The organism is Paenibacillus sp. GbtcB18 (assembly GCF_019091125.1).
Lineage (GTDB): Bacteria > Bacillota > Bacilli > Paenibacillales > NBRC-103111 > Paenibacillus_F > Paenibacillus_F chitinolyticus.
Genome location: NZ_JAGXJX010000003.1, coordinates 173,014 through 617,576, shown reverse-complemented (window position 1 = coordinate 617,576; position 444,563 = coordinate 173,014). Strand labels below are relative to the sequence as shown.

360 protein-coding genes, 9 pseudogenes and 2 riboswitches (1 of these 371 running past the window's edge) are annotated in these 444,563 nt (G+C 52.0%); of the genes and pseudogenes, 282 read left to right on the top strand and 87 right to left on the bottom strand.

From position 1 onward, the window contains the following. Positions 1-93 (bottom strand): annotated as a pseudogene (locus tag KVT34_RS32730) (pentapeptide repeat-containing protein); the annotation flags it as partial. A 27-nt stretch (positions 94-120) separates the two neighbouring features. After that, entirely contained in the window at positions 121-1,062 is a 942-nt protein-coding gene (locus tag KVT34_RS13060; protein ID WP_217559114.1) for a helix-turn-helix transcriptional regulator, read from the bottom strand. Positions 1,063-1,190: 128 nt separating this feature from the next. On the opposite strand from KVT34_RS13060, the gene KVT34_RS13055 reads away from it, so the two are divergent. Beyond that, the gene (locus tag KVT34_RS13055; RefSeq protein ID WP_217559112.1) at positions 1,191-2,045 is read left to right on the top strand and encodes an alpha/beta fold hydrolase; all 855 of its coding nucleotides are present in this window, start codon (positions 1,191-1,193) and stop codon (positions 2,043-2,045) included. 115 nt (positions 2,046-2,160) lie between these two features. On the opposite strand, the gene KVT34_RS13050 is transcribed toward KVT34_RS13055, so the two are convergent. Both KVT34_RS13050 and KVT34_RS13045 read right to left on the bottom strand, forming a co-directional pair. Then, the gene (locus tag KVT34_RS13050; protein ID WP_217559110.1) at positions 2,161-3,576 is read right to left on the bottom strand and encodes a sugar phosphate nucleotidyltransferase; all 1,416 of its coding nucleotides are present in this window, start codon (positions 3,574-3,576) and stop codon (positions 2,161-2,163) included. A gap of 58 nt (positions 3,577-3,634) precedes the next feature. Then, positions 3,635-4,447 carry a DUF6492 family protein gene (locus KVT34_RS13045; protein WP_217559108.1) on the bottom strand — a complete coding sequence of 271 codons (813 nt, stop codon included), beginning with the start codon at positions 4,445-4,447 and terminating at the stop codon, positions 3,635-3,637. Between the two features lie 311 nt (positions 4,448-4,758). Here KVT34_RS13045 and KVT34_RS13040 point away from each other — a divergent pair, with 311 nt between their 5' ends. The 11 genes from KVT34_RS13040 to glsA all read left to right on the top strand — a co-directional run bounded on the left by KVT34_RS13040 (position 4,759) and on the right by glsA (position 16,793). Next, a complete protein-coding gene (locus KVT34_RS13040; RefSeq protein ID WP_217559106.1) occupies positions 4,759-5,757 on the top strand; it encodes a beta-ketoacyl-ACP synthase III in 999 nt (332 codons plus the stop codon). Continuing rightward, positions 5,747-6,997, top strand: a complete 1,251-nt coding sequence (locus tag KVT34_RS13035) for an ATP-grasp domain-containing protein (RefSeq protein ID WP_217559104.1) — start codon at positions 5,747-5,749, stop codon at positions 6,995-6,997. The genes KVT34_RS13040 and KVT34_RS13035 overlap by 11 nt, the downstream gene beginning before the upstream one ends. Next, the gene (locus tag KVT34_RS13030; protein ID WP_483311435.1) at positions 6,921-7,916 is read left to right on the top strand and encodes an NAD-dependent epimerase/dehydratase family protein; all 996 of its coding nucleotides are present in this window, start codon (positions 6,921-6,923) and stop codon (positions 7,914-7,916) included. Before KVT34_RS13035 ends, KVT34_RS13030 begins: the two co-directional genes overlap by 77 nt. Continuing rightward, on the top strand, positions 7,913-8,758 hold the full coding sequence (locus KVT34_RS13025; RefSeq protein ID WP_217559102.1) for an MBL fold metallo-hydrolase: 846 nt from the start codon (positions 7,913-7,915) through the stop codon (positions 8,756-8,758). Before KVT34_RS13030 ends, KVT34_RS13025 begins: the two co-directional genes overlap by 4 nt. After that, complete coding sequence (locus KVT34_RS13020) at positions 8,755-10,110, top strand: F390 synthetase-related protein (RefSeq protein WP_217559101.1); 1,356 nt, start codon at positions 8,755-8,757, stop codon at positions 10,108-10,110. Before KVT34_RS13025 ends, KVT34_RS13020 begins: the two co-directional genes overlap by 4 nt. Next, complete coding sequence (locus KVT34_RS13015; protein ID WP_217559100.1) at positions 10,107-11,348, top strand: ATP-grasp domain-containing protein; 1,242 nt, start codon at positions 10,107-10,109, stop codon at positions 11,346-11,348. Before KVT34_RS13020 ends, KVT34_RS13015 begins: the two co-directional genes overlap by 4 nt. A gap of 68 nt (positions 11,349-11,416) precedes the next feature. Then, positions 11,417-11,977 carry an SMI1/KNR4 family protein gene (locus KVT34_RS13010; RefSeq protein ID WP_217559099.1) on the top strand — a complete coding sequence of 187 codons (561 nt, stop codon included), beginning with the start codon at positions 11,417-11,419 and terminating at the stop codon, positions 11,975-11,977. Positions 11,978-11,996: 19 nt separating this feature from the next. Further along, positions 11,997-13,190 carry a GNAT family N-acetyltransferase gene (locus tag KVT34_RS13005; RefSeq protein WP_217559098.1) on the top strand — a complete coding sequence of 398 codons (1,194 nt, stop codon included), beginning with the start codon at positions 11,997-11,999 and terminating at the stop codon, positions 13,188-13,190. Then, positions 13,187-14,263 (top strand): aromatic ring-hydroxylating oxygenase subunit alpha, encoded by a 1,077-nt coding sequence (locus KVT34_RS13000; protein ID WP_217559097.1) that lies wholly within the window; start codon positions 13,187-13,189, stop codon positions 14,261-14,263. The genes KVT34_RS13005 and KVT34_RS13000 overlap by 4 nt, the downstream gene beginning before the upstream one ends. 187 nt (positions 14,264-14,450) lie before the next feature. Continuing rightward, the gene (locus KVT34_RS12995; RefSeq protein ID WP_217559095.1) at positions 14,451-15,719 is read left to right on the top strand and encodes a GAF domain-containing sensor histidine kinase; all 1,269 of its coding nucleotides are present in this window, start codon (positions 14,451-14,453) and stop codon (positions 15,717-15,719) included. A 129-nt stretch (positions 15,720-15,848) separates the two neighbouring features. Beyond that, positions 15,849-16,793: a glutaminase A gene (glsA, locus tag KVT34_RS12990; RefSeq protein WP_217559094.1), complete on the top strand. Its 945-nt coding sequence runs from the start codon at positions 15,849-15,851 to the stop codon at positions 16,791-16,793. Between the two features lie 6 nt (positions 16,794-16,799). Here the strand turns inward: glsA and KVT34_RS12985 are convergent, their stop codons facing one another. Beyond that, positions 16,800-17,363, bottom strand: a complete 564-nt coding sequence (locus KVT34_RS12985; RefSeq protein ID WP_217559093.1) for a DUF1003 domain-containing protein — start codon at positions 17,361-17,363, stop codon at positions 16,800-16,802. Between the two features lie 203 nt (positions 17,364-17,566). Here KVT34_RS12985 and KVT34_RS12980 point away from each other — a divergent pair, with 203 nt between their 5' ends. The 15 genes from KVT34_RS12980 to KVT34_RS12910 all read left to right on the top strand — a co-directional run bounded on the left by KVT34_RS12980 (position 17,567) and on the right by KVT34_RS12910 (position 34,034). Next, positions 17,567-18,781, top strand: a complete 1,215-nt coding sequence (locus KVT34_RS12980; protein WP_217559092.1) for an MFS transporter — start codon at positions 17,567-17,569, stop codon at positions 18,779-18,781. A gap of 358 nt (positions 18,782-19,139) precedes the next feature. After that, positions 19,140-19,832 (top strand): FadR/GntR family transcriptional regulator, encoded by a 693-nt coding sequence (locus KVT34_RS12975; protein ID WP_217559091.1) that lies wholly within the window; start codon positions 19,140-19,142, stop codon positions 19,830-19,832. After that, positions 19,829-21,100 (top strand): CynX/NimT family MFS transporter, encoded by a 1,272-nt coding sequence (locus KVT34_RS12970; protein WP_254634800.1) that lies wholly within the window; start codon positions 19,829-19,831, stop codon positions 21,098-21,100. Before KVT34_RS12975 ends, KVT34_RS12970 begins: the two co-directional genes overlap by 4 nt. Positions 21,101-21,197: 97 nt before the next feature. Further along, positions 21,198-21,782: a YdcF family protein gene (locus KVT34_RS12965; protein ID WP_217559090.1), complete on the top strand. Its 585-nt coding sequence runs from the start codon at positions 21,198-21,200 to the stop codon at positions 21,780-21,782. Between the two features lie 366 nt (positions 21,783-22,148). After that, positions 22,149-23,297, top strand: coding sequence for a type III polyketide synthase (locus tag KVT34_RS12960; RefSeq protein ID WP_217559089.1), 1,149 nt, complete (start codon positions 22,149-22,151; stop codon positions 23,295-23,297). Continuing rightward, positions 23,284-24,036: a methyltransferase domain-containing protein gene (locus tag KVT34_RS12955; protein ID WP_217559087.1), complete on the top strand. Its 753-nt coding sequence runs from the start codon at positions 23,284-23,286 to the stop codon at positions 24,034-24,036. The genes KVT34_RS12960 and KVT34_RS12955 overlap by 14 nt, the downstream gene beginning before the upstream one ends. Continuing rightward, the gene (locus KVT34_RS12950; RefSeq protein WP_217559086.1) at positions 24,027-25,379 is read left to right on the top strand and encodes an NAD(P)/FAD-dependent oxidoreductase; all 1,353 of its coding nucleotides are present in this window, start codon (positions 24,027-24,029) and stop codon (positions 25,377-25,379) included. The genes KVT34_RS12955 and KVT34_RS12950 overlap by 10 nt, the downstream gene beginning before the upstream one ends. 32 nt (positions 25,380-25,411) lie before the next feature. Beyond that, positions 25,412-27,541, top strand: coding sequence for an MMPL family transporter (locus KVT34_RS12945; protein WP_254634799.1), 2,130 nt, complete (start codon positions 25,412-25,414; stop codon positions 27,539-27,541). 201 nt (positions 27,542-27,742) lie between these two features. Further along, the gene (locus tag KVT34_RS12940; RefSeq protein ID WP_217559084.1) at positions 27,743-29,176 is read left to right on the top strand and encodes a multi antimicrobial extrusion protein MatE; all 1,434 of its coding nucleotides are present in this window, start codon (positions 27,743-27,745) and stop codon (positions 29,174-29,176) included. A gap of 126 nt (positions 29,177-29,302) precedes the next feature. After that, entirely contained in the window at positions 29,303-30,739 is a 1,437-nt protein-coding gene (locus tag KVT34_RS12935) for an erythromycin esterase family protein (RefSeq protein WP_217559083.1), read from the top strand. A 142-nt stretch (positions 30,740-30,881) separates the two neighbouring features. Next, on the top strand, positions 30,882-31,505 hold the full coding sequence (locus tag KVT34_RS12930) for a pyridoxamine 5'-phosphate oxidase family protein (protein WP_217559082.1): 624 nt from the start codon (positions 30,882-30,884) through the stop codon (positions 31,503-31,505). A 213-nt stretch (positions 31,506-31,718) separates the two neighbouring features. Then, entirely contained in the window at positions 31,719-32,498 is a 780-nt protein-coding gene (locus KVT34_RS12925; protein ID WP_217559081.1) for a class I SAM-dependent methyltransferase, read from the top strand. A gap of 32 nt (positions 32,499-32,530) precedes the next feature. Further along, on the top strand, positions 32,531-33,127 hold the full coding sequence (locus KVT34_RS12920; protein ID WP_309244090.1) for an AAA family ATPase: 597 nt from the start codon (positions 32,531-32,533) through the stop codon (positions 33,125-33,127). A 13-nt stretch (positions 33,128-33,140) separates the two neighbouring features. Further along, positions 33,141-33,689 (top strand): hypothetical protein, encoded by a 549-nt coding sequence (locus tag KVT34_RS12915; RefSeq protein ID WP_217559079.1) that lies wholly within the window; start codon positions 33,141-33,143, stop codon positions 33,687-33,689. Positions 33,690-33,842: 153 nt separating this feature from the next. Beyond that, positions 33,843-34,034 (top strand): antitermination protein NusB, encoded by a 192-nt coding sequence (locus tag KVT34_RS12910; RefSeq protein WP_217559078.1) that lies wholly within the window; start codon positions 33,843-33,845, stop codon positions 34,032-34,034. A gap of 40 nt (positions 34,035-34,074) precedes the next feature. Here KVT34_RS12910 and KVT34_RS12905 read toward each other — a convergent pair whose 3' ends face one another. From KVT34_RS12905 to KVT34_RS12885, 5 genes are all read right to left on the bottom strand, one after another. Next, positions 34,075-34,740, bottom strand: coding sequence for a sensor domain-containing protein (locus KVT34_RS12905; RefSeq protein ID WP_217559077.1), 666 nt, complete (start codon positions 34,738-34,740; stop codon positions 34,075-34,077). A gap of 66 nt (positions 34,741-34,806) precedes the next feature. Next, positions 34,807-35,454 carry a metal-dependent hydrolase gene (locus tag KVT34_RS12900; protein ID WP_217559076.1) on the bottom strand — a complete coding sequence of 216 codons (648 nt, stop codon included), beginning with the start codon at positions 35,452-35,454 and terminating at the stop codon, positions 34,807-34,809. 200 nt (positions 35,455-35,654) lie between these two features. Next, a complete protein-coding gene (locus KVT34_RS12895; protein WP_217559075.1) occupies positions 35,655-36,752 on the bottom strand; it encodes a Ger(x)C family spore germination protein in 1,098 nt (365 codons plus the stop codon). After that, entirely contained in the window at positions 36,745-37,836 is a 1,092-nt protein-coding gene (locus KVT34_RS12890; RefSeq protein ID WP_309244086.1) for a GerAB/ArcD/ProY family transporter, read from the bottom strand. Before KVT34_RS12890 ends, KVT34_RS12895 begins: the two co-directional genes overlap by 8 nt. Continuing rightward, positions 37,837-39,315 (bottom strand): spore germination protein, encoded by a 1,479-nt coding sequence (locus KVT34_RS12885; RefSeq protein ID WP_217559073.1) that lies wholly within the window; start codon positions 39,313-39,315, stop codon positions 37,837-37,839. Positions 39,316-39,525: 210 nt separating this feature from the next. On the opposite strand from KVT34_RS12885, the gene KVT34_RS12880 reads away from it, so the two are divergent. From KVT34_RS12880 to KVT34_RS12860, 5 genes are all read left to right on the top strand, one after another. Continuing rightward, the gene (locus KVT34_RS12880; RefSeq protein WP_217559072.1) at positions 39,526-40,347 is read left to right on the top strand and encodes an MBL fold metallo-hydrolase; all 822 of its coding nucleotides are present in this window, start codon (positions 39,526-39,528) and stop codon (positions 40,345-40,347) included. Between the two features lie 307 nt (positions 40,348-40,654). Next, the gene (locus KVT34_RS12875; protein WP_217559071.1) at positions 40,655-43,504 is read left to right on the top strand and encodes a 2-oxoglutarate dehydrogenase E1 component; all 2,850 of its coding nucleotides are present in this window, start codon (positions 40,655-40,657) and stop codon (positions 43,502-43,504) included. 25 nt (positions 43,505-43,529) lie between these two features. Continuing rightward, the gene (gene odhB / locus KVT34_RS12870; protein ID WP_217559070.1) at positions 43,530-44,804 is read left to right on the top strand and encodes a 2-oxoglutarate dehydrogenase complex dihydrolipoyllysine-residue succinyltransferase; all 1,275 of its coding nucleotides are present in this window, start codon (positions 43,530-43,532) and stop codon (positions 44,802-44,804) included. A 383-nt stretch (positions 44,805-45,187) separates the two neighbouring features. Further along, on the top strand, positions 45,188-45,343 hold the full coding sequence (locus tag KVT34_RS12865) for a hypothetical protein (RefSeq protein ID WP_217559069.1): 156 nt from the start codon (positions 45,188-45,190) through the stop codon (positions 45,341-45,343). Between the two features lie 87 nt (positions 45,344-45,430). Further along, complete coding sequence (locus tag KVT34_RS12860; protein ID WP_217559068.1) at positions 45,431-45,724, top strand: DUF6509 family protein; 294 nt, start codon at positions 45,431-45,433, stop codon at positions 45,722-45,724. Positions 45,725-45,969: 245 nt separating this feature from the next. Here KVT34_RS12860 and KVT34_RS12855 read toward each other — a convergent pair whose 3' ends face one another. Further along, entirely contained in the window at positions 45,970-46,188 is a 219-nt protein-coding gene (locus KVT34_RS12855) for a hypothetical protein (protein WP_217559067.1), read from the bottom strand. A 105-nt stretch (positions 46,189-46,293) separates the two neighbouring features. Then, positions 46,294-46,749 carry a GNAT family N-acetyltransferase gene (locus tag KVT34_RS12850; RefSeq protein WP_217559065.1) on the bottom strand — a complete coding sequence of 152 codons (456 nt, stop codon included), beginning with the start codon at positions 46,747-46,749 and terminating at the stop codon, positions 46,294-46,296. Positions 46,750-46,901: 152 nt separating this feature from the next. Between KVT34_RS12850 and KVT34_RS12845 the strand changes: the two genes are divergently transcribed. The 7 genes from KVT34_RS12845 (at position 46,902) to bshB2 (ending at position 55,351) form a co-directional block, all read left to right on the top strand. Further along, on the top strand, positions 46,902-47,714 hold the full coding sequence (locus KVT34_RS12845) for a class I SAM-dependent methyltransferase (protein WP_217559063.1): 813 nt from the start codon (positions 46,902-46,904) through the stop codon (positions 47,712-47,714). A 126-nt stretch (positions 47,715-47,840) separates the two neighbouring features. Then, positions 47,841-48,770 (top strand): manganese-dependent inorganic pyrophosphatase, encoded by a 930-nt coding sequence (locus KVT34_RS12840; protein WP_217559061.1) that lies wholly within the window; start codon positions 47,841-47,843, stop codon positions 48,768-48,770. A gap of 130 nt (positions 48,771-48,900) precedes the next feature. After that, positions 48,901-49,419: a TetR/AcrR family transcriptional regulator gene (locus tag KVT34_RS12835; protein WP_217559059.1), complete on the top strand. Its 519-nt coding sequence runs from the start codon at positions 48,901-48,903 to the stop codon at positions 49,417-49,419. Positions 49,420-49,514: 95 nt separating this feature from the next. Then, positions 49,515-50,402, top strand: a complete 888-nt coding sequence (locus KVT34_RS12830; protein WP_217559057.1) for a hypothetical protein — start codon at positions 49,515-49,517, stop codon at positions 50,400-50,402. Positions 50,403-50,669: 267 nt separating this feature from the next. Then, positions 50,670-54,134: a PAS domain S-box protein gene (locus KVT34_RS12825; RefSeq protein ID WP_217559056.1), complete on the top strand. Its 3,465-nt coding sequence runs from the start codon at positions 50,670-50,672 to the stop codon at positions 54,132-54,134. 189 nt (positions 54,135-54,323) lie between these two features. Then, on the top strand, positions 54,324-54,668 hold the full coding sequence (locus tag KVT34_RS12820; RefSeq protein WP_217559055.1) for a YojF family protein: 345 nt from the start codon (positions 54,324-54,326) through the stop codon (positions 54,666-54,668). Positions 54,669-54,694: 26 nt separating this feature from the next. Next, on the top strand, positions 54,695-55,351 hold the full coding sequence (gene bshB2 / locus KVT34_RS12815) for a bacillithiol biosynthesis deacetylase BshB2 (RefSeq protein WP_217559054.1): 657 nt from the start codon (positions 54,695-54,697) through the stop codon (positions 55,349-55,351). An 85-nt stretch (positions 55,352-55,436) separates the two neighbouring features. Here bshB2 and KVT34_RS12810 read toward each other — a convergent pair whose 3' ends face one another. Further along, complete coding sequence (locus KVT34_RS12810; protein WP_217559053.1) at positions 55,437-55,925, bottom strand: spore coat protein; 489 nt, start codon at positions 55,923-55,925, stop codon at positions 55,437-55,439. Positions 55,926-56,123: 198 nt separating this feature from the next. Here KVT34_RS12810 and KVT34_RS12805 point away from each other — a divergent pair, with 198 nt between their 5' ends. From KVT34_RS12805 to KVT34_RS12790, 4 genes are all read left to right on the top strand, one after another. After that, positions 56,124-57,029 carry an aminoglycoside phosphotransferase family protein gene (locus KVT34_RS12805; protein ID WP_217559052.1) on the top strand — a complete coding sequence of 302 codons (906 nt, stop codon included), beginning with the start codon at positions 56,124-56,126 and terminating at the stop codon, positions 57,027-57,029. Between the two features lie 172 nt (positions 57,030-57,201). After that, positions 57,202-57,409: riboswitch (cobalamin riboswitch) on the top strand. Positions 57,410-57,636: 227 nt separating this feature from the next. After that, positions 57,637-58,527, top strand: a complete 891-nt coding sequence (locus tag KVT34_RS12800; RefSeq protein ID WP_217559051.1) for a class I SAM-dependent methyltransferase — start codon at positions 57,637-57,639, stop codon at positions 58,525-58,527. A 219-nt stretch (positions 58,528-58,746) separates the two neighbouring features. Beyond that, the gene (locus KVT34_RS12795) at positions 58,747-59,769 is read left to right on the top strand and encodes a permease (RefSeq protein ID WP_217559050.1); all 1,023 of its coding nucleotides are present in this window, start codon (positions 58,747-58,749) and stop codon (positions 59,767-59,769) included. Positions 59,770-59,796: 27 nt separating this feature from the next. Next, entirely contained in the window at positions 59,797-60,735 is a 939-nt protein-coding gene (locus KVT34_RS12790) for a TIGR03943 family putative permease subunit (protein WP_217559049.1), read from the top strand. Between the two features lie 179 nt (positions 60,736-60,914). Here the strand turns inward: KVT34_RS12790 and KVT34_RS32600 are convergent, their stop codons facing one another. From KVT34_RS32600 to KVT34_RS12775, 3 genes are all read right to left on the bottom strand, one after another. After that, the gene (locus tag KVT34_RS32600) at positions 60,915-61,994 is read right to left on the bottom strand and encodes a CobW family GTP-binding protein (RefSeq protein WP_217559048.1); all 1,080 of its coding nucleotides are present in this window, start codon (positions 61,992-61,994) and stop codon (positions 60,915-60,917) included. A 279-nt stretch (positions 61,995-62,273) separates the two neighbouring features. Further along, entirely contained in the window at positions 62,274-62,411 is a 138-nt protein-coding gene (locus KVT34_RS12780; RefSeq protein ID WP_164977143.1) for a hypothetical protein, read from the bottom strand. Between the two features lie 184 nt (positions 62,412-62,595). After that, a complete protein-coding gene (locus KVT34_RS12775; protein WP_217559047.1) occupies positions 62,596-63,654 on the bottom strand; it encodes a lytic polysaccharide monooxygenase in 1,059 nt (352 codons plus the stop codon). 473 nt (positions 63,655-64,127) lie between these two features. On the opposite strand from KVT34_RS12775, the gene KVT34_RS12770 reads away from it, so the two are divergent. The 3 genes from KVT34_RS12770 to KVT34_RS12760 all read left to right on the top strand — a co-directional run bounded on the left by KVT34_RS12770 (position 64,128) and on the right by KVT34_RS12760 (position 67,050). Then, a complete protein-coding gene (locus tag KVT34_RS12770; RefSeq protein WP_217559046.1) occupies positions 64,128-65,324 on the top strand; it encodes an MFS transporter in 1,197 nt (398 codons plus the stop codon). Between the two features lie 86 nt (positions 65,325-65,410). Next, positions 65,411-65,490: riboswitch (ZMP/ZTP riboswitch) on the top strand. Positions 65,491-65,575: 85 nt separating this feature from the next. Beyond that, complete coding sequence (locus KVT34_RS12765) at positions 65,576-66,433, top strand: bifunctional 5,10-methylenetetrahydrofolate dehydrogenase/5,10-methenyltetrahydrofolate cyclohydrolase (protein ID WP_217559044.1); 858 nt, start codon at positions 65,576-65,578, stop codon at positions 66,431-66,433. Further along, positions 66,430-67,050, top strand: coding sequence for a cyclodeaminase/cyclohydrolase family protein (locus KVT34_RS12760; RefSeq protein WP_217559043.1), 621 nt, complete (start codon positions 66,430-66,432; stop codon positions 67,048-67,050). Before KVT34_RS12765 ends, KVT34_RS12760 begins: the two co-directional genes overlap by 4 nt. Positions 67,051-67,190: 140 nt before the next feature. Here the strand turns inward: KVT34_RS12760 and KVT34_RS12755 are convergent, their stop codons facing one another. After that, on the bottom strand, positions 67,191-67,685 hold the full coding sequence (locus tag KVT34_RS12755) for a DinB family protein (protein ID WP_217559042.1): 495 nt from the start codon (positions 67,683-67,685) through the stop codon (positions 67,191-67,193). A gap of 198 nt (positions 67,686-67,883) precedes the next feature. On the opposite strand from KVT34_RS12755, the gene KVT34_RS12750 reads away from it, so the two are divergent. The 5 genes from KVT34_RS12750 to KVT34_RS12730 all read left to right on the top strand — a co-directional run bounded on the left by KVT34_RS12750 (position 67,884) and on the right by KVT34_RS12730 (position 72,507). Continuing rightward, positions 67,884-68,435: a CGNR zinc finger domain-containing protein gene (locus KVT34_RS12750; RefSeq protein ID WP_217559041.1), complete on the top strand. Its 552-nt coding sequence runs from the start codon at positions 67,884-67,886 to the stop codon at positions 68,433-68,435. 123 nt (positions 68,436-68,558) lie between these two features. Continuing rightward, positions 68,559-69,791: an aminopeptidase gene (locus tag KVT34_RS12745; protein ID WP_217559040.1), complete on the top strand. Its 1,233-nt coding sequence runs from the start codon at positions 68,559-68,561 to the stop codon at positions 69,789-69,791. A 321-nt stretch (positions 69,792-70,112) separates the two neighbouring features. Further along, the gene (locus KVT34_RS12740) at positions 70,113-70,748 is read left to right on the top strand and encodes an HD domain-containing protein (RefSeq protein ID WP_217559039.1); all 636 of its coding nucleotides are present in this window, start codon (positions 70,113-70,115) and stop codon (positions 70,746-70,748) included. Then, positions 70,736-71,092 carry a DUF3139 domain-containing protein gene (locus KVT34_RS12735; RefSeq protein WP_217559038.1) on the top strand — a complete coding sequence of 119 codons (357 nt, stop codon included), beginning with the start codon at positions 70,736-70,738 and terminating at the stop codon, positions 71,090-71,092. Before KVT34_RS12740 ends, KVT34_RS12735 begins: the two co-directional genes overlap by 13 nt. A 185-nt stretch (positions 71,093-71,277) precedes the next feature. Then, entirely contained in the window at positions 71,278-72,507 is a 1,230-nt protein-coding gene (locus KVT34_RS12730) for an MFS transporter (protein WP_217559036.1), read from the top strand. Positions 72,508-72,612: 105 nt separating this feature from the next. On the opposite strand, the gene dhaS is transcribed toward KVT34_RS12730, so the two are convergent. Then, positions 72,613-73,203 carry a dihydroxyacetone kinase transcriptional activator DhaS gene (gene dhaS, locus KVT34_RS12725; RefSeq protein WP_217559035.1) on the bottom strand — a complete coding sequence of 197 codons (591 nt, stop codon included), beginning with the start codon at positions 73,201-73,203 and terminating at the stop codon, positions 72,613-72,615. 330 nt (positions 73,204-73,533) lie between these two features. On the opposite strand from dhaS, the gene KVT34_RS12720 reads away from it, so the two are divergent. Next, complete coding sequence (locus tag KVT34_RS12720) at positions 73,534-76,740, top strand: bifunctional cytochrome P450/NADPH--P450 reductase (RefSeq protein WP_217559034.1); 3,207 nt, start codon at positions 73,534-73,536, stop codon at positions 76,738-76,740. A 177-nt stretch (positions 76,741-76,917) separates the two neighbouring features. Here KVT34_RS12720 and KVT34_RS12715 read toward each other — a convergent pair whose 3' ends face one another. Further along, positions 76,918-77,109: a hypothetical protein gene (locus tag KVT34_RS12715; RefSeq protein ID WP_217559316.1), complete on the bottom strand. Its 192-nt coding sequence runs from the start codon at positions 77,107-77,109 to the stop codon at positions 76,918-76,920. 33 nt (positions 77,110-77,142) lie between these two features. Next, entirely contained in the window at positions 77,143-77,304 is a 162-nt protein-coding gene (locus tag KVT34_RS12710) for a hypothetical protein (RefSeq protein ID WP_217559033.1), read from the bottom strand. A 240-nt stretch (positions 77,305-77,544) separates the two neighbouring features. On the opposite strand from KVT34_RS12710, the gene KVT34_RS12705 reads away from it, so the two are divergent. The 16 genes from KVT34_RS12705 (at position 77,545) to KVT34_RS12630 (ending at position 92,525) form a co-directional block, all read left to right on the top strand. Further along, positions 77,545-78,159 carry a TVP38/TMEM64 family protein gene (locus KVT34_RS12705; protein ID WP_217559032.1) on the top strand — a complete coding sequence of 205 codons (615 nt, stop codon included), beginning with the start codon at positions 77,545-77,547 and terminating at the stop codon, positions 78,157-78,159. A 163-nt stretch (positions 78,160-78,322) separates the two neighbouring features. Continuing rightward, the gene (locus KVT34_RS12700; protein ID WP_217559031.1) at positions 78,323-78,940 is read left to right on the top strand and encodes a cupin domain-containing protein; all 618 of its coding nucleotides are present in this window, start codon (positions 78,323-78,325) and stop codon (positions 78,938-78,940) included. Between the two features lie 204 nt (positions 78,941-79,144). Beyond that, positions 79,145-79,765 (top strand): SRPBCC family protein, encoded by a 621-nt coding sequence (locus KVT34_RS12695; protein WP_217559030.1) that lies wholly within the window; start codon positions 79,145-79,147, stop codon positions 79,763-79,765. Between the two features lie 52 nt (positions 79,766-79,817). After that, positions 79,818-80,156, top strand: a complete 339-nt coding sequence (locus tag KVT34_RS12690) for a VOC family protein (protein WP_217559029.1) — start codon at positions 79,818-79,820, stop codon at positions 80,154-80,156. 24 nt (positions 80,157-80,180) lie between these two features. Next, positions 80,181-80,582 carry a GNAT family N-acetyltransferase gene (locus KVT34_RS12685; RefSeq protein ID WP_217559028.1) on the top strand — a complete coding sequence of 134 codons (402 nt, stop codon included), beginning with the start codon at positions 80,181-80,183 and terminating at the stop codon, positions 80,580-80,582. Positions 80,583-80,841: 259 nt separating this feature from the next. Next, entirely contained in the window at positions 80,842-81,507 is a 666-nt protein-coding gene (locus KVT34_RS12680) for an amino acid ABC transporter permease (protein WP_217559027.1), read from the top strand. Beyond that, entirely contained in the window at positions 81,488-82,156 is a 669-nt protein-coding gene (locus KVT34_RS12675; protein WP_217559026.1) for an amino acid ABC transporter permease, read from the top strand. Before KVT34_RS12680 ends, KVT34_RS12675 begins: the two co-directional genes overlap by 20 nt. 29 nt (positions 82,157-82,185) lie before the next feature. Further along, positions 82,186-82,953 carry an amino acid ABC transporter ATP-binding protein gene (locus KVT34_RS12670; protein WP_217559025.1) on the top strand — a complete coding sequence of 256 codons (768 nt, stop codon included), beginning with the start codon at positions 82,186-82,188 and terminating at the stop codon, positions 82,951-82,953. After that, positions 82,950-83,837 carry a transporter substrate-binding domain-containing protein gene (locus KVT34_RS12665; protein ID WP_217559024.1) on the top strand — a complete coding sequence of 296 codons (888 nt, stop codon included), beginning with the start codon at positions 82,950-82,952 and terminating at the stop codon, positions 83,835-83,837. The genes KVT34_RS12670 and KVT34_RS12665 overlap by 4 nt, the downstream gene beginning before the upstream one ends. 169 nt (positions 83,838-84,006) lie before the next feature. Beyond that, positions 84,007-84,603 (top strand): TetR/AcrR family transcriptional regulator, encoded by a 597-nt coding sequence (locus tag KVT34_RS12660; protein WP_217559023.1) that lies wholly within the window; start codon positions 84,007-84,009, stop codon positions 84,601-84,603. 298 nt (positions 84,604-84,901) lie between these two features. Further along, the gene (locus KVT34_RS12655; RefSeq protein ID WP_217559022.1) at positions 84,902-85,921 is read left to right on the top strand and encodes an aliphatic sulfonate ABC transporter substrate-binding protein; all 1,020 of its coding nucleotides are present in this window, start codon (positions 84,902-84,904) and stop codon (positions 85,919-85,921) included. Between the two features lie 23 nt (positions 85,922-85,944). Continuing rightward, positions 85,945-86,802, top strand: a complete 858-nt coding sequence (locus KVT34_RS12650) for an ABC transporter permease (protein ID WP_217559019.1) — start codon at positions 85,945-85,947, stop codon at positions 86,800-86,802. 2 nt (positions 86,803-86,804) lie between these two features. Continuing rightward, positions 86,805-87,677: an ABC transporter permease gene (locus KVT34_RS12645; protein ID WP_217559017.1), complete on the top strand. Its 873-nt coding sequence runs from the start codon at positions 86,805-86,807 to the stop codon at positions 87,675-87,677. Between the two features lie 34 nt (positions 87,678-87,711). Then, entirely contained in the window at positions 87,712-89,070 is a 1,359-nt protein-coding gene (locus KVT34_RS12640; protein WP_217559015.1) for an LLM class flavin-dependent oxidoreductase, read from the top strand. Positions 89,071-89,295: 225 nt separating this feature from the next. Beyond that, positions 89,296-90,909 (top strand): basic secretory protein-like protein, encoded by a 1,614-nt coding sequence (locus KVT34_RS12635; RefSeq protein ID WP_217559012.1) that lies wholly within the window; start codon positions 89,296-89,298, stop codon positions 90,907-90,909. 566 nt (positions 90,910-91,475) lie between these two features. Then, positions 91,476-92,525: a lytic polysaccharide monooxygenase gene (locus KVT34_RS12630; RefSeq protein WP_217559010.1), complete on the top strand. Its 1,050-nt coding sequence runs from the start codon at positions 91,476-91,478 to the stop codon at positions 92,523-92,525. Positions 92,526-92,699: 174 nt separating this feature from the next. On the opposite strand, the gene KVT34_RS12625 is transcribed toward KVT34_RS12630, so the two are convergent. Beyond that, positions 92,700-93,770, bottom strand: a complete 1,071-nt coding sequence (locus tag KVT34_RS12625; protein ID WP_217559008.1) for a YncE family protein — start codon at positions 93,768-93,770, stop codon at positions 92,700-92,702. A 459-nt stretch (positions 93,771-94,229) separates the two neighbouring features. Between KVT34_RS12625 and KVT34_RS12620 the strand changes: the two genes are divergently transcribed. Continuing rightward, positions 94,230-96,758: a DUF4855 domain-containing protein gene (locus KVT34_RS12620; protein ID WP_217559006.1), complete on the top strand. Its 2,529-nt coding sequence runs from the start codon at positions 94,230-94,232 to the stop codon at positions 96,756-96,758. 72 nt (positions 96,759-96,830) lie between these two features. Here the strand turns inward: KVT34_RS12620 and KVT34_RS12615 are convergent, their stop codons facing one another. Together KVT34_RS12615 and KVT34_RS12610 are read right to left on the bottom strand one after the other, a co-directional pair. Continuing rightward, complete coding sequence (locus KVT34_RS12615; protein WP_217559004.1) at positions 96,831-97,544, bottom strand: TioE family transcriptional regulator; 714 nt, start codon at positions 97,542-97,544, stop codon at positions 96,831-96,833. Between the two features lie 58 nt (positions 97,545-97,602). Then, positions 97,603-97,872: a helix-hairpin-helix domain-containing protein gene (locus KVT34_RS12610; RefSeq protein ID WP_217559001.1), complete on the bottom strand. Its 270-nt coding sequence runs from the start codon at positions 97,870-97,872 to the stop codon at positions 97,603-97,605. A 479-nt stretch (positions 97,873-98,351) separates the two neighbouring features. Between KVT34_RS12610 and KVT34_RS12605 the strand changes: the two genes are divergently transcribed. Continuing rightward, positions 98,352-99,251 (top strand): arylamine N-acetyltransferase family protein, encoded by a 900-nt coding sequence (locus KVT34_RS12605; RefSeq protein ID WP_217559000.1) that lies wholly within the window; start codon positions 98,352-98,354, stop codon positions 99,249-99,251. A gap of 115 nt (positions 99,252-99,366) precedes the next feature. Further along, complete coding sequence (locus tag KVT34_RS12600) at positions 99,367-99,852, top strand: anthrone oxygenase family protein (protein ID WP_217558998.1); 486 nt, start codon at positions 99,367-99,369, stop codon at positions 99,850-99,852. Between the two features lie 117 nt (positions 99,853-99,969). On the opposite strand, the gene KVT34_RS12595 is transcribed toward KVT34_RS12600, so the two are convergent. Next, positions 99,970-100,329, bottom strand: a complete 360-nt coding sequence (locus KVT34_RS12595; RefSeq protein ID WP_217558996.1) for a VOC family protein — start codon at positions 100,327-100,329, stop codon at positions 99,970-99,972. 210 nt (positions 100,330-100,539) lie between these two features. Here KVT34_RS12595 and KVT34_RS12590 point away from each other — a divergent pair, with 210 nt between their 5' ends. The 4 genes and pseudogenes from KVT34_RS12590 (at position 100,540) to KVT34_RS12575 (ending at position 105,337) form a co-directional block, all read left to right on the top strand. Further along, positions 100,540-100,713 (top strand): hypothetical protein, encoded by a 174-nt coding sequence (locus tag KVT34_RS12590; protein WP_254634797.1) that lies wholly within the window; start codon positions 100,540-100,542, stop codon positions 100,711-100,713. 47 nt (positions 100,714-100,760) lie between these two features. Further along, the gene (locus KVT34_RS12585) at positions 100,761-101,144 is read left to right on the top strand and encodes a VOC family protein (protein ID WP_217558994.1); all 384 of its coding nucleotides are present in this window, start codon (positions 100,761-100,763) and stop codon (positions 101,142-101,144) included. A gap of 464 nt (positions 101,145-101,608) precedes the next feature. Next, a pseudogene (gene uvrA / locus KVT34_RS12580) lies at positions 101,609-104,121 on the top strand (excinuclease ABC subunit UvrA). Between the two features lie 328 nt (positions 104,122-104,449). Continuing rightward, entirely contained in the window at positions 104,450-105,337 is an 888-nt protein-coding gene (locus KVT34_RS12575; protein ID WP_217558992.1) for a GNAT family N-acetyltransferase, read from the top strand. 254 nt (positions 105,338-105,591) lie between these two features. On the opposite strand, the gene KVT34_RS12570 is transcribed toward KVT34_RS12575, so the two are convergent. Next, positions 105,592-106,521, bottom strand: coding sequence for an ABC transporter substrate-binding protein (locus tag KVT34_RS12570; protein WP_217558990.1), 930 nt, complete (start codon positions 106,519-106,521; stop codon positions 105,592-105,594). Positions 106,522-106,790: 269 nt separating this feature from the next. Between KVT34_RS12570 and acsA the strand changes: the two genes are divergently transcribed. From acsA to KVT34_RS12550, 4 genes are all read left to right on the top strand, one after another. Next, the gene (acsA, locus tag KVT34_RS12565; protein ID WP_217558988.1) at positions 106,791-108,521 is read left to right on the top strand and encodes an acetate--CoA ligase; all 1,731 of its coding nucleotides are present in this window, start codon (positions 106,791-106,793) and stop codon (positions 108,519-108,521) included. A gap of 288 nt (positions 108,522-108,809) precedes the next feature. Further along, complete coding sequence (locus KVT34_RS12560; protein WP_217558986.1) at positions 108,810-109,235, top strand: DMT family transporter; 426 nt, start codon at positions 108,810-108,812, stop codon at positions 109,233-109,235. Between the two features lie 52 nt (positions 109,236-109,287). Further along, complete coding sequence (locus KVT34_RS12555; protein ID WP_217558984.1) at positions 109,288-109,986, top strand: Crp/Fnr family transcriptional regulator; 699 nt, start codon at positions 109,288-109,290, stop codon at positions 109,984-109,986. A gap of 69 nt (positions 109,987-110,055) precedes the next feature. Further along, complete coding sequence (locus KVT34_RS12550; protein WP_217558982.1) at positions 110,056-110,541, top strand: DMT family transporter; 486 nt, start codon at positions 110,056-110,058, stop codon at positions 110,539-110,541. A gap of 96 nt (positions 110,542-110,637) precedes the next feature. On the opposite strand, the gene KVT34_RS12545 is transcribed toward KVT34_RS12550, so the two are convergent. Next, the gene (locus KVT34_RS12545) at positions 110,638-113,769 is read right to left on the bottom strand and encodes an ATP-binding protein (RefSeq protein ID WP_254634795.1); all 3,132 of its coding nucleotides are present in this window, start codon (positions 113,767-113,769) and stop codon (positions 110,638-110,640) included. 251 nt (positions 113,770-114,020) lie between these two features. Here KVT34_RS12545 and KVT34_RS12540 point away from each other — a divergent pair, with 251 nt between their 5' ends. The 3 genes from KVT34_RS12540 to KVT34_RS12530 all read left to right on the top strand — a co-directional run bounded on the left by KVT34_RS12540 (position 114,021) and on the right by KVT34_RS12530 (position 120,111). After that, entirely contained in the window at positions 114,021-115,169 is a 1,149-nt protein-coding gene (locus tag KVT34_RS12540) for a response regulator (protein WP_217558980.1), read from the top strand. A 393-nt stretch (positions 115,170-115,562) separates the two neighbouring features. Continuing rightward, the gene (locus tag KVT34_RS12535) at positions 115,563-119,345 is read left to right on the top strand and encodes a collagen binding domain-containing protein (protein WP_217558978.1); all 3,783 of its coding nucleotides are present in this window, start codon (positions 115,563-115,565) and stop codon (positions 119,343-119,345) included. A 127-nt stretch (positions 119,346-119,472) separates the two neighbouring features. Beyond that, on the top strand, positions 119,473-120,111 hold the full coding sequence (locus KVT34_RS12530; protein ID WP_217558976.1) for a class D sortase: 639 nt from the start codon (positions 119,473-119,475) through the stop codon (positions 120,109-120,111). Between the two features lie 256 nt (positions 120,112-120,367). Here the strand turns inward: KVT34_RS12530 and KVT34_RS12525 are convergent, their stop codons facing one another. The 4 genes from KVT34_RS12525 to KVT34_RS12510 all read right to left on the bottom strand — a co-directional run bounded on the left by KVT34_RS12525 (position 120,368) and on the right by KVT34_RS12510 (position 124,172). Then, on the bottom strand, positions 120,368-121,375 hold the full coding sequence (locus KVT34_RS12525; protein ID WP_217558975.1) for a FecCD family ABC transporter permease: 1,008 nt from the start codon (positions 121,373-121,375) through the stop codon (positions 120,368-120,370). Continuing rightward, complete coding sequence (locus KVT34_RS12520; RefSeq protein ID WP_217558974.1) at positions 121,372-122,382, bottom strand: FecCD family ABC transporter permease; 1,011 nt, start codon at positions 122,380-122,382, stop codon at positions 121,372-121,374. The genes KVT34_RS12525 and KVT34_RS12520 overlap by 4 nt, the downstream gene beginning before the upstream one ends. A gap of 73 nt (positions 122,383-122,455) precedes the next feature. After that, positions 122,456-123,376: an iron-hydroxamate ABC transporter substrate-binding protein gene (locus tag KVT34_RS12515; protein WP_217558973.1), complete on the bottom strand. Its 921-nt coding sequence runs from the start codon at positions 123,374-123,376 to the stop codon at positions 122,456-122,458. A 4-nt stretch (positions 123,377-123,380) separates the two neighbouring features. Beyond that, a complete protein-coding gene (locus KVT34_RS12510) occupies positions 123,381-124,172 on the bottom strand; it encodes an ABC transporter ATP-binding protein (RefSeq protein WP_217558972.1) in 792 nt (263 codons plus the stop codon). 195 nt (positions 124,173-124,367) lie between these two features. Here KVT34_RS12510 and KVT34_RS12505 point away from each other — a divergent pair, with 195 nt between their 5' ends. Beyond that, on the top strand, positions 124,368-125,417 hold the full coding sequence (locus tag KVT34_RS12505) for an NAD(P)/FAD-dependent oxidoreductase (RefSeq protein WP_217558971.1): 1,050 nt from the start codon (positions 124,368-124,370) through the stop codon (positions 125,415-125,417). A 244-nt stretch (positions 125,418-125,661) separates the two neighbouring features. Here KVT34_RS12505 and KVT34_RS12500 read toward each other — a convergent pair whose 3' ends face one another. Both KVT34_RS12500 and KVT34_RS12495 read right to left on the bottom strand, forming a co-directional pair. Next, positions 125,662-126,081: a GNAT family N-acetyltransferase gene (locus KVT34_RS12500; RefSeq protein WP_217558970.1), complete on the bottom strand. Its 420-nt coding sequence runs from the start codon at positions 126,079-126,081 to the stop codon at positions 125,662-125,664. 261 nt (positions 126,082-126,342) lie between these two features. Next, the gene (locus KVT34_RS12495) at positions 126,343-127,005 is read right to left on the bottom strand and encodes a hypothetical protein (RefSeq protein WP_254634794.1); all 663 of its coding nucleotides are present in this window, start codon (positions 127,003-127,005) and stop codon (positions 126,343-126,345) included. Positions 127,006-127,330: 325 nt separating this feature from the next. Between KVT34_RS12495 and KVT34_RS12490 the strand changes: the two genes are divergently transcribed. Then, positions 127,331-127,831, top strand: coding sequence for an SRPBCC family protein (locus tag KVT34_RS12490; RefSeq protein ID WP_217558968.1), 501 nt, complete (start codon positions 127,331-127,333; stop codon positions 127,829-127,831). Positions 127,832-128,004: 173 nt separating this feature from the next. Here the strand turns inward: KVT34_RS12490 and KVT34_RS12485 are convergent, their stop codons facing one another. From KVT34_RS12485 to KVT34_RS12475, 3 genes are all read right to left on the bottom strand, one after another. Continuing rightward, complete coding sequence (locus KVT34_RS12485) at positions 128,005-129,666, bottom strand: type 2 periplasmic-binding domain-containing protein (protein ID WP_217558965.1); 1,662 nt, start codon at positions 129,664-129,666, stop codon at positions 128,005-128,007. 99 nt (positions 129,667-129,765) lie between these two features. Further along, positions 129,766-131,385, bottom strand: a complete 1,620-nt coding sequence (locus tag KVT34_RS12480) for a response regulator transcription factor (RefSeq protein ID WP_217558963.1) — start codon at positions 131,383-131,385, stop codon at positions 129,766-129,768. Beyond that, positions 131,366-133,204 carry a cache domain-containing sensor histidine kinase gene (locus KVT34_RS12475; RefSeq protein WP_217558961.1) on the bottom strand — a complete coding sequence of 613 codons (1,839 nt, stop codon included), beginning with the start codon at positions 133,202-133,204 and terminating at the stop codon, positions 131,366-131,368. Before KVT34_RS12475 ends, KVT34_RS12480 begins: the two co-directional genes overlap by 20 nt. 144 nt (positions 133,205-133,348) lie before the next feature. On the opposite strand from KVT34_RS12475, the gene KVT34_RS12470 reads away from it, so the two are divergent. The 15 genes and pseudogenes from KVT34_RS12470 (at position 133,349) to KVT34_RS12400 (ending at position 152,371) form a co-directional block, all read left to right on the top strand. Continuing rightward, entirely contained in the window at positions 133,349-134,299 is a 951-nt protein-coding gene (locus tag KVT34_RS12470) for an ABC transporter permease (protein WP_217558960.1), read from the top strand. A gap of 15 nt (positions 134,300-134,314) precedes the next feature. Further along, a pseudogene (locus tag KVT34_RS12465) lies at positions 134,315-135,187 on the top strand (carbohydrate ABC transporter permease). A 176-nt stretch (positions 135,188-135,363) separates the two neighbouring features. Then, complete coding sequence (locus KVT34_RS12460) at positions 135,364-135,891, top strand: sigma-70 family RNA polymerase sigma factor (protein WP_217558959.1); 528 nt, start codon at positions 135,364-135,366, stop codon at positions 135,889-135,891. Next, positions 135,869-136,960, top strand: coding sequence for an anti-sigma factor (locus KVT34_RS12455; protein ID WP_217558958.1), 1,092 nt, complete (start codon positions 135,869-135,871; stop codon positions 136,958-136,960). Before KVT34_RS12460 ends, KVT34_RS12455 begins: the two co-directional genes overlap by 23 nt. Next, entirely contained in the window at positions 136,951-137,298 is a 348-nt protein-coding gene (locus KVT34_RS12450; RefSeq protein ID WP_217558957.1) for a hypothetical protein, read from the top strand. The genes KVT34_RS12455 and KVT34_RS12450 overlap by 10 nt, the downstream gene beginning before the upstream one ends. A gap of 450 nt (positions 137,299-137,748) precedes the next feature. Beyond that, complete coding sequence (locus tag KVT34_RS12445) at positions 137,749-142,308, top strand: S-layer homology domain-containing protein (RefSeq protein ID WP_217558956.1); 4,560 nt, start codon at positions 137,749-137,751, stop codon at positions 142,306-142,308. 123 nt (positions 142,309-142,431) lie between these two features. Then, complete coding sequence (locus tag KVT34_RS12440) at positions 142,432-142,836, top strand: NUDIX hydrolase (protein WP_217558955.1); 405 nt, start codon at positions 142,432-142,434, stop codon at positions 142,834-142,836. A 518-nt stretch (positions 142,837-143,354) separates the two neighbouring features. Continuing rightward, positions 143,355-144,173 carry a nicotianamine synthase family protein gene (locus KVT34_RS12435; protein ID WP_217558954.1) on the top strand — a complete coding sequence of 273 codons (819 nt, stop codon included), beginning with the start codon at positions 143,355-143,357 and terminating at the stop codon, positions 144,171-144,173. Then, positions 144,166-145,539 (top strand): opine metallophore biosynthesis dehydrogenase, encoded by a 1,374-nt coding sequence (locus KVT34_RS12430; RefSeq protein ID WP_254634793.1) that lies wholly within the window; start codon positions 144,166-144,168, stop codon positions 145,537-145,539. The genes KVT34_RS12435 and KVT34_RS12430 overlap by 8 nt, the downstream gene beginning before the upstream one ends. Before the next feature lie 45 nt (positions 145,540-145,584). Continuing rightward, entirely contained in the window at positions 145,585-147,195 is a 1,611-nt protein-coding gene (gene nikA, locus KVT34_RS12425) for a nickel ABC transporter substrate-binding protein (protein ID WP_217558951.1), read from the top strand. Next, positions 147,196-148,140, top strand: coding sequence for a nickel ABC transporter permease (nikB, locus tag KVT34_RS12420; protein WP_217558950.1), 945 nt, complete (start codon positions 147,196-147,198; stop codon positions 148,138-148,140). After that, positions 148,137-149,030 carry a nickel transporter permease gene (gene nikC, locus KVT34_RS12415; RefSeq protein ID WP_217558949.1) on the top strand — a complete coding sequence of 298 codons (894 nt, stop codon included), beginning with the start codon at positions 148,137-148,139 and terminating at the stop codon, positions 149,028-149,030. Before nikB ends, nikC begins: the two co-directional genes overlap by 4 nt. Next, entirely contained in the window at positions 149,030-150,754 is a 1,725-nt protein-coding gene (locus KVT34_RS12410) for a dipeptide ABC transporter ATP-binding protein (RefSeq protein WP_217558948.1), read from the top strand. Before nikC ends, KVT34_RS12410 begins: the two co-directional genes overlap by 1 nt. Positions 150,755-150,773: 19 nt before the next feature. Then, positions 150,774-151,637, top strand: coding sequence for a DMT family transporter (locus tag KVT34_RS12405; protein WP_302695266.1), 864 nt, complete (start codon positions 150,774-150,776; stop codon positions 151,635-151,637). 32 nt (positions 151,638-151,669) lie between these two features. Next, a complete protein-coding gene (locus tag KVT34_RS12400) occupies positions 151,670-152,371 on the top strand; it encodes a class I SAM-dependent methyltransferase (RefSeq protein ID WP_217558947.1) in 702 nt (233 codons plus the stop codon). 201 nt (positions 152,372-152,572) lie between these two features. Here the strand turns inward: KVT34_RS12400 and KVT34_RS12395 are convergent, their stop codons facing one another. The 3 genes from KVT34_RS12395 to KVT34_RS12385 all read right to left on the bottom strand — a co-directional run bounded on the left by KVT34_RS12395 (position 152,573) and on the right by KVT34_RS12385 (position 155,443). Beyond that, entirely contained in the window at positions 152,573-153,628 is a 1,056-nt protein-coding gene (locus KVT34_RS12395; protein ID WP_217558946.1) for a hypothetical protein, read from the bottom strand. Next, complete coding sequence (locus KVT34_RS12390; RefSeq protein ID WP_217558945.1) at positions 153,618-154,193, bottom strand: sigma-70 family RNA polymerase sigma factor; 576 nt, start codon at positions 154,191-154,193, stop codon at positions 153,618-153,620. Before KVT34_RS12390 ends, KVT34_RS12395 begins: the two co-directional genes overlap by 11 nt. Before the next feature lie 365 nt (positions 154,194-154,558). After that, a complete protein-coding gene (locus tag KVT34_RS12385) occupies positions 154,559-155,443 on the bottom strand; it encodes a pentapeptide repeat-containing protein (protein ID WP_217558943.1) in 885 nt (294 codons plus the stop codon). A 273-nt stretch (positions 155,444-155,716) separates the two neighbouring features. Between KVT34_RS12385 and KVT34_RS12380 the strand changes: the two genes are divergently transcribed. Further along, a complete protein-coding gene (locus KVT34_RS12380) occupies positions 155,717-156,478 on the top strand; it encodes a class I SAM-dependent methyltransferase (RefSeq protein ID WP_217558941.1) in 762 nt (253 codons plus the stop codon). A 68-nt stretch (positions 156,479-156,546) separates the two neighbouring features. After that, positions 156,547-157,290: a DUF4184 family protein gene (locus tag KVT34_RS12375; RefSeq protein ID WP_217558940.1), complete on the top strand. Its 744-nt coding sequence runs from the start codon at positions 156,547-156,549 to the stop codon at positions 157,288-157,290. 93 nt (positions 157,291-157,383) lie between these two features. On the opposite strand, the gene KVT34_RS12370 is transcribed toward KVT34_RS12375, so the two are convergent. Continuing rightward, positions 157,384-159,624, bottom strand: coding sequence for a PQQ-dependent sugar dehydrogenase (locus KVT34_RS12370; RefSeq protein WP_217558939.1), 2,241 nt, complete (start codon positions 159,622-159,624; stop codon positions 157,384-157,386). 227 nt (positions 159,625-159,851) lie between these two features. Between KVT34_RS12370 and KVT34_RS12365 the strand changes: the two genes are divergently transcribed. The 10 genes from KVT34_RS12365 to cntE all read left to right on the top strand — a co-directional run bounded on the left by KVT34_RS12365 (position 159,852) and on the right by cntE (position 170,052). Continuing rightward, entirely contained in the window at positions 159,852-160,454 is a 603-nt protein-coding gene (locus KVT34_RS12365; RefSeq protein WP_217558938.1) for a sugar O-acetyltransferase, read from the top strand. Positions 160,455-160,753: 299 nt separating this feature from the next. After that, entirely contained in the window at positions 160,754-161,587 is an 834-nt protein-coding gene (locus KVT34_RS12360; protein ID WP_217558937.1) for a histidine racemase CntK family protein, read from the top strand. A gap of 27 nt (positions 161,588-161,614) precedes the next feature. Continuing rightward, positions 161,615-162,409, top strand: coding sequence for an SAM-dependent methyltransferase (locus KVT34_RS12355; protein WP_217558936.1), 795 nt, complete (start codon positions 161,615-161,617; stop codon positions 162,407-162,409). Positions 162,410-162,436: 27 nt separating this feature from the next. After that, positions 162,437-163,753, top strand: coding sequence for an opine metallophore biosynthesis dehydrogenase (locus KVT34_RS12350; RefSeq protein WP_217558935.1), 1,317 nt, complete (start codon positions 162,437-162,439; stop codon positions 163,751-163,753). 25 nt (positions 163,754-163,778) lie between these two features. Next, a complete protein-coding gene (gene cntA / locus KVT34_RS12345; protein ID WP_217558934.1) occupies positions 163,779-165,383 on the top strand; it encodes a staphylopine-dependent metal ABC transporter substrate-binding lipoprotein in 1,605 nt (534 codons plus the stop codon). Positions 165,384-165,436: 53 nt separating this feature from the next. Continuing rightward, complete coding sequence (opp1B, locus tag KVT34_RS12340) at positions 165,437-166,372, top strand: nickel/cobalt ABC transporter permease (protein ID WP_217558932.1); 936 nt, start codon at positions 165,437-165,439, stop codon at positions 166,370-166,372. Further along, positions 166,369-167,262 (top strand): staphylopine uptake ABC transporter permease subunit CntC, encoded by an 894-nt coding sequence (gene cntC / locus KVT34_RS12335; protein ID WP_217558931.1) that lies wholly within the window; start codon positions 166,369-166,371, stop codon positions 167,260-167,262. Before opp1B ends, cntC begins: the two co-directional genes overlap by 4 nt. A 7-nt stretch (positions 167,263-167,269) precedes the next feature. After that, a complete protein-coding gene (gene cntD, locus KVT34_RS12330) occupies positions 167,270-168,091 on the top strand; it encodes a staphylopine uptake ABC transporter ATP-binding protein CntD (RefSeq protein ID WP_217558930.1) in 822 nt (273 codons plus the stop codon). Further along, the gene (locus tag KVT34_RS12325) at positions 168,078-168,821 is read left to right on the top strand and encodes an ABC transporter ATP-binding protein (protein ID WP_217558929.1); all 744 of its coding nucleotides are present in this window, start codon (positions 168,078-168,080) and stop codon (positions 168,819-168,821) included. The genes cntD and KVT34_RS12325 overlap by 14 nt, the downstream gene beginning before the upstream one ends. A 43-nt stretch (positions 168,822-168,864) precedes the next feature. After that, positions 168,865-170,052, top strand: a complete 1,188-nt coding sequence (gene cntE / locus KVT34_RS12320) for a staphylopine family metallophore export MFS transporter CntE (protein ID WP_217558928.1) — start codon at positions 168,865-168,867, stop codon at positions 170,050-170,052. A gap of 449 nt (positions 170,053-170,501) precedes the next feature. On the opposite strand, the gene KVT34_RS12315 is transcribed toward cntE, so the two are convergent. Next, positions 170,502-171,173: a GntR family transcriptional regulator gene (locus KVT34_RS12315; protein ID WP_217559296.1), complete on the bottom strand. Its 672-nt coding sequence runs from the start codon at positions 171,171-171,173 to the stop codon at positions 170,502-170,504. Positions 171,174-171,864: 691 nt separating this feature from the next. On the opposite strand from KVT34_RS12315, the gene KVT34_RS12310 reads away from it, so the two are divergent. Then, complete coding sequence (locus KVT34_RS12310; protein ID WP_217558927.1) at positions 171,865-173,112, top strand: MFS transporter; 1,248 nt, start codon at positions 171,865-171,867, stop codon at positions 173,110-173,112. Here the strand turns inward: KVT34_RS12310 and KVT34_RS31800 are convergent. Continuing rightward, on the bottom strand, positions 173,109-173,333 hold the full coding sequence (locus KVT34_RS31800) for a hypothetical protein (RefSeq protein WP_254634792.1): 225 nt from the start codon (positions 173,331-173,333) through the stop codon (positions 173,109-173,111). The genes KVT34_RS12310 and KVT34_RS31800 overlap by 4 nt on opposite strands. Between KVT34_RS31800 and KVT34_RS12305 the strand changes: the two genes are divergently transcribed. From KVT34_RS12305 to KVT34_RS12270, 8 genes are all read left to right on the top strand, one after another. Continuing rightward, positions 173,332-173,706: a hypothetical protein gene (locus tag KVT34_RS12305; protein WP_254634791.1), complete on the top strand. Its 375-nt coding sequence runs from the start codon at positions 173,332-173,334 to the stop codon at positions 173,704-173,706. The genes KVT34_RS31800 and KVT34_RS12305 overlap by 2 nt on opposite strands. Positions 173,707-174,477: 771 nt before the next feature. Further along, complete coding sequence (locus tag KVT34_RS12300) at positions 174,478-175,485, top strand: phosphotransferase enzyme family protein (protein ID WP_217558926.1); 1,008 nt, start codon at positions 174,478-174,480, stop codon at positions 175,483-175,485. A 598-nt stretch (positions 175,486-176,083) separates the two neighbouring features. Then, complete coding sequence (locus tag KVT34_RS12295) at positions 176,084-176,812, top strand: ATP-grasp domain-containing protein (protein ID WP_217558924.1); 729 nt, start codon at positions 176,084-176,086, stop codon at positions 176,810-176,812. 39 nt (positions 176,813-176,851) lie between these two features. Next, a complete protein-coding gene (locus KVT34_RS12290) occupies positions 176,852-177,160 on the top strand; it encodes a hypothetical protein (RefSeq protein ID WP_217558923.1) in 309 nt (102 codons plus the stop codon). A gap of 90 nt (positions 177,161-177,250) precedes the next feature. After that, positions 177,251-177,835, top strand: coding sequence for a hypothetical protein (locus tag KVT34_RS12285; RefSeq protein WP_217558922.1), 585 nt, complete (start codon positions 177,251-177,253; stop codon positions 177,833-177,835). A 24-nt stretch (positions 177,836-177,859) separates the two neighbouring features. Beyond that, positions 177,860-178,756 (top strand): nucleotidyl transferase AbiEii/AbiGii toxin family protein, encoded by an 897-nt coding sequence (locus tag KVT34_RS12280; protein ID WP_217558921.1) that lies wholly within the window; start codon positions 177,860-177,862, stop codon positions 178,754-178,756. Positions 178,757-179,052: 296 nt separating this feature from the next. Beyond that, the gene (locus tag KVT34_RS12275) at positions 179,053-179,622 is read left to right on the top strand and encodes an SF0329 family protein (protein WP_217558920.1); all 570 of its coding nucleotides are present in this window, start codon (positions 179,053-179,055) and stop codon (positions 179,620-179,622) included. A 24-nt stretch (positions 179,623-179,646) separates the two neighbouring features. Then, positions 179,647-180,390: a demethylmenaquinone methyltransferase gene (locus KVT34_RS12270; protein WP_309244089.1), complete on the top strand. Its 744-nt coding sequence runs from the start codon at positions 179,647-179,649 to the stop codon at positions 180,388-180,390. 180 nt (positions 180,391-180,570) lie between these two features. Here KVT34_RS12270 and KVT34_RS12265 read toward each other — a convergent pair whose 3' ends face one another. From KVT34_RS12265 to KVT34_RS12250, 4 genes are all read right to left on the bottom strand, one after another. Beyond that, the gene (locus tag KVT34_RS12265; RefSeq protein WP_217558918.1) at positions 180,571-181,746 is read right to left on the bottom strand and encodes an MFS transporter; all 1,176 of its coding nucleotides are present in this window, start codon (positions 181,744-181,746) and stop codon (positions 180,571-180,573) included. 21 nt (positions 181,747-181,767) lie between these two features. Then, entirely contained in the window at positions 181,768-182,586 is an 819-nt protein-coding gene (locus KVT34_RS12260; RefSeq protein WP_217558917.1) for a MerR family transcriptional regulator, read from the bottom strand. A 261-nt stretch (positions 182,587-182,847) separates the two neighbouring features. Next, positions 182,848-184,650 carry a flagellin N-terminal helical domain-containing protein gene (locus tag KVT34_RS32370; protein ID WP_217558915.1) on the bottom strand — a complete coding sequence of 601 codons (1,803 nt, stop codon included), beginning with the start codon at positions 184,648-184,650 and terminating at the stop codon, positions 182,848-182,850. 129 nt (positions 184,651-184,779) lie between these two features. Next, complete coding sequence (locus KVT34_RS12250; RefSeq protein WP_217558913.1) at positions 184,780-185,691, bottom strand: helix-turn-helix transcriptional regulator; 912 nt, start codon at positions 185,689-185,691, stop codon at positions 184,780-184,782. A gap of 99 nt (positions 185,692-185,790) precedes the next feature. On the opposite strand from KVT34_RS12250, the gene KVT34_RS12245 reads away from it, so the two are divergent. From KVT34_RS12245 to KVT34_RS12235, 3 genes are all read left to right on the top strand, one after another. Further along, the gene (locus tag KVT34_RS12245; RefSeq protein WP_217558911.1) at positions 185,791-186,255 is read left to right on the top strand and encodes a VOC family protein; all 465 of its coding nucleotides are present in this window, start codon (positions 185,791-185,793) and stop codon (positions 186,253-186,255) included. 13 nt (positions 186,256-186,268) lie between these two features. Beyond that, a complete protein-coding gene (locus tag KVT34_RS12240) occupies positions 186,269-186,838 on the top strand; it encodes a YdeI/OmpD-associated family protein (protein WP_217558909.1) in 570 nt (189 codons plus the stop codon). A gap of 540 nt (positions 186,839-187,378) precedes the next feature. Continuing rightward, positions 187,379-188,410, top strand: a complete 1,032-nt coding sequence (locus KVT34_RS12235; protein ID WP_217558907.1) for a Cfr family 23S rRNA (adenine(2503)-C(8))-methyltransferase — start codon at positions 187,379-187,381, stop codon at positions 188,408-188,410. 103 nt (positions 188,411-188,513) lie between these two features. On the opposite strand, the gene KVT34_RS12230 is transcribed toward KVT34_RS12235, so the two are convergent. Further along, positions 188,514-189,095, bottom strand: coding sequence for a histidine phosphatase family protein (locus KVT34_RS12230; protein WP_217558906.1), 582 nt, complete (start codon positions 189,093-189,095; stop codon positions 188,514-188,516). Between the two features lie 200 nt (positions 189,096-189,295). Between KVT34_RS12230 and KVT34_RS12225 the strand changes: the two genes are divergently transcribed. Next, on the top strand, positions 189,296-189,844 hold the full coding sequence (locus tag KVT34_RS12225) for a hypothetical protein (protein ID WP_217558905.1): 549 nt from the start codon (positions 189,296-189,298) through the stop codon (positions 189,842-189,844). Positions 189,845-190,083: 239 nt separating this feature from the next. Here the strand turns inward: KVT34_RS12225 and KVT34_RS12220 are convergent, their stop codons facing one another. Beyond that, complete coding sequence (locus KVT34_RS12220) at positions 190,084-191,013, bottom strand: DMT family transporter (protein WP_217558904.1); 930 nt, start codon at positions 191,011-191,013, stop codon at positions 190,084-190,086. A gap of 99 nt (positions 191,014-191,112) precedes the next feature. Between KVT34_RS12220 and KVT34_RS12215 the strand changes: the two genes are divergently transcribed. Further along, on the top strand, positions 191,113-192,003 hold the full coding sequence (locus KVT34_RS12215; protein WP_217558903.1) for a LysR family transcriptional regulator: 891 nt from the start codon (positions 191,113-191,115) through the stop codon (positions 192,001-192,003). Between the two features lie 275 nt (positions 192,004-192,278). Here the strand turns inward: KVT34_RS12215 and KVT34_RS12210 are convergent, their stop codons facing one another. Beyond that, on the bottom strand, positions 192,279-193,262 hold the full coding sequence (locus KVT34_RS12210; protein WP_217559295.1) for a LacI family DNA-binding transcriptional regulator: 984 nt from the start codon (positions 193,260-193,262) through the stop codon (positions 192,279-192,281). A gap of 246 nt (positions 193,263-193,508) precedes the next feature. On the opposite strand from KVT34_RS12210, the gene rihC reads away from it, so the two are divergent. From rihC to KVT34_RS12190, 4 genes are all read left to right on the top strand, one after another. Further along, positions 193,509-194,432, top strand: a complete 924-nt coding sequence (gene rihC, locus KVT34_RS12205) for a ribonucleoside hydrolase RihC (RefSeq protein WP_217558902.1) — start codon at positions 193,509-193,511, stop codon at positions 194,430-194,432. Between the two features lie 29 nt (positions 194,433-194,461). Continuing rightward, the gene (dcuC, locus tag KVT34_RS12200; protein ID WP_217558901.1) at positions 194,462-195,820 is read left to right on the top strand and encodes a C4-dicarboxylate transporter DcuC; all 1,359 of its coding nucleotides are present in this window, start codon (positions 194,462-194,464) and stop codon (positions 195,818-195,820) included. 69 nt (positions 195,821-195,889) lie between these two features. After that, positions 195,890-196,813 carry a ribokinase gene (gene rbsK / locus KVT34_RS12195; RefSeq protein ID WP_217558899.1) on the top strand — a complete coding sequence of 308 codons (924 nt, stop codon included), beginning with the start codon at positions 195,890-195,892 and terminating at the stop codon, positions 196,811-196,813. A 4-nt stretch (positions 196,814-196,817) separates the two neighbouring features. Continuing rightward, on the top strand, positions 196,818-198,041 hold the full coding sequence (locus KVT34_RS12190; RefSeq protein WP_217558898.1) for a NupC/NupG family nucleoside CNT transporter: 1,224 nt from the start codon (positions 196,818-196,820) through the stop codon (positions 198,039-198,041). 190 nt (positions 198,042-198,231) lie between these two features. On the opposite strand, the gene KVT34_RS12185 is transcribed toward KVT34_RS12190, so the two are convergent. Continuing rightward, a complete protein-coding gene (locus tag KVT34_RS12185) occupies positions 198,232-199,476 on the bottom strand; it encodes an MDR family MFS transporter (RefSeq protein ID WP_217558897.1) in 1,245 nt (414 codons plus the stop codon). A gap of 123 nt (positions 199,477-199,599) precedes the next feature. On the opposite strand from KVT34_RS12185, the gene KVT34_RS12180 reads away from it, so the two are divergent. Together KVT34_RS12180 and KVT34_RS12175 are read left to right on the top strand one after the other, a co-directional pair. Continuing rightward, positions 199,600-201,441 carry an SgrR family transcriptional regulator gene (locus KVT34_RS12180; RefSeq protein WP_217558896.1) on the top strand — a complete coding sequence of 614 codons (1,842 nt, stop codon included), beginning with the start codon at positions 199,600-199,602 and terminating at the stop codon, positions 201,439-201,441. 71 nt (positions 201,442-201,512) lie between these two features. Beyond that, positions 201,513-201,977 (top strand): hypothetical protein, encoded by a 465-nt coding sequence (locus KVT34_RS12175; RefSeq protein WP_217558895.1) that lies wholly within the window; start codon positions 201,513-201,515, stop codon positions 201,975-201,977. A 130-nt stretch (positions 201,978-202,107) separates the two neighbouring features. On the opposite strand, the gene KVT34_RS12170 is transcribed toward KVT34_RS12175, so the two are convergent. Continuing rightward, the gene (locus KVT34_RS12170) at positions 202,108-203,028 is read right to left on the bottom strand and encodes a phosphotransferase family protein (RefSeq protein WP_217558894.1); all 921 of its coding nucleotides are present in this window, start codon (positions 203,026-203,028) and stop codon (positions 202,108-202,110) included. A gap of 242 nt (positions 203,029-203,270) precedes the next feature. Here KVT34_RS12170 and KVT34_RS12165 point away from each other — a divergent pair, with 242 nt between their 5' ends. Both KVT34_RS12165 and dhaK read left to right on the top strand, forming a co-directional pair. Beyond that, positions 203,271-203,699, top strand: a complete 429-nt coding sequence (locus KVT34_RS12165; RefSeq protein WP_217558893.1) for an SRPBCC family protein — start codon at positions 203,271-203,273, stop codon at positions 203,697-203,699. A 97-nt stretch (positions 203,700-203,796) separates the two neighbouring features. Further along, the gene (dhaK, locus tag KVT34_RS12160) at positions 203,797-205,560 is read left to right on the top strand and encodes a dihydroxyacetone kinase subunit DhaK (RefSeq protein ID WP_217558892.1); all 1,764 of its coding nucleotides are present in this window, start codon (positions 203,797-203,799) and stop codon (positions 205,558-205,560) included. A gap of 116 nt (positions 205,561-205,676) precedes the next feature. Here dhaK and KVT34_RS12155 read toward each other — a convergent pair whose 3' ends face one another. Then, entirely contained in the window at positions 205,677-206,660 is a 984-nt protein-coding gene (locus tag KVT34_RS12155) for a glycerophosphodiester phosphodiesterase family protein (protein ID WP_217558891.1), read from the bottom strand. Positions 206,661-206,884: 224 nt separating this feature from the next. Between KVT34_RS12155 and KVT34_RS12150 the strand changes: the two genes are divergently transcribed. The 17 genes from KVT34_RS12150 (at position 206,885) to KVT34_RS12070 (ending at position 236,368) form a co-directional block, all read left to right on the top strand. After that, entirely contained in the window at positions 206,885-209,389 is a 2,505-nt protein-coding gene (locus KVT34_RS12150; protein ID WP_217558890.1) for a WG repeat-containing protein, read from the top strand. Positions 209,390-209,508: 119 nt separating this feature from the next. After that, entirely contained in the window at positions 209,509-210,735 is a 1,227-nt protein-coding gene (locus tag KVT34_RS12145) for an AraC family transcriptional regulator (protein WP_217558889.1), read from the top strand. Positions 210,736-210,785: 50 nt separating this feature from the next. Next, the gene (locus KVT34_RS12140; protein WP_217558888.1) at positions 210,786-211,787 is read left to right on the top strand and encodes an ABC transporter substrate-binding protein; all 1,002 of its coding nucleotides are present in this window, start codon (positions 210,786-210,788) and stop codon (positions 211,785-211,787) included. A 198-nt stretch (positions 211,788-211,985) separates the two neighbouring features. Beyond that, positions 211,986-212,852 carry an alpha/beta hydrolase gene (locus tag KVT34_RS12135; RefSeq protein ID WP_217558887.1) on the top strand — a complete coding sequence of 289 codons (867 nt, stop codon included), beginning with the start codon at positions 211,986-211,988 and terminating at the stop codon, positions 212,850-212,852. 56 nt (positions 212,853-212,908) lie between these two features. Further along, a complete protein-coding gene (locus KVT34_RS12130; RefSeq protein WP_217558886.1) occupies positions 212,909-213,718 on the top strand; it encodes a 2,3-dihydro-2,3-dihydroxybenzoate dehydrogenase in 810 nt (269 codons plus the stop codon). A gap of 23 nt (positions 213,719-213,741) precedes the next feature. Then, entirely contained in the window at positions 213,742-215,052 is a 1,311-nt protein-coding gene (dhbC, locus tag KVT34_RS12125; protein WP_217558884.1) for an isochorismate synthase DhbC, read from the top strand. Continuing rightward, entirely contained in the window at positions 215,049-216,761 is a 1,713-nt protein-coding gene (locus KVT34_RS12120) for a (2,3-dihydroxybenzoyl)adenylate synthase (protein WP_217558883.1), read from the top strand. The genes dhbC and KVT34_RS12120 overlap by 4 nt, the downstream gene beginning before the upstream one ends. A 71-nt stretch (positions 216,762-216,832) precedes the next feature. Continuing rightward, positions 216,833-217,885 (top strand): isochorismatase family protein, encoded by a 1,053-nt coding sequence (locus KVT34_RS12115; RefSeq protein WP_217558882.1) that lies wholly within the window; start codon positions 216,833-216,835, stop codon positions 217,883-217,885. Further along, positions 217,885-225,135, top strand: a complete 7,251-nt coding sequence (locus KVT34_RS12110) for an amino acid adenylation domain-containing protein (RefSeq protein WP_217558881.1) — start codon at positions 217,885-217,887, stop codon at positions 225,133-225,135. Before KVT34_RS12115 ends, KVT34_RS12110 begins: the two co-directional genes overlap by 1 nt. Continuing rightward, positions 225,128-225,325, top strand: a complete 198-nt coding sequence (locus KVT34_RS12105; RefSeq protein WP_217558880.1) for an MbtH family protein — start codon at positions 225,128-225,130, stop codon at positions 225,323-225,325. Before KVT34_RS12110 ends, KVT34_RS12105 begins: the two co-directional genes overlap by 8 nt. A gap of 687 nt (positions 225,326-226,012) precedes the next feature. Beyond that, a complete protein-coding gene (locus KVT34_RS12100) occupies positions 226,013-227,368 on the top strand; it encodes a family 8 glycosyl hydrolase (protein ID WP_217558879.1) in 1,356 nt (451 codons plus the stop codon). A gap of 96 nt (positions 227,369-227,464) precedes the next feature. Continuing rightward, entirely contained in the window at positions 227,465-230,809 is a 3,345-nt protein-coding gene (locus KVT34_RS12095) for an S-layer homology domain-containing protein (RefSeq protein ID WP_254634788.1), read from the top strand. Positions 230,810-230,993: 184 nt separating this feature from the next. Then, entirely contained in the window at positions 230,994-231,554 is a 561-nt protein-coding gene (locus KVT34_RS12090) for a MarR family winged helix-turn-helix transcriptional regulator (protein WP_217558876.1), read from the top strand. A 70-nt stretch (positions 231,555-231,624) separates the two neighbouring features. Beyond that, complete coding sequence (locus KVT34_RS12085) at positions 231,625-232,818, top strand: MFS transporter (protein WP_217558875.1); 1,194 nt, start codon at positions 231,625-231,627, stop codon at positions 232,816-232,818. Positions 232,819-233,041: 223 nt separating this feature from the next. Next, a complete protein-coding gene (locus KVT34_RS12080; RefSeq protein WP_217558874.1) occupies positions 233,042-233,749 on the top strand; it encodes a response regulator transcription factor in 708 nt (235 codons plus the stop codon). A gap of 4 nt (positions 233,750-233,753) precedes the next feature. After that, complete coding sequence (locus KVT34_RS12075; RefSeq protein ID WP_217558873.1) at positions 233,754-235,217, top strand: sensor histidine kinase; 1,464 nt, start codon at positions 233,754-233,756, stop codon at positions 235,215-235,217. Beyond that, a complete protein-coding gene (locus tag KVT34_RS12070; RefSeq protein WP_254634787.1) occupies positions 235,214-236,368 on the top strand; it encodes a TolB family protein in 1,155 nt (384 codons plus the stop codon). Before KVT34_RS12075 ends, KVT34_RS12070 begins: the two co-directional genes overlap by 4 nt. A gap of 292 nt (positions 236,369-236,660) precedes the next feature. Here the strand turns inward: KVT34_RS12070 and KVT34_RS12065 are convergent. After that, positions 236,661-237,507, bottom strand: a pseudogene (locus KVT34_RS12065) (Rpn family recombination-promoting nuclease/putative transposase). Between the two features lie 552 nt (positions 237,508-238,059). Between KVT34_RS12065 and KVT34_RS12060 the strand changes: the two are divergent. Both KVT34_RS12060 and KVT34_RS12055 read left to right on the top strand, forming a co-directional pair. After that, positions 238,060-238,503, top strand: coding sequence for a hypothetical protein (locus tag KVT34_RS12060; protein WP_217559315.1), 444 nt, complete (start codon positions 238,060-238,062; stop codon positions 238,501-238,503). A 5-nt stretch (positions 238,504-238,508) separates the two neighbouring features. Further along, the gene (locus tag KVT34_RS12055; protein WP_217558872.1) at positions 238,509-239,249 is read left to right on the top strand and encodes a protein NO VEIN domain-containing protein; all 741 of its coding nucleotides are present in this window, start codon (positions 238,509-238,511) and stop codon (positions 239,247-239,249) included. A gap of 253 nt (positions 239,250-239,502) precedes the next feature. On the opposite strand, the gene KVT34_RS12050 is transcribed toward KVT34_RS12055, so the two are convergent. After that, complete coding sequence (locus KVT34_RS12050; RefSeq protein WP_217558871.1) at positions 239,503-240,372, bottom strand: Swt1 family HEPN domain-containing protein; 870 nt, start codon at positions 240,370-240,372, stop codon at positions 239,503-239,505. 131 nt (positions 240,373-240,503) lie between these two features. Here KVT34_RS12050 and KVT34_RS12045 point away from each other — a divergent pair, with 131 nt between their 5' ends. After that, positions 240,504-241,235: a hypothetical protein gene (locus tag KVT34_RS12045; RefSeq protein WP_217558870.1), complete on the top strand. Its 732-nt coding sequence runs from the start codon at positions 240,504-240,506 to the stop codon at positions 241,233-241,235. A gap of 31 nt (positions 241,236-241,266) precedes the next feature. Continuing rightward, a complete protein-coding gene (locus KVT34_RS12040; RefSeq protein WP_217558868.1) occupies positions 241,267-242,424 on the top strand; it encodes a nucleotide-binding protein in 1,158 nt (385 codons plus the stop codon). A gap of 636 nt (positions 242,425-243,060) precedes the next feature. Here the strand turns inward: KVT34_RS12040 and KVT34_RS12035 are convergent. After that, a complete protein-coding gene (locus tag KVT34_RS12035) occupies positions 243,061-244,476 on the bottom strand; it encodes a hypothetical protein (RefSeq protein ID WP_217558867.1) in 1,416 nt (471 codons plus the stop codon). A 349-nt stretch (positions 244,477-244,825) separates the two neighbouring features. On the opposite strand from KVT34_RS12035, the gene KVT34_RS12030 reads away from it, so the two are divergent. From KVT34_RS12030 to KVT34_RS12015, 4 genes are all read left to right on the top strand, one after another. Beyond that, positions 244,826-245,071: a hypothetical protein gene (locus tag KVT34_RS12030; protein WP_217558866.1), complete on the top strand. Its 246-nt coding sequence runs from the start codon at positions 244,826-244,828 to the stop codon at positions 245,069-245,071. A gap of 1,271 nt (positions 245,072-246,342) precedes the next feature. Next, positions 246,343-247,668, top strand: coding sequence for an ABC transporter substrate-binding protein (locus tag KVT34_RS12025; RefSeq protein ID WP_217558865.1), 1,326 nt, complete (start codon positions 246,343-246,345; stop codon positions 247,666-247,668). A gap of 184 nt (positions 247,669-247,852) precedes the next feature. Next, positions 247,853-248,881, top strand: coding sequence for a response regulator transcription factor (locus tag KVT34_RS12020; protein ID WP_217558864.1), 1,029 nt, complete (start codon positions 247,853-247,855; stop codon positions 248,879-248,881). Positions 248,882-249,303: 422 nt separating this feature from the next. Continuing rightward, the gene (locus KVT34_RS12015) at positions 249,304-251,004 is read left to right on the top strand and encodes an ABC transporter ATP-binding protein (RefSeq protein ID WP_254634786.1); all 1,701 of its coding nucleotides are present in this window, start codon (positions 249,304-249,306) and stop codon (positions 251,002-251,004) included. Positions 251,005-251,137: 133 nt separating this feature from the next. Here KVT34_RS12015 and KVT34_RS12010 read toward each other — a convergent pair whose 3' ends face one another. Continuing rightward, positions 251,138-251,536: a RidA family protein gene (locus KVT34_RS12010; RefSeq protein ID WP_217558862.1), complete on the bottom strand. Its 399-nt coding sequence runs from the start codon at positions 251,534-251,536 to the stop codon at positions 251,138-251,140. A gap of 407 nt (positions 251,537-251,943) precedes the next feature. Here KVT34_RS12010 and KVT34_RS12005 point away from each other — a divergent pair, with 407 nt between their 5' ends. The 13 genes and pseudogenes from KVT34_RS12005 (at position 251,944) to KVT34_RS11945 (ending at position 268,250) form a co-directional block, all read left to right on the top strand. Then, a complete protein-coding gene (locus KVT34_RS12005) occupies positions 251,944-253,230 on the top strand; it encodes a sugar ABC transporter substrate-binding protein (protein WP_217558860.1) in 1,287 nt (428 codons plus the stop codon). Between the two features lie 37 nt (positions 253,231-253,267). After that, on the top strand, positions 253,268-254,566 hold the full coding sequence (locus KVT34_RS12000; RefSeq protein WP_217558858.1) for a carbohydrate ABC transporter permease: 1,299 nt from the start codon (positions 253,268-253,270) through the stop codon (positions 254,564-254,566). An 18-nt stretch (positions 254,567-254,584) separates the two neighbouring features. Next, positions 254,585-255,418: a sugar ABC transporter permease gene (locus KVT34_RS11995; RefSeq protein WP_217558857.1), complete on the top strand. Its 834-nt coding sequence runs from the start codon at positions 254,585-254,587 to the stop codon at positions 255,416-255,418. A 38-nt stretch (positions 255,419-255,456) separates the two neighbouring features. Continuing rightward, the gene (locus tag KVT34_RS11990) at positions 255,457-257,295 is read left to right on the top strand and encodes a glycoside hydrolase family 13 protein (protein ID WP_217558856.1); all 1,839 of its coding nucleotides are present in this window, start codon (positions 255,457-255,459) and stop codon (positions 257,293-257,295) included. 32 nt (positions 257,296-257,327) lie between these two features. Next, a complete protein-coding gene (locus KVT34_RS11985) occupies positions 257,328-258,242 on the top strand; it encodes a LacI family DNA-binding transcriptional regulator (RefSeq protein ID WP_217558855.1) in 915 nt (304 codons plus the stop codon). 26 nt (positions 258,243-258,268) lie between these two features. Next, a complete protein-coding gene (locus KVT34_RS11980; RefSeq protein WP_217558854.1) occupies positions 258,269-259,627 on the top strand; it encodes an alpha/beta hydrolase in 1,359 nt (452 codons plus the stop codon). Next, on the top strand, positions 259,624-260,967 hold the full coding sequence (locus KVT34_RS11975; protein WP_217558853.1) for an alpha/beta hydrolase: 1,344 nt from the start codon (positions 259,624-259,626) through the stop codon (positions 260,965-260,967). Before KVT34_RS11980 ends, KVT34_RS11975 begins: the two co-directional genes overlap by 4 nt. A 27-nt stretch (positions 260,968-260,994) precedes the next feature. Next, the gene (locus KVT34_RS11970; protein WP_217558852.1) at positions 260,995-261,597 is read left to right on the top strand and encodes a hypothetical protein; all 603 of its coding nucleotides are present in this window, start codon (positions 260,995-260,997) and stop codon (positions 261,595-261,597) included. A 384-nt stretch (positions 261,598-261,981) separates the two neighbouring features. Next, entirely contained in the window at positions 261,982-263,418 is a 1,437-nt protein-coding gene (locus KVT34_RS11965; RefSeq protein WP_217558851.1) for an FAD-dependent oxidoreductase, read from the top strand. Between the two features lie 463 nt (positions 263,419-263,881). Beyond that, positions 263,882-264,751, top strand: coding sequence for an aminoglycoside 6-adenylyltransferase (locus KVT34_RS11960; protein ID WP_217558849.1), 870 nt, complete (start codon positions 263,882-263,884; stop codon positions 264,749-264,751). 106 nt (positions 264,752-264,857) lie between these two features. Continuing rightward, positions 264,858-267,107, top strand: coding sequence for an ATP-binding cassette domain-containing protein (locus KVT34_RS11955; RefSeq protein ID WP_217558847.1), 2,250 nt, complete (start codon positions 264,858-264,860; stop codon positions 267,105-267,107). Between the two features lie 115 nt (positions 267,108-267,222). Further along, positions 267,223-267,672: pseudogene (locus KVT34_RS11950) on the top strand (GNAT family N-acetyltransferase). A 194-nt stretch (positions 267,673-267,866) separates the two neighbouring features. Beyond that, the gene (locus tag KVT34_RS11945; RefSeq protein ID WP_217558846.1) at positions 267,867-268,250 is read left to right on the top strand and encodes a nuclear transport factor 2 family protein; all 384 of its coding nucleotides are present in this window, start codon (positions 267,867-267,869) and stop codon (positions 268,248-268,250) included. Between the two features lie 244 nt (positions 268,251-268,494). On the opposite strand, the gene KVT34_RS11940 is transcribed toward KVT34_RS11945, so the two are convergent. Continuing rightward, positions 268,495-269,358 (bottom strand): hypothetical protein, encoded by an 864-nt coding sequence (locus KVT34_RS11940; protein ID WP_217558845.1) that lies wholly within the window; start codon positions 269,356-269,358, stop codon positions 268,495-268,497. Between the two features lie 823 nt (positions 269,359-270,181). Between KVT34_RS11940 and KVT34_RS11935 the strand changes: the two genes are divergently transcribed. From KVT34_RS11935 to KVT34_RS11900, 8 genes are all read left to right on the top strand, one after another. Beyond that, entirely contained in the window at positions 270,182-282,637 is a 12,456-nt protein-coding gene (locus tag KVT34_RS11935) for a non-ribosomal peptide synthetase (RefSeq protein WP_309244085.1), read from the top strand. A gap of 83 nt (positions 282,638-282,720) precedes the next feature. Further along, complete coding sequence (locus tag KVT34_RS11930; RefSeq protein WP_217558844.1) at positions 282,721-297,636, top strand: non-ribosomal peptide synthetase; 14,916 nt, start codon at positions 282,721-282,723, stop codon at positions 297,634-297,636. 106 nt (positions 297,637-297,742) lie between these two features. Next, on the top strand, positions 297,743-300,991 hold the full coding sequence (locus KVT34_RS11925; RefSeq protein ID WP_217558843.1) for a non-ribosomal peptide synthetase: 3,249 nt from the start codon (positions 297,743-297,745) through the stop codon (positions 300,989-300,991). Next, positions 300,981-302,807, top strand: coding sequence for an ABC transporter ATP-binding protein (locus KVT34_RS11920; RefSeq protein WP_217558842.1), 1,827 nt, complete (start codon positions 300,981-300,983; stop codon positions 302,805-302,807). Before KVT34_RS11925 ends, KVT34_RS11920 begins: the two co-directional genes overlap by 11 nt. Next, on the top strand, positions 302,804-304,537 hold the full coding sequence (locus KVT34_RS11915; RefSeq protein WP_217558841.1) for an ABC transporter ATP-binding protein: 1,734 nt from the start codon (positions 302,804-302,806) through the stop codon (positions 304,535-304,537). The genes KVT34_RS11920 and KVT34_RS11915 overlap by 4 nt, the downstream gene beginning before the upstream one ends. A 231-nt stretch (positions 304,538-304,768) precedes the next feature. Continuing rightward, the gene (locus KVT34_RS11910; protein WP_217558840.1) at positions 304,769-306,208 is read left to right on the top strand and encodes an AcpB/EbpR/MafR family transcriptional regulator; all 1,440 of its coding nucleotides are present in this window, start codon (positions 304,769-304,771) and stop codon (positions 306,206-306,208) included. Positions 306,209-306,337: 129 nt separating this feature from the next. Beyond that, positions 306,338-307,051, top strand: a complete 714-nt coding sequence (deoD, locus tag KVT34_RS11905; protein WP_217558839.1) for a purine-nucleoside phosphorylase — start codon at positions 306,338-306,340, stop codon at positions 307,049-307,051. Further along, entirely contained in the window at positions 307,048-308,229 is a 1,182-nt protein-coding gene (locus tag KVT34_RS11900; protein ID WP_217558837.1) for a NupC/NupG family nucleoside CNT transporter, read from the top strand. The genes deoD and KVT34_RS11900 overlap by 4 nt, the downstream gene beginning before the upstream one ends. Positions 308,230-308,283: 54 nt before the next feature. Here KVT34_RS11900 and KVT34_RS11895 read toward each other — a convergent pair whose 3' ends face one another. Then, on the bottom strand, positions 308,284-308,658 hold the full coding sequence (locus KVT34_RS11895; protein ID WP_217558836.1) for a VOC family protein: 375 nt from the start codon (positions 308,656-308,658) through the stop codon (positions 308,284-308,286). Positions 308,659-308,851: 193 nt separating this feature from the next. On the opposite strand from KVT34_RS11895, the gene KVT34_RS11890 reads away from it, so the two are divergent. The 3 genes from KVT34_RS11890 (at position 308,852) to KVT34_RS11880 (ending at position 312,292) form a co-directional block, all read left to right on the top strand. Continuing rightward, the gene (locus KVT34_RS11890; RefSeq protein ID WP_217558835.1) at positions 308,852-309,568 is read left to right on the top strand and encodes a TetR/AcrR family transcriptional regulator C-terminal domain-containing protein; all 717 of its coding nucleotides are present in this window, start codon (positions 308,852-308,854) and stop codon (positions 309,566-309,568) included. A gap of 660 nt (positions 309,569-310,228) precedes the next feature. Beyond that, positions 310,229-311,314, top strand: a complete 1,086-nt coding sequence (locus KVT34_RS11885; protein ID WP_217558834.1) for an AI-2E family transporter — start codon at positions 310,229-310,231, stop codon at positions 311,312-311,314. A gap of 99 nt (positions 311,315-311,413) precedes the next feature. Next, positions 311,414-312,292 carry an NAD-dependent epimerase/dehydratase family protein gene (locus KVT34_RS11880; RefSeq protein WP_217558833.1) on the top strand — a complete coding sequence of 293 codons (879 nt, stop codon included), beginning with the start codon at positions 311,414-311,416 and terminating at the stop codon, positions 312,290-312,292. Between the two features lie 165 nt (positions 312,293-312,457). Here KVT34_RS11880 and KVT34_RS11875 read toward each other — a convergent pair whose 3' ends face one another. Then, the gene (locus tag KVT34_RS11875) at positions 312,458-312,922 is read right to left on the bottom strand and encodes a hypothetical protein (RefSeq protein WP_217558832.1); all 465 of its coding nucleotides are present in this window, start codon (positions 312,920-312,922) and stop codon (positions 312,458-312,460) included. Between the two features lie 32 nt (positions 312,923-312,954). Next, positions 312,955-313,407, bottom strand: coding sequence for a hypothetical protein (locus KVT34_RS11870; RefSeq protein ID WP_217558831.1), 453 nt, complete (start codon positions 313,405-313,407; stop codon positions 312,955-312,957). 233 nt (positions 313,408-313,640) lie between these two features. Between KVT34_RS11870 and KVT34_RS11865 the strand changes: the two genes are divergently transcribed. The 4 genes from KVT34_RS11865 (at position 313,641) to KVT34_RS11850 (ending at position 317,347) form a co-directional block, all read left to right on the top strand. After that, positions 313,641-314,132 carry an RrF2 family transcriptional regulator gene (locus KVT34_RS11865; protein WP_217558830.1) on the top strand — a complete coding sequence of 164 codons (492 nt, stop codon included), beginning with the start codon at positions 313,641-313,643 and terminating at the stop codon, positions 314,130-314,132. A 49-nt stretch (positions 314,133-314,181) separates the two neighbouring features. Continuing rightward, positions 314,182-315,096 carry an NAD(P)/FAD-dependent oxidoreductase gene (locus tag KVT34_RS11860; protein ID WP_217558828.1) on the top strand — a complete coding sequence of 305 codons (915 nt, stop codon included), beginning with the start codon at positions 314,182-314,184 and terminating at the stop codon, positions 315,094-315,096. 318 nt (positions 315,097-315,414) lie between these two features. Next, positions 315,415-316,035 carry a TetR/AcrR family transcriptional regulator gene (locus tag KVT34_RS11855; protein ID WP_217558827.1) on the top strand — a complete coding sequence of 207 codons (621 nt, stop codon included), beginning with the start codon at positions 315,415-315,417 and terminating at the stop codon, positions 316,033-316,035. Between the two features lie 79 nt (positions 316,036-316,114). Next, complete coding sequence (locus KVT34_RS11850) at positions 316,115-317,347, top strand: cytochrome P450 family protein (protein ID WP_217558826.1); 1,233 nt, start codon at positions 316,115-316,117, stop codon at positions 317,345-317,347. A gap of 220 nt (positions 317,348-317,567) precedes the next feature. On the opposite strand, the gene KVT34_RS11845 is transcribed toward KVT34_RS11850, so the two are convergent. Both KVT34_RS11845 and KVT34_RS11840 read right to left on the bottom strand, forming a co-directional pair. Next, on the bottom strand, positions 317,568-317,726 hold the full coding sequence (locus KVT34_RS11845; RefSeq protein ID WP_217558825.1) for a hypothetical protein: 159 nt from the start codon (positions 317,724-317,726) through the stop codon (positions 317,568-317,570). Positions 317,727-318,031: 305 nt separating this feature from the next. Further along, complete coding sequence (locus KVT34_RS11840) at positions 318,032-319,456, bottom strand: aminotransferase-like domain-containing protein (RefSeq protein ID WP_217558824.1); 1,425 nt, start codon at positions 319,454-319,456, stop codon at positions 318,032-318,034. 124 nt (positions 319,457-319,580) lie between these two features. Here KVT34_RS11840 and KVT34_RS11835 point away from each other — a divergent pair, with 124 nt between their 5' ends. The 4 genes from KVT34_RS11835 to KVT34_RS11820 all read left to right on the top strand — a co-directional run bounded on the left by KVT34_RS11835 (position 319,581) and on the right by KVT34_RS11820 (position 322,946). After that, positions 319,581-320,498: a DMT family transporter gene (locus tag KVT34_RS11835; RefSeq protein ID WP_217558823.1), complete on the top strand. Its 918-nt coding sequence runs from the start codon at positions 319,581-319,583 to the stop codon at positions 320,496-320,498. A 516-nt stretch (positions 320,499-321,014) separates the two neighbouring features. Then, positions 321,015-321,416, top strand: a complete 402-nt coding sequence (gene flgB, locus KVT34_RS11830) for a flagellar basal body rod protein FlgB (protein WP_217558822.1) — start codon at positions 321,015-321,017, stop codon at positions 321,414-321,416. 51 nt (positions 321,417-321,467) lie between these two features. After that, a complete protein-coding gene (locus KVT34_RS11825; protein WP_217558821.1) occupies positions 321,468-322,238 on the top strand; it encodes a TerC family protein in 771 nt (256 codons plus the stop codon). A gap of 57 nt (positions 322,239-322,295) precedes the next feature. Further along, entirely contained in the window at positions 322,296-322,946 is a 651-nt protein-coding gene (locus tag KVT34_RS11820; protein WP_217558819.1) for a DedA family protein, read from the top strand. A gap of 128 nt (positions 322,947-323,074) precedes the next feature. Here KVT34_RS11820 and KVT34_RS11815 read toward each other — a convergent pair whose 3' ends face one another. Then, positions 323,075-323,716 carry a beta-class carbonic anhydrase gene (locus KVT34_RS11815; RefSeq protein WP_217558818.1) on the bottom strand — a complete coding sequence of 214 codons (642 nt, stop codon included), beginning with the start codon at positions 323,714-323,716 and terminating at the stop codon, positions 323,075-323,077. A gap of 308 nt (positions 323,717-324,024) precedes the next feature. On the opposite strand from KVT34_RS11815, the pseudogene KVT34_RS11810 reads away from it, so the two are divergent. The 5 genes and pseudogenes from KVT34_RS11810 to KVT34_RS11790 form a co-directional block, all read left to right on the top strand. Then, positions 324,025-324,497, top strand: a pseudogene (locus tag KVT34_RS11810) (TroA family protein); the annotation flags it as partial. 63 nt (positions 324,498-324,560) lie between these two features. Beyond that, entirely contained in the window at positions 324,561-325,349 is a 789-nt protein-coding gene (locus tag KVT34_RS11805; RefSeq protein ID WP_217558817.1) for a GNAT family N-acetyltransferase, read from the top strand. A 177-nt stretch (positions 325,350-325,526) separates the two neighbouring features. Then, a complete protein-coding gene (locus KVT34_RS11800) occupies positions 325,527-326,081 on the top strand; it encodes a GNAT family N-acetyltransferase (protein ID WP_217558816.1) in 555 nt (184 codons plus the stop codon). A gap of 558 nt (positions 326,082-326,639) precedes the next feature. After that, positions 326,640-328,361 carry a proline--tRNA ligase gene (locus KVT34_RS11795; RefSeq protein WP_217558815.1) on the top strand — a complete coding sequence of 574 codons (1,722 nt, stop codon included), beginning with the start codon at positions 326,640-326,642 and terminating at the stop codon, positions 328,359-328,361. Positions 328,362-328,763: 402 nt separating this feature from the next. Then, on the top strand, positions 328,764-330,302 hold the full coding sequence (locus KVT34_RS11790; protein ID WP_217558814.1) for an ABC-F family ATP-binding cassette domain-containing protein: 1,539 nt from the start codon (positions 328,764-328,766) through the stop codon (positions 330,300-330,302). A 147-nt stretch (positions 330,303-330,449) separates the two neighbouring features. On the opposite strand, the gene KVT34_RS11785 is transcribed toward KVT34_RS11790, so the two are convergent. From KVT34_RS11785 to KVT34_RS11775, 3 genes are all read right to left on the bottom strand, one after another. Continuing rightward, positions 330,450-331,886, bottom strand: a complete 1,437-nt coding sequence (locus tag KVT34_RS11785; protein WP_217558813.1) for an MFS transporter — start codon at positions 331,884-331,886, stop codon at positions 330,450-330,452. 182 nt (positions 331,887-332,068) lie between these two features. Further along, on the bottom strand, positions 332,069-332,242 hold the full coding sequence (locus KVT34_RS11780; protein ID WP_217558811.1) for a hypothetical protein: 174 nt from the start codon (positions 332,240-332,242) through the stop codon (positions 332,069-332,071). A gap of 81 nt (positions 332,243-332,323) precedes the next feature. After that, a complete protein-coding gene (locus KVT34_RS11775) occupies positions 332,324-332,587 on the bottom strand; it encodes an NUDIX hydrolase (protein WP_217558809.1) in 264 nt (87 codons plus the stop codon). 145 nt (positions 332,588-332,732) lie between these two features. Here KVT34_RS11775 and KVT34_RS11770 point away from each other — a divergent pair, with 145 nt between their 5' ends. The 6 genes from KVT34_RS11770 (at position 332,733) to KVT34_RS11745 (ending at position 338,132) form a co-directional block, all read left to right on the top strand. Further along, on the top strand, positions 332,733-333,833 hold the full coding sequence (locus tag KVT34_RS11770) for a threonine aldolase family protein (protein ID WP_217558808.1): 1,101 nt from the start codon (positions 332,733-332,735) through the stop codon (positions 333,831-333,833). 207 nt (positions 333,834-334,040) lie between these two features. Further along, positions 334,041-334,721 carry a metallophosphoesterase family protein gene (locus tag KVT34_RS11765; RefSeq protein WP_217558807.1) on the top strand — a complete coding sequence of 227 codons (681 nt, stop codon included), beginning with the start codon at positions 334,041-334,043 and terminating at the stop codon, positions 334,719-334,721. Between the two features lie 278 nt (positions 334,722-334,999). Further along, positions 335,000-335,605: a VanZ family protein gene (locus KVT34_RS11760; protein WP_217558806.1), complete on the top strand. Its 606-nt coding sequence runs from the start codon at positions 335,000-335,002 to the stop codon at positions 335,603-335,605. A 245-nt stretch (positions 335,606-335,850) separates the two neighbouring features. Further along, on the top strand, positions 335,851-336,435 hold the full coding sequence (locus tag KVT34_RS11755) for a YdeI/OmpD-associated family protein (RefSeq protein WP_217558805.1): 585 nt from the start codon (positions 335,851-335,853) through the stop codon (positions 336,433-336,435). A gap of 243 nt (positions 336,436-336,678) precedes the next feature. Further along, complete coding sequence (locus tag KVT34_RS11750) at positions 336,679-337,569, top strand: NUDIX hydrolase (protein ID WP_217558804.1); 891 nt, start codon at positions 336,679-336,681, stop codon at positions 337,567-337,569. Continuing rightward, the gene (locus KVT34_RS11745) at positions 337,566-338,132 is read left to right on the top strand and encodes a riboflavin biosynthesis intermediates N-glycosidase (protein WP_217558803.1); all 567 of its coding nucleotides are present in this window, start codon (positions 337,566-337,568) and stop codon (positions 338,130-338,132) included. The genes KVT34_RS11750 and KVT34_RS11745 overlap by 4 nt, the downstream gene beginning before the upstream one ends. 149 nt (positions 338,133-338,281) lie before the next feature. On the opposite strand, the gene KVT34_RS11740 is transcribed toward KVT34_RS11745, so the two are convergent. Next, entirely contained in the window at positions 338,282-338,827 is a 546-nt protein-coding gene (locus KVT34_RS11740) for a DUF6022 family protein (protein WP_217558802.1), read from the bottom strand. Between the two features lie 276 nt (positions 338,828-339,103). Between KVT34_RS11740 and KVT34_RS11735 the strand changes: the two genes are divergently transcribed. The 31 genes from KVT34_RS11735 to KVT34_RS11585 all read left to right on the top strand — a co-directional run bounded on the left by KVT34_RS11735 (position 339,104) and on the right by KVT34_RS11585 (position 374,681). After that, positions 339,104-340,108, top strand: coding sequence for an iron-hydroxamate ABC transporter substrate-binding protein (locus KVT34_RS11735; RefSeq protein WP_254634785.1), 1,005 nt, complete (start codon positions 339,104-339,106; stop codon positions 340,106-340,108). A gap of 155 nt (positions 340,109-340,263) precedes the next feature. Next, positions 340,264-340,917: a TetR/AcrR family transcriptional regulator gene (locus tag KVT34_RS11730; protein WP_254634784.1), complete on the top strand. Its 654-nt coding sequence runs from the start codon at positions 340,264-340,266 to the stop codon at positions 340,915-340,917. Between the two features lie 71 nt (positions 340,918-340,988). Beyond that, a complete protein-coding gene (locus KVT34_RS11725; protein WP_217559290.1) occupies positions 340,989-341,582 on the top strand; it encodes an NAD(P)H-dependent oxidoreductase in 594 nt (197 codons plus the stop codon). 124 nt (positions 341,583-341,706) lie between these two features. Next, on the top strand, positions 341,707-342,771 hold the full coding sequence (locus KVT34_RS11720; protein ID WP_217558801.1) for a suppressor of fused domain protein: 1,065 nt from the start codon (positions 341,707-341,709) through the stop codon (positions 342,769-342,771). A gap of 938 nt (positions 342,772-343,709) precedes the next feature. Beyond that, entirely contained in the window at positions 343,710-344,966 is a 1,257-nt protein-coding gene (locus KVT34_RS11715) for a DegT/DnrJ/EryC1/StrS aminotransferase family protein (RefSeq protein ID WP_217558799.1), read from the top strand. 29 nt (positions 344,967-344,995) lie between these two features. Then, positions 344,996-345,748, top strand: a complete 753-nt coding sequence (locus KVT34_RS11710; protein WP_217558798.1) for a radical SAM/SPASM domain-containing protein — start codon at positions 344,996-344,998, stop codon at positions 345,746-345,748. An 18-nt stretch (positions 345,749-345,766) separates the two neighbouring features. Further along, positions 345,767-347,005, top strand: coding sequence for a glycosyltransferase (locus KVT34_RS11705; protein WP_217558797.1), 1,239 nt, complete (start codon positions 345,767-345,769; stop codon positions 347,003-347,005). Further along, on the top strand, positions 346,995-348,809 hold the full coding sequence (locus tag KVT34_RS11700; RefSeq protein ID WP_217558796.1) for a Neamine phosphoribosyltransferase: 1,815 nt from the start codon (positions 346,995-346,997) through the stop codon (positions 348,807-348,809). The genes KVT34_RS11705 and KVT34_RS11700 overlap by 11 nt, the downstream gene beginning before the upstream one ends. Before the next feature lie 46 nt (positions 348,810-348,855). Next, complete coding sequence (locus KVT34_RS11695; RefSeq protein ID WP_217558795.1) at positions 348,856-352,530, top strand: hypothetical protein; 3,675 nt, start codon at positions 348,856-348,858, stop codon at positions 352,528-352,530. A 41-nt stretch (positions 352,531-352,571) separates the two neighbouring features. Beyond that, on the top strand, positions 352,572-353,870 hold the full coding sequence (locus KVT34_RS11690) for an aminotransferase class III-fold pyridoxal phosphate-dependent enzyme (protein ID WP_217558794.1): 1,299 nt from the start codon (positions 352,572-352,574) through the stop codon (positions 353,868-353,870). Between the two features lie 2 nt (positions 353,871-353,872). After that, entirely contained in the window at positions 353,873-354,979 is a 1,107-nt protein-coding gene (locus tag KVT34_RS11685; RefSeq protein ID WP_217558793.1) for a 2-deoxy-scyllo-inosose synthase, read from the top strand. A gap of 2 nt (positions 354,980-354,981) precedes the next feature. Beyond that, positions 354,982-355,809 carry a PIG-L deacetylase family protein gene (locus tag KVT34_RS11680; protein ID WP_217558791.1) on the top strand — a complete coding sequence of 276 codons (828 nt, stop codon included), beginning with the start codon at positions 354,982-354,984 and terminating at the stop codon, positions 355,807-355,809. A 22-nt stretch (positions 355,810-355,831) separates the two neighbouring features. Then, on the top strand, positions 355,832-356,881 hold the full coding sequence (locus KVT34_RS11675) for a zinc-dependent alcohol dehydrogenase (protein ID WP_217558790.1): 1,050 nt from the start codon (positions 355,832-355,834) through the stop codon (positions 356,879-356,881). A gap of 11 nt (positions 356,882-356,892) precedes the next feature. After that, entirely contained in the window at positions 356,893-357,591 is a 699-nt protein-coding gene (locus KVT34_RS11670; protein WP_217558789.1) for an SDR family oxidoreductase, read from the top strand. 73 nt (positions 357,592-357,664) lie between these two features. Further along, positions 357,665-358,084: a gamma-glutamylcyclotransferase family protein gene (locus tag KVT34_RS11665; RefSeq protein ID WP_217558788.1), complete on the top strand. Its 420-nt coding sequence runs from the start codon at positions 357,665-357,667 to the stop codon at positions 358,082-358,084. Further along, a complete protein-coding gene (locus KVT34_RS11660) occupies positions 358,065-358,973 on the top strand; it encodes a BtrH N-terminal domain-containing protein (RefSeq protein ID WP_217558787.1) in 909 nt (302 codons plus the stop codon). Before KVT34_RS11665 ends, KVT34_RS11660 begins: the two co-directional genes overlap by 20 nt. A gap of 74 nt (positions 358,974-359,047) precedes the next feature. Next, positions 359,048-359,311 (top strand): acyl carrier protein, encoded by a 264-nt coding sequence (locus tag KVT34_RS11655; RefSeq protein ID WP_217558786.1) that lies wholly within the window; start codon positions 359,048-359,050, stop codon positions 359,309-359,311. Beyond that, entirely contained in the window at positions 359,308-360,567 is a 1,260-nt protein-coding gene (locus tag KVT34_RS11650) for an ATP-grasp domain-containing protein (protein WP_217558785.1), read from the top strand. The genes KVT34_RS11655 and KVT34_RS11650 overlap by 4 nt, the downstream gene beginning before the upstream one ends. Before the next feature lie 28 nt (positions 360,568-360,595). Continuing rightward, positions 360,596-361,882 (top strand): type III PLP-dependent enzyme, encoded by a 1,287-nt coding sequence (locus KVT34_RS11645; RefSeq protein WP_217558784.1) that lies wholly within the window; start codon positions 360,596-360,598, stop codon positions 361,880-361,882. A 27-nt stretch (positions 361,883-361,909) separates the two neighbouring features. Beyond that, positions 361,910-362,935, top strand: coding sequence for an LLM class flavin-dependent oxidoreductase (locus KVT34_RS11640; protein ID WP_217558782.1), 1,026 nt, complete (start codon positions 361,910-361,912; stop codon positions 362,933-362,935). Positions 362,936-362,973: 38 nt separating this feature from the next. Then, a complete protein-coding gene (locus tag KVT34_RS11635) occupies positions 362,974-363,615 on the top strand; it encodes a histidine phosphatase family protein (RefSeq protein WP_217558781.1) in 642 nt (213 codons plus the stop codon). 16 nt (positions 363,616-363,631) lie between these two features. Continuing rightward, positions 363,632-363,880 carry a DUF6137 domain-containing protein gene (locus tag KVT34_RS11630; protein WP_217558780.1) on the top strand — a complete coding sequence of 83 codons (249 nt, stop codon included), beginning with the start codon at positions 363,632-363,634 and terminating at the stop codon, positions 363,878-363,880. Positions 363,881-363,918: 38 nt separating this feature from the next. Further along, on the top strand, positions 363,919-365,433 hold the full coding sequence (locus KVT34_RS11625; RefSeq protein WP_217558779.1) for a GMC oxidoreductase: 1,515 nt from the start codon (positions 363,919-363,921) through the stop codon (positions 365,431-365,433). 54 nt (positions 365,434-365,487) lie between these two features. Then, positions 365,488-367,236, top strand: a complete 1,749-nt coding sequence (locus KVT34_RS11620; protein WP_217559289.1) for an ABC transporter ATP-binding protein — start codon at positions 365,488-365,490, stop codon at positions 367,234-367,236. A 14-nt stretch (positions 367,237-367,250) separates the two neighbouring features. Beyond that, the gene (locus KVT34_RS11615) at positions 367,251-369,272 is read left to right on the top strand and encodes an ABC transporter ATP-binding protein (protein ID WP_217558778.1); all 2,022 of its coding nucleotides are present in this window, start codon (positions 367,251-367,253) and stop codon (positions 369,270-369,272) included. A gap of 161 nt (positions 369,273-369,433) precedes the next feature. Next, positions 369,434-370,702, top strand: a complete 1,269-nt coding sequence (locus tag KVT34_RS11610) for an MFS transporter (protein WP_217558777.1) — start codon at positions 369,434-369,436, stop codon at positions 370,700-370,702. A 347-nt stretch (positions 370,703-371,049) separates the two neighbouring features. Further along, a complete protein-coding gene (locus tag KVT34_RS11605; RefSeq protein WP_217559288.1) occupies positions 371,050-371,862 on the top strand; it encodes an alpha/beta fold hydrolase in 813 nt (270 codons plus the stop codon). A gap of 214 nt (positions 371,863-372,076) precedes the next feature. Further along, positions 372,077-372,511 (top strand): YciI family protein, encoded by a 435-nt coding sequence (locus tag KVT34_RS11600; protein ID WP_217558776.1) that lies wholly within the window; start codon positions 372,077-372,079, stop codon positions 372,509-372,511. Next, entirely contained in the window at positions 372,508-373,773 is a 1,266-nt protein-coding gene (locus KVT34_RS11595; RefSeq protein ID WP_217558775.1) for an RNA polymerase sigma factor, read from the top strand. Before KVT34_RS11600 ends, KVT34_RS11595 begins: the two co-directional genes overlap by 4 nt. Positions 373,774-373,881: 108 nt before the next feature. Then, positions 373,882-374,334, top strand: a complete 453-nt coding sequence (locus KVT34_RS11590; protein ID WP_217558773.1) for a YciI family protein — start codon at positions 373,882-373,884, stop codon at positions 374,332-374,334. Beyond that, on the top strand, positions 374,331-374,681 hold the full coding sequence (locus KVT34_RS11585) for a DUF1801 domain-containing protein (RefSeq protein ID WP_217558772.1): 351 nt from the start codon (positions 374,331-374,333) through the stop codon (positions 374,679-374,681). Before KVT34_RS11590 ends, KVT34_RS11585 begins: the two co-directional genes overlap by 4 nt. A 181-nt stretch (positions 374,682-374,862) precedes the next feature. On the opposite strand, the gene KVT34_RS11580 is transcribed toward KVT34_RS11585, so the two are convergent. Beyond that, positions 374,863-375,591 (bottom strand): MBL fold metallo-hydrolase, encoded by a 729-nt coding sequence (locus tag KVT34_RS11580; RefSeq protein ID WP_217558771.1) that lies wholly within the window; start codon positions 375,589-375,591, stop codon positions 374,863-374,865. Between the two features lie 218 nt (positions 375,592-375,809). Here KVT34_RS11580 and KVT34_RS11575 point away from each other — a divergent pair, with 218 nt between their 5' ends. The 4 genes from KVT34_RS11575 to KVT34_RS11560 all read left to right on the top strand — a co-directional run bounded on the left by KVT34_RS11575 (position 375,810) and on the right by KVT34_RS11560 (position 381,042). Next, positions 375,810-376,214, top strand: coding sequence for a hypothetical protein (locus KVT34_RS11575; RefSeq protein ID WP_217558770.1), 405 nt, complete (start codon positions 375,810-375,812; stop codon positions 376,212-376,214). Between the two features lie 75 nt (positions 376,215-376,289). Next, positions 376,290-376,460, top strand: a complete 171-nt coding sequence (locus tag KVT34_RS11570) for a DinB family protein (RefSeq protein WP_217558769.1) — start codon at positions 376,290-376,292, stop codon at positions 376,458-376,460. Positions 376,461-376,691: 231 nt separating this feature from the next. Next, positions 376,692-378,413 carry an ABC transporter ATP-binding protein gene (locus tag KVT34_RS11565; RefSeq protein WP_254634823.1) on the top strand — a complete coding sequence of 574 codons (1,722 nt, stop codon included), beginning with the start codon at positions 376,692-376,694 and terminating at the stop codon, positions 378,411-378,413. A 244-nt stretch (positions 378,414-378,657) separates the two neighbouring features. Further along, the gene (locus KVT34_RS11560) at positions 378,658-381,042 is read left to right on the top strand and encodes a polyprenyl synthetase family protein (protein WP_217558767.1); all 2,385 of its coding nucleotides are present in this window, start codon (positions 378,658-378,660) and stop codon (positions 381,040-381,042) included. Between the two features lie 105 nt (positions 381,043-381,147). Here KVT34_RS11560 and KVT34_RS11555 read toward each other — a convergent pair whose 3' ends face one another. Beyond that, entirely contained in the window at positions 381,148-382,335 is a 1,188-nt protein-coding gene (locus tag KVT34_RS11555) for a multidrug effflux MFS transporter (protein ID WP_217558765.1), read from the bottom strand. A gap of 186 nt (positions 382,336-382,521) precedes the next feature. Between KVT34_RS11555 and KVT34_RS11550 the strand changes: the two genes are divergently transcribed. The 3 genes from KVT34_RS11550 to KVT34_RS11540 all read left to right on the top strand — a co-directional run bounded on the left by KVT34_RS11550 (position 382,522) and on the right by KVT34_RS11540 (position 384,619). Continuing rightward, entirely contained in the window at positions 382,522-383,505 is a 984-nt protein-coding gene (locus KVT34_RS11550; protein ID WP_254634782.1) for a phosphotransferase enzyme family protein, read from the top strand. Between the two features lie 43 nt (positions 383,506-383,548). Further along, positions 383,549-384,064, top strand: a complete 516-nt coding sequence (locus tag KVT34_RS11545) for a TetR/AcrR family transcriptional regulator (protein ID WP_217558763.1) — start codon at positions 383,549-383,551, stop codon at positions 384,062-384,064. A gap of 132 nt (positions 384,065-384,196) precedes the next feature. Beyond that, complete coding sequence (locus KVT34_RS11540; protein WP_217558762.1) at positions 384,197-384,619, top strand: DUF3995 domain-containing protein; 423 nt, start codon at positions 384,197-384,199, stop codon at positions 384,617-384,619. Between the two features lie 435 nt (positions 384,620-385,054). Here the strand turns inward: KVT34_RS11540 and ytaF are convergent, their stop codons facing one another. Further along, complete coding sequence (ytaF, locus tag KVT34_RS11535) at positions 385,055-385,684, bottom strand: sporulation membrane protein YtaF (protein WP_217558761.1); 630 nt, start codon at positions 385,682-385,684, stop codon at positions 385,055-385,057. A gap of 185 nt (positions 385,685-385,869) precedes the next feature. Between ytaF and KVT34_RS11530 the strand changes: the two genes are divergently transcribed. Both KVT34_RS11530 and KVT34_RS11525 read left to right on the top strand, forming a co-directional pair. Then, positions 385,870-386,538 (top strand): helix-turn-helix domain-containing protein, encoded by a 669-nt coding sequence (locus tag KVT34_RS11530; protein WP_217558760.1) that lies wholly within the window; start codon positions 385,870-385,872, stop codon positions 386,536-386,538. Positions 386,539-386,785: 247 nt separating this feature from the next. Then, positions 386,786-387,541 carry a putative protein N(5)-glutamine methyltransferase gene (locus tag KVT34_RS11525; RefSeq protein ID WP_217559287.1) on the top strand — a complete coding sequence of 252 codons (756 nt, stop codon included), beginning with the start codon at positions 386,786-386,788 and terminating at the stop codon, positions 387,539-387,541. 266 nt (positions 387,542-387,807) lie between these two features. On the opposite strand, the pseudogene KVT34_RS31785 reads toward KVT34_RS11525, so the two are convergent. Then, positions 387,808-387,993: pseudogene (locus tag KVT34_RS31785) on the bottom strand (helix-turn-helix domain-containing protein); the annotation flags it as partial. A gap of 171 nt (positions 387,994-388,164) precedes the next feature. Between KVT34_RS31785 and KVT34_RS11520 the strand changes: the two are divergent. The 4 genes from KVT34_RS11520 to KVT34_RS11505 all read left to right on the top strand — a co-directional run bounded on the left by KVT34_RS11520 (position 388,165) and on the right by KVT34_RS11505 (position 391,922). Then, entirely contained in the window at positions 388,165-389,160 is a 996-nt protein-coding gene (locus KVT34_RS11520) for an ROK family transcriptional regulator (protein ID WP_217559286.1), read from the top strand. 3 nt (positions 389,161-389,163) lie between these two features. Beyond that, positions 389,164-390,393, top strand: a complete 1,230-nt coding sequence (locus tag KVT34_RS11515) for an MFS transporter (RefSeq protein ID WP_217558759.1) — start codon at positions 389,164-389,166, stop codon at positions 390,391-390,393. Between the two features lie 64 nt (positions 390,394-390,457). Beyond that, positions 390,458-390,769 carry a hypothetical protein gene (locus KVT34_RS11510; protein WP_217558757.1) on the top strand — a complete coding sequence of 104 codons (312 nt, stop codon included), beginning with the start codon at positions 390,458-390,460 and terminating at the stop codon, positions 390,767-390,769. A 232-nt stretch (positions 390,770-391,001) separates the two neighbouring features. Further along, positions 391,002-391,922 (top strand): VanZ family protein, encoded by a 921-nt coding sequence (locus KVT34_RS11505; protein WP_217558756.1) that lies wholly within the window; start codon positions 391,002-391,004, stop codon positions 391,920-391,922. Between the two features lie 58 nt (positions 391,923-391,980). On the opposite strand, the gene KVT34_RS11500 is transcribed toward KVT34_RS11505, so the two are convergent. Further along, the gene (locus KVT34_RS11500) at positions 391,981-392,688 is read right to left on the bottom strand and encodes an HAD family hydrolase (protein ID WP_217558755.1); all 708 of its coding nucleotides are present in this window, start codon (positions 392,686-392,688) and stop codon (positions 391,981-391,983) included. A gap of 233 nt (positions 392,689-392,921) precedes the next feature. Here KVT34_RS11500 and KVT34_RS11495 point away from each other — a divergent pair, with 233 nt between their 5' ends. The 10 genes from KVT34_RS11495 to KVT34_RS11450 all read left to right on the top strand — a co-directional run bounded on the left by KVT34_RS11495 (position 392,922) and on the right by KVT34_RS11450 (position 402,135). Further along, positions 392,922-393,512 carry a TetR/AcrR family transcriptional regulator gene (locus KVT34_RS11495; RefSeq protein ID WP_217558754.1) on the top strand — a complete coding sequence of 197 codons (591 nt, stop codon included), beginning with the start codon at positions 392,922-392,924 and terminating at the stop codon, positions 393,510-393,512. Between the two features lie 36 nt (positions 393,513-393,548). Further along, the gene (locus tag KVT34_RS11490; RefSeq protein WP_217559285.1) at positions 393,549-394,595 is read left to right on the top strand and encodes a flavin-containing monooxygenase; all 1,047 of its coding nucleotides are present in this window, start codon (positions 393,549-393,551) and stop codon (positions 394,593-394,595) included. Positions 394,596-394,936: 341 nt separating this feature from the next. Then, a complete protein-coding gene (locus KVT34_RS11485; protein ID WP_217558753.1) occupies positions 394,937-395,665 on the top strand; it encodes a YheC/YheD family protein in 729 nt (242 codons plus the stop codon). A gap of 42 nt (positions 395,666-395,707) precedes the next feature. Then, a complete protein-coding gene (gene aepX / locus KVT34_RS11480) occupies positions 395,708-396,607 on the top strand; it encodes a phosphoenolpyruvate mutase (RefSeq protein ID WP_217558752.1) in 900 nt (299 codons plus the stop codon). After that, on the top strand, positions 396,607-397,740 hold the full coding sequence (aepY, locus tag KVT34_RS11475; RefSeq protein WP_217558751.1) for a phosphonopyruvate decarboxylase: 1,134 nt from the start codon (positions 396,607-396,609) through the stop codon (positions 397,738-397,740). Before aepX ends, aepY begins: the two co-directional genes overlap by 1 nt. Before the next feature lie 23 nt (positions 397,741-397,763). Next, the gene (locus KVT34_RS11470) at positions 397,764-398,876 is read left to right on the top strand and encodes a 2-aminoethylphosphonate aminotransferase (RefSeq protein ID WP_217558750.1); all 1,113 of its coding nucleotides are present in this window, start codon (positions 397,764-397,766) and stop codon (positions 398,874-398,876) included. Between the two features lie 15 nt (positions 398,877-398,891). After that, positions 398,892-399,632 (top strand): YheC/YheD family protein, encoded by a 741-nt coding sequence (locus KVT34_RS11465; protein ID WP_217558748.1) that lies wholly within the window; start codon positions 398,892-398,894, stop codon positions 399,630-399,632. Positions 399,633-399,989: 357 nt separating this feature from the next. Beyond that, entirely contained in the window at positions 399,990-400,745 is a 756-nt protein-coding gene (locus tag KVT34_RS11460; RefSeq protein WP_217558747.1) for a sulfite exporter TauE/SafE family protein, read from the top strand. Between the two features lie 124 nt (positions 400,746-400,869). Then, positions 400,870-401,052: a hypothetical protein gene (locus KVT34_RS11455; RefSeq protein ID WP_217558746.1), complete on the top strand. Its 183-nt coding sequence runs from the start codon at positions 400,870-400,872 to the stop codon at positions 401,050-401,052. 63 nt (positions 401,053-401,115) lie between these two features. Then, positions 401,116-402,135: a DUF1835 domain-containing protein gene (locus KVT34_RS11450; protein WP_254634781.1), complete on the top strand. Its 1,020-nt coding sequence runs from the start codon at positions 401,116-401,118 to the stop codon at positions 402,133-402,135. 86 nt (positions 402,136-402,221) lie between these two features. Here the strand turns inward: KVT34_RS11450 and KVT34_RS11445 are convergent, their stop codons facing one another. The 4 genes from KVT34_RS11445 to KVT34_RS11430 form a co-directional block, all read right to left on the bottom strand. Further along, positions 402,222-402,599, bottom strand: a complete 378-nt coding sequence (locus tag KVT34_RS11445) for a hypothetical protein (protein ID WP_217558745.1) — start codon at positions 402,597-402,599, stop codon at positions 402,222-402,224. A gap of 248 nt (positions 402,600-402,847) precedes the next feature. Then, a complete protein-coding gene (locus tag KVT34_RS11440) occupies positions 402,848-403,597 on the bottom strand; it encodes a hypothetical protein (RefSeq protein ID WP_217558744.1) in 750 nt (249 codons plus the stop codon). A 199-nt stretch (positions 403,598-403,796) separates the two neighbouring features. After that, on the bottom strand, positions 403,797-404,777 hold the full coding sequence (gene yedA / locus KVT34_RS11435; protein ID WP_217558743.1) for a drug/metabolite exporter YedA: 981 nt from the start codon (positions 404,775-404,777) through the stop codon (positions 403,797-403,799). 48 nt (positions 404,778-404,825) lie between these two features. Continuing rightward, a complete protein-coding gene (locus KVT34_RS11430; protein WP_217558742.1) occupies positions 404,826-405,278 on the bottom strand; it encodes an Lrp/AsnC family transcriptional regulator in 453 nt (150 codons plus the stop codon). Between the two features lie 333 nt (positions 405,279-405,611). Here KVT34_RS11430 and KVT34_RS11425 point away from each other — a divergent pair, with 333 nt between their 5' ends. The 6 genes from KVT34_RS11425 (at position 405,612) to KVT34_RS11400 (ending at position 410,750) form a co-directional block, all read left to right on the top strand. Next, on the top strand, positions 405,612-405,950 hold the full coding sequence (locus KVT34_RS11425; RefSeq protein WP_217558740.1) for an ArsR/SmtB family transcription factor: 339 nt from the start codon (positions 405,612-405,614) through the stop codon (positions 405,948-405,950). Between the two features lie 35 nt (positions 405,951-405,985). After that, positions 405,986-406,495, top strand: a complete 510-nt coding sequence (locus KVT34_RS11420; RefSeq protein ID WP_217558738.1) for an SRPBCC family protein — start codon at positions 405,986-405,988, stop codon at positions 406,493-406,495. Positions 406,496-406,778: 283 nt separating this feature from the next. Next, positions 406,779-408,227 (top strand): catalase, encoded by a 1,449-nt coding sequence (locus KVT34_RS11415; protein ID WP_217558737.1) that lies wholly within the window; start codon positions 406,779-406,781, stop codon positions 408,225-408,227. 181 nt (positions 408,228-408,408) lie between these two features. Next, on the top strand, positions 408,409-408,888 hold the full coding sequence (locus KVT34_RS11410) for a cysteine hydrolase family protein (RefSeq protein ID WP_217558736.1): 480 nt from the start codon (positions 408,409-408,411) through the stop codon (positions 408,886-408,888). 185 nt (positions 408,889-409,073) lie between these two features. Then, positions 409,074-409,976 carry an SDR family oxidoreductase gene (locus KVT34_RS11405; protein ID WP_217558735.1) on the top strand — a complete coding sequence of 301 codons (903 nt, stop codon included), beginning with the start codon at positions 409,074-409,076 and terminating at the stop codon, positions 409,974-409,976. Positions 409,977-410,189: 213 nt separating this feature from the next. Continuing rightward, positions 410,190-410,750, top strand: a complete 561-nt coding sequence (locus KVT34_RS11400; protein WP_217559282.1) for an NAD(P)H-dependent oxidoreductase — start codon at positions 410,190-410,192, stop codon at positions 410,748-410,750. An 82-nt stretch (positions 410,751-410,832) separates the two neighbouring features. On the opposite strand, the gene KVT34_RS11395 is transcribed toward KVT34_RS11400, so the two are convergent. Beyond that, on the bottom strand, positions 410,833-411,189 hold the full coding sequence (locus KVT34_RS11395) for a winged helix-turn-helix transcriptional regulator (RefSeq protein ID WP_217558734.1): 357 nt from the start codon (positions 411,187-411,189) through the stop codon (positions 410,833-410,835). 311 nt (positions 411,190-411,500) lie between these two features. Here KVT34_RS11395 and KVT34_RS11390 point away from each other — a divergent pair, with 311 nt between their 5' ends. Then, a complete protein-coding gene (locus KVT34_RS11390; protein ID WP_217558733.1) occupies positions 411,501-412,325 on the top strand; it encodes a MerR family transcriptional regulator in 825 nt (274 codons plus the stop codon). Positions 412,326-412,363: 38 nt separating this feature from the next. Next, positions 412,364-413,386: a serine hydrolase domain-containing protein gene (locus KVT34_RS11385; protein WP_217559281.1), complete on the top strand. Its 1,023-nt coding sequence runs from the start codon at positions 412,364-412,366 to the stop codon at positions 413,384-413,386. An 83-nt stretch (positions 413,387-413,469) separates the two neighbouring features. Here the strand turns inward: KVT34_RS11385 and KVT34_RS11380 are convergent, their stop codons facing one another. Continuing rightward, on the bottom strand, positions 413,470-414,099 hold the full coding sequence (locus KVT34_RS11380) for a cysteine hydrolase family protein (protein WP_217558732.1): 630 nt from the start codon (positions 414,097-414,099) through the stop codon (positions 413,470-413,472). A 330-nt stretch (positions 414,100-414,429) separates the two neighbouring features. Between KVT34_RS11380 and KVT34_RS11375 the strand changes: the two genes are divergently transcribed. Further along, positions 414,430-414,873 carry an SMI1/KNR4 family protein gene (locus KVT34_RS11375; protein WP_217558731.1) on the top strand — a complete coding sequence of 148 codons (444 nt, stop codon included), beginning with the start codon at positions 414,430-414,432 and terminating at the stop codon, positions 414,871-414,873. A gap of 169 nt (positions 414,874-415,042) precedes the next feature. On the opposite strand, the gene KVT34_RS11370 is transcribed toward KVT34_RS11375, so the two are convergent. Beyond that, positions 415,043-416,266, bottom strand: a complete 1,224-nt coding sequence (locus KVT34_RS11370; protein WP_217558730.1) for a leucine-rich repeat domain-containing protein — start codon at positions 416,264-416,266, stop codon at positions 415,043-415,045. Between the two features lie 455 nt (positions 416,267-416,721). Here KVT34_RS11370 and KVT34_RS11365 point away from each other — a divergent pair, with 455 nt between their 5' ends. The 4 genes and pseudogenes from KVT34_RS11365 to KVT34_RS11350 all read left to right on the top strand — a co-directional run bounded on the left by KVT34_RS11365 (position 416,722) and on the right by KVT34_RS11350 (position 421,011). Beyond that, positions 416,722-417,498: a class I SAM-dependent methyltransferase gene (locus KVT34_RS11365; protein ID WP_217558729.1), complete on the top strand. Its 777-nt coding sequence runs from the start codon at positions 416,722-416,724 to the stop codon at positions 417,496-417,498. Between the two features lie 108 nt (positions 417,499-417,606). Then, positions 417,607-419,271: a DUF6138 family protein gene (locus KVT34_RS11360; protein ID WP_217558728.1), complete on the top strand. Its 1,665-nt coding sequence runs from the start codon at positions 417,607-417,609 to the stop codon at positions 419,269-419,271. 169 nt (positions 419,272-419,440) lie between these two features. Next, a pseudogene (locus tag KVT34_RS11355) lies at positions 419,441-419,755 on the top strand (ATP-binding cassette domain-containing protein); the annotation flags it as partial. A gap of 230 nt (positions 419,756-419,985) precedes the next feature. Continuing rightward, complete coding sequence (locus KVT34_RS11350; RefSeq protein ID WP_217558727.1) at positions 419,986-421,011, top strand: lytic polysaccharide monooxygenase; 1,026 nt, start codon at positions 419,986-419,988, stop codon at positions 421,009-421,011. A gap of 156 nt (positions 421,012-421,167) precedes the next feature. Here the strand turns inward: KVT34_RS11350 and KVT34_RS11345 are convergent, their stop codons facing one another. Both KVT34_RS11345 and KVT34_RS11340 read right to left on the bottom strand, forming a co-directional pair. After that, entirely contained in the window at positions 421,168-422,073 is a 906-nt protein-coding gene (locus KVT34_RS11345; protein WP_254634780.1) for a hypothetical protein, read from the bottom strand. Further along, entirely contained in the window at positions 422,070-422,627 is a 558-nt protein-coding gene (locus KVT34_RS11340; protein WP_217558726.1) for an RNA polymerase sigma factor, read from the bottom strand. The genes KVT34_RS11345 and KVT34_RS11340 overlap by 4 nt, the downstream gene beginning before the upstream one ends. A gap of 305 nt (positions 422,628-422,932) precedes the next feature. Between KVT34_RS11340 and KVT34_RS11335 the strand changes: the two are divergent. Then, positions 422,933-423,193, top strand: a pseudogene (locus KVT34_RS11335) (sensor histidine kinase); the annotation flags it as partial. A 181-nt stretch (positions 423,194-423,374) separates the two neighbouring features. On the opposite strand, the gene nagA reads toward KVT34_RS11335, so the two are convergent. The 3 genes from nagA to KVT34_RS11320 all read right to left on the bottom strand — a co-directional run bounded on the left by nagA (position 423,375) and on the right by KVT34_RS11320 (position 426,686). After that, entirely contained in the window at positions 423,375-424,520 is a 1,146-nt protein-coding gene (nagA, locus tag KVT34_RS11330; protein ID WP_217558725.1) for an N-acetylglucosamine-6-phosphate deacetylase, read from the bottom strand. Then, entirely contained in the window at positions 424,510-425,304 is a 795-nt protein-coding gene (locus KVT34_RS11325) for a DeoR/GlpR family DNA-binding transcription regulator (RefSeq protein ID WP_217558724.1), read from the bottom strand. The genes nagA and KVT34_RS11325 overlap by 11 nt, the downstream gene beginning before the upstream one ends. 338 nt (positions 425,305-425,642) lie before the next feature. Further along, entirely contained in the window at positions 425,643-426,686 is a 1,044-nt protein-coding gene (locus KVT34_RS11320) for a LacI family DNA-binding transcriptional regulator (RefSeq protein WP_217558723.1), read from the bottom strand. A 391-nt stretch (positions 426,687-427,077) separates the two neighbouring features. Here KVT34_RS11320 and KVT34_RS11315 point away from each other — a divergent pair, with 391 nt between their 5' ends. The 9 genes from KVT34_RS11315 (at position 427,078) to KVT34_RS11275 (ending at position 437,274) form a co-directional block, all read left to right on the top strand. Then, on the top strand, positions 427,078-428,214 hold the full coding sequence (locus tag KVT34_RS11315) for an ABC transporter substrate-binding protein (RefSeq protein ID WP_254634779.1): 1,137 nt from the start codon (positions 427,078-427,080) through the stop codon (positions 428,212-428,214). Between the two features lie 16 nt (positions 428,215-428,230). Next, positions 428,231-429,166, top strand: coding sequence for a carbohydrate ABC transporter permease (locus tag KVT34_RS11310; protein WP_217558721.1), 936 nt, complete (start codon positions 428,231-428,233; stop codon positions 429,164-429,166). Between the two features lie 15 nt (positions 429,167-429,181). Continuing rightward, entirely contained in the window at positions 429,182-430,006 is an 825-nt protein-coding gene (locus tag KVT34_RS11305) for a carbohydrate ABC transporter permease (RefSeq protein WP_042226596.1), read from the top strand. Positions 430,007-430,029: 23 nt separating this feature from the next. Next, complete coding sequence (melA, locus tag KVT34_RS11300; protein WP_217558720.1) at positions 430,030-431,331, top strand: alpha-galactosidase; 1,302 nt, start codon at positions 430,030-430,032, stop codon at positions 431,329-431,331. Then, a complete protein-coding gene (locus KVT34_RS11295; RefSeq protein WP_217558719.1) occupies positions 431,328-432,287 on the top strand; it encodes a carbohydrate kinase family protein in 960 nt (319 codons plus the stop codon). The genes melA and KVT34_RS11295 overlap by 4 nt, the downstream gene beginning before the upstream one ends. 106 nt (positions 432,288-432,393) lie before the next feature. Next, positions 432,394-433,938 carry a choice-of-anchor Q domain-containing protein gene (locus KVT34_RS11290; RefSeq protein ID WP_217558718.1) on the top strand — a complete coding sequence of 515 codons (1,545 nt, stop codon included), beginning with the start codon at positions 432,394-432,396 and terminating at the stop codon, positions 433,936-433,938. A 207-nt stretch (positions 433,939-434,145) separates the two neighbouring features. Beyond that, on the top strand, positions 434,146-435,600 hold the full coding sequence (locus tag KVT34_RS11285; protein ID WP_217558717.1) for an aldehyde dehydrogenase family protein: 1,455 nt from the start codon (positions 434,146-434,148) through the stop codon (positions 435,598-435,600). A gap of 21 nt (positions 435,601-435,621) precedes the next feature. Continuing rightward, complete coding sequence (locus KVT34_RS11280; protein WP_217558715.1) at positions 435,622-436,491, top strand: methyl-accepting chemotaxis protein; 870 nt, start codon at positions 435,622-435,624, stop codon at positions 436,489-436,491. Between the two features lie 183 nt (positions 436,492-436,674). Continuing rightward, positions 436,675-437,274, top strand: coding sequence for a hypothetical protein (locus KVT34_RS11275; RefSeq protein WP_217558714.1), 600 nt, complete (start codon positions 436,675-436,677; stop codon positions 437,272-437,274). A gap of 160 nt (positions 437,275-437,434) precedes the next feature. Here the strand turns inward: KVT34_RS11275 and KVT34_RS11270 are convergent, their stop codons facing one another. Continuing rightward, positions 437,435-438,616 (bottom strand): winged helix DNA-binding domain-containing protein, encoded by a 1,182-nt coding sequence (locus KVT34_RS11270; protein WP_254634778.1) that lies wholly within the window; start codon positions 438,614-438,616, stop codon positions 437,435-437,437. A 298-nt stretch (positions 438,617-438,914) separates the two neighbouring features. On the opposite strand from KVT34_RS11270, the gene KVT34_RS11265 reads away from it, so the two are divergent. Further along, positions 438,915-439,310, top strand: coding sequence for a VOC family protein (locus KVT34_RS11265; protein WP_217558713.1), 396 nt, complete (start codon positions 438,915-438,917; stop codon positions 439,308-439,310). Between the two features lie 195 nt (positions 439,311-439,505). On the opposite strand, the gene KVT34_RS11260 is transcribed toward KVT34_RS11265, so the two are convergent. Beyond that, positions 439,506-439,958, bottom strand: a complete 453-nt coding sequence (locus tag KVT34_RS11260) for a VOC family protein (RefSeq protein WP_217558712.1) — start codon at positions 439,956-439,958, stop codon at positions 439,506-439,508. Positions 439,959-440,153: 195 nt separating this feature from the next. Here KVT34_RS11260 and KVT34_RS11255 point away from each other — a divergent pair, with 195 nt between their 5' ends. Both KVT34_RS11255 and KVT34_RS11250 read left to right on the top strand, forming a co-directional pair. Further along, on the top strand, positions 440,154-441,176 hold the full coding sequence (locus tag KVT34_RS11255) for a glycoside hydrolase family 113 protein (protein WP_217558711.1): 1,023 nt from the start codon (positions 440,154-440,156) through the stop codon (positions 441,174-441,176). 54 nt (positions 441,177-441,230) lie between these two features. Then, positions 441,231-441,728: a MarR family winged helix-turn-helix transcriptional regulator gene (locus KVT34_RS11250; RefSeq protein WP_217558710.1), complete on the top strand. Its 498-nt coding sequence runs from the start codon at positions 441,231-441,233 to the stop codon at positions 441,726-441,728. A gap of 73 nt (positions 441,729-441,801) precedes the next feature. On the opposite strand, the gene KVT34_RS11245 is transcribed toward KVT34_RS11250, so the two are convergent. After that, entirely contained in the window at positions 441,802-443,184 is a 1,383-nt protein-coding gene (locus KVT34_RS11245) for an MFS transporter (RefSeq protein ID WP_217558709.1), read from the bottom strand. 116 nt (positions 443,185-443,300) lie between these two features. Here KVT34_RS11245 and KVT34_RS11240 point away from each other — a divergent pair, with 116 nt between their 5' ends. Then, a complete protein-coding gene (locus tag KVT34_RS11240) occupies positions 443,301-444,179 on the top strand; it encodes a LysR family transcriptional regulator (protein WP_217558708.1) in 879 nt (292 codons plus the stop codon). A gap of 154 nt (positions 444,180-444,333) precedes the next feature. On the opposite strand, the gene KVT34_RS11235 is transcribed toward KVT34_RS11240, so the two are convergent. Next, on the bottom strand, positions 444,334-444,563 hold the 3' portion of the coding sequence (locus KVT34_RS11235) for a carbohydrate binding domain-containing protein (protein WP_217558706.1). 1,261 nt of this gene lie beyond the right edge of the window; only the last 230 of its 1,491 coding nucleotides appear in the window; the start codon falls outside the window, past its right edge; the stop codon is at positions 444,334-444,336.

Genomic DNA, 444,563 nt, shown 5'->3' with positions numbered 1-444,563 from the left:
GTGCGCGAGCCGTGCGTGCGCGAGCCGTGCGTGCGCGAGCCGTGCGTGCGCGAGCCGTGCGTGCGCGAGCCGTGCGTGCGCGAGCCGTGCGTCCGCGAGCCGTGCGTCCGCGTCCGCTGCTCAGCTGTATTTGCCGAGCAGCTCGGCAAGCATGGCTTTCATTTCCGCCAGAAGCTCAGGCGAATCTTTCACGGTTACTTCACGGCCCAAGCCGATAAAAAACTTCGCGAAATAGGGAAGGTCTTTTCTAGAAATGGTTCCTTGAAGCCAGCCGGTGCCATCTTCACGCAGGGTAAGCATGGATTCCGACCAAGGCTCCGCCTCGCACGCCTCAACCCCTTCGAGGGTCAATTCCGCAAATACACCTATCTCGCCCAGCTCCTTGCGTCCCGCAGAAGACTTGTTTTCAAGATGAATATGGCGGAGATCCAGCGGTTCCACTGCCGAAGGGACAGCCGAATGAATGCGGTCACAGCGGAACACACGCATCCCTTCCGACCGGTAACAGTAGGCGGAGCAATACCAGAGGCCGTTACCCGTGAAAATGCCGATGGGCTGGATTTCGCGGTCGGAACTTTTTTCCCGGGATTGATACCGGATGAGCAGCACCTTCTGCTGAACGGCCGCATCGAGCAGAAGGGATAAATAAGGAGAGACAGCTTTGCGCGCCGGTGTGATAAAATCCACCCGGTTCTTCATCTGATCGATCCGTTCCCGGACATCCTCGGGCATGTATGCGTAAAATTTTTTCAAGGCGGAAGAAGACTCCGTTTCAAACGGGAGGGAAGAATAATGCCGGAGGGCGTGAACGGCGAAAAAGATAGACACGGCTTCTTCTTCGGTAAAAGCGATAGGAGGCAGCAGTCGTTCCCTCAACACTTGATACCCGCCGTGCGGACCGACTTCCGAATAAAGCGGAACCCCTAATTCGCCCAGCTCTTGCAAATCCCTCAAAATCGTTCTCTGCGAAACGCCGAATTCACGTGCGAGCTCTCCCACCGTAAACTTGCGCTTCCGGTTTACCGTCAGCATCAGTTCCATCAGGCGTTTTGATTTGGACATCGAATAAACTCCACTTTTTAATTATGACATTAGTTGTCACTATTATGCGTTATACTGAATGCAAAGTCCAGGAGTGATTCCCGAGAACGGAGTCCAGAAAGAAAATTTGACGAGGAAGAGGAGACGAGATGATGGAACATGACAAGGAACATCCATCCGCAAAACGCAGCTTTTTCAGATCGGGAGCCAACGAACTTTCTTACGTGGATTACGGCGGTGACGATAAACCGCTACTTCTGCTGCTGCACGGACATATGAACGATGCGGGCACGTTTACTTTTCTGGCTTCACGGTTGAGGAAAGACTGGAGGGTCATCGGGCTCGACCAGCGTGGACACGGCTGGAGCGGGCATCCGGCCGACGGGGATTATTCCAGAGAGAGTTACGTCACCGATATTCTGAATCTGGTCCGTCAGGAGCTGGGCGGTCAGCCCGTTGTCATCCTGGGCCATTCGCTCGGCGGCATTAATGCCTACCAGTTCGCGGCGCGTCATCCCGAATATGTCCGGGCCGTGATCGTAGAAGACATCGGGGCGGAAATTCACGGAGACCTTTCGTTTGCCGAGAAGCTTCCCGAGCGTTCCCCGACCTTGCAGGATTTGAGAGATTCGCTGGCACGACTGGGGCTAAAAGCGATCGATTATTTCTCCGAAAGCGTGTTTGAGGATAAGAAAGGCTGGGGATTCCGGACCGATTTAAAGGGGATGAGGTCTTCCCAGGAAAACGCTAACGGGAAGTGGTGGGATGACTGGCTGTCGTCGACATGTCCTATTCTGCTGATCCACGGCAAAAAAAGCTTTGTCATGAACGCCGAACAAGCGAGATTGATGCAGTCCCGGCGGCCGAATACTTCCCTCGAAATTTTTGAGGATTGCGGCCACGGAGTTCATTCCGACGATCCCGACGGGTTTTATGCCGTTGTAAAAAAATTTCTCGACGGACTGGGTGAAAGTAAGAACGAGAATGTGAGAGGGAATGACTAAAAGGGTGAAAAGGAAGAAGGGCGAACGCATGCCTTTCTTCCTTTTTTTCCAGTTAAAGGCCGGCCAAAGCCAGTATTCCGACCCGCCGCTAAACAAAGGCCATCCTAAGATGGCCTCATCCCTTCCCGGGATCGGGTTCCCGGTCGTTCCTGCACAGCAGTACCGCTTCTTCCCACGATAGAGAAGGCGCTGCGGGCACGGGCTTTTCGCCTTCAGGACCAAACTCGATCTCGATCAGCTCGACCGGCCCCGACGCATCCGCGAGAAGTGCATACCCTGCGGCCGGCTCCAGATGGAGGACGTCACCGGTTTTCACGCGGGTTACTCGCCTGTCCAGAATCATTTGGCCGGAACCGGACAGCAGTGTCCAGCTTTTTTTCGCGCTGCCGTGGGCCCGGTAAGGAAAAGCTTTGCCGGGCAGGAGGGTAAGCCGGCGGATGACGACCTCCGTTTCCGTATTCGTGTCTCCAGTGGACGGGCCACGGTCAATTACGGTGACGGTGCCCCACCTGTACTCCTCGTACATGGGAGCTCTGCTTTTACCCGGATTGATCTGCTTGATCCGGCTGCTGCCTGCCTTGTCGGCTACGAGAATTCCGTCGGGACTTGCCGCCACGATAATCCCGGACACGCCGATGACATGGACGGGGGAGGAAAGCTCGTTGACGATATGCGTATCCGCCGAATCGTCGGATACGTCTCCGGGACCGACGGCCCGGCTTTCCAAATGCGGAGCCAGCGCCTGCCAGTTCCCTAAGTCGTCCCATCTGCCATCGTACGGGAGGACGACGATCGGCTTCGTCTTCTCGACAACTTCCTCGTCAAAACTCAGTTCCGGCAAGGTGTCGTACAAGCCGAGCAGCTGCCCGTAATCGTCCGGCAAACCGCGCGATGTCAGAACCTCCAGCATGAATGAATTCGCAAAAGCAAACACGCCGCTGTTCCAGAGAGCACCCCGAGACAAGAGCGCCGAAGCGCCCTGTTCGTCCGGTTTCTCCGCGAATTCCGCAACGGAAAGATACGGCGCTGCCTCCCGGTCCTGCCCAGGCGCAGGTACGATATAGCCGTACTGGGTGGACGGGAAGGACGGCTTCGTGCCGATCAGAGCCATGCGGGCGCCGGACTGTGCGAGGACTGAGGGGAGGGAGGCGACTTTCTCGAAGAAGGCGGCGTCAACGAACGGATCGGCAGGCATAAAGCAGACGATCTCGTCCGGGCTTACGCTTTGAGTGTGCAGGTACCGGCTGGCTAGACCGATCGCCGTGAACGTCCCTCTTTTGTGCGGCTCCGCCAAAACCGGAATTTTTTCGCCGACCTGGCTTCGGACGATTTCAAACTGGCTGAAGTGGGTAACGATAGATGTCGAGCTGAGCAGCCCGGCGGCATCGAGCTGTCTGCACACGCGCTGAAGCATGGATTCTCTGCCGCCGTCTGGCGCCGGTAACAGCTTCAGAAACGTTTTGGAGCGGATTTCGTTGGACAACGGCCAAAGCCTCTTGCCGGATCCCCCCGACAGCAAAATGATTTTCACGACCCTTCCTCCTTGTCTGAAAAGTGCCGGTCAGAAAAATTCTCCGGGCGACTAGCTGCTATTTGGCTTTTTTGGCTTTGAAATAGTAGCCTCCTCGTTTGTGGAACGACAGCGACCGGTATTTACCGGCCCATTTCTCTCTTTCGCTGTGAGGGACGAACCTGATGCTTTTTTTGAATTCCTTGTTGAGGGAAGGTTTTAACAGGGAAGTGCCGGGATACTGGGCACGAACGAAGTTGCCGTACGTTTCGAACTCGGAAAATCCGAACTGTTTGGTCGTGTCCAGGTTTTTGAGAATGGCTCTGTACCACGGCATTTTGTGACGGGCCGTGATCGCTTTTTTCAGGCTGGACAGCTTGACTTTGTCGTAGAGCATATAGTGGTTGACATAGGAAGGGCGGGAAACGGCTTTCTGTCCCAGAAGCTTGGCATGAATGCGGAAATATTCCTGATGGCTCCAGTTTCTCGTAAAAAATACCTGCTTGCCGTTTTCCAAAAACCGGTGAGGGCGTATAAGCACGGTATCCGCGTCGGTGACGAGAAAGTAGCGGTTGCCGCAAATTTTATCGCCGTTCAGCTTGAGAAGCTGCTGGTACAGCCAGCCCGAGCGGTCCCACCGTTTGGAACGGTAACGGATATCTTTTTTCGTCAGCGGAAGAACGGAATTTTCATGCACAAACTTGCATTTTTTATCCTTACAAAGTTTCTTGATCCGGGGACTGTCGGGCGAAACGATATAAATGCTGCCGATCGGATGTTTGACGTGCCGGCGAATGCCGTCAATGACGAAAGGAAGAGTTTCCAAATCTTTGTCGATAGCCGGGATCAGCACATCAATGGGGGTTCTGCCGCTTCCGGAAGCTTCGCTCATTCTCGCTTCATCTCCATTTATCAAAATCTATCGAAAGTCATGCAGTATGATATGCGAAGGCGGTCCAACCCGTTTGTGTCCCTGTCTACTTCCTTCTCTCATAGAAAAAAGAGGGCGGAGGCCAGATAAGAGAATCCTTAACGGCCTTAACCAAAGCAGGAAAACCAGGGCGAAATGTCGAATGGGATTCTTAAGACCTAGGTCAATTCGACTCGCTGCCTGCACCGGGTCCTTTTCATGTTTCCGCCGAAGGCGGAGCTGCCGGAGGCTGCGGGAAGCTTGTAAAATAAACGGAAAGCGACGGAAACAGCATGAAAACTAGACAAGTGAAGGTCTTGGGAACTGGGGCCTATCTGCCGGAAAAGCGGGTAACCGCGGAAGATATGGATAGAAGGCTCGGCAAACCCGAGGGCTGGGTGTACAAAAAGTCGGGGGTGAAGGTCAGGCATTACGCGGAAAACGAAAGTGTTTCGCAGATGGGGGCGAAGGCCGCCTTCGCGGCACTGGCGGACGCCGGTCTGGAAGCGGAGCAGCTCGACTGCATCATTTGTACGAATGCGGTACCGGAGCAGCCCATTCCGTGTACGGCGGCGCTGATCCAATGTGAAATGAGGCTAGGCGACTCGGGCATTCCGTGTCTGGACGTCAACTCCACCTGCCTGTCGTTTCTTGCGGGACTGGATCTTATTTCCTATCTGATCGACGCGGGCCGGTATGATCGTGTCCTGCTGGTGGCTCCGGAAATCGCCTCGGTCGGCCTGAATTACAGCCAGTCGGAAAGCGCGATTCTGTTCGGGGACGGAGCGGCCGCCGTAGTAGTCGGGAGAACCCCTGCGGGCGAAAGCTCGGGGATCGTGGCTTCCCGTATAGAAACCTACGGCTCCGGCGCGGAGCTATCCGAGGTGAGAGGGGGCGGCTCTAAGCTGCCCTCGATCGCTTACGAACCGGAGCGTAAAGCGGATTTCCTGTTCGATATGCAGGGGGAAGCCCTGTTTAAGAAAACGTCCAAGCTGCTGCCGGATTTTCTGAAAAAACTGTTCGGAGAAGGCGGTGTCACGCTGGAAGACGTCGCCCTCGTCATTCCCCATCAAGGAAGCGCCATGGCAATGAGGCTGCTTCAGCGGAAGCTGCGGATCCCGGACGACAAATTGATGAATATCATCGAACATCACGGCAATATGATTGCCGCCTCGCTGCCGATGGGGCTGCACGAAGCGATCCGGCTGGGCCGGCTGAAACGCGGAGACTTGACGGCCGTTATCGGCATCTCGGCCGGGCTGTCCCTGGGCGGTCTTCTTCTTGAGTACTAGGAAGAAGCCCGGCAGCCGCCGCATTCTTATTACAGGCGGCCGGGCGCCCGCGGCACTGGATTTGGCCCGCCAGTTATCGGCCCTCGGCCATACGATTTATGCGGCCGACAGTCTGGCGAGCCCTCTGCTGCGCTTCTCGCGCTGCATAGAGAAGTTTACCCGCATCCCGGGACCGCGGGATAATCCGTCTGCTTTTGCGGAAGCGCTGCAGGCAATCGTCCGGGAGCAGAGTATCGACCTGCTGATCCCGACGTGCGAAGAGACTTTTTATGTCGCTCAAATAAAGAGCAAGCTTCAGGGCTGCACGGTGCTGACCGATGATTTCGGCAAGCTGATCGCCCTTCATGATAAAGCCTCCTTTATCCGGCTGGTAGAGGAGGCGGCACTGCCTGCACCCCATACGGTCCTTCTGGAAACGGAGGGGGACATGCACGCGTTTTTGGAACGGGAAGGCACACGAAAATGGGTGCTGAAGCCGGTTTTCTCCAGATTCGCGAACCATACGCGCCTGTACGGTCCGGGTGAGGTACTGCCCCGGATCAACGTTTCGCCGGACAATCCGTGGGTTGTCCAGCATTTTGTCGAAGGGCAGGAATACTGCGTCTATGCCGTTGCCCACGAGGGTCGGCTGACCGCGTATGCGGATTACGCTGCGGATTTTACGGCGGGACGGGGCGCCACGATTTACTTCAAATCTTGCGGACGGCGGGATCTCTTCGGATGGGTGGAGCATTTTGTCCGCGAAATCCGGTTTACGGGACAGATTGCGTTTGACTTTATCGTCCATGAATCGGGCGTTATTTATCCGCTGGAATGCAATCCGCGGGCAACGAGCGGGCTTCATCTGTTTACGCCCGAAGAGGGAATAGACCGGGCCCTGCTGGACTGCACGGACACGGTGATAATCCCGGCGCCCGGCGGCCGTCCCGCGATGATTACCGCCGCGATGCTGATGTACGGGGCGGCCGCGTGCGGAACGTCTGCCGGGCTGCGCCGCTGGATCGCCGGCCTTGCGCGGGGCAGGGATGTGATTTTCAGCCGGAAGGACTGGGGACCTGCACTGGCCCAAGGCAAGATTTTGCTGGACTTATGGAGAGAAGCGCGGGCAAAACGCGTGCCGCTTAAAGAGATTACCACTTACGACATCGAATGGAATGGTTACTATGAAAGCGTTAGTGACGGGGGCGACGGGTTTTCTCGGAGGAAATCTGATCCGCCGCCTGCTGGAGGAAGGTTATGAGGTGACGGCGGTCGGCCGCAACCCGGAAGCCGGGAAAAGGCTGACGCAAGAAGGGGCCGGTTTTGTGCGGGTGGACCTGTCGTCGGATGATATGCCGGAGGTTGTCCGCGGCCACGAACTTGTTTTTCACTGCGGTGCGATGTCCTCTCCGTGGGGGGCTTACCGGGATTTCTACACGTCCAATGTGGTCGGCACGCGGCAGATCATCAGGGGCTGCATGAAGCACGGCGTACGGCGGCTCGTAAATGTGTCCACGCCGTCGATCTATTTCGACTACCGGGACCGCCTCGGGATTTCCGAAGAAGAACCGCTGCCGGGAAGAGGCGTCAATGCCTATGCGCAGACGAAACGCCAGGCCGAAAGCGAACTGGACGCCGCGAGCAAGGCCGGTCTTCCGGTGATCACGATCCGGCCGAGAGGGCTATTCGGACCCGGAGACACGGCGATTTTCCCGCGTCTGCTGCGGGCCAACGAGGAGAAGTTCGTGCCCGTTTTCGGCGGAGGACGCGCGTTCATGGATGTCACCTACGTGGACAACGTGACGGAAGCGCTTCTGTGCTGCGCCCATGCCGATAAGGCCTGTGAGGGGCAGAAGTATAACATCACCAACGGCGAGCCCGTTTACGTTTATGAGCTGCTGGCGGAGCTATTCCGGCTGCTGGAGCTGCCCTTCCGCGCCCGGAAAGTTCCGTATCCGGCCGCCTACGGCGCTGCAGCGGCGATGGAAGCGTTCGCCGCACTTCCTTTTGCGCGCAAAGAACCGATGCTCACGAGATACACGGTGGCGCTGCTGGCTTTCAGCCAAACGCTGGATATTTCCAAAGCGGAGCGGGAGCTCGGCTATACGCCCCGGATTTCCGTCGCGGAGGGCATCCGGCGGTTCAGCCTATGGTGGCGGGAACAGGAGGGACGCGCATGAAGCTGACGATGCATTGCACGGGTACCTGCAAGCAGCTGGAGATCTTGTCGCTCCGCGGGGGGAAATGGCGGTCCATCGCGTTTCCGGGTCTTTTTGCCATGCTTGAACATCCGTCCAAAGGGTTAATTTTGTTTGATACGGGATATTCTCCGCGTTTTGCGGAGGCGACGCGCCGGCTGCCCTATGCCTTGTACCGCTGGACGACTCCGGTGGAGACGGGGGTGCATTTAACCGCGGCGGAGCATGCAAGGGCGGCCGGATACGCTCCGGAGGACGTGACTACGGTCGTGATTTCGCATTTTCATGCGGATCACATCTGCGGGCTGGCGGACTTTCCGAATGCGAAGTTCATCTGCTCGAAAGCGGGCTATGATTCGGTCGCTTCTTTAAAAGGACTGGCCGCGGTAAAAAGAGCGGTGCTCCCGGACTTGATACCTCCGGATTTCAAGGACCGGGCAGTCTGGGTGGAGCAGTGCCCGGAAACGGCGCTGCCCGCCGTGTGCCGCCCGTTCGAGCGGGGCTGGGACCTCTTTGGCGACGGGAGTGTGACCGCCGTGGATCTTTCCGGCCATGCGGCGCACCAGATCGGCGTCTTCCTGAGGGGAGCGGACGGAAATCCCGTGCTGCTCGGCGCGGACGCAAGCTGGTCGGCGCAGGCCGTGCGGGAAAACCGGCTGCCCAGTCCGCTCGCATTTATTTTGTTCGACGGCAGGCAGGACTACAAACGGACTTTCGGCAATCTCGTGGAGCTGCACCGAAGGCAGCCGGAGATGCGCCTTCTTTTTACACACTGTGCGGAAGCTTGGGAACTTTGCGGAAAGGAGGGCATTGAACTCCTGTGAAACTCATCCTACTGCTCAAACAATACGCCCTGACCAAATGGAACGGGCAAAGATGGAAAAGCCGGGAAGACCTTGAGGCTTGGCAAGACGCGCGGGTCCGGGCTTTTCTGGAAGAAACCCGGCGCAGGTCGCCTTTCTACGCCCGCCTGTTTGAGGACCTCCCGCTGGATAGCTGGCGCGAATGGCCGACCATAGACAAGACGGCGATGATGGACGCCTTCGACGAGCTGAACACCGCGGGCATCACGAAGGACGAAGCGCTCCAAGCGGCCCTTCAAGCCGAGTGGGAGCGCGACTTCACCCCCGAGCTGAACGGGGTTACCGTCGGGCTTTCCTCCGGTACGTCGGGCAACCGCGGGCTGTTCATCGTCAGCCCCGAGGAAAGAGCGGCGTGGGCGGGCGCCGCCCTGGCGAAAGCTCTGCCGGGTTCCCTGCTGCGGAAGCACCGGATCGCCTTCTTTCTCCGGGCGGACAGCAACCTGTACCAGACGGTGCGGTCCCGGAGAATCCGGTTCAGTTTCTTCGATATGATCCGCCCGGTCCCCGAGCATGTCGAACAGCTAGGCCGGCTGCAGCCGACCCTCCTGATCGCCCCGCCGTCCATGCTCCGGCTGCTGGCGGAAGCGAAGCAGAGGGGAGAACTGGCGATTGCGCCGGACAAAATCATTTCCGTCGCGGAAGTGCTGGAACCGGTCGACCGGCAGGTGATCGAGCTTGCTTTCGGGACCCGGGTGCACCAGATTTATCAATGCACCGAAGGGTTTCTTGGCGCAACCTGCGAACATGGAACGCTGCATCTCAATGAGGATATCGCCGTGATCCAGCGGGAGTACGTTGATGCGGAGCGGCGGACGTTTATGCCGGTGATTACGGATTTTTCCCGTACATCCCAGCCCATTATCCGCTACCGGTTGAACGACCTGCTCACGCTCCGGGAAGAACCTTGTCCCTGCGGTTCGGTGTTCACGGCGGTCGAATCCGTCAGCGGACGCACGGACGATTTGTTCTTCGGCCGGAGTATGGACGGAGGACGGGACGTTCCGGTCTTTCCGGATTTTATCCGGCGGGCGGTGATGATGGCTTCGGACGGAATCGCCGAATACAAAGTCATCCAGCGTGACCGGGAACGTCTGGAAGTATCGGTCCGCACGAAAGAAGGAGTGCCGGACGTCACCGGACCGCTCCGGCGGGAGCTGGCCGGGATTTTCGCGCAGCATGGCTGCCGGCCTCCGGAAATCACGTTTACGCCATACTCGTTCCGGCCGGGCTTGACGAAATTGCGCAGAATTGAGCGCGCCTATACCGTAGAGCCGGACATGGCGGCAAGAGACGGGTGGACCGGCCGCTTATGAATGTGCTCCTCACAGGCTGCCGCTCTTACACGGCGCTGGATCTGGCGAGGCGGTTCCGGGATTCCGGATGGAACGTATTTGCCGCGGACAGTGTCAAATTTCCGGTGTGCCGCGGTTCACGGGCGGTAACAGAATTCTTCCATATTCCTTCTCCGAGAGAAGGGTACCGGGAATTCATTGCCGCGTTGGCGGCCATTATCCGGTCTACCCGAATCGATCTGCTCCTGCCGACGAGCGAGGAAATCTTTTATATCGCGCATGGGCGGGAAGAGCTGTCCCGATACTGCCGCGTGTTCTGCGACGATTTCGAAGTCCTGAAATCGCTGCACAACAAATGGACATTCTCCGGACTGACGGAAGGAATGTCCGCCCGGACTCCGGAGACGAAGCTGCTCACATCCGCCGCTCAATTGAAAGAACTCGGCGATCCGTCCGCCTTCGCGTTCAAACCGGTGTACAGCCGCTTCGCGTCGGAGGCGCTGCTGGCTCCCTCCCGGCTGCCGAAGGGCTTTGCGCCGTCCGCGGACCGGCCCTGGATCGCGCAGCGGTACATCCGCGGCCTGGAGCTGTGCAGCTATCATTTAGCCGTGGACGGTGAAATCGCGGCGTACGGTTCCTACGAGCCCTCTTATCGGCTCGGCCAGGCTTCCGGCTATTACTTCAAGCCGGTGCATCGCGAGAACATCGACCGCTTTGCGGCCGAACTGGTCCGTAAGCTCGATTTTACAGGGCATGTGGCCTTCGATTACATAGAAGAAAAGGACGGCACCCTGCATGTGCTGGAATGCAACCCGAGGGCGACGAGCGGGCTGCATCTCGCAGGCACAGCCGGGCTGATGAAGCCGTTTGGGCCTGGTGGAGAACCGCTTCCCGAAGTGACCGGGGGAAAGCATTATGCCGGCGGCCGTACCCCCTCGAAAAATCCGGCGGGAATCCGGATTGGGTCCGGAACCCCCGGAAGCCCCGGAACCCCCGTGCCTGCGGAAACTCCCCCGATGATCGGGTACGCGATGCTGGCGAATCCTTTTTACCACGGCTTCAATCCCTCGGGAATGAGGCGGTGGTTCAACGATTTCCGGCACGGGCGCGATGTGCTTTTCAGCAGGCAAGACCCGTGGGTGCCTCTGCTGCATACGAGCAGTCTGGCCGAAACGGCTTTCGACTCGCTGAGCAGGCGGATCCCGTTTAAAGATGCGGCTACCGCCGACATCGAATGGGACGGAGAAGCTTTGAACTGAGGGCGTGCCGCGCTGCGGCGGCCTTTCTTTCAGGCTAAGACCAAAGACAGAACAGGAGGTGCCTGCCGTTGCAGGACTATTTTTTCGACGAAGTGTTCGTTAAAGACGCTGGGGTGGCGGAGGGAATTCTGGAGAGCTTCCTTCAAACATGGAAGCAGCCTTTGACGGAAGAAGAGCTTCAGGAAATTACCGCGAGACAGAAAAATCCTTTTCCGAAAAACTCGCCCTATTACAATCAATATGTCCCGATCGATCCGACAAGATGGCGTATGCCGCGGGAGGAACTGCCGGGCGCGTATGCGGAATTTCTGCGTTACTCGAACGGAGGGGAATTTCGGACGGGGGAACGATATTTCCAGTTTTTCTCCACTTCCGATTTCCGTGAGATGAACCTGGCGTACGAGCTGCCCGAATACATGCCGTTATCCGTTTCTTTTGCGATGGACGGCTGCGGCAATCATTATCTTTTCGATATGAGAAAAGAGCCGGTGGAAGGCGAATATCCTATCCTTGCCGCTCATTCGGGAAATCTCGGGTACGACGAATGCGTCCGGGTGGCCGATTCCTTCGAGGAGCTTTGCCGGGGAAGAAGCTCGCTGGACGAAGAATTAGACAGCCGTTACACGTAAACGGCCGGGGAGGTAGCGAATGACACAGCCGGCTGAATCTATAGAACGGCAGGCAGGACCAACGCCGGGAAGCGGAGCTGGAGCGGGGGATTCCCCCTCGAATGAAACCGGCCCGGGTAAAAATCATCCGGCTAACAAAATGACGGCGGCCTACACCGAGCCGCTGATCGGCAAAGGCGCCGGTGCGTATATCCGGAATGTCCGGACAAAGGTGGAGCTGGTCCGGGCCGGGGAGCAGCTGCTTCCCGTGACGGTGAACGACACGGAGTATGAGAACTCCTATGTTTGTTCGCCTTACTCGACCTATGTGTCCTATGCGCTGGAAGAGCTGGTTCTCTTCAAAAGCGAGCTGCTGAAAGGTGCGCTAAGGGGAGTGATCGGCATTCTTTCGCCGCTGCTGAAAAGCGCCCGGATCAACCGGAACGTACACGTCAATAACTGGCTGCTCTCGACGAATTTGTATGAAGAGCTGCCGAAAGAGGATGTCCGTGTGCTGACCGCCGGTCTGCTGGAACGTTTTCCGTCGCACGCGGTCATATTCAGGTCGTTGAATGAGGTGACGAATCCCCAGTTGATAAAAGACCTGACAGGGCTAGGGTGGATTCTTGTTCCGAGCCGGCAGGTGTATTTTTTCGATGGGCGCGAGCCGGACTACATGTATAAACCGAACAATGTATGGGACCAAAAGCTGCTCCGGCGCTCGCCGCTTCGCATTGTGGAGCACGAAGAGATTGAGCCGTCCGATTATCCGCGCATCGTGGAGCTTTACGAGGATTTGTACATCCGTAAATATTCCCGGCTGAATCCGCGGTTCACGGAGGCTTACATCGCCAACTGCCATCTGCACGGACTGCTGCGGATCCGCGGTTTGAGGGACAGCTCGGGGGTGCTGCAGGGCGTCATCGGCTGTTTCGATAAAGCGGGTGTCATTACGGCGCCGCTGGTCGGTTACAACACCGCTCTTCCGCAAAAGGAAGGGCTGTACCGGATGCTGATGAGCCTGGTGCTGACCCGGGCTGCGGATGAAGGGAAGCTCCTGCATCTAAGCTCCGGCGCCGCGCACTTCAAACGGATCCGGGGAGGCCGTCCGGCTATCGAATACAGCGCCGTCTACATCCGTCATCTGCCTCTGAGGCGGCGGGCCGTATGGCTCGGATTGAGTCATCTTTTGAATGGAGTTGGGGTACCCGTGATGAGGAAGTACCGGTTATGAATCTGACGAAGAACGATGTTTGCCAAGCGGGCGACGGGAAGGAAATTCTTTATGCCGAGCTGGAAAAGCACTGGCTCCCGCTCTGTCCGTCGCGGGAGCTTAAGCGGAAGCCGATCGGGCTCACGGTGCTTGACGTGCCGCTCGTCCTGTTCCGGACGGAAGAGGGCGCGCACGCGCTGCTGGACCGCTGTCCGCACCGGAACGTGCCGCTTTCGGGAGGCAGGCTGACAGCGGGGAAGCTGGTCTGCCCTTACCACGGCTGGGAGTTCGACGGGTCAGGAGCCTGCACCCGGGTGCCGGGGCTGTGCGCGTTCAAGCCGGGTCCCCACCACGACGCGTCGCCGGTGGCCTTGCGGGAGCGGGACGGCTTTCTGTGGGTTCGGCTCGGCGGAGAGGCGCGGTCAGCGGAAGCGCAGGAAGCATCCGTTCCGGAGCCTCTGGCCCTGCCGTTTATGAACAACCCGGAGTATTACTCCTTCGTCTGGAAAACGGCCGTCCGGGGTTCGCTGCTTAACGCGGCGGAAAATTTGCTGGACGCCACGCACACGCACTATGTCCACGCGGGCCTCATCCGTACGGACAGCGGCCGCCAGACGGTGAACGCCCGCATCCGGGCGGAGGGCGCCGCCGTCGAAATCGAATATACCGGCGAATCCGGGCAGGCCGGTCTGATCTCGCGTTTATTCGAGCGGGACAGGCAGCGGAGCTTCGGCCGGTTTTACATGCCCGGCATCGCCCAGATCGAATACTCTTCCGCCAAAGGCTTGACGCTGCTTATTACAGCCGTGATGAGACCGACTTCGTTCGCTTACCAGGACATTTATGCGGTTATTACGATGAAGCGCGGCCGGTTCACGAACGGGCTGAAGAAGCGGGTGCTGACCCCTTTTCTGAAAAAAGCTTTGAACCAGGACATCGCTATCGTAGAAACCCAGCAGCGAACCATCGAGAGGTGGGGCGGCGAAAGCTTTCATTCCACGCAGGCGGACCTGATCCGCCCGTATCTGGAACAGCTTATGAAGGGAAAGGTATACGATACCCCTTATGAAAAGAAGGTCCAGTTGTTTGTATAAGGCTATTTATCCAATGATTTCTTTCAAAATCTTACGATTTTCCGGTAGATGTTGTTATTTCCGTGAATTTAGATAGGAATTCTAATGGTATTTTGTTTTTTCGAACCCTTTATGGCGTGAAAGAGCCGGAAATATAGTACACTTAGAAAGTTCGTTATCTGAAAGTACAGAAAGCTGTGTGATAGCTATGACAAACAGGCACCAGGACCCATCCGGTTTTTATAACAATATAGAAGAAGCCGCCGCTCATATCATTGAAGTCGTCAGCGGGCTGCTTCAAGTGAATACGATTTTTGTCGCGACGAACGACGGACGGACCAATACGATTCTTAAGGCGTTCAACAGGCGGGAACAGCTCGTGAAGGAAGGGGATGAGCTACCTTTCGACATCAGCTACTGCAGTCTCGTGGGACGCCGCGCGGGCGAGCCTCTCGTTATTTCCGACACGGCCTCCAGTCCGCTTACAGCGGATATGGGAGTAACGCGGGCACTCGGAAGCCGCTCTTTTATCGGACTGCCGATTATTTTGAAGAACGGCCATTTTTACGGCACGATCTGTATTCTCGATCATCCGTCTTATCCCGTTTCGGAGACCGATCTCAAAACGCTGAGCGCGATGGCCGTTTTTCTTGCCCACGTGGTGGAGCTTGAACACGCGCTTGCGGAGCTTAAGGAGGCCCAGCATATTCTGCGGGAATCCCATGCCACGTCCGAGCAGTCGTCCAAGATCAAGAGCCGGCTTCTTGCCATGATCGGGCAGGAGATCAAGACTCCGATGACGGGCATTATGGGAATGACGGATCTGATGCAGGATACGGAGCTGAGCGAAGAGCAGAAGAGCTACATGAACATCATTGAAACGAGCAACGCCTCGCTGCTTAACCTGGTTACGGACATTCTTGACTACAGCAAAATGGAATCCGGCGGAGTGACGGTGGAGGCGGAGCCTTTCGAACTGCTTCCCGCTCTGGAAGAAGTCGTGAATCTGTATGAAAATCGAAATACGGGGGCACGGAAAGTCCGGCTCGACGCGGAACCCGGGCTTCCTTCCGTCGTAGTCGGCGATCCGGTGAAGATCCGGGATGCGCTGGTCAAATTACTTGATCACGTCTCCAAAAACGCCCGATCCGGCGAACTTACCCTCACGGCGGTCAATCTGCCGGATGCGGACCATCCCGATGCTCATCCTATTCGTTTTGCCGTCAAAGCGCCGCTCATTACACCCGATAAGCTGGAGTTCCTGCTGGAAACGGGTGACGGCAAAGAGGGCGGATCGTCGGTTCACGTCTACGAAACGAGCCTGGATCTGGCGATCAGCAAAAAGCTGGTAGAACTCATGGAAGGCCGGATCTGGACGGAGAGCGACAGGCAGAAAGAAACGGATTTGATCTTTACTCTTATGCTGAACAAGTATGCCGAAACGGCCGAAGCCGCGGAATGGAATGATTTTAAATAAAAGATGACAGAAGCGCTCCGCGTCTCTGTCATCTTTTTTTCATTTGGCGGTCATACTTGTTTTATCGGGAAGGAATTCGGAAAGAACACGACAAATACTAAACAACATGAAGATAGTGGAGGGAAGTCCATGAATGCCGATCATGAATTCAGTGCCGTCGGGGCGGCACTTCCACAGTGGGTCGAAGAAAGCCGCAAGCTGACTTCCCGGGGAAACGTGGCGTCGTACATTCCGGAGCTTGCCAAATCACCGGCGTCCGCACTGGGCATTCACCTGCTGAACGGGCAGGGGGAGCATTTGACCGCGGGAGAGTGCGGACTGCCTTTTACGATGCAGAGTATTTCCAAAGTGTTTACGCTGATACTGGCGCTAATGGATCACGGCGAAGAAGCTGTCTTCTCCAAGGTCGGCAAAGAGCCGACCGGCGACGATTTCAACTCCATGCTGAAGCTGGAGCTGGTCGAACCGGGCATCCCGTTTAATCCCTTGATCAATGCGGGAGCGATCGCCGTGTCTTCCTTAATCAAAGGCGACGGACCCGAGGAGAAGTCGGCGAGAGTGCTGTCGTTTTTCCGGGAGCTCGCCGCAAACGACAAGTTGGATTATGACGAAGCGGTATACCGGTCGGAAAATGAAACCGGGCATATGAACCGTTCGCTGGCGTATTTTCTGAAGGAGAACGAGGTTCTGGACGGCAGTGTCGAAGAAGTACTCCAGGTGTATTTTCGCCACTGCTCGATCCGGGTCACGTGCGGCGACCTTTCGCGGATGGCCTTGGTTCTCGCTTTTGACGGACAAGATCCGCTCACGGGGAAAACGCTCATTCCGCGGCGCTTCGTACAGATCGCCAAAACGTTCATGACCACTTGCGGAATGTATAACGCCTCCGGGGAGTTCGCCATCAGCGTCGGACTGCCGGCCAAAAGCGGCGTTTCCGGCGGTATTCTGACTCTCGTGCCCGGCCGGTACGGAATCGGTGTTATCGGGCCGGCGCTTAACCGCAAAGGCAATAGCGTCGCGGGCGTCGATCTGCTTGAGAAGTTGTCGGGGCGCTTTGACTGGAGCCTGTTTTAAACCGGCTTATTTCCGCCTTGCGCGCGGGGTTTTAGTCCGTCCGGGGCGGCTTTTGGCGCGTGAACGTGCGGACAGCCGGAGCTCGATCCATTGGAGCTTTACTTCGAGCTCCTTTAAATTTTGCTGAATTTCCAAGTTCTCCTGCTCGGCTTTATAATTGATGGCGATGTCGAGCATCTGCTCTTGTTTGTCTTTGGCGGCCTGGCGGTTCTGGCTTTTCTGAATCAGGGTCGATTGAAACAGGGAAAGGACGGACAGGGAGAAGCTGAGAATAAACAACGAGTTTCTTTCGCTGTTGACGAGCATCCATACCGTGATAATGACGGCGGAGGACGTAACAAACCACCAGCTTCCCGCCAGAACGGCAACATGATCGGCCATCCGGTCCCAGCGGCTCGTCTTTTTCTCCTGCTGCTCGTGCAGATGCGCCTTGATCTTCCCCTGATAATCCCGGACCATTTCGGTGACGCGCTCGACATCCTCTTTGTGCAGTTTCTGTCTCGGGTATTTCTCCAGCTCCTTCAAAAGACGTTCTTCGGAAGTTCTCTCCGTTTCGCTTTTAGAACTCATGGTGTCTGTTTCCTCCAGGTTTATTAACTTCCCTTAATTTTTTTCGGAAAAGTTAGCCAATTGAACTGAATGGGGGTAAAATAGTGAATTACCCGGTCCGCTTATCCTTTTAACTGGAAAAGAATGGGGAATCTCGGAATGTTCACCCTTGGACAGGGCAGAATAAGCGGACCATATCCACTACACGACAAGGGAGAAGCCCAATGCGCGCTATCGCGATGCTTCAAAATCCTAAACAGAGAAAACTGCTGTTCAGCGCCGGTTTAAGCTGGCTGTTCGATGCCATGGACGTAGGCATTATTTCATTTATCGTGGCCGCTCTGACGGTCCACTGGAAGCTCAGTGCGGGGCAGGTCGGCGTATTGACCAGCCTTAATTCGGTCGGGATGGCCTTCGGGGCGGCGATCGCCGGCTATTTGGCCGACCGTTACGGGCGCAAGTCCGTCCTGGTCTGGACGCTGCTTATTTTTTCGGCCGCCAGCGGCTTGTCCGCTCTGGCCGCGAGTTTTACCGTCCTCTGCATCCTGCGGTTTATCGCGGGTGTCGGACTGGGCGGAGAACTTCCCGTCGCATCCACGCTTGTATCGGAGAGCATGCCCGTGCAGGACAGGGGAAGAGCCGTCGTGCTGCTCGAAAGCTTCTGGGCGGGAGGCTGGATTCTGGCGGCGCTCATCGCGTACTTCGTCATCCCGAAGTACGGCTGGCAGTCCGCCTTCGTCATCGGAGCCGTGCCTGCGCTCTACGCGCTGTATTTGAGGCGGGCGATTGAAGATCCTCCGCGGTTCCGGATAGAACGGTCGGGCGAATCTTCGTTTGCGGCGAAAGTGAAATCCGTCTGGTCCCGCGATTACCGCCGGTCGACCGTGATGCTGTGGGTGTTGTGGTTTACGGTTGTGTTTTCGTATTACGGGATGTTCCTGTGGCTTCCGACGGTAATGGTGCTCAAAGGCTTTACGCTGGTCAAAAGCTTTCAATACGTGCTTATCATGACTCTCGCGCAGCTTCCAGGTTACTTTACGGCCGCTTATTTCATCGAGAAATTCGGCCGGAAGTTCGTTTTGGTCACTTATCTTGTGCTGACCGCTTTCAGCGCCGTTTGGTTTGGCGGTGCATCCACCGAAGGCATGCTGATTGCCGCGGGCATGTGCTTGTCTTTCTTCAACCTCGGAGCCTGGGGCGGACTGTATGCCTATACGCCGGAGCTGTATCCGACGGCGATCCGCTCGACGGGTGCGGGACTTGCCGCTTCGTTCGGTCGGATCGGAGGCATCGTCGCCCCGCTGCTGGTCGGTGTACTCGTCGGCTGGGGAGTCGGCATTCAGGCGATTTTCATCCTCTTTTTCGTCATGATTCTTATCGGGGCACTGGCCGTGCTGTTCTGGGGAGACGAGACCAAGGGCAGGGAGCTTTCTTCCTGACCGGAGGCGGACACGGATTTGTGGCATCCAATACCGAAACGTGCGGCGGATGTAAAAAAATGCGTATCTCGCCGAACGGCCGGAAGATACCGGGCATTTGCGCCGGGGCGGGAATTAATCAAAAGATTGTCTCATCAGGGACAATCTTTTTTTTATTGGCGGAAGATGTTCCGGGGCAGCAGATGAGGCTGCCTTGTCTTAGACCAAGAGCGTCCCGAAGAAAGGCAACGGGGCGAGTACCGTGAAGGAATAATGCAACACGCATCGGAAACTTTAGAAGGGAGACGGTTTACAGTTCGTTCTCGTTGTGCTATTTTAGTTAAAGACCAATCATCCTATGTTTGGAGGTTTACAAAATATGCTGGAAAAACCGAAAAAATTAACGCTGGTCGAGCAGGTTGCGGATCAGCTCCAAACTTTAATCGAATCCGGCCAGTGGCCCGTCGGAACGCGTATTCCTCCGGAACCCGAACTGTCGGAGACGCTCGGCGTCAGCCGCAATACGATCCGCGAAGCCGTACGGGCCATGGTTCATGCGGGGCTTCTCCAGACGAAGCAGGGGGACGGCACGTATGTGTGCTCGTCCAGTGTCCTTGGCGTCGTTCTGCAGAAGCGGGTCAGGCAATCCACCCTGGCAGAGACGCTGGAAGTGCGGCAGGCGCTGGAACGCGAAGCGGCAAGACTTGCGGCGAAGCGCAGAACGGATGAAGACATCGACTCCTTAAGGCTTCATCTGGATGCGTGCGCGGCGGCGGAGGAATCCGGGGACATGGAGGCCTACTCGGGCGCGGATATCCTTCTTCACCAGGCAGTCGTCACAGCCGCGCACAACGAGCTGTTCAGCGAGCTTTACGCGCATATGACCGAAGCGCTGGATCATTCCGTGCGGAGTCTGTCGGGGCTTATCCCGGAAATCGGACTTTATCGCCGCAGTCACGCCAAAATGATCGACGCCATCATCCGTCAGGATGTGGAAGAAGCCGCAGAGGCGGTCCACGAATATATCTCGTACTCGAGAAACGATCTGAAACGCTTGGAGGAACAATCATGAACACCAGAGAAATGACACCACCCGAAGAACTGCCGCTGGCTCGGCAGGATCAAGATACGGCGCGTACCGCCGGCTGGCTGCTGATCGTCGGCATTCTATTTATCGGAGCCGTACTGAGAGCTCCGCTCACATCCGTCGGTCCTTTGATCGGCACCATTAAGGGTGACCTCGGCATCTCCAATACGCTGGCAGGCACTTTGACGACGCTGCCTCTGCTGATGTTTGCCGTTATTTCCCCGTTTGCGCCCAAATGGGCGCGCAAGTATGGGATCGAGGCGGTCCTGCTCGCCGCGGCTGCAATCCTGACGGTCGGAATCTTACTCCGTTCGGCGTCGGGAGCAGGTACGCTCTTTCTGGGAACGGCCCTGCTGGGAGTCGCCATCGCCCTGTGCAACGTGCTGCTTCCCAGTCTGATCAAGCGGGATTTTCCCGCCCGGATCGGCCTGATGACCGGCGTGTACTCCGTGTCGATGAACTTGAGCGGCGCGGCGGCATCCGGCATCAGCGTACCGGCGGCAAGCGGCTTGGGCCTCGGCTGGAAAGGCGCTCTGGGGGCTTGGGCCGCGCTGAGCCTTTTCGCCCTGCTCTTCTGGCTGCCGCTCGTTACCGGCAGCCGTAAAGCCCGCCAACGGGCACGGGTATCCGCCGTTTCGGCGAATATCTCCGGCGAAAAAATTGTTTCTGTCTGGAAATCACCGCTGGCTTGGAAAGTCACCCTGTTCATGGGACTACAGTCGACGTTCTTCTATGCGTTTGTCGCCTGGCTGCCGGCTATCCTGAACACCAGAGGACTTTCCGCGGAATACGCCGGATGGATGCTTTCCCTGATGCAGCTTGCGCTTCTGCCCATCACGTTCGTCGTTCCCATTCTGGCGGCCAGAATGGCCAATCAGCGCTTCCTCGTTACGCTCACGTGCGTGCTGTTCCTTGCGGGGATTCTCGGACTGCTGCTGGGAAGCACCGCTCTCGTGCCGCTGTGGATCATCCTGGCCGGCATAGGCGGGGGCTGCGCATTCAGTCTGGCGATGATGTTCTTCAGCCTGCGTACGCGAAGCGCCCAGCAGTCCGCCGAACTGTCCGGCATGGCACAGTCGTTCGGTTATCTGCTGGCAGCCGCAGGCCCGATCCTGTTCGGGTTCCTGCATGACACGACTGGCGGGTGGACGACTCCGCTGCTCCTGCTCGCCGTAATTGCCGTCCTGCTCTTCATAGTCGGCCAAGGGGCTGCCGCCAACCGGTTCGTCGGAGAAGAACGCGGAGCCGAATGAGGATTTGACGCTTTACGCGTTTACGGGATCCGAAAGAAACACGGCGTTCGTCTATGGTAAGATAGGGGAATGAACCCGGTAAATGGAGTGAGGCTTTTTGACGAAAAAACAAATCAAACTCATACTTGCCTTCGGCCTGTTTATTGTCCTGATGATCGCGGTGAAAAACGCGGGCTCTTTCCTCGTCTATACGGAAGAACCGTTTAAATCCGATGTGATCCTCGTTCTCTCGGGAGACAGGGGGGAAAGGACGGAGAAAGGAGCCGAGCTGTACAAAAACGGAGTTGCCCCTACTCTCATGTTTTCGGGGGGAGAAGTGTACCGGAATAACAGAATGGCCGATCTCATGAAAGAACACGCCATGGAGCTTGGCGTTCCCGAGCAAGCTATCGTCCTGGAGGATCGGGCGGACAGCACCTATGAAAATGCCGTGTTTTCCAAAACAATCATCGAAAAGCACGCGTTCAAATCCGTGACCGTCGTTTCTTCGGATTATCATATGAGAAGGGTTAAGCTTCTTTTCGACCGGGCGTTCAAAGATTCCGGCATTCAGCTCCATTACGTGGCCGCTCCCGACAAAAACTTTACTCCCCGGAAATGGTGGGGCAACAATAAAAGCCTGATGGTTACTTTTACGGAATATTTGAAGTTAACCGGCTATTTTTTCGGCAAAAATTCATAAGTTCGCAAGCCGCAGTTCGCAAGCCGCGCTTTTTGCGGCTTTTTTTATTTGGCGGAAACGGCAGGTGCCGGGTGTCCCGGATATATGTCCTTCCAGAATACGCTGCTGTGCTGAAAAGAATCTGGATTTGCGCAGCGCAAGGCACCCGGTGCTCGATGCTCGCGCACATGAAGGCGGGCAACCGCATGTTAATCGCCTATGGAGCGGCACGGCACTAATTCCGCGCGAAATGGAGAGCCTGTACTAAGTTTTGCCCGCTATGAATACAGATGAGTAGAAGGGCGGATTGAACATGAGAACCGGCCTGCCGTTTTCGCTGTTTGAGGCCGATCCGGCCTATTTATAGACGAGGAGATGAACCGGTATATGGACCAGACGACTCCTGCAACCGCAATTCTGGGCATAGGCACGGCAGTTCCCGCTTACCCGCTGAAACAATCGGAAGTAGTCCTCCGGTTGACACAAGCTTTGGAACGTTATCCCGATTCCGCACGCTGGGCCAAACGGCTGTTCAAACAGTGCGGCGTTGAAACCCGGTACACCTGCGAACCCGGTCTTTTGGGACCGGTCTCTTCATGCCGCTATCTGCCCGATACGGAGCCGGGCCTTATCCCGACGACTGCCGAACGGATGGCGCTTTATAAAAAAGAATCGGTGCCGCTGGCGCGTCAAGCGGCCGGACAGGCACTGGCGGACAGCGGTCTTTCCGTCTCGGACATCACCCACCTGATCACCGTCAGCTGCACGGGGCAGTTCCTGCCGGGACTGGACGCCTCGCTTGTAAAAGAACTGGGCTTGTCCAGGGAAATCTCCCGGATTCCGCTTCAATTTATCGGATGCGCGGCGGGACTGCGTGCTGTATGCCTGGCCCGTGAAATAGCGGATTCCGCGCCGCAGGCGAACGTGCTGATCGTAAGCGTCGAATTGTGTACGCTGCATATACAGCCGTCCGGCGATAAAGAAGCTCTTTTCGGAGCGTCATTTTTCGGGGACGGTGCGTCCGCCTGCGTAATCGGGCGCACGGGAAAATCGCGGCAGGGAATATTCGGGCTGGGGAATCACCGGTCCGTTCTCATTCCGGAAGCGGCGGAAGAGATGACCTGGGAGGTCGGCAATTTCGGTTTCGATTTATATTTGTCTCCGGCTATCCCTAAGCTTATTACGAACCGGATTCCGCAGGAGATCGGTAAACTGCTGGACGGGGAACGCCTTCCCGGGTTGTGGGCGATTCATCCCGGGGGCAAAGGGATCGTGGATGCGGTCGAGCAGGTATACGGCCTGACGGAAGAGCAGACTGCACCCAGCAGACAAGTACTGCGGGACTTCGGGAACCTCTCTTCCGCCACGATTCTTTTCGTCCTGCAGCAGATGCGGACGCAGCTCCGAACGGCGGGAGCGGACGCCGCCGACGGGATCGCTCTAGCCTTTGGTCCCGGACTTACGGCGGAGCTTATCCGGTTCACCTACATACCGGTGGGCGCTGCACAGGAGAAAACAGCGGATGCCGCCGTTTGACCGCTTGAGAAGCCGTTCGCCGGAATCGGAGTATATGGATGATCTCACCTGCGGAGGAGCCGAGCTCACGGAGGCTTTACGGCATCTCCGCAGGCTCAACCGCCTGTTTGCGGCGTCCGGTCCGATCTTGTACGGGATCGAAAAATTGTGGACGGCAGCCGGAAAGCCCGCAGAACTGACCGTGCTTGATGTCGGTTCCGGCTCCGGCGACGTGAACCGTCACGTGCTCCGGTGGGCGGACGACCGCAAGATACGCATGACCGTCACCTTATGCGATATTACGGAGGAAGCCTGCGAAGAGGCACGGCGTTTGTTCCATGACGAACCGAGAGTGAAGGTCCGGCGGACCGGTTTGTTCGAACTTACCGATGGCTGCGCCGATATTGTGACCGGCACCCAGTTTCTCCATCACTTCTCCTCGGACGAACTCCCCGGTGTCGTTCGCACGATGCTCCGGGCATCCCGCCTCGGCATCGCCGTTAACGATATTCACCGTCACTGGCTGGCCTGGTCCGCCGTCTGGCTGGCTTCCCGCGTCTTGTCGGGAAACCGCTACATCCGCCATGACGGACCGTTATCCGTCGCCAAAGGCTTTTCGCCGAAGGATTGGTCCGTTCTCGGGAAAGCACTGGAGATGCCCGGGTACCACGTCTCGTGGAGACCGCTGTTCCGCTATGCGGTCGTGATTCCACGGGAGCCGCAGCCGGCTGATGGATCGGAGCGTAAACCATGTACGTAATCGAGACGGACGTCGCCGTTCTGGGGGCGGGCTTAGCCGGCGCCCTCATGGCCAAAAGCTTGGCGGAGAAAGGATGGCGGACGCTGCTGGTGGATAGGCACCGCTTTCCCCGCCATAAGGTGTGCGGGGAGTTTCTGTCCCCGGAGGTCCGGCAGACGCTGGATGCCGCCGGTCTTCTGGACCGCGTGACGGCCCTTCGCCCCGCCCGGGTGGAGCGGGCGCGGCTCATTTCCGCGGACGGCGGCTATGTCGACATCCCGCTGCCGGGAACCGCAATGGGACTGAGCCGCTTCCGGCTCGACGAAGCCCTGCATGAAGCGGCCGCAGCGGCGGGAGCCCGGGTCGTGACCTCGGCGGCGGTTCTTTCGGTTACGAGGCTCGCCGATGAGAGCTGTGAGGTAAGAGTGAAGAGTGAGACCGGTATGGAACTCATCCGGGCCCGTACGGTTATTGCCGCCTGGGGAGCGAACGGGCAGGCTCTCGTAACCGATGCTTGTTACCCGGGGGACTACGGCGGAGGGAGATTTCCCGGAGGGGCGGGAAATCTCCAAGGGCCGCTAGGCGCGTCGATCCTGACAAGCGCGGAAACGGAGAGGCAGCAAGATTCTTTTAGAAAAATACCAACAATCCCGGAAAGTCCGATGGGAAAACAGGCCCGCACTGCCAAAGCGGGGCGGACCCGCCGGACCCTAAACCCGTGGAAACGCAGCGCCCCCGATTATATGGGCGTCAAATCTCATTACACGGGAATCGAAATGGAGCCGTTCGTCGAGTTGTATCTCTTTCCCGGCGGCTACCTGGGGCTGTGCCCCATAGAAGACGGCCTCGTCAACGTCTCCGCGCTGCTGTTGCGGGATGCGTTCCGCGGGGCGGGCAAGAGCGTGCTTGCGCTGCTCGAAGCCGCCGCGCAGCGGTGCCCCCCGCTTCAGCTTCGAATGAAGCGGGGGCTGCCTGTGCCCGGTGCACAGGCAGCGGTCGCGCCGGTGAAGCTGGACCGGCGCTTAAACCCCTGGGACATACTGCCGCGTCTGGGGGATTCATCGGCGATGATTCCCCCGCTGTGCGGAGACGGCATGTCCATGGCCCTCCGCTCGGCGCGGCTGTGCGCACCCCTGGCAGACGATTATCTGCGGGGGAAGCTCAGCCTTGCCGGGTGGGAAGAGCAGTACGTCCGCGCCGTTAAGCGGACGTTCGGGAGGCCGCTGAGATGGGGACGATTGCTGCAGTCCTCCCTGGGTAGTCCGGCCGCAGTGCGCTTGCTGCTGCGTCTTGCGCAGTTTTCACCTGGCATGGCCTCCGGATTATTGGAGGCCACCCGGCTGAAGCCCGAAGGAGAATCCTAATCTTCGGTACCTATTCGGAAAGAGAGGAGGGCATGGGCTTGCACAGACTGGCTGTCCTCTCTTTCCGCTATCCGAAAATCATTCTCGTCTGTTGGGCGGCCTGCCTCGTTTTCTTCGGTGGCTATGCCCACAGTCTTTCTTCCATGCTCCAGGGGCACGGCCTCGACACCGAAGGCTCGTTCGGCACGGTCCGACAGCGGCTGGACGCAGGTTTTAGCCGGCCTACCGAGCCGGTCGTTCTTTGGTTTGAACAGAACGCACCCGGTTCGAAGGAGGAGTTTAAAGCTTACATTCGCTCCGTCCTGCGCAGTGCAGAGGGCTTGCCCGGACTGGAGAGGATCGTTTCACCCCTGGATCAGGGGGAAATGCTGCGCTCCGGCACAGCCTATGCGCTGCTGGATATCCGCTTTACCGGACGGGACGAACAGGCGGTGCTGAGTGAGCTGCGCGGACGCCTGCCCGTTCACCCCGGCTTCGCGTGGAAGCTCACCGGGAAGCCGGTCGTTCAGGCGGATGTGAATACGGCGAGCGAAAAAGATATGAGAAAAGCGGAGCTGATCGGACTTCCGGCTGCGTTTCTGATCCTGTGGATAGCATTCGGCGGAGTCGCGACCGCGTTGATCCCTGTCATACTCGGATTGGTTTCCGCCGTCGTCTCGATGGGGACCGTTTACTGGATCGGGATGGTGACGGATTTATCCAATTTCGTTCTCAACGTCATTCCGATGGTGGGGCTGGCGCTGAGCATCGATTTTTCCCTGATGCTCGTGAGCCGGTTCCGGGAAGAATTGAACCGCGGCAGGGCCGAACCGGCGCTTCGGTTGACTATGCGGACTTCGGGAAGAGCGGTCTTGTATTCGGCCGGTTGTGTAGCGTTTGGCCTGCTCGGCATCCTGTTTATCCCTCTTCCGATGTTCGCCTCGGTCGCCTGGGCTGCCTTTACCGTTCTGATTGTCTCGGTTTTCCTGTCATTTACGCTGCTGCCTGCGGTGTTGTCTTTGCTGCGGAGGAGGATCGAAGCGGAGAATGCTGCCCGGTTTCACGGAAACGGCGGACGGTTCTGGTATCGCTTGTCTGCGGCCGTTATGAAAAGACCATTGCGGCTGGCACTGCTTGCCATATTGATCGTTTTCATCTTCGTCCTGCCGGTCGGCAGGATGAAGATTGCGGTTCCGGATGCGGCTTCGCTACCCGCAGGCACGGAATCGCGTGAGGCTGCCGAACGGCTGGCCGCCCGTTTTCCTTCACCGGAAGTCACCCTTCTTCTGGGTGCGAAAGATGCGGGTCCGCACAGCGGACAACGTTTTGACTGGCCGCATGCTTACCGGCTGTTTCAGCAGCTTCAACGGGACCCGCAAGTGGTCCGGGTGGATTCGATTTTCTCCAGACTGGGCATGAATGGCGAGCAGCTCCGTCTTCTTTATGAAAAGCCGGATACCGGGACTAACTCCGGCGCGGCACCATTTTATTTTCATCAAAATCAACTGGTCATGGACATTTACCTTCGCACCGATCCCGATTCGCAAGAAACGAGACAGTGGCTGCGCGAATGGGAGGCGGCGGGGAATCAAGAGCGGATTCCTTTTCGGCTGGGCGGGGAGAGCAAGTATCGTCAGGAAGTGTACGACGCCATTTTTACGAACCTGTATAAGGTGCTGCTGTTTGTCCTCGTTACGAATTTTTTCCTGCTGTACAAGGCGTTCGGATCGGTATTTATTCCTCTTAAAACGCTGGTGATGAACGTTCTCAGCATTACCGCTTCATTCGGTTTATTGACCTGGATTTTTCAGGAGGGGGCGGCCGACGGCGGCTCTATCGCGATCATGATTCCGGTATTCATCTTCGGTCTTGTTTTCGGCATCAGCATGGACTACGGGGTGTTCCTGGTCGCCCGAATTGCCGAGGTTTACCGGCAGACGCAGGACAACGATTACGCGGTTGCGGCCGGACTGGCCTCCACGGGCCGGATCATTACGTCGGCGGGGGCTATTATGATCGCCGTCACGCTTCCGTTTGCGGGAGCGGACGTAGCGGGGGTCAAGCAGCTGGGAACCGGTATTGCGGCGGCCATTTTTCTGGATGCGACCCTGATCCGCATGATTCTGGTGCCTGCCTTGATGAAACTTCTGGGCCGATGGAACTGGTGGTCGCCCTACAACTAACAATTACGGAAACCGCAGCTATTGCGGTTTTTTTGTGTGTTTATAAGGGATTGAGGTTGTTTTTCAATAAGAATTACTTGTCGCTTTTTACGAAGTTATAACGATATCGGAGGGATGGGCGTATATTTGTGCTACAATCGAAATAACTTTGTGCCTTACGCTTGATCTCTAGTCCAAACTTCGTGAGTGAGGAGCAACGCTATGTCAGATGATGAACCCGATGATTTACAGGAAACCGGAAGTCTTAAGAAGGCCGAACCGGACGGAATTTCCGCCGGCTCAGACCCTGGAGAGGAGCAAGCGCCTCGGGCTGAAGCGGTTACCTTCTGGAAGCTGCTTGTCTTCTTCGTACCCCTCGGCATAGCGGCCAGTCTGGTCACGATGTCCCATTCGATCATTAACAGTACGCTTGCACGGGCGCCCGACCCCGAACATGTTATCGCGGGATATGCCATTGCGATGAGTCTTCTGGGGATAACGGAGAAACCGGCCGTGCTGCTCAGGCAGACGTGTTCCGCGCTTGTCCGCGACCGGGTCTCGTTTCGCGCCATGCGGCGGGTCGCGTTTTACGTATTCGCGTCCATTATGGCGGCCGGACTGATCTTGTCTTATTTGCCGCCCGGAAAATGGCTGCTGGGCGCCGTTTTCGGAATTGGGGGCGCACAGCTCGAGAATGTTCTGAACGTATACCGGATTCTCATGTTCGTCAGCCTGTTTTCCGGTCTGAGATGCCTGTATCACGGCTTGATTATTTATAATAAAAGAACGTTCTGGCTTACGATCGGGATGGTCGTCCGTCTTGTCGGCATGTATCTTGTCGCGCAGTATTACATACGGGTGCACGGAGTTACCGGAAGCAGCGTGGGCGCGATCATTTTTCTCGTCGGCATGGTGATCGAGAGCGCCGTTGCGGTGTGGGAGGGCAGTGCGCTGCTTAAGCATAAAATACCGGAAAAAAATCCGGAGCATACCGTTGAAAAAACGGGCGATGTTTTCCGCTTTTACAAGCCGCTCCTCTTCTCGTCGTTTATTGCGGTCGTGATCGGTCCTTCGCTAAACGCTTTACTCGGCAAGGCGGGGGATGCGGTTATCGCTATCGCGGCGTTTGCTGTCGCTTCCAATTTGACGCAGCTCGTTCAAAGCTTTTTTTCGTATATTCATCAGATTGTCCTGAATTTTTACCGGATTCATCCGGGACGCGTCAAGCGTTTCGTGCTGGTCATCAGTTTTATTCCGTCCGTTCTGATCGGATTGCTCGCTTATACGGATGCCGGACCCTGGTTTCTGAACGAAGTCATCGGTGTCGGCGACCGGCTGATGGAGGAAGTGATCCGAACGCTGCGCGTGTTTATGATTCTCACACTTGTGTTTCCCTGGCTCGATTACGGCAACGGAATTCTTATGCTGCGCCGGGAAACAAGGACGATGGTCTATTCGCAATCGGCCAACGTTACCGTGATGCTCGTTTCGCTTGTTCTGCTGATCGTGATATCGCCGGGCTGGAACGGGGTTATCGGCGCGTTCGCCCAGTCAGTCGGCACGCTGGCTGAGTGTATCGTCGTATTCGCTGCGGTAAAGCGCGGCAGGGAAGAAGCGCTCGTAGGCGGCAGCGCCCCGCGAGAAAAATCCGTCTGATCCTTTCCGAAATTTAAACCAAATTTAAACAAAATCATTCCTCCTTTTAACTGGCAAGGTTTAGCATAAAGGTGGTCATCCTCGTGATGACGCTTTTACTTACCGGCTTACTAGGAGGAATTTCTTTTGTATTCACATCATCTCAAGCTAAAAACCATCAAAACGACCATCGCCTTAACGATCGCCGCCGTCTGCGCTTTTCCCGCTGCGGGTATGGCAGCCGCCGATACCGCTGCGGACAGCAAGCCGCCTGCAATCAGCACAACGGAGCAAAACGGCCGCAGCTGGGCGAATTGGATTCAAAGCCATGCTTACGCTCTGGACCGCATACAGCCTGAAACAAGCGAGAAAGGCGTCATAGAGAAAGACTGGTTTAAAGATCTGGAATTTCTGAAACCGCTGCTGATCGACAAAAAATTGGTCTACCTCGGTGAAAACACGCATGGGGCGGCGGAATACAGTTCTTCGAAAGTCCGTCTCATTCAATATCTGCACCAGGAGCTCGGTTACGATGTCATCGCTTTCGAATCGGGACTAGGAAATGCGTCGGCCGCCCTTGCCAAAAGCGCCGATTCGACCCCGGAACAAATGATGAAAGAAGCCATTTTCGGAGTGTGGTGGTCCAAGGAGACGCTGCCTCTATTCGACTACATCAAGCAGACTCTCGCAACGGATAAGCCCTTGATCCTGAGCGGATTCGATATGCAGATTCAGTCTCCGTATTCGGAGTTCGTCCGTGACTGGATCGGGTCCAGAGACGCCAAACTGGCCGGAACGTTCGCGGATGCGGAGCAGGAGCTGGGCGATTGGAGCTTCAGTGAAGATGAAGCGGGATACGCCAAGGCGAAACCGCGCCTGCTGGAAACGTATGAGAGCATGAAAACGTTTGTGAAAGAGAACGCCGACAAGCTGAAAGCGGACTATCCCCGCAACCCGCACTTGATCGAGATGACGCAGCGCGTTCTGGATGACCGCATCGAGGTCATTCGTACGTATACCGAAGCGAATATCCGCAGCAACCTTGCGCTCAAGAAGAACGATATCGTCCCCTTCCAGGAAACCGTCAGGATGCGTGACGAGATGATGGCGAACAATCTTACCTGGCTTGCCGAACAAGTTTATCCGGACAAGAAAATCATTGTCTGGGGACACAACGTACATATCCGGAAGAAAAACTCGGCGGTTTTAAATTCGGCCTACTCGGGTCTGAGCCTTATGGGCGAGAGCATGCCGGCCCGTCTAAAGAAACAGAGCTACGTGATCGGCCTGTATACGTATCAAGGCGAAGCCGCCAACAATATGGGGCAGAGCTATCCTATCGTTAAGCCGGAACGGGGCTCTCTCGAAGACATTTTGAAGCAGCACGGACACCCTTATACGTTTGTAGATATCAAATACCGCAAAGACAAACCCGGAACTTCCTGGATGTTCGAACCCCGTCTTTCACTCGATTGGGGATTGATGCAGGAAAGCTTCATTCCACGCGATCAGTTTGACGGTTTGCTGCTTATTGATACGGTCCATGCGCCGTCTTACATGCGCGGTAAACCGGGTTCGCAGTAGCGCTGCCCTTTCAAAATGCACGGCCGGAATCTGCTTAGGCGGATTACCGGCTTTTTTTCGTTAATCCGAAAAGATGCAAGCTGCCGAGAAATTCCGCTATAATAATAAACATAGTAAAAATGTTCCAGTAAGGGGTGAGCTTGTGGACTATTTTGAGGACCGGATCGAAGCCGAAGCGGAGCTGCGGGAGATGCTGGGGTACCCCAACAAAATCGTGGAAGCGATGAAAATCTCGTATATGGAGCGGCACTGCCGGGAATTTATCGGTCTGTCGCCTATCCTGTTTGCGTCAACGGCCGATCTCCAGGGAAATTGCGACGTTTCGCCGAGAGGCGACGCGCCCGGTTTCGTGAAGGTGCTGGACGATCAACATCTGATTATCCCCGAAAGGCCAGGCAACCGGCGCATGAATACATACCGGAATATTCTGGAGAATCCGCACATCGGACTTATTTTCATTATTCCGGGCTTAGAAGAAACCTTACGGATCAACGGAAAAGCCTGCCTGACGAAAAATCCCGGACTGCTCGCTCCGCTTGAGGCGCACGGCAAGATTCCGAAGCTGGCGATCGGAGTCGAGGTGGAAGAAGTTTTTCTCCACTGTGCGAAAGCGTTTAAACGGTCCGACTTGTGGGATCCGAAGACATGGCCCGGGGCGCTGCCCTCCGTGCCGGAAATGATCGCCGCCCACGCGGGCCGTCCGGATATTACGGCGGATGTGGTTTCCAAAGGGTTGAAGGAAAGCTATGAGAAGAGGATGTATTGAGACTGTCCGCATAATTTGCGTATGCTTCTTTACCGTTTCGGCTGCTCCTTAAAGAACCGGGGGACTAGCGCAGCGCCCGAGCGAACCGTCTTGTATTCGCAGGAATGGCCGAGTACGAGCGGGGAGAAAACTTTTTCTTATCCCTCTGATTAAAAGGATGATTTTTACAGCGTGTGCTGTTGCCTGTAAGGTAGATAGCAGAGGTGAAAGATCATGACAACTGATTTCGGAAAAGTATCCGGCGACTACGCGAAATACAGGGACGCCCTTCCCGATCTGCTGTTTCGTCAGTTGAAAGCGCGCGGGACCGATTTTGAGGGCAGGAAGGGACTGGATCTCGGCGCCGGCACCGGCATTTTCAGCCGAGCTCTAGCGGAGCGCGGGGCTGAAGTTACGGGGATCGAGCCTTCGGCCGAGCTGATCGAAGCGGCTGTCGCGCAAAGCCGTCAGGCCGGGCTGGAACGAATTTCGAACGTACAGGCCGCCGCCGAGGAATTCCGGCTTCCCGGGACGTACTCGTTCGTTACGGCCGTCCGGGCCTGGCACTGGTTCGATCGCGATCGGACGCTGGAAAATATCCGGCGGCATCTGATGCCCGGAGGCAGCCTCATCGTGATCAATTCCGTATTTGAAACCACATCGGCGGCTGTTCAGCTCACGCTCCGTATTCTGAAAGAAAACGGAATCGTCTTGAAGCCGGCAGGCTCGAACGCGGAAGTCAGGGAAAGAAGAAACGGCTTTCCCGTAAATTGGTTTGAGGAGTGGGAGCGGCATGGATTCCGTCTCAGGCACGAGTGGGAACAGGCTTATACGCTTGCCTATACCCGCGAAGACTGGTGCGGCAAAATCAGGTCGGTTTCCTGGCTGGCAAACGAATCCAAGGAACTCCGCATGAAGGTGAGCGGCGAACTGCTGCGGAATCTGTCCGACTTTGACGCGGTTATGATTATTCCGCATAAATACTCGGTGGCCGTGTTAACGCTGGAGAGCTAGAGCGGCCACCGCACATTATAGGAAAGCGGGTGATTTCCGTGATTATATGGGTGAACGGCGCCTTTGGCTCCGGCAAGTCCCAAACAACGCACGAGCTGCACCGGAGGATACCCGGCTCGTTTTTATACGATCCCGAAAACGCGGGATATTTTATACGCAAAAATGTGCCCCCATCCACGGCTCTGGATGATTTTCAGGATTATCCGATGTGGCGGGAAAGCAATTACGGCATGCTGAACTACATAAGCGGCAAATTTGACGGCGTTATCCTCGTTCCGATGACGATCGTCAACCCGGTTTACTTCGACGAGATCGTAGGGAGGCTGCGCCGGGATAGCAGGACGGTTCACCATTTCGCCCTCTGCGCGTCCAAGGAAACGCTGCTCAAACGATTAAGATCGAGAGGGGAAGGCCCGAATTCGTGGGCGGCCCGTCAAATTGACCGCTGCAGGGAGGGACTGTCGCAGGAGGTTTTCCAACATCACGTGGATACGGATTTACTGACCATCGGTGAAGTAAGCGAGGAGATCGCCGCCATTGCCGGCATTCAGCTTCTCCCCGACAACAGGAGCACAATTCGCAAGAAGGCCCACCGCCTGCTGACCCAACTCAAACAAATCCGATTCTAGAAAGGAAGTCGCCGTGACGACCATTCAAAGCATTGTGGGCTTGTTTCTGATCGTGTTCGGAACGTTTATCTCTTTTTCGGCAGGCAATCTGCCGGCAGCATTTATAAGTCTTGTAGGCGGTTTTATCCTTATGTCCTTGTCTAAGCTTGTGGATCTTCAACAGGGGGCGTATCTGAAAGCGCTTGGAGTGCCGGTAACGGGCGACCAGCTCCACCTGATGATGAAATATTCGCCGGAATATGCGATAGAGTCTGCGGATTTTAACGTTTATCCGGAAAGTCATAAGGAATATGCGCTCATTCATCTGGAGGGCGAATTATATTTGTCCGTACAGGTTTTTAAAAACGTAATAACCCAGGTAGAGAACGAGTATACGTTCCGCCTTCCGGGACGGGAGCCCGTCAGCCTTCATCGTACGCTTTCGTTATACAAAGGGGCCGGGTTGTTTGAATACGGAGGACTGGCGTTTGTCCGCATTTCGGCATTGAATCTGGTAGCTAGCATCTTCGAAGGGCGGCTCCTGCTGAATTACGCGGTACAGGGGAAAGAGGCGGACAATTAAGCGATTATTTCTTTGCGGCAGAAACAGGTGGCGGTGAAGGATGTCATCTGAACGCTTATCTTAGCGTTTTATGCGGTTGCCCGGGAAATGAAACGCTTATTTCTCCGATTATTTCCTGAGGGCCAAGCGTGCGGAGAAGGGAGGGACGCGACTTTGGAGGTAAACGGGGAAAGCGGGATCGGTTGGCTGACACTGGCGCTCATCAATGCGGGTCTGGCCCAAGGGAAAAACAGGAGCGGATTAAACTGGTTTTTCATTTCGCTGCTGATCGGGCCGCTGGCTACTCTGCTCATTGTCGTTTGGGATAGAATCCCGAAGGAGCCGGAGCGCAAAAAGATGTACTAAACAAAGAGCTGTCTTCCCCTAAGGGAGACAGCTCTTTAACCTATCGGTACTGGGGAGCGGGCTGATACGCCGGCGCCCCGATGCGGGTCATCTCTATGGCGATAGCGCCCATAAACTGGGCCAGTTTGCGGATAGCGATCATGCCGACAGGTGCGGCCAGGATGCCGAGTCCCGTATAGATCAGGGAAAGCTGCATGGAATCGATCCGTTCGTTCATCAGGAAGAAGTTCAGCTGATCATAAAAAATATCGATGTGGAGGGTCTGAAGAAGAATCCAGTACACAACGGGAGAAACCAGCAAAGCCAGGATGACAGAAGCAATCGAGACCGTGAACGCAAATGCCAGAATGCCAAGCGGCAGGCGGATGAACTGCCAAAGCAGCGCGCTGAACGATCTTGCGTCGACCAGCTCCGCGCCGAGCAGAGCCCAGAAGGACTTCCGTTCTCCGCGAAGAGTGCCGCCGGCCGCTGCCGCTTCGGTCTGCGGCTCCAGGCCAAGCAGCCGGGAGGCGAGCCGGGCGTCCAGATCGGTCAAGTTTCGATTCGTCCGCAATACAAACAGAAGAAGCGGGAATCCGATAAAAATAGGCATAAGCCCGATTGACAAGGCTATTCCTACGACTGCATACACAAAGCCGAACAGTCCCATGGGAAGCAGAGCAAGCAAATAAAAAAACGACGCTGTCAAATTTGGTGATTTATTCAATGTCTTCCACCGTCCTTATGTGATCTGACTAATAAGACGACGGTGGTGGATGGTTCCCTTCAAAACCTACAGAAACGGGATTTTGAAAGACTTTTTGTACAGCGGATACAGCCATTTCACGCCGCTTGGCGTCAAGGTATCGGCGAACAGATGGGAGAAGTAGCCCGCGACGGCGACCATCATAATGCCTTCCAACTGAAGCTGTTTCTCCAGCTCCATGCCGATAGCACCCCAAGCCGCAAGCGCCCATACCGTGTGCGTCATCCCGCGGTGCTTCAACCAGGGAGCCCAGACGACAAAAGCGCCGAGTCCGATCAGCCATCTCATTTGAGTATGCCAGCCCCAGTAAATGAGGCCGGCTCCGACCAGACTGACCAGCGCGTTGCGTATGATCCCTTCCTTGGTCACGAAGCCGATCAGAAAAATCATCACCGCGATCGTCATCCGTTCCGGGTAAAACTGATGCTCCGTAACAAAGAGATAGGCCACGGCCGCGACAAGCAAAGCGCCTCCCCATAGAAACACTTCGCGCAGCCATTTGGAAATTTTGCCGAGCTTGCTGCTCAGCATGCTGGGACCGTCCAGATCCGCGCTTAATGCGGAGAAAGCGGCCACCGATATGTACACCGCAAAATTCGTTGGGGTAAAAGGATGGAAAACGGACGCGGCAAGTCCGATGGCAGTGCCGATTGCGAGATGAGTTGAACCTTTCATAATGCCTCCGTTGACTGACGATGATAGGAATGCAAACATATGTTTGCTAAGACAGTATACAAGGAAAGCTCATTTCGCACAACCCGTGGAGGAAAAAGTTGCGCTTTGCCGGATAATCGGGCTGCAGGAATCAATAAAAAAGGACGCGCAACCCGTCAAAACGGGGCTGCTGCGTCCTTTTTTGCTGCATATGTCTGTGTTCAATCAAAGAAATTCCCGAAATTTTTGATATGGAAATCGGCATTGACATGGACTTGTACGGCCGGATAGGCCTCTGCCCAGTCCAGCTTTTTCCACTGCGCATACCCCAGTTCGTTTCGGACATACCGGCCAAGCCCGATACTGTCGACGCCGTGTTTTTGCATAAACGAGAGGACCCTCTCGGAATGCTTCGAGATATAAGCCGACATCATCTTCTCGACCTTGGCGCTGTCATCCGTGCTTAAATTTAGCTTTCCGATATATTCGAGGACGCTTCCGTGGACGACCATTCGGATATCCGCATGAAGAACGCCTTCCTCATCCCGGCGAATTTTGATTTTCCGCTTGCTGGAGATGGCGTTGAACATGATGGATTTGGTTTCCTCGTCGTTCAGGGCAAATGAAAATTCACCCTGCTTCTGATTCTGGTACAACAGATTGAAAAAGATCATGTCTTTCGTAGGCAGCTTCGTGATATACACATCTTCTTTGAATAAACCGATCCCGCTGACTTCCAAATCATTACCGGAAATGCGGATGACGGTCGCGATAGGATCGATGCCTTCATCAAAATAATCCCGTACAAATTGATGGAGGAGAATGCGCGGCGTATTCTGAAGCTGAAATTCTTTTTGCAGCAGTTTATCTACATATTGTTCCGTTTTGGGATGCCCCGGATAGTTCCGGTCGATGATATCGTGCGCATCTCCTTCCGTCAGGATAATATTGGACCTTTTGGAGATGGAAGGATCACGCAAGATGGAGTCCATGTTCCGACGAAGCCCGGTTTTGGCCAGCTCGATGCCGTAAAGCAGGTTTCTGAGCTGTCCGCTGACCAGCGTCCGGCTCGTTTTCCGGGACAGTAGGTTTTTCGCCGCTTTGGTGCTCGAAGCTGTAATCGTCAGTATTTCGTCGTTCCCGTCCCGGGACTCCCTCTCGATAACCGGGATACTGAGGGTGACCTTCATTTTGTTGTCGGGCGCCCAGTCATAAGCGGCGGATTGGACGTAGCCGATCTTTTCCAGTATGTTCTGGTCCCTTGCGCATCCGGTAAGAAAAAGCAGCAAAGGAAGAAAAAGATGCCGCATCTTAAACATTCGGCAGACTCCTTTTACGGAAAAGTAGGATAACGAGAGCAAATACCGGGAGAAAGTACCCCAGCCCGATAAGCATGATACTGAGATAACCGAACCACTTCTCCACGACGGTCAGGGTCTGGGCCATCAAGGAAATAAACAACGTGACAAACATGATGGCCGGGGATAAATAGGTCCCTTTTATTTTGGGAACCAGCCTGCTAAGGGTCTCTTTGCTGGTCCAGTAATACATAGAGGCCGTAACGAGAACCGAAATCAGAAAAACACTGTAAAGGAAATTTTGAATGCGTTCCATAAACGGAAATTTCAAATAAGCAAGCAGATCCAGCAGCGGGAAAGATTGAACTTTAAGCTGGACATAGCTGAAAACGCCGTAACAGATGAAGGTCACCAAAAGATAGACGGACGTAACCACGAAATTTCCGATATAAACTCCCCGCATCCACTTGACGCTCCTGCTTGCGTAGGGCATGAAGAAGAGACTGATCTCGTAACCCATAAACGCGCTGTAAATGGTGATGAATCCCTTGACACTGTTCTCTCCATCTTTAAAAAAAGAGGTGGTCAGCCGGACCGAATCAAACTCCGACGTAAAAGCAGCGAATATCGGGGCAAGCATCAGCAAAAGCAGACAGAATATGATGTTCGCTTTCGAAATGGTGTAAATTCCTTTGAGAAGAAGAAGCAGAACAAGGACATCGACCACCAGCTTCAACACGATATCGGGCGTAGACGGAAAAATCAGAAGCTGGTAAATGAGCACATACTGCTTGACTACGAGGCACCCGATCATACTGAACACGGACGCCATGAACAGGTAAAGCGGCGCCAGCACCCACTTGGGAATCGTTTTTTCCACGATATCGAAGAAAGACTCTCCTTTGCCTAATTTGTTGACAAGTGAAATCAGGTAGATATTGAAGGTGGCGATTACACTGACGATCAGTATAGCCGCCCATCCGTTCGTTCCGAAATACGTGGCCGCGATCCGGGGAAGAGAGAATAACACGACGCCCATCTGCGTATTGAAAACGAGAAATCCGACATGGTGGGTATACAATCTTTCCCTGGACAAAACAACCACCTACTTTTTGAGCTTGTTGTATTTTTTGTTCATCGACAAGGATTGGGAAGGCCGGCTTTTCAGGCTCCAGAAAGGGGCCCGGATAAAGATGTCCTTCCAGTCCTTTAATTTGAGGGGGGCGACGGGCATCGTATATGGAGCGCCCAGGCTCGTTAGTTTGGCCAAATGGATGATGACCAGGGCGATGCCGGCCATCAGGCCGAAATTGCCCAGCACGCCGGCGGCGATGACCAGACCGAAGCGGATCAGCCGGATGGAAGCGCTCATGGTATAGCTCGGAATCACGTAAGAGGCTATCGCCGAAGAGGCCACCGCAATAATCAGGATATTGCTCGTAAAGCCCGCCTGGACGGCCGCTTGTCCGATGACGATACCGCCAACGATACCGATCGTCTGGCCGATTTTGGTCGGGAGCCGGGCCCCGGCTTCCCGGAGCAGTTCAATCGTCGTCTCCATCAGAAGCGCCTCGAAGACGGGCGGAAAAGGGACGCGGCTGCGTGATTCCGTCAGCGTCGCGATCAGATTGTCGGGAATCATCTCGTAGTGGTAAGTCGTAATGGATACATAGAGAGCCGTAAACGAAATCGTGATGACAAAAGCCGCGTAACGCAGTAAGCGGGTCGCGGTGCCGACCGCCCAACGGCTGTAATAGTCGTCCGGCGAAATAAAAAATTCGAAAAAGGAAGTCGGTCCGCAGATGACCGACGGACTCTGCTCAACGATCGCGACGACTTTGCCTTCCACAAGTTTGGAGGCCGCAACGTCGGGGCGTTCGGTGTTCAGCATAACCGGGAACACCGAGTTGGGGAAATCATCGATGAGCTGAACGAGCATGGTCGCATCGAAGATCGCGTTCGTCTCGATGGCCTCTATACGCTGCGTCATCGTGTTGACGTAATCCATGTTGGCGATTCCCTCAATATAGAGGACGAATATTTTGCTGTTCGTAACCTCTCCTACGGTAAACGTTTGGACTTTCAGCTGATTGCTTTTCACCCGCCTGCGGATGAGAGACAAGTTATCCTCCGGAGATTCCGTAAAAGCGTCATGCGGGCCGACGATAACGCCTTCCGTCTCCGACTGTTCGATGCCGCGTCCGTCGGGGCCGTAAATATCGACGGCATAGGCGGCTTCCTTGACGAACAAGGCGGCCCAGCCGTTGAGGATTTTTTTAACAAGGACGCTTTCTTCAGTCACACGGATAAAAATCGAATTTTTCAGCAGCTCGTCCGTTTCGTCCGCCTGAATATTTTCGAGCGGGGCCAGAAGTTCGCGCTCGAACAAATTGGGGCTGACCAAGTGTTCGAAATAAAAAAGCGTAATCCCGAGCTCCGGGAATTCCCGCTGGGTAAGATCGCTGCAGTCATTAAACTGTTCCTTGATCCTGGAAAGCACAGGAGGTTCGGCATGAATTTGCCGGATGACGGGCGAAGGGGGATTCGTACTGGAAAGCAGGCGCATCCATTTTTTGAAACGCATAGCCGATCACCTCTCCGGCGGTTTTTCCTATTTTGTGAAAAGAGGGAAGATTTATACCTCCCGTCCCATATTCCGCTTTAACGCACGACAGAAATCCCGACAACCGCAGGAAGGCCGGGAAAGAGCCGATTTTTTTGCGGGTAATGGGGTAAGTATAAGCATGCGCAGCCTTATCTGGAAAACTACGGAGTACGGAAAGGAGCCGGATGGATGGAAAATACGTTTGAAGACAAAAGGTTGCCGGTTACGTCTATCAAGAGCGGGGAAGGGATCGAGGCCGCCCCGGACATCTACTGCCTCACCCTGCAGATCGTAAATGTCGTGTTTGTGGGGGAGGTCAGCAATCCGCAGGGATGGGTGCTTGTAGATGCGGGAATGCCGCGATCCGCGGACGAGATTATCCAAGCCGCGGAAAAGCGTTTCGGGACGGTGCCTCCGCGCGCGATTGTATTGACCCACGGTCATTTCGACCATGTCGGTGCCGTCATCCCGCTGCTGAAGCACTGGAACGTGCCTGTATACGCGCACGAGCTCGAAATTCCTTATCTGAACGGCATGCAGGACTATCCGCCGGCCGACCCGGACGCGGATACCGGACTCGTCGCCAAAATGTCGCCCGTTTTCCCGAACGAGGGGATTGATCTGGGCAGCTATTTGCGCAAACTTCCGCCCGACGGATCCATACCCGAAATGCAGAACTGGCGATGGATTCATACGCCGGGACACACCCCCGGGCATGTTTCCCTTTTCCGGGACGAGGACAAAGCATTGATTGCGGGTGACGCTTTCGTGAACGTCAAGCAGGAGTCGCTTTATAAAGTAATTATGCAAACGCCGGAGGTAAACGGCCCGCCGAAATATTTTACGACCGACTGGGAAGCGGCCAAAATCTCCGTCCGGTTTCTGGAAGGACTGCAGCCGTCTCTGGCCGTCACCGGACATGGAAGACCGGTTTCCGGACAAGAATTGGCGGAAGGATTGCGAACACTTTCTGAACATTTCGAAGAACGGGCGATGCCGGAGAAGAAATAACGGTTGAAATTCCTCTTTTTTTAAGGTGAATTGTCTGATAATTTGTCGAAAAAACCGGCAATCTATGAGGTTTTTACCAAAAAAGCCATAATTGCCGGTTAAATTGTGAACTCTTGTGACAAAATGCGCAATTTTTTTGGACTTTTCTATAGACTGCATTATAATAAGTATTGTAATTTCCACATTTGATGACGATACCTGAAATTGAGGAGAAATTCTCGACGAGGAGGGCTATCGTTATTGTTATGCTAGGATGTTCTATACGAGCAGAACTAATATCTTAAAAGTGAGGCGGAAAATTACAGCTATGAGGAATGAAGTGGAAGGCAGTCGATGGCCCTGGGAATCTTATTACGGGCCGAACCTAGGTTACATTCAAGAGAAGTATGAGCAGTATCTGAACGATCCCGATTCTCTGGAAGCAGCTTATCGGGACCTGTTTGCGCGTTTTGGAGCGCCTCCGGCATCGGTACAAACCGTCCAATCCGAAGGTCAGGCAAACGCAGGAACCACTACCACTAGCGACCCGAACGTGCTGAAGAAAGTCGTCGCCGTCGGTAAACTGGTGTGGAATATTCGCACATACGGGCACTTAGCTGCCAACCTGGACCCGCTGGGTCTGAGCACCACCCCGGATACAAGACTGCTTGAGCCGGGCACGTACGGTCTGACCAAAGAAGATCTGGTGGCAATGCCGGCTTCAATCGTTTGGGAAGAGGCACCGTCCGACGTGGCGAACGGCTGGGAAGCGATCCAGCGCCTGCGTCAAAGATATTCCCAATCGATCGGTTTTGAGTTCAGCCATGTTCATGAGGAAGACGAGCGTAATTGGCTGAACCGTCAAGCGGAATCGGGCGCATCTATCGAGCCGCTGACCAAAGAAGAGCGGACCAAGCTTCTGGACCGCTTGGTACAGACAGAGCAGTTCGAAAGCTTCTTGCACCGCACGTTTGTCGGTCAGAAGCGTTTCTCTCTGCAGGGTACGGACGTACTTATTCCACTTTTAGACGAAATCGTTCATGAAGTCGTTCACGACGGAGCGGAACACATTCTGATGGGGATGGCTCACCGCGGACGCCTAAACGTGCTCGCTCACATTCTGGGTAAGCCGTACAAGAAAATTTTTGCGGAATTCCATCATGCGCCGAACAAAGACATCATTCCGTCCGAAGGTTCCACGGGAATCAACTACGGCTGGACAGGGGACGTAAAGTACCACCTGGGTGCACGACGCTCAATCAAGGAAGGCGAAACTAGAGAAGCCAAGCTGACACTCGCGAACAACCCGAGTCACTTGGAGTTTGTAGGCGCAGTCGTTGAGGGCTTTGCGCGTGCGGCACAAGATAATCGTGAAAATCCCGGCTATCCAGAACAGGATCTGAACAAGGCGGCTTGTATTGTCATGCACGGCGACGCCGCGTTCCCGGGTGAAGGTATCGTTGCCGAGACACTCAACTTTACGAAGCTGACCGGTTACGAGAACGGCGGAACGATCCATATCATCGTCAACAACCGGGTAGGTTTCACGACCGACAGCACGGATTCCCGCTCCACTCACTATGCGAGCGACCTGGCCAAAGGGTACGAGATTCCGATCGTTCACGTTAACGCGGACGACCCGGAAGCATGCCTTGCGGCGGCGCGTCTAGCTTGCGAATATCGCAACCGGTTCAAGAAAGACTTCCTGATCGACCTGATCGGCTACCGTCGTTACGGACACAACGAGAACGACGATCCGGAAACGACTCAGCCGCTGATGTACGGCAAAGTGAAGAACCATTCGACGATCTCCGTCCTCTATGCGGAAAAGCTGAAGCAGGAAGGGCTCGTAGACGACAACGGCTACCAGCAGATGATCCAGAACATTCAGAACACGCTTCAGGAAGCGTACGAACTCGTCAAAAATCACCAAGGCAAGGGAAAGCGTGTCGCCGAGCCGGCTATTTTCGACGATCTCAAGAAAATCAAGACGGCCGTTCCGCTTCAGGAACTGCAGGAAATCAACCGCGAGCTGATTACATGGCCGGAAGATTTCAACGTCTACCCGAAATTGCAGCGTATCCTGGAACGCCGCGGAGACGCGCTTAACGAAGGCGGCAAGGTAGACTGGGCGCTCGCGGAGACGCTGGCATTCGCTTCGATCCTGGCCGACGGCAAGCCGATCCGGATCAGCGGACAAGACGTAGGGCGCGGAACGTTCGCGCATCGCCACCTCGTGCTTCACGATGTGAAGAACGGCTCGACCTACTCGCCGCTGCACAAGCTGCCTCAGGCGCGCGCATCGTTCGCGATCTACAACAGTCCGCTGTCCGAAGGCTCCGTCCTTGCTTTCGAATACGGCTACAATGTGTATTCGCCGGAAACACTCGTGATCTGGGAAGCCCAGTACGGCGATTTCGCCAATGCGGCGCAGGTGATCATCGACCAGTTCATTTCCGCGGGCCGCTCCAAATGGGAGCAGAAATCCAGTCTCGTGATGCTTCTGCCACACGGCTACGAAGGTCAAGGACCGGAGCATTCCAGTGCCCGTCTGGAACGTTTCCTGCAGCTTTCCGCAGAGAACAACTGGACGGTCGCGAACTTGAGCAGCGCGGCGCAATATTTCCATATTCTCCGCCGCCAGGCTGCGATTACGGAACGCGAAGAGGCTCGTCCGCTCGTGATTATGGCTCCGAAAAGCCTGATCCGCAACGCGCGCGTCTCATCCGACGGCAAGGAATTCAGCGAAGGCTCCTTCCTGCCGGTCATGGAACAGAAAGGCCTTGGCGATCAGCCGAAGAAAGTGAAACGTCTTGTGCTGACCACCGGTAAAATGGCGATCGATCTGGAAGAAGCGTTTGAAACTTCCGAAGACCGCGATTTCTCGTGGCTTCATATTGCCCGCGTAGAGCAGCTTTACCCGCTGCCGGAACAGGATATCGCGGAAATCATCGCGAAGTTCCCTGGACTGAAAGAAATCGTTTGGGTACAGGAAGAACCCCGGAACATGGGCTCCTGGAACTTCATGGAATCCAGAATCCGTTCCCTTGCGCCGGATAAAGTCAACGTGCGTTACGTAGGTCTGCCTGACCGCTCCAGCCCGGCCAGCGGTTTCCAGGAGATCCATACGTTCGAACATAACCAGATTATCTCGCTCGCTCTTAAACAACCGGAATAATAAACATGCATAGGAGGTCACCATCGTGGCTGATATTAAAGTGCCTGAATTAGGCGAATCTATTACTGAGGCAACTATCTCTAAATGGCTTGTGACTGAAGGAAGTACGGTAAGTCAAGGCGACTTGCTTCTTGAACTTGAAACGGACAAAGTAAACCTGGAAATCAGCGCGGAACAAGACGGCGTCCTGTCTGAAATCCGCAAGCAGGAAGGCGACAACGTATCGGTCGGCGAAATCGTCGGCGTGATCGGCGCTTCTTCCGGTGCACCGGCCTCTGCAGCTCCTGCAGCGGCTCCTGAGGCTCCGAAAGCGGCGGAAGCTCCTGCAGCTTCCCCGGCGGCAGGAACGCCTGCCAAGGCTCCTGCGGCTTCCGTAGCGGCGAGCGACAGCGCGTCGCTGGCTGCTTCCCCGGCAGCGAGAAAGCTTGCCAGAGAGCGCGGTATCGACCTGAGCCAGGTCAAATCGCAGGATCCGATCGGCCGCGTGTACCAGGACGACGTGAAGTCCCACGGCACGCAAGCGGCACAACCGGCAAGCGCGCCGGCTGCAGCGAAGTCCGCTGGCGCCGGTCAAGCCGCACAGCAAGCGGTACCGGGCAAACCGGTTGAGCGCAAGCGCATGTCCCGCCGCCGTCAGACTATCGCGAACCGCCTGGTGGAAGCTCAGCACACGGCTGCTATGCTGACCACGTTCAACGAAGTTGACATGACGGCGATTCTCGACGTGCGCAAACGCCGCAAGCAGGCGTTCCTGGACAAGCACGATGTGGGTCTGGGCTTTATGTCCTTCTTCACGAAAGCGGTCGTTGGCGCGTTGAAGAAATTCCCTCATCTGAATGCCGAGATCGACGGAGACGATATCGTCGTGAAGCAGTTCTACGACATCGGTATCGCCGTATCCGCGAAGGAAGGTCTGGTCGTTCCGGTCGTTCGCGAAGCGGATCGTCTGAGCTTTGCGGATATCGAGAAGCAGATCGGAGACCTGGCCGGCAAAGCGCGCGCCAACACACTGGCACTGTCCGACCTTCAAGGCGGTACGTTCACGATCACGAACGGCGGCGTATTCGGCTCCCTGCTGTCCACGCCGATTCTTAACGCTCCGCAAGTGGGCATTCTGGGCATGCACAAAATCCAGATCCGTCCGGTTGCGATCGATGCGGAAAGAATGGAAAACCGTCCGATGATGTACATCGCGCTTTCCTACGACCACCGTATCGTAGACGGCAGCGAGGCGGTTCGCTTCCTCGTCACCGTAAAAGAACTGCTCGAAGATCCGGAATCCCTGCTGCTTGAAGGTTAATCGCTCCATCAGAGCGGTTTAACCGAACGGCACTGCACATTAGAAAGTTGTTAGGAAAAGCCTGCCGGGCCACAAGCTCGGCAGACTTTTTTTATTATGGGAAGGTAAAGGCAATATGTGTTTCAAGCATGACATCTTATTAGGGATGCCAATGATTAAGGGGGTAAATTATATCGATCAGAACATAGCCCTGCTGCGGAAATGTCACGAATGTCCTGCAGTCAACTCTTTTTCCAGAAATTCGGCGCACTTCCGGCGTACCGGATCCCGCGGGCCGTTTATTAACCATTCAGGAAGCTTTGGCTGTCATAGAACTTGCATTTCTGGGTAATGAATGAAGAGAAGCCGGACACATCTGCAACCATTCAAAGGGGGAAGAAAAGATGAAAATTATGATTACGCAAAGCGAGGCGCTGGAAAAGGGAATCTGGCCCGAAGTGATGAAAATGTTCGGCTTGAACCAAGAGGACGACGTGTGGTCGAGCGAAGAATTTGTCTTGTCTGAAGAGCAGGCAAAAACGCTCGGATTGATCTCCTAAAGAATCACCGGGAAGAGAGGGGATGGGAAATTCTTCGATTCGGTGTATAATAGGCTTCGAAGGTTTTGATGAGAAAGGAATGCTGACATGCTAACGATCACAGCTTATAGTGCAGAACTTGTAAAAGACCCGTTCGGGATTATTCCGGGGAAGCGTTACGAATTTAATCTGGAGGTAGACGTTCCGGAAGACGACGAGCTGTACACGGCTAACGGAATCTATCTGCGGGTCATATACGGCGTGGACGAAGACCAGAGCCGGATAATCAAGTACGATATCCATGAAAATTCGACGGATACATACCTCGAGTTCGATCTTGAGGACGAAGAGCTTGCGGTCGTCGATACGTTCTGCAAGGATCATCTTCCGCAGGACGAATAACATGCGAGGATGAAGGGGCGGCAAATTGCCCTAACCAATCCGTCATACTGGAAAAGGCTCCCTGGTCCGTCTTCTGATGGTCGCGGAGAGCCTTTTTTTGCGTACTTTTTGCTGCATAAGAGTCTGCCGTCGAACGGATAAAGAGCTGGTGGAACCTGAACGGGGGATGCCGCCGCATAAAAAGCCTGTTCCTACAGGAACAGGCTCGGCAGATTTAAGTAAGAAGTGCGAATGGAGTGCAGGGGTTAATCCGTAACGTCTTCAGACGCCGTATCTTCGACGGCTTCATCCGTCTCGTCGCTTTCAACGGCTTCCGTGACTTCTTCGTCGGCCTCTTCCGCCGTTTCGGCTTCCGCAGCATCGGCGGCGCTTTCCGCATCCGCTTGGACTTCCTCGACAGCTTCTACCTCGCCGGCAGCGACTTCTTCTTCGGACAATTGAATTTCATTTTCGGACTCTGCCATTGTTTATCCCTCCATTTGTAACACTTAGTTCTCTAAGCGTATCTTGAGCATACCAAACGGAACGTGAAGAAAATGTCGGAGGTTGGGGGCGGGCTTATTAAAATTTTATAAATCTTGGGACATCCGTACCATATCGATAACCTGCATTCCGTTCTCGTAGATTTCTTCGGCATAGTGACGAACAAAAAAATCCTTGTCGATTCCCGTAATCCGGAATCCGCACTTTTGATAAAGCGCAAGCTGGGCGACCCCGGTGCTGCCTGTTCCGATTTCGATCGTTTTGAAGCCGAATTCCCGGGCCTGTCCGATTGCATGAAGAACCAGCTCCTTGCCGTAGCCTCTGCCGTGACAATCTTCGCGTACCGCCACGTTGACGAGTTCGACCGTCCCCGGGCGGGTCGGCAGCAGCACATAGACGCCTATCACGGCGCCGTCCGCAGCCGCTCCGGTAAAGCAGCGTCCTCGCCCTATGTATTCCCGAACCAGTTCTTCCGAAGGATCGGCAAGCAGGAGCAGGTCCATCGGATAAGGTTCGCCATGTCGCAATTCCGTAATGTTCATCGTTTTTTTCTCCTTTTATACGGTTTCTGTCTTCTAACTACTCCACACCTTTACTCCTATTAAACATCCGTCTCCCAATTCCTGTTTCATGAAAAGGAAAAACGGCTTTCGGCTCGAATTGTTTTGGGAAACAGCAATCGGGAGGCGAAAAAATGGAACCTATCGTAAACTATTACAGCCAATTTGACGAGTGGGGGAGGCTGGACCGGGAACCGTGGGAGTACACCATAAACTTGGCTTTTATTAAAAAGTATCTGCCCGCCGGTTCCGCTGTTCTGGATAACGGAGCGGGCCCGGGCAAATACGCCATGGAGCTGGCTCGTGAGGGTCACGACGTGACCCTTGCCGATTTGACGCCGAAGCTCGTGGAAACGGCGCGAAGCAAAGCCGCCGAGCTGGGGCTGCTGGACCGCTTCCGCGGGTTCCATGCAGCCGACGCGAGAGACCTCAGCCTGTTCGGAGACGGGCAGTTCGACGCCTCCTTAATGCTGGGGCCTCTCTACCACCTGCAAGGTGCCGAAGACCGGGAGAAGGCGGTGCGCGAGCTTCACCGGGTAACCGCCAAGGACGGCTGGGTCTTTGTCGCTTTTATGCCGCGGATCCGGCACCTCGCCAATTCCTTGCGCGATCCGCTGAATTGGAAGCCTAACGATACGGTCCGCGGGCTCGAGGCTTTCGCCGAAACGGGCCGCTTCGATCACAGCGATGCCGGGCGTTTTACCGGCGCGTACTATTTTCCGGTGGGCGATATCGTCCCGTTCATGGAGACAAACGGCTTCGGGACCGTCAAGCTGATCGGTTCCGGAAGTATCGCCGCCGGAATGACGGGGGAGCAGTGGGATTACTGGCGCTCGCAAGGGGAGGAAGTGTCCCGGAGAGTGCTGGATCTGATCATGCAAGCGGCCGAAGATCCGTACAATCTCGGCTCTTCCTCGCACCTTTTGTACGTGGGCAGGAGACTTTAAAGCAGCCGTCCGATTATTCTCTGTATAGGGATTGGAATAAGCTGATTTTAACGCTATAATCGAGTTAGGATTTTAGCACTTTTTGCGATCCATTTCAAATTCAAACGAAGTAAGGAGCCTTTATTGATGGAAAAAACATTGATTTTCGGACACAAAAACCCGGACACCGACACCATTTGTTCCGCACTCGCATATGCAGACCTGAAAACCCAGCTTGGCGAAAACGTAGAAGCGGTCCGCCTGGGAGCCGTAAGCGGCGAAACCCAATTCGCGCTGGATACTTTTAAGGCAGAAGCTCCCCGTCTTGTCGAGACGGTTGCCGGCGAAGTCAAGACCGTTATTCTCGTCGATCATAACGAACGTCAGCAGAGCGTAAGCGACATCGATCAAGTGCGCGTGACCGAAGTCATCGACCACCACCGCATCGCGAATTTCGAGACGAGCGGCCCGCTTTACTACCGCGCCGAACCTGTCGGCTGCACGGCGACGATTTTGAACAAGCTTTACAAAGAAAACGGCAAGTCCGTTCCCGGGAACATTGCCGGACTGATGGTATCCGCCATCATTTCGGACACGCTGCTGCTGAAATCGCCGACCTGCACGGAGCAGGACGTGGCGGCCGCACGCGAACTGGCGGAAATCGCCGGCGTTAACCTCGAAAGCTACGGACTGGACATGCTCAAAGCGGGCGCGGACCTTAGCGACAAAACGATCGAACAGCTCATTTCGCTGGACGCGAAAGAGTTCCAGATGGGCTCCCACAAGGTGGAAATCGCACAGGTAAACGCGGTGGACACGAATGATGTTCTTGCCCGCCAGGACGAGCTGGAAGCGGCTCTGAACGCGATTATCGAGAAAAAAGGGCTGGATCTGTTCCTGTTTGTCGTTACGGATATTCTTAACAACGATTCTATCGGCCTGGCGCTCGGCTCCTCCGCCAAAGCGGTAGAAGAAGCGTACAACGTAACGCTTGCCGACAACAAAGCGGTGCTGAAAGGCGTCGTTTCCCGCAAATCGCAGATCGTTCCCGTTCTGACAGACATTTTAAGCAAATAAAATTTTAAAAATAACGGCCGCCGGGCATCCAAGCCAGGCGGCTTTTTAACCTTTTTTTGCGGGGCCTCTTGACGAAACGGTCATTCGGCTTTTATTATTTATTTATCAATAAATAAAAGGAGGTGCGGAGTTGGTTGTCCGCGAAGATCGCAAAGAACAGATTATTAACGCAGCCGTGGGAATATTCGCGGAACTTGGCTATTATAAAACAACGACAGCCATGGTGGCTAAAGCGGCCGGCGTGACGCAGCCGTACGTGTTTCATTTTTTCAAAAGCAAGGAAGAGCTGTTCAAGGCGGTAGTTGACCGGGCCGTACAGCGGCTCTATGATGCCTTCATGCAGGTGGAAGCAACAGGGGATCTCATTATGGAATCAATGGGCCAGGCGTTCAAAGATCTCATGCGGGCTAACCGGGCGGAAATGCTGATGGTGCTGCAGGCGCCTGCCATATCAGAACCCGAAATCCGCAGGCATATGAGCGAGAAGTTTGCGTTGATACACACGACAATCGTGCGAAAATTCGAAGAATCCGGAATGGACGATGTCGAGACGGCAGCCGGCAATTTCATAGCAATCGGACTTCTGATCGTAACTTCGGATGTGCTGCAGCTTCCCGAGCTGCTCCCTTTCAAAGATTTGAACTGCTAGGAAACCTGGCAAGGCGGCACGTTAAGGCTGCCTATTTTTTTGCAGAAGTATTTATTGACTAATAAATAAATTTCCGAGAAAAGGATGTGCGTAAAATGAAACGGGCACTTTATAACGGACACGACGGCTCTAATTCCCTGTTTTCAGGCGAACGCGTACTAATCTGGACAGGTTTGGCTGGCTTTGTATTTGCGGCTTTTATGGCGGTTTATATGGCATTGTACGGAAGCCGGGTCCTCCCTGAGGGCAATGTGGAAAGCGCCTTTTCCTTTAACGCGGCGATAGGTATGTTCATCTTGTCGCTAGCTGCCATTCTCCCATTGGCCGGAATGGGCAGCCGATCGCGCAAAGTATACCGCTGGATGCTCGCGTTTACGGGAGGGGCCGCTTATCTGCTGGAGTCCGTCCAGCATCTGCGGGGAATCAATCCCCGGTTTACACAGGCGGGCACAGATATCGACCGCATCGGGGGAATCGTTTTTGGTCTGGACTCCATGCTGTTGATTGTTCTGATCATCTGGCTTGCCGCGGCTTTTTACAGAAAATCGGTCCTGGCGGAGCGGCCGCTTGTTGTTCTCGGCATCCGTTACGGGTTTCTCTCCACCATGGCGGCCATTGTTGCGGGAATCGGCATGATCGCGCTTCAGAGCCGCTACACCGGCGCTTCAGGCAATCTGATCGTCCTGCATGGGCTGGGTTTTCATGCGGTTCAGACGCTTCCGCTGCTTGGCTGGCTGCTGGAAAAATCGGATGACGCGCAGTCCCGCAAAGTCAGGCTCGTCCACGCGGGCTCAATCGGTTGGATGCTGGCGATTGTGGGTATCGGCTTCCAGACGGCTTCGGGCATGTCTGTCACCGAGGTGTCGCCATGGACGCTCACGGCGGCAGCCGGGCTGCTTCTTTGGCTGCTTGCTCTGGGCACGGCCCTCCGGAAGTCGGTAACCGTAACCTGGAGAGTCCCGCCAGAGGCCTCGAAGCTTTAACGCCCTCCCGCTCCGGCAAAGCTGCGCAGCTTACTGCCGCACGGGTTTCCGCTCCCGGCCGGGTTTCCTTGCAGACAAGGAAATCCGGCTTTTTTCAGCGGCTTGAAGAGAGATTGAAAGTTTTAGAGAACGGAAGCCGATTTCAGCGTTTCTAAATGGTTCGTTGTTGTTATAATAACTACATCGACCCTATCTGTTTCCCGGGCGAATCGCCGGTTATAGTGGAACAGAGCCCCTGATTCGGGGGCGGAATCAAGGAGGCTTCCCGTGAACATCCCTTCGCAGGCTAAAGAAACGCTTTTTACCCATTTGTACAGTCAGACGGCGAACGGCCTGGTATTCGCATCTCCTGAAAACGGGGAGTGGCTCGGCATGAATCCGGCTTTATGCAAGATCCTCGGTTACTCGGAAGCGGAACTGCTTGAGAGAACCGAAAAATTACTACTGCATCCGGACGACGAAAGTTTCATCCGTGAACACAAACGCGTGATGAAGAAGCTTGCCGCTTTTCCCGGCGAGGTTTTCGAAAGGGAGAAACGGTATTTTCATAGAGACGGGCGCGTCATTTCGCTGAACGTCCGCACGACATTGGCACGCGATCCGGAGGCCGGACAGCCGCTGTATCTTATTCATGAATTTACGGATGTGACGGATAAAAAAGCAGCCGCAAAAGAGCTTGAGGACAACCGCGACCTCGCCCTGCTTTTTTCCAAAAACATTCAGGATGTCATTTCGTTCAGCTCGCCGAGCGGGACCATTCTATATATTTCACCCTCTGTCGAAGGGCTGCTGGGCTATAAACCGGAAGAAATGATCGGCCGCAAACGCGTCGATTTCTATCATCCCGACGATGCTTTGCAAATGAGGAACCGGGATAAGCTTTACTCGGAGAAGGAAGTTTTCGTAAGACGGGTCCGGCACAAGCAGGGACATTATATTTGGCTTGAAACCGCCTTTCAGCTCGTGCGCAGCGGCGAAGGCCGCGTTATCAAAATTTTAGCGATCGGCCGCAACGTGACGGAACGTAAAAAGTACGAAGAAACGCTGGCCGAGGCTCAGCGGGTTGCGCATATCGGTTCCTGGGAGTGGGATCTGCTTAACTCGCGGGTTTCTTTCTCGGACGAAATGCGCCGCATTTTCGGTTATGCGATCCATTCCGTGGATTCCGATGCGGAGTTGTTTCTGAGCTGCATTTACCCCGAAGATCTCCCGCGTGTCCGCGAAAGCATCGAGAAGGCGCTCGAAAACGGGGAATCCGGTGAAATGATCTACAAAATTTGTCTGCCGGACCAGTCGATCCGGACTATTGCGGCTCAATGGGAAATCGTGGCCGACGAATTCAATAAACCTATCCAGATTATCGGGATGGTGCAGGATATAACCGAACGGCGGCGGATGGAAGAGCGGATTCTGGAAAGCGAGCAGAATTACCGGCTTATTTCGGAATATTCGCTTGATTTTATATCCAGACATGCCGTGGACGGGCAGGCAACGTTTCTGTTCGTGTCCCCGATCTGCCGCACGATGCTCGGTTACGAGCCTGAAGAAATGGTGGGTACGGCGGGACTCGGCTACATTCACCCCGATGATGTCGGCTTTGTCAAAAAGTACCTGCAGGAAAATCTTCACGGGGAAGGATCGGAGAAGGTTACGTTCCGGTTCTTCCGCAAAGACGGCACGTACGTCTGGTTCGAAACGACCAGCCGTTACACGCTGGACGATCAGGGCAGGGAGCGGGAAATCGTCGCCATTTCACGCGATATTACGGAACGCAGAAACACGGAACTCCGGCTTCAGGAGTACAAGTCGCTGTTTGACTACAACCCGGTCGGCGTAGCTTCGCTCGATCTTTACGGAAAGGTGCTGACGGCTAACCGGGGGCAGCAGGTTCTGACGGGTTATTCCGATAAAGAGCTGACCGACCGGCATTTCGCATCACTGGTTCATCCGGCCGATTACGACAAGACCTTGCGGCATTTCGAACTGGCGGCCCAGGGCGAACCGGAGACTTACGAGACGGGGCTCATTCATAAAGACGGACACCGCATCGAAGCGAGCGTCATAAATGTCCCGATCGTGCTAAGCGGGCACATCGTCGGGGTGTATGTCCTGACAAGCGACATCACGGACCGCAAAAAGTATACGGAAGAGATCGAGAAGCTGAGCTATGAGCACGCGCTGATTCTCAATTCCGTTTCCGAAGGAATTTTCGGGCTGGATTTGCAGGGGCAGGGGATGTTTATCAATCCCGCCGGCGCATCCATGCTAGGGTTCAACCCGAAAGAACTGATCGGGAACCGGCACCTTCTAACCGTCGAGCAGGCCTGTCCGGACGGCAATCAGTACCTTCCCGGCGACTCGCCGGTCGAACGGGCGGTAAGAGACGGCGTTTCCGTATCGCCGAGCGAAGGGATTTTCTGGCGGAAGGACGGAACGAGCTTTCTGGCGTCCTATCAAGTTACGCCCTTGTTCGATAAGGGGGAGAGAAAAGGCGTCGTGGTCGTTTTCCGGGATGTGACGAACGAGAAAGAAATTATCCGGGCCAAGGAATTTGCCGAACAGGCCGACCGGGCCAAATCGGAGTTTCTGGCCATTATGTCCCACGAACTTCGCACGCCGATGAACGGGATTATCGGAATGATCGGGCTGCTCCAGGAAACGATGCTGGATGAAGAGCAGCGCAGTTATGCGGATATTATCCGGGAAAGCAGCGACGCCCTGCTGCATATTTTGAATGAAATTCTGGATTTCTCCCGGATCGAAGCGGGCAAAATGGAATTAAATCTGGACGCGATCGATGTAAGGGAAACGCTGGCGCGCGTTCTGGAGCTTTTCCGGGTAAAAGCGGAGGAAAAGAACCTGAAGCTCTCGTGCGATATTCCGGCCGGGCTGCCCCGGTACGTGCTGGGAGACGAGACGCGGGTGAGACAAGTGCTGATCAATCTGATCAGCAACGCGATCAAATTCACCGAGCGGGGAAGCGTCTCGGTAGCGGTGGAAATTACGCCTTCTTCCGAGCCCCAATCGGTCATGCTGGAATTTACAATTCGGGACACGGGGATAGGTATTCCCGCCGGACAAATCCACCGGCTGTTTCAATCGTTCTCTCAACTGCATCCCGCCATTAACCGCAAATACGGCGGTACGGGGCTCGGCTTGTCGATCAGCAAGAAACTGGTCGAGCTGATGGGAGGCGAGATCGGTGTCGAAAGCGAAGAGAACGCCGGCTCCGCCTTCTTCTTTACCCTGCACGCCGGTTTAGGCGACTCAGAAGTGCTGGATACGGCTCCCGTGATCTCACCGGCGGAAACCCCGCCCGTTCCTTCCCTTCCGGAGGCGAAGCCTGCGCCGCTGCGGGTGCTCATTGCGGACGACCATCCCATGAACCGTAAACTGCTTCATACGTTAACCGGCAAGCTGGGTTATTCGGCGGATGTCGTAAACAGCGGAGCGGAAGCCGTGCAGGCTGCGGGGGAGCAGACGTATGATTTGATTTTCATGGACGTGCAGATGCCGGTCATGGACGGGTTCGAGGCGACCCGTCTAATCCGTGAAAAATACGGGAAGAAGCCAATGCCTCCCGTCATTATTGCCGTAACCGCTTTTGCCAGAGAAGAAGACAAGGAACAGTGCCTGGCGTCCGGGATGAACGATTATATCAGCAAGCCGGTCCTTGCCGGTGAGCTCAAACGTCTGATGGCCAAGTGGACTGCCCGGATAAAAGAACGATAGAAGCCGTGAAAACCCGCCGCGGAGCGGGTTTTTTGTTTGTACAGGCCCGAATACGGGGCCTATCCGCACCCGATGCGATTTGTGAAGTCGATCGGAATGTTTTATAATAAGCTACATTTAAACCTACAATAGATTAGCCGCATACAATAGTTTAGGTGAATACGTCAGTATATTACTGGAGGAATTTTCATGCAGTTTATTAATCAGGCGGCCGTCCAGCAAGTTCTTGATCTGCTAAAGGGCCATGACCTGTATATTCATCTGGAAATGACGAACGGGGCTTACGCTTCCCACCTTGACCAGTCCAAACATACGGCCTCGACGTTTATCCGCAATTCGAAGATCCGCTATCTGCAGGGTTCTATTGCCGGAAACGGCCCCTACCGGGTAGGGCTCAAAATGGAAGAAGGCTGGGTTTATTCCGAGGGACTTACCCATTGGGATGAAACGGAGACGCAGAGACTGATTTTGTCGGGACATGATAAGGACGGCAAGCTCGTCGTTTCGCTGCAGCTGAGCCGAGACCCTTTTTAACTTACAAAGAGAGAAGGTAGATGGAGATGGAACGACACATACTGGTCGTCCTGCCGCATCCCGATGACGAAGCGTTCGGCATATCCGGTACGCTTGCCGGCCATATACGCCAGGGAACCCCGGTGACTTACGCATGCTTGACACTGGGAGAGATGGGACGCAACATGGGCAATCCCCTTGTCGCCAACCGCGTGACACTGCCCGGAATCCGCAAAGCCGAGCTTGAGGAATCGTGCCGGTCGATCGGAATTCAGGATTTGCGGATGCTGGGCTTTCACGATAAAACGATTGAATTCGAAGACCGCGAACTGCTCGTCGGCAAAATCCGCGGGCTCATCGACGAGCTGAATCCTTCGCTTGTCATTACGTTCTACCCGGGCTACAGCGTGCATCCGGATCATGACGCAACGGGCGCGGCCGTGATTGATACGGTCCAGCGAATCCCCTTGGAAGAGAGACCGGTCGTTCACTGCATCGCTTTTTCCAAAGGATGCGAGGATGTGCTCGGCAAAGCGGATGTCGTGAACGATGTCAGGCCGTATCTGGAGCAGAAGCTGGGCTCGATCCTTGCACACAGCTCCCAGTTCCAGCTCAACGGACAGCTCGGCGGCAAATCCGCGAACGACAAAGAGGTGCAGGAACGCTTCGGCTACGAGCGGTTGTGGACATACCGGTTTCAATAAAAGAGTGAGCGGGGCGGAAGCCGTTCCCGCATGCCGATAAACCGCCAAGGGGCAGGCAGTCGTGCCGTTCCTTGGCGGTTTGCCGTTATTCGAGGGAGAGGGCGGCTCGGGCGTTGGCCGCGTCGTTTTCCAGCAGTTCCTTCAGGTCATAAGCGGGGTACGCACCGTCCGCATACAGCCGGTTGAACACTTTGGCGTGAAATTCGACCGCTCTCAACAGATGTTTCACAAAGGTTGCCCGTAGACGGGGAGTCGCGGTTTCCGTGAGGGCGCAGGCGTAGCCGCGTACGGCGGTTTTGGCAAAAGCGAGAAGCTGTCCCGCTTCCAGGACGGGGAGCTCCGCAGGTTTATTCCTGGAGGCGGCAGGCGCTTCGGGATAATACGCCAGCAGCTCGTTCAGATTCTGCTCCAAGGTTTGTATCGCCGCTCTGAAAAGCGTTTGAAGCCCTTCGTCCGCAAGCGTCGGTAATTTTTGTTTACAAGCGATCAGTTGTCCGGTCTGAAGGCTCACAAGCTCGTGAAGCTCCAAAGTTTCGTGCCAGGCGAGATGCTGGGGGACTTTCGGCAGGCTCATCTTCTCAGACTCCGTTCGTGGGGTTTATAACAGCCTATGTGAAGGGGCGGAGATTAGTAAGTTGTCAGTACCTCCAAACGGAAGTTCGCGTTAACGAAAGTGTGAATGGGGAATAGTTGATTGTTAACTATTTAATACCTATGGGGGACACGACAACGATGCTAATATATTTTTAACCTTAACTAAGGAGCCCGCGGAGTGCCGAATAATAGCAGCCTTATTTCAAAAGCGGTTTTAATGGCAGAAAAAGCCGGATTAAAAGACATTACTCCTATCGAGCTTGGTAATGGCGGGAACCTGATCGTTCATTTGGCCCCGTTTCCGATTGTGGCCCGAATAGCCGCTGCGATTTCAAAAAATAATGGAGATTACGCTTACAAGGTACTGGTTCGTGAATTAAGAGCCGCACGTCATCTCCATTCAAAGGGAGTGCCGGTCCGTTTGCCAACCGACCTTACGGATGCAGGACCATATGATATTGGCGGCACATGGATGACGCTTTGGAAGTATGTTCCCCCGACAGACCTGGAGCGCCCTTCGCCAAGCGAAGCAGTTGAATTGGTCAATACACTTTCACTGGCATTGAAAGATTTTACCGGCGAGATTCCTATGCTTGGTGTTTGGGAGCGGACATGTCAATCGGCTTTTAGATTAATGAATCATCCGGATCCGCGTATACAAGATTTGTTAAGTCTGTTTTTCACAATTGATAGACAGATGCGTCTTGAAACAAGCTTGCTCATACCGTCTCATGGAGATGCCCATTCAAGAAACTTATTACCGAGTCCCGAAGGCTGGATCTGGTCGGACTTTGAAGATGTATCTTTGATGCCCGCATACTGGGATCTGGCTTCCTATGTAGGCAATCTTGCCTTGTTCAACGGAGTTCAGGAGCCAACCTTTCAATATATCTGGAGTGAGATGAATAATCAGGCCGATAAGGAAGCTTTTGGATTTGCCGTTACCGCACGCATACTGATGTCCACTTTAGGTAACTTGGATTTCGGACTCTCGGGTAACGGAGATTTGGAATTTGCCTATAAACAGCTTGAACTGGCAAAAGATTTTATTCATCAAATCAACCTGATTATTGAAGGGGAATAGCGGAGTCATAACCGTCGCGACTCTACTTCATAGTCCGAAGTTTGCCGGGCCCGCCTTACCGGTACGCCTGCTTGCCCGCATGCTTCGGTATTTGCCAAAACGCCGGATTTGGACTACTATTAATCGTGAAGTTGTTTGACATGTATGCTTTTCTTTAGACAACAAAATATCAAACATTCTTTATTGAACGGGTTCCGGTTCTTTCTCTGGGGAGAGGGAACGGATTAAAAGGGAAGTTCGGTGCAATTCCGATACGGTCCCGCCACTGTAAGGGGAAAAGGGGCGAAGCCCCGGCCGAAGCGCATCACGTCACTGGTGAATCCGGGAAGACGCGCATAGGGTTCCCGAGTCAGGAGACCTGCCTGTTTACCGGTAACTTCATTCCTACGCGGATATAGGATGGCGTTGATGCGAATGTTCTCCCTAATCGTCGGGTCCTGACCCCGGCGTATTCATGCGATGAACCCAAACATCCTGCCTTCGGCGGGATGTTTTTATTTGTTTCGGATCGGTTGAATCCTCCGGCTTTACGGGTAAAATGAAGTCCGCCGCATTTTGATCGAAAGAATGATGTACAAGTATCTTCAAACCGTATGGGAGGAACACGATGTATTACGGAGTCAAACTAAATACGAACTACAAAACCCTTTGGCAGGAGGGAATGAAGGACTGGGACGGAAATCTTCCCGTGCGGATGACCGATGACGTCAAGGAAGAAGGGTTCTGGAACGCTTTTATGAAAAAGAAAGAACAGGCCGGGGTGGATTCTTGGGTTGCCAACTTGCGCAAGGAGCTGATCACTTTGATCGATCCCGGCGAGGATGTGCTGGAAATCGGCCCCGGCTGGGGAAATTATACGTTCGAAGCGGCCGAGAAAGCGGGTTCCCTCACCTGCGTCGACAGCTCCGAAAGCGTGCTTGCTTTCCTGAAAGCCGCAGCGGAGCGGAAGGGCTGGAATCATGTAAACTTCGTGCATGCCAAATGGGAAGAGCTTCCCGAGGTGGAGCGGGCCGACGTGGTATTCGGCGTCAATTGTTACTACCGGATGCAGGAGATCGACCGGGCGCTGCTGCATATCAACAACACGGCGAAGCGTCTCGGAATCGCGGGAATGGTAAGCGGTCCCGAAAGACCGCACTACAAGGACATCCGGGAGCAGCTCGGCTGCCGGATCAAATTTCAACGCAGAGATTACATCCATTTGCAGAATCTGCTTTATGAACTCGGAATCGACGCGAATTGTAAAATTGTCAATCTGCACAAAACGTATGCCTACGATACGGAGGAAGAGCTGATGAAGGATAACCTGAGCGCGGTTTTGGACAAGGAGTATGACCGCAAGAAGGCTGTGGAGCTCTTGTACGCTTATGTGCGAGAAGAAGGCGGAAAGCTGATTTACCCGCACAATTTCAAAGCGGCTCTCCTTTACTGGAAGCCGGAAAAACGGCTGGAACCTGCGGACCTGCCCACGGAAGTGAAACGGGTCGTGGAAGTTTAAATCAGAGCCGTTGAAGTGTTTTCCCGGTAACGCGGTTTCGCGTGCCGGGATTTTTTTATGGCTTCACGAATCGGACAAGGGAAGGAGCTTGTCATAAATTCAGGCAAACTCGCATAGGGATGAAAAAGTGGAAAGGGTTTAAGGGAGAAGTCTTTTTTATTGAAAAACGTAATAATTACGATTAAAATAAGGATATTGTCGTACACAGGAGGGGAGAACGTGCATTTCAGCGGCGCAAGCAGAGGGATGAGAAAAAGACACCTGATTTATATTGCAGCGGGAAGTTTCCTGGCTATACTGGCCTGGCAAGCCGTGCGGACAGGGAATGCGGGGCTGCCGGACCCTTCGGTTCTCCGCCTGTTCAAGACGATGTTTATCGGCATCGTGCTCGAAGCGGTTCCTTTTATTATGCTAGGTGTGCTGCTTTCCTCGTTCATGCAGGTTTACATCCCGGAAACCTGGATCCGCAAAGCGATCCCCCGGAATCCTTTGCTCGGATTCGTTTATGCCTGCCTGCTGGGCATCCTGTTTCCGATTTGCGAATGCGGCATGATCCCGGTCGTCCGGCGGCTGATCAACAAAGGAATGCCGCTGTACATAGGCGTAATCGTCATTCTGGCGGGTCCTATCGTGAACCCGGTCGTCTATGCGGCCACATACACGGCGTTCCGGATGAATCCCGAAATGGTGTATGCCCGGATGGGACTGGCCCTTGGAGTCAGCGCGTTTATCGGCTTATTCGTATACGCGTTCATTAACCAAAATCCGTTGAAACACAGACTGGACTCGCTGTATGCCGAGAACGGACAAGACTGTGCGCACGTGCAGGGCGGCGGCAAATTCGTTACGATGATGGGCCACGCGGGCGGGGAATTTTTCGATATGGGGAAATATCTCATTTTCGGCTCTCTCGTTACGGCCGTTATTCAGGCTTTTGTGCCTAGAGGGGATTTGTCGGCGCTGGGGGAGGGGGAAGTGCTTCCGCATCTGTTTATGATGGGATTTGCCTACATATTGTCGCTCTGTTCCACCTCGGACGCGTTTGTCGCTTCTTCCTTTCTCCAGACATTTTCCAAAGGTTCCCTACTCACCTTCCTCGTTTTCGGGCCCATGCTCGATTTTAAAAGTACGCTCATGCTCTTGTCCGTCTTCAAAACGAAGTTTGTCCTGCTGCTGGCCGTTCTTATCACGATGACCGTGTTTGCAGGTTCCGTCATTGTCGAACACCTGTTTTTCAACTAACGCTTTGAATTCGGGGAGGTGAATCGGGTGGAAGACAGGCGCGCTTACGCCTTCCATTCTTTTATGAGGGCGGCGATTCTATGCGGGTTTTCGCTCTATATCGTCTATCTGGTCAAAACGGGCGGCATGACGCATTACTTGGCGCCCCGCCTGGTACCGTACGTCAAAGCTTCGGCGATCGCCCTGTTCGTGCTGGCCGTGATCCAGATTTATCTGGCCCTGCAGCCCGCTTCAGGCAATGAATCCGACTGCGGATGCGAGCCCGGTGTCAGGAAATCTAAGCTTTCGCACGGTGCGGCTTATTCCTTGTTCCTTTTACCGCTGCTGCTGGGCTTTCTGCTGCCCGACCGGGTAACGGGGAGCGATATCGTTCAAGTGAAAGGGATTCAACTGAATACCTCCAACCTCCAGACGCAGAGGAATGCAGATACCCGGGACGATTCGCCTGAGAAGCAGCAATCTTCAGAGAAAGCGAGCCGGGGCAAGGAAGATACGCAGGAAGCCAGGCTCAAGGAGATGTTCAAAGGCAGCCGGTTTACGGAAGATTACGCGAAGCTGGCCATGCGGCTTTACCAAAAGCAAACCATTCTTATCGGGGAGAAAGGTTTTATGGAGAGGCTGACGGCCGTGGATCTGTTCGCCGGCAATTTTGCGGGGAAACAGATGGAAATCAGCGGCTTCGTTTACCGGGAGGACGACATGCCCAAAAACCAGTTCGTCGTCGCAAGACTGACGATGCAGTGCTGCTCTGCCGATGCGTCTCCGTACGGCGTTATCGTTGAAGCTCCGGATGCGGATTCGTATCTCAAGGATACATGGGTAACGGTGAAAGGGACGATCCGCAAGTCGGTGTACGAAGGTAAAGATGCGATGAAGCTGGAGGGAGCCGTGATCCGGAAAATTAAAGAGCCTTCGTCCCCTTACGTATATCCGTATGCCGGTGATTTCGCCGATCTCGGAAAATAAAGGCTGTAGCCATAACAAAACCGCTTTCCGACGGAAAGCGGTTTTGTTTGCGATGCAAGAGCCGGATGTAGTAGGCACCTTAATCGTAGATACCATCAACAGAACGGGGAGGGGGGCGCAAAAAAACTCGTATGGATCATGCCGTATGGAAGGCTTCTCCGATCCATTTCGTGCCTGAGCTACTTCCGGCGGCGGCCGGATTCCGGTTCAAGGGACTGCGGCTGCGGTGTATCCTGAAGACGCTGCCATTCCTCGCTCAGCCGGTCTGTATCCAGGTCGATTCCGATAAACACGAGATACGGCTCTCCCTGGTAAAAGGAAGGCTCCCAGTAACTCCGCTTTCCTGCGTACTGAAACAAATGCATGTGACTGGATTCCGCGAACGTCACATAACCTTTGGCGCGGATCAGACCGTCCCTCCACCGCTGGAGGAAGGCGTCCACATCCGCTTTGGTCAGCCCGGCAAGCTGATTCCACGGGAGAGTGACGGTGCGGACGCGGGAGTGGGAAGGCGCGGTTTCCGCCGGTGCCGGCGAATCTGCGGGGGGCATGCCGCGTCCGGTACCGTTTATGCTGGGCTCCTTCGGATGAGTCGTGATCTTCGTCATCCGGATCGGCCGGACCGTCAGGGGGCCCTTCTGTACGGGCTGGACTCCCTCCAGGATCGGCTTAAGCTCGACGCGGCAGTGGGTCGTATACACGAGCATGGCGTGCCCGTTCAGCTTGCGTATGGCCTTCTCGATCTGGTGCAGCCGGATGCGGTGTACATAATCCGTTTTATTGACCAGAAGCAGATCGGCGACTTCCACCTGCCTTCTAAGTGTCCGTACGAGCAGTTTGTCCGATGCAAACAGACTGTTGTAATCCATGAAGTTTTCGGCATCGAGCACGGTGATGACCTGTTTAAGGGCAACACGGCCCAGCAGACCGGGTTCCGTGAGCACATCGGCAATTTCTTCCGGGTTGGCCACACCGGTCAGCTCAATGAACAAAATATCCGGTTTGCGGACAAGCAGAGCCTGCAAGCTGCCGGTCAGCTCGCTTTTCTTGCTGCAGCAGACACAGCCGTCCAGCAGTTTTTCAATCGAAGCGGAGCTGTGCCCTTTCAAAATTAAGCCGTCGACATCCGCTTTGCCCAGTTCGTTCATCAGTATCCCGGGGCGCAGACCAAGCTTCTTCGATTCTTCGAGCATACGGAGCAGAAGGGTCGTTTTACCGCTGCCCAAAAAACCGCTAAGGACGAATACAGGTATTGTCACGGTTTAAGTTCCTTTCTTGAGTAAAGATATGTTCTCACTATATGCTTGTCAGGAAACGGCCATGCTAATAAAACCGTAATCGTTACGTTTAAATTTATTTTACAGGAACTCGGACTCTCCGGCAAACCGAACAGCTCAATCAAGGCGGAAGTTGAGGATTGTAAACGGGCCTCCTTATGTTGTTTAATCCAGGAATGAATTCCCTGGTTATTTAAAGCAGCAAAAAAACTCCTCCAACCCCATTACAAGGGTTCGGAGGAGTTTTTAATTTCCTATGGATTATTGCAGGGTCTGTTGCGTTTTGGCAGAACCCGTAAAGCTCTGGAATTGATCCTTCAATTTCTGACGGGCGTCTTTATTGCGGAGTAAGTAAGCAGCTCCTAGACCAATTGCAGTAAACATCATTTTTTTACCCATTTTCGTTTACCTCCTCAAATGTAAGGTTGCTTGCTCTACAGAAAATTACCCGTTCAGCCCGATGCTAAACATGTTTTCGCGTAATACACTAAAAAGAGAGTGGTGCTGCCAGGCGGATTCCTCTTGTCCAAATAAAAAAGACCATCCGAAGACGAGCTTCGGATGGTCCTGCTTGTTAAGTGAATTAAACGGTTTTCCAAACGTCGGCTTTCCCAGGAGTTTCGCCTTGAGTCCACCATTTGGCTTCGTATACGACACCGTTGTAAGTAACGCGGTTGCCTGCTGTGTAAACGGAGGTTGCGCTCCAAGCAGGTGCAGTTGTGCCGCCACCGCCGGCAGTTGTTTTAGCCGTTACAGCGGAGCTTGCAGCGGAAGTGTTGCCTGCTGCGTCTTTCGCTTTAACCGTGAACGTGTAGCTAGTGTCAGCCGTCAGGCCCGTTACCGTGAAGCTGGTTGTCGTGGAAGTTCCTACAAGAGTGGAACCTTGGTATACATCGTAACCCGTAACGCCGACATTGTCGGAAGAAGCGCTCCAGTTCAGAGTTACGGAGTTAGCTGTTACGCCGGAAGCAGTCACGCCTGCAGGAACAGTAGGAGCTTGAGTGTCTGGTGTACCCGTTCCGCCACCGTTTACGTTAACGTCGATTACGTTGTAGAAAGCGTTAGGCGTATCGGCGATTTCCCAAACAGCCAGGATTACGTTGTAACCGCTGCGGGCAGGAACGTTACAAGTGTGGGAAGTGGAAGGGTCCGGTTTTTTACCGCCGTCGTTGAAGGAGCAGAACAGTTCGAAATCCGAACGTTTCAGAGGTGCGTTAGGATTCCAGCCTGTTTTCGTGATGTAGTATTTCCATTCTCTCGTTGCGTGAGCGGCAGTCAGCTTCCAAGTGAACGTGTTGCTTCCGCTGTTGATGTTCACTTTGGACCAGCGGTCTGCAGTTTGAGCGTTCAGTTCAGGGAAAGCGGCGCCGGCGCCGGCGATTTGACCGTCAGCAGGGCCTCCTGTAGGATAGCTGCCAGGTGCTTCAAGGCTTTGCGGCTCGTACACGATAGCTCCGCAGTTTTTGTTAATGCCTTGATTACAGAGGGCTGCGCGGCTTGCCGGACCTGTGATGTAACCGTGAGCGGAAGCGCTTTCAGCGAAAACGAGCGAGCAGATGGCACCGATTACGAGCGCAGCAAATGCTACGAGAAAAGGAGAAACTTTAAAAAGAGAGCGGTTCCATGAAATGGATTGGGACATTAGTTTAATACCTCCGATTTAATTGAATTTGGAATACAGGGAATTTAGAACTATACTGCTGCGAATCGTAAAAAATCATAATGACACAAACCAGAGTGATTCTGGTGGATAGGTCAGGATTCGGCATCGTAAGCAGTGAATGGCTATCTACCGAGAGCAGCAAATGGCTTTAATTCCTGCCTGTCAAAAATTTAAGCATCTACCTCCTGTCAATTTATGTCTAAATGAATCAATTCACCTCCTCATATCCATATTATAGTATAAGGTAGAAGCAATGGAAGTAGGTCTTTAGAACTATTTATAGACATAAAATGGTGTAAATAGTAAAACATCTCCTCCATAATATCCTGGAAATTTGGATATTTTTTTGCGAAAATCATAAATTGGAAAATAAATTAGAATTAAAAGGGAAATTGTCGAAAGAAACGAATTAGAAGTATACGAATGCGGAAGAGGAAGGGAGTGAGCCGGTTATGAGTGTTGCGGCAGACATCAAATTGTTTATTTCCGTCAAAAAAGCATGGGTTTTGGTCCTGGCGATGATTTTGTACGGAATCGGCGTCGGGATTTTGGCGCCCATGAACGCCATTTACTTAAAAGAAGGGATCGGCCTGGGGAAAGGCGAGATCGCGTCGATTTTTGCCATTTCGCTTGTGCTCAATATGATTTTCACGATCAGCGTGGGCATTCTGAGCGATAAGATTCCGCGGAAGAAAATCATCCCCATGGCGGCTGCTGTGGTGTGTGCGGCCGGGCTGCTGATCTATATGAGAGCGGGCGGGTACGTGTCCGCGCTGGTGGGCATGTCAATCGCATCGTCCCCGTCCGGAATGATTATGGGACAGATGTTCGCCATGGCGCGGAACCATTTCTCGAAGCTGGCGCCGGACATCGTGGAGATTTCGCAGCTCTGGCTGCGCGCGTCTTTCAGCGTCGGTTTTTTTACCGGATTGCTGCTGGGAGCGAACATTTACTTATGGTTCACCTTTTACGGAGTACTCTGGGGCAATCTTGGGGGATACACGGCGCTCTTCGTCCTTCTCCTGTTTTACCGGGAAACGGTGGAAGCACCTTCCAAAGCGGTCGTTAAGAAGAGCGGCGAGCCCTTCTCGCTGGCTATGCTGGCCGCGCTCCTTATGCTGTCGTGCGCCGATGCGATCCGGGGACTGTATCTTCCCCTTGTCGTGAACGAGAAGTTCGGCAATCCGGAGCTGATGTCTTACATATGGAGCGCACAGGCGGTGTTCGAACTGTTGTTTATGACAGTGGCGGGCTATTGGGCGCTGAAATACGGATTCAAGCCGGTCATTTTATTCGCAGGCCTGTTCGCCCTTATCGTCTATCTGGTGTACGCCAATGTCGATTATTTGCCGTTCTTTTTTGCTATGCAGCCGCTGTATTCGTTTTACGTGGCCGTGCTGCTTGGGGTGGCAATGGGCTACGTTCAGCGGATGTTTTTGCACAAAACCGGGTTCGGAGCCAGCCTGTATGTCGTGATTTCCCAAATGGCTTCCCTGGTCGGCTATTTCCTGCCGCTGCTTATTGATGGCATCACGCCGTCTATCTTTTACATCCCCGCGGCGCTCATTGTCGTCTCCATGCTGCTTATCACGAGAACGATGGTGAAAGAACGCGGCAGCAGAAAGCCGGGAAACGTACAAACTTTGTAAATGAGGCGGTGCAGCAAACGGCCTTGAAAAAAATGCTTCTCCCGCACTTTACCGCAGAACGCCCGGTGTGCTAAACTGAGGCCACTGGAAGAGTGTGTAACTGGCGGAACGTGGGGAACCACGGGGGAGCACACGGGAAATATAGCCGTACGCCTGGGCGAAAGTATTTGCAGATAACGGGAAACCGCGGTCTGCGGATACTTTTTTTGTTTTCTTTTTGCGGGAAATCAATAAATCGGGAGGCGGAACACATGGGAATGATAATGAAAACGGGAGATATTGCCGGTCGGTTAAGAGACTCGATCCGAATAGAAACGGACGCGTGGAAAAAGCGGGGGATAGAGCCTTCCCTGGCGGTTGTACTCATAAAAGGGGACCCGGCTTCCGGATACTACGCCAGAGCCAAGGAAAAGACGGCTCATAAGCTTGGCATCCGATATCGTCTGACGGAATTCGAAACGGGCATTACGCAGTCGGAATTGCTCGGACATCTTGAGGAGCTGAACGAAGACAAAAGAGTGCACGGAATCATGCTGGAGCTTCCGCTGCCCAGGCATTTGGATCTGTCCGAAGCTTCGGGGCTTATCCGTCCCGACAAAGATGTGGACGGGATTACGCCCGGCAGCAAACTTGCCTGTTTCCTCGGCACAAGAGGGCTGTACCCGGCAACGCCCCAGTCTTGTATCCGCATCTTAAAGGAGTTCGGATTCGAGCTGAAAGGACGGCATGCGGTGCTCGTCGGACGGGGCGAAACCGTCGGCAGGCCGTTGATGCCTATGCTGCTGCGGGAGCATGCGACCCTTACGGTATGCCATTCGCACACGGAGAATCTCGCGCGTCATATTGCCGGCGCGGACATCCTCATTACAGCGGCCGGAAGGGCGGGGATGATTACCGCGGACATGGTGCATCCGGATCTGGTTATTGTCGATGCGGGCATCAACGAGACGGACACGGGAATAACGGGGGATGTGAGTCCGGATGCTCTGCAGCGGGTAAAGGCGATGACGCCGGTGCCGGGAGGCGTAGGGACGTTAACGACGCTGATCTTATTTGAAAATCTGTTAAAAGCGGTCGGAATGCAGATCGGGGAGGGAGGGCTTAAATGAGGGTGTACGATCAGTCCATTCGCGAATTTCTGTTCGAGGCTTCTTCGGAGTCGCCGGTTCCCGGAGGAGGAAGTATTGCGGCTCTGGCGGCAGCCCTCGGAGCATCCATGGGCTCGATGACGGCCAGATTGACAACGGGGGCCAAGTTCCATGATAAAGAGGCCGCGATGCTCCAGAATGAGGATCTTTTTCGGCAGGCCATCGTGGAGTTCGAATCCTTGCAGGAAAAAGATATGGCTTCATTCGACGGGTTCATGAAGGCGCTGAAGCTGCCGGCTTCCACTCCCGCGGAGAAAGAAGCCCGGAGTCTCGCCATCCGGGAAGCCTCCGCTTATGCGGCGGCTGTGCCGCTTGAACTGATGGAAGCGTGCCTCGCGGTCATGCGGCGGTTGGCGGACCTGGCCCCGGCAGTCAACAAGAATGTGGTCTCCGATTTGGGAATTGCCGTTCTGATGCTGGAAGCCGCCCTACAATCCGCCTGGATCACGGTGGAAATTAACTTGAATACCATGTCCGATGACACCCGGAACGTGTATAGGGACAAAGGAACGCTTCTGCTGAGAGAATCGGAAGAAATAAAGCGGGATGCTTTGGCACAAGTAAGAGAGCGGATTTGAGAAACCTCGCGGGACGGCAGTGCTTAACGATTAAGGACAGCAAGATGTACTGTTCCGGCCATGATACAAAAAACCGTCTGAGTTTCTTCTGTAAAGAAGAGGTTCAGACGGTTTTTTTGCCGGTTAAACGGTCCGATCTTTTATTCGTAGTGGCGAGTCGCCGGCCAGGAACCTTGGAGCTTACGGATCAGCACGATCTCGCCGGTATGAAAAGCATCGTGCTGGATGATGCTGCTGATGCGGAAACCGATCGGAGAATCGCGGTATACCGCGTCCATGTCCGAATCGGATTTGGTGCTCAGAAGGCTTCCGATGCGGGTATGAACGGCGTCGAGCTCCCCGAGCGTCCGCTGCCAAGCTTCTTCGGAACCGTGCGTATCGGGCGTTTTGAACGTGACGTCGTTGTTTTGAGCCCAGTTGTCGGGTTCTTCGCCCTGCAGATGCTCCAGCAGCCGCTGCTTGTAGTAGACCAGATGGTTGACTGTCTCCCAGATGGTATTGCCCGCTTCACCCGGCGGACGCCAGGAAGCTTGCTCCGCGCTTATCCCGCTGACGGCGTCCTTCAGAGGGGCGTACCAGTCTTCCGTTCCGTAAGCGTGTTCCCAGCCGCGTTTAAGAAGATCCAATCCGTTCATTCGATTTCCTCCTAAATTAAGAATGGTGTAAGATTAAAAAGACGATGTCATGATGTGTGGATAGGTTGTTCGATAAGCCTGCCCGATGTGCGGACAATTCGCACAGATTCGTTGTAACTATCTAAATCATATATGGTGGTTACAACTTGGATTTTAGCATGAATTGGAAAAAGACTCAATCTTTATCCGGAGGTTGCTTTGGAAAATTTGGCTTTAGAGTTTATGAACAGCCAGTGGTACGACTGGAGGGGAACGGGGCGGAGCGAGGACAGGCTGGACCGGCCGGGCTGGCTGGAAGCTTTTCTCGAGAAGTGGGAGCTGCATGCCCAGGTTCCGCCAGAGCCCCGCGAACGCGCCGCCCTCGGGGAGCTCCGGCAGGCCATGCGCGCGATCACGGAATGCGCAATCTCCGGCAGGGAGCCTGTTCATGGAGATATCGCCCGGCTGAACGAAGCGATGGCCGAAGTACCTTCCCGTCCGGTTCTGGTGAGGGAAGAAGGCGGCTGGCGGCTGGAGCGCAGGACGGACGATAGGGGCTGGGCCGCGGTCATGGGCCGGGTGGCCGTCGCATTCGCGCGGCTGCTGGCGGAAGAAGACGTGCGGCGGCTCAAAATTTGCGCCAACGAAGACTGCCGCTGGATTTTCTTCGACGAGAGCAGAAGCCGGACGGCCCGGTGGTGCGACGATAAGATGTGCGGCAACCTGATGAAAGTCAGGCGCTTCCGGAAACGCCGGAAAGAAAACGATTGATCCTGCGCCTGGGCATTTTGCGGCCGTGCCACAAGGAATACGGCTTCGAAAGTCGAACAAGTTAAGAGGAACCTACATAACGAGCAGTCCGAGCATTGAATTTACCAACAAAGGAGAATGAATATGGCGAATCAATTCGAAAAAAACCTGGAGAAATACGCCGAGTTAGCGGTGAAAGTCGGTTTGAACATACAGCCCGGTCAGTCCTTATGGGTGAATGCGTCCATTCAGCAGGCCCCTTTGGCCCGTTTTATCGCGCAAAAGGCGTACGAGGCGGGAGCGAAATCAGTGCACGTCGAATGGATGGACGATGTGATTACGAAGCTGAGATACACGCTTGCTCCCGACGATTCGTTCGATACCTATCCGGCATGGAGAGCGCAGGCGGTGGAAGAGCTGGCCGAAAACGGCGGCGCCTATCTGCTCATCGAATCGGGCAACCCGGAACTGCTTCAAGGAGTGAAGCCTGAACGTATCTCGGCTTATTCCAAGGCTGCGGGCAAAGCGCTTGCCAAATGGAGAGAATACATGACCTCCCACAAGATGACGTGGTCGATTCTCGCCGCTCCGTCCACAGGGTGGGCCAGTAAAGTGTTTCCGGATCTGCCGGAAGATAAAGCTGTCGCCGCCTTATGGGAGGAGATTTTCAAAGCTACCCGCGTGGATCAGGACAATCCCGTTCAGGTCTGGGAGCGGCACAATGCGACACTCCGTACTAAAGTGGAGGAGCTGAATGCCAAACAGTACCGGAAGCTTCACTACCGGGCGCCGGGCACGGAGCTGAGCGTAACGCTGCCGGAGCGGCACATCTGGTCCGGCGGCTCGACGGTGAACGAGAAGGGGGACGCGTACAATCCGAACGTTCCGACGGAGGAAGTGTTCGTTTCGCCGCTTAAAGACGGCACGAACGGAGTTGTACGCAGCACGAAGCCGCTGAGCTATCAGGGGAATCTGATCGAGAATTTCACGCTTACGTTTGAAAACGGCCGTGTCGTGGACTTTCAGGCGGAGAAAGGCTATGAAGCGTTAAAAGGACTTCTCGAACTGGACGAAGGAGCCCGCCATCTGGGCGAAGTTGCGCTTGTGCCTCATGAATCGCCTATTTCCGCGAGCAACATCATTTTCTTTAACACGCTGTTCGATGAGAACGCGTCGAATCACCTTGCTCTGGGGAAAGCCTTCGGCTTCAGCATCCCGGAGGGAACGAAAATGTCGGTGGAGGAGCTGACGAAAGCGGGCCTCAACGACAGTATGACCCACGTGGACTTTATGATCGGCTCGGCGGAAATGGACATTGACGGCGAACTGGCCGACGGGACGATCGAACCGATTTTCCGCAAAGGGAATTGGGCTTAATTCCCCGTAAAATGATGCATCTTCTGCCTGTATAGGCAGAGTAACGTGCGCGATAAGGATACAGAAGGTCAGCCGGGATTGCCGGCTGGCTTTTTCTTTGCGTGCTTCCGAGTTCTTTTCCTTATGCGCAATGCGGCGCTCTACTAAAAAAAACTGCGACCGCCTCTCCAATTCCGGCTGCGGAATACATCCCGTTGTGCGTTTCTTACGGAAGCGTGCGGCGGACTTTTTTATTTTTAGGAAAGGTTTATTTGGAATTCCTTGGAATATCCTTTTATACTTACAGAGTGGCCCTTATAAAACACAAGGGAAGTGATGAAAATGAACGTTTACGAACATCTGGTACGACCGGAACTGTCAGGCGATTTAAAAAAAGATGTGTATGCTTTTCTCACCGCAAACGGACACCGCAAAACCGCGGAGCACTGCATGAAGGTGGGCGAGCAGACCCGTGAACTGGCCGTCCGCTTCGGGGCGGACCCGGAAACAGCGGCGCGGTCGGGCTATTTACATGACATCAGCGCCGTATTTCCCAACGATGCGCGTATTTCCGTGTCGGTTCAGCTTGGGATCGAGGTGCTTCCGGAGGAAGAAAGCTTTCCAATGATCATTCACCAGAAGTTGTCGAAAGCGATGGCACGGGATCTATTCGGAGTGGCGGACCCCGGGATCTTAAGTGCGGTTGAATGCCACACCACCCTCAAAAAGCAGGCATCGCAGATGGATAAGCTGCTTTTTACGGCCGACAAAGCAGCCTGGGATCAAACGGGCACGCCCCCGTACCTTGAAGAACTGAATAGAGGCCTTGCGATTTCGATAGACCATGCGGCTCTTGCCTATATCCGTTACTTATGGAGCCGGAAAGACACGCTCAGAGTCGTTCATCCATGGCTCAAAGAAGCGTACGCGGATTTGTCGCGGCACATTGAAAGTGAGTCGCAAACGTGCGGAACATAAGCCGGGGTAAGATTATCGCGCTGTCAGTCGTTCTGATCGTTGTACTGGCTCCGTTTGCCTATGTTCAGGGAAATAAAATCGTGTATGCGGAACGGGTAAAAAGCTATCTGATTCAAGAAAGAAGCTATAAAGAAGAGGAACTGGCATCGGTCAAAGGGGTTTGGGGGATGAAACTTCCTTCCTTCTATACAGTCGTTGTTTTTAAGGATGAGCCGGAAGTGAATTATGTTTATTTTTCGCATAACGATGTCCTGCAATTCGATCAGCGGATTACTCCGAAAGGAGTAGAAAGGGGGATAACGCCTGAAAAGCTGAAACACAGGGAAAAGCGAAAGGAAGGGTAGGGGTTGAAACCCGGAATAACGGATCTGATTTTTTGTAGACGAAACAAATAAATGTTGCCAATAACCAAACGTTATTATATTATGTTTGAGTGATTAATAAACAAATCGAGATATTGTTTGTTAAAAGATTTCCTTTGAGTGTGAACAAAATCTCGGTGGAAAATCACAGGAAGGGGCACGTAGTCGTGTTTAAAAATGCTTTTGTCAGAACGATTATTTTATCCAACGTTCTGCTGCAGCTTGGCGTCTGGGTAAGAAACTTTGCCATTCTGCTGTATGTGACGGATATAACGAACAACAATCCCAAGTTTGTGTCGTTAATCTCAGTCGCTGAATTTACTCCGATTTTTCTTTTCGCGATTATCGGCGGAACGTTCGCGGACCGGTGGAAACCGAAGCGGACGATGATCGTTTGCGATCTTCTCTCGGCGTTGTCCGTATTCGCCGTCCTGCTCGTCGTGATGTACGGTTCGTGGCAGGCGCTGTTTTTCGCGACGCTGGTGTCGGCGATCTTGTCGCAATTCTCCCAGCCGTCCGCGTTAAAGCTGTTCAAACAGCATGTGCCGGAAGAACAGCTTCAAGGTGTGATGGCGATGTTCCAGACGTTGATGGCCATCTTTATGGTATTCGGCCCGATTCTCGGAACATACGTTTACCAACATTACGGTCTGGAAATCTCGATAGCGGTCATGGGGGTTTGTTTCATCGCTTCCGCAGCCGTTCTTACCTCGCTTCCTGCCGATCTGGAGAATCCGTCCAAAGCCGAACGCAACTTTACGCAGGAATTGAAGGACGGACTCCGTTACGTCTGGAACAGCCGCGCGCTGAAGACGCTTGGGGGAACATTCGCCGTTTCGGGCTTGGCGGTAGGGATTATCCAGCCTTTGGCGCTGTTTATCGCCATTGAAAACCTCGGGCAGGATAAACTGTTTCTGCAGTGGCTTCTGGCAGCGAACGGAATAGCTATGCTGGTAGGCGGCGGTTTCGTTATGGCTCTTTCGAAAAAAATGCAGCCGCAATCGCTGCTTGCGGCCGGGCTTATCGCCAGTACCGTCGGAACGATAGGAATCGGCTTATCCACGAGCGTGCCGCTTACGATCGGCTTCCAAGTGCTGACGGGACTGTTTTATCCTTGCATTATGATCGGAATCAACACGATGATGATGAAAAATACGGAAGCCGCTTTTATCGGCCGTGTCGGAGGCGTGCTTACGCCCATGTTCATGGGCTTCATGGTAATCGGCATGTCGGCAGCGGGGGTTATGAAGGCTGCATTCTCGCTTCAAGCGGTCTATGCCGGAAGCGGAATCCTCTTCTTCCTCGGCGCGCTGCTGCTGCTTCCGTTGATGCTGCGGCATCCGGAGTCTCCCCGTGAGAGTCAAGGTGCCGCAGCGGCGGCGGACACGGTCGACTAGCTTAGGGCATTCAAGGTCTTCCCGCAGCAGCGTCGTATGATGCCGGTTAACCATCCCAAAAAACGCCACCCCTCAGCGAGAAGGGGTGGCGTTCTTTTTGGGGCGTTAAGGCGCGGCTTCAACCGACTGCGGCTGCAATCCGGCGTGACGGCTGAGCGCGCGGGTCAGCGTACCGTCTACCAGATCGCTGATCCGTTTCATCATCGTTTCGGGCAGCTCCTTCATGCCCGTCTTGACCCATTTGACGACGATGCCTACGAACGCGAAGGTGTAAAATTCCGCGATAAAACTTTTGTCCGCATCCGATACGTCAAGGCCTCCGGAAGCATCGTCCACTACACGTTTAATCATATCCTTGGTAGCCTCGAACAAATAGCCGTCAAATGCGTTTTGCCCCGGAGTCTTGAGCGCGTTGACATAAAACAAGCGATTTTTCATCAAATAGTGCAGGATTTGTACGGCCATGTCGCTCCAATGCCCGTAATCGCGGTAATCGGCGATGCTTTCCACGGCTTCCGAATAATAAATCCAGTGAACCAGGTCGTATTTGTCTTTAAAATGATAATAAAAGGTCTGTCTGTTCAGTCCGCTGCCGGAGGAAATATCCTGGACACTGATTTTCGCCAAAGGTTTCGTTTCCATCTGCTTTTTAAGCGATGCGGCCAGCGCTTTTTTGGTCGTTTGCGAATCGGTCATGATGTCACCTCGATATGGTTCTCACACTCCACTTTCCAGTATAAAGGAATTGTGATCTTTTTAAAAATAGAGGAACGGTGAAGTACGGTTCGTTAACGGAAAAATCGGTTGCAAATAAATAGACAATCCCGGCAAAGTGTTTAGTTTTGGACAATTCACTGGAATTGTCTATTTTGCGGGAGCCGTTTTTCACGTTACACTGGAAATGATTACATAAGGCATCCATGTAAGTGGTAATTTTAGCTGGCAACCGCCAGAGAGCGAGCAAAAAATGGATAGCCGTTCCTTTCTTTTCAAATAGTAAAGAAGATGTGTAAGTACCAGTATGGCATGAACAAGGAGGGCGAGAGTGTCTTGGCTAAATCAGAACCTTTAATTCCGCAGCCCAAAACATACGGGCCGCTCGGCAATCTTCCGTTAATTGATAAAGAAAGCCCGCTGCAATCCATGATGAAACTAGCGGATGAGCTGGGTCCCATCTTCAAGCTGGAGATGCCGGGCAGAACGCAGCTGCTGATCTCCAGCCACGAGCTGGTCGCGGACGCGTGCGACGAATCCCGTTTCGATAAGAAAATCGGAGCCGCTCTTTCGAATGTGCGCGCGTTTGGGGGAGACGGGCTGTTTACCGCCCATACGGACGAACCGAACTGGCAGAAGGCTCATCATATTTTGCTGCCGACGTTCAGTCAGCGCGCCATGAAGGGGTACCACGACATGATGGTGGACATTGCGGTCCAGCTCATCCAGAAGTGGTCCCGGCTAAACGCGGACGAAATCATTGATGTGCCGGAGGATATGACGCGTTTGACACTGGATACGATCGGATTGTGCGGGTTCAACTACCGGTTTAACAGCTTTTACCGGGAGCAGCCGCATCCTTTTATTACAAGCATGGTAAGAGCGCTTCACGAAGCGATGAATCAGACCCAGCGTCTCGGACTCCAGGATAAGCTGATGGTCATTACGAAGAGACAATTCAATCATGACATCCAGGCCATGTTCGCCTTGGTGGACAAGCTGATTGCGGAACGCAGGGCCCGGGGCACGGAAGGAATCGACGACCTGCTGTCCCACATGCTGAACGGCAAAGACCCGGAAACGGGCGAGTCTCTGGACGACGAGAATATTCGCTATCAGATCATTACGTTCCTGATCGCGGGCCATGAGACCACGAGCGGACTTCTCTCGTTTGCCCTATATTTTCTACTTAAAAATCCCGACAAGCTCCGGAAGGCGTACGAAGAAGTGGACCGCGTACTGACCGATCCCGTGCCGACTTACGCACAAGTCCGCGAGCTTAACTATATCCGGATGATCCTAAACGAAGCGCTGCGGCTGTGGCCGACGGCTCCCGCTTTTGTGCTGTACGCAAAACAAGACACCCTGCTGGCCGATAAATATCCGCTGCAAAAAGGGGACAGTCTGACGGTGCTCATTCCGAAGCTTCACCGGGACAAATCCGTATGGGGGGATGACGTGGAATCGTTCATTCCCGAGCGGTTCGAAGATCCCGGTAAAATTCCTTACGATGCGTACAAGCCGTTCGGCAACGGCCAGCGCGCCTGCATCGGACAGCAGTTTGCCATGCAGGAGGCTACGCTTGTGCTCGGGATGGTTTTGAAGCATTTTAACATTAGGCAGCATACGGATTACGTCTTGAAGGTGAAAGAAACGCTGACGATGAAGCCCGAAGGCTTCACGATGAAAGTGGAACCGCGCCATCAGGGAGCTGTTGTCACCATTCCGGGTGCCGCGGTACCCGCGGCGGCGGACAAGCAGGTCAAAGAACAAGCCGCGCCGCTCAGCGTCAATGCCCATAACACCCCGCTGCTTGTGCTGTACGGCTCGAACCTAGGCACGGCCGAGGGAATTGCCCGCGAGCTTGCCGATGCGGCGAAATACCAGGGCTTCCGCCCGGAGATCGCATCCATGAACGATTACGCGGGCAAGCTGCCGAAAGAGGGCGCCGTGTTCATCGTGTCCGCCTCCTACAACGGCAAGCCGCCGAGCAACGCCAAAGACTTCATGGATTGGCTGGAAAGCGCGGAGCCGGGCGAAATCGCCGGCGTACGGTTCGCCGTGTTCGGATGCGGCGATCATAACTGGGCGAGCACGTACCAGGACGTTCCGCGCCGGGCTGACGAGCTGCTCGCTTCCAAGGGAGGCCAGCGCCTTGCCGGACGAGGAGAAGGCGACGCGAGCGGCGATTTCGAGAAGCAGCTGGAAGACTGGCGCGAAGCGCTGTGGCCGGACGTCATGAAGGCGCTGGGGCTGGAGCTCGCCGAGATTTCGGAGAAGGAGAAAAGCTCGCTCAGCCTGCAGTTCGTGAGCGGCTTCGCCGGCACGCCGCTGGCGGAATCCTACGACGCCGTACACGCGCTCATCGCCGGGAACACGGAGCTTCAGCGCGAAGGAAGCGGGCGCAGCACCCGCCGGATCGAAGTGAAGCTGCCCGAAGGCGTGACTTACCGGGTCGGCGATCACCTGGGCGTCCTGCCGCGCAATTCGCGCGAAAGCGTGGCGCGCGTACTTCGCCGGTTCGGGCTGCAGGGCAGCGATCACCTCATCCTGAGCGGAAGCGGACGGAGCGCCGCCCATCTGCCGCTGGACCGCCCGGTGAGCCTGGACGATCTGCTGGGCCACAGCGTGGACCTGCAGGAGGCGGCGACCCGGGCTCAGCTGCGGGAGCTGGCGGGCTGCACGGCGTGTCCGCCTCACAAGCGAGAGCTGGAAGCCTTGCTGGAGGAGGACGCGTACCGCGAGCAGGTATGGAAGAAGCGCGTGTCCATGCTCGACCTGCTGGAGAAGTACGAGGCGTGCGAGCTGGGGTTCGAGCGCTTCCTGGAGCTGCTGCCGCCGCTGAAGCCGCGGTACTATTCGATCTCCAGCGCCCCGCAGCTGCAGCCGGAAGCGGCGAGCATCACGGTCGGAGTCGTGAAGGGACCGGCGTGGAGCGGTCGCGGCGAGTACCGGGGCGTGGCGTCGAACTACCTGGCGGAGCGCCGGGAGGGCGATGCGATCGTCATGTTCGTCCGGACGCCGGAATCGGGCTTCGGGCTGCCGGACGATCCGAAAACGTCGGTCATCATGGTCGGCCCGGGCACGGGCGTGGCGCCGTTCCGCGGTTTCCTGCAAGCGCGAAGCGCGATGCGGCGGGAAGGAACGGAGCTGGGGGAAGCGCACCTGTACTTCGGCTGCCGGTGCGAGAGCGACTACATTTACCGCGAGGAGCTGGAAGGCTATGAGCGGGAAGGTATCGTCAAGCTGCACACCGCGTATTCGCGGGAGGAAGGAACGCCGAAGACATACGTGCAGCACCTGATGAAAGAGAATGCGGCGGAGCTGATCGCCCTGCTTGAACAAGGCGGGCGGCTGTATGTATGCGGAGACGGAAGCCGGATGGCGCCGGACGTCGAAGAGCAGCTTCGGCAGGCTTACGCGAATATCCGTCAAGTAAGCCCGGACGAAGCCCGGAAGTGGCTGGACGGCTTGCAGACGGACGGGCGCTACGCCAAAGACGTCTGGGCGGGAATTTAGCGGTTATCGTTGGAACTGAATTGAACGGGATCACCCGAGATAAACAATTACAGAAAGAAAGCCTTCGTAAGCGGGTAAATCGCTTGCGGAGGCTTTTTTGACTGCCGTTTTTTTGCATGAAGGCATGAGCAAAAGAGAGGACGCAGCAGTGCCGTCCTCTCTTTGACCTGATTTTCCTTATCGACGTCCAACTTTGGTTCTTACTACTCCCACGTCCGAAGCATTGATGGCGATTGCGTTGCCGCCTTGCCCCGTACGAGCTTGCGCTGCTTGCTTAACGATGACAGTAGTACGAGATTTTTTTACTTTCGTGACTTTCACTTTCACGTGTTTCTTCTCGTGTTTGTGTTTCTTCCAGTGTCTAGACATGTTTTTCACCTCCTTTCCAAGCGGGTTGCCCCGTTAACGTTTTTTGTCTTTCTTAAACACTTTCACATTTGCCGCGTTGCTTGCCAGTGCATTTCCGTTGCGTGTTTTGGCGACTGCGGTCTGGAAGATTTTGATGACAATAAATTTGTTTTTTCCCACTTTATGGGTATAGGATTTGGTCTTCGTATGAACCACTGGATGAGACCTCCTTATCCGTTAAGTTATCCGTAGTATATTAAGAGAGGGAGCTAGCCGAAGCGGCAGATGACAGAGGAGAAGAGTTCATTTTGGAAAAAGGTAGGAAAAGAGCCGACAGGCATGCAAAAGCTGCCATGTTTTCCCGCAAGTAAGGGTGGGAAAGAGGAGGGTTTTAAGGTAAGCTTAGGCTAGCGGAAATGACCTCCCAAATGACCCCGAAAGGAAAAAGCGGAATTCATGGCTATTTCAGACATCGTGTCCTATGTAACAAATGAAGACAATTTAAAACATCTGCTGGAACAATACCGGTCGCTCGGTCCGTTTCCGGGTATTTTGCTTACTTTTATGAAATCGTTTGTCCCGCCCCTGCCGACTTTGCTCATCGTTGGGGTGAACGCGGCGGTTTACGGGCTCTGGGCCGGTTTTCTTTACTCATGGATCGGAATCGTGAGCGGCTGTCTCGTCACCTTCCTGATCGTCCGTAAGATCGCCGGTCATCCTTATCTCGAAAGGCTGGCCCGCAAGCCGAAAATCGCAAGAACGACGAAGTGGATCCGGCGGAACGCATACAGCTACGTTTTTCTGCTGAGCCTGTTTCCCGTGGGTCCGTTCGTGGTCATTAATATAGCGGCGGGACTGGCCGGCATGCGCCTTCGTTCTTTTCTGATGGCCGTTCTGATCGGCAAAGGGATCATGGTGTTCACCGTTTCGTATATCGGCTACGATGTGGCCAAATATATCGAGAATCCGTACCAGCTGCTCTACGTTCTCCTTTTTGTCGTCGTATCGCTGATCGTCAGCAAAAAGATAGAGAGGCGGTTTTCGTCCGGACAAACGATGGAGCTCGAATAGCGCTCGGCTCTGATGTACGCCCGTTGTGAGCGGGCACCTTGTCCTACGCCACTTGGCTGCTTTGCGCTTGTACTTCTTCCGCTTTCGGATAATGTTCCGGCTGAAGGCATATATATGAAGGAATGCAGGATATGAATGCGGATTGCGGAGAGGAGCTAGGCTAGTGAGCGGATACGGTTATAGGGCCGGCCCGGCGGATTATCACAAAAGTTCCGGCATGCCCAATCTCGCCTTTAACGTACGCGATAACGTGCTGTTTAAGCGCAATGAGGACAACGTGGCGTACGAAGTCACCTCAACCCAGCTTCCGCCTATGACGGGTGGAGCTTTTACGGATCTGTGGCTCGGCAGGGGACATATCCGGGAACCCCACTGGCATACGAACGCATGGGAGCTCCATGTCATTGTAGCGGGGGAAGCGGAAATTTCAGTGATGTGCCCCGACAGCCCCCAGCTGGTGAATTACCGCGCTAAGGAAGGGCAGGTCGTTTTTGTTCCCGCAGGCTGGTGGCACTGGATTACGGCGGTTTCCGAGAAGGTGCATCTTCATGCGTTCTTCAATCACGGTCAGCCCGAGACGGTCCACGGCTCCGATATCCTGCGGCTGACTCCGCCGGAAGTGCTGCAGAACGCTTACAATGTCAACGCGGCTCTTGTCGGCAAAGCTTTCGCGCCGATTACGGAATCGGTCCGTATCGGACCGCCGTTTTCCGTGCAGAGCGAACCGGGAAAACCGGCCAACCCGGGCCAGCCCTACCTTAACGAAAAAAAGAAAACCTAGGCTTCCGCGGGCGCAAAACCCGGGAGGAACTCAGGCAAGCCGGGGAGCTGCGCCAAGCCTACCGGGAAAAGTTCGCGGCGAAGATGGAGCGGCAGCAGGTCGACGTCCTGCTTTTTCGGGATCTTCCGGATTATCCTCCGGGTAAACTTGCGGCGGCTTCTTTGCCGATCACCGATAACTAACTAACTGTCAGGAGGAACGGGTATGCCCGGAGTACTTTTTAAAGAAAACGTTCGGATAGAAACGGGGACTACCTGGGAAGAATGGGTCGTCAAGCTCCGGCAATCCGTGAACGAGCTTTGGTCGCACGAGGAAATCAGGGATCACATTTGCGGCTGTTACGGCGTTTCAGGCGAGTGGGGAGAATGGCTGGCAGCTATGTACGCTCCCTATTTGGGCAGGACTCCCGTCGGTGTGACAAAGGACGCCGGCGTTCAGATCGGGGTAAGAAAAACGGTTGCGATATCCGCTCCGCAAGCCTGGAACTATCTGACTTCGAGAGAAGGATTGGCGTTGTGGATCGGAAGCGTATCCTTGTTTCCTTTGGAGAAAGGAGCGGAATTTGCTTCTGCCGAAGGCATTACGGGGAAACTTACCGTGGTCGATCCGTTTCGAAAGCTCCGAATGACCTGGAAGCGTAAAGAATGGCCGAACCCCTCGCGTCTTCAAATTACTTTGACGGCGGCAAAGTCGGGAGGAACCACGATTTCCATTCATCAGGAAATGCTGGACGATGTGTACATGCGGGAACTGATGAGACGGGAGTGGGAGTCCGTGCTGAATCGTATCCAGGAAATGGATGCGGAGGAATACAAAAGGGTGTAAACTATAGAGAACGGATCACGCATTTCAAATCTGTTCAAAGGCGGTGCGGAAGATGAAGCTGAACCATCTTAATTTGACGGTTACGGAAGTCCCGGCGACTCAGGCTTTTCTGGAAACGTATTTCGGTTTGACAACGCGGAGTACGCGTGGAAGCGCGTTCGCGGTATTGTCCGATGACAACGGAGCGGTGCTGACCCTGATGAAAGGCGCGGAAGTCAACTATCCGAAAACGTTTCACATCGGGTTTATCCAGGAAAGCGAAGAGAAGGTAAACGAGATCAACCGGCGTCTGAAAGAGGACGGATTCGATGTGGAACCGCCTCAAAGAATGCACGGCTGGACATTTTATGTAAAAGCCCCGGGCGGCTTTGTCGTCGAGGTGCTGAGCTGAAACCGTCAAGGAGGATTCATCGAATTGGACATCCGCTATAGTCATTCCAACGAAGTCAATATAGACGAGCTCCGGGAGTTGTTCCTGTCCGTAGATTGGGAATCGGGCAAACACCCTGAAGAGCTGCATCAGGCGATTCTGAATTCCCATTCGGTCGTGACGGCCTGGCACGGCGATAAGCTGGTCGGGCTGGTCAACGCCCTTTCCGACGGGGTCATGACGGCGTATTTTCATTACCTGCTGGTGAGGCCGGATTACCAGAATCAGGGGATCGGCAAAGAGCTGATGACCGAGATTCTCGGCAAGTATAGGGAATACAAAACCAAAGTGCTGATTTCTTACGCGAAAGCGGAGTCCTTCTACCGTTCGCTTGGGTTTCGGACGGAGAAGGGAGCCGTTCCGCTCTATATTTCCGAATTGGTTTAAAGAGAAGAGCATTAAAACCAAGTTGACAACTTGGAAAAATATGTTATAAGATATGGAAATAAGGCATCGTCTTGCTCCGTGCGGGGTTGAACAGCATGACTTTTTCCTATCCAGACAGCCTCAGGCGGACCCATCAGGTGATAGCCGCGGGCTGTTTTTTTGTTCACGGGAGGTGGGAATAAATTCAGATCCGGTATAAGGCTGCCTTTAAACCTTGTAATCGGGTAAGAATAGAAGGTTTAGAGCTAGGAGGGGAATTGTGCATCTCGATACGGACTTTATGTGGAAACATCTGCCCGATTTTGTGCGAGCCGGAGGGGAGACACTCAGAATCGGGGGCATCGCCATCTTTTTTTCCCTTTTCGTGGCTGTTATTCATTCGTTTATTTTGTTTTTCCGCATCCGTCCCTTGACCTGGGCCGTCCGGCTGCATATTGAATTAGCGAGAAACACCCCGCTGCTTATCCAATTGTTTTTTCTGTATTTCGCCTTGCCGCAGCTGGGGATTAAACTGTCCGCGATGACGACGGTTTTTATTGCAATGACCTTCCTGGGCGGCGGCTATTTTATGGAGGTATTCCGTTCGGGCATGGAGGCCGTAGAGAAGTCGCAGTCGGAATCGGGGCTTGCCATCGGGCTTTCGAAATGGCAGCTGTTCCGGTATGTCATCCTGCCGCAGGCGCTGCGGATTTCCATCCCGTCGTTATTCGCGAACTTTATTTTCCTGCTGAAAGAAACGACGGTCGTGTCGGCGATTGCGGTACCGGAGCTGCTTTATACGACGACCAGTTACATTTCGCTCTATTACAAAACCTACGAGATGCTTCTGATGATGACGCTCTGTTATCTCGTTATTTTTTTGCCGCTGTCCTTTGTGCTCGGTTACCTGGAAAGGAGGTACCGGCATGGCGCTTTCGGCTTATGAGCTTCTCGTCAGGAGCCTGCCTCAGCTTGGCGAAGGGCTGTGGGCGACGCTGCGGATTTCGTTTCTGACCATTGTGTTCAGCGTGGCCGGAGGAATCGGTTTCGGGCTGCTGAGAACTTCGCGCCTGTTTCTCCCGCGTCTGCTGTCCAGAGCGGTTTTGGAGCTGTTCCGCAGCGTTCCGATCCTGGTCTGGCTGTTTTTCTTTTTCTTCGGGCTGCCGATTCTGTTCGACATCCATCTTCCCGCATTCGCTTCGGCTCTGCTTGTCCTGTCGCTGTGGGGGATGACCGAAATCGGGGAAATCGTCCGGGGAGCCCTGCAATCTCTCCCCAAAGGGCAGACGGAGGCCGCAAAATCATTGGGACTGAGCGGGCGGCAGCTGCTGGTTTACGTGCTTGTCCCCCAGGCGGTCAGGCGTATGGTGCCGCCGGCGATCAACATTTTTACGCGGATTGTCATGACAAGTTCTCTGACGGTGCTGGTGGGTGTACCGGAACTGATCAAATCGGGCCAGCAGATCATTGAACGCCATTACACGCTTTCTTACGCCTCCGTCGTTATTTACGGCTTGATGGCACTAATGTATTTTGCCTTATGCTACCCGCTGTCCGTGTTCTCGCGAAGACTGGAAAAAAGATGGGCCGACTAGCCTGCTGTACGGCCGGAAAGGAGGTTCTTATGGGGGAAGCGCTTCTGCAGCTTAGACAAGTGGAGAAATCGTTCGACGGGCACCGTGTGCTCAAGCGGATTGATCTGGACGTGGCACCCGGAGAGGTTGTCGTCATTCTGGGCCCCAGCGGATGCGGCAAAAGCACGCTGCTCCGGTGTTTGAACGGGCTCGAACCGATAGAGGGAGGCACCCTTTTGTTCAAAGGGGAAGACCTGAACGCCGGGAAAGTGCCTTGGCGGGTAACCCGGCAGAAAATCGGCATGGTTTTTCAGAGCTATCATCTGTTCCCGCATATGACGGTGCTCGATAACATTTTGCTGGGACCGCTAAAAGTACAAAAACGGAGCCGGCGCGAAGCGGTCGCGGATGCGGAGAAGCTGCTGTCGCGCGTTGGCCTGCTGGATAAAAAGAACGCTTATCCCCGACAGCTATCGGGCGGCCAGCAGCAGCGGATCGCCATCGTCCGGGCGCTTTGCATGCGGCCCGAGGTGATGTTGTTCGACGAAGTCACGGCGGCGCTCGATCCCGAGATGGTGAAAGAAGTGCTGGAGGTGATGCTGGACTTGGCCCGGGAGGGCATGACCATGCTGATCGTGACCCACGAGATGAGATTCGCCCGGGCGGTTGCCGACCGGATCGTTTTTATGGACGGGGGCGAAATTTGCGAAATCGCATCGCCGGATACGTTTTTCGCCAGCCCCCAAAGCGGCCGCGCGAAACAATTTTTGAATCAGTTTTTCGAAATGGAGACGGGAAAAGGGAGAGAAGAAACATGAGAAAAACGATCGCCATATGGGCGGCGGTTCTTCTGCTTGCGGGCGTATTGGCCGCTTGCGGAGCCGTCAAAGATCCGAAAGACGCCGCGGGAAGCGGAGCCAAACCCGCATCGGCCGGAGAGAGCGGCGGAGGAAGCATCCAGAAAATCAAAGACCGGGGCAAGCTGATCGTAGGCGTATTCACGGACAAGCCCCCGTTCGGCTTTACCGACGACAAAGGGAATAAGATCGGCTTCGACAGCGATCTGGCCAAACGTTTCGCGAAGGACTTGCTTGGAGACGAATCGAAGATCGAGTTCGTGACGGTCGAGCCCGCCAGCCGCATCCCGTTTCTGCAAAGCGATAAGGTGGATCTCATTGTGGCGAATATGACGGTGACCGACGAGCGCAAGGAAGCGGTCGATTTTACGAATCCGACGATGAAAGTCGCGACGCAGGTACTCGTGTCCGAGAAAAGCGGACTCAAGACGCTGGCCGATCTGAAGGGCAAAAAAATCATCGTCACGAAGGGGACGACCGCCGATCTTTTCTTGACGAAAAACCGCCCGGACATAGAGCTGGTGAAGTACGAAAGAAATACCGAATCGCTGCAAGCGCTGAAAGACGGGCGCGGAGACGGCTATGCGCAGGATAATTTCGTTCTGTTCGCCTGGTCCCGCCAGAACCCCGGCTTCACGCTTATCCCGGAGAAGCTGGAGAAAGAAGCGCCGATCGCTCCGGCGGTCAAGAAAGGGAATACCGAGCTCCGGGATTGGGTGAACAAGGAGCTGGAAACGCTCGGGCAGGAGAAGTTTCTTCTGAAGCTTTACGACAAGTACGTAAAAGAGGAGCTCGGCGCAAGTACCGATCCGAACGACGTCATTACAGAAGGCGGCAAGCTGTAAGCGGCGCAAGTGCAAAGCATCCCCCTCTTCCGGACCCGGGAGAAGGGATGCTTTTTTTAACGTCCGATGAGCCCGTGCGTTCCGCTGCACTTGGCTTTTGAGGTCGGGTTGATTATCATAGACGCAGGGAAGCCAATAAACACGAAGCAGTCCGTAAGGGGGGAACCGGGTGTCGCCGAGAAATGCGGAACGGGATTTACGCGTCAGAGAAGAACGGATTCAGCTCATTCTGGACGCCGCCATAACAGTCATTTCGTCAAAAGGATTCGGTGCCGCGAGCATCAGCGATATCGCAAAGGCGGCCGGCATCAGCATCGGCACGATGTACAATTATTTCAGCTCCAAAGACGAGATTTTCGCCGACGTGTTAAAGCGCGGACAGCTCGATTACGGTAAGAGAGCGGCGGAGCTTGCCGCCGAGCAAACGATGCCGCCGCTGGTTAAGCTGCACGAATTCGCCGCGGGCTGGCTTGCCAATCCGATCAATTGGGCCTACACCATCATGCTGCAGAGCGCACGGACGACCGAAACCGTCCCGGCGGAGATCAGACAGGCCGTTACGGACCGGTTTACGGCCAATCTTCAGCCGATCGCGCGCATTATGAAGGATGGACAAGGCCGAGGGGATATTAGGGCCGGCGATCCGCTGCAGCTCGCTTTTTATTATGTGAGCCTGATTCAAGGTCTTACCCTGCAGAGGGCGCCGGGTTATGAAATTCCCGTATCCATTGAGACGGACGCGCTGATCCGGTTTTTTGAAGCTTGATGCAATTCCGATTTGTCCGATAGGAAAAAGTTGTTGACAATCTTCTTTTCAGCTTGATAGAATGCTGGTAACAAACCGAATCAAAATTCAGGTTGTGAAACGAAAACCGAATTCAAACCCAGATCTTTTAACGCATTCGACCAGACGACTGGAGATTGGCGGTAGGCAAACAAGCGGGGAACGAACCTGCTTTAGCCCTGCGGCCATTTTTTATTTCTTAAAATCAATTAAGGTGATCTGTTTAGTTGGTTTATTATCGGGCTTAAATTTGAAATACATACGGAGGAGAGATACGACTATGAAAATACGGACAACGGCGCTGCTTCTGCTTGCAACGGCTCTGATCGCGGCCGGCTGCGCCAAAAATGGCGAAACGGCGCCTTCCCCGAACGGAGGCAAGCCCGATTATAAGGGGCTTACCCTTAAGCTGGGCGTCCAGGGAAGCGGGGGCATGTACGCCAAAGCGAGGGAAGAGAAATGGTTCGAGCAAGCCTACGAACCGCTCGGCGTAAAAGTCGAATGGGCGGAATTTCAAAGCGGTCCGCCCATGACGGAAGCGATGGCCTCGGACAAACTGGATTTCGCTTCCCTCGGCAATATGCCGGTCATCGCCGCCCAATCGGCCGGGATCAAGTTCGAAATCATTTCCCAGATACTCGACGGCAAGCGGAATACGGCCATAATCGTTCCGGCGGACAGCTCGCTCAAGGATATCCGGGATTTGAAGGGCAAGAAGGTTGCCGTTACGAAAGGCAGCAACGCTTACAATCTGCTGACCCGGGGATTGCACGATGCCGGAGTTAATCCCGCGGACGTTCAGGTCATCCAGCTGCAGCCGAACGAAGCGCAGCCCGCCTTCGACTCCGGCAAGGTTGACGCCTGGGCGACGTGGGACCCGTATATAACCGTCAACACGTTGACGGGAAAAGGAAAAGTGCTGGCCGAAGGGGAGACTTTGGGTGTTCTGGCCCCGTCCTTCGTCATTGTGCGCAAAGAGATTGCGGATAAATACCCGGAACTCGCCACCGTCTATTTGTCCGTTCTAGAGAAGACGAGGCTGTGGGAAGAACAGAACTCCGCGGAAGTTCTGAAACGGTATGCGGCGGATTACAAAATACCGGAAGCGGTCGTCGGGGGCATGCTGACACGTTCGAAATCGATCAATATTCCGGTCAGTGAGGCAACGGCTGCGGAGCTGCAGAAAACAGCCGATTTTCAGGAGTCGGCGGGAACGATCCGCAAGAAGATCAAAGTGGCCGACGCCATCAACAACACGTTTATCGAAGAGGCTCTTAAAGCGGCCTCCGCGGTCAAATAAGATCCGAAAGAGAGGCGCTGCACATGCTTTCGGCGAGTACCCGAAACAAACTTACGGACGGCAAACGGTTCGGCAGTACGACTGGGGCCGGAAAATCACGAAAGAAATCTCTTCTTGCGGTTAACCGGCTTACCGGAATTTTGCTTCCCCTCAGTCTGCTTGCAGGATGGCAGATCGCCGGTTCCGCCGGGTGGCTGAATCCCATCCTGCTGCCGACCCCGGCCGATATACTCGGCGAATTCGGGGCGATGCTGCTCAGCGGGGAGCTGTTCCGAAATCTCGGAGTCTCGGCCTTGAGAGTGCTGGCGAGCTTTTTGCTGGGAGGGAGCCTCGGACTTACGGCCGGGTTGTGGGTCGGATTTTCGTATAAAGCGGAAAGACTGCTGAATCCCATGCTCCAGATGCTGCGCACGCTGCCGCATTTGGCAATCGCGCCGCTGTTCATTCTCTGGTTCGGCTTCGGGGAGGAATCCAAGCTTCTTCTGATTGCGAAAGGGTCTTTTTTCCCGCTGTATATTCAAACCTTCCTGGGCATACGCTCGGTGGACAACAAATGGTTCGACGTGGCCAGGGTGCTTGAGTTCAGCCGTTTTCAGATGATCGCCAAGCTGATTATGCCCGCATCTCTGCCCAGCATCCTGCTCGGCACCCGGCTGTCGCTCGGCGTCGCATGGCTTGGGCTGGTCGTCGCCGAGATGATGGGCTCCAGCACCGGCATCGGTTTTATGATCAACGATGCCCGGTCCATGTCGCTCACGACGGTTATGTTCGTCGGTATTGTCGTGTTCGCGGTGATGGGCAAGCTGTCCGATTCGCTCGTACTGCTGGCCGAGCGCAGGCTGCTTCGCTGGAGAGACAGCTTCCGTGGGGAGGGAGGATAAGCATGGGGAAATCCGTATCCGTATCCGTATCCGTAAAAGGCTCCGGCCAAACGGTTTCGGGCAAAACGGCTCCGAACCTCTACGGCAGGACGGCCAAAGACTTAGGCTGGCTCGGAGTGTTCCCGTCCTGGACGCACGGCCTGCTTGTCCCGTTCGTCCTGCTGGCGGTATGGCAGGCGGCCGGTATGAGCGGGCTGGTCGGCAAGGAGCAGCTGCCGACGCCTTCAGACATTGTCCGGCGCTTCGCCGAGCTGGGTCTGAGCGGCGAGCTGCTGCGGCATATCGGCGTCAGCTTCGTCCGGGCCGCAAGCGGTTTTGCGCTTGGGGCGCTTGCCGGACTTCTGACCGGGCTGTCCACCGGAATCGGCAAAATGATCGAACGGACGCTGGACCCATCGCTTCAGATGCTGAGGACGGTTCCGCTGCTGGCGCTGATACCGCTGTTTATTCTGTGGTTCGGAATCGGGGAATTCAGCAAAATTCTGATGATTTCGCTGGCCGCTTTTTTCCCGGTCTACCTCAATACGTTCACGGGAATCCGGGGTGTGGATTCCAAGCTTTACGAGGTGACCCGCATTTTGCGGTATTCGCGCAGTCAGCAGCTGAGGAAACTCATTATCCCGTCCGCGCTGCCTCACATTTTGCTCGGTCTGCGTCTGGCCATGGGCGTTTCGTGGCTCGTACTCGTTTTTGCCGAACTGATGGGAACGAGCGCGGGCATCGGATACATGATCGAGGATGCCCGGACGTATTCGAATACGGATATCGTATTCGTCGGGATTATCCTGTTCGCGTGCGTCGGTTCTTTATCGGACCTCGCGGTACGCGCTTTGGAGAAACGCTGGCTGGGCTGGAGGGACACGTTCAAGGGTTGAGCGTAACATTTGAATTAGAGGAGGTTGAATGCGGATGTCTAAACGCACGGACCAGCTCCATCTGGGAGCTTTCATTTATTATGCCGGCCATCATCATGCGGGCTGGCGCCACCCGGAATCCGGGGTGGAGGGGATGTACGACTTCGACCTGTACCGCTCCATTGCCGAAACGGCCGAACGCGGCAAGTTCGACATGATTTTTTTCGCGGACTTGTTGTATGTGCAGCATGTGGATATGGCGGCCTCGGGCATGCTGGACCCGATAACGCTGCTGTCGGCCCTGGCCGCCGTGACGAAACGGATCGGCCTTACCGCCACCGTATCCACGACCTACAATCATCCTTATAATGTGGCCCGCAAGTTCGCGTCGCTCGATTATATCAGCAAGGGGAGGGCGGGCTGGAACATCGTGACCTCCCAGCTTGATATCGAAGCCCACAACTACGGTCTGCCGAAGCACCCCGATCATGCGCTCCGCTACGAGATGGCCGAGGAATTCGTCGAAGCGGTCACCCGGCTGTGGGACAGCTGGGAGGATGACGCGCTAGTGCTGGACCGGGAAGCGGGTATTTATGCCGACCCCGGCAAGGTGAAGACGGTCGATTACCGGGGAAAATGGTTCTCCAGCAAAGGGCCGCTGAACGTTCCCCGCCCTCCCCAGGGGAATCCGGTCCTGATCCAGGCGGGCTCGTCCCCGCAGGGACAGGAGTTCGCTTCCCGTTACGGCGAGGTGATATTCACCGCGCAGCAGTCGCTGGAGGCGGCCAAAGCGTTCTATGCCGCCGTCAACGGCAGGCTGTCCGGAGCGGGAAGAAAGCCGGGCAGCCTCAAAATTATGCCGGGGATATCGCCGATTCTAGGATCGACGGTGGAGGAAGCCCGGCGCAAAGAGCGGGAGCTGACGGATCTTATCCCGACCGAGCTGGCCGTTACGGCCCTTTCCGGCATGGTCAGCCACGATCTGTCGGCTTACCCGCCGGACGGACCGCTGCCCGATATTCCCGATCCGGTGGAGAAGTCCAACGGGATGAAAAGCCGCGTCCAGCTTATTATGGATACCGCCCGGTCCGAGGGGCTGTCGATCCGGGAGCTGGGGCAGAGAATTTTGGGCGCCCGGGGACACTTGCAATTCGTCGGCACACCGGAGCACCTTGCGGATCTCATGGAACAGTGGTTCCAGGAGAAAGCATGCGACGGGTTCAATGTCATGGGGCCGGTCCTGCCGGGAGACCTTGAGACGTTTACCGACGAGGTGGTTCCGATTTTGCAGCGCAGAGGCCTTTTCCGTACGGAATACAGCGGAACCACGCTGCGGGATCACTTGGGCCTGGAACGGGCGGAAGCCGGGCATTTCAGCAGACGCGGTGCGGCGGAGGTCGGCGCGAACGGGTAGGGGGTGAGCCGGTTTCCGGCGGATTGGGCGGCGATCCTCCCTGCAAGCCGTTTCCTATTGCGGGAAACGGCTTTTTAATTGGCATAAAATCAGGTTCATCCAGAAAAAGCATAAAAAACCTCAATAGATAAAAATTGCATGTTTCTGCTAAAATGAAGAAGAATCCAAGCGGAAAACTTTGGATTTCGCTTGGGCCAAAACGAGAGAGAAGGATGGGAGAAAATCATGAAAAAATTGACTTACCTGACGGCAGCGGCTTTTCTGGGACTGAGTTTGATCGGCGGTTTTGGCGTTCCTACGGCAGAGGCGGCTCAAACGACGTCTACCACTACCCCCAAAAATGTGGCGGCGGGAGGCTCCGTAACGGCAAGCGGCGAATATGCGCCGACCCAGACCAAGGAAAGCGCATTCGACCAGTCTCTTTATTCAAAATGGCTTACGTTCAGTTCCACAGGCTGGATTCAAGTCAAACTTGACACCGCGAAGACGGTTACCTCTTATACGATTACGGCCGCTGAAGATTTTCCCGAAAGAGACCCGAAAAGCTGGGTGCTCAAAGGCTCCAATGACGGATCGACGTGGACCGTACTCGATACCCGGCAAAATGAAGATTTTACATACCGCCATCAGACAAAATCCTACCCGTTAACGAACGCGTCCTCTTTTAAATATTTTAAACTCGACAGTATTACAAACCATTCGGGGGGAATCCTCCAGATCTCGGAAATCAAGTTATTCGACGGCTCCGTCGATACCTGGACCACGATTAAGCCGACCGTGACGGCCAGCGGTGAAAATACGCCTAACGAAGGCAAAGATAATCTGGTGGACGGAACCAGTGTGACCAAATGGCTGACATTCAGTTCCACGGGCTGGCTGAAGTTCGATTTCGGCAAACCGGTCACAATCGACGGCTACGCGCTTTCGGCCGCCAACAACTTTTCCGAACGCGATCCCAAAAGCTGGGTGCTCCAGGGGTCCAACGATAATGCCACATGGACGAACCTGGATTCCAAGAGCGATGAATCGTTCAGACTCCGGCATCAGCGGAATCATTACGTCCTGAACGGCAACAACACCGCTTACCAATACTACCGGCTGAACAATATTACCAATCACAGCGGGGGCATCCTACAGCTCGGTGAAGTCGAATTCTCACGTAAGGATGATATGTGGCATGCGGTGGACCCGGTCATCGAGGTCCAAAATCTTGACGCCGCAGGCAACGGCCAACTGTTCGACCAGGCGCTGCCTAACGCGACCGACGATATCCGGGTTATCGTGCGCAAAGTAAATGAACTGCTGTACAACAATCCGAGCGAGTCTCAGGGTGTGCAGAAAATCAAGGTCACGATCGAAGACGTTCCCGGAGTGGCATGGGCGTCGGGCGACCACATCCAGAAAACGGTCGGCTTCAGCTCCCGGTTTTTGCGGGACATCGCAGACATGCCGAACAAGTCGGTGCGTGACGAAATTCTCGGCGTCCTATACCATGAACTGACTCACTGCTACCAGTTCGACGACAACCGGTATGCCGACAAAAACGTCGGCGGTCTCAGCTACATGGTCGAGGGTCTGGCGGATACGATCCGCTTCACAGTCGGCTATCATGACCGTTACAACATGACCAAGGGCGGAACGTGGCAGGACGGTTACGGCACGACGGGTAATTTCTTCCGCTGGGTCGAAGACACGAAAAAGCCCGGATTTGTCCGCCAGCTGAATGCAAGTCTGACCCCGTTCGACGGACAGGACTGGACAGAAGGCAAAATCCAGGAGCTTACGGGCACGAACGTTAATACGCTTTGGACCGAGTATCAGGCGTCACTCCCTAACTAATCGCCGAAGATATTCACAGGTAAAGGCTGCCGGGAACTTCAAACCGGCAGCCTTTCTTTTTTCGAGGAACCAGGAGAGGCTCAGCTCACAACAGCCATGAAGAGCGTGGGGCGTGGGGAGAGAGACTCCCGGTTTTTAAGCTTTCTGGATGGCTAGGCTGGACGTACCGCTGCTCACATGAGGAGAAAATAACCGCTATTATGTCTCCTTAAAAAGAAAAGAAACATTTGCATCATGTTCTTGTATAATTTGTAATATGAGGTATAATATGAGTTGTATTTTCGGCATGTGTGCCGGATTCCATATTCTATCCGGGTGGCTGTGGCCATGCAGCTCACTATACGGCGGTTTTTGAAATCGCTTACGCACGCTGCCGCGAAGAGGAAAGAGGCCGTCGGCTTAGTTTGGGGCCAGGCCGCGATCCCGTGAAAGGAGGAGGATGCAGGGGTATCCGCAGGAATCATCTTTGCCGCTGCCCGCTTATCCCTAATGCTATACCCGGCCTTAGCGCCGGAAGTTGTTAAAACGCTTTCATTTTCATTGCCTATTAAAAGGAGGAATTTATAGTGACCATTCGTTTGCCCTATCAAGGGATGATCAAGATGCTTGCGGCCGGAGCCATTATGCTCATGCTGTCCATCGCGATGCTTCTTCTGATGGAAAATAAAGCTTCCGCCCACGGGTATGTCAGTAACCCGTCCAGCCGCGCCGCTCTTTGCGCCAGCGGAGTGAACAAAAATTGCGGCTTAATTATTTACGAGCCTTACAGCCTCGAAGCGCTTAAAGGCTTCCCTGCCGCAGGACCCGCCGACGGTAAAATCGCAAGCGCGAACGGCCTGTTCGCACCGCTGGACGAGCAGTCGTCTACCCGCTGGACCAAAGTTAACCTCAGCCCGGGCCCGACGACTTTCAACTGGACGCTGAAAGTTCCGCATGCGACGTCCGCTTGGAAATACTACATTACGAAGCAGGACTGGAACCCCAATGCGCCTTTGAGCCGCGCTTCCTTCGACCTGACGCCATTTTGCAACGTACCGTACAAGGGACAACCTTCCGGTTCGTACTCCGACACGTGTAACGTTCCAAGCAGAACGGGCTATCAAGTCATCCTTGCCGTTTGGGAAATCGCCGATACGGCCAACGCTTTCTACAACGTAATCGACGTGAACTTCGGCGGATCTCCGGGAACTCCGGACACGACAGCTCCGACGGCGCCGGCCGGCCTGACGGCTTCGAATGTTGCCGCTACAAGCGCAACCGTATCCTGGACGGCATCCTCCGACAATGTCGGTGTCGCCGGCTACCGGATCTTCAATGGTTCCACTCAAATCGGCACCACCAGCGGAGCGCTCAGCTACAACCTGACGGGTCTGACGGCCAATACGGCCTACGCCATCACGGTCAAAGCCGTTGACGCTGCGGGCAATGTATCGGCCGCCAGCAACACCGTCAACTTCACGACAATCGCCGGTACGACTTATCCGGCTTGGAACGCTTCCACCGCTTATACGGGCGGAAGCAAGGTGACGTACAACGGCGTCAACTATGAAGCCAAATGGTGGACGCAGGGCGAAACACCCGGCAGCAACTCCAGCGTATGGAAAGTGATTCCATAACAGCCGCCGCTGACCTTTAGTCTCGGGATGACCTCCGAATATTCGGGGGTCATCTTTTTATTCTTCCCGCACTGTTAGAGGATAGAGAAGCCCGGCCGTTCATTTGAATGAATGAGGCTGGGCTTCCTTAATCCTGCCGGCTGCGGGTCCGGCGGTATTAACTTTGCGGGCGGATTACGACCGGATAACTGAAACGCTGTCACCGGCGCTGTTGGTTACATACACCCGGCCCGTTTTGGAATTGACGCTGAGATCCGACGGCTGGGCGCCGACCTTAAGGGTGGCAATGACCTTGTTACTGCAACCGTTGATGACCGAAACGGTTCCTCTCGATAATTTCAGAGAAGCGTTAACGACGAAAATGCGGTTCTTCTTTGTATCGATACCGATAACGGAAGGCTGGCTTCCGACCTTGATCGTGTCGATAACCGCCAGTTTTCTTTCGCTGATGACGGAAACCGTATTGCCGGACGAATTTGCGGTGAAGATCCGGCCGGTTCTTACGTTGACTTTGATGTCGGCAGGAAATGCGCCCACACGGATTGTTTTAATGACTTTATTTGTTTTTCCGTTAATGACCGAAACGGTGCTGCTGTTCGTATTCGCGACAAAGATCCGGTTGGTCAGGGGATTAATCGCGATGGTATCCGGTCCTGTGCCCACTTTAACGGTAGCGATTACTTTATTGGTGGCTCCGTTGATGACGGAAACCGTGCCGGCGCTGTTGTTGGACACAAAGATCCGGTTGGTGAACGGATTGACAGCCGCATTGAACGGCGTGTCGCCTACTTTAACGGTTGTGACGACCCGGTTGGTGCGCCCGTTGATCACGGTGACGGAGTTGCTGCCCGCGTTGACGGCATATACCCGGCCGGTTACGGCGTTCAAGGCGATAGCAGCTCCATCCTTGCCGACGTCAACGGTCGATACCAGCCGGTTCGTCGCGCCGTTCACGAGACTCACGCTTGCGGTAATTCCCGTGGGATTCGCTGTTACCCCCGTGTTTAACGTGTGAACACGGTTTTTTCGGGCATTGACCACCAGGCGATTCGGTGCGTTTTCGATAGGTATGGTTTTAATGACACGATTGGTAAGTCCGTTGATTACCGCCAGTGCATCCAAGCTCCGGGTGACGAACACCCGGTTCGTGTTGGGATTGATGGCGACATGGAGGGGAGAATTTAAAGGAATCGTAGCAATGACTTTCGGTGGTGTTTTTCTTTGGATAAGGGTTGCTTTCGACATGGATCGCAGTCCTGCCTTTCTATTGGGAACTACGACACTTTATTCAAAATCGAGACAGTTGCTTATGCGCCTGCCCATGTGAGGTTTAATTTAACGTGTTTTTTGCCCATGGCTTGACTGCATTTCAATGGCTAACAAAGTGGAGAAAACCAGACCGTCACGGAAAGAAAAAGCAAGAGGAGAGCAGCGACCGATTCAAACGGCCAAGCCGGATAGTCGGCTGCGACAGGCTGCGGTAAGCGGTTTTTTTGCCGTTTCCGCGTTTGAATTTCTGCTGAAGGGAAGAGCTCGGAAAGTCACATGAGCCCTTTCGTGCAAAACCCAGAGCATACACGAATTGAAAGTGCGAAGTAAAGAAGTGTATATAAAAGTCGGAAGTTATCTCTTTTATTCAAGAGGCGTGTCTCTTAAGGTTACATTGTAGGCGCTTTCATATCACCCAATTTTAGGAGGGAAATTATGAGTTCGAAGAAGAAATGGTTATCGCTGGCACTGGGAGCGGCCATGATGGCTACGATGCTTCCCCAGGCATACGGCGCCGAGGCTCAGCCGGAAGTGCGCAATCTTGCCAAAGGCTTGAAGTACGAATGGTCCGAGGCTCCTCATTCAAACTATCCGGATCCTTCCGGTAAGCTTACCGACGGAGTGATCGGCAGCGCCAATGTGACGGACCCGTCCTGGGTCGGAAGCTTAAATAAGCAGACCCGTGAAATCGTCTTCGATCTGGGCGAGGCCAAGTCGATTTCCAAGATCCGGGCGCATTTTCTGCAGGATTGGCCGGGATCGGCGGTTCTTTTCCCTCTGACGGTTTCCATGTATGTGTCCGACGATAAGCAGAATTGGGGAACGGTAGCCCATAAAGCGACGGAGCATTTGTGGTCGGACGGCCCGCCGGTCGATCAGTTCTATACGTGGGACGGAAGCAAGGACGGCATTCCGAATGCGGGCTCCGATGCGAAGATGGCCTACGCCCGTTATGTTAAAGTGGCGTTCTCCATGCATCCGAAGGCGTGGGAGTTTATCGACGAGATCGAAATTTGGGGTGCCGACGGCAAAATCGAAGGGGCGAAGCAGGTGCCTGCGGAAGCTTTCGACTATATGCAGCCCGGTGAAAACACGGCCGGAATCCGCAACCTGTCGCTTCTGTACAACGGGTACTACTCGGACGGCGTCAAAATGACAAAGGAAAAACTGGTTCCCGAGATCGGGTATGTGAACAAGGAAGGAAAGCCCGTCGACTGGTTTTTTGACGGAGCCCTTGTCCTCGGCTTGCAGTCTCCACAAGGACGTGATTTCGGAGAAGGGGGGGCGCTGCTGACGGACTGGAAATGGTACCTGGACAAAACATTCGCGGCTCAGGGAGACCTGGATCAGCTCAACGAAGCGACGAAGGAAGTCGGCCAGAAGCTGGGACAGCCCGGCCACAAAACGAAAACGGTCATGATGATCCCTAATCCGGGCGAATATACAACCGATTTCGGCGATATCGACGGAGACGGCGTCACCGAGAATTTCAACGAGAGCGCGGTCGGCAAGGATAAAGCCATCGCCAACCGGCAGAAGGTGATCCGCTGGTGGATCGACGAAGTCAGCCGCAAGTTTGAGGAAAAGCACTATTCCAATCTGGAGCTTTCCGGTTACTATTGGCTGCAGGAGCAAGTGGGAACGAGCAGCACGGGTCCGGATCTTCTGCGCTTTACGAACGGTCTCGTTCACGAGAAAGGGCTAAAGTCGTTCTGGATCCCCCATTTCCTCGCGTACAAAAGCTACATGTGGAAGGATGTCGGGTTTGACGCGGTCACTTTCCAGCCGAACTATTATTTCGAGCCTCTGAACATAGACCGCCTGCAGGATGCGGCCGAAACGGCCAAACGGTTCGGAATGGGCGTCGAGCTTGAATTCGACGACCGGATGCTGACCGATGCCGTATTCCGCAAGAGATTCTTGGAATACCTGGATGCGGGCGAGCAGTTCGGTTTTAAGGGGAACTCCTTCAAGGCTTATTATAAAGGCAGCGGGCCGGTCATGGCCCAAGCGGCGGCAAGCTCCGATCCCGAGATTCGCGGCCTGTACGACAAGCTTTACGAGTTCACTAAAAACGGCCCGGCAGCCGGCGGAGCTCCGGTCGCTTCGGACAGCGCGCTCAGCACAGCGCCGGATACGCCCGTCTCGGGGACACTTCAGGCGACGGATGACGACGGCGATGCGCTGACTTACAGCATTGTGCGCAACGGCGCAAAGGGAAATGCCGCAGTGACGGACGCGTCCAAGGGAACGTTCACGTATACGCCGGGCAAGGGCCAGACGGGGACCGATACGTTCACGTTCAAAGCCAGCGACGGCAAGACGGATTCCAACGTTGCCACGGTAACGGTGACGATTGCGGCGGGCCAGACGGGCTGGCAGACCGTATTGACAGGCGGCGGAACGGTTCCGGCGGGGGAGAAGTTCTCCGTCACCTACGGCTTGACCGGAGGAACGCAGGCGGTATACGCACAGGATCTTAAAGTCGAATATGACGCCGCCTTTATGGATTTTGTGTCCGCGAAGCCCGTCCTGGACGGAATCTCCCTGCTTGAAACCGACAAAAAAACGCCGGGACAGCTCCGGCTGCTGATGGCCAGTCAAGGTGACAGTCACGCCGTGACGGGCCCCGCCAAGCTGCTCGAATTGACCTTCCGCAGCAAAAAGGACAATCAGACGATCAAAGGAGTCGTCTCCGTCACGAGCGCGGTGATGGGTGACCGCGAAGGAAAAGAAGCGGAGGCCGCGCCTTCGTCTTTGACGGTACAAACCCCGGGATCGGTTCCGGGCGATTATAACGGTGACGGCAAAGTGAGCGTCGGTGACCTGGCCATGGTGGCGGCTCCGTACGGCAAAACGAAACAAAGTCCGGACTGGGAGCAGATCAAGCACCTGGACATCAATAAGGACGGTAAAATCAACAATCAGGATCTCTCTGCCGTGGCGAGTAAAATCTTGAAGTAGCCGCGAACCGCCCGCTTCCTTCATGGAAAGCGGGCGGTTTTTTTGTATGAAAATTGAAAGGGAGCCGGTCAGTCAATCACGCTCCATTAACCCGACTTCTTTGCAAAGCTCGACGAGCTCAGAGACAGCCCGGAACTGCTGCCGGTTCCTTTCATGAATGCTATGAAGCGCTTGCTCCGTCACTTTTTTCGCCTTCCCGATGCTCTGGTGTTCCACGGCTTGTACGATATCCTTCATTCTGTCCAGAAAATAAACCGTTCTGCGCAGCGTGCGGATCAGCAGAATCTGCCGGATGTGCATAGGCGTAAAAATCCGGTATCCGTTGTCCGGATCTCTACCGGGCTTGAGCAGCCCTTCCTTTTCCCAATGGCGGATGGCAGAATCCTGGACACCTGTGAGAGAGGCGGCTTCGCCGATGGTCATCGCGCTTTTCAGCTTTTTGTTGGCCAGGATCGGCAGCTCGGGGTCTTGGAGGAGAGCGAGTGTCTTGTCGGCCACCGCTTTTTCATGCTGGAGGACGGACTGCTCATGGCTGACGAGCCAGAACGCGCCGTCCATATCGCCGCGCTGGATATGGCGAAGCACATCGCAGCTAAGTCCGACGCCGAAGGCGGGGAACATGGCGCGCAGACAGCGGAAATACGCCAGATGCATCCTCGTATACAGGCGGTACCCGTTCGCGGCCCGGTCCGGCGCCGGAACGACGCCCCACGATTCGTAATGCCGCAAGGCGCTCGTGCTGATGTGCAATTTTCGGGCAATGTCGATGGGCTTGTAGTACTCCATGTCTCGGGCCTTTCTCCGCGCGGAAAGCGGCGGTTGCAATGCTTGTTTAGGACGACGTTTAGGATGATTTTCCGGATGCTCCGGACTCTGAGGCGAAAGACAGACCCTTGGCCTCCAGAGCGGGGCGCAGCGTTTTGATCCCTTTGGGGCCCATACCGTGGAGCTGCAGAAGCTCTTTCTCGGTGACCCGGGCAAGCTGCTCAAGCCGCAGAAAGCCGGCTCCGGCAAGCGCGCGGAGAGCGGGCTTGGACAAGCCTGCGGGAAAATCGGATTCCGGTCCGGACGCCGCCGCTTTTTTATTCGACTGATCAGGAAGGTTAGTGGACATGAAAGTATCTCCTCTCCGTAAATAGTGGATGTCTTAACACGGGTGCGGTAGAAGCTATGCTTACTATACCACGGGGCCGATGATGTTTTTTCTTAGGAATTGCGGACCTTAAAAAAGATAGCTCATGTTAAGTCACGGCATCCCGATGGAGAAGTCCGTAAGGTACACTTCAATCATACCAAACAAAGCAAGGGTATTGGAATGTGAGCTACAGCGGGGCCGGTCTCGGGAGACATGAATACTATCCAGAAGGTGTCCCCGGAGGGGCCGGTCAGTACCGACCCGTAGAGCCTCCGAGACCTTTAACCCCCAGGTGGAGCACTGCATGTAGGGCTGATGCGCGCTCCAAGGAGCATCTGTACCGGTACAGATGCTTCTTTTTGGCGTTGTAGGCGCCTCCGCTCCCTTCTAAAATGGAATTACGCAGCAGGAAATCCATTTCCGGGCAAGCGTAATACGGGTACCCGAGGTGACTCTTTATGTATACATTGACGAGAGAAGAAGTACGCGCTTATTTAAAAAGAATCGGGATTCCGGAAATCGGGGCCCCCACGCTTCTTTATTTGGCTGAGCTGCATAAAGCTCATGTTAAACATCTTTCCTGGCAGACGCTGGACATTTTCGGCGGAAAACCTGCCCCTATCGGGTTTAAAGAATCGGTGGCGCTCATTCTGAACCAGCGAAGCGGCTACTGCTTCCACTTGAACGGCGCGTTCGGCGTTCTCCTGCATTCTCTCGGCTACCGGGTGAATTTGCATCGTGCAGGCGTTCAGCCGATGGGTGCCGAGCCGCGGATCAATTCTTTTCATCTTGGATTGACCGTTGATTTTTCCGATGAAGAAACGGGGAACGGGACCTGGATCGCCGAAGTAGGGCTGGGGGATATGCCTTTCGAGCCGCTGCCTCTCAGACACGGCACTTACATTCAGGCGCCTTACACGTACAAGGTGACGGAGTCGGGGGTTGCGGCTGACGGCTGGCGGCTGGAGCATGATCATCTCGCTTCTTTTCCGGGTGTCGATTATGCGCCTGACGTGTTGACTGATCTTGAAGAGTTCAAGCCGAACCATGAATTTTATATCCGTTCGGAGGATTCTCCCTGGTATAACAAGTTTCTGATCAGGCAACGGAATGAGGCCGAGGGCAATGAACTCAGAGGCTGTATCTGGAGGAAACGGAATGTAAGCGGGCTGGAAATAACCGAGCTTCGCACGAAATCGCAATGGTTCGAGGTTCTGGCCGATGTGTTCGATGAACAGCTTGTCAACTACAACAAACCGGAGCGGGAGGGTTTGTGGAAAAGAGTCGAGGCGGCCCATTCCGACTGGCAAAAAATAAAGGAGCGGCAAGAAAAGGCGGGAAGCCTGCCAACGGGATGATTCCCGGTACAAATCGTTTATAACGAATTGCGGCTTTCCAAGAGTGACATTTCCGCTATAAAATGGAGAAAGAAAACAGCCGGATGTCGGCTTTAGCGGAAGGGGCAGCTTCGTAATGAGCGGCAGTTTGCTTACGGTTTTAACGTTTTGTTCCGCACTCGGTTCGGGATTGAACGCGGGCTTGTTTTTCGCATTCTCTGCGTTCGTTATGACCGCCCTCGCCCGGATACCGGCGGAGCAGGGCATTGCGGCGATGCAGTCGATCAACGCGACCATTCTGAATCCCTTGTTCGGCATCGTGTTTATGGGAACGGCTTTGTTAAGCGGCGTGCTGGCAGTCGTCTCGTTGCTCAACTGGGGAGAGCCGGGCAGCGGCTGGTTATTGGCAGGCAGCCTGCTTTATGCCGCCGGCTTTGCGGTAACGATGGTGTTCAACGTTCCGCTGAATAACGCGCTCGAAGCCGTGAACCCGGGAAGCGCCGCAGGGGCTGACGTGTGGTCGAGTTATGTCGTCAAATGGACCGCTTGGAATCATGTGCGTACGGCTGCGTGCCTGGCGGCTCTGGCGATGTTCATACAAGCCCTCCGATTGAAAGGATAAGCATGCCGCAGCAAGCGGAAGCCGCATTCGAACCGTTGCGATAACGGCCGGATGCGGCTTTTGGCGTTCTAAGCCCGGATCGTAAAACAATATTTCGCAAGCGGGACTCACAAGGGCTTAGTCTTCTTGCCCATGGCTCAGGATGTTGACGAGCTTGCCCAGCGGATCGCGTACAAAAAAACGCCGGACCCCCCATGGCTCGTCAACGGGTCCGTATTCCGCAGGAAAACCGGCCTCCTCCATGCGTGCAAGCGCTTCTTCCAGATCGTCCACTTCGATGGATAAAGCCGGTGTAGGGGTGCCGGAGCCTCCCTCTGAAGCAATGCTGATCTGGACGTTCATCGTCTCGCGGTTCCCGTACGTTGCGATCCACCCGTGATCCATCAGCAAATCGAGACCGAGCGCCTCCTGATAAAAGCGTTTGGCCGCCGTAAGTTCCGGCGTGTCCAGGTTTGCGATAATTCGTTTAACCTTCATAGTCAACCTCCTTTTATAAGCTGTTATATCCCCGAAAACTATTTCGACAAGCATGGGACGATTCTCCTTTCTTGATAAATTCGGGATCGCTTCCGTAGAGCGGAACGCCGAAGACGCATGTGCAGCACATGATGAAAAAAGAACGCGGCGGAGCTGATCGCCCTGCCCGAACAAGGCGGGCGGCTGTATGTATGGGGAGACGGAAGCCGGGTGGCGCCGGGCGTGGAAGAGGAAATCCGGCAGGCTTACGCGAATATCCGTCAGGTAAGTCCGGTCGAAGCCCGGAAGTGGCTGTACGGCTTGCAGACGGAAGGACGCTACGCAAAAGACGTTTGGGCGGGGATTTACGGCGTCGAAGCGCAGCCTGAATTCGCCGTCATGTAAGCCGCCGGACGATCACCGGCTATTTTAAGGAAGGGAAGGAGATTTGTATGAAAATCGAGCATATGGCCCTATGGACGGCTGATCTGAAGCAGATGAAATCTTTTTATGAAACTTATTTCGGCGCAGCGGCGGGCGATAAGTACACGAACGCCAAGAAGCAGTTTCACTCGTACTTTTTGCAGTTCGAAAGCGGTGCAAGACTGGAGCTGATGACCAAACCGGCTTGCGCCGGAAGAGAAGAAGGGCGGATTTACCTCGGCTATGCCCATATCGCCTTCTCGACCGGAAGCGAAGACAACGTAGTGGAGCTGACGGAACGGTTAAGGCGTGACGGATATACCGTCGAAAGCGAGCCGCGGGTAACCGGCGACGGCTATTTTGAAAGTGTTGTTTTGGACCCGGAAGGAAACATCCTAGAAATCACGGTGTAAAACCGGGGGACTTCTGCGGGTTACTAGGTACCCGAATGTGTGCGAGTGCGGAGTGAAAAATTTCACGCCCGCCCGAATAAAAGAAAAGAAAAAGTACAGCCGCACGCGATCCGAGATCCTTTGCGCTTCAAAGACACGACACTTTATGTGCGGTGTCTTTTTATTTTCCGTCCAATATTCATCTAAGAAAAAAAGTCTTCGGCACCAGGCACGCCGTTTTCTTATGGAGAAAGCGTCTGTTCTGTGGAACGGGGACTTTTTTGCCGGGCGGGTATCGTCCCAATTCGTTTAGAACCTTGAAGTGCTTGGCTATACATTTTGCAAACAAATGCCTGATAAATCAAGCAAAAAAGACTTCAACCTTCTCATTTGCATGAATGTTATAGAATAAGGTTGTGCGGCTGGGACCAGGAAAGAATGCGTTAATAAGGAAGGAAAATCAAAAACGAACGGAGGATTTACTTGTGAGCAGCGAGATCGTAATCCGGAGAGCCCGGGAAAACAATCTGAGGAACGTGACGCTTCGCATTCCGAAATACAAACTGGTTGTGCTGACGGGACCTTCCGGCTCCGGTAAATCGACGCTGGCCATGGATACGCTCCAGCGCGAGTGCCAGAGGCAGTATATGGAGTCGATGGGCATGACCTCGGACGCTATTGCCAAGCCGAAGGTAGACGCGATTGTCGGGTTGTCCCCGTCCATCAGCGTCGGGCAGCATGTCACGAACCGAAATCCGAGATCGACGGTCGGTACGATTACGGATATTCACACGTATCTGCGGGTCATTTACGAGAAGCTGGGCGAGCGGCCCTGTCCGAACTGCGGAAAGCGCTTCGTCCCGTGGCCTGACGGGGAAGCGGCCGGACCGGGAGAAGGAGATGACGGAGAGGACGTGCAGCCGGCCGTCAAGTGTCCGCATTGCGGCGCGGGTATGGAGCGCCTGACACGCCGATATTTCTCCTACAATACACCGGAAGGCGCCTGTGAGGAATGCGGAGGGCTCGGTCATACGGTTACCCTGAACATGGAGGCCGTTTTCGATGAGGAGAAAAGCTTGCGGAGCGGCTGTGTAACGATCTGGTACGACGTGATCGCGAAACACAACCTGTCGATCCTCAAAGCGGCGGGAGAGCATTACGGCTTCCCCTTCGATGCCGATCTGCCCCTTAAAGAATACGGGGCCGTCCAGCGCGACCTGCTTTACTACGGGGTCGACAGCGAGGCGTTCTCCGCGCATTTTCCGGACGTAAAGCCGCCTAAATCGGTCGGCGGCGGTAAGTTCGAAGGCGTTGTGACCGGCATCTGGAGGCGCTACAAGGAGAAAGGCGGCGAATCGGGCGAATCGGCGCTGTTCCTTGAAGAGACGTGCCCTGCCTGTCACGGCGCCCGATTGAAGGAGAGCGTCCGCAGGTGACGGTCGGCGGCGCTTCCATCTCCGATATTTCCGGTTGGGCGCTCCAGGATGCGCTCGGCTGGCTGCAGGAGCTGATGGAAGAGCTGCAGCCCGAGGCCAGGGAGATGGTCGGCTCGCTTCTGCACGATCTGACCGTCCGGACGGAGCGGATCGTGGCCGTCGGTCTGGGCTATCTGTCCCTCAGCCGTCAGACGGTATCGCTCTCCGGCGGAGAGGCGCAGCGTCTCCGGCTCGCCTCCATCCTTGGCTCGGGACTGACCGGCGTGCTGTATATCCTCGACGAGCCGACGGCCGGATTGCATCCGCGGGATACCGCAGGGCTGATCGGCGTGTTGAAGCAGCTGAGGGACCTCGGCAACACGGTACTCGTCATCGAGCACGACGTCGAAATGATGCAGGCCGCGGACCATGTGATCGACATGGGTCCCGGTGCGGGAAGTTTCGGCGGCCGGGTCGTCGGAGAAGGGACGCTCGCGGAGCTAATGGACACCCGGGGCTCTGTCACGGGAGCGTTCTTGCGGGAGTCTTCGGGCATGACCGCGGACCTGTCCCGGCAGAGAAGACCAGGAAACGGCCGGTTTCTGAACGTACACGATGCCTATGAACGGAATCTGAAGCATATCGACGTCTCCTTTCCGCTTGGCTGCCTGACCGCCGTCACCGGCGTCTCGGGTTCAGGAAAGTCGACCCTGCTTTTCGATCTGGTGGCCGCGGGCGGACGCGACGAGCAGCAGCGCCGCGGCTGCCGGAGCATCACCGGTTTCGGCGGCATCGGCGGGATCGTGACGGTCGACCAGTCGCCGATCGGCCGGATGAGCCGGTCCAACGTCGCGACCTACACCGACGTATTCACGGCGATGCGCAGTCTGTATGCCGGCTTGCCCGAAGCGAAGCGGGCGGGGCTTACCGCCAAGCATTTCTCGTTCAATACGCCGGGCGGCCGCTGCGAGCACTGCCAAGGGCTCGGTGTTGTGCCGATGGACATGTTCTTCCTGCCCGGTCTTGAAGTCCGCTGTCCGGTCTGTCGGGGGAAGCGGTTCAAGGAAGAAGTGCTGCGGGTCACCTGCAACGGGTACTCCATTTCGGATTTGCTGAACATGACGGTCCAGGAAAGCCTGCCTCTGCTGCAGGGCAGAATCAAGATGGACGGGCAGATCGCTCTTTTGACCGAAGTGGGATTAGGTTACCTGCACTGGGGGCAGTCGGTCCGGACCCTGTCGGGAGGAGAAGGGCAGCGGATCCGGCTTGCCAAAGAGCTGGGCGGCAAAACGAAGCGGCATACGCTGTACCTGCTGGATGAGCCGTCGACGGGTCTGCATCCGCGGGATACCCGGCAGCTTCTCGTCCTGCTGAACAAACTGGTCGACGCGGGAAACACGGTCATCGTCGTGGAGCATAATCTCGACATGATCCGCGAGTGCGACTGGGTCGTCGATATCGGGCCCGAAGCGGGAGACAAAGGGGGGGAAGTTGTGGCCGCGGGCACACCGGAGACGGTTGCGGCTGCCGCAGCTTCTCATACCGGACGTTTCTTGAAAAAAGCGCTGGCCGCGGCCTATTAAAAGAAGCCCCTGATCGCGGCCGGAATCCCGGTCCTGCCAGGGGCCGGCTTTTCCCATCCCGGAACTTTGCATACCTTGCAGGAGCCAAGTTGAGAGGCTGGCCGCCGGCAGGTCCTTGTCATCATGCGGCTCCTCACTGCGGGGGGAAACCACGCACCGTGTCTGCCCGCTTGAATCACGCGCGATGAGCCTCTAAGGTACAACTAGCGGCCCGGGCCGAAAAAACGACTATAATCAAATCCGCCTTAACCACCGGTCTATTTTTCCGTTATAATGAATAGGACTATGAGCCTTCACGGCTCTTACTACATGAATAAGGGGAATCTGAATGCCGGATACCGGAATGGTTTTGCCTGTAAATCGTTTAACCCGCGATCAATTGGCACAAGTGAAACAACTGGAAAAGCGCTGTAACGAATACGATTCTATTACATTAAAACTGAACTGGGATATGCTCGAAAACCGCAAAGCGGAAGAATGCAGCGACTGGCTTTATGTCGAGAACGGAAAAGCAGTCGGTTTTCTGGCGCTGTTTGCTTTTAAAAGCAGCGAAGCGGAAATCAGCGGCATGGTCGACCCGGAGTACCGCCGCCGGGGAATTTTTCGGAAGCTGCTCGAAGCGGCCGACGAGGAATGCCGAAAACGCGGAATACCCGAGCAGCTGTTTATTGTGCAGCGGGGGTCGGAGTCGGGACGCTCTTTCGCCGGATATGCCGGAGGCGCTTATGAATTTTCCGAGTATTGGATGGAGCTGCCCTCCGATTATGACCGGGACGTGCTGAGTTCCGTCATTTCCGCCGGTCAAATCGAGCTGCGTCCTGCGGTGCAAGCGGATATGGAAGTAGCGATCCGGCTGGACGTTGCCGGGTTCGGCGTCACGGAATCGGATGCCAGGGGATTCAACGAACGGAAATTGGCCGCGGCCGGAGAGAGCTTCTGGATTGCCGAGCTTGAAGGGACTCCCATTGGGAAAATCAACATTCAACTGTACGACGGCGGGTTTATTTCCGGATTTTGCGTGCTCCCGGAATACCGCGGACAAGGTCACGGCAGAGTGATCCTGGGCAAAGCGATTTCCATTGCGGAGTCGAAGCAGCTTCAGGGCAAGCTGGCTCTGGAGGTAGCGGCGGACAATGACCACGCCTTGGGCTTGTACAAATCGGTGGGCTTCGTCGAGCGAAACGTAAACGATTATTACCGCGTCACCGTGAAATAATCGTCATGTAAAAAGGACAACAGGGCGGCTGCCCTGCTGTCCTTTTTTCTTGGAGACGCTTGATAATGTAAGGCACGGGAAACGGAGGACGCAGCACGTATAGGTCGCCTAGGAAGGGGACGCACCTTGCAGGACGTTTCCCTCCATCCGGTAACAGTAAGGCCCCAGTCAGGAACCGAACCGGAGCCGTAGCGGGCGGCGAAGGCGGAACGAACGTCAGCAGGCGGTATACGCGTGAATGAAAATTTCGATCGTTAAGGACGCAGCGCGTTCATGACGTCGTCGACGATTTTCTCGGCGGCGATGACGCCGTTATACAACCAACTGCTTGTTGAAGGAATCTCATAGACGTGACCGGTTTTAACGGCCGGGATGTTTTTCCAGAGGTCTTCTTCCAGGTTTCCGGCCTGGCCTTTATCGTAATTGACGAGAAAAAGATAATCTGCGTCCAGCTCGGCCAGTTTCTCCAGCGAAACGGGAACCCAATTGGCCTTGGACTCCGTCAAAGAATTCAGCAGGTTCGGTTTGTTCAAACCCAAATCCCCGTACAAAACCGCTCCGCTTGAAACATTTCCGTTTACGACGTAGAAGGTTTTCTTGGTGAGCCACAGAACCGCGACTTTTTTGTCTCCGAGCGCTTTCCGCAAGCTGTCTTTCGACTCTTTTGCCTTCCGGTCGTAGGCTTCCAGCGCTTTTTTCGCTTCCTCCTTTTTATTTAACAATTCGGCCATTTTCGTAATTGTTTTTTTATAATCGTCGGCGTCCTCTTTAGAGAGGACAAAGGTCGGCGCTATTTTCGCATACTGCTCGTATTGACTCTCTTGAGCGGCGGCTTCCGGGCGGAGGATGATCAGGTCGGGGCTGAAGCTGAGAACGGTCTCCGGCGGCAGATTCGAAGGAATAGGGGGGATTCCCTCCAACTGTGAGCGCAAATATTCCTGTACGTTTCCGCCTTTTACGGACCATTGGGCGACGGGTTTAATGCCGAGGGCGAGCAGAGGGTCCTCCAGGTAGGAGGCAATAATTTTTTGGGGCTCGACAGGCAGGTTCACTTGATGACCCATCCCGTCCGTGACGGTTTGCTGCCGGGGCTGAGCGCTCTCTTTATTGCCGCAGCCTACGGTCAAAGCAAATAGAAGCAGGATAAAGATAGCGGGCACGCCCGACTTTTTGAGATTAAACACGGTCAAATTCCTCCATAGACGTAGGTTATAAGGATAGCTTTTCCAAACAATATTATATTGATAATGATTATCATTGTCAAATAAAAAAGGAGAAAGGCGTGCTTCGACAGGATACAAAAGCGGCTGAATTTCTCCGGGCAAAAAGCCGTTTCTTCATCCGTTTTTTATTGTCGTGTCCGTGAATGTAAGATATAATCAATTCCGATGGAATTTATTAGGATAAATTACAAAATGAAATCGGAAAAGAGAATGGGAGGATGAGTGCAAGGATGACGATGCAAACGGAAGAGCAGGAAATCATACCGGTTCTTACAACGGGTAATAATCTGACCGATTATGAAGAGGCGTACGCCAATTTCGACTGGGCGGATGTGGAGAAGGAATTTACGTGGTCCCGCACGGGAAAAGTAAATATCGCTTACGAGGCGCTCGACCGCCATGTGGAGGAAGGCCGTGGGGACAAAACGGCGCTTATTTACACGGACGCGGCACGGAATGAATCGTATACGTTTGCACAAATGAAAACCCTTTCCGACAAATTCGGACATGCTCTGCGGTCTCTCGGCATCGGCAAAGGAGATCGTATTTTCGTGTTTATGCCGCGTTCTCCGGAGCTGTATACGGCTTATATCGGGGCTGTAAAAATCGGGGCGATCGTCGGCCCGCTGTTCGAAGCTTTTATGGAAGCGGCCGTGAAGGACCGGCTTCTGGATTCCGAAGCCGTGGCCATTGTCACAACCCCAGCGCTTAAAGATCGCATTCCCGTTTCCGAGCTGCCCGCGCTCAAGCATGTCATCGTGGTCGGTGAGAACAGCGAGCCCGGCGACAGGGAGATTTCTTACGAGGATCTGATGGCAAAAGCGTCCGATCAGCTGGAAATCGAATGGGTCGGACTGGACGACGGCATGCAGCTGCACTACACATCGGGCTCCACCGGCAAACCGAAAGGGGTTCTGCACGTCCATAACGCGATGATCCAGCATCTTCATACCGCCAAAACGGTCCTGGATCTCCAGCCGGACGATATTTACTGGTGCTGCGCCGATCCCGGCTGGGTAACGGGAACCGTATACGGAATGTGGGCGCCTTGGCTGAACGGGACGACTTCGCTCGTACGCGGCGGCCGCTTCTCGGCGAATGACAGCTACCAGACGCTCGAAACCTACAAAGTCACGGTGTGGTACTGGGCTCCGACCGCTTTCCGGCTGCTGATGGCGGCGGGCGACGATCTCCTCAAGCAGTTCGATCTGTCCTCTGTGCGCCACATCCTGTCCGTGGGCGAGCCTCTTAATCCCGAGGTGGTACGCTGGGGAATGAAAGTATTCGGCAAACGCATTCACGATACGTGGTGGATGACGGAAACCGGCGCGCAGGTCATCTGCAACTATCCGGCGATGCCGATTAAGCCGGGCTCTATGGGCAAGCCGATTCCGGGCGTTTACGCGGCCATCGTCGACGATCAGGGCAACGAGCTGCCGCCGAACCGGATGGGCAACCTTGCGGTACGCGCTCCGTGGCCTTCCATGATGCGCCTCATCTGGAACAATCCCGCGAAATACGACGAGTACTACCGGCTGAAGCCGTGGTATATTTCCGGCGACTCCGCTTACAAGGACGAGGAAGGATACTTCTGGTTCCAGGGCCGCGTCGACGATGTGATCAACACGTCCGGCGAACGTGTCGGGCCTTTCGAAGTCGAGAGCAAGCTGGTGGAACATCCGGCCGTTGCGGAAGCGGGTGTAATCGGCAAGCCGGACCCGGTGCGCGGCGAAATTATTAAAGCGTTTATCGCGCTGCGGGATGGCTACGAGCCTTCCGAGGAATTGATCAAAGAAATTCAGCAGTTTGTCAAAAAAGGCCTTGCGGCCCACTCGGCTCCACGCGAAATCGAGTTCCGCGACAAGCTTCCGAAGACGCGCTCCGGCAAAATTATGCGCCGCGTTCTGAAGGCGTGGGAACTGGGGCTGCCTACCGGCGACCTGTCCACACTGGAAGATTAATCATCCTCTCCGATCGCTTGCTTTCTCCGGAACTTGCGTAGGAATGACCAAGTCCGTTGCGGTCAATCAAGCAGACGGTCCAATAAGCAGATCTCTGCACACTGCTGCTTTAAAGCAGCACCCGAATAACCGGCCTCCCGAGAGGCCGGTTATTTTTTTCGGGATTCCGGTGAACTTGGAAGCATTGGATGGAAGCATTTTTTACACCTTCAGGACATATGTCCTTTTCTGCACGCCTGGAGCTGGGATTTAATAAGAAAGAAGTTCTAAGCGAAGGAGACGGCCGCAATGAAAGGGATTTTATTTGCATTTTTAGGCGGGGCGTGCATTACGCTGCAGGGCGTCGCCAACGCGCGCATCAGCCATGATATCGGCACGTGGCAGGCCGCTACGATCACCCAACTGACGGGTTTTCTGATTGCGCTGGTTATCCTGCTTTTTGTGCGGGACGGCAGCCTGCGAAGCTTCAAAGGGATTAAGCCGCTTTATCTGATCGGAGGCGCACTGGGGGCGGTCATCATTTTCAGTGAGGTCTCGGCCATTCAGAAAATCGGGGTTACGTTTACGATTGCTGCCCTGTTGATCGCTCAGCTCAGCCTTACTTTTCTCGTGGATATCAACGGATGGTTCGGCGTCGCCAAACAGAAAATGAAGCTGCCGCAGTTTATCGGCATCGGGTTAATGATCGCGGGTGTCGTGATCCTGAAACTGTGATAGGATATGATTTCGGGGATAGGATAAGGAAAAGGCTGGAGGTGAACCCGGAGTGAAAGAAATTCAGGACCGGGAGCTGTTGTCCCGTTATTTGCGGGAACATCGGCTGGAGACGGTTTTTAACGAAGCCTTGAACCCTCATTTGTCTCTGTTCAGCTTCGAGCAGGGAGAGATGATCTGTTCCAGGGGCGAGCCGGCCAGCTATTTGTATGTGCTGGTTAAAGGGAAAATCAAAATTTACACGTCCTCCGCGGAAGGCAAAACGCTCATTCTTTGTTTCAAGACGCCGATTGAAGTAATCGGGGATATTGAATATATACGGGGAAGCGATATCGTGAACACGGTTGAAGCCGTATCGCCGGTTCACATGATCGGATTTCACCACCGCTGGCTCAAAAAATACGGGAACGACCACGCTCCGCTGCTGAGGTTTTTGCTGGAGATCATTACGCAGAAGTTTTACATCGACTCGAATTTCTCCAGTTTTAATTTGATGTATCCGGTAGAAGTTCGGCTCGCCAGCTACTTGCTGTCGGTTTTTTGCGATGAATCGGATAATCTGGTCCGGGGGCAGCTGAGTACGACGCATCTTATGGATGCGGCTAATTTGATCGGAACCAGCTACAGGCATCTGAACAGGGTGATCCAAAAGTTTTGCAGCGAAGGGCTGCTTCAGCGTACGAGAGGGTTTATCACGATTAAGGACCGGGAAGGGCTGAGCGCGATGGCCGGTCACAATATTTACGAGTGATAGAGTTTAGCGGTTCTCCTCGTGTACGGAAATAGCGTTATTTATTTATAGAGAGAAGGGGAGCAAGCCATGATACTGGGATTAATGCTGGCGGTTCTGGCCGGTTCGCTGGTCAGCCTGCAAACGGTTTTCAACAGCAAAGTAAATGAGCGGACGGGATCTTGGGCAACGACGACCCTGGTGCTGGGAATGGGTTTCCTGGCTTCGTTGACTATCAGTCTGCTGGTGGAAGGAAAGCAGACATTCGCCTTGCAAAACATGCAGGCGTGGTATTGGGTGAGCGGTATGATCGGTGTCGGCGTCGTCATCTGCCTCGTACAGGGAATGAAGCTTCTCGGCCCGACCTATGCCATTTCAATCGTGCTGACGGCGCAGCTCAGTTTTGCCCTGCTTTGGGACTCGCTGGGGTGGCTGGGGTTGGATAAGGTGCCGTTTACGCTGAATAAGCTGATCGGTGTGCTGGTCATCGTCGCCGGCATCGTCCTGTTCAAGTTCGGCGGCAGGCAAGGAGCCGAGTCGTCCGCGGCCAAGGCGCCGCAGGGATTGCCGGACTGACGGATGTGCGGGAAGATAAAAAGGAAAAACTCAGTCTCTCCCCGGAGAGACTGAGTTTTTTTGTTGTTTGCGCGGCTGCAGGCTGACGTCTGACATTCAATTGTCGGGGATGAAGAAAGAAACGGCGGTCCCGAGACCGGGAGAGCTTTCGATCGTCAATCCCGCGCCGTACATATGCCGCAGCCGGCGGTCGGTGTTCGCCAGTCCGATTCCCCGGCGTTCTTCTCCGGCGTGGAGGCTCCGAAGCTTCTCGAGGATTGCCGGGTCCATCCCCATGCCGTTGTCCGTGACACGGACTTCCGTCCCGTTTTCGCGGCTCTTCACTTCGATCCGGATAACGCCTCCCGATTTTTTCTCCAGCACGCCGTGGATAAGCGCATTTTCAACCAGCGGCTGAATGGATAGAGGCGGAAGTCTGAGTCCGGGAATGTCGGCGATCTCCCAGTGAATGTCCAGTCTGTGTCCATGACGGACGGTTTCTACGGCGAGATAGGAGCGGACAAGCTCGAGCTCTCTCTGAAGAGGAATAAGCTGCTCCGAATTTTGAAAGTCGAAGCTGTTCTGCAAGTAGGCGGAAAATTCCTCCAGAAGCTCTCTCATTTTTGCCGGATCGATCTCGCTGAGGATGGAGATGGAGTTTATTGTGTTGAAGAAAAAATGCGGCTTGATCTGAGCCTGCAGCCATGCGGCTTCCATGCGCAGCCGTTCTTCTACCGACAGTTTGAGCCCGATCAGGGAGCGGACCCGCGCCTTCAGGTCGTAAGCTTCCACCGGCTTCGTGACATAATCGTTCGCACCCGCCTGAAAGCCCGCCGTACTATCTTGCGGGCCGCTGCGCGCCGTAAGCAGGAGGACGGGCAGCTCGGCCGGCGTATGCCTGCCGCGGATGATCCGGGTCAGTTCGTAACCGGACATAAGAGGCATCATGACGTCGCTGATGACAAGGTCCCAGCCGGTTCCGTCCAACAAGGACAGGGCTTCCCTGCCGCTTGCTGCCGTTTCGACCCGGTAGCCTTCGGATGCCAGCAGGTTGCGAAGCACCGTCAGATTGACCGGATCGTCGTCGACGACAAGAATATTCGGCAGCTTCTCCGGCCGTCCGGTTTCTTCTTGCCGGGCGGTTTGCGCGGCCTGTCCGGCCGTGCCTGCTGCGGAGAGTTCTTCTTCGGCGGCGGCCAAGGGAGCGGAGGACAGGGCGGCGGTTCCAGAGGAAGCGCCCATGTCCGGTTCGCCCGGATTAGCCGGATAGGCGACGTCCCGGAAAGGCTCCGCGAGAGGCAGTGTAAAAGAAAATACGCTGCCCTGCCCGGGCACGGAAGAAGCTTCGAGTACACCGCCGTGCAGTTCCACCAGGTTTTTACAGATGCCCAGACCAAGACCCAGTCCCCCACCGGTTGCGGTAATCCCGGAATCGGCCTGCTCGTAGGGCTGAAATAATCGGATCAACTGCTGCCCGTCCATGCCGATTCCCGTATCTGCAATCCGGATTTCGGCGTGTCCGTCCGAGACCCGTGCTTCGATGGCAATCGTCCCCTCGTTCGTAAATTTAATCGCGTTGTGAACGAGATTAAACAGGATCTGGGTGAGCCTGTTCTCATCCGCAATGACGGGGGGAAATGTTTCGGGAATATCCAGCTTCAGTTCCAGGGGTTTGCCGCCGATCATATAACGCAGCATATCCGCCACGCCGCCCGCGACGGACTGGATTTTCAGCTTCTTCCGCTGCAGGCGGATGCGGTTTTCTTTTAATAACGTGATGTCCAGCAGATCATTGAGCAGCAGAGACATCCGCTGTCCGACCGTCAGGAGCAGTTCCATGTTTTTTCTGCTGTCTTCCGTAAGTTTGTCCTGTTCCGTGTGGAGCACCGTCTGAGCCATATTCAAAATTCCGTGCAGCGGATTTCTCAGTTCGTGGGACGTGTTGGCGAGGAAGTCATCCTTCCGTTTGTCCTCCTTTTGCAATCGTTCGGCAAGCTCTGCCGTCCTGGCGGACGTACGGAAATAACGTTTGAACCAGTAGGCGGCAAGCGCAAACAAAGCGGCAAGCAGATCAAGCGGATAAAAACCCGGTTCCAGACCGGTTACCGGCTTCACGGCGCCCCAGAACACGTTGGAAACGACCGCCGCAATTCCGAGCAGCAGAAAAATACCGTCTTCCTTTTCTCTTTTTATCGTTCTCAGCATAAGGACAAGAAAGACAAGATCCGTCGCCAAGCCGGATATCGTTAAAAAGAAAGCGGAGCGGGAGACCATGTAAGCGGGAGCGAACAAAATGAACAGCGTGTACAAGACATAAATCAACTGAAGCATTCTGAAAATCCGTTTGCCGGTTTGTTTGAGAAACCATAATCTCGCGAGCTGAATCAGGCAAAGGGCGATTCCCGTGTAGGCGACCAATATCGTTCTTGTGGCGGTTTCATAATCCATATCCAGCCAAACGACCAGAGGCTTGCTGTCGTCCGAAAGCACGGCAACCGCCGCAAAGAGTCCCAGCGCGGCAAATGTGAGGACGGATCTGCGCTGCGCGCCGATCAAATATAGCAGCACCGCATAGGCCGAGTGAATCAGCAGGACGAGGGCGATGGCTAGCTGCGATCCGATACCGATCCAGACGGCGCGCGTCAGGGCGGTCTCTTCGCCGAAACGGACCGAACCCGTAATGCCTCCGGCTTTCATATACGACGGACTGGCCGCATGAATGATCAGATCCGCTTGGCCGCCATCCGCCGTAAACGTGACGGATACGGGACGGTAGCCGGGGATGAAACCCTCGCCGGTCTCCGCCGGCCTGCCGGTTTGATGGAGCGGCTGACCGTTTACGAATACCGCGGAAGCCGAACGGATATCGGGCAAGCGGATGCCGAATGTCAGCTTCGTATCGCGGGGAAGAGACACGCGCAGCCGGTAACTGCCGAAGCGGTAGCTGTCTTTCGCTTCCCCGGCAAAAGCCTGTTCCCAGGAGCCGGGAACCTGCAAAACCCGCATCCCCGCCGGCGCCGCCGATCCGCTTTCGACAGGAATCAGTTGATGGGGATAAAATTCCCATTCGCCGTTGAGCGTTACCAGCGGATTTTCGGCAAAATTCCAATTTTGCAAATTGAGCGTTCCTTTAACGGCCGGCGGGTTAGCGGGGATGGAGGTCATGTGGTACCAGATCAGACGCAATCCGCCGAGCGAAAGGAAAAAAAGAAACACCCAGATAAACACTCTGAATTTGTAGGTTTTCATTCTGATGCATTTCTACAAATTTTTTTAAAATCCTTCTCGTTTCAAAACCAGTTTTTGACCGAACTAATTCTTTTGACCCGATAAAAATAGGTAGGAAGGCTCTTCTATTTCTGATATGGTAGAGAAGAGGCTGTGAAGCCCTTTTTCCTTTGTTATTTGGAGTAAAGGCCGATTTATCATAACACGATAAAAGTCCGATAAAATACATAAGTTCGTTTGAAAGAATAGTGTCTGATTCGGAGGGACTGAGGATGTTAAAAGCGATAATTCTGGAAGACGAGCCTCTTGCCGCTTTGCAGATGAACCGCATGCTGGAAGCAATCCCGGGAATTGAGGTGGCGGGTTCCTATTCGGACCCGGACGAGGCTATAGCCAAGGTGGAAGGGCTGCAGCCGGATGTAGCGTTCCTCGATATACATCTGCCCGGTAAATCCGGGATACAAACGGCCGAGCTTCTGCAGGAGGTTTGCCCGGAATTGCACATCGTATTTGTAACGGCCTACGATAAATACGCCGTTGACGCGTTTGATTTGAACGCTGTCGATTATGTGTTGAAGCCGGTGCGCAAGGAACGGCTCATAAAAACCGTCCAGCGTCTTACGGATAAAGCGCAGTTTTCCCGCAGCGCCCAGGCGAACGATTCCTCCCGCGCCATACGGATTCGTCTGCTGCAGACGATCCAATTCGAACGACGGAACGGTACCGTGGTGAGTCTGAAATGGCGCACGGCCAAAGCGCAGGAGCTTTTCGCCTACTTGATTCATCACCGTGGACAGGCTGTCCGTAAAAGCGATCTGCAGGAGATGTTCTGGCCGGACTTGGAAGCCAAGAAAGCGTCCGCACATCTGTATACGACGATCTATCATATCCGGCAGGCGTTAAAAGATACGGGAACGGATATCGGAATCCGGAGTATGAACATCAAAGAGGGTTATATCCTGGACGCCGGAGACATCCGGATCGACTCGGAGGAATGGGAGCGGAATCTGACCCGGCTGGAAGCCGTTCATACCGGCAATGTGGCGGAGCATCGGAAGGTGCTGGATCTGTATCCCGGAGACTTTCTGGCGGATTGCGATTATCTCTGGGCGGAGAATGAGCGGCAGCGGCTGCGCATTTTGTGGATCGAGCATGCACGGAAGCTGGGAGAATTTTATGCCGGACTTGGCCAAATTAATCAAGCGATCCTGATTTACAACCGGATGCAGGAGAAATACCCGCACTTCGAAGGCAGCTATTTCCCGCTGATGAAGCTGTATGCTTCTCTCCGGGACCGCAAGGCCGTAGAAGATCAATTCAACCGGCTGGGCGCGCTGCTTAAGGAAATGGACGTGCTCCCCGAAGTTTCCGTTCAAATGTGGATGGAAAAGTGGAGGGAAGGCTCCGCAATTGTGCTTTGAAAAGGAAGCTGTTCTTTTTCGACAAGCCGCTTATCCGGAAACCGGACTGTGTATACAGGCCGGTTTTTTTTATGCCGCCTCGTTGTTCAGATTTTGTCGAGATGGACGCGTTACAATACAAAGTGTGCCTTTTTGCGGCATAGACTGATCGGGAGAAAGGAGAGAAACAGGAGAGATCAGACCCTGATGATGCCGGACGGCAAAAAAATCACCGTTGAAGTCTCTGTCCGTTTTGTATTCACTTGTCCGAAGAGATGAGGAGCCGGACGTCTTCAGCGTCTCGGAGCTTCTTCCTGCACGGTGCAGGTGAACGATCCTCTTGCAAGTTAATTACAAACATAAGGTGATATTGACTTCAGCAAATAAATGAGGGAATGGAGGCGTGAAACGTTCATGCTGAAGCAAAAAATTAGCGCTGCCCTTGTTGCGCTGCTGGTCTTCGTCCAAGTTTTTAACGGATTCGGACAGTGGAGCGCGGCGAATGCGGCCAGCATTACCGGATCTATTTTGGACAGCGTAACCTTGGACGTGTACGACAAGTCGGGTAACGTCGTGACAGGCGATGTTTACGAACAAGGCGCCAAAGTGCAGGTGGACTACCATTGGTCTCTGCCTGACGGACACGATTACAAGGACGGAGATACGTTCAAGTTCACCCTGCCTGCGGAGTTTCTCCTCTTCAACAACATAAGCGGACCTCTTCTCATTGAATCCGATGATGTCGGTTCGTTTACAGTCAACAAAGATACCCGCCAAGTCGTGATGACCTTCAACTCCTACATAGAGACACATGATGACGTACGAGGGATTTTAACGATCAAAACCCAGTTTGACAAACAGAAGATAACTGGCTCGACTCTTCAGAAAATTAAATTTCCGATTAAAGGCGGAGAGCAGATCATTTCTCTCCAGTTTAAACCTAACGTTGCTTCGACAATCGGAAAAAGCGGTGTTCCCGAGGGATACAACGCTAAAAACATCGATTGGACCGTGGACGTTAACAAAGAATTAAAGTCCGTCGAAAATGCGGTGATGACGGATCCGCTTCCGGCGGGACTTTCCGTACCGGCAGCGGCAGTTGTTTATGCGCTGGATGTAAATCTGGACGGTACGGTCGTTCAGGGAGCGCTTGTCGATCCCGGCAAGTACACCTTGGACACATCGGGCGGAACGGTAAAAGTGAGTTTTGCCGATAGCCCTATTACGACCGCGTACCGTATTCAGTTTACAACGCCCCTGATGGATAATGCCCCGGTATCCTTCAATAACACGGCCACGTTTAAGGGCAGCAATCAGAGTGCGGTCAGCGCGGGCGCAACCGTAACCGTGCAGCGCGGAAGCGCGCTCAGCAAGAGCTCCGTAAGCTACGACGCAGCCACGCAAACGATCGACTGGGCCATCAAGTACAATTACAACGAACGAGCGATATCCCAGACGAACGCCGTTCTGACCGATTTGTTCGACGATATCCATGAACTGGTAGCGAACTCGGTCAAAGTGTACCCGGTTACGTTGGATAACGCCGGCAACGAAACGGTCGGAGGCGAAATTCCGGCCGGAGATTATACGGTGACATCCGCATCCGCTGCCGGAAAGAACGGATTTAAGCTGCAATTTAACCAGCAGGTAACAGGCGCCTACAAAATTACGTACCAGACCAAGACCGCCGACCGCGTAATCGCAGACGGAACCGTTAACAACAAAGTGACTTCCGGAAGCGGCGACAGTGCGACAGGAAATCGTCCCGTCAAGCAGGTCGTACTGGTCAAAACCATGGATGCCGCTAACTATCAGGACAAAACGGCTTCTTGGACATTAAAGGTAAACGGCGACAAGCAGCCGATGAGCGAAGTCGTCATTACGGATATGTTCCCGAATAAGGGAATGAAGATCCTACCGGGTACGTTCAAAGTCCAGCAGGGAAGCACGGTTTTGAACAGCCCTGCCGACTATACGCTGGACGGTACGGTAACGGAAGATTCCGGATTTAAGCTGACGTTCGCGGGTGCTCTGTCGGAAACCGTCACGATCAGCTATAAGACGGAATACAATTTCGATTGGATTACGCCTCCGGGCAGCACGAAGAACTTTGTGAACAATGCGGACATCACGTGGAAAGACAGCACATCCGCAGCGCAAACAAAATCCGTATCGGCTGTTTTCACCCCTCGCAACGAGGCTAAAAACAACGGCTTCAAAAACGGTTCGTACAATGCCTCGACGAAACAGCTAAGCTGGACAATCGGCGTCAATTACAATGGCAAGCCTCTCAACGGCCCGAGCGTCGAAGACCTTCTCGAATCGAAACAAACCCTGGTCCCGGGCTCGCTTGCTCTCTATAAAATGAATATTGCAGCGAACGGCAATCCTTCCATGGGTACGATCATCGACAGCTCCGAGTACAACTATTCGGTTGACAGTGCAAACAAGCTGGTGGTGACCCTCCTAAATCCTTCCTCGACGCCATTCTATATCACATTTAAGACGAGTCTGGATGGGGAGCTTATCGATAGCACGGTCGACAACACGGCGGAATTGTTCGACGCCGCGTCTCCCGTATCGGAAAAGCTGACCGCCAAGGTGACAATTCCGAAAGGCGGCGAATACGTCAACAAAAGCGGTTCCCAGAACGGAGACAAAATCAACTGGACCATCAACATCAACAGGGGACAATCGACGGTAGCGGACGCGAAAATCGTAGACACCCCTACGGAGAACCAACTGCTCCTGCCTGAATCTTTCCGGCTGTACACGACGAACGTAGTCGCTAACGGAGACGTCGTCAAAAGCACCGAGGCCGTCAAAGGTACCGATTATAACCTGGTGATCCTGACGGACGATGACGGCAAGCAGACGTTCGAGCTTGATTTCCTTCATGAAATTACAGCGCCTTATGTTCTTGACTATCAGTCTTTAATCGTTGCGAACGATCAGGATACGGTTTCCAACAAAGTCAGCTTTAGCGGAAATAACGTAAAAGTGGTATCGAAGGAAACCACCAATAGTATCGTCGTTGGGGTATCCAGCGGTTCCGGTACGGGAAGCGGGATCAGAGGTTCGCTCACTGTCAAGAAAGCGGATACGGCCGACTCTTCGCGCTTGCTTCAGGGCGCCGTGTTCGAACTGTACCGCAAATCCGGAAACTCGCGTTCCCTGATTGACAGCGGAACAACGGATTCGACAGGCACATTGGTCTTTAAAAAGCTGCTGGCCGGCGATTATATCATCAAAGAAAAAGCGGCACCGTCCGGTTATGTGCTGGACAATACCGACCGTCCCGTTACGATTAACTCGACAGCCGGCTTTACGCTGAACGTGACAAACGCCAAGGTGTCCGTACCGACACCGACACCAACACCGACACCGCCGGTAACGCCGACACCGACACCACCGGTGACACCGACGCCGACACCACCGGTGACACCGACGCCGACACCATCGGTGACGCCAACGCCGACACCACCGGTGACGCCAACGCCGACACCACCGGTGACGCCAACGCCGACACCATCGGTGACACCGACGCCGACACCGTCAACGTCACCGTCCGATAATTCGTCGTCGGAGACGCCAACGCCGACGCCAACACCGACACCGTCGGTGACACCAACACCGACACCGTCGGTGACGCCAACACCGACACCGTCGGTGACGCCAACACCGACACCGTCGGTGACGCCAACACCGACACCGTCGGAGACACCGACGCCGACACCGTCGGAGACACCAACACCGTCGGAGACGCCGACGCCGTCGGAGACGTCAACACCGGCACCAACGTCTTCTCCGGCAACAGGTAAAGTCACGACGGACAAAGATACGCCTATCGGAGGCAAAGTCGATGTGCTGGAAGGACAGAAGCCGTCGATCGACAAGCAGCCTGAACACGGCAAAGTGTCGATTGACGAAAACGGCCGCTGGACGTATACCCCGGATCCGGGCTATACAGGTAAGGACCGCTTTACCGTAGCCGTCAAGGACAGCCAAGGCAACGAAACGATCCTTGCGCTTCTGGATGTCACGGTGCAGACAAAACCGGTTCCAGGTCAAGGAAATCCGCCGGCCGCCGTACTTCCACAAACGGGTGAAACCGGGCGCTGGGGTGTACAAGCCGCAGGTATCGCATTAATTGTGCTCGGAATTCTTTGGAGAAGAAAACTAGCCGTAAAAAAATAAAAGGCGACTATTAAAGGATGGACACCCTTTAAGTAAACTTTGTTTAGAGACTAAACGGGTTTGCTTAAAGGGTTTTTCTACGGAGAAAGAAGCGGGAATAAAATTGAAATCAAAGCGGGGCGTTCAGATGACAAAACGGATATTTCCCCTGCTGTGCGTAATTCTGGGCATCGTTGTTTTTCTGTATCCGACTCTGCAGGACCGATACGAAAATATGCAGCAGAGCAGGCTGCTGGACCAGTGGCAGGCCAATTTGAAAATAATCGACCAATCGGAGCCGGAGAACGAAACGGACGCTTCTTCTGCCGGGCAAGCTCCAAACACAGCGGAAGACCCGATTTCGCTTGCGACGGGCGGTAAACACGTGGAGGGAGTCCTGGTGATCGACAAAATCCAGTTGAAGCTCCCGGTTCTGACAGACGCCACTGTAGAAAACTTGAAGATTTCGCTCGCAAGCATCTCCAATACGGGGAAACCGGGGCAAATCGGAAACTATGCCATTGCCGGTCACCGAAACTTCGCTTACGGAAAAAACTTTAACCGGCTGGATGAAATGGCCGTCGGCGATAAGATCGAAGTGGACACGTCCACCGGTAAGTTCATTTACGAAGTGAAAGAGAAGCGGTACGTATTGCCGCAACAGGTGGAGGTACTTCAAGGCAACGGCAAGGATAGTGAAATTACACTTATCACTTGCCACCCGATGAAAAATCCGACCCACCGGATTATCGTCAAGGGGACGCTGATCGAGTCCCGGGCCGTGTAGAACCTTTATGCACTTGGGGCGGGGTACTGCGGTATTCATCCCATCCGGTGTTGTTTCGCGAGCTCTGCCGGCTGGATCGGAATTCGTAATTTTATAAGCAAAAAAGCTGCCGAACCGGGCAGATTTTTCAGCTTCGCCCGCCGGTCTTGCCCAAACAGACCGGTCCCGGTCGCCTGAAATGAGTAAAGCGCTCCGCGTTTTTACTGGAGCCGGGAACAAAAAAGAACCCGTCAGCCTTTGCGCTGACGGGTTTCTTTTATTTTTTCAGCAATAAATAGATGAAGTACGGGGCACCGATCAAGGCGACCATAATTCCCGCCGCGATGCCGTCAGGCTCGATAATATTGCGGCCGATCGTGTCGGCGACGAGAAGCATCCAGCCGCCGAGCGGAATGGCGAGGGGGATGAACATCTGGTTTCTCGGGCCGACGAGCGATTTCGCGATATGGGGCGCCATAAGACCGATAAAGGAGATGCCGCCCGTTACGGACACGACGGATGCCGCCAGCGCGATGGCAGCGAGCAGCAGGGCGGCCCGCTCCTTTTCGACCGCGACGCCGACGCCGACCGCGACGCTTTCGCTCATGCCGAGCAGGTTGAGGCGGTTGGCTTTATACAGCACGAACGGAATGAGGAGGATCAGCCAAGGGAGAATGGCGCCGATAAATGGCCAATCCGCTCCCCAGATGCTTCCGGCCAGCCATTTCGCGATGAAATCGACCTTGACCCGTTCCGCGGACGAGATAATTACAATCATGACGCCGGACAGCGCCAGGGAGAATCCTACGCCGATCAGCACGAGCCTTACGGGCTGCAGGCCGGTTTTGCGGCTGTACGACAGCAGGTAGATCAGGCAGGCGGTAATCAAGGCGCCTGTAAAAGCGACGACAGGCAGCAGATAAACGAAAGATCCGGGATCGATCGGGACGAACAGAAAGAAAACGGCAATGGCGACGCCGGCGCCGGAATTGATCCCGATAATACCCGGATCGGCGAGGTCGTTGCGGGTAATGCCTTGGAGAACCGCGCCGGACAGGGCCAGTCCCATCCCCGCCAGGAGGGTGATGATAATTCGCGGCAGCCGGATGGAGAACAAGACAAAATTCTCCTTGAAAGAGCCTTGCCCAAGCAGTGTGGGAAGCAGCCGATCGTACGACAGGGAAGAATACCCAAGGCCCATTCCGGCCAGAACGGTTAACGCAATAAGGATGATAACTCCCGCGACCAGAAGCCGCTGTTTTCGGATTAAGGAAGGATGGATCATGACAGGGCTCTCCCTCCTTTGCGTTCAATGAGCAGGAAAAAAGGCAGTCCGAGCATGGCTACGATCGCCGCCGCTGGCGTCTCGTAAGGGGCGTGTATGGTCCGCGCGAGCGTGTCGGCGAAGAGCATGAAAGACGCGCCGCATACGGCCGACATGGGTAAGATGAACCGGTAATCGGTTCCGATGACGGCACGGACGATATGGGGGACCAGCAGGCCGATAAACGCCATATTTCCGACGAGAGCGACGGAGGCGCCGGCGAGCAGAACGACGACCACAAAAAGAACCGCTTTCACCCGGAGCGTCTTCTGGCCTAGCCCTACGGCAACCTCTTCGCTCAAGCTGAGAATGGTGAGCTGCTTCGAAAGAACGAGTGCGATAAGTATCCCTGCCGCGATAAAAGGGGCGATGGCCTGAAGCTGGCCCCAGGTCGTACCGACCAGGCCGCCTGCGGTCCACATCGACACATCTTTCGAGATTTTGAAAACAAGCCCGATTCCTTCGGCAACGGCGTACAGGAAAGCGGATACGGAGGCGCCCGCCAGTACGATTCGGAGCGGAGAGAATCCGCCTTTTTTGAGCGTCCCGATACCGAAAACGAGCCCGGCTCCGATAACGGCTCCGACAAAGCAGGCCGTCATGATGCCGAAGTAGCCGACCCCCGGGATGAACGCGATGGTGAAGGCGAGCGCGGCGTTAGCGCCGGCGGTTAAGCCGAGCAGGCCGGGATCGGCCAGCGGGTTGCGGGTCATGCCCTGCATGACTGCGCCCGATACGGCCAGCGCCGCTCCTACGAAAATGGCGGCAACCTCGCGAGGGAGCCGAATTTCTCGGAGCAAGGTGATCTGCTCGTTCGCTAAGGAAGAGGTGAGAGCAAGCCAGACATCCTTTACGGTGACATCGGCCGCCCCGAAAAGCATAGCCGCCATAAACAGGCCGGCAAATACGAGGATACCTGCTGCAAGCTTGAATGAAAAAGGTAGGGTACGCGGGTTTTGTTTGTTCATCCGTCTCATCTTTTCTGTACTGGAATGGAAGAAGGAATTCTTTCTAGAAAGAATCCCTTCAGGATGGCGCCGCTTATTTGCCCAGATTCTTGATAAAGAAATCGAGCTGATAATCGAGGGTAAGCGGATCGTTGAAGTAAAACTCTTTGGCGTTTGCTTCGAACACATGGCCGTTTTTAACCGCCGGGATGTTTTTGTACGTTTCCGTCTGCTGGAACGCATGATCGGCATCCGGATTTTTACTGAAGATGACGTAATCGCCGGCATACTGCGGTAGTACTTCGGCGGACAGGGCGTAGTAGCCGTCTTTGAGCGCCATTTCCTTCACTTTATCAGGCATTTTCAGCTTCATTTCCTGATAGAGGATTTCCGTGCCGCGTCCCCAGTTATCGCCGAAGACGTACAGCTGTTTCTCGAAGCTTTCAATGACGGAAATCGTTTTGTCCGCTCCGATTTTGGCTTTGATATCGTCACCGGCTTTAGCCGCCCGTTTTTTGAAATCGTCGACCCAAGCTTTGGCCTCTTTTTCTTTATTGAGCAGTTTGCCGATTTCCAGATGCTGCGTGAGGTAATCGACTTTTCCGTATGTAAACGTGACGGTAGGAGCGATCTGCTTCAGCTTATCGATGTTTTTGATAGTGGAGAGACCGATGATGAGATCCGGTTTCAGTTCGATAATTTTCTCCAGACTTTCGTCGGAAACTTCTTGTACGTCCTTTAATTTATCGAAGCGGGGATTCTTTTTGGACCAGGAATCCACGCCCACCAGGTTTACGTTGAGAGCCATCACGTTGCCGGTGAAGGACGAAAGCACGATCACACGCTGAGGGTTTGCGGGAACTTCAATCGGACCGCTTTCGGACTGGTAGGTGATTGTCGCAGGTTGTTTGCTTTCCAAAGCGCCCCCTTTATCGGCAAGTTCTTGCCGCTTGGTGCCGCAGGCGGATAGAGCGAGAACCAGAACGAGCAGGATGGGTAGAAGCAGTTTTTTCATGATGTCAATCTCCCTTGATTAAGTTATAGGTGCAGCACATGGGCTTGCCCGTACGCGGATCGCGGCCGATCTCCGCATCGATTTGAAACACTTGCTTCAGCACTTTATGGTTGATCACGTCTTCGCAATTCCCGGCTTTTACGACTTCGCCGTCTTTAAGGGCGATGATATAGTCGGCGAATCGGGCGGCCTGGTTGAGGTCGTGAAGGACCATGACAATCGTGCGTCCCTGCTCCAGGTTGAGCTTCTGCAGAAGCTCAAGAACTTCCAGCTGATGCGCCATATCGAGGTACGTGGTGGGCTCGTCGAGGAAAATAATGTCCGTCTCCTGAGCCAGCGCCATGGCGATCCAGACTCGCTGCCGCTGACCTCCCGACAAGGCGTCGACGGGCCGGTACTTGAACTCACTTGTTCCCGTGACTTCCAGCGCCCAATCGATGACCTCGTAGTCCTTCTTCGATAACCGGCCGAAGCCCGTCTGATACGGAAACCGGCCGTAGGATACGAGTTCGCCGACCGTAAGCCCGTTGGCGCTTTCCGGCGACTGGGGGAGGATGGCCATTTTTCGGGCCAAAACCTTTGTATTTTCCTTGGAAATCAGTTCGCCGTCCAGAAGGATAGAGCCCGACTGATGGGAAATAATCCGGGTGGCGGCTTTCAGCAGCGTCGATTTGCCGCAGCCGTTGGCGCCGATAATCGTCGTGATTTTCTGGTCGGGAAACGATACGCTCAAATTTTTAACGATTAAACGTTCCCCATACCCGATATTCAGTTCATCTGTATATAGGCGAACCATGATGCAACCCCCAGTAGATGTGAAAAATAAAGGCCGATTTAATTGATAATGATTATCATCGTCATCTCATAACATACTTTAAAGGGGGACAAAACATTTGTCAACCCGCAGTTTGACTTGTAAAATTCCAGAAAAGGTCGTATATTTTATTGAGAATGATAATCAATCACAACTCTAGGCAAGGAGTGAGGGAGCATGAACGAGAAAGACCTATTCGATGTAACCGTCATTGGAGGGGGGCCGGCGGGTCTCTACTCTGCTTTCTATAGTGGGTTAAGGGAACTCAAAACGAAGATCATTGAATTTCAGCCGCATTTGGGCGGGAAAATTCATGTGTACCCGGAGAAAATGATTTGGGACGTCGGGGGACATACGCCTCTTACCGGGGCTCAGCTCATCGAAAAGCTGGTGGAACAGGGATTGACGTTCCGTCCCGAAGTGGTGCTGAACGAGAAGGTGGAGTCGATTGACCGCGACGATGAAGGACATTTTGTTTTACATACTGCTTCCGGGCAAACGCATTATTCCAAAACGGTGATCGTGGCGGTCGGCGGAGGAATCTTGAAGCCGCAAAGGCTGCAAATCGAGGGAGCGGAGCGGTACGAGGTTTCGAACTTGAACTACACGGTGAAATCGCTGCAGCGTTTCAAGGACAAGACGGTGATCATTTCCGGGGGCGGAAATTCGGCGGTCGACTGGGCGAACGAGCTGGAATCCGTAGCGAAGCAGGTGTATCTGACTCACCGCAAAGAAGCGCTAACCGGGCATGAAGCGCAGGTTAAGCAGCTGATGGAAAGCTCCGTCATCTGTTTCCTGAATTCGTCGATCACGAGGCTGATCGCCGCTTCCAGCCACGACATTATCGAGTATGTCGAACTGACGAATCACCTGACGGGTGAGCTTACACATGTGCCGGTCGATGAAGTGATCATCAATCACGGCTATGAACGGGACAGCACTCTGCTCAAGAGCAGCGGGCTGGAGATTGAGCTTGCGGACGATTTCTACATTGCGGGCAATGCTTCGAGCGTCTCGACAGTGGAAGGGCTTTATGCGGCCGGGGATATTTTGAAACATGACGGCAAGCTTCATTTAATCGCGGGCGCATTCCAGGATGCGGCGAACGCGGTCAACCAGGCGAAGCAGTATATCCAGCCCGGCTCCGATAAAACCGGCATGGTTTCTTCCCATAACGAAATCTTCAAAAAGCGGAACCGCGAGCTTGTGAAGCAGATGATGGGGTAGGAGCGATACGCTTCGGCACGGAGATGCAAGACCCAAAAAAGGTTCATGTACCGCCTTGTTCTCAAGGCAGGTTCAGGAACCTTTTTATTCGTGCGGGGGCCGTTCTTGGCGGCACGCGTTTCTCCATGGGAGGGAAAGCTTCAGACACGCCGGCAAGCATTTGCTCACCGGAGCAGACCGAGGCTTTCCCGTGGCTCACCCGTGGCTTACGCGAAACTCGCCTGTGATTAATCTCCCGAGCCTTTTAAACGGGCAGCCGGGAGTTTCTAGACATTCCGTAAAAGTCCGGATACATCAGCTTAAACCCGAACGATTGGTACAACCGGATTCCCGGCGTATCCGAGATGACAATCACCTGGGCACCTTCGGACGTATTTTCTTCCAGGTAACGGACAATTTCCTTCATAAGCGTATCTTCGGTTCCCGTCCCTTGATCCCGGCAGGAAGGATGCACCAGTACATCCACCACTTGAAAATAGCAGGCTCCATCTCCGACGATTCTTCCCATTCCCATGAGCCGGGATTTCTCGTCGCGCACAACAACCGTGAAAATGGAGCCGTTCAAACCGGCCGCGGCTGCGGCTTCTTCCAAGGGAGCTGACCCTGCGAGTCTCCTTAGTTCGGCATACTCCACGAGGCCGGGCCGTTCATGCTTAACGTACATATCTACCACTCCTTTCATCCTATATCCTCACTATACAACATGAATGCAAGTGATAAGGAAGCGGTGATATTATGTGGATTTTAGGGTATCGGAGCACATAAAGATTATCCTAGCACTTCAAACTTTTAGTTTAGAAATTCCGGTTTCCTCCCGTGAAAATAAAAAAAGAACCGCGCAAAGCGGTTCTTTTTAGGTAGGCAAGCGGTGTACGAGCCGTATCGCACACGAAGGACGCTGCCGTCCGGTTATGAAGCCGTCGTTTTATTTGCCGGCTTTTAACGTGGTACCCAGCGGATTGCTCGAATTGATCACATAATCCCCTTTGCCGCCGAGCGGGAAGTCCGGAGAAATATTGGTCGGGAAAGTTGTGTAGCTGCCGCCGGATTGCGATTGCACGAGCACGTTGCTGAAAGAAGCGTTGGTATAGCTGTTTTTGTCCTGGTTGTCCAGCGTGGAATGAACCATTTTTACGGTTGTTGCCGCTTTAAGCGCACCCGCATTTGCGACCGGAAGGTTTGTATAAGCCGCGACGCCGTTTACATAGAGAGTGGCGGTGTCGTTCAAGTTATTGACCAGCTTCAGGGAGATGGTATCCCCCGCTTTGGGCTGGACAGTCAGCGGTGCCGTTTTGTTCGAGGCACTACCTTCGCCGCCGCCGCAGTTCAGGAATTTGTTCCAGCCGGTGGAAGGTTTAAATGAAATGCCGCCTTCGCATACGACACCCAGACCGAGGTAGAACGCGATGTAGCTGCCGTCATTCGATACATTCCAAGCACTTGGGATCGTCAGCGTTCCCTGGATGGCCGTATGTTTGGTGGTCGTGATCAGACGCGCGGCGCCTTCTCCGGTGACGGCAAAAGCGGAGGAAGCAAAGAACAGGAATGTAAAGAGGGAGAGCAGTGAAATACCGATTTTTTTCATCATAAGACCTTCTTTCGTTAATTTTTTTGGAGCGTCTCTTGTAATCGGCCAAGAACTCGCTCTATTCCAACTAAATACTAGTACACCCATATACTAGTGTCTTTTTGACAATGCCAATAGATGATTATAGTTACTATATTTGGTAGATTGATGACTAGTTGGTATATTTCTTTATTAATTTGATTTGATAAGAAAATATTTTCCGCGCAAATTGCTTAGCAATTTTGTTTTTACATCTCCGGCTGATAAACTAACAGAAGAACAACCGGTCAGACGGCCGCCGTCGAAATGATCTGAAATTGTGGAGGTTAACCAGGAGGAGATTAGGATGCTGGCGATTCTTGAAAAGGCCCCGGACGGATACGTCGGACGTTTCCGCCGTGCTTACAGGCATTCCGCTGAGGCATTGTGGGCCATGCTTACGGAGAATGACAAGCTGTCCCGCTGGTTTTCCGAGCTGGAGGTAGGGGAACTGCGTGAAGGCGGATTTATCCGATTCCATATGCCGGACGGCAGCTTTGAAAAACTGGACATCCTGGAGCTGAACCCTCCCTCCATACTCGAATATACGTGGGGAGATGACCGGGTACGTTTTGAACTGTATCCCGAACCGGAAGGATGCCGTTTGGTTTTGATCGAAAAGCTGCAAGCCATAACCGCGCATACCCCGAAAGACCTTGCAGGCTGGCACGTATGCCTGGAAGTTGTCCGGCTCCTGCTGGACGGGGAGGAAATGCCTTCCCGGAAGGAGGAATGGGAATCGTGGTACGAGAAATACATCCGTCACGTAGACGCATTTCTTGCCGAAGAGAGCAGTCAAGGGAACTGAGACGATCTAGGAGGGAATGCGGGACGGATCGGTTAGGACGGTATTGCAAGCACTATAAGCACACGAAAAAAATGGAAGTCCGGTGACAAGTTCCGGTCTTCCGCTTTCCAAACCAAAAAGCCCGGCAGCAGATCGCTAAACGATCCGTTTGCCGGGCTTTTTTCGGTGAACCGCTATTTGGACGAAACCGACTTATACCAGTCGTTGACTTCTTTCGTAATCTGCTCGCCGCCGTTTGCTTTCCAGTTGGCGACAAATTCGTCAAAAGCCGTGATGGGCAGTTTGCCGTAAATAATTTTGTTGAACGTTTCCAGTTCCGATTGACGGAGAAGGTTCCACTTGGACACCATCGTCGGCGTAGCCGCCCCTGTGAAATAGTTCTGCTTGCGGATGTCCTGCTGGGACATGACGATTTTGGCTGCCGCCCAGTTTTCCGGTTTGCGGAATTCGGCCATCTGCTTCTCGTAAGGGGTTTCCGGTGCTTTACCGTCGGCGAGCTTCACGAGCGTTTTCATATACAGATCCGGAATTCGGGCCGGTCCGGTCAAGAAGGGGAACTCGTTGGAGAAATTTTTGATTTTCTCTTTGTCGCTGGTCGGTTTTCCGTCGATGACATCCCAATCATAGCCTTTTGCGAAGCCGTATTCATATTTGCTTCCGGCTGCCGGGTTGGCCAGATTGTCGAGCAGGTAGTTGTAATACAGGAAAATCGCTTCCGGATGTTTGGCGTCTTTGTTGATCATGATACTGGCGTTTACGCCGGAGTTTTGCCATTTCGTGCCGATTAGGCCGTTAGGTCCGGCAGGTATCGGATAGGCTTTATATTTCGCGCCCTTTACGTTTTTGAGCAGATCCGGTGCGGGCCAGTCGGGTACCCAGTTGGCTCCGGGCAGAATGCCTGCGGCTCCCTTGGTCCAGCTTTCCGCCGATTTGGCTTCGTCCCAAAGGGCGGAATCCGTATGGATGTAGCCTTTATCCATCCACTCTTTCAGCTTGGCGAGGGCTTCTTTGGCACCCGGGTTGGTGGAGCCGTATTCAAGTCTGCCGGCAGCGTCTTTGTTCCACTGCTCCTGGATCGTCCCGTAAGCGCCGAACAGCCAGTCGAGCGAACCCATCCAGGTGTTCGTATTGTTTTTCAGCGAAATCGCAAGAGGAAAAACATCTTTCGGAGCCAGGCCGTCCGGGTTTTGGTTTTTGAATTTGTCCATGATATTTTCCAGATCGGCAATCGTCTTAGGCGCCTGAAGGTTCAGCTTTTCCATCCAATCTTCGCGCAGCCACAAAAGGGTGTCGTCATTGTCGGTATACTCGAGAATCGGCATGTTGTATTTCTTGCCGTCTCTCGTGAACGGATACCATAATTCCGGATGCGCGGCGGAATGCTCTTTTAAAATTTTGTTGGCGTACTTGTCGAAAAGCTCGTCAATCGGCATGAACTGGCCGGAATCGATGAGCTGATTGGTCAGAACCGGATTGGTCGGCACGGATACGAAGTCGGGCAGTTTTTCGCCCGAAGCGATCGCAAGCTGCAGCTTTTGCTTATATTGATCATCATTGGCCGGATACCAGGTATCCTTATGTTTGATGCCTAACGTTTCCAGCATCCAGCGGTCGTGGACGTTGTTCTCTTTGGTATCGCCCTGAACGTACTTCTTGGGCATCAGCACCGAACTGATTTCAATCGGCGGATCATATTTTCCCTTTGAGAAGGCGGCTTCGGCCCCGGAGGAAGCCGTACTGCCTTTCGATGTATCGCCCGATGCCCCGCCGCAGGCCGTCAGCGTAAAGAGTCCCGCCGCAATGAGAACCGATCCCCATTTTCTGAACTTGACCATTCTTCAATTCCCCCTACTCGTGTGATCTTTACATGTGTTACTGTATCAACTTTCCGGGGAAAGCATCTATATGAGTTTGTTAGTTTCGATAGGAATCTGTCATGGTAATAAAGCCCCGTCCCGGTATTCCTGGGGCGTAACCCCGAAATGGCGCTTGAACACTTTTATAAAATAAGCCGGGTCCATGTAGCCGATTTCCATGCTGATTTCATACACTTTCTTGCCGGTGGCCTTGAGCAGATGGCAGGCGCGTTCCATGCGAAGCCGGGAGATATAGTCGCTGATGCCTTCACCCGTCTCGATCTTGTAGATTTTGGACAAATGGGTCGGGTGCAAATTGATATGGTCCGCCAAAGCCCGCAGGGAGACGTCTTCGTGCAAATGTTTATCCGCATAATCCTGGATCTTCTTCACGTATTGGGAGCGGCTGTCCTTGACGCTGCTGGAGCTGGCTTCTTTGAGCTTGTGAAGCACGCTCAGCGACCATTTCCCGAGTTTTTTGATGGTGGCAAAAGCCTCTCCGCTTTGCAGCGCTTCCATATCGCCGGTTTCGAGCAGCTTCGTAAGCGTATAGCCGCTGCGGTGGGCGAGATTGCTGAAGGAAGCGGCGATGAGGAATCCGGCTTCCATGCAGTGCTCCCAGGATTCCGGCCATTTCTCCTCCAGCTCCGTGCAAACGGCCGCCAGCTTGGCTTCCGCCGCATCCCAGTGACCGGCCTCCAGCAGGTTAATGAGGGAGGGGGGAACGTATAGCGCGTTCAGCGGCCCCTGCGCCGGCTTGTGGTCGACTTCGTTGACGCGTACAACGAAATCCCGTTCGTCGCCGACGATTTCCCGGAAATAGGCGGAAGCCTGCCGGAAACGGTCGGGCAGCTGCTCCGGAAAGGCGAACCATTCCGTGATGACGATGGAGAGGGAGCCTTTCAGGAACTGCTTCACTTTGTGCTGGAGCTGCTGGGAAAGCTTCTCCAGGAGGTTTTCTTGTCCGGCGCCGCCGGGGGATTCTTTGAGCTGCAGGAGAAACACAAGGTAACCGTGCTCCTCCTTGGCGCTCCACACTTCCATGAATTCGCCCAGAATCTCCTCGGCCATATTCATGATGGCATATTCGATCAAGGGCTGTCCGTTGTTCTTGTACCGGCCGAATTCTTCTTCGAGCCTGACGAGCATTAACGCGCTGTTCTCAAAATGGAACGGCAGCCCGTAGTCGCTGAGCTTGCGATGCCATTCGTCTATGGACAGACGGCGGCCTTGCAGGGCATCGAGCAGAAGCTGTCCGCGCAGAATAGGCAAATTCTCGCGCAGCGTATGCCGGGTGCGCTCCAGCGAGCTGACCAGTTCCCATTCCGCGTTTAGCTGATCCATCGCGGTTTTGACGGCCCCGAACAGCTCCTGGTCGGTCGGCGGCTTAAGCAGATAATCGACGGCGTTGTGCAGGAGCGCTTTTTTGGCATATTCGAACTCCGAATGACCGGACAAGATAATGCATTTCATCTTCTTGTCGCGAATTCTTATTCGTTCGATGAGCTCGATGCCGGTCATCTCGGGCATCTGAACGTCCGAGATCACGATGTCGATCGGATGAGTATCAATGATTTGCAGCGCCTCGAAGGCGGAGTAAGCCCGGTGCACCTGTTCGATTCCGAGTTCGTGCCACGGCTTATGCAGCGCCAGGTTGTCCACCCAGTGGGCTTCGTCGTCAACGATAATCATTTGCATGTCTAAGGTCTCCTTGAGGTCTCGAATAGTCGGATGTTGCTGCGGCAGGAGGGATCTCCCAGACGATTTCGGTCCGGAGTCCGCCAAGCGGCGATTTGACGAAAGCCAGAAAAGACCGGCTGCCGAATTGGTGCATGATGCGCTGATTCGTGTTCCACAAGCCGCAGCCCATTTCTTCCTGCAGCGGCTCCCGCATTTTCCGGTTCAGCGCCGATTCCTGCTCGGCATTCAATCCCGGTCCGTCGTCATCCACATAGATCCGGCAGAAGCCGTCCGACATCTCGCCGGTGATCCGGATTTCGCCGGACGTGTAGGATTTGCCGACTCCGTGAATGACGGAGTTTTCCACGATCGGCTGGAGGATCAGGCGCGGAACGGACTGGCTGCGCATGTTTTCGGGAATGTCGATCCGGTAGTCGATCCGGCCGTTGCGGAGCTTCTGGATATCGAGATAGTTGACAAGCAGCTTGATCTCTTCTTCGAGAGAGGCCGTCTCCCGTTCCATTCGCGTCGTATAGCGGTAATAGGCGCTCAAATTATACGCCATCGCGACGACGGCTTCCTCCTCTTTCATCTGGGCCATATTAATAATGTAGCCCAGACAGTTATACAGGAAATGGGGATTGATTTGAGCCTGGAGCTGTTTGAGCGTCGCTTCCCGGGCCCGTATTTTCTCGTTGAACACGTTCTCGATAAGGTCCTGAATCTGGCGCGACATATCGTTAAACCGGTAGAACAGGAACGAAAATTCGTTGTGGTCCCGGGTATGCAGACGGACGGAATAGTCTCCGCGCTGAACACGTCGCAGTCCGTTGATCAGCTTGAGAATCGGCTTCTGGACGTTCCGGTACAGCAGAATCGAGGCCGAAATGCCAACCACGAACAGCAGGAACATCGAGAGATAGAACAGATTCCGGCTGAACGAAATGGGGCCCAGGATCTGATCGAGCGGAACCACATCAACCAGATGCCAATCCAGGTAGGACGATTTGACGGAGCTGACCAGATAATTTTTGCCGTCCAGCTTGACGACATGCTGCGTCGTATTGTCCGGGGAATGCTCGTCCAGGTAGCTGATCAATTGTTCCGACAGGCGCTTATCCGCACTGCGGTTCAAGATCGGCGTATCCCCTTTGTGGTAAAAAAACGGATCGCCTTGTCCGCCCGCTTTGTAGGTATCCAGCATATTCTGGATATTCTCGTAGCTGAAGCTCGCTTCGATGACGAGGCTGCTGCCCGTCAGCATGCCGGGCTGGGCCAGAGAGTCCGTATAAAACCAGTAAAAAGCGTCCAGTCCTCCCGGAGCTTTGCGGCTTCCGTCCCCGTAGGTCCATTTTCCGCTCCTGTTGTTCTGTAAATACTGCTCGTCAAAGGCGGGCGATTTGTAATTCGAGATCACGTCTTTGTTCTGCTGGGAGTAGACCGCGTACCGGGCCGGCCAAATGTCGGTTACCCGGGACTGGAGCGCCATTTTCTCCTGAATGACGTACCGAGTCTGCATCCGGTCGTAGCGGTCTTCCCACATATTCAATCCGTTGAATTTGCTGACATTCGGATCTTTCGAGAAGACCAGGCTGAAATCCATCATTTGACTGATGCGCGAATCGATCTGACCGGATAAAAACGTAAGCTGTTTGGTGTTGGACTTCTGCAGCTCGGTGCTTACGACATTGAAAGTCACGTCGTTTGAATACGTGTACACAAGAATAATCGGGATAAAAAGCACGATGATCAAAGTGTTCATTTTGGCAAACAGACTGAATCTGTATCTTGCTTTTCCCCGGACTTTCGCAACGATTCCCGCTAATCCCAAACCCATTCCGATCTCCTCCAGACCCTGCCCCTAATAAATCCCTATGGCAGCCTAACATTGTACTATAGTCAGCTTTCCGAAATGCTTGCTACTATTTATAGCAGAGATTCATCGTACACACAAAATAATTTTTTGGGGCGGGAGAGAGCGATGGGAGTGAACACGGTGCAGCAGGTCGATGCCGGCAAAGCCCGGCGCACAGACGCAAAAAAAGGCTACAAGCAGCCCTGGATCCTTCACTTTATGGTTCTGCCGGCGGCTGTTCTCGTATTGATATTTTCGTATATCCCCATGTCGGGGATTGTTATGGCTTTCCAGGACTATAAACCCGCGCTGGGAATTTCCGGCTCTCCCTGGGTCGGTTTGAAGCATTTCCGGTATATGTGGGAAAACGATTATTTTTTAAAAATCACGTGGAACACGTTGTTCTTCGCCTGTTCGAAAATGGTCATGAATCTGATCATTCCGTTTTTCTTTGCTTTGCTGCTGAACGAAGTGCGGAAAATGGCGCTGAAAAGAACGATTCAAACGCTCGTTTATTTGCCGCACTTTCTGTCCTGGGTGACGCTTTCGGGCATTTTGATCGATATGCTTGCCCAAACGGGACTTATCAACCAGCTTCTTGTTTCCGTGTTCGGCATCAAGCCGATATTCTTCCTGGGAGACGGAAACTGGTTCCGGTTCACGATCATTTTCAGTGACGTCTGGAAGGAATTCGGCTTTAATACGATCATCTTCCTGGCGGCGCTCTCCGGTATTAACCCCTCGCTGTATGAAGCGGCAGAGGTAGACGGAGCCGGACGCTGGAAGCAGACGTGCTACATTACGATTCCCGCGCTCATCCCGATTACGATCGTGATTGCCACTCTGGCGCTCGGCAACGTGCTCAACGCGAACTTTGACCAGGTGTTCAACCTGTACAGCCCGCTCATTTACCAGCAGGGCGATATTATCGACACGTTCGTGTACAGGGAAGGTCTTCTCAGCGGGCAGTTCAGCTTTGCCACGGCCGTCAGCCTGTTCAAATCGTTCATCAGTCTGATCCTGATCGCAATCTCGTACAGACTGGCTTACCGGTTTGCGGGGTACCGAATTTTCTAGAAGGGAAGAGAGCGCATGTATCATAAAACACTGCCTTACCGGATATTCAGCCTGTTCAACAATGTGTTTTTAACGGTTCTGGCCATTCTTTGCCTGCTTCCTCTGTATCATCTGCTGACGGTGTCCCTCAGTGCTTCGGCGCCGGCAAATGCGGGACTGGTTACCTTCTGGCCGATCGGTTTTACATTCGAAGCCTACGCCAAAACGTTCGATAACGCGAATTTCCTGTCGTCGTTGTGGGTGTCCGTGCAGAGAACCGTGCTCGGAACGGCGCTCGCTCTGGTCGTGAACACCATTGCCGCCTACGCCCTGTCCAAAGAAAGTCACGTTTTCCGTGCCCGCAACCTGTATCTTTGGTAATTTTTCGTGACGATGCTGTTCAGCGGGGGACTGATTCCAAGCTATATTCTGATCCTGAAGCTCGGACTCATGAACACGTTGATGGCCCTTATTCTTCCCGGGCTGGTGGGTGTCTTTAACATTATTCTGCTTATGAACTTCTTCCGCACGGTGCCCAAAGACCTGGAGGAAGCGGCCTTTATCGACGGGGCGGGGCAGTTTCGCACATTCCTGAGCGTCTACTTGCCGGTCTCCCTGCCTGTGGTGGCTACCGTCTCCTTGTTTATGATGGTCGGGCATTGGAATTCGTATTTCGACGGGATTATCTATATCCGGGATTCGGAGAAGCTCCCGCTTGCCACGTTTATGCAGACGATCATCGTGCAGGCGGACATGTCGAAGCTGGACCCGGCAGCCGTTGCCAGCCTGTCTCAGCGTACGATCCGGGCGTCGCAAATTTTTATCAGCGCCCTGCCGATCCTGCTCGTGTATCCTTTCTTGCAGCGCTATTTCGTAACCGGCATCGTGGTGGGTGCGGTGAAAGAATAGGCCGGTTAACCGGCAGAAACAGACTCATCTATAGAAAAAAAAGAAAAAACCATGTGGAGTTTTATCGTGATAAAAACCGTGCGCCGCACGGTTTTTTTGTTTGGGGCGTAAGTTTGATCGAACGGTTATGCAACTTTTAACAGGAGATAACCGTGTTTTTACCGAAGGAGGAGAACATGAATGAATCGTCGAGTCTAGAAGACATTTACCGCAAATATTTCAAAGATCTATACGCCTATCTGTTTTCCTTATGTAAAGATCATCATTTGACGGAAGATATTCTTCAGGAAACCTTTTATAGAGCGTATGTGAACTTAGAGGATTACAGCGGAACAAGGATCAAACCGTGGCTTTTTACGGTAGCCAAAAACACGTATATCGACTATTTGCGCAAGCACAAACGGATCGATTTAAAACAGGATGAATTTTTTGCCCAAGTACCTGTTAAGGGGTCTACCGAACAAACTTTGTTAGAGAAAGAAGGGAAAGCGGAAATCGTGCGTGCGATTTCCTCGCTTCCGGATAAGTACCGGGATGCTGTGCGGCTGTGTGATCTGGAGGAAATGTCCTGCCAGGCGGCGGCCGATGTGTTGAACCTGAAGCTTTCAACGTTAAAAAGTCTGCTTTTCCGGGGGAGACAGAAACTGCGGCAAATGAAAGGAAAGGAGCGTGAGCCCGGTCATGAACCACGAGAATCCGTTTAGAGAACGTCTGAAAGCGTTCAGAGAAGGAACGTTGTCCGAAGCGGACGAGCGTGAAATGGAAGAAGAACTCGATAAATTGGATGCTTACAACGCGCTGCTGGATGAGGAGACGGGAAGAAGCGTTCCCGGAAAACAAAGCGAGGAGATGATTATCGGCAGGAGCAAGTGGAGGGCCAGATGGACGTCCACCCTGATTACACTTGTCGTCCTGCTGCTGATTTTGCCCTTATCCTATATGGGAACACTCGTTTATTATGCGCTGCACCCGTCCTTGAATGCGAACAAATTGATTGAGGTTCTGGACAAAACGGTCTATGTCACCAAACCGAATATGACCTTGGAAGAGCGGAAAATCGAAACGCAAGTGCATCCGTTGTCGCTCACGGTCGATATGGAGCTGTGGAAAAAAGTCGGGAACCGGGACATCCGTGCGGGAGAGCAGTCGGCTTCCTTTATACTCGGAAGACCGAACGGTTTTCCGAAGGTGGAGTATTTCACGGATGCTCCGCTGCCGGAGATTCCGACGGAAGAGAACCGGCTGCTCGTTCATCCCGGGATACCGAGCTTGCCCTATTTGACGGGCACGGAATGGCGGCGGCTTGAAAAGCTGCCGGAAGGAACGGTTGCCGAAGCCTACGTGTCGCTGAACCGCGTAATCGGCACGGAAGAAGCACTCAAAGCGCTTCAAAGCGGCTCCGTCGAAGTCGTCTGGTACGCGGTAGACACCGGCTTCGAGCAGCGGGGCGTGGACAGCGGGGGGCGCGTGATCGGACCGATCGGCTATCCGGCGCAGGAGGACCGGGACGCGTGGTCACCTTTTAACGATACGAAAGAAAATGCGGAGCAGTTTATGGACACTCTCGTTTTTCTGAAAAACTATGAAAAGATGGCGGCGTTATTCTCCGGGAGCCAATCGCTGGAATTGGATAAGAGAATCCCGTATTTGAAAGAGAACGGAATCAAAACGTACGGAGCTGTCGTGACAGGACCTGTCAAGGATTTGGCTGCCCTGCGTAATAACGCCCTGGTCCGGGGAATTAAAGTCGGGGAGGTCCGGTTATGGAACTGACTTCATGGTTTGCCACCATCACTAAGAAAAGGCCCGGGAACGGAAAAAGCGGCAGACCGGGCAGCCCTTTTCTCAAAGAATCGTGGACGGGGTATATGTCCTGCAGCCTGGCAGTGGTTCAACTGGCCGTTATTAATCTCACGCTGCTGTTTAATGTGTGGACGCTGGACGTTCTTGAAGTTCTTTTTGCCGCCAGCACGTTAAGCGCGCTAACCGGTCTTTTCCTGCGAAACCGGAGTAAAAAGCTGTGTCTTTGGGCTCTCGCGATCCAACTGGTTTATGTCCTTTTCCTGGCGGTGGTATTCGTGACGGGCTGGATGATTAATCCGAAGCCTTGATCGGCAAGGGAACGGGGACGAGCAGGGAAACCTGAAACAGGAAACTCGAGCCGCAAAACCCGAAACCCGAAACCCGAAACCCGAAACCCGAAACCCGGGATAAGGCGCCCCATTGAACGATCAGCGAAAGCCGCAGCGGAAAAGCCTCCATATCGGGGGCTTTTTTTGCTTGAAGTGCGGAGGCGTTCATTATCCGGTTTGGAAGGCGGTTCGCCGCCCTAAGTAAACGATTGTATATCAATGTAAGAAGTTATCTCTTTTTAACAGGGAAGGCGGACTTTTAGTATTAACAGTGGAAGGGTCTATTGGTTCAATCATACATCGGAAGGAGGGAAATGAAGAACCGGAAAGTAACCGAAAGCAACAACAGGAGCCGGGCCCGGCCTATGTCTCTTACGCAGAACCGGAAAATCGATCACAAGTCCTTCACAAAGAAATGAGGATGAGTAAATGAAGACCTATCAAGGAACGAAAGCGAAGCTTTCCTTCATGCTGACATTTGTACTTGTGTTCTCAATCGTTTTAAGTGCGGGCCAGCCGGCCGTATATGCCGGTCCAAATCCAACCGGATTAGGAGGGGACGTGCAAACGGTAAATGCACCGCTAGAACCGCTAGACCCTCCTGTTCCGGAAGAAACGTACGGCGGACCGGCTGAACGGCCGGCTCCGGGTGTGAGTCCCGGCCCCCTGTTTCTGACAACGCCGGCCGGCGACAACGAAAATTTTGCCCTGAAGAAACCCGTTAAAGTTTCGGGCAATGAAGTGGATTACGGCTTGTATCCCGAGATGGCCGTGGACGGGGATATGGGAACCCGGTGGTCGTCCGCCAAAACGGATGATCAGTGGTTCGAGGTGGATCTCGGCGGGAAAAAAGAGATCGGCCAAGTGGTGATCCATTGGCAGACGCCCGCCAAATCGTACCGGGTGCTCACTTCCGTATACGGCGACGTATGGGAGAACATTCGTGAGAATGACGAACTGATCCAATGCGAAGGCGGCAAAGAAGTGCTGAATTTCCCTTCGCGTGAAGCGAGATACGTTAAGTTCCAAGGCGTGGAGCGTGCGCCGGCGAGCGACGGCATCTTGTACGGGTATTCTTTTTACGAATTCGAGGTGTATAAAGAGGACCCGATCGCCAAAATCATCGGCGGCATTCAAAAGCTCGACCCGGTCGTGAAGGGACAGACCTCGCTAAATCTCCCTGCCATGCCGCCCGGTTATAAAATATCCGTGTACGGAAGCGACGCTCTGCCGGTCATCGACAAAGAAGGAACCGTTCATCCGCCGTTGTCGGACCGAACCGTTCAGCTCCTTCTGCAGGTGGAAAGCGAATCCGATCCTTCGCGGAAAGGAATAACCGGCAACATCGGCGTGCACGTACCCGGGTTGTATACACAAACACCGGATCGCAATCCCGAGCCGAAGGTCATTCCATCGCTGCGCGAATGGGCCGGGGGAACGGGCCGCTTTGCCCTGTCGGCCTCCTCCAGAATCGTAATCAGCGATCCGGCCTTGCGGCAAACGGCAGAAACCGTCCGGGCCGACTTGAAAGAGATGACCGGCCTGAATCCGAAGATCGTTCAAGGCAAAGCGTCTGCCGGAGACCTATTCATGGTGCTAGACCCGGCTATGAAGCATCTGGGTGCCGGAGGTTATCTGCTGGACGTGAAGGAGTCCGTTACGATTACAGCTCCCGAAACGAAAGGCGTCTTCTGGGCAACCCGATCGGTTCTGCAGATTCTGAAAGGAGACCCGGAGCGCCGCCATCTTCCGGTCGGAACGGCGCGCGACTACCCCAAGTACGAGACGAGAGGGCTGATGATCGATGTCGCCCGGAAGTTTTATACGATTGATTTTTTACGGGATTACGTGAAATTGCTTGCTTGGTACAAGATGACGGACCTGCAGATTCATCTGAACGATGACGTCGGAGTTCCGTTTAAGAACGGGCAGCGGGCCGCCTTCCGACTGGAAAGCGAGCGTTATCCCGGCCTGGCGAGCTCGGACGGTCATTACACGAAGGAAGAGTTCCGCGAGCTGCAGCGTCTTGGAAGCGATTACAGGATTAATGTCATCCCTGAAATCGATACGCCGGGCCATTCGCGTATTTTCACGACGTACGATCCTTCACTCGGGACGGACCACACTCTTGACATTTCGAAGCCCGCAACCGTGGATTTTGTCAAAAGTCTTTTCGACGAATATATCGACGGCTACAACAACGGGGAACCGACGTTTCTCGGACCGGATGTTCATATCGGGACGGACGAATACGGAGGGCCTTCTAAAGAGGTTTTCCGCGGCTACATGGATACGCTGATCAAGCACATCAACAGCAAAGGCAAGCATCCGTATTTGTGGGGCGGCCTCAATGAATATGCGGGGGCGACTCCCATCAGCAGCGAGGCCACCATGGACATTTGGTATGAGCCGTACGGAGGGCCGAAGCAAGCGATGGATTTGGGTTATGACATCGTTAATTCCGATACCAACTATATGTATCTTGTTCCGCGGCTGTACCGGGATTATTTGAATACTCCGTTTCTTTACCGGCAGTGGGAACCTGTAAAATGGCCGGGCATTACGCTGCCATACGGGCTTCCGCGGCTTAAAGGCGGCATGTTCGCCATCTGGAACGATATTTCGTACGAAACCGGAGTTTCAATGGACGATTCTCACGTCCGGATGCTGCCCGCGATGCAGGTTCTTTCGGAGAAAATGTGGCAGGGAGCGCGGGAAGGCAGCGATTACGACGCGTTTATGGCGACGGCGGCCGGAATCGGCGAAGCGCCGGGCGTGAACCGCCTGCACCGGGTCAACACAGATCGGTCTGACGGCTTGGTGATCCGGTATCCGTTCGACGGGAATGCGGAAGACACTTCCGGAAACAAGCTTCACGGAAAAGGCGAGAATATCGCTTTTACTGAAGGAAAATACGGCAAGGCGGCCCAATTCCGAGGCGGAAAAAGCTACGTCGAGACTCCGATTGATACGATGGGCTTCGGCTGGACGGTTTCCATGTGGATCAAGCCCGAACGGGATAATCCGGACGATGCCGTACTGATGGAGTCGCCTATAGGGAAAATCAAGCTGAAACAAGGAAAAACGGGCAAATTGGGCTTTTCCAAAGAGGATTATGACAGCGTATTCAACTATAAGGTTCCGGCTGACAAATGGACGCATCTATACTTGACGGGGGATGCGATGGGTGTGTCTCTTTATGTGAACGGCAATGAATACGCGGAAAAACTCGGTCTGCCGGTCAGACGCATTCAGACGCTGATGCTGCCGGTTCAGAAAATCGGAAGCGAAACGAACTCCTTCAGAGGCGCGATCGACAATGTGCACATTTATAACGAGTTTCTTCCTTTACTGGACGTCAACAATCTGGCTCTTCACCAAAAAGCGGAGTCTTCTCCTCTCGAAGCTCCCGAGCATACGCCGGGCAATTCGATCGACGGCAATTTGTTCACCCGGTGGTCCAGCGCGTACGATGACGCTTCCTGGATGATCGTCGATCTCGGCAAGTCTCAAACGATCAACAAAATCCAAATCGGATGGGAGACGGCGGCGGAGAAGTTCAAGCTTCTCGTATCCGAAGACAAGCAGACATGGACCAATGTCAAAGGGGGCGACGCGATCCTGTCTTCCGCCGGTAAACTGGACACGATCGACTTTCAGCCCGTAAAGGCCAGGTACGTTAAATTTCAGGGAGTCGAAAGAAAACCGGTAGACGGCACCAAATACGGGTACTCAATCTACGAGTTCGAAGTATACGGCGACGACAAAATGGTACCGTACCAGGAATTGATCGCCGAATCCGCGAAACTGCTGTCCACCGGAAAAGGCAGTCCGGATATTCGCCGGCAGGTGGAGAATTTACTGCTGGAGTATCCGGTCCGCTTCGAAACGGTCATAGACACGCTCCGCGATTTAAACGTCCGCCTGAAAGAGTCCATCGATCATCCGGGATCGGACCCTGGATCGGGGAGTCCGGATGACGGAGACAGCGGGACGGGGACAGGCGGCGGCTCAAGCGGCGCAGGCGGTGCGCAGCCTGACGGCGAGAACGGCCTGCTGACGCTGAAGCCGGGCGAAGGGGGAACGGCCCGTCTTGGAAGCGAGATCGGAATCGATATCCCTGCCGGCGTTTCGAAGGAAACCGTCACGTTCGGCATCCGGAAAATCATGGAACCTTCCGGTCTTATTGGAGGTGGATGGGAGAGAGTCAGCCCTGTCTTTGAAGTGACGCGCAGCTCCGGCACGAGCCTGGTAAAGCCGATTAAATTAACACTGGCTTACGAAGCGGGGAAGGCAGGCACGGGCCGTCAAGCCGCCGTCTTTACCTATGATCCCGTCCGGAAAGAGTGGACCCGGCTCGGAGGCGCAGCCGCGGACGGCAAAATCAGCGTGGAGGCGTCCGACACGGGAATATTCGCTGTTTTTGCCGTGAAGGAGGACGGCGCGAATCCGCCTCCGCTTTTCCGGGACACCGCCGGACACTGGGCGGAGGAAGCCCTCTCCCGGGCCGCCGCGGAGGGGATTGCCGACGGGTACCCCGACGGCACGTTCCGGCCGGACGCCCGGGTGACGCGGGCCGAGTTCACGGTGCTGCTGGCAAGAGCGCTGCACCTTGAAGGCACCGCGGCCCTGCCCGGCTTTGCGGACGCGGCCGACATCGGCGCCTGGGCCGGACCGGCGGCGGCTCAAGCCGTCGAAGCCGGGATCATCGACGGCTACGAGGACGGCACATTCCGGCCCGGGGCGGACATCACCCGCGCGGAGATGGCGGTCATGGCCGCCCGTGCGCTGAAGCTGCCGGCGGCGCAGACGGCGCAGACCGGTTTTGCCGACGACGGCGATATTCCGGCCTGGGCCCGCGGGTATGTCGGCGCGGCGGCCGGGCTGGGACTTGTCGCGGGTCCAGGCGGCGGCATGTTCGCGCCGGGTGATCCGGCTACGCGCGCGGAAGCCGTAACTCTGCTGCTCCGGGCCGCCGGCCGGAAATGAACGGCAGGCACAGCAGGCACAGCAAGAAGGCCGGTTACCCCGCCCGCTTGCACTTGCCGGTTCCTTTGAAAATAGGACGGGAGGTGGTATACTTTTTAGAAAAATCAAGCGGGGGTACATCGTATGTCAGCAGCAGCTATTGATAAAATCGCGTGGATCTATGTGGAGAACGGCCGCATTCTTAGCGCGCGCTCCAAAGGGAAAGATACGTATTACATTCCCGGAGGCAAACGGGACCCCGGTGAAACCGACACGGATACGCTTGTGCGTGAAGTGGAGGAAGAGGTTTCCGTCCGTATCAAACCCGAAACCGTGTCGCATTTCGGGACGTTCGAAGCCCAAGCTCACGGAAAAGAAGAAGGAGTTCTCGTACGGATGGCTTGTTACCAAGCGGATTTCGAAGGCGATCTGAGTCCGGCATCCGAAATCGAGGAACTGGTCTGGCTAGCTTACGGCGACCGGGAACATGTCTCACCTGTCAGCCGGCTCATTTTCGACCGGCTGCATGAATTAAAGCTTTTGCTGTAGCCTGTAGATTAGGTAAAGTCGGTAGGAAGCATCGAAACAAAAGAAATGTTAAGCCGGGAGTACCGGCTGTATTTGAGACTGATTTGGTTGACCACCGTGATGTGACGCCGAGCACCGCGCGTTGAGAGCTTCGCGGCGTTGCGGAAAGATCCATAAATGGGACCCATTAGTGTTTACGTTTGAGACTGAATTTAAAACCAGCAGCCGCAAATTTTTGCCGCTGCTGGTTTTTTCATTTCCGGATAACGTTCAACGATTTCTTAGATGGTCATTTGAATCGGGAGACATGGCGCAGGCAAATACGTTTCACTGGCAATTATCTTCACGTGAATAATAGGTTTATTGACCAAATGTCAAAATTAAAGTAAATGGAAAAATAGCCATAGTTAGCTATATTTCTACGAATCCAATTGCTGTAATATTTAAACTGTCTTTCCTAATTATACTTGAAGTCCGGAAGGAGTGAGCCTCTTACACTTGTTTTTTAAAGCGCGATTAAGCCCGGAAGGAGTGAATTTGTGAAAAGTAAGTACGCTTTCTTGCTCTCGTTGCAATCGCTTGAGTATGAAATCAATCAATTGAATGCGTTCTCAAGAGAAGATCCGGAATGCTTCGAGCTTCTAAAGTCCAAGCTGGACGATCTGTGCCGGTTTATGGTGAATGACGAAAATGAAAAGCGTTGGCATGAATGGGGAACCCATGATGAAGTAAGACAATACAGCGAGAAGCTGCGGGAGACATCGGTCAAGGCACTGTGCGACATGGAGAAATATCAATCGCGGCTGTTGATCAACAAAGAATTGGAAGCTACTTCTTACATCGAGCAGCTGTCTCATGCCGTTCAGGAGGAGCTTGATTTATTCGGGATCGGATCGGCATCCAGAGTGCTTTTTATCGGTTCGGGCGCTTATCCGTTGTCGGCTTTAACGATAGCGAAGGAATCGAGAGCCAAGGTGCTGTGCCTGGATATTGATGAGGAAGCCGTCAAACTCGGTTTCCAGGTTGCATCGGCTTCCGGACTGCAGGCTCTAGTGGATTTTGCGGGAGGCCGATTATCGGACCATCCGTTTATCCGGGAGGCTACCCATGTCTTTGTCGCTTCTCTTGTTGCGAATAAGCTGGAGATCGTTGAAGAGGTGAAGCGTACGGCGAGGCCGGACACCAAAATTATTGTTCGTTACGGCAACGGGTTGAAGTCGCTTTTTAATTATCCTCTGCATGAGGATTTGTCTTATGAGTGGAATCTGACGCCCGTTGTTAGAACCAATAGCCTGTACGACACGGTTTTGATGGAATCCAAACTCTTAACCCAAGAAAGGACGATTGCCTTTGACTAGTCCTGAGCAGGTTGTTCCGCCGCTCGGAAACACATTGATCGTGGGAGCGGGGCCGGCGGGCGTTCATATCGCTGTCGATGTGGGTCGTGGATGGTGCGCCCGGTTGGGCCTGGCGAATCGCAAGGGAGCGCATTCTACCCGTATCCTGAATGAGCTCAGCGTGCAAGGCTATACCCTCTCTTCTGTCGTAGAGATTCAATCCAAGCGTCATCTCACAGGTGAGGTCCGGCTGGACGATTACTACGACGGCTTCGATGAAATTGACGATAGGTGGCAAACTGTGATTCTATGTACGCCGTCCGACAGCTATTCGGATGTCATCGGCGCGTTAAGGCTGGAGAACCTTTCTCAGGTGAAGCGCATTGTGCTTCTCTCGCCGGGAATCGGTTCGAATCTGCTTGTGCAAAGTCTGGTGAGATCCGTTGGCTCCGATATCGAGATCATTTCCCTATCCACCTATTACGGCGCTTCCAGGTTCGCGTTTGAAGCAGGCCAGTCCACGGTGCTGAGATCGATCGTACGCGGGCTCAAGCGCAAAGTTACAGCCGGCAGCAGTAAGCCGGACAGTCGGACGATAGGCGATATAAAGCGGTTTATTGAGTCGCTCGGCATTCAATTCGAAAGCGTTTCCCATCCTGCCGCTGCCGAAAGTCGCAGTATTACGACTTATGTTCATCCGGCCTTTTTCATCAATGAATTTTCGATGAGTGAGATATTTAGCCGTACCCCCTCCAGAAAATACATGTACAAACTGTACCCGGAAGGGCCCATTACCCCGCAGGCGATCAAGTCCATGTTACTTCTGTGGAAGGAAATAGGGGAGCTTGTTACCCGCCTGCACGCTGAACCGATCAATCTGCTTAAGTTCCTCAACGATGACAACTATCCTGTTCATGAGACCACCCTTTCCCGGGAAGATATCGAAGGTTTTACCCAAGCGGATCCCGTAAAGCAAGAGTATCTCTTATATATCCGATATGCTTCCATTCTGATCGACCCGTTTGCTGAACCCGATGAACAGGGCAAATATCCGGATTTCTCCGCTTTTCCGTATAAACAAATTTCGAAAGACTCCGAAGGTAAATGGATCCTTCCCAGAGTGCCGTACGAGGATTATAAGAAAATAAAGCTGGTGGAACGTTTAGGGAAAAAGTTAAATCTCTCTATGCCGCAAACGTCCGCCTTCATCGCCCAGTTTGAGAGCAAGCTGTCTTCTTTTGTGGAAGAAGAGGGGATGGAGCACTTCCGGCCCGATCTTTTCACGGATACGACAGAGAGTGAGGCAGACCTTATTCTAAGCGGGCTAGAGCTTTCCTGGGCTGCACATGCGACAAGGCGTGCCGATCTTGAAATTAAAGTGGAATAGAATGCTTTACAAAACAGATTCATGGTAAGGAGGAGTAAGGAAAGGATGTATGATTCAGTCAAGCGAAAAGGGGGAAGCCGGCCAAGGTTACGTGCGATTTCGGCCATTATCGTGCTGTGTGCGGTACTCATGTTAACCGGATGTAATCCAGCCGCTCCGCTGCGGGAAGGACAATCGTCTGAGACAGGCGATACTGCGCAGCGGGAAACGGGCAAGAAATTAACCATTGTCCACAGTCTTCCGAGCGATACGCTGGACCCGCACAACACTTGGGTTCCCCTGAGAGCGGGTGTCTCGGAAACGCTGGTACGTCTGGACGAGAAGATGAAGGTGGTGCCTTGGCTCGCCACAAAGTGGGAAACAAAGGACTTCCGGATATGGTCGTTTACCCTGCGTGACGGGATCTTCTTTCATGACGGGACTAAGCTGGATGCCGCCGCCGCAAAAGCGTCATTCGAGCGAGGAATCGCCGACAGCTCGGCTTTGTCCGCTTCCTTGAAGCTAGAGTCCATCGAAGCAAACGGGCAAGAGCTGATTTTTAAAACCAAGGAACCGTTCCCCGCATTTCCCGCTGAACTGGTTCATCCGACAGCGAGCGTCATAAGTACAGCGGCCGAGAAAGCTATGGGAAAGGAAGCATTCAATAAATCGCCCGTGGGTACGGGGCCATTCAAAGTAGCCGCTTTTATTCCAGGGAAAGAAGTTGCCTTGGTACGTAACGCCGATTACTGGGACGGTAAGGCCAAGCTCAGCGAAGTCAAGTATCAATTCAATTCCGATGCGAACGTACGGACGCTGGCTTTACAGTCCAAGCAGGCGGGGATTGTGTACCATTTGGCGCCCGAAGCGCTGGCGGCGATCCGGCAAGACGGACAGCTTTCGATCCAATCGGTTACCAGTCTCCGTACGCATTATTTTACGTACAACCCCAAAAGCGCCACGGTTCAAGACATCCGGGTAAGACAAGCGATAGATAAACTCATCGACCGGGACGCTATCGTCAAAGACGTGATGCTCGGTCATGCGCTTCCTGCCAACGGACCGTTTAACAGTACACTGCCATTCGGCAGGAAAGGGAGCTATCAGAAGCTCGACCCGCAAGGGGCGCTGGAGCTGCTGGAAAGTGCAGGGTACAAGAAGAACGCGAAGGGCAAGCTGGAAAAGGACGGCAAACCCCTTACTCTTAAGCTGATTGCCTTTAGCGGAATTAACCCCGAGCTCCCGCTGATCCCGCAGCTGCTCCAATCCGAGGCGGCTAAGGCGGGAATTGAGCTGAAGATCGATTCCGTGGAATATCCGGATGTCTATGTTAAGGATCATAACGATTGGGATCTTTCGACATCAAGTTATCTTACCTCGCCACGAGGCGACGGGGGCTCATTTCTGAATTCGGCCTATGTGCCGGGTGAATCCTACAATCCCGCAGGGGTTGAAGTCGAGAAGCTTGCTCCGCTGCTGACGACACTGAACGAGACGGGGGAAGCGGAAAAGCGCAACATGCTCACACAGCAGGCCGTTGAAGTGATTATGGAAGCGATGCCGCATTCCTATATTATTTATCCGAACATACTGGTAGGTATAAACAATGGGATCAGCGGCTGGAAACCCGGAGCGGAAGAGTTCTACATTGTCACGAATAAGCTGGATGTGAACTAGATGATCAAGCTTGCGGCAGGGCGGATTGCGTATCTCGCCTGTGTACTCTTCTTCTTGGGTCTCGTTACCTTTGTCCTGATGAAGCTGGCACCCGGCGATCCGGTACGGGCTGTGCTGAAAGCGGACGAAGGGGCGGTATCCGCTGTCGATGTGGCGGCTGTAAAAGAGAAACTTGGCCTGAATATGCCGATCTACGAGCAGTACGCAAGGTGGTTTGCCGGGGTTCTAAGACTGGATCTCGGACAGTCTTATACGACAGGCCGGGATGTGGTTGATATTCTCATGGAACGTCTGCCGGCTACGTTTTTCCTGATGGCGGGAGCCATGCTGGTCGTTGTGCTGACCGCAGTTCCACTCGGCATACTGGGGGCTAAGTATCAAGGCCGCTGGCCGGACCATATCAGCCGCTTGATCGCATTACTCGGCATCTCCATGCCGACCTTCTGGCTGGGACTGCTGCTTATCTACCTGTTCTCCTATCAATTGAACTGGCTGCCCGTCATGGGCGGGGGAGATTTTCTGCATTTGATCCTGCCGTCGCTTACGCTGGGTTTTGTAATGGCGCCGGAGTATATCCGGTTGCTGCGATCCGGACTCCTGGACACTCTATCGCAGCCGTATATCCGGGCGGCACGAGGCAGGGGAATCCCGGAATGGCGGATTACGGTAAACCATGCGCTAAGAGCCGCTTTACTTCCGGTGATCTCGCTCTTCGGGCTGAGCGTCGGCAGCTTGCTTGCCGGTTCGGTTGTCACGGAATCTCTCTTTGGATGGCCGGGTCTCGGCAGCCTGGCGATGGAAGCCTTTACGCAGCGTAATTATCCGATCATTCAAGGGTATGTTCTGTTTTCGGGCCTGTGCATTGGTCTTGCCAATCTGCTGTCGGATATCAGCTTGGGGTATATGGACCCCAGAATTCGTTATGCGAAGGGGAGAGAAGCATGAACGGTCGCATTGCGGACAATACCGCATTCGCTCCTAACACGGCATGGAGCAGGCTGCGGCATAACCGAATGGCCTGCGTCGGGATGCTTATGCTCGCGTTGTTTCTCCTGGCGGCCTTGTTCGGGAAATGGCTTGCTCCCCATGATCCGCTGCTGGTCAGCATGTCGGAGCGGCTGAAGCCCTCCAGCCTGCAGTACCCGCTAGGCACAGATCATCTGGGCCGGTGCATTTGGTCCAGACTTCTGGCGGGCACTTCGGTCACGCTGGGCCTTTCATTCCTCGTCGTGACGGTTGTGATGCTGATCGGCATTCCGATCGGTATTCTTTCCGGCTACAGAGGCGGCCGCACCGACGCTTATTTCATGAGGCTGGCCGACGCGGCGGCCGCTCTCCCCGAATTTCTGCTTGCCGTAACGGTTACGGGTTTCTTGGGACCGGGTTTGATGAAGGTTATGCTTGCCGTCTCCTGCATCAAGTGGATCGGCTACGCCCGGGTGGTACGCGGAACCATCATGTCCGAGAAGAAGCAGGATTATATCTTGGCTTCGATCGTCGCCGGCAGTACCCCTTGGGCGGTCAATCGGCGTCATCTCCTCCGGCATATCGCTTCTCCGCTGGCTGTAATGGCTGCCCTGGATGTGGGGAGGACGATCCTTCTTATTTCGGCATTATCTTATCTCGGTTTGGGCGTCCAACCTCCTGCTCCCGAGTGGGGGGCCATGCTGAGCGAAGGACGACCCTATTTCCAGGCGGCACCGCAGTTCATGATCTACCCGGGCGTCGCGATTCTTGCTGTCGTAATCGCACTGAATCTGCTGAGCGACGGTTTGAGGGATGCGCTTGATGTCCAGAGCGACCGTCACAGCCGCCGGAAGAGGAGGTATTCGTAATGCGCACGGAGCAGGGGGAAAGGCCCCTGACAGCTATCGCTGCTTCGTTGTCTGAAGGTGAACTGGAGCAGGTAACTACATCATCCGATGACCCGGTACCGGTACTGGCTATAAAGGAGTTATGCATCTGCACGAGAGGAAGCGGCCGGTCTCTGCCCGTTATCCAAGATATATCCTTTTCAATCCGAAAAGGGGAGACACTGGCCATCGTCGGGGAGAGCGGCAGCGGCAAAAGTGTGACCGCGGCGGCCATTACGGGCCTGCTGCCTTCGTCGCTCCAGATAGCTCTGGGAACGATCGCCTTTCAAGGAGACGACCTTCTAACACTGCGTGGCAGAAAAAGAGAAGGGCTGCTTGGCCGCAAAATCGGCTGGGTAAGCCAGGACTATCACAGCAGCTTTACGCCATTGATTAAAATCGGCACCCAGCTGACCGAAATGATCCGTGTCCATCAGAAGATGCCATCGCAAGAGGCAAAAACTTTGGCGCTGAGCTGGTTGGAGCGAGTCATGCTGCCCGCGAATCGCGTGTTCGACAGCTATCCGTTCCAGCTCAGCGGTGGCCAACTGCAGCGGGCTGCGCTCGCCGCGGCATTCATGCTGCATCCCGCCTTGTTAATCGCGGATGAGCCGACCACAGCGCTGGACGCGGTCTCGGCTGACCGAGTCCTCGGTCTGCTGGATGAGCTTCGCGCCCAAACGGGATGCGCGGTGCTGTTTATCTCCCATGATCTCCGCCATGTGCATCGCACCGCCGACCGGGTGGCTGTTATGCGCGAAGGGCGACTGCTGGAAACGGGGGAAGCAGCCGAAATCTGCAGGCTGCCTCGGCATCCCTATTCGCAGCAGCTGCTGGACGCTTGTCCACGGATCATTCCCCAGGGCGGGTTAACGGTCATAGGGAGCAATCATAGCTTAAGTGAGAGTCCGGCGGCTCCCAGTCCGCCTTTAATGTCAGCCGTCGGACTTGTAAAAAGTTATCCAGCCAAAACCGGGCAGGAGGCGGCAGTCCGGCAGCTGTCTTTTGAAATTTATGGAGGGGAATGTCTAGGGCTGGTCGGGGAGAGCGGTTGCGGCAAAAGCACGGTCGCCAAGCTGCTCTTGGCGCTGGAGCGGCCGGATGCGGGTGAAGTGCTTTTTGACGGAATATCCTTGAATGCCCTTACAGGGCATGCGCTGCGGCTGGTGCGTAAAAATATACAGGCCGTCTTTCAAAATCCCGCTTCATCTTTAAATAGCCGGCTGCCGATTTGGCGCTCTATTGTGGAGTCGTTTGATAATTTTCAAAAGGATGATCTTTCGGCATTTGCAGGAGGGGGGCAGTCAAGAAGAGATCTGGCCGCCAAGCTGCTGGAGACAGTCGGTCTGGAACGCACGCTTGGAGACCGGTACCCCCATGAACTGAGCGGGGGGCAGCGCCAGCGTGTGGCCATCGCCCGGGCTATCTTGCTTAAACCCCGGCTTCTGATCTGTGACGAGCCCACTTCCAGTCTGGATGTTACCGTACAATCGCAAATTTTGAATTTGCTGAAGCAGTTAAGGCAGGAACTCGGCATGTCCTGCTTGTTCATTTCTCACGATATTGCCGTTGTTCAGCGAATGTGCAGCCGTATCCTGGTTATGAAGGAAGGCCGGATTATTGACCGTTTCCCGGTCGACCGGCTCTGCAGTGAAGAACGTCATCCATACACGCGCCAACTGGTTTCTGCGTTTATGCGCGAATAGGATGCAGTCTGAGGTGAATATGAAAAACGGAATCCTGCTTTCTCTTCTGTCTTCCTTCGTGTTCAGTGTGATGAACGCGCTGGTGAAAGGCATCAGCAGCACCATCCCCGCCGCCGAAATTGCGTTCTTTCGCGGACTTATAGGAACCCTGCTTATCTTGATCTTGATGCGATTCAGCGGAGTAGCTTTTTCAAGGAAGGGCATCCCGATGCTCGCGGTAAGAGGGCTGAGCGGCGGCCTGTATATGCTTGCCTTTTTTTATACGTTATCAAATATCCCGCTCACGGACGCGAGTCTCTTGGCACAGTTGGCCCCTATTTTTGTGGCAATGTTATCCGCGCTCATTCTGAAAGAGAAGCTGGGTCGCCGGGGAGCGGCGGTATTTCCCGTTATTTTCGCGGGGGCTCTCCTGCTGTTGAAACCGCATGAATTTTCCAGTTACTCGGTTTTTGCGCTTGTCGGCCTGCTCAGCGCTTTTTTCTCCGCAGCCGCAAGCATATCGATAAGATATCTGAGCAGGACGCATCCGTCTTATGAGATTGTGTTTTATTTCGTGGCGACCTCTACATTGGTTGCTATTCCCTTCATGTGGGACTCGTTTGTGATACCGGATGCCCGGGAGTCTGTAATGCTGCTGATCATCGGACTGGTATCGCTGCTTGGACAGTTGTTCCTGACGAAGGCCTTTACGCATGAGAATGCGGTAATTGTACAGGTAGTCAGCTATTTCGGCTTATTTCTGAACGTTCTATTCGGATATCTGTTCTGGAACGAGATTCCCGACATGCTGACTACCGCAGGTGGCGTATTGATCGTAGCCGGCTGCATGATATTGTTCGGAGTGAATCGCCAAAGCAGTCCCAAGACAAAGCTTCGAATGTAAAAAGTGCCAGTTGAAACAAGGAGGAGAAGCGATTGAATCAGGATGTTTTGTACGATGTTTGGTGGAAGCATCAAGAAGAGGGTGATCAGGGGATGGAGAACGATCATATCCCTCACTGGAAAAGGGTGCTCAGCTTTATCCCGGAAGAGGACCTCTCGCAGTGCAGCGTACTGGATTTCGGCTGCAATCAGGGAGGATTCCTCCGGCTGCTCTACGAGCAGAGACCCTTTAAGGAAGGCATCGGCACCGACCTGGCACGCCGGTCGGTGGAGGTGGCCAACAGCCGGAAAGGGGATCTGCCGATTCAATACGTGGCCACTGCGGAACCCGAGCAATTCGCGGGACGATTTGATCTGGCTTTCAGTTTAGCGGTGCTGTATCTGATTCCCGATCTCGGAGAACATGCGAGGAAGATGAAAAAAGCGCTGAAGCCGGGTGGGGTCTATTACGCGACCTTCGCCGATTACAGCGGCAATCCGAGTCTGCCCTATATCCAAGAGCGGATCAACAGCAACGCCTCTATCCCCATGCAGGAGCATACCCTGGACCATATAGCGGACATGTTCTTTCAAGAGGGTTTCCGCGTCGGCATTCGGCGTATGATTCCGACATGGTATCTCGATTTGTCACCAGGAAAAAGGTGGTACCAATGTGTGGCCGACCATCTTCAATATGCTTACGAGCAGGCGTATGTACTGCGATTCGAGGCGCCCGGCGGTCCCACAAGCACATGATCGGAGCCATGCAGAAACAAACAACACGGAGGAGGATCGCGATACCCGGTTCACTCCATTCGTGAAGGTAAGCAGGCCGTAAAAGCGGGGGTGACTCCAAACACAAGTAACCCGCAGGAGGGGCACTTTTTTTAAAGTGTCCTTCCTGCGGGTTACCGTTCGGGGTCGAGGTTAGAACCGTAACCTCAACTTCTTGACTGGTTATTTCTTCGAGGATGTTTCATTTTTGTGCTCAATCACTTGCAGCACTTTTGGTTCAATAGCTTTTAACATTTGTTCAATGGAGGAATTGCCTTTAGGAACGTCGCCGTTCTTTTCGCCTTGGATTTGGGCATCAACCTGTGTTTTTGCAATAACGTCAATCACTTGTTGTTTAGAGACCTGTTTAGATGCGGCCACTTCCACAACCGATTTGCCTTTTGCCAATTCTTCTTTCAGTTCGGCCGGGCTGATTTTTAGTAAGGAGAACAGTTTGGCATCGTTTAAAAAAGCGTCGGCAAAGTAATCGGGCTTACCGTCTCTCGAGAAATATCCTTCTACTTTATCGGTTGAAGGTGTAGTCTCACCTCCGATAAGAGAAACGTTAATCGCATTGCCCTGAACAAATACTTGGTAGAACGGTGTTTTGGATCCCTTTATGCTGTAATTCAACATAAACGTTTTTTGATCCGGGTTCTCCATTTGCTCCATAGCAAACTCGTACTCTTTGACGCTGCCGTACAGTTTATCAATCAGGTAATCCGTCTTCGACTTGATTTCCTGATCGGTTAAAGCAGAGAGCGGCTTCTCCTTAGGCTCCCAATTCTCTTGAATCACGTGTTCAATCGCACCCGTAACGGCGTTGGTATGAAGGGTAATCTTTTTGCCGATTCCTCCTTTTTCCTGCAGGGTGATGCTTGTTTGGACATCTTGAACGCTGCTTGCCTCGACAATCTCAAACGATTTTGTTTCGGGAAATGCGTGATAAAGCTTCTCAAGCGCTGCCTTGCCAACCTTATCCACTTTGACTTGTTCAGCCGTCATGGGTGTTCTCGTCAGCATTTCAATCAAGGTAGGGGCCGCGTATGCCGCGGTTGGAATCAAAATCGCAGCAGCAACAATTCCACCGATTAAACGTTTTTTCATAGGTAATTCGCTCCTTTTTCGTTGCAAATAGTGAGAATAGGATTGTTCGATTCGTCTGGTAACGGCCGGAGGGCACTCCATCGTTTCTGCCTCTTCGTGCAGATGTTCACGGATTTTGCGTTCAATAGTCATTGATTTTTTCCATCCTTTCCGGGGGGAGATTCCATATGTTTTTTCGAAGCGCTTGGAGACCGGCGTGATATCTGGACTTCACTGTACCCAGCGGAATATCGAGCAATGCCGCGATTTCCTCCAACGTATAGTCATGATAAAAGCGGAGGACAATCACCGTTCGCTGTTTGTCGGTCAGTTTTTGGATGGCCTGCGATATCATTTGGTTCGTCCCGTCCATCAATACGGCAGGTTGATCCCAATGAGACTCTTCCCTGGAGAAGGCGCGAATGCGTTCAAAAATTCGGAATCTCCGCCAGCTCTTGACCCGAAATCTCTGCACTTGACGGATGACCAAGCCGTGCAGCCAAAAGTGGAAAGGGCGGTTCGGATCATAGTTGGCAAGTGAGGTCCACATTTGCATATAGATCTCATTCATCACATCTTCCCGATCCTGCGGGTGGTCCACCAGAAAGGAGACTGTCCGGTAGACGTCCTGATAGGTGGCGTCATACAACGCGTGAAACGCCTGTTGATCACCATCTTTCATTTTTGCGAGTAGTTGGTACATGTATTCACTTTGCATTCAGAGGGCCCTCCTGAGTAAGCAGCTTACACCCTATATTGTCTCTCTAACGAAAAAAGGTTCGGTTCTTGATTTCTTTTTTTTGCAAAAGGCCGAAGTGGCGGCGGACTAAGCTCAAGAAGTAGAGAATACAAAAGCCGGATTCCTTAAATAGGAAAACCCGGCTTTTTAACGATCGAACAGTCCTTGGTGTATATTTTTGCCATAGGATCGGCTGGACCCTTATAATGTAAAAGAGAGGCGGATGGGAGCGTGTGCCAAATTCGGCTCGCGGCAATTCCTTTCCGTAAAACGAGCCAAAATCTGCCTGCAACGGTGTTTACGCGTAAAGTTCATGCGCCCGTCAAATCGCACTTGTCGTCCGGTCATTTCGTTCCGTGTCCGGCGGCGGACCAGTGCGAGGGATGAACGAGCGCCGCCGGAATCTTCGTGCGCGCATCGCCTTTCGCCGCGTTGAGCTGGGCCTGCGTGAGGAATAAGCTCCCGCGCAGATCCGCTCCGCTTAGATTGGCGTCCCGGAAATCCGCGCCGATCAGGTCCGCCGCTCTCAGATCGGCGTTCCGGAGATCGGCGGCGATGAGATACGCCCCCCGGAGGTTGGCGCCGCTCAGATCGGCTCCCTTCAGGTTCGCCCCCATGAGGTCGGCGCCCCGGCCGACTTTGCGGCGCTGTGTGCCGCCTTTCCGGCGGCTTGCGGCGTCGGCGCGGACGAGTTCGCTCGTCCGCAAAAGAAGCTCGTTGACTTTCCCCCTGTGTGCGGCGACATCAAGCTCCAGAAGCGCTTCCGGGGCGAGGAAAGTCAAGCGTTCCGTCTCCTCCAGCGCGGTGCGCAGCTCACCGTGTACGGAACGGGCGGGCTGGAGAGTCAGCGCTTCGGACAAGTACCACAGAAGCTCATGGAGCTGCCGCATGACCGGGAACACCTCGAACATCTGCTTCGCGGACCCGGGGACCCGGCGCCAGTCTTCTCCGGCGTAAGTCACCTGCGAAACCTTCTGTCCGGCGCCGAAGCAGTCAAAGACCGTGCAGCCTTTGAAGCCCTGCCGGCGCAGGCTGGTGTGAATGCCGCACCGGAAGTCCTGCTGCAGATTGGGACAAGGCTGACCGGCGTCCTTGTCTTTCGCAAAGTCGGCGGATGCCGCATAAGGCAGCGCCACGCAGCAGAGGCCGAAGCATTTCTCGCAGTCGGTCAGGAGCCCCTGAGGGCTTTTATAGGAATGCGTTTCCGGATTTTCATGAGGTTGAGACATGGCAAATACTCCCTTCGTATAACCGTGCGTGTATAGCAACACCCTCCATTTTAAAGGCAGGTACGCCCGGAGTGAAAGGATTTTTTTCTTATAAAGCAAAATAGCGGCTGTTTCGGACAGGCGCAGCATACCTTTGAAGGAGGAAAAGCAGGCGTGAAGCAAAATTTGCTGGAGCATGAAACCTAACTCCTAAACCTGAGAATAAGAGATCCTCCGCATAGGGCTCATTTTGACGATGACTATAAAAATGAGTTCGGGAGGTATTCGAAGACAATGGATAAACTTTTTCTGGATTTGGTAAACGGCGTTAAACATGATTTCACCGGGTGGGATTTCACATCTATGACCGGAACGGGGCGTATAGACAGCGGGCTGCTTTCCTGGTCTTACGGGAGCTTGGCTATTCCGCTTGTACGGAGCGCAGGTACCCTGCTAGATATGGGAACAGGCGGGGGAGAGATCCTGTCTATGCTGGGGCCGCTGCCCGATCAGGTATACGCGACGGAAAGCTACGCGCCCAATGTGCCCGTAGCCAGACAAAGACTGGAGCCGCTCGGGGTAGAAGTCATTCAGCTCGAGCCCTGGCAGGATTCCGATTTGCCCTTTGCAGACAAGCAGTTCGATCTGATTCTGAACAAACACGAAATCTACTGCCCGGTAGAGATGAGCAGAATCATCACGGATGACGGTATTTTTCTGACTCAGCAGTCGGGCGGGCAGGATTGCCGTGAGCTGAATGAATATTTCGGCGTTCCGCTGAACGAAGAATTCAGCGGCTGGAATTTGGATAGGGCAGTGGAAGGTTTAAGGGCAAACGGCTTTGACATAATAATGGGCAAAGAAGAATTCATTCCGCAAAGATTTTACGATATCGGCAGCTTAATTTATTATTTGAAAGCCACACCTTGGCAGGTTCCCGGATTTGAGCAGAACCTCTATCTGGAGAAGTTGTATGAGATTCACCGGATTATCGGAGAAAAGGGTTATTTTGAAACGACACAGCACCGCTTCATTATAAAAGCCCGGCTTGCGTAAACAACAGAGGCCTTCCTGGTGGAAGGCCCTCTCGATTTCTTAAACCTTTGCATGACAGGAGTAGTGGCATGCCTTTTACATTCGCGCATCCCGTGGCGGTTATGCCGTGGTGGAACAAAACGACACTTCCGGTATCCGCTCTGATAATCGGGTGCATGTCTCCGGATTTCGAATATTTTGTCCGGTTCCGGGCCGCCGGTGTTTGGAGCCACCATGGAGCGGGGATCGTGTTTTTTAATCTTCCGATGATCCTTCTGCTGTTTCTGCTCTTCGAAACCGCTGTCCGGCCGGCGCTTTACGATTATTTGCCCGGCCGGTTTCCTTACCGCTGGAGAAGGGAAGGCGGAATTCCCGCTACTTATAAAGGCTGGCTTACCGTCGCGGTTCTGGGCCTGGCAGGCACCGGCACGCACCTGATCTGGGACCAATTCACGCACAAAGGCGCCTGGCTGGTCAACCATATCTCCTTCCTCGGCGGAACGATAACGGCGGGAGGCTTGGAAGTTCCCGTATACAAAGCGGCGCAGCACGGAAGCACGCTGATCGGGCTGATAGGGACGGCCTGGTGGATACATCGGCATTTACGCGTCCCGGCTGAGGAGAGATCGCGGGTTTCCGGCAAGCCTTTCTGGTTTACCGTGCTGGCCTTGTTTGTCTTGATTTTTGCGATAGCGGCTGTTTTCGTAGGGGACGGCAAAGGGCTGGAGCTTCTTTTGCAGCTTGTCGTTCCGGCCATTAGCTCTCTTATGCTTGCCGTTCTTCTGGCTTGTCTGTTTTTTAGCAAGAGTGTAAGCAGAAACGGCCGAGGTTGAACCGGTTTAAATGAAAAGTCCGCCGTCAGGCGGCTTTAAGAAAGAACAAAAAGAGCGGGAAATCCCGCTCTTTTTCTCATTCACACGCAAGGTTTAAAAATTAGGTACCAATCGGACCAGTTTATCGGGCGTTCCGTCCCCGTTCTTATCCCCGTTGTTGCTGGTTACGAAATAAAGCGAGCCGTCAGGGGCCTCGACAATATCGCGGATGCGGCCGTATTTATTGACGTACAAATAGTTAAGGCTGTCGCTGTCGATGGCGGGCTTGCCGTTCTGTTCCTTGACGGTCATGCGGATAATCTGTTTGCCCTTCAAGTTGGTGACAAGCAGATCCCCGGCCCACGGCCCTTTGGTCACAAACGCGATGCCGGAAGGCGCCCAAGTAGTCCCGCTGGCGTAAATGAGAGGCGGCGTAATGCCCGGTTGATTCTGATTTCCGCCCTCGTACTGCGGCCAGCCGTAATGGGCTCCCGGTTGAATGAAGTTAATCTCGTCTTTGGACGATTCTCCATGCTCGGACTCGAATAGCCGGTTCGTTCCGGGCTGCCAGGCCAAGCCTTGCGGATTCCGGTGCCCCCGGCTGTATATCGGCGAAGAAGCGCCGAACGGATTATCGGACGGGATCGTGCCGTCCAGATTCAGCCGGAATATTTTTCCTCCGAGATAGGTTAGCGTGTCGTCCTTGTTGCCGTAGTTGCCGTCACTGAAATAGAGTTTCTTGTCCGGGCCGATTTTGAGACGGCCGCCGTTGTGATACACCGCCCCGGGAAGATTTGTTATCAGGACTTTGTCGATTTTGGCGGTATTGTTGCTTTCGATCAGGCGGACCACCCGATTGGCGACTTTGTTGTCCGAGGTCTTGTAGGAATGGTAAATGTACATATAATGATTGTTGGCGAAATCCGGGTCGAGCGCCAGTCCCAGCAGTCCTCCCTCGCTCTTGGGCATGTAGTAGAAGGGAGACCCCAGCGTAATGACCGGTGCGGATTTCAACTGACCGTTCACGATGACGCGTATTCTGCCGCTGTTGCGTTCGGTGAAAAAAATCCGGCCGTCCGGCGCGAAGTCGACCGCCCACGGCGTTTCCAGATTGGAAGCGACAACCTCGGGCGTGTAAGGTTCCGAAGAGGCCGGATTCGTCTTAACCGACAGCGCTTTGCTGGCGGGGGACACATTGCCGGCAAGATCCCTGGCTTTTACCGTAAAGCTGTAGGAGGTATTGGCGGCAAGCCCCGTCACGTTGAATGTGGTCTTGTCGGTGCTGCCGGACAATTTCCCGTTCGTGAAAATATCATAGGCGTACACGCCTACGTTATCGGTCGCCGCGGTCCAGGTTAACTGGACGGACGTGGAGGTTTTGCTTGAACTCGCAAGTCCGGCCGGAGCGGCGGGGCTCTCCGTATCGGACCCGCTGGTTGTCGTCACCGACAGAGGAGCGCTGGCTGCCGAGCTGTTTCCGGCCGCGTCCCTGGCCTTTACCGTGAACCGGTAAGTGGTGGCGGGTTTCAAGCCCGTAAAGGTATAGGAAGTACCGGCAACGTTCGCCTGGGTCAAAACATCGTCCTTGTACAAATCGTAGCCGGTGACACCGACATCGTCCAGCGATGCGGTCCAGGCGATTTCCGCGGACGTATCGGTTACGGATCTGGCCTGAACGTTCGTCGGCTCGGTCGGCGGAAACACGTCGCCGGCCGCGTTTACCGTCACATTAGTAAACGTGGCGGTGCTCAGCTTGGACGTGTTGTGGCTGGAGACGGCAAGGCCGACAAACACGGAGGCGTTCATCTTTAAAGTAAGCGTCCCCAGATCGCCCCAGTTCAATCCGTTGTTGGACACGTACCCCCGGATGACGTTTCCTTTGCGCTCCAGTTTTACCCACGCAGGGGAGGTCGAAGCGATTTTCTCGCTCTCGGAGGCGCCTCCGGTTTCCGTTCGATACTGGAATGTGAATCCGTTGGAAGGCGTCAGAAGCAGATCGGCATGTTTGGAATCCGGCTTAAGCGTTTCCCGGATCGTAATGCCCGCTTTGGCAAAATCATGGGTGTTCGTCTGCGAGGAAACGAGAGCTACGATTGAGCCGTCTCCCGTCCAGGACTGATAAACGAAATTGAATTGGTCCGATTTGCCCCAAATATCCGTGCCTGAGCCGCTGACTTCAAAACGGCCCGCACCCGGGTCATAGGAAGCGCTGCCCGCCAGAGCGGGAGAACCGATGTTTTGCTGTTTCCAAGGAGCGGGCACACTTTCCACCATGGCCTTTCCCGGTACGGGTAGTAAAACAAGCAGAAGACAAAAGCAGAGACTTAAAGCAACCTGTTTGTAATGCATAATCATTCCCACACGTCCTTTCGGTTTGGAATGGCACTAAGGGTTTGCTTTGCTTAAAGACAAGGCGGTCCTCCTTTCAAAAGTTAAAGCGCTTATACTTTCGTAATTTATTTTACCATAAACCCCAGTAAAAGGTATATATTTGAAATGTAAACGCTTAGCGTTTTGGCTCGTACGGTAAACATGTTAGAATGAACAGGATGCAAAACGAGACCTAAAGGAGTTCAGACACGATGACGGACCCGAAGCCTTTGACCGAGAAACAAAAGATGTTAGCCGGCAAGCCCTATAAAGCTTTCGGAGAGGAGCTTTTGCTCGAACGGCAGCACGCCAAGGAAGTCTTGTTCGACTATAACGCGCTGCGTCCCGGCGAAGTCGAGAAACGGAACGAACTGCTCCGTTCGCTTCTCGGACGTGCGGGCAAAGTCTTTTTTATAGAACCCCCGTTCCGCTGCGATTACGGATACAATATTTTGCTGGGGGAAAATTTTTATGCGAATTATAATTTAACGGTGCTCGACTGCAATCGGGTAACAATCGGGAACAACGTTCTGATCGGTCCCAATGTGAGCGTGTTTACGGCCGGCCACGCCATTCATCCGGAGCTTAGAGTGAATGAAGTGGAATACGCGCTCCCGATCTCGATCGGCAACAACGTCTGGATCGGCGGCGGGGCGATACTCAATCCCGGCGTGTCGATCGGCGACAATACGATTATCGGATCGGGGAGCGTCGTTACGAAGGATATCCCCGCGGACGTCATTGCCGCGGGCAATCCGTGCCGAGTCCTTCGTCCGATCACTGAAGACGACAGGAACCAGTTCCGGGAGGCCTAAAGCCGGAACCGCTGCCAAAGACTGCTTCCGCGGAAGCAGTCTTTTTCTTGTTTTTCTGTTTGCCGGATCGTAGGAGCCGCACTTCTTCTTCAGAAGCGCCGTAGCAGAGGCGGCGATCCTATATCGCTTGACTCTATAAAAAAGGAACCAGGGATGCCCGATTCGGGCATCTTTTTTTATTATTGACGCTTATTGGGATTACAAGTATGATAATCATAATCGTTACGATTACGATTAAGTCCAGTCGCGCGACGTAATCCTGCATTTTTTAAAAAATCGGCCCCAGAGGTAGTTGTCTGATGAAACGTGAAATCGACTTTGTGAAATGCAATCCCACACAGAATATGACCATTCTTGTGAGAACGAATCACCTGGCTGAGGACTATATGCCCATCGCCGCTAAAATGATGTCCTACGACAGTGTGTACGCCGAACAAGTAGGCTTCATCGAAAAACCCGGCAGCTATGAAGCCGATGCAAATTTACGAATGGCGGGAGGTGAGTTTTGCGGGAATGCGTGCATGTCCTTAGCCGCTTTTCTTGCCTCTGAGAAAGGAATGAATCCCGACGATTTCATGGAAATTGTCCTTGAAGCTTCCGGAACGGAACAGTTAATCACCTGTCAGGTGAAAAAAGTCAAGGAAGAGTACGTGTGCCGGCTTGCAATGCCTGTGCCCAAAAAAATCGATCGGAAGACAATCCAGTTTGAAGGCAATGACTTGGATATTGTCACGGTGAGATATCCCGATTTTCTACATATTGTGATCGAAGTCGATCAGTTCAATGAGACCGTGAGAAATCGGGCCCAGGCCTTGGCGAAGCTGCTTGGAGCGGCTTCGGAAGCCAGCGTGATCGGCATTTTGTTATTTAACAGTGACTCGGACGAATTGGCTCCGCTTATTTATGTCCCTCTTTTGGACAGCATGATTTGGGAAAGAGGGTGCGGCTCCGGCACGGCTTCGCTTGGCGCCTTCCTGTCATGGAAAAAAAAGGGGGCCGTTTCCGCGCAAATCAAGCAGCCCGGAGGCACCATGACGGTCACGGCCGAATGGGAGGAAGACGGCGTAACAAGTCTCACCATTGAAGGGGCCGTCGGAATTGTAGCCCAAGGCAGAGCGTTCATTGATGTTTAACTTACTGAACCGGATTGGAGTGAAAGTATGCATACGCCCGAACAATTTCTGCAAACTTTAAACGGGTTCCAAGCAAAATTTGCGCAGTTGGCAGAACGCTACGAAGGTACCGTTCAGGGAAGCTCCGAGTTAGAGGCGACCCTGGATGACTATTCCGCTTTTATTACGAACGAGGCTAACGAAGAATCATGGGAACATTGGAACCGGCAAGACCCCGGCCCTATGTCCCGGTTAGTGGAAGATCTGAGGAAGACGTCGGCGTTTTGTGTCGGAATGATGGAAAAATACCGGGCATGGAAGTTGTTGAACGGAATGGCGGAAAGAACGGAGTATTTCCGGAATATAGAGTCCTGCATCGAGAAAGAATTCGGAAGCTTTCAAGTGACGGAGGATTCGAAAGTGCTGCTGGTGGGTTCGGGTTCATTCCCCATGACGCCACTGTACATAGCCAAGCAAACCGGTGCGGAAGTGGTTGGCATTGATATTGATAGGGAGGCAGTCGACCTTGGAAGAAGGGTTGTAAAGGAATTGGGAAGCGGGTTGAAAATCAGGCTGGAGAATGTGTTCGTAGAGCATCTGGATGATATACGGGAGGTGACTCACATCATATTCAGTTCAACGGTCGCCATTAAATACGAACTGCTGGACCGGTTGGATGCGCTGACCGATCGGAATGTGATTGTGGCCATGAGATACGGCGGCGGCTTGAAATCTTTATTCAATTACCCCATGCAAGAGGTGAACGGGAGCAAGTGGAGCTTGGTTGAAACCGTTTTGCGTCCCGGTCATGTGTTCGATATCGCTTTATATCAGAAAGCATAGGCTTTATTTGGGGAAAGGAAGGATCAGATGGATGATTTTCAACGCGTCTTAGTACTGGGAACGGGTCCCGCTTCGATTCAATTGGCCGTCCTGCTAAAAAAAGTTGCGAACTGCCGCGTAGGAATCGCCGGTCGAGAGTCCGCTCGTTCCGAACACTTCTTTGCGGCGCTAAAGGAGAGCAGCGGGCTTATCCGCGCAGACATTCAAAATGACAAGCACCGGCGGCTGCAAGGCGAGTGCGTCGTCGATGATGTTTTTCACGGATACGAGAGCATTACCGGAAAATGGGATACCGTCATCTTGTCCGTTACAGCGGATGCATACATAGGGGTGCTCAAACAAATCGAGGAAAAGCTTTTACAGCAAGTACGGTGTGTGGTCTTAATTTCTCCGACCTTCGGTTCAAACAGCTTAATCCGCCGCTTTATGACGGATATTCGTGCAGACGCGGAAATTATCAGCTTTTCCACCTATCTTGGCGATACGCGCTGGAGGCACGACAATCCTTCCGATCAGGTCATCACGACAGGCATCAAGAAAAAAGTGTTCATTGGCTCGACCAAGGCTCCATCCGATAATGTGGCGAAGCTTCGCGTGTTGTATGAACAACTCGGGATAACTTTGGAAATCATGCGTTCTCCATTCGAAGCGGAAACGAGAAATAGTTCCTTATACGTCCACCCGCCTCTGTTTATGAACGACTTTTCGTTAAATGTCCTGTTTGGAGATGCGGCCCCCAAGAAATTTGTGTACAAAATGTTTCCCGAAGGTCCCATTACACCCGCTTTAATCCGCGATATGGTGGCTTGTTGGAAAGAGATGACGGCCATTCTCCACAAGCTGCATATAGACGGCCTTAATTTGCTTAAGTTCATGACAGACGATAATTATCCGGTGCGGCCGGAAAGCTTATCGCGTCATGAGATCGAAAACTTCCAACATTTCGAAACGATCCATCAAGAGTATTTGGTATACATCCGGTATACATCGCTGTTAATCGATCCATTTTCCGAGCCGGATCCCGATGGGAAATATTTCGATTTCTCAGCAGTTCCCATTCGGCAAATTTTTATCAACCAAGAAGGGTACTGGGACATCCCGCGTATGCCAAAGGAAGATTACTACCGAATAAAAATCATACAAGGCATTGCGAGGTACGTAGACTCAAGCTGTCCGACAATCGATACATTCATTGCAACCTACGAGCGGAAAATAGAGGAAGCGGCTCAACATAAGCTGCAAGGCGAGTTGTTGTCGGATGCATTTACCGTGCAAAGTTTTGAAGAAGATTTGAAAAGAATACGCAGTGAAATAGAGACTAGGCTCGGATCAAAAAACATATAGTACGCTGCATACTGGAGGAGAAGACGTGACGAGAAAAATAGCGGGTTTATTAGCTGCTTTATTGATTACCATTGCCCTGCTGGCAGGCTGCGCCGGCGAAAAGAGCGCGAAAACGGGGTCGACGGAACAAAGCAAAGAACTGGTGTACGCCACGGCAAAAGATATTAACGATATGAATCCCCATCTGTACACGGGTTCAATGCCGGCGCAAGGAATGGTGTACGAATCCTTAGTCGAAAATACGGAAAACGGGATGGAGCCGCTGCTGGCCGAGTCTTGGGAAACTTCGAAGGACGGAAAAACATACACTTTTCATCTAAGAAAAGATGTCACCTTTCATGACGGAGAACCGTTTAACGCGGAGGCTGTGAAGAAAAACATCGAAGCCGTGCAAAAAAACGCAAGCAAGCATTCCTGGATCAAACTATCCACTAAGATCGTCAGCTGCAAGGTGCTGGATGAGTTTACGGTGGAATTGAATCTATCCGAGCCCTACTATCCGGCTTTACAGGAATTGTCGATGACCCGGCCTTACGTATTCATTTCCCCCAAAAATTTCGTTAACGGGGAGACAAAGGATGGCGTGAGCGGATACAACGGCACCGGTCCCTATAAGCTCACGGAGCATAAAACCGAACAGTATGCCACTTTTGAAGCCAACGAAAGCTACTGGGGCGGCGCGCCTAAAGTGAAGAAAATTACGGCGAAAGTTCTTCCGGCAGGGGAAATGACTCTTTTGGCGCTGCAAAAGGGTGAAGTCAATTTTATCTTCACGGATGATCGAGGCGCGGACAGCATTGATGTGGAAGCGATGAACCGGTTCGTTCAATCGGGTGATTTCCAGTTGGTCAGAAGTAAAGCGATGAACACGAAAATGATCGTGGCCAACAGCAGCAAATCAGGCCCCGTACACGAAACGGCCGTGCGTGAGGCCATCTGGTATTCCATTGACCGGGAAACCGTCGGCAAGCAAATTTTTAACGGGATGGAAACGGCGGCTAACGCTCTATTCTCCTCCAACGTCCCTTATGCGGATGTCGATTTGAAGAAGCGGGGCTACGATCCGGAAACGGCGAAAAAGATTTTGGAAGAAGCGGGCTGGCATCTGGAGAGCGGCAAAGAAATCAGAACCAAAGCCGGAAACCCGTTAACCCTGAAGCTTTACTACGACGTCAATTCTTCCTCCCAAAAAACGCAGGCGGAATTTCTTCAGCACACGTTGACAACAATTGGGGCCAAGCTGGACCTTATCGGCGAAGAATCTTCTTCTATCGCGAAACGAAGAGCCACGGGAGACTACGATCTGCTGTTCAATCAAACATGGGGGCTCGCCTACGATCCGCAAAGTACTATTGCCGCCTTTACATCGGAAAGCTCTTATCTGCACACAACCAAAGGCATACCGAAAGCAGCCGAGCTTTATAAAAAAATCGATGAGGTGATGGTGTCCGTCGACGAGAAGACACGGAAATCGTTATACGCGGATATTTTAACGCTTGTCCATGATGAAAGCGTCTTTATCCCCGTTACCAATGGCAGCGTCACCGTTCTGGCTCCCAAAAATTTGAAAGGGATCTCGTTTAAGCAGACGCAATACGAGCTGCCGTTTGAGCAAATGTACTTTGAGTAGCTGCTTGCATGCGCAGGGAACCCCTGAAGCCATGTACAAAAAAGGAGATGACTATGGGCAGTTATATCCTCAAAAGATGTTTATTATCGCTCCCTTTGCTTGTGATCATATCCTTTCTGACGTTTGTTTTAAACCATCTGTCTCCTTTGGACCCGGCCGAAGTGGTCCTTCACGCGCAAGGCGTGCCGAATATAACCGAAGAATTGATCGCGGAAACGAATCGGGCGATCGGACTGGACCAGCCGTTTCTGATCCGTTATTTCAATTGGCTCGTTTCGTGCCTGCAGCTCGATTTCGGCGATTCGTATGTTACGGGGAAACCGGTCTGGTCCTTGCTGGGTCCCGCTTTTCTGAACACCGTAAAGCTGACGCTGGTTTCGATGGCGGCCATTATTGTCCTGTCCATTACCCTAGGCGTGCTCTGCGCATGGAAAGAAGGGGAGAGGGTGGACAAATCGGTTAGAGGCTTCTCGTTTTTGCTGACTTCTATGCCGCCGTACTGGCTTGCATCGCTCATGGTGTGGTTTTTTTCCGTCCACTTGGATCTTCTCCCGACAAGCGGCATGGACTCCTTCAAAAGTTACCTTTTACCGGTTGCCGTGATTACGATCAGTTATACCGGTATTTACTTCCGGATCGTCAGAAGCTCCATGATCGGCCAGATGAATGAGGACTATGTGCTGTACGGCAGGGCAAGCGCCTTACCGGAAAGGAAAATAATGATGCATATCCTAAGAAATTCGCTTCAGGTGGCTGTTTCCGTGTTTTGCATGGCCATCCCCATTATTTTGGGAAGCACAGTCGTCGTAGAAAACCTGTTCGCGTGGCCCGGACTGGGGACGTTAAGTGTCAAATCCATTCTTAGCAGGGATTTCCCGATCATCCAAGCTTATGTCCTTGTTTTGGCGGCGGCCTTCGTACTGTTCAATGCCTTGTCGGATGTGATTCTCGCGGCAATGAACCCCAAGTTAAGGAAGGGGATGTCATGAAACGATTTGAATCGATATGGAAAGACAAGCCGGCTGTTCTATCTTTATTCATTATCGCCGCAATTCTCGCTGCCGGGATCTTTGCCCCTCTGATTGCACCGCATGCTCCCGGGGAAGTGCGTATGGATCTACGGTTTGCGGGTCCGTCGCCGGGCTATCTGTTAGGCAACGATCACTTGGGACGATGTGTTTTATCCAGATTAATTTACGGTATCCGTCCAAGCGTGCTTTGGGTGATGGCTGCCTTGATCCTAACGGTAGGGATCGGTGCCTTTTTCGGCTTTATTGCAGGGTATTTCAGGGGAAGAACCGATGCCGTCGTGATGAGAATTTGCGATGTGATGCTTTCTTTTCCCGGTTATGTCATGATTTTGGCCGTGATCGGCATTGTGGGCGCAGGCTTTGAAAATATCTTGATTGCGTTTGTATGTCTGAAATGGGCCTGGTTTGCCCGTGTCATCCGAACGTCTGTCATGCAAGTTGCCGAAGCGGACTATGTGAAGTTCTCTAAAGCGCTTGGCGCCGGCAGCTTTCAAATTATGGCCAAGCATATTGTGCCCGTCTCGCTTCCCGACATTGCCGTTCTGGCAAGCAGTTCTTTCGGTTCCATGATTTTGCAGTTATCCGGCTTCTCCTTCCTCGGTTTAGGCGTTCAAGCTCCGAACGCAGAGTGGGGCATGATGCTGAATGAGGCAAGGGAAGTCATGTTCTCGAAGCCGGAACTTATGTTAGCGCCGGGTTTAGCAATCGTTCTTGTCGTGTCGGCCGTCAACTTTTTGTCCGATTCACTCCAAGCTGCGTTAGATCCTAAATTACGAACCTCCAAGCAAAAGCCGCAAGGTCAGACCATCGCTTCCGGTACGGCGATTCAAGGAAATGGGGTGGCTTAATCCCGTCATGAACAGTTTAGAAGTGAAAAATTTAAAAGTCTGGGATAACCTCACCGGTGAAGTGATGATCCCGAATAGCTCTTTTCATGTAAAGAAGGGAAGCTGTCTGGCCATCGTCGGAGAAAGCGGAAGCGGGAAGTCCCTGACCTGCAGAGCCGTTATGAGATTGACTAAACCCAATATCCGTCAATCCGGAGACATTCTGTTCGGCGGAGTAAACTTAAGCGAGCTATCCGAGAAAGAAATGAGAAAAAGAAGAGGAAAACAGCTCTGCATGATTTTGCAAAACGGCATGCGGGCCTTCGATCCCTCTTGTGTGGTCGGGGTCCATTTAAAAGAAACGCTTGCCGGACATTTCGGCTGGAGCCGTGACGAAATAACGGCGAAGATGGCCAAAGCAATGGAAAGCGTGATGCTCAAAGATCCGATAGCGGTGATGAACAAGTATCCGCACCAGCTTTCGGGGGGCATGCTTCAACGCGTTATGATTGCGCTGGCTATTGTGCTGGAACCAGATCTCGTGATCGCAGACGAACCGACTACGGCGCTGGATACGATCTCCCAATTCGAGGTAGTCGAACAGTTGGCGCAGCTTAGGAAGAGAATGGGCTGCTCCATGATTTTTATTTCGCACGACCTGGGCATTGTCCGAAAACTTTCGGATGAGGTGCTGGTTATGAAAGAAGGAGAAGTGGTGGAAAGAGGGCCGACTGCGGCCATTTTCACCGAAGCACGCCACGAATATACCCGCTATTTGGTAGCCTCAAAGCTTTCGCTGGATCATCATTTTAGAAACCTAATGGGAGGCGTCCGCCGTGCTGAGGATTGAAGGTGTGGGGAAATCGTACAAAACGGGCGGCTTATTTTCCAAGAAAAAACAAAACGTGTTAGCAGACATCAGCTTCGAATGCGGGCAAGGGGAATGTCTGGGCATCATGGGAGAAAGCGGAAGTGGCAAATCCACACTGGGCCGACTGATCATAGGGATTGAGGAGCCGGATCAAGGAACCGTTTTATTTGAGGGAAAAAGGATAGGGGAGCGGAATGCGAGATGGGGGAACATCAGCGCTGTTTTTCAAGACTATACCTCCTCCATCAATCCGTTTTATACGGTGGAGCAGGCTATGATGGAACCTTTGAAGCTGCAAAACACAGCCCGAAAAGAGGCTTCAGGCAAGATTGATCTGCTGCTGCGTCAAGTCGGACTGGACTCATCCTATCGGACAAAATACCCCCATGAATTGTCGGGCGGAGAAGCTCAAAGAGTGTGCATAGCCAGAGCCGTTTCAACCGAGCCCAAATGTATTTTGCTGGACGAAGCCATCAGCTCGCTGGATGGTTCGGTTCAAATCCAGGTGCTCCAGCTGCTCAAAAGATTGAGGAAAATTTACAACATGGGCTACATCTTCATCACCCATGACATACAGGCTGCCGCCTATATTTGCGACAGGGTCGTCTTCATGCGGCAGGGCCGGATCAAAGAAACGGTGAACATCGCACACTTAAAAGACGTTCAATCCGCGTATGCAAGGAAATTATTGCAGATGATCATTACCTAGCGTTATAAGGCGGACGTAGAGAATTCGGGAAGGAGCAAGAACGGTGAGAGGAGCTTTGTCCTGGCCTTTTCTGAGGCTGTATATGTTGACTCTGTTATACTTCAGCGCCAACTCCATTTTAAACGTGATCATTCCTTTGAAGGGCGAATCGCTGGGGGCCACGAATACGACGATCGGGATCATTATGGGGGCGTACTTATTTACAACGATGTTTTTTCGGCCCTGGGCGGGTCAGGTGATTCACAAGCACGGTCCGATTAAAGTGCTGCGGACGATTCTTGTTATTAACGGGTTCGCTCTACTACTTTACACATTTACCGGGCTCGGGGGATACTTCGCGGCCCGTATGCTGCAAGGGGTCTGTACCGCTTTTTTCTCCATGGCTCTGCAGTTGGGTATTATAGACGCACTGCCGGATAAGGACCGGTCACAAGGTATTTCGATGTATTCCTTATGCGCTTCCATGCCGAATATTATGGGACCTCTGCTGGCTTTGGGCATGTGGCAAACAGCGGATAGCCGTTATTTTATAGTGGTTATGATCACGATTGCCGTTCTTACCGGAGTGGTAGGTTATAGTGCTAGGATGGAAAAAAAAGAGGCCGAACCCGCTGCGGGCCAGCCCGAGCATGGCGCCAAGATGCTCCATTCCTTCGGGCATCTGGTTAAAAACCCGCATATATTCAAATGCAGCGTTCTGATGCTGACAGCTTCCCTTGTATTCGGAGCGGTGACAACCTTTATTCCCCTGTATGCGATGCAGATCGAGAGCGGAAATGCGGCCATATATCTGATGATTCAGGCGACGGCCGTAGTGGCCGCCCGTTTTGTGCTTAGGAAGAAAATCCCTTCGGACGGAAAGTGGCATTCGTCTTTTATGATGGCGATTATGCTGATATTAGCCGCAGGGGTGCAATGTGTAAGCTTTTCCGCAGCCGGCGGAACGATGTTTTTTTATGTCGGCGCAAGTTTAACGGGCATCGCCCAGGCCCTGCTTTATCCGACCTTAACGACGTATTTGACTTTTGTATTGCCGCAGCATAATCGCAATGTGCTGCTCGGCTTATTTATCGCTACGGCCGATTTAGGCGTTTCGCTGGGCGGCGTTGTGATGGGCCCCGTCGCGGATCTTTCTTCGTACTCGTTTATGTACTTGATTTGCGCGATTTTAGGTGCGTCGATGATCTTTTTTGCTTATGAGCGGCGTAAGATTTTTGTCGGGTCAAGATAAACTTGAATGCTGATCAGTCACAAACTTGCAAGCTTACAAGCTTTCAGGCTATCGGCGTATTCAAATCAGCTTCTGATAACTGGCGATATCCAGTCATCTGTCGAACTTGCGCCCGATTTCTTTGAAATGGGCGCATTTTTGGTACCCGAGGGTGGTGTTCCGATCTTCGATGACATAGGTTCTGTAACGCTTGTCACCTGACAGGACTTGACTCCGCATTTCATCCGGCGTTAACGTCACCTTGTGAAACCAATGCTTGAAAATCTATTTATGATATTACTTGAAATATTCGTTACTACAAGCGCAGTCATTCTTTTGCTTAAATTCAATAATTCAACTTATACAGCATTGAAAGCAAGTGTTTATAAATAAAAAAACCTCTCTAATCGCAAAGTCGTTTCATGACGACAGCTTGTTTGCGACTAAGGGAGGTTTTAATCTCAACCGTATTATTCATGTAACTGCTTATGAAACTCGTCAAGCGGCCGGGACAGATTTTGCTTGATGATGCGTGCGGCTGTTGCCGAATCACGATCCTGCAGCGCTTGAATGATTTGTTCATGCTCTTGAACGGCCGTTTGTGTCTGTTCGATTGGATGGCTTAAAAACACATATTTAAAGCGGCGGATATGCAATTGGAGCGAAGAGCAAAAGGACGTGATATACGAATTGTCTGCGATTTCTACAATCAGGTTGTGAAACTCCTCATCATATTCAAGCGCCTGATACAGATCCTTTTCAAGAATGCACTTCGCAAATGCTTGATTCAATTCCCGCAATTGTTCGATTTGTTCCGGCTGAATCAGTTGGGCCGCCATCTCGGCTGCCAATGCGTGCAGTACACCGAGGGGGGCGTACGGTTTATGAATATCGTCTTTGTCGATCCGGGTCACTCGCGTATCCTTGCCGGGAAACATCTGGACGAGTCCCTGTGCTTCGAGCAATTGCAGCGCTTCTCTAACCGGCGTTCGGCTCACGCCCAGCGCAGCGGCAAGTTCGGCATCATTGAGCTTTTCGTCAGGCTGCAGCGTGCCGTCAATAATCCATTTCTGCAATTGTGACAATGTCCGATCTTTGGCTGTCGAGCGGACTGGTGTCGAATAATTGTCAGGTATTGGCATTCCATTCATCCTCTTCATCCTTGATAGACAAAAACAACAGTCATTGTTCCATAATATTTTGATTTTTAATATATCGCATCTTGCAGCTGAAAGCAATTGAAAGAGCATTAGAAACAGCGCTTAAGGGGCGGCAATGAAAGAGAAAAGAGAAAAAGCTTTATTTTATCGCAAAAAAAGATTGCGTCTAGAAGATATGCAGAATATAATATGCAATATATTACGATTGAGATTTGTTCTTGTATCGTTCAAACAACATGAAGCAATGATGAGGAGCAGGCAGAGGCTCTTATGTACAGAGATCGGTGCAGAAGCTGAAAGCATCGTCATAACCCTACTGCCAACTCGCCTCGGAGCTATTTCCTTGAACCAGTCAACGATTAGAGGGAATCGGAGTGGCGCACGTTACTGTGCCGTTGATCGGCTGTTAGCCGATTGGAAGTGGCTGTACTGAGTACGCGGAACTATCTGTGTATGCATGCAGCAATTATGGGTGGTACCGCGGAAGAATACTCGCTCCTTTCGTCCCTTATACGCGTGTTGCGTGTCTGGACGGCAGGAGTTTTTTTATGGGAGGGGGATGAAGGAGAGAATAAGATGATTTTTACAAAAAGGGCTATATGCCAGCCATCTTAAGAGAATGAGTTTCATTCTCTGGAGTGAGAAGCCACTACTATACGAGGAGAGGTTTGCAATGGCAACAAAAACCATACAACCGGCATCAATTGCCGTGAAGACGATTTATCCCATTTTGCTGACGATCAGCATGATGCATTTATTGAATGATACGATTCAGTTTATTGTCCCGTCGTTGTTCCCGATTTTAAAATCGTCCTTGTCCCTAAATTTTGCTCAAATCGGTCTCATTTCACTAATGATCAATTTGACTGCAGCCATTATGCAGCCCCTGATCGGGATTTACACGGACAACAAGGCTAAGCCGATGATGCTGCCGTTCGGCATGCTGTTTACAATGCTTGGCGTCATCACACTTGCTTATGCGCATCAATTTTGGGTTGTCATGTTCGCCGTTATGCTGATTGGACTTGGCTCAGCTATTTTCCATCCGGAGTCGGCACGCGTGTCGTTTCTGGCAGCAGGCGATAAAAAAGGAGCAGCCTCCTCGATTTTTCAATTTGGCGGATTTATGGGGCAAGCGATTGCTCCAGTGCTGACTGCTGTCTGGTTTGTCGTTACCGGCCAGCAAGGGCTCGTTTGGCTTTCGATCGTGATTGCGGCAGGCTTTTTTGCTCAGTTTTATGTGGCCCGCTGGTATCAAAATCAATTGGTTCCAGCTGATGCTGCCGGCGCCAAAACAAAACAAAGTCCAGTGAGTCCAACCGGGTTATCAACCGGCCGTATTGTGCTTGCGATTACAATTCTTATGATTTTGGTATTCTCGAAAAACTTGTATGTTGCGGCGATCAGCAGCTATTATTCGTTCTTTGTCATTGACCGTTTCGGTGTCACGATGGGGCAGGCGCAAATCATTCTGTTCGTATTCCTGGCGGCTAACGTTGTAGGCTTGCTGCTTGGCGGCTTGCTGGCAGACCGCTTTAGCCGGCTGAAACTGATCTGGTTCTCGATCCTGGGCACCGCACCATTTGCATTGATGCTGCCCTATTCCAATCTGACTTTCTCAATCATCTGGATTTTCTTGGCTGGCACAATTTTGTCATCTTCTTTCTCGGTTATTATGGTTTATGCCAACGAGCTGCTGCCGGGCAAAGTAGGACTTGTCTCCGGGATCTTCTTTGGGCTTGCTTTCGGTTTAGGCGGTGTCGGCTCCGCCATTCTCGGCAACATGGCCGACACAACAAGTATTGATTTCATTATTCAATGCTGCGCTTACTTGCCGCTGTTGGGGCTGTTAACGATTTTCCTGCCGTCGGACAAAAAAGTAAAGAAAGAAGCGCAGCAGGTCTCTGTTGCTCAATCTTAACTTAATTGATGCTGTCCATGATGTCCCGCTCGCCGGGATAGCCGGAAGAAGAAGTTGGCCGGCAGGGCGGCGGAGGTGCCGTCCAGCATCCTGTCGTTAACCAGATGATTGAGCAGGTAAAAGCCAGTATGACGGAATTGCAGATGCCCGCTTATAATGAACGTACTCGAGAAGGTGGGGTGCGGACAGTCGTCGCCCGTGTCGGCGAAGTGACGGGGCATGTACAGCTTACAGCTTACACTCATAACCGCTACGGACTGGCTGCCGGATTCCAAGCAGTTTGTGCAGCGTATTCCTTGGAGGGATGCGCCGAGAAGCTGCTGCCAGAATGGGTCGGGCGCTGCATCAAGCCCGATTTCATTGTCGTTGACCCTCCGTGGAGGTTGTGAACAGTCGCTGCTGCAAGCCATTCTCCAAGCCAGGCCCGCGCGGCTCGTGTACGTCTCCTGCAACCCGGCCACTCTGGCCAAGGATTGCGAAACGCTGCTCCGCGGCGGCTACCAGATCGAATGGGTGCAGCCGGTGAATATGTTTCCACAGATGACGCATGTGGAGTGTACAGTGAGTCTTGAAAGAAAAGATACAGTTCAATAAACTGTACCTTAATTCGAGGGGAGAGGATTGGAAAGGTTATAGTTAATCTTAATCTTTCCATCCTCGAATACTTCGATTGTTTGGATAAGCCTTTGGAGGAACTGCTTCAATACCTGTTCATCGCTAATGTCGAGGTCAACGAAGCGTTCAACTTCCTTCCTAAAAGCTTCTTTGCGTTCTGTGAGGTTCTTTCCTTCATCTAAGGCTACAATAAATTCAGCCTTCTTATTCAGTAATTCTTGTTGTTGGTGGGCGACACGCTCGTTCTGATGCTTGAATTGGTCGGAATCGATTGACCCGTCAACATGTAAAGTCAGCAACTTATCTAATCAAATATCGAGTTCCCCTAGTTGCTTCTCTACACGTTTGTTCCTTAGAAATAGTTTCTGCTAAGGCGATTTGATTCTGCAAGCTATTCTTCTGTTCTTCCCTTTTTGTGCTAACTCTTGCATAAACAACGCACTTCATTGTTTCGCCACTCCTTCCATGTGTGAAGGAATGACATTTGCTCTATCATCATCGTACTTTTTGGCTTCAATAGTGCCAATCTGATGGCTTAGTAGGGAGAATAAAATCTCCTCTAAGGATGCTGTTCCTACGAATGTGCGTTCAACTATCGTTGTTGATTCCCCCTCTCAGGCTAACCATCGCGATATGGTGGGGGATCCTTGCGATAAAGGTGTTATTACTCTTGACTACTTCCAATTTTTAGGGGTATAGTGTTGGTGTTTCTGATTCGTATCATTGTATAAAATTGAGGGGGGGGCTTTTATGGATGAGGTTCAATTACTCAAAATGGCTGTAAAGCAATACGGATTAAATCCTAGTAGTCTTATTATTGAAAAAGAGCTTCAATCTAACAATTGGCATGGAGATTTACATTTCAAAATTCATATCGATAACAAATCTTTCTCGGCAAGATTTATTGGGAATAAGCGTTACGAAACAGATGTCTTTATACAATTGTCTGATAAAGTTCTGAACGAACAAATAAGATTTTGTAATTACCTGCTAAATTCGGGTATTCCATTTATGAAACATGTGCCAACTGTTAATGGGGAATCGTTCACATCAATATGTTTCGAAGATAAAGTATGGAAATTCGTACTATTTGAGTGGATGGAAGGCGAACACCTTACCCAATGTACAGATACCATTGCTCGAACATTTGGTGCTTTCGCACGAAAGATACATAACATATCATCTAAGTTCGAAACTAATGTCTTTCCTCAAGAGTCACACAGTAAAGGTCATCAAGAATTTTACAATTTACTAGTTGCTCATGCTACCTCATCTAAGCTTTCGCCCCCCACAACAGATTTGCTGAAAAGTTACCTAAACGAAAGTGAGCATCATAAAGACCGTGCAAAGACTGATTCACATGACTTCATTGTTCAATCTGACCTAAACCCGTTAAATATTCTTTGGAATCAAAGAGAGGAAATAATTGGTGTTGTTGATCTCGAATCAATAACATACACGGATAGGGTGGAGGGGCTAGCATGGTTGGTAAAATGGTACTCTAGAACTCATGGAATTGCTTCTCATGAAATGTCGCCACTCCTTGCTAAATCGGTATTACAGGGATATGGTGCAGATGAATTACTCACACCAAGGGATTTAAAGAGACTCCCCTCCTTGTTATGGTTAACAGGTTGTCTAAATTGGAATTTTACCTCCAAGACAATTGAGTTAATAAAGAACAATGAAGATGCTCTTCTGAAAGAACATCTAATGAAGTATTTTAAGCGAGGAGAAATATTACTCTCACTTCTATAATGTTAGTTATTTTGCGTTCCCCCCTTCGGGAGGTTACATATTCTAGTGGTCGCTCCGCTTGGGGCTGTCGCCCTGATTTTTCATTTTACTATTTCAATGAGAAACACAGGTGGGTAAGGAAACATTATAGGTAACTGGCTATTTTAGGGTAAAGATGAGCAGGTAGTCTCGGGAATTAGGTTATAAAATTGCACCTATTATACGTGGGACAACCAAATGGGCGAAATTTCTCACGGAGCAGATAGAGGTAAACTCTGTAAAAGAGAGTAAGTACGAATCAATCGTGACCGGATGGGGTCTACATATAATATAAAAAGGAGCGGCTTTATCTGAGCCGCCCAAATGTCATTCTTTAATTAAGTTTTGTACTCCCTGTCACCTCGTCACATGTGGAGTGCGTGGTAAGGATATAGGGGGTGGATTAATTAATTTTATAATGAGGGGCTTCCTTAAGAGGAGGTTCTTTTTTGTGCATACTTCGATTAATATGTATTAATTTGGTGAATATTGGTATGATTAATGTATTAAAATTCAGATTTTATTTAGGAATTTATATCATTCTCATTGGTCGGTATTATTCATGAGGCGGGTGATTTTTATGAAGGTATATATAAGAAAAAGTTTTGATAACGAAATTGCCAATCACAATTTTTATGCAGCGTATGACGGATTTAAACAAATGGGATTTGAAATTTATTATTTTAAAAATATTGATGAGCTATCTGATAATAAAAAAGAAGATATAATAGTTAGTTATGTTGATGATGTTAGAACAGTACTTTTTAAACATGATATAATCCCACCTGAAATTGATTACCCTGAAGAATTAAAAAACTACTTGGGTAGGAAGGTTTGGAATTCAAAATTAAGTGTAATAGCAAACAACCCTGAGAACTGGAATGTATTTATTAAGCCTGTCGAGGATAAAAAGTTTACTGGTGTTGTTGTTAGAAGTACTAAGGATTTAATAGGTTGTGGTACAAATGGTGAAGATCCAAATATATTATGTTCGGAAGTTGTAAACTTTGTAGCGGAGTGGAGATGTTTTGTTAGATACGGGAAAATACTAGACATTAGAAGATATAAAGGGAATTGGAGAGTGCACTTTGATTATAAAATAATTGAAAATGTCGTCTCTCAGTTCGAATCTGCTCCTAATGGTTATGCCGTAGATTTTGGATTAACCGATAAAGGTGAAACATTGTTAATTGAAGTTAACGATGGCTATTCTTTAGGGCATTATGGGTTATTTTCCTTGGATTATGCTAAGTTATTATCGGCAAGATGGTCTGAGTTAACCTCGACGATAGATGAGTGTGATTTTTAATATAGCTTCTGTTTACAATTATCGCTAGAGGTGACGTGGTTGAAGCCATTTAGAAAACGTTTCAAGAAAGTAACCGTGAATGGTCATCAATTTCATTGTGTGATTGATGAGTATTTTAGAAATGATTCGGTTTCTTTTCGAGTGTACCCTCATAACACCAAAACATCTTTTTTTGAAATTTACTTCTCATGGGAAGAATCTTGTCATTTCAATCTTAACCTGCCTGATACATGTTCAACTTTAATTAATTACGCTATTGAAAACGGATGGGCATACACTCAGGAAAAACAACAGATGTGTATCAGACAAGGCGATTATCTTAGAAAATTAATTGAAATACCAGATTAATTTCTAATGGTTAAACATGCAAGTTTGATAATGATATTGAGTGTGCAGTAAATCTAGCAAATTCAACTAATGATGCATAGGAGCAAAATAATGGAATTTGAATTTCATATTACAGTCAATAATTTAAGGCTTGCCGAAAAGGAATATTTTGTTAATATTTGTATTTTGGAACAAGTGAAGCCTCTTATGATTGTCTTAGACAAAGGGGATTATATTAATCAGCCTATGTGTACAGGGATTATGGAAAGTACTGATTATTATGAAGCGAAAAAAGAAATTGAGAAAATTGCAACCAAATTTCAAAAAAACGGATTTACTATCATGAGGACAAAAATAGAGATATCTCCAGATGAGGAAAAGTATTTCCATATGCCAGTAACTAGGAATTCTAAGCCTTATTTCGAATGGCATGGCAAAGTAGCTGTGAAAGAAGTTGCCAGGCTAAAAAATTTATGTGAGGGTCTTGGCGGGCATATTTCAAGAAACTCTTTAGCAACAAATGGAGAAGTAAGATTTATTACAGTCAGAGAATATGAAAGTAAGGAAAAATTCTATGCAAGGGTAGATAAGTTGCATTCTATTTTGCAAGAAAATATGATAGATGTTCTGAAAGAACAATATGAATTATGTATCTATGACAGTAGAGAAGAACTGGATAGCGGATGGGTTTCATAAATTTCACAATAGAGGGATGCAATAATGATTAAGCTTGAGAATTTAAAAGATATGAATGATGAGGATAGAGAACTCATTGTCTTAGAAGCACTTTTGAGAAGAATATCACTTGTGAATATGCCATTTGTTTTAAAAGGCAGCCTATTAACAAGACAATATTTGAATAACCCAGATACTAGGCATGTTGAAGATCTCGACTTTTTGTATATGGATAAGATCAAAGATGTAGAGCATGCACATGAAACATTTACAAATTGGATGATCCAAGTGACTGAAACGGATCTTGGTGATGGTATAACGTTTAGAAGTTTTCGAGAGAATGCATTTTGGCGGTGTATAGATTATGCAATGTCAGATGATTTTCCTACAATAAATACAGATCTTGCCTATTTTTTCACCGATGAGCCTAGGGAAGTAAATCATTATAATGAAATATATCTAGATGTTTCATTCAATTTAGAAATGGCAGTAGATCCCGTTTCAATTGAGTATCGACCAGTTCTTGGTGATACTTTCGGTGTTCCTTATTCCGTACCACTTTCGATACAAATTGCTTGGAAACTACATCAAACCATTGTGAGACCAAGGTTTAAGGATCTTTATGATTTAAAATATTTATTATCACATCCGTCCTATGATGAACGTGCACTTAATGAAACATTACAGGCACTCGTTAATGAATGCAGTATAGATCAATCGATTACACCTATTGCTATAAAAAAGATACTTGTAGATGATTTGGGTGGATTGTATCATTCGTTATCCAATGATTATTCACTAAAAAAATATGCTGGCAGTATCATTCAAGAAGTCTATTTTATGAAGTTAGTGGCTGATTTACGTAAAATAATGAACCAAGTTGGTATTAATGAAAAGGCATACGTTAATTTACCTAGACCAACACATAGGATACATAAGTGATAAAGAATGAAATTCGGATGCAATAAAATATAGAATTCAATAACTGATGAAAAAACTATCGTAGTTACAGGGCATTTGTGTATCGCGATATCAAAAATGAACCGAGAGCACATTTGCCTTCGGTTTTTCTCTATGCCTACACACCCTATCAGTCTATTAAAACAAAAGGAGGTTGGTTGATGGTGGAGGTATTTTCATTCAAACATAGAGGATGGTGTGCCGCTTATTGTATGATAGAGAATAGAGCGACTGCCTCAATAGGTCGGTCGTTATTACTATAGAACAAGGTGGAGTACATGTCCTGGAGCAAATTGAAACAAAATCTGGAGAGTTTTCTTTGTCCTGCGTTAGATGGAAGAGTCGAATACCGTGCAACCGGCTACCGTTATTTACCCGATAAAGCAGGGATTTGTTATATTACGGTAGATAAAAAGAACGTCCTCAATATGAACGATGCAACTAATTTAATCAGATGGTATCAGACGGAGTTGGAAATTAAGAATGATCCGGATATCCAAATTCCTATCAGCGATGAAGAAATGGAAGCAGTGAGAAAAGAAACGAAAGGGAAAGTTCCGGAGGATCGTCTAAAAGTAATTGCAAGGAGCAGAAAAAGTTCAGATCATGCAAAGGAGCTTTTGTCGGCACAGACATCATTAAGTAAATCAAATTTTGTCGTTGTGGCTAATAAGTTTTTATCCACTTCTATTGAGGAAAGCATAGAGAGCCATGATATTTTATTGAATATTCTAGCTTTGGTGGACAGACGAGTCGGAAAAAAGCGAATTTTGAACATGTCCGAGAAGATGAAGGTAAAGCATCCGATTGTGCAGTATTTTTATGAACTACGGCGTAGTACGTTATAAAAATAAATACTAAAAAATGAAGATATTTTTATGATATTACATTCGGGGAAGAGGGGGAATTTCATGTCTGAACAAACAAAGATGGAAAGGGTTCATCATGTATTTGAGAAGATATCGAATCAATACGACTCGATGAACTCTGTCATCACTTTTAAGAGACATATCGCATGGCGTCAAGATGTCATGAAACAGATGAAAGTGAGAGAAGGAAGTAAAGCTCTTGATGTGTGCACGGGAACCGGGGATTGGGCGATTGCTTTGGCAAATGTTATTGGAACGCACGGAGAAGTAATCGGATTGGATTTTAGCAAAAACATGCTCAAAATTGCACAAAATAAGCAAGAGCAGCAAGCTCTAAAGCAGCTTACATTTATCCAAGGAAATGCCATGGAACTCCCTTTTGAAGATGATTCATTTGATTATGTAACCATTGGTTTTGGTTTAAGAAATGTACCGGACTATTTAACCGTTTTACGGGAAATGTATCGGGTAACAAAACCGGGCGGAAAAGTAGTTTGTTTAGAAACATCCCAACCGACGTTAATCGGGTATAGGCAGCTTTCCCTTTTTTATGTTCGCTATATCATGCCCTTGCTTGGAAAGTTTATTGCCAAAAGTTATGACGAATATTCATGGTTACAAGAATCAGCTCGTCATTTCCCCGATAAAAATGTGCTTAAACAAATGTTTTTAGAAGCGGGATTTTCCAAAGTAGAAGCAAAAAGCTATAGTGGCGGCGTCGCGGCCATGCATATGGCTATAAAATAGAGAATACCGGCAGGGATAGCATAACTAGCAGCATGAAGCTAGGAGATAATAAAAAAACATCCTGCCTCTATGGTTGAATATGCCGATTTTCAGTCGGACAATTCAGTATAAAGGAAGGATATAGGCGAATTTGGGGGAGGGATATAACTTAAACCCACCCCTGTTTAGTCCATTTCATTTTTATTTAGTAACAATAGGGGTTCCAATCCCACTGCGCGTTTTTTTGAACAGTAAGATCGCAAGAAGTAAAGCTATGCTTACAGCGGCAAGACCCAGCCAGTTCAAATACAGGACAGATGTACGGCTGACGACAAGCCCGCCTAATCCGGATCCCAGCGCAAAGCCAAATTGGATGAACGAAGTATTTACGCTTAGGGCAATGTCCGGATTTCGGGGTGCCAGAGTAACCAGATATAGCTGCTGGGCAGGGGAAATACTCCAAGTGGCTAACATAAAAATCATGATAACCAAGATCAATACAAAGAGATTGACACCGGCTAGAGTGAATAAAAGGAGAGCTGCTCCTTGAAGCAGGAGCCCGAGACAAATGGTGAATTTCGCTCCCTTTGCATCTGCCAATTGTCCGCCTACTTTTGACCCGACGAAGCTGCAAATTCCCGCCAGGAATAGAACACCGCTAATTTCGGTAATGGAAAGAGAGGATGCGGCCTGCAAGAAAGGCGTCATATAAGTGAACAGGGTAGAATAACCGCCGATATAAAATAAAGTAATCATCAAGGCAGTCAAAATGTTTGAATTTCTTAAAATGGAGAGCTGCATCCTAAGGGTAACCTTTTCTTCTTTTTTGATTGAAGGAACCTTTTTATAGATGATGAGCAAGGGAAGAACGCTTAATAAACCGATCCCAATAAATAAAACCCTCCATCCGAACATCTCACTAAAAAATGTGCCAATCGGAACACCCAGCACTAGCGAACTGCTAAGCCCCATCAAAATGATACCGATGGCATTGCCCCTTCTTTCTTTTTCAACGAGTCGTGTCGCTACAGCCATGGCTACTACGGTCGTGATTCCTCCGCTAGCCCCTTGAATAATTCGCACCCCTAGTACGGTTTCGTAAGAAAGGTTTACAAACATAAGTCCGTTGCTGGCAATAAACACACTAAGGGCAGCCATCAGCAGCTTCTTGCGATCCACATTTATCGTTAATGCAATCAGAATCGGAGCAACGATGGCCGCTGCGAGAGCAAATACAGTCACCAATAACCCGGCTTCGGAAGTAGATACTCTCAAGTCCGCGGCGATCATTTCAATGACTCCTGTAATAATGTATTCAATGGTTCCGATCAGAAAAACAGCAAGTGCCAGGACATAGATGATCCGATTATTTTTCAATTCAATCCGCTCCTCCCCCGGTTATCTATGTACAATTGGGATTTGGATTTCCATTAATTGGGCATCTTGTTTTGTAGACAACGGTAAATAGATTTCCCGACCAGGTTCGTTTTCTTTGATCTGATAGTTATTTTTCTCAATCCATTTAGCTAAATTCACACAGGCTGTACAAGCAAAGCTAGAATCCGAACGAAAGGCCATTGTGGCCATCATCGGCTCAGGAGGAAGAGTCCGCAACTGAAACGGATCTGGAGATAATGGCGGCTCGCAGGTTAAAAAATAACCGACCTCAAACTCAAACTCATCCTCTTTTCCGTCTATTTCTTTCCACAAAACAACCTGCGGACCTTGAACCAATTGGCGAGTTTCCTTTGTTAATAACTGATCAAAAGTACGAAACAGGTACGGAATGTCTTCTTCTCTCCCGTGCGCTTTCAGAAAAAGAAACTGCCTAGCCTCTTCTGCTTTGATCCTGATTTCTTGACCCGTTTCGACTTGCCCTTCTTTTTCTATAAGCTGCATACGCTCCTCAATCCGGGCGAGCTTAGCTTGTTCCGTATCGATGATTTGCTGGATTTCGCTTCTTTTCAGCTTAAACATGCCTTGAATATTCTCCAATGTAATATCTTCCTGGAGCAGTTGTGTAATTTGCGGCAAGGTGAAACCCAGTTCCTTATAAATTAAGATTCGATTGAGCTCAAGAAGCTGATCTGCGGAATAGTAACGGTAGCCGGTATCGTGATCCACCTTTCTCGGCTTTAGTATGCCGATTTGGTCATAATAGCGCAGTGTTTTTAAGGAGACCTTACTTAGCTTGGAAAACTCACTGATTTTAAACAAAATATCACCTCCGATTTATAACATAAGGAGAGTATACAGTTTCCCGTGCAGGGGAAAGTCAAGTGTGCGGGAGGAAGTCGATATTTGGCCTATGCCGTGTTTCATGTTTATCACTGTACGATGAGGTTATTGTTAAGTCAAAGAAACGTTTCTGAATAGAACGTTCATTTTTTTGAATGAATGGGTGGGGACTATCAAGAAAACCTCCTCTTTTTTTTGTATGAAAAAAGAACCCACCTGTCAGGTAGGTTCTCTGTACGATCATGGTTTAAGTAACTGCAACACGGCTTGAGGATCCTGATTTGCATGGGCCAACATCGTTTGGGCGGCTTGCGTTAACATATTGGATTTTGTCAATTTTGAAATATCCTTGGCCATGTCCGCATCACGAATACGTGATGCGGCTGTCATTTGATTTTCTGCAGAATTATTCACGTTGTTTAAGGTGTGTTCCATACGGTTTTGCAATGCGCCATACATCGCCCGATAGTGCAGAACTTTTTCAATGGCTCCATCCGCTTTGGCTAATGCTTGCTCAGGTATGGAGGGTGGGAGCAGCCCTAAATCCTTAATGCCCAATCTCTGCGTGCCCACATTGAACAGGGGGATAATAAGGGTCTCGTCTTTGTTAGCTCCTGCTTGAATGGTAAGTTTTGGCGGGAGATAGTCGATATCCGTGATGTCTGTATTCACTGTGGTTTCAATGTGTTTAGTTTCGACGGTTTCTTGCGTCTGTTCAAACGGTTCATAATTTAATGAAAACGGGCCATATTTAAAGCTAAAAGTTACACTCGAACCACTGGGCACGTTTAGCTGCCAATTAAAATTGACTTGGGGCTGTCCAGCCGCGGGATTATCTATGGAAAGCTCTGTTGGCGATAAAGATCCAAGCGGAAACTGAATGCCTGCGTTAGCCTCTGTCCCCGTCATGGTAAAGGAACTGCCTCCGGGTGGACTTATTACGGTATGGCCATTAGCCAACGGGCTTCCACCGGCACCCGTGATAACTGAATTTGTTGGAGGGTTAACTATATTACTCAGATTAATATTCGTGTTGAATGAATCTTTATTAGTGATTTCATATCTGATTTCCATCGAATTATCGGCTAAAAGAGTCCTATATCTCATAATGGACAGGTTTGTACCGGGAAACCACATATGCTCCCAAGCGGGATCACTGCCTGAGTTGCTGCGAGATGAATATTCAATTGGCCATGATCTTCCGTTAACCTCGATATCTTCGAACAACGAACCATATGCATCGACAGAATGTCTCGGTCCGAAACTGGTTTTATTCATGCCGTGAGTGTACCAGTAGGCAGGTTTAGAAAATTCAGGATCGTTCACAGCTGTCAACGATTCATAAATAGTCTTATTGGTGTCCGTTTTTGTTGTGGTTAGGGTGTCAACATTATATTCGTTAAATGCTTCTGTTCCATCCGGTAAAACAATAGGTGTAATATTGTTCGCATTTGAAAATGTATGGGTCGTTTCGGATGTATCGGAACTACCAATCACATGTCTGGCTTCATCGGGTGTTCCCCGTGGTTTGTACACGATCGTTTTGTTTATGGAAGATACCGGTGGAGGATCACTTGCCGAAAAAGTGCTGCTGCTGCTTGAACGATCAGCCAATATCTTATAATCAGTTCTTGCTAACAAATTCATCGTATTAAAAGCGGTTTTCTTTGAAAGACTCTCGATTTCATTCGAAAGCTGACGGATTTCCGTGTCAATCTTTCGCCGATCTTCATCGGTAAGGGGATCATTTAAGCCTTGAATGGTCAGTTCCCTTTGTCTTTGTAAAATATCCGTGATCTCTTGTAAACCGCCCTCTGCGGTTTGAATAAGTGAAATGCCATCCATAACATTTTTGGAAGCCTGATGTAAGCCTCTAATTTGTGTTCTCATTTTTTCGGATATGGCCAACCCGGCAGCATCGTCAGAAGCTTTATTGATTCGTAATCCTGAAGAAAGTTTTTCCAGACTACTCGAACTCGCTTTAGAATTTTTTTGCAGCGTATTATTTATCCTAAGGGCCGGTATATTGTGGGATATTTTCATGTCTCATACCTCTGTAACAATGATGTGATAGGTTTATTTTACCATGCCAATAGAACTAGCGTACATAAAGTTAACATAAAAACTTACATAACTGGGCCCGTAAATTCAATTAGCCGAAACGAGACCTTTTCAAGAATATAGTTGCATCATGTTATTTAAATAAGTTCGAAAGTCTTCAACGTATGTTTTGGGCTCTACGATTTTTAGATTTGTGCCAAAACTTGCTAAAAATTGAAATCCCGTACTATTTTGAGGGATATTAATTGTGGCTAATAAAAAATCAGAATTATAGGTTTCAATACTCTTTCGACCGTACCTTTCAATGAATTGATCTTTGATGCTAGGCGAAATCAATGCCTGAATAGCGACTAGTTGGGGTCGATAACTTGCTTCGTGTTCTTGTTCCAACAAATCATCTCTAGGGCTGAACGTTTGTTCATTCATAATAAGATGATCGATCCGAGATAATTTAAACGTTCTATTGCTCATACGATGTAAGCAGAATCCTTTGAGATACCAGCTCGTTTCGCTAAAATGAAGCTGATAGGGCTCGACAATTCTGTTCGTCACGGTACCGTTTTTATCTATATACTCAAATGAAACTAACCTTCTCTTTAATATAGATTCTTGACACATCTTCAAGGTTTGAATAATCTCAGACCGGCCCTCCCAATCATAAAAGGACAGTTGAATCGAACTTTTCGGAGCCAATGGGCTAACCATCGCTTCTATTTTTTTGATCGTTAGTTCAACTTCTTCGCTAATTAGAATTTGTTCCAATCCGCCGAGCGCAGCCAATATATTCTCTAAGTCGGAGCTATTTAAAAGACGTTTATCGACCTTATATTCATCCATAATGCCGTAGCCGCCGTTAACTCCATGGATAGAATAGATCGGGATGTTGGATAAGCTCAAGGTTTCCATATCGCGAAGAATCGTTCTTTTGGAAACGTTAAATAATTGCGCGAATTCGTTTGTTGAAACGATATTTTTTTTCAGCAAGATCATAATGATAGAGATGAGTCTCTCAACCTTGTCCATCGGTTCGCCTCTTTTTCTACTTCCGTATGAAATGGTGACATATAGCTGTCATCTATTGTTGATTATACTACATGTATAACAAGAAGGAGGTATTGCTTTATGGCAGCTGTTGTATATGTAAACTTGGATGGAAATGCGGAACAAGCGATTGAATTTTATTCGGAGGCTTTAAGCGCCATTGAAGTGAAAAAAGTGAAATTCGGGGATATCCCGCAAGATCCAAACTACCCGATGCCGGAAAATGAGTTAACTATGATCATGGAGTCTTCCATAGAATTCGCAGGCGGGAAAATCATGATGTCGGACATTTTGCCTTCCATGAAGGCGGTAACAGGTGAGTTGGTGAAAGGGAATAATATTCTGATTAGTCTGGTCATGGATGATAAGCAAAAACTGGAAGAATACTTTACTCATTTGTCTGTCGGCGGCCATGTTATCATGCCGTTATCCGATACTCCTTGGTCGTCGTGCTTTGGAATGCTGGTTGATAAATTCGGAGTTAACTGGAAATTTAACAGCGACGCAGATAAGTTTCTGGATAACGTAATAGCCAACAAACAGTAACTCATACTCAACTATGGATATGAATCATTTAATTCCCGTAAAATCGAGAGAAGAGTTGAGGTTTTGGCTGCTGGAAAATAGGAAGACCCAAAAGTTCTGCTGGATCTTGGTTAGTATGACGCCCAAATCGGATACGCTCTTCTATTTGGACGCGGTCGAGGAAGCTTTATGCTTTGGATGGATCGATGGGGTCAAGAAGAACATAGCTGAAACGGGGCTGGCTCAGAGACTGTCCCCTCGAAGCAAAAAAAGCTCATGGACTGAATTAAATAAAGAACGTGTCCGCCGCCTCGAAAAGTTGGGGTTGATGACAGACGAAGGAAGAAAAGTTCTTCCTGATATGGATGTCGATTCTTTTCGAATTCATCCGGTTATAGAGCAAAGGCTGAAAGAGGAAAAGCTAGTCTATGAGAATTTCAAGGCATTTCCGGATCTGTATAAAAGAGTTCGGATCGACACGATACAAAGCATAAAAAATCAACCGGAATTATTTGAGAGCAGATTAGACAAATTCATAACAAACACGAGAGAAAATAAAATCTACGGCCAATGGAACGATAATGGACGTCTGCTGGATTATTAAGATCTAGGATGTTGCAATGTAGATGCGGGCATGTTAAGATCGTGCTGACACTTAACGATCGGAGTTGAAGAGGATAATGTAGGTTTTCTTGCCGCTTTTTAAAGAATAAAACAATACATTTGGTTTATTCTTTATTGGCAAGAAAGTTACCTTATTCTTTTCACTCAAAAAATAGATCCTTTTCCTACCCGGCATCGGGTTGGATTTGCCGTATTTTTTTGAGCTACAAGAAAGGTAACTTTCTTGTGGCTCTTTTTTATTTTGACAAAAATGTGCAACTGAAAGAAATCAATCAATTCTAGGAGGATGAAAGCGATGAAGAACGAGGTTGTAGATGATTGTGTGAATCGGTTCTTGCTGGGTGAAGCGGTTCACAAAAAAACAATTCGGTTGCCGGAGGCTTACCCATCTATCGACAGGTGCACATAGCGATCCGACTGGAAACGTTATGCGCTTGTTCTGTATAGTTGGTTAACGACGTGTCAAAGCGCCGACTGACGGTTGCTTTTTTTACGTTTTCTCCGGCAGTAAGGAGAAGACATGAGACTACCCTCGAAATATGAAACGATTCGACAAATATTGTCCGACTTCAAGCAGCCCGAGTATCGGTATGCTCAGATTATGGACGCGATTTTCAAGCACAACGTCGTCGAATACGGGCGGATGACCATGCTGCCCCAATTTTTGCGCGACGAGTTGACCCGGATGCTTGGTCCGAACGTCTGCAGGATCGTTCCGGTAAAAGAACTCACGTCGAAACAGGTTAACAAGGTGCTGTTCGCCATTGCGGGCGACGAGCGCGTGGAGGCCGTACGACTTACTTATGAGCGGGGCTGGAAATCGTATTGTATTTCCACGCAGTGCGGCTGCGGTTTCGGGTGCAAGTTTTGCGCCACCGGTACCATCGGCCTGAAACGAAATCTGACCGCCGAAGAAATTACCGACCAATTGCTGCACTTTCGCTTGAACGGCCACGCTTTGGACAGTGTCTCCTTCATGGGCATGGGGGAGGCGCTCGCCAACCCGTATATTTTTGATGCCATAACGATTTTGACCGACCCGCAGCTCTTTGGTTTAGGACATCGACGAATTACCGTTTCCACCATCGGCCTGCTGCCGGGTATCGAAAGGCTGACACGTGAGTTTCCGCAAGTCAATCTAACCTTCTCGCTGCATTCGCCGTTCGACGATCAGCGAAGCGAGCTGATGCCGATCAACGACCGATTCCCAATCCACGATGTGCTGGAGGCATTGGATCATCACATCCGACATACGGGGAGAAAGGTGTATATTGCGTATATTCTTCTTCGTGGAGTCAACGACTCGACGGCGCACGCGGAAGCGGTTGCCGAGCTGTTAAGAGGAAGAGGACCTGTGGAACATCTCTATCACGTTAACTTAATTCCGTTCAATTCGACCGAAGTTACGCCGGACAACTATCAGCAATCTGAATCTAATCGGATTAAAGCGTTTGTTCGGATCTTGAAGTCAAAGGGAATCAGTGTCACGGTCCGAACTCAGTTCGGATCGGACATTAACGCGGCATGCGGCCAGCTATACCGCTCCGAATAATCGATTAACCGGGAGGTGTACTGGGGGAAATACTAAAGAGGGGCAATTAGCCCCTCTGTTTCTTTTATCCGATGAAATATCAATTTGTGTTCGTTTAATAAAATCATTCAGGAGTTACCCGCCATAGCCTCGCTGTAGCAGTTAATATTCCTTCATCAAATTCCATCTTGTAGATATCAGGCTTTGAAGTGTTTAATAAAAAGTCCAAATCAAACTGGGGGTCGAAATATCCCATCATCATCGTCATGACCGCTCCATGAGTTCCAATAGCAACTTTCTGCCCCTTATATTCGCTTAGGATGTTTTTAAAAATAGCTACAACACGGTTTTGACTATTTGTAAAAGACTCTCCTCCAGGCAACGAAAAGTCCGGGTCTGAAAACATCTTCTTTACTAATGGATACACTTCCGTATCAGGCAGTATTTTATCATCGCCAATAAATACGGTTTCTTTTAGTTCCTCTATAACAATCATTTCTTTGCCTAAAGACCGAGCTAATCCCTCAAGTGTTAATATTGCCCTTTTGTACGGACTTGAGATGAACGCGTCTATACCCTCGTCTTTCAACAATTGAGCTACAATTTGGGCATCCGAGCTGCCCTTTAAAGTCAGCCCGCGTGTTCTTTCGTTCCCTTCCGTTTTAGGTGATTCTCCGTGCCTGACCATGTATACAAAGGTTTTCATAAGTTGTTACTTCTCCTTTTCTAAGCCTCTACTACAAAGTATGTTCCCTGATAATACCATTCTCAACTAAACAAGTACATTCATGTTAGTACGGAATACTGCCCGATAGCTTAATGAATAGGTGACATTGACCCTTGAACGAATAATCGGGATAATTAAAACTAAATGGCCGCAACCGATCCGAAAGGAAGGGAATAAGCATGAAAGAACCATCTGAACAGCTGATTGAAATGCTTGGGCATCCGTACAGTCCCAAGAATGTACAAGCTTTGCTGCAACCATTCGGCATCAAGCGAATGCCGCCCGCGAACAGCTATTTTAACGACGATATCATCTGGTCTGTGAAATCATCGATACGCCTCGATCTTTATCGCGCACCCAAAATAAATGATCTGACTGGGCTCAACTATACAAATGAAGATGGATGGATCGTTGGCGCGATACATTTTCTTGCGCCCGAGTCGGATGACAGAATTAAAACTCCGTTTCCCGGAGATCTTCCCAAGGGAATCACAATGCGCTCAACACCGGAGGAGTCGATACAAGCATATGGTCAGCCCCACCTGGATGAAGAATGCGAATGGCCCGGATTTTCCGGCCGAATTTTGGCATGGCGTAAGCCGGGCATAAATATCGCCATTACCTATGCGGACAGTGAGACCGGGAGCAGGATGATAAGCTGCACGGCCTGTTTAATCGGCTGCATAGGCGCCTGGCGAAACGATAACCCGGAAGTCTTTGCTCCCTAATTAACAGGTGAGGTGTACGGGCATCTGTACGCACCAAAAAGCCCCGGCCATATCGGCTGGGGCGAGTTGTCTTACTAGGAAACTGCCGTAACTCTTTACGTTCTTTGGTTCGGTCGATGAAAGTAATTTCCTATTGTAGTTGTCATTCAATTGAAAGCACCTTAGAATCTATGAATCGTCTGTATGCTTCTTGAATAAACTTTACATGCACTCCGGCATCGTGGAAATGGACGAAGTCGTCATACGTGTTCTCTCCTCGCCTTCATATTCCCCATGTGCTTTTTGTCCCGCTTTTGCAGAGATTTCAGTTTGAGGTTTACCAGTGCAACACCAATGATAATTAGAATCAGTCCTACTACCATCTTGGGAGTGACCGTTTCGCCCAAAAAGAGTACGCTGATCACGATCGCAATGAGCGGGACCAGAAAATTAAACGAACCGATTTTGCCGGCTTCACCCGATCTGACAAGCAGAAAGAAAACGAGCCAGGTCAAGGCCGTACAGAAGATTGCAATAACCGTCAATGTCGAGATAAACGGCTGGTTCCAGACGATATCCGTCCAGTTTTCAACGGTAGTACCCGCAACCAACAAAACAATTCCGCCAAAGATCATCTGAAGAGTAGTCAACCAGATCGCATCGACTCTAGTTGAGGTTTTTTTCATATAGATCGTACCGAACGTCCAAGTAATCGTGCTGGCTAAACCGAGCAAGATGCCGGCAGACGAAATATTCCCGGAGCCATCGTTTATGCTGATAACAGCGACTCCGATGAAGCCTAGAATCAAGCCGATGATTTTAAAACCGGTCATGGATTCACCCAGCCACAACCAAGCTCCGATACCGAGTAGAACGGGTTGCATGAACACAATCGTCGAAAACAAACCGGCCGGCATCATATTCAGTCCGAAAGTTTGGAAGCCGAAAAAGAGAATGATGTTCAGCAATGCGGAGATGAGGTAGATGTTCCAAGTATGCCTAAAATTAAGTTTTCTATAGCGCGGCAAAGCGAAAAGTAGCAAAATGAGACCTCCGATAAAGATCCTCAACCCGGCGAAAAGGAGCGGTGGCGCGAATTCGAGTGCATATTTGGAAAGCGGCCAGTTCACCCCCCACAGCATAACTAAAAATGTTAAAAGGATGAAAGTAAGTGTTCGCGAAAGTTGCATGGTTCTACAGCTCCTTTGTGTGATGGTGCTTCCTATGGTACAATAGCTCACTAGATAAATAAAATGCATGTTTGTTATAGAGGAGATATCAAAATTGTTATGACACATTCGCAGCTGATGTTGTTTGTGAAAATAGTCGAGACCGGCAGCTTTACCAAAGCCGGTGAGCAATTGAATATGACGCAGCCTGCCGTAAGCCGCGCCATCTCTGCGCTTGAATCGGAATTAGGAGTCACCCTCATGATACGGGACCGGAAAAGCGGAGTCATTCTCACCGATATTGGCTTGCGTTTGCTTGCCATATTCAGAGACATTTTGCACGGCTACAATAAGGTAGAGCAGGAGGTAACGGCTGAAAAAGGGTTTGAAGTCGGCACCGTTCGCGTCGGGGTGTTCCCGATTGTGTCCGCGCACTTCTTGCCGAAAATATTGCGGGTGATCGGGGAGAAGTACCCGGGGCTGAAATTCGAATTGCACGAAGGAACGATAGACGAGATTAAAAAATGGCTGGATTCCAGAATGATCGATGTCGGATGGATTATTCCGCCGATCAACGAATTGGAAACGATTCCGTTCTTCCGAGATGAATTATGTCTGCTCCTTCGGGACGATCATCCCTTGCAAAGCTGCCCGACAATCCATATCACGGATCTGGACAATGAACCTATGATTGTGTGCAAAGGCGGGTTTGTAACGCCGATTTACGAGCTGTTCCAGCAATTCGGAGCTACTTTGCACGCCAAATATGACGGCCACAACATAAGCACGGCGTTGAGCCTGATTCAAGAAGGGCTGGGCGTCTCGATCGTATCGAAAACTTCGCTGTCGCTGTCGGCACTGCCGCCTAATGTCCGCGTCCGGACAATAGATCCACAGCCGTATAGAGAAATTCACCTGGCAGTTCCTTCTTTGAAGGAGGCACCACACGGGGTGAAACTGTTCCTGCAGATCGCAAAAGAGCTTTATTTGTCCGGCGACCGGAACCACTAATGTGCATTTTTTGCGCAGCCGTGCTGACGGGCATAAGTTCCTGCAGACCACCGGCAGACATGGGCTTTTCTCATGATGAACAGCATGGAGTGACCCGCGATAACAAGGGAGATACACTAATAATCTGTACAATTAGAAAAAGCTTGTGCCGCATTTGGCACAAGCTTTTATTTTGTTTTAACCTTCAACCAGTCTATTTTATTGGTCAAATCTGTTCGGAAAAAGTAAGTGGGGAACAGGCTTCCCATCGAACCTGAGTCGAGCTGTCCCGAGGATTATCCATGCCGGGTAGTTCCGCGCTGGACAAGCTTTACTTCCAGTTGGTGGTTTTCTTCATCCAAGTGTATCTGTTCAATTTTCTTGATCAGAATTCGCGCGGCGAGCATGCCCATTTCATAAATAGACTGCGATACCGTTGATAATTCAGGGTAGACCATTTCAGCTAACGAAATGCCGTCATAGCCGATAATTTGGACTTGATCCGGCACACGAATACCATGTTCCTGCAATGCGCGGAGCGTACCGATTGCCATCAGGTCATTACCGGCGAATATCCCGTCAATGTCGGGATGCTCCTTGAACAGCTTTTTCGCGGCTTCAGCCGCTTCTTTTAACTGGAAATTCCCATTAGCAATAAGCTTAGGTGTAAACCATGGCCTATTTTCAACCAAGTCAAGGTAGCCTTGGCACCGCTCTTCGGCAATCCACAAGCCCTTAGGCCCTCTGATGTGCGCAATTTTGTTGCATCCTTGCTGCAATAAGGCTTGCACGGCCAAGTGAGCCCCATCCCGATTCTTTGAAGTGACGGTGGGGACGACGGGTGAGCTGCTGCGGTCCACAGCGACCATCGGGATATCGAGCTGGTCAATTTCCTCTTCCGTTAAGGTATTGGTTGCCATGATGAACCCATCGATATATTTCTGCTTTAAGTTCTGGATGTATTGCCTTTCGATTTTGGCCGACTCATTGGTGTTGCATAGGATCGTTGTATACCCGTACAACTGTGTTACTTTCTCCACGGCAAGCGCAAGCTCGTTAAAGAAAGGGTTGGTAATATCCGGAACGAACAGTGCAATAGTCTTGGTCGACTTCTTGGAGAGGCTGCGTGCGACGTCATTGGGTACATAATTAAGCAATTTAATGGCTTTATGAACTCGCTGCAGCGTATCCTCGTGAACATAACCTTTTTGATTAATAACGCGAGAAACGGTAGCAACGGAAACTCCAGCTAATTTAGAAACATCTCGAATCGTTGCGATGCCCTCATCTCCTGTTCGTTAAGGTGTAATCGATTACACAAAGAAATACGATTATCTTACAGTATCATCACATGATTGTCAATCCAGGTTTTACAATGATCTTCTTGTTGACATTAGTATCGCGTTGAATTAACATAAACTCAAAATAGGTAACCGGTTACACATACCTCGGTTATTTTTTTGTTGGCTGTTAGGGAATGATAATCTAAAGGTTACATTTTACAATTTGAGAGGATGTTGAGCAGAATGAGCGTAAGAAAAACTCCACTTATTATTGACACAGATCCCGGAATTGACGATGCGGTTGCGATTGGGGTAGCCCTGCACCATGATTCGCTGGACGTCAAGCTGCTGACCACCGTCGCCGGGAACGTATCCGTTGACAAAACGACCCAAAACGCGCTTAAGCTGATCGAGTTTTTCGGTACAGGAACGCCTGTTGCCAGAGGGGCAAGACAACCGCTCTGCATGCCGTATGAGGACAGCAGTCACATTCATGGGGAATCCGGCATGGGCGGATACGAGTTTCCGGAGCCGGCAACGAGCATGCATCCCGAACACGCCGTCAACGCAATCCGCGAGACGATTATGCGCAGCGAGGAGAAGATAACGCTCGTTCCGATCGGACCGCTGACTAACATCGCTTTGTTCCTGGCGATGTACCCGGAGCTCAAATCACGCATTGAACGGATTGTTTTAATGGGGGGTTCGGCGTCAGCAGGGAATCATACTCAGACGGCAGAGTACAACATTTATGCGGACCCGGAAGCGGCCAAGATGGTTTTTGCCTCAGGCTTGGATCTTACAATGGTCGGATTGGATGTAACTAGTAAGGCAACCTTGACACCCGATAATGTGGTCAAAATCCGCGACTTGAATGAAACCGGCAACATGCTGTATTCCATGTTCCAGCACTATCGCGGCGGCAGCTTAAAGACGGGGCTGAAAATGCATGATTTATGCGCGATCGCGTATATCGTTAAACCTGAATTATTCAAAACCGAGAAATACTTCGTAGACGTTGAGAGTGCGGGTGTGTACACGGCCGGCACGACGATTGTGGATCGAAAAAACCGGTACAATAAAGAACCGAATGTAAACGTTTGCCTGGATATTGACGTGGACGCATTCCGTACATGGGCGATCGAATGTATTGCGAAAGCAAAATAAATCAAACAACTTAGAGGGGAGAGCTCGACTTGGCAGAACTTATATTTGGCTTGATCGTAGTCGTGCTTGCGGGCTGGATGATCAGTAAGAAAGTCAATGCTACCGTTGTTTTGTTCGTTGCAGGAATTGTACTCTTATACGGCGCTGTATTTATGGGACATAACGTTTTGCCCGCGGATGCGGCGACGGGTTCCAGATGGTTTGACCCGATGAAGTCGATTACAAACAATTTTATAAGCAATTTAGGCAATATCGGTATGACGATCATGGTATTATTCGGTTTCTCCTCCTATATGACGAAAATCGGCGCGAACGAAGTGACCGTTCAAACCTTAATGAAGCCGTTAGCCGGAATTAAATCGGTCTATGTGCTTGTCCCTGTCATTTTCGTAGTCGGTAACCTGCTATCGCTCGTGGTTCCGAGCGCTTCGAGCCTTGCCATTCTGCTCATGGCTACGCTGTACCCGGTTTTGAAGCGAATCGGCATGTCCGGATTGACGGCAGGTGCCGTTATCGCGACAACAGCGACGATCATCCCGACACCGCTGGGCGCGGATAATGTCATTGCCGCTCAGACGCTGGGCATTGATTTAATGGAATATGTCATGAAATATCATGCCGTCATTTCGATTCCGACGCTTATATTGATGACTATCGCGCATTATTTCTGGCAGAAATATATGGATAAGAAAAATCCGGAAACCGATACAATCGACGAATCGAAGCTTGGAACGCTGCGCACGGATTTGCCGCCAACTTATTATGGCTTCCTTCCGATTCTTCCACTCGTTCTGATTACGGTATTCGGTATCTTCGTTAAATCGATCAAAATCGGTCTTGTTGAAATCACCTTTATTTCGCTGATCGTTGCAGTCCTTGTCGAAACGATCCGTAAACGTAAAATTCAGCAAGTGTTCGAAGAATTGATGGTGTTCTTCCGGGGTATGGGGGACGGGCTTGCGATGGTTGTTTCGCTGCTTGTTGCCGCAAGCTTGCTTGTTGACGGTCTGAAGGCGCTTGGCATTGTAGACATGCTGACCGATTCGGTAAAAGATTTGAACGGCGCCGGCATGATCCTGATGTTTGCCTTCTCGGGAATCACGGCCCTCATCGGCCTGATCAGCGGCGGCGGACTCGCGGTGTTCTACGCCTCGGTCGGATTGCTGCCGGCCATTGCGCAAAACGTAGGCATTGACGGGGCGATGCTGTCGATTCCGATGCAGTTGATCGCGAACCTTGTGCGTTCGGTTTCGCCGGTGGCCGCATGTATCATTGTCGTTTGCAGCATCATTCAGAAAAGCCCGATGGCAGTTATCAAGCGGACCTCTGTTCCGATTATAGTCGGCATCATCAGTACGCTGGTGTTGTCCTACGTGATGTTCTCCTAAGCGGTAACGATGTATCGCTGAGCAAGAACATTTAAACAGAGGGTTTTATAGGATTGGAGTGAGAGAAAAATGAAAAAGATATGCATACTTGGAAGTATCAATATGGATTCCAGCTTATTGCTGGAATCCCTCCCGCACGAAGGAGAGACCCTATTTGCATCAGGAAAACTTGTCGGTCCCGGCGGAAAAGGATTTAACCAGGCCGTGTCGGCGGCCCGGCTTGGAGCTTCCGTACACTTTATCGGTAAAGTCGGGGCGGATGAATACGGCAAGCAATTGGTTGCTACCCTGCGGCAGGAAGGTATTCATACGGAGCATGTCGGCGTAAATCCGGATCTGCCTACGGGAGAAGCTTTGATCCTATTCAGCAGCAGCGGCAGCAACATGATCGTCGTCAGCGCCGGCTCGAATATGGCCATTACAGAGCAGGATATAGAGGAATCCAGAGAAATTATCCGATTATCCGACGTCATTCTGTCTCAATTCGAAGTTCCGATCGAAGTCATTCAGCATGTTTTTACAATCGCGAAGGAAGAAGGGAAGGTCACGGTGCTGAACCCGGCGCCGGCCAAGGCGATTCCGCCCGCGCTGCTTCGAGTCACGGACTTCCTCATCCCGAATGAAAGCGAGATGCACATGATCACCGGCTGCGATACGAGCTGTGAACAGGATATGGTGCAGGGAGCGGCGGCTTTGCTTGAACAAGGCGTAGGGTGCGTAATCGTCACACTCGGTGATAGGGGCAGCCTCATTTGTCACCCTGACGGCAATTTATCCATTCCTGCCGAAAAAGTTGCCGCGATCGATACGACTGCCGCCGGCGACAGCTTTATAGGGTCCTTCTGCACAAAGCTGCGCAGGCAGGAACGGAAGCAGCTCGGGCATGTGGCGGACGCGGTCAAGTTTGCCAGCCGCTTCTCGTCGATTGTTGTCCAGCGCAAGGGCGCATTCCAATCCATCCCCTATGCTTACGAACTAGCAGAAATGAGCTGATAACATGAGCATTTTATGGGGACTTGTAGGCTTAGCCGTTATTTTGGGGATTGCCTATCTGATGTCTGACCATAAGAAAAAGATTAATTATCGTACGGTTATCGTCGGGCTTGGAATTCAACTGGTATTCGGTTATATCGTACTCAAATGGGATACCGGCAAGCAGATACTGGAAGTCGTATCCACAGGGTTTACGAACTTATTCCATTACGGGTACGAAGGTCTTTCCTTCGTGTTCGGAAGCTTGGCGGATAAGACGCAGGCCACGGGCAATATATTCGCCATTCGCGTAGCGATGCTGGCCGTGTTTATTACGCCGCTGATCGGCATTCTGTACCGATTCGGCATCATGCAGTTCTTCATGCGGGTCGTTGGCGGAGGGCTCGGCAAATTGCTGAAGACAAGCCGCGCGGAATCGTTGGCGGCGGCAGGCAATATTTTTCTGGGGCTGCAAGAAATTCCGATCATGATTAAACCCTATATGAAGTTCTTGACTCGGTCGGAGATGTTCGCGATCATGGTCGGCGGCCTCGCCTCCGTCGCGGGAGGAATCATGGTGGCCTACGCCGCATTAGGCATTCCGATCGCCTATTTATTGTCCGCGAGTTTGATGTCGGCTCCGGCGGGTCTCATCATTGCGAAAATTATGATTCCGGAAACCGATACGCCGGTAGAAGCGGGCTCTCGCGAACTTGAAGAGGAAGATTCGGAAACGAAGGATAACCTCATCAATATTATTTCGAAAGGCGCTTCGGCAGGGATGAGGATGGCGGTACAGATAATCGCCATGCTGATCGCGTTTGTTTCTATGGTAGCGCTGCTAAACGGACTGCTCGGTTGGATCGGAAGCTGGTTCGGGTACGGAGACTTGTCCCTTCAGATGATACTGGGCTGGTTGTTTGCTCCGCTCGCATTTGTGATCGGCGTTCCTTGGTCCGAGGCCACGATAACGGGCAGTTTTTTGGGGCAGAAATTCGTCATGAATGAAATGATCGCCTTCGGTTCATTCGCGAAAGAAATGGAGCATTTGTCGCCAAAAACGATTGCGATCGTAAGCTTTGCGCTTTGCGGGTTTGCGAATATCGGTTCCATGGGGATCCTGTTAGGCTCCATGCGATCGTTAGCTCCTGAACGAAGTCAAGAAGTGGGACGTCTTGCCTTTAAGGCAGTGATCGCAGCTTCGCTGGCTAATTTATTAAGCGGTACGATCGCCGGCATGTTTATGTAGAAGGAAAGAAGTCAACGGAAGGTCATCGAAGCCTTGCAATCTCGACATGAGAATCTGCAATGCAGACTAAAGCCGTTTCCGGGCCTAACGGCTGAGAACGGCTTTGCTGTATTTTGTCTGCGGACCGCTTAGAAGCAAAAGAGAACCGGGAAGTCGCCCCTGTTAAAGGGACGTCCTTCCCGCCGGGGCGTCAGCAAGATTCGGACAGCCCGGAGGGTTTGGCACCCGCGGGATGTTCACGAAGCTGCTGTCCTCTGTGAAAGAACGGGAATGCGGCGAGCGCGAGCAGCGCCAAAATGCCGAAGATGACCGGTCCTTGACCGAAGCCCAGACCCTGAAGCAGGAGCCCGCCGATCCAGGCGCACAGGCTCTGACCCAGAAATGCGAAGCCGCTGGCTCCGTAATAGGCTCCCCGGAGACGCTCGGGAGCGATTTCGCCGATGAGCACATCCCCGACGACGAAACACAGAATTTCGCCCATGGTGAACACAATCATCGAGAGAAAGAGCAGCGCCGTATTCTCAAAGAGACCGAATCCGAAAAGTCCCGCCCCGAACAGGAGGCAGCCCGTTTTCAGCGCCGTCAGGGACGTGTAGCGCTTCATAAACCGGGTCAGCGGATACTGCAGGACTAGCACGCATATCGTGTTGACGACAAACAGGCTGGAGTAGACCGCAACCCGGTCATGACCGATGTACTGCGACAAAGTTGTGTCGAGGTGTGAGTAAGCCCCAGCGACGAAAAAATTGCCGAGCAGCAGATAGAGAAACACCTTATCGGTAAAAACGATCTTCATCATTTGTTTTACGGTTGCCCCGGGTTCATCATTGCTCTGCAGCATATGTCTGAAGGAGAACATAAATACAAGGAGCAGCACGGCATAGATGGCGTAGATAGAGGCGCTGACCAGAAAAGGCAGCAGGGACGACGTGCCTCCGATACCCAGCTTCAGGCCGATTAAAGGCCCGACGGCACCGCCGATATTGATGGCGAAATAGCGTGCGTTAAACACTTCCGTGCGGCTTTCGGCCGGAGTCACATCGGCCAGCAGAGCACGCGCCGCAGGTTCGAACACGCTCCGGAACAGCCCGTTTAGGGCACTGAGGACAAAAAAGAGCCAGGTCGCGTCGGCGAAGGCGAAGCCGATAAACACCAGGCTCCAGGCCGCCATCGAAGCAATCATCACGGGATAACGGCCCAGGCGATCGGACAGCGCGCCTCCGGCAAAACTGCCCAGCGTGCCCACGAACAAGCTTACGGCCAGAATGGCTCCGATCGTCGCGGGATCAATGCCTTTGACCTTGCCCAGATAAATGCCGAGAAACGGAATCGTCATAAAAAAACCGGTCCGGGACAGGAAGGTCCCGATAATGACTCCCCAGGCGACGGGGTGAAAAGAGGGCATACGGAATATTTTTGTTTTCTTCGCTTTCATGGGGATCATCCTTTTTTTTGGCGTTATGTTCAGTATAGCTGCACAAAAGGGGATGAAAAGTGTATGATTTGATGGAAACAGTTCACCTTTTATTACGAATTTATCGAACGGAGGATCGCAAACATGCAGACCGTGCTGCCTTTTTTGGAACTCCGGCTGTTTTTTAGAGACCGGGAGCCGCAGCAGCCTTTTCCCGTTACGGTCGACGAGCTGGCCGGTATTTGGCACTGCACGCCCCGCTACGTGAAGCTGATCGTTCGCGCGCTTTGCGAACAGGGGTGGATCGATTGGCAGCCCGGCAGGGGCCGCGGCAACAAATCGAAGCTGACCCTCGTGCTCGATTCCGACGAGCTCCTGCTGGAGGAAGTCCGCCGCCGCACGGAGCAGGGGGAGGTTCACGAAGCGATGGAGCTGATGAACCGGTTCGGCGGTCCCGCCGTCAAGGACCGGTTTATGGACTGGATTTCCGATGGCATCGGTTTCTCTACGGCAGGAGTGCCGGATTCCCCGCAGGAGACGCTTTGTATGCCTATTTTCCGCTCGATTACGACGCTGGATCCGGGCCTTGTCTATTATGCTTTCGACTGTCATATGGCCCGGCAGCTTTTCAATACCCTCGTCGAATACGACGAAGAGCAGCGGCTCGTGATTCCCTGCATAGCGCATTCCTGGGAAAGCAATGCGGATGCCAGAGAGTGGACTTTTTATTTGAGAAAAAACGTTCTGTTCCATCACGGCCGGGAACTTACGGCGGCAGATGTGATGTTTACGCTCAACCGGCTCAGGCATGATCCCGGCCGTTATGACAGCGGATGGATGTTCCGGGATATAGAGCAGATGGACGCTCCCGACCGGAAAACGGTCGTCATCCGGCTAAGGGAACCGAATTACTTGTTCCTGAGATTTTTGTGTACGATCGCGACCGCCATCGTACCGGAGGATGTTGTGCGCCGGGACGAGGCCGCATTTGCGGAGATGCCCGTAGGCACTGGGCCTTTTCGGATCGTAAGCCGCAATCAGGGGAGATGCGTGCTGGAAGCTTTTCCGGCTCACTTCCGGGGCCGGGCCCATCTGGACCGCGTGGAAGTGCTCATTTTTCCGCCGGAGGAATCCGGCCGCTTGAAAGAACCCGACTGGACGTCCATCATGACGTCCCACGGAGAGACATCCGGCGCGAGGCGGGAGGCTCTGGTAAGCGGGGGAGGGGGATGGCGCAACATGGAGACGATATTCAACTGCAGCAGCATGCTTGTCTTCAACCAAAGCAAAAAAGGCCCCCACAATCATCCCTTGTTCCGGGAAGCGCTTCATCATATTATCGACCGGGAAGCGCTGATCGCCGATCTGAAAGGCGAACGGTTATGTCCGGCCCAAGGCTTTCATCCGCACGAAGATATGGGGGAGAGGACGGGAACCTATTATCCGGTGAAGGGACGGTCTGAAATTGAGACGCTTCTGGAGCAAAGCGGGTATGCCGGAGAGGCATTGGAACTCGTTACGTATTCCTATCACGAAGAGGATGCCCGCTGGATTCAGGATCGCGCCCGTACGTTTGGCGTCTACATTGAAATCCGAGTACGAAACGCGGAGGAATGGTCGGACCGCGCTTCGCTGCAGCGCTACGACTGCCAGCTTTACGGGATTGTTCTGGGAGGCGACGAGGTGCGCGAGCTGGAGGTATATCTTCAGAACAATTTTTTTGCTGCCCTTTGGGACAACGCGACGGAAGAGATCGTCCGCCTGGAGACGGCCGCGATTCTGCGGGAGCCGGTCGAGGCAGCTCGGAAGGAGAAATTTGCGGGTCTCGAACGCTGGGTCCGGCAGACCCATGCCGTTATGTTTCTCGTTCATAAAAAGTCGAACACCGCCTTCCATCAATCCGTCCGGGGAGTGAAAATCAACTCGTACGGGTTGGTAGATTTTCACCATATCTGGTTCAATGCAGGCGCGGCATTCTCAACTTGACAGACTGTCGATAGCTGCTACTGTTACTGTGAGTAGAACGGTTGATACCCGTATGGAAATGGAGATTAACTATGAAAAAATTTCGGGGGAAGAAAAGATACTTCCGCCATTTACGGAAGAAGATAAACGACTTTTATTTACAGCCGGATAACGAATCTTGGTTTGATTTTTGGCATGTCCATCTTGATTTTTGCGGGATTGGAGAACATAGCTTAAAGCTTAGAAGAGAACATATTAAAGCCCATCTTGTACTGTACAACATTTTATTAAAGAGGCTGGAACGAATTGAAAAGCCTTCTCAAAGCTGGATCTGCATCCATGAACAAGACGCGGGCTTGGATGCCGTTTATATTCATACACCCAATCCGAACGGTGACAATTTTCCCTACAAGCATGTATCAATAGATTGGCATTATAAGTTACCGAATAGGTTTAAAGATTTAATTGATCTTGAACAATTCGATGTCGGCTATTATAAGTCCGATGACGGGAATATTTATTTTATTCAATCCAAGGAGCAAGACATAAAGTTATAATGAGATTCAGCTTGACTTTAAAAGCAGAAAATTAGCGAAAGCTTCATTAAAAAAGAAGAACCTTTCTCAGGTTCTTCTTTTTTTGTGGCGGAAACGGCTGATTTCAAGCACAGAAAATGCCTTATTGGCTTCACTCCAGCGCTTCCAGCGTTTCCAGTCCGCTCTTTAGCGCCTCGGGGTCCTCATTTTCCACGCCGAAGAGCGCTTCCTGCAGCGCAAATGTTCCCTTGTAAAAGATTATCCGGCTCATCATCTCGCGGGCTTTCGGGTTTTTAACCAGAACAAGCCGGAAGAAAGATTCCCCGTAAGAGGCAAGTAAAGCCGCATAATCGACTGCCGGATCTCCCATGCCGGCCGAGCCGAAATCGAGAATTCCGCTTACCCGTTTGGATACGGGCTCGTACAAAATATTCGAAGTCCCGAAATCTCCGTGAGTGAGCGAAGGGGTGATTTCGAAGTTCGCTTTGCAGCCAAGAAACGCGGAGAAATGCCGGTCTGTCCAAGTACGCGCGCCCTGTTTCATGTAGGGATAAAGCCGGCTTTGGATGCGTTCATACATATCCGACCATTCGCGGCAGCCGTCATACCCGGGTTCATGCTGCGCACTCATCAGACCCTTCGGGTCCAGTCCGTGCAATTGTTGCAAGAAATCATCGAGTTGTCCGGCTATATGACGCAGAAATGCTTCATCCGGAACGTGTTTCTCATGAGAATCATTCGACGCCTCGGCCTGCAAAAGATCGGCTTCAAGCGGTTCTCCCGCGATTTTGTTGTACCCGATGAAGGGGTGTTCTTTAAGTGAGGGGCATGCATGGATAAAAACCGGTCGCGGAATTTCCAGCGATACATGATCCGCCGCGTAAAGCAGGAAAGCGACTTCTCTCTCCATGTCACGGATGGCCGATTCGTATTTGGGAAACCGGAAAATCAGCCGGCCGTTTATGAGCCAAACGTCGTTGTTTTGCCCGGCCCCGATTTTTTCGGCCGTGCCCAGCGGCAGCTCGGGATAACGCTGCCGGATGGCTTCCAGATAAGGCTGTGCTTCAATCATTGCGGACAGCTCCTTTTTTACTAGATTTTACTAGTACGAGCGTTTGGAAGTCTTCGTTTCATGTGTCGTACGTCGCCATGCGGCCCCGCTTTGCTGGACAGAATACAGGGCGGAATTGGTATAATAGCAGCATATACAAGCTTGCCGACAACCGATGACCCAACCGGCAGCGTTCAGAAGGTTTTGGAACCCGGTGAGGGTGTTCCCCGTTTACGGGTAAGGCTGCTATTTTAGGAGGAAAAATGATGGCCAAGGAAATTTCCCGCATTAAAATCGGCGCACCCGTAGGTAACGTATGGGATGCGCTTACCCGGCCCGAACTCGTAAAGCGTTGGCAGTATGGAAGCGAGCTTGCGACGAACTGGAAGCCGGGCGGCGAGATTCGTTTCCGTAACGAGTGGGAGGGGCAAGTTTTCGAGCAGTGGGGAACCGTACAGGAAATCGTGCCTGACCGGCTGATCCGGTATACGCTTTTCGCTCCACGCCCCGGATTGGAAGATAAGCCGGAAAATTACTTCGTCATGAGCTATCTTTTGGAGGATGAAGGAGACTGGACTACGCTGACGATCGAGAAAACGGATAACCGTCCGGGCGCTGGCAGCGAGGTAACGGAAGACGATGAGGTTTCGCCTGTGCTCTATGCCCTCAAAAATCTCGTCGAAGGGAACTGATTCTACCGCCAGGCGTTTAGGACTCGCAATCGAATCGTGACAACCTGCGTAATTGGCAGGCCTATTCTTTTAATAAGCCCACGAGAGGAGCGGAACGATGAAGAAGATTATGAACAAGCCGGAAAACCTGGTTAAAGAGATGTGCAGCGGTTTTGTGCTCGCTCATCCGAATCTGGAGTTTGACCGTAAATATACGATTATCCGCAAAAAAACGATCCGGCCCGACAAAGTGACGCTGATCAGCGGCGGGGGAAGCGGGCACGAACCCGCGCATGCGGGATTCGTGGGCAAAGGGATGCTGGATGCTGCGGTCTGCGGCGATGTTTTCGCGTCTCCTTCCCAGATACAGGTGTACCAGGCGATCCGTTCAACCGCCAGCCGGAAGGGAACGCTTCTCATTATCAAAAATTACAGCGGCGACATCATGAACTTTAAAAACGCGGCGCATCTTGCGGACGAAGACGGCATACAAGTCGATTTTGTGAAAGTGGACGACGATATTGCCGTAGAGGACAGCTTATACACCGTCGGGAGAAGAGGGGTTGCCGGAACGGTTCTCGTACATAAAATAGCGGGCGCGGCCGCGGAAGCGGGGATGTCCCTGGAGCAGGTAAAGCAGGCGGCGCAGAAGGCCGTGGACCGTACGAAAAGCATCGGATTCGCTTTGTCGTCGTGCACGGTACCGGCCAAAGGCAGCCCGACTTTCTCCATGGAAGAGGGTGAAATGGAGTACGGGGTAGGCATCCACGGCGAACCCGGTATCCGGCGTGAAAGTGTGCTTACGGCCGATGACCTGGCCCGCAGAATGGTAGCCGAGCTGCTGCAGAGTTTCCCCGAAGACGAAGATAATGCGCCGGAAGTGGCGGTGTTGGTCAACGGGTTCGGGGGCACTCCGCTGCAGGAGCTGTATCTGCTGAACCATTCCGTTCAAAGGGAGCTCGCCTCACGGAATATTGCCGTATATAAAACACTTGTCGGCAATTACATGACCAGCATCGATATGGAAGGCGCCTCGCTCACCCTCATGAAGCTGGACGACGAGCTGAAAAATCTGCTCCGCGCGGAATGCGATACACCGGCTCTCACTGTCCGTGAATATACGGAGCCTCTAAGCTGGACGGAAGTCGTTCCTGATGAGGAGTCGCACGGGGACAAGCCGGTTTCTTTCCGCGTTGTGACTCCGGAAGAGAGCGCCGTTATTCATAACGACAGGTTGTCTCTGGACAATATGATCTATCTGATCGATACGATGAGTGAAATCATTATCGAAAATGAGGTGCCGTTCTGCGAGCTGGACGCTCATGCGGGAGACGGCGATTTCGGTATGAGCGTTGCTAAAGGCTTCAAGCAGTTGAAAATGGAATGGAACGAACTAACTGCCGGGGCTTCGGACATCGGATCGTTCCTGGATGCCTGCTCCCTGATTATAATGGAGCACTGCGGCGGCGCTTCCGGCCCGATCTGGGGATCGGCTTTCCGGGCGGCGGGCAGAAGTGTCCGAGGCAAAGCCGGTCTGGATGCGGCGGATATCGCTGGAATGCTGCAAGCTGCGGTCAAAGGAATACAGGACACGGGAGAAAGGTCGTTCGGCAGGGGAGCGGTAGTCGGTGACAAGACGCTGATCGATGCGCTTGTTCCTTACGCCGACTCCTGGAAGGCGAGTGCCGCCGCAGGCACGGACCTGAGAGCTGCCGGAGCCGCGGCTGCAGAGGCAGCGGTAGAGGGAGCGAAGAAGACGGAAGCGATTGTCGCCCGGATGGGCAGAGCGGGAACCGTCGGCGAGCGGAGTATCGGCTATCCCGATGCGGGAGCGCATGCGTTGGGGGTTATTTTCACCGGCCTCGCCAAAGCGCTTCAATAATCGAAGGAAGGATACCGTCCGTACGACATAGTAAAAAACGAACCGTCCCCTTTCAAGAGGACCGGTTCGTTTTTTTACTTCTGCGGCCCGGCAATTCGCCTTGCGCCGCCATGACCTTATTTTCCGTAAAGCGGAGCGATTCTGTCTATGCGGTTCGTCCAGATTCCGCCGCTATAGCCGGAGGGCAGCCGTTGGATGTCTTCAGGGGAATCGAAGCCGCTGGAAAAATCGCTGCCGTCTCCACCGACAACGATAACGCGGGTATTCGCCCCGTCCATCCGGTTCAGAAATTTGTCCGGCCAGCCCCATAACCACGGCGCGATTTTCTCCGGAATGTGCAGCTGTGTCCGCTCGCATGCCGAAGGTATGTAACCTGTCCAGCCTGCTGTTATGTAAGGAATCAGACAGCTTTTCATTGTGGACATCGACATCACACGTATGCCGGGGAGCTCCGCCTTTAACGCGTCAATAGGTTCGTCACCTCCATAGACGGTAAGCCGGTCCACTTGTTGTTTGGGCCGTGCGGACAGAAACTCGGCCAGTTGTTTTCCTTCTGCGGCATCATTACTTTTGATATGAATGAGAAAAGAACGGTCCGGAAATAACTCGAGCACTTCCCCCAGAGAAGGCATGAGCCCGGTTCCTTTGCCGCGAAAAGGATATGTCTTCCCGTGATCGGGGGTATAGCCGTAGCCGATATCCAGTTCTTTCAGCTGCGCCATCGTGTAGTCACTGGTTTTACCGGCGGCCGGAGTTCGGCAATCCAGAGTCCAGTCGTGAAAAACGGCAAACTGACCGTCTTTGGTCGGTTTGATATCCAGCTCCACACTGTCCGCACCCGCTTGAAAAGCCGCTTCCATAGAGGGAATCGTATTTTCCAGATAAGGATGCTCGGGCGGATAAATCCGTTCGGCTGTGCACGTGTCGTTTGCGATATTCTCCATGGTGAAGGTTTGCGCAAGTCCCCGATGGGCAAGGAGGTAGGGAGCGCCGGCATTCCTTTTGACGAACAGGGAACTGTTATTGACATAAAAGAAAACCAGAAGCAGGACGGCGAAAAGAAAAAATTTACTTTTTAGAATACGCTTGATTTTTTTCATGGAAATTCCTCTTATTTTTCGATGATTGGCTATATCCTTAAAAACTTGAAGCGATTGTATACCGAATTCCGCCGTGTCCGCAAGCTCAATACATTTCTTCTAAGATTGTAAGCAGGCGGCCGCCCCCGCCAAACTTATCCCAAACGAATTTCACCGTTTGCAAGCATATCTACCGGAGGAGCGCATACGATTAGGCGAAGCAAGGGGAAAAAGGAGGATCGCCTATGCCGGTTGACGAGATGCAGGTGACTTCGCTAGTATCGGGGTTTTTACCGCAAGGAGCCGAACTGATGACGATAGAGAAACCCGCCGCACATACCGCGATTTACTCGGCCGACTTAACAGGGGACGGCATACCGGAAATTGCGGCGGTTTACCGGTTAAACGGTGAAATGTACCTGCTCGTGTTGACTTACCGGAACGGCGTTTGGCAAAAAGCGGCGACCGTAAAAGGAACCGGCTACGGCTTAACGCTGCTGTCGTCCGCCCCCGTTCTCCGGGCCGGTCTCAACAATCTGCTCGTAGGCTGGCAGATCGGCTCCATTTGGTCGAAGCTGTCGGTTTACGAATGGACGCCGGAAGGGCTTAAAGATGCCGCTCCCGCGGACACGAGCTACAGTTATATCGAAGCGGAGGATATGCCGGGTCTTGCCGGGCGTGACGGAAAAGCCGAAGTGGCGTTTTGGATTCATGATACGGGGGAAGCTTACCGCGTCCGGGTTCTGAGGTGGAGCCACGGGGCGTTTGTGCCGGCGCCGGATGTTTATCCCTATTATTTTCCGCGCGTGGTCCGGTACTACGAGGCGATGACCCGGCAGCATCCGGATTATACGTTTTACTGGTACTACCTGGCCGACGCTCAGTACCGGGCCGGGCTACCGGAGGCGGCGCTGATATCGGTCCGGAAGGCGCTGTCTTTCCCGAATCCCTATCCTTCGCGTGAAAAACTGCTGGAGCTCCGGTTGAACATTTTGAACGGGCTCGGCAGATCGCCCCAAGCACAGATGCCGGCCCTGTTTCCCGCTTCATTGAAAACAACGTCCGGACTGAAATGGGGTTACATCGATCCGGAAGGAAGGCTGGTAATCCGACCGGCTTACGAGGACGCCGCGGATTTCCAGCAGAACGGACTCGCCGTCGTCGGACGGGACGGGAAATACGGCCTGATCGACCGGTGGGCGCACTTTGTCGTGCCGCCTGTATACAATTCGATCCATCCGTTCTCGGAGCGCCGGGCGGTCGTCATCGACAACGAAGGCTTCAAGCTGATCGACGAGAAAGGCAAAATTCTGACTCGTCGTGCCTACCCGTTCATCGCCAATATGGCCAACGGGAGGGCCGTTTTCTACGTCACCGAAGGGGGAAGCGGCGATACCGGAACGAGCAGATACGGCTATCTGGATGCGCAGGGCAGAGAGGTGATTCCGGCGCACTACGAGGAAGCGAACGATTTTAGCGGCGGCCGGGCCGTCGTTAAAATCCGGGACGGCGACTATGCGCTTATCGCCCCGGACGGCCGCAAGCTGGCGTCCTACCCTTACGCATACGTCGGACCGCACGGAGACGGCCTTCTGGCGTTTCAGCAAACCTCCGGCGGCAAGTACGGCTACATCAATGAGCGGGGGAAAGTCGTTATTGCGCCGTCCTTTACGGTGGGACTGCCGTTCCATGACGGCCGTGCCGCTGTCAGCACGTCGGAAGACTACAAGTGGACATACGGCGTCATCGATAAAGCGGGCCGGTATGTGATCAAGCCGGCTTACAACGACATCCGGGATTTGGGCGAGAAGCGGTTTGCACTCGGCAGGGCGATAAATCCCGAACAACCTTTCCTCGGTTCGGTTTACGCGATCGCGGACTGGAACGGAGCGCAGTTGTCGGATTTTCTGTACGACGAGGTTTCCGACTTCAAGAACGGGTTAGCCTCGGTGGCGGAAGCCGAACAAACTTATTTCATCGACCGCAGCGGCAAACCGGCGCCGGGTTATCCGAGAGTGGAAGGAAGCGGCACACTCACGCTTGAGCGGGGAGGGCTGATCAAAGCATACACCGACCGCAGGCTGGCTTATCTGAACCGGGACGGCAAAGTTATCTGGCGTCAGAACACGGTGATTCCCCTGACACCGCCTTACCTCGTAAGAGAAGGTAAATATAAGCCGAACCGCGACTATCTCGTCTATTACCCGCAGGTCGAAGGCCTGAAGGACGAGACGGTACAGCGTACGGTCAACGACAGACTGAAGGAATGGAGCCAGGTGAAGCCCGTCCCCGGAGACGTGAAGCTTGATTATTCGTATTCCGGCGATTTCCAGGTCGCTTTTTTCAAAGATAAGCTGCTCGAGCTGGAACTGACCGGGTACAAATACCCGTTTGGCGCCGCCCACGGCATGCCTTCCAAAACGTATGCGATCCTTAACCTGGAGAACGGCCGCATGTATGCGCTTAAAGATCTGTTTAAAGCGGGAAGCGACTATGTCCGCATACTCAGCGATATCGTGGGCAGGCAGATTAAAGAAGACCCGCAATATGCGTATGTGTTCCCGGACAGCTATAAGGGCATTAAGCCGGATCAGCCGTTTTATGTGACTGAGAATGCGCTTCATCTTTATTTTTTTCCATACGAAATCGGCCCGTATGCCGCAGGTTTTCCGACTTTTACCATCCCGTTTGCCCGGATTGGCGCCATCATCGACCGGGAGGGAGAATTTTGGAAAGCGTTCCATGCTTGAGACGGGACGTTTTTCTTTTTTTGTTATCATTGATAATGATTATCATTTAAATTAAAATAGAGAAAAGCAGGCGAATCACGACGTTGATTATTCTAAATCCCAGATGAGGGGGAATGCAGATGAAGCCGGGCAAATCATCGGCACGCATCGAAGGTCGCGGAGAACGCGCAGCGGCCACGAGACCATACCTGACTGACATCCGGGTGTATATGGATTCGCATTATCACGAGCAGTTGACCGTCCGGCAGCTTGCCGAACGCGTTCATGTCAGTCCGAAATATTTTGTCGATCTGTTCAAAAAAACGTTCGGCCAGAGTGCCATGGACTATTTGACCGATTTGAGGATCAACCGGGCCAAGCGTTATTTGTCCGAGCCCGAACCGCTTCTATTGAGGGAAATCGCCCAGCGTGTGGGATATAAGGACGAATACTACTTCAGCCGTAAATTTAAAAAGGAAGTGGGCATGTCTCCTACGGAGTTCGCGCGGAGTTCGAAACACCGGATCGCGGCTTGGTCCCCCGACATGACCGGGTATCTGATCGCCCTCGGCCTGACGCCGCTTGCGTCCCCGCTCGATCCCAAGTGGACGGCTCACTATTACTACTCGTACCGGAAAAAAATCAGATACGCGCTGAAGCTGACGGACCCTTATGGTACGGGAACCTTCGAGGAAAATGCGGATCTGATGGCACGTCTGAGGCCGGATGCCATCGTGGCCGGGGACGGACTAAGCGACGAGCAGCAGGATACGATCCGTAAAATCGCGCCCGCTCTTTTTGTCCCGACTTCACGGGAGCTGGGCTGGCGGGAGTATTTGCGCCTTATCGCGGTTTTCCTGAATCGTACCGACGAGGCGGAGCAGTGGATACGGGGCTACGACAAGCTTGCGGATGAGGCCCGTATTCAGTCGGAGGCGGCGCTTGGAGATGACGGAATCCTGATCGTGCGGCTTTACGGCAAGGGGTTGTATTCCTACAGTAACCGGGGAATGGAAGATGTGCTTTTCAAAGATTTGAACCTGCGGCAGGTTTCATCCGGCAAGCAGTCCGGCCCGATCCGGCCGGAAGATATCCAAACGCTTGATCCGAGCCGGATTCTCGTCCTGGTCTGCCCGGAATCGGAGTCGAGGGCCTACTGGCTTGCCCTTCAGCATTCACCCGAGTGGAAAACGATCGGAGCGGTCCGTTCGGGAAGCATTTATCCCATCTCGGCCGATCCCTGGCTGGAATACTCCCCGGTCGCCGTCGCACGTATGCTGGATGAAGCGATGCTGCTGTTTACGGGAAAATGTCCAAACGCCTTTCTGGATCATGTGCATGGCGGAAGCCCTCCCGCTGACTTATAATTCCTGTGAATGAGAATCATTATCATCATCATAGGGGGCAGAATTTAGTTATGCGCAATCCATTTGGGAACCTGAATAAAATCGTTACGGTGAAGGTGCTCGCCGTTATATGCACCGCTCTGATGCTGACCGCTTGCGGAGGGAATCCGAATGCGGGAACCGCTGACGGCAAAGCGGGAGATACAAGCGCTTCGGCGGCGCCGACCGGAGCGGCCGGCGGAGAGGAACGGACGTTTACGGACGAGTTTGGCCATACCGTCAAAGTGCCCGCTTCTCCAAAACGGGTCTTCGCGCCCTACTTGGAAGATTCGCTCACAAAGCTTGGAGTGACCCCGGTCGCTCAATGGTCTGCGGGAGGACAAGGCAACAGTTACTTGAAGGAAAAGCTGAGTCAGGTGCCCAAGCTTGACTTTTCGAGCGGTGCCCCTTCTCCGGAAGTCGTGACCGAACTTCAGCCCGATCTGATTATTCTGCAGACCGAATCATACGCATCGAACGGAGTTTACGAGAAATACTCCAAGATCGCTCCGACGTATGTATTCAAAAACGCCTCAAGCGATCCGGCTGCTTCCCTAAGCAAGCTCGGCGAGCTGCTGGGCAAGACCGAAGAAGCGAAGCAAGCTTTGCAGGCCCACGACAAAAAAGTGCAGGAAGCGAAAGCGAAGCTGCAGCAGGCTGCGCCGGGTAAAAAAGCCGCCGTCATCCGTTTCGCGAGCAGGGGCGTAAGCCTGATGGGCGGTAAATATTTGGCCGGTGCCGTCATTCACGATAAACTCGGATTCGGGATGTCCAAGCTGGTGGACGGCAAAAACTCTGCGGCCATCTCGCTTGAAGTGCTGCCCGATCTGGACGTGGATTACATATTTATGATGAATCAGTACGGGCAGGGAACGGAGCGGATGAAAGAAATCACTGATAGTCCGTTTTGGAAAAAGATTCCTGCTGTCCAAGCCGGACACGCCTATGAGGTGAACAGCGAATACTGGCTGGGAAGCGGAATGATTGCGGACGAAATGATGATCGACGATGTGGTCAAGCTGATTGCGAAATGATAGAAAGAACCGTGTACGGGCTAATCCCGGTCACGGTTTTTTTCTATAAATTTATTTGCTAAAAATGGATTTTGACCAAATAAATTCCGGATTTCTTCCATGTGCCGGGGAGATAGGAGCCTATATAATTTTAAATGAAAATGATTATCAATATCACTAAATGGATGCTTACATTTCTTTACTAGGAGGCCGCAAATAATGGTATCACGTGTGGGAATACCCCGCAGAACTTTTCAGGGAGAGACGGCAAATGGCGGTGTGGGGATCCCGAACGCCGAACAGCGGGTGATGCGTTCGTCCCGAACGAATTTGTCCTACCGGATTATGACGGCAATTCCGCCAGGACCGCCTCCTTCGACGGGTTATCCCGTCTTTTATGTCCTGGACGGAAATTCGGTATTTGCCACGGTTACGGAGGCTATGCGGGTTCAATGCCGGCGTCCCGAAGTGACGGGCGTCAAAGCGGCGCTTATCGTAGGCATCGGGTATCCGACGGACGAACCGTTTCATCCGCAGCGATACTTCGATTACACGCCTGAAAAGACTACCAAATATACGCGCAAACCGGACGGAACGGTGCTTCCGGAGCAGGGAGGCGCGGCTGCTTTCCTGGATTTCATTCAAGAAGAGCTGAAACCGGTCATCGCAAGGGAATACCCCGTCGACCTCACGAATCAGACGATCATGGGCCACTCCCTTGGGGGATTGTTCGTCCTGCATACGCTTTTTACAAGACCGGAATATTTCCGTACCTATATCGCCGGGAGCCCGTCTATCCATTGGAACCGCGAATGGCTCGACGAGCGGGAGAAGCTGTTTACGGCTGCGCTTGACGCGGGTTCGCTCCAGAAGAGCTCGGGTATCCGGGCGCTGATTGCGATGGGAGAACTGGAAAATAAGCATCCCTCGGGCAATTACGGGATGGCCAGAGAGATGGCCGCCAGGCTCTCGAAGATGGAGAGCCGCGGCTTAAGCGTACAGTGGCATTCGTTCGAAGAGGAAGGGCATGTTTCCGTCCTTCCCGGATTGATCAGCCGGGGGCTGAGGTTCGCTTTCCGCCCGTAACGAAAGCGGCAAGAGGAAACTGAACATACAGCCAATGGAAGGGAGCGAATGGAAGAATGACAGAAAGTCCGTTTGCACGCGCGCCGTTTACGGGAATCTCCGGCAAAGTTGCCGTCGTGACGGGAGCCGCCCAAGGTATCGGCGAAGCGGCGGCTGCCGTCCTTGGCAGCCTGGGCGCTGTAATAGCCGCCGTAGACCGGCAGGGCGACAAGGCGGCGCGGACAGCCGAAGCTCTGGCAAGCTCGGGCGTTTCCGCCACTGCCTATACGGCCGACGTGGCGGACAGCAGCGCCGTGGAAGAAGTCATCGGCCGCATCGAGCGTGAGCAGGGCCCGGTCGATATACTCGTGCATGCGGCGGGAGTGCTGCAGTACGGAACCGGCGTAACGCTCGGCGACGAGGAGTGGGAGCGGACATTCGCCGTGAACACGACCGGCGCCTTCTATGTGTGCCGCTCCGTCATCAGCCGCATGTCCAAGCGCCGCAGAGGGTCGATCGTGCTGATCGGCTCTAATGCGGGGACCGTGCCGCGTTACGGCATGAGCGCTTACGCCGCTTCCAAAGCCGCCGCGGCCATGATGCTGAAATGCCTGGGTCTTGAGCATGCCGCGGAGGGAATCCGCTGTAATATCGTGTCCCCGGGATCGACGGACACGCCGATGCAGCGGGGCATGTGGGAAGACGAAAGCGGGGAATTCAAGACGATTTCAGGATCGCCGGAACTGTACAAGCTGGGCATTCCGCTCGGGAAGCTGGCGACGCCGGAGGATATCGCCTGGGCGGCGGCTTTTCTCTCGTCGGATCAGGCGGGTCATATAACGCTTCACGATATTCGAATCGACGGCGGAGCCACGCTCGGCCGCTGACAGATAAAAAGGAGTGGATAAACATGATGCTGGGTCAAAAGGAAAAATTGTTATCCCCGGCCGACTTGCTCGATAAATACAGCGAAGGCTCGGCTTTTTATTTCGGCTCGCCCCGCCGGACGCTGCTTGCGGAAGGGGAGCTTGTCCGTCTTTCCGTTGAAGGGAAAGGGGAAGAACTGGAGCGGCTGCCCCGCCGGGTCGCGGACCTGCTGGCGGGTGTCCGCGCGGGGAATGCCGCCGAACCCGTTATCGTCGGTGCGATTCCGTTCACCGTGAACAGCGGAGTCAGACCGGAACTGTTCGTGCCACGGCAAACCGAGTGGGCCGGCCCGTTGGCGGAAGCGGAGGCGGCTCAAGCCGATATTGCGGGCGATACGGCCCGTTCTGTTTTTGACGGGGAAGCGGACGGCGCAACTTTCAAAATCGTATCGTTCCCGACGGAATCCGATTACGAGGCGGCAGTGCGAAAAGGACTGGAGCAGCTTCGGTCCGGCAAACTGCGCAAGGTCGTGCTGTCGCGTTCGCTGCGGCTGGAAAATTGCCCGCCCGTTCAAACGGGACGCCTCCTGCGCCGCCTCGCGGCAAGCAATACGCGCGGCTATACGTTTGCCGTTCCTTTGCGAGCGTCCGGCAGCGGCCACAACGCCGGACAGGGCCAAGGCACGGCACCGGCTTCCGCCGCCCGCACGCTGATCGGCGCCAGTCCGGAGCTGCTTGTCGCGCGCTCGGGCCAGCTGGTCACGGCCAACCCTTTGGCCGGCTCGGCGGCCCGCAGCAGCGATCCCGCCGAGGACAAGCGGCGTGCGGACGCGCTCCTGCTGTCGGCTAAAGACCGCCACGAGCATGCGGTTGTGGTCGAAGCGGTATCCTCCGCGCTCCGCCCTTACTGCCGGAAGCTGGATGTGCCGGCGGAGCCTTCGGTCATCGGGACCAAAACGATGTGGCATCTGTCCACGAAGGTGACCGGAGAGCTGCTGGAACCTGCGGCAAGCTCCCTTGAGCTGGCCGTCGCCATGCACCCGACGCCGGCGGTATGCGGCACCCCGACGGGTCCCGCGAGAACCGCTATCCGCGAGCTCGAATCGTTCGACCGGCGGTATTTTACCGGTATGGTCGGCTGGTGCGATGCGGCCGGTGACGGCGAGTGGGCGGTGACGATCCGCTGCGCGGAGATCGCGGAAGATGCCGTGACTTTATACGCGGGGGCAGGGATTGTCGAAGGTTCGGACCCCGCTGCCGAACTGGCCGAGACCTCCTCGAAGCTCAAAACGCTGCTTCTCGCGATGGGAATGGACCCGGATACGGGAAGCGGCGGAGGAGGGAAGAGCGTATGAGCGAAGATTATCCGTACTGGCCGGACGTGTTCGTCCGCAAATACCGCGAAGCGGGCTGTTGGCGGGGTGAAACGTTCGGCGGGATGCTCCGTGAACGCGCCGCGGCCCACGGCGACCGGATCGCGATTGTAGGCGGTGAAGAGCGTGTCAGCTACGCCGAGCTGGATCTGAAAGCCGACCGGCTGGCCGCCGGATTGAAAGGACTCGGAATCCGGAAAGGCGACCGGGTCGTCGTGCAGCTACCGAACGTGCCGGTTTTCTTTGATGTGATTTTTGCACTGTTCCGGCTTGGCGCTCTTCCCGTCTTTGCGCTGCCGCTCCATCGCCGGAGCGAGATTGTTCATATCGCTTCCTATTCGGAAGCGGAGGCCTATATCACCATCGACAAGTACGCCGGCTTCGACTACCGCACGCTGGCTTCGGAAGTGAAAGCCGAAGTCCCGGGCCTCCGTCACGTACTCGTAGCCGGAAATCCGGGCGATCATCTGAGTTTGGAAGAAACGTATGCACACGAAATTCCGGTTATTCCGGGTAAATTACATCCTTTACAGGTGGATAGATCCCAGGGACAAGCATTCGATGGCCGTGAAGAGCAGCTGGGTACACCGGATGCTGGCCCTGCTCCCGGAGATACCGCTTTTCTCCAATTGTCCGGCGGGAGCACGGGGCTTCCCAAGCTCATTCCGCGTACGCACGACGATTACATATACAGTCTTCGGCGCAGCGCGGAAGTATGCGGGCTGGGCGGCGACAGCGTATATCTGGCCGCTTTGCCGGTCGCGCATAATTTTCCGCTGAGCTCGCCCGGGGCGCTCGGAACCCTGTATGCCGGAGGCACGGTCGTGCTTGCGAAGTCGGGCAGTCCGGACGAGGTGTTTCCGCTGATTAGGAAGGAAAAATGCACCATTGCGGCTGTCGTTCCGCCGCTGGCGCTTGTCTGGCTGGAAGCCGCCAAGACGAGAGGCGAAAACCTTCATCCGCTCCAGGTTCTTCAAGTGGGCGGAGCCAAATTCAGCGAGGAGGCGGCCAAGCGCGTCAAGCCCGAGCTGGGCTGCACGCTCCAGCAGGTTTTCGGCATGGCGGAAGGTCTTGTGAATTACACCCGGCTGGATGATGCGGAAAGCGTCATTACGGGCACACAAGGGCGGCCCATGTCACCGCTGGACGAGGTGCTTATTCTCGATGACGAGGATCGTCCGGCGGCTCCGGGAACGATCGGTCATCTGCTGACCCGGGGACCTTATACCATCCGCGGTTATTACAAAGCCCCCGAACATAATTCGCGCAGCTTTACGCCGGACGGCTTTTACAGGACGGGAGATCTGGCACGTATGACCCCCGAAGGCAATCTTGTGGTGGAAGGCCGAGCCAAGGACCAGATTAACCGGGGGGGCGACAAGGTAGGCACGGAAGAAGTGGAAAACCATCTGCTTGCCCATCCCGCCGTCCGGGACGCCGCCATCGTGGCGATGCCCGACGAATTTCTGGGTGAGCGTTCCTGCGCTTTTATTTTGTTGAGGGATCCTCATACGGGGAGCGACGAACTGCGTTCCTTCCTCCGCCGCCGCGGCCTGGCCGCTTATAAAATCCCGGACCGGTTCGAGTTCATCGACTCGTTTCCCGAGACGGGAGTCGGCAAGGTGAGCAAGAAAGAGCTTCGACAGCGTATTGCGGTTCTGCTGCTGGAAGAAGCCGGAGTCAAAAGCTAGATTCGCACAGCGGGTCATCGGACAAGGATAGCCCAGCTTATTTTATACAGCCTGACAAGGAGAGGATTAAAATGGCAATACCATCCGTACAATCATACCCGATGCCTACGGCGGAGGATTTACCCGCAAACCGGGTTTCCTGGACACCGGACCCGTCCCGGGCGGCGTTCCTTATTCACGACATGCAGCAGTATTTCATGGCTTGCTTCGAACCGGGCCAATCGCCCGCCGCTGAGCTGGCGGAACACATCAGGCTGCTCGCAGATCGCTGCAGAGAACTAGGCGTGCCGGTTATTTATTCGGCCCAGCCCGGTGCCCAGACACCCGAACAGCGCAGGCTACTTCAAGATTTTTGGGGGTCCGGTATCGGTCCCGATCTTCGGGAACAGCAAATCATTGCGGAACTGGAACCCGGAGACAACGATATCCGGCTGACCAAATGGCGCTACAGCGCTTTTCAGAAAACGGATTTGGCCGAGCAGTTGAAAGCGATGGGAAGGGACCAGCTGATTATCGTCGGAATTTATGCCCATATCGGCTGCCTGATGACAGCCTGCGAGGCTTTTATGAGAGATATTGAGGCATTTATGGTCAGTGACGCTCTGGCCGATTTTTCGCGGGAAAAACACGACCTGGCGCTGAAATACGCGGCTGAGCGCTGCGCGGTCACACTGACGACGGGGCAGCTGCTGGCGCATTGGGCAAAAGAGACTTCAGAGGCGGTGAACCTCGGGCAGGCGGAAGCGGGGGCTGTTTCAAACGCGGCCGCCGATATCGCCGAAACCGCTGCGGCTGACGGCCGGGCGGACGGGCCGGAAGCGGCGGGCGCACCCGATCCGTACGCCTTTGCTTTGTCGGCTCTGCGGCAGCAGGTTGCCGGGCTTTTGCGGGAACGGCCGGATGCGATAGGTGACGAGGATAATCTGCCGGAATATTGGGGACTCGACTCCATCCGGATTATGACATTAGCCGAACGCTGGAGAAGCCTGGGGGCGTCCGTTACGTTCGCGGAGCTTGCCGAAGAACCGACGCTGCTTGCCTGGAGCAAACTGCTGGCTTCCAGAACCGTAACCTTCGTCCCGAACGGGGATTATTACGATACGGCCGCAAGGGGGGAGCGCTGATGATAGGGAGCGCCCTCCGGCTGCCGCTTTCCGGCGCTCAGCAAGGAATCTGGTACGCCCATCAAATGGACGGACAGCGTTCCGTTTACAATACGGCGGAATGGCTGGAGATTCACGGAGACATAAACGAGGAACTGCTGGAACAGGCACTGCGGCTGACGGTGCGGGAAGCGGAATGGCTGCACGCCCGTTTCGGCGAGGACGGCGACGGGCCGTGGCAGGAGCTGGGACCCGAAACGGATTGGGTGCTGCTGAAAATAGACGTCAGCCGGATGAAGCATCCTCTTGCCGAAGCGGAAGCGTGGATGCGCCAGGATTTACAGAAGCCCGTGGAACTCGCGGAAGGACCTTTGTTTACCCAGGCGCTGATTCGGCTGGCTTCAGACCGCTGGTGCTGGTATCAGCGCATTCATCATATACTGATCGACGCGTACGGCTATGCGCTGCTTCACCGGAGAGCGTCCCAGATTTATACCGCTCTCGCGGCCAGCGGTCCCGTTCCCCCGCATAATTTCGGCTCTCCCGAGCAAGTTCTCCGTGAGGAGGAAACATACCGGGCATCGGGACAGCACGAGCGGGACCGGGCGTACTGGCTGGACAAGCTCGGTGACGCTCCCGATTCCTCCGTCATGGGCAGAGGCGGAAACAGCCCGGACGGCAGTCCTCTCCGGCAATCGGGACGGCTTGCTGCCGCGGCAAGCCGCGTGCTGATTGAATCCGCCGCCGAGGCCGGATGCAGCTGGGCGGAAGCGGTGCTTGCCGCCTCCGCCGCTTACGTGCACCGGATGACGGGCTCCGCCGATATCCGGCTCGGCCTTCCTTTGATGAACCGGCTGGGCAGCTCGGCCCTGAATGTACCCGGTATGGTCATGAACGTCCTGCCGTTGTGCCTGACCGTAAGGCCCGAAACGAGCTGGGGAGACTTAAGACAGCAAGTTGCGGCGGAACTGCGTAAACTCCGCAGGCATCAGCGCTACCGGCAGCATGATCTTGTAAGGGATCTGGGTTTGCTGGGCGAAAGGCGGAGGCTTTACGGGCCGATGATCAACATTATTCCGTTTGTGGAAACCCCATCTTTCGCCTCCGCCGGAACGGTTCGGCACTCCATTTATGCAGGGCCCGCCGACGATTTGTCTCTACAAATTTATGAAGCCTCCGACGGTGACGGCCTACAGATCGATTTCGATGCGAATCCCGGCATTTACAGCGAGCAGGAACTTTCAGGCCACCGGCGCCGTTTTCTCAGCTTCCTCGAATCGGCCGCCTTCGCTGATCCGGATACACCCGCCGGACTGCTGGACACCCTGCTGCCTTCGGAGAAGGACTTGCTCCTGAACCGTTGGATCGATACCGCTTGCGACGTGCCCGCAGATTCACCCGCGGAGCTGATCCGCCGGCGCGCGGAGCTTTCGCCCCATGCGTCCGCCGTTCTATGCGGCGGCCGGACGCTGACGTACGCGGAGCTGGACCGGCGGGCAGCGATTCTTGGCGCGGAGCTTAGACGACTCGGGATCGGACCGGAGCGGCTCGTCGCGATTGCGCTCCCGCGAAGCGAGGCGGCCGTCGTGTCCATCCTGGCGGTTCTCCGGCTGGGAGCGGCCTATATGCCAGTCGACCCGGACTATCCGGCGGAACGCATCACTTACATGCTCGACGATGCGCAGCCGGCCTGCCTCCTGACGGACACGGAGTCGATGCGTGCGCTGCCGGAAACGGGAAAGATATCCCTGGTGCTGCTCGATCAACTGGACAAGCGCGACCGTGCGGATAGTGCAGCCTCCATAACGGAAACCGGTGACCATGCAGATGCCAATTGTTATCCGGTGCACCCGTCTCCGCTCAATCCCGCTTATGTGATCTATACCTCCGGCTCCACCGGCAGGCCTAAAGGCGTGCCCGTAACCTACGGGGGACTGGCCAATCTGCTCGACGCCATGCAGAGGAAGTTCCAGCTTCAAGAAGGAGACAGCTTCTTATCGGTGACGACCATTGCGTTCGATATTTCCGTGATGGAAATTTTGCTGCCGTTGATCGGAGGCGCTTGCCTCGATATCGCATCCCGGGAGCTGATTCTCGAACCGGGGGCGCTGGCCCGCAGAATAAGGTCTACCGGAGCTTCCATCATGCAGGCGACACCGACTTTGTGGCAGTCGCTCGTATCGGCAAGACCGGGAAGGCTCGACGGCCTGCGTGTCATTGCGGGAGGGGAAGCTTTGCCCCTAAGCCTCCAGCTTGCCCTGCAGGAGCTCGGCTGCGAGGTGCACAACCAATACGGCCCGACGGAAACGGCCATCTATTCTACCGCGGCCGCACTTCCGGGGGGTTCGATGATCAAGCCTCCGATCGGTCCGCCGATCGCCAACACACGGACGTATATACTGGATGCCGGTCTCCAGCCCGTTCCTCCGGGAGCCGAAGGGGAACTGTACATTGCAGGCGCTGGAGTGGCCCGCGGCTATCTGAACAAACCCGTTCAAACGGCGGAGCGTTTCGTAGCCGATCCGTGGGGGGAACCGGGGGCGCGCATGTACCGCACGGGCGATCTGGCCCGCTGGCTTCCGGACGGAAGCATTGATTATCTGGGACGGGCGGATCATCAGGTGAAATTACGCGGCTTCCGGATTGAACTCGGCGAAATCGAATCCCGTATCGCGGGACAGCCCGGCATAGCTCAAGCGGTTGTCGTGGTGCGGGAAGACCGGCCCGGGGAGCGCAGGCTCACCGCGTATGTCGTGCCCGAGGAGCTCCATGAACCCGATCATGCCCAATTGAAAAAACAGCTTCAGCAGGAGCTGCCTGAATATATGGTCCCGCTTGTATGGGTTACCTTGGCGAGCCTTCCGCTGACGCCTAACAAAAAAGTCGACCGCAAGGCGCTGCCCGCTCCGCAAATGTCCGGCTCCGCAAAAGAAGCTTCCGCACGGACGCCTCACGAAGAACTTCTTTGCCAGGTGTTCGCAGAGGTGCTCGGCTTGTCCTCGGTTGGCATCGACGACGACTTTTTCCGTCTGGGCGGACATTCGCTTCTGGCCGGACGAGCGGTTATGCGCATACGCGAAACGACGGGAGTAGATGTGCGATTATCCGGCATATTCGAAGCGCCGACGGTTCGTGAACTTGCACAGCTGCTGGGACGGAAGGGGATAGCTATCCCGCCGGTCGTTCCGGCCGCTCCGGGGGCCATAGTCCCTCTATCGAGGGCGCAGAGACGATTGTGGTTCCTGTACCGCCTGGAGGGAGCAAGTTCCACCTACAACATCCCGCTGGTGTGCACACTCTCCGGGAAGCTTGACCGTCAAGCGCTGAAGCAGGCCCTGCTTGACGTTACCGGACGTCATGAGCCGCTGCGCACTGTATTTCCGGAAACGCCTGACGGCATGCCGCAGATCCGCATATTGGATCGCGAAGCTGCCGCCGATAGGTTTGTGTTTCAGGTGATTCCGGCAGCGGGCTTGGAAGAAGACAACTGGCAGGAAGCGCTCGACCGGGAAGTTCGTCACGGATTCGAGCTGTCTTCCGAGATTCCGCTGAAAGCGGTCCTTTTTGAACGGGAAGAAGGGGAATACGTCCTGCTGCTCGTCGTGCATCATATCGCGGCCGACGGCTGGTCGCTCTCGGTTATCACGTCGGATCTGTCCGCCGCCTATGCGGCCCGGATCGCGGGCCGTGACCCGTCATTCGGCGAGCGCCCGGTCCGGTACGGCGATTTTACGCTGTGGCAGGAAAAGCTGCTGGAAGAAGAAAGCGAGCCGCAAAGTCTGATGGGAAGCCAGCTTGCGTACTGGAAAGAGGCGCTGCGGGGTCTGCCCGAGGAGCTGCCGCTGCCGGCCGACCACCCGCGTCCGGCCGTGTCCGGACAAGCCGGGGGTGTGATTCCGTTCCGGATCAGCGAAGAATTGCATGCGCAGCTGCTCGATCTGGCGGCCGAAGGCAAAGCCAGCTTGTTCATGGTGCTGCATGCGGCGCTCGCCGCGCTGCTGGCCCGGTTGGGCGGAGGGGAGGATATCCCGGTCGGAAGTCCCGCCGCAGGCCGGCCGGACGAAGCGACCGGATCGCTCGTGGGCATGTTCATCAACACGCTCGTGCTCCGGGCGGATCTTTCCGGACAGCCCACGTTCCGCGAACTGCTCGCGCGTGTCCGACAGACGGATCTCAGCGCTTACGAGAATCAGGAGCTGCCGTTCGAGCGGCTGGTCGAGGCGCTGAGCCCGGCACGGTCCCGTTCGCGGCATCCGCTGTTTCAGATTATGCTCGTGCTGCAAAATACACCGGCCACGAGGCTGGATCTGCCGGGAATCGCCTCGAAGCTGGAGCTGCGGGGGACAGGGTCATCCAAGTTCGATCTTACCTTCGAACTCACAGAGCGCCGGCGCCCGGACGGAGAACCGTGCGGCATAGAAGGTTTGCTCGAATACAGCGCGGATTTGTACCTGCCGCACACGGCTGAAGCATTTACCAGGCGGTTCCTGAAGCTGCTGGAACAAGCCGCGGCGCAGCCCGATCAGCCGGTCGGCCGCATAAGCGTGCTGCTGGAGGAAGAGCGGCTTGCGCTCACGGCCAAGCCGGAACCGAAGGCTGCCAAGCAAACGATCGCAGGAGGCAAACTGTCCGCCTCCGGACGCACCCTTACGGAGCTGTTCGAAGGTCAGGCCGCACTCCGGCCGGATGCTCCCGCTGTCGTGTACGGCACGCAGACGCTGAGCTATCGGCAGCTCAACGAACGGGCCAATCGGATTGCCCGCCTCCTGATGGAGAAGGGAGCCGGACCCGAGCAGTTCGTAGCTCTGGCTCTGCCGAGATCGGCGGATCTACCCGCCGCCGTACTGGGCGTCCTGAAAACGGGAGCGGCGTATTTGCCTCTCGATCCCGATTATCCGGCCGACAGGTTGACCTACATGCTGGAAGATGCGGGACCTTCGATTCTTGTTACTTCGGCGGACGCCGCTGCAAGTATACCGGAAAGAAGCGGCCTGAAAGTCGTGGTACTGGGCGATTTTACCTGCGAGGAGCGCCTGCGGAAGCTGCCGGATTCCGTTCCCGAACCGGATCTGCGCGCAGGCAGACATCACGCCCTCCATCCCGCGTATCTCATCTACACATCGGGTTCGACGGGCCGCCCCAAAGGGGTCGTTATTCCTCACGAAAATGTAATCCGGTTGATGGAATCGACAGAGGAATGGTTCGGCTTCGATGAGACAGACACCTGGACACTGTTCCACTCGTACGCTTTCGACTTCTCGGTATGGGAGCTGTGGGGCGCCCTGTTGTACGGAGGAAAGCTCGTTGTCGTGCCGTTCTCCGTAAGCCGTTCTCCGTCCGAATTCCTGGGTCTGCTGGAAGAGCAGCGCGTTACGGTGCTCAATCAGACGCCTTCGGCTTTCTATCAGTTGATTCAGGCGGACCGGGAGAAGTCCGGGCAAGCTTCCGATCTTTCGCTCAAACATGTCATATTCGGAGGAGAAGCGCTTGATCCCGGAAAACTGGAGGAGTGGTACAGCCGCCATCCGGACAACTTCCCCAGACTCGTTAATATGTACGGCATTACGGAAACGACGGTACATGTAAGCTACTATCCGTTAGACCGCCGTGGCGCGGCGGCAGGGTCCGGCAGCGTGATCGGCGTCCCGATTCCGGATCTGGACGTATACGTGCTTGACGATAACCTGGAGCCTGTGCCGTTCGGCGTCGGCGGGGAAATGTACGTGTCCGGAGCGGGACTCGCAAGAGGCTACTGGCGCAGGCCGGAGCTGTCCGCCCAGCGCTTTGTGGCCGATCCGTTCGGTACTCCGGGAAGCCGGATGTACCGGACGGGGGATCTTGCCAAGAGATTCGCCGACGGCTCTCTGGAGTACTTAGGACGGGCCGACCAGCAGGTGAAGCTGCGCGGCTTCCGGATCGAGCCGGGTGAAATCGAAGCCGTGCTGGAGAAGCACCCGGCGGTTGCGCAGGCGGCCGTCGTCCTGCGGGAGGATCAGCCGGGCGACAAAAGGCTGGCGGCGTATATCGTTCCCGCTCAGTCCGGCGAAGTACCGGACGCGGGCATGATCCGCCTGCACGCCTCCGCGGCGCTGCCGGATCATATGGTCCCCTCCGGCATCGTCGTACTGGATAGTCTGCCGCTGACCGTTAACGGCAAACTCGATCGCAAAGCGCTGCCGGCTCCCGTCTACGCTTCCGCAAACGGAAGCCGAAGTCCCCGGACTCCGCAGGAGGAAGTGCTGTGCGGACTGTTCGCGGAAACGCTCGGCCTGGAGGATGTCGGCATCGACGACGGATTTTTTGAACTGGGCGGGCATTCGATGCTGGCCGTCCGTCTCATGAGCCGGATACGAGAGGTATGGGGCAAAGATCCCGGTATCGGCCTTCTGTTCGAAACGCCGACGGTGGCCGGACTGGCCGCGAGGCTCGAAGAGGATACGGGTGACGGTGCGCTGGAGATGCTGCTGCCGCTGCGCTCCAACGGTTCCGGCGCTCCGCTGTTCTGCGTGCATCCCGCCGGAGGACTCAGCTGGTGCTACGCCGGCTTGATGAAACATCTGAACCCCGACGTTCCGATCTACGGGCTTCAGGCGCGGGGGATAGCGGGTCCCGACCGGCTCCCGCAGACGCTGGGCGAGATGACGGAGGATTATATCCGCTGCATCCGCACCGTCCAGCCGGGGGGGCCGTACCGCCTGCTCGGATGGTCGCTGGGAGGCAACGTGGCGCATGCCATGGCCGTCCAGCTTCAGAAGGAGGGCCAGGCGGTCGAGTTTCTGGCCATGCTGGACGCCTATCCGAGCCACTACCTGCCGCTGCGGGGAGAGCCGGACGAGGAAGAGGCGCTGACCGCTCTGCTTGCTCTCGGCGGATACGACCCCGACAGTATCGGAGACGAGCCGCTGACGATGGAAACCGCGATCGAGATTCTGCGCGGAGACAATAGCGCGCTAGCTTCGCTAAGCGTCGAGACGATCCGCCAGTTGCGTGTCACCTACGAGAACTCGGTCAAGATTTTGGCGGCCTACGTGCCGGAGAAATACGAGGGCGATCTGATGTTTTTCCATTCGACGATCATTCCGGACTGGTTCGATCCTATCGATCCCGACATGTGGATTCCTTATGTGGGTGGAACAATCGAGCGGAATGATATCGCATGCCGGCATAAGGATTTGTGCCAGCCGGGACCGCTGTCGATCATCGGCCGCATACTGGCCGGAAAGCTGTCGTCCGCGAAAGCGAAAGAGGAGGAGGGGAGTTTCAATGGCTAATCCGTTTGACGATCAGAGCGGTACCTTCCGGGTTCTGGTCAACGGCGAAGGGCAGTACTCGCTTTGGCCCGCTTTCGTCCGGACGCCGGACGGCTGGACGGCCGTTCTGGAGGAAGGCACGCACCAGGAATGCCTGGATTATATCGAGAGCAATTGGACCGATATGAGACCGGCCAGTCTGCGGGAGTAGAGACAGAGAGTCCGGGAGGGGGATCTTTCCAACCTTACGGTAATCCTCTTGGCTTCCTTTTCAAAATAAAGCAGGAAAATAAAAATCGCAGGACGGTTCCGGGTACTGTTGCCCGGACACCGTCTTTTTTTATTCTCCGTGTCAGCGTCCGGACGCGGCAGTACAGCCTGGGCCGGCTCATCTATAATGCTTCTTCGAAGAACTGCGTTCTGTTCCTTTTACGCAGAAATAGGCTTTTTTTAAGCAAGGGGGCCGACGGGAAAATAAATTCTTAATACGGAACGCTCTCCATCCGGGTGCGTTTGTTCCGCATCCGATCCTTATCTCTTTCCGGTACAATTGCCGGGGAGATTCAGACGCATATACGTCGGCAAGGGTGATTCGGAGCCTCTTCATAAAACCTTTAAAATCCGGCGGTACGCTTGCCGTTGACATTAAAAATTAAAGCGCTTATTGTTCTAGTTGGATTGGGGCGGTTTATTGTCGTTCTAATTCGCAGCGAATCTTTATTCCGGTTAATCACAAGGATATCATTCGGATTTCCTTCATAGATTAAAGTTATAGCGCTTTAATTTATTCGGGGCGATACGGGTGAAATGCGTAAGGGAGGTGGCCGGAAGCGGGATAAGATAGGCTGGCAGCGATGTTTACCGAATAACGAACGCAATTTTGAGAGGAGAAGGGTCTATGAAGAAAAGATTGCTGGAATTAAGCACTTGCGCTTGTCTGTTAGGCACTTTGATAGTAGGACCGGTGACGGCTTCCGCTCAGGAAAACGTACCGGCTTCATCCATCCAGACCGAACCCGTTTATGAGGGGAGTTCCAACGTTTCGATTGCCGCAACCGCGTTGAAGCCGTTTCCTCAGCACGTTTCCTACACCTCCGGCACGATTAAGCCCAACCATTTTACACAGGATCAGATGGACCAGCAGGTAAAGAAAAAATATGACGAATGGAAATCCAGATACCTCATCAAGCATCCGAAAATTTCGAACCAGTATTATGTTTTTTATAACCGGGAAAATATCGTGGACGATCCGAAAAATGTGGTGTCCTGCTCGGAAGGCCACGGCTACGGGATGCTCATTAACGCATATATGGCGGGGCACGAGGCCAGTGCGCAAACTTATTTCGACGGCCTGTACCGGTTTTATAAAGCTCATCCGAGTTCGGCCGATCCCGCTTTGATGGCTTGGCAGCAGGCCAAAGACTCATCGGGCAACATTGTGGACAGCTCGGGTTCCTACTCTGCGACGGACGGGGATCTGGACATCGCTTATTCGCTGCTTCTCGCCGATAAACAGTGGGGCAGTTCGGGGGAGGTCAACTACAAGAGTGAAGCCGTCAAGATGATCAATGCGATCCTGAAGCGCGACGTGCACGCCAAACAATTTCATCTGAAGCTGGGCGACTGGGCCTCCGACAGCGATTCGAAGTACGGACCGGGCGCGCGTCCGTCGGATTTTATGCTCCATCAACTCAAAGCGTTCAAGGACGCGACCGGCAATGCTAATTGGGACAAAGTAAGTGATACGACCTACAAGATCATCAACTCCGTATATAAAAAGCACTCGCCGAAAACAGGGCTGCTTCCGGATTTCGTCGTCCGCAAATCGGACGGAACATACGCACCGGCTCCGGATAAATACCTGGAAGAGCCGACGGATGACGAATACAGCTGGAACTCCAGTCGTACACCATGGAGAATAGCCACGGATTATCTCATCAGCGGCGATACCCGCGCTTTGGAGCAGCTCCGCCAGATGAACGGCTGGATTCAGTCCGCAACGGGCGGCAAACCCGCCAAAATCGGTTCGGGCTATGATCTGAAGGGCAATGTGAAAAAATCCGATCACGCGATCGCGTTTACGGCACCGTTTGCGGTAAGCGCGATGATAGACTCGTCCAATCAGCAGTGGCTGAACAAACTGTGGAGCGACATCGTCGATTCGCCAACCTCGGACAGCTATTATTTCGATAACAGCATCCGGCTTCTGAGTATGATAGTCGTTTCCGGCAACTGGTGGACACCCGGCCAATAACAAGCAACGAGCGAAAAGCGCCTGCTTTATGCAGGCCCTTTTCTTCTAGACAATAGAGAGGGATGTGGGAGCGGAATGTGTGGAAATGCCATGCGATTGAGCAAGAAGTTTTATCACGTTTTAACGGTACTGACGGTGTTTGCCGTCCTGTTTTCAAGTACGGCGGGCAGCCTGTTTGCCGCTGCTGCGCCGCAGCAGGCGGTAGCGCCTGCCGAACCAATTGCGGAGCAGCGGGGATCGGGGGATGTGCAGCCCGACCAGGGAGTTTTCACCGCTACATACGGAGTAGACCGTCCGTCCCTGGGTCAATGGAATTTCCGGAACGCCGGTGCGGGCGACAACGGAATTTATCGTTCGACGGGCGGAGTGTACGGCACCGCATCCACATTCCGCAACTCCGGAGGCGTATTTGAGTACGTGGAAGACGACACGTTGAGCTATCAGGGCTGGGATGAAGGGAACGGGGTCAAGTACTGGCTGGCTGCCGTCCCGACCAAAGGATTCCGCAGCATCACCCTGTCGTCCCAGCAAAACTCTTCCGGATCGGGACCGCGGAATTTTAAAGTCGAGATCAGCCAAGACAAGCGGACATGGACCACCGTGGCCGATCTTGTGATGGCCAAATCGTCGTACAACTGCAGCGGAGATTCCTGCAAATTGAACGATTTGCCGCTTCCTTCCGAAGCGGATAACCGGCCTATGCTGTATATCCGCTGGATCGTCAGCTCCGACGAAAAAACGTCCGGCGGGCCGGGCATCGGCGGATCGGGTTCGAGCCGGATCCGCGCCGTTGAAGTGAAAGGAGAGCGCATCAGCGGCTCGGATATTTCGGAGCCCACGGTGGCAGTAGCGGAATTTCCGGGAGACAAGTCGGAAGAAATTGCGGCAGACCGGGAAGTGTCCGTGAAATTCAATAAAAAAATCGCTCTGGAAAACGGAAAGCAGGCAATCGTAGCGGACGAGAACGGAAACATGTCCGAAACCTCTCTCCAAGTATCCGGCGATACACTGGTTATCAAGCATACCCCTTTTGCGTATGAAAAGACTTACACGGTCTTGCTTCCGAAAGAGCTTGTAAAAGGAGCCGAGGACGGGCATCCGCTTGCCGAGGATATCACCTGGAGCTTCAAGACCCGAACCTCGCCCAAAACGCCGAAGCTGCTGAACATGACGTTTAACGGGGACCCGAAAACATCGATGGGCTTTGCCTGGTATACACCCCAAGACATTTCGGGAACCGTGGTTCAGGTCATCGAAGCTTCCGAAATGAAAGGCGGCGTGTTCCCGGAAGCAAAAGCTTCCTCATACTCCGGCAGCACGGAAGTCATAGAAACTTATTTCGTCAAAAGCGACCGGGATACCGGCAATAAGACGAAATTCGCCAGCCATAAAGTAACGGCCGACAAGCTTATGCCCGGCACGGCATACAAGTACCGGGCGGGCAACGGCGACCCGGACGGCTGGGGACCGGTCGGATCGTTTACGACGGACGAAGCCGCCGACGAAGATTTCCGCTTTATTGTGGGATCGGATTCTCAAGGGTCCAGCAAGTCTTCCTTCGAATTATGGCAGGATACGTTCCGTAAAGCGGTGGACAAAGCCGGCCAGCCGAAGTTTTTTATGGTTACGGGGGACCTGGTGGACAACGGGGATTTGGAGCAGCAGTGGCAGTGGCTGCTGGATACGGCCAAGAATGAGCTGGCTCACACGCCTTACGTACCGATCCTAGGCGGGCATGAGGTTCACGACTACGAGGGTGACGAGAATACCGAAAACAACAACTTTTATTATCATTTTAATCTGCCCAAGCAGATCGTCCCGGGTACCCATGAAGGCTCGGTCTATTCGTTCGAATACGGTGACGCCCTGTTTATCCAGTTCAACACCCAGTTCGAAGGGGGACTGGATTCCAACGGACAGGTGGAGTGGGTGGACCCGGAATTCACCGCCCAATTGGAGTGGATGAAGAACATTGTAGCCCGGACCGACAAGAAGTGGAAATTCGTTTCGTTACACAAAGGGCCCTATTCGGCCGGTGACAATGCCGGGGAATGGGAAGGCGAACGGATCGCCTTCTACAAGAAACACTTAATTCCGGCATTGGATCAAATGGGCATTGATGTCGTATTCGAAGCCCACGATCACATGTATATGAGATCTTATCAGATGCTGAACGATGTTCCTATAAAAGACATCAAGGACGATGGAGCAGGCAATGCCCTCAATCCACCGGGAACGGTTTATCTGATGACGAATACGGTGGGAAGCAAATTTTACGAGAAATACAAGGGATACGACGATTATTTCGCCAAGATCAACGAGCAGCCTTTCAAAAAGATGTTCACCGATGTTTCGGTGTCCAAAGACGTGATGAAATTCACGTCGTACACGGCAGCCAAGGGGGAAGACGTCAAGCCGTATGACGAGTACGGCATTAAACGGACCGACGAGAAACCGGCGAAGGTCGAAAATGCCGCCGTACAAAACGGAAGCGGCGGGGCGGTTCTGTCATGGAACGCTCCGAAGAACTCCAAAGAGCCGGTGAAAGGATACCGGATTTACGAGAAGGACGATAAAATCCGTCCCTTCTGGAGCGAATATGTGCCGGCCGATGCCAATTCCGGCACCTACAAGCTAGAGCTGGGCAAGCTTGATCCGCAGCAAAGCTACACCTTTGTCATTAAAGCTGCCGGAGTACGTACTAATTCCGATGCGGTGCAGATCGACATCCGGAAAGATAATGGATCGTCCGGCGGCGGCTCTTCCGGAGGAGACGGCGGCTCATCCCTGCCGCCGGTGACTACGGTTCCGCCTGTCACGGGCACCAAGCCGCCTGTGAATCCGGACGGCAAGCCAAAGCCGGAACCGGAGCCGAAGCCTGAACCTGCGAGAAAGACGTTCGCGGACGTGGACAGCCGCTATGCATGGGCCAAAGACGCGATAGAACTTCTCGCCGGCAAAGGCGTCATACAAGGCGTCACCGGCGACACGTTCGAACCGGCACGTCCGGTTACGAGAGGCGAATTCGTGACGCTGCTCGTGCGGGCGCTCGGTTTGAAGGCCGACACGGCGAGCCGCTTCGGGGATGTAAAACCCGACGCCTATTATTACGATGCGGTCGGAACTGCGAAAGCGCTCGGCATCACGGAAGGCACCGGTCCGGATACGTTCGATCCCAGCGCGCTCCTCACGAGACAAGACATGATGGCACTTATCGTCCGTGCGCTTAACGCGGCCGGTTACGGCATTCAGCCAGGCAGTGCCCAGGATCTGGCTAGTTTCGAGGATGCCTCCGAACTTGCTCCTTACGCGGTGGAGAGCGCAGGCGCCCTCGTTCGGGAAAAACTCGTCGAAGGCAGCGGAACGGGCATTATGCCTTACGGCTTGACAACCAGAGCGGAAGCGGCCGTGATCCTCTACCGGGTTACGAGCTTAAAATAAAAAGTCTGGCCATCTGTCCGTCTGGAGCGGACAGGTGGTTTTTTTATCCTCACGTTCACGCTTGCAAAAACGGAAACGATACGTTATAGTGATTTTGATTAGATTATCTAACTAACAGGAACGATGAAAACTGCACCTGGAATGATCGAACAACGATAAGGCGGATAACGAAGAAGGGAGGTATATGAACGTGAACAGAAAACCCGCCAAGGAGTATACGACCGAACAGCAGCTGCCGAAACTGGGAACGAAGCCTTACCGGAATCTGCTGGAACGCACCGCGAATTCCGATACGGACCCCGATTCCGCTCTTACAGGTCTCCTCATGCTTTGGCTAGGGGACAGTGTTCTCGATGTGATGGATATTCATTTATCCGATTACGACATTACGGAGAGCAAGATGGATATTCTGCTGCTGATCTCCCTTCATCAAGATAAAGAGCTCGTTACCCCTTCTTCCATTGCGGACCGGCTCGGAATACGCCGCTCCTCGGTGACGTCCTTATTGAACTGGCTCGACAAGAGAGATTTGATCATCCGCGAGCCGTACAGCAAAGACGGGCGAATGACACATATCCGGCTTAGTCCCGAAGGAAGCGGGTTGGTTAAGCGGGTGCTGCCCGTATTCTGGTCCACCTGCGCGTCCCTCGTCGATGAATTGGATAAAGAGGAACGGGAGCTGTTTAATAAGATGCTCGTTAAGCTTAACAGAGGCATAGAAAAACGGCTCGGAACCGGCAGATAATTTTTTTAGTCATGTAGTTAGATAATCTAATTATATAACCGTATTATATTCATTCAACTTGAGGTGAAGTATGAATAATCAAGCTCCACTTACGAATGCTTCTGTCGTGCGCAGAAACTATTCCCTTATGACCGTGATTTTGTGCTGGTCCGGCCTGGCGGTCATGTCCAGTCTGTATGTGACGATTCCCCTGATTTCGGTTTTTGCCCGGCTTTATGACATAACGCCGACGGAGGCGGCCGCTGCGGGAAGCACGTTTTCGATCGGCTTTGCCCTAGGCTGCCTCATTTATGGCGCTCTGTCCGATAAATACGGACGAAAGAAGGTTATTTTCACCGGACTTCTCGTTTTGACGCTTATTTCGTTCCTTTTGGCCTTGGTCCATTCGTTTGCTTGGATTGTGATTCTCAGGGGGCTCCAAGGAGCGGCGGCAGCCACTTTTTCTCCGGTAGCGCTTGCGTATGCCGTGGAAATGTATCCGGCGGAAAAACGCGTAACGACGATCGGCTTTATCAGCACGGGCTTTTTGACGGCCGGAATCGTGGGACAGGTGGTCAGCAGTCTTATCATCGAACAATACGGGTGGAACGCGGTATTTTATGTGCTTGCCGGCGTTTACGCACTGACTGCGGTTCTGGTTTACGTTTTTCTTCCAAAAGGAGGCATTCAACAGGCCCACGCGAGTATTTGGGAGCCGGTCCGGCAGGTCGGGCAAGTTTTTGTCCGCAAGCAGCTCGTGCTCAGTTATGTGGTCGCTTTCGTTCTGCTCATGTCCTTTGTCAGTATGTATACGGTACTGGGCAGCTACTTAAGCGGCGCTCCCTTCGGTCTGGATAAACAGGGTATTTTGGTTGTGCGGTCCATCGGAATCGCGGCCATGCTTTTGTCGCCGTTTGCCGGACGTGTCTCGAAACGCCTCGGAATACGCGTGACGCTGCGCGGGTCGCTGGTCCTGGCGGGAGCCGGCTTGGCCTCGATGGGGCTGATCGCGAGCTTGCCGCTTCTCGTCGCCGTAAGCCTCGTTTTCGTGGCGGGCATCGCGCTGGCGGTTCCTTCACTCGTTTCTCTCGTCGGCCAGTTAGGCGGTAAACAGCGCGGAATAGCGGTGTCCGTCTATACGTTCGTTTTGTTTGCGGGAACGAGCTTTGGTCCGGTATTGTCGCTTTCTTTTATGAAAAGCTTCAGCTACCCCGTTACGTTCCTTCTGCTCGCTTCGATTTTGTGCATCGGTTTGGCGGCAGCCTGTCTGATTGATCGGGAATAGCCTTTGGAAGTTAAAAAATCGCGCTAAGGGAACGCACCGGCTTGTGACGGAAGGGGTTAAACAACTGCCTTCCGCAAATACGAGTAAACTAAAATGGAGCCATCTGTCTGCAGGGAAGCGGACGGACGGCTTTTTTGTATTGCCGATGCAAATAAATGTAAATAAGCTTCTGGTAACGGCGGCACCGGTTGTGCTACGATTTCATCTAGAACGGAGTGAAGGTATGGAGAAAACCAGAGAGAAGACCAGACTGTTAATCATCGAAGATGAAGAAGCTATTGCGGATTTGCTTGCCTATGGGCTGAACAGGGAAGGGTTTGAGGCTTTTACCGCTCATTCGGCGGCGGAAGGCTTGCTTAAGATCGGCCGGGTGCGGCCTGATCTGCTTCTGCTCGACTGGATGCTGCCGGATTTGAGCGGGCTCGAAGTATGCAGACAGGTTACGGCCACCTATAAAATCCCGATCATTATGATTACGGCCAAATCGGATATTACCGACAAGATTCAAGGGCTTGAATACGGGGCGGACGATTACATTACGAAACCGTTCGATTTGCGCGAGGTGGCCGTCCGCATCCGGACAGTGCTGAGGAGAGTCAGCCAAGCGAACGTACTGCCGGAAGCACCGGCGGCTGCCGTGATCCGGTTCAGGGACGTCGAAATCGTCGAGCAGGAAAGAACGGTCAGAATCGGCGGCGAGGATGTCGATCTGACCCCGAAAGAATTCGATCTTCTTCTCACGCTGTGCAAGTACAGGGGCAAAATTTTTACCCGGACGGAACTGCTCGATTTCGTATGGGGCTACGATTATACGGGAGATACGAGAACGGTGGACATCCATATTCAGCGGCTGCGCAAAAAACTGGGAGCGGGCGATCTGATCGTGACGGTATTCGGGGTGGGATACAAATTTGAAAAACAGGTGGATTAGCGGCATGTTTTGGACCATCCGAGCCAAATTTCTGATCGGGCTGTTCGTCATCTTCTCCGTTTCTTTTTTGCTGCTCCATCATTTCGTTGTCCGGATCATTGAAACCAGCAATGAAAAAATCATTACCCAGGATTTGATCCAGCTCAAAAACAACAGCAGCATTTACGTCAAACAGGCGTTTCTGATTAACCATTTCAACACGGATGACGTGTACTTCCAGCAGATGGCGGAAGAGATGGTCCGGGATCTGAACCATGTCACCTCCAGCCATACGAGCGCTTATTCGGTTGCGGGAGATCTGATCTTTGCTTCGGACGAAGCGAAGTTTTTGTCGGCGAACCCGGACGATCTGCAATATGCGCTGGTCGGAAAAACAGCCTACCGGATCCGATATACGGACCAGAAGGCGGAAGTGTTTTATGCCTATCCGGTTATTGTAGAAGGCAAGAAAGTCGGCATTCTGCGGTTCGGCAAAGATTTTTCTTTGCTGTACGAACAAAGAAAACACATTCTGGACGTTTTCTCTTCCGTGACGATCGCCATTTTTATTGCGGGGTTTGTTTTTTCCTATCTGCTGTCCAGAAACATAACGATACCCCTCATCAAGCTCACTAGAGCGTCTTCGGAAGTGACGAACGGCAACTTGAATATCAAGATCGGTTTCCGCAGAAAAGATGAAATCGGCCAGCTTGCGCACAACTTCGGCAATATGATCGTGCAGATCAAGAAACAAATTCAGCGGATCAAGAAGGATCGAGACCGACTGGAAGAACTGAACCGGCATCGGAAGCAATTTTTCGATCATGTCACGCACGAACTGAAAACGCCTCTTACTTCGATAATAGGGTACGCTGAGCTTATCCGTGAAGTAGGCAGCCGGGACGAAGCTTTTTTTGCCAAAGGAATGAATCATATCGTCAGTGAAAGCAAACGGCTGCACGAAATGGTGCTTCAACTGCTCACCTTATCCAGGGAAACCGGCGGACAGGATGCGGCGGAAACGGTCGAACCGGGCCTTATTCTGCGTGACGTATGCGACGGAATGCTGCTGAAAGCCCAGAAGTACAACAAATTCATTCAGTGTGAGGCGGACGAAAACCTGTCCCTGGTCGCGGACCCGGCTAAAATCAGGCAGCTTTACATCAATATTATCGACAATGCGATCAAATACGGCCGGTCTCCGTCCACGGTTCATGTCAAAGCCGAGAAATTGCCGGGGCTCGTCCGGATTTCCGTGAAGAACGAAGGGGAAACGATCCCGTCGGGAGAATTGGCTAAAATTTTCGAGCCGTTCTACCGGGTAAGCGGACCGGCCGACGGGGAAGCCGGCAGCAGCGGTCTGGGTCTGAGCATCAGCAAAGCGATTGTGGACGGGCTCGGCGGTACAATCGGGATAAGGAGCGCCGAACAGGTGACGGCAGTCATCATCGAATTGCCTTGCGAGGCGGCGGGGGAGGGGGAGGCATGATGAAAAGACGGTCTATGCTGAGCTTGCCGCTTCTTCTGGCGGCATTAGCACTGCTGGCCGGCTGCGCGGGTTCGCCGACGGCGAAAACCATCGTGATGGGAGACACGGCGGAAGAGGCGCATACGGAAGAGGAAAGCACCGATTTTGAAACGAACAAAATTTACAAACTCGCCTTACCCGGAAATAAAGCGCTGGATGTATGGGGATGGATGTCTTCCCGCCTTCTGCTCGGTTCTTATAAGAATCAGGAGACGAAACAGGATATTCAACTGGTGGATTACCGGAATTTGTCCGCTGTGAGTTTGACCCCGCTTGCGGGGGATGCGCAGACCGGGAAACCTTCTCCCGACGGGAAATATATGGCCTATACGGGCGAGTCCCCTACCGGGGAGACTTTGTACATACTCGATCTAAACACGTCGCAAAGCTTCGCCCCCGGGATACCGGATAAAGGGAAAGGGATTACCAGCGCCATGACTTGGTCCAACAACGGCCGGTACTTGTCTTTTACGGTGAAAAGCAGAGAGTACGGGACCGAATCCATTGTCGTGTACGACATGAATAGCCGGACATCGCAGGAAATTCCTCTGCCGAGATGGCAGGAAAACAGCGAGGCGCCCGCTCCACGGGCGTTGAAACGCGATAGCAAATATACGGTGATTTCGGTTAAATTTGCGGACGACGGCAGCACGGCTTTGATGGGGCGAATAGGCGAAGATGGTTCGTATGTTACTCTCGGAGCGGTTACGGAGGATAAATGGACCCGCAAGTTCGAACATTCGGCCAGCGAGCGGCAGTTTGATTATGTGAACGACAGCCAAATTATTTTCCTCGACGCCAAAAACACCCTGACGCTCTACGACGAGCGGGATGAGAATACGGTCGCACTGTCTGCGGGGGTCAGTACTTTCCGCCTGTCCGGCGATAATAAAACGATCGCATATGCAAAGGACGAAGAATCTCTCTACGTCGCAAAGCTGCAGGGCCATAACATGATCAAGGAGAAATTGGTCTACAAAGGACTCGTATTGTCCCAAATGGACTGGAGTCCCGATAATAAGAAAATTTTGATAACGGGCTGGAAGTCTTACGACAGAGCGCCTGCTACCGGCAATCCGGAACAGACTCCGCTTGTGATCGAATTCAAATAGACTCAGCTTCTCCCAATATGGAGCGCCAATGAAACGTACCTCCTTCGAGGACAAATTCGTGGTGTTGGGTAAATTGTATCAAGCACAGGAATACAGGGGTTTGATTTTATAAAAATATGGAGAAGGTGCTATCGTCTATACTTATTTTCTGTATGCCAGCAAATTTTATCTGAGGGTGCTATGCCACAAGAAAAGCACCTTTCCAAAATGCTTCGCTAGCATGAGGGAGAGGTGCTTATTTCAGTAAGTCCGTCGTTAGCTTTCATATCGCCGGGTCCTTTTATCGATTTTATCACTGTTTTCTTAAGGCGATGATTTCTTCCTCAGACAGCCCGGAGGACTTAGCTATGACAGCTGTATCCACCCCATGCTTGAGAAGCTCCAGAGCCATCTGGATCGCTTTCTTTTTCTCACCGCGAGCTTCACCTTCAGCCAGAGCTCCTTCAATCATAGAAGCTTCATCATGCATATACTTTTGCCTGTCTTCATACAATCGGCGTGCTTCGGCATCCTGACTAAGAAATTCCAATGTGTCCATTGCTTTTTTCAATACGGGCTCGTTCATCGTCAGCACCTCCAAATTGGATTTATCGACACCTTTTAAGAAAAGTAACCAATTGACTAATCCACCACTCTCAACAGGAGCAGCATGGTCACCAAGCTTGGGGAATTCAAGAAAATGCAGTTCTAAGTCATCTATAAGCGGCAGGCCGCTTCGATCTTCACGTAGATGGAACACGTTATGATACTGGTTATTGGGCAAAAATGAATAGTTCAGGATGTTTATGGTCACACATTTTTTGAGCATTTTATAAGACTGGCCTTCTTGAAGCTGCTGTATAGTTTGCTCCAATAAAACATTGTACGCTTCTCGGTATCGTATTTGTTAAATAATTGCATTTCAACGTTAATAAGTTCCCCCGTCGGCTATTTTGCCTCGAATGTCCAAAATGGACTGTTTATCGCGAGGCGCATCCTTTTCGGTATAGGGATTCAGCAAGATGATCTCCGTCAAAGGGGGTCTTTCCGCTTCTATAAAGGTCTTGTTCAAGAAGGCTAGCAGCACATCCCGGGTTTTCCTCACTACCGAATATGTGTTTGAATAAAAAGTCATTTCGAGGATCTAGAAGTTCATTCATATGCAATCAACTCCATTCCTTAATAGTATATCATGGTTACAGGATCTTAGACACACGAGGCAGACACACAGAAGTGATTTGCATGCCTGCTTTGGGCGAAACGGATTCATTCGAACTTGGCAAAAAACAATCGGTGCACGTACACATTTAGTGGTACAAAGGGAAGGAGTTTTAAAGGAACAGCACTGTTATAATTGCGAACAGGCGCTTGATTATTTTACACATTCAACGCATGTGGAGTGCTGTGTGTCGCTGGTACGGAAGTAGTGATTTAAAGCCACATTTACCTGCAGAACCCAAGCTTTATCGGCTTGGGTTCTTAATCTCTATTCTTGGATTTAAAGTTTGACATAACAGACATGAGAAGTAAGATGAAGGAATTTCCAGAAGAGTGTCGAACAACTGTAGGTTATGAGCGCTTAATATGTGACGGGGCTTGTTACGGTTTAATTTCAGGGCGAATGAAAAGCGATAAAAGAAGTTACGAAATTAGTATGAATAAATTATTACTGCACTGCTAGGGCAATGAATTACATGGAAAGGATGTTTTCAATGGATAATGTTCTTTATAAGAACTTATTTACATTTTTTACTGTTATTGTTTTGTTCTTGTACATGTCGTCAAAACAGAAGCGTTACCTGATTCCAGCACATTTGGATATATTTCTCTTCTCGTACAAACCCACTATTACTGCAGTAAGTAAAATTCAAGAATTTTTTCAACTTAATTCCTTTGGGAAGGTGTTGGAGGATGTAGCTACAAAAACGAGTATCCAATACCAAGGCCAATCTGTATACAGGGTGACTAAGAAGATTCACCATGATTATATTAATAAAAAAGATGGATTTTATCTTGACGGTTTGCATAAAAATCACCTTGAAGTTGTAGATAAGTTTGGTTATGTTAAGGTGGTTCTAAATTTAGATGGCAGTATAAATTTTGACAAAACCGAAAAGGCTCTTAAAGAAAATCGATTTATTGGCAAGGGTTGGTGAATAAATTGGAATTACAGCTGATGAGAACTTATGCATTATTAAATAGAATGAACGAAATGACTAATAACAAGCTCATAGATGAGGAAACGCTTCAAGAACAGTTTGAGAATGTCAATGAATTCGAAAACGACTTTTTAGATTTTAACGTTCAGCTTAATCGCATCAAAGATTTAAATTTATCAAACATTGACCAAGTTGTCGAATATATGGTCCTACTTCATCTAAAGTTCGATAAGCTAAAATGGTATTTGGATGAAATGCACGAGATTGTAAGGCATTCGGCAGGTAATTACCGAGAGTTGCTACAAGGTAAGAACCAACTTGAAATTCAGACTCAAGAAGTAGTGAGGCATTATTCCACTAAAAGCGAAGAACGCCAAAAGATTGGGTATGATTTTGAACTTTTTGTCCTTGAGTACGAAAAGCAAGCTTTGATTTCTGCTGGAAAAGATGACCTTGCGTTGATGGTTAAACACGTTGACGAAGGTTATGATATCCTCTCATTTGAGGAAAATGGCAAGCCGAAATTTATTGAGTGTAAAATTATTAGTAATAACAATTTAAAGGGAATCAAAGTAAGTAAAAATCAAATGAATATGGCAAAAAGATATGGGGATCAATACTATTTCTATATTCAAGATAAAGATAAGAATCTTACTATAATTAGAAATCCATATCAGGCTATTATCAACTCAGGAGACATAGCAGTTCCGATAATGTATGACATTTCATTCCCCAATCTTTAGGAGACTGCAGATGTTTCTATAAACGGCTCTCTCTAAGTCGGAACGGATGGCTCAGCCAACCTTCTATACAAATTCGCTGCAATTGTATTAAATTGTATTATCTAGGTAGGGGTTTTAGGGACCGATAGTCAAGTCATAAGGAGCATTGTATGTTACTCACTAGAAAATAGCCAATTTGATCCGCATTTACCTGCCCTAATAACGAAGATCTCAAGCGCGACTAGGCTACCTGAGATCTTCGTTTTTTAAGCAATTAATTAAACACGCTTGAGATCTGCTTTAAGATAACATTATAGTAGGTCTTAATCACGTTTCTTTCTGTTTCATCAATCAAGCTATTGTGTGCTATCAGGTTCCTGCAATCAGCCATTTCTTTAATCTTTGGTATGATAAAATCCTGACTAGGGAAGTAGTCTTTAAAAATGTCCCAGTTATTATTTATTATCGTAGCGAGATCTTTGAAGTCTAGGTAGAAAAGCTTTGAATCTCCTCGTACACTCAGCCACTTCTTAGAATTTGCATCGGCTATTCTTTGATCTAATGTTTTTTGAGTTGCTGAAGGTATGGATATTTTATCAAAATAATTAGCCCCATACTTCTTTTTACAGACTTCTTCAATGAATAATCTGATGGAGTTCTCGACAGCGTAAAGGTAAGTATATACTTCGGACATTTGGTATCCCTTGTCTTTTACATCCTGAGGTAAAATTTTTGAAAGTATCTTCCCAGATACTTGATCAGACTGTCGTTCTAGATCAGCGATTAAATCATCTTCAAGTTCGAAGTCTTTTGATAGATCAATGTTAAAAGATACGTTTTTGACATCGTATCCTACATCATCTGGGATGAGCTTACCACAAATATCTCTTAAGAGTCGTTTGGTCTTATCATTATCTAGAGAGTCGATATTGTGTGGCGCAATATAAAAGGTAACATACGTAGCATAAGCATCATGCCTTCCCCACCCCCCAGCATAATACGAGTAGCCATCAGCACTTATTGTAACGCTTGCTCCTCTTAATAGATGAGCAGTTTCATATTCAGTACTTCGTTTTAGTTCAAAGATGATCCCCTCTAGGAATTTCTCATTGGTGAATGGTAAACTATAAGTAAATGACGACATCTATTCTCTCTCCCCCTCAGACTGGTGCTTTACTCTTATATTTCGATGAGTGATGCTAGTTTTCCTTTAGATGCCGTTTTAAGAGATTGAGTTTATAGGTTTAACTTGAAGTTAAGTGAGGGAAAAGTAGCATGTTGATAAATCAAAGCGTGGATAATTATGATAGAGAGACATCTCAGCATATCGTTGCATACTTGGATATATTGGGGATTGCGGCAAGAATGAAGCAAGGGTATGAACAACAAAAACTTGCGATGAATAAGCTTCATAACCTTTATACTTTTTCTATGGATATTTCGAAGAAAATAGATATGGTGGGCTACAATGATATTCAATTTAAGATATTTTCTGACAACATTATTATTGTCAAAAAGCTTTCAGAGCAGTCAGATAAGCGTTTACTTGATATAAAAGTCTTGTTGAATTGCGTTTCCAATTTCCAATGTTTGGCGGCTAAGGACAGTGTTGGTTGGCTTGTTCGTGGAGGAATTTCGATAGGTGAGCTATTTATAGATGAAACTATGGTATGGGGTGAAGCTCTTCTTAGGGCTTACGATCTTGAGAGCAACTCAGCCATATATCCTAGAATATTACTAGATCCCAGTGTGATTTCAAATATTGCTTTTGATAAGGAATTGACCGATTACACGCAAAAAGATTTTGATAATTTGTATTTCTTAAACTATTTACACATCCAACATTTTGGTGGTCAGTTTTTGAAAAATGGTTTTCAAATGATGCTAGATGAACTGAATGGGAGCTACTCTGCACGCATATACCAAAAACTTTGTTGGCATATGAACTACGTTAATAGAGCACTTGAGAAGAAGGACAGGAAATACCGATTACATTTGGAGCAGTAATCTAAATCAGCTAGAAAGGGAGGAGGTTTTATTGAGGGCTAGTATCTTTTATTCTTGGCAATCAGATCTACCAAATAACAGTAACCGTAGTTTTATTGAAAATGCAATTAAAAAGGCTATTAAAAAGCTGTCATTTGAAACTCAAGTATATGCTGAATATGATCGAGACACATTAGGTATAACAGGATCACCAGATATATCTGATGTAATTTTTGAGAAAATCGATAAGAGTAGTATTTTTGTGTGTGATATATCTATAGTAAACAGTGATTATTCTGGAAGAAAAACCCCAAATCCCAATGTTCTTGTTGAACTTGGTTATGCAGCGAAAACTTTAGGATGGGAAAAAGTTATATGCTTATTCAATGTAAAGTATGGCGACTTAAGAGATGTTCCGTTCGATTTAAACCATAAAAGAATACTATGCTATAATTCTGATAATACAAATGAAAAGGATAAGGTATCGGAGATAATTTATAAGAATGTTTCGGAGATGTTTTCTAAAGGTATTCTTTTTAATCCTTTAAAGGATCACATTAAAGGGAAGGTCGATTACTGTTTACTTGAAATATTAAAACATATATGTGTGATCGTATATGATATAAGCAGCATGTCGGAGTCTTTAGGAAAAGTTAATGAATTATTAATCTCTGATAAAATGATCATATTAGACAGACTTAAAGAAAAGAGAACTATTCTTGGATTTTTTGCATACAAGAATTTAAAGGATGTACAAGACAAACTGACTAAGTTGTTTAACATAATTAGTTCATCATCAAACTATCCGACTAACTGGGCTGTGACTATATTAAACCTGCAGGATTGGATAAGAAGCTTTCAATGGCACACTTCATTTAGAAGAGAACATCCGTTATATATTAAGAAATTAGACCCTGACAGAGCATATAATGTTGTCCATGCAGGAAAAATGAATAAATATAATAGAGAAGATTCTTATATCCTATTAAGAAAGATTGATGAAAAACAGGGTCACGTAATAAATGTTGGAACAATGATAAAGACTGAAAAGGATTTTCTGATATCACATTTTAACTTAAACCAAACTAGCTTTGAAACTTTTAGCGAGTGCGTGTGTAAAATTATTCAAATTGGTAATGAATGGCTAGATAATACGGGTAGCGAGTTTATACTTGATCCCGAGTATTATCATATTAGTGGACCAATATAAATTGAGGTTGCTAAACCTGTAACTTCAACTTGTAAGAACCTTGCATCCAAGGTAACATGCAACAAAACTGTTCCTTGGGAGGTTTTTGCATGACCAATGTTGCTTATATATGCAATGATACAGACGAATCGAACCGCAGTTCACTAGTCGGGATAGAACTAGACGATACTCAGACGCAAATGCTTCTTTCCATCGCTCGAAAGCATTGTAAGCTCGCTCTTGAGCATAGCCAAGCAAGCACGACTTGGGAGAGGCGACGGGAAATCGTCGAAGAAATTCAGAGTTTACGTATGATCCGGACGATCTGATTGCAGAATGGAAAAAGCACTGAATTTTAACGTACCTAACCCCTGAGCAAGCAGAGGAGCTGAAAATGATTATTGAATCCCTTCTAAAAAAGCGGAAGATGGTTGGCGATTCGATTTCTCAAATGGATGTACCTCCATAAAAAAAATCAAAAGCTAAAAATAATTGTAGGAGCAGTACTGAACTTATTAGTCGAGATCAGTACTGCTTTTCTTTATTCATTTAACAAACCATCATAATTATTTTAATTCACGATATGGAATAACAACACGATTTTGAAATTTTCTAAAAAGGTATTATTATATCTGGGAGACATTTAGATTGTTGGATTTATTTCTTTTGCGGAAGCTTCACCAGTCCCGGCTTTGTTATAAGCGCCAAAAAGTTTGAACTACTTAACTCACCGGTGAGGTGCATTGCCATTAAATCCATGAGGACTGGAGTAGGTAGAACTACTATCTCCCGCTGCTCAGCATCCTGAATCATATGAGGAGCAAATGGTTCGCGATTTTCCGGAGCCTTTGCTAGTTGGTCGTTTAAGACAAGTATGGTTCCAAACAATTTGGCATTGGTTTCCTTGAGATAAGTACCTACATTTGCCTGGACTTTGTCAAGCATGTCTTTACTTAAGGAGCGTTTTCCTCCTTTTATTTCTATGGCGATTTGCCTGCCTTCTATGCTGGCCAGCAAATCAAACAATCTGGGCTTTCCTTTTCCATCACGATTGGAATCTAAATCAGTTACTTTGGCGCCGAAGATTTCGTTGAAAGAGCGTTTTACTACAGTAACTAATCGATCATCTGCCTGGGTAACCAAATCGATATAAGACTTAAGCGTGTTTATCTGTCCCTGTACTTTGGCTTCCTTTTGCTCTAACTCTTCTAAAAATTTTTTCTTTTCCATCTCAAGGATTCCACTTTTCTCCTTCAGCACTTCCGGTATATAGGTGCCGGACCATCTATCCGGATACCAACCCGGACGGAACTGAGGCAAAAACTCATTTAAGATGTAAGCTATGTATTGACTTCTTGTCTGGCAGTCCCTGATATTCGGGAGCAGGATCAGTTCGCTTTTAAAAGCCTGAAAAACGAACCCAACCGGCTGCTTTTTTTTATTTTCAAACAGCGGTTCCAATGGAGATTGTTCACTTTTTTTACGAAACAATTTGAATGGTTTATCCCCCTTCTCATCAAAAGCAACCTCCCAGGTTAGATCCCCTTCAAACTGATTAGCCAGCTCTTTAACTGCTCGATCTGAACTGACACAATCAATTGATGCAGGACCTTCCCAAGGTGAAAGATCTGTTACTTTTAAAGAGGGAAGGGTATTTAAAAGCCAGGTGTAACTATGGATTAGAGGCTGGTCGCCAAAGTTCAGCTCCTTATCAAATTTTCCCCCAATAACAACCACCGGGATGCCCGCTTTAAGAGCTTCTACAGTTCTCGGGGATAAATACTGGGCTGCATGTGAAAATTGAAACGTCAAATCATCATTAACCCCTCCAAATGTTTTACGCTGGGGCTCTCCTGTAAGCTGCTCTAGTTCACGGCGACGATCCTGTATTTCAGCCGATTGGTTATTTCCCGCGTTCATATAATCAATCAATACCAAATCAAATTCATGGGGAAGCGGGATCGGTTCAAAACCATATCCATCAAAACGACGAATTATGCTGGAGGAGTAGATTTTTTGATCCACTATCAACTCCTCCGTTTTTTTATAAACATCGAGCAGCCAAATTTTCATAGTTCACCTCAAAGTTAAATTTAAACGGTTCGTACCAATAACTGGAGCTTACCAATAAAACTTAGGAGGGACAATCATTTGTCGAAAAATATTATATAACAGTGGTTGGCGTATGACTCCGCGCTAATTTCTACTGCCCCTCTTCCAGTTTTAGGATATAATCAGTATATTACGATTACTTATTGATTTTCTCCGCTGCTTTATTCAGCTGGAGAAGGAGCAGTTGTTTTAACAGACAACGTATAAAAAGTGCCTTGAAGGTAGATTTGTGTATGACCGTTTATAAGGTCATGCCTTATTTAACTTTCAAGGCTTTTTTGTGTCCAACAAAACACGTGGAAGTCATAGAATGGATCACATGGAGAAGTACTGGACAGAAGATTTAGAATGCATACGAAAAGGAGTCAATAAGATTGGCGGTTATGTCACGACTATCTCTTCACATTACTTGCGTGATCGATTGGGTAACGAAGCGTATCCGGATCGTGTTTTTGACGAACCAGATATCTTATGGGCAATTACTCATAGAAAAATTGTGGAAGGATATGATAGTGATGAAAAAAAGGGAGAAATCCTGAACCGGAGAGAACCATAGTCGGCCCTGCAATGGTCTGGGGTTTGGACGGTAATTATTGTGTTAATGAAAACAGACAAGCTATTTATTGTGAAGACGGTTTATCTGGTTAACGGAAACCCGCGCTATACCAGATACCTCTCAGAATGAGGGGGAATAAAATATGGCAAAAAAAGAAAAAAAGACACATTTCCTTACTGCATGTGACTTACATACTAGGTATATATTTTATTCTTCTAAAAGTTATTTTTGGTTAAAATATCAGCCAATTCATTTGGTCATAATTGCAACTTGTCATAAAATTAGGTCGTAGGAGGGATGTTTAATGTCTCAATGTGACCGGTGTAAAAAGGAGATAACAGAAATGAATATTACTTCTGAACAGCCTTATGACGGGGGGACTTTGCTTGTGACGGGAGTACCTGTTCAGAAATATGACTGTGAGGAACAAATGTTACTAGGTGATGGCGCGATCATGGCCGGCTATGCTAGACTGCTTGCTGATCGCAATGTTGTGGGTAAGTCACGGTTTCGCTTAAGGAGCTGCAACAAAAATTTACGATGCAGGATTTTTTACCGAAAAGCAAGAACTGAACCAACCCGAACGGACTGCCGCTAACCTAGATTAACATAGGTCGAATTAAGAGGATGCTGCTAACTGCAGCGTCCTCTTTTTTATTTCGAAGGGAGGTAACTCTAAATTGATTTGTTCAATCAAAGCCTAGTATATCAGGGATTAACCTTTACAGTGGGGATACTTGCATTGATTTTAATGTGCTAAAAGGACTCGGAATTCACATTCTTATTGGAGAACCCGGAACAGTGTCTCAGAACCTGATGCAACTCGATTTGAAAAAAAAATGCATTACCAGATTCTAGGACTGTGAGAAAGCATCATCCCGTAAAACTTGAAGGCTTCGTGGCTTAACTCCACTTAATGAATATTAAGAATCGATCTAAAGCCATCGATGTTATAGAGGTAGGTAAGATTTGTAATAAAATTTTTCTCTTTTCCACTAACATGATCTGCAAAGCACCAAATATCAAAAGAAGTTAAATGGGTTAAAGAACTTCAATTTTCTTTTCTAGCTGTTGCATGTTTAGGAACTAAAGACAATCCCTGTTTCCGCCCCGGCGGCTTACAGGGATTTTTTTCGTTTAGGCAAAAATCTCGAAATTGGAAACATTTTGTTTACAAGTTAGAGAGCTTTTTTTTACAAGCGGGGCTTATAACTATAGGTAACACCCGTGAGCGCCGGCGGAAGAAATGGGGATGGGGGGAGGAGGCCGGAATGAAAAGAATGCTGCTGCTGGTCACGACCCTGCTGCTTCTTACGACGACCGCGGTTTTCGGAGGCGGGGGGCGGACGCAGGCCCCGGATTCCGGCGGCTCTTCGCGCGGAGAAAACAAGAACGGTAAAAAGACCGTGGTCGTTTCGATGCTTTTTCTCGATGAGGTATTCAGGGAAGCGAAAAAGAAATTCGAGCAAAAGCATCCGGATGTCGAGATTCGGCTTACGTACGTTCAAACGAAAGACAACTGGAAAGAGGGCGATCGGGAGAGATTCGTCAAATCGACGAACGCAGAGATGCTGTCCGGCAAAGGTCCTGACGTACTCGTTTTGGACCCGCTGCCTATGGGGAAATATGCGGGCAGCAACGCGCTTGCCAATCTGAGCAGGCTCATGGATCAAGATCCTTCTTTCCATAAAGACCTGTACTTCGGCAATATTCTGGACAATCTCTCCATAAACGGAGCCCTTTACGGGATGCCGATGAGTTTTATGCTGGAAACCATGGTCGGGGATGAAGGGGCGGTCAGGAAGGCCGGAGTGGGCATAGACGATACCGTCTGGACCTGGAATGAATTTGCCGAGACAGCCAAGGCTATGAAAAAAAGCGGTTCTCCGGCAGCCTATGCCGCAAGCCCGCCAAGCATGCTGAACGCGTTGGTCAAAGCCGATTATCGGTCCTTTGTGGATGAACCGAACCGGAGGGCGAAATTCGATCAAGCTTCTTTTATCAGGCTGCTTAACGAGGTTAAGGCGTTATTCGACGGGAAAGTGATCGCGGACAAGCCGGCGGTCGTTTCGTTCAAAAGCGCCTATATACAAAATCCCGAGGAATTTTTCAGTTTTCCCCGTGCCTTGTACAAGCAGCCCAAGCTTTATCGGAGTCCTCTGGCCGCCGGACAGAAGCCGGGGGGATTCTTTATGCCTGAGCAGATCCTCGGCATCAATGAGAACTCCGCGGTGAAAACGGAAGCCTGGGCGTTTATCAAGTTTATGCTGTCCGATGACATGCAAGGTGTCAATGGGTTAGGCGGGTTTCCGCTGAACAAGGACGTTTACGGCAGGCAGCTGGATCAAGTGTTGAAGAACGGCAAAGTCAAGATCGAGGACGGCCCCGAAGAAGGCGGAAAAGTGGACGTTAACCCGGCGGATATCGAATACCAGAAGGAGCTGATTTCCGGGCTCAGCCACCCGATCCCTACGAATACCTCCAGGATTGAAGATGTGCTGCTTAAAGAGTCCAAAGCGTTTTTCACGGGACAGAAATCGGCCGAAGAAGTGGCCAAGAAGATTCAGGATCGTGCGAATACGTATCTGAACGAATAACCGGTGAAACTGCCGGCCGGATCTTCCGCTTCATGACCTGAGCGGCCCGATTCCGTATTTTAATGATTCAGTCGAGCTTCTGATGATAGCCTCTGCGGGATGAACGAGCCTATAATGGCGCTGAGATACGGGTTGTACACGGGTCCGACAGGATACTTCGACATTAGAAAAGGGGATTCGTAAGGTGTATACAATCTTACTGGTTGACGATGATTCAACGACAATTAAACTGATGCGTTATATGCTGGAAAGTTCCAGGTTTCCGGTTCTGCGCATTTTCGAGGCTACTGACGGGAAAGAGGCGCTCCGCATCATGCGCGAGTACGGGGCGGATCTTGTCATAACCGAAATTAGCATGCCTTATATGACCGGCCTGGAACTATGCCGCCAGCTTTCCGGGGAGTTCCGGTACACGCCCGCCATCATCGTGTCCGAGCACGATAAATTCGAATACGTGAGAGAGGCGCTGGTCTGCGGAGTGAAAGATTATCTCTTGAAGCCGCTGAGCAAAGACCGCTTTCTTTCTTCCGTACGCAGGACGCTGGAGGAGCTTCCGGAAACGGTTCATACCATCGGCGAGACTTCGGACAGATGGAGAGGGCTTGCGGAAGCCTGGGTCGAAGCGGTGCTTCAGGACAACCGCTCCGCTCAGGAGAGAGCGGGCCGCAAATGGCTGGCTTCGCTGCACGGGGTGCCTCCTTATCTGTGTCTGAAGTGGCACAGCGCCTTTCACCGCATCCTTCTGCAGAGTGCAGGTGCCAAGCTCGAAAGAGAAGTCGAGTGCTCTTTGCCGCCTTATCACGGCCAAAACGGCACCGATCTGACGAATTGGATCACGGCCGATTTCAAAGCCATGCAGCATGCGGTCAAACTGGCGGCGTACACGGATAACCAGCGCACGATCTACAACGCGCAGAAATATATCCAGCAGCACTACAACAAGGAAATCACGCTGGAAGAACTGGCTTCGTCGGTGGGGTATTCCGCTCCTTATTTCAGCTATCTGTTCAAACTGAAGACCGGGATCTCCTATATGGCCTACCGCACCCAACTGCGGTTGAAGCGGGCTCAAGAACTGCTGCTTAAAAGCGACAAGTCGATGCCGCAGATTGCCAGCGAGGTCGGTTACAACGATGTCACGAGCCTGATCCGCGCCTTTAAAAAGGAGCTGGGCTATACGCCTTCGGATTACCGGAAAAGCGGCTTAGTTTAAGCAGCGGAAGCGGGAGAAGACGGGGATACATTTATGAAGTGAGTACATAATTGTTTTTAAATTAAAACGCTTAAACATACTTGGAAACGCGTCTTGGAAAGGAATCATCCAGAGGAGATGACTAAACCGGGAGACCTCGTCCGATGCGGGGCTGCCGGGTCTCTTCACCGGGAGAGCGGGCGGTGAACGGCAGAACAGGAATTGCAATATTTGGAGTAATGAGCTATAGTGGACATGTGATTAGATTATCTAACTAAAAAAGAGTAGGATGAAGAGAGGTGAAGGAAATTGCGCTTTTATAGTTAGATAATCTAATTAAATATTGTTGAAAGTACGTGATCTCCATGAAAGAAAGGAAGCAAACAACAGAGCGGCCGGACCGGTCACACTCTTTAATAAGCACACGCGGCATGCTCAAAGAGATGTTTGTGCACACAAAGGCCCACTGGGGCCTGCTTTTGACCGGGGCGCTGGCCGTTCTGTTCATCTCGTTCTGTGAATTTATCATTCCGCAACTGACAAAAACCGTTATCGACGACATTATCCCGGGCAAAAAGGCAGATGCCCTGCTGGAAACGGGCGGGCTGATCGTTCTGACGGCTCTCGTGCTCGGACTTCTTCATTTTACTTCAAGTTACGTTATGACCGTTGTCAGCCAGAAGGCCGTTTTCGGGCTGCGCAATAAACTATACACCCATACGTTAAGGCTGGATGTGAAGTTTTTTGACCGCAGCAGGACAGGGGATCTTATGGCGAGATTGACCGGAGACGTTAACCAGCTTCAGGAGCTGGTTTCAGCCGAGAGCCTATCCATTCTTGCCGATTTTGTCACTTTCGTCGCGATATGCGGCTATCTGTTTTATGTGGATTGGCAGCTGGCGCTTTTAACGGTTGCGACCCTGCCCTTTTTATTTCTATCGTCCCGTTTTTTCAGCTTGCGGATCAAAAGCGCGTACAGACGGGTGCGTCAAATCTCCGCCGAGTTGAACAACTTCCTGCAGGATACCCTATCCGGTATCCGCATGATCAAATCTTTCGCAAGCGAAGAAAACGAGGAAAAGCAGTTCGTGAAGCTCAGCGACCGGAACCGGATCGCAGCGGTTTCGGCATCGCGGCTTTCGGCGCTCTTTTCACCGCTGACGGATTGGCTCAATTATATAGGGATGACGCTTGTTCTTCTGTTCGGCGCCTGGCAGACGATGCAGGGGAACTTGACTGTGGGGGAGGTCGTCGCGTATCTCGCTTACCTGCGGCTGCTGCAGGCGCCTATCCGTTCCTTCAGCAGGCTGGTTACGAAAATCCAGCAATCGGCAGCGGCCTTCGAACGTATCCGGGATATTCTGGATACCGTTCCGGAGGTCCGCGATCAGGAAGGCGCGATTGAGCTGCCGTCCGTTAAAGGCGAAATCGTGTTCTACGACGTTGATTTCGCTTATGACGAAGGGCAGCCTGTGCTCGAAAGCTTCTTTTTAAAGCTTCGCGGGAACGAGACGACGGCACTGGTAGGTTCATCGGGCTCCGGTAAATCCACCATTGCGGACCTGATCGCCCGTATGTACGATGTGCAGCGGGGCGATATATACATCGACGGCTATCCGCTGAAGGCGGTCACACAGCAGTCTCTGCGAAGCCAACTGGGAATCGTATCGCAGGAAGTCATTCTGCTGAACGGCACGATCCGCGAAAATATCGCGTATGGGCAGCCTGACGCATCGGGCGAACAAATCGAAGCGGCCGCGAGAGCCGCGAACGCGCACGAGTTTATAACCGCTTTGCCGCAAGGCTACGACACTCCGATAGGGGAAAGAGGCGTCAAACTGTCCGGCGGACAGAAACAGCGGCTGTCTATCGCCAGAGCCTTCCTGAAAGATCCCCGTCTGATTATCCTCGATGAAGCGACGGCCGCCCTGGATACGGAATCCGAGAAAAAACTCCAGCAGGCGCTGTCACGCCTTCTTCCCGGCCGCACTTGTCTGGTCATTGCCCACCGGCTATCCACGATTCAGAATGCCGATCAGATTGTCGTTCTGGAGCATGGAGAAATTGTGGAATATGGAAAGCATGATGTTCTTCTTCGCCGAAACGGAAGGTATAAAGAACTGTACGGGATGCAGTTCCCTTGAAAGCACCGGCGAAGCCGCAGGATTCACACTTTCAGGACCGCGATAACCGCGGTCTTTTTATTTTAAGGGTGTGGAGCAACAAAAAAACCCCCACGCCAAGCTCATTTGCGTGAGGGAGATAAAGGGAACGGGATTAGACTTTAGCCGCCCATAGTTCGATTTCAATTTTTATTTCAGGCAATCCTAATTCCGAGATATAGCCGACCGTCATGGCGGGATAATCGAGGCCGAATAATTCGGCCCATTTTTCGTACAAAAAATCCCAATCTATTTTTTCGGTAGCCCATATATTGACTTTGATAATATGTTCGGATGAAAGCTCCTCAGCGTGCAGGACGGTTTGGATATTGCGGAAAGTGTTCCGGATTTGTTCGTTCATGCTTTCGGGAATGTTACCGTGGTGATCCGCTCCGATTTGACCGGAAGTCACATACAGCTCAGAATTTCTTGGAATTTTGGTCAGGTGAGTGTAGTTGCCTACGGGACTGTGTACACCTGCCGGATTTTTTCGAATGATTTTAGAGTTTTCCATGTTAGATTCCCTCGCATTCTAGTATTGTTCTGCCATTTTCACGACTCACTTTCGGACAGACTTCCCCCATTAAAGTGAATACTAGAAAAAAACGGCAGTAGAGTATCCGTAACCGACGGACAGAAAACCCAGAGACTTTTTCTTCATGGACCGGATACCCCTTTCTTTATACATGCGAAGAAACGATTTGAATTGATTGTAGACCAAATGCTGGAAGGTGTCAAAATTTATGAAAGGTCAAAATGTTTGAACGGCTGCAAGTAAGACCACCCTATGAATAAGGGCAGGCGCATTTACCATTTTTTATCATTGACTCCTTGGAAAGCTTCCCTTTATGATGTGGTTAAGCATTACTTAAACGTTTCAGTACTTAAACGATTCAGCACTCAAATGAAGGGGGAAACATCATGTCCAAACGCTTATTTTCCGCCGGAATTGCCGTTCTCTTGAGCGTGACCGGCTTAACCGGTTGCGGAAACGATCAGCCTTCGCCTTCCGCGCAGCCGCAGGAGCAGGGCGGAGGGAATGCGCAGCAGAAGGAGCTTAAACCCGAAAGCGGTGCCAAACTCGTCGTATGGGAATCGAAGGGGCCCGAACTGGATTATTTAAAAACCGTCGCCGCAAGCTTCGAGAAAGAATACGGAGTTCCCGTAAAGGTGGAACCCGTCCCGGCCATCGATACCGTGAAAAAACTGACCACCGACGGTCCGGCCGGAATCGGGGCCGACGTCTTCTCCGCGCCGCACGATCAGCTCGGCAATGCCGTCATGACCGGCCTCGTGCTGGAAAATGACGCTTTCGGCGAAGAGGACAAAAAACAGCTGCTCCCTTCCGCTTTGGAAGGCGTGAGCTATTCCGGCGCCCTCTACGGATATCCGACGGCCATTGACACGTACGCGCTTTTTTACAATAAAAAAGCGATGCCTCAAGCTCCGAAAACCTACGAGGAGATCGTAAAGTTCGCCGAGACTTACAACGATCCCGCGAACAAAAAGTTCGCGCTGATGTGGGACGTTGGGCAGCTGTACCAATCGTACTCGTTCCTTGCGGGCTACGGAGGGTATGTTTTCGGCGGGAAAGGCACCGATCCGAACGATATCGGGCTGAACAGTCCGCAAGCGGTCGAAGGAGCCAAGTATTTGCAATCGCTTAAAAAGATCCTGCCGCTGAATATTCACGATATCAACGACAATATCATCACCGGCTTTTTCCAGGAGGGAAAAACAGCCTCCGTCATTAACGGATCTTGGCTTATTTCCAGCTTGTCCAAAGCCGATTTCGACTTTGGCGTCGCTCCGCTGCCGCTGCTGCCTAACGGGGAGCATCCCGTAAGCTTCTCCGGCATCCGGGCCCTGTACGTCAATTCGTATACGAAGTACCCCGATGCGGCGAAGCTGTTCGCAAGGTATGCGACAAGCAAAGACCATCTGATCGAGCGGTTTAAAATGACGGCTCAGCTCCCACCGAGGCAGGACGTTATGGCGGACCCGGTCCTTACCTCCGATCCATACGCTCCCGCTTTCCTGGAGCAGGCGAAGCATTCGGTGCCGATGCCTTCGATTCCCGAGATGGGCAACGTCTGGGTGCCGGCCGGAACCGCTATTTCCTCGCTGTGGAACGAGAACCAGGACCCGGCCGCCGTTTTGACGAAGGCCGTGGAACAAATCAAAACCGCGATGAAAACAACGAAATAAGCTGGAACATCAAAACCTAAGTTAGGCGGTCTGACGTATGCAAGTAAATCCAAACAATCGCCGGCACCGGATACGGGCCGCTGCGGGCTCGGCGGTACTCATCGGCTTGGGGCAGCTTTACAACAGGCAGATTGTCAAAGGGCTTCTGTTTCTCCTTTCGGCCCAGCTGTTTATCTGGAGCTACTGCCCGCTGGCCCTCCGGGGAATCGCCGGACTGATCAGCCTGGGTGACGTGCCGACCAAAGTGATCCGGGGCAAAGTCGTACCCGGCGATCACTCCATCTTTCTGATGATCAACGGAGTGATGACCTGCGTAATCGTGCTTCTGTTCATCGGATTCTACGTTCTGAACATTGCGGACGCATGGAAGAACGGAGAGCTTAGAGACAGAGGCAAACCCGTACCCGGATTTCGGGCGTCGGTGAAGCAGGCGAAGTTCAAACACTTCCCGTACCTGCTTCTGCTGCCGGCGTTCGTGTTTGTCCTTTTCGTAACGGTGATCCCTCTCGTGTTTAACGTCATGATTGCGTTTACGAACTATTCGGCGCCGGGCCATATTCCGGATCGTTCGCTGGTCGATTGGACCGGACTCCGTACCTTCTACGATTTGTTCGCCCAGAAAGCGTGGCGGTCGACGTTCCTCGGCATTTCGCTGTGGAATATCGTCTGGGCGGCGGCCTCAACTATTACGGTCTTTTTTAGCGGCCTTCTACTGGCGATGATGATCAATCACCCGCGTATCCGTTTTAAAAAGTTCTGGAGAACCGCTTTTATGCTTCCCTGGGCCGTCCCGCAGTTCATTTCGATTCTGGTGTTTCGCGTGCTGTTAAACGGTTCGTTCGGTCCCGTCAACGGATTTCTGGCCAGCCTCGGCTTGCCGCCGGTTTCCTGGCTGTCCGATCCGACGATGGCCAAAGCGTCGATTCTGCTCGTCAATCTGTGGTTCTCGACTCCTTTTCTGATGGCCTTGATGGCAGGGATCTTGACGACGATGCCGCGCGATTTGTACGAAGCGGCGGACGTGGACGGAGCTACGGCGGCGCAGAAATTTTTCGGAATTACGCTGCCGCTTGTGAAGCTCGCCACGGCGCCGATTTTTATTATGCAGTTTGCGTTTAACTTCAATAACTTCAATCTGATTTATTTGCTGACGGACGGTAAGCCGAACAATCCCGATTATTACTACGCCGGAAGTACGGATATCCTGATTTCGTGGATTTTCAAAATGACGCTGAATCAGAGCCAGTTCAATATGGCCTCGGCCGTCTCCATCATTATGTTTGTGTTCATTGCCCTGTTCTCCTTATGGAATTACAGACGGATGAAGGCACTTTGAGAAGAGGAATGGGTCTGCATGAGGAAATTTAAAGACAATCTGACCGTTACCGGGATTTATCTCGTTTTTATCGCGCTGCTTGTCGCAACGGTTTACCCGATCCTGTGGGTGATCGGCACTTCGCTGAATCCGGGGCAAAGTCTCCTGGTCAGCCGGATGATCCCGGATCATCCAACGTTCGCCCATTATGCCGAATTGATCAGGCAGACGGACTTTGTGCTGTGGTACCGCAATACGATCAAGATCGCCCTGGTGAACGCCGTCGTTTCGACTACGCTTGTGGCCGCGACGGCCTATGCCTTCTCCCGGTTCCGGTTCAAGGGCAGACAGCAGGGATTAATGACTCTGCTCATCCTGCAAATGTTTCCGGGCTTCTTATCCGTCATGGCCTTGTTCGTTCTCCTGCTTCAGACGAAGCTGCTGGACACGCACACGGGCTTGATTCTCATTTACGCGGGAGGTTCCGTATCCATGGGCACCTGGGTGATGAAAGGCCATTTCGATACGATCCCGAAGAGCCTGGAGGAGGCGGTTTTCATCGACGGGGGGAGCCATGCCGACGCGTTTTTTAAAATCATTTTCCCCTTGTCGCTGCCCGCGGTTACGTTCGTGGCCCTGAACAGCTTCATCACGCCGTTTATGGATTTTATTTTGCCGCAAATCGTGTTGAGATCTTCGGAAAAAATGACGTTGGCCCAAGGTTTGTACAGCATGGTAGCCACTGAAACGAATTCGAGCTTTACGCTGTTCGCCGCCGGGGCCGTGCTTGTGGCTCTTCCGATTACCTGCCTGTACATGTATTTCCAGAAGTATTTGATTCACGGAATCACGGCAGGGGCGGACAAAGGATAACTGAATGTATCGGATTACAAGGAGAAAAGGAGCAAGCCATGTTACTGGAAGCGATTGACCACCGGTCGGGGCAGGCTTACTGCTACGCCTACGACGAGCGTACCGTGCATATCCGGCTGCGCACGAAGAAAGACGATGTCGACGCCGTGCACGCGCTGCACGGAGACAAATACGATTGGGAGCGGACGGCTCTTGAAACCCGCCTAACCAAAACGGGCAGCGACCAATTGTTCGACTACTGGCAGGGAGAACTTGTCCCGCCGCATTACAGACTGAGATACGCTTTTAAACTGACTTCGGGAGAAGAGGTCGTATGGTTGATGGAGAAAGGGTTCGGCACGGAAAAACCTCAGGATCCGCTCACTTTTTTCGATTATCCGTTTTTGTGGCCTCAAGAAGTGCTGAAGCCGCCGGCCTGGGTGAAGGAAGCCGTTTTTTACCAGATCTTCCCCGACCGTTTCGCGAACGGCGATCCGGCCAACGATCCCCCCGGCGTCCGCCCGTGGAGCGACTCCGATCCGGGGCCGTACGATTTCTACGGCGGAGACCTGCAGGGAGTATACGACCGCATCGACTATTTGACTTCGCTCGGCGTAAACGCGATTTATTTTACACCGCTGTTTGAAGCGGCGACGAACCATAAGTACGATACGGCCGACTACAAGAAAGTCGATCCGGCTTTCGGGGATACGGCGCTGCTCAAAAAGCTGGTTGCCGCGTTCCACGAAAGAGGCATCCGTGTGATCCTCGATGCGGTGTTCAATCACAGCGGAGAAGGGTTCGCCCCGTTCCGGGATGTGCGGGAGAAGGGTCAGGAGTCTCCTTACCGGGACTGGTTCCACATCAAGGAATATCCGCTGCGGACGGAGCCAAGGCCGTCTTATCACTGCTTCGCGTTCGAGTCCCACATGCCGAAGCTCAATACGGCTAATCCCGAAGTCCGAAACTATCTGCTCGACGTGGCCGAGTATTGGGTGCGGGAGTGCGATATCGACGGCTGGAGGCTGGACGTGGCCAACGAAGTGGATCACGAGTTCTGGCGGGAATTCCGCAAGAAGCTGAAAGCGCTGAAGCCCGATTTCTACATCCTGGGCGAAATTTGGCACGATGCGATGCCGTGGCTTCAGGGGGACCAGTTCGACGCGGTCATGAACTATCCCGCCACCGACGCCATTCTGGACTATTTCGCCAAGGGCGAAATCGATGCCGGGGAGCTTGGCAGCCGGATAAACCGCCTGCTCGCTTCCTATCCGCAGCAAGTGAACGAGGCGGCCTTTAACATCCTTGGCAGCCACGACACCCCGCGGCTTCTGACCCGGATACCGGACGAGGCGAAAGCGAAGCTGGCGGTGCTGCTCCAGTTCACGCTCCCCGGGACTCCGTGCATTTATTACGGGGACGAAATCGGAATGCAGGGCGGGCCCGACCCCGATTGCCGGAAGCCGATGCAGTGGGATGCGGAACGGCAAAATCACGGCCTTCTCGCGTTTTACCGCATGCTGATCGAGCTGCGGCGGACTCGCCGGGCCTTAAGTGAAGGCTCGTTCCGGTTTGTATACGCGGAGAAGGATCAGCTTATCGTGCGGAGAAAGAACGCGGAGGAGGAGCTTTACATCTGCGTGAACAACAGCAGCCGGGAGGCCTCCTGCCACGTTTTCGAGGCGGAGTCCGCGTATTCCGATGGAGATGCGCAAATCGGAACCCCTCCGGACTTGGATAGAGGAAGCCGCATCCGTCCGGAAGCGGAAGTGATTCTCGGCCAGGGGTCGTTTGTCCGGACCGAGAACGGTCTTTCGGCAGCTCTGCCGCAATTCGGCTGGCTCGTCGCATCGGTGCCCCTGCGGCGGTTTGACACCGGACAAGGGGATATGCTTTAATCAACCTAAACGTTTAAGTAGGAGCGATTAGGATGAAGAAAGCAACCATCAAAGATATAGCCAAAGCGGCGGGCGTCTCCATCGCCACCGTTTCGTATATTTTGAACGATGTGAAGACCCAGTCCATCTCGGACGAAACGCGCGTCAAGGTAATGAAAGCCGCCCAGCAGCTTAAATACGTGGCCAACCGGACCGCTCAATCGTTAAAAATCAAAAAAACAGGTCTGATCGGCATTTTGCTGTTTCAGGAGCAAGAAGACCATTACTGGTCCGATTTTAAATATGCCAAAACAGTCGGCAAAATCGAACAAATTTGCGGACAACTTGGATACCATGTCATTTTCATGCAGGTCCGGAGCCAGCTTTCGGATTACAAAATGATCATGGAGCGGAATTTGGACGGCGTTTTTCTCATCAATGCGGATCAGGAACGGTTCGGCACGATCTCCAATTATTTCGGTTTCGGTATTCCCGTTTTTGTCATCGACAGTTATATCGACGATTCGCTGTTTCACAAGATCATTCCGGATTTCGCGCAATGCTTCCGGGCTTGCGAGGCTGCCCTTGGCGGCCGGCCGGAGTTTCTGGTCACGGATGCTTACAACAACGCGAAGCTTGCCGGTTTCATTCGGGAACAGTCTGGCCTAGAGAATGAACGGATTTGCGTGTACGACAATCCGGAACAGCTGAACGATTTTCTGTCGCGTTTTGAAGGGAAGCCGGGGATCGTGATCAACGAATTTCTGGCGCTTGAAGTGCTGAAGACAACAGCCCGCATTGCCGCCGTATGCACGTGCCATTGTCCGCAGGTCCTTCCGGGCACGGTAGGGAGGATTACGTTCGATTTGAATGACTATCAGGAAATAGTTCATAAAATGGATCGTTACATTCAAGATGCGGACTATGTAGATCCTGAAAAATTTTACTACTTGTCCGGCACTTCGTAACGATCCGTTTCAAAGGAGAGTTCACGGTGAGTTCATCGCGGTTAATCGAAATCAATCCTTTTTATTCTCATACCTTGAAAAACGAGCGGACGATTTATGTGTATTTGCCGCCAAGCTATCATTTAGACGAGCGGAAAAGGTATCCCGTCCTGTATATGCAGGACGGCCAGCATGTTTTTTTCAAAGACCGTAAGGGCGAGTCCTGGGATGTTCATCTTACCGTCGACGAGCTGACTGCGCAGGGCAGGATGAGAGAAATTATCGTCGTCGCCGTTTCGCATGTGGAGGACGCGCGCATCGCCGAGTATATGCACGCCAATCCGGACGGCCACAACATTTTTCAGACCACGAATCAAGGCGAATTATACGAAACGTTTCTCGTCCGCGAAGTGAAGCCTTTCATAGATGCAAACTACCGGACCTTGACGGAAAAAGAGCATACCGCTCTGATGGGATCGTCCGCCGGCGGACTTGTATCCTACAACATCGGCTTCCGGCAGCCGGAAACGTTCGGTATGATCGGGGCGTTGTGCCCTTTCTTCGTAAGCGTCGATCCGGCCACGATGGAAGACCGGTGGCTGAGCGCCGTCTATACCGATAAAAAACCGCTGAAAATATGGATGGATGTCGGGGATGCGGAAGGCTTCACGGTAATGGAGAAGCATGTGAGGCAAGTCGCGGATACGCTGATGGAGGCGGGTTACAAGCCGGGCGGCGATTTCATGTACTATTTCGCCGTCGGCTCAGGCCATTCCCAGAAAGATTGGGCGGCCAGAGTTCATGCGCCTCTTCTATATTTTTTCGGCGAGATCGGAAATCCCGTACGCGTAGATCTGCACGGCCCGGAAAAAATCGGTCTGCAGGGTCCGTCCTGCGCGCTTAATCCTGTCGTTCATTATGACAGCGGCTTTATGATGACCGATCTGGACGCGGACTATGAGGTGACGGATCCGGGCATCGTCGAGGTGACGGCCGAAGGCAGGCTCATTCCCAAGCGGGAAGGAAACGTCACCGTCCGCTACAAAGGGCAGGGATTGACGGCAAGTCTGGACTTGACCGTCGTTCCGCATCTTTCCGATACGGTCAGTGTTACGATGTTCGTCGAAGTGCCGGTGTGCACGCCGAAGACGGATACGCTCTATGCGGGCATCGAATTGCCGATGATCGGAGAAAGGCTATACGGAGGGACGTTCCAAGTGCCGCGGGGTATCTCCTTCGAGTTCCGCATTTCCAGGGGCCTTGGCAAGCACGAAACGGAGGCAAGCGGAAGGGAAATACCTTACCGCAAATTTACGGCACGCGAGGGACTGGAGCTGTCTTACAAAGTGGAACACTGGGTTGATGTTCCGCCAAAGACGGAAGCAAAGGAGGCGGCAAACGGATGAAAAGTCTGTCGAGTTTGTTGAAAATCGAACAGTTTTATTCGGCCTCTCTAAACAACCGCCGCGATCTGTTCGTTTATCTTCCGCCCGGTTACAGCGAAGAGAGCGATAGGCGTTATCCGGTATTGTACGTGCATGACGGACAAAATATTTTTCATCCCGCCTTCAACGGCTATTCGTGGAACCTTCATAAAACGGCGGACGAGCTCGTTCAGAACGGCCTGATGGAAGAAATCATCATAGTCGGCATCGCGAATATGGGCATGCAGCGGTCGGATGAATTCACTCACGAGCTGGAAGGCGTCGATTATTTGCGCGATAAAGTGGAAATTCGGCCGAAAGGGCAGCTTTACGAACAGTTCATCACCGAGGAAGTGATGCCGTACATCGACTCGCTGTTCCGCACGAAAAAAGGGCCGGAGCACACGGCCATGATGGGCTCGTCCCGGGGAGGCCAAGTGACCTACCATATCGGCATGCGCCGCCCGGACCTATTCGGGAAACTGGCCATCCTGTCGCCCTATTTTTACTGCGTCGATCCCGTAACTTTGGAGGAAGCGCGCCAGTATCATACCTGGACGGACAAAGTCCCGTTATCCCAGATCTGGATCGATTTGGGACGCCGCGAGGGCACGCTCATTCTGGAAAAACACGTACGGGAAGTGACGGAAAGCCTCCTGCGGCTAGGCTATAAACCGGATGAAGAGCTTGTATATTACCTGGACCCGGCCGGCACGCATTCGGAAAAGGTCTGGGCCGCCAGAGTGGCGTCTCCGCTTCTGCATATGTTCGGGAAAAAAGGAACTCCTGTCAAGCTTAGCCTGGAGGGAGAAGAAATCGCAGGCATCCGGGGGCCGGGAATGCGTCTGAATCTGATGGCGGAATTTGACAGCGGGTTTAAAATGTCCTTGCTAAGGGCGGATTACGCGGCCGAAAACGGGACGATTCTGGAGGTGCGCGAAGACGGCACCTTAGTGCCCCGGCGTGCAGGGGAGACCGCCGTTAAGGCGAGCTTCGGCGGCTTGTCCGCGGCCCGGACGATCACTGTCGCCGGAGAACTCAAGGAGCATGTCACGCTTGAGCTGCTTGTGCACGTGCCTGAGGATACGCCGGAAAACGCGGCCTTGTACAGTTGGGTCCCCCTTCGCAAAGATGCGGGTAAACCGCACGTATATTCCGCGCGTCTCGACGTTCCCCTGTATACGGCTTTTGAGTACCGGATCAGCCGGGGGGACGGCGCCGTGGAAGCGGATGAGGCCGGGCAGGCGGTTACGCGCTTTTACAAGGCGGAAGCGGACGGACGGCTGGAACTGACGGTGCGGAGCTGGAAGAGTCCGCAGTAAGTACGCAGTAGGTATGGAGGGAATTCTATGATGAACAAAATGATCGTCAGCGTAGTGCTCGGCTCCTTGATTGTTTCCGGAAGCCTGCTGCTGAACGGAACTGCCATGCGGCCCGCACTGCCGGATTCCGGCATGACGGACGGCAAGCCGGTCCTTCCGGGAGACGGCGGGGTATCAGGCGTTAAGGTGCCGGTGCCTTCGGGCAGCGAGGATTCTCGCGGCGAGAAGGTTTATGTCCGCCTGCCCGTGACAAACAGCGCGAATAACGTCGAAGTCACCGTACATGCCGTCAGGCTAAAGGCGGGCACAGCGGATTTCGAGGTGACGATCCGAAATCTTTCGGAGCGGGAGACGATCACGCCGGATCTGACAAGCGTTAGCGTCGTAACGAACGAAGGTCTGCCGGGCCGAAGCTCGGAGAAGGTACGCGCTGCGAAGGTTAACCCGGATTTTGAGCAGGCGGTTATTTCGCCCGGCAAGGAAAGATACGGGTGGCTGAGCAGCGATGCCTGGAGCGAGGAAGCTCCCGAGCGTCTCACTTTGAATGTGACGATCCGCGGGAACAACGGTGAGGAGCAGGCGTTTGCCATCCCTGTAGACTGCCGGGGACTTACGTTCCGCACGCTTTGATGACAGGTGCCTGACGGACGGGAATGCAGGGACAGAAGAAGAGAGCCGGATCGACCGGATTGGGGAGAGAAAGCGATAGAGAGTTTGGCAGATTGAGTTAGGGGCAAGAGCAAGAGCAAGAGCAAAAAGAGATGGCCGGATGCCGCACCACAGGTGCGGCTTTTTACTGGTTGCCTTCTCGGGCATTTTAAAAAGACATAAATACCTCTTGCATCTTTTTAAGCAAAGGTGTAAGATAGGGCCATAAGATATTGTGATTTATTTCACATACGTAACCTGCTTCGTTGTTATTCATTAATACGCTTTGGTTAATCGCCAACAGCTCTTTTTTTATAGAAAGTATGTGAAATAATTCACTAATTAAAATTTCGGGAGGCTATCATCATGACATTTAAAGTTGCCGTAATCGGATGCACACACGCAGGAACCGCCGCTGTTAAAAACATTGCAGCACAATATCCCGACGCGGAAATCACGGTTTACGAGCGTAACGATAACATTTCGTTCCTTTCGTGCGGAATCGCGCTTCATGTCGGCGGGGTGATCGAAGATGCGCAGGGGTTATTCTACAGCAGCCCCGAGGAGCTTGCCCGGCTCGGTGTCGTTACCCGGATGCGTCATGAAGTGCTTGAAGTCGATGTGGAAGCCAAAACGCTCCGGGCTCGAAACTTGGAGAACGGGGAAGAGTTCGGCGATACCTACGACAAGCTGGTCGTGACGACAGGCTCGTGGCCGGTCATTCCGCGGATGGAAGGCATCGGGCTGGAGAACATCCAGTTGTGCAAAAACTACGGCCATGCCCGTGAAATCATCGCCCGCGCGGCGGACGCGAAGCGCATCACGGTAATCGGAGCCGGTTATATCGGCATCGAACTCGTCGAAGCATTCCGCGATCTGGGCAAAGACGTGACGCTGATCGACAACATGGACCGGGTCATGGCTAAGTACCTGGACCCCGAGTTCACAGCGCTCGCGGACAATGAGCTTACGGAACGGGGAGTGCAGCTTGCACTCGGACGAACCGTCGAAGGATTCCGGGGTACGGACGGCAAGGTACGCGAAGTCGTAACGACCGACGGCACTTTCGAGACCGATATGGTCGTGCTGTGCATCGGTTTCCGTCCCGGAACGGATTTGCTCAAAGGCCAGGTGGATATGCTGCCGGGCGGAGCTATCCTCGTGGACGATTATATGCGCACGAGCCATCCCGACGTGATGGCCGCCGGAGACAGCTGCGCCGTCCGCTATAACCCGACGGGCGAAGCCGCCTATATCCCGCTGGCGACGAATGCCGTCCGCATGGGAACACTGGCCGGTCTGAACCTGCTGAAACCGGTCGTCCGTTATCAGGGCACCCAAGGGACGTCGGCCATCAAGCTGTTCGACTGGAACATCGCCTCGACGGGTTTGACCGAAGCGGCCGCGGCTGCGGCGGGCCTGAATGTGGAGGCCGTCCTCATCCATGAGAACAACCGGCCGGAATTTATGCCGACCTATGACGACGTGATGCTGAAGCTGATTTTCGAAGCGGAAGGAGGCCGCCTGGTGGGAGCGCAAGTGATGTCGAAAGCGGATATGACCCAGGCCGTCAATACGCTGTCGGTTTGCATCCAGAACCGGATGACCGTGCAGGAGCTTGCTTTTGTGGATTTCTTCTTCCAGCCGCACTATAACAAACCGTGGAATCTGCTTAATACGGCCGGCCTGGCCGCTATGCAGCGGCTGAATGAAACGGAGAATGCCGTAACAGAACCGGAACGTATGGAACCCGGCACCGAACGTAGCGATGCTCGAATTCACGGCAATTACGGAGTCGCATAAACGGAAAAAGCTTACGGGCAGAACTGCCCGATCCCTAGGCCTGATTAAAAAAGAACCCGCTGCCGTTTTACAAGGATAGTGGGTTTTTTTATTCGAACATATTTCTCTTTACGACTCTCAAAATCAGAAAATTTCCGTCGGTCTCACGAATATGGTAAAATTTATTGGAAGGTGAAAACGACCGGTTTCAATAAAAAAAGCCGGAAATTCGACGAAGCGCAGTACCGGGTGACGGCTGTGCGAAACCTCATCGGACCTTATCTGACCACAGCAAGAAATCCGTCACCTGAAATGCAGCTGAACCGGGCTTTTTGGCAGCCCTTTCTTATAATTTTTATCCGGGAGAATAGCTGATGACATTTGCGGAACATTTTATATAACTTCGTTTACCGGATATCCGGGGACCTCCTTGGAACGTTTTGTTGCCAAAATGTGAACATGAAAACTCAGGAGGTGCCGATCCATGCGTTCGGAACAAGAAATGTTTGATCTGATAGGTAAAGTGGCGGAGAATGACCCCCGTGTAAGAGCGGTCGGTTTGAACGGTTCGAGGACGAATCCGAATGTTTCCAAGGACTTTTTCAGAGACTATGATATCGTCTATCTCGTTACGGATGTGGAATCTTTTAGAAACGACCCGGATTGGGTAAATATGTTCGGGGAACGTTTGATTATGCAGACGCCGGATGATATGGCTCTGTTTCCTAACGAGCCGGGACACCGTTTTGCCTATCTCATGTTATTTACAGACGGGAATCGCATAGACCTGACGCTTATTCCTCTAGAGGAGAAAGAGATGTACTGCCGGGAAGATAAGCTGACGGTGATCCTGCTTGACAAGGACAACGATCTGCCGGCTCTACCGCCTCCGACCGATGAAGACTATTGGGTGCAGCGGCCCGACGCCCAACGTTTCGCCGATTGCTGCAACGAATTCTGGTGGGTGTCTACCTATGTCGCCAAGGGACTGTGGAGACAGGAAATTTTATATGCGATCGATCATGTGAATCTCGTTAGGGCGATGCTGCTCAAAATGCTGGAATGGAAGGTCGGGATGGATACCGGCTTCTCGCTCAGTATCGGGAAGAACGGCAAATTTTTAAAGCGGTACCTGGATAAGGAATCTTGGAAAAAGCTTTTGTCGACCTATGAAAACGGCGATTATGAGCAGGTTTGGAACGCTTTGTATGTGACGGGAGAGCTTTTTGAGCCTGTTGCCCTTCAAGTGGCGGCCGAATTCGGGTACACGTATCCCGCGGAAGAAGCGGAGAAAATCAAATCGTATTTGCGCCGAGTTCAACTCCTTGCTCCCGATGCGAAGGACATCCAGTAAAGTTTCTTGAAAACAAAAAGAACCCTGACACATAGCTGTCAGGGTCTTTTTGTTACGATGGAAGCAGAAACGGAAAGCACAAGCCGAAAAGAGAGGAGCAGCAAAAATGAAACCGGAATATATCGTGCTGAGAGGGGCACGGGAAAATAATCTGAAGGATATTCATCTTCGTATACCGAAAAGAAAAATAACGGTGTTTACCGGCGTGTCGGGATCGGGCAAATCATCCGTTGTCTTCGATACGATCAGCGCCGAGGCTCAGCGCCAGCTGAACGAAACGTTCTCGACCTTCATCCGAAACCGCCTGCCGAAAACCGGTCAACCGGAGGTGGACAGCATCGAGAATCTGTCTACCGCTATCGTGATTGATCAGAAAAGACTGGGCGGCAACTCGCGCTCGACTGTCGGAACCGCAACGGATATCAACGCGCTGCTCCGGCTTTTGTTCTCACGTGTAGGAACGCCCTTCATCGGTTATTCGAACGCGTTCTCGTTCAACGATCCCGCGGGGATGTGCCCCGGATGCCAGGGGATGGGCACCAGAGCCGTTCCGGATATCCCCAAGCTTTTCGACCGCTCGAAGTCGCTGAATGAAGGAGCGGTGCGGTTTTCGACCTTCACGGCCGGAACTTGGTATGCCAAGCACCATCTGCTTTCCGGTCTGTTTGATCCGGACAAGAAGCTTCGGGATTACACCGATGTGGAGTGGCAGAGGCTTTTATACGGCAAATCGGAGAACTTGCAGCTGCCTTCCGACGGCGGGATGCCCTCCAAACGATTCGAAGGTGTCGTGGACCGGTTTATCCGGCTCTATTTTAAAAAGGACGGAGCCAGCTTGCCGGACAACGTGAAACGGTACATCACGTTCTCTCCGTGCGAACTGTGCGGGGGAACGCGTTTGAACAAAGAGGCACTGGACTGCAAAATCAACGGGCAAAATATCGCCGAGGTGGCAGCTAAAGAGATCGAGGATTTACTCCCGTTTCTGAAAAGCCTGCTCGGGGACAAAACGGCCGCACCGATTTTGTCCGGGATGATCCCGCCGCTTCAGCATTTGCTCGACGTGGGACTCGGGTATCTCCGCTTGGACCGGGAGACGAAAACCCTTTCCGGCGGCGAATCCCAGCGGATCAAAATGGTCCGCCACCTGAACAGCAGCTTGACGGATATGCTTTATATATTCGACGAACCGAGCACCGGTCTGCATCCGTGCGATGTCGAGCGGTTGAATGGGCTCCTGCGCAAACTAAGGGACAAGGGCAATACGATCCTTGTCGTGGAGCATGACCGGGACGTGATCCGGATCGGGGATCATATTGTCGATATGGGGCCCGGAGCCGGTGCGGAAGGAGGGCGCGTCGTTTATGAAGGCAACCTGGAGGGCCTTTATAAAGCGGACACCCTGACGGGCAAAAACATGAAGAGGGAGATCCCGTTTAATCCGCATCCGCGCAAGCCTTCCGGCTGGCTGACGATTGAGAACGCTTCTCTTCATAATTTGAAAAATATCACCGTTCGTATTCCGTCCGGCGTTCTCACGGTCGTTACCGGTATGGCCGGTTCCGGCAAAAGCACGCTCATTCACGATGTATTTGCGGCAGAGAATCCGAAAGCGGTTGTGATCGATCAGTCTCCGGTCACCGGGAATATCCGTTCTACGCCGGCCACTTACACGGGAATCATGGATGAGATCCGGCATTTGTTCGCCAGAACGAACGGGGTCAGCGATTCGCTGTTCAGTTTTAACTCAAAGGGGGCGTGCCCGGACTGCGGAGGACTCGGCTTTCTGGAAACGGACATGGCATTTCTGGAACCGGTCAAAACGGTTTGCGAAAGGTGCGGCGGCAAACGGTTTAAAGAAGACGTGCTCGGTTATACGTATAAAGGTAAATCGATCTATGAAGTGTTAAAAATGACGGCGCATGAGGCATTGCATTTCTTCGGGGAGGAAGAAATTGTACGTCCCCTGCAGGCGATCCGCGATGTGGGATTGGGTTATCTGGCGTTGGGGCAGCCGCTCAGCACGCTATCCGGCGGGGAGTGTCAGCGGATTAAGCTCGCGAGCAAGCTGCACAGGCAGGGCAGGATTTACATTCTGGACGAACCGACGACCGGGCTTCATATGGCGGACGTGAGCAAACTTCTGGCGATGATGAATCGTCTGGTAGATAAAGGAAATACAGTCATTGTGATCGAGCATAACGGCGACGTCATTAAACAGGCCGACTGGATCATCGAGCTCGGGCCTGAAGCGGGAAAGAACGGCGGAGAAGTTATATTCGAGGGAACCCCGCTGGAATTGGCGGAAGCGGACGGTTCCGTGACGGGACCTTTTTTGCGGGGGACCCGGGTTTGAGCCATGAAGGGACTCGGACAAAATTGTTGAAGATTTTGGCAAGGTGCGAGGCGTGGCGTACTTCTCAAGGGTCTTAAAATGGTTCAGCTAAACGGAATGCAGAGGAGGAATACCGATGGAAATTAGAACTGCGCAGCGCGGCGATTTGGAAGAGATCGTGCGCCTGCTCGCCGATGACGAGCTTGGATCCCGCCGTGAGCGGTATGAGAAACCGCTGCCTCCGGCATACGAGGAGGCATTTTCCGCTATCACCGGGCAGACGGGCAATTCCATCCTTGTGGCGGAAATAAACGGGGACGTGGTCGGCTGTCTGCAGTTGACACTGATTCCCGGCCTTGTCCGCATGGGGATGACAAGAGCGCAGGTGGAAGGCGTCCGCGTGGACAGCCGGTACAGAGGGTGAATCGGAAAAGCTCTGCTCGAGCATGCCATTGAAACCGCAAAGGTGCACGAATGTGGACTCGTCCAGCTCACGACGGACAAAACGCGCGGAGACGCCCACCGCTTTTACGAGAAGCTGGGTTTTACGGCCAGCCATGAAGGGATGAAGCTTTCGCTGGACTAATTCGTTTTAAAAGCCGGTCGAGCCTATCCATAAGGACGGCTGGCTTTTTTATTTCCATTTTACTGGTCATGTTAAATTTTATATTGACTATACGTTCATTCATTAATAAAATAAACCTGAAAGGAATATTTTTCATGCTGAAAGAAGTTCGTGATTTTTGTGTGACCGACTAATCATGCGAGAGGAGCGTCGTGATGGAGGATCGTGCGGCGATAAGCTTGGTTGAAAAGTACGTGGAGGCTTACAACGCTTTCGATATCGAAGGCATGCTTCTGCTTATGCAAGAGGAGATTGTATTCCGCAACATCTCTAACGGCGTCGTGAATGCGGAGACGGAAGGAAAAGACGCTTTCCGCGAATTAGCCGGGCAATCCAAAAAGCTGTTCTCCCAGCGCTGTCAGACTATTACGGATTATACGGTCAAAGACGACAGAGTTGAAGTTGAGATTGATTACGAGGGAACTCTGGCGGCCGATCTGCCAAACGGTCCTAGAGCAGGGGAAAAGATCTCTCTTAAAGGAAAGTCGGTATTTACATTTGAAGGCGGCAAGTTGCTCGTAATCGAAGATTACAGTTAAAAAACGGTATCCGGGGCCGTGGTTTCGGCGAAAAGCTGCGGGCTGTCTCCGTAGAGAGCGGTTTTGATCCACGGTGACGAGGAGACGGCGGTCATACGGCGGCGTAATGCGAAGCGTGAAACCGCATGATGCAAAGCAGCTCAAGTTTCAGTCGAAAAACGTACACGGCGGTATATATGCGGTGTATAAACACAACAGGTGCAGGCTATAAAAGCTTGCACCTGTTATTTTTTTTGCCCCGGCGTCAGTAGCGGTCCATAATCAACTGAGTCTTGAGCGAATCCTGCGCGAGGAACCAGCCCTTGCTCTGCAGGAGTGCGATCAGTTCATCGTGCTTCGCGGATGCGGTTGATTCGCTCGTCGTTTTGAACGAAGCTTCGACTATGTATTCGGTGCCGGTTCCGTCAGAGTTCCGGATCGGCCATACTTCGATGTACAGCTTCAAGCCGCTCCAAGTGCCGATCGAGCGTTTGGCAAGCACCGGCCCGTAGTAACGGGAGCTTCCGAGCAGATTCGTGCCCCAGCCGTTGCTGAGCCAGTTGTCGAACTTGCCCGGCGCATTGCTGATCATCAGGCTGCGGGCATCGCTGACAGACGGAAGATCCATGCCGCTGTAGCCGGATTTGCTGGCATTTTTGCTTCGCGTGATGCTCAAGGTTTTGTTCTGATATCCCCACTCGACTTGCGCTTCGTAGTTCGTGTCGCTGGAGTCGAACCCGTCCTGGTTCGCTTTCGTAAGCGCGGCGTTGATATCGTTGTTTACGATCGGGTACCGCTTTTTGTAGCTCAGCTCGAATTTGCTCTCGCCTTCGGTTTTGCGAATGCGGGGGCTCCAGCCGCCGTTGTAAATATTTTTGGCGTTCGTGTCCAGGAAAGCCACATTCATTTTGGTAACGCTGGACGGCATGGCGAACGTATCCAGCACGTCGCTTTTGAGCTTGTTATCCGAGCCCAGAACGGCCGTCGGACTCATCAAAATCTTGACCTCGTAATCAGGCACCATGTTGCTTGCGGCCTGAGCGGGAGCGGACTGGATCACCGTTCCGGTCAACAGAGTCGAACCGACGGTCAAGACAAGCGCGGTGGTGCGGAGCAAACGTTTAAACATTCAATTTTCTCTCCTTTATTCTCATCTTGAATAGTTTCCCATTATTTAGAATAAAGAACGTTTATTAGCTCATCGTAAAGGGAAAGGACGATTTTTGTAAATACCGTTTTATTTAAAAAGAAATAATTGCGGGTGCCGGAGCATTTGCTAGCTTAAGATTTGTGTGCGCCTATTAGTTATATTCGCAGAGAAGGTAAATTGAACCATATGAATAAGGGATAGAAGGGATGCTCGATGAGCCGCATTCGTTATTGTTTTTGGAAAGAATAGGAGCGTGGAATGGAGAAAGGGGGCGGAAAAGCGGGGTTAATCGACAAATGTACATCTATCGACAATGACATATGTCACAATAAGTATTTATATTTTGTAAAAATGGATAAAAATAGACCTTATTATTAAATTAATACAAAATAGTTCAAAAATACCATGATTACTGAGAGGACATCAGCTATAATTGGTAATTGATGGTGAATTATGCAATTTTATAAGAAGAGGAAGCAAATGGAATCCTACAAAAGCATGAAAGCAAAAATAGTTTAGTTTCTAACGCAAGAATCTTTTGTTGCAAATCCCGGTAGACGGGATAGAAACGCCCATTTGCAAAACTGCCCGCGAAGGGAGGACACCCTTACTAATTATCTCTATCCGACATCATATGTCAAGTTTTGGAATATTTTCACCCGACCGAACAATGAATTAGACGAGCCTGCCGAAAGAACCCCTTCACTTTTTGTTCAAAATTTTTTTGAAAGTTTGGAGTGTGGAATTTAGATAACAGGTTTGCATACCTGAAAAGGAATCTCTATACCAGGAGAGTGTCGATGTGAGAGAAAATACGAACAAACGGTTTGCTTTAACCCAAGCTCAGCGAAGAATATGGAGTATGGAAATGATGTATCCGAATACATCGGTCGGAATCATCGTGGGTACTTTGTTTATTCGCGGACCCGTGAATACCGACGCTTTGATGCAAGCGATCTATAAGCTGGTTCGGGACCATGATGCGTTCAGAATCCGGCTTGCGTCTACCGATGCCGGAGAACCCTTCCAGTGGTTTGTGAATGAATCGGACATTGAACCGCGCTGCGATTATTTGGAAATGGGCAGTGAAGCCGAAGCAAAAGAGTGGCTGGAACGGTTTAATCATACGCCGTTATCCATATTTGACGAACAACTGTATCAATTCTGCCTGTTTAATCTGAATAACGAAGAACATTGGTTTAACATAAAAATTCATCACAGCATTGCGGACGGTATCGCATCCCATCTGCTTTGCACGACGATTATGGAAAACTATACAAAATTAATCGACGGCCAAGAACCGGACGCTAAAGCCAAAGGGACTTATCTCGATTACATCTACGCCGAACAAGAATACGAGCGATCGGATCGCTACCAGAAGGACAAAGCCTACTGGCTGGACAAGTTGGAATCCTTCTCGGAAATAACACGAATGAAACCGAGTTCGCCTTACTCCGTGAGCACGGAGTCCGACAGGGTAAGTGTGCCTTTCGCGGGCAAGCGCTACGAGCAGCTGCAGCGTTTCAGCGAAGAGCATAACATCAGTACCTTTACGGTGTTTTTGGCGGCTCTATACATATTGCTCCATAAAGTAACGGGGAATGAAGATATTACAGTCGGTACCATCTATGCGAACCGGACGTCGAAGCAGGAAAAAGAGACGTTAGGGATGTTCGTGAGTACGGTTGCGACCCGAATGCTGCTCGAGCCGGATCAGCATGTATTGGCGTTTTTGCAGCATGTTTCCAAAGAACAGAAAGCGAATCTCCGCCACCAGAAATACCCGTACAATCAGCTTATTCAAGACTTAAGAGAGCGGAACAAGCAGTGGGACGTTCCCGAATTGTTCCGTGTGGATATCGAATACTTGCCCGTGAACTGGACTTATTACGACGGCCTCAGCGTTATTCGGAAAAGCAGTCATTCCGGGCACGAAGTGGGCGATTTTGCCATACACGTTGTAGATATGCTCGACGACAAGGAAATTGATTTGAATATCGATTACCGGGTTCAGTTGTTCGATGAGGGCGAAATTCTACGAATTTCTGAGCAGTTGTTTACTATTATTGACCAGATCGTCCTTAACCCTCTGCAGACCGTACGCGAGCTGTCCATGCTGAGCGACGGGGAGAAGAATAAGATTTTGACGGAATTCAATCCGCCGGTGTCCGAACTTCCGACTGTACAAACGTTCCACCAATTGTTCGAGGAACAGGCGGCGTTAAACCCGAGTGCGACGGCAGTGGTGTACGAGAACAATGAGCTGACCTACGGGGAACTCAACGAGCGGGCCAACCGCCTGGCGGGTTCGCTGCGCGGAGCCGGGATCGGCCGGGAATCGGTCGTGGGCATTCTGGCCGACCGTTCGGTCGATCTGCTCGTCGGCGTCATGGCGGTATGGAAAGCCGGAGGCGCGTACGTTCCGCTGGACCCGGATTACCCGTCCGATCGCATCCGCTACATGCTCGAAGACAGCGGTGCGGCTGTACTGCTGACGCAAAGCGGATTGAGGGACAAAGCCGGAACGTGGCAGGGAGAAGGCGGAGCGCTTCGCACGATTCTATGCCTGGACGACGAGAAGTCGTACAGCGAAGAAAGGGAGAACGCGCCGACGGAGAGCCGGCCGGATGACCTTGCCTACGTGATCTACACATCCGGCACGACGGGGCGGCCGAAAGGCGTTATGATCGAGCACCGGAGTCTGGTGAATACAGCTGCCGCCTACCGCAAGGAATACCGGCTCGATCAGTTCCCCGTACGCCTGCTGCAGCTGGCGAGCTTTTCCTTCGACGTGTTTGTCGGGGATATCGCCCGGACACTGTACAACGGCGGCACCATGGTCATCTGCCCGAAAGACGACCGGATTGATCCGACGCGCCTGCACGGCTGGATACAGAGCCGTCAGATTACCGTGTTCGAATCGACGCCGGCGCTGATCATCCCGTTTATGGAGCATGTGGCGCAGCAGAAGCTCGATATGAGCTCGATGAAACTGCTCATCACCAGTTCCGACAGCTGCAGTGTGGAAGATTACCGGCTGCTGCAGGAACGGTTCGGTTCTCAGTTCCGGATTATCAACAGCTACGGCGTGACGGAGGCGGCGATTGATTCGAGCTTCTACGACGAACCGCTCTACAAGCTGCCGGAAGCCGGAAACGTGCCGATCGGCAAAGCTTGGCTGAATGCGAAATTTTACATCGTGGACGCTCAGTTGAACCCCGTTCCCGTAGGAATTCTGGGCGAGCTGTGCATCGGCGGGCCGGGCGTCGCCCGGGGATATATGAACCGTCCGGAGCTGACGGAAGAGAAGTTTGCGGACAGCCCGTTCGCTGCCGGAGAGCGCCTGTACCGCACGGGCGATCTGGCTCGCTGGATGGAAGACGGCAACGTGGATTTCATGGGGCGTATCGACTACCAGGTGAAGATCCGGGGATACCGGATCGAGCTCGGCGAAATCGAGACGGCGATGCTGCGTTTTGACGGCATCCGCCAAGCGGTCGTGACCGACCGTACCGACGAGCGGGGCCAGAAGTATTTGTGCGGCTACGTTGTGTCGGAGTCTGAAATCGATACCAGAGAATTGCACGCGTATCTGGAGCAAACGCTCCCTTCGCATATGGTGCCGGCTCGCGTGATGCTTCTGGACCGGCTGCCTCTAACGCCGAACGGCAAGGTGGACCGCAAGGCGCTGCCCGAGCCGGAAGGAAGCGTACAGGCCGAGGTGAAATACATCGCTCCCCGTACTCCGGCGGAGCAGGCGCTTGCCGCCGTCTGGCAGTCCGTGCTGGGCGTAGACAGAGTCGGTCTGTCGGACAATTTCTTCGGACTTGGCGGCGATTCGATTAAGGCGCTGCAAGTTTCTTCAAGGCTCCTTCAGGCCGGTTACAAGCTGGTTATGCGTGATCTTTTCCACTATCCGACGATAGCGTCCCTCAGTCCGCAGCTTCAAACGGCCGGCAAAACCGCCAGCCAAGAAGAAGTAACGGGAGCCGTGACGTTGACGCCGATTCAGCGCTGGTTTTTCGGGCAGAATCCGGCCGACCCGCACCACAGCAATCAGGCTTTCATGCAATACCGCAGGGAGGGTTTCGAGGAGACGGCTCTGAGGAAAACGATCGCTAAGCTGGTCGAGCACCATGACGCGCTGCGTACGGTTTACCGCAAAACCGAAGCCGGATATGAAGCATGGAACCGGGGGACGGAGGAAGAATTGTTCAGCCTGGAAGTGGCTGATTTCACGGGCCTCGGAAACTGCAAGGCAGCCGTTGAGGCAAAGGCGAGCGAAATCCAGGGAAGCATCGACCTGGAAAACGGGCCTTTGGTAAAGCTGGGCTTGTTCCGCTGCCCGGATGGCGACCATTTGCTCATGGCCATCCACCATCTTGTTGTGGACGGTGTATCCTGGCGCATCTTGTTCGAAGATTTTGCGGCCGGCTATGAACAGGCTCTCGGCGGACAAGCGATTTCGCTTCCGCATAAAACGGATTCGTTCCAAACATGGGCCGGGCAGTTGTCCCGCTATGCGGACAGTGGGGCGCTAGAATCCGAGCGGGCTTACTGGAGGCAGATTGGGCAGCTTGAACAGACACCGCTTCCCAAAGATTTGGGGCAGGCGAAGTCAACGCTCAAAGACAGCGATGTCGTCACCGTAAGATGGACGGAAGGCGAGACGGAGCAGCTTCTGAAACAGGCGCACCGTGCTTACAATACCGAGATGAACGATCTTCTCCTTACCGCGCTCGGTATGGCCGTTCAAGCCTGGACCGGGCGGAGCCGGGTGCTGGTGAATCTGGAAGGACACGGCCGGGAAGATATCCTGCCGGAAGTGGATATCACGCGCACCGTCGGGTGGTTCACCAGCCAGTTTCCGGTCTTGCTGGAGAGCGGCCGAGATCAGACGGTTTCTCAGCAGATCAAGCAGACCAAAGAAGGACTCCGGCGCATCCCTAACAAGGGAATCGGCTATGGCATTCTGAGGTATTTGTCGGAAGGCCGGGAAGGCGACCTTTTCGGTTCCGATCCGGAAATCAGTTTCAACTATCTGGGACAGTTCGATCAGGATTATGAGAGCAGCGGCCTGGAACCTTCTCCGTTCTCAACCGGGAACGATATCAGCGAAAACGCGGTGATGGATTTCGCGCTCGACATGAACGGTATGGTCACGGAGGGCTCGCTTGAGCTTACGATCCGCTACGGAACGACACAGTACCGCCGGGAAACGATTGAACGGCTGGGGAGCCTGCTGGAAAAAAGCTTGCGGGCAGTCATTGCACACTGCTTGTCCAAAGATCTGCCGGAACTCACGCCGAGCGATGTCCTGCTGCCTGAGCTGTCCGTGGAAGAGCTGGAGCAGCTGACGGCACGCACCGCCCCAATCGGTGAGCTGGAAAATGTGTACACGCTGACTCCGATGCAAAAAGGGATGCTGTTCCACAGTATGCTGGACGCCGATTCGGAAGCCTATTTCGAGCAGGTGACGTTTGATCTGCAGGGCAGCCTCGACGCCGAGGCTTTTGCGAAAGGGCTGGATGTGCTCATTCAACGGCATGAAGCGCTGCGGACCAATTTTATAAGCGGATGGAAAGATGAGCCGGTTCAAATCGTGTTTCGTCAGCGGAAAGGCGAAGTTTACTACGAAGATGTAAGCGGACTGGACGAGGCGGAGAGGGTGCAAGCACTCGTTGAACTGGCAGAGGCAGACAAAGCCCGGAAATTTGATTTGGCGCATGATTCGCTAATGCGGGTGACCCTTGTGCGGACCGATGAACAAACCTGGCATGTGATCTGGAGCCACCATCATATCCTGATGGACGGCTGGTGCATGTCCTTCATGATCAAGGAAGTGTTTGAAAGCTATTTCGCGTTCCTGGAAAAAAGAAAACCGGAACTTCCTCCCGTTACCCCGTTCGCCCGTTATATCGAATGGCTGGAAAAACAGGATCGGAACGAGGCGGCCGATTATTGGAGGAGTTACTTGAACGGGTACGACCAGCACACGAAGCTTCCTCAGGAAAAAGTGCAGCGTAAAGGGGGAAGTTTCAACGCGGTCGAACTGGAATTCGAATTCAGCCGGGAGCTGAGCGAGCGGATCGAGCGCGTGTCCAGGCAAAATCAAGTGACGTTAAGTACGTTCATCCAAACGCTCTGGGGTCTCGTTCTGCAGGTGTATAACAACAGCAGGGATGTCGTGTTCGGCTGCGTCGTTTCGGGCCGTCCGGCGGATATTGCCGGTGTGGAAAGCATGATCGGCTTGTTTATCAATACGATTCCGGTCCGGGTCCGGAGCGAAGCGGGAGAATCCGTGGCGGATGTGTTGCGAAAAACCCAGGAACAGGCGCTTGGTTCCGGTGCGTACGATACGTTCCCGCTTTACGAAATCCAGGCGCTTAGCGAACAGAAACGCGATCTTATCAGCCATATCATGGTGTTCGAAAACTATCCGATGGAAGAACGGATCGAACAGCTTATCGGAGGAAACGGAGCTTTGGCCATTTCCAACATTCAGGCTCCGGAGCAAACGAATTACGATTTCGATATCACGGTTATTCCGGGCGAGCGGACTATGATCCGGTTCACCTATAACGCGGATACGTTCAGCGAGGAAGACATCCGTGGGATTCACGGGCATTTCACCCGGGCGGTCGAGCAGGCTGCGGCCGATCCGAATATCCCCGTGGAACAGTTGGAACTGCTTACGCTTTCGGAAAAAGAGCAGCTGTTCGAAGCGTTCAATCCGGCGATGTCCGAGCTTCCGCAGGTGCAGACGTTCCACCGGCTCTTCGAGGAACAGGCGGTACGGACTCCCGATGCGACGGCGGTTGTCTACGAAGACAAGCAGTTGACCTACCGGGAGCTGAATGAAAAGGCGAACCGGCTGGCGGCAACCCTGCGGGAAGGCGGTGTCGTCAGAGAGTCGATCGTCGGCATTTTGGCCGAGCGTTCGGTGGAGCTGCTCGTCGGCGTGATCGCCGTATGGAAAGCGGGAGGCGCGTATGTGCCGCTTGACCCGGATTATCCGGCCGACCGCATCCGGTTCATGCTCGAAGACAGCGGAGCGACGGTACTGCTGACGCAGACGTCTCTCAGAGAGCGCGCCGAGGCTTGGCTGGAAGCGGAAGCGACGGCGCTGCACACGATCCTTTGCCTGGACGACGAGAAGTCGTACAGCGGGGACGGAGAGAATGCGGCTGTCGGAAGCATCTTGGAAGGCAGCGCAAATGGGGATTCGGCTGACAACGCAGCGTCCGGCAGTTTGCCTGCATCAGGCACACCGAACGGTGTCCCGGCCGAAACCCAGCCGCACGATCTCGCCTACGTGATCTACACGTCGGGCACGACGGGACGGCCCAAGGGCGTCATGATCGAGCACCGCAGCCTGGTGAACACGGCGGCCGCCTACCGCCGGGAATACCGGCTGGACCGGTTCCCGGTCCGCTTGCTCCAGCTTGCGAGCTTCTCCTTCGACGTGTTCGTCGGAGATATTGCGCGGACGCTGTACAACGGGGGCACCATGGTCATCGTGCCGAAGGACGACCGGATCGACCCGGCCCGTCTGCACGGCTGGATCCACGAACAGCAGATTACCGTGTTCGAATCGACCCCGGCGCTCATCGTGCCGTTTATGGAACATGTGGCGCAGCACGAGCTGGATATGAGCTCGATGGAGCTGCTCATCACCAGCTCCGACAGCTGCAGCGTTGGCGACTATCGCGTGCTGCAGGAGCGCTTCGGCTCGCAGTTCCGGATCATCAACAGCTACGGCGTCACGGAAGCGGCGATTGATTCGAGCTTCTACGACGAACCGCTGGCGAAGCTGCCGGAGACGGGCAGCGTGCCGATCGGCAAAGCGTGGTTGAACGCGAGGTTCTACATCGTGGACGCGCACCTGAACCCGGTGCCGGTGGGCGTTCTGGGCGAGCTGTGCATCGGCGGCCCGGGCGTGGCACGGGGTTACTTGAACCGACCGGATCTGACGGAAGAGAAGTTCGTGGACAGCCCGTTCGTCCCGGGCGAGCGTCTGTACCGCACGGGTGACCTGGCCCGGTGGACGGCGGACGGCAACGTGGACTTTATCGGGCGGATCGACCACCAGGCGAAAATCCGGGGCTACCGGATCGAAACCGGCGAGGTCGAGTCGCAGCTGCTTCAAGCGGACGGCGTCCGCGAAGCGGTCGTCCTCGTACGCGAAGACGGCGGCGGCCAGAAAGCGCTGTGCGCGTACTTCACGGCGGATGGCGAGCTTGCCGTGAGCAGTCTGCGAAGCGCGCTGGCGCAGGAACTGCCGGGCTACATGATCCCGTCGTATTTCATCCGGCTGGAGCGGATTCCGCTGACGCCGAACGGGAAAGTGGACCGCAAGGCACTGCCGGCGCCGGAAGCGGGCGTAGACGGCGGTGCGGAATATATCGCGCCACGCACGCCGCTGGAAGCGAAGCTGGCCGCCATCTGGCAGGATGTACTCGGCCTTCAGAAGCAAATCGGCATCCGCGATAACTTCTTCGACCTGGGCGGACATTCCCTGCGGGCGACGACGCTTGTCGGCAAAGTGCACAAGGAACTGAACGTCGATCTGCCGTTAAGAGACGTTTTCCGTCATTCGACGGTTGAAGATATGGCAGAGGCGATTGCCAACATGGAACGGCAGGAGCATGTTTCCATTCCTGCTGTGGAAAAAAGGGAATTCTACCCGCTTTCGTCCGCTCAGAAACGTTTGTATATTCTCAATCAGCTTGAGGGAGCGGAGCTGAGCTACAACATGCCGGGTACGCTGATACTCGAAGGTGCGCTGGACCGGAACCGGTTCGAGGAAGCATTCCGGGGTCTGATCCGGCGCCATGAAACACTGCGCACGGGTTTCGAAATGGCGAATGGGGAAGCGGTGCAGCGGGTATACCCGGATGTGGACTTTTCCGTGGAACATGTTGTGGTAAGCGAGGAAGAAGCGGCAGAAACGGTGCGGAATTTTGTACGACCGTTCGATTTGGCCAAACCTCCTTTGCTGCGCGTAGGCTTAGTCGAACTGGCGGAGGACCGGCATATTCTGATGTTCGATATGCATCATATCGTGTCCGACGGCGTTTCGATGGACGTGCTGGTGGAAGAGTTCGTCCGCTTATACAGCGGAGAGGCGCTGGAGCCTCTGCGCATTCAATACAAGGACTACGCCGTCTGGCAGCAGTCCGAAGGGCAGAAAGAACAGCTGACGCGTCAGGAAGCTTACTGGCTTAATGTCTTCTGGGGAGAACTGCCGGTGCTGGAACTGCCGACGGATTATGCCCGGCCTGCCCTGCAGAGCTACGAAGGACGGACGCTCCAATTTTTCATGGATGCGCAGAAGAGTGAAGGGTTAAAGCGGCTGGCGGCGGAAACGGGTACAACACTATACATGGTTCTGTTTGCGGCCTATACAGTCATGCTGCATAAATATACGGCGCAGGAAGACTTGATCGTAGGTACGCCGATTGCCGGAAGGACACACGGAGATGTGCAGCCGCTGATCGGAATGTTTGTCAATACGCTGGCTATCCGCAATTACCCGGCCGCGGACAAAACGTTCCTCTCCTACCTGCAGGAGGTCAAGGAAACGACTTTGGGCGCATACGAGCATCAAAACTACCCGTTCGAGGAACTGGTGGACAAGGTGCAGGTTGCCCGGGATCTAAGCCGCAATCCGATTTTCGACACGATGTTCACGCTGCAAAACACGGAAAACAAGGAGCTTCAGCTGCCCGGCCTCCGACTGGCTCCTTATGCGAGCGAAGAAATCGTGTCCAAGTTTGACCTTAGTTTGGATGTGACGGAAACCTCCGGCGGCCTGGATTACTTGTTCGAGTATGCAACCTCTTTGTATAAAAAAGAAACGATAGAACGAATGGCCAAGCATTACGAGCAGCTTTTGAATGCCATTGTGAAGAGCCCGGAGGTCAAAATCGCCGATCTTGAACTGGTGACTCCTTCCGAAAAAGAGCAGCTGCTTGAAACGTTCAATCCGGCCATGTCCGAGCTTCCGCAGGTGCAGACCTTCCACCGATTGTTCGAGGAACAGGCGGTCTCGACTCCCGATGCGGCGGCCGTTGTCTACGAAGACAAGCAGTTGACCTACCGGGAGCTGAATGAAAAGGCGAACCGGCTGGCGGCAACCCTGCGGGAAGGCGGTGTCGGCAGAGAGTCGATCGTCGGCATTTTGGCCGAGCGTTCGGTGGAGCTGCTCGTCGGCGTGATCGCCGTATGGAAAGCGGGAGGCGCGTATGTGCCGCTTGACCCGGATTACCCGGCCGACCGCATCCGGTTTATGCTCGAAGACAGCGGAGCGACGGTATTGATGACGCAGACTTCCCTCAGAGAGAGCGCCGAGGCTTGGCTGGAAGCGGAAGAGACGGCGCTGCGCACGATCCTTTGCCTGGACGACGAGAAGTCGTACAGCGGGGACGGAGAGAATGCGGCTGTCGGAGTCATCTTGGAAGGCAGCGCAAATGGGGATTTGGCTGACAGCGCAGCGTCCGGCAGTTCGCCTGCATCAGGCACACCGAACGGTGTCCCGGCCGAAACCCAGCCGCACGATCTCGCCTACGTGATCTACACGTCGGGCACGACGGGACGGCCCAAAGGCGTCATGATCGAGCACCGCAGCCTTGTGAACACAGCCGCCGCCTACCGCCGGGAGTACCGGCTGGACCGGTTCCCGGTTCGCTTGCTTCAGCTTGCGAGCTTCTCCTTCGACGTGTTCGTCGGAGATATTGCGCGGACGCTGTACAACGGGGGCACCATGGTCATCGTGCCGAAGGACGACCGGATCGACCCGGCCCGTCTGCACGGCTGGATCCACGAACAGCAGATTACCGTGTTCGAATCGACCCCGGCGCTCATCGTGCCGTTTATGGAACATGTGGCGCAGCACGAGCTGGATATGAGCTCGATGGAGCTGCTCATCACCAGCTCCGACAGCTGCAGCGTTGGCGACTATCGCGTGCTGCAGGAGCGCTTCGGCTCGCAGTTCCGGATCATCAACAGCTACGGCGTCACGGAAGCGGCGATTGATTCGAGCTTCTACGACGAGCCGCTGGCGAAGCTGCCGGAGACAGGCAGCGTGCCGATCGGCAAAGCGTGGCTGAACGCGAGGTTCTACATCGTGGACGCGCACCTGAACCCGGTGCCGGTCGGCGTCCTGGGCGAGCTGTGCATCGGCGGCCCGGGCGTGGCACGGGGCTACTTGAACCGACCGGATCTGACGGAAGAGAAGTTCGTGGACAGCCCGTTCGTCCCGGGCGAGCGTCTGTACCGCACGGGTGACCTGGCCCGGTGGACGGCGGAGGGCAACGTGGACTTTATCGGGCGGATCGACCACCAGGCGAAAATCCGGGGCTACCGGATCGAAACCGGCGAGGTCGAGTCGCAGCTGCTCCAGGCGGACGGCGTCCGCGAAGCGGTCGTCCTCGTCCGCGAAGACGGCGGCGGCCAGAAAGCGCTGTGCGCGTACTTCACGGTGGATGGCGAGCTTGCCGTGAGCAGTCTGCGAAGCGCGCTGGCGCAGGAACTGCCGGGCTACATGATCCCGTCGTATTTCATCCGGCTGGAGCGGATTCCGCTGACGCCGAACGGGAAAGTGGACCGCAAGGCACTGCCGGCGCCGGAAGCGGGCGTAGACGGCGGCGCGGAATATATCGCGCCACGAACGGCGCTGGAAGCGAAGTTGGCCGCCATCTGGCAGGATGTACTCGGTCTAAAGAAGGAAATCGGCATCCGCGATAACTTCTTCGACCTGGGCGGACATTCCCTGCGGGCGACGACGCTTGTCGGCAAAGTGCACAAGGAACTGAACGTCGATCTGCCGTTAAGAGACGTTTTCCGTCATTCTACGATTGAAGAAATGGCTCAAACCATAGCGGGATTGGAACACCGGGAGCATACCGCCATCCCTGTACTCGAGAAACGCGCTCATTACCCGCTGTCTTCCGTACAGAAAAGGCTGTACATCCAGCATCAGATGGAAGGCGCGGAGTTGAGCTACAACATGTCGGGTCTTATGGTCCTAAAAGGTGAACTGGACCGCGGCCGCTTCGAAGCTGCACTTCGCGGGCTGATCGGCCGTCATGAGATTTTGCGAACGGCATTCGAGATGGTGGACGGCGAACCGGCACAGGTTATTTACCCGGAAGTGAATTTCGCCCTGGAGTACCGGCAGTCGGACGAAGAAGGAGCCCGGGAAATTGCCGCACAGTTTGTCCGCGTCTTTGATCTGGAACAACCGCCGCTGCTGCGGGTCGGTCTGATCGCGCTGGAACGGAACCGGCATATTCTGATGTTCGACATCCATCATCTTGTATCCGACGGCGTATCCACCGGCATTTTAATCGACGATCTTCTCCGGTTGTATATGGGCGAAGGCCTCCAGCCGCTGCGGATTCAATACAAGGACTTCGCTTCCTGGCAGCAGTCCGAAGCGCAGAGCGAACGTCTGAAAAAACAGGAAGCGTACTGGCTGGACGTTCTGGACGGGGAACTGCCGCGGCTTGAACTGGCGACCGATTTCGCGAGACCGGCGGTGCGCAGCTACGAGGGAGATGTGCTGGATTTTGCCATAGATAAGCAGCAAAGCGAAGCCTTACGGCAAATTGCGGACGAGAACGGCGCAACTTTGTATATGGTTTTCCTCGCCGCCTACACGATTCTGCTGCATAAGTATTCCGGGCAAGAAGACATTATTGTGGGCACGCCGGTCTCAGGCAGAACTCATGCGGATACGGAACCATTGATCGGGATGTTCGTGAACACGCTCGCGATCCGGAATTATCCGTCTGGCGAGAAAATGTTCCTTTCTTACCTGGAGGAAATCAAAGAAACGATGCTGGGAGCCTACGAAAATCAGGATTACCCGTTCGAGGAGCTTGTGGAAAAAGTGCAGGCGGCAAGGGACTTGAGCCGGCATCCGATATTTGACACGGTGTTTGTGATGGAAACCAGAGAAGACCGGATAAGCCGTTTCGGAGAGTTAACCGTCGAGCCTTATATCGAGGCACAGACGGTCGCCAAATTTGATCTGACCCTTGAAGTTACGCATGAGGAAGAAGGCATGAGCGGTCATTTTGAATATGCGACTAAACTGTTTACCCGGAATATGATCGACAATTTTGCCGAAGACTTTCTGACCATCCTCTCCAAAATTTGCGAGCAGCCTCATGTCCTGCTGAAAGATCTTTCCTTAAACGGTTCTTCGGAGCAGGAAGAGGACTTGCTGGAAGCTATTGATATTGTTTTCTAAAGCTTTACCCGGCGGATGTGCGTGCGGCGCATTCCGTATTCAATCCGCCGGATCGCTTTTTTTAACGAAAAGAGAGGGGAACGATGAAGGTGGCTTTTGAAAAAGAAATCCTTTTTTGGAACGAAAAATTTTCAGGTGAAGATGATTCGCTTACCCTGCTGCCGTACAGTAAGGCTCCGAGCCATGCGGCTCCAAACGTTCAGTCCGTTTCCGGAACTTTGTCCGGCGCGGCGGCGCAGCGGGTCATTCAGATGAGCAAAGGCGCGCCTCTGGCCGCCTATATGATTTTGCTGGCGGGAGTTCAAGTCCTGCTGTACAAATATACGGGTGATTCCGTTGTTCTTGTCGGCATGCCGGTTGTGAAGAAATCGCAGGAGACGCGGCGGCCCATCAATCATACGGTCATTCTGAAAAATAGGATCGACGGCGAGTCCACCTTCAAATCGGTGTTGAACGAATTGAAGGTTTCTCTTCCCGAGGCTATCCGGCATCAGCAGATTCCGTTTCTCAAAATGACGGAAAAGCTGGAGCTTCAATACACGGACGGAGTGCCGGTCGTCAACACGCTCGTTTCTCTGAATGAGCTGCACGGCACGGATGTCGGCGGGAATGTCGTCTGTGATTGCCTGTTCCAATTCCGTCTGGAGGACGGTTCGATCCATCTACAAATCGGGTACAACGAAAATTTATATCACGCGGGCTTTATGACCAGGGTGGTCGATCATCTGGACCGTTTGTTGGCGGGCGGTTTAAATAACCTTGATCAGGAAGCGGCGGGAACGGCTATGCTGTCTTCGGAGGAAGAGCATCGGCTTATTCAAGCTTTTAACGAGACGGAAACGGACTATGAGTCGGAAAAAACGATTCACGGCCTAATCGAGGACCAGGCTGTACGGGTTCCGGATGCGACAGCGGTGGTTTTCGAACAGGAACGTCTCACTTACCGGGAGCTGAACGAGCGGGCGAACCGGCTGGCGCATACGCTGCGTGCGAAGGGTGTGCAGCCGGATCAGCTTGTCGGCCTGATGACCGGACGATCGCTGGAAACGGTCGTCGGTATTTTAGCGGTGCTGAAAGCCGGCGGCGCGTACGTGCCGATCGATCCCGAATATCCCGAGGAGCGCATCCGCTACCTGCTGGAAGATTCGGGCGCAAAGCTGCTGCTGACTCAGCGGCGACTGCTGGACCGCGTTCCCTATGCGGGAACTGTATTGGCGCTTGACGACGAGAGCTCTTACAGCGCAGACGGCACCAATCCGCAGCCGGTTAACGGGCCGGACCATCTGGCCTACGTCATCTACACGTCCGGAACGACGGGCAAGCCTAAGGGCGTGATGGTGGAGCACCACGGGCTGGTCAGTTTGAAGAACATGTTCCGGGACACGCTCGGCATCACCGGATCGGACAGAGTCGTCCAGTTCGCCAGTTTGTCGTTCGACGCGTCGTGCTGGGAAGTGTTCAAGGCGCTGTTTTTCGGAGCCGCCCTCTACATTCCGACGTCCGACACCATTCTTGATTATCAGCTTTTCGAACGCTACATGGACGAGAACGGCATTACGGCCGCGATCCTGCCGCCTACGTACGCCGCTTATTTAAACCCGGATCATATGACGGGGCTCCAAAAGCTCATTACCGGGGGCTCGGCCGTATCGGCCGAATTCGTACAGCAATGGAAAGACAAAGTGCGGTATTTCAACGCCTACGGACCCACGGAAGCTTCGATCGTCACTACGGTCTGGGCCGCCGGACCGAACGATACCGGCTTGAAGTCGGTTCCCATCGGCCGTCCCATTCATAATCACAAGATTTATATCGTGGACAAGCACGGACAGCCTGTGCCTGAAGGAGTAGCGGGTGAACTGTGCATTGCAGGCGTCGGTCTGGCGAGGGGATATTTGAATCGCCCCGAGCTGACGGAGGAGAAGTTCGTCGACAACCCTTTTGCCCCCGGCGAGCGGATGTACCGGACCGGGGATTCCGCCCGCTGGCTTCCTGACGGGAACATCGAATACATGGGCCGGATCGATCACCAGGTGAAGATCCGCGGCTACCGGATCGAGACGGGCGAGATTGAAGAACAGCTCCTGAAAATTCCGTCCGTACAGGAAACGATCGTCATCGCCCGCGAAGAAGAGAGCGGACTGCAATTGTGCGCTTACGTTGTGGGAGACCAATCGCTGACTGTCAGTGATCTTAGAGCAGCGCTGTCGCAAAACTTGCCGGGTTATATGATTCCGGCGCATTTCGTTCAGCTGCCGAGAATGCCGCTGACGCCGAACGGGAAAATCGACCGGAAGGCGCTGCCTGCCCCGCAAGGAAACGCGCTCGGTGGAGGCGAATATGTCGCGCCACGAAACGAAGCGGAGCAAGCCCTTGCCGACGTTTGGAAGGCCGTGCTGAATACCGAACGGGTCGGAGTCACGGATCATTTCTTCGAGCTCGGCGGTGATTCCATCAAGTCGATTCAAGTTTCCTCCCGGCTGCACCAGGCCGGCTACAAGCTGGAAATTCGCGACTTGTTCAAATATCCGACGATCGCGCAGCTCAGCCCGCACGTGAAGCCGGTCGCCCGGAAGGTCGATCAGGGGGAAGTGACAGGAGTCGCCGTTTTGACTCCTATTCAGCAGTGGTTTTTCGAGCGTGAATTCGCGGATGCGCATCACTTTAACCAATCCGTACTGCTGCACCGCAAAGACGGCTTCGATGAGACGGCTATCCGCAAAGTGCTGCAGAAGTTAACGGAGCATCACGATGCGCTGCGGATGGCGTTCCGCAAAACGGAGCAGGGCTATACGGCCTGGAACCGCGGAATCGGGGAAGGCGAAATGTACAGCCTGGAAATCACCGATTTCAGGGAGGCTGCAAATCCGGGAGACGCGGTCGAAGCGAAGGCGAACGAAATTCAGAGCGGAATCGGATTGGAAGACGGGCCGCTCCTAAAAGCGGGCCTGTTCCGCTGCGCGGACGGCGATCATCTGCTTATCGCGGTTCATCATGCCGTCGTGGACGGTGTATCGTGGCGGATCTTGATGGAAGATATCGCGCTCGGGTACGAGCAGGCAGGCCGTGGAGAAGACATCCGTTTTCCCGCGAAAACCGATTCCTACCTTGCCTGGTCGGGGCAGCTTGCGGCCTACGCGCAAAGCCCGGACATGGAGAAGGAGAAGGCCTATTGGCAGAACGTGGAACGTACACCCGTGTCTTCTTTGCCGAAAGATATGGATGCGCGGGATTCCCTGCAGCGGGACAGTGAATCGCTCTTTGCCGTCTTGACTCCCGACGAAACGGAGCTGCTGCTGAAACGGGTACACCGGGCCTATAACACGGAAATGAACGATATCCTGATTGCCGCTCTGGGAACAGCCGTACAGAAATGGAGCGGACATGACCGGATCCTTGTAAATTTGGAAGGCCACGGGCGTGAGTTCATCGGAACGGATATTGACATTACGCGTACGATAGGCTGGTTTACGAGCAAGTTCCCCGTTGTGCTGGAGCCGGAGAGCGGCAAAAACTTGTCGCATCAAATCAAAGCGGTAAAAGAAAGTCTTCGCCGGATTCCGAACAAAGGGATCGGATACGGGGTATGCCGGTACCTTTCGGAGAAGACGGACGGCATGGTATGGGGGGCCGAACCGGAAATTAACTTTAACTATTTGGGCCAGTTCGACGACGATCTGCAAAATAACGAGATGGGCCTATCGCCGTATCCCGGCGGCAGCCCGGCAAGCGACCGGCAGGCGCGCAGCTTCGTGCTGGACATCAACGGCATGGTGCTGAACGGTTCGCTGTCGCTTGACCTGAGCTACAGCCGGAAACAGTTCCACAAGGCGACAATAGAGAGACTGGTTTCGCTGCTGGAACAGAGCCTCCGTGAAATCATCGCCCACTGCGCGGCTAAAGAGAAGACGGAGCTGACGCCTAGCGACGTACAGTTTAAAGGTCTGACCGTTACGGACATGGAGCGGATTGCCGAAGACACGGCGCCTATCGGCGAAATCGAGAATATCTATACCCTCACGCCTATGCAGAAGGGGATGTGGTTCCACAGCGCAATGGACCCGCAGACAGGCGCCTACTTCGAGCAAGCGCGTTTTACTCTGCTGGGTGAGTTGAATGTCGATGTTTTCTCCAAAAGCTGGGCCGAATTGGCTGCGAGGCATGTCGTGCTGCGGACTAATTTTTACAGCGGCGCTGGAGCGGATCCTTTGCAAATCGTGTACCGGGATAAGCCCGTCGGGTTTGAATATGAAGATCTGCTGCAGCTGGATTCCGTGGAACGCACAGCCTATACCGATAAGAAAGCGGAAGAAGACAGGCTACGGGGCTTTGATCTGGAGCGGGATGCGCTTGTGCGTGTCACGGTTCTCCGGACGGATGAACACCGCTATCACGTGCTGCTCAGCTTCCAGCACATTTTGATGGATGGCTGGTGCTTGCCGCAGCTTACGCAGGAGTTGTTCGAAACTTACTCGGCCTTTGTCCGGAATGAGAAGCCGGAACGTATCGCTTCAACGGACTATAGCCAATACATCGAGTGGCTGGAGAAACAGGATGAAGAAAGTGCTTCCCGCTACTGGTCCGGCTATCTGGAAGGGTATGACGGACAGACGGAGCTTCCCAAAAAGACCGATGCGAAAAGCGGACCGTTTCTTCCGGAACACGTCGTTTGCGAGCTGGGCAAAAGCTTGAGCGAACGGATGGAGCGGGTGGCCAAGCAGCAGCAGGTTACGTTAAACACCTTGCTGCAATCGGCATGGGGCGTCGTTTTGCAAAAGATTAACGGGACGGGGGATGCGGTGTTCGGCAGCGTCGTCTCTGGGAGACCGGCTGAGATACCGGGAATCGAAGAGATGATCGGTCTTTTCATCAATACGGTACCGGTGCGGGTAACGAGCGAGCCGGATACGTCTTTTGCCGAGGTCATGGCCAAGGTGCAGGAGCAGGCTCTGGAATCCGGCCGCTACGATTATTATCCATTGTATGAGATCCAGGCACGAAGCTCCCAGAAGCAGGATCTTATCCACCATATTATCGCATTCGAGAACTACCCGATGGACGAGCAGATGCAGCAGGCGAGCGGCAGCCAAACGGGCGGTCTGACTATCACCGATGTCGAGATGGCGGAACAGACGAATTACGATTTTAACATGACGGTCGTGCCAGGAGAAGCCATTGAAATACGCTTCGATTACAATGCGGGCGTATTTGCCAAAGCGGACATCGAGCGTTTGCGGGGACAACTTCTGCATGTGCTCGAACAAGTCGTGAACGATCCCGGGGTCAAAGTGGGCGATTTGGAGCTTGCGACGGCGGCTGAAAAGTCGCAAATTATTGAAGCGTTCAACGACACAACGACGGAATTCCCGCGGGATAAAACCCTTCATCAGCTTTTTGAGGAACATGCGGAGAGGATACCGGATGCAGTGGCGGTCGTATTTGAGCAAAAGGAACTTACGTACCGCGAGCTGGATGAGCGGTCGAACCGCTTGGCACGGACGCTTCGGGGCGAAGGAGTCGGACGGGACTGTCTCGTAGGCATTGTTGTCGAACGTTCGATCGAGATGATCGTCGGCATTATGGCCGTGCTGAAAGCGGGCGGCGCTTATGTACCGATCGATCCGGAATACCCGGAAGAACGTATCCGGTACCTCATCGAAGACTCGGGCGCCCGGGTGATGCTGACGCAGCGTCATCTGCAGGAACGGATTCCGGTCCAAAGAGTCGTGATCGTACTGGATGAGGAAGGGTCTTACCACCCCGACGGGTCGGAATTGGAACGAATCAACGAAACGGCCGATTTGGCCTGTGTGATCTATACCTCGGGGACGACCGGAAATCCGAAAGGAAACCTGGTATCGCACCGGAACATTATCCGGATCGCACGAAATACGAACTATGTCGAGATTACGGAGCAGGACCGGGTTCTTCAGTTGTCCAGTTATTCTTTTGACGGGTCGATTTCCGACATTTTCGGCGCTTTGGTCAACGGGGCGGGCCTCGTTCTCATTCCGAGAGAGATCATGCTGGAAATCGGGCAGCTGGCCGAGTTGATCGAAAGGCAGCGGATCACGGTTTCGCTCATAACGACCGCTTTTTTCAACGTGCTCGTGGATGTAAATGTGGATTGCTTGCGGCATATGCGGGCCATTCTGTTCGGCGGAGAGCGTGTTTCGGTCGGTCATGTCCGTAAAGCGGTCGCTCATCTGGGTCCAGGCAAAATCATTCATTTGTACGGCCCTTCGGAGAGCACGGTGTACGCGACGTACTATGTGGTGAACGAAGTGGCCGAGGATGCCGTGAATGTTCCGATCGGTCGTCCGATCAGCAATACGACGGCTTATATCGTGGATGCCCGCAACAATCTGCAGCCGATCGGTGTAGCCGGGGAGCTGTGCGTGGCCGGCGAGGGCCTGGTCCGGGGCTACCTGAACCGGCCTGAATTGACGGCGGAGAAATTCGTGGACAATCCTTTCGTTCCCGGAGAACGCATGTACCGGACCGGGGATGTGGCGAGATGGCTGCCGGACGGAACGATCGAATATGTGGGCCGGATGGACGATCAAGTGAAAATCCGCGGCTTCCGGATCGAGCTTGGCGAGATAGAGGCACAACTGCTGAAGGTGGAATCCATCCGGAAAGCGACTGTAATCGCCCGTGACACCACCAGCGGAGACAAACAGCTTTGCGCCTATTTCACGGCGGACGGCGAGCTGCAGGCAAGCCGGTTAAGAAGCGCCTTATCCCGGGAGCTTCCGGGGTATATGATTCCTTCTTACTTTGTCCAGCTGGAGGAAATGCCGTTAACGACTAACGGCAAGGTGGACCGTAGAGCGCTCCCGGCGCCGGAACTCAGTTTGCAGGAGGGGACGGAGCATACGGCACCACGGACCCCGCTGGAAAAGGATCTGGCCGCAATCTGGCAGAGCGTACTCGGACTCGAGAAAGTTGGCGTGAAGGATAATTTCTTCGAACTCGGAGGACATTCTCTGCGGGCGACAACGCTTGTCAGTCGGATACGTAAAGAGCTTCACGTAGATTTTCCACTGAAGGATGTCTTTGTTTATTCGACGATAGAAGAGATGGCTCAAGCGATTGCAAACCTGACGCAGCTTTCGTTCTCTTCAATCCCTAAGGCAGAGAAAAGCGATTATTACCCGCTATCTTCCGCGCAAAAAAGGTTGTTCATCCTTCAACAGCTTGAAGGGGCGGACCAAAGTTACAACATGCCGGGAGCTTTGCTGCTGGAAGGAGCGCTGGACCGGCATCGATTCGAAGAAGCGTTCCGTGGACTGATCGCCCGTCATGAGACGCTTCGCACCGGTTTCGGGATCCTAAACGGGGAAGCGGTGCAGCGGGTATACAGCGACGCGGACTTTTTCGTGGAGCATATCCGGGCAAGCGAAGAAGAGGCGGGCGAAGCCGTGCAGAAGTTTATCCGGCCGTTCGACTTGGCGACGCCGCCTTTGCTCCGGGTTGGCTTGATTGAGCTGGCGGAGGACCGGCATATTCTGATGTTCGATATGCATCATATCGTGTCCGACGGCGTTTCGATGGATGTGCTGGTGGAGGAGTTTGTCCGGCTGTACAGCGGCGAAGAGCTGGAACCTCTGCACATTCAATACAAGGACTACGCGCTATGGCAGCAATCGGAGGCGCAGAAAGAACAGTTGAAGCGGCAGGAAGCTTACTGGCTCGATGTTTTCCGGGGAGAGCTGCCCGTACTGGAGCTGCCTACGGATTTTGCCCGTCCGGCCGTACAGAGCTTCGAAGGACAGACACTTGAATTTTTTGTCGACGCGCAGAAAAGCGAAGCTTTAAAACGTCTTGCGGCAGAAAGCGGCTCGACGCTTTATATGGTGCTGCTTGCCGCTTATACGGTACTTTTGCATAAGTATACCGCTCAGGAAGATCTGGTCGTAGGGACTTCGATTGCCGGAAGAACCCACGGGGACGTGCAACCGCTGATCGGAATGTTCGTCAATACGCTGGCAATCCGCAATTACCCGGCCGCCGGCAAAACGTTCTTGTCCTACTTGCAAGAGGTCAAAGAAACGACTCTGAGTGCATACGAGCATCAGACCTATCCGTTCGAGGTGCTGGTCGAAAAAATACAGACGGCCCGTGACTTGAGCCGTAATCCGATTTTCGATACGATGTTCTCTTTGCAAAACCTGGAGAACAAGGAATTTGAGCTGGAAGGCCTCAAGCTTACTTCTTATCCGAGCGAGTACGGCATGGCGAAGTTCGACCTCAGCTTAGATGTCGTGGAAGAAAGCGGCGGTCTAGAATGCAGCTTGGAGTATGCGACTTCCTTGTATAAAAAAGAAACGATAGAACGGATGGCGCGGCATTTCGAGCAACTGCTCGGTGCCATCGCCGAGAATCCGGAGGCAAAAATTGCCAACCTGGAGCTGCTTACGCTTTCGGAAAAAGAGCAGCTGTTCGAAGGATTCAATCCGGCCATGTCTGAGCTTCCGCAGGTGCAGACGTTCCACCGGCTCTTCGAGGCACAGGCGGTACGGACTCCCGATGCGACGGCCGTTGTCTATGAAGACAAGCAACTGACCTACCGGGAGCTGAATGAAAAGGCGAACCGACTGGCGGCAACGCTGCGCGCGGACGGCGTCGGCAGAGAGTCGATCGTCGGCATTTTGGCCGAGCGTTCGGTGGAGCTGCTCGTCGGCGTGATCGCCGTATGGAAAGCGGGAGGCGCGTATGTGCCGCTTGATCCGGATTATCCGGCCGACCGCATCCGGTTTATGCTCGAAGACAGCGGGGCGGCGGTGCTGCTGACGCAGACGTCTCTTAGAGAGGGCGCCGAGGCTTGGCTGGAAGCTGAAGAGACGGCGCTGCGCACGATCCTTTGTCTGGACGACGAGAAGTCGTACAGCGGGGATGGAGAGAATGCGGCTGTCGGAAGCAAGGGTGTGGGGAATGCGAATGACAGTGTAGAGGGTTCTCGGGTGTCTGCGGGTCAAGGAGGCGGCGCTACGTTGAGCAGCATGGCTGACAGTGCAGCATCCGGCAGCTTGTCCGCATCAGGCACACCGAACGGTGTCCCGGCCGAAACCCAGCCGCACGATCTCGCCTACGTGATCTACACGTCGGGCACGACGGGACGGCCCAAAGGCGTCATGATCGAGCACCGCAGCCTTGTGAATACAGCCGCCGCCTACCGCCAGGAATACCGGCTGGACCGCTTCCCGGTCCGCTTGCTCCAGCTCGCGAGCTTCTCTTTCGACGTGTTCGTCGGAGATATTGCGCGGACGCTGTACAATGGCGGCACTATGGTCATCGTGCCGAAAGACGACCGGATCGACCCGGCCCGTCTGCACGGCTGGATTCACGAACAACAGATTACCGTGTTCGAATCGACGCCGGCGCTGATCGTGCCGTTTATGGAACATGTGGCGCAGCACGCGCTGGATATGAGCTCGATGGAGCTGCTCATCACCAGCTCCGACAGCTGCAGCGTTGGCGACTATCGCGTGCTGCAGGAGCGCTTCGGCTCGCAGTTCCGGATCATCAACAGCTACGGCGTCACGGAAGCGGCGATTGATTCGAGCTTCTACGACGAGCCGCTGGCGAAGCTGCCGGAGACAGGCAGCGTGCCGATCGGCAAAGCGTGGTTGAACGCGAGGTTCTACATCGTGGACGCGCACCTGAACCCGGTGCCGGTCGGCGTTCTGGGCGAGCTGTGCATCGGCGGCCCGGGCGTGGCACGGGGCTACTTGAACCGACCGGATCTGACGGAAGAGAAGTTCGTGGACAGCCCGTTCGTCACGGGCGAGCGTCTGTACCGCACGGGCGACCTGGCCCGGTGGACGGCGGACGGCAATGTGGACTTTATCGGGCGGATCGACCACCAGGCGAAAATCCGGGGCTACCGGATCGAAACCGGCGAGGTCGAGTCGCATCTGCTTCAAGCGGACGGCGTCCGCGAAGCGGTCGTCCTCGTCCGTGAAGACGGCGGTGGCCAGAAAGCGCTGTGCGCGTACTTCACGGCTGACGGCGAGCTTGCCGTGAGCAGTCTGCGAAGCGCGCTGGCGCAGGAACTGCCGGGCTACATGATTCCGTCGTATTTCATCCGGCTGGAGCGGATTCCGCTGACGCCGAACGGGAAAGTGGACCGCAAGGCATTGCCGGCGCCGGAAGCGGGCGCAGACGGCGGCGCGGAATATATCGCGCCACGCACGCCGCTGGAAGCGAAGCTGGCCGCCATCTGGCAGGACGTGCTCGGTCTACAGAAGGAAATCGGCATCCGCGATAACTTCTTCGACCTCGGCGGACATTCCCTGCGGGCGACTACGCTTGTCGGCAAAGTGCACAAGGAACTGAACGTCGATCTGCCGTTAAGAGACGTTTTCCGTCATTCGACGGTTGAAGAAATGGCGGCGGCAATTGCCAACATGGAGCGGCAGGAGCATGTCTCCATTCCACTTGCCGAAGAGCGGGAATATTATCCGCAATCATCGGCGCAGAAGCGGTTGTACATTCTCAACCAGCTTGAGGGAGCGGAGCTGAGCTATAACATGCCGGGAGCGCTGCTGCTCGAAGGGGCATTGGATCAGAACCGGTTCGAGGAAGCATTTCGCAGACTCATCCAGCGCCACGAGACGCTGCGCACGGGCTTTGAAATGGTGAACGGGGAAGCGGTGCAGCGAGTGTATGCGGACGTGGATTTTTCCGTGGAACGTTTTTCAGCGGCCGAGGAAGAAGCGGCAGAAACGGTGCGGGATTTTGTCCGTCCGTTCGATTTGGCCAAACCCCCTTTGCTGCGCGTAGGATTAGTCGAAATGGCGGAGGAGCGGCATATTCTGATGTTCGACATGCATCATATCGTGTCCGACGGAGTTTCGATGGATGTGCTGGTGGAAGAGTTCGTCCGCTTATACAGCGGAGAAACGCTGGAGCCGCTGCGCATTCAGTATAAGGACTACGCTGTCTGGCAGCAGTCCGAAACGCAGAAAGAGCAGCTGAAACGCCAGGAAGCTTACTGGCTTAACGTTTTCAGGGGAGAACTGCCGGTGCTGGAACTGCCGACGGATTATGCCCGTCCCGCCGTCCAGAGCTATGAAGGACAGACGCTCGAATATTTCCTCGAAGCTCAGAAAAGCGATGCTCTGAAGCGGCTTGCGGCGGAAACCGGAACCACGCTTTACATGGTTCTGTTTGCGGCGTATACGGTCATGCTGCATAAATATACCGGACAAGAAGACCTTATTGTCGGCACACCGATAGCGGGCCGAAACCACGGTGATGTGGAGCCGCTGATCGGAATGTTCATTAATACGCTGGCGATCCGCAGCTATCCGGCCGCAGAGAAAACGTTCCTCTCTTACTTGCAGGAGGTCAAGGAAACGACTCTCGGCGCGTATGAGCACCAGAATTATCCGTTCGAGGAGCTCGTGGAAAAGGTACAGGTTGCCCGGGATTTAAGCCGCAATCCGCTTTTCGATACCATGTTTACGCTGCAAAATACGGATAACAAAGACTTTGAACTTGAAGGTCTCCGGCTGACCTCGTATCCGAGCGACAGTACCATGGCCAAATTCGATTTGAGCCTGGATGTAATGGAAGACAGCGGTGGTTTGGATTACAGCTTTGAATATTCGACCGCTTTATACAGAAAAGAAACGGTGGAAATGATGGCCCGGCATTTCGAGCAGCTGCTTGGTGCCATAGCGGAGAAACCGGAGGCAAAGATTGCCGAGCTGGAACTGCTCACTCTTTCCGAAAAAGAGCAGCTGTTCGAAGCGTTCAATCCGGCGATGTCCGAGCTTCCGCAGGTGCAGACATTCCACCGATTGTTCGAGGAACAGGCGGTCTCGACTCCCGATGCGACGGCGGTTGTCTACGAAGACAAGCAGTTGTCCTACCGGGAGCTGAATGAAAAGGCGAACCGGCTGGCGGCAACACTGCGCGCCGGCGGAGTCGGCAGAGAGTCGATCGTCGGCATTTTGGCCGAGCGTTCGGTGGAGCTGCTCGTCGGTGTCATCGCCGTATGGAAAGCGGGAGGCGCGTATGTGCCGCTTGACCCGGATTATCCGGCCGACCGCATCCGGTTTATGCTCGAAGACAGCGGGGCGACGGTGCTTCTGACGCAGACGCCTCTCAGAGAGAGCGCCGAGGCTTGGCTGGAAGCGGAAGAGACGGCGCTGCGCACGATCCTTTGCCTGGACGACGAGAAGTCGTACAGCGGGGACGGAGAGAATGCGGCTGACAGTGCAGCGTTCGGCAGCTTGTCCGTATCAGGCACACCGAACGGTGTCCCGGCCGAAACCCAGCCGCACGATCTCGCCTATGTGATCTACACGTCGGGTACGACGGGACGGCCCAAAGGCGTCATGATCGAGCACCGCAGCCTGGTGAACACAGCCGCCGCCTACCGCCAGGAATACCGGCTGGACCGCTTCCCGGTCCGCTTGCTTCAGCTCGCGAGCTTCTCCTTCGACGTGTTCGTCGGAGATATCGCCCGGACGCTGTACAACGGCGGCACCATGGTCATCGTGCCGAAGGACGATCGGATCGACCCGGCCCGTCTGCACGGATGGATCCAGGAACAACAGATCACCGTGTTCGAATCGACCCCGGCGCTCATCGTGCCGTTTATGGAACATGTGGCGCAGCACGAGCTGGATATGAGTTCGATGGAGCTGCTCATCACCAGCTCCGACAGCTGCAGCGTTGGCGATTACCGCGTGTTGCAGGAACGCTTCGGCTCGCAGTTCCGGATCATCAACAGCTATGGCGTCACGGAAGCGGCGATTGATTCGAGCTTCTACGACGAGCCGCTGGCGAAGCTGCCGGAGACAGGCAGCGTGCCGATCGGCAAAGCGTGGTTGAACGCGAGGTTCTACATCGTGGATGCGCACCTGAACCCGGTGCCGGTGGGCGTTCTGGGCGAGCTATGCATCGGCGGCCCGGGCGTGGCACGGGGCTATCTGAACCGTCCGGATCTGACGGAAGAGAAGTTCGTGGACAGCCCGTTCGTCCCGGGCGAGCGTCTGTACCGCACGGGTGACCTGGCCCGGTGGACGGCGGAGGGGAACGTGGACTTTATCGGGCGGATCGACCACCAGGCGAAAATCCGGGGCTACCGGATCGAAACCGGCGAGGTCGAGTCGCAGCTTCTCCAGGCGGACGGCGTCCGCGAAGCGGTCGTCCTCGTACGCGAAGACGGCGCCGGGCAGAAAGCGCTGTGCGCGTACTTCACAGCTGACGGCGAGCTTGCCGTGAGCAGTCTGCGAAGCGCGCTGGCGCAGGAATTACCGGGCTACATGATCCCGTCGTATTTCATCCGGCTGGAGCGGATTCCGCTGACGCCGAACGGGAAAGTGGACCGCAAGGCACTGCCGGCGCCGGAAGCGGGCGTAGACGGCGGCGCGGAATATATCGCGCCACGCACGGAGCTGGAAGCGAAGCTGGCCGCCATTTGGCAGGACGTGCTCGGTCTACAGAAGGAAATCGGCATCCGCGATAACTTCTTCGACCTCGGCGGACATTCCCTGCGGGCGACCACGCTTGTGGGCAAAGTGCACAAGGAACTGAACGTCGATCTGCCGTTAAGAGATGTTTTCCGTCATTCGACGGTTGAAGAAATGGCGGCGGCAATTGCCAAGATGGAACGGCAGGAGCATGCCTCTATTCCTCTTGCCGAAGAGCGGGAATATTATCCGCTCTCGTCGGCGCAAAAACGGCTGTTTATCCAGCATACGCTCGAAGGGGCGGACCAGCTTTACAACATGCCGGAAATGCTGCAGCTGGAAGGCCCGGTGGATTTTGACCGGATACAGGAAGTTTTCCGGACATTGATCGCGAGGCATGAGACGCTGCGGACCGGATTTGAAATGGTTCACGGAGAACCGGTTCAATGGGTGCACGCTCAAGTGGAATTTGCAGTCGAAACGAGCAAATCCGCAAAAGAAGACGCGGAGCAAACCGTCCGCAGCTTCGTCCGTGCGTTTGACTTGCGGATACCGCCGCTGCTGCGCGCAGGCTTGATTGAGCTGGAGCCGGAACTGCACATTCTCATGTTCGATATGCACCATATTGTGTCCGACGGTGTCTCTATGTCGATATTGGTGGACGAATTTTCACGGCTATATGCGGGAGAAGAGCTTCCTCCGCTGCGCATTCAATACAAGGATTACGCGGCATGGCAGCAGAGCGAAACGTACAAGGAACGCATACGGCAGCAGGAGTCGTACTGGCTGGAAGCGTTGGCCGGCGATCTGCCCGACGTGGAGCTGCCGGCCGACTATGAGCGGCCGCCGGTACGTAGTTATGAGGGCGCTCATCTGGAATTTGAAGTCGGTGCGGAACTCACGGCCAAGCTGGGTGATCTGGCAGCCCGGTCCGGAAGCACCATGTTCATGATTCTTTTATCCGCCTACAACGTGCTGCTGTCCAAATACAGCGGACAAGAAGATGTGATTGTCGGAACGCCCGTTGCAGGCAGAACAAATGCCGATCTGGAGCCGGTTATCGGCATGTTCGTCAACACGCTGGCAATCCGCAATCGGCCTGCCGGCGACAAAACCTTCCTTTCCCTCCTGGAGGAAGTGAAGGAATCGGCGTTGGGAGCTTTCGAGCATCAGGATTATCCGTTCGAAGAGCTTGTCGAGCGTTTGAATGTGAAGCGGGATGCCGGCCGCAATCCGATGTTCGATACGGTGTTCGATATGCAAAATATCGAGGAACATGAAGCTTCGCTCGGGACTCTTCGTCTCAAACCTTATGAGCTGGACGATCTGGAAGAAGCGAAATTCGACCTCACCTTGTTCATGACGGAAGATAGCGGCACGCTCAGCGGAGGGTTCTTTTACGGGACGAAGTTGTTCAAAGAAGCGAGAATCCGGACAATGGTCCAGGATTACTTGTACATCTTATCCCAGATTTGCGAAAATCCCGAAAACCGGTTAAGCGAGATCCAATGCCTGAAGCCTTCGAGCGGGACGAAAAGTTCGGTCGAAGCGATTGAATTCGCTTTTTAAACTAAGCCCTGCCAGGTACTAGTTGTTCATATCTGAAGAGTGTGTGCCCAAAGAAAGAGGGCATGCACTCCGGGTATGAGCCGATATCATTTTAGGGGAGGTACGCATGAAATCGTTGTTTGAAAAGGAAGAAATGTATTGGAAAGAAAAGTTCAATGCCGATGACAGCTTGACTTTTCTTCCTTACAATCCACCTTCCAAGGCTGTGGGCCAACCGAATTCCGAAGAGAAACCGGACGTTGTCAGCCTCACGCTGCCGCCCATGCTGTCCGAAAGAATCCTCAGGCTTGCCAACGGTTCGGATTTGGCTGTTTTTATGATCGTGCTGGCGGGAGTAAACTGCCTGCTCCACAATTACGCGAGGCGGGACAACGTGCTTGTCGGGATTCCGGCCGCAACGGGACCCGGAGATGAACCGGCGATCCACGATTTTCTCTTGATTAAAACGTACATAAACCGTCAAAGCACGTTCAAATCCCTGCTTGGTCAAGTTAAGCTGGCGATCGGTGAAGCGCTGGAAAATCAGCATCTTCCGTTCCGGAAAATGACGGGTTCCCTGAACATCGAAACTACTTCCGAAGGGACTCCTGTTCTAAATACGATTGTTACCTACAAAAAAATCCATAAAGCGGATATTCAAGGAAAGGCCGCTGCGGATACCGTTTATCAATTCGAATCGAATGAAAACTCCATCGAGCTGAACGTGAGTTTTAACAGTGGGCGCTATAACCGTGATTTTGTTGAAAAAGCCGCGGGACATCTCGTTCATCTTATGTCTGTCCTTTTATCTCAGCCGGATCTTGAATTCGGCGACGCGGATATGCTCTCACCTGACGAAAAGCAGCAGCTTCTGGTTGATTTTAATCACACGGAAACGCACTATGAACGGGAGCAAACGATTCATGGGCTGATCGAAGAACAGGCTGCCCGCGTTCCGGATGCGACAGCGGTGGTTTTTGAACAGGAACGTCTTACCTATCGGGAGCTGAACGAGCGGGCGAACCGGCTGGCGCGTACGCTGCGTGCGGCGGGTGTGCAGCCGGATCAGCTTGTCGGCTTGATGGCCGGACGTTCGCCGGAAATCGCGGTCGGCATTCTGGCGGTGCTGAAAGCGGGCGGAGCGTATGTACCGATCGATCCCGAATATCCCGAGGAGCGTATCCGCTACCTGTTGGAAGATTCGGGTGCGAAGCTGCTGCTGACTCAGCGGCGGCTGCTGGATCGTGTTCCGTTCGAAGGAACCGTATTGACGCTTGACGACAAGAGTTCCTACAGTGGCGACGGAACGAATCTGGAGCCGGTCAATGGACCGGAGCACCTGGCTTACGTGATCTATACGTCCGGCACGACAGGGAAACCGAAGGGCGTGATGCTGGAACACCACGGCCTGGTCAGTCTGAAGAACATGTTCCGGGACACGCTGGGCATCACCGAAACGGACAGAGTCGTTCAGTTCGCGAGCCTGTCGTTCGACGCGTCGTGCTGGGAAGTGTTCAAGGCGCTCTTTTTCGGAGCCGCTCTTTATATCCCCACAACCGAGACCATTCTGGATAACCGGTCGTTCCAGCGCTATATGCACGAAAACGGAATTACGGCCGCCATCCTGCCGCCGACGTATGCGGCCTATTTAAACCCGGATCATATGCCCGACCTTCAAAAGCTGATTACCGGAGGCTCAGCCGTATCGGCTGAATTCGTTCAGCAGTGGAAAGACAAAGTGCGGTATTTCAACGCATACGGACCGACGGAAGCTTCGATCGTTACCTCGGTTTGGACTGCCCGCGCCGACGATATCGGACTAAAATCGGTTCCGATCGGCCGGCCGATTCAGAATCACCGGATTTATATTCTGAACGATCATCGGCAGCCGGTTCCTGTAGGCGTAGAGGGAGAGTTGTGCATCGCGGGCGTCGGCTTGGCGAGAGGATATTTGAACCGTCCCGAGCTGACGGCCGAAAAGTTCGTGGACAACCCCTTTTCGCCGGGCGAGCGGATGTACCGGACCGGAGACCTGGCCAGGTGGCTGCCGGACGGGAACATCGAATACAGGGGCCGGATCGACCATCAGGTGAAAGTCCGCGGCTACCGGATCGAGACGGGCGAAATCGAGGAGCAGCTTCTGAAAGTATCGTCCGTACAAGAAGCGATCGTCATCGCCCGGGAGGAGGCGGACGGTCAGCAGTTGTGCGCTTATTTCGTGGCGCAATCGAAGCTGACGGCCGCCGCACTGAAGGAAGCGCTGGCTAAAGAGCTGCCGGGCTACATGATCCCGGCGCACTTCGTGCAGCTGCTCCGGATGCCGCTGACGCCGAACGGCAAAATCGACCGGAAGGCGCTGCCCGCCCCGGAAGAGAGTGTGGAGCAGGCGGAAGAGTATATCGCGCCACGCACGCTGATAGAAGTGAAGATCGCCCAAATTTGGAAGGACGTTCTCGGTCTTCGGAGGGTCGGCGTGAAAGACAATTTCTTCGATCTCGGAGGAAGCTCTCTTAGCCTCATGCGTTTGATTCAGGCGGTCTACGACGAAACCGGAATCGAAGTGCCGCTGAACCAGCAGTTCAAGAATCTGACCGTGGAAGCGATGGCGTTCGGGAGCGGAGAAACGGGCTTGGAGAAGGGCCAATCGTTTATCAAGCTGAATAAAAACGGCGCTTTGAACGTATTCTGCTTTCCTCCGGGAAGCGGATTCGGCATCGGCTACCGGGAACTCGCGAACTTATTGGACTACCGTTTCGTCTTGTACGGGACCGATTTTAAGGAAGAGGCGGAAAGCTACGAGGAGATGCTGGATGACTATATCGATGAAATCGTACACATTCAGGAGGAAGCTCCTTACGTGCTACTCGGCTATTGTTTCGGCGGGAATTTGATGTTCGAAGTCGCTCAAAGAATGGAGAAGCGAGGCTACCGCGTCTCGGACTTAATCATGGTAGATTCCTGGATTAAGGAGACTTTGACGCCCGCAGAAACGACTGAAAGCGAATGGCAGGAAATCCTGGAGGATTTGTCGGATACGGAAAAAGAAATGATGGCGAATCCCGTTATCCGCGAGCGTGTCAGCACCAAGGTACGCGCCACATTAACGTATGAAGCGCAGCTTCTTAACAGCGGTACGGTCGAAGGGCATATCCACGAGCTGATCGCCGTAGACAGCGACGCTTTCCGGTTGGAGCAAGGTTTGCCGACGTGGCGCGGTGCGGCTAGGGGCACCTACACGGAGTACAAACTTGCGGGCGCGCACGAGAAGCTGCTTGAGCCGGAATGTCTGGACGGGACGGCTGAGGTCATCCTCCGGATTCTGGAGGAAGTCGCACAGCGAAACGGAGCATCATCGAAGGTGCTGCATGGAAGCTGACCGACAGTCCATCGCCGGGAAGGGGGATTCAATGGCGGCACCAAAAAGCAAACGCGCATACGCTGCATGGAAAGCATTCCGCTGGTTATTAACTTTTGTAAGCCGTCACAGAGGCTGGATGATCGCAGGCACCGTATCCGCGATAGCGGCTGCCGTTATCGAAGTGTGGACGGGCAGTTTGATCGAGCAGCTGACATCCCAGGCCGAGAACGGAGCGGGGCCGGTTGTCATCGAAATCGTATGGACCGTTTTTTTGGTTATCCTGATCGGAGTGCCCGCGAAATATTTGATGATCTACGGAGTTGAGAAGAGCAGCGCTTACGCCGTGAGAGACATCCGCAATCATGTGATGAACCATATCGGCAAACTGCCTATTCATTATGTGGAAAAACAGCATTCCGGCGATATCCTGTCCCGTATCAGCAGTGATCTTCAGCTGATTCATCAATTTATGAGCCGGGATTTGGCCCAGTGGTTTTATCATCCGCTGCTGTTCGTAGGCTGTTTCACGTATCTGATCTGGATCCAATGGGAGCTGATGATGTACAGTCTGCTGCTTTTTCCCGTTTCGCTGCTTGTGTCTCACTGGATCGGCAAGCAGCTTCAGCAGCTGACGGAAGAAGCCCAGGCTAACATGGGACGGATGAATATGAACCTGCAGGACACGCTTGGCGGAATGCCGGTGGTGAAGAGTTATTTGCTGTCAGGTATGCTGTTCCGTTCCTATCAGTCGCTTCTGCTGTTGACGGCCCAGAAGAAACTGGCCGTGAAAAAAAGAGAATCGTGGGTCAACCCCCTGCTGTCCACGCTGATGCTCAGTCCGATCATTTTTGCCGTTAGCTACGGAAGTTATCTGATTTCCAAAGGGGAGCTCGGGACCGGGGAATTGATCGCGTTTCTTTATTTGCTGAATCTGTGTTTGGAGCCGCTCGATCATATTCCGGAATTGATCACACGCACGTTCGAGATGTCCGGCGCTTTAAAGAGGGTTTCCGATATTTTGGAACAGCCTGTGGAAAACCAGGAGGGACACGCGATTACAAAAACCGCCGCGCCGCCGGTCGAATTCCGGGACGTCTCCTTTTCTTATGAAACCGGATCTCCCATTCTTCAAAACTTGAGTTTTACGGTACCGGAAGGAAAGACGATCGCTCTGGTTGGCGCAAGCGGCGGAGGCAAGAGCACGGTTTTCAAGCTGTTGTGCGGTTTTTATCCGCTGGAGGAGGGGCAGGGAAACATCTCTGTATTCGGTCAACAGGTAACAGGGAGCAACCCGGAGCAGCTGCGTTCCCACTTCTCCGTGGTGACCCAGGAGTCGTACTTGTTTAGCGGCACCGTGGCCGACAATATCGCATACGGTCGGCAGGACGCGTCCATGGACGAAGTGATCGCGGCTGCAAAATCGGCGCAAGCGCACGATTTTATCATGAGTCTGCCCGAGGGGTATCAGACGTATGTCGGGGAACGGGGCGGCTTTCTTTCGGGGGGCCAGCGTCAGCGGATCGCCATTGCCCGGGCGCTTCTCAAGAACGCTCCCATTCTGCTGCTCGATGAGCCTACATCCGCGTTGGATCCGGAATCCGAGGGCGCTGTGCAGGAAGCTCTGCAAGTTCTGATGAGCGAAAGAACGACAATCGTCATCGCCCACCGGTTGTCTACCGTTCAGAATGCGGATGAAATTTGGGTTCTGGAGCAGGGGAGGCTTGTTGAAGCCGGGACGCATGCGCAGCTTTTGGAGAAGAAAGGACTGTACGCCCAATCGTACCTCCAGGAGTTTGCCGGACTTGCGGAAAGCAAGGAGGTGGTCTACACATGAAAGGCGGCGGGTTAGTCTCACAGGTGAAAGAACTCGGGTACTTAATGAGATTCATGAACCGCAGACGCAAAATTCAGTATTACACGGGTCTCGGTATTACGGCGCTCAATCAGACGCTGTTTCTCGTTTCCTTCAGCCTGGTTGTGCAGAATCTGGTCAACTTTGCCGATTACCGGGATTCGGCGCTGATGTACCGGGCATTTTATATCCTGGCGGGAGCCTTACTCTTGGAAAATGTCATTTCCCCCTGGTTTACGTATTTGTACCAGCGGAGCGTTGAATTTACGATCGTAGACGTGCGGGAGCGGCTGTACCGGAAGTTTTGCCGGCTTCGGCCGAAATATCTGGAACAGACGCACCACGGAGACTTGATGTCGCGGGTAAATAACGATGTGGCCGCGGTAGAACTCACCTTTTCCAGCATTTATTTCATGCTGCTGCTGCAAGTGGTGTTCAGTGTCGGCTCCATTATTTCGATGGTGCTGATCGACTGGAGATTCGCCTCCGTATCGCTGCTCGTTCTGCTCGTTTCTTTCTCGATCAGTGCCCGGTTTGCCCGGCAAATCCGTGTTCTTTCCGAGAAGTCGCTGCAAACTTTAGCGCGGATGACCGAAAAGTTTAAAGACTTTATCGGAGGCATTCAGCTCGTAAAATTGTTTCATATCCGTCCGGTTTATTCCCAGTACCGGAGCCTGAACGAAGACGTCACCCGGCTTGCCGAGCAGACCGCAAAAAAGAACGGGCTGCAGGCCGCCGTGAACCATTTTGTCAGCTATGTCACGTTCTGCGGAATTATCGTCATCGGGAGCCTGCTGTACGCTTTCGGGCTGATCGGGATGGGGAGCGTTGCGGCGCTTGCCGTTCTCCAGATCAATCTGACTCATGCGATTATGAATTTCGGGACGGTGCTGTCTATGGCCCAAAATTCGTTAGCCGGTGCACACCGGATTGAGGAAATTTTATCGGAGGAAGAAGAGCCGGAAAGGCTGGGCTTGCCCGATCCTAAGAGGTCCTCGGAGGCGATGGTGGAGTTCCGGGACGTCGAATTTTCCTATCAGTCGGACAAAAAAGTGCTGTACCGGATGTCCATGAAGGTATATCCGGGACAGGTCGCGGCTATCGTGGGCGCGAGCGGGAGCGGCAAAAGCACGCTGATCAAGCTGCTGCTCGGCTTTTATCCCGTGGACAGCGGAGAGATTTTGCTCGGAGGTAAACTCTTCGGCAGCTACACACTGGACGAAATTCGCGGGCAGATCGCTTATGTGCCGCAGGAGCCGTTTCTGTTCAGCGGAACGATCGAAGAGAACATCCGTTACGGCAACCCGCAGGCGACGGCGGACGACGTGATACAAGCGGCCAAAGCCGCGTATGCCCATCATTTTATCGAGGAACTGCCCGGCGGGTATGGAACTCAGGCAGGGGAGCGGGGAGCGTCTTTGTCCGGCGGACAAAGGCAGCGTATCGCGATTGCCAGAGCCATCCTGAAAAATGCCCCGATTCTGCTCCTGGACGAAGCGACGTCCGCACTCGACAACGAGTCGGAGCATTGGGTGCAGCAGGCTCTGAACGAATTGATGAAGGGGCGGACGACGATCCTGATCGCCCACCGTCTGAGTACCGTGGAGAAGGCGGATTCCATTACCGTAATGAACCAGGGAACGGTTGTGGAGCGGGGAACGCACCGAGATCTGTTGGAACAGGACGGCTATTACGCTAGATTGTACGGCTGACAGACCTGGATCAGTCAGAAGTAATGTCCTAATGCCCGCGCAGGGCAGAACATCTTAACCGCAGTCCGGTTACCGGATTGCGGTTATTTTGCGTACGGAAGGGAACAACTTGTAGAAGAGAGATATTGTTAGGTATACGCTGATTCGGACTGGAAGCATGGATAATCCGTTCCATACCGGTATAATGAGGGTACGAAAGTCGGGGCGATACCGGATCTGGAAGGTGATGAAATGAACAAAGATTTTAAGCTGATGAAGGCGCTGACCGAGCTGCTGGATTCCGAAGAGCGGTGGTTTACTTTCGGGGAGGCGGAGAGGGAGCTGGGCATATCGGACAAGTCGGTCCGGAAATTGGTGGAGGAGATAACGGCGCTTTTGCCGGGCACAATGAGTATCGAAGTTTCCAGAGGCAAGGGCATCTTCTTCCGCCGCGAACGTCACGGTCAGACTATCCGCGAGATCCTTGTGGAGCAGTTCAGGCAGACCTCTTATTACCGCCTCATGCACAGGTTGTTCACCTACGGCGGCCAGGCTTCCGCCGAGGAGCTTGCGGAGTTTCTTTATATGAGCGCTTCGTCGTTTAAAAAATTCATTATTCAACTGAATCGGGAAGATTTGAAGCCGTCCTGCCTGCGGCTCGCTTATTCTTCTCCGGCGCTTAAAGGAAATGAAATACACATCCGGTATTTTTACTGGAAATTATTTTCCGATTCACATCCTTATACAGGCTGGCCGTTCGCAGAAACAGATTTTGGACAAATCCAGGAATGGATAACGGACCTCGAAAATGAACAAGGGATCGTTTATTTTCTGAATTCCAAACGAAGCCTGATTTTCCTGATCGCCGTTACGCTGGAGAGAATCCGGCAGGGACATTCCGTTTCGGTAAACGGGAAGCTTTACGACTGGGAGAACGGCGCTTTCTATGAATCCGTCCGCCGTTTAGCGGGAAAGCTTGGACAAGAGTACGGCTTGGCCATTGCCGGGGAAGAAATTTATTTTTTGCAGTCGTTATGCAGCCTAAGTCAATACCATTACCGGAACGAAAGGGAAATGGCCCTGATGCAGGAGGAGGCTCTCCATCGGAACGAGGAGCCCAAATACCGGATGATCAACAATCTTTTACCGTTGCTCAGAGAAACTTTCCCTTCGCTAACTGTCGGCCACCGGTTTGTGATGGAGATGTGCGAGTTTTTCGAGAAACTGATGATCGATAATGCCGTTCCCGAACTGATGGAGGTATCGAAAAGCCGCCTGATCGCCTACATGCGCCGGGAAGAGCCTTTTATTTACGAAGGGGTAACGGAGTGTATAAACCGTTGGAGGCGTGAATACCCCGCCGTATCGGTCAGCTCGTACCATCTCGTCAAACTCGGTTTTATCGTCAGCTCCAATGTCCGGTATAAAAGCAAGAAAGCTTTTCTCATTATCGGTGAAGAGTTTTCTGTGCGCCATTATGTGGCCAACCGGATTAAAAGAGAGATCGGCGACGAGCTGACGATCGAAACTTCCATCCTGCATGAACTAAGCGATGAAACCGTCCGGGAGCGGGAGATTGATTTTATTATAAGTACGATGCCCGTTGCGCTGAAAACCGTGCCGGCCGTGATCATATCCGCCATACCGACGAAAAGAGACCTGGAGAACATTCGCAAAGAACTGCTCGAATAACCGCTTGGTCCCGATTATTCCGTATTCAACCGCTTATATGTGTCTAGTTTCCGGCCTCGATTTCTTTTATGCTGTGGTTGAAAGCGGTTGCGTACCGCCGATTCACGACAATCGAGGAGGAAACACAACATGAGTATCCACTTGGAAGCCAAACCCGGAGAAATCGCCGAACGCGTCCTGCTGCCGGGAGATCCGCTCCGCGCTAAATTCGTGGCCGAGCATTTTCTGGATGAGGTGCGCTGCCATAACGAAGTGCGAGGGATGTACGGCTTTACCGGGTTATATAAAGGAGTTCCCGTTTCGGTTCAAGGTACCGGTATGGGGAATCCTTCGATGAGCATTTACGTGACGGAGTTAATCCGGGATTACGGGGCAAAGAAACTGATCCGAATCGGTACCTGCGGCGCGATGCAGCCGAATCTCAAGATCCGCGATCTTGTGCTGGCCCAAGCGGTCTCCACCGACAGCAACATGACGGACAAAATGTTTCATGGCTGCAGTTACGCTCCCACGGCCGATTTCGGCATGCTGATGCAGGCCTATCAAGGAGCCAAGCGGAGCGGCGCCAACGTATTTGCCGGGAATGTGTACAATTCCGATGAATTTTACCGCCATACCCTCGACAGGCTGCATACGTTTATGGAGTTCGGCGTTCTCGCCGTCGAGATGGAAAGCACCGCGCTTTATACGCTTGCCGCCAAATACGGAGTGAAGGCGCTGAGTATTTTGACGGTAGGCAGTCAGCTTCTTACAAACGAACGTTCCGCGCACAAAGACAGCGAGCAATCTTTCAATCAGATGGCCGAAGTCGCCCTGCAAACGATTATTGAGGATGCCGTATGAAATACGTACTGGCTTTGATCGGCCTTATCGTCATTTTGTCGCTCGCATGGCTTGTCAGTTCGGACAAGAAAAAAATCAAGTACCGGCCGGTCCTCGTGATGATTGCCCTGCAAATCATTTTAGGATTGATTTTGCTTAAAACAGGCGTTGGAGAATTTCTTGTAAAAGGATTCGCGGACGGGTTTGCCAAGCTGCTCGGCTTTGCCAACGTAGGAACGGATTTTGTATTCGGCGGAGTCGTAAATGAAGGGATTCACTCGTTTTTCTTCCACGTCTTGATGCCTATCGTATTCATGTCCGTTCTGATCGGAATCTTGCAGTATTACAGGATCCTGCCTTTTATTATCAAATATATCGGGCTTGCCTTAAGTAAAGTGAACGGAATGGGAAAACTGGAATCTTACAATGCGGTCGCTTCCGCGATTCTGGGACAGAACGAAGTTTTTATCTCGATCAAAAAACAGATCGGGCTGCTCCCGAGAAACCGTCTCTATACGTTGTGCGCGTCAGCGATGTCGACGGTATCCATGTCGATTGTCGGTTCCTACATGACGATGTTGAAGCCGGAATATGTGGTGGCCGCATTGGTGCTGAATCTTCTGGGCGGGTTTATTATCGCCTCGATCATCAATCCGTATGAGGTGAAGCCGGAAGAAGATATTTTGGAAACCCGGGAGGAGTCGAAACAGACGTTCTTTGAGATGCTAGGCGAATATATTATGGACGGCTTCAAAGTTGTCGTAATCGTCGGCGCCATGCTGGTCGGGTTTGTTGCGCTCATTGCCATGATTAACGGCATTTTCAGCAGTGTATTCGGAATTTCATTCCAAAACATACTCGGGTATGTTCTCGCTCCGTTTGCCTTCCTCATGGGTGTCCCTTGGCACGAAGCCGTAAAAGCGGGAAGTGTCATGGCGACCAAAATTGTGGCGAACGAGTTCGTGGCAATGCTTGATTTTGTGAAAATTCAAAACGATTTCAGTGAACGTACCCGGGCTATCGTGTCCGTATTCCTGATCTCGTTCGCTAACTTCGGATCGATCGGCACGATCGTCGGCGCCGTTAAAGGGTTGAACGAGAAGCAGGGCAACGTAGTGGCCGGGTTTGGGCTTAAGCTATTATACGGAGCGGCTCTCGTGAGCTTCCTGTCGGCGACGATCATCAGTATCGTATTCTGATGCAGCCGTCTGTTTAAGATATACTTCGGCCATAAAAAGAAACCGAATGAGTTTTTAAGACGAACCGGCAAAACTCGTCACCTCGAAAAGTATTCCGTCCAGAGCGGAAAAATACAGGGTGTAGCCGTTCCGGATCTTTCTGGGGCCTTGATCCACCGGAATGCCGGAGCTGAGGAGCCGGTTGTAAAAGGCGTCCACTTCCTCCGGCGTATCCCTGTAAAAACCGAGATGAAAGTCTTGGGGGTAGGCGGGACGCTGTGCGCCGGGTTTGGAAAAACTGCTGAGAACGAGGCTGAATCCCTCACCGTCGCTCATGGCGGCAATGGCGTCCCCTTTCTGTCCGAGCAGCTTAAAGTCAAAGATTTGTTCGAAAAAAAGCCGGGCTTCCGTCAAGTCGTTTACACACAGATTCAAATGGTTAAGTTTCATGATTTTCTCTCCTTTTGGGTTCATTTCATCCAGGCTTCGGTACGTAATTTAACGTGCGACTACGGGATGAATGCCGAAGACGTTACTGAACGGGTTTAACAAAACGAATATAATCTAATGGCATTAGAATAATCTAATGGTGTTAGAATATAGGACTATGTTATACTTGTCAAGTGAAAAAGGAGGGAGCCTAATGGCAAGAAAACGGACCGTTTCGGTTCATCCGTCAACCGGGCGTCATGAGGATGAAAAGCTGCATACTCCGCTGGACCGGAACCGAATTGTCCAAACGGCGCTTCAGCTTCTGAATGAAAGCGGCCTGAAAGAGCTAAGCATGCGAAAAATCGCAGATAAGCTTCAAGTTAAAACCGCCTCTCTTTATTATCACGTCAAAGATAAAGAACAGCTAATGCAGCTGCTGCTGGATCAAATATGCGGGGCTATGGCTTGGCCGGACTCGTCACTTCCATGGAATAAGCAGTTGATATTGTGGGCGGAGCAATTCAAGCAGGTTCTGCTATCGCACCGGGATGCGGTGGAGTTGTTCAATTCCGGCCTTGGCGGAGGATATGAACGGTTAACGCAAATGGAAAAACTATACGGGCTATTTGCTGCGGCGGGATTTAAGGACGATCAGATCCCTTGGATCGCTTCGATGGTCAAAAATTACGTGCTCGGATACGCTGCCGAATTAGCTAGAATTCACGCTTTTGCCGGTGGGGTTCAGACAACGCCCGAGGAACTTGGCGAACAGTACAGCCGTTTTTTCAGGCAGCTTCCCGAGGAGCGGTTTCCTCATTTGATTCGGCTTGCCTCTCATACGACGAACACGAATTGGGCGGAGGAGTTCGAATTCGGACTAGGCGTGCTGATAAACGGCTTTGCGGCGAAGCTTCAAGACAAGTCGTAACCTTCCTCATTATTGCAAAAGAGAATACGTAGCTGATCAAATGGCGCGATTTGCGCGATTTGCAGCGGAACGAATAGAGCGCACTGACGCCGGTAACTTGCACCGGTTGCGCAAGAGGCTGATCGCACCGGAACCGGGCGGTCAGCCTTTTTATTAGGAACTGCCAACAAATAGGGGAAACCTATTAAACCATCGGTTATTATATATTTTTAAGATCAAAAGGAGCTTGTTATAATCGGTTTCAAACGGGAGGGAGGAAAGAAAATGAACTACAGAAAACTGGGCAAAAGCGGCTTGTCGGTTAGTGAAATGGCTCTTGGGACCGCGGTTGTCATTTCCGTCAGCGTAAGCTGAACATCCGGAAACCGTTCGCGAAACGCTTTTAAAACATCGACCATGGTTCCGCCGACTGCCGAATCCACGAATGTGATGGACAGATTCCCGATTCTGCCTTGTCCGGCGAGCCGTGTTTTTTTGATGGACTGTTCCAGTTGAGCGACAAGGCTTCTGGACTCTTCTAAAAATACTGTTCCTGCAGGAGTCAGCAAAATTCCGAGTCCCGGTCTGTGTTTTTTCTTTTATTGAGTTTCCTCCGATCCGGGTAATGTATGGCATAACGTAATTTGGCGCTTGCCGTCAAAAGGAAAGGGGGAGAGGAACATGTACCTTCAGAGCCGTTTTTTTCGCGTATGTCTGGGAATTATCTCCGTGCTTCTGATCATTCTGCTATTCAGTAAAATCAGCTTTGTGTTCAACCCCTTGATCACGATGATCAATATTTTGATCGTTCCGTTTATGATGGCGGGCTTTTTCTATTATTTGCTCCGCCCCGTGATCCAGTATTTAACGTCTCGGAAAATGAACAAAGTCTTGTCAATTCTTCTGGTGTATTTTGTGCTGAGTGCGATTGTCATCGTTTTTGTTATCGGCGTGTGGCCGACGCTTCAGCATCAGGTGGAAAACTTCGTGAACGGGGTTCCGGGACTGATCGAGAATTTTAAACAACAGATAGGCAGGCTGCAGCAGAACCGGATGTTCTCCATGTTCGCGGGAAGCGAATCGGATCTGTCGACGAAGCTCTCGGAGTATTTGAACCGGGTGATTACGGCGGCTTCCGACTATGTGTCCAACGTGATTGCGATCTTGACGAATTTCGTGATCATAATTGCGACGGTTCCGATCATTTTGTATTACATGCTGAAAGAGAGCGAGCATATCCCGTCCTCGATTCTGACCGTCGTTCCGAGACGCTACCGCCGGGACGGTAAAGAAGTGCTCGCTAACATCGACTCTGCGCTTAGCGGGTTTATCGTGGGCCGCGTCATCATTACCAGTATGCTCGGCGTTATGCTGTACATAGGGTTTCTGATCATTGATCTTCCATACTCGCTTCTGCTGGCGATTGCGGCTACGATCTTGAATATCATTCCGTACATCGGACCTATTCTCGGCGCGATCCCGACGATTATCGTCGCTTTTACCGTATCGCCCGCCATGGTCGCCTGGGTGCTTGTAGTGACGGTAATCGCGCAGCAAATCGAAGGTAACCTGCTGTCTCCTCACATTTACGGGAAAAGGCTCGATATCCATCCGCTGACAACCGTCATTCTGCTTCTGGTTGCCGGAGACATTGCGGGGATCTTGGGCGTCATTCTGGCAATTCCCGCTTACATTGTGTTGAAAATCATTATCGTGCGCGTTTATTCGCTGTTTTTGGCGGAGAAAGTGGAGGAGCTTGTGGAATAGAGGTTTGCTTGCTTGAACGAAGGCTGCCGTCAGGCAGTCTTTTCTTTTTGGGTTTTGGGGAAAGAAGATGGTAATATTTACGTAAGGAGGGGATTGACGATGCAAAACGTGCTTATTTTAGGCGGAACACGCTTTTTCGGTAAAAAGCTGGCTGCGAACCTGCTCCGCGGCGGGGCGGATGTAACCATCCTGACGAGAGGCAATACTGCGGATTCGTTCGGTCCTGACGTCAAAAGGCTTCATTCCGACCGCACGGATGCGGCTGCGCTGCGTCAGGTGATCGGAGCTGCGGATTATGACGTGGTCTACGACAATATTTGTTACACGCCTCAAGATGCGGAACAAGCGGTGCAGTTGTTTGCCGGTCGCACCGGCCGGTACATCGTGACCTCATCGAAAAGCGTCTACCCGTTCGGAGGCCCCCGCAAAAAAGAGAGCGATTTCGATCCTTACGGCTATCCGCTGCCTTCCGTTTACCCGGACCAGCCGGACTACGCGGAGGGCAAACGGCTCGTTGAAGCCGTTTTGTTCCAAAAAGCGCCTTTTCCGGCAGCGGCCGTACGGTTCCCGATCGTCCTGGGCCCGGATGATTATACGCGCAGGCTGCATTTTCATCTCGAGCATATCAAGCAGGGACTTCCGCTCGGTATCCCGAACCGCGATGCGCTCCTGACGTTCATCGACTCGGATGAGGCGGCTTCTTTCCTGGACTGGCTTGGCACTTGCACGCTGGAAGGCCCCGTCAACGCCTGCTCCAAGGGAGAGACTACGCCAGGTAAAATCGTCTCCCTTATCGAGGAAGCCTTGAACAAGCAGGCGCACGTTAAGGGCGAAACGGACGCAGAGCACATGTCCCCGTTCGGCGTGCCGGAATCCTGGTACATGGACACGTCCAAAGCCGAAGCAGCCGGCTATACGTTCCGTAAACTGGATGACTGGCTGCCGGACTTGATCCGCAAGCTTGCCGCGGAAGGCTAGGAGCGGAGTAGTATAGAAAGCTAAGCCTCCACCACAGAAGCAGGAACACTCCCTGGGATTTGCAGACGTTCGTAAATGGATGGAGACAGCTGAATCTTGAGTTTACGAAACTACAAAAAGCACGCTCGTATAACGGAGTGTGCTTTTTTTTGCATGGAATAAAATTCAGATGCCGCTTTTAGTTTCGGCAGCCTGGGCTCCCGTAACGCTAGGGTCTTCCTTCCCGGAACCGACTCCGACTTGTGACTTGAACGGATAGAGCGCCATAAACAAGCTTAATCCTGCTATGAACGCGAATGCTTCAAAATTGGTATAAACCGAGAGTAACAGCATCAGAGGGGGGGCTGCATAGATAAACAGCGGATAAAAGCTCAAAACAAAAAAAATGACAAAGACAGTAAAAAACAAGGCCCGATGAACTTGTATTCTGCTGGTTATAAAAAGAGTCCCGCTATAGATGCCTGATCCCATAAACAGCAAAATTTTAAACGTACCGAGCAAGGGAGCAAAACTCCCGGGAAGCCTTGCAATTCCTTCATGAATATAGTCTTGGAGCTGGGTCGAAACTAAAAAGAAAATTGCGGCTCCGAGCAGCCAAATCAAAATAAACAACGATTTATTCAGCTTCATTGAAAAACTCCTTATAATGAGTTGGGTTAAAATCAAAAATTCCGGAAGCCTGCTCCCCGGTCATTTGCGGTTTCTGCCGAGCGCGGGCGATCCGGGGATTTACCTTTGAATTTATAAAGCGCCATAAACAAGCTTAATCCTGCGATGAACGCGAACTTTTGATAATGGAGGAGAAGTAAATCCATCATCGGCATAGGTACGGCGAATATCAGAAGCGGATAGTAGCTCAAAATCAAAAACAGAATAAATACGGCAAAAAACAAGGGCCGGTGAACAGTCAGTTGACTGGTCAGGAACAGCGTACCGCTATAAATACCCGTTACGATATACATCAAAATTTTGAAGCTGTCCAGGACGAAAGTGTTCGAGTAAACGGAATTCGCACGGTTGAAATCCAGATACAGTTCCAACTTCATGATCCCGTAAAAAAGAATCGCGGCCCCGATTAACCAAACAAAAATAAACGCCGTTTTGTTTACTCTCATAGAAAGAAATCCTCCTTAAATTCATCAGGTTAAATTTACCATATTAATCGCGTTTTTGGTAGTTAGGAGCGTTAATAATGGGTAACCAGCGATTTGTCCTGCATTTTCCCTTGCCAAACAGACAGGCATTGTATAATATGGACATTATAGATCCATAATTAAACTAAACTAAAGTTCCTTACAACTTCTCACTCGTTTTTAAATTTGCACCGGAAGGAGGTACCAGCCAACTCATGCAATTTTCCAAAAGCACAGGGTACGCTCTGCATGCACTGATTCATTTGGCGCATACGGAACGCGGGCGCAACGTAGGCATTAAGGAATTATCGGCCTGGCTCGGCGTGTCGGAAAGCTATTTGTCCAAAATTATGTCCAAGCTTCGACAGGACGGTATCGTACGTGCCGTTCCGGGAGCAAGCGGCGGTTACGAACTGGCCCGAGAGACCGATCAAATCACCTTTCTCGACGTCATTCAGGTGATTGAAGGCCGTCAGCATTTGTACGAATGTTTCAAAATCAGCGAAGATCATCATCCGATGTTTTTCGAATCGGAAGTTTTGGAGCCCGAATCGCCAGACGGAACGGGCAGCAGAGAGTGTCTGATCAAAAAAGTGATGATAGGCGCCGAACAGCATTTGAACGACTATCTAAGATCGCACACGATCCAATCCGTTCTCGACTCGGCGTCCACCGGAAACGACAAGGCAATCGACAAGAAGTTATAAACTTCTTGCAGACTAATTATGGACATTACAGGTCCAGGAGGATGATAATATGGAACGACAAATCGATGTCATCATTATCGGCGGGGGGCCAGCCGGGCTGAATGCGGCGCTCGTGCTGGGCAGAGCAAGAAAAAGCGTAGTCGTCATCGACGAAGAGCGTCCGCGCAACCGGGTTACCCGGGAGTCCCACGGTTTTTTGACCCGGGACGGCATCAGCCCGGCGGAGTTCCGGCGTATTGCGAGGGAGCAGATTGCGGCGTATCCTTCCGTTCGTTTTGTTACGGATTCAGCGGTGACGGTCACGGGAGCGGACGGCAATTTTCAAATCACCACGGGACAAGGAACGGTCTACACGTGTAAAAAGCTTCTTTTCGCCGCAGGAAAAAAGGATCTTCCGCTCGATATTAGCGGTTTAGCGGACGTTTACGGCAAAAGTGCGTTTGTCTGCCCTTATTGCGACGGATGGGAACTAAGGGACCAGCCCCTTGTTCTGATTGTCAAGGGAGGGGCCGCCTTGCATTCGGCCCGGACGGTTTCCGGCTGGTCGAAGCGGCTAACGATCTGTACCAACGGTCCCGACGAGCTGACGGAAGAGCAGCGCGAGGAACTCAAGGCGCATCATATACCGGTTTTCGATTCGCCCATCGCGCGCATTGAATCGACCGGCGGTATGGTGGAGCAGGTTGTGCTTGAAGACGGCAGCGCAATCCCGTGCAAAGGGATTTTCTTCGCGCCCAAACTCGCTGCCGGGTCGGATCTGCCGCGAGAGATCGGCTGCCGCATGACGGAAGGAGGCTCGGTCGTGGCCGATCCATTCGGTAAAACGAACGTACCCGGTGTCTTCTCTGCCGGCGATGCCGCATCCGAAATGTATCAGGCGATTACGGCCGCTTCTCTCGGTTCCCTGGCCGCCGTCGGGATAAACTCCGAGCTGCTTGCGGAATCCTGGGAAAGCCGGATCTAGCGGCGGTTTCAGCGGATACGCGGGTAGAGGCGGCAAGCGACAAAACCGCAAACCGCGTACCGCGTACCGCAAACCGCAAACCGCAAACCGCAAACCGCAAACCGCAAACCGCAAACCGCAAACCGCAAACCGCAAACCGCAAACCGCGTACCGCTAACCTTGGTCCCTCCAGGCAATCATCTTAAAGCCCAAAGAAACGGCCCTACAAAGGCCGTTTCTATTTTTTTGAATCGCCTCGTTTTGTATATTGACTAACCGGTCAGCATCCGGTACACTTTTATTAACCGATCGGTTAGCAAAATGAAAGGAAGATACCGGTTGCCTATACAACTTTACGAAAGAAAAGAGATTCTCGAAGCTTGTCTTTCCGTTTTCGCGCGCCACGGGTACAAAGACACTTCGACCGGAATGCTGGCGGAGGCGGCCGGAATTTCCAAGGCACTGATTTTTCACCATTTCAAAAGCAAAAAAACGCTGTACCTCAGCTTGCTGGATCACTGTTTCGAGAAGGCGAGGGAAGAACTCCGGGTGGACACCGTTCCGGACTGCCGGGATTTTTTTGAAGCGATTGATACGTACAGCCGCAAAAAACTCGATTATTTCCGCAAGCATCCGGACGAAATCAATTTGATTTACGAGGTCTATTATTCGACCCCGGAAGAGTTGAAAGAGGACATTGCCGAGAGATATGGGCATGCGCTTGCGTCCAAATACGAGGTCTGGGAGCGGTTATTTGACAAAGTGCCCCTTCGGAGCGGGGTGGACCGCAAGAACGCATTTGAGCTGATTGTGATTACGCTGGAGCATTTCGAGAATAAGTTCGTCACGGAGGTCAGGGATCTTAGCGCTATCGATGACGAATATATTGAAAACATGTTCGCGAAAATGAATGAGTTCTGCTTAATGATCCGTCAAGGAATCGCACAGGAACACGTTTAAAAAGGCTGCAGCACGATATGACCCGCCTACACGTTTGCCGATTTTCCGCTTATTCGCTTTTAAAGAAGGGAGTAAATTCATGGAAAAGATGACTGGCGGCGATTTAAATTCGCCGGAAACGATGCGTGATATCACTTCGCTCTATAAGCGGCTGGCCGCGCAGAAGGAGTCCCTTATCCGCCTGGACGATTTTTATGGAATGGGAGGGGCCTGGATCGCTTTTCGGCACGATGATGTGGCCGCGATGCTGAAAGATCCCCGGCTGGTCAAGGATATGAGGAAATACGTGCCGCAGAACGAGCCGGAAGCAGCGGGGGCAAGCTCGTATGTGGGTAAAATGTTTGAATGGCTGAGGAATATGCCGAATATGCTTACAGCCGATCCGCCCGATCATACCCGGCTGCGCAGGCTCGCTTCGAAAGCTTTTACGCCGCAGATGATCGAGGGCCTGCGTCCGCGCATCCAGCAGATCGCCGACGAGCTTTTGGATGCCGTCCAAGAGCGGGGAGAGATGGATCTTGTCGCGGACTTCGCTTATCCGCTACCCATTACCGTCATTTCGGAGATGCTGGGGATTCCGGCGGCCGACCGCAGTCTTTTCCGGGGCTGGACTCAGAAGCTCCTGCAAGCCGCAGCGGTCCCTAGCCAAGGTTCCACGGTGGCGGAAGAGGCTCTGGAGGAGTTTATCGGGTACATCCGGACGCTGCTGGACGACAAACGCCGCAATCCCGGGACGGATGTGACGAGCGGTCTTGTCCAGGCTTACGAGCAGGGCGACAAGCTGAGCGAGAACGAGCTTCTCTCGACGATCTGGCTGCTTATCATCGCCGGGCATGAAACGACGGTCAATCTGATCGGCAACGGCATGCTCGCGCTGCTGCAGCATCCCGGACAAATGCGCCTGCTCCGGGAAACTCCATCTCTTCTTCCGGGTGCCGTAGAAGAGATGCTGCGCATGGAGGGGCCTATTGTCATCGCGAGCCGGTTTGCCGGAGAGGACATCGCCATGCACGGCAAAGTCATCCGCCAAGGCGAGATTGTGCTGCTGTCTCTTGCCACCGCCAATGTGGACCCGCATAAATTTCCCGATGCGGATACGCTGGATATCACCCGCGAAGAGAATGAGCATCTCGCCTTCGGCAAAGGGATTCATCACTGCCTCGGTGCTCCGCTTGCCCGCCTCGAAGGGCAGATCGCTTTCGGCACGTTTTTGCGGCGGCTGCCTGAACTGCGGCTCGCGGTTGAACCGGAGCGGCTGGTTTATAACTACGGAAAGCTGCGCTCGCTCACCAGCCTGCCTGTTCTTTTCTGATCTCCAGACACCGATAGGGGCGCGGCGCCCGCATGACTGACTGCCGCGCCCCGAATCGGCATCCGCCTTATGCAGCATTTCCCTCGTATTTTCCACTACCGGTTCGCGTTCAGCAAGGAATCTGATGTGTTTTAGAACAGACCTAGTCTACATACGAACAAGCAGGCCCCATCCAATTGGACAGGGCCTCTATTTATTCCCTAATGTACGGAGCGTTGACCTATTCCTCTGTAGTTCCTCTGCCGACCCAAGCAAAAACAGGACTCACAATAAAAGTACCCACAAGAATATATAAAATGGTATCTAATTTTATTGCAATCATAAGAACCGCAAGTGTAAAAGGGGTGGTCAGCAGTATTCTTTGGGTACGAGTTTTCATCACATTACCACCGCCTTCCTGCTTATTTTGAAAAACTAATTACCGTAGGAATCTATAGTAGCCATATCAATTTTATATCCTGCGTCCACGTGGGGTTCGCTTAAGACCGTTTTTTCAATTGCGTCCGGTATGGGTCTGCTAAATATCTTCTACATAATAGTATACAGCTTTTACATGGTAATTACTATAATTAATGGAAAAAATAGATATAATCCATCGCCTACTGTTTAGATAATGAACCTAGGCACGTTCTTCTAGACGAACTCCAGAATAAATCGGATAAGATCCGCTGTTTCGAAGATAAGTTAAGAGGTCATCAAAGAAAAAACCACTTCTTTAAACCGCCTTAACCCCGCACGAAGCTCTGTTTCATTCAAATAGGAATAACTCAAGCGCACCCGGGATGTCGACTCTCGCAGCGGATCGCAGATCGAACCGGGGACGAAGGTGAGGGACTGTTCCATGCAGAGGCTGAGCAGACGGTCCATCGGCACCGAAGCCGGCAGTTCCACCCACAGGTTAAAACCTCCTCCAGGGCTGGTCCATTGCCACCCGGTTCCGGACAATTCCTCTTCCATGATGTCCTTGCGTACGGCAAGGGCAATTCTCAGTTTCGCCAAATGCTGCTGCATCCGCTCGGAAAAGAAATAGTGCAGAAAAATCTTCTGATTCAGCAGGGGAGCCCCGCTGTCGGATAACGATTTGGCCCGGATCAGGTAGCTCATGAACGACGGACGGCAGGCGACAGCGGCAATGCTTAGTCCGGGAGCGATGTATTTACTGAAACTGCGGAGATAGATGACGTATCCGGCGGTATCGAAGGAAAAGAGCGGCAGGGGAGGCTCATCCCCGAAATAAATATCCCGCACCGGATCGTCCTCGATCAGCAGGCACTTGTACGTTTCCGCCAGCTCCACCAACTTCTTGCGCTGCTCGGCCGGAACCGTGAACCCCGTGGGGTTGTGAAAGGTGGGATTGAGGTAAAATAGGCGCGGCCTAGAGGTCTGCATAATCCGCTCCACTTGCTCCAGATCGTAGCCATACGGATGAATATCGATCGGGATAATCTTGGCGCCCTGGCGGCTGAAAACGTCTATGGCCGGACTGTAAGTAGGCCGCTCCAGCATGACGGCATCCCTCGGTCTAACGAGGACCCTGGCGACCAGATCGATCGCCTCCTGGGAACCGGAGGTGATCAACAATTCCTCGGGAGACAGGAAGAAATGAAAGCCTTGCGTGAAATAACCGCAAAGGGCTTCACGCAGCTCCCGGTCTCCTTGAACGGTAGAGTAGGTGCCCAGCACTTTCGGATACAGATCGAACACTTTTTTTACATACTCCGACAAATACAGATTCGGCAGCAGATTAGGATCGAGCAGCGCCTTGGAAAATTGATAGTCCGCCTGCACCTGATGGATTTCCGAAAGGTGGCTTTCATGCACATAGGCGGAAACGATCGGATCGTTTAGCGGACCGAGCATCGACTGGCTGCCGGGATGCACGTAGTAACCCGATTTATCTTTCACGTACACATCCCCGCTATGCTTCAGCAGTTGATACGCCTTAAAAACAGTCAGCCGGTGCACCCGTAAGTCCGCCGCCAGCGACCGGATTGAAGGAAGCTTGTCATGCGCCTTCCATTCCCCGCGCCGGATTCTTTCCAGCAGGTAATCGTAAATTTGTTCGAAAAGCTTATCGGAATAGACGTTCGAATGGTTTTCGCTTTCCACGACACATCGCTCTTTTCCCTAGGTTGGTTTCCTCCAGTATAGCCGATATTGGCGTAATCTGTTCTGTTCTTTGAAAACTGTTCTGTTAGTTCCCGCTTATACTGGGGAAAAAGGAGGAATGGAAATGATCCCGTTCAACTATATCCTGATGTGTATGATTTTCGGGACAACGTTTTTGGCCATCAAAGTGGGGATCGACGCGGGGGCGTCCCCTTTCTTCTCGGCCGGGGTCCGGTTTTTTCTTGCCGGTGCAATTCTGTTTATGGTCATGGTCCTACAAAAAAAGGCGCGGCTCTCGCTGCTGCTCCGCAAAGAGATGATGCTGACCGGGCTTTGTCTCACTTTCGGTGTTTTTGCGAGCCTTTATTGGGCGGAGCAATATATAAGCTCAGGCATCGCCGCCGTTTTGTCGGCAACGGCTCCGCTTATGATTATGCTGCTGCAGACAGGCATAACCCGGCAGAAAATGTCCGCTTCATCCTGGGCAGGCTGTCTGGTGGGATTTGCCGGTGTCGTTATTCTGCTCGTACCCGGTATGACCGTCGCCTTCAGCGCGATCTGGGCAGCGGGATGCGTCGTTGTCCTGATGGGGCAGGTTTTTTATTCCGCGGGTACGGTGTATTCCAGGCGGGTTATCCGGAGATTTTCCGATACGTCTCCAATTGCGCTGAATGCGGCGCAGATGCTGTACGGGGGACTCATGCTGCTGCTTTTGTCGCTATTCACCGAGCAAGTACATAGGGAAGCCATGCTCGTTCCCGAAGCCGTTTTTTCGCTATTGTATCTGATCGTCTTCGGGTCGATGACGGGACACACGATCTTCTACTGGCTGGTAGCCAAGACGAATCCCGTTTTTCCGTCCACCTGGCTCTATATTTCTCCGCTGATCGCGCTTAGTCTTGGGGTGATTCTCTACGGCGAACCTCTCTCGTTGTTGTCGCTGGCAGGAGGCGTCGCCATTATCGCGGGCATTCTTCTGATTAACCTCAAGAGCCTGCGGCAATTGGCGGGTGCCCGGTCCCATTTGGTTGAGCGAAGTTAGATCGCGCAGCGGGGGAGTGGACTAAAGCGGGAACGATTATGCGTCAAAATGTTCAATACTAGAGTAGGTCCGATTGCCCGATATATGTTTAAAAGATTCGTAAAAAGCGAGAAAACAGCGGTATCGACGGGCTGTTTTGGCGTAACGTGCAATTTTCGGCGAAATACAACGAATTTTCTTTACTAAAAAGATTGACAAGGTCAAATGAATCTGTTAATTTGAAATTAATTTCATACCCTTCAAAGGGGAGTAGCTTGTACATGCTTAGTCGTCATTACGTGGCTTGATTGCCTCCGGCTTTGCGTGCGACGTAAGATTGATCACGTTGTTAGCGAGACCTTTGCCTTACGGCATCGGTCTTTTATTTTTTAGCAAAACAGCAGCCTTTGCCGGCCAACCGGTGAAGGCTGCTTTTATTTTGGCCCTATTTCGGGGGAGGGAGGAAAAGCGGCGCCGTTTTAACGAGTTAATCTCATTAACGCAGCATCAAGATGATACGAGGAGGAATGTCAACCCATGTTAGTTTCTTCAACGACCCGGATGAACGAGAAAGCGCTCGACATTGCGGCGGCCAGGCATCAAGCGATCCTAAGCAATCTTGCAAACGCGGATACCCCCGGTTACAAGAGTCGGTTTGTTTCTTTCGAGGAGGAGCTGAGGAAAGCGACGGAAGGAAAGATGCCTTTGGAAGGGAGGATGTCCCACAAGCGGCATTTCAAGATTTCCGGTTCAGGAGAAGCCAGCCTCATTAAAACCGCGGTTCTCGGTCCGTATGTTTTCAATACCAACGGCAATAGTGTGGATATGGATTACGAGATGTCCCTGATGGCCAAAAATCAACTAGCTTACTCGGTTTTCGCCGAAAGGGTAAGCGGGCATTACAAGAAAATGAACGGGCTGCTCAGAGACTTGAAATAAGCCGCCCGGGCAATGATTTAGCTCAAATTCTAAACTGCAGGAGGATAACGTATGGATGCTTCGCTAATTCTCGAATACGGCTGGGTGCTGCTCGTGCTTGTCGGTCTGGAAGGACTGCTTGCGGCGGACAATGCACTCGTACTCGCCATCATGGTCAAACATTTACCCGAAGAAGAAAGGAAAAGGGCGCTCTTCTACGGATTGGCGGGCGCTTTCGTCTTTCGTTTTCTGTCGCTGTTCATCATATCTTTTCTCGTCGACGTCTGGCAGGTTCAAGCCATCGGCGCGGTTTATCTGATCTTCATCGCACTCAACCATATTTTCCGCAAAGTTCTGGTCAAGAAGGGCGAAAACGGCGGCAAAAAAGAGAAAGAGGTCAAAGCGGGCTCTTCATTTTGGGCGACGGTTTTCAAAGTCGAGCTGGCCGACATCGCTTTTGCGGTCGACTCTATTCTCGCGGCTGTCGCTTTGGCCGTGGCCCTGCCGGAAAGCGGCCTGCCCAGAATCGGAGGGATGGACGGAGGACAATTTTTTATCGTCTTTGCGGGCGGGCTCATCGGATTGATCATTATGCGTTTCGCCGCGTCCTACTTCGTGAATCTTCTTAACCGGAGACCCGGCCTGGAAATTGCGGCGTTTGTCATTGTGGGATGGGTAGGGGTCAAGCTGATTGTGTATACCTTGTCGCATCCGGCGCTTTCCGTTCTGCCCGAAGGATTTGCGAAGCTGCCGGCCTGGAAATATACGTTTTATGCCGTTCTTGTTCTTATTGCCTTGTGCGGCTGGTTTCTGTCGAAAGAGAAAAAAGAACCGGCAGTCTGACAGAGATGAGATGAAGAATTTCGATCGTTTAACAAAAGACGGGGAGGAGAGATGCGGATGGAGCAGTGGATTACGGAAACGATGGAGTCATTCGGCTATTTCGGCATCTTCCTGCTGATCGCACTGGAAAATCTGTTCCCTCCGATTCCTTCGGAGGTCATCCTGACCTTGGGCGGGTTCATGACGACCACATCCGCATTGACGGCAATCGGCGTTATCTTGGCCGCAACCGCAGGTTCCGTTGCCGGAGCCGTCTGCCTGTACGGGGTCGGAAAGCTGATGTCGATGGAACGCCTGCAAACTTTAGTTGCGCGGCATGGTAAGCTTCTCCGACTGAAACCGGAAGACATCGGAAAAGCGGGCTCCTGGTTCGACAAGTACGGCGTATGGGCCGTGTTCCTCGGAAGGCTCGTGCCCCTGGTCCGCAGCCTGATTTCAATCCCGGCGGGAAGCGCGGGAATGAGTTTCGTTCCTTTCCTGCTTCTCACTACGGCGGGTTCGCTTATTTGGAACAGTGTGCTTGTTTATGTTGGCGCTGCCGTTGGCGCATCTTGGGAGACGATTGTGGGCTATATGGACATTTATTCGAACGTAATTTATGCGGGACTGGCTCTTTCCTGCGCGCTTGTCGTTTTCCACTACGTGCGCAGGCGGATCGTAAAGAGGGAACGGGAGAAGAAATCGTTCGGGATCGGTCCCGATAAGTAATGGACAGGACAAGCCTTTGTGCCGAAATTTTCAGGCAAAAGAAGCTGTACCCGTTCCCGCAGGAAACGGAAAGAAAAAGGAAAGGGTGTCCGCAATTTCCGCGGACACCCTTTCCTTTTTCTGCCGCGCTATTCATTCCCCCTGTCCATTGTGGCGTCTAATGGAGCGGCTTCTGCATTCAGAAGTGCGGACACACCTTCTTTCGGCTGAATGTGTGTTCCCTCAACGACTACATCGAGCCGTCCGGTGACCGGATGAATAACCAGTCCGTGTACAAGAACCGATTCCGGGAACAGCGGATGTGACCGTACCATGGAAACGCTGTTTGCAATACTCTCTTCTATAGTGGTAAATCCGGTCAGCCACCCGTCCAGATCAATACCGGCATCCGTCAGCGTCTGCATATAAGGATCTGAATCAACGAACTGACGGACGCTTTCGCTATCATCGGCGCTTCTAAAATTCGCCAGTCCGCATTCGTGATGACCGATCACGTAGACTTCCTTAGCCTTCAGTTTGCAAATGGCAAGCAGGATGTTTCTCAGGATGCTTCCGGACGGGTGAGACACGACAGCGCCGGCGTTTTGAATGACTGTGGCATCTTCGTTTCGAATTCCGAGCGCTTTGTGCAGAAGCTCCGGAATCTGAGTGTCCATACAGGTGAGGATCACAATTTTGGTTTCCAGGTATCGGGTTGTCTGAAAGGGGAGAGCCTGCTTTTTCTGCACGAACATCCGGTTATGAGCGAGTATTTCACGTAGGTTTGACATGTAAAACGACCTCCTTTCCGTAAGTTTGAAATCACATTTTCCAAAATTAGTAAAAATACATATTTATGTTAATTTGTGCCTTGGATTTCGTAAATAATAAAATTCAACGAAAAATGATATTTCACAACTAAATGGCCTTTCTCTATCGAAAACAACTCATTTTCACGAATGTATAAAAAAATATACCCGATGTGCATTGCGAAAATCCACGAAAGTGAGGTAGACAAATCCTAAATTATTGAGAATGATTATCAAAATCAATGATAGGGGCGAATGGATAGATGAGAGAGAAAGGTTCGAAGAAGGCCGTGTGGAATCTGCTGGGCGTACTGGTTTTAGCGGCAAGTATAATCGGTTGCGGGGCACAAGGAGAGAGAGCGGAAGAAGCGGCCGTACAAAGTACTCCCGCAGGGGAAAAATCAACGGGAGATAAACGCATCGTCAAAGATGCTTTCGGTGAAGTTGAAATTCCGGCCAAGCCGCAAAGGGTGGCGCTATCTACTTGGAAGACTTCGTAACGGCTCTGGGTGTCACTCCGGTAGTCCAGTGGTATCATCCTACCTGGGGGATTCAGGAATATTTGAAGCTGAATGTGCCGAAGTTTGATATGACCGGAAGTATTGAGGCCCTTTTAGATGCCTTCCCCGATCTGATTATCGTAGATGGAGGGGCAGACAAAGCCAAATATGACATGTATTCCAAAGTCGCTCCGACTTACCGGCTGCCGGACGAAATGCTGAACGATTCATTCGCTATTCTTAAAACTACGGCGGATCTGCTGGTACGTGCTTTTTTCATGGGACTGAGGTAAAATTTAACGTATACGAATCAGGGAGGGGCCTGGATGAACGAACCGGGAATTGTTACGTTAAACACCGAGAATATCGGCGGGGAGCATATTTGCTGTGCGATATCGGATAAGAAATGCGCGAACGGAGTCCAGTTGAAAAAAGAATGGCTCCAGCAGCGTTTTCAGGAAGGTTTGCGTTTCAAAAAACTGGATGTCCGGCAGAAAGTATTCATCGAATATATTCCGGCGGAATACGCCTGGTGCCCGGTTGAAGCTCCCGGCTACATCTTTATCAACTGCTTCTGGGTAGCCGGTTCATACAAAGGGAAGGGCTACGGTAAAAAGCTTCTCAAGGAATGCCTGGAGGAATCGGGCGCGACGAATGGGGCGATAGCGGTAACGAGCCGGACTAAACGGCCCTATTTATCCGATAAATCTTTTTTTACCTATAACGGATTCGAAGTGTGCGATCAGGCGCCTCCATATTTCGAGTTAGTCGTGCGGAAATTCAAGGAAGACGCTCCGACGCCGAAATTTAAACAAAGCGTACATGAGCAGAAAACGGACGTCGCAAAAGGATTTCAAGTTTTGTACACCGCCCAGTGTCCCTATACGGATCATTATGTGGGAGAACTTGCGGATTGTGCACGCGAACGTTCCATTCCGGTCGAAACCAGAAGAATCGAATCCGCCGGAGAAGCACAATCCGCGCCGACGCCGTACACGAGTTATAGCTTGTTTTATAACGGCCATTTTATTACACACGAGATTTTGACCCGGAGCAAGTTCGAGAAAAATATAGACGGCTGGATAGAAAAATACGGTTTGCCGGGTGCTGAATAGAAAATCTATTCGCCGCCTGCGGACAAGCTTCCGGAGAAGAAAGCTCCTTGGAAATTCGATCGGGGAGGTTGAACGATGAAAGAGAAATACGTGTTTCGTTAAGTCCGGGGACCGCCGGATATCCGTTCGTTTCTCATGGTTGTACGATTGCAAAAACAAACAATGAGGTGGATGGATATGGATATTCGGATCAGAGAATTGACTGCGGATGACGAATTTGAGGGCATTGAAGTGGACGGGAGCTTTACCGTCGATTCCGTTCTCGTACTTACTCTTGAGAATGGGCGGGTCGGCTACGCGGTTGAAGAAGTGCCCCGCTATACGAAACGGTATGAGGACGAGCCGGACGGGGAAACGGAGGACGCCGGGTATGCCGGCTATATCGGAAATCCCGATCAAGTCATGTACCTGGCCTGCATAGGTGACAAGTTCGCAGGTCAAATTCAGCTCAGGAAGAACTGGAACGGGTACGCTTACGTCGAGGACATTAAAGTAGACTCCGCCTACCGGAGATACGGCGTCGGCCGCAAGCTGATTGACCAGGCGAAGAACTGGGCGAAGGCAGGGGGAATGCTGGGGATCATGCTGGAGACGCAAAACAATAACGTCCATGCCTGCAAATTTTATGAGAGCTGCGGGTTTGTCCTAGGCGGATTCGATGCCTGCTTGTATAAAGGTCTCAACAAACAAAACAACGAAATTGCGCTGTACTGGTACCTGATGTTCGATTAAAATTACGCCTCCCCGAACCGTATGCTGCGGTTTGGCGGAGGCTTTTTTTACATGGACAGCCAGAGCGTTTCGGGCCCGGGATTCTGCTCCGCATCAGGGAGATCGGGCTGCCGGTATACGATGCCGATGCGGCTATCACGGCCGACAAGCCTCAGGAGACACTTAGCCTGAACCGGTGGTCCGAACCAGGCACAAAGCGAGGCCTTTCGCATTCCCCGCTTGACGGCGGCACGACTTTCATGTAAATTGATAAAAATAATTACACGTGAAAAGCGTTGATCAAGGATGCAGAGTTCAGCGATCGCCGTACAGAGATGAAACCCGCCCGGCTGAAAGGTTTCACGAAGCGATTGGACTCTCTCCCGCCTTGCCAGCTGCAGCGGAGCCCTTATTTTAGGATGCTGGTTAACCGTTGCCGGGTCATGCCGTTATCCGAATGAGGACCTCGCACGCCTGCGCGGTCGAATTAGGGTGGTAACACGACACATTCGTCCCTGACGGATGTGTCTTTTTGTTTTTTTACGGGCTTCATCATGATGATACAAAGGAGTGGGAACCATGCGACAAAGCCGATTATTGCTGACAACTTTACGAGAATCTCCCGCAGACGCGGAAGTGATCAGTCACCAGCTCATGCTGCGGGCGGGATTTATTCGCCAGCTGGCGGCGGGGATTTATACTTACCTGCCCCTCGGGAGAAAAGTTCTGCGCAAGGCGGAGCAGATCGTACGCGAAGAGATGGATAGGGCGGGAGCACAGGAGATGCTCATGCCGGTTATGCAGCCTGCCGAGCTGTGGAAAGAATCGGGCAGATACTCGGTGTACGGTCCGGAATTAATGCGCCTGAACGACCGGCACGAACGGGAATTTGCGCTGGGACCGACTCATGAGGAAGTCATTACTTCCATCGTGCGGGGTGAAATAAATTCGTACCGGAAACTTCCGGTCACGCTTTATCAGATCCAGACGAAATTCCGGGATGAGCGGCGTCCCCGTTTCGGCCTGCTGCGCGGACGCGAGTTTCTTATGAAAGACGCCTATTCCTTTGATACCGATTGGGAAGGGCTGGATGAGTCGTACCGGCAGATGTTTCAAGCATACAACCGGATACTGACGCGGTGTGAAATAAACTTCCGTGCAGTCGAGGCCGATGGAGGTGCGATAGGCGGAGAAGGCGGGACCCATGAATTTATGGCGCTGGCCGATATCGGGGAAGATACGATTGCCGCCTGCACCGCGTGTGACTATGCGGCTAATTTGGAACAAGCGGAATCACGGGTCGCGCAGACGGATTCCGCCGAACGATCGGAGGAAAAGGCCGTTAAGTTTCATACGCCGGGCATCCGTACGATCGGTCAGCTCGTTCAGTCACTGGGAATTCGTTCTTCCGATATTATGAAAACGATTGTTTATACGGCCGATAGCAGACCCGTCGCCGTTGTCGTAAGAGGAGACCGGGAAGTGAACGAGATTAAAGTGAAAAATTATCTCGGGGCCGCTGATCTCTCTATAGCCGATGCGGAAACCGTGGAGGAAGCAACCGGCGCACCTGCGGGTTTTGTCGGCCCTTTGGGCCTGCGCATTCCCCTCCTGGTCGATGAAGAGGTCTTCGGCATGGCGTTTGGAATCGCAGGCGCGAACGAAAGGGACTATCATTACAGAAATCTCATTCCGGGCCGTGATTTGGCGGATTCGAAAGTCGGCGATTTCCGTCAGGCCGCGGAAGGAGACAGATGTCCGCGTTGTACCGAAGGCGTGCTGAAATTATCTCGCGGGATTGAAATCGGGCACGTATTTAAACTGGGAACGAAGTACAGTGAGTCACTGGAAGCGACTTTCCTGGATGCGGCCGGCAAAAGCAACCGGATGATCATGGGCTGTTACGGAATCGGCGTGTCCCGTATTCTTTCCGCCGTGATCGAGCAGAATCATGATACGAACGGCATCATCTGGCCCCTTGCTCTGGCGCCTTATCAGGTTCATCTCATTCCGGTCTCTATCAAAGACGACGTGCAGGTTCAAGCGGCGAATGACATTTACCGGCGTCTTCAAGAGGAGGGGATCGAGGTGCTGATGGATGACAGAGACGAACGCCCCGGTGTTAAATTCAAGGATTCGGATTTGATCGGGATTCCCTTCCGCATTGTGATCGGCAAAGACGCCGGGCAAGGCAAGGTGGAGTTTGTAGAACGCAGAAGCGGGTTAAAAGAAACCGTCACCCTCCAAGCTGCTTGCGGAAAGATTCTCGATCGGGTTCGTTTATCCAAGCCTGTGCATTGACAAGGGCGCAAGAGCGTTATAAAATAGCTCCAAATGAAAGGGAGTATTCCATATGAACCGCTGGGAAACTGAAAAAAGATATCCGAAACGCTGCTCCGAACAATCGGAACTAAACGATGAAACGTTGTCCGGAGCTTAATCGAGAAGCGAACCGCTTTTCATTCATCGGCTGATAGCTTTCAAATTTCGCATGAAACTCTCGTGCTTATTTGGGCTGCTGTCCGCCGGTTAGATTAAGGCTGCAGACAATAGTTTGTCTGCAGCCTTTTGTGATACCTTGTTCAGTTTCCGGCTGAAAAAGATATCGCTGTATTTGCACGCAAAATACAGAAAGCAGAAGGCTTGCGCCGTTATAGGCGCAATCTTTCTGCTTTTTTTTATGGAGAAAAGGAGAAGACGCATATGAGCTTGCTGGAGATTACGGGCATGTCCCACTCGTTCGGAGACAGAACGTTATATAAACAGGTCGATTTTGAATTGTTCAAAGGGGAACACTTGGGTGTCGTCGGGCAGAACGGCACAGGAAAAAGCACTCTGCTGGGCATTTTAACGGGAGAAATTATACCCGATGAGGGAACGGTCCGATGGCAGTCGAATATCCGGATCGGTTATCTCGACCAGCATGCTGTCATCGACAGAAACCGGACAATCGGGGAGTATTTGAAGACGGCTTTCGCCTCCCTGTTTGAACTGGAAACGAAAATGAACGCCCTCTATGAAGAGAGTGCAAGCACCGGAAGAGAAGAGCCTCTGCTGAAAGCCGCACACTATCAGGAAGAGCTGGAGAGGCAGCAATTTTATGAGGTGGACAGCTTCATTCAGAAGGTCGTGAACGGACTCGGGCTGAACGCCATCGGTACCGGCCGTCCCATTCAAGAATTGAGCGGAGGACAGCGGGCCAAGGTCATTCTGGCCAAGCTTCTTCTGGAAAAACCGGATGTGCTGCTGCTCGACGAGCCTACGAATTTTCTCGATAAAGAGCATGTCAGTTGGCTGGCGGATTATTTAACGTCCTTAACGAACGCTTTCGTCGTAATTTCCCATGACGCTGCCTTTCTGGATAAAATCACGACCGGCATCTGCGATATCGAAGGCAAATCGATCAAAAAATACCCGGGCAAATACTCGCATTTCCTCCGGCAAAAGGAACATTTACGGGAGGACCATATCCGGCAGTACAACGCCCAGCAGAAAACGATTCAAAGGACGGAGGCGTATATCCGCAAAAATATGGCCGGAGTTAACTCCAGAATCGCCCGCGGACGCAAAAAGCAGCTGGATAAGATCGAGCGGATCGAGGCGCCTGCCTTTGTCGCGAAGCCGTTCATCCGCTTTAAGGAACTGCCGCTTGGTTCCCAGACGGCTCTTCGCGTAACCGAACTGGAAGCGGGGTATGCGGAGCCTCTGCTGCCCAAGTTAACTTTTACCGTCAGAAACGGGGAAAAGATCGTCATCACGGGATTTAACGGGATCGGAAAATCCACCTTGCTCAAAACGCTCATGCGAAAGATTCCGGCAATTTCCGGGGAATTCCGTTTTGGGGAACACGTTAAGACCGGCTACTATGAGCAGGACTTGGTCTGGAAGGACGACGCTCTGACACCGGTTCAGTTTATAGCGGACGGTTATCCGCAGCTGAGCAACAAAGAAATCCGGCGTCATTTGGCACAGTGCGGAGTAAATGAAGCCAGAGCTACCCAAACAATTCGTACGCTGAGCGGAGGGGAGCAGTCGAAAGTGAAGCTGTGCGGTTTGCTGCTTTCGCTCTGCAACGTGCTCATCATGGATGAGCCGACCAATCATCTGGATGCCGAGGCGAAAGCCGCTTTGCGCGACGCCTTGATTCACTTCGGCGGCACTCTTATTCTGGTTTCTCACGAACAGAAATTTTATGACGGATGGGTGGACCGGGTTCTCGAAATCGGCAGCCGGAAGGGCTGATTTTGAATGAGGAAGGGGATAGGCGCCCCATCGTATACAGTAGTGTAAAAAAAGAAAACACCGGGAAGCGGACCGTTTTTATTTGGTCCGAATGTCCCGGTGCTTTTTTTGTCTGGAGGAAAATAGAGACCTGCAGATCCGCTTTAATTAACGTGAAGTTTCGCTCGAATTTTTCTGTTTGCCGCTCTGCAGACCGGCTGAAAACACAAGCGCGATGATCACCGCGGCAGCTATTGCCAGAAAAGCATCGGAGTAAGGAGCGGCGTCCAGAACATAAAACGGGTTCAGCGGATCTTGCCCGGCTTCTTTACGTGCCGCCAGAAAAGCTCCGATTATGGAAGCGCCTGTCCCGGCCCCGAGGAATAAGGCTCCTTGGAAAATTCCGAGCCCCGCGCCGAGCTGTTCGTTTTCGAGCGTACTTGCGGCAGCGTTGTTCGCCGGCGAATTCGTTAAGGCGACACCGAAGCCGAGCCCGAGCATTCCGATCGAAGCCAATAGCGGAGAACTCCCCGCTGCAAAAGTGGACATGAACAAAAGCGAGATGCCCATGATCGAAAGTCCGGCGGTGACGGGTACCTTAGCTCCTATCCGGTCGGAAAGACGGCCGGCCGCAGGGGAAAGGGCGGCTACAGCCGCGGCACCCGGCAGCAGGACAAGTCCGGCTGCCCCGGGGGAGAGGCCGCTCACTTCGACGATCAGAAGCGGTACATAGACGAGCGACGCGACGTAAGCGAACATCGTGAAGAAGCCTGCCAAGACTGCCGCCATGTAGCCTTTGTTTGCTAACAAGGCAGGCGGAAGGAACGGGTGCTCCGCCGTGAAAATTCGCCAGACGAAGGCGACTGTCATAAGACTAGCGCCTGCCAGACTCCCCAGGGAGGATAATGACTGGTATCCCTCCGCCTGTCCCTGGGTGACGCCGATAAGGAACAAACCCGCCGCCAGGCCGAACACGATCCCGCCAAGCAGATCGAAACGGCGATCTTTTGCGGTTGCGGTTCCGGGACGTCCGCCCGGCAGCACATAAACAGCGCAGGGAACAAGCGCCAGCAGCAGCACAAGCGTGATCCAAAAGAGCGCGGGCCAGCCAAGCAGTTGACCGACAAGACCGCCGAAGATCGGTCCGACTGCCGTTCCGATGCCGATGCTGCCTGCAAGGATACCGAGTGCGGCGCCTCTGCTTCCGGACGGAAGAACCCGCGAGACGATGATGACAGAAAGAACCGGAATGGCCGCGGAGCCCGCTCCTTGCAGCATACGGCCCAGTACCAAAACCAGAAGGGTAGGGGCGGTTGCACAGACGAGGCTTCCGGCGGCAAATATCAGGAGAGCGAGCGGATAAAGCCTCCGTAAACTGAAAAAGTCCGAAATGCGTCCGTAGATCGGAACACCGATGGCGATCACAAGCATAACCCCGGTGACTACCCATCCTGCCTGAGCTTCGGAAGCTGCGAAATCTTTGGCGATGAGAGGCAGAACCGGATTGACCATATCGGCTGTCATACAGGCCGTGAATAAGGAAAAGACGAGCACAAGCAGCAGGGGAAGCTGCCGGTTTTTTTGAGAATTCGATTGAATGTTCATGTATGTTGACCTCCTAAAATTAAAGTGATTTTAATCTTAGGAGGGGTATCCCATGTTTTATTTATCACGAACGGTCACCTCCTTTCAGGCAGAAGAACAAGGGCAAAATAAAGTACGCAAAAAAGACGCCTCAACAAACCGGCGCCAAGTCGTTGCGTGTTGAATTAAAATCTGCCAAGTAATCAGAAACGTCCATTCATTAGGCAGATTCCATTACGCGAGGCAAAAAGCATCCGGCGGTTGTAATTATGAAATTTCGTTCCGACAATGTACGAAAAAAGGCAGACTGATCCCGTCAGAGATTGATCCCCGGATTTTTTGCTTTTATTTTGTACCGGCACGAAAATCGTTTCCATCGCTTTTTGCCTCCTTTCCTGCGAGATTGTCTCTAATTTTATTCGATAACGCTTAGAAAAACAACTTGGCTTACAACCTCGCTACATAAGATTTTTCAAATAGTCATCCTTCCATTGAAAATAAGCTTCGGTCTTTTCATCTTTCGAAAACAAATGCTTAGGGTAGGGCAAGGCCAGTTCAGGCATCTGTTCAAGACTAAAATAACGAAGTTCGGCTGTTTCGCTGTCTAAGGGATTCAAGGTGCCGGACTGAATGATGCAATCGAACATCAAGATGGTATATTCCACTTTATGGCCGTTCGGGTATTGATAGCGGTATTCCTTGCCGCCGAATACGCCTATCAACTTGCTCGGGAAAATTGATTGGGAACTTCCTTCTTACGTATCCGGCCCTATGAAAAATGTCATTCGCTCCTAAAAAAATCAATTTCTTTAACGGGTAGGATTTAGTATGCTAAGAAATAAGACTTTACCGTAGGGGGAATGCCGGATGAACGATAAAGAATCTTTAAAAGCGGCCTTTAAACGGGCGGCTTATCAGTTGGGCGGCAACGGGCCCCGGGATATCGGAATCTTGAAGCAGGTTTTTGACGAGATTGAGGGGACGCAGGAAAGTGACATTTACGGAGCGGGGACGCTGATTGAGGCGTTTCAAAGCAAAATAGCCGCCTACCTGGGCAAGGAATCGGCCGTATTTTTCCCGAGCGGAACGATGGCGCAGCAAATTGCGCTGAGAATCTGGTGCGATGAAAAAGGAAGCAAGCAGGTCGCGTATCATCCGCTCTGTCACCTGGAAATTCATGAGGAAGACGGGTTGAAGGAGCTGCACCACATAGAGCCGGTTTTGCTGGCGGACAAGGAACGGCTGATTACGCTTGAGGATGTGAAAGCGTTAGACGGTGAGATTTCCTGCCTGCTTCTGGAGCTGCCGCAGCGGGAAATCGGCGGCCAACTGCCGGCATTCGAAGAGCTGGAGGCCATTTCGGACTACTGCCGCGAAAGAGGCATTAAGCTTCATCTGGACGGGGCGAGATTGTTCGAAATTACGCCTTACTACCAAAAATCGGCCGCTGAGATTTGTGCGCTTTTTGACAGCGTGTACGTGTCCTTCTACAAAGGAATCGGCGGAATTGCAGGAGCCATCCTGGCGGGCGGCAGTGATTTTACGGAGCGGTCCAAAGTGTGGAAAAGACGCCATGGCGGTGATCTGATTAGTCTTTACCCGTACATAATGACGTCGGATTATTATTTCGACCGGCGGATCGGCAAGATGGCCCAGTACTTCGGAGAAGCGAAGGAACTCGCCGCTTTCTTCAATGAATGCGAAGGCGTTTATACAAATCCCGAGGTTCCGGTGTCCAACATGTTCCATATCCATTTTAAGCTGCCGGAGACGGCCGTCCTCCCGATCCTTACGGAAGTATGCGAGGCTACCGGTGTAGGAGTGACTTCTTGGCTGCATGAACGTGAAGAGGGAACCTGCTACTCCGAGATCAGCGTGGGGGACCGGTACGAGAGCGTGCCCGAAGAAAAGATCCGGGAAGCATTCCGCCTGCTCAAGGAGAAGTTGGAAGCGGCGTTATCCGCGTAAGCGGAGCAATCCGGTTCGTTACCGGGAACATTCCTTATCCTGTGCGTCAGGAGGAGAGGATGGATGGGACTCGCGTTTAAATCGTGCAGCCATAGCTCTACTATTCATTAATGACGTTAATTATTTGATTTGTTTAATCTCATTAACTATTTTCGCTCAGTCGTTTTTCAACAGGCAGACATCTCTACACACGAAAGAAGGAACGATATGAAACGGACTCTCGTCATCAGCGACATACATGGAGAAATAGACAAATTTACGAGGCTGCTGGAAAAGGTGAGCTATAATCCCGGGCAGGATCAGTTGATTTTACTCGGCGATTATGTGGATAAGGGGCCCGATACCAGACGAGTGGTGGAAAAGGTGATGCAGCTTCACCGGGAAGGCGCGATCGTTCTCAAAGGGAACCACGATCATATGATGGTCAAATCGTTCGAAGGGGACCCTGTATTCATCGAACGCTGGTTCCGGAACGGGGCACGTGCGACATTGTCCAGCTACGAACATCCGGGGGCCGCATCGGAAGCCCCTGCTGCCGAAACATTGGAACTTACGCCTTTACTGGAGGAGCACCTTTCCTTTTTGGGCGGTCTTCAAACCTATTATGAAACCGAAGATACTATTTTTGTTCATGCCGGCGTGCATCCTTCGACTCCGCTTGCGGAGACGGACGCTTATGTGCTGATGTGGATCCGCGACGAGTTTCATAAGGGCTACCGGGGCAGCAAAACGGTCGTGTTCGGGCACACCATAACGGAAACCCTTCACGGCAAGAAGGAGGTTTATTTCGGCGACAACAACATCATCGGAATCGACGGCGGAGCCGTATACGGAGGGCTGCTGCACTGCCTCGAGCTGCCGGGCCGGAACGTCTATTCCGTCGACTAAATAACCTTTTGCACCGGAAAACGATTCAAGAAAAACGCACTCGCGAAGCGAGAGTACCTCTTAAAAAACCGTTCAGTTTCTGAACGGTTTTTTCCTTTTCTAAACGATTGTATAGAAGAAAGTAACAATTCCTTAATAAAGGCTTTACGTTTCGTTTCGGAATGAAAGCCGCCCTCCGTTGTATAATGCAAACAAACGTCTTCAAAAAGACAAATCAATCATCGAAAAACTGCATGTGCGGCCGCTAATTTGCAGGCAAGAAAGGATTATACTCACTCATGTATCAAGGTAAGCTGCGTAAAATGACGTTACTTCTGTTAGGCTTATACACCGGATTGATTTTCTATTTCTTATATATCGGATTTAACCGCAGCTCTCACATCGTAGATCGGGGCATGCGCTACAATTTGATTCCGCAAGGAATTCCGCTGCATTATCCGATAGGCCGAGACTTTCATAGCTGGATTTTCGAATTCGGCAACTTTGCTGCTTTTGTCCCTTTCGGGCTGCTTATTCCGCTCTTGTTTCGCTGCAAATTCGTCCCGTTTATCGCGTGCTTCCTGGTGTCGATAACGTTTCTGGAAACGGTGCAAATGGTGACCCGCTTAGGCGCTTTCGATATCGACGACATCGTGATCAATACGTTAGGAGCCGCCGTAGGCTTCTGGGCGCAGCGCTTAGCTCCCGGCCGCCGGGACAGTTTGCCGGGCATCGTCCGGCTTGTCTGGATCACGATCTTTCTTTCGGCCGGTACGGTTGCCGCTGTCGGAGGGATGAACGTTTCGATGGAAAAAGGAGGCAACGGATACCTTTTCAAGCCGGAGAAGCCTCCGTCACACAATGTGGTGCTGTACAACGGCGTTCAGCCCAAGCGGGCTGAATAAGGCCGTCAATCACTTTTTGCCCGCACGGTGCTGCCGGCCTTTTATAATCATTCTCAAAGTATCGAAGATCTTAAAAGGCATACTTATGGTGGTCCGGACACTCGGTCAGTTGGGCGTATCCTTGCCTGCGGCCAAAAGATGGGGGGGATATGAAGGAAGCTTGACGGGCATTGAATCCAACCTTCTCTTGACGTATAGTTGAACTATCTTGCCTAACTATCGAGGACAGGGAGGAAGCGGAACCCATGAGCAAGAAGCCCCCCGAGCTGCCGGTTCTTTGCTTTGAGAATCAAGAAGCGTTTGAAATCTGGCTCGAAAGCAATCATGAAACATCCCCCGGAATTCTTTTGCAAATCGCGAAAAAAAACGCCCGCCTTGTTACGGTTTCTTATCAGGAAGCTCTCGAAAGCGCGCTCTGTTACGGCTGGATCGACAGCCAGAAGAAAACGTTCGACGACCAGTCGTGGCTTCAGCGGTTTACGCCGCGCGGGGACAGGAGCATCTGGTCCAAGGTGAATAAAGACAAAGCGGAGCAGCTCATCGCGGATGCGAGAATGAAGCCCGGAGGCCTCAAGGCGATTGAAGACGCCAAGCGCAGCGGTCAGTGGGATAAGGCTTACGAACCGCAAAGCAGCGGTGCCGTGCCGGAAGATTTCGCCGCCAGGCTGGAGCTTAATGCCCGGGCTAAAGCGTTTTACGATACGTTAAACAAGCAAAACAAGTTTGCGATTCATTTTAGAATTCAGAATGTCAAAAAGCAGGAAACCCGAGAAAAACGCATTCAACAGTTTATTGAAATGCTGGAACGGGGCGAAAAAATTTATCCCTGATCGGGAGGGAACCGGGAATCTGCGGCTTATATCGAAAACCGCTTAATGGCTGTTATAAATAAGAGCCGGTGTAATACGGACAAGCCGCCGAAGAGGACTGAGAGATTCAGTCTTCTTTTTTTATAATGTTGAGGGACTTAAACCCATGCCAGATCCAATCCTAGTTGACAAAATAAACCTGATCTTGTATCTTGTTAGTAACATATTGATAATAACATATCGTTACGAACAGGTGGCTGTGATATGAAAAGAGACCGTAACGGGCTGACGGAGGAGCAATTCCTGGCTCAATACTGTGCCGGAGACTATGTGCGCCCGTCGGTTGCAGCTGATATGGTGATCCTCACGGTGGCTGATACCGCGGAGTTAAACTACCGTAAGCTGCCTAAGAAAAAAATGCGGGTTCTGCTTATTCAGCGGGGGGAGCACCCATTCCTCGGTAAATGGGCACTGCCCGGAGGATTCGTCCGTCCCGGAGAAACGACGGAACAGACTGCGCGAAGGGAACTCCGTGAAGAAACATCGGTGGACAACGTTTATCTGGAACAGCTTTATACGTTTAGCGAGCCTGATCGCGACCCGCGGAGCTGGGTCATGAGCTGCGCTTATATGGCCTTGATCGACAGCTCCCAGGTGAAGATAGCAGCAGGAGATGATGCGGCGGAAGCTGCCTGGTTCGATGTAACCTGCCGGCTTCTTAGCGAAGAGAAACTGCGTCTGGAGGACGGTTACAGCATAACGAGGCGCTACGAACTGAAGCTAACCGGTGAACGTGACACGTTAACGTCTGTAGTGGAGCAAAGAAAGCAATCCGCTAAAGCTTCTTCGGTTGTGGAATATGCAGTTGCCGCAAGTGGCGAACTTGCTTTCGATCATGCCAAAATAATCGCCTGTGCCATAGAACGGCTGCGCGGTAAGCTGGATGAGACGAATATCGCCCTGCATCTACTGCCGGAGCTTTTCACGTTAACGGAACTGCAGCAGGTATACGAAGTTATTCTGGACAAGGAACTATTAAAGGCGGCTTTCCGCCGCAAAGCGGCTCCGCTTGTCGAAGCGACCGACCAATATACGGAGAATGCCGGGCACCGTCCATCCCGGCTGTACCGGAGAAACCGGGAGGGATTAGAATGAACTATTCGATTGAAGAACTGCGGAAGGCCTATCAAGCGGGGAATAGAAGCAAATTTCTCTTCTTCTGGGGACATACGCCACCGGCTGACGGCAGCATAAATTCAAGTTGCTTCAGCCAGTGGTGGAGGTCCGGTTTTATCGTGGACGACGAGTCTTACACCTGCACGGAGCAGTATATGATGGCCGAGAAGGCAAGGCTTTTCGGCGACGAAAAGATGCTGGAGGCGATTATGAACGCCAACCATCCCAAGGAGATGAAAGCGTTCGGACGTGCGGTCTCATCATTTGATGCGAATGTGTGGGAAAGCCGCTGCTATGAGATCGTAAAGAAGGGGAATCTTGCCAAGTTCAGGCAAAACGATGATCTGTGGAGCTATATGAGAGCGACGAAAAACCGCATTCTGGTCGAAGCGAGTCCGGTTGACCGCATATGGGGAATCGGGATGGCGCAAGACCATCCGGACGCGGATAATCCGATGAAATGGCGGGGAAGAAATTTGCTGGGGTTTGCGCTTACCGAGGTGAGAGACATTCTTCTGCAAGAAGAAGCCGAACGTAACTAGAAGGGGAGGCGCTCCGCAGCAGCATGGTTGAAGAATCCAGTTCTTTCCGAGTGACAAGCAAACCAGCAAAAACCGTACCGGCTATCCGGTACGGTTTTTTTGCCGCAAGGAATGCGAATAGCTGAACCTGTGACGCTGGTCAGCCTTGTTTACTGCTCCAGGCTGCGCAAATAATTTTCATACTCGACGCTGAATTCGAGCGCCTGTTTGAAATCGGCGGACATGCGGGACAAGGCTTCTACGATTTCTTCCTGCCCCGTCTCGGTAAGGGCGATAATTCCCGGCTGGCGGGGAATACGGAATCGGGTATGGTCATGGTAAGTAATGGTGACAATTGTTCCGATCGGAGGACCCTCGGTTGGATGAAGCGTACTCCACATCCAGCGCTCCTGATCGCTTTGGTCCGGATTCCATCCCCATTCGCGGGAAATATCGAAATTACCCGGCAGGCGGGGTTCCGGCCGCAATCCGGCTTCATTCAGCTGACGGTGGACCGGCAGGAGGAGCAGGTTCAAGTACGTTCCGTAAGCCGGATCTCCTGCTTCCGCGTAAGCCTTCAGCAGCCGGTCGTTTTCTTTAACCAGAATTTCCTGCCAGTTCTCGCGAACATGAGATTCGATGAAAGCGGCAACGGCCCCGATCTTGTTGTGCGGCTGTTCTTTCAAAAAATCGCTTAATGCTTTGGTAGTAGGCATGTGAGGCGTGAACTCCCTTCGCGTTAACCATTTTTTGGAATACAAGTTCATCTTACAACATGCATGCAAATGGTAAGCTTGCCTTCACAAAACAGGCTGCTGAAGCCGTTTGAGGCGCGAAACTTTAGCAAGTGCTTTAAGCGGGTAGATGATTATGTGACAGCTAATCCGAATTCCTTTTTGAATAGAGCATGGGCAAAATAGTTTGCCAGACTCTGGAACACATGCTATATTGATAATGATTATCAATATCATCTAGAAGTGGAGTGAATTCAGTTGCGCAAATCTGTTCGATCTTATCCTTTATTGGTTTTTATTTTGCTGTTTACTATGATTCTCGGCGGCTGCGGCCAAACGGCGGGAAATGCGGGGGGTTCGTCCGGAGAAGCGGAGAAAGCAGGCGCCGCAGCCCTTCCGTCAGGCAACAAGGAATCTTCGGACAAAGGGGAGACGGTTACCTTCCACGCGGCCAACGGAGACATTCAAGTGCCCAAAAATCCGAAACGGATCGTGGATACGACCAGTTTTTACACCGGTTATTTTCTCGCGATAGGGGTTAAGCCGGTCGGAATTTCAGAAGGAGCGATGGACAATCCCTACTTTAAAAATAGGCTGGACGGTGTCCGCAGCATCGGCAAGGAACCTTCGCCGGAGAGCATTCTCGAGCTGAATCCGGACCTGATCGTTACCTTCACAGGAACGAAGGATATCGATAAACTGGAACAAATCGCCCCGGTCGTCGCCATTGATTACGGCAAAAAAAATTACAAAGATCAGCTGCTTGAATTCGGTAAACTGACCGGCAAAGAAGACAAGGCGAAAGAATGGGTCGACCGGTGGGAGAAAAAAATCAGCGATCTGAAGCCGCAGATCCAAGCCGCCGTAGGCAACAAAACGGTATCCATCCTAAATCCGTATGCCAAAGGGTTGTACGTATTCGGGCACAATTATGGACGCGGCGGCGAAATCATTTACGGGGAATTCGGCCTGAAAGCTCCGCCGGAAGCGCAAAAAGCCGCCATTGACAGCGGAACAGGCTGGGCATCCATTTCACTGGAGAAGCTCCCGGAGTTCACGGGTGACATTGTATTCACTTGTCCGTGGTCCGGCGATACAAGCGATCCCGGCAAGGTGTATGAGAATCCGGTATGGAAAGGCTTGCCTGCGGTGAAAAAAGGACATGTCTTCCAGCTCAATCCGAAGGGCGACACGTTTAATGATCCGGTATCGCTTGAAGCGGGGCTGAAATTCATATCGGAAAGTCTGCTTTCCGTAAAATAACCGCACACATCCGTGTGAGACGGCAATACACCTGATAACCGGCAGACTGGCGGTTGTCGGGTGTATGCTTGCCTGAGCGGAGGCCGGTTGACAACACCGTTTTATTTTTTCTATAATGGCAGGGATTTTAAAGACGGAACTAAAGGTGAAGCGGCATGTCTCCACGTACCAAAGAACAGAACGAAGCGATCCGGAATCAGCGCAAACAAGAGGTGCTGCAGGCGGCTATTCAGGTCTATGTCGACAAAGGCTATGCGGCGGCCGAAATGGGGGATATAGCGGATCGGGCGGGACTCGCTCACGGTCTCGTTTATTATTATTTCAAAAACAAGAAAGCATTGTTCCGCGAGCTTTACGAAACCATGATGGAAGAATCCAAACGCTTTACGAAGTCTTATTTTGAGCAAGAGGGGTCCGTGGCAGACCTGTTTGAGGGTTACGCACGGGTCGTCTGCGATCGGGTCCGGGTTAATCCCGTGATTCCGCGTTTTTACATGCGGGTTAGTTTGGATGTGCATCATTTGTATACGCCGGATGAATTCTCTCCGTTTGAGTGGGTGAAAAGCTTTTTGCAGGAGATGACTCAGGCCATTGAAAAAGGGATCGGAGAAGGCACGATTCGGCCGGGTAATTCCGATCTGATGGCGAGACAGTTCTGGGGAGCGGTGTCGCAAGGGATGAATTACTTGGATCAGTCCCAGCAGGAATGGATGGCAAACGGCATGACGGAGACGGACAAGAAGGAGCAATGGGAGAAGGCATTGAATCAGGTGGTGGAATCGTCTGTTGCCATGTTAAGAGTGCGCTAATTTTTTTTACTTTTAATATTGACTTGTAACTCAATCAAAAATAAAATAGGGGAAAGGAGAGTGATGTTTGTCTGAAAACGTTAGTCGTCGTGGCTCATCCGAATTTGCAAAAGTCCCGTGTCAACAAACGTTGGGTGGAGGAATTGAGGAAACATTCCGGCGAGGTTACCGTGCATGAACTGTACGGCGAGTATCCGCAGAAGGTATTGGATATCGGGCGGGAGCAGGCTTTACTGGCGGAATGCGAACGTCTCGTGCTGCAGTTTCCGCTTCAATGGTACAGCACTCCGCCGCTTCTGAAGCAGTGGCTCGATGAAGTGTTCACAATGACGTGGCTGTTCGGTCCGGGTGGTAAAGCCGTTGCCGGAAAAGAACTCCTGCTCGCCATTTCTATCGGAGGGGCGGAGGAGACTTATGAGGCAGGCGGCTTGATCGGGTACACGATCAGTGAATTGACCCGCCCTCTGCAAGCTTTTGCCAATCAGATCGGCATGACGATGCTTCCGCACTTCAATTTTCACGGTGCGAATCAGGCGGCGGACGAACAGATCGAGAGCAGCGCGGTGCGATATGTCCGGCATATCTTGACTCCCGAGCTTGATCCCCGGATTGCCCGGGCGAGAATGCTTAATGAGATGAAACAGAAGATGCAGGCTTCCCTGTAAAATGCAAAGCCGACGCTCCTCACACGAGGAACTTCGGCTTATGTGACGTTCGGATTCCGGGAGGGTATAATAAGAATGGTTTGTACCAAACAGACACATGGTGAGAACTCGGGAGGAATCGGACATGAGCACAGAACCGAATACGGCGGGCTGGGACGCCATTGACAAGGAATTCGTAAAGCTTTACGGAGATCAAGAGCCGAAACATTACGGTACTCTTATCTCCTATGCGCTCGGAGGACCGGATCCGCTGGACGGAATCAGTGCGTACAAAACGGACGAGCCTGTCCCGCATTGGCATTTCGTAACGTACGGATTTTCGGAACTTTACGATAAAGAATCCGACAATCCGGAAGAGAGCGGTTACGGATTCGAACTGACGTTTCGGCTGGATCGCGGGACGGAAGAGGAAGAGCCTCCAGCTTGGGCGATCAACCTGCTGCAAAATATGGGCAGATACGTATTCAACAGCGGCAATATTTTTCGGTCGGGCGATTACATGGACGCTAACGGTCCGATCTGCCTCGGTTCCGATACCCGGCTGACCGCTCTCGCTTTCATCCGGGACCCGGAGCTTCCCGCAATCGATACGCCTAACGGACGGGTGGAGTTTATCCAGATGGTCGGAATCACGAGAGACGAGCTGGAAGCCATGCAAACCTGGAATACGCTTGGTATGCTGTCCGCATGTTTGCCGTATATGCCAAAGTACATAACGAATTTATCGCGGGATTCCCTGCTTAAAGTGGAAGTTGTTACCGAAGCGGCCGAGAAAGGAATGCGGGAAGACGGCTCCAATACCGGCTTCCTGTTTGTGGATCAGCTTGAGTGGGAGCCGGGTAAAAAAAGCTGGATGAGAAAAACTACTCCCGCAGTGCTGACGCTGGGGGCCAAACAAGCCGGCATTATCGGCAAGCTGCTGCAAGGGCGGATTTTGAAAGGAAAAGACCTCACTCTCGTGGGACCGGAAGCCCGCGTGATCTTGAAAGCGGGAGAAGAGCCGGAGTTTGCGGCGGGAGAAGGCGAGGTCCGGATCATTCTCAATGAGCAGGCTGCCGGCGAGCTGAGCAGAGGCTTAGTGCCTAAGAAAAGCGTGCTTGAGATTCCGTCTTTGCAGGGAATGGTAATTCGTATCGTGAAAACCGACATTAAGGACAGCGAAGGAAACGTAGTGGAAGTTATCGGCTGATTTGAGGCAGCCCTCCCTCCGAACTTGGGGATTCTTCGCGTGAGGAGGGGAAGCTGCTGACGTAACGGTGATCTTGTCGAATTTTGGCGGCGGTGTTGGGAATCAAGTTTCCTTGATTGGCAGACGGACGATGAACGCGGACAAGAGGAAAGGCTGATAGGCTGCTGCGAAGCGGCCTTTTTGCCGATCAAGGGACAGGCTGCCGCGAACCGGTGGCGTTCAGTGCAGCGGCTGAGCGGAGGAGATCGGAGAGATTCTGAATTCGCTGCAAATTCAGGATTAACGGACTATATCGCGCGGAGATCAGGGCCCGGAAACGGGCTCTTTTTTTGTCGAAAAGTAAAGTAAAAACGGTTCCTTACGAAGGGGGGATACGGTCCCCATTTGTGAAGGGGCCGTTTTTTGTGCGGCTGAGAATACAGGAGATACCGCAGGTCTTAGGAGCGTGCAGGGCGAACGGCTCTACCCGCTTCTTATCCGAAATGAACCTGTGCACCTGTGCAGCGGAATTTCACGGATGTATGACCCTGCATATCATGCGTTGAGACTATAGGCAGCTAATTTTTTAACGGTTATTGTCATAAAATGCCGATTAAGGAACCGGCAAGCGTTAGGTACGAAAGAAGCAGAAGAGGATGACCGCGCTGAAAGTTCAGACCTAGTCGTTGTGACTCCAGCCTTATTTCCTGCAAAAGGAGCAACCGAAACACGGATTGTGCGTAATAAGAAAAAAACCAAAAATAGGTAAATTTGAACTATTTATGGTTTATATCTCATTCTTTTTACCTCTAAAACAAAATTAATAAAACCAGTTAATTTCCAAAAATGGGAGTTGACATTTAATTTTGGTAATTATAGGATGTAAATGTATCCATAAATAACACATTATGGAAACTAAAGTCGATTAATAAACTTTAAATATCCAAAGGAGAGTTATCATGACCATTCCATTTGACCAGTGGCCAGAATGGCCTCAACACTCCGATCGTACCCGCAGGAAAATTGAAGAAGTGTTTCAGTCGAACAGATGGGCGATAAGCGGATATTGGACGGGAGAGGAAAGCATGGAACGGAAGTTCGCAAAAGCTTTTGCGGATTTCAACGGGGTTCCTTACTGTGTACCGACGACGAGCGGCTCCACGGCTTTAATGCTTGCGCTTGAAGCGCTCGGAATAGGTGAAGGAGACGAAGTCATCGTTCCCAGCCTGACTTGGATTGCAACCGCTACCGCCGTATTAAACGTGAATGCGCTTCCTGTTTTTGTGGATGTCGAAGAGGATACTTATTGTATCGATCCGCAATTGATCAAATCGGCCATTACGGATAAAACGAAAGCCATAATCCCCGTCCATTTGTTCGGTAGTATGGCGAATATGGATGAAATAAGCGAAATTGCGCAAGAACACAATCTTTTTGTGATTGAAGACTGCGCGCAAAGCCACGGTTCCGTGTGGAACGGCCAGCGTGCCGGTACGATAGGAGATATAGGGGCGTTCAGCTGTCAGCAGGGCAAAGTGCTAACGGCCGGAGAAGGGGGGATTATCGTGACGAAGAATCCCCGTTTTTTTGAACTCATCCAACAATTGAGAGCGGATTCCAGGGTGTATTGCGAGGATTCCTCCGAATTGATGCACGGCGACATGCAGCTGGTCAAAAAAGGGGACATTCAAGGCTCCAACTATTGCTTGTCCGAATTTCAATCGGCCATCCTTCTGGATCAACTGCAGGAGCTCGATGACAAGAACGCGATCCGGGAAAAGAACGCCATGTTCTTAAACGATGCCTTAAGGAAAATTGACGGCATTGAAGTGATGAAGCGTCCTCCTCAAGTCAGCAGACAAACGTATTACGGGTATGTATTCCGGTTCGATCCGGTGAAATTCGGCGGGTTGAATGCGGATCAGTTCTGCGAAATTCTTCGCGAAAAGCTCAATATGGGGACGTTTTACCTGCACCCGCCGTACCTCCCCGTACACAAAAATCCGTTGTTCTGCCCTTGGACAAAGAACCGTTATTTGAAATCGGTCCGTAAGACAGAAGCTTTTTGGAGAGGGCTTCACTATCCGGTCTCCGAACGGGCTTCCGAGCAATCCATCGTTATCCACCATGCTATTTTACTGGCCGAACCCTCGCAACTGTCGCTTCTGGTCGATGCCGTAGCCGAACTTGCCCGGAAATTTTGCGTGACTCATTAACGAAGGATGATTAGCGAGGAGGAATTGGGATGGATAAGCTGTTTTCGATGATCGAAGTGGAAGTCAATTCTCAATGCAACCGCACGTGCTGGTACTGCCCCAACAGTGTGTCCCAGCGTAAAGAGAACGGAGAGATGGACCCCGCCTTGTATAAAACGCTGATGGAACAGTTAAGCTCGCTGGATTTTGCGGGACGCATTTCGTTTCACTTTTACGGAGAACCGCTTTTGTGCAAAAATCTCGATCTGTTTGTGGGCATGACTTCGGAATATATTCCTAGAGCAAGGCCCATTATTTACACAAACGGCGATTTTCTTACCGAAAAACGGTTAAAGACTTTGACGGAACTGGGTATTCAAAAGTTCATTGTGACCCAGCATGCCGGAGCCAAGCACAAATTCAGAGGCGTTTACGATCAACTGGCGGGAGCGGACAAAGAAAAAGTGGTCTATCTCGATCATTCGGATCTGATTCTATCCAATCGGGGCGGGATTCTGGAAAACATTCCCCAAGCTTCGAATGCCAACATGTCGTGTATGGTGCCCTCCAATCTGGTCGTCGTTACCGTTTTGGGGAATGTGCTGCCGTGCTTTGAAGATTTCAATCAAAAGATGGTTATGGGCAATATCGGCGAGCATCATATTTCGGATATCTGGCATAATGAGAAATTCACCTATTTCCGGAAATTGCTAAAAGAAGGGCATAGGGGCAAATCGGATCTATGCAAAAATTGCAACAATGTCAGTGTGCAGACAGAAGATCAGTACGATTATGTGCTGTAACGAAGAGGGGGTGTTCGTTTGAATATTTTGCGGCTTACCCCTCATTACTATTTTGAGACTACCGAATGGCCGAGCCGGTTTGATCCGATGGGCGGCATGCAGGTTCAAATCACTAATTTGACGGAATGGCTGGCCGATCAAGGGGTCCGGCAGGATGTACTCACAACCGGCATTCCAGGCATCCCGCGAACCTTGAGCCTTCGGGAGCGGTTGACCGTTCATTCCGTCCGTTTTATGACGCTGCCCTTTAAATCCAGTCAAACGGGAACGCTGTTTCTCGATCAGAGCTGGTTCATGGGGGCCGTCAAATGGATCGTTCTGAACGGAAAAAAGAAGAACTACGATGCGATTCATGTCCATGCAAGCGGTGTGGTATGGCCGCTGCTCGCCGGAATGTTCGCGCAGAAATTTTTAAAAAAGCCTTTGATTTTAACGATTCATTGCAGCCGGATATTTACATACAAGCCCATGAATAAGTGGGATCAGTTCGTACACGATTTTGTTAAATCCGTGGAACTAAAGAGCATTAAACTCAGCCATAAAGCCGTCGTTCTTACGGATAAGAGGCTGGACAGCTACAACCGTCTCCTGGAGGATTCGTCGAAAGTGACGGCGATCAGCGACTGTATCGGATCGAATCATCTCAGTCATTCCATCGATTGTTCCTTTTGCAGCCGGTTAAAAACCGAGCTTCTCGGCAAAAAAACGGTTTTGTTTCTGGGCAGAATCGCACACGAGAAAGGTTGGACAACCTTTGTAAGCGTTGCGAAAGAGCTTGCGGACAAAATCGGCGATTTGCAATTCATCGTGTGCGGGGACGGACCCCAGCGCGAGGCGATGGAAGAACAAATTAAAGCGGCCAATTTGCAGAACCAATTCCGTATCACCGGTTTTATTTCACATAAATTTGTTTCCTGTTATTTGCACCATGCCCAGTTGTTCCTGCTGCCCTCTCATCATGAGGAATTCGGCGGAAGCCTGATTGAAGCCGCCATTGCGGGCGTTCCGATCATCTCGACCAATAACGGAGGTCCCGCCGATATTTTCACGCACGGTGAAACCGCGATTTTAACGGACCCGAGCGACGTGTTGGGGATCGCTGACGAGGCTTATAAAATATTGACGAACGACTCCGTTGCCGAGTCCCTGCGTCTCCATTCGAGACCCGAGGTGATCAGTAAATTTTTGCCGCACTGCGTGTATCCGAATTATTTGAATTTGTACGCGTCAAAAGAGGCTGCCGTCCATGAAGGATAATCCGATCTCTTTGTTTCACGAATTGGAAAGCTATGTGAGAGGAAGCAAGGACCGCCTTCACCGTTACATGTACGCCTGTATTCTGGAGCAGCGGTTAGCGGATTTGCTCTTGCTGAACCGGTGCGGCGTACATCCTGAGGACAGCGATCGTCTGGCTGTCCGGCTGGCCTCTCAACGCAGCCTATGCGTGCAGGCTGCTTCCGACTTTGCGGAAGGTACGCAGGAGGCGCGGGGGAGTACACCGGCATGGCCGCACTACAAGGTTGCAAGATCCTCCGTTACGCCGAAAAGACCGGAGCTGCTCTCTTTAATCAGAGTGATGCAGGAGCTTCGTACCCCGGAATGCTCCGGGTATGATTTGTGCGACCTGGAGGTTTGCCGGGAGGATGCTCTGCACTGGTTGAGAGACCATGCCGATCCGTCTTCACCGCCTATTCTCATCGGCGTTCGAACCGGAGGCGCTTTCTACGCTCCGTTATGGTCATCGGCATTGCGGCAGAGGTGGGGCAGTGATGCCCTCTATCGCACAGTCCGGGCTCTGCGGAAGCCTTCGGACCCGGGCGCGTCCTTGTATTTGCCCGAGGAACTCTCGATGCTCCCGGACTCAATAGAGCCGGATACGGATATCGTGATTCTGGAAGATCAGCCGCATACGGGCGGGACTGTTCTGGAACTGGCCGGAAGACTTAGCGTGAAGTATCGGCTGAACAAGCCGGTCTGGGTTTCTTCTCCGGGCCGGTTGTTCAAAATCGAGAACGGCCGGCTTGTGAAGCTGAGCGATCGTATCCCTCTGAATGCGGCGAAAAAAAAGCGCATATGGCAGATGCTCGGCAGCTCGGAAGAAGTGGTGGAGTTTCTTCTGCCGAAGCTCGGGTTATCTGACACGCGTCCGGCGGATTTGGAAGCGGTCCCTTCGAAATCCGTGCCTCATTGGAACGATCCGATCTATCGCCATGAAGCTCCCTTCCGGATTAACCCGAAGAAAACACCGTTTTTTATCCGGCGAAAAAGTACGAATGAGCCGGTCGCATTCGCAAAATTTATCGGGAAAGATCTTTTCGGCGACTTCCAATTTCATCAACTGAAAAAGTTTGAAAAGTATTTACCCGATGTTTTAGCGTATGAGGACGGTTATGTGGTGACCAAATATGAACCGGGATTACGGGAAATGAGAGACCTGTTCGTCAACATGCCTTCAGCCGTGACAGGCGAGATTTGCCAAAATATGTCCGGTTACTGGAAAACGCTGCTTGCTTCGTGCCAAGTGAGCGGAGGTCATCCCGTTCATCCTTTAGCCGATCATTGGCAAGCTTATCTGGGAGAGATGGAGGACTTCATCGGGAGAAAGCTGCCTTCTGATCCGGATTGGTTCGAGCATAGTTTGCATACCGAATGGACTTCATCCGCCCATGTGTACACGTCCTTGCCTTACGCGAACCAGTATGGGCACTGGAGAGCGAGGCTTTCCGCCGGGCAGCGTCTGAAAACGTACCGTTTTCACGTCGATTCCACCTGGGGCGGCACTTCCAGTATCGAGGTGGAGCTGGCTTCGTTTCTTTTGGAAAACAGGGTGAGGCCCGATGATTTCATTCTGCTGGTAAATCAGGTGCAAAAAGAAGCCGAATCCTTAACCGTTGAAGCAGTCGCCGATGCCCTGCCGATCGCTTGCATCCTGCAAGTCGGGAACCTTTTAAAACAGGCGAAGGGTGAAAGCCGCTTGTCGAAAGAGCTGATTTTATCGGAAACGATGCGATCATTCGAGTATCTTCAGGCCATGAAGCCGAAGCTTTCGGATGTAAGATAAATGTCACGGTCGAACGAAATCATGTACATGCTTGAGGAGGCTTTGTATGAATAGCTTCGGAATAAAATGCGAGCGATTGTTGGAGCTGAGGAACAATGAGACGTTTACAGCGCATATTCCCCCTCTATATCCAATCGATCCTAAACCGGCCGTTGAATTCCTGGAACAATACAGCGGTACCGAGGAGGAGCTGCCGGGCCAGATGGCCCGGTACATCGAGCAGCGCGAACCATCCCGGTTCGATCAGATTAGAGAGGTTTGCGGGGATCTGCCATGGATTGTCAGAAGCTCCGGGGAAGAAGACTTAAACGAAACGACGAATGCCGGCGCATATCTCAGTTTAGTTTGCGAGCACCGGGATGACTTTTACGAAGTGCTTGCGCAGGTGATGCTCAGCGGAAGCACGGAGCACGCCAGGAACCAGAATAGACGTTTCGTGAACCGGAATTTGCATGATCACGAGCCTATTCCCGTTTTTGTCCAGCCATTAGTCCAATCAGAGCGTGCGGGGTTTCCCGTTCCTCATGATGCAACGCCTTATGTCAGGGGAGAGGATTTGCAAACGATCATCGGTCTGCTTAAAAACCTCCACAGTACCATGCCGGACTATGCGCTTGATTGCGAATGGGTAGGAGACTCGGATTTCGGAACGATTTCCATGACAAGCTTAACGGAACTTGCCGGAGGAAATCTTACGGGGCAGATTGCTTTCGGATTCGATCTTTTCTCCACGCAGCATGTGAAAGCGAACAACAGTGTCCGGTATTTGCTGCCGGGCGACGACTTGAACTTGTGGCAGGGGCATAGTTTTCAGGAAGTGAACATGCAAAGCTTGTTTCTGGTGCAGACAAGGCCGGCCAAGAATTACCGCTTGTTCCAGCCTGTCTACGAGCTGTCGGCTTCCTCCCAAAAGAAATTGGAAAAGGACGGCGCGCTTTGTCTGGATGCAAAGGAGTTCATCTCGCAGGGCGGCAAGCCGTTCTTCGGCAAATTTATTAAGGCGGTCACCTTGAACGAAGCATGGAACGCCTATCTTCAGTACACCAGCAAAGACGTTAAGGAAGATATCGCCGCCATTCTGGTGGAATTCGGTACGAGAACGGAACATGCCGGAATTATGTTTAACCAGGTCGGAATCCCGGTCATACGTATCGAGATTGCGCTTATACCGGAAAGTATGAATTATATCGTCCTCGATCCGTTTTCCCTGCAGTGCCGTTTGTACAGCCACAACAAAGAAGCGAAGGCGTTGGAGTACGGGACCAGGGAAATCATTCCCCTTCCAGACAACTGCATTCTTGTTCAGGATCGTGAAGAGAAGAAGGAGCCGGAAGCTATGGCGGTCACGGCGGACGAGTATTTCAACGAGTTGTTAAACAAGCCCTTCTTCTCGGAAAAGACGAAACAGCATTTGGCGGCCAATAGTGCCTATCCGGATTACAGCTTCATTTTTCACGGAAAAGACGGTGTCCGCTCACCGAGCTACTATGCAAATGCCGCCGATCGGTTGACGGGTGAAACGGCTCCGGCATTTTTAGAAAGCCGTGAGTGGCCGGAGGCGTCGGCGAATTATTTTCTGGCTCTGTTTCATGCGAAAAATTTGCTCAAAGACAGGAACATCGCCGCTTATTTCAAGCAGCCGGCGGAAGACTCGGGCGGGTCTAAAGAAACGCTCGTGTACTGGAAGGTGCTGCGCATCCATCCTCTGCTGGCCAAATGCAGCAGCGGGGACCGGGAAACGCTTTTGGAGCGGTTCCGTGCGGAAATGAACGCAAACTCGGCCGTTATTGAATTGCGGCTGGACGTGCTGTTTTTATTCGAGCAATACCTGGATGCCTTGTGCATTTATTCGAAGCTGGAGGAAGAGGAGCTGATCCAAAGCTTTATCGGCATTCTTTCTTCCGTGAAGGATGAAGACCTGCCGATCGTTCTGGATTTAGCCCGCAACGGGATTTTTAACGCCGGTCACCTGTGTCAGTTTTTAAAGCAGGCCACTCAGAACCGGCAATTGTTTGATCTCTACCGGAACTATTCCCTAGTCAGTAAAGAGTTTGCCGTCATTCCGTACGATTTGAGCGTCATCGGCAGATTCCCGTATTTTAACGAGGTTTTCGTCGAATTGAACAACGAGATGAATAAATACACGTCGCTCGGCGAGTTGAGCAGCTCTATTTTTCATACGGTCGTCGAAACATACGATAAATCGGCCAAAGAAATTCTTCTAAGTGTAATTGATGACGGCAGTCCGTCCTATTATGAAGCGTACCTCAGATTGCTGACCGAATGGCTCGGTTTAATTCGGCAGTTCGATAAGAACGAGAAAGTGATTCAAACCTTTCTTGAATGGATCGAAATCCAGCAAGACCGGCAAGCGGAGATCGAAGATTACTTCTTGGAAGAAATCCATTGGAAAACAAGGATAGAAGAAGCCGAGGCAGGCAATGCCGGAGACTTGTCGTTAACCAATTTGCATCAGCTTCACAACGTGCTGCACCAGTGGTCGTTACATTTGGTTCCCGCGTCCAATGGCGCCCATATGCCGGTTTTCGTCAAAGAAATGGTGGCGTTCGCCCAATCTTTTTCCGAACAGGAAAACCGATTATTGCGGATGCAAAAGGATTTTTTTGAAATCGAGCTGGCGATGTGTACGCACAAGGCAGGATTTATGTTCTACAAGCATTCCGTTTCGGTCGAATTCAGCGAGCCTCCTTCCGTGCATGACGATGAAATCGCCAGATTGTCGGCTTTTGGGTCGTTTATGAACAAATGCAACGACTGGTTCGAGGCCTATCGTTTCCGCACCCATTACGAGAAGGTAGCCGGAACCTGGACCTGTTATATGACGGTAAAATCCAGCGGAGACGGCGCTCTGAAGCAAAGCGACTACAAAACGATTTTTCACATCATCCGGTTTGTTTTGGACAGCTCGTACGATTTTTCGCACAATCCGCTTTCAGCCGTTGAGGATTTGTCCGCTCAGTTTGATGAGCCGGAATGGAAAGATATTTTCCGGAAATTGGTTGAATATCGTGTCCATTTTGACGATGAAGGGCAGTTTATCAACTTGAAATTGTTCGCCATGTCCACTTTTTTCACGTACCTGTGTCTTTCGCCGTCTCTGCGGAGCCGCCTGCTTGCCCTGTACCGGGAAGGGTTTGATCGTATGGTCGATGAGCTTGCCGTACTGGAAGACGGGATGGCAAGCGCCGGTCGTTATTCGGAATGGCTCGAGCATTATGAAGCGGCGACCTACATCGCCTTATTCCTGGCCGCTATTTATCCTCTGGAGACAGTGGGCAAGCTGGAGTCGCTGCAGGAGCGTCAGTTGACCTACGATATCGTATCCAAAAACTTGCTGAAGCACAAAGATGCCGCCGGTAAAGTTATCGAGACGCTGCCGTTCTGGGATACTGCGCTGCAATCCAGTGTGACGGATAAACTGCTGCACTATTGTCCGGCTAAATATTTGAAAACCGTTTCCTCTGTAAACGACGTGGCCAAGGAGCTCTCCAAACGGGGCAAATCGTTTAAACGCGCGAAGCAGGTTTTGCTCAATGCGTATGCGGACTCTTTGGAACCAGACATGTTACACCAATTCATCGACGACTTGCAGTATGTCCCTTATGCCGTGACCGAGGCGCAAAATAAGCAGCTGGATAAATGGCTGACGGATCCCGGGAAAAAGAGATATGACATTCAAAAAGAAATTTTGTATATCTGATCTGCCGTACCGCATGTCTTGACTAAGGAGTGAGCGATGAAATGAAACAGGATATGGTTGAAAATTCGGAAAAGCTGCTGGCTGTACTCGGTACACATATCGATTCGCCGGTCGATCCCTTCCGCAATGAAAGAGTGATGTTTTCAAAGGGAAGCGGGGCTTACTTATTCGATTACGACGGCCGTAATTATATCGACCTGATGAACGGGAAGGGCTCTATTATATTGGGCCATAACGATCCTCACCTTAACGCCGCTTTGCGGAGTTTTCTGGAGCAGGACCGGGAAATTGTGACGGGTCCGTCCAAACCGATCATCGAGCTGGCCGAACGGATCAGGAAAGACAGTGTTTTGCCGGATGCGAAAGTGTCGTTCTACGCGACCGGAACCGCCGCCTGCAGAGCGGCCGTCTATGCCGCACGGGATTACAGCGGTAAGAGAATCGTCCTCAGCTCGGGGTATCACGGCTGGGATCCCATGTGGAGGCAGCAGGGTGCCCTGCTGGAACCGAATGAGGATGGGGTGATCGAGTTCTATTTCATCCCCGAGCTATTGGAACGCGCCTTGACGGAACATAAGGATCAAGTCGCTCTGGTTCTTTTCTCGCCGGACTATACGTATTTATCGGCGTCGACGATAGAGAGAATCCTTGGCATATGCCGGGCACACGGAGTCCTGGTTTGCTGCGACGATGTGAAACAAGGCTACCGGCACCGTCAAGGGTCCTCGCTTGAGATGGTGACGACCGAGAAGGCCGACATGTACGTCTTCTCCAAAGGGTTGTCGAACGGGCACCGGATTTCATGCGTGGTAAGTACGGAAGAAATTATGGCGGAGACGAAGGAACACACGTATACGTCCTATTACCAAATGCTGCCGATCCTATCCTCACTGGAAACACTGAAAAAGATGGAAGCCGGTAAAGGCTACGATTTGATACGTTCCTACGGCCAAGCCTTGACCGGGAACTTAAAAGAGCTGTTCGCTCAATCGGCTTTGCCTATCGAAGTCAACGGAAGTTCCATTTTTCAGCTGGTATTCGGAGACGAAAAACTGGAAGAAGCGTTTTACCGGGAAGCCTTTAATCAGGGACTCATTTTATTCGAAGGTGACAACCAATCGCTTTCCCTATGCATGGACAAAGACGTCCAAGTGGACATGATTCGCAGGTTTACGAACGTTACCGATGTCTTATCGGAGCAATACAAGCACCTGAGGGGAAAAGAGGTTACGGCCGAGCAAACATTCAGAACCGCTTGGAACATGATTGACGGGGCCTCGGATTTGCTCCCCTATGAGAAACAGCTCAAACTTCTCGATAATCTGATCGGTGGGGGTTAAACATGACGACTAAACAAATTTGTTTTGCGGACCGGTGTTTTAACTTTGCATTCGGCGAACATATTTTGGAATCGATTGAAGACTATATTCCCCGGGATGAATTCGACCGGTATATCGTGATTTCGGACTCGGGGGTACCGGACTCTATCGTTCATCATGCCGCCGAGTACTTCGGCAAACTCGCCCCTGTACATATTCTTCGCTTCCAGGGAGGAGAAGAATACAAAACACTCTCAACCGTGACAGATTTGCAAGAGCAGGCAATTGCCCTGGGAGCCAATCGCAGAACCGCTATCGTAGCGGTTGGCGGAGGGTTAACGGGGAACGTTGCCGGAGTGGCGGCCGGTATGATGTTTCGCGGGATTGCGCTCATTCACGTCCCGACCACGTTTTTGGCGGCCTCCGACTCGGTTCTTTCGATCAAGCAGGCGGTCAATTTAACGAGCGGAAAGAACCTGGTCGGCTTTTATTATCCGCCCCGGTTCGTATTCGCCGATACCCGAATTTTGTCGGAATCGCCGCCCCGTCAGGTGAAAGCGGGCATGTGCGAGCTGGTAAAAAATATGCTGATCTTGGAAAACGACAACCTGGAATTTTCAGAGGATGATTTAAATTCAACCAATGTGTATTCACCGAAGCAGCTGGAGACGTTCATTAACTTCTGTATATCGGCCAAAATGTCGGTATTAAGCGAAGATATTTACGAGAAAAAGAGAGGCCTGATCTTTGAATACGGCCATACGATCGGTCATGCGATAGAACTTGCCGAGCAGGGAGGAATCACGCACGGGGAAGCCATCGCAGTGGGCATGATTTATGCCGCTAAAATAGCGAACCGGATGAACCTGCTGTCCGAGCATGATGTGTCCGCGCATTACTGGCTTTTAAATAAAATAGGGGCCTTGCAGGACATTCCGCTGAAATCGGACCCGGATTCGATTTTCCACTATTTAAACCATGATAACAAGAGAGGCTATCTTAAGCTCGATGAGGATAACCTCGGCATGATTTTACTTAACGGAGTAGGGAAGCCGGCAGTGTACAACCAATCCCTGCTTACTCCTGTCAGAAAAACGCTCATAAAAGAAGTGATCCGGGAAGGGCTGTAAGGATGAATCAAGATAAGCGTGCTTTTCTGTTTATCTCGCCACACTTCGATGATGTCGTTCTGTCGTGCGCCTCGACTTTAATGGAATTGGTGAATCAGGGGCACACCTGCAAGGTGCTGACCGTATTCGGGGGCTGCCCGTCGGTTCGCTTTCAGCCCAGCGAGATCGCCAGACAGTATGCGGCCGAGGATTTGGGACTGTTCGAGGATGAAATAGAGGGCGAGCACTTGTCCATACTCGTGGCGCGCCGCCTCCAGGAGGATCAGCGGGCATTCCGGCATCTTGCCGGGGTTCAGGTCGAAGTACTGTCCTTTCCGGATGCCATCTACCGGGAAAATAAGGGACAGCCTTATTACCGGACCGAGGAAGATTTATTCGGCATTCCGGACGAACAGGACGAAGCCGATTTTCTGCCTAAAATCGAAACCTATTTGCAGTCCTGCGATCTTGCCCGCAAATACACCTGGGTATTTCCCGCCGTCTCCAAACATGTCGATCATCAGCTTCTGACCAAAGCCGGGTTGAGACTGATGGCGCAAGGGTATCCGGTGCTTTTCTATTCCGAATTTCCGTACTGGCAGCAGGACAATGAATTTTCACAGGACGGATGGCATCAGTTGGAAGTGAGAAACAGCGTCTACATGCCGATAAAAAGAGCCGCTGTATTGGAATACAAAACGCAGCTGCTCGGATTGTTCGGCGAAGAGGCGGTAACGAAAATCAGCGGTGGCGGTGTCCTTAGCGAAACCGAGCTGTTTTGGATACAAGAAACGGATACTCAAGTTTGGCCGGCATTCCGGGCAATAAGTCCCGAACCGCTTCAAACCTGACACGATAAAAGGAGTGCTTGACATGGAAATTTTAACGTATACGGGTCCAAGTCAATTAATTGTGGAAACGGCGGAAGACTTACCTTTAAAAAGCGGCGAATGCCGGATACAGTCCCTTTATTCGGGGATCAGCCACGGGACGGAAATGGGGGCTTACAGGGGAATCGCTCCCTATTTCACAAGAGATATGGATTCCGAAACCCGGTTGTTCGAAGACCTGGCCGAAGAGCACAAAGTTAAATATCCGATCCGGAGCTGTGAGGACGATGCCTGGTTTATCGGGTATTCGAACGTGGGAAAAATTATTGAAGTGGGAGCCGATGTCGAAGGATTTTCGGTCGGGGATATCGTGTTCTCCCACGGCAGGCATCAAACGATCGTGTGCAAGCATCACAAAAAAATATTCAAACTTCCTCAAAATTTAGAACCTGAGCTCGGCATTTTCTACACAAACTTGATGACGGCTTATAACGCCGTATTGGACACGAGAATTAAAATCGGGGACGTTGTCGTCGTATCGGGACTCGGTGTAGTCGGGCAGTTAATCGCTCAATTAGCCAAACTGTCGGGCGCCACAGTCGTCGGAGTGGACCCGCTTGAGAACAGACTGAACATCGCCAAGGAAGTTGAAATCGACCATGTGTTTAATCCGAATCGGACGGATGTCGCCAAGGAAATCAGAGAGATTACGAATAACCGGGGTGCCGACGCCGTCTTTGAAGTATCCGGTCATTCAACGGCTTTGAATCAAGCGATTCGCATAGCGGCGCCGGACACGGTCATTACAGCCGTAGGCTGGTATCAGGGCGAGCAATCGGTGTTGAATCTGTCCGAAGAATTTCACCAGAACCGGATTACGATCCGCGCTTCGCAAACCCTCGGGATCGATCCTTCCATCAGCCATATGTATAACGATGCGAGAAGAAGGAATATCGGCAAAGATCTGCTGCTCAAGCTGAAGCTGAGCAACCTGATCAGCCACCGGATTCCGTTCGGCGATGCGCCGAAAGCCTATGACATGATCGATAAACATCCGCATGAAGTTCTGCAGGTCGTTCTGACCTACTCTTAAGGGGGAAGCCCATGATCGTTTTCATAACCGGCGCGAACCGCGGGCTGGGCCTGAGTCTTTGTGAGGTATTTCTGGAACGGGGACATCATGTTCTTGCCGGAGTGAGAAACAGGAACAGAGCCGAGCGGCTGCTGCCGTTAATAAGCACATACAAGGGAAAGCTGAGCATCATCCCCGTGGATGTAAGCAGCGAGGATTCAATCCGGCAAGCTTATTCCCAGATTGCCGCCGTGACGCCAAAGCTGGACGCGATTATCAATAATGCGGCCCGTGAAGGCATACGATGCAAAAAGATCCGCGAAGTGGACTTCGCGGATTTCGAAGAAACGTGGAAGACGAACGTCTTGGGTCCGATGGCCATTATCAAATATTTGAAGCCTATGATGGAAAGCAGTCCGGTCAAAAGCATCCTAAATATCAGCTCCGAGGCGGGCAGTATTTCCGAACTTCCGTTAAAAAACTACAGTTACAGTATCTCCAAAGCGGCTCTAAATATGTTTACCCGCATGCTGGAGAGAGAACTGAAGCCGGAGAACTTTAAGGTGCTTGCGGTTCACCCCGGCTGGATGAAAACCGAAATGGGGGGAGAGGACGCCCCCTACGATCCCGGTGAAATCGCCCGGCACTTGTACGAACGCCTCACGGAATCGTCCGGGAAGGAGCATGATTACAACATCGTCGATCATCTTGGAAACGCTATGCCCTTGTAAAGGAGCTCCATGTTCAAGGCGATGATCAGCCGGACGAAAGCTTTTACTAAGCGGTTTAAAGGGGAGAATTTTCATGCCCAAATTATTTGTCTACGGAACCTTACGTGAGGGAGAAAACAATCACAAGTATATGAAAGAAGCCACACTGCTTTCACGAAAGGCCAGCATAGCCGGCTCCTTGGTTGATACCGGCAACGGATATCCCGGCTTACTACTGGAAAATCAACGGGTTGCGGGCGAGTGGTATGAAGTCTCGGAAGACACGCTGAAACGGATCGATGAGCTGGAAGAGTATTTCGGCCCCGGAGATCCAAGAAACTTATTTGACCGAGTCGAATGCCAAGTAACCGAGAACGGCGGAACACATGCGGGTTGGACGTACGTTTACAACCGGGACGATTACCTGGAAACAAGGTTCTCCGACTGGAAACAATACCGGCTGCAGCATGCTTCCGGAGTAGAGGAGAAGCAAGATGTGCCTCACTCGTTATGACGAGAAATTTTTCGATTGCAGAAAATCGCAAATAATCGCTTACTTGGATTCAAACCGCGTCCCCGTCATCCCTCTCTTTTACAACAGTTATCAAAGCACAGCGGAAATTTACCGCCAGATTTTTATCGAAAATAAGAGCAAATGGAAGTATTCGGAGCCTTCCTTTTCCGATGATGATTTACTGAGAAAAGGAATTACGCCTGTTCGGACTTCGTTTCCCGATTTCCGCCAAGCTTCGGATTATTTAAAAGAGCTGCTGGCCCGGCGCAAACTCGTTTTCGTATGGGGCGACGAGTATTATCTGCCGTACCGGAAGGAAGCCTTCCATGCCATTCATTCCACTCATTCGTTTGTCGTCACGGACTATGACGGTGAGAACAAGGCGTACTACGTTGAAGATTGGGACGGGCTCTACGGATATTTGCCGGCTGCGCATGTGGAAGCGGCTTTCGACAGTCTGTCCGGGCAGATGAGGAAATTGTTGTACTTGGAACTTAATGACGAGAAAATGCGGGAAAACAAACAAGAAGATCTGGCCTTGTTCCGGCAGTGGCTGCAAGCCTTCGAGGACGACTATATCTTCTACGACCGGGTGCTGCGCGATATGCGCGATTATGAGGAAAAGCGGCTGATCTCGATGGATCACGGACTCCGTTTAATCGCCGCATCCCGGCATGTTTTCTCCAAGTTTCTTCATTATATAGATGACGCCCCGGAGGAAGCCGACCTCCTTATCCGCAACCATCAACTCGCTAACCATATCGCGACCATCGTCAGGCGGTGCATGATCGCGGGCCAGATCGATTGGGAAGGTGCAGCTAGCAAGATCCGGCAATTAAGAGAGCAGGAAACCGATTTTATGCGGAAGCTGAAGCAGCGTTACGCTTAATACGCGGGCAAACGGCCACACCGTTACGCGGAAATCGTTTCGTCAACATTATAGGACCGAAGGAGCTGAGTGTGATGTCTTTGGAAACGAAGGAAAACGTAAGGACCGCTCAAGTTATATCCTGTGTGAATGAAATCCTGCAGACAAAGGACCCGATAACCCCGGAAACCGATTTGTTTCTGCTGGGGTTGGACTCGGTAACGGCCGTTAATTTGATCGTCAGTTTGGAGGGCGTGTTCGAGATTACGTTTAACGACGACGAACTGATCGTAGAAAATTTTTCAACGGTCCGGAAAATAACGGAACATGTGACGGAAAAACTTGAGGGAACCCTATGAAGTTCACTCATCCGCTGGATTATTATCGTTTGAGCGGCAAACAAATCCTATGGTACATGAATATCGGAGATGAGCAGGACGGCCAAGCGTCGAATTACTTTCCCTCCGTCAAGGACCCTCAATCCGAGAAGATAGTCGTGCAGCAGGAGCATCAGCTTCTCTTTCTGGCGAGGCCGCAGGACACGGTATTTTTTCATGCGATGCCGGAGCCGGCTTTCCTGGATTATTGGAAAGAACGAAACCTCGCGCTGCCGACGATCATTTGCTACGACGAGCTTGCGCAAGTGCCTGACCTGGCGCGATATACGATTATCCCGTTCATCGTTTCGGAGCGGCTTCTTGAACTGAAGGAACGGCATCCGCAAATGGACATCATGGCCCCTGAACTGACGGTCTGCCGGGAAATCAATGATAAATTCAGCACGAGAAGACGGATGGAAAGAAACGGGTTCAACGTCACGACCGGTTATTTCTGCAGCGATATCGGGAGCTTGGAGCACGCCTACGATCAGCTCGTTTCCGCGGGTTTTTCCAAGTGTGTGTTAAAGGTTCCGTACGGCTCCTCCGGTAAAGGGCTTAAAGTCATCGACAACGAGCGGAATTTTCGGTTTTTGCTGAATTATATTCAAAACCGGCAGACAAGCGTCGACCTGCTCCTGGAAGGCTGGCATCCCCACCGGCTCAGCTTGACATCCCAGTTGTTTATTTCCGAATACGAAGTCCATCTTCTGGCCGTCACCGAGCAAATCGTAGATCCGAACGGCGTCTACAAAGGAACGAATTTCTCGCCTTCCTTATCGCATTCGGAATCGGCCGATTATCGCGAAGAAATTTTGCGGGCAGGAGAACTTATCCGGCAGATGGGATATAGAGGCGTCCTCGGAATCGATTCAATCATCGATACGAACGGGGAACTGATTCCGGTCATCGAGATTAACGCCAGGCTTACTCAAGTCACGTATATTCTTCCTTTGGTTATCGAACAGAAGAAGCGTTATGAGTTTGTCGAAAGCAGGGTGCTGGTGTTTAATTCCGGGGTGGATCTGGATTTCGAAGATTACGTAAACGATCTCTCGGACGTGACGCGAGATTTACCCGTCCATATCGATCTGTACAATTTCTGCAAAGCTTCGGGCGCCTTTAAAAATACGTATAAGCTCTTTGTGCTAGTTTCTGCCCACAATACCGAACAGCTGATACAGGCCCGGAGCCTGCTTGACGAGCTGAACACGAGAATGACGACGGGCGTTCATTAAGTCATGAAGAAGGAAGGGGGACTTAAGGATGAACCTGGATCATGCTGAAATCACAGCCCTAACGAAAGCGTTCGAGACTCCTTTTTATTTGTATGACGGCGATTTTATCGAAAGGCATTACCGGCAATTACGAATCCGGACGAATCCGGCGATTCAGTTCTATTTGTCCTTGAAGGCGAACAACAATATTCATATCGCCAAGCTGTTCCGGCAGTGGGGAGTGGGCGTTGAGGTCGCATCCGCCGGGGAACTGGCTTTAGCCCGTCATGCGGGATTTTCAGCGGACAACATCATTTTTTCCGGACCGGGTAAGAAGCGAAGCGAACTCCAGGCAGCGGTTGAAAGCGGGATTTACTGCATCATCGCGGAATCCGTCCAGGAACTCCTTTACATAGAAGAACTGGCCGAGCAAGCAAACAAAACGGTCCGGGTCGCGGTCCGCATCAATCCCGACAAAAGCTTCGGCAGCACAGCCATTAAAATGGGCGGGGTACCGAGACAATTCGGAATAGACGAATCTATGCTCGATACCGTGTTTGATGCCATCGGGTCTCTCCGATTCACCCGGTTTATCGGGATACATGTCTATACGGGAACCCAGAATCTGAATACCGACAGCATTATCGAGTCGATGAAATATACCGTAGATCTGGGCAGAAGCATTCATGAACGATACGGAATCGTCTGCGAATTTATTAATCTTGGCGGAGGGTTCGGGGTACCGTATTTTGCACACGAAAAGGCGCTGGATATCGATAAAATCACGGATTCGGTCAGCGATTACGTCCAAGAGGCGAGAAACACCTTGTTCCCGCAAACGACCTTTATTATCGAAAGCGGAAGATACTTATTGGCTCAAGCGGCCGTGTATGTAACCGAGGTGCTCTACCGGAAAACGTCCAAGGGAGAAAATTTTGTGATTGTGGACGGCGGAATGCACCACCATGCGGCTTCCACTTTCCGGGGAAGAAGTATGAGAAGCAACTACCCCATGGAGTGTATTCCCGTTAGCGAAGACCCCGGCCGGCGCGAACTCGAAAAAGTCACCATTGCCGGTCCTCTCTGTACGCCTGAGGATTGCGTAGGGAAGGATGTCGAACTGCCGGCCTTATATCCGGGCGACCTCGTGTGTGTGTTGAACTCGGGCGCCTACGGACTGAGCTTCAGCCCGGTTCATTTTCTGGGGCACCCGACACCCATTGAAATTCTTAAACGCAATGGCTTATACGAGCTGATCCGTCGGAAAGGAATTCCGGAAGATTTGGTAGCCACCCAGTTACAGACGGAACCGGATCTTCTGTTCGCGGATAAATAGAAGACGCAATAGACGAAAAGCAGGGGGATGATCGCATTGGATCCGATTCAGTATTATTGCCAAATTCCGGGCGTCGGCCATTATGCCTCCAAGAAAGAATTTATGGAAAACTCCGTTAAAATCGCGCAGTTGTCCGATGCTTACGGCATAGTCGGGTCCCTGTCGTTTTTTAACCATTCCGTATTGGACCCTTGGGCCGTCAGCTCGGTTATTATGCAGCATACGGAACGTCATGTTCCTCTTATTGCGCTTCAGCCCTATATGTATCCTCCCTATACGGCCGCCAAGTTAATTCAAAGCTTCACGTATTTGTACAACCGGCGGATCGACCTAAATATGATCACCGGCGCCGTTACCGGCGAGCTCCAGCAAACCGGGGGTTACATCGACCATTCGTCCCGCTACAAGAAACTGCACGAATATGTTCAGGTGCTCCGTCTGCTGCTTGAAACGGATTCTCCCGTTTCGTTCAAAGGCGACTATTATGAGCTGAATAATTTGGAGTTCAAGCCTCCGCTGCCGGACAAGCGGCTTTTCCCGCGCATCTTTATGTCGGGCTCTTCCGAGGAAGGCCTTGAAGCGGGGCTAAAAACAGCGGATTTCGTCGTTACTCATCCGGGACCGCTGGAACATTTTAAACGCCATTTTAGCGACAAGGTGCAGGGATCGGCTGTTCAAAGTGCCATAAGAATCGAGATTATTGCCAGAGAATCGGCGGAGGAAGCGTGGAAGGTCGCTCATGCCCGTTATCCCGGCAACCGGCAGGGGACGATCCAGCTTCGGATGAAAAAGAACTCGGAATCAAGCTGGCAGCGGACGCTGGCCGAACTGGCTATAGCGAGTGAAACGTACGACGAAGTCTTCTGGATGGGTGGGTACATGAACGGCGGAATTTACAGTCCCGTGTTAGTCGGGGATTACGAGCAAGTGGCCGCTTATATGAACGAGTATTATAAACTCGGCGTAAAAGCCGTGTTACTGGGTTCCATGTACAGCGAGGAGGATTTTATTCATTTCAGCCGGGTGAAGGAAGGAATTTCGAATCCGGTCTAGGGAACCTCAGCGAAAAATCCGGCGGAAGGAGAGATAGCATGCGATTGATTATAATCCGTCATGCGCAGGCCCACTGCAACATTCTGGAAGACGACGCGCTTATGGATGCGTACGATCCTCATTGCGAACTGACGGAAGCGGGGATCGGCCAGGCCGTGAAGCTCCGGGATGAATACCCGGGTTCTCTGGCGCCGTCGGTCATTTATTCCAGTCCATTGAAAAGGGCGAGGGAAACGGCGGCCATTTTCCGTGAGCGGTTTCCGTCCGCACCTTTCATCGAAGACGACCGTTTGAGCGAACTGAAAGCTCCGGAGTCTTTTGTCCCGCCGATTACGCAGGGGCAGTGGGATGTGTATCTGGAGCAGCGGATCCGGTCGCCTCATCTGGAAATCGTCAAGGGGCTGGAGTCACTTGACGTACAGCGGGAACGGATCGAGGAGTTCTACAAGGATCTGTTCGGGACGTATGCCGGAGAAACGTGCAATATCGTCATTTTTACCCATGCTTTCAGCATCCAGCTGTCCATCCTGTTTTTTCTAGGGCTCGGGAACGAACAGCTCCTGCAATGGCAAATCAAAGCAAGCAATACGGCGATGCACATCATTCATTACGATTCGATGAGCGGCAGTTTCCTCCTGGAGAGTCTGAACAACCGTTCGCATCTCCAAACAACCGGATAAGAAAGGACGAAATGAGATGGATAACAAAGAGCGAAACACGCTGTATCAAGTGATCTACGCGATTTCCGGCGTTACCGGTGAAGACGGGGACGAACTCGTGGAAACGTTTGAACAGGGACCGCTGGAAGTGGATAAGCGGGATTTTTTTGAAATCGTTCAACGGGTGGAATCTCTGTTCGACTGCACGCTGGATATGAATTTGGAAGGTCCTTATTTGATACATGCCGATGAGATCGTGACTAAGATTACGAAGCTAAACGTTTAGTCCTGGCAATTGAAATAATCAAATATGGGGGAATCGCCTTGACCAAGCAATTCGATGTATGTGTGATCGGCAGCGGAGCCAGCGGCTCCGTTGTCAGCAAGTATTTGGCTGAAAAAGGCCTGGAAGTTGTCATCGTGGAACAGGGAGACCTCATTGAACCGGGAACGAATATAGATTCGGTCATGAGCCATGCGGAGAAAGCCTACGCGAGAGAATCGGACGGCACCTGGGGAGATAACGGATATCCGTGGTCGGCCAGCGCGGTAGGCGGCGGAACGATTTTTTATGCCGGTATTTCGTTTCGCTACAAAGACGTCGACTTCGATGCGAGGGAGTATGTGGCGCCGGATGCCCTGGACCCTCAGTGGCCCATCGGGTATTCGGATTTGGACCCCTACTACAACAAGATCGAACAGTGGCTTGGGGTGTCCGGGGATCTGAATGCCGATCCGTTCAAAAACAGTGCCGGAACCGGATCGCTTCGGACGGCCCATGCCTACAGCCAGCAGGGAGCTCTGATCGACCAGGCGGGCAAAGAGCTTGGCCTGCATCCGTTTCCGACTCCGCTGGCGGTTAACACAACGGATCATAACGGATATCCGGGCTGCGACAACCTAACCAGCTGCACGGATTACGCGTGCCCGATCGGCGCCAAAGCAGACAGTTTCACGCGCATTTTGAAGCCGGTGTTGAAGCTGGATCATGTGACGCTCATGAAAAATACGAAAGCGCTGGCGTTCCACCAGACGGACCCTTCTAAGATCGACTCTTTGGAGTGTCTTGACTTAGCCACGAAAGAAAGGTTCCATATTCGCGCGAAACAATTCGTTCTGGCCGGAAACGCCATCCAAAGCGCCGCGCTCGTGCTGCGTTCGACGAACAAATGGTGGCCGGAAGGAGTAGGGAACAAATCCGGCCTGGTAGGCTCGGGGTTAAGCTTCAAGAACAGCGAATACGTATCCGGGTGGGTAGATAATCATCCCTACGAGCAGTTGAACGAACCGCTGAAAGGGTTGTACTCCACCGTTTCGATTACGGATTACTATCAGGACCCGCATTGTCATTCCGGCCTGGGAGGGCTGATCTACGAAGCGAACCCGTGGACCTATTACGGCCACGAAGGCAGCGGTATGTATGTTCAATTGGAATGTATCATCGCGGACCAGCCTATGGTAACCAATAAAGTCCGGTTATCGAACGATAAAGAAGCGTCGGGGGTGCCCAAAATCGTCCTTGATTATCAGACACATGAATGGGACAAGCGCCGGCTGAGCTTTATGATCGAGAGGGCCGGAGAAATATTGACAGCCATGGGAGCGAAACAGATCCAATGCAACCCTTCCTACTACTATTTGGGGAGCGCACATCTGCATGGAACGTGCCGGGCAGGCACGGATGAGCGGACGTCCGTCGTCGATAAATTCGGCCGATTCCATACGATCGACAATTTGTTTGCGGCGGACGGGTCCTTTATGCCTTTTGCGGGCGGCGTCAACCCGACCTTGACGATCCAGGCCAACGCTTTACGAATAGCCGAAAATATGAGTGTTTGATTAAGGGCGATACCTGTGTAAGACGGGAAATCCGGAAACAGGGAAGTGATCGTTATCGTTTCTGTTTTAGTGAGGCTCGGCTGGTTTTTTAAAGAGCATAAAATCCGGTACACGCTGGCGGTACTCATTCTGATCCTCGTAAACGGGGTCGAAATGCTGCCGCCATTGCTGCTGGGATCCGCTCTTGACCATATCCAGCAAAACACGCTGACCCCGGCGAGTCTGGCGCAGTATATCGGATTTATTCTCGGACTCGCCGTCATCATCTATATCCTGAATTACGCTTGGATGTTTCAATTGCACGGCGGAGCGAACCGTCTGCAGCTCAAAATGCGTTCGCGTATGATGGCCCATTTGTTAAAGATGACTCCGTCCTTTTTCGAAAAATACCGAACCGGGGATCTTATGGCCCGGGCGACCAACGATATCAAATCCATCGGAGAAACGTCGGGTTCCGGCATTTTGACCTTAGTCGATTCCTGTTTATTTTCGGTGACGATCCTGATTACGATGGGCTTTTTTATCGATTGGAATTTAATGCTGGTCACCATCTTGCCGCTTCCGTTAATCGCGGTCGCTATCACCTTTTTCGGAAAATACCTTCATCGCCGTTTTACGATCGCCCAGGATGCTTTCGGCACACTTAACGATCAAGTGCTGGAGACCATTACCGGTATTCGCGTTGTAAGAGCTTATGTGCGGGAAGAGGTAAATCAGAATAATTTTGAAACCATGGCGGAAGATCTGTTCCGGAAAAATGTCGCCATCGCGCGGGTCGAAGCTTTGTTCGAGCCCACCATCCGCATGTTAATCGGAATCAGTTATTTGATCGGTCTCGGGTACGGGACCTATCTGGTTTTTCAGCAGCGCATTTCACTGGGCGAACTGATCACGTTCAACGTCTATTTGGGCATGCTGATCTGGCCCATGTACGCGATCGGTGAACTGATTAATATTATGCAGCGGGGGAGCGCTTCCTTAGACCGTCTGGAAGAGATCATGACCTATCCGCCAGACGTTAGGGATGGGGAGGACCTTGAAGAGGAAATCGGGCTGCCGCATACCATACAATTCGACCGCGTCAGCTTCCGCTATCCGTCTTCCGCAGCCGATAACCTGAGCGATATTACGCTGCACATTAACCGCGGACAAACCGTCGGCATCGTCGGCCGTACAGGAAGCGGTAAAACTACCCTGTTAAGACAACTGCTCAGGGAGTATCCGGCAGACAGGGGCGAAATCACCGTTTCGGGCATCCCGTTGGAACGCATTCGGCTTGAAACCTGGAATCAATGGATCGGTTATGTCCCGCAGGAGCAGCTGCTGTTTTCGAAAACCGTCAAAGAAAATGTTCAATTCGGCAAGGAGAACTCGACCGAACAGGAAGTGTTCCGGGCTCTGGAGCTGGCTTCCTTTATACAGGACATTCATACGCTTCCGGGCGGGACCGATACCCTGGTAGGGGAAAGAGGGGTGTCCTTGTCGGGCGGACAGAAGCAAAGAATCGCATTTGCCCGGGCGATCATTTCCGACCCCGAAATTATGCTGCTGGATGACGCTTTATCCGCTGTCGATGCCAAAACGGAGGCGAGCATAATCGCGAACCTCATTGCGGAGCGAAAGGGTCGTACGACGCTCATCTCGACGCACCGGTTGTCCGCTGTGGAACATTCCGATTTCATCGTCGTGATGGATGGGGGCCGAATCGTCCAATGCGGCACGCATGTTCAATTGATTGCCTGCGAGGGTTGGTATAAAGAACAATACGAGTCACAAAAATTGCAAATGAACTTGTTAAAGTGAGCGTGGAAAATCCTATGAATGTAGGAAAGAAACTGTTCAAGTATGTTCTTTATTACAAGAAATCGTTTATCGCGGCGCTTTGTCTTCTCCTGCTGATGGTAGCGGCGGAATTGTCCGGACCGCTTATCGCCAAGCAGTTAATCGACCGGCATATTCTGGGGATTGAAAAACCTTGGTACGAAACGCGGGAACCCGGTGATAATGCCGTGCCTTATAAAGGAAAGTATTATAAAAGAGGCGATTATTTTACCGACCAGGAAGAGAAGGGGCAAGAAGTTCGCATTCTGCAGGTGCAGCGGCAGTTCGTATTCGTTCCGGAAGCCGTGAAGGTGGACGGTGAACGCCTTGTACAAGGCGAACAACTCATCATCAAGCGAAATGCGGAAACGGGGACGTATCCGGCCGAAATTCTTTCCACGAGCGACTTGTTTCTCTTTTATAAACCTGAATTGGGAAAAATCGCCCACTTAATCCTTCTTTATTTCGGATTCGTAGGGGCAGCCAGCTTGCTTGAATACGGTCAAACGTATGCCCTGCAAGTCTCTTCCAACCGTGTCATTCAAAAAATGCGGGTAGACGTTCTAAAGCAAATCCACCGCATTCCCATTCCGTACTTTGACCGGATACCGGCCGGAGGGATCGTATCCTGCGTTACCAACGATACCGAAGCCGTGAAAGAATTGTTTGTAACCGTGTTAAGAAATTTTTTCACCGGAGCCGTTTACATAACCGGAATCTTAACGGCCCTCTTTATATTGGACGTCAGGCTCGCGCTTATTTGCACGCTTATCATCCCCGCCCTTGCGGGCTGGATCTACCTGTATCAGAAATTCGCATCCAAATACAGCCAAACCATTCGCTCCACATTGAGTGATATCAACGGATTGATCAACGAAGCCATTCAATGTATGCCTGTCATTCGCGCGTTCTCCCGTCAGCACACCGTGCGGCAGGAATTTGAAGATAAAAATGTACGTTACTTTACGTATTCCAATAAACTTCTTACCCTAAAAGCGCTCACCTCCAATAATCTGGTTACGGTGCTGAGAAGTCTGGCGCTCACTGCGATTATTTGGTATTTTGGCGGAGCGGCGTTAAGCGGGCAATCCGTTTTCACCTTCGGCATGATCTATGCCTTCGTGGAATATGTCGAACGCTTATTTCAGCCTCTTGTCGGGATGGTGAATCAACTGGCTCAGTTGAATCATTCCCTCGTTTCGGCCGAACGGGTTTTCAGACTGATGGAAGAGGAAGGCTCCGATGTCAAGGACGAAGAAACGCCGAGATTGAAAGGGAACGTAAAATTCGAAAATGTTTCTTTTGCCTATTCGGACGATCATTACGTTCTTCGCGATATTTCTTTCGAAGCGAAGCAGGGGCAGACGATCGCATTCGTCGGGCATACGGGCTCGGGAAAAAGTTCCATCATGAACGTGCTGCTGAGATTTTACGAGCTGCAAAAGGGAACCGTTACGATAGACGGGCACAATATCCAGACCCTCTCCAGGCAGCAGGTAAGGAAACAGATCGGCATCGTTCTGCAGGAACCCTTCTTGTTCACAGGCACAATTGCCAGCAATATCAGTTTGGACAATCCGGCCATCAGCCGTGAATTGATCGAGGATTCGCTAAGAGCGGTCGGAGCCGAGCGCGTGCTTCAACATTTGCCCAAGGGATTAGACGAACCCGTGATTGAAAAAGGAAGTACGTTATCGGTCGGACAGAAGCAGTTGATTTCGTTTGCCAGGGCGCTCGCCTACAACACGCCTGTCCTTATTCTGGACGAAGCAACGTCCAATATCGATACGGAGACCGAAGGGATGATCCAATCGGCGCTGGAAGTGCTGAAGAAAGGAAGAACTACATTTGTCATCGCCCACCGGTTGTCTACCATTCATCATGCGGACCTCATCCTAGTGATGGACCGGGGCCAAATCGCGGAACGCGGCAATCACGACGAATTGATGCGGCAGCGGGGCATCTACTACCAGATGTATCAATTGCAAATGCGTGATAGAGTGAACGTTCCCGTATAATCCCAAAAAGCAGTCGGCCGCGTCGCGGCTGCTGCTTTTTTGCTTTTCCTAGCGAATAGGCGGCGGTGAAAAGAAAAATCTGTGGAAATAAAGGGTTGTAAAAGTTCCCTGTTCATGGTAATTTAGCTCCTATCCAGTAAGAATCGGGAGGATTATTTCTCATGAATTGGCTCAAATGGGATCTGAATCTGAAGATCAGATTAACAGGCGATACCGTGTTCAATCTGCTTTTTTGGATGTATTTCCCTTTCATCACCCTATTTTTCAGCGAAGCGTTCGGTAAGTCCGTTGCCAGCGTGCTGATGGCTGTGCCGCCCATATTCAGCCTGGCAGGCGGTTTGTTCGGCGGTTTTCTGTCGGACCGCCTGGGCAGAAGGCCGGCCATGCTGCTGGGCGCGTTTATGCAAGCTTCGATGTTTGCCCTGTTTGCGTTATCGTCCTCTCACTGGCTGGACTATTTCGCTTACATCGGCATCGGTCTCGGGGGAGCCATCTATATGCCGGCCAGCTCGGCTATGGTGGCGGATCTGACACCGGTAAAAGACCGTCGGATGGTCTATGCCACTTTTGTGACCGGCAGGAACATCGGGGCCGTGTTCGGACCCGCGCTCGGTGCGGTCTTCTTTTTCCAGTACAGGCATGAGCTGCTCTGGACCTGCACGGCTGTCACGCTGCTGTATTCGCTGGCTATCCTGCTGATGATCAAGGAGACGCTGCCGGCATCGGCCGCAGCAGCCCGGCAAGGCATGAGGCTGTCCGGAATTTTGAAGGAGCAGGTGAGCAGCTACGGCGTCATTTTCCGGGATAGGCTATTTGCACTCTATATCGCCGCAGGCATTCTCGTTACGATCGCCTTTATGCAGCTCGACATGTACCTAGCGGTGTACGTGACTGAATACGTACCGGCGCAGGAGCTTCTGACCATCGGAGATTGGAGCTTTTCCCTCAGCAGTTCGCAGGCATTCGGTTTGATACTAGGTCTGAACGGCCTACTGTTCGTCCTGGGTGTAATGCCCGTAACGAAATGGTTTGAAGAATGGCCGGAACGCTATGTGCTCATCCTGTCTTCGCTGCTGTTCGGAGCGGGAATGTTTTTGTTCGGGTTCACGACACAGCTATGGCTGCTGCTGATTTTCACGGTTATTTTCACGGTAGGAGAAATTTCACGCAGCCCGGTTACCGAAAGTTTCATCAGCAAATATGCGCCGGAGCATGCCAGAGGCCAGTATATGGGGGCATCCGGTCTTCAGTTTTCGGTGGGCCGGCTGTTTGCGCCCGTTACGGTTCTGCTCTCTACCTGGTTTCCTCCGCTAGTGGTGTTCGGATTTATTTTTTTGGTCACCATCCTCAGTTCTCTTCTATATATACGTGTGTTTAAAATGCTTCCTGCCAGCTATTACGCCCCCCAGCGGGAAGCGGATGCCGTCTGACTAAGAAACGATCGGTGGCAAAATGAAGGAACTTGAAAGAAAGCCGGAAAGGCTTTCTTTTTTTGTTGCGGAGATGCGGATCGTATGAAGTAAAAAAATTTTTCTTTTTTGGGGAGGGTTGTCGATTTTACCGTTTGTGCTTCGTCGTCTTAATAGAAGGCGGCCGATGAAGCATGCATTCGGGACGATCCCGACCAGAGAAAGCTGAAAAGAAAAGCAGAGAAAGTAACGGTTCAAGATAGACACGGTGGGAAGACACCCGTCTGCATCGGCCAGTACTTTCCAAAACGAGCGTTCCGTTTTAAGATATCTAAATAATCGGTGAAGCAGAAAAGGAGACGAGCATGATGAACACGGTAACTTCGAAAGACGGCACTACAATCGCTTATGACAAAACGGGGCAAGGCCCGGCGCTTATTCTGGTGACGGGGGCGTTCAGCTACCGCAAATTTCCGGGACAGGTGCAGCTCGCCGAGCTGCTGTCCGGGCAATTCACGGTGTACAACTACGACCGGCGGGGAAGAGGAGACAGCGGCGACAAACAGCCTTATGCCATCGAACGCGAAATCGAGGATTTGCAGGCGGTTATTGACGAAGCCGGCGGCTCCGCTTTCGTCTGGGGATTGTCTTCGGGAGCGGCCCTAGCCCTGCAGGCGGCGGCGAACGGGGCGGACATCGCCAAATTGGCTCTGCACGAACCACCGTTCGTGGTCGATCCGGCCGACCGGAAGCCGCCTCACAATTTTACGGCGCATGTAAGCGAGCTAATTGCCGCCGGGCGTCGTGCCGAAGCGATCAAATATTTTATGAGTAAGGGAATGGGAGCGCCTTCGTTTGTGGTCGGCATGATGAAGCTGATGCCGGGTGTCTGGTCAAACTTGATGGCTGTCGCACATACGCTCCCTTACGATGCCGCCCTGCTCGATGGCTACATGGACGGAAAGCCATTGCCGGCCGGATTATGGCGCTCCGTCACGCAGCCCGTTCTTGTCCTTGAAGGCACGGAAAGCCCGGCGGGTCTGCGTCATGGCGCCCAGGCACTGGCCCAAGCGCTTCCGAATGCGCAATTGCTCAGCAAGAAAGGACTCGGGCATACGAAAAAGCTCCCGGCAAAATTAATTTCATCGGAACTTTCGGCTTTTTTTACAGAAAAACAGTGAAGTTCGATTTGCAGCCGGCAGGTAAGCGGGGGAAGGGCCGCATACGGAATGCGACCTATATATCCGAAAGGCAGGAAACAAACTTGCTTTCGCCGAAAACTAGTAACCAAAGTTAATTTGAAAAATCGAACGGGAAATGAGATTCGTTGTCGATTCTGCAGATCCCGGTTCGTCGTATAAGTGAAGGTTCACAAAAAAGAGGAGGAATATACCGATGAGATTTATGATGATTGTGAAAGCGACGACAGATTCCGAGGCAGGCGTCATGCCCAGCCAGGAGCTTATCGAGGCGATGCAGAAGTATAACGAAGAATTGGTAAAAGCGGGCGTTCTGCTAGCCGCCGACGGCCTGCAGCCAAGCTCGGGCGGAATCCGGATTTCCTATCCGGAACCCGGAGGCAAACCGAAGGTTGTGGACGGACCGTTCACCGAGGCGAAAGAAATCATAGCGGGCTACACGCTTATTGAAGTCAAAACGCGGGAAGAAGCTATCGAGTGGGCTATGCGTATGCCGGACCCGCACGGATTTGGACAAGGCGAGATCGAGCTGAGGCAGGTGTTTGAGGTGGAAGATCTGATGAGTAATCCCGAGACGGCCGAGAAGGAAAAATCACTCCGCAGGCAAGTTGAGGAGCAGAAAAAAGCGTGACGCAGTCTTCCGCTCACCGGACGATCGATGCGATATGGCGCATCGAATCGCCCAAACTTATCGCGGGACTGACGCGAATGGTGAGGGACGTAGGTCTTGCGGAGGATCTCGCCCAGGATGCCCTCGTGATCGCGCTGGAGAAATGGCCGGTTTCCGGTATTCCGGACAATCCCGGAGCCTGGCTGATGACGACGGCGAAGCGGCGTGCGATTGACCTCCTGCGAAGAACGAAGGTGCGTGACCGGAAATACGCCGAAATGGCCCAGAGCATGGATTTGTATACGGAGGAAGACCTCAATCCCACACTGGACGGGGAGATCGGTGACGATCTCCTTCGTCTGATCTTTATGACGTGCCATCCCGTCCTCTCACAAGAGGCCAGGGTCGCGCTGACGCTCCGCCTGCTGTGCGGACTTACGACGGATGAAATCGCCCGCTCGTTCCTGGCTGCCGAACCGACCGTGGCCCAGCGGATCGTACGCGCCAAAAAAACGCTGAGCGCGGCGAAAGTGCCGTTTGAAGTACCGGCCGGGGAAGCGCTCAAGGAACGGTTGACGGCCGTGCTTGAGGTCATTTACCTCATGTTCAACGAGGGCTATTCCGCAACATCGGGAGAAGACTGGATCAGGCCGCTGCTATGCCGGGAAGCGCTCCGTCTGGGACGCGTGCTGGCCGAGATCGCTCCCGGAGAAGGGGAAGTTCATGGTCTGGTTGCCCTGATGGAAATTCAATCTTCACGGTTCCGTACACGGATTGGCGCAGCGGGCGAGCCCGTCCTCCTTATGGACCAGAACCGCGCGCAGTGGGACCGGCTGCTGATCCGGCGCGGTTTGGCGGCGCTGGAACGGAGCCGGAAGCTCGGTCGCCCGCTCGGACCTTACGCGCTGCAGGCTGCCATTGCCGCCTGTCATGCGGAAGCGCCGACCGCCGCCGAGACCGACTGGATCCGCATCGCCGCTCTTTACGAAGCGCTGTCCAGAGCGGCGCCGTCGCCGATCGTCGAGCTGAACCGGGCCGTCGCCGTCGCGATGGCGTTCGGTCCGGCCTTCGGGCTGCAGATTGCGGACGAACTGAGCGGCGAGCCTGCTCTGAAGGGCTACCATCTGCTGCCGAGCGTCCGCGGCGACCTTCTCGTGAAGCTCGGACGCTTGGAGGAAGCCCGTGCGGAATTCGAACGGGCGGCTTCCATGACGCGTAATGCGCGGGAACGGGAGCTTTTGCTGAACCGGGCCGCTAAATGCGGGGCGGAAGCCGCGGAATAATTTTGTGCCGACTTGTCGATTTCAAAGCTTTCCGTTCGTTGTCCTAATAAGGGGAAGAGGTGCGCAGCACACTGACGCAACTATCTTTCCCGTAAGGAGGAAACGGGCATGCGATTTATGCTGATTTTAAAAGCGACAGGTTATTCGGAGGCAGGAGTAAAACCCGGCCAGGCGTACAGTGAAGCGATGGACGCATACCGCAGGTCACTGGCTGAGGCCGGTGCGCTGCTTGCAGCGGAAGAGCTGGAGCCGAGTTCCGCCGGAATCCGAATACAGTATTCCCCGGGTGTAGTACAGCCGGTATTCGAGGCGGGGCCTTTTGTAACGGGGCACGGACTTTTGGCGGGTTACACACTCATTGAGGTGGATTCCGAAGAGGAGGCCGTGAACTGGGCGCTGCGGATGCCGGTTCCGCAAGAACTCGGAACTTTCGGAATCGAAGTACGGAAGCTCGAAGAACAAGCCGATCATGCAAGAAACCCGATGAATCGGGCTTTAGAAGCGGATTTGGAAGATCAGCTCGAACTGCTGAAAACATACCTAAAGGAGACAAAAACATGAACCCCACAAACCAGGAAGTAACCGATTTTATTGAAACGTTGAAGGAAGAATGGCAAAAAGAACTGTCCGCCGGGCTGCGCGAGGTCGTTCATCAGGCGATTCCAGACGTGTCGGAACGGATTCAATATAAGAAGCCCCATTTTCTGAAAAATGGAAAATACGCCGCAGTCATTTCGACCTCGAAAGATGCGGTGAGCTTTACGATCTTTAACGCCTCCGATCTTCAGCTCCCCGAAGGAATGTTTGACGGCCCTCCGGAAAGAAAAACGTTGAAGCTGCGTAAAGGAGAGACGTTTGAATCCGGTCTTCTGGTTCCTCTGGTTGTACAAGCTTCAAGCTCGCTTTAATTATGAGAACCGCAAAAAAGCAGGGACTGATTTAGCACACGCTAAATGAACCCCTGCTTTTTTATCGTTTCCCAAGCTGTTCCGGGCGGAAAACCGGCCGGAAAGCGTACGGGAGAAGCAGATCAAGGTTCGATTTACCTTGTACCGCCGATCGAACCCATCATGCTACCCGCAAAATCCGCTACGCTTGCCGCGCCACTCGCGCGATGCTTTCGTTGACACCGCCCTGAACGAGACCGCCATGGAAACAGATTGCCCGATCAATATCGAAGGCCGCGAACTTCTTCAGCGATTCCAGTGCTTGTCCCATGTCAGGCGTATGCGCAGGATTAGGTCCCGTTAATTCACCGTTCTTCGCGACCATGGCATCTCCGGCAATCAGCGTTTTGCTGGGCGCATGGTACAGGCTGACATGGCCGGGCGTGTGCCCCGGAGTATGGATAACGGTTAATCCGCCGCCGTAAGGCAGCGTCTCTCCGTCAGAAAATGTCCGGTCAACGTTGGGGCTCGACGGATTCAGGAACGTCCGCTCGAACTGCTCCCGGACTTTTGCCGGCACTTGGCCGAGAAATCCGGCCAGCCGTTCCGGCGTCATTTTCAGCATCGGCTGCGTGCCGTTAATGGCGCCTTCGTCGCCGGGGTGGGCGAGGACGGTGGCCGAGCCGCCGGTGTCCGCCAAGATGCCGGGCAGTCCCCCGATATGGTCGATATCCTGGTGCGTTAAAAGGATGGAGCTAAGTGGCAGATCTCCGATGCCCGCTTGTCTGGCCAGCTCCATAATGGCCGGAGCGGACCCCGGCATGCCTGTGTCGATCAGCGTCCATGATTCCGGATCGAACACGACAACGGGATGAATCGTCATCGGCCCTAATTGCAGTTCCAGCATTTCAATCCCTTCGGCAATTCGCATGTGAATGCCGGTCCGAGCCCTCTTTCGGCGGGCTGAACCGGCTGCCTCCTCTCGTAGTACGAAACTGATGAGTTTATTTTAAAATTCAAATGTTTATGTGTCAATGGATAGCGAGGTCACAGTTCATTTTTTGTATACACGATGTAAACACAATGTATTGACATTGTGCGTGTGTTTATTTACAATTAAGTTACCCTTAATAAGGAGGCCGCAGTTGAATGGATACGAATTTGCACATACGCATATCAAAAGATCTGAAAGAGAGTTTTCAACAGGTCGCTAAGCAAAATAATAAAGACACCTCGTCACTTGTTCGTGATTGGATTTCGGCTTATGTTGCTGAGTATCGAAATTCGGACGAAGAGACAGCGGCGGAACTGTATGTCGCAGGGTATCAGCTTCAAGAAGCTCTTGGGGGGAGAGATAAGGTCAGTAAGGATTTTGCAAAACAGCTGCAGGAATATTCCTTGACCGATCAAAAGGAATTTACACAGCTTATCCTGACCACCTACTTGGATCATGATTTGACTATTCCTCCCGTTATCTCGAAAACTTACAAAGGATACGCTTATTCACAAATGTTTTTGTTGGGTTTAATCGGAGACAAACCGAAGGAAAGATAATTATCCGAAAAATGAATCTATTCGTAAGCCGCGCACTGCGCGGTTTTTATTTTATCAAGCTCTTTCACTTACATAATGCAAGCCCTAATAGAAGAATACGGCCGCGGATACAAGATGTTGCGGGAAGCTGTTGAAGGATTAACCGATAAGGAATTCCGTTTCAAACCGGCGCTGGACAAATGGAGTATAAACCAGATCCTGATCCATATAGCGGATTCCGAGCTCGTTGCGACACCGCATCTGTAAAGATGTCCTTATTAACCGTGAGGGCATCTTTTTTTGTGAAAGAACCTGTAAAAAATAACTGCAAATCGATTAGCCCTTTGTTTGCCGGACTTCAGTAATGATATCCTAATAAAAACACTACGGGAGTGATAACCATGACATTTTATCCGATAGCCAAAACTGGAAAGTATGCCGCTTGTGCCGGAAAAACCGGCCGTGTAATCCAAACCATGCGGAGGTATCCGGGTGAAAATGATAAAAAGGTTCGTGACATATTACAAGCCTTATAAAAAGGTACTGATTGCCGATTTGATATTTGCGGCACTTGCTTCCCTGTGCGCGCTTGCCTTTCCGATGCTGGTTCATTTCATGACCTCGAGCGCGATCAGTGAGGAAGGGATCGCCGCTGCGCTACTTGTCAAAATGATTGCCGTTTTTTTATTTTTGATGGCGGTCGAGTATGGGAGCGGCTTTTATACGGACTATTACGGCCATGCGATGGGCGCGGCGATGGAGGCGGATATGCGAAACGACTTGTTTCGGCATGTTCAGAGTCTTCCGTTCAGCTTTCATGACAAGACAGCCACCGGTCAGCTTATGTCCCGCGCCACCCACGATTTGTTTAACATATCCGAACTTGCGCACCATGGTCCGGAGGACCTGGTCATCTCGTTCGTAAGAATCGCGGGATCGGCGATTATTTTGTGGCAGCTAAATCCCGTACTGGCGCTGACTCTGTTATCGGTTCTGCCGTTCATGTTCCTGTTTGCCTATCGCTATAGTATCAAGGTGAAGGAAGCGCTGAAAAAGAACAACGAACGAATCGGAGATCTTAACGCACAACTGGAAGACAGTCTTGCCGGCGTTCGCGTCGCTCAGTCTTTCTCCAACGAAGAGATGGAGACCGCCAAATTCAGAGCCGGCAACGAGTTTTTCCTGGGGAGCAGGAAAAAAGGCTATAAAGCCGAGGCTTTATTTTTCAACGGATTGACTTCATTCATGTCGCTGATGTATATGGCGGTCGTTGTCGCGGGCGCGCTTCTTATCAGCAATAATAGGCTTCTCTTGACGGAATTGATTACTTTTCTGCTGTATATAAATACCGTCACCGATCCGGTAAAAAGACTGGTTAACTTTACGCAAAATCTGCAAAACGGGGCGGCGGGTTTCGAGCGGTTTGTAGAAATCCTCTCGATAAAACCCGCTATCACTAACTCGGAAGATGCCGTAACGTTAGACCGGGTCCGGGGAAAAATCCGATTCGAAAACGTCGGTTTCCGGTATTCGGGCGACAATTCTCCCGTGTTCAGTCATTTAAACTTAACCGTATCTCCGGGTGAAACCGTTGCGCTTGTCGGTTCGTCGGGAGCAGGCAAGACGACTCTGTGTCAGTTGATTCCCCGCTTCTACGACCCCATTGAGGGGAATGTTTACGTGGACGATCTGAACATTAAAGACGTGGAGCTAAAATCGCTGCGCAGTCAAATAGGAATTGTCCAGCAGGACGTTTATTTATTCGCGGGGACCGTACGCGATAATATCAGGTACGGAAAACCCGACGCAACCGACGAGGAAATTATAGCCGCCGCCAAACTGGCGCATGCTCATGAATTTATTACGGATTTACCGGGCGCTTATGAAGCTTTTGTCGGCCAGCGGGGAAACAAGCTTTCGGGCGGGCAGAAACAGCGCATCAGCATCGCCCGCGTTATTTTGAGAAACCCGGCCATCCTGATCTTCGACGAAGCCACTTCCGCACTTGACAACGAAAGCGAAAGAATCATTCAACACAGTTTGGAGATGCTGGCCCGAAACCGCACCGCCTTGATCATCGCCCACCGGTTGTCCACGATCCGGAATGCCGACCGGATTGTCTTGCTTACGGAACAGGGAATCGCCGAAGAGGGAACCCATGAGACGCTTATGAGACAGGGAGGGATGTACGCGAAGCTGTATAACATGCAGTCGAATTAAGCGCGGCGGATAGGCCTGCACGGATCACGGCGGGGATGTTCAAAAAAAGAGCGCTGCGGCAATCACAGACGCTCCTTTTTTCGCTTGGCCTTCTAATGGAACGGTTTTGTATGAAACGGGATAAACATTTCGTAACCCAAACGCTTCTTTCCCGTATAAATAGAACAAAATCGGTTGCCGTCCGGCGAGGGAGTTGTTCTTCTAAGCGCGGTTTAACCAAATAGAAGTCGAGGTTGTGCATCCTATGAACCAGACATTTACAGACCAGGCCGAAACCTGGTACCGGCTGGCTGAACAGAGAGCCGCGCAGTATTTCGCATCGCTTTATGAACAGGTCAAGGAGAAGAGCTATGTGCAGGTCCTGACTGAAGATATCCGCGTTTGGAAAAAAGATCATATCCCGCCTTTTTCGCTGGTTTCCTTTTTATCCGGGAAAAAAAGAAAGCCCGATTCACGGGATTATGCCCGATATATCCAATGGCTCCGTTACACGGGAAAATTGGACGATTATCTGGACCGGAGCATCTCTTACATTTATTTGCGGGATTTGGGCCAAGCCCTGGATTCTCCCGCCACACAGAAGAAAGTCCATAAACTGATCGGCGATATCAAACACCAATTGACGGATTCCGGCAAAGCGGACGGAGGAGATCAGCCGGATTATATAAGCTGGGCGGGTTTGTACCGGTGGGCGCAGAAGGAAGGGATCGAAACCGCGGCAATTTGGTTAATAGCCAAGCTCAAAAACGTTGCTTCCCGTATTCCGAAAGAAATGAATGCCGAGCAAGCCCAGCGCAAGCTGCTCAAAATCATTCTCGGGGTCATTCTGCACGTCGACGACGATATGGATGATAAAACGCCGCCGGACGAACGGTCCCGCAGACTGGATGAAGCCATCCGGCTCGGATATTCGTACGGTCTGACTTATCCTTTCATAGACGATCTCCTCGATTCCGGGATTTTAACCGACCCGGAGAAAGAACATTTTACCGGCATGATACGAAACGCGCTTCTTACGGGTTCCGTGCCTGAACTAGGCGAGTGGTCCGAGAATAACCGGATTTTGCTGGAATTCGTACATGCGGAGCTGCGGGATGCTTTTCAGTCGATCCAGGCGTACCAGCGGCCGGAAACACTTAGAACCTTTTATGAACAATCGTATGTGTTTTTCCATTCCCAAGAGTTGGATCGTATAAAGGATCTGTCCTGTGAGTCTTACACGAATGAAGAACTGTATCTCCCTATCATCTTAAAATCTTCTTCTTCCCGGCTGATTGTGCGTTCCGTACTTAGCGCGGACACGGACGAAGGATTCGATAACCGGACTTTTTATTACGGCATTTACAATCAGTTGGCCGATGATTTCGCGGATATGTTCGACGACAGGAAAGACGGTGCGGTAACCCCCTATACCTACTATTTAAAATACAGGGATCGCCGTCCGGATCTGATTAACCCTTATGAATTGTACTGGACGGTTATTTCCCATCTGATTCATAACGTGTACCGCTCCGATACCAAGACCCGTGAGGTCATTCTGGATCGTGCGATCAACGGTCTCAAACGATGTAAAGAACGTCTCGGCGCCGAAAAGTATACCGACCTTATGAATATATTCGCGTCCGGAGACCCCGAATTCAACCGTCTCGTGCAGACGATGGTAAGCAAAGCGGACAATGTCGATTTTTTCGATAAGCTGCTGCGGGATCAGGTGGTTGCCGTTCTCCAAAACAACCGGAAGGAGAAAGAGGCCTTCTCTGCTACGGTCGCCAGCGTACGTGATCAGATCAACAGCTTCCTGCACATTTCCAAGCCTGACGGAATGCCTGGGATAGGCGAAGCGCTTATTGACGCCGCCAATTACAGTCTGGAAGGCTCGGGAAAGCGTATCCGGCCTATCTTAACCTGGGTTATGGGCGTAAACGAGTACGGGCTGAAGGTGGAAGAAATCATCCCGCTTCTCAAATCGCTCGAATATATGCACACCGCCTCCCTGATCTTCGACGATCTGCCTTCCCAAGATAATGCATCCACGAGAAGAGGACGGCCGACGCTGCATCAGGTGCACAACATTGCCACCGCCGAGCTGACCGGTCTGTACCTGATCCAGAAGGCTACCCAAGAACAGACGTCGCTGGACCGTTTTCCGGCCAAGTCCGTCCTTGCGCTTATCCGCTATTCGGCCGAAAAGACCGAAGAAATGTGCATGGGACAGGCGATGGACCTGCAAGCTAGGGGCGAAGCATTAACTCTGGAGCAGTTGAACCGGATCTGCTTTTATAAAACCGGCATCGCATTCGAAGCGGCCCTCGTCATGCCGGCCATTCTTGCGGCAGTTCCGGCTCCCGAGATAGACGCCTTAAAAAAATTCGCCTATCATGCGGGCATTGCCTTCCAGATCAAAGACGATTTGCTTGACGCGGAAGGAAGCGTGGAGGTGCTCGGTAAACCTGCCGGCAAGGATATCGAAAACAACAACTCGACTTTTGTGACGATCCTAGGGCAGGACGGCGCAGGTAAAGAAATGTGGGAACATTACTGCCTCGCTATGGAATCGTTGAAAGAGGTTCCGCGCAATACCGCTTTCCTGAAGCATTTATTGACTTATATAGTCGGCCGGGATCATTAAGCGTGCGGGTGCACAACCAGATGGTTCTTTAAAAGAAAAAAAGCCGATTTTCTGAATACAGAAAATCGGCTTTCGCAGAGAAGAACGTTTACCCGAGATGTCTCTTTATTTTACGGAATGCGGCAGCTTTTTACTTACGAATACCATCATCAGCGACAAGACGAGAAAATAAAGCGGCATGGTGAGCAAAGAATCGTTATGAAGGTAACTCATACCGCTCGTGATCAAGCTGACCAGGATATAATAGCCCAAGCCGAAGATGGCGCCCGCAGTCCCGAGCACATCGCCGTATCGAACCAGAGCCAAGCTTAGACAGTTGGGTATGGCCATTCCGATGCCGAGCAGGAAGATGAAAATGCAGGTGGCCAGAAGGATTAGAAAGATTGCCGAAGGACTCGCATTATATAAGTTGATGGCGGTCATGCAGGCGGCTCCGATAGCGGAGAGGATCGTGCCGGTGACGATGATCTTTTCAGCAGCGAATCTCGTTAACAGTTTTTTCGACAACAAGGCTCCGAGAATGGAAGAAAGCGCCACTAGAATGCCGAAAATACCGAATTCGCCCGGTGTCAGTTGAAAATACTCGATAAAAATAAACGGTGACTCGGCATAATAACTGAACAAAAGACCATTCGTCGCCCCAATGAGAAAACCGAATGCCCATAACTTTTTATCGCCAATCATGCGCCGGAATACGGACCGGATTTTGATGGTGGTCGTTACGGTTCGTTTTGTCTCCGGAAGTGCAGCGAACGTATACGCAAAAACGGCCGCGCCCATGATAACGAGCGTGAGGAAAACCGCCCTGAAACCGAGCGCTTGATCGACCCACCCGCCAATTAACGGGCCGATCGCCGGAGTGAAGGCCAACGCTGCGGAAATTTGGGCAAAAACGGCGTGACGTTTGGCACCGTCGATACTCTCGCGCAGGATGGTTTGCGTGACAACCGATCCGGTACTGGCTCCAAAAGCCTGAAGAAACCGGCTTACGAGTAGCCATTCGGCGGTGCCGGACAAATAACACCCCAAGCTTCCGAGACCATAAACGAGGATGCCCCAAAGCAGCGCTGGACGCCGTCCGATAACATCGGAGAGCCTTCCCCAGCAAAAAACACCAAGGGCAAAGCCTAGGAAGTAGACACTGAGCGTCAGTTGGATCAAGTTCTGGCTGACCTGGAAATGATCCGCGATATCCGGTAAAGAAGGCGTGTATATCGTTTCGCTAATTTGCGGAAAACCCACAAGAATAATAAACAGCAGGATAGATGGTGTTGAGATTTTTTTTGTTAACACAGTTCATGCCCCCTATAAATTGAAAAATCTCAATTCGTCCCGGGTATTACGGGATAGGGGGCTTGCATTTAATCAATCGGGCAAATGACAGCATATAATTTCACCTTATTTTTTTTATAGGGGGGACTATACCGAGTATTATAGCAAGAATTCTATTTGGAGGGGAAATAAATGGAGACAGAGAGCTTGAAGCTCGCCCGGCTCACAAAATTGATTACGGAACATTACCATCTGGAGCCGCTTAGTATCAACCGGCAGCAAGGGGGATGGGCGTCCTTGGCTTACCGGATCGAGACCCCAAGTAACACGACTTATTTTTTGAAAGAGTATGAGAAAAAACGGTCGTCGACTCCCAAATTAACCGCACGGCTTGATAAATATATCCCGGTAACCTGCTGGCTTAACGAAAATACAAACCTGGCCGGTAAAATCCCGGTGCCTCTGAAAACTCAATCAGGGGAATATGGTTGTGAAAATGTAGACGGTATTTTTCTTCTTTACGAGTATATTCACGGGGAAACGATCGGAGAAAAGGCTTTAAACCAAACTCAGATTGAACAACTGACAATGATAGTGGCCGAGCTGCACAAGTTCGGAAACTCCATCCCGGTGCCAGCGGAGCATTTGACGGAGGATTTTCATGTCCCTTTTATGACCGCACTCCACGAAACGATGTCAGCCCGCGATTTACCTCCAGGATTAAAATCCGCAATAAAACCTTACGAAAACGTGTTGTTTGAGCATATAGCCGTTTTGCAGGACCTGTCATTGAAATTGGCCGGTCGCATGCTGCCTATGCGCTGGTGTCATACGGATATTCATCCCTGGAACATGATGCAGAGCGATCATCAGTTGATTTTGATTGATTGGGAAGGTTTGAAGCTGGCACCGGTGGAAGCCGACATCATGTTCCTGACGGATGAAATTTATTTTCACGATTTTTTCGCTTTATACCAAAAGATACATCCCGACTATGTCATAGATGAAGAAGCGCTCCGATTTTATAAAATCAGGAGGCTGCTTGAAGATATTTGGGAATTCACGGAACAATTTTTATATGACGAGCAAAGTGAGCCGGAAAAAGAAGGCACCCTCAAGCAATTGGTCCATGAATTGGAGTCTTTGAAGTGTGGCACACAGCTCTCGATTGACAAAATAAAACCCGAATAGTATTCTGATAAAAACATACGCTGCCGTATCTTAAGGGGGAGTCATGCAAGTAACCAGGGAAGATTGGGTAAAAGCCGGATTAAATAAACTCGCCGAAGCCGGCATCCATGAAGTTCGTGTCGAAGTGCTTGCCAAGGCGCTGAAAATAAGTAAAGGCAGCTTCTACCACTACTTTCGAGACCGTAAAGAACTGCTGGATTCCATGCTGGATTATTGGGAAGATCATGCAACCAAACGGATCATCCGGAATGTAGAGCAGGATAGCTTCTCATTGGAACAACTGCTTAATCTTAGTATCAATAACCGGGACAAGAAAATGGAGATCGGCATTTATGCCTGGGCTAAACATGATCCTGTCGTGGCATCCCGATTAGTCGATATCGAGGAACAAAGAATTCATTTTGTTACCGTCTTGTACGAGAAGAGGGGATTGACATTTTCAGAGGCCGCCGACAGAGCCAGACTTACCTATTTAACTTATGTGGGATGGATGACCCGGTTTGAGAGCAATACCAATTTTGATATCGTCAAGATGTTTGAGATTTTATTAAAAGGTTGAACACCGATGTCCCTCATGCGGCTGTACGTGCTGCGGGGGACATAAAAAATGCAGCACCATACGGATGCGTATGTTTTCGCGTGTTAACTACCCTGGTCAAGTTTTAAAAAAACGAATGGGGAGGCGGATGGTATGAAATCCGTTATGGTTTTGTCGGCCGTAAGTATTTTGGCTCTAATCAGCATCTTACATATTTATTGGGCCTACGGGGGGCGCCGGGGAATCGGGGCTGCCATACCTTCGAAAGCGGGGGAGTACAAGCCTGCTTTTACTCCCGGGAAGCCGGCTACGCTCTTAGTGGCTGTTCTTCTCTTCATGGTCTGTGTCATACTCCTGGTGCAAGGCGGTTATATAGATTCATTTCCGGCAAATGTCCTCACAAGAACGGGGTGTATCGTTTGCGCTTCTGTTTTCATTTTGCGGGCGGTTGGCGACTTTAGACATGTAGGCTTTTTTAAAAAAGTAAAGCACACGGTATTTGCAAGAAATGATACGTGGTTGTATAGTCCGCTTTGTTTGTATTTAGGGCTAACGTGTGCGGTTCTTCTGTTTTAAAACGAAGAGGCAGCCCTTGAGGGTTGCCTCTTCACGGAAATTAGATTCTTCGTTCAAATATCAGAACGTTCCGTTTGGATATCACAAGCCGGAAACCGTTTCTTAAAAGACATCGTTCAGCAAATAGCACGCGACCGCCAAAAAATAAGAAACGGCTGCATGGTCTGGCGCTGCCGATTATACGGAAGGCGATGATAATTCTTCGTCCGGTTATGATACTGCGTCTAAACTTGATTTCTACTATATCTTTTCTTATGCGGGCCATATTCATCACCTCGCTTTCCTTTGAATACTATAGATAATGCGAGAGTGAATAGAATGGTAACTTAGAATTGATCCGTATACCGCACAATTTCATGCATAACTTCATGATTGGGACGCAGGACCGTGTATTCATTGCCGGTTCATTGCCGATCGTTCAACCTTTTTCCGTCTTTACAGTAAGCTATTGGCGGCAATCACGAGAAGCATCATGCCGCTAACCAGGGTGCCGAATTGGCCCAACGTAAAGGAACCGATGCGGATGCGGGCAACTTTACCGCCCAGCCAGACTCCAAGCCATACGGTGAGAAAACTTCCGAAAGCCGCCGTAAGAGATATCGCAAAGGGAGAGAGGCCGAGCAGCCCCGCACTTAACCCGTTGGTCAGCGCATTGGCCGAAAGGGCAATCCCCAGAATGAACGATTCGGCGATTCCGATATGCTTCGAATTGTCCCGGTCCACCTGCTCGGGATTCCGTAGAATCGACCGTAATCCATTTTCGTTCCTCTTTGACGGAGAGGAAGCTACTTCGGGTTCCTTTCCCGGAGCTGCCATCAAAATGATCCGTATTCCGATGAAGAATAGGCTAAACGCGCTCAGAAGGACGGGGAGCATGCCGGGCAGGACGGAGGAGATCCATTTTCCAAACCATATTCCCGTATAGCTGAATAAGAAGCAGACACCGGCAACGATCAAGTTGGACAACATTCCGATTCGGATTTTTCGAATCCCGTAAGAAATTCCCACACCTAAATTATCGAGACTCGATGAAATTGCAAAACCTAAGATTACCAGCCACGCCATTTTCTCAACACCTCGTTATGATGTATTTGCTTTTAGGGTATGTGCCGTTGAGAAAGTAGTGCCAGTACCACCAAAAAACTCAATACACTCAATAAACTTCACATGTTTACGGACAAAGACAAGGTAAATTTTTCAACAGTCGTTCATATACTGGTTCATAAAGGGTCGAGAAAGGAGATGCTCCCATGGAAGCCCTGGATCCGCCGAAGGAAAGCACGATTGGAGAACTTGTTAAGGTTCAGTTGAAAAAGCAATCGCTTTCCATGCGTAAGCTCAGCAGTCTCTCCGGAATGGACACCGCTACGATTTCTCGGATCGTAAACGGCAAACAGGAGCCGAAACTCATTCATCTAAAGCTTTTTTCCGAATACCTGGATCTGTCGCTGGATAGGTTGATCGAAGCTTCCGGTTATATCGTGAACCCTGTTAAAGAAACCGGTTATTCTCATATCCATCAATCGCTGGGCGTGCTGCTGGAATTGTTCGGGGACTCCAGCGTGTCCGATTTAAAAGCGACGACGGGTCGCATTGAGCAGGAATTGGCCAAATACGAGCTGTACGCACAGACGGAGGAAGGACACGGCTTGATTCGCCGGGAATTCGAAGCCAAGCTGGCACAAGTAAACGGGGTAGGGCCGTTAATCGACCAATTGAAGGAAATGTATACGCTCTACTGCGCCAAAAGTGCCTCAGAAACCGATCAGGCTATCCTCGGAAGCGCTTTGCTGTATTTCATTCTGTCTGCCGATATTATTCCCGACTATATGTTTCCGATCGGTTACGTGGACGATGCCATGGCAGTTTATCTTGTTCTAGACAGGCTGAGTCAAAGAGGGTTTCCGCATAAGCTTTGACCGCCTGGAGGCGGTTTTTTTATTGGACGGATATTGATGAAGAGGGAATAAAGATACGGTTGCCTTTCTCATGTGATGGAGCATTTATAATAGGAGAGTTTCCTATAAGAGTTTTGTACCTGTTTCGAACCTTATGGAGGGGGTAAAATAAAACCATCTTTCTAGAATACGTTACGAATAGAGGGGATCTATGGATTCAAAAAGAGTAAGGAACACCGGTGACGAATTTCACGGCGACGGGACATTTATGCGGGTCGCCGCAGCGCTTCGAGAAGCCGGTTGTGTCTTCGCGGAAGAGGAGTCCCGGCTGCTCATTTCCGCCGCACAAACGCCATCCGAGCTATCCGCTATGGTGGACCGGCGATCTGCCGGTCTCCCGCTTGAGCACGTGATCGGCTGGGCGGAGTTTTGCGGTCTGCGGATAGCGGTGGAACGCGGAGTCTTCGTTCCCCGGCAGCGTACCGGGTTTCTTGTACGCCAGGTTGCAGCCCTTGCAGGGAAGAAGGTGGTGGCTGTCGACCTTTGCTGCGGGACGGGCGCGGTGGGCGTCGCCCTGGCCTCCGCATTGCAGCGGATCGAGCTGTACGCCGTCGACATCGATCCCGCCGCTGTGCGGTGCGCGCGCCGCAACGTCTCGGCCGTAGGGGGCCGCGTATACGAAGGCGACCTCTACGATCCGCTGCCCGCCGACCTGCGTGGGCGAGTCGACGTACTGACGGCCAACGCACCGTATGTGCCGACCGCGTCGGTCAGACTGCTGCCCGCCGAGGCCCGCATCCACGAGGCCCGGGTGGCGCTTGACGGAGGGGAGGACGGGCTTGACATCCAGCGCCGGGTAGCTGCCGAGGCGCCGCTATGGCTGGCACCCGGCGGTCACCTGGCGGTGGAGACAAGCCGGCGGCAGGCACCGCAGACCGCCGAAATTTTTGCCCGCAGCGGGCTGAATGCGAGGGTGGTCTGCTCCGACGAGCTGGACGCCGCTGTCGTCATCGGAAGCCGATGAGAAATCCGGCAGAATGGGAAGTTGACCACCGTCATATGACGCAGAGCACCGCGCGCTGGTAGATTCGCGCGGTGGGAAGATGCGCTAACCTGCCCGTTAGTTTAACCGGTTGCCCGATAGACACTCAGCTAATCGGTTAGTGGGCTGCGTGCGCAAGTTCTTGCCATTTTCGGCAAACTACCCAAGTTCTTGTCATTGGGTCAGGACAAGTACTTGGGTGATTAAAACAAAAAAGCCGCAGTTTATACGGCTTTCATAGTCTATATGTATTCATCCTTGAACCCGATTTGTCGGGACATTTTGCTCAATGGCTCGGTGGAATGGCAAAGAAGTTTCTTTGCATGTTTTATACGCAGATGAACTAAATAATCAGTCGGCTTTTGGCCGGTCAATGTTTTGGACTGTTGACTATATTGCCATCGGATCGTTCCTGCCATGTTAGCTAGCTCACTCGTTAACAGATTAGATATACATCGTAAGCCGCATATTGTGCGGTTTATTCTTTTTGATTGCTTACCTAAAAAATTTCTGCTATGATCAGAACGACTTATTAAATGCGTTTAATAAGTTAGTGAGGAGTGTGATACAGAGTGAGTGAGCTGCCTCCTACATCCAATGACGGCATGAAAAAAGCGATCCTTAGCAGCATACGTGCGGCTCTTCTGGAGCTGGAAAGTGCAACGAAGGTTGAACTTAGTCACAAACTAGGCATCAGTTTTCCGACTGTGAGTAAGTTTCTGACGCAAATGGAGCAGGAAGGGGAAATTTATTCAGCCGGTCTTGACGGTTCGAGCGGGGGAAGAAGAGCCGAAAGATACGTATATAACCCGGATTATCTGCTTGGGTTGGCTCTGTTTTTGGAGAAAGCCGAAACGAATTACACGATATTTAATGCTTCGGGCGAGATAAAAGAACAAGGAACAACGTCCGGTATGCTGCTGGACCCTGTTATCTGCTTATCGGATCAAATCGGCAAAATTCTCGCAAAATACCCGAAAATCGGGTCTATAGCGGTCGGCGTTCCCGGCGCGGTCAATAACGGCCGCATCATCTACATACCCGGGTATGAGCAGTTTCATCATTTTGATCTGAAGAGCGATTTTGAAGAGCGTTTTTCCATCCCGGTAGCGGTTGAGAACGATATGAATGCGGCGATTCTCGGATATAGTTTAAACGCGGCCAAGACGGAAAATCCGTCCATGATCTATTTGTATTTCGGACAAAACGGGCCCGGTGCCGGCATTCTGGTCAATGGGGACGTGGTACGGGGAAGCACGTTCTTCTCGGGAGAAGTTTCTTTCGTGCCTCAGTATGATGACCGCAATTTCCTCCAGGCTTTGAAGCGGAAAGCGGGACCGGGGGGAATACCCGGCGGCGAGAAGGAGATAGATGCCATCAGCAGGCTGGTCGCTTCGTTTACCGCTATTCTTAATCCCCATGCGATTATTTTTTGCGACGATGAAGCAAGCGGCCAACTTCTTGATGAAATCGCAAGCAGGAGCGCGACTTACATACCGGAAGAGCATCTTCCGGAACTTACGACCAGTGATTGGAAGCGGGATTATTTACGGGGATTACAGCGCCTCGGGCTTGACCTTATGATTCGGGAGAAGAGGTGACCTATGGCTACTTTCTTTTTATTGATTATTTATATGGCATTTATCAGCTTGGGACTGCCTGATTCCTTGCTGGGATCGGCCTGGCCCGTCATGCAGACGGATCTTGGCGCGCCGCTTGAAACCGCCGGTTTGCTGTTTATGACCGTCACAGCCGGCACGATTGTTTCCAGTATGGCAAGCGGAACCCTGCTTAAATGGTTCGGAACGGGGAAACTCACCCTCATCAGCTGTATCATGACGGCCGGTGCTCTGCTCGGCTTCGCTGTTGCGCCGTCGCTTGTCTGGTTAATGCTCTGCGCCATCCCCCTTGGATTGGGCGGAGGCGCCGTAGATGCGGGCCTCAACAATTACGTTGCCGCACATTACAAAGCGCATCATATGAGCTGGCTTCATTGCTTCTGGGGAGTAGGGGCTACGTTCGGCCCGATTATTATGGCGCAATATATTTCAGGACCGGACTCCTGGAGGGACGGATACTTGACGGTTGCCGGGATTCAGTTTGCCCTGGTGATTCTCCTGTTCGTTACCCTGCCCTTATGGAACCGGGTAGCAAAGAACAACCACACCGCTTTAAGTGAAGAAAAAGAAGACCTGCACGGGGCGGAAGACCGGGGTGCCGACAGTTCCGTAAAGCCTTTACGAGTCAGGGGCGTTAAGCTGGCTTTAGTTTCCTTCTTGTTTTATTCCGGAGTGGAAGCGACAATCGGGCTGTGGGGAAGCAGCTTTCTGGTGAATATGAAAGAAGTGCCGGCCGCGGTTGGCGCGCAGTGGGTGTCCCTTTATTATGCGGGAATTACAATCGGCAGAATGGTTACGGGGTTTATTACGTTCAAAGTGGCTAACCGAACCCTTATCCGGGCAGGCCAAATCACCGCTCTCGCAGGCGCGGTTTTGCTGATTCTGCCGCTGCCGCCTGTTTTCTCGCTTGCGGGTTTTATGATAACGGGATTGGGCCTCGCGCCAATCTACCCGTGCATGCTTCATGAAACGCCCGTGCGTTTCGGCCGGAAGCACTCCCAGTCGATTATGGGGTACCAAATGGCCGTAGCCTACGTGGGCAGCACCTTTATGCCTCCTCTGCTCGGTTTTCTGGCTTCTCTTTTCGGCATCGGAGTTTTCCCGTTTTATATTGTACTTTCCGCTGCTGCCATGCTCTTGTTCTCGGAAAAACTGAATGCCTTCTTAACGGCCGGGAAGAATGCCTTGAAGAACAACACGACTTTCACAGGTTGATTATTTTGTCTTTATGCATTCCTAAGCTATAATAGATGTACAAAAAAATAGGGGAGGCTTTTCAATGAGCCAGCGTTACCGAATTACAAGAGCGTTTCAGGAAAACGGCAATTCCGCCAAAACCATCTCTTTGGAGGAGTGCAAACAGATTTTCTCGTCCAAAGCTGATTTTGCTTATACATCCGTTTTTACGGTGAAAGGCTCTACCAGCATGTCTATTGAGGGAGATTTTTTCATTTGGAGCTACGACGAGGATACCCAGATTCCGTTCAGGCATTATGACGGCGACCTCTACGTATCCGGTACGAATAAAGTCGTTATTCCCTTAGTCATTGAAATTGCGAGTGAATTAGAGGCGGATGTGCAGGAAGAGTAGATCTTTTCAATCCGTGTCCAGCCTAAACTGAATCATACGAATGCGGGAAGCCTGCCGGGTACATGAGTCCGGTTGGCTTTTTTTTGCGCGAGTGAGGGCCGGAACTTTCCTTACAAACTTGTAAGTTTCGTGTAATCTAGCGGAATACGATCCATGACGTTTTCCTTCTATACTAGGTGTAAGTCTTCGCGAGAAGCCGTCTGATCTTACAACCGAAAATGAAGGAGACACCATGGAAACGAAATTACGAAAACTTATTTGGACCGGAATCGTTCTGTATACCCTGTTGATTTTGTATTTTATGTTTTTTGCCTTTCATAGAGTGGAGCATCAATACAGTGAGTACGGATACGAGTTTATGCTGGTTCCCGAGGCGGTTCCGCTTCTTTTTCCCGATCTCTCGGATCTCTCCTTTTCGTGGATCTATAACCTCGGCAACATAGCCGCCTTCATCCCGTACGGAATATTCGTGCCCTTGCTGCTTCGTACACCGGTTTGGAAGTTCTTATCCTGGTTTGTCATGGCGATTATAGTCTTGGAAACTCTGCAATCGTTAACGTTTCTAGGTACTTTTGACGTGGATGATATCATTTCAAATACATTGGGGGCTTCTATCGGATGGTGTGTATACAAGGTTGCCGCTTTCCCGAAAAACTTTTGGAAAAAGCTGATGGCTTCGGGCTTAACCGTCGCCGTCCTGCTGATCGGAATTATGAGCTTATCCGAGCTCATTGATTTTACGCTGCAAAAAAGAGAAGGGCCCCTTCACGCTTTGAATGAAATGAAAGAAGCTGCGGACAATAGGCCGCTGACGAAAGATTTACCCGAATTCACAGTCGGGGGCGAGAAAATAAAGCCGAATCTAAATGTGTACGGCAGTAAAGGGAATGAGAGCCAAACCTATACTTATAACTGGGCGGCCAAAAAGGAAGCCCACTTGTATGCTTCTTATGGAATCCCTGATAACGGCGATACTGCCGGTGAACTGATTATTACGGCTGACGGCCAGGAGAGAGTTTATTATACGGAGAGCACACAAGTGGTACCTGTGGACATCCCGTTTCATCAACTAAACGAACTTACGATTACGCTTAAAGGAAATGCGAAGCTGTGGGATGTTACAATCCGTGAAAAGAAGCATTGGTGGGAATGACAAAAGAGCTTGTCTTCATTAGAAGGCAAGCTCTTTTCGTCTTTTGTACCTGTTAATTTTACGAGGAAAACGGGGCAAAAGGCAGCGAATCTTTCAAGGCCCACAGCTCTTCGAAATTTCTTACCCGGTGATCGGCGAGTGAAAGATCCTGATTGCCCGAACCGGGATTTTGAATTCCGATGCATCGCATACCGGCGCTTTTCGCGGCCTTGACGCCGTTGCGCGAATCTTCGATGACGAGACAGGAAGAGGGCTCCACTCCCAGCAAGCCGGCCGCATGAAGAAAAATGTCCGGCGCCGGTTTCCCGTGCTGGACTTCCTCTCCGCTGACCCGTACGTCGAAATAGGAGCCAAGGCCGGTCTTGTCCATAATCAGCTCAATAAGCGGCCGGGGGGAAGAGGAAGCGACAGCTACCGGAATTTGCTTTTCTTTCAGCCAGCTTAACCAGCGCTCCACTTGAGGCATGGCCGTAAGCTGCGTATGTCCGGACATACTATTCATCACATTGTCCTTGTGATACGTTAACACCTGATCCAGCGCGAACGGAATCCGGTGCTTCTCCAGTATTTGCTCCCACATGGATTCCAGCGTTACCCCGACAAAACTATGATGGTCTTCTTCGCTCACGGGCACGCCGAAATGGTTGAACGAACTGCGTTCAATATCGAAATAAATCGGTTCGCTATCTATAAGGACGCCGTCCATATCGAATAGAACCGCTTCTATGGAAGCTGCCTTCCGTGCGGATTTGTTTAAATCCTCCAATGAAACTCCTCCTTTGACATACAGCGCGGATTACAACCCCATGCTAGCATATAAGCTCCTTCTTTTAAAGGTTTAAAAGACTGCTCGGGGCCTAGTCCGTCTCTTTACGATTTTTGCATCCAATCCCAGGGCCTCTGGCCAGGCCCTTGCAGCCGGAACGATCTTTTCAAAAGGGGTCCCGCTATGTTATACTTTATGCAAGCAAGTACTTGCATGCATGGAAGGTGATACGGATGGAACAAAGTGCGCAAGAAACCCGGGATAAGATTTTAACGGCCGCCATCTCTTTAATGAAGGTAAACGGGTACAAAGGCATGACGACACGTTCAATCGCAAAAGCAGCCGGCGTGAACGAAAGTACGATTTTCCGCCATTTCGTTAATAAACAAGGGATTTTGGACGCCTTAGTGGATCGGTATTCCTATGTTCACGGCATCCATCAAGTCTTTGACAGCTTAACGGGGGAGCTTCAATCCGACCTGATCCGCGTTGCGGAAGCGTACCAGGAGTTTATGAAGCATAATGGCGAGATGGTGTTGATCGGATTGAGAGAGACCGGGCAGTTTCCTGAACTGGACGAAAAAACAGCCGCTATACCGATTCAATTAAAGAAGCTGCTTGTCGACTATTTAACGCGTATGCACGAGAAGGGTGTTATCCGGAGAACCGATTTTGAAGCGTCGGCGATGACTTTTATTTGGATGAATCTCGGTTATTTTATATCCGCTTCGCTCTACGGTCAAAAAATAACGCTCGTAAAAACCGAAGATTTTTTACAGTACGGTGTCCGTACATTCGCTCAAGGTTTGTTGGAAGGGCATTAGATGACCGATAAAATCGCAGCCAGGGGAAATGTGAAGATGAACCATGTGGAAGTTATCATAATCGGCGGAGGACAAGCCGGTCTCGCTATGGGGTATTTTCTGAAGCAGAAAGGAGTAACCTTCCTCATTCTGGATGCCCATAAGCGAACCGGAGATTCCTGGAGAGTCCGCTACGATTCCTTGACTTTATTTACACCGCGGATGTACAGCAGCCTTCCCGGCATGAGCTTTCCGGGGGTGCCTGACGGTTTGCCTGCCAAGGATGAAACGGCAGATTACTTGGAGGCGTATGCCAAGGCGTTTGACCTGCCCATCCGGCATCGGACGAAGGTGCATTCCCTTTCGAAACATGAAGGGGGTTTTAAAATTGAAACCGGTCAGGAAACTTTTACTGCCCGTCAAGTGGTTGTGGCCACGGGGCCCTTTCAACAACCTGTCATCCCGGATTTTGCGAAAAAACTGCCAAAAGAAATCGTTCAGCTGCATTCTTCCGGCTATAAAAATGAATCCCAGCTTGCGGACGGTCCCGTACTGGTCGTTGGCGGCGGAAATTCGGGTGCGCAAATCGCGGTTGAACTTTCCGGCCGCAGGCAGGTCACGATCTCGGTGAGCCGGCCCATGAGCTTTAAACCTATGCAAGTGTTCGGAAGAAACATTTTCTGGTATTTTGAGAGATTCGGTTTGCTGAAAGCGAACACGGAGTCTCCACTTGGTTCTTGGCTGAAAAAGCAGCCCGAGCAAGTATACGGAACCGAATTAAAATTCCTCCTGAAAAAAAGAATCGTTTCGTTGAAAGGAAGAGCAATAGATGCAGACTCCGCAGGGGTCCTCTTTAAGGACGAAACGCGGATGAAGGTATCTACTGTCATTTGGGCTACCGGCTTTCGAAGCGATTATTCGTGGATCGACATTCCGGAAACGGCAGATGTCAGCGGGAAGCCGATTCATCGCGGCGGTGTCAGCAAGGTGAAGGGATTGTATTATTTGGGATTGCCTTGGCAATCCTGCCGCGGATCCGCTTTGTTAGGATGGATGGGGCGAGATGCCGCACACTTGGCGGATGTCATCGCCCGGCATAAATAAAAAGAAATTCGTAAAAGGCTCCTTGAGCATCAGAAGTTTGCCGATGCCGGAATCAAACTGACGAAGGCTCATTTCCAGCGTCTTGCTGGAAACATAAGATCCGCTGCCACCTCTCCCGGCAGCGGATTTTTTATGATTGGCGACAGTCTATTTTCTTGTTCCGAACACTGAGCTTGTCCGATAGGTAGTCCCGTTGGCTTTTCGTAATGATAACCGCAAGGATATGCCGTTTATAAAATGAATCTTGATTTCAAACCGTGGCAGAGGTCCACGCAGGCGGAAATTCGGATGCATATGCTTACAGCATGCTTTACAAAACATTTAAACGAGAGGGATGACCAATGGCGGTTGGAAAAATGAAAAAGTACAAAGTCATGTTGAAACATCCCGTTTTGCGTCCGCATTTACCTAAAACCCGGTGGTTTACGAAATCGAGGACCAAGCGAATGCTGAAAACCTATTCATCGGTCTTCATAAAACCTAATCACGGGAGTGGCGGCAGCGGGATTATCCGGGTCAAGAGATTGAAAAAACGGTACGAGGTTCGTAGTGCTTCAAGACGTAAGGTTGTTCGATCTCGTTTTCTCTTTAAAGCCATTAAGTCATACCGGAATCCCGGACGTCAGTATTTGGTACAGAGAGGACTTCGGTTAGCCAAGTACCACGGGGCGATTTTTGACATCCGGATTTACTTACAGAAGCCGCGGGGGAAATGGGTTATATCCGGCGTCGTCGCTCGTGTCGCGGCACCGCGTAAGTATGTGACAAATTATCTTAAAGGAGGGCATGCAGTATCTTTGAATCGGGCACTTTACAGTCTTTTTAAGCACAATCGCACAAAAGTGAAAACTTATTTGCGCAAAATTTCCAAACTGTGCATCACCATAGCCAAAACGGTTAATAAGCGGCACCCGGTTCGCGAATTGGGGGTTGACATTGCCATAGATAAAAAAGGCCGTATTTGGATTATTGAAGCCAATTCGCGCCCGGGACATATGTTATTTACCCAACTTTCCGATCGTACGATGATCAACACCATCCGAAGAAACAAGCGTCTTATTCGAAAGTAGGTTTCATGCACGTTACTCTAGGGGGAGAAGGAGAGCATTCCAATGAAAAAAACAAAGCAGCTTAGAGACTTGATCCATTCACAAAAACCGGAGTTTATTATGGAAGCCCATAATGGTCTGTCGGCCAAAATAGTGGAGGAGGCGGGTTTTAAAGGAATCTGGGCCAGCGGGTTATCCATTTCCGCAGCGATGGGAGTAAGGGATAACAATGAGGCCTCCTGGACACAAGTTTTGGATGTTTTGGAATTCATGAGTGATGCTACCTCCATCCCGATTTTGCTGGACGGAGATACGGGGTACGGCAACTTTAATAACGCAAGACGGCTAGTGAAGAAGCTGGAGCAGCGTCATATTGCGGGAGTATGCATTGAAGATAAGCAATTCCCCAAAACGAATTCTTTTATTAACGGTCAAGAACAGTCTTTGGCTGATATTGAAGAGTTTTCCGGAAAAATTAAGGCGATGAAAGATACCCAAACGGATGAGAATTTTACGGTGGTGGCCAGAGTCGAAGCATTTATTACGGGGAAAGGGCTTAATGTGGCGCTGCAGCGGGCGGAAGCGTACCGGAAAGCAGGAGCCGATGCCGTATTCATACACAGCAAAAGATCGGATGTCGCAGAGATTGAAGCGTTCATGAAGGAATGGGCCGGAAGATTGCCGGTCGTGATCGTGCCTACCAAATACTATACGACCCCAACCGTGAGGTTTCAGGAGATGGGGATTAGCCTGGTGATCTGGGCAAACCATAATTTGAGGGCATCCATTCAAGCCATGAAACACTTGTCCGATCGAATTTACCGGGATCAAAGCCTGGTTCATGTCGAAAAAGACGTCGCACCCCTGGAAGAAGTATTCAGACTTCAAGGGGCCGAAGAGCTGGAAGCTGCGGAACAGCAATACCTTCCGTCGTCAGAACCGGATTCGGGTGAGCATGCATAATGGACACCAAATTGTTTGGAGAAGAGTTGAAAAAATTAGGTTATTCCTTTTTCAGCGGTGTTCCTTGTTCCTTTTTAAAAAATTTGATCAATTATGCCATAAACGAGTGCGATTATGTTGCAGCGGCTAACGAAGGAGATGCCGTCGCTATTGCATCGGGAGCTTATGTAGGGGGGAAGAAGTCGGTAGTCCTTATGCAAAATTCAGGACTGACCAACGCTGTTTCGCCACTCACCTCTCTTAATTACCCTTTTCGTATTCCGCTGCTCGGATTTGTCAGTCTGCGCGGAGAGCCGGGCATACCCGACGAACCTCAGCATGAACTAATGGGCCGGATTACAACGCAAATGCTGGATTTGATGGATGTGGAATGGCAGTATCTTTCCAAAGATTTTGAGGAGGCAAAAAAGCAACTGATTCAGGCTGACGAGCACATTGGCCGGAATCGCCCGTTCTTTTTTGTCGTTAAGAAAGGCACTTTTGACAAAGTGCAGCTGCGAGATCAGCCAACCTCCATTCAATTAAATCAGATCCGCCAGCATGCTCATACGGATCATCAAATGCCAACACGGTATGAGGCGTTATCCGCGATTAACTCCATGAAAGACGGCAATACCGTTCAGCTCGCGACAACGGGTAAAACCGGACGCGAATTGTATGAAATCGAAGATGCGGACAACAACCTGTACATGGTAGGTTCTATGGGATGCATCAGTTCCCTTGGACTCGGTTTGGCTTTGAGTCAACCAAACAAAGATATCGTCGTCATTGACGGAGACGGTTCTCTCCTGATGCGTATGGGAAGCCTGGCAACCAACGCGTATTATCATCCGGCCAACATGATTCATATTCTGCTCGATAACAACGCCCATGAATCAACAGGCGGGCAAAGTACGGTATCCCATTCCATTCATTTTATAGATATTGCCGCCTCCTGCGGGTATACGAACTCGGTTCACGCTCACAGTCTCGAGGAACTGCAAGCTTTTTTACAAGAATGGAAAGTGAACAAAGGTCTTACGTTCGTGCTCCTGAGAATATCCAAACATTCCAAGGATCAGCTTGCTCGTCCGCATATGAAGCCTCACGAAGTAAAGGAACGTCTGCAGCGTTTTATTCATAACGATTCTTAGAAGGATAAGGAAGTGGGCGGTTCATGAATTCCTCCGTCAAAAAAAACATCTTACTTACCCCTGGTCCGGCAACGACTACAGATAGTGTGAAACGGTCGCAGGTGGTTCCGGATATTTGTCCTCGCGAAGCCGAGTTCGGTCAAATTATGGCGTATATTTCCACGGAACTTACCCGGCTGGTTGCAGACCCGGATCATTATGCGACCGTTTTGTTTGGCGGATCGGGTACGGCGGCGGTAGAATCCATCCTCAGTTCGGTGCCGAATCACGATACGGTAGTCATTATCAACAATGGAGCCTACGGAAAACGGATGTGCGAGATAGCGGAGGTTTACGGAGTGAACTATTTTGAATACAAGAGTCCTCCCGATGATGCTATTGATTTGACTGATTTGGAAAGACACATCCAATCCTCCCAACGAACCATCTCCCATCTGGCGGTCGTACATCATGAGACGACAACCGGTCTGCTTAACAAGATAAAGGATATCGGAGAATTATGCAAAAGGTATCAAATCGACATGATTGTAGATGCCATGAGTTCATTTGCGGCCATTCCGATTCAATTAAAGGAAATGAACATTGCCTACCTGGCGGCTAGCTCCAACAAAAACATACAGGGAATGGCCGGGGTATCGTTCGTGATAGCCGAAAAAAATAAATTGGAGAATTTGAAAGGACAGAAACCAAGGAGTTATTACTTGAATTTATATGCTCAATACAACTATTTTGCGGAGCATGGGCAGATGCGGTTCACTCCTCCGGTCCAAACCTTATATGCGCTTAGACAAGCGATTGAGGAATTAAAGCAGGAGGGAGTAGATAAAAGGTACGAACGCTACGCGATATCCTGGAAAACCTTAATTAACGGGTTAGCCCGACTGGGTCTGACCTATATCGTCCCCGAAGAGCATCATTCCAAAATCATCACTTCCATTCTCGAACCTCAATGTGCGGGCTATAACTTTCAATCTATGCATGATTATTTTTACAGCAACGGCATTATGATCTATCCCGGCAAACTCACGAAACTAAATACGTTCCGGATTGCCAATATAGGCGATATAACGTACAAGGAAATGGAGTTGTTTTTGGAACTGCTTGAACGCTATCTCAGTAGTCTAAAATGCGGATGAGAAAGGTGGAGTCCTATGGGATCGAATACAAGAAATAAGTGGTACAAATATTTGATATTGAGAAGGCATGCATCTCTAAAACGATACGTACTCAAAACGAGGCTCCTGACCCGGTATAATTTTTCGAAACTTCTCTCCAAGTACAGGCATGTTATCGTGAAGCCGGTGTGGGGGAGCCGTGGACGGGGGGTCATTCAAGTCTCATGGAAAGGAAATCATAAGTACGCCGTACATTACGAGAATAGAAAAATTATAATTCGGGGTCGAACTAATACGTATCGTTATATTAGAAGAAAAATCGGGTATGCCAGTTACATGGTTCAACGCAGAATTACCCGTCCTACCATCAACAAACGCCCTTTTGATATGAGAGTTATCATTCAACGGAGAATGTACTCATCTGAATGGGTAGTCACAGGAAAGGTGATCAAAGTTGCAGGCAAAGGTTATATCGTTTCCAACCATACACGGAGTAAGGGGACATTGCACCGTTTTAAATCCGGCATTAGACGATCTTCCGTTCGGCACTTGTCCGCCAGTGCGTTAGAGTCCCATATTGATCGTGTTTCCATACGTTCGGCGAAAAGATTAAGCGCATATTTTCCGGGACACCGTATATATGGACTGGACGTCGGAATAAACCGGAAAGGACGTATCGGAATTATTGAAGCTAATCTTTATCCGGCCAGTTCTCATTTCCTTAAACTGAAGGATAAAACGATGTATTACCGCATTATGGATTACAAAAACGGCTAAGACAAAATGGATGATTGATTAACGATACATGTTCTTTTCTCAATTTAAAGACATGTATCGTTTTCCGATGAAGGAGAAACACGCGGCTGCAAACAGAACATTTCGTAAATTCAGCACCCTATCAGAAGCTCGATATGTATGTTTAAATCCTTCATAATAAATTTATGTATAGGATCTTGTTCGATGGCCTTAGGAACGCACATAGACCCCATGAAACGCGCTAGAAATCGTGTTTTATACCGGCGTATAGTGTGATATTATATAGACCTGTATAAAAAGGAGGGGTTCTTTGCGTTATCTACTTGTTGATGCAAATTCGTTGAACGGGCGGTCTTACTTAGGCGGCGGGAGGGAACTATGACACTCTCTCTGATCGTGCTGGTAGTTGCTGCGGTTTTTGTCGGCGCCTTCATGAAATCTATGTTCGGCTTCGGAGAGGCGATCGTGAGCATGCCTTTGCTCGCCCTGCTGCCGGTGCCTCTGCAAACGTCGGTTGCCCTGATCGGTTTGGCGGGACTGACCGTTGCTTTGTTGACCGTGTTCAGCGGTTGGCGCCATGTTGAACGTCCTGTCCTGATTCGATTGGCTGTTTCCACCGTAATCGGTATTCCTTGCGGGCTTATTATGCTTCACCTCATTCCCGCTATCGTGATTACTTCCGCACTTGGTCTTTTCTTAATCATGTTCGGCTGCTATTCCTTATTGAAGAAATTACTCTCCCGGAAAATCGGGCGGCCCTTGCTTAACAGCCGAGGATGGGTTTTGCCGTTCGGTTTTGCTTCCGGAGTTCTTGGCAGCGCTTATAATTTTAACGGCGTGCCGGTCGTTGTTTACGGGACCTTGCGGCGCTGGAATCCGGATCGCTTCCGGGGAACGCTGCAGGCTCATTTTCTTATATCCGGCTTGCTCGTTGTGACAGGACATGCGCTTGGCGGGTTATGGACGTTGGACGCATTTGTTTTGTACGGGTACTCTTTACCGGCTATTCTCGCAGCTACCGGACTTGGCGTTCTTTTGAATAAGCGAATTTCGGCTGATAAATTTGAACGGTATTTATTTATGATGATTATCCTGCTTGGATTTCTGTTAATCCTGCCAAGCGGTTCTAACTAGGCTTACTTCTCATCCTTCACGGCATCGTACAATTCAAATCGAGATACAAGCGACTAAAATCCCTGTTGTGGTAAAATAAGTAAGCGGATTATTTTTTAGTTACATAGGAAAGAGGCGATGTGGTATGAATGATGAGACCAACAAAGAGATATTAAGAGAACTGAGAATCTTAAACGAAAAGATCGATCATTTAACCGCAGCAAAAGGATTATCCACCCCTTATAAATTTTTAGCCGTTTTTATCGGGTTTGCGGTGATTGGTCCTACAGCTGCTGTGATTTTGTCGATCTTGTTAAAGTTATTCTAGATACTTGTAAAGGGAAAGAGAGGGTTGAGAGAAATGGGAGGTAGGCCGGGGATCGCCAGGGTAATGGATCGTTTGGGGAATCAAGGCACGAAGATTTATCTGGGATTTGCTTTGGAACAAATCAGGAAGCTGAAAGAGCGGGAAGCGCCGCAAGATAAAGCGGTTTCCGAACTCATTGAGCTGTATGACGAATTAATGGAATCCGCAGAAAAAAGGACGGCCTGGGATCCGGCTCCGACCTGTACCCATGTCCATTTTGTTGTAGGCGATTCTTTTGCGGGCAGCTTAAGAGTGGCTCTGAGCCAGCTCAACTGGTCGGGCACTCACAAGTTGATTACGCTGAGCGAGAACTACGCCATTGGACCGGTTCGCGGCTTGGATTTATACGAAGGATGGAAGGCAAGGTGGGACTGGTTTCAGGACCATATAACGGAAGCATGTGAAGTTTGCGATGACCCGGAAGAGGATTACACTCAGTTACTGGATAAGGTCAACAAAATTCCGGAACAGGCGAAGGTAATTGTCTGGACCAGCCGCAACGCATGCGAGCAGACGGGCATGCTGCATGCGATCCGTTTGCTAAGCGGGCGGTCCAATTCTTTAGCGCTTTATGATGCTTGCACAATCTGTGACGAGCTTGATAATCGTCCGGGTGCCGTGATCAGCTACAGGCATTCGGGAGAGATTCCGTCAGACAAACTGCAAGCGGCGCTTGTCCGAATGAAGGATAACAGCTGCCTGAGAGATGAGGATAGGACACGGTTGGAGCGGGAATGGCAAACAATTTCGAAGCAAAGCGGAACCCTTCGAATTTGGCGGGATGGAGCCGTGGCTGAGGTGCCCGATGATTATTATGACATGTACTTGCTGGACAAGCTGGACAAGCTAAGACCGGCCTCTGATCATGGTTATTTGAAAGCAGCCCGTTTGATTGGAGAAGCGATGGGCTATTGTGAGCAATTTATCGGGGACGCTTATTTTGAATACCGGGTAAGGCAGTTGATTTATAACGGTATTCTTGAGATTAAAGGCGTTCCCAGTTCGATGAGACGCTATAGCGTCAGACGTAAAAAGATCACGTAAATAAGGTGATCTTTTTTATGTACATCCTTCACAAGTGAATGTGAAGAATGTATTTTGAAATTACGGCACTTATTATGAAAGCCTATTTACATGATCGGACTAAGTGACGGAATAAAGCTTAATTCGGATTGAAGAATACGTTGATCCGTGACAAGGTTTCCAAATCCGTCGATACCGAACACAGAGACCAACGCATTGGGAGTTACAACGGAAGCCGTGTTAATTTGAACTTCATAAGCGACGTTCCCGGCAATAAAAAATTGTCTGACATTATAAGAATTTGCAGGAACCACATATGTTATCAGATAGGCCGTGTAGAATGTAGTAGAGTTTACAGAAGCGAATATCTGCAGCGTAACGGTTACCGGGTTTGTGGTATCCAAGTTTCTGACGTTTACAACAATGTTAGAAGATGCGGTACCGAAGTCTCTCGTATTAGTAATTACACCTGTAGAAAATGGCATACACATTCCTCTCCTTTCGCTAGTTCTGCTATAGGATATGAACGGCTTCTATCAATTGATTGGATGATAACCTATCAGATTAGTAAACTTCTAAATTAGACGACTATTTTCTCCATGGATGCGAGCGCTGTTTGTACATTTTATTCATCAAAAAACGACAAACCCTAATCTCGTCGGGCCTGTCGTTTTATTAAACCGTAACCTTATTAAGTTTCGGGATATTTTCCCCGAAACACCGCAGCAGCTTATTAACCATAGTATGGATCTATATTATTGGAGGTATAGGCTATTAAGCCTGCATTACTTACACGCCAGTCAGATATTTTGTTTGTCGCATGCTTAATATCTCCTTTTATTTGTCTTCGCAAAGCATCGGATATATTCAGTCCTTCTAAGCACTCCAGGAAAGATTTAAGATACACCTGCAGAGCAGCAGGTATAGAACCAATGGCGGCAGTTATGGTTGCTTGAGGCCCTACAACACTTGATGCCGTGGCCGCACTATATACAACATTAGCAGCTAATCCGGCCGCTATCAAATGACACCTTTCAATTTCTCTTTTCACGGCTTCCTCTAATGTCTCTGGATAAGTGGCTTCGGCATAGACGCGAAATCGGCTTTTTCTGGTTTGGGTGCAGGGTAATTTTATCTCTTGCTTGCATGTGCGTCCAGGATTACTCCAAGTGGGACAAGGGACCCAAGTCCATCCTGTTACACAGGTCGCAGCCTTGAATTCGGGATATTCAAACGAAAAAAGTGTTTTTTCATAACGTCCTTTCGGAGCTCCTTGCTCTTGGCCGTCGGGACATGAGTAGGGTATCTTTATACCGCCCGGTCCGTTCTTATAACAGATCTTTACGGGTGGACGAGGCTCTTCTGTATAAGAGTAAGCCTCTGGGTTCCAGCGGTATGCAGTAACCTGCTCCACAACCTCGAAAAAATCATAATTATCCGTGTTGAGGCTTTGGTTTTTTGTTTGTAAATTTTGGTTTGGCATATTGAATCCATCCTCATTATGATTATTTTGGAAGCATGATACCTTATAGTATTGTGCTATAGCCTATCCGGTTCTAGACGAAAGCCCATGGTTTTTTCACAAGGGGAGGATTGTTGTTATACATAAGAAAACAAGCCATTCTTCTAGATCGGACGAAGGGAATGGCTTGTTTTTTTGGCGCAATTGTATAAAATGCCGTTCAGTCGCGGCTGGTAACGGATGCCGACCGGCCGGGCGGTTTTCTCGTGCTTTTGCCTTTTCGGGAGAGCGTAATCACGACAACCGCGGCTATAATGAAGACAGCGGCCGTCAGCGAATTGGGGGACAGCCGTTCGCCGGCCAGGAACCACCCCAGAAATACGGCAACAACGGGATTGACAAAGGCATAAGTGGAAACCAGCACGGGTTCCGCATGTTTTAACAGCCAGATGTAGGCCGTATAACTGACAATAGAACCGAACGCGATCAAATATCCGAGGGCCGCATAAGAATGAAGGGTGATTGTACTCGGCTGTAATCCGGACCATTCCCCCAGGACAAGCGCAGTGATTAAAAGCAAAGCTCCTCCGATAATCATTTGGAGAGCGGTAGACAGCAGCGGCGATTCGGGAAGCTTGGCTTTGCGGGAATACAAAGAACCGATTGACCAGGAGACGGATGCGAGCAGGAGAGAGACGATCCCCAGCATATCCAGATTTCCGCCTGAAGACGAACCGGGATGGACGACCAGAATGACAATTCCCGCGAAACCAAGTAACAGGCCTGTCACGATACCTGCTGAAGGCTTATTTCGGCTGCGGCCCATCCAACCGAATACCAGCATCCATAAAGGAACGGTAGCGACCAGCAGAGAGGCAATGGCGGAAGGGACACGCTGTTCGGCCCAAGCCACGACCCCGTTTCCGCCGAGCAGCAGCAAGGCGCCTGTAATTCCTGCACTTTTCCATTCTTTGGCGTTGGGGCGTTTTTGCCCTGCCAATCGCGCCAGCACGTACAAGATTAACCCGGCACTCAGAAAACGAACTCCTCCCATCGTAAAAGGCGGGATCGTTTCAATCGCGACTTTCATTCCGAGGTAGGTCCCGCCCCAGAACAAATAAACCGACATCAAAGCGGCTGCAGTACCGAGAAATTTAGAAGTTCCCGCCTGAGTAAGATTTGTCCCCGCAGGCTGTTTCATCGTCTTGCTCCTTCCTGTCTAATCAAAAACACTAAGGATAGGGCGGGCTCAATTTCCTTTTCGCCCATTTTCATACACGGTAGACAAAATGAAAGTCGTGGAGGTTTCCTGAACCTCGTGAATCTTAACCATTTCATCGATCAAATTGGTAATATGCTCAGGGGCGGATACCCGCACTTTAAGCATCATGCACCATTCCCCCGCAAGCCGTTGACATTCCAGGATAGTAACATCACTGACCTGGAGAGCCACGATTTTATCCGAAATCTCTCTAAAATTTAGACACTTGATTTTGACATAAATATAAGCTTTGATTTTTTGTTCCAATCGACTCCAATCTACGATGCCGCGATACCCTTTAATAATTCCGCTTTTTTCAAGCTTCGCGACCCGCTGATGAACCGCCGGACGGGAAATGTGAAGACACTTGCTTATCTCTTCATGGGAAAGTCTCCCGTCCTCTTCAAGCAACCGGATGATTTTCATGTCGATAGAGTCCATCTATACCCTAACCTCCTCAGGTAAATTATAGCACGCATCCAGAAAACAGAAACTATTCGTAAGCTGAATAAGATAAAATCGAACGAATCGTCAGAATCGACCTTGAGTTTGGGAAAAATCGCCGATCATCGCATAAAAATACACTTCAGTCTTTACGAAACGTAACGATGTTAGAGGCGGTCATCCGGCAGGGATGAGGATGCTATAAGCGAATATAAATATTCCTTTACAGGAATATTCCTGATATGGTATATTGGTTTCAGCAAGGAAAAGAAATCCGAACAACGACTCCGGACACATCCTTACAAGACCGGCAGAGAATGGATGGTGACGATGGACGCTCGCGTCATGAGTGCTCTTGCCGAGCCCAACCGGCTGCTGATATTGGATCTGCTCCGAGACTGCCCGCTCACGGTAGGTGAAATTGCGGAGCGGCTGCAGATGCGCCAGCCTCAGGCATCGAAGCATTTGCGTGTTCTGAGCGAAGCGGGTCTTGTTAAGTCACAGGCGGATGCGAATCGGCGAATCTACAGCCTTCAGCCGGAACCTTTCCGGGAACTGGATGAATGGCTCCAAAGCTATCGCGTCATCTGGGAGGAACGATTCGACCGTCTGGACGACTATTTGCAGAAGCTGCAGGGCCGGGAAACCGGGGAAGATCGGCAAGACTGATGGAAGAGAACCCAACTATTGAGGAGGAATTTACAATGACAAATCCGATGATTTCCAAGGTGGAAGACAAAACACTGACGCTGGAGCGCGTATTCAAAGCTCCCCGCGAGCTGGTGTTCGAGGCCTTCACACAGGCCGAGCATCTGAAGCACTGGTGGGGGCCGAGAGGTTGGAGCATTCCGGTATGCAGCATGGATTTCCGTGTCGGCGGCGTTTGGCATTATTGCATGAAATGCGAGGACAAAAATCAGGGCGACTTCTACGGTATGGAATCGTGGGGCAAATCGGTATACAGCGAGATCCAGGCACCGGAGAAGATCGTGTACACGGACTATTTCTCCGACGCGGAAGGCAACATTGCGGAAACGATGCCGGCCACGGTCTGCACGCTGACGTTCATCGAAGTCGAAGGCGGCACCAAAGTCATCAGCAGAGGCGAATACGCAACGGCCGAGGGCTTGAAGCAGGTGCTGGATATGGGCATGCTGCAAGGCATCACCCAAACGTGGGATCGTCTGGGCGAGCACCTGGAATCGATTCAATAGAACAGTCGGCCGATCACGCGGCCAGTCAGTTTTAAGATCCATACTATTAAAGAAGAAGATCACTCCTCGCAAAGGAGTGATCTTTTTTTGGGTAGCTGTATATGCCATGTTACCGAAGCCTGGCCGCGCCACCTTGAGTCTCACTACAGTTTGAATCTCAAGTCTCGACAGTAAAATGATGTCACTGCATTTTCCGGATATGGCACGGGGGTATAAATGTTCCGAAGCTCCACATATACAATAAGGTAGCCGGAAAAATGGACGTGTGGGAGGGACGATGAATATGGAAGCAAATAATGGACGGTTTCAATCAGATGCGGCATCTTCGCGCAGCGGTTCTTCGCAAAAACCTGCTGCGCAGCATGTACCGAAAGAAGATCCCCCAACAGGTCGCAACCGTTCGCAATGGGCGGGGAACACACCCGAAGTGTTGCATTCACAGACGATAGGCGAAAGAGGTCCGGTGCTTGAGCAGGACAATCTTTTACACGAAACACTGGAAACCTTCGTACATACAAAAATGATCGAAAGGCCGGTGCACGTGAAAGGCTCCGGTGCCTTCGGTTACTTTCAGACCGTCCATTCCATGGCCGCCTACACCAAGCTCTGCTTTTTACAAAATCCCGGCCAGCAGATTCCCGTCACCGTTAGGTTTTCCCTTGCCGTAAGCAACAAAGGCACCCCCGACACCTCCCGAAATGTGCGCGGTTTTTCCACCAAGTTTTACACGGAACAAGGTGTTTTTGATTTGCTGTGCAATCATATCCCCGTATTTTCCGTGCGAGACGCCATTCGTTTTCCGGAGTTCGTTCAAGCCTTTTCGCCCTCGCCGGTAAATAACCTGAGCGATCCGGAACGGTTATGGGGCTTCGTTGCCAGAGCGCCCGAATCCACTCATTTCCTGGTCAGGCTCTACTCGGACGCGGGCACGGTCAAGAGCTATCGTCACATTCCGGGTCATAGTGTAAACACCTATGTATGGAGAAACGCACGGGGCGTCCGCACCTATGTAAAATACCACTGGATACCGTTTGCCGGCGTGCAGGTTATAGACCGTCGTGAAGCGGCCCGGTTGAGCGAGAATCCGGATTTTGCAGGCAAAGATTTATTTGATACCCTGGCAGCGGGCAAAAGCGTTGAATACGGGCTGCATGTACAGCTTATGAACCCGGACGACGAAGCCAATCTTCCTTTTGATCCGCTGGATGATACGAAGGTTTGGGACGAGAGGCAATATCCTTTGCGGCCGGTAGGCCGGCTGGTACTGAACCGCAACCCGGACAACTATATGGATCAGGTGGAGAAAATAGCATTCTCGCCGTCCAATCTCTTGGATGGAGCTGAGCTGTCGGACGATAAGCTGCTGCAAGGCCGGGCGAATATTTACTGGGATTCTCAGCGCCGGCGGTTAGGGGCGGATTTCCGTAAAATTCCTGTCAATCATCAACAAAATTGGTCGCCCGATTCCCTTGTGACCAGTGGTAACGGCAGATATGTGGAGGGCCGTCTCATGCGGTCCGATCTGCCCAAACCGGATAATTTTACACAGGCCGGCGAGTACTATCGCGCTCTGCCTCCTGTACAGCAAGAGCATTTGGCGGAGAACCTTTCCGCCGATCTTGCCGGCATATCCCAAGGAACGCAAAGTATCGTCTTAAGCTACCTGTACCAAGCGTCGGCGGAACTGGGAGAACGGGTTGCCCGGCACATTCAAATGCAGACAAAGGGATAATCCCCCGCAAAATTATAGGCCGCCAAAGGCGGCACGCATGGTTAGATCCGCTTAGAGCCAATCTGTTTTATGACAAGGAAGGATGTTCTTGTCTTTAGCACCGGACAAGAACATCTATCCTTCTTTGCCTCGTTTTGGTATAGTGAAGTAAAAATACCCCTGTATGCGAGGAAGTGAAGCAATGAACATTGCACTTTTAATCGTCGATATGCAAGTTGAATTCCTGCAAGACCGTCCGGTGTCAACCGCAAGCGAGTATATTAATCATACCGCTCAAATTGTTCGTTCCGGCGGACATCCGGTCATTCATATCCAGGATGTAGAAGAGGCCGGGACGATCAGCCCGGAACGTCTCGGGTTCATCCCCGAGATCCAAGTGGAGAAAGACGATCTTATCGTGAAGAAGATGTTCTCCAATGCTTTCTGGCAAACCGAATTGGAACAAATTTTGCTTGACCGACAGATTGGCTTTGTTGTAATAGCAGGCTTTGACGCCGGGAATTGCGTCTTATTTACATACAATGGAGCAATTGAACGCGGGTTCAAGGCCGCCATTTTACAGCATGGAATTTTGAGTTCCAAAGAAGATCTTGTTGCCCTTACATACCGTGACCGGCATGTGGTTTCATATCCGGTTATTGAGTTCATGGTTCAGTCATAACTAGCCTTAAAGGTAAAAAAAATAAATTCGGAAATCCGCGAACCCGCGGATTTTTTTTATTTTCGTACGAGAGTATTCCTTGAGGGGACCGTTTAAATGCTCCCGATCCTGGTTACAAAGAGAAGTGTCAGTGACTTTTTCAGCAACCCGATTGATACAGATAGAACCAGGAGGAGGACTTCACTATGCCTGAACAAGATCAATATAAAGTGCAAGATCCAACGGCTCAATATCCGAAGCCGACACCTGAATGGAAGCAACAACAGCCTGAGCCCGGTCTCCAAAAGAAAATGACCCCCGTGCCCGATGCAGGGGAGTCAAGCTACCGCGGAACCGGACGATTAACCGGACGCAAAGCAGTGGTGACAGGAGCCGACAGCGGAATCGGCCGCGCGGCGGCGATTGCCTTCGCCCGTGAAGGTGCTGACGTGCTGCTGTCCTACTTGCCGGAGGAAGAGGCGGATGCGCAGGAGGTCGTCAAACTGATCGAAGAAGCCGGACGTAAAGCCATTGCCTTTCCCGGCGATCTGAAGGACGAGCAATACTGCGAGAACCTGATTGCGACCGCGGTAGACAAGCTGGGCGGAATCGATATTCTTGCCAATGTGGCCGGCAAACAGCAGTTCGTGGAGAACATTGCGGATCTGACGACCGAACAATTCGATGCCACTTTTAAGACCAATGTGTATTCTCTCTTCTGGCTTTGCAAAGCTGCGATCAGACATATGAAGCCGGGCGGCTCCATTATTAACACGTCCTCCATTCAAGCGTATAAACCGTCTCCGATTCTTTTGGATTATGCGACAACGAAATCGGCGATTAATACGTTCAGCAAAGCCCTCGCACAGCAGGTGGCGAGCAAGGGCATCCGGGTAAATGTGGTGGCGCCGGGCCCCGTATGGACCCCCCTGCAAGTGGCGGGAGGACAACCGACAGAGAAGCTGGCTGCATTCGGTACGAACACGCCGCTTGGCCGTCCGGGACAGCCTGCCGAGATGGCTCCGGCCTTTGTCTTCTTGGCCAGTCAGGAATCCAGCTATATCAGCGGAGAAACCCTTAACGCTAACGGCGGCACGCCAACGCCTTAACCTAAGCGGAAGTCATGTTCAAACCGTTAACAAAAAACCTTACCCCTCTTAATAAAGACGGGTAAGGTTTTTTGGTTTAACAACGGGAACGGACGCTATAGAACACGGCGCACTCACCTTTTTGTAAGTACCTGTACTAAAAGTGCGTACTTACATAGATGAGGTTTGGATTTTATACTCAAGAAGTACAACCACCGTTAGGAGGAAAACACTCTGAAAACTCTTGTTATCGTTACACACCCGAGCCTGGAAACGTCCGTCATCAATAAACGATGGGTAGAAGAACTCGAAAAATACCCGGAAAAATATACGGTACACGACTTGCATAAGGTTTATCCCGACGGAAACATAGACGCGAAGAGAGAACAGCAGCTGATTGAATCGCACGGCAGCCTTGTCCTGCAATTTCCTGTGTATTGGTTTAATTGTCCGCCACTCCTTAAGAAATGGCTCGACGATGTTCTTGCTTATGGCTGGGCCTATGGTTCTAACGGCGACAAATTAAAGAATCGCAAAGCGGCTTTAGCGGTTTCTGCCGGGATTAAAGAGGAGGACTATAGGGAAGAGGGGAGATACCGCTATACGCTGGAACATTTACTATCCCCTTTTGAAACCACCTTCCTCTACTGCCATGCGGACTATCGTTCGTTCTTTGCGTATTACGGTACAGAAACCGAGCCTGGTGAAAACGTACCCGGTGCGGAAAATGAACCGCCCACAAACGATTTGGATAAAAGCGCACAAGATTATGTGAGTTTTATTGATCATCTGTAATAGACAATGACATGTAACGATAAAAAAGAAGTATTTCCTTGTTCGGGAGATACTTCTTTTCTTTCAAACCAATAGCTGATGCCTACCGCTGTACAGCCTGGGGAGCGGGCAAATTACTTTCGCCCCACGCGCACATCATGTTCAGCAGCGGAAGGAGAGAAAGGCCGCGTTCCGATAAGGAATACTCGACTTTCGGAGGAACTTGGGGGAATTCCTTGCGCAGGATAAGCCCGTCCGCTTCCATTTCTTTTAACATGACGCTTAGAGTTTTAAAAGAAATGCTTCCGATACTTCGCTTGAGCTCATTATGCCGCATCACCTTGTTCTCAGCCAGCCAATACAGAATAATCATTTTATATTTACCGCTTATTAAAGACAACGTATAGCCAAAACCGGTGTCTTTTAGTGCCACGCCGGAGGGAACACAGGTTTCACGCACAACTTACACTCTCCTTCGGATGAGTATAGGACATAAATGGATATACGGTATAATAGATCATTATGCAATCTTTTGGTAAACATGTAAAGATCGAAGGCTGCAGGCTGAGCCTGACGGCCTAGAAGCTGAACGCCGGCCTTGCGACTTCGGCATTGCTGCCGTATTCGGGGATCAAGAGGCGGCATGAACAGCCAATGCCGAATCGTTTTGCGGTTGACTTTGCCCCTAGGGGAAGCTGTACATTGAAGGTGAACAAAGCAAGGAAAGTTACCCTATGTGACATAAAAAAACAGGATAAAGGAGGTGACCTCTTGCTGTCGATTGGGGAGTTTTCGAAAATTTGCGAAGTGTCTACAAAAACACTCCGATATTATGATGAGATCGGTTTAATCCATCCGGATGAGATTAACCCTGAGAACGGGTATCGGTATTACTCCATCCGGCAGCTTAAAAAAATGCTTTTGATCAACCGGTTGAAATCTTATCATTTTTCTCTGGATGAAATCAAAGCCATGCTGGAATTGGAAGGAGATCAATCGGAAGAAAAGCTTTGTTCCGCACTTACTCGCAAGCGAAAGGAAATGCAGGATAAGCTGACCGCTTTTGAATACACCTTAAACCAGATAAGCACGGATATTCTAAACGTGCGGAAGGGCATACCCATTCTGTCCCACCTTGACCGGATAGAAGTGGAGCTGGTTGAAACAGAGCCCGTGAATATCTTGTATACGCGTCAAATGATGAGCCGGGATGACTTAGTTCGGGGATATGAGAATTATTTTGGCAAACTGTATGAAAAAATCGCGGTTGAAAAACTCACTCTGCTTGGCAAGCCCATGACTATTTATCACAGCTCCGAATACAATCCTGCCGGAAATGATACGGAGTTTGCCATCCCTGTAGGAGAGTTCGTAAAGGGAACACGGGATTTGCCCGGAGGGCTTTGCGCGAAATCCGTTCTTCAGGGTGCCTATTCAGAATTGACCCCGGTTTACGCCAGACTGATGGAATGGATCGAGAATGAAGGATACAAAGTGATAAGATCGCCTTACGAAGTGTATATAACCGATCCTTCTCAAGCCGAAGATTCCGGCGATATTGTGACCGAGGTTTATTTTCCCGTAAAGAAAAAATAGCCGAAAGACCTGACATTATCCTTGGGGAGGCATTTATGATGATAACAACTTACTGGCCGACTGCAGAATGGCAAGCCGCAGACCCGGCGCTCTTAAGAATGGACGCTGAAAAGCTTGCAGAGCTTGAACCTGTCATCCAATCCGAGTACGGCAACATAAACGGTGTGGTTATAGTGAGGAACGGAGCTATCGCTCACGAGAGTTATTACAACGGCTGCGGACCTGACAATACGCATCACGTGGCATCCGTAACGAAAAGTATCCTGTCCGCCCTCATTGGCATTGCCATAGATGCAGGTTTCATTAAACATGTGGACCAGAAGGTTCTGGATTTCTTCCCTGACTATGCTCCCGATGCCGCCGATAGCCGGAAACGGGAAATCACCTTGCGCCATCTTCTCACCATGATGGCACCGTATTCATTCGCGGATTGGCACGAACCGCTGGACAAGATGTGCATGCAGCCCGACTGGGTCAAGTATACGCTGGATATGCTGGGGCAAGAAGGGGAAATCGGAACGTTTAAGTATTCCACCGCAGGGGCGCACCTGCTGTCGGCCATCATTACCCGCAGTACGGGAAAAAGTGCCCGTGAGTTCGCCAACGAACGGTTATTTAACCTTATCGGCATGAAAGAAATTCCCGATTATGAAATGAAATCGTTCGGATTTGAGGACTTGTTCGGGGAGAAGGTAAGAGGATGGGTACAAGACCCGAACCGGAATTCCACTGGAGGATGGGGACTTACGCTATCTCCTCGTGACATGGCGCGTTTCGGTCTTCTATATTTGAACGGTGGCGTATGGAATCATCGTCAGATTATTTCCAAGGCATGGGTGAACGAATCCACGGCAATGAACGGCAATAATTACGGTTATTTATGGTGGCTGCGCGAAGAGGACGGGGTCTATGCTTACTCGGCACTAGGGGACGGGGGAAATGTCATTTGCTGCATCCCGGAAAAAGACCTGGTCATCGCAATTGCATCCGAATTCGTCGCTCATCCCCGGGACAGGTGGACACTGATTAAGGATTATATCATCCCGGCTGTGTTAGACTAAATTGATCACTTGGAAGAAATTAGGTAAAATTATGGAGAAGGGGGGTCCCATCTCAACTATAGGAAATTACCATTGGGGATGATTTATAATTTTGAAATAGCCTCCTGTGTCGTCCAAGTAGCACTGGCAAATGCTTTATAATTGGTAACGGCAGCTTGAAAATCCTCTTCACTAATTGTTGCGGTGGCATCGTATACAACAGCTGTTTCAAAACCAGTTTCGATTAGATGCCTCATATGGGACTCTACACAAATGTTGGAAAGCACCCCTGCAATAATTATCTTCTCTTTTCTATGTTGTCGCAACTGATATTCCAAGTCATTTGTTTGTGGGCTGGCAACCTTGTGAGGAGTTGCAATGACGGTTCTTCTATCAAAAATATAAGGTTTGAAAGAATGAACAAAATCAGCTCCAAATGACGGTGGTGTGTACGCATTTGCCACTTGATACATTCTAAGACCTAATAGCATATTTTGTTCATTTCCTGTAAATTGCCAGCCATAATCATGAGGGTATAAATAATGGGGCGATATGAAAAGTTGGTATCCCTTATTCATGGCAGTTCTCATTAATAGTTCAAGGTTTTGTAAGGTATTGTTTCGTTCAATCGTTCCTTTAGTCAGATGATAGCCTCTTCCCCCAGGACTCATAAAATCATTTTGTGGGTCTGTGATTACAATAGCAGTATGATTGGGATGTGGTTTAAACGGCAAATTACTTACCTCCCTCGCAGCATAAGCTTGCGGAAATGTTTGCAACCTGTTCAGGGAAGATAGTGAAGTTGTTTTCTAAAAAAGTTCAGCATTGACACGACAGTCGCACCGAACAAGTACATAGTCATTAAAAACTCTATAGGCATCTATATGTATTTGTAGTTTGTTTGGTTACCTTTGTTATAGAAATTAGTGTGCAACTTTGACGAATTGTTTCCAGAAGGTATGCTAACGGGAAACATTAGTTATCCTTATCTGAATCGTCCAACGAAAGCAGTTCAATTTATGTCCTATTTGATCGTATAAGATGTAGGGTGGGAGGATTTCCTCATGAAGGATGCGTTACTAGAGAGATTAAAGGCTTTCCTTCAACGGAAAGATAATAGCACACTGGTAGGCAGTCCGGCGAGCCAGGAGGAAATTGCTCATGCAGAGCAGCAGCTGAATGTAAGCTTTCATGAGGACTACTCGCATTTTATCCGGACGTTTGGGGGAGCGTACGCAGGTCTTGCGGTTCATGCATTCTCAAATGGCTCCAGTCTCGGAAATGAAACGGTTGTCGATTTGACGCTGGAGTTCCGGGAGCAATTCAAGGAGCTTCCCATTGCAGAGGTTTTGCGAACCGGCTATGTCATCTCCATGGATGGTTCCGGTAATCCGATTCTAATCAATCAGTCGGGACAGGTTGTTATCTGTGATCACGATACCGGGGAGACGGAGTTGATAGCGGATTCATTCGAGGCGCTGATCGAGGAACAATTTTGTGAATGGTGAGTTTCCAAAGGACTGACAAAATCAGCGGCTAAGACGAAAAAAGCACTTTGGCACGAGCCTGCTGCAATTTCAAGATTTCGCAAGCTCCGCTTAAGTGCTTTTTTATGATTTTAAAATGTCGGGGACCCAAGAACATCAACTCAACTTCGGTAAAGGCTTGGCAGATTCACTAATAGGTTTCATACACGAGTTGACTGCTCAGTTCATGTTTGCGGTTAAAAACGGCGTAAATGTACAGGTGTCCGGCCGGTGACTCGCCTGCATCGTATCCTATCCGAATGGTGGCGTCTTTTCCGAATTCGAGCTCGGACAGGACCAGTTCGGTAACGTCTTCGTCAGGATGTGTGCGGGCGATCAGGTCTGCTGCCTGCTCATGAAGCTGATCCAGTCGTTCCCAGGTCTTCTTGATTAACGGTGACAGACGTTTCATATCCGCCTTGGCGGGTACCTCCGCTCTAACGGATAGTTCCTTGTCTTTATAGCGAAGTGCGGTTTGATAGGAACATAACGAGCGGTCGTATCGAAAAGTTCCCATTCCTTTGACCGTATGATCCGGCTCGACGATCAGATTATCGGCATAATCCAGCCGCTTCAGCATCGGATTACAGCTGATATTGAGTTCGGTGAGTTTATTTTCCGAGCAGTAAAGCTCGTTCAAAAGCGGATTGTGATTGAGATCCAAGCTTGTAAGATGATTCTGGAAGCATCTTAAACTTTCTAAAACCGGGCACTGAGATACGTCCAACTGCTTCAAATGATTGCTGTTGCAGCGTATTTCAACGAGGCCGGCGCCATCTTGTATAATCAATTCGATTAAATAGTTGCTTCCGCAATCCAGGTGTACGAGGGATGCATTCCGCTTCAGTTCCAAATTGAATAGGGAATTATAGGAGCAGTTAAGTTTCTGCAAATGGTGGTTATGTTCCACATGCAAGTCTGAAATCATATTCCAGGAGCAGATCAACTTAGTGATCAGGGGATTGTGGCTGACATCCAAGTTCCTAAGCCGGTTAAAACTGCAATCCACCGCTTCCAACTGCACATTGGCCGACAAATCCAGGGAATAAATCACGTTGTTGTCGCAGGCCAGCTCCTTCAGTTTCAAGTTATGGCTCGTATCCAGCAGATGAAGGTTATTTTTCTTGCAATCGAGTCGTATGAGGTGCGCATTTTTGCTGATGTCAAGTTCCGTCAGGTGATTAAACGAGCAATCAAGCTCTTCAAGAGAAGAGAAATGTTCAAGCCCTTTCAGACTAGTAAATTGCAGATTCGCAAGCTGGAGGGAAACGATCCCTTCCACATCGCTTGTTTGAATCCGCCCGGGATTCTCGCAAAAACGGTCAAGAACAAAAGTTTTAAAACGTTCATCCACGAAATCTTGGGTAATATCCATGACAAATCTCCCCGCGATATGGTTTTCCGTTCATTCGGCAAAAAGCCTGTTTATACGACAAACTTTAACAGCTTAAAAGTAATCTATTTCCAAAGTTATTGCAAGTCTGGGTCCTTCTATTGAAATTGAAATTGATATTCGCCGGAGCGCCTTCCGTACAGTGCTTCGGAGTATTCTTGACACAGCTGCGGAGTCGTAGTTATTATAGATACGTAAAATCTATGGAACTGAAGTATCCGAAAACGGCGAACGATCCCCTCCATACGAAACTGGAGAAAGCGGATTGTTCAGGTTTGACCAATTGTAGACATAAAATATCTTTGAAGTCCGATATTGAGTTGTTACCGCTGCAATGGGCGGAACTGCCGCCGCCTCCGGCAGCAAAGCAGTGCCGGCTTCTGTTGCGGGCCCGGCGGAAGAGAATTTCCAGTCATACAAAAAAGGAGACAAAACTTATGAGCAGCGAACTTACTAACAACCATTGGAACCCGAAAGCGTATAAGGAACATCCGGATTTTGGCGTCAAACCGGGAGTGGAGGCCTTGTCCCTGCTGCTGCCGCGAACCGGAGAGAGAATCCTGGACGTAGGATGCGGGAACGGTGACCTGACGGCGGAGATCGCGGCCACGGGAGCGGTACCTACGGGTATCGATCTGTCGGAAGAGATGGTGAGAAAGGCCCGGCATAAGTACCCTGAATTGAATTTTCAGGTGGAAGACGTTTGTCAGTATCGGACAGAGGTACGATTTGACGCTGCGTTCTCCAATGCGGCTGTGCATTGGGTCAAGGATGCTCCCGCTGTCGCCCGTACCATCTGGCTGGCTCTACGGGAGGGAGGCCGATTCGTTGCCGAATTCGCCGGACGAGGGAATGTTGCCGCACTGACCACCGCCATGGAGCAGGAGCTGGAGGCTCGCGGTTATGCGTGGGCGGGGCGAAGCCCTTGGTATTTTCCCACGATTGGCGAATACGCCAGCCTGCTGGAGCAGACCGGCTTTCGCGTTATGCTGGCTCAGCACTTCGACAAACCCACTCCGCTCAAGGGAGATTTGGGAGTCAGGAACTGGCTGGACAGTTTCTCCGATTATTTCTTCCGGGACGTCACCTCGACTGACAAAGCGTCTATCTACCGCGCTATCGAGGCAAAGGTTAAACCGCACCTCCTCCGGGAAGGTCAATGGATGATGGACACAAGCCGGTTACGCATCGTCGCCGTCAAGGAAACCCCTTGATTGAATCATCTTAAAACCTGATATCAGGTGTTTTCATATGGTAAGATAAGTAATATCCTTAATTGGAAAGAATTTTACGGTTGCCATATAAAGGAGCATCAGATGGACATGGATCTTACTCTAGAAACGACTCTGGACGAAATGAAACGGCAAATCGATAAGTGGGCGGCCTATATTAGCGATAAGGACGCGGACCAAATCGTGAAGCGCACTTCGCTTCAGATAGGCATTCACGATTACGCTCTGCTGGAATACGCCAATGGTAGGACGAACGTGTCGGACAACAATCTTGACTTTACAGTGCCGGGAGCTGCGGCCAGACGAGACGCTTACGCGGAAACCCTGACAGAGGAACAAGTGCGGGAGCGGATCGTTCCTGAACTTGCCGCTTATATCGGGCAAACATTGGACGTTCTGACACCTGCTTTAATCGATTATCATTTTACTTTCGCAGGAAAATTCCGGACAAGGGAAGGCGAGGTCAGCGTTCGTATTTACGAATATGTTGACGAGACGAAGAAGAACCAATTGCTGGAACGAATCTCTTCCTATATTGCGAAAAAGCTCGAAGAGGGTAAATATCCGACCAAACCTTTGGAGACGTTTTTCCTCTCCAGGCATCTGTTGGACGAGAGGCTGTTTCCGGACGTGGATGCCGGGCGGATCATTTCTCTTTTCGAGAAGATTCAACAAGTGAACAAAGGCAACAAACATCTTGCGGAGCATCGGAATAGTCTGGTAGTCGCTTTGCGGAATTGGGCGGAGGAGCAATGGCTGCCTCGCTATTTTGATCAGGTAGGAACAGAGTTCCAGAAACAATTTAAGAAAAAAAGCGATGCCCGACTGGAAAATACCGAGGAGGGTCCGATCGAACTTATTCTATATACCGCAATTTTGATTCTGAAATACGAACCCTCCTACAGCAGAAGCACGGGACTGGATATGTTGAATTGCGCGATCGAGCTGGGAAGTGCCCGGGCAAAACGTCTGACCGTGGAAGGCAGCGGCACGTTCGCCAAGGAAGACGTCCGCTCTCGCGACGAACTGGTGGAATGCACAGCCAACGATGTGTTTGCCGAGGTTATCCTAGTTATTAAGCAGGAAACTGAGGAGAGCTACGGGCGAGCGCTCCGGTTTCTGACTCGCTTGCTAAGCCTAGGCTTTTCCAAAAGCTATCAAATCAAGCTGAAATCCGGCGTCAAACAATGGCTGCCTGTCAAAGGGCTGGCCAAGTCGGGCACACACCGCTTTTTCGCCCAAGCCTTGGAATACCCGAATTTGCATCCCTTGCTGGAGGAATACGCACGAGCGGCGATGGAACCGTTCGAATGGTATGCGGATACGGAAGGGGAGAAGAACTGCATGCCGGGCAGTTATGCGGTCTTCGGCCTCGGATTGGCGGATCGTGCCTATTTTCCGTTAGTGGAAGAATACATGGGGAAAGTTGATGAAGAGCACCAGTCCGTTCAGAACCACTTCACGGTCGCTTTGGCCGAGCGGCATGGCGTTAACTCGGAAACGATTCCTACGCTGGTGAAATGCATTTTGCACAGCACGGATTCGATGAAGCTGAAGATCAAAGGAGATATGGAAGACGACTCGAACCTTAGGATGCTGCTTGAACAGCTTCGAGACCTTCAGTACTATGAGGTGGAGCACATCCATTATTTGATCTGGGGCGGAACGGACAAGCTGAAGAAAATGGCCGCCAAGGCGGAAGGGGATCGTGGGCAATGGCTTTCCGAGCTGTTGCAGCTCTCGAGCCGCCGGTAACGATAGCATTTCCCGCACGTTTAAAAAGTCGCCAAATGGGCGGCTTTTTTTGATTTCACGCTAGAATTTAATCTTCCAAAAGATAAAGCATAAAATGAACTTCTTGACAATGATAATGATTATAAAAAAGAAAGAGGGTTTGCACACAATGATACGCAGCCGGATTACGCGCTTCGGACGCAGCAACGCCACGATGAAAGAGATCGAGGAAGCGGCGCGCCAGGCTTGCTGTCACGATTTCATCATGAAGCTTCCGAACGTTTACGACACCCTTGTCGGAGAAGGAGGAAGTACGCTCTACGGAGGTGAGAAACAGCTGGTTTCCATTGCCAGAGCACTTCTCAAAGATGCGCCCATCGTCGTGCTGGATAACGGGAGCATCGTCGAACAGGGCAGCCATTCCAATCTTCTGGCGGCGAAAGGGCTGTACGCCCGGTTGAGGGATATCCAGCAGCAGGCGGATACTTGGAAAATGATTGAATAAAACCGTATATCCTCGCAGAAAAGGAGACATTCCGTTACAGGAAATCCTTTTTTTGTTAGAAAATTATTGTGATCTGCTCCGATCCGACTTATAATATGGAAGATATGAATACGAAATGTATGTTTCTACCAAAGGCCGCTGCTAGACTTTTAAGGGAGGTGATGTCGTTTAAACTAACGAAATGTAAGCGCTTTTGGCGCTAAAAACCCAAATCTGAGGAGGAATGAATGATGAATTTGGCTTTACCGAACCAAACCTTGCTGCAAAAACTGATTGCCGCAGGCGGAATGCTGCTGATGCTCGCCTTACTGACGGTCTTGTTTCCCGAAAACGGCTCGGCCCACGGGTATTTGGATGTTCCCGCCAGCCGTGCGCTTTTATGCAAAAACAACGTGAACAAGGATTGCGGAGGAGCCTCCTACGAGCCGCAAAGCGCCGAAGCGGGCAAAGGCTTTCCTAACGGAGGCCCCGCCGACGGTCACATCGCGAGTGCCGGTAACACCTTCCCCAAACTTGACGAGCAAACCTCGACACGTTGGAGCAAGATTCCTATGACGTCGGGCCCGCAGGCGTTCAAATGGCAGTTGAACGCCGCACACGCTACAACGACTTTTAAGTATTTCATCACCAAGCCGGGCTGGAATCCGAACGCCCCTCTGACGAGAGCTTCCTTTGACTTGACGCCTTTCTGTCAGGTGGATCTGAACGGTGCAAGCCCCAGTAACTATTACACTACGAATTGTAACGTTCCCGAAAGAACCGGCTATCATGTCATCCTGGCTATCTGGGAAGTCTCCGGAGCGCCTACCGCTTACGTCAATGTGACGGATGCAGATTTCGGCGGAGGCAGCGCACTTCCCGCTCCGGCGAATCTGGCTTCCACAGCCGTAACGGACAACAGCGTTTCCTTGAGCTGGGCCTCGGTAGCGGGAGCGGCTAGCTATCAAGTATACCGCGATAACGTTGCGGTAGGCACGACAACTTCGACCTCCTACACGAACACAGGTCTGTCGAGCGGCACTTCCTACAGCTTTACCGTAAGCGCAATCGACTCTTCGGGCAAGGCATCCCCATCTTCTTCCGTAGTGACGGTCAAAACGACGGGCGGCAGCACAACCACATATCCGGCCTGGAGTGCGACTACGGTTTATGTAGGCGGTAACAAGGTGTCCTACAACGGTGTCAACTATGAGGCCAAATGGTGGACCCAAGGCGAAACGCCGACCGGTACCAACGTATGGAAGGTCATTCCTTAACGTTAGCGCGCAGCAAGCCCTGGAGGCGGCAACCTCCAGGGCTTTTTTTTGCGTGGAAATGGAATCAACAGCGAAACGCTTGCCGGCTGTCAAGAATCCATCCTCTAGAAATCACGTGAGGAATGGAGAAGCAGGCTTGGCATCAGATTAACAGGATTAGTATAGCGGCAGCGCGTCTTGCTTCAGGTTTTTAAATAGATCGCCGGACAGTTCCAAGAAACGGTCGGGCAATTGATAGTACGCGTCTCCCATCGACACGATTTTTAACTCCGGGATGATATACATGGCCATGCCAGTCCCTTCCTTAAGGTTAAACTTCAGTTGGTACGATTTCCCTTGGGATTGCGCCTCTGCGATGCCTTCGAATTCCCGGTTGGTTAAATTCGCCGTTTCCGCCGTATAAAGGCCTTCGACGATGGATTTCACAGAAGCGGAGTCCGTCATTTTCTTCAGCACGTCGTTCCCCGTATGATTCAAAATATGAATGTCCCGCACATGTTCCTTAAGATTGGACATATCCAGGTATTCCTGAGCGGAAATCACGGAGTCGTTTACCTTCGCGACGATTTCCGCCAGGTAGAAGTTCTGTTCATATTGAACCGCAATCCGGAAATGGGACGGGTACGCAGCAATCTCGTACAGTTTCCCACCGACGGCGAAAGTTGCGGTATAGTCCTTTTCCACATCGCTGCCACTCGCGTTCTTCCCGCTCTCGAGGCCTGTATCTGCCACTAACGTTCCGAGCGATTTTACCGGCTCAGTTCCCGTGAATTTATATGGTGCGCCGTCTTCGACGAAAGCATAACGATAACCGTTGTACGTTAACAATTTCCGCATGCCGGTCGGTGATGCGGGCAGTGACTGTTGGAAAATTTGCGGTGCGGCAGGCTGGGGAATAGGAGGGGACTCATAAAGCGCCAACCCCGACACCAGTGCGACACAGGCAGCGACCGATCCCCACAGCGCATAGGATTTTTTATTCGCGTGTCTAGCCGTATGGGCTTTTTCAATAAGCTGGTCGTCTATGTACCCGATCGTTTTAAAGAGATCCTTATTATTCATACTGAATACCCCTCTTTCTTAAGGTGTGTCTGGAGTTTTTTTCGCGTTCGGAACAGAATCGATTTGGCTTTACTTTCACTTATCGAAAATCGCGACGCGATATCCGTCATGGAATCGGAGTACCAATATCGTCTCACGAAAATATTGCGATGATCTTCCTTTAGGGTCTTCAAAAATTGGCTGATCGCTTCGGCCATTTGTTCTTCTTCATATCGGCTTTCGACGTGATCGGAAGAGGATAGGCAATCGTTCAGTTCATCGAGTATCGTCTCAAATTCTTTGCCGCGTTTTTTGGCCGTGTGATAATCGTATTTATCCAAAGCGATATTCCGCGTGATTCTTCCAAGAAAAGACGAAAGCTTAGCGGGTGACTTCGGCGGTATCGCTCTCCACGCTCCAAGAAAGGTATCGTTCACGCATTCTTCCGCATCTTCCACGCTGGACAAAATATTAAGGGCGATCCGAACACAATAATGTTTATATTTTTTGGCTGTTTCTTCTATGGCTCTTTCATTGCGCGCAAAATACAGCTGTATGATTTCTTTGTCTTCCACTCCATCACTTCCGTTCGGTTTGTTTAAGGCCCTCACTTATAAAGTAGGAAAAAAGGCGCTCCGGTTGCGGAATTGATTTCCGAATGCGTGCAAAAGGTGTTTTTGTTCAAAGGCGAAGATGGGCACTTTGTGCTGCAACGCCGTGAAGCCGACAAGACCTAAAGTAACAAAATAAAAAATAAAAGGAAAGTCGATACAACAACGAATGCTTTCAAAAAAAGCTATACGACCGCTCCCCGGCACAATGCCGAGAAACGGTCGCAGTATGACCATTCCGGATCAGGAAATCCGTTTGCCTGTTAATTTGCTTGACGCCGGACGGGAATCAAATAAAGTTTACGATACGTGATTCAGGGCCGGGCTTCTCCTCGGAAGAACTGGAGCGCGTATTTGAACCGTTATATCGTGGGGAAAGCTCTAGAAATCGTTCAACCGGAGGCAGCGGTCTGGGGCTTACCATTTCAAAAAAAATTGTCAGGCGGCACGGCGGCGGCCTTACCGTCAGTAACCATCCCGAGGGGGGAGCCCTGCTGGAAGGCTGGCCCCCGGCAGGTGGTCCGGATTAGAAAGGGTACCGTCGTTAAGCGGTTGACCGCCATTTTTTTTAAATGTTTGGTAAAGAAATCAAGCACATAAGAGTTGTGCCGGACACTGTTCCGAACCTCATTGCTCTTTATCGCCACAGAAAAGCGTGGATCTTTTGTCGGAGTTAAAGTTGAAGGGGGATTGAGTTTAAATGTCGGTTAATTAGACGATAGTACCTTTGATCATGGTCCATTGTACTTGAAATTGTTCGTCTAGCAAGACAAGATCGGCATCGAAACCGACGGAAATCTTACCTTTATTGGCAAGTCCCAACAGACGTGCAGGTGAACTTGACGCCATTTTAACCGCGTCTGTTAAAGAAATGCCGGTATCTACGGTTAGACGCAGCGCCTCATTCATCGTAACCGTACTGGAAGCTAAAGTCCCGTCCTCCAAGCGTGCTACACCTTCGGAAACCGTAACGTGATGCCCGCCGAACATATAGTTCCCGTCGCCGAGTCCCATGGCTTGCAAAGCGTCTGTGATAAGGACCATGCCGTCCGGTCCTTTGAGGCGGTGCATCATTCGAACGATTGCGGGATGCAAATGAATGCCGTCTACAATCGCTTGGAGGCTTACATGCTCTTCTTCAAAAGCGGCTACAACCAGACCGGGGTCCCGGTGATGAATCGGACGCATGCCGTTGAAACAATGCGTTACATGACTGGCTCCTGCCTCAAAGGCCTGTTTGGCTTCCTCGTATGTGGCATCCGAATGCGCGACGGCGATGATCACGCCCGTTTCCTTCAGAAAAGAGATGAGTTCCATCCCGCCGGGTAATTCGGGAGCTATTGTAACCATCTTGATCAGCCCATCCGCTTCGTCAAAAATTTCTTTCATTTCAGTAAGATCCGGATGCCGTAAAAACCGCTCATTTTGCATCCCTTTACGCTTCGGATTCAGGTATGGACCTTCCAGGTGAAGCCCCACGATTTTGGCACCGACTTCATGCCCGGCGACACGCTTCACACTGCGAATCATGGCTATTAAGTCTTCGATGGTCGAGCTGACGGAGGTGGCCAGAAACGAGGTGCACCCCGTTGCCGCACAAGCCCGCGAAACCTCCTGAATACTGGTCTCACTTCCATCCATCATATCGAAACCGTTGGCGCCGTGAATATGGACATCGATCATGCCCGGGATTAATAAACGGCCTTGACCGTCCATATATTCATAATCGCCTTCCGGAAGAGAAGCCAGGCCGCTTTCTATCTTTTCAATGATTCCGTCCCGTATCCAAAGCGTGACAGACAGAGTGGTGTTATCTTCTTGAATCACGTTTACATGGTGCAAAATTTTAAGACTCATCCTTATCGTCCTCCTCGTATTTGTCTTTCTCCTCACATTGTAGAAGCGCTATATTTTTATTATGAAGTACTTCTTTAATGTCGATTGGCACTTCCTGATCGGTAATCAAAATATCGACAAAGTCAAAATCTAAACGATAAACCGACTTGCTTGTAAACTTCGTAGAATCCGCTAGAACAATGACCTGATCCGATCTGCGGGCCATCTCTTTTTTGACGGAAACATCCTCTTCGTACGGAAAGTAAAGCCCGTCGGCTCGTATGGCCGTAGCTCCGATAAATGCCTTATCCGCTCTTAATTCTCGCAGCTTTTCGATAACGGAAGGCCCGAATAACAACCGGTTTTTGGCATGTAAGTAGCCGCCGAGCACATAAACTTGCAGATCTTCCCGGCCGGACAGAATTCCTACGATGTCTATAGAGTGTGTGACAGCCGTAATATGTTTAGCAGAAATTTGTTCGGCTGCAGACTGTACCGTAGTGGATACGTCCAAAATGACCGTTTCGTGATCTTGAACCAGTTTAGCCGCTAGTTTCCCGATTTTTCGCTTACTGTCTGTTTCGTCAATCAAACGTTCCTGATAAGTGGCGATTTCCTTCTGCAATTGAGGCAGAGCGACACCTCCATGTGTACGAATGACGACCCCTTCTTGCACTAATTTAACAATATCTCTTCTGGCCGTATCCCTGGATACATGGAGAAGAGAACAAATATCCATCACACTCATCGCGTGGTGCTTTTTAATATAGTCGAGTATTTTCAATAATCGTTCTTCTTGATACAACAATCTCACCTCTTATAAGTAAACATATCACACTATTTAAGTATTTCAAGTGATATATTAAGTAATTATAAGTATTTCGTTGATTCTTTCTAGGAATAACGAGTCGAATAAAACAAAACTAATTCAGCCGATCTTGATGATCCGAGACAGTGGGTAACTGATGTTAGGAGATTTTGAAATTTAACGAACTGAAAATAAAAAACAAGCCATCCTTCGCTTTAGCCCAGGATGGCTTGTTTTATGTGAATAGACGGATCGGCCTTTTAAGTCGAGGTTTCGCTCCGACGGGGAAAATAAAGTCCTTACGGAGGAGGATGACTTTTGCCGGGCAGCCGTGTTTAGCGGGTTGCGTTGTTGTCGTCTTGAAGCTTCTGCAAACGACGATCGCTTGACTGGCGGAATAGAGGCTGAAACGGCAGCAAAATTTTGACTGGGAGAGGATACGGCGTCTGCATTTCCTGTAAGACCGTTCTTGCGGCGACACTTCCGATTTCAAAGGTAGGAATATGAATCGTCGAGAGGGGAGGAACGGTGTAACGGGAAGGCTCGTTGTCGTCAAACCCGATAATGGCGAAATCTTGCGGGATTCCATAGCCCTTCTCGGAAATGGCGCGCATAGCCGCCATCGCCATAATATCGCTGGCCGCAAAAACCGCGGTAGGCAGGTGGCCGCGATGTTCGTCGATGTAATTCAGGACGAGACGGTAAGCCTGATCCGGTTCCCACTCGGCGTTTAGCACATAATGCGGCTGAACCGTCAAACCGGCCTGCTCCAGTGCCAGCTTGTAACCCCGGTAGCGTTTCTCTCTCTGGAATTCTCCGGACAAGCCGGTGCCTCCGATAAACAGGATATCCCTGTGGCCCTGATCCGTTAAATGTTTGACGGCTGTACGAGCGGCTTCGACCCGGTCATAGGAGATGGTAGGAATATCCGGATCGGACACGTCGATTCCGACGATATGCTCCACATGCTTGCGGATATAGTCATACAAATTCTTCTCGATGCCCTCGATAATAATGAGGCCTCCGGTTTGATCTTTATGGATGACCTGCTGCAAAATTTCAGGTTTTTGCAAATCTTCTTGCGTATAAGTGAATGCAATCTGATAGCCGTGAAGAGACAATTCTTTCTCTATTCCTTCGAAAATAACGGAGAAGTAGGGATGATAGCGCCTTCCCTGCATCGTGGAAACGATGCAGCCGATTCTCTTCACCGGCTCTTGTGCGGAAAGCTTGATCGTGTAGCCGAGTTCTTGGGCAGCGTCCCAGATTTTCCGGCGAGTTTTGCTAAGGGAGGCTCGGCTGATATCGTCAGCCAAAACACGGGAAACCGTAGAAATGGAGACACCGACCCGATCCGCTATATCTTTTAGTGTGGGCATGCTATAACCTGCCTTCATTTCATTTAAGAATGAACGAACAAAAAATTCTTACTCTCTATGTTAAGTAAAATAAAAAGGCAGGTCAACTGAAAATAAGGACAAATAATTTGCAATTTATAATCAAAATAATGCAACTAAATTGCAAAATAAATATTGACGTCTCATTTTTGTGGAGGTATTATTTCTATGTGGACGTAGAAAATTCCAGGTGAAATAAAAAGAAAGGGGTTACAAATTGAAAAATGTCCGATTTTTTTCATTTATTTCTCTGTTGTTTGCAATGATTATCGTTTCGTCTTGCACGAATGATAAAGAAACGACGGCTGATAATTCTGCAAATCCGGACGGTAAAGTGAAACTCGTTTTTTGGAGCCATCAGGAAGATGCCTTTATGAATGCGTATAAAGATTTGATTGCCGCTTATCAGGCAAAGCATCCGGAAGTAGAGATCGACTATCAATCCTTTCCATATGATGTTTACCCTCAAAAGCTAAAAGCTGCTTTTATTGCCAAAAACCCTCCGGACATCGCCGAGATGTTCGGCACCTGGGTTCCCGTCTACTCCACGAACGGGCTGCTGGCGGAAATACCGGACGGCGAACGTCTCCGGGACGGCTATTACCAAGCCCCGCTTGGGGGATATTCATTGAACGGCAAGCTTTACGGACTTCCGCTGGAATTCAATATCGAAAACGGCGGCATGCTGATCCATCCGCAAATGTTGAAAGAGAAGGGGATCGAAGGACCTCCGTCTACATGGGAAGAGCTTGTGGAGAGTGCCCGTAAGCTGACGGTCCGGGACGGGAAGGGCATCAAGGTGAAAGGGTTTGATTTTGTATCCGGCGACAATATCACCTTCACGTTCCTCTCCATGATTTTGCAGCAAAACGGGAAGTATTGGGGCGAAAACGATCACGTGAACTTTCGGACGCCGGAGGCGAAAAAAGCGATGCAAGCACTAGTCTCGCTTATCAAAGACGATAAAGTCGCGGATCTCACGACGTTCGGCGGAGAGCTTGACACCTCCGACTATTTCTTTCAGGGAAGTTCGGCGATGACGTATCGCGGTCCCTGGTCCATAGCCGCCGGTTTGAATACATACAAGGCAGAAGACTTCGAGTATGTGCCGGTGCCGTCTTTCACGGCGAATCCGCCCTCATACGCGGCCGAATCCGGTTGGGGACTGATAGCCGCACAAAAAAGCAAGCAGCGGAAAGCCGCCGTCGATTTCATTGAATTCGTTTCTTCCAACGAGAATCTGCTGCAATGGAATCTGAACACGTTTACAGTCCCCGCCAAAAAAGAAGTGGCCGAAAATCCCGAATTTCTCAAAGCCAATCCGTTTATGAAAACTTCGCTGGATATTTTGACGCTGGGAGAGTGGATCGGACCGATTACGGACCGGGATTACTTCTTCAAAGTGATCAACGATCATTTTCAATTAATGGCAAGCGGACAGGAAACCGTGGAAGCGGGTCTGAGGGGCATTGAAAAATCAATAAACGACAATCAGGATCAACACAAATGATCGGAGTGATCGGAGTATGAATCTTGAACCGGCAGCAGGCAGAACTCGAAAGATTCCACCGGCAGCCCAACCTAAAGGCCGAAAGAACGCGCGCGCGTTTGTTTATTTGTCGCTGATTCCAATCCTGCTCTTATTCGGCGCATTCGCTTTTCTTCCGATCGGCTGGAGTCTCGGGCTGTCCTTTTTCAAATATAATCCCCTCAGCTCCAACACGACGTTCATCGGTGTGGCAAACTACGCGCGGATGCTGGGAGATTCGGTCTTTCTGAAATCGCTCTGGGTGACGGTTAAGTTCGTTGTCGTTGCCGTTGCGGTGAATATAGCCATCACCCTGCTCATTGCGGTGGCCATTCAGCGGCTGCAAACAGGATGGCTGCGCAATTTGATGCGCACGGTGTTTTTTCTGCCGACGATCGCCCCGCTTGCGGGAACGGCTATCGTGTGGAGCACGATGTTCAATTATAATCACGGCCTTTTCAACATGCTGCTTGAAAAGCTGCATATGGCGCCCATCCAATGGCTGAGCGACCCGCATTATGCGCTGTATTCCGTCATTATCATGACGTTGTGGGCGGACATCGGCTACAATATCGTCCTGTTCATCGCCGGAATCGATTCCATTCCCGGGCTGTATTATGAAGCCGCTCTCTTGGACGGAGCGAACCGCTGGCATTCATTCCGGTATCTGACGCTTCCGCTTCTGCGGAGAACGATGCTGTTCGTATCCGTGACTACGGTCGTCTCTTATTTTCAGGCCTTCGCCCAATTCCAGATCATGACCAAGGGAGAACCGTTTAACGAAACGAGAGTGATTGCCCTACACATTTATGAGATGGCTTTCTCCAACTCCAACATGGGCTATGCGTCGGCAATGGCGACTGTTTTCTTGATGATTATTCTGGCCGTGACCGTCCTGCAGCTTAAATGGGGCCGCACGGATTGGGAACATTGAAGGAGGCTCGAATAAATGCAACGTAGAAACAGATGGCTGGACGGAGCGATTCTGATCGTATTGGCGGCTGCCGGTTGTTTAATGCTGCTGCCTTATCTCTGGATGGTTCTGTCTTCGCTGAAAAGCAATATGGAAATTGTCTCCGGATCGCACACCTTGTTCCCGCAAGAGGCAAGCCTGGAGGGCTATCGCACGGTGCTTGTTGACGCGCCTTTTGTAAGATGGCTGCTGAACAGCGCGGTGACATCTGTCGTCATTACGGCAGCCACTCTTTTTACGAGCGCGCTGGCCGGTTATATTTTCGCCAAACACGAGTTCAAAGGAAAAAAGATCTTGTTCCTGCTCATTCTGGCCACGATGATGATCCCGTTTCAAGTCGTCATGATCCCGACTTATTTGATCACGGCCAAACTCGGTCTCGTCAACCAGCTGCTGGCGATTATTTTACCGAGTCTGGTCAGCTCGTACGGTGTTTTTCTCGCCAAGCAATTTATCGAGGACATCCCGCAGGATCTGCTCGATGCCGCCAGAATTGACGGTGCGGGGGAGCTGCGGTTGATGGTCCGAATTATTACGCCGCTTATTTTTCCCATGTTGTCGGCGCTTGGCATCTTTACCTTCATGAACTCATGGAACAACTATTTGTGGCCGCTTATCGTTTTGGACGACACCCGGAAAATGACGGTGCCGCTGGCCCTCGTTTATTTTAACGGAACGCATACCGTCAATTATAACGTCGTCATGTCGGCGGCCGTACTCATAACGATTCCGGTGATTATCGTATTTCTCATTTTCCAGAAGCAATTTATTAAAGGCTTGACGATGACCGGCATGAAATAGACCTTAAAAAGGAGAGAACAACCATGACTAAAATTTCAATTATCGGCGCGGGAAGCGCATTTACGCAGGAAATAACGACAGATATTTTACTGATCGAAGGAATAGAGGGGGGCACCCTCGCACTCGTGGATATCGACGGGGAACGGCTGGAGATTGCCCGCAAGCTGGTGGCCCGGATTATCGAGAAAACCGGGAAGAAATGGAACGTAATCGCTTCTACCGACCGCAGGGAAGTAATCGGCGGCTCCCAGTTCGTCATTAATCAGATTGAAGTGGGCGGGCTGCAAACCGTCCGTTACGAATATGAAATTCCGTTGAAATACGGCGTGAATCAGTGTATCGGCGATACGCTCGGGCCCGGGGGGCTGTTTAAAACACTGCGGACGCTTCCCGCCTGGATGGACATCGTACGGGATATCGAGGATTTGTGCCCGGATGCGACGATTCTCAATTATACGAACCCGATGTCGGCCGTCACGCTGCTTACGTCCCGCATCACGACGCTTCCCGTTGTGGGCCTGTGCCACTCGATTCAGAACACGTCCAGTCAGTTGGCCAAATATGCCGGGGTTCCATATGAGCAGATGCAGTGGAAAGCGGGAGGCATTAACCATATGTCCTGGTTTGTCGAGCTGACGCATGAAGGACAAGATTTGTACCCGCTGCTTCTGGAGAAAATTCAGGATCCCGAACTGCTGAAAAAAGATCCGGTACGTTTCGACGCGATGAAATATCTGGGGGCGTTCGTATCGGAATCGAGCGGACATTTCTCGGAATACATCCCTTATTACCGCAAACGCCAATCGTTAATCGACCGGCACTGCAATTCGGGATACAACGGGGCGACCGGTTATTACGCGGAAAACTGGCCGATATGGCGTAAGGAAAACGATGAGAAAATCATCGAGCAGCTCGAAGGAAAACGGCCGCTTGAGCTTCAGCCGAGCAACGAGTATGCGGCCATCATTATCGAAGGCATGCTCAAAAACGAGCCGAAAGTCATCTACGGCAACGTGCCCAATACCGGCCTGATCACAAATCTGCCGGCGGGCGGTATCGTGGAAGTAGCCTGCATGATCGACCGCAACGGCATTCATCCTTGTCATTTCGGCAGCTTGCCGGAGCATCTCGCCGCTTTGTGCCGCTCCAATATGGCCTTTTTCGAACTGGCCGCAGGCGCCGTGCTCCACAAGGATAAAGAAATGGCCCGCCATGCCCTGATGGTGGACCCGTTATCCGCAGCCGTATGCTCGCTTGAAGAAATCGGCGAGATGTTCGAGGAGCTGTACGAAGCGGAGCGGGATTTCGTCCCGGTGCTGAAATGATGCATACCGGCAGCAAGAGTAGACCAGTCGTTGTCGTCGCCGGCGAGATTAATGCGGATTTGATCATATCCGGCAGGGATGTAATACCGGAGTGGAACCGGGAGAAAATCGTCGACGGGTTCCAAACCGTGCTCGGTTCCTCTTCCGCGATCACCGCTTGCGCGCTGGCCAGTCTGGGGGTGGATGTAAGGTTCGTGGGAGTTGCGGGCCAGGATGATCTTGGCGCCTTCTGCATCGGGGAGCTGCAGCGGATGGGGGTGAACACCGACGGAGTGACCGTACTGCCGGATGTGAAGACCGGTGTCACCTTGTCGTTCACGACTCCTTCCGACCGGGGTCTCTTGACTTACCCGGGCAGTATTCCGATGTTAGTACCCGAGTATATTCCGGAAAGTACTCTGCGCGAAGCGGATCATCTGCATTTCGGTTCCTACTTTTTGCAGGACGGCATGAGACCACATTGGAAAAAGCTTTTCGGAGAGGCCCGGGCCAGGGGAACGCGTACTTCATTCGATGCGGGTTGGGACGTGCGCAAGGAGTGGGATTCCGAGGGGATCCGTTCCCTGCTGGAGGAAACGGACTTGTTTATGCCGAGCGAGGATGAAGCGCTGCATATTTTCGCGGCGGACCGGATCGCGGATATCCGCGAGAAGCTCGGTAACGCAGCGGGGCGGGTAGCCGTCAAGCAAGGGTCCAAGGGCGCGAGCCTGCTTGCTCCGGACGGGAGCGTCGTAACAGCCGCCCCGTTCCGGGTGTCTCCCCGGGATACGACGGGAGCCGGGGATTGTTTTAACGCCGGCATCATATACGCTTCTCTCCGCGGCCTGAATGGAGAGGAGCTGCTCCAGTACGGCAACGCGTGCGGCGCACTGTCCACGCTCGGCGTCGGGGGAACGGGCAATCTGCCGACGACTGACGCTGTCGGCAGGCTGCTGAAAGAGCAGTCCGCCGTCTAAACTCGGACAGGGAGGTGAGGCCCGCGCATTCTCGCAGGGATATACGCGGTTTCGTTGAAACGAAGCAAAATCCGACTACATTAACCAATCAGGGAGATGATTATTCGTGCAAATCGGCAAAACATTCATTACGGGTTTAAGCCTGGCAGCCGTGCTGGGTTTGGGACTGGGTATTGCCCAATCGCCGTCTGTATCGGCTGCAGGCACCGACTATTATGTGGCGGCGAACGGGAACGATTCCAATCCGGGTACGCTAAACTCGCCGTGGAAGACGCTGCAGCATGCGGCGAATCAAGCGGGTCCAGGCAGCACCGTCTACGTCCGGGGCGGCGTGTACAACGAGAAATTGAAGATCACGAAATCCGGTTCTGCGCAGCAAGGCCCCATCACGTTCTCGTCCTACAATTCCGAGGCCGCCGTTATCGACGGTACGGGACTTTCAGTCAGCGGAACGGAAGGGCTGATCGACCTCACCGATGCCAGCTATGTCAACATTAAAGGATTTGAGGTCCGCAACTACACGACGGCCAAAAGCAATGTCATGCCGATCGGCATTTACGTCCACGGTGCCGGAGGCTTCATAAACCTGTCCGGCAACAAAGTGCATGATATCAAGAACACGGCCGCTCCGGCAGGCACCGATCTTCTGGGAAGGGATGCCCACGGCATTGCCGTGTACGGGACGAAAGCTCCCCAGTCGATCCACGACGTTACGATTGACGGGAACGAGCTGTACAATCTCGTGCTCGGCTCCAGCGAGTCTTTGGTTCTCAACGGTAACGTCGACACGTTCGCCGTGACGAACAACACGATCCACGATAACGACAATATCGGCATCGACGTGATCGGTTTCGAAGGCAAAGCGCCGGATGCTGCGTATGACCAGGCCAGAAACGGAGTCATTCGCGGTAATCGCGTATACAACATTTCATCCAATAACAACCCTTCTTACGGCAAAAAGCTTCCGAACAACAGCAATTCGGCAGGAGGCATTTATGTCGACGGCGGCAAAGACAACCTGATCGAGCGGAACTACAGCTACGGCAACGATATCGGCATCGAGATCGCTTCCGAACACGCGGGCAAAGCGACCAGCCGTATTACCGTCCGAAGCAATATGATTTACAACAACCGCTTGACCGGGCTGGCTATGGGAGGTTACGACAAGCAGCGGGGAGCAACGGCAAACTGCGTAATCGTGAACAATACGTTCTATAAGAACGATACCTTGGGTGACGGCAGCGGACAACTGTATGTCCAGTACGATACTCAAAACAATGTCATTAAAAATAACATTTTCGTAGCCAGCTCTTCGAATGTTCTGATCTATAACGAATATACGAAAAATTCGGGCAACATTGTGGATTACAATTTGTACTTTGCGCCAGGAGGCAGTGCCAATTCGGCCTGGACATGGAAAAATGTGACGTACAACGGTTTCGCCGCCTATAAAAAAGGCACGGGCAATGACGCCCACTCGCTGTTTGCCGATCCCTCCTTCGTAAACGCGGCATCGAGCGATTTCCATCTGAAGCCGGGCTCCCCGGCAATTGACGCCGGATCGACCGAGCCGGACATTATAGGTTCGCTTGATATCGACGGAGATCCTCGTGTACAGGGTGCAGCAGTGAATATAGGGGCGGACGAATAAAAACCGCCGCAGCCGGAACTAAGCGCTTGCCGCTTAAAGAGAACCAGCCTTTCCTTTCATAGGGAAGGCTGGTTTGCGTTTGCAGTCCTGACGGATTCAACCGGGAGGGTGTCCTTCACAGAATTGTAATCTGGAGAAGCCTTAACAATATCCGGCAGTTTGTCGATATATACGTTGCTATTAATTAACAGTCAAAGAGGGGATTATATGGACTTCCAACAGTTGGGCAAACAATTTATAGACGGCGAATGGAGAGACGGCAAGAGCACTAAATCACTGCCTGACATTAATCCGTATAATGATGCGGTTATCGCCACTTTTCAAATAGCCGACGTTGCGGACATAGATTGCGCTTATCAAGCTGCCTATAAAGCGAAGCTGGAATGGGACAAGGTTAACCCTTACGCCAAACGCGATATCCTAGAGAATGCGGTTAAATACATAGAAGCTCATGAGGAAGAAATTACGTCCATTATTGTCCAAGAACTGGGTGGAACACGTCTGAAGGCCGCCTTTGAGATCGGTCTTGTGAAAAATATGATTAAGGAAGCGGCAACGTTCCCGCTTAGAATGGAGGGCAAGATCTTGCCTTCCGTAGAGGACGGGAAGGAGAACCGGCTGTACCGGATCCCGGTCGGCGTGGTTGGGGTGATCAGCCCGTTCAATTTTCCTTTCTTCTTGTCCATGAAGTCGGTTGCTCCGGCACTGGGGGCCGGAAACGGCGTTGTGCTGAAGCCGCATGAGGATTCACCGATTACGGGGGGGACTCTGATCGGCAAGATTTTCGAAGAAGCGGGAGTACCGAAGGGCTTGCTAAATGTGGTGGTGACGGATATTAAGGAGATTGGCGACGCGTTCGTCGAGCATCCGATTCCGAGAGTCATTTCCTTCACGGGTTCGACTAAGGTGGGAAGTTATATCGGCCAAGTGGCCATCAAAAACTTCAAAAAGCCGCTTTTGGAGCTCGGCGGCAACAGTGCGTTCATTATCCTGGAGGATGCGGATATCGACTATGCGGTACAAGCCGCGACATTCAGCAGATTCACGCACCAAGGCCAGATCTGTATGTCGGCCAACCGGATTCTCGTTCAGCAGACGATCTATCCGGATTTTGTGGATAAATTCAGAGAAAAGGTCTCCACGCTCACAACGGGTGATCCTAGCGATCCGCAGACCATCATTGGCCCCGTCATCAACAACCGTCAAGCCGAAACACTGGAGAAGCTGATCGCAAGCGGCATTGAGCAAGGCGCTTCTGCACTGGTGCAGGGGAAGATTACCGGCAGAATGGTAGATCCTACCGTTTTTGTAAATGTCCGGCCGGATATGGCCGTTGCTCAAGAGGAGTTGTTCGGTCCGGTTGTATGTATCATCCCTTTCGAAACCGAAGAAGACGCGATTGAAATTGCCAACGATACACGTTTCGGACTCAGCGGAGCCATTCACACTTCCAATCTTGAGCGCGGAGTAGAAATGGCGAAGAAGATCCACACCGGGATGATCCATGTGAACGATGTTACAATTAACGACGAGCCGATCGTAGCTTTTGGCGGGGAGAAGCAGTCCGGCTTGGGCCGTCTGAACGGCGAATGGAGCCTGGATGAATTTACGACGCTGAAGTGGATTTCGGTTAATTACAAACAAAGGAAATTTCCGTATTAAGGGCTGGGGAGAGAAGAGAATATGAATAACGCGGTAGAAGCGCAGACACAGCATGAATTGATCAGGGCCTTTGTAAAGGTAGCTCCATTGCTGTCCAGTCTGAATCATGACGATATCACAATTGGCATTTATGACACGGAGAAGCTGATCATCAACATTCCGGGCAAAACCTTTTCGCTGAATGTCAGCCCGGGGGACCCGCTAATGGAGGGGGATATCGTAACCAATGCGATCCGGAATAATACGCCTTTAACGGCAGTCGTTCCGAAAGAGCTGTTTGGTTTTCCTCTTGCCGCACGCGCTATCCCGCTTCATGACGAGCAGGGCAGGGTTATCGGCGGCGTAGGCATGGGGACAAGCCTTGAGAAAGCGAACAAGCTTTTTGAAATGGCCGAAAGCTTTTCCGCAATTGTCGAACAAACTACGGCGTCTATCGGAGATATCAGCCAATCCGTTTCGAACCTTACCGACCGTGTGACCGACGTTACCCACCAAATGCAGGACGTAAGCTCCAGTGCGCAGCAGATCGGTAAAATTTCCGCTGTGGTTAAGGAGATTTCGGATCAAAGCAACATGTTGGGACTTAATGCTGCGATTGAAGCGGCAAGAGCGGGTGAAGTCGGGAGAGGCTTCTCCGTCGTAGCCGATGAGATTCGGAAGCTGGCGACGAGCTCCAAAGAGAATGTGGACCAGATTAATGGCATCACGAAAAATATTCAGGAACTTTTGCTGCGGTTAAATCATGCTTTTTCCGACATTTACACGCTTACCGATACCCAGTCAAAGGCAATCCGTGAATTCTCCGCAACGATCCAAGAAATCAGTACGAAAGCGGAGGATTTAGCGCAAGTTGCCGAAGCAACCCTTTATTCGAGCGAAAGCAAGCAATAGGAAAAAAATGAGCCCTATTCGCTTTTGAACGAATCGATAAAGAAGAAGTGCAGTTGTTATGTACTTCTTCTTTTGTTTTTTCTTTGATCCGGGGTTGCTATGTAAGAAGTTGTAAGTCCAGATACGAAATCCTACAATACACATAAGGTTCCGTTCGCTGATGAACAAAAAGGAGAGGGTACAATGTCCGACAACGAATTGATTTTGCAGCAGAAAGCTCTGCAGACTGAAGCGGGAAGTATAGTAGAAGAACTGAAACTCAACGATTTGCTAAGCCAAGCGGGGGAGCCGGTTCGGGTCGGCAGTTCGGCTCTCGGGCTGATGGTCTGGAGAGACTTGGATATCACGGTCGTCTGTTCGCGGCTTGATCAACATGTTGTAGCTCAGATTGCTTCGGAAATTATGGTTCGTACGGGCGTGCGGGAGCTAAAATTTATTAACGACTCTGGTACTTGGAATACGGATCCAACCTATCCTGACGGGTTGTATCTTGGCCTGAAATATAGATCCGAACAAGATAAGGATTGGAAGCTAGACATCTGGTTTATCGATGAACCGGAAAGGCAGCCCGATCTTGGACATATTAAAACAATGCCGGAACGCCTAACTCCGGAAAGGCGTCATTCCATCCTCACAATCAAGAGTATGTGGGCCCAACGTGCGGAATATGGCAAAACCGTGAAGAGTTTTGACATTTATACTGCGGTTTTAGACGATAACGTGTACACGCCGGATCAATTTCTGGAATGGTTGGAGCAGCGATCTGCAAAAAGGGGATCGTGAACGAGAATGTCGGCAAGATCACTGATTACGCTTGGTCCCTAAGGAAGACGGAGACAAAGTGCCGGGACTGCGGTTTTTCTTTTCGATCTTGTTGTAAAGTAAAAAACTGGCCCTATCACACTTTCGGAGTGATGGGGTCAGCTTTTTTTATAGAATGGCTTTATTCAGGTTCAACATAACGGATATCGTATGTTTCCGCATCTTCCGCAATAAAACGGAGGAGCCGGGAGCCTTCCTCGGCCAAAGCCGTTTGGTTCTCCGCGGACAGCGGCCTGAAGGGCTCTATGACTAGGGTTGCTGAACCGTGGAATCGTTCAACCTTCCAGGTACCGCTTACGAGACCGTCGACAAGCACGGTGGCCCGGATGATGCCGTTGACGGTAAAGACTCGGGAGCGGTGTTCTTCCGCGATAATGCGGCTCCGATCGGCATAAGACAGCAGCATGTTGTCGAACTCCGGCAGGAAACGCAGCGGAGCATGGGCGTCCGGGTCCGTAAGCGGCATTTCGGCCACGTCGAACAGCTCGCTTCCATGCTCGTCGCGGTACGTCACCAGTCTCGGACGGAGACGGTCTACCGCTTCGCGCAGGCGAGTCAGTCCGGACCAGGCCTGCATATCCTGCACGGTGGCAGGGCCGAATGCGGTCAGGTAGCGAAGGAGCATCTCGTCCGGCCCGGTGCCGGCCTGGAGTGGCTTGCCGAGCCATGTCTCGGCAGGCGTGTGGGCGGCGGGGCCCCCGACGCCCCAGATTCCGCGTGGCGGCACTTGGACAAGCGGCACGAGTGTACGGACGACGGCCGCGAGCGCGGCAGGATCTGTGTCCGGCCACTGGGTGCCCAGAAGCGATCCCAGTTCGCTGAACGTACGCGGTTCCTGCTCGGCCAGCGTTCTTCCGGCAGCTGCAATCGCTTCAATGTTCAGTCCGGCAAGCTTTCGGCCGTAAGAGCCTTTCAGGCCGCGGTCCAACACGGGCTGCAGTAGCGGTCGCAGGCCAAGGCAGTCGCGAGCTGTAACCAGGTGAAGGGTAGAGCGCATCAGAGCGATTCGTACGACCTGCCGTTCCAGGAGCAGCTGCGACAAGTCTTCGTGACGGAAGTCTTCAAGCCGTGTCCATAGCCCGATATAAGGAGGATTGGATGCCTGAGCTTGAAGGCCGACCAGATGACGGATGGCTTCCGGCACGGACAAATCTGCCCGGCTAAGCAGAAGCTGCCGATGGAGCAGGGTCCGGTTCAGCACACGCGGACTGAGCACGGAAGCGGACCGGCGGCCACCAAAGTCCGCTTCGGAAGCTGCCTGATCTTTCATAAGATCGGGAGCGGCCGAAGAAATTCCAGACAAAGTCGGTTACAGCCGGACGCTTTCGTATCATGATTCCAGTTCATGTAGAGTTCCCCCCTGTGACAAAAACCATATTTAATAAGGGAAATACTACCATGGCCGTAAAGGAAGATCAACATCGCTGAGAGTGGAAGCAGCAGCCTGCAGCTTTATACTAACCGACTAGCAGTTGTACATAGACCCAATTAATAAGATTAAAAATAATTGAAATGATGTACTTCCTTTGTCGATTTCATCTTTATTCATTCGTTGTATTCATAGAAAGACAAATTCAAGCGGAAAGGTTGTTGAACTTTTTATGGGAGCACAAATTCACTCTTACCTGATGTCGGAGGATGCAAGAGGTCAGGCGAATTTTTACATCGAGTCTCTTGGCGGCGAAATTCAGTTTCTGACCACATTTGGTGAGGCGCCGGGAACACCTGAGGCGATGAAGGATAAAGTGATGCATTTGGCTTTGACAGTAGCGGGTACGAACAAGTTAATGCTGTCCGACTCTTTCGAACCGGTTTCGTATAACCGGAATATCAGTCTTGCCTTGAACTATGACGATGTGTCGGAAGCCGCAGCGGCTTATGCCAAGTTAAGCGAGGGCGGTGAAAGCAAGTATCCTCTCGCTCTTCAGCCGTGGGGTGCTTATTATGGAGAAGTCATAGATAAATTCGGTATCACGTGGATGATTACCAAACAGTAAGCTTTCGGACCTTTTTCGCAACACCAATATTTCACCACAAGGGGTTCGGGTTTTGCCAAGGGACAACTGCTCAAGCTCACAAATGGCCGCGGATTCCGCGGCTTTTTTATTTAACGTGAAACGTGAGGATGAATGATACCATGCTGTTTGTAGAAATAACAGGGTTTTTACGAGGAGTCTTCTTTTAAACGTCACTTATTTATTACCGAGTTGTTCCGCCAATCCGATTAGAAGTCCATCTTTTCCACGAATGTAGCAGAGCCGGTACGAGTCCTCGTACTGAACCACTTCGCCGACGAGCCGAGCACCATGCTTAATCAGTCTGGATACCATTTCGTCAATGTCTTCAACGGCGAACATGACGCGCAGATAACCGAGGGCATTTACAGGAGCAGTTCGGTGATCCGATACAGCAGGTGGGGTGAGAAATCGCGAAAGTTCAAGCCGGCTGTGGCCATCCGGGGTAACCATCATAGCAATCTCTACACACTGTGAACCCAGCCCGGTTACGCGACCAGCCCATTCACCTTCGACAGTAGCTCGCCCTTCGAGCTTCAAGCCAATCTCCTCGAAGAAAGCGATGGAGTCATCAAGAGATTCTACAACGATGCCAACATTGTCCATTCTGAGTAATTTGTTTTTTGACATAGTTTTATCTCCTTATGTGTACAAATTTATGACCTGATCCTCTTCATAATTTATTCGATCAAGGGTTACTAATTCCTTCCAACAAATCTATTTGACTATCCGCGTTCACGCGCGTATAATTAGGTTACCTATTTAATTGGTTACCTAATATATAAGCATTCTATTCATTTTGGAAACGAAAGGAGTTCGTCCATTATGCGCATGCGTGGAGTGACCTATGACACGGGATTTCTAAGTGAGGGGACCAGTACGCACCCCAATTTCGATGCGGCGAGAGTGAACAGGGAAATGCAAATTATTCGGCATAATCTGCACTGCACTGCCGTACGGGTTACGGGCGGCGAGCCCGTTCGCTTGGAGATCGCTTCGCAAGCGGCGGCGGCAGCAGGCCTTGAGGTATGGTTTTCGCCGTTCACAAACGATCTGGACCAAGATGAATTGCTTGACTTGCTCGCAGACTGTGCAGAACGCGCCGAACGGCTCCGGATTACGGGGGCGAAGGTGGTCATGGTAACGGGCGCCGAACTTATGCTCTTTACCCGGGGGTTCCTTCCCGGCGAGACTTTGCCGGAGCGCCTCTCGGCATTGTCTCAACGGGCGGTTAGCCCGTCCGCGTTCGCAAAATTACCTGCTTTGCTCAACGGCTTTTTGACACGTGCCGTAGACGTCGTGCGGGCCCGGTTCGGGGGTCCTGTTACGTATGCTGCCCTGCCCAGCGAACCTGTGAACTGGGAGCCTTTCGATTTCATCGCTGTCGATGCCTACAACTCTGCCGAGGTTGCTCATCTTTATGCGGATTCAATCAAGAAGCTGGCCGGCTCAAACAAACCTCTGGTGATCTCCGAGTTCGGATGCACAACCTTCAAGGGTGCGATCGATCTGGGAGCGCGTGGAATGTTCATCGTAGAGTGGGACGGCGCGCAGGCAGTTCGGCTGAAAGGCAGCTACGAGCGGGACGAGTCCGAACAAAGCCGGTATTTCAACGACAGCGTGGACATTTTCGAAGAAGCCGGAGTCGACACGGTTTTCTGGTGCACCTTTGCTAGCCACAACTTGCCGTACGATGAAGATCCCGATCGTGATTTTGATCGAGCCTCATACGGGGTTGTACGGGTACTGCCAGAAAGGTGCGGCTTAACTTACCCCGACATGCCTTGGGAGCCCAAAGAAGTCTTTCACACTATCGCAGCGCGCTATAAAGCCGCAATAAAAGCATAGAACAATAGTGTCTTGGCAACTCAATTGTTATTCGGATTTAGGGGAGTGAACAGTTTGGCGGATGAGCGAAAGCAAATCGCGGAGCAGTTAATGGAATCGTATTTCCAAGCGCAGGCCGGCGGAAATATGATGCAGAATCGGGCGGTACACAATCAAAAGCCGGGTGAAATAATGGTTCTCTATTTCATTAGTATGAATGTCGAAGATGAAAGCCCGGGAATGAAAGTTTCGGAAATCAGCGGAAAACTGAATGTTACTTCGCCAACGGTAACCCAGCATATCAACAGTCTGGAAGCACAGGAACTTGTCGAGCGTCATGCCGATCCCGCCGATCGGCGGGTTGTCAGAATCCGGCTGTCGGATAAAGGCAAAAAGTATATCCGGCACATTAATGAAGCCCGCCTCCATATGTTCGTCGGTCTCGTTGAGCATCTAGGGAAGGAGCACAGCCTGCTCTTTGCCGAACTGCTCAGAAATGCTTCGGATTATATGCTTAAACAGCAGGAGTTTTATATCCGGAGTTTGCTTGCGGATGAACATGACGAGAAATGAGCAAACAGGAAAAGCCCGGTCAATTGACCGGGCTTTTCTGATGCTTCCGCTGTACAGCGGGGCCTGTACGCATTTACTTTTGCAATTGCGCTGATTCCCGGCGACGCCGGCTCATGAACACTAGAGATAACGAAATTACCGTGAGGATAATTCCAAGCGTTCGAAAGCCCTCGAAGCTGAATGTACTTCCCATGACAGTACCGATCAACAGAGAAGAGAGAATGGTACCCAAATATCTGGATGTGTTAAACAATCCGGAAGCCACGCCGATTATTTCTTTCGGGGAACTTTGGAACAAGGCCGCTTGCATACCGACATTGTTCAATCCGTTGCTGATGCCGAATGCGATCAAAGCCAAACATACGCTGATAACCGGTGAAGTTGGGTTCAATGTCACAAGCCATATCGACCCCAATGTCATTAAGATGGCGGAGAGGAACAAGGCCGGTCTGGGACCCGATTTATCGATCCATCGACCTGCCAGCGGAGAAGCAGCGAGCGAGGACAAGCCTAAACTTAATAGGAGAACCCCGGTATGGAATTCGCTGACATGACGTACCGTTTGCAAGTAGGACGGAATCCCGAAAAAGAGCGCGTAATAAAGCACGTTGACGAGCATAAATTCGGCGTTGACCCAAGTCAAAGCAGGATATTTCGCAAATGTGCGTATAGGGATAAAGGGCGACGTCGTTTTTAGCTCGTGTCGTACGAAAGCCAAAAGCAGAAGGAGGCCGATCAGCGCGACAAGGACATTCCCGAGTGAGAGATGCCCGGATGATTTGGCCGAGAGTAGTCCGATGAGCAGGGCAACCAGCCCTACTGCGAATAGCAGAATCCCTGACGCATCAATCACTTTCAACCATTTACGAATGGACATGTCCCGTGTAACGGGTGTTGGCTGTCCGTCTTTAGGAAGCGTCCTCCAAGCCAATAGAAAACTGGCGACCGTAAACGGAATATTGACGAAAAAGATAGCGGGCCAATCCCACATGTGAATCAAGATTCCGCCGATAAAAGGTCCGATGGCTGCCGCTCCGGATAGGAATATGGACAAAACAGACAGCGCAGTCGCTTGATTCTCTGTAATATGCATGCGAACTATGGCCATGCCAACCCCAACCATCATGCTTGTTCCGATAGATTGCACAATGCGGAATCCGATAAGCCACCCGAAGTTTGGCGATAACGGAGCCAGTATGGAAGCCAGGAAGGCCACAACAAGCCCGGCAAGAAATATCTTCCTGCGGCCGAACAGATCGCTGGCCTTTCCCATGACAGGTTGAGCGATGCTGCTTGCTATGTAGAAAGAAAAAATAATCCAGGAAACACGTGTAAAGTCAAGTTGGAATACATGCTGCAGATTGGGAATAGCAACGGAAACCATCGAAGAATTTAATGGATTGAGCAGTATCCCCAGTCCAACGGAAATCATTAACCACCAGCTGCGGGCATTCATTTTGGCGTCCCCCTAAAGTGTTTTAATCATAGCCTACTTGAAATGAGGTATTTACTCCAACGCATTTCATGGTATGATTTCATAGATTTGAAGGAATATATTGGAGGGGACAACAAATGGAACTTCTTCAATTGCAGTATTTTCTTGCGGTAGCCCGTTTGGAACATATGACCGAAGCTGCACGAAGTCTGCATGTTACTCAATCGTCACTGAGCAAAACGATTCAACGTCTGGAAGAGGATCTGGGTGTCCCTCTATTCGATCGGACAGGCAGGAGACTGCGATTGAATGAATTCGGAAGCAGATTCCTTCGTCGTGCGGAAAGGGCCTTATTTGAGCTGAAACAGGGGAAGCAGGAGATGAGGGATTTATCGGGTCTGGAACATAGCACACTCGAATTGGCGGTGACCACCGCAAGCACGCTTCCTAATATTCTTCGAGCGTTTCGGAAAAAAATGCCGGATATCCAATTTCATGTACAAATGCTTGCCACGCAGGAAATGGTCACACTCCTTCATAGAGGAGAGGTCGATTTCTGCTTGTCTTCACCTCCGATAGAAGGGGAAGATATTGAATGTCAAATCGTGTGCGTAGACCCGATCCTTGTAGCTGTTCCGAAGGGGCACCGGCTGGCTGAGCGAACTGGCGTATCCTTGACGGAACTAAGGGATGAATGGTTTGTCGGTGTAAAACGAGGCTATGGCACTCGCGATTTAGTCGATTCCGTATGCAACTCGGTTGGATTCGCGCCCAAATATGTGTATGAGGGAGATGAACCTGCCAGACTGAGCGCTCTGGTGGAAGCTGAAATTGGCATAGCCTTCATACCGGGTACGGCCCGAAATTCTCGGGAAAATATCCGTTATCTCCAAGTAGAGGACCACGAGTTAGTAAGGGAGATCGCTTTAATATGGCACAAAAATCGTTACATTTCGCGGGCTGCTTCGGAATTCCGTAAGGTTGTTGTGGACTATTTCAGGATGAACCCGGAATAGATACGTTCAAAACGAGTTGAAGTAGAGTAAGGTGATTCGGGGAGCGAGCACCTGAAGAAAGAGGGCACTCTTTAGTAGAGTGCACTCTTTAGTAGAGTGCACTCTTTAGTAGAGTGCACTCTTTAGTAGAGTGCCCTCTTTCTCAGGGTAATGCCTAATAATGATTATCCGCTTTAACCGGCAGAGAATAATAGGCGTTTCCTTTTTGTTTGCCGTAACTGTGAACCGCGACGCCGCCAAAACCGGCATGTCCGTCGTAATGAGCTTTTATTGCGGCCAGCGCGCGATCCAGATCATCCAAACCTTCTTCATAAAAGGTTATACTGTCTCCACCGGCCGTTACGGGATCGATCGTCTCAAGCCCCACAGTAACTTTTTTACCGA

Excerpts from the sequence above, each read along its gene's own strand:
- KVT34_RS12655 (WP_217559022.1), top strand. The coding sequence starts at position 84,902 with ATGAAAATACGGACAACGGCGCTGCTTCTGCTTGCAACGGCTCTGATC.
- KVT34_RS12390 (WP_217558945.1), bottom strand. The coding sequence starts at position 154,193 with ATGCAAAGTGAATACATGTACCAACTACTCGCAAAAATGAAAGATGGT.
- bshB2 (WP_217559054.1), top strand. The coding sequence starts at position 54,695 with ATGGAACGACACATACTGGTCGTCCTGCCGCATCCCGATGACGAAGCG.
- KVT34_RS12190 (WP_217558898.1), top strand. The coding sequence starts at position 196,818 with ATGAGCATTTTATGGGGACTTGTAGGCTTAGCCGTTATTTTGGGGATT.
- KVT34_RS12665 (WP_217559024.1), top strand. The coding sequence starts at position 82,950 with ATGAGAAAAACGATCGCCATATGGGCGGCGGTTCTTCTGCTTGCGGGC.
- KVT34_RS12720 (WP_217559034.1), top strand. The coding sequence starts at position 73,534 with ATGAACAAGGAGGGCGAGAGTGTCTTGGCTAAATCAGAACCTTTAATT.
- KVT34_RS11260 (WP_217558712.1), bottom strand. The coding sequence starts at position 439,958 with ATGTCAAAAAACAAATTACTCAGAATGGACAATGTTGGCATCGTTGTA.
- KVT34_RS11665 (WP_217558788.1), top strand. The coding sequence starts at position 357,665 with ATGCCCAAATTATTTGTCTACGGAACCTTACGTGAGGGAGAAAACAAT.
- KVT34_RS12230 (WP_217558906.1), bottom strand. The coding sequence starts at position 189,095 with ATGAAAACCTTTGTATACATGGTCAGGCACGGAGAATCACCTAAAACG.
- KVT34_RS11815 (WP_217558818.1), bottom strand. The coding sequence starts at position 323,716 with ATGTCAAACCTACGTGAAATACTCGCTCATAACCGGATGTTCGTGCAG.
- flgB (WP_217558822.1), top strand. The coding sequence starts at position 321,015 with ATGTTAGTTTCTTCAACGACCCGGATGAACGAGAAAGCGCTCGACATT.
- KVT34_RS12180 (WP_217558896.1), top strand. The coding sequence starts at position 199,600 with ATGCAGACCGTGCTGCCTTTTTTGGAACTCCGGCTGTTTTTTAGAGAC.
- KVT34_RS11495 (WP_217558754.1), top strand. The coding sequence starts at position 392,922 with ATGGAACAAAGTGCGCAAGAAACCCGGGATAAGATTTTAACGGCCGCC.
- KVT34_RS12705 (WP_217559032.1), top strand. The coding sequence starts at position 77,545 with ATGGCTATTTCAGACATCGTGTCCTATGTAACAAATGAAGACAATTTA.
- KVT34_RS12305 (WP_254634791.1), top strand. The coding sequence starts at position 173,332 with ATGTACAGCTTACAGCTTACACTCATAACCGCTACGGACTGGCTGCCG.
- KVT34_RS12185 (WP_217558897.1), bottom strand. The coding sequence starts at position 199,476 with ATGAAAGCGAAGAAAACAAAAATATTCCGTATGCCCTCTTTTCACCCC.
- KVT34_RS12130 (WP_217558886.1), top strand. The coding sequence starts at position 212,909 with ATGACAGAAAGTCCGTTTGCACGCGCGCCGTTTACGGGAATCTCCGGC.
- KVT34_RS12885 (WP_217559073.1), bottom strand. The coding sequence starts at position 39,315 with ATGCGTTTCAAAAAATGGATGCGCCTGCTTTCCAGTACGAATCCCCCT.
- KVT34_RS11970 (WP_217558852.1), top strand. The coding sequence starts at position 260,995 with ATGATGAACAAAATGATCGTCAGCGTAGTGCTCGGCTCCTTGATTGTT.
- KVT34_RS11985 (WP_217558855.1), top strand. The coding sequence starts at position 257,328 with ATGAAGAAAGCAACCATCAAAGATATAGCCAAAGCGGCGGGCGTCTCC.
- deoD (WP_217558839.1), top strand. The coding sequence starts at position 306,338 with ATGAGTATCCACTTGGAAGCCAAACCCGGAGAAATCGCCGAACGCGTC.
- KVT34_RS12035 (WP_217558867.1), bottom strand. The coding sequence starts at position 244,476 with ATGAAAATTTGGCTGCTCGATGTTTATAAAAAAACGGAGGAGTTGATA.
- KVT34_RS11850 (WP_217558826.1), top strand. The coding sequence starts at position 316,115 with ATGGAAAAGATGACTGGCGGCGATTTAAATTCGCCGGAAACGATGCGT.
- KVT34_RS11305 (WP_042226596.1), top strand. The coding sequence starts at position 429,182 with ATGCAACGTAGAAACAGATGGCTGGACGGAGCGATTCTGATCGTATTG.
- KVT34_RS11575 (WP_217558770.1), top strand. The coding sequence starts at position 375,810 with ATGGATACGAATTTGCACATACGCATATCAAAAGATCTGAAAGAGAGT.
- KVT34_RS12850 (WP_217559065.1), bottom strand. The coding sequence starts at position 46,749 with ATGAACATTACGGAATTGCGACATGGCGAACCTTATCCGATGGACCTG.
- KVT34_RS11645 (WP_217558784.1), top strand. The coding sequence starts at position 360,596 with ATGAACCTGGATCATGCTGAAATCACAGCCCTAACGAAAGCGTTCGAG.
- KVT34_RS11910 (WP_217558840.1), top strand. The coding sequence starts at position 304,769 with ATGAACAAAGATTTTAAGCTGATGAAGGCGCTGACCGAGCTGCTGGAT.
- KVT34_RS11365 (WP_217558729.1), top strand. The coding sequence starts at position 416,722 with ATGAGCAGCGAACTTACTAACAACCATTGGAACCCGAAAGCGTATAAG.
- KVT34_RS12755 (WP_217559042.1), bottom strand. The coding sequence starts at position 67,685 with ATGAACGGATTGGATCTTCTTAAACGCGGCTGGGAACACGCTTACGGA.
- KVT34_RS12740 (WP_217559039.1), top strand. The coding sequence starts at position 70,113 with ATGAACGTTTACGAACATCTGGTACGACCGGAACTGTCAGGCGATTTA.
- KVT34_RS12875 (WP_217559071.1), top strand. The coding sequence starts at position 40,655 with ATGAGGAATGAAGTGGAAGGCAGTCGATGGCCCTGGGAATCTTATTAC.
- KVT34_RS12410 (WP_217558948.1), top strand. The coding sequence starts at position 149,030 with ATGCGCACGGAGCAGGGGGAAAGGCCCCTGACAGCTATCGCTGCTTCG.
- KVT34_RS12960 (WP_217559089.1), top strand. The coding sequence starts at position 22,149 with ATGGACCAGACGACTCCTGCAACCGCAATTCTGGGCATAGGCACGGCA.
- KVT34_RS12220 (WP_217558904.1), bottom strand. The coding sequence starts at position 191,013 with ATGCAACTTTCGCGAACACTTACTTTCATCCTTTTAACATTTTTAGTT.
- KVT34_RS12090 (WP_217558876.1), top strand. The coding sequence starts at position 230,994 with ATGAACGTGAACAGAAAACCCGCCAAGGAGTATACGACCGAACAGCAG.
- KVT34_RS11470 (WP_217558750.1), top strand. The coding sequence starts at position 397,764 with ATGAATTCCTCCGTCAAAAAAAACATCTTACTTACCCCTGGTCCGGCA.
- KVT34_RS12280 (WP_217558921.1), top strand. The coding sequence starts at position 177,860 with ATGATTAAGCTTGAGAATTTAAAAGATATGAATGATGAGGATAGAGAA.
- KVT34_RS12575 (WP_217558992.1), top strand. The coding sequence starts at position 104,450 with ATGCCGGATACCGGAATGGTTTTGCCTGTAAATCGTTTAACCCGCGAT.
- KVT34_RS11605 (WP_217559288.1), top strand. The coding sequence starts at position 371,050 with ATGAACACGGTAACTTCGAAAGACGGCACTACAATCGCTTATGACAAA.
- KVT34_RS11915 (WP_217558841.1), top strand. The coding sequence starts at position 302,804 with ATGAAAGGCGGCGGGTTAGTCTCACAGGTGAAAGAACTCGGGTACTTA.
- KVT34_RS31800 (WP_254634792.1), bottom strand. The coding sequence starts at position 173,333 with ATGCCCCGTCACTTCGCCGACACGGGCGACGACTGTCCGCACCCCACC.
- KVT34_RS11765 (WP_217558807.1), top strand. The coding sequence starts at position 334,041 with ATGAAACGGACTCTCGTCATCAGCGACATACATGGAGAAATAGACAAA.
- KVT34_RS12275 (WP_217558920.1), top strand. The coding sequence starts at position 179,053 with ATGTCCTGGAGCAAATTGAAACAAAATCTGGAGAGTTTTCTTTGTCCT.
- KVT34_RS12045 (WP_217558870.1), top strand. The coding sequence starts at position 240,504 with ATGTTGATAAATCAAAGCGTGGATAATTATGATAGAGAGACATCTCAG.
- yedA (WP_217558743.1), bottom strand. The coding sequence starts at position 404,777 with ATGAAACAGCCTGCGGGGACAAATCTTACTCAGGCGGGAACTTCTAAA.
- KVT34_RS12530 (WP_217558976.1), top strand. The coding sequence starts at position 119,473 with ATGACAAAACGGATATTTCCCCTGCTGTGCGTAATTCTGGGCATCGTT.
- KVT34_RS12900 (WP_217559076.1), bottom strand. The coding sequence starts at position 35,454 with ATGAAAGGTTCAACTCATCTCGCAATCGGCACTGCCATCGGACTTGCC.
- KVT34_RS11360 (WP_217558728.1), top strand. The coding sequence starts at position 417,607 with ATGGATCTTACTCTAGAAACGACTCTGGACGAAATGAAACGGCAAATC.
- KVT34_RS11370 (WP_217558730.1), bottom strand. The coding sequence starts at position 416,266 with ATGGATATTACCCAAGATTTCGTGGATGAACGTTTTAAAACTTTTGTT.
- KVT34_RS11690 (WP_217558794.1), top strand. The coding sequence starts at position 352,572 with ATGAAACAGGATATGGTTGAAAATTCGGAAAAGCTGCTGGCTGTACTC.
- KVT34_RS12365 (WP_217558938.1), top strand. The coding sequence starts at position 159,852 with ATGACGGACCCGAAGCCTTTGACCGAGAAACAAAAGATGTTAGCCGGC.
- KVT34_RS12820 (WP_217559055.1), top strand. The coding sequence starts at position 54,324 with ATGCAGTTTATTAATCAGGCGGCCGTCCAGCAAGTTCTTGATCTGCTA.
- nikB (WP_217558950.1), top strand. The coding sequence starts at position 147,196 with ATGATCAAGCTTGCGGCAGGGCGGATTGCGTATCTCGCCTGTGTACTC.
- KVT34_RS11445 (WP_217558745.1), bottom strand. The coding sequence starts at position 402,599 with ATGCCATTTTCTACAGGTGTAATTACTAATACGAGAGACTTCGGTACC.
- KVT34_RS11585 (WP_217558772.1), top strand. The coding sequence starts at position 374,331 with ATGAACCCCACAAACCAGGAAGTAACCGATTTTATTGAAACGTTGAAG.
- KVT34_RS11430 (WP_217558742.1), bottom strand. The coding sequence starts at position 405,278 with ATGGACTCTATCGACATGAAAATCATCCGGTTGCTTGAAGAGGACGGG.
- KVT34_RS12950 (WP_217559086.1), top strand. The coding sequence starts at position 24,027 with ATGTACGTAATCGAGACGGACGTCGCCGTTCTGGGGGCGGGCTTAGCC.
- rihC (WP_217558902.1), top strand. The coding sequence starts at position 193,509 with ATGAGCGTAAGAAAAACTCCACTTATTATTGACACAGATCCCGGAATT.
- KVT34_RS12475 (WP_217558961.1), bottom strand. The coding sequence starts at position 133,204 with ATGGGTTTGGGATTAGCGGGAATCGTTGCGAAAGTCCGGGGAAAAGCA.
- KVT34_RS12060 (WP_217559315.1), top strand. The coding sequence starts at position 238,060 with ATGGATAATGTTCTTTATAAGAACTTATTTACATTTTTTACTGTTATT.
- KVT34_RS11975 (WP_217558853.1), top strand. The coding sequence starts at position 259,624 with ATGAAAAGTCTGTCGAGTTTGTTGAAAATCGAACAGTTTTATTCGGCC.
- KVT34_RS11565 (WP_254634823.1), top strand. The coding sequence starts at position 376,692 with ATGATAAAAAGGTTCGTGACATATTACAAGCCTTATAAAAAGGTACTG.
- KVT34_RS11805 (WP_217558817.1), top strand. The coding sequence starts at position 324,561 with ATGAACGAACCGGGAATTGTTACGTTAAACACCGAGAATATCGGCGGG.
- KVT34_RS12360 (WP_217558937.1), top strand. The coding sequence starts at position 160,754 with ATGAAACGTGAAATCGACTTTGTGAAATGCAATCCCACACAGAATATG.
- KVT34_RS12155 (WP_217558891.1), bottom strand. The coding sequence starts at position 206,660 with ATGAAAAAAATCAAGCGTATTCTAAAAAGTAAATTTTTTCTTTTCGCC.
- KVT34_RS11965 (WP_217558851.1), top strand. The coding sequence starts at position 261,982 with ATGACATTTAAAGTTGCCGTAATCGGATGCACACACGCAGGAACCGCC.
- KVT34_RS11600 (WP_217558776.1), top strand. The coding sequence starts at position 372,077 with ATGAGATTTATGATGATTGTGAAAGCGACGACAGATTCCGAGGCAGGC.
- KVT34_RS12505 (WP_217558971.1), top strand. The coding sequence starts at position 124,368 with ATGAACGAGAAAGACCTATTCGATGTAACCGTCATTGGAGGGGGGCCG.
- KVT34_RS11990 (WP_217558856.1), top strand. The coding sequence starts at position 255,457 with ATGTTACTGGAAGCGATTGACCACCGGTCGGGGCAGGCTTACTGCTAC.
- KVT34_RS12760 (WP_217559043.1), top strand. The coding sequence starts at position 66,430 with ATGAGGGTGTACGATCAGTCCATTCGCGAATTTCTGTTCGAGGCTTCT.
- KVT34_RS11785 (WP_217558813.1), bottom strand. The coding sequence starts at position 331,886 with ATGAACATTCAATCGAATTCTCAAAAAAACCGGCAGCTTCCCCTGCTG.
- KVT34_RS11955 (WP_217558847.1), top strand. The coding sequence starts at position 264,858 with ATGAAACCGGAATATATCGTGCTGAGAGGGGCACGGGAAAATAATCTG.
- KVT34_RS12310 (WP_217558927.1), top strand. The coding sequence starts at position 171,865 with ATGGCAACAAAAACCATACAACCGGCATCAATTGCCGTGAAGACGATT.
- KVT34_RS11245 (WP_217558709.1), bottom strand. The coding sequence starts at position 443,184 with ATGAATGCCCGCAGCTGGTGGTTAATGATTTCCGTTGGACTGGGGATA.
- KVT34_RS11580 (WP_217558771.1), bottom strand. The coding sequence starts at position 375,591 with ATGCGAATTGCCGAAGGGATTGAAATGCTGGAACTGCAATTAGGGCCG.
- KVT34_RS11450 (WP_254634781.1), top strand. The coding sequence starts at position 401,116 with ATGGATCGTTTGGGGAATCAAGGCACGAAGATTTATCTGGGATTTGCT.
- KVT34_RS11505 (WP_217558756.1), top strand. The coding sequence starts at position 391,002 with ATGGAAACGAAATTACGAAAACTTATTTGGACCGGAATCGTTCTGTAT.
- KVT34_RS12495 (WP_254634794.1), bottom strand. The coding sequence starts at position 127,005 with ATGATGAAAAAAATCGGTATTTCACTGCTCTCCCTCTTTACATTCCTG.
- KVT34_RS12860 (WP_217559068.1), top strand. The coding sequence starts at position 45,431 with ATGCTAACGATCACAGCTTATAGTGCAGAACTTGTAAAAGACCCGTTC.
- KVT34_RS11865 (WP_217558830.1), top strand. The coding sequence starts at position 313,641 with ATGCAATTTTCCAAAAGCACAGGGTACGCTCTGCATGCACTGATTCAT.
- KVT34_RS11440 (WP_217558744.1), bottom strand. The coding sequence starts at position 403,597 with ATGCCAAACCAAAATTTACAAACAAAAAACCAAAGCCTCAACACGGAT.
- KVT34_RS12450 (WP_217558957.1), top strand. The coding sequence starts at position 136,951 with ATGGAACTGACTTCATGGTTTGCCACCATCACTAAGAAAAGGCCCGGG.
- KVT34_RS12240 (WP_217558909.1), top strand. The coding sequence starts at position 186,269 with ATGGATATGAATCATTTAATTCCCGTAAAATCGAGAGAAGAGTTGAGG.
- KVT34_RS11800 (WP_217558816.1), top strand. The coding sequence starts at position 325,527 with ATGGATATTCGGATCAGAGAATTGACTGCGGATGACGAATTTGAGGGC.
- KVT34_RS11590 (WP_217558773.1), top strand. The coding sequence starts at position 373,882 with ATGCGATTTATGCTGATTTTAAAAGCGACAGGTTATTCGGAGGCAGGA.
- KVT34_RS11925 (WP_217558843.1), top strand. The coding sequence starts at position 297,743 with ATGAAATCGTTGTTTGAAAAGGAAGAAATGTATTGGAAAGAAAAGTTC.
- KVT34_RS11455 (WP_217558746.1), top strand. The coding sequence starts at position 400,870 with ATGAATGATGAGACCAACAAAGAGATATTAAGAGAACTGAGAATCTTA.
- KVT34_RS12635 (WP_217559012.1), top strand. The coding sequence starts at position 89,296 with ATGAAAAAATTGACTTACCTGACGGCAGCGGCTTTTCTGGGACTGAGT.
- KVT34_RS11320 (WP_217558723.1), bottom strand. The coding sequence starts at position 426,686 with ATGCCCACACTAAAAGATATAGCGGATCGGGTCGGTGTCTCCATTTCT.
- KVT34_RS12585 (WP_217558994.1), top strand. The coding sequence starts at position 100,761 with ATGAAAATCGAGCATATGGCCCTATGGACGGCTGATCTGAAGCAGATG.
- KVT34_RS11880 (WP_217558833.1), top strand. The coding sequence starts at position 311,414 with ATGCAAAACGTGCTTATTTTAGGCGGAACACGCTTTTTCGGTAAAAAG.
- KVT34_RS12945 (WP_254634799.1), top strand. The coding sequence starts at position 25,412 with ATGGGCTTGCACAGACTGGCTGTCCTCTCTTTCCGCTATCCGAAAATC.
- melA (WP_217558720.1), top strand. The coding sequence starts at position 430,030 with ATGACTAAAATTTCAATTATCGGCGCGGGAAGCGCATTTACGCAGGAA.
- KVT34_RS11295 (WP_217558719.1), top strand. The coding sequence starts at position 431,328 with ATGATGCATACCGGCAGCAAGAGTAGACCAGTCGTTGTCGTCGCCGGC.
- KVT34_RS12460 (WP_217558959.1), top strand. The coding sequence starts at position 135,364 with ATGAATGAATCGTCGAGTCTAGAAGACATTTACCGCAAATATTTCAAA.
- KVT34_RS11670 (WP_217558789.1), top strand. The coding sequence starts at position 356,893 with ATGATCGTTTTCATAACCGGCGCGAACCGCGGGCTGGGCCTGAGTCTT.
- KVT34_RS12175 (WP_217558895.1), top strand. The coding sequence starts at position 201,513 with ATGAAAAAATTTCGGGGGAAGAAAAGATACTTCCGCCATTTACGGAAG.
- KVT34_RS12225 (WP_217558905.1), top strand. The coding sequence starts at position 189,296 with ATGAAAGAACCATCTGAACAGCTGATTGAAATGCTTGGGCATCCGTAC.
- KVT34_RS12100 (WP_217558879.1), top strand. The coding sequence starts at position 226,013 with ATGAAGAAAAGATTGCTGGAATTAAGCACTTGCGCTTGTCTGTTAGGC.
- KVT34_RS12675 (WP_217559026.1), top strand. The coding sequence starts at position 81,488 with ATGGCGCTTTCGGCTTATGAGCTTCTCGTCAGGAGCCTGCCTCAGCTT.
- KVT34_RS11515 (WP_217558759.1), top strand. The coding sequence starts at position 389,164 with ATGGCTACTTTCTTTTTATTGATTATTTATATGGCATTTATCAGCTTG.
- KVT34_RS12380 (WP_217558941.1), top strand. The coding sequence starts at position 155,717 with ATGGATAAACTTTTTCTGGATTTGGTAAACGGCGTTAAACATGATTTC.
- KVT34_RS11640 (WP_217558782.1), top strand. The coding sequence starts at position 361,910 with ATGATCGCATTGGATCCGATTCAGTATTATTGCCAAATTCCGGGCGTC.
- KVT34_RS11675 (WP_217558790.1), top strand. The coding sequence starts at position 355,832 with ATGGAAATTTTAACGTATACGGGTCCAAGTCAATTAATTGTGGAAACG.
- dhaS (WP_217559035.1), bottom strand. The coding sequence starts at position 73,203 with ATGACCGATTCGCAAACGACCAAAAAAGCGCTGGCCGCATCGCTTAAA.
- KVT34_RS13060 (WP_217559114.1), bottom strand. The coding sequence starts at position 1,062 with ATGTCCAAATCAAAACGCCTGATGGAACTGATGCTGACGGTAAACCGG.
- KVT34_RS12395 (WP_217558946.1), bottom strand. The coding sequence starts at position 153,628 with ATGACTATTGAACGCAAAATCCGTGAACATCTGCACGAAGAGGCAGAA.
- KVT34_RS11680 (WP_217558791.1), top strand. The coding sequence starts at position 354,982 with ATGAATCAAGATAAGCGTGCTTTTCTGTTTATCTCGCCACACTTCGAT.
- KVT34_RS32370 (WP_217558915.1), bottom strand. The coding sequence starts at position 184,650 with ATGAAAATATCCCACAATATACCGGCCCTTAGGATAAATAATACGCTG.
- KVT34_RS11700 (WP_217558796.1), top strand. The coding sequence starts at position 346,995 with ATGAAGGATAATCCGATCTCTTTGTTTCACGAATTGGAAAGCTATGTG.
- KVT34_RS12640 (WP_217559015.1), top strand. The coding sequence starts at position 87,712 with ATGTCTAAACGCACGGACCAGCTCCATCTGGGAGCTTTCATTTATTAT.
- KVT34_RS12015 (WP_254634786.1), top strand. The coding sequence starts at position 249,304 with ATGTTTGTGCACACAAAGGCCCACTGGGGCCTGCTTTTGACCGGGGCG.
- KVT34_RS13000 (WP_217559097.1), top strand. The coding sequence starts at position 13,187 with ATGAATCTGACGAAGAACGATGTTTGCCAAGCGGGCGACGGGAAGGAA.
- KVT34_RS11920 (WP_217558842.1), top strand. The coding sequence starts at position 300,981 with ATGGAAGCTGACCGACAGTCCATCGCCGGGAAGGGGGATTCAATGGCG.
- KVT34_RS12955 (WP_217559087.1), top strand. The coding sequence starts at position 23,284 with ATGCCGCCGTTTGACCGCTTGAGAAGCCGTTCGCCGGAATCGGAGTAT.
- KVT34_RS11940 (WP_217558845.1), bottom strand. The coding sequence starts at position 269,358 with ATGTTTAAACGTTTGCTCCGCACCACCGCGCTTGTCTTGACCGTCGGT.
- KVT34_RS12145 (WP_217558889.1), top strand. The coding sequence starts at position 209,509 with ATGAAGCCGGGCAAATCATCGGCACGCATCGAAGGTCGCGGAGAACGC.
- KVT34_RS12770 (WP_217559046.1), top strand. The coding sequence starts at position 64,128 with ATGAGTGTTGCGGCAGACATCAAATTGTTTATTTCCGTCAAAAAAGCA.
- KVT34_RS11285 (WP_217558717.1), top strand. The coding sequence starts at position 434,146 with ATGGACTTCCAACAGTTGGGCAAACAATTTATAGACGGCGAATGGAGA.
- KVT34_RS11885 (WP_217558834.1), top strand. The coding sequence starts at position 310,229 with ATGTACCTTCAGAGCCGTTTTTTTCGCGTATGTCTGGGAATTATCTCC.
- dhaK (WP_217558892.1), top strand. The coding sequence starts at position 203,797 with ATGAAGAAGATTATGAACAAGCCGGAAAACCTGGTTAAAGAGATGTGC.
- KVT34_RS11410 (WP_217558736.1), top strand. The coding sequence starts at position 408,409 with ATGAACATTGCACTTTTAATCGTCGATATGCAAGTTGAATTCCTGCAA.
- KVT34_RS12940 (WP_217559084.1), top strand. The coding sequence starts at position 27,743 with ATGTCAGATGATGAACCCGATGATTTACAGGAAACCGGAAGTCTTAAG.
- KVT34_RS12075 (WP_217558873.1), top strand. The coding sequence starts at position 233,754 with ATGTTTTGGACCATCCGAGCCAAATTTCTGATCGGGCTGTTCGTCATC.
- KVT34_RS12840 (WP_217559061.1), top strand. The coding sequence starts at position 47,841 with ATGGAAAAAACATTGATTTTCGGACACAAAAACCCGGACACCGACACC.
- KVT34_RS12150 (WP_217558890.1), top strand. The coding sequence starts at position 206,885 with ATGCCGGTTGACGAGATGCAGGTGACTTCGCTAGTATCGGGGTTTTTA.
- KVT34_RS11755 (WP_217558805.1), top strand. The coding sequence starts at position 335,851 with ATGAGCAAGAAGCCCCCCGAGCTGCCGGTTCTTTGCTTTGAGAATCAA.
- KVT34_RS13030 (WP_483311435.1), top strand. The coding sequence starts at position 6,921 with ATGAAAGCGTTAGTGACGGGGGCGACGGGTTTTCTCGGAGGAAATCTG.
- KVT34_RS12245 (WP_217558911.1), top strand. The coding sequence starts at position 185,791 with ATGGCAGCTGTTGTATATGTAAACTTGGATGGAAATGCGGAACAAGCG.
- KVT34_RS12545 (WP_254634795.1), bottom strand. The coding sequence starts at position 113,769 with ATGAAAACCTACAAATTCAGAGTGTTTATCTGGGTGTTTCTTTTTTTC.
- KVT34_RS11465 (WP_217558748.1), top strand. The coding sequence starts at position 398,892 with ATGGGATCGAATACAAGAAATAAGTGGTACAAATATTTGATATTGAGA.
- KVT34_RS12215 (WP_217558903.1), top strand. The coding sequence starts at position 191,113 with ATGACACATTCGCAGCTGATGTTGTTTGTGAAAATAGTCGAGACCGGC.
- KVT34_RS12925 (WP_217559081.1), top strand. The coding sequence starts at position 31,719 with ATGACAACTGATTTCGGAAAAGTATCCGGCGACTACGCGAAATACAGG.
- KVT34_RS12445 (WP_217558956.1), top strand. The coding sequence starts at position 137,749 with ATGAAGACCTATCAAGGAACGAAAGCGAAGCTTTCCTTCATGCTGACA.
- KVT34_RS12050 (WP_217558871.1), bottom strand. The coding sequence starts at position 240,372 with ATGTCGTCATTTACTTATAGTTTACCATTCACCAATGAGAAATTCCTA.
- KVT34_RS11760 (WP_217558806.1), top strand. The coding sequence starts at position 335,000 with ATGTATCAAGGTAAGCTGCGTAAAATGACGTTACTTCTGTTAGGCTTA.
- KVT34_RS11560 (WP_217558767.1), top strand. The coding sequence starts at position 378,658 with ATGAACCAGACATTTACAGACCAGGCCGAAACCTGGTACCGGCTGGCT.
- KVT34_RS11275 (WP_217558714.1), top strand. The coding sequence starts at position 436,675 with ATGTCCGACAACGAATTGATTTTGCAGCAGAAAGCTCTGCAGACTGAA.
- nikA (WP_217558951.1), top strand. The coding sequence starts at position 145,585 with ATGTATGATTCAGTCAAGCGAAAAGGGGGAAGCCGGCCAAGGTTACGT.
- KVT34_RS11635 (WP_217558781.1), top strand. The coding sequence starts at position 362,974 with ATGCGATTGATTATAATCCGTCATGCGCAGGCCCACTGCAACATTCTG.
- KVT34_RS11745 (WP_217558803.1), top strand. The coding sequence starts at position 337,566 with ATGAACTATTCGATTGAAGAACTGCGGAAGGCCTATCAAGCGGGGAAT.
- KVT34_RS11485 (WP_217558753.1), top strand. The coding sequence starts at position 394,937 with ATGGCGGTTGGAAAAATGAAAAAGTACAAAGTCATGTTGAAACATCCC.
- KVT34_RS12800 (WP_217559051.1), top strand. The coding sequence starts at position 57,637 with ATGTATTACGGAGTCAAACTAAATACGAACTACAAAACCCTTTGGCAG.
- dhbC (WP_217558884.1), top strand. The coding sequence starts at position 213,742 with ATGATGCTGGGTCAAAAGGAAAAATTGTTATCCCCGGCCGACTTGCTC.
- KVT34_RS12600 (WP_217558998.1), top strand. The coding sequence starts at position 99,367 with ATGAGCGGCAGTTTGCTTACGGTTTTAACGTTTTGTTCCGCACTCGGT.
- cntD (WP_217558930.1), top strand. The coding sequence starts at position 167,270 with ATGAACAGTTTAGAAGTGAAAAATTTAAAAGTCTGGGATAACCTCACC.
- KVT34_RS12170 (WP_217558894.1), bottom strand. The coding sequence starts at position 203,028 with ATGATTGAAGCACAGCCTTATCTGGAAGCCATCCGGCAGCGTTATCCC.
- KVT34_RS12525 (WP_217558975.1), bottom strand. The coding sequence starts at position 121,375 with ATGATCCATCCTTCCTTAATCCGAAAACAGCGGCTTCTGGTCGCGGGA.
- KVT34_RS11720 (WP_217558801.1), top strand. The coding sequence starts at position 341,707 with ATGAGCACAGAACCGAATACGGCGGGCTGGGACGCCATTGACAAGGAA.
- KVT34_RS12540 (WP_217558980.1), top strand. The coding sequence starts at position 114,021 with ATGTTAAAAGCGATAATTCTGGAAGACGAGCCTCTTGCCGCTTTGCAG.
- KVT34_RS12315 (WP_217559296.1), bottom strand. The coding sequence starts at position 171,173 with ATGCCAATACCTGACAATTATTCGACACCAGTCCGCTCGACAGCCAAA.
- KVT34_RS12235 (WP_217558907.1), top strand. The coding sequence starts at position 187,379 with ATGAGACTACCCTCGAAATATGAAACGATTCGACAAATATTGTCCGAC.
- KVT34_RS12690 (WP_217559029.1), top strand. The coding sequence starts at position 79,818 with ATGAAGCTGAACCATCTTAATTTGACGGTTACGGAAGTCCCGGCGACT.
- KVT34_RS11510 (WP_217558757.1), top strand. The coding sequence starts at position 390,458 with ATGAGCCAGCGTTACCGAATTACAAGAGCGTTTCAGGAAAACGGCAAT.
- KVT34_RS13045 (WP_217559108.1), bottom strand. The coding sequence starts at position 4,447 with ATGAGCGAAGCTTCCGGAAGCGGCAGAACCCCCATTGATGTGCTGATC.
- rbsK (WP_217558899.1), top strand. The coding sequence starts at position 195,890 with ATGAAAAAGATATGCATACTTGGAAGTATCAATATGGATTCCAGCTTA.
- KVT34_RS11415 (WP_217558737.1), top strand. The coding sequence starts at position 406,779 with ATGGAAGCAAATAATGGACGGTTTCAATCAGATGCGGCATCTTCGCGC.
- KVT34_RS11780 (WP_217558811.1), bottom strand. The coding sequence starts at position 332,242 with ATGGAAACGATTTTCGTGCCGGTACAAAATAAAAGCAAAAAATCCGGG.
- KVT34_RS11610 (WP_217558777.1), top strand. The coding sequence starts at position 369,434 with ATGAATTGGCTCAAATGGGATCTGAATCTGAAGATCAGATTAACAGGC.
- KVT34_RS12375 (WP_217558940.1), top strand. The coding sequence starts at position 156,547 with ATGCCTTTTACATTCGCGCATCCCGTGGCGGTTATGCCGTGGTGGAAC.
- KVT34_RS12105 (WP_217558880.1), top strand. The coding sequence starts at position 225,128 with ATGGCTAATCCGTTTGACGATCAGAGCGGTACCTTCCGGGTTCTGGTC.
- aepX (WP_217558752.1), top strand. The coding sequence starts at position 395,708 with ATGAAAAAAACAAAGCAGCTTAGAGACTTGATCCATTCACAAAAACCG.
- KVT34_RS12985 (WP_217559093.1), bottom strand. The coding sequence starts at position 17,363 with ATGAGTTCTAAAAGCGAAACGGAGAGAACTTCCGAAGAACGTCTTTTG.
- KVT34_RS11660 (WP_217558787.1), top strand. The coding sequence starts at position 358,065 with ATGTGCCTCACTCGTTATGACGAGAAATTTTTCGATTGCAGAAAATCG.
- KVT34_RS12405 (WP_302695266.1), top strand. The coding sequence starts at position 150,774 with ATGAAAAACGGAATCCTGCTTTCTCTTCTGTCTTCCTTCGTGTTCAGT.
- KVT34_RS12030 (WP_217558866.1), top strand. The coding sequence starts at position 244,826 with ATGGATCACATGGAGAAGTACTGGACAGAAGATTTAGAATGCATACGA.
- KVT34_RS12385 (WP_217558943.1), bottom strand. The coding sequence starts at position 155,443 with ATGTCTCAACCTCATGAAAATCCGGAAACGCATTCCTATAAAAGCCCT.
- KVT34_RS12605 (WP_217559000.1), top strand. The coding sequence starts at position 98,352 with ATGTATACATTGACGAGAGAAGAAGTACGCGCTTATTTAAAAAGAATC.
- KVT34_RS11895 (WP_217558836.1), bottom strand. The coding sequence starts at position 308,658 with ATGAAACTTAACCATTTGAATCTGTGTGTAAACGACTTGACGGAAGCC.
- KVT34_RS11350 (WP_217558727.1), top strand. The coding sequence starts at position 419,986 with ATGAATTTGGCTTTACCGAACCAAACCTTGCTGCAAAAACTGATTGCC.
- KVT34_RS11695 (WP_217558795.1), top strand. The coding sequence starts at position 348,856 with ATGAATAGCTTCGGAATAAAATGCGAGCGATTGTTGGAGCTGAGGAAC.
- KVT34_RS12515 (WP_217558973.1), bottom strand. The coding sequence starts at position 123,376 with ATGAAAAAACTGCTTCTACCCATCCTGCTCGTTCTGGTTCTCGCTCTA.
- KVT34_RS12025 (WP_217558865.1), top strand. The coding sequence starts at position 246,343 with ATGAAAAGAATGCTGCTGCTGGTCACGACCCTGCTGCTTCTTACGACG.
- KVT34_RS11345 (WP_254634780.1), bottom strand. The coding sequence starts at position 422,073 with ATGAATAATAAGGATCTCTTTAAAACGATCGGGTACATAGACGACCAG.
- KVT34_RS12000 (WP_217558858.1), top strand. The coding sequence starts at position 253,268 with ATGCAAGTAAATCCAAACAATCGCCGGCACCGGATACGGGCCGCTGCG.
- KVT34_RS11995 (WP_217558857.1), top strand. The coding sequence starts at position 254,585 with ATGAGGAAATTTAAAGACAATCTGACCGTTACCGGGATTTATCTCGTT.
- KVT34_RS12975 (WP_217559091.1), top strand. The coding sequence starts at position 19,140 with ATGCTGGAAAAACCGAAAAAATTAACGCTGGTCGAGCAGGTTGCGGAT.
- KVT34_RS11570 (WP_217558769.1), top strand. The coding sequence starts at position 376,290 with ATGCAAGCCCTAATAGAAGAATACGGCCGCGGATACAAGATGTTGCGG.
- glsA (WP_217559094.1), top strand. The coding sequence starts at position 15,849 with ATGAATGCCGATCATGAATTCAGTGCCGTCGGGGCGGCACTTCCACAG.
- KVT34_RS13005 (WP_217559098.1), top strand. The coding sequence starts at position 11,997 with ATGACACAGCCGGCTGAATCTATAGAACGGCAGGCAGGACCAACGCCG.
- KVT34_RS11930 (WP_217558844.1), top strand. The coding sequence starts at position 282,721 with ATGAAGGTGGCTTTTGAAAAAGAAATCCTTTTTTGGAACGAAAAATTT.
- KVT34_RS12645 (WP_217559017.1), top strand. The coding sequence starts at position 86,805 with ATGGGGAAATCCGTATCCGTATCCGTATCCGTAAAAGGCTCCGGCCAA.
- KVT34_RS13015 (WP_217559100.1), top strand. The coding sequence starts at position 10,107 with ATGAATGTGCTCCTCACAGGCTGCCGCTCTTACACGGCGCTGGATCTG.
- KVT34_RS12535 (WP_217558978.1), top strand. The coding sequence starts at position 115,563 with ATGCTGAAGCAAAAAATTAGCGCTGCCCTTGTTGCGCTGCTGGTCTTC.
- KVT34_RS11730 (WP_254634784.1), top strand. The coding sequence starts at position 340,264 with ATGTCTCCACGTACCAAAGAACAGAACGAAGCGATCCGGAATCAGCGC.
- KVT34_RS11525 (WP_217559287.1), top strand. The coding sequence starts at position 386,786 with ATGCGGGTCGCCGCAGCGCTTCGAGAAGCCGGTTGTGTCTTCGCGGAA.
- KVT34_RS11615 (WP_217558778.1), top strand. The coding sequence starts at position 367,251 with ATGAATGTAGGAAAGAAACTGTTCAAGTATGTTCTTTATTACAAGAAA.
- nagA (WP_217558725.1), bottom strand. The coding sequence starts at position 424,520 with ATGAGTCTTAAAATTTTGCACCATGTAAACGTGATTCAAGAAGATAAC.
- KVT34_RS11490 (WP_217559285.1), top strand. The coding sequence starts at position 393,549 with ATGAACCATGTGGAAGTTATCATAATCGGCGGAGGACAAGCCGGTCTC.
- KVT34_RS11460 (WP_217558747.1), top strand. The coding sequence starts at position 399,990 with ATGACACTCTCTCTGATCGTGCTGGTAGTTGCTGCGGTTTTTGTCGGC.
- ytaF (WP_217558761.1), bottom strand. The coding sequence starts at position 385,684 with ATGGCGTGGCTGGTAATCTTAGGTTTTGCAATTTCATCGAGTCTCGAT.
- KVT34_RS12165 (WP_217558893.1), top strand. The coding sequence starts at position 203,271 with ATGATGGCCAAGGAAATTTCCCGCATTAAAATCGGCGCACCCGTAGGT.
- KVT34_RS12485 (WP_217558965.1), bottom strand. The coding sequence starts at position 129,666 with ATGGTCAAGTTCAGAAAATGGGGATCGGTTCTCATTGCGGCGGGACTC.
- KVT34_RS11835 (WP_217558823.1), top strand. The coding sequence starts at position 319,581 with ATGATCCCGTTCAACTATATCCTGATGTGTATGATTTTCGGGACAACG.
- KVT34_RS12780 (WP_164977143.1), bottom strand. The coding sequence starts at position 62,411 with ATGGGTAAAAAAATGATGTTTACTGCAATTGGTCTAGGAGCTGCTTAC.
- KVT34_RS12295 (WP_217558924.1), top strand. The coding sequence starts at position 176,084 with ATGAAGGTATATATAAGAAAAAGTTTTGATAACGAAATTGCCAATCAC.
- KVT34_RS11545 (WP_217558763.1), top strand. The coding sequence starts at position 383,549 with ATGCAAGTAACCAGGGAAGATTGGGTAAAAGCCGGATTAAATAAACTC.
- KVT34_RS11820 (WP_217558819.1), top strand. The coding sequence starts at position 322,296 with ATGGAGCAGTGGATTACGGAAACGATGGAGTCATTCGGCTATTTCGGC.
- KVT34_RS12470 (WP_217558960.1), top strand. The coding sequence starts at position 133,349 with ATGGGAGTGAACACGGTGCAGCAGGTCGATGCCGGCAAAGCCCGGCGC.
- KVT34_RS12830 (WP_217559057.1), top strand. The coding sequence starts at position 49,515 with ATGAAACGGGCACTTTATAACGGACACGACGGCTCTAATTCCCTGTTT.
- KVT34_RS11770 (WP_217558808.1), top strand. The coding sequence starts at position 332,733 with ATGAACGATAAAGAATCTTTAAAAGCGGCCTTTAAACGGGCGGCTTAT.
- KVT34_RS11825 (WP_217558821.1), top strand. The coding sequence starts at position 321,468 with ATGGATGCTTCGCTAATTCTCGAATACGGCTGGGTGCTGCTCGTGCTT.
- KVT34_RS12895 (WP_217559075.1), bottom strand. The coding sequence starts at position 36,752 with ATGTTTAAGATGCGGCATCTTTTTCTTCCTTTGCTGCTTTTTCTTACC.
- KVT34_RS11650 (WP_217558785.1), top strand. The coding sequence starts at position 359,308 with ATGAAGTTCACTCATCCGCTGGATTATTATCGTTTGAGCGGCAAACAA.
- nikC (WP_217558949.1), top strand. The coding sequence starts at position 148,137 with ATGAACGGTCGCATTGCGGACAATACCGCATTCGCTCCTAACACGGCA.
- KVT34_RS12080 (WP_217558874.1), top strand. The coding sequence starts at position 233,042 with ATGGAGAAAACCAGAGAGAAGACCAGACTGTTAATCATCGAAGATGAA.
- KVT34_RS12110 (WP_217558881.1), top strand. The coding sequence starts at position 217,885 with ATGATAGGGAGCGCCCTCCGGCTGCCGCTTTCCGGCGCTCAGCAAGGA.
- KVT34_RS11900 (WP_217558837.1), top strand. The coding sequence starts at position 307,048 with ATGAAATACGTACTGGCTTTGATCGGCCTTATCGTCATTTTGTCGCTC.
- KVT34_RS11520 (WP_217559286.1), top strand. The coding sequence starts at position 388,165 with ATGAAAAAAGCGATCCTTAGCAGCATACGTGCGGCTCTTCTGGAGCTG.
- KVT34_RS12995 (WP_217559095.1), top strand. The coding sequence starts at position 14,451 with ATGACAAACAGGCACCAGGACCCATCCGGTTTTTATAACAATATAGAA.
- KVT34_RS11655 (WP_217558786.1), top strand. The coding sequence starts at position 359,048 with ATGTCTTTGGAAACGAAGGAAAACGTAAGGACCGCTCAAGTTATATCC.
- KVT34_RS12845 (WP_217559063.1), top strand. The coding sequence starts at position 46,902 with ATGGAACCTATCGTAAACTATTACAGCCAATTTGACGAGTGGGGGAGG.
- cntC (WP_217558931.1), top strand. The coding sequence starts at position 166,369 with ATGAAACGATTTGAATCGATATGGAAAGACAAGCCGGCTGTTCTATCT.
- acsA (WP_217558988.1), top strand. The coding sequence starts at position 106,791 with ATGACGATGCAAACGGAAGAGCAGGAAATCATACCGGTTCTTACAACG.
- KVT34_RS13025 (WP_217559102.1), top strand. The coding sequence starts at position 7,913 with ATGAAGCTGACGATGCATTGCACGGGTACCTGCAAGCAGCTGGAGATC.
- KVT34_RS11710 (WP_217558798.1), top strand. The coding sequence starts at position 344,996 with ATGGATAAGCTGTTTTCGATGATCGAAGTGGAAGTCAATTCTCAATGC.
- KVT34_RS12880 (WP_217559072.1), top strand. The coding sequence starts at position 39,526 with ATGGAAAATACGTTTGAAGACAAAAGGTTGCCGGTTACGTCTATCAAG.
- KVT34_RS11845 (WP_217558825.1), bottom strand. The coding sequence starts at position 317,726 with ATGAAAACTCGTACCCAAAGAATACTGCTGACCACCCCTTTTACACTT.
- KVT34_RS11375 (WP_217558731.1), top strand. The coding sequence starts at position 414,430 with ATGAAGGATGCGTTACTAGAGAGATTAAAGGCTTTCCTTCAACGGAAA.
- KVT34_RS11790 (WP_217558814.1), top strand. The coding sequence starts at position 328,764 with ATGAGCTTGCTGGAGATTACGGGCATGTCCCACTCGTTCGGAGACAGA.
- KVT34_RS12560 (WP_217558986.1), top strand. The coding sequence starts at position 108,810 with ATGAAAGGGATTTTATTTGCATTTTTAGGCGGGGCGTGCATTACGCTG.
- KVT34_RS12520 (WP_217558974.1), bottom strand. The coding sequence starts at position 122,382 with ATGAACAAACAAAACCCGCGTACCCTACCTTTTTCATTCAAGCTTGCA.
- KVT34_RS11310 (WP_217558721.1), top strand. The coding sequence starts at position 428,231 with ATGAATCTTGAACCGGCAGCAGGCAGAACTCGAAAGATTCCACCGGCA.
- KVT34_RS11265 (WP_217558713.1), top strand. The coding sequence starts at position 438,915 with ATGGGAGCACAAATTCACTCTTACCTGATGTCGGAGGATGCAAGAGGT.
- KVT34_RS11255 (WP_217558711.1), top strand. The coding sequence starts at position 440,154 with ATGCGCATGCGTGGAGTGACCTATGACACGGGATTTCTAAGTGAGGGG.
- KVT34_RS12070 (WP_254634787.1), top strand. The coding sequence starts at position 235,214 with ATGATGAAAAGACGGTCTATGCTGAGCTTGCCGCTTCTTCTGGCGGCA.
- KVT34_RS12810 (WP_217559053.1), bottom strand. The coding sequence starts at position 55,925 with ATGAGCCTGCCGAAAGTCCCCCAGCATCTCGCCTGGCACGAAACTTTG.
- KVT34_RS12480 (WP_217558963.1), bottom strand. The coding sequence starts at position 131,385 with ATGCAAATGATTATCGTTGACGACGAAGCCCACTGGGTGGACAACCTG.
- KVT34_RS11860 (WP_217558828.1), top strand. The coding sequence starts at position 314,182 with ATGGAACGACAAATCGATGTCATCATTATCGGCGGGGGGCCAGCCGGG.
- aepY (WP_217558751.1), top strand. The coding sequence starts at position 396,607 with ATGGACACCAAATTGTTTGGAGAAGAGTTGAAAAAATTAGGTTATTCC.
- KVT34_RS11385 (WP_217559281.1), top strand. The coding sequence starts at position 412,364 with ATGATAACAACTTACTGGCCGACTGCAGAATGGCAAGCCGCAGACCCG.
- KVT34_RS12775 (WP_217559047.1), bottom strand. The coding sequence starts at position 63,654 with ATGTCCCAATCCATTTCATGGAACCGCTCTCTTTTTAAAGTTTCTCCT.
- KVT34_RS12350 (WP_217558935.1), top strand. The coding sequence starts at position 162,437 with ATGGATGATTTTCAACGCGTCTTAGTACTGGGAACGGGTCCCGCTTCG.
- KVT34_RS12005 (WP_217558860.1), top strand. The coding sequence starts at position 251,944 with ATGTCCAAACGCTTATTTTCCGCCGGAATTGCCGTTCTCTTGAGCGTG.
- KVT34_RS11420 (WP_217558738.1), top strand. The coding sequence starts at position 405,986 with ATGACAAATCCGATGATTTCCAAGGTGGAAGACAAAACACTGACGCTG.
- KVT34_RS12285 (WP_217558922.1), top strand. The coding sequence starts at position 177,251 with ATGGAATTTGAATTTCATATTACAGTCAATAATTTAAGGCTTGCCGAA.
- KVT34_RS11740 (WP_217558802.1), bottom strand. The coding sequence starts at position 338,827 with ATGCCTACTACCAAAGCATTAAGCGATTTTTTGAAAGAACAGCCGCAC.
- KVT34_RS11425 (WP_217558740.1), top strand. The coding sequence starts at position 405,612 with ATGGACGCTCGCGTCATGAGTGCTCTTGCCGAGCCCAACCGGCTGCTG.
- KVT34_RS12510 (WP_217558972.1), bottom strand. The coding sequence starts at position 124,172 with ATGGTTCGCCTATATACAGATGAACTGAATATCGGGTATGGGGAACGT.
- KVT34_RS12440 (WP_217558955.1), top strand. The coding sequence starts at position 142,432 with ATGTCAGCAGCAGCTATTGATAAAATCGCGTGGATCTATGTGGAGAAC.
- KVT34_RS11945 (WP_217558846.1), top strand. The coding sequence starts at position 267,867 with ATGGAGGATCGTGCGGCGATAAGCTTGGTTGAAAAGTACGTGGAGGCT.
- KVT34_RS11685 (WP_217558793.1), top strand. The coding sequence starts at position 353,873 with ATGACGACTAAACAAATTTGTTTTGCGGACCGGTGTTTTAACTTTGCA.
- KVT34_RS13055 (WP_217559112.1), top strand. The coding sequence starts at position 1,191 with ATGATGGAACATGACAAGGAACATCCATCCGCAAAACGCAGCTTTTTC.
- KVT34_RS12250 (WP_217558913.1), bottom strand. The coding sequence starts at position 185,691 with ATGGACAAGGTTGAGAGACTCATCTCTATCATTATGATCTTGCTGAAA.
- opp1B (WP_217558932.1), top strand. The coding sequence starts at position 165,437 with ATGGGCAGTTATATCCTCAAAAGATGTTTATTATCGCTCCCTTTGCTT.
- KVT34_RS11405 (WP_217558735.1), top strand. The coding sequence starts at position 409,074 with ATGCCTGAACAAGATCAATATAAAGTGCAAGATCCAACGGCTCAATAT.
- KVT34_RS11240 (WP_217558708.1), top strand. The coding sequence starts at position 443,301 with ATGGAACTTCTTCAATTGCAGTATTTTCTTGCGGTAGCCCGTTTGGAA.
- KVT34_RS12115 (WP_217558882.1), top strand. The coding sequence starts at position 216,833 with ATGGCAATACCATCCGTACAATCATACCCGATGCCTACGGCGGAGGAT.
- KVT34_RS11630 (WP_217558780.1), top strand. The coding sequence starts at position 363,632 with ATGGATAACAAAGAGCGAAACACGCTGTATCAAGTGATCTACGCGATT.
- KVT34_RS12010 (WP_217558862.1), bottom strand. The coding sequence starts at position 251,536 with ATGGAAAACTCTAAAATCATTCGAAAAAATCCGGCAGGTGTACACAGT.
- KVT34_RS11540 (WP_217558762.1), top strand. The coding sequence starts at position 384,197 with ATGAAATCCGTTATGGTTTTGTCGGCCGTAAGTATTTTGGCTCTAATC.
- KVT34_RS11280 (WP_217558715.1), top strand. The coding sequence starts at position 435,622 with ATGAATAACGCGGTAGAAGCGCAGACACAGCATGAATTGATCAGGGCC.
- KVT34_RS13040 (WP_217559106.1), top strand. The coding sequence starts at position 4,759 with ATGAAAACTAGACAAGTGAAGGTCTTGGGAACTGGGGCCTATCTGCCG.
- KVT34_RS12140 (WP_217558888.1), top strand. The coding sequence starts at position 210,786 with ATGCGCAATCCATTTGGGAACCTGAATAAAATCGTTACGGTGAAGGTG.
- KVT34_RS12490 (WP_217558968.1), top strand. The coding sequence starts at position 127,331 with ATGCTGGCGATTCTTGAAAAGGCCCCGGACGGATACGTCGGACGTTTC.
- KVT34_RS12625 (WP_217559008.1), bottom strand. The coding sequence starts at position 93,770 with ATGTCGAAAGCAACCCTTATCCAAAGAAAAACACCACCGAAAGTCATT.
- KVT34_RS12650 (WP_217559019.1), top strand. The coding sequence starts at position 85,945 with ATGCTTTCGGCGAGTACCCGAAACAAACTTACGGACGGCAAACGGTTC.
- KVT34_RS12970 (WP_254634800.1), top strand. The coding sequence starts at position 19,829 with ATGAACACCAGAGAAATGACACCACCCGAAGAACTGCCGCTGGCTCGG.
- KVT34_RS11870 (WP_217558831.1), bottom strand. The coding sequence starts at position 313,407 with ATGAGAGTAAACAAAACGGCGTTTATTTTTGTTTGGTTAATCGGGGCC.
- KVT34_RS11795 (WP_217558815.1), top strand. The coding sequence starts at position 326,640 with ATGCGACAAAGCCGATTATTGCTGACAACTTTACGAGAATCTCCCGCA.
- KVT34_RS12865 (WP_217559069.1), top strand. The coding sequence starts at position 45,188 with ATGAAAATTATGATTACGCAAAGCGAGGCGCTGGAAAAGGGAATCTGG.
- KVT34_RS12615 (WP_217559004.1), bottom strand. The coding sequence starts at position 97,544 with ATGGAGTACTACAAGCCCATCGACATTGCCCGAAAATTGCACATCAGC.
- KVT34_RS12085 (WP_217558875.1), top strand. The coding sequence starts at position 231,625 with ATGAATAATCAAGCTCCACTTACGAATGCTTCTGTCGTGCGCAGAAAC.
- KVT34_RS12765 (WP_217559044.1), top strand. The coding sequence starts at position 65,576 with ATGGGAATGATAATGAAAACGGGAGATATTGCCGGTCGGTTAAGAGAC.
- KVT34_RS11875 (WP_217558832.1), bottom strand. The coding sequence starts at position 312,922 with ATGAAGCTGAATAAATCGTTGTTTATTTTGATTTGGCTGCTCGGAGCC.
- KVT34_RS11715 (WP_217558799.1), top strand. The coding sequence starts at position 343,710 with ATGACCATTCCATTTGACCAGTGGCCAGAATGGCCTCAACACTCCGAT.
- KVT34_RS12745 (WP_217559040.1), top strand. The coding sequence starts at position 68,559 with ATGGCGAATCAATTCGAAAAAAACCTGGAGAAATACGCCGAGTTAGCG.
- KVT34_RS12500 (WP_217558970.1), bottom strand. The coding sequence starts at position 126,081 with ATGTACGTTAAGCATGAACGGCCCGGCCTCGTGGAGTATGCCGAACTA.
- KVT34_RS12355 (WP_217558936.1), top strand. The coding sequence starts at position 161,615 with ATGCATACGCCCGAACAATTTCTGCAAACTTTAAACGGGTTCCAAGCA.
- KVT34_RS11530 (WP_217558760.1), top strand. The coding sequence starts at position 385,870 with ATGGAAGCCCTGGATCCGCCGAAGGAAAGCACGATTGGAGAACTTGTT.
- KVT34_RS12670 (WP_217559025.1), top strand. The coding sequence starts at position 82,186 with ATGGGGGAAGCGCTTCTGCAGCTTAGACAAGTGGAGAAATCGTTCGAC.
- KVT34_RS12370 (WP_217558939.1), bottom strand. The coding sequence starts at position 159,624 with ATGATTATGCATTACAAACAGGTTGCTTTAAGTCTCTGCTTTTGTCTT.
- KVT34_RS12595 (WP_217558996.1), bottom strand. The coding sequence starts at position 100,329 with ATGAAGGTTAAACGAATTATCGCAAACCTGGACACGCCGGAACTTACG.
- KVT34_RS12610 (WP_217559001.1), bottom strand. The coding sequence starts at position 97,872 with ATGTCCACTAACCTTCCTGATCAGTCGAATAAAAAAGCGGCGGCGTCC.
- KVT34_RS12620 (WP_217559006.1), top strand. The coding sequence starts at position 94,230 with ATGAGTTCGAAGAAGAAATGGTTATCGCTGGCACTGGGAGCGGCCATG.
- KVT34_RS12550 (WP_217558982.1), top strand. The coding sequence starts at position 110,056 with ATGATACTGGGATTAATGCTGGCGGTTCTGGCCGGTTCGCTGGTCAGC.
- KVT34_RS12715 (WP_217559316.1), bottom strand. The coding sequence starts at position 77,109 with ATGTCTAGACACTGGAAGAAACACAAACACGAGAAGAAACACGTGAAA.
- KVT34_RS11960 (WP_217558849.1), top strand. The coding sequence starts at position 263,882 with ATGCGTTCGGAACAAGAAATGTTTGATCTGATAGGTAAAGTGGCGGAG.
- KVT34_RS12120 (WP_217558883.1), top strand. The coding sequence starts at position 215,049 with ATGAGCGAAGATTATCCGTACTGGCCGGACGTGTTCGTCCGCAAATAC.
- KVT34_RS11315 (WP_254634779.1), top strand. The coding sequence starts at position 427,078 with ATGAATGCGTATAAAGATTTGATTGCCGCTTATCAGGCAAAGCATCCG.
- KVT34_RS12135 (WP_217558887.1), top strand. The coding sequence starts at position 211,986 with ATGGTATCACGTGTGGGAATACCCCGCAGAACTTTTCAGGGAGAGACG.
- KVT34_RS12300 (WP_217558926.1), top strand. The coding sequence starts at position 174,478 with ATGGATGAGGTTCAATTACTCAAAATGGCTGTAAAGCAATACGGATTA.
- KVT34_RS12980 (WP_217559092.1), top strand. The coding sequence starts at position 17,567 with ATGCGCGCTATCGCGATGCTTCAAAATCCTAAACAGAGAAAACTGCTG.
- KVT34_RS12695 (WP_217559030.1), top strand. The coding sequence starts at position 79,145 with ATGCCCGGAGTACTTTTTAAAGAAAACGTTCGGATAGAAACGGGGACT.
- KVT34_RS11890 (WP_217558835.1), top strand. The coding sequence starts at position 308,852 with ATGGCAAGAAAACGGACCGTTTCGGTTCATCCGTCAACCGGGCGTCAT.
- KVT34_RS12455 (WP_217558958.1), top strand. The coding sequence starts at position 135,869 with ATGAACCACGAGAATCCGTTTAGAGAACGTCTGAAAGCGTTCAGAGAA.
- KVT34_RS11750 (WP_217558804.1), top strand. The coding sequence starts at position 336,679 with ATGAAAAGAGACCGTAACGGGCTGACGGAGGAGCAATTCCTGGCTCAA.
- KVT34_RS12855 (WP_217559067.1), bottom strand. The coding sequence starts at position 46,188 with ATGGCAGAGTCCGAAAATGAAATTCAATTGTCCGAAGAAGAAGTCGCT.